This is a genomic window from Paenibacillus physcomitrellae, assembly GCF_002240225.1.
Taxonomy (GTDB): Bacteria; Bacillota; Bacilli; order Paenibacillales; family Paenibacillaceae; genus Fontibacillus; species Fontibacillus physcomitrellae.
In genome coordinates this window covers 3,084,594-3,545,966 of record NZ_CP022584.1, presented here as the reverse complement: position 1 = coordinate 3,545,966, position 461,373 = coordinate 3,084,594, and the positions used below count along the sequence as shown (strand labels likewise).

The window sequence follows — 461,373 nt, the reverse complement described above, 5'->3', positions numbered from 1 at the left end:
CTTCCGACATGGATGCGGAATTGTCCAGGTTCAACCTCCGGCTTCAGATTGCGGCCGATATACTGCAGCTGCTCTGCCCCGATCTCAAAGCTCACCGTCTTGGTTTCGCCGGGCTCCAGAGCCACTTTGGCAAAACCTTTCAGTTCCATGAAAGGACGGCTGACGGCGCTGACGGCATCGGAGATGTACAGCTGCACGACTTCCGAACCGGCCATGTCTCCCGTATTGGTCACATCCACGGTGACAAGCACGGATTCTTCCGCCGTCATGGAGGTCCGGCTGATCCGCAGGTTGCCATAAGCAAAGGTGGTGTAGCTCAGTCCGTATCCGAACGGATAACGCGGTTTGGAGTCCTCCTCCAAATACCGTTTGCCGCGGGAACGTTTGCCGTTATAATAAACCGGCAGCTGGCCCACATGCTTCGGAATGGAGACCGTCAGACGACCGGACGGGTTGACGTCGCCGAATAAAACGCGGGCAATCGCATGTCCGCCCTCCTGTCCCGGATACCAGGCTTCCAGAATAGCGTCTGCATGCTCGTCTACCCAAGGCTCGGCAATCGGACGGCCGTTGATATAAACCACAATCAGTCGTTTGCCAAGCTTGCGGATCTCCTGCATGAGCTCCAGCTGGACGCCTGCCAGGCCAAGTGTCATGCGGTCGATGCCTTCGCCGCACTCCATATCGTTCCAGGAGTCGTCCGTCACTTTGGACGCCCCGGTCTTCAGGTCGATGGTGCCTTCACCAAAGTCGCGGGCGCTTGAGCCGCCCATGACCAGAATGACCGTTTCCGCTTCTTCGGCACAGGCCAGAGCGGTCTCAAAGCCTTCTCTGGAATCGCCTTTAATCCGGCATCCCGGCGCATATAACACGTGTCTATTTTCATTCTGCAATCTGGCCTGAATTCCTTTTAAAACGGTAGCAACTTTTTCGGAAGGCTGCGGCGAGGTGTAATCGCCGAGCTGGTTATAACCTTGATCGGCGTTGGGGCCGATCACAGCAATTTTGCCGCTGCCGGGGGCAAGCGGCAAAGTTTGATTTTCATTTTTCAAAAGAATAATGCCTTCCTCCGCCAGCCGCTGTGCCAAAGCTTTATGCTCTGCACTGCCGATCACCTGCTCGGCCCGCTGCGGATCGGCGTAAGGCTTCTCGAACAAACCTAATTTGAATTTAAGAGTCAGCACACGAAGCACGGCGCGGTCCAGCACTTCTTCCGCCAGCTTGCCTTCGCGGGCTGCCTGAAGCAGATAGCTGCCGAACATGGCGCCGGACATTTCCATGTCGATGCCCGCTTCAATCGCCTGGATGGACGCGTCCATCCCGTCTTCGGCCACATCGTGGCCCGCAGCAAGCATGTCGATTGCGCCGCAGTCGGTGATGACCATGCCGTCAAAGCCCCACTGCTTGCGAAGCACGCCGTCCAGCAGCTCGGCATTAACCGTACACGGTACGCCGTCAATTTCGTTGTAAGCCGGCATGATGGAAGCCGCTCCGGCCTCCACAGCCTTCTTGAACGGGTAGAGGTCCACCTCGAGCAGCTCGCGCCAGCCCATGTGAACCGGACCGGCGTTGCGTCCGCCCTCCGAGCTGCCGTAGCCGACGAAATGCTTCAGCGTCGCAGCTACGCTGCTTTCGCTGTCCAGGCTTTCGCCCTGCAGCCCCTGAACGGAAGCTGCCGCAAATTCGCCGATCAGATAAGGATCTTCGGCGAAACATTCCTCTGTCCGTCCCCAGCGGGGGTCACGGACGACATCGAGCACCGGCGAATAAGTGACCGCGCCGCCTTGCGCGCGGGTCTCCGCCGCAACAGCCCGGCACATCTCGCGGTACAAGTCCACGTTCCACGTGCTGCCGAGCAGCAGCGGAACCGGGAATACCGTACCATCGATGGCCATATGCCCGTGCGAGCATTCCTCCCCTATCAGGATCGGAATGCCTAAACGGGAATTTTCAACCGCATAGCGTTGAATTTGGTTAACGGCTTCGGCCCCTTCTTTGGCCGACAAGCCGTTCTCCAGCGTAACGCCGGTCCACGGGTCGGCGCGCAGCACCCCGTACAGGGAGCCGACGCCGCCATTTTTGACCTGCTCTTTAAAATCTTCGGTGAGCGTAACGGTACCGCCCCGGTTCTCGTAAGTCTGCCAGCCGAAAGGCTGGACAAGCTGTCCAACCTTTTCTTCCACGTTCATCAGACTTAGCAGATGCTCCGCCCGCTCTGCAGCGGGCAAAGCAGCATCTTTGTATTTCAGCATGCGTAGCCTCCTCCTCCCGATTTCTCTCTATGGTGAAGCTGTTGGCGGCTAATCATTTATAAAATGATTCTGGTAATTTCATGTTGGGACAAATCAGAGCTGCCTGAATAATCCCTATTCCTTAACTGCACCTACAGTCAAACCTTGGACGAAATAACGCTGGAAGAACGGATAAGCAAAAATAATAGGCAGCGTTGCAAGCACAACCATCGCCATGCGGGACGTATCCTGCGGGATAGAAGACAGGGCTTGCAGGCTCATTGCGCCGTTCTGCGAGTTCTGCTGCAGGAACTGGATGCTGTTCTCGATCCGCATCAGCATCGACTGCAGCGGAACCAGGTTTGGATTGTCGATATACAGCAGGGCGTTGAACCAATCGTTCCAGTAACCGAGTGTACTGAAGAGTCCGATGGTAGCGAGACCCGGCAGCGACAATGGAAGCACGATGCGCAGGAAGATGTAGAAATCGCCTGCACCGTCGATCCGTCCGGACTCGATGATCGCTTCAGGTACGCTGGTGCTGTAGAACGTTCTGAGAATCATGATGTAGAAGGCGTTCATGGCCAGCGGAAGCACCAAAGCCCAAATCGTATCTTTCATATGCAGCAATTGGGATACGACCATGTAAGTCGGAATCATGCCGCCGTTAAAGAGCATTGTGATGATCGCAAACACGGAAAAGAATCTGCGGTAGCGGAAGCTGGTCCGCGAAATAGCGTAAGCGTACAGGGAGATCAGCACCAAGCTGATGATCGTCCCCAGGACCGTAACCAGAATCGTTACGCCGTAGGAGCGGAGCAGCGCGTCGCCGGTCTGGAAGACAAAGCGGTAGGCTTCCAGGCTCCATTTGGCCGGAAAGATGCGGTAGCCGTCGGTTGCGAGCGTTTTTTCATCTGTGAAAGAGATAATGACAACAAAGAGAAACGGGAAGACGCAGATGAAAGCGAACAACCCTGCGATGATATTTAAAATGAGATTCCAGACAGGTGTAACGTTGTGAAAGTCGCGGACTTTCTTGCGCGAACCGTTCTGAACGCTCGGGGTATTGCTAGTAGCCACTTCAGCCATGATATTGCGCTCCTTTCAGCTTTGAATTAGAACAAGGCGCTGTCTTTGTCGACTTTGCGCACGATGAAGTTCGAAACGATAACCAGTACGAAGCCAACTACGGACTGATACAAACCTGCGGCTGTACTCATGCCGATTTCTCCAGTCGTTTTGAGCCCGCGGTAGACGTAAGTGTCGATAACGTTTGTTACGGAATACAGGGTGCCGGAATCGCGCGGAACTTGATAGAACAAACCGAAGTCTGCGTAGAAGATCCGTCCGACGGCCAGCAGCGTCATAATAATGATGATCGGGGACAGCATCGGGATCGTAATATTACGGATCTGCTGCCACTTGCTGGCGCCGTCTATCATAGCGGCTTCATACAAGGATTTATCGATCCCCAGAATAGAGGCCAGGTAAACGACACTGTTGTAACCGATCGATTTCCACAAGCTGACGAATACCAGAATATAAGGCCAATATTTAGGGTCGGAGTACCACTGCACCTTCTCCACACCAAACCAGCCCAGAATCTGGTTAAGCATCCCGCGGTCCATGCTCAGGAAGCTGAATGCGAAGTAGCCGACGATTACCCAGGAAAGGAAATACGGCAGGAACATGCCGGTCTGATACACTTTGGCCAACGTTTTCCCCACCAATTGCGACAAAAGGATCGCCATCGCCACAGACAAGACAAGTCCGATAAAAATAAACGCGATATTATAGAACAAGGTATTTCGGGTAATCACCCAAGCGTCGGTGCCGCTGAACAAGAACTTGAAGTTCTGCCAGCCTACCCATTCACTTTTGACGATACTGGCCCAGAAGCCCTCACGGTTAAACCGGTACTGCTTGAACGCCACTACCGTTCCTACCAGCGGAAGGTAGGAGAAGAAAAAGAACCAGATGGCGCCTGGCAGCACCATAAGCAGCATGACTTTGTTTCTAAGAATGTTTTTTAAAAATGTAGCCACTATCGTTCCCTCCCGGTCGATGTAGATATTGTTAATGATCCAAATAGTGAAAAAGGATCGGGCGCTTTGACCACCCGCCCGATCCTTTCCGACTGTTTGATTACTTGTTCCAATTGTTGCTGTTAAATCTTATTTGCCGTTTGCGGCTCTCCAAGCATCAAGCTGGGTTTGCGCTTCAGCGATGACTTTATCAAGGCCGGCCTCTTTAAACTTCTCAATAGCTTTAGGCAGGTAAGTTTCAGGATCAACGGTACCGGTCATCAGGGAGGACCAGAACTGTTCCTTCACGTTCTGTACGGCAGCCATTTCAGTAGCTACTTTAGTGCTGTCGAAGTTGAAGCTCAGGATTGGAGAATTTTTACCAGAAGCATTGAACGTCTTGAATTGATCCCATTTATCGTCCGGGTCACCAGGGTTCAAGTAGAGCAGCATGTTGTTGCCCAGTGAGTAGGAAGGCATGTCATAGTTCTTGGAATCCGGCAGATTCTCGATGTGAGTATCATCAGTTTTCTTGTAATGTACGCCTTCGATACCGGAGTCAACCATGTTGCGAAGTACAGGATCTGTATTCAGCAGGTTCAGGAATTGCATCGCTTTGTCCGGATGTTCGGAGTTCGCGGAAATCGCCATAATCGAACCTTGTACGGAGTTGTTATTGATAATCGCTTCGCTCGCTGGAGTAGAGACTACAGGATAACCATAGCTTGCGGACCAGAGGTTATCGGCCAGCGGCTGGGTTTGCGCTTTATCCGTAAACCAGTTGCCGGAAGTTGTCAGGTCACTGGTCGAACCGGTTGTTGCTGCTTCAGGCGCAATGTAGCCGGCTTGATAGTATTTGTGCATGGTTGTCAAAGCTTGTTTCATTTCCGGAGTTTCCAGAACGTCTACAACTTTGTAATCCGTTGTGTCCAGTTTCACAGCCATTGGCAGGTTCTGTACGACATAGTCGTAAGGAACAACTGGAAGGAAGTTTTTATCCATGCCGAACGGAGTAACGTTTGGTTCTTTTTCCTTGATCGTTTTCAGCAGCGGCTCCAGGCTTTCCAGCGTATTTACGCCGGAAATATCCAGGTTGTATTTGTCCACCAGGTTTTTATTGAAGCGCCAAACATCCTGGTAAGGAAGTTCCTTGTTGGCCGGAATGCCGTAATTGTGGCCGTCAACCTTGGAGCCTTCCAGGAATGCAGGGTCGATGGTATCTTTGATGCCTTGACCGTATTGGTCGAGCAGGTCGTCAAGCTCCATGAATGCGCCTTTTCTTGCATTTTGAACATAATCAAAACCGCCGGAAGCAGTAAAGAGAATATCCATGGGTTCACCGGAAGCTACGTTAACTTGCATCTTCTGTGCATAATCGCCCCAGTCGATCATTTTCATTGTAATCGTGGCACCGATTTTCTCTTGCGTGTACTTGCTGACTTCCGCCATAACTTTGTCCACGTCTTTTTGCGGTGTACCGATTGTGTACCAGATCAGGTTGACTGGCTTCTCGGAACTTCCGCCGTTCGAGCCCGATGCGGAATTACTGCTGTTATTGCTGCTGTTGTTGCCGCCGCAGGCACTCAGTACGAATGTCAATGCCGTGAGCATGGCAAGTGCGATGGAAAGTCTTTTTTTACTCTTTCCCATTTGTGAATCCTCCCCTTTTCATTGCTTTGTGTACTGCAGGTTCTCTCACTCTTCCAAAGCTTGTTTCGCCGGATAGGGTTATCTTTGTTTTACTCCAGCATGGTCTTGTGTATGCATTTGGATTACCAAATGAACTACTTTAACCTTACTGGATGAAAGCATTTTCAAAAAGAAGATAAACTTAATAAATTAGGGTACAAATTAAAGAAGCACGCAGTTTTTGCAGAACTTTGTCACCGTTTTCTTAAAACGCTTACTTTTACTGTCAGTTTCATGTCCGCCATCAACAAGGAAACCCCAATCCGAAAATGAATCCGCTCTCTTGGTCAAGAGCAGCTCCCTTTCGAATTGGGGTTGTGGTTCTATTCTGGTTCACAGCTGGATCTCATTCCAGCTTATAGCGCTTTGAAATCCGTAGGTGAAATGCCGACGTATTTCTTGAACTGCTTGTAGAAATACCCGGTCTCCCAGTACCCTACGTTCCTGGCGATTTCCTGCACCTTCAGATTGGTATGCTTGAGCTGATATTTCGCTTGGTCAATCCGGTACTTGTTGATATATTCGGCAAAAGACTCTCCGGTCTCTTTATGGAACAGCTGTCCAAGATAAACGGGATGAATATGATACTGCGCTCCAAGTGTCTTCAAGGAAAGCTCGTCCGCATAATGATCGTGGATATGCGCCAGCACCTGGCTGACCACCGGATTCTTGCTGTCCTGGAGCAAGGCATGAACCGTCTCTCTCGCCACCTCCTGAAGCGCTGCAACCAGATCGTGAAAGGCGGTGCTGCTGCGGACCTTCTCGAGTCCCTTCTTGAAGATGGCTTCTTCTTCCGTATGACGGATCTCCTCGAGTTCCATCTTGAACCGGACAACCAGCTCCAGCGCACGGTTGGTCAAATCCTGCGGTCCAATGCCTCCCAGCACTCTCATCTGCTCGAAATCGTACGCGATTCGGTCGGTAAGCCCTTCCTCATCCCTGGCCAAGATCAGCTTGACATACTCCGGCCATTGAAGGGCAGATTCCATCTTCCCTTTCCGGTCGTCCGATTCCAGACCCGTAAAGTCCATCACCCGCCGGTCGGGATAGACCATGAAATACTCCAGCGCCCGCTTAGCCTCCCTATAGCTCGGTGCCGCTTCTTCGGGCCACTCTCCTACGCTCCCGATACTAATCTGCACAGGGCGGCTCAGATCCGAAAGCTCAATAGACAGCTGCTCAAGCAGCAGAGTGAAATCACGTTTCCCTTCTGCCCAGCTCTCAATGGAAGCAATCAGCACCAAATCGCCGTCCACATCCCGGAATAAGGTCAGTCCCTGTTCTCCCGAAATCCTTCTGCGAACCCAGTCAAAAACATCGGTTCCGCTCTCCACCGGTCTTAATACAGCCGTGGCAATAAAGGGCCGGTTCAGATATAAACCGAGCAAATCGGCCCGCTCTTCAAACTCCGCTGCTGCGATTTGCCCGGTAAGCCAGCGGTAAAGCGTATTGTCTTTAATAATCTGCACATCGAAAGCATCATACAGTTCTTCCGACCTGGAGCTGTCCAGCTTCTCAACCGTATTGCGAAGCGTAGATTCCAGTTCCTCTATATTAATCGGCTTCAGCAGGTAATTCTCGATCCCCAGCTTCATGCCTTCTTTCAAATAATCAAATTCGTTGAATCCGCTAAGAATAATCACTTTCAGGTCAGGATGCAGCTTCCTTGCTTCCCGGATCAGGCTGAGACCGTTCATAACCGGCATGGAGATGTCTGTAATCAGCACATCAACCGGTCTAACGCTCAAAACATCCAAAGCCCGCTGGCCGTTCTCTGCCTGTCCGACGATCTCAAGACCAAAAGAAGGCCAATCCAGAATATCGTATAGACCTTCGATAATAAACGGCTCATCATCGACAATAAATACTTTATACATGCTCAGCCTCCACTTCCTCGCGGTTTGGATACTTCACCCGGACCGTTGTCCCTTTGCCGGGCCGGCTGGTAATGTCCAGACCATACTCGGGCCCGTAGAGATACCTCAGCCGGCTGTGCACGCTGCGCAGTCCAAACATTGTGCCCGTTTCCTCGGAAGTCTCCAGCTCTTGTTTAATTTCTTCCAGACGATCCGGTTCTATTCCCGTTCCGTTGTCCGAAACCTCCGCAATCAGCACTTCTCTCTCCGCCCAAACTTTGATCGACAGCCAATTATCATCCCGGTCAGACCGGATGCCGTGCACAATATAATTCTCAATAATAGGCTGTAATGACAGCTTGGTTACGGTTTTGCTGCCCAAGTCTGATTCAGCCGTAATGGAATAATTGAATTTATCCTTGTAGCGAATCCGGAACAGCTCCAGATAGAGACGGCAGGACTCCAGTTCATCCTTCAGCGTGTAGATCTTCTTCTGATTCACAAGGTTCTTAAACAGGACGGACAGGCTGTAGATCATGTCCCCCACGTCCCGGGCCCCCTGCGAAATCGCCCTCATCCGGATGACCTCAAGCGTATTGTATAAGAAATGCGGACTGACTCTTGCCTGAAGGGCTACCAGCTCCGTTTCCTTTTGCTTGATTTCGGCTTTATATACGCGTTCGATGTATAGGTTCAGCTCATCCAGCATGTCATTAAAGCTTCTGGAGATTTGGCCGAGCTCATCTTCCCGCGGGTCTTCAATCCGGGCGGACAAATCACCATTTTTCACCTTGCGGGTAAATTTGATAATTTGATTGGTACGGTTCGCAAAGCTCATGACAAAAATAATCGGGATACAAATGGCAAACAGGATGCAAAAGGCGCTGATCGTAATAATGGTCTTCTTGATCCCTGAATACGCCTGGGCGACTTCGGATTTCGGCATCGATCCGATCACGACATAGCCGTCGTCTGCCGCAATGAGTTTGTTGATATATAAATTCTGATCATTGCTCATCGGGATGTCATCGGGATTATCATAGAGCTTGTCCTTCATATTGACGTATGGATACTTCTGTCCGTAATACTGACCTTTGGAATCATACAACACGACATCTTCGGTCGAAAGCACCACAATCTCGCCTTTCAGGCTGTTTCGATAGCCGGATAAGGCGGACGAGATACTATCCGAATCCAGATAAACGATCAATTGCCCGGCATTCTTCAAGGTTTGGCGGTTGTTGATCGGCACCCGAATTGCGTATAGGGCTGGATTTGTCTGATTAATAGCTTTCCTGATCCAGTAATTAGGCGACGTAATATTTTTGGTTTCCATGGCCATCACATCCGGGATATACGAATGGGTGAGCTCAGTTGGAACCTGCCTGAATTGTTTATTTTTATTAAAAGAGGTGAGGATCTGCTTCTCCGAGCTATATAGTATCAAGTTAGAGAAATCGGTGTTCTCATCCATTAAATTTTGAAAATATTGAAGAGCCTCGGTAGAATAATCGCTGGATTCGTTATAAAACTGGTCCATCCGATGCTCGACGTAATCGGCATAATTGTGCTCCATCAAATAATTGATGTTCCCGTACAGCGTCGCATTCCGGTACATATCCCGGACCATATTCTGAACAGCATCGTAACGCGAAGCCATGTAGCGGTCAACGCTTTCCATGGCCGATTTCTGACTGTCCAGCTCCCGGTTAATAATCGCCTGGGATAAGGATTTATACATCAGATAGGACAAGGTAATAATCGTGACCACTGCAATTCCCACAAAGATCAGGAGCATCCTCATAAAGAGATTCTTTTTGAAGTAATTCCTGTAGATGTAACCGATCCTCATGCTCAGCTCACCTCCCAATTCGTCAGGAGACCCGCCATCTCCGCTCCCGCAAGGGGTTTGCTGAACAAATACCCTTGAATCTTGTCACAACCATGCTTCTTCAAGAATTCAAACTGCTCGTTCGTTTCGACACCTTCCGCCACGATTTGCAGCCCCAGGCTGTGACCGATCAGGAGAATGGCAGAGGCTAGTGAACGACTGGCTTCCTCCTGCTCAATAGGATCGACAAACTTCTTATCCATCTTGAGCGTAGTGATCGGAAGCTCGCGCAAATAATCCAGGGACGAATAGCCGGTCCCGAAATCATCCAGCGCAATACCGATGCCCATCTGGCGGATTTGATCCAGCTTCGCGATCAGCTCGTTGCGCTCGGCCGACTCCATAAACAAAGATTCCGTAATCTCAATTTCGAGGAATTCCGGGGAAAGGTCTGTTTCCTTAAGGATGTCAGCCATCGTATGCACAAAACCATCCTGCTTCAGCTGGATAACGGAAATGTTGACCGATATGCGATAGCCTTCATAACCGGAGTTATGCAGATTCTTCAGGAAGCTGCAGGCCGTGAGCAGCACCCATTCGCCGATCGGAATAATCTGCCGGCTGTCTTCAGCCACTCGGATAAACTTGTCCGGGGCCACGCGGCCGAGCTCGGGATTCTCCCAGCGCAGCAAAGCTTCAAACCCGCTGATCCGCCCCGATTCTGTATCTACCTGCGGTTGATAAACCAGCATAAATTCACCATGCTCCAGCGCCGACAGAAGCTTGGCCTCCATTCTCATTCGGCTTTGCAGCTCGAGCTGCATGGACGCATCATATAAGACAAAGGAGCTTTTGCCCAGCTTCTGCGCTCGATAAAGCGCGAGATCGGCATTTTTGATCAATTCCTCAGGGCTTGACGCCTGCTCCGGATAAAGCGCCATGCCGATGCTGATCGACAAATGCAGTTCGCCTTGTCCCGCCGTAAATGGACACTCGAACCCCTTGATCAGCCTTCCGGCCAGAAGTTTAAGGGCTTTATGGGAGATATCTTCGATTAACAGCATCACAAATTCATCGCTGCCGAAACGGAACAGCATCGCCCCGTCAGGCTTCAGGGAATTCAGCCGCTCACCTGCTTCCCGGATCAGCACATCACCCCATTTGTGGCCCAGCGAATCGTTGATGTTCTTGAAATTGTCCGTATCAATAAATAACAGCGCCGCTTGCCGGTTCATATCTGTTAGACTGCTCTCCAGCTTTTCAAGCAAAAGCACCCGGTTCGGCAAGCCGCTGACCGGATCAAAATAAGCGAGCTTCTGCAGCTTGTCTTCATTCTGCCGGAGCCGGGTCTGGCTCTCCACCAGGAGGTCGACCTGCTGCTTCAGCTCTTCCTGTATGTGGGCGAGCTCACGATTAGTGTGCTCAAGCTCTTCAAGGCTTGCCTTAAGCTGGAGCTCATAATTTTTGCGTTCCGTAATATCGATAAGCGAACCTGCAAACCGGACTCCTCTGCCGTAGGAATCAAACAGAACCTTGCCCCGGACCTGCATCCATCGGTATTCGCCACTTTGGGTCAGCATCCGGTATTCGGCATTGTAAGAGGTCTCTTCTCCCCTGAGATGACCGAGCCGTTTCATCTTTGCCTGTTCTGTGTCTTCTGGATGGATTAAACTCAGGATTTCAGCGCCGTTGTAGGGTTCCCGCCTTTCCTCGTAGCCCATCAGATCCTTCCATCGTTTGGAGAAAGTATATTCTTGGGTGGTCATGTCGGATTCCCAGATAATCGCCCCCGAACCTTCATGAGCCAAATGCAGCCGTTCTTCCACCCTCTTACGCTCTGTAACATCCATGCCTGTCAGAACATAGACGATGCAGTCTGCATTTCTTTCCTCGTCCTTCAAAGGGTACAACCGGATTTGAAGATCGTGTCTTTTGCCGTTAGGAGTGGAGAAACGAACCTCCTCTTGATCCACCGCCAGCTCGCCGGAGAGAGCATCCTCCATTAAATCAACCAGGCGTCCGAATCCGGCCTCCCGCAGCCCGGTTTGCTGTACAGGCTTGCTCCTGACTTGCTCTGCTGTCAATCCTGTCAACTGACTCGCATAACCGCTGAAATAAACCGTCCCCTTAATCGGATGAACCGCCCATACAAAAATTTGATGATGCTGCAGCGTCTCTTTGAATAAGGTCCTCGTCATCCTATTTTCCTTACGGAGCCGAAACTGAGTGAAGCACAGCCAAATAACAGCTGCTCCTAATCCTATAAGAAACAAGATACATATAAACAATCCAGCTATATATGGGTTCAATACCACCGCAAGGGAATTGTCTATCCCCCAAATCCAACTTGGCATAATTTCCTCCTAATAATTTACAAAAAACGACAAAATTTTCGCTAACGATCCCATTCATTATACCTTGCCGCCGCAACGGAAATAAACCATTTTTCTTCATATATTGATGTGTTTTATTTCTATAAAAATAGCTGTTCTCCAGAAGCAAATTTCTCTCCCGAAAAACAGCCGGATTATTCCATTAATCCTTGAATAAGTCTGCCACTGTTGCCTCCCAGCGGCTGATGACCTCCACCGGATCATGCAGGGCAATCTGTATGCCGCTTACGATCTCCGCGTATTTGGCAGCATCCTGTTTAACCTGGACCACCTCGGCTTCATATCGGTCACGCGGATAATCACTCTCCTGAAGAGCGGGCAGCGGCGGCTTCACCTTGAGTTTGATGTAGCTCACCCGGCCTTGGTAGACTGCAACCAGCAGCGCCTGTCCTGTTCTGGCCATATTACTGCTGGTGGCGGTAGCGGGCCACAAACCGATCCTGAGCCTGCTTCCGCTGACTGCCACCACTTCTCCTACGCTGAGCATGGCCGTATGCGGCCACCCGTCTTCCGATACCGTGCTCAAGATCAGCGCTTCTCCCTGCTTCTCCGCAAGCGAACCGCCATCGAGCAGCTGATGAACCTCCGCAGGCAGTACAGTCTTGTCCCCGTCTTGTCTATCGCCCGTTTGTCCCATGATTTCTGAGTCTCCCTTATTCCGTTCTTGGTTTGTTCCTGATCTGATTGGTTATTTCTCAACTTGCTCATTGAACCCGGGCTCCTGAACACGCGGCTTTTCATCCCCGTCGTCGTCCTCTAAATAAGGCTTGTTCACGAAATAATACATAAAACCCATCAGCAGCACGCCGCCGACCAGGTTTCCCAGCGTAACCGGAATCAGATTGTAAACCACTCCGGCAAACGAAAAGTTCTCTGGATGATGCAGCACCAACGCTATCGCAAATGTACACATGTTCGCAATACTGTGTTCATAACCTGAAATAAAGAAACAGAAGACGAACAGCATCATGGCAAACAGCTTGGCTCCGTCCCCCTTCATCGACATCGGCAGGAAGAAGGCCAGACACACTAGCCAGTTACACAAAATCGCCCTGAAGAACAGTTCACCAAGCGGAGCCTCGACTTTATGCTGGGCCACGCTCAGCAGGAAGCCGTTCACCGACGGAGAATCGAATAAACCGGTCAAATGGATCAGCAGTGCAAACACAAGTGCTCCCAAAATGTTGCCTAAGTAGCTGGAGCCCCACAGCTTTAGAACTTCTGGCCATTTCAGCTTCTTCCGCAGCGCTGCATACGTATAGTAGAACGTATTTCCGGTAAACAGATCGCCTCCACCGTAAGAGATCAGAATAATGGCTGCACCAAACGTCATAGCTGCCATCGGATAAGTAAAAGGAGAATCCTTCAGAAAGAAAAAGTTCCCGGTCTTGAAAGCTACGATGACACCAAACCCGATAAACATGCTGGCCAGCATGGAACGGGCTAAATACCGAATCCAGCTTTGTTTGAAAATTTTGTGTTTCTTCAGCGCCAGTTCCTCGACCTTTAACAGTGCTTCCGTTTCCATAAGCCCTCCATTTTCCGGTTATTTCAGGTTCAGAAATCCTTTATTTTCCGTAATATAACACAATTCTAATAGAAATAAACCCGATAATGGGACTTCGCCATGATCTTCTCTGCTTGGTATGGAAAAGGGTTGTCAATTCTCCGAATTTTATGCCATAATAAGATTAATAAATGATAATGATTATCATTCCTTGTTCTAAATCGCTGCCCTGCAGCTCACCATAACCTACCCCAAGACAGAAGGAGTTAATGAACATGACCAACCGATACTCCAAATGCAGCCTCCAAGTCGACGATTATCTGGACCTGCTTAATCTGGCCCAACGGCTTGGCGATGAGAAATGGCAGAAGGAAATCAAAAGAAAGCTTCGCCATTTGGAATGCCGGATTCAAATCGAGCAAAACGCATAAATTTTCTCTCATAGAGATCCTCTTATAGAGTTCCTTTCATACAACTCTTTCATACAACTCCTGTTACCGGAGAGAAAAAGCCCGTTTCCCACATACCGAATGTTCGGCATGCAGGAAACGGGCTTTTATAATTCGGCTAAACTTCTGTCTAGCGCAGCCAGGACTCGTAGAAACGGCGGTAGCCGTCTTTCATCACCTTTTCGGAGAAATGGTCAAAAGCATATTCGCGGTTCTGCTCCGACCATTTACGCGGATGGGCCGCAGCCATGTTGACCAGCTCGAACCAGTTCGACTCATTGCCGGCAAAGCAATGCGGGCCATGGATATGGCCGTAGCAAGGATGCTCCGGCTTGACGACGATTTTACCCATCGCCATCGCTTCGGTCAGCGGCATCGCAAAGGTATCGAATTGGGAGGAGCTGAAATACACCTTCGCGGAATTCATGAGCGCAAATACTTCATCCTGCGTTAAGGCAAATTTGAGCTTCACATTATCCGGAATCGCATATTTCTTCATGCTTTCCTTATAACGCATGCCGCCAAAGACCATAAAGACTTCTTTGTCCGGGTTGCGTTTAGCATATTCCAGAACGAGGTCGGGGCGCCGGTTAGCCTCATCGCGGCCAATCCATAAAACCCGGTTATTGACGACGGCATCCGGATCAAAGTGGCGTTTGGCCAGGGTCTCGCTGAAGCCGATCGGAATCACATCCACATCTGTAACTCCATATCGTTCCCCGATTTGCTCCCGCAGGAATTCCGTCTGCACGATCGCTTTGTCTACCATGGTGTAGAAAGGCTTCATCATTTCATAACCCGTAAGCGCGGGGTCAGGGAAGCTGTGCGGAAACAGCACGCTGTTTGGCAGAAACATCTTTAGGAAAGTAAAGCCCGACACCGTATAGATCACATGCTCAATTTGCTCCTTATAGATTTGATCCAGCACAATATCATAATTGACCAGATCGCCTTTCTCATGTTCGTAACCCGGCAGCCAGTCATGCTCACTTACATGCCGCTCCGGTGAAATAAATACCAGCTCCACGCCGAGCTCCCGGCTGATCTGCTGAAGCCTTTCAGCAAAAATTCGCGGTCCCTGCGCTTCTGCAAACTGGATTTTACGCATGATCAGACCTGCTTTACTCATCTTACTCCTCCTCTGTCCCTTAATGCGCCGGAATCGGTTCCCGTTCTTTCGAGATACTGCCGGCCGCAGCTGCTTAAATGATCCATCGCTTCCGCCCGCTGCCGCAGCAGCTGAGCCCGACTCCAGTAAACGCTGCCCTGCCTCAGATCGGATTCAATCAGCAGCAGCATCCACAAGGAGAATATAAACGCATAGGCGCAATAATCCGCCAGAAGCCGGGATTCGTCCAGTTCCTGTCCATAAAATCTCCGTTGATGAACGTACATCCGCAGGATACGCTCCCTCAGCTCCTCGTTCATCGGGATAACCCCCGGAAATACCGGGTGAGACATATCTAATAAGTGATACAGGTCCCATAAAGGCGAATTCAAATGCACGTGCTCCCAATCCAGCACATACAATTCCCCATGAATCGATGCATAATTCCCCGCATGCAAATCGCCGTGATTAAGCACCTTCATCGCAGCCCATTCCGAATCCTCGACATGCCGCTTAGCGCTATCCAGCATCCAGACGGGCAACTCTGCCTCACGGATCAGACGCCGGGCTTCCGGCTTCAGCTCCAGTAAATCCACGGCCATCTGCTGTACCGGCGGTTTGGGAGCCCTGAAAGCCGCCGGGTCCCATTCGGAGGGGTCAAGACTATGCCATCTGGCGACAAGCTTGGCCATCCGCAGCAGCGTCTTCGGCCCATGTTCATGATTAAGCGGGCCCAAATCCTCAAAGACCGCCCATCCGTTTGTCCCCTGCTCGGACTTATCAACCAAAGCCGGATACACTTTGGGGATCTTATACAGAACCCGTTCGTATATCCAAACCTCCCGATCCTCCTGCCCCTGGTGCGTAACCGGCTTAAAAATGTAGCTTTGCTGCGGATTAACATAGAAACGCTCCACATAACGGCCGTTCATTCCCTGGTACAAACGTTCACTTCGGTAAATCCGCCGGGGATCAAGCTCCCCTTTATCCGTAATATAGCTGCTTAACGTTCCTATTGCTCCCACCACCTTCGGTTCATCCCTTTAACAAGCTGCTTCTTCACCTGCTTCTCTGCCTGATCCTTTGCCTGCTTCTTAAGATACTTTCCATTTAAACGGATTCTATCAGCGGAATCAACTTGTTTGGGCGTCTCTTATCAAATGTTCAGGACTGCCAAAGATGCTCGGGGCTGTCAAACCTCTGCCAAACTCAAAAAAAGAACGCTCTCCGGGGCAAACCTCGGAGAACGTTCTTCTATATCAGCAGTTGTATTTCAACGTTCAACTGCTCGCCAGGTTATTGGCGAATCCATGCATTCGCCAGCAGCATGGCGCCTTTAGCCGCATTAGTATCGGCGAGGGCATTCAGCATAACAAAGTCGTGAATGATGCCCTGGAAGCGGACTGCGGTTACCGTTACGCCGGCTTCACGCAGCTTGTTGGCATAAGCTTCGCCTTCATCCCGCAGCACGTCTGCTTCTCCCGTAATGACCAGAGCTTCAGGCAGACCTTTCAGCTGATCAAGACTCGCCCGCAGCGGCGAAGCATAAATCTCGGCTCTTTGCTGCGGATCTGTGGTGTATTGATCCCAGAACCACTGCATACCGTCCCGGCGCAGGAAGTACCCTTCTGCAAACTGATGATACGAAGGTGTATCAAATGAAGCATCGGTTACCGGGTAGAACAGGAGCTGTTTGGCAATTTGAGGACCCTTGCGCTCTTTAGTCATCAGTGTCAGCGCTGCAGTCATGTTGCCGCCTACACTGTCGCCGGCTGCTACGATCCGGCTCGCATTCAGACCATGGGAGGCTCCTTCTTTAGCGATCCATTCCAAAGCTGCATACACCTGCTCAATAGCCACCGGATATCTGACTTCCGGAGACAGATCGTAGCTGGTGAATACAACCGCAGAGTCCGTTCCTACTGCCAGCTCGCGAATCAAACGGTCATGCGTATGCGCATTGCCGAACACCCAGCCTGCACCGTGGGTATACAGGATCACCGGCAGCGTTCCTTTGGCATTCTGAGGTTTAACGATACGGATCGATACGGTTCCGGTTGGCCCGCCTTCAAAAGTCAGGTCCTCGATGTCGACAGCTGGTTTGGCAATCTCGCCGGATTGCACTTCATCTACAGTTTCGCGTCCTTTCACCGGACCGAGATCAAACAGGTACGGCGGGTTAGCTGTATCCTGAACGAATTTTTGAGCGACTGGCTCCAATACGACTTTACCTTGAACTGTTTCGTTGTTTTGATTAGACATGATTAAATTCCTCCTTATATTTAAAAAGCTTATCTTTCCGACCTTCCGACGGTTGTATTTGTCAAATTAAGTTGCGCAAAATCTTTATGTACAAAATATACATTGTGCACAATATAATGTCAACAGCAATTTTTCTGTTTTCAAAAAAATCTTACCCCGATCCATCTGCAGCTACGCAGCAGAAACACCGAAACCCTTGCGATTTCTCAATTCCGGTGATTGGGATCAGGGCGACTCATCCGTGCGGTTTTATTTTCTTCCGGCGAAGCAGCATAATCACAAATAACAGAACCGGCAGCGCGATCTGGAATAACGGCCAAATGCTTAAAACCACGACCTCGCGCCCTATATAGATATGATGCGTATAGTTAGGCGACCAGAAAGCAGCGGCGAAGATCAAGATCCCGAGCGGGATGATCCATTTTCTGAATCCGATCCCTGTAATTCGTTCCAGTCCGATAACACTGCCCAGAAAGAAGTACGCCATTTTAACGCCAAGCCCGATGAAGAGAAACATCGTGAATAAGGCGTCCATTCGTTCAAATAAACCCGGAAATCGGATCAGTTGAACAGTTTCCAAGAGCGGCAAAGTGCTGTTGGCTACGAGGTTAGGTCCCAGGACAAGCACATTCAGCTGATTGATCAGAGCCAGGAAGACTACAATCCAAGTGAATGAAAAAAGCGTTGTTCCAAGCATTTTATTCTGTCGTTGGATCATAGGGTAGAACACCAGAAAAACGATGCTCTCACCAAAGGGAAACGAAACCGTTTCAAGCAACGACTTGCCCATGTCCGCGGTAAAACCGTGTTCCAGAACCGGCAGCATAAATTCAAAATGAAGCAGTCCGCTGATCGACACCGCAAAGAGCAGAATGCCGTAAGCTGCTGCCACAAAGGGAAGAAACAGGATGCCCATTAGAAAGTTCACCCTCGGTCCATGTCGAACCGCATTAGCTATGACGATAAAAGAAATCGCCATAGTCAGCCATAATTTCGTATTGGGCAGCAGGGTCATCAGCGTTAATTCTCCCAAATCCCGCAAATTCCGTGAAACCTCGTAGCCGAAATAACCGATAAAGCCCAAATTTATAATCGTACCCAGCCAAGGCCCCATATAGCGGTGGAACAGCAAAAACAGATCCAGGCGGGGATCGCGGAAATGAATGGCAAGATGAAGGAGCAGAATCAGCAGACCGATAGCTCCGGCAGCTAGCATCAATATCCAGGCATCCTGTTTGGCTTCTCCTCCCTGAAAGAAAAGCGTTGTACTGCCCACTTCAAACAAAAACAAACTGATGAGCAGCTCGGACAATCTGATTTTCTCCTGATCCATTTCTGTCCCCCCCTCTCTGTTCAGTTTCAATCTGCTTCACTTATATCCGGACTTTAATCTTTAATCCTACTCCTCCCCTTCATGGATTTTCTCCTGCAGCTTGCGGAAGGATTGTATAAAGAGACCTGGCCGTTTAATGGAAGCCTTGACCTGGACCTCGATGTTCATCTTTGAAAATTCCTCTTTCCACCTTGGTTTTAATTTCTGCCAATCCTTCGGATACCTCCGGTGAATCTTGTCGGCGACTCCCAGAACATCGACCTGCTGTTTCCGGATCGCTTTCCATCCCTGGTTAATGTCGCCGGTAATTTTACGCTCAATCTGCTCTTCCAAATGTCGAATCCCCGACAAGCTGCCAACATCCTCCATGGATTCCGTTTCGTTGAGCTCACCAGCCACTTTGGCTCTAACCTTAAGCTTGTATCCGTCGCCGTCTTTGACCGGAGTGACTTTTACCTTGGCTGAAGTGACTTTGTAGGCCGACCTAGATTGATCGTCCCCATCTGGTCCGCTCCCGAAAGATATCGTGTGTCTCCTAACTCGGTTCATGAGCCAGGAAACGCCTAGGCTCTCCCTTTCATTCAGTCTCCCTACCCGGCGCTCTCCCTGAAACAAACTTAGCCCACTTAATATTAGATTGGCAGGAGGATTGGTATGTTTAAAGGCGTCCTGGGTTTTCAGGATTTCGGGGCTGCTGCCCTCCAGTTTGATTTCAGGAACACCGGCCGCCCCGGAATCCGAGCTTAGCTTTAACGCCAGCTCATACATAGAAGTGTCATTATAAAAAGACGCCCATTTCTGTTCCTTATCCAAAAGCTCCTCCAATGCCTTGCCCGGAAGCTTCTCCGGGGGCAACAGCGCTTGCAGGGTCTCTTCTGCAGTGGATTCGGCGACCAGCACCTTGACAGTTTCACGGGTATCCAGATTGCGCAGATATCGGTCCACCAGCTCGAATATGCCCTCGTTCGCCGTTTCTTTGCCGATAACCAAGACGTTGTTATGGGAAAAATAAAGCTGTCTCGGATTCTTAAGCGTGCTTCTTATCAAAGCCTCTTTGATTGTTTCTCCCTTCGAGGTTAACACGTATACGCCCAGGGTAGAACCAGCCCCGCTTGATCCGCCTGTTCCACTGAACATGGCCGACGGGACAATAATCTGTGTCGTTACGCGGTAGTTCCCCTTAGTGCCATCCAAGCCGGTGGCAATGACGATGCCAAGTTCATTTAATTCCTTTCGGCTCCCGCAGCCGGGAAGCAGCAGCAAACAGAAGCCGAGCAGACACAATCGATAATAGCGGAGCATGACTTATCCCCTTTGCTCATCCTGCTGTTGATCCTTTGCCTTTGGATCAGGAAGCACTTGTTCCTCAATCGGCGGATATTGGTAGGGAGCCTGTCTCGTTTTGTTCTTGCCGGCAATCTGGTCCGGACGCGATTTCATAGCCCACCAAGGCACACGGATTAGCAAATCCTTCGAATTGGTTCGATTAAACGGTGCATAGGGAAGGAAATAATCTACGCCGAAAGAACGCAGCGAAACCAGATGATTGAGGATCGGGATGATCCCCGCTAAAATACCAAACAGTCCGAAGGTGCCGGCGAGCAGCATTAACGTAAACCGAATCAGCCTGATGGCTGCCGCCATGTCGATGGAAGGAATAACAAAATTCGCGATAGCCGTGAAAGATACGACAATGACCATCGTCCCCGAAACCAGACCCGCCTGCACCGCGGCCTGACCGATTACCAAGGCGCCTACGATGGAAATCGCTGGACCGATAACCCTAGGCATTCGCACCCCGGCCTCCCGGATCACTTCAAAGGTCATCTCCATCACAAATGCTTCGATCAGCGCAGGAAGCGGCGTACCTTCCCGCTGCGCGGCCAGCGTGATCAGCATCGTCATAGGCAGCATCTCCTGCTGGAACGTAGTGATCGCAATGTACAAGGAAGGAAGAAGAAGGGCCACCAGACAGGCTGCAATTCTCAGAACTCTTAAAAATGTCGCCAGATCGTATCTCTGATAATAATCCTCGCTGGATTGAAAAAATTTAAAAAAAGTTACGGGCAATATAAGCGCGAACGGCGTACCGTCCACTATAATCCCAACCTGCCCGTCAAGGAGGCTTGCGGCAACAGCATCAGGCCGTTCCGTGTTCATGATCGTCGGAAACGGCGTGAGCGGCGCATCCTGAATCATTTCCTCGATATAGTTGCTCTCCAGGATACTGTCGGTTTGAATGGAATCAAGGCGCGTCCGCACTTCCTTAATCACGCTGTCCTTGGCTATGCCTTCAATATAAGCAACCGCAACTCTCGTCTGCGTATAAGTTCCTATTTGCCGGACCTCCATGCGCAGATCAGGTGTTTTGAGCTTCCGGCGGACCAAAGCCATATTGGTGGAGAGATCCTCCGTAAATCCTTCTTTGGGCCCCCGAATTACCGTTTGCGAGGTCGGCTCTTCGACGCTGCGCCGGGGACCGCCGCCGATGGAAGCCGACAGGGCATAAGGCGTTTGATCCATGAGGAAGACGACATCTCCTGATAACACCGAGGCAAATACCTGATCCAGCACATCCGTCTTGTGGAGAGCTAGTGACGGAATATCCCGGGCCAGCCTTTCAGCCGTCTCCCGACCGTTCCCTTCAGAGTCCTTCTCCACGGCTTTGGCGGCCGTTTCCAACAGTTCAGCAAGGAGCAGGTTGTCGATCAGTCCCTCAACGTAACAAACCGCGATCAGCGGAGCAGACGCCTCCCCGGCAGATCCAAAAGACCGGATGATCACATCGGGGCTGTTTCCGAGCTTGCTTCTGAACAGCTCCAGCGTAACTGTCAGATTGGTATGGATGGGCAGCGGAAGACTTCTTTTCAAATCGTTGGAGCTTCCGACAAGCGTGCGGGCGCGGGGAGTCAGCGATTTCTTGAGCCAGTCGTACAGCATACTTCCCCCTCTTTCCCTTTCCGATTTCTGCTTAACATTTGCTGGAAACCCCGATTTTATACGTTCATGCATACCGCGCATTGTCACTCTGGCGGAGAAACAAATCCTTTCCAAAGGCTCTTTGCGCGGTTCTTTGCGCAGTTCTCAGCAAGGTTCTTTGCACGAAAAAAACGACCAGCCATTAAACGGCTGATCGTTCCTATCCTGTGCGATTTGCAAATTTGAGTTAAGCATGATTTTGACAAGTTACTGGGCTTAAAGTGCATAAACCATTTGACTAAACCATTTGCTCCCCGTCATAGGAAGTAATGATCTTGTACAAGTCAGGACGGCGGTCACGGAAAATGCCCCATTCAATCCGCTGGGATTCCAGCTGATCGAGATCGAACTCAGCCACCAGCACAGTTTCTTCCGTGCGGCTGGCTTCGGCCACTTTGCTGCCCGTAGGGCCCGCAATAAAGGAAGAACCGTAGAAGTTGATGCTGGAATCTTCATCGGTTTCCATGCCGATCCGGTTCGAAGCTACAACCGGAACAAGGTTGGATGCGGCATGCCCGAGCATGCACGTCTGCCAGTGGTCCTTCGAGTCGATGGACGAATCCTGCGGCTCCGAACCGATCGCGGTCGGGTAGAACAGGATTTCGGCGCCCATCAGCGCCATGCAGCGCGCGGCTTCCGGATACCATTGGTCCCAGCAGACGCCGATACCGATTTTGCCGTAGCGGGTATTCCACACTTTAAAGCCGGTATCCCCAGGGTTAAAGTAGAACTTCTCTTCATACCCCGGTCCGTCCGGGATATGGCTCTTGCGGTAACGGCCAAGCACCTCACCGCTTGCGTCGATGACGGCCAGCGAATTGTAGCGGGCGTTGTTCTTTTTCTCATAAAAGCTGATCGGCAGCACAACCTGGAGCTCTTTAGCCACCTGCTTGAAATGGTTCACGGCTTTGTTGTGCTCCAGTTCCGTAGCATAAGGATAATAATCGGCCTTCTCCTTCTGGCAGAAATAAGGCGTCTCAAACAGCTCCTGCAGCAAAATAATCTGCGCGCCCTGCTTCGCCGCTTCGCGGACCAGGCGGTCTGCTTTGGCAATGTTCTCTTCTATATTCGATGAACAGCTCATTTGAGTAGCTGCAACTTTAACGTTTCTCAAAAGGTTCCCCTCTCCTTTCTGATTCGGCCCTTCGGCTTATTTGCCGGCAGGCATTTGCTGCGTCGTGCAGTGCACGTTTCCGCCTTCGCGGATCACGGCCATTCCATTAACAGTACGGACTCTCCGGTCCGGGAAGGTGCGTTCCAGCACTTCTTTCGCCAGGCGGTCAGTCTCCTCGGCTGTTCCGCCAAACACCGGCAGAATGATACCGCCATTGACGAAATAGAAATTCAGATAACTGAGCGTCAATCTGGAATCCTCGTATTGAACAGCCGGAGGCTGCTCGACTGGAATCACTTCGATTTTGCGGCCCTTGGCATCTACAGAAGCTTCAAGAATCGCCAGGTTCTCACGCGTAATTTCGTAGTTCTCGTCCGACGGATCGCTGCAGACCTGCATGATCACCTTGCCGGGTGCCGCAAAGCAGGCCACATTATCGACATGACCGTCCGTTTCATCGCCGCTTAAACCGCGTTTCAGCCAGATGATCGTGTCCACGTTCAAAAAGTCCTTGAGCGTCTGCTCGATTTCCTCACGGCTCAGATGCGGATTGCGGTTATCGTTCAGCAGGCACTCTTCGGTTGTGATCAGCGTACCCTCACCGTCAACGTGGAAAGAGCCGCCTTCCATCGTGATCGGCGCATCGAACTGCGTAATGCCGAAACGGCTGAGCAGCTGCCCGGCGACCTGGTTGTCCAGATCGAACGGTTTATACTTTTCGCCCCAGGCATTGAAGTTCCAGTTGATCCCTGCACGCTCACCGGCCGGGTTCAGCAGCAAGGTCGGACCGTTATCGCGCAGCCACGCATCGCTGTGTTCCACCGGCAGGATCTCGATGTTCTCCTCTGTGAACATGGCACGGACACGGGCCACATCCTCCGGATTCACAAGCACGCCAACAGGCTCGAATTCAGCAATCGCCTGGATCAGCTCTCTGTAACCCTGGCTGACCTCCTCATATTGGTCTGGATAGACCATGGAGTCCTGCACGGGCCAGGAGATCAAAGTACGTTCGTGTTCAGCCCATTCAGGGGGCATAGCATAATTCGCCGATCTAGGATTCATCTATGTCAACTCGCTTTAAATAAAATTTTTGGGGTTTAGTCCAGAGTACATCATACAATATAATTCCCCCTGTCTCAATGAGTGAGCAAGATGAATTTTTTCCTGTATTTCCGCTTGGCGGAAGCAAGGCATCCCGGCTCTCTCGTTAACGTTTCCAAACATCGGCATATTTCTCGTGCCGTCTGAACATCGTCTGCACATAAGAGCACTGTGGAACGATTTGATAGCCCTGCCCGCGCGCATAGTCGACCAGTTCATTCAGCATCTTCTCCGCTACCTTCTGGCCGCGCAGCTCCTCCGATACATAGGTGTGGTCAGCGACCAGGACATCGCCCTCCTGACGGTAGGTGATTTCCGCCACCATTTTTCCGTCTTCCTGCAGTTCAAAACCGTAACCCGTATTGACCATTTCCTGCATGCGTAAAACCTCCCAATTGGATTTGATTTGTAACCCGCTTAGCTAACAGTTTCCCCAAAAATGCCAAACCTCATCGGAGACCGGCCGCTTCAGAGTATGATATATTTAAATCTTCAACAGCTACATTCTAAAACAAGGTGATTTCATATATGGAACGTTCTTTATTTCAACATAGACCCGCAGGAGCGGAAGGTCAAGTGCCTTCGGCTCCTCTTGCTTCAACTGAAACCAGCCGCAGGCTGGTCAGCGATGCCGAGCCTGATGCCTGGTACTTCCGCAGACTTGAACAAAGCGGCATCCTGCTGAACACGGCGCAGATTCGCGCGGTCCGCCACGGCGAAGGTCCCGCATTGACACTGGCCGGAGCCGGTTCGGGCAAAACGTCGGTACTGGTCTGCAGGACCGGCTATTTGATCGGCGTTCGGCGCGTCGCTCCTTCCGCCATTCTGCTCCTGACCTTCTCCAGCAAAGCCGCTTCGGAGATGCGCGAACGGATTGCCGGATTGCCCGGACTGTCCGCTCATCATATCAAGGCCTTGTCTGCCAGAACCTTTCACGCTTTCTTCCTTCGGTTTTTGTACAGCCGCGGAGCCGCTTCCGCTCTGCTGACGGATACAACCCGGCAGCATATTATGCTGAAGCAGATCATGCGCGAGCTGAACCTGCCTCAGGATGCCTACGAACCAGAGACGCTGCTGGCGCTGCTGTCCTCGGCCAAAATGAATCTGGTCCAGGTGAATGACCTGCCGGAGAACAGCGAAACGGACCGGGAGCTGAAGCAGATTTTCCTCCGGTATGAAGCCGCGAAAGCCCGGCAGCAGGTGATGGACTTCGATGACGTGCTGACCCGCTCCTATGACCTGCTCAAACAAGATCCGGGCAGTCTTCGCTGGCTGCGCGAGCGGTTCCGCTACATTATGGTGGACGAATTCCAGGATACGAACCTGCTGCAGTATGAACTGGTCCGCATGATGGCCGCACCTGCCAACAACCTGATGGCCGTCGGCGACGACGACCAGACGATCTATTCTTTCAACGGAGCGCGCAGCGAGTTCATCCTGCAATTCGACAAACAATATCCGCGGGCCGTGGTCATTACGCTCGACATTAATTACCGCTCCTGCCCGAATATTGTCGGTCTCGGCAATGACATCATCCGTCACAATGTGCAGCGGCGGGTCAAAACGCTGAAGGCCGCGCGGAAGAGCAAGGGGCTCAAACCGCTGTATTTAAGGCCATACACAACGGATAAAGAGGCCGAATTCCTGCTGAACCGGATCGAACACGAGGTGGTCACAGGGAAAAGAAGCTACGGCGATTATGCGATCCTATACCGGGCCGCCAGCAACAACCGGGCCATGCTGGAGCAGCTGGTGCTCCGCGGCATTCCGTATATCGATTATGGAGATGGGCAGCTGCTCTACCAGCAGCGTGTCGTGAGACCGGTGCTGGATTATCTCCGTCTTGCGCTGAACCGCCGGGATTTCCAGGCGATCGAGAGCATTTTGCCAACCCTCTATATTAACCGGAATCTCGGGATGGCTCACATTACCGAACAAGAGAAGCTCCGAGCCAAGAAAGGGCCGATGATCCATTTGCGCACCCTGCCCGGACTGAAGGAGTTCCAGATTGAAAAAATCAACGGCCGAATCGAGCTGATCCGCTCCCTTCGCCGCTTGACCCCTGTGGAAGCCATCCGGCAGATTCGCGCGGGCTTCTATAACAGCTATCTGGAAACCGACGAACGCCAGGAGGCGACCCAGCACCGTGAAATGCTGAAAGAGCTGCTGGACGAGCTCGAAACCTCGGCTGAACGCTTTAACGGGATTGGAGAGTTTCTGACTTTTGTGGATGAGGTAGTCGCTAAGAATGAGGAAGGACGAACGCGGAAGCTCGAAGACCAGGGAAACCGGGTCGCCCTGATGACCATTCACCGCTCCAAAGGGCTGGAGTTCCCCGTCGTTTATCTGATCGGGGCCTCCGAAGGCAGTCTGCCCCATGCCTCGGCGCTGGATGCCGATCGGATGAAGGATATTCATCCGAAGCTGACCGCCGGACAGAAAAGTGAAGCGGCGCTGGAAGAAGAGCGCCGCCTCGCTTACGTCGCCGTTACCCGGGCCAAGGAGGAGCTGGTTATCAGCTCCCCCGCGCGCTACCGGAGCAAGAAGGCGGACGTGTCGCGCTTTCTGCTCGCCGCGTTTGGCGCAGCCTCCGCGGCGGAGCAGGCCGGAACCGTGACCCGCAGCGGGGCACGGCCGGCCATTGGCCCTGGGGCCGGCACAGCCGCCCCGGGCCGGATCGCCCGCGCCAGCTCGCCTGCGGCTGGCGCACGGGCGGGCGCAGCGTTCCCGGGCTACCGCGGGAACGCTGCGCGTGAAATCGCCGCCGCGGGCAGCCCGGGCGGCGGCACGGCCGGCGCGCCGGGCACAAACGGCGCGCGCGGCATGTCCGCTGCCGGCGGTGCTGCGGCAGCGGCTTCAGCCACGCCGGCACGCGGACGCGTCGTGCCGGCGTGGCTGTGCACGGCCCAGGGCTGCGCAGCCTGGGTCCGGATCGTCAGCGAGCGCGAGGCGAAGCTGACGGAAAGAGTTTGCCCGCTGTGCGGTTCGCCGATGGCAAAAGGAACGCGGAATGTTCCGCGTTAACCTCCGGAAGCCATCTGCCGGGCGGACAAGCCGCGGCCAGCGGAGCCAGCGGGCCTTAATCGGCTAAGCCGCAGCACATAGCAGGGCGGCTGCAGCTTGGCTGAGCGTCCCTCTTTCTCCACTAAGCAAGTTTCTACGGGTCAAGTTTCTACTTGGTCGATTTATCATTATTCGAGTTAACATTAGTTGATTTACCATTAGCCGAGTTTCCATCGGTCGGATTTCCATTGATCAAGTTTCACCGGTCGAGCGGCATATGGAGAAGCCGATCCAGACATACTTCACCCCAAAGAAACTGGGCAGAAGCCGGGCTTCCTTTGGGGTAATTTTTTTATCCGCCTGTCCCCTCCACACTTTCTCTTAATTTCAATCTCCTTAATTCCAAAATTAATTCCACGCTTAATCCCAAACCCCATATTTTCGAACTCCTCAATTCCGCCCCAATAATTCCCGCCTACTTTGTCTTTCTCTTCCTCCCCTCATCGTTATTCCCCCCCTCCGCTCCCACTATATTTCACTAAAGCATTCCCGTTTTAACATTAGAACCCGGCACAGAACTGTGCTATTATAGAACTATGGTAGATTAACTTACATATATTGCGATTTGAGAGAGGGGACGTTTGTTTATGGCAAAAATGCTGACGCGTGCAGAGGTTCCGGTCGAAGCGACCTGGAATCTGGATGATCTGTTTGATTCGCAGCAAGGGTTCGAGGCGGCACTTAAAGAGGCTTTGGATAAAGCCGCGCATTTAACCCGTTTCAAGGGGCGCCTGCATGAAGGCCCAAGCGTGCTGCTGGACTGCCTGAAGGAACAGGATGCCCTGCAGCAGCTGGTGATGCGGGCAGCCAGTTATGCCCGGCTGCATCAGTCCGAAGACGGAACCAATCCGGCAAATCTGGCCAACTCCTCCAAATCGGGAGATGCCGTGTCCCAGATCCGGTCTTCGCTGACCTTTATCGACTCCGAGCTGCTGGAGCTGGAAGACGGCAAAATTGAGGCTTATCTGTCCGCAGAACCCGGCCTGGCTGTATATGAACGCAGCCTGAAGCTGCTCGTTGAAAGCAAGCCGTACCGCCTGAGTCCGGAAACGGAAAGCGTGCTTGCTTCCCTCAGCGAGGTGCTGGAATCCCCTTACCGCATTTACCTGCGCGGCAAATTGTCTGACATGACGTTTGACGATATCGGCGAAGGGGAAGACAAGCTGCCGAACTCTTTCCGCTTATATGAGAATAAATACGAAATGTCGCCGGATACCCGGCTGCGCCGCGAGGCTTACGCTTCCTTCTCCAAATCGCTTCACGGCTCGCGCCATACATTTGCGGAGGCTTATGCCACAGAAGTGAAGAAGCAGGTTACCCTCTCCCGCCTGCGCGGTTACAGCTCGGTCACGGAAATGCTGCTCCAACCCCAGCAGGTGATGCTGGACATGTACAACAATATCCACGATACGCTGCTGACGGAGCTGGCTCCGCACATGCGCCGCCTTGCCGCTCTTAAGAAGAAGGAGCTTGGTCTCGATAAAATGCTCTTCTGCGACCTGAAAGCTCCGCTTGATCCGGATTACAATCCTTCCGTGACCTACGAAGAAGCCTGTTCGATCATCCAGGAAGCTCTTGCTGTGCTTGGACCTGAATACGGGGAAATCGTCAAATCCGCCTTCACCGAGCGTTGGGTTGATTATGCCGATAACGTTGGCAAGTCAACCGGAGCCTTCTGCTCTTCCATTTACGGCGTTCATTCCTATATCCTGATCACCTGGGCCGACAATATGCGGGGCGCCTTTACGCTCGCCCATGAGGTCGGTCATGCCGGGCATTTAATGCTGGCAGCGAGAAACCAGGCTTTGGTGAACTACCGCCCATCCATGTACTTCATTGAAGCGCCGTCCACGATGAACGAGCTGCTGCTCGCCGATCATCTGATGGCCAAATCGCAAGACAAACGGATGCGCCGCTGGATCATCTCCCAGCTGCTAAATACGTATTATCACAACTATGTGACGCACCTGCTGGAAGCCGAGCTCCAGCGCCGCGTTTATCGTCATGCCGAAGCCGGTGAACCGATTACGGCTGATGTCCTTTCCCGGTTTAAGGAAGACATCCTCGCCGAGTTCTGGGGAGATGAGCTGGAGCTGGACGAAGGCGCCAAGCTGACCTGGATGCGTCAGCCGCATTATTATATGGGGCTTTACCCTTATACTTACGCGGCCGGACTTACGGCATCAACTGCTGCCGCGCAATTGGTCCGCGAAGAAGGGCAGCCAGCGGTAGATCGCTGGCTGGAGGTGCTCAAAGCCGGCGGCAGCCGGACACCGCTTGAACTGATGGCGATGGCCGGTGTCGACATGACCAGCAAAGAGCCGATCTCCAAAGCGGCCGCTTATGTCGGTTCGCTTGTAGCCGAGCTTGAGGCGCTGTACGAGACGCCTGTCGCCCAATAATCCATATTGAATTCATGTCCTTCCTATTTAAAAGACACGAATAAAAAAAGCTTGCCCGGACGGCTCTTACAGCCAGTCCGGGCAAGCTTTTTCCACTTATAATAACCTCTTGTCTCACCATTGGACTGCAGGCAGCAGATCGATCTATTCCTCGCCAACTTGGGCCTGCTCCTGTTCCCCGCTGGCTTCAAGCTCCGGCTCGTCTTCAACTACACGTTCACAAGGAATCGTAAAATAGAAGGTCGATCCTTCGCCTTGGACACTGTCCACGCCGATCGTCCCGCCCATCAGCTCGACCAGCTTTTTGCTGATCGCAAGTCCCAGTCCTGTTCCGCCGTACTTCCGGTTCAGGTTCGGATGCAGCTGTGAGAAGGACATAAAGAGCTGGTCCCGTCTTTCATAGGGAATGCCGATGCCCGTATCCTCAACCTTGAAAGTCAGAGCTGTCCGCTGGTCATCCGCAGCTAGCTCGGCTTCAAGCGTCAAAGTCACGCCGCCATAATCGGTAAATTTAACCGCGTTGCTGATCAGATTGACGAGCACCTGCCTGATCCGCATCGCATCGCCGATCACAATGGATGGAATCTGTTCAGGGTTCAGCAGCAGCCCCTTAAGCTCAATTCCCTTCTCCTTGGCCCTTGGCGTGAACAGCTCAATGACTCCGCCGAGCAGGGCCTGCAGATGGATAGGTTCACTGTTTAGCGTCATTTTTCCCGTTTCGATTTTGCTGAAATCCAGAATTTCATTCAGAATGTGCAGCAGGGCCTGACTGCTCTCCTTCAGAATCCCCGTGAACTCGTGTTGTTCTTCATCCAGCTCTGTCGTTTGAAGAAGATCTATCATCCCGATTATTCCATTCATCGGCGTCCGCAGCTCATGGCTCATCATGGCCAGAAACTCCGATTTAGCCTGATCGGCCCGTTCCGCCGACTCCTTCGCAAGGATAATCTCCTTCTCATCCGTAACGTCCCGAAAGACGACAACTGCACCTTTGCGTTCCCCTTTGTCCCAGATCGGCGTGACCTGATAATCGGCAAAGAAGCTGGTCTCATCCCGCTTCCAGAACACGGCATCCTTCTTGGAATAGTGCAGGCCGACCTTGACCGCCTTAAGAATCGGAGAATCCTTGGAGGTATGGTAACCGCCGTCCTGACGGGTTTCGCGGATCACCCGCGAACAAGGGATGCCGATCATCGAGAGCGGATCAAACCCAAGCAAGCCTGCTCCGGCCGGATTGGCGAATATCACTCTGCCCTCGTTATCGAGCCCGACAATCCCCTCCGACACGGTATTCAGCAGCAGCCTGTGCTCCCGGCTTAATCGTTCAATCTGCTCGATATACCGGGTTCGATCTGTAATATCGTTGGTGATCCCGTATACGCCGACGACTTCATCATCCACGAAGATCGGGACGTTGACCGTATGAATTTCGATGGGATGCCCGTTTTTATGAATAAGGGTTAAGTCATAGCTTTGAGGTTTGCCTTCCCGGGCCAGATTAAAATGATAAAGCGTCCGCTCCAGATCCTTCTCAGCGACAAGAGGTCCAAAATACATCCCTATCAGCTCTTCCTGCGAATATCCGGTCAATCTCTCCAGATTGGAGTTAGCGGTTATATAATCACCCTCGAGGTTCATGGAATAAACGGCAGCAGGATTATATTCAAACAAGGAACGGTACCGCTGCTCGTTTTCCTTCAGCTTAAATTCCATGATTTTGCGTTCTGTGATATCCCGCGCGGTGGAGATGATTTCAACGGGTTCGCCTCTGTCGTTCTGCAGGAATTTGCTGCTCGACTCAAACCAGACATGACGTCCGTTCTTATGGATGAAACGGTAGGTAAGCGGCGGCAGCAGACCGATGCCTTTTGTGTGGAGACATTCCTCTAAATAGCTGCGAACCATCTCTACATCTTCCGGATGCAGGTAGTCATACAGCGGGGTTCCTTGAAGCTCCTCTGGCATGTAACCGATCAAATTATAACAAGCCGGAGAGCAGTATAAATAAACTGCATCCTCTACCCTGCACTGCGAGATGAAATCGAGGGTATTCTCCGTAATGAGCCGGTATTTCCGTTCTTTCTCCAGCAGCTGCTGCTCCATCGCCACCCGTTCCGAAATATCCTGCACCATGCCGATGATCTCGCAGGGTCTTCCTTCGTCGGTGAAGGAGACCTCCCACCGGTCGCGGATGGTACGAATTTCGCCGCCAGGCAGCTTGATCCGGAAAGTAATCCCTTCGCTACTGCCTTGAGACGCGCGTGTCAAAGCCAGATTAAGCCTCTCCTTGTCTTCCTCCACAACAAGCCGCAGCAGCGAATCGTGATCTTTCTCCTTCGGAAACATCCGGTTGGCAAACATCTTCCGCATCTCTTCGCTGTAGGTAAGCTCCCCGCTGATTAAATCCCATCTCCAGGAGCCTACCTGGGCGATCTTCTGGGCTTTCGCCAGCGTCTCACCCGAATTTGCCCGGTCCGTTACATTTCGTCCGATGGCCAGAATTTTGCGAACTTGTCCGACAGGGTCTTTTATCACCTGAAAAGAGGTCTCAAACCAAAGATAATGCCCGTCTTTATGGCGGATTCTTCTTGTAAAAGCATTCTTCTCCGAATAGAGCTTGCCGGGCAGAGCCATCTCTTTGGCATCCTGGGGATGGTAGAAAGCGCTGCGCAGCTGTCCGACCATTTCCGAGGCCTCGTATCCGAGCAGTCTTTTCGCAGAAGGAGAAATATATTGAATAATGCCGTCAGGCGAACTGATGGAGATGAGGTCTTGTCCATTTTTGGTGATCAGCCTAAACAGCTCTTCGCTTTCTATATCTTTATCCGTAGCTTTGGGTAATTTCGTGACATCTTCCGCACAGCAGATCAACCGGACTCCCTGATCAGCAGAAGTTCCCTCCAGCAGCGACCAGCTCAGCCTGCGCAAAACTCTGATCCGCGATTTGAGCTTAAATTCGATCTGCTGTACAAATCCGGTCAGCGGGTTCTTCCGAACCTCTTCATAGACGTTCATCAAATTCAGAGAAGCCATGCCTTCAAGTTCACGGAACGATACTCCAGAAAGCTCATGGCTGCCGCAGCCGAAGAGCCTTCCAAACGCTTTGTTGCTCGTCAGCAGCACCCCTTCTGCGGGCAGCACAACTGCCATCCCAATCGGCGCATTTCTGAATAGTTGTTCCCACTGCCCGTTCTCTGGCCTCTTGTTCATCGCGATGCCCTCCTTGAAGCTGCTCTCCTGTTTTCTAGATCATATTCGTTTGGCGACAGAGCCGCAAGGCCCGATCCAGCCTGCAAAGCTCCTCTTACTACAGATTATAAAATCTGTTTCCATTTAGAAATAACCTTTAGGACTATTACTGGCCATTTTGGCAAAAAAACCGCCCTAAAAGGGCGGCAAGATAAAAAAGGATATGCGATTCGGGCTCAGTCTAATGGATTGAGGCTCCTTGAGGGGCTGCTGTTCAGGGCTTCGGCAGCTCGGTCAAAGCTTTGAAGGTATATCCCTGTTTGCGGGTATCATCAATGATCCGCGCAAGGGCCGCAGCATTGTCCTTGGAGACGGAGTGCAGGAGAAGCACCTCGCCCGGATGGAGCTGGGACATGACCTTTTGATAAGCGTATTCGGCGCCGTGCTGATCGTTGACGTCCCAGTCTTTATAAGCTGCCGACCAGAAAATGCTGCGATAACCGGCAGCGTTCGACGCCTTAAGCGCACGGTCACTGAAAATGCCGCGGGGCGGGCGGACGAACTCCATCTTCTCTACGCCCGTCAGCTCAGCGACAGCCTTCCGCACACGCTCCAGCTCCGTCTTGATCTGGCCGTCCGAAATAGCGGACATATCCGGATGGCTCCAGGAATGGTTGCCGATCAGATGGCCTTCAGCGACCATTCGCTTGACCAGCTCCGGCTGGTCTTTCACATAGTGGCCCGTCACAAAGAAGATCGCCGGAACCTGTTTGGCCTTGAGCGTATCCAGAATCGGCTTGGTATAGCCGTTCTCGTAGCCGTTATCGAAGGTCAGGTAAATTTCCTTCTGCCGGGTATCTCCCAGAAATACAGCATGATTCCGGTCAATAATATCTTTGAAGCCTTCTTCATTAATCGAAGGAAGCTGTCCGTTCTGACTGCGTTTAAATCCGAAGTTAAAGGACCGGTCCCACGACTGTGCCGCCGCATCCTTGACTTCCGTACCGATTAAACCGATGCTGACCAGCAGTGCGGTTACAGCAAGCGTCCAGCGTTTCATCATCGTATCCCCTTTCGCCATAGATAGTCAGATTATAATCTCTGCCTGACCGGACGAAATTATGCATCACATACTTGAATCTCCCTTCTCCTGCTGGAGTCCCCTACGGGCCAGACGAATCCATTCGCGGGCTGCAAACGACATATACCGGTCTTTCTTCCAGATGATACCCAGCTTCCAAGGAATGATCGGGTCAACAAGCGGCACAATAACGACCCGTTCCGGATCCATTTCCCTGCAGATTGTTTCGGGCAGCAGGGCGATGCCCAGTCCCGCTGCCACCATTTCACTGATTAAATCCCATTGCGAGCTTTCATAAATGATTTTCGGCTGGAAGCCTGCCCCCTGACAGGCTTTGATGATCCGGTCATGCAGCGCAAAGTCCTCCCGGAATATAATAAAGAACTCGTCCTGAAGCTCCTGGAGTCCCACTTCCCCGCTCTCCGCAAGCCGGTGCAAGGGGGGCACGATCAAATTCAGCTTCTCCTCCACAAACGGGAAGATTTCGAATATATCCTCTGACACAGTCGGGAGGACCACTACCCCCAGATCAAGCGAACCCTCCTGAACGTCTATCTCAACCTTCTTCGCCCCATCTTCAAACAGCCGGATGGTAATCTCCGGATACCGCTCGTGAAACTGGCCCATCACCTTAGGGAAAAAGCTGGAGCCTACCATCGGCGGCAGGCCGATCCGAATGTGCCCCCGCTTCAGATTGCGCAGGTCGTCCAGCTCGCCGGACAGATTCTGAAAGGAGTTCAGAATCTCCTGCGCCCGGTCGACAATGATCCGCCCCGCATCCGTCAGTTCGATGCTGCGTCCTTGTCTGGCAAACAGCACGATCCCCAGCTCCTCTTCCATCATCCGGATCGTCTTGCTGATTGTAGGCTGAGTAATAAACAAGGCCTCCGCTGCTTTAGTAAAGCTGTGGAGCCTGGCTACCTCGACCAGGTATTGAAGCTGCCTAATATCCACCTTACCGACCTCACTTCCATAACCAAAAGGAATGTTAAGTATTCTATATATGAATTTTACCTATGAAAGATACTGATGTAAAATTTCTGTAAATGAAACTAATCCATGACATCGAAATGAAAGGTGTAGAATCCGTTATGACCAAGACGAAGACCTTATTGATCGGGATTGTTCAGGTTGCCGTTTTGTTTCTGATCTCCATGGCGATGAACAAAGTGACGGAACTGCTCCATCTTAAAATACCTGGCAGTATTCTCGGCATTATCGTTGTATTTATCCTGCTTCAAACCAAAGTGATTAAGCTTGCGTGGATTGAACGCGGCGCGAACTGGCTGCTGGCCGAGCTGCTGCTCTTTTTTATCCCTTCCGCCGTCGGTATTATGCAGTATATCCCCATGCTGGAGAATGACGGACTGCAAATTCTGCTGGTCGTGATCTTCAGTACGGTCATTGTCATGCTCAGTTCAGGCATCGTCGCTTCCCGAATTACGAAACGAAAGGAGAACAAATCCGCATGATTATCGGACTGATTTGCTTGCTGTTTACGCTCACCGTTTACTGGGTATGTAAAAAGGTTTACAAAAGCAAACCGCGGGTTTATTTCTCTCCGCTGCTGGTCACTCCTATCATACTGGTAGGCGTCCTGCTTTTGTCGAAAATTCCATATCCCACCTACAATCAGGGCGGCAAGCTGCTGACAGACCTTCTTCAGCCGGCTACGATTGCCTTCGCGGTCCCTTTGTATAAATATTTCCATGTGCTCAAGAAGCATGCGGTCGAGATTGTAGTCAGTGTTCTTTGCGGCTCTATAGCGGCTGTTATCTCCTCGGCTTTTCTTGCAAAATGGATGCATTTGGACGCTTCGCTGATCCACAGCCTCGTGCCGCGCTCTGTGACTACACCTATCGCGATGAATGTTTCCCAGGTTATCGGCGGTGTTCCTAACATGACAGCTGTCTTTGTTATCATCACCGGTATTCTCGGCACGATGATTGGTCCGGTGATTCTAAAGCTGTTCAAGATCGAAAGCGAAGTGGCCAGAGGGGTTCTGCTAGGAACCAGCGCGCACGGTACAGGCACTTCCAAAGCTTTCGAGATCAGTTCGCTGACCGGCACAATTTCCAGCATCTCGATGATTCTGGCCGGATTGATTACTTTAGGCATTGCTCCGGTTTTCATCCTGCTTGTCCTTCATTAAAGGCGGATGAGCTACCTGAAGATCGGTTTTCCGTTATGTTTCTCATAACCACTTTTTCCGTTATGACCGCCTATGAACAGGCGGTTTTTTTTATTCGATTTGAAGAGTTGTCCTGTTTAAGATAAACTTCTAGGGAGGCTAATATAAGAAATTTTTAATAATTTTGTAAGGCATTAGTCAGGTATTCTATCGTATTTCTTCAGGTTTCTTGCTGAAAATGGAGTTGGCTCTTTGGTCTTCTCTTGGAACAGAACTCAGAAAGTGGGGTTTGATTGTGCTTTTCAACTCGTATGAATTTATTTTTGTTTTTATGCCGGTCACGGTGCTGGTCTATTTCCTGCTCAACCGGTTCAAGCTTATCTTCCTCAGTAAGCTGTGGCTCGCGCTGAGCTCCTTATTCTTCTACTGCTGGTGGGATGTCCGGTACCTGCCGCTGCTGCTCGGTTCCATTGCTTTCAACTATGTGATGGGACGAACGATCGGCAATCTGGGAGAGCCCGGTAATAAAACCCGGAAAACGGTATTATTTGGTGCGATTACAGTGAACGTCCTGCTTCTAGGTTACTATAAATATGCGGATTTCTTCCTGACGAATGCTAACGCGCTCCTGAATCAGAACATACCGCTCCTGCATATCGTCCTGCCTCTGGGTATCAGCTTCTTTACCTTTACCCAGATCGCTTATTTGGTTGACGCGTACCGCGGTACGGCTAAAGAATACAATATCGTCAGTTACGTCCTGTTCGTTACGTTCTACCCGCATTTGATCGCGGGTCCGATTCTGCATCACAAAGAGATGATGCCTCAGTTCGACCGTCTGAAAGGGAAAAAGTTTAATTACAGCAACGTGGCCAAAGGTCTGTTCCTGTTCTCAATTGGTTTGTTTAAAAAGGTCGTCATCGCCGACTCCTTCTCACCGATTGCTGCCAACGGGTTCGATACGCTGACCCAGCTGAACTTCGTCCAGGCCTGGACGACTTCGCTGGCTTATACCGTTCAGCTTTACTACGATTTCAGCGGTTATTCGGATATGGCTATCGGCATTGCGCTACTGTTCAACATCAAGCTGCCGGTTAACTTTAATTCACCTTATAAGTCCGTCAGTATCCAGGATTTCTGGCGCCGCTGGCATATGACCCTGAGCCGCTTCCTCCGAGATTACATCTACATTCCGCTTGGCGGCAGCCGTAAAGGGGTAACGCGTACCCATATCAACTCCATGCTGACCATGCTGATTGGCGGTTTGTGGCACGGGGCCGGCTGGACCTTCATCTTCTGGGGATTCCTGCACGGCTTGGCCCAATTCATCCACCGGATCTGGCAGAAGACGGGCATTCGGATGCCGAAATGGCTGGCGTGGTTCATTACGTTCCAGTTCATTAACTTCGCCTGGGTGTTCTTCCGCGCCACAAGCTGGGATGACGCCATCAAGGTGTTGAAAGGGATGATCGGTCTGAACGGGATCGGCCTTTCCACGGTCGACAAGACCACCGTCGTATGGCTCGCTGTATTCATTCTGGTTGCGCTGCTGTTCCGCAACTCGATGCAGCTGCTTGAGCGGTTTAAGCCGGGCTGGTTCAGCGCCGCTTTCGCCGCGGCTCTGTTCGTGTTCGCGGTCGTTTATTTCAATAAAATCAGCGAGTTTCTTTATTTCAGCTTCTAAACTCCGGTTTGATCCGGTATGTAAGGAGATTTCAAAGTGAGATACAAACAATCGAGACACAAACTATTTTTGATTCAATTACTGGGATTCGTCCTTTTATTTGCTCTCTTGGTAGGTTCCTTTGTAGTGATCGTGGATCCGCTGCAATTCTACCGGAAAGCCTCCTTCTACACCCCGACGTACTCCTGGCAGGAACGTTATCAGAATCCGGGGCTCGCCCGGAATTATAAATACGATACGATCGTGCTCGGCAGCTCGATGACGGAGAATTTCCTGCCCTCTGAAGTCGGCGAGAAGCTCGGTGGTTCCGTGCTCAAGCTGTCCATCGAAGGCTCTACCGCAAGAGAGCAGAATCTGACTGCCAAGATTGCATTTGATACCGGACAGGTTAAACAGGTGCTGTGGGGACTGGATTATTTTGCGTTCCGGGGCAACCACGTCAGCGACCAGGGGGATTTCCCTTATTATTTGTATGACAATAATCTGCTGAATGATTATAAGTATATTTTCAACGAATCCAATATTACGAGCTCCTACGAGGCGTTAAGGGACTCCAAAGCGCGTGCGGCTACGCACCCTTCGCTGGAGAAACTGAACAATTGGGACCGGACCGTGAAATACGGCCGTGACATTGTCATCAAGAACTGGGAGTTTGCCCGGTTTAACGAATCGTCTTACGGCAATAATGAAGATCCGCTGGAATCGGTAAAACAAAGCTTCAACGACAACGTGCTGCAGCTGGTCAAGGAGCATCCGGAGACGACCTTTTATTTCTATTACCCGCCTTACTCTATCTTAAGGCAGCAGGTCTGGTACACTACCAACCCGCAGCGTTATGAGAACCAGCTCGAAATGAAGCGTTATATGTACGAACAGCTCAGTCAATTTGACAACGTCAGCTTATATGAATTCCAGACGGATAAGGCGATTACGTACACACTCGACAATTACAAAGATATTTCCCACCACTCGGGCGCGATCAACTCTCTGATTGTTGACGAGATTGCGAAGGGCACCCATCAAGTGACCGCGGATAATCTGGAGCAGGAAATCCACAACCTGAAACGCCAGGCTGAAAATGTCGTGGTCAATAAGGATGACGGAACCGTCTACTCGCTGGATCTGAAGATTAACGGTGAGGAGCAGAGCTTCGGGTTTATCCCCCCTTCTTCAGGAGATACGCTGATGGCCCCTTTGAAAAAGTTCGCCGAACTGCTCGGTGCAAGCTTCGATTATGATCAGGCCAGCCAGACCCTGACGCTGAAGCAGGGCGAAGATACAGCCGTCCTCACTAAAGGATCGGACGAAGCCCAAGTGAACGGCCAAACGGTCAAGCTGGCCGCGCCTGTCGATCTGCTCGCCGGCACCATGGCCGCGCCGCTGGAGTCCGTTCCGGCATTGTTTGGCGGGAAGGCCGAAATCGGGGAGATAAACGATTATATGCGCAGCGTGGAAATCTCGATGCCCGAATAAGAAAATAAAGAAGATAAAGAGAGAAATCAAGTGTCAGCTCAAAAACCCGCAGAGAAACCCTCTGCGGGTTTGTTGTCTTTTGCACAGTCCGGCGCTTGACGCTTCCGGGTGCTCGGCCGGGTTCACAGCCAGATTAGTCTTTGCGGCGCATAGCCCGGAGGGCATCGCGGTAAGCTTCGTCCGCGCTTTTGCTTTTAGCCCCCTCAGCGCGGGCGCTTCCTGCGTCCTGGCTGCCGCTGCCTTCTTCGGCTGCAAATCTTCTCAGCGCATCGCGATACTGCGCGTCCAGGCTGCCCTGTCGGGCCGCCTTTAGATCCGCGGCTGCCGACGTTACAGGCGGATCATCGACCTCTATGGCTCCTACAGCGGCGGCATTATCCAGCGAAGCCGGATCAAAGGAGTCAGGGTTGACACCGGGTTCGGCCGGAACAACTGCCTCCGGTTCCAGGAGCGCCTCCTCAGCCGGGGAATCGGAGGCGTCTGCTCCGCCTGCGGTTTCATGTCTACTGCTGCTGAGATCTTCCTCCGCCCCCCCGCTGTTCCTTCTGGCGTTCCGTACATTAAAGAAAATGAGAAATAAAATGCCCAGGATAACCAGGATGATGAACCCGTAAATCATGTTCTATCTCCCTCCCTGCAGTCTACCCCGCAGCAAGGTCCCGGCCAGCTCAGCCACTCGAGCCCCCAGCGCCCGGCCCAGGCTTAAATCCTGCTCGCTTGGTTCGCTGGGCGGACCTTCGACATTCTCTTCCACCGGACAGGTAATACCGACTCCGTAATAGGAGCCATAGAGCGCATTTTCACGGATGGTCCCCGGCAGCCCTGTAATGATCATCCCCTGGTGTAGCATAGGCACAATCAGGTTCAGCAGCGTGGATTCCAGGCCGCCATGTACGGTAGCTGTCGTGCAGAACACCGCACCGACCTTGTCCACCAGTCCACCGGTGGCCCATAAGTAACCCAGTTTGTCGATCCATTCTTTTAACCCGTCGCTGATCGTGCCAAAGTGTCCGGGACATCCCCAAATAATGGCATCCTGATCGGCAAGATCATGGACGGAAGCTTCATTTACATGATGAAGCGCTACCGCTGCCCCCGCTTCCTTCGCACCTTGCGCAATGGATTTGGCGAGCATTTCGGTATGGCCGCTGTCGCTGTCATACACTACATATACGTTCATCAGTGTCTCCCCTTGTTCTCCAAGATAGTTTAGATAGTTTATCATCCTTCATGTTTTCATTATTGATGTCCAAACCGCCCGTAAATATTAATGCCATTTCAAGCGGATAACCGGAACTGATTTCGGAGAAACTCTCCACAACCACTCAAAAATTGATTTCAGTAAGGGAGATGAACCATTGCCATGAGCTCTAAGGCCATATTAATCAATGTAATTGTCATTATCGTTATATTGGTTGGTGCCGGTGCAGGAATTTATTATTATAACCAGTCTACAAGTTATGTGAAAACGAATAATGCCCAGGTATCGGGACAAGCCATCAACCTGGTCTCTCCTGCGGGCGGTCAATTGAAACAATGGACCGGCGATGTCGGCAAAGATTTAACCACAGGACAGAAAATCGGTTCCGTAACCGCCGGAGGGACTACGGTTGACATTACGATGCCTGCGGCTGGAACGATCGTGCAAAGCACCGCCTCGGAAGGTGCCTTGGTTGGAGCAGGGACCGTACTCGGCCGGGCTTATGATTTTAACAATCTTTGGATCACGGCCAATATCGAGGAGACCCGGATCAGCGACATCAAGGTCGGGCAAACCGTAGATGTCTATGTGGATGCTTTCCCCGGTACGACCTTAACCGGACGGATTGATTCCATTGGTTTGGCTACAGCAGGCACCTTCTCCCTGCTTCCAACCTCCAATAGCAATGCCAACTACACCAAAGTCACTCAGATTATTCCGGTCGTGATCACGATCCAGGGATACAAAGGGCTGGGAATCGTTCCGGGAATGAATGCCTCCGTCCGCGTGCACATTTAGGGGGCATTTATGGCACAAATCTCAATGGGCAAAACGCTGTCGGTTTTGATGCTTGGAGCTTTTATCTCCATCCTGAACCAGACGCTGCTGAACGTGGCGATCCCGCACCTGATGACCGACTTTAATGTCTCCGCGACAACGGTGCAGTGGCTGTCCACCGCCTATATGCTGGTTAACGGCGTGCTGATTCCGATTACGGCGTTCCTGATCGAATCCTTCGGGACGAGAATGCTGTTTATCTGCTCCATGCTGCTGTTCGGCATCGGCTCGATCATCTGCGCTGTCAGTCCAACCTTCAGCATCATCCTGATCGGCCGGATCATTCAGGCCAGCGGCGCCGGCATCATCATGCCGGTTGTTATGAACGTGTTCCTGACGGTATTCCCGCCTGAGAAAAGGGGCGCCGCTATGGGCACCATGGGTATTGCCATGATGTTTGCCCCTGCGATTGGGCCTACGCTTTCCGGCTGGATTGTGGAACACTATACGTGGCGCATCTTGTTTATCATGGTCATCCCGCTGACCGCTCTGGATATTCTGCTCGCTTTTGCTTGGCTGCGTAACGTATCCAAGCTGTCCTCCCCCAAATTCGACACGCTTGGCACCGTTTTCTCCACAATCGGGTTTGGTGCGCTGCTGTATGGCTTCAGCTCCGCCGGCAGCGATGGCTGGTCAAGCCCCACCGTCGTTCTGTCCTTGATTATAGGCGGACTGTTTATTTTGTTCTTTGTCCTTCGTGAGCTGGGTCTGGAGAAACCGATGCTGGAGTTCCGGGTGTTTAAATACGATATTTTTACGATCTCCACCCTGGTAGGCGCTACCGTTAACATGGTTATGTTCGGCGGCATGCTGCTGCTCCCGCTCTACCTGCAGAACATACGCAGCTTTACACCGCTGCAGTCTGGTTTGCTGCTGCTGCCTGGCGCTATCCTGATGGGGATCATGTCTCCGATTTCGGGGCGTATATTCGACCGGATCGGCGCCAGACCGCTGGCCATTATAGGTCTTCTGATCACAGCTGTCACAACTTACGAATTCAGCAAACTGACTTCGGAGACAACTTATGGATCGATTATGACTCTGTACACGATAAGAAGCTTCGGCATGTCTCTGCTGATGATGTCCGTCCAGACCGAAGGGCTCAATCAGCTGCCGCGGCATCTCGGCAGCCACGGAACCGCCATGTCCAATACGGTCCGGCAAATCGCCGGATCCATTGGCACGGCTTTGCTGGTTACGATCATGACGACCCGTTCCACCGTTCATATGGGCAATTTCAGCAATACCCTGACCACAAACAACCCATCAGCTGTTCAAAATGTAAATGAGCTCGGGCAAGTCTTGTCCACCATGGGCGGACTCCCTCCGGAAACCGCTCAGGCAACGGCTATCCAAACCGTCTACAGTCTGGCTTTGCGGGATTCCTCCATCGGAGGAATTAATGACGCCTTTATTGTAGCGACCTGGATCGCCATCGGCGGACTGTTCTTCTCGCTGTTCTTGCGGCGCAGTGTCAAATGGAGACCTCCTAAGGCAGCCGAAAAGCAGGTCCAACCGGTTCCCGCCCAGAATGCAGGCGAATAATGTTTTAATTTAAAGAGGCCTCTGCCGCACTAGCTTCCTGTGCCGAGCAGAGGTCTTTTTAAGACGGACATTCCTCTAAATTTTTAAACTGTGCTTGCAACTAACACAGATTACGGATATACTAACTTCGTACTGAAGCACGGGAGAGGAGACCAACAATGTTTGAAGCTGAACGATGCAAGTCCCCCAATTTCAAATGGTTTGGTTTGGCCCTCCAGTCGCTTGTCGTATTATCCCGGCTTGGTGAAGAACCTTGCCCCAGCCATGCCATCGCCAAAGCAACAGGATCTGAAGCCACACTGATCCGCAGAATTTTATCCCAGCTGGCGTTAGGCGGCATTTTGGAAACCCGCGAAGGCCGGGTTGGCGGTTATCTTCTGAAGAGGTCTCCGGCGCAGATTACTCTGGATGAGGTTTATCTGGCTTTGGAGAGGAAAGATCTCCATTGGAGCGCAATGCTGGAAACGGTAGGACCTTGCGAGTCCCAGAAGGATTTGAAGGGTTCTTTCACGGAGATTATCGGGAGAATCAACGGCAGTATGCTGGACATCTTGAAGGATTACACCATCGCGGATTTGATTCAAAGCTGTGCAAATAGAGAACAAAATTGATGGAGGATGAGACAATGAGCAACCAACTTCAGGCGACACAGAACCTGAGCACAATCTTGAAAGAAAGACGTTCTGTTCGTCATTATGATTCAAACGTGAAAATTCCCCGGGAAGAGCTTCAGGAGATGCTGCAGCTGGCCCTTACGGCTCCTTCGTCTTCCAACCTGCAGCCTTGGCGTTTTCTGATTATTGATGATCAGGAGCTGAAGGAAAAGCTGCTTCCTATCGCATACAACCAGAAGCAGGTCGTTGAGGCCTCCGCTGTTATTGCCGTGCTTGTAGACATGAGATCTTACGACAAGGCTTCGGAAATTTACCACCGCACTGCCGAATTCGGCATTATGAATGAAGAAATCCGCGACAAAATGATTGAAAACTCCGTCAAAATGTACGGCGGCATGCCGCAGGAAGTGCTCCGCCGGATCAACACCTTTGATGCCGGACTGATCTCGATGCAGCTGATGCTGATCGCCCGCTCCATGGGCTACGACACAGTGCCAATGGGCGGCTATAACGCTGAGCAGTTCAAGGAAGCCTTCGAGGTTCCGAATACTTATGAGCCTGCGCTCTTGATCGCAGTCGGCAAAGCTGCCGAAGCCGGACACCCAAGCTCCCGTCTTACCCTGGACGAAGTCGCTCACTGGAATTCATTTAAGTAATAGTATGTACTTATATTCGGAATAATGTTATACGTTATACCTTGGAACTGTCCCTGCCGCTGCGCGGGGACGGTTCTTTTATTTGGCTGCTCCATCCTCCGGTTTCCCCCTGCTTTGTCCTCCTTTAGGTATAGTTAGATTCTTACGGTTTTTATTGATCTTTCCAATAGCGGTGTGTATACTTGGAGCGATTATGGCATTTTCCAGGAGGGGTATGAATGAGTATGAATTACAACATGGCAAGGAAAAGCCAGCTCGACACCCGTGAGCTGCTGCTGCTCGATTCCGAGGTGAAAAGACGGGGGAAAAACATGATCGTAGCTTATATCCTCTGGTATTTCCTTGGGATAGTCGGCGGACATCGTTTCTACATGAAACGGATAGGCACAGCGATCCTTCAGCTGATCCTGTCGCTCACCGTCGTCGGTTTGATCATCACCGGAATCTGGTGGATCGTGGACGCCTTTCTGGTCCATCTTTGGGTCCGGGATCATAACACCGAAATCGAAGCCGATGTGATCAGCCAGATCGAACTCGAACGCGGCGGCCGCATGTCGTTTCATCCTTAAGTCATGGCTATGATCAAGCGAGAGTTGACGGCTCAAGAGCTGCTGGTGCTGAACTCGGAAATGGAGCGCCAGGAGAAGTCGCTCGCCTTGGCCTATCTCATGCTTCTCGGAGGCCACCTGGGCGTACACCGCTTTTATTTGAAGAAGACCGGAACGGCCGTCGTTCAACTTATCTTGTTTCTGGCCGCTTTGCTGCTTTATTTCCTGTTCGCCGTACTGCAGGGAATATATCCGGAAGACGAATTCTCCGGGCTGCTTCCGCTGCTGCTGTCCGTACTGTGCGGTATAATCCTGACAGTGTGGATTATCATTGACCTGTTTCTGATTCCCCGCATGATTCGCGAATGGAATGACCGAACCGAACAGGAGCTGATTCGCCAGCTCATGACGTTCCGTCGTCCGCCCCACACTCCGAATTGACGGGCAGCAGGAATGCAAGCCTTTTTGCCGAATGTGCAAAAAGGCCTTTTTTATTTTCCGGCAGAAGGTCCGATAAGCATACAAACCAGCCATAAAGGGTAAACATGAAATAGAATCAAGTTAATGAAAGGTCATTTCCACTTCATCTAATAACAGGGGGAGATCCGATATGAAAGTAATTATTACGCAAAGCGAAGCGATTGATAAAGGCATCTGGCCGCAGGTCATGCAGTGGTTCGGGATCGGCAACGAAGACGATACCTGGCCGACGGAAGAATTTATTCTTACCGAAGAACAAGCAAGGGAAGCAGGATTACTTAAATAAGTTTTATTTGAATTAGTTTTATTTGAATAAGTTTTATCAAAATAAGTTTGGCACCCGCCTCCATAGGCTCTGACGCCGCCTCTCCCAAATTTGAATTGACAACGATAGTGATAATCATTATCATTTAAGTCAATGAGACAACTATTTTGCTAACTATGGGGGATTAGAGAATGTTGAATATGTTTAAGAAAAAGACCGGCAAATCCAGCTTTGTACTGCTCAGCCTGTTGGTTCTGATGCTGGTTCTGTCGGCTTGCGGCAGCAACGCTGCAAACAACAGTGCAGGCAGCAGCAACGCGGGCAGCAATGCGGGCAATGCAGCAGCTTCGACGGAGCCAAGCGATTCCGCGGCGCCTAGCGAAGCGACGGAACGGACGATTAAAGATGCAATGGGCCATGACGTTAAAATTCCTGCTAACCCGCAAAGAGTGCTCGCTTCCTACCTGGAGGATCACCTCGTTGCCCTTGGGGTAAAACCTGTAGCCCAATGGTCGGTCGCGGACGGAAAAAGCGTTCAGGACTATCTCCAGTCCTCTTTAGCCGATGTACCGGCTATCGGATATGACCTGCCGCCTGAACAGGTAGCCAGCTTTACGCCAGACTTGATCATCATTGATTCCGAATCTGCTGTCGAAAAAGGATTGTATGAGCAGTATTCGGCCATCGCTCCAACCTTTGTGCTAGGCGATGCCGTTCGCAATGATTGGCGCAAATCGCTCACTACCATTGCCGATCTGCTCGGCAAGCAGGATGAAGCAGAGAAAGTACTTGCTGACTATGATCAGAAAGCGGCAGACACGAAATCCAAACTGGAAGCCGCAGGCGTAACCGGACAATCCGCAGCCGTGTTGTGGATTACGCAGAAAACCGTCTATATGGTTAAAGACAGCGTGGCCAGCGGTGAAGTGCTGTACAAAGATTTAGGCTTTGCAGAACCAAGTCTCGCAGCTGATATTTCCAAAACGGCTCAGGCCGACTGGAATCCGGTTCCTCTCGAGCAGCTGTCCAAGCTGGATGCTGACCATCTCTTTGTGATGAACAGTGACGGTCCTGAATCCGAGACGGTGAAAAGCCCTCTTTGGCAGGGACTGAAGGCTGTGAAGAATGGCAATGTGCATGAAGTCAGTCCTACTGGCGGCTGGATGTATAAAGGCGCCGTTGCCGGCGGACAAATTATGGATGATGTCCTAAGCAACCTTGTGAAATAAGCAAATAAAGCGTTGAAAGCTCATTGCTGTTCAATCTAAACCTAATCGAGTGGCTATAAGAAGAGGCTCTCCCTAGACCGCAACGCGGTCGGGAAAGCCTCTTTTGTTTCGTATGGCGGGAAAGTGCGGGGAAGTGCGGAAAAATGCAGAACCTCCCCTTCATTCCGGCCGGTCCAGCCGATATAAACGGCGATATCGTTCATGGTTTGCCATCAACTCATCGTGGGTGCCTCTCATTTCTATACCGCCCCGATTCATAAAAATAATTTCATCCATCTGGCGGGCAAAGGTGAGATGGTGCGTCACCCAGATCAGCGTTTTGCCTTTAGCCGCCTCCAGGACGGTCGCCATCAGCTCCCGTTCCGTCTTGGGATCAAGGCCAATGGTCGGCTCATCCAAAATGAGGACGGGCGTGTTCTGCAGCAGGACGCGGGCCAGCGCCACGCGCTGGCGTTCGCCGCCGGAGAAGCGCTGACCGGCTTCGTGCATCGGCGTATCGAGGCCGGCGGGCAGCGAAGCGATCAGCCCGCCCAGACGGGCCGAATTGGCGGCCGCGGCGATTTCCTCGTCGGTAGCCGAGAGTTTGCCGAGCCGGATGTTGTTGCCTACCGTCGTATCGAACAAATGCGGGCTTTGGTTAAGCACCGCCGCATATTCGGACATACGCGGAGCCAGCTCCGCCGCAGGTATGCCATTTAAGGTGACTTCGCCCGCACTTGGCGCGAGCGCTCCGAGGATCAGTTTAAGCAGCGTAGATTTGCCCGCGCCGCTGCGGCCGATTACGGCAATCCGTTTGCCCTGCGGCAGCTCCAGGTTCACATGGGAAACAGATGGACGTTCTCCTTCGCTATAAGCGAAAGAGACATCTCGGATCGAAATATGGACCTGACTGGGCTGTGGAACGGCCGGCGCGGAAGTTACCACAGCCGGCTCGCCGCCGGACCCTGTGATCCGGTTTAATCTTGCCACCGCATCCTGGTATTGCGGAATCCGCTCCACGGCTTCGGAGATTGGCAGAAAGGCATCCATCAGCGGAAAAATAACCAGCACAAACGCAGCGATCAACGTAACGTCAATGCGGCCGTTGGCGTATTCCTGCCCGGACCAATACAGCGTAATCACTACGGCCAGGCCGACTGCGAGCTGGCCGATCAACGTCCGCAGCCGGGCCCAGCTGCGCAAAGAACGTTCGATCCGGGTCACGCGGGTCTCGGCTTCTTCATAGCTGTCCGCAAAAGCGGCGGCACGTCCGCTGATGACCCAATCGCCGATGCCCATCACCGCGTCGGTCAGCTTCTGGTAAAGCCCGCTGCGCTGTTCCTTTAGCTGTTTGTGTTTCGCCCGGGTCAGCCGGTAGGAGATATAAGGCAGCACAGCGATCAGAACCAACAGATAAATCGCGGCCAGCGCTGCGAAGCCGAGACTGAAGCGGCCGGCAAAAACAACGGCCAAAACGTACATGACCACGGCAGCTGCCGCCGGAAAAATCGTCCGGATGTACACGTTCTGCAAATTTTCGATATCCTCCGCCAATACGCCAAGGATGTCCCCCGTTTTTTGACGAGAACGAATAAATAAAGCTTGAGGTTCTAGCAGCTTATACAGCTTGACCCGCATTTTCGACAAAATGCGCAGCACAGCGTCATGGCCGGTCAGCCGCTCGACGTAATGAATCACTGCCCGAGCAATCCCGAAGGTGCGGACGCCGACGATCGGAACATAAACGAGCAGGATGTTTTCCGGTCTGAGCGCGGACTTCGAAATCAGAAAGCCGGAGGTGAACATCAGCATGGCTGCCGACGCCAGCGTCAGGATGCCGAGCAGCACGATCAGCGCAAACCGCCAGAAATAGGCGCGAAAAAAAGGTTTAAACCACGTTTCCCCGTTCATGCCAATGCCTCCCTTTCCGCATTTACCAGTCCGTAATAAACGCCCTTGCGGGCCATCAGCTCTTCATGGGTACCCATTTCCGCCAGCCTGCCCTGCTCCAGCACCAGGATCTGGTCCATCTCCCGCATCCAATGCAGGCGATGGGTCGCCAGCAGCACCAGCTTGCCTGCAAACATGGGCAGCATCATTTCTTTCAGCTCATATTCAGTTTCGATATCGAGGTGAGCTGTCGGTTCGTCCAGCAGCATCACGGGACGGCTGCACAAAAAAGACCGCGCCAGCGCAACGCGCTGCTCCTGCCCTCCGCTCAGCGGACGCCCTCCTCCGCCGACCAGCGTTGCCAATCCTTGCGGCAGGCTATGAAGCAGCTCTTCCAGCCCGGCCGCTTGAACCGCCCCCCGGATGTCCGCTTCCGAAGCGTCCGGCGCGTAAAAAGCGATGTTCTCAGCGAGCGTTCCGCTGAACAGAAATGGCCGCTGCGGGATGTACGTTATCAGACTCCGCCAGTCGGGCACGGCCAAGTTGTCCAGCTCCATCCCGTCAAGCCTAAAAGTCCCGGCGTTTGGTTTCAGGAAACCGCCGATTACGTCGATCAAGGTGGACTTGCCTGCGCCGCTCTCCCCGATAATGCCGATTCGGCCCGTTCCCGGCAAGGTAGCGGTGATGCCGGCAAGGGAGTCCTTGTCGCCTTCCCCGTGGCTTACGGTGAGGCCGGACATTTTTAAAACGCTTGAGGGGGTCCAAAGAATCTGTCCCGGGGTTTGGTTCTTCATGTTCCGGTCGGGCATCGGTTCAACGGCATTTCCGGGCTGAGCTGCCAAAGGCGCGCCGGTTTGGCCAGCCTTCATAGTCCTATGCGAACCGGCGGTCTCGGGGTCGTCGGTTCCGGCAATAATCGCGCGGATCGTTTCACCCGCTTCTTTGCCGTCCATCGTCGCATGAAAATCTGCGCCGACCATACGCACCGGCAGAAAATATTCCGGCGCGAGGATCAGAACCGTCAGCGCTGGCAGCAGGGTAAGGCGCCCGTCAATCAGACGGAGCCCCAGGCTCACCGCCACCGACGCCACTGACAGCATCGTGAAGAAATCCAGGGCAAACGAGGACATAAAAGCTACCCGCAGCGTTCTCATCGTAGCTGAGCGGTAGGAGTCGCTGACTTTCTCGATGGAGCGGACATGGCCTTTGCTCCGGCCTAAATATTTCAGCGTCTCCAGCCCGCGCAGCGAATCCACAAAGTGGTTGGACAATACGCGGTACGTGCCGATCTGCCGCTCCGTCTGCCGGCGTGCTGCCAGCCCCACCAGAATCATAAAGACGATCAGAATCGGCATCGTAATAATCAAAATTAGGCCCGACATGACATCCTGTGTAAACACGAACAACAAAACCAGGACAGGTGTCATTCCCGTGGCCAGCATGCGCGGCAGGAACAGCTCCAGATAGGTTTTATATTTGGAAATGCCGTCCAGCACCAGGGTGACCAGCTTGCCTGTGCCCTCCCGGGCGGCAAAACGGGGACCCAGCGCAAACAGCTTGCCTACAAACGCCTTGCGCAGCGCGCTCCCGGTTCGTTCGGCAAAACGGTAGGCCAGCCGCTGCTGCAGCAGGTTCGTCAGCTGCCGGACCGTAAAACCAAGCAGGAACAATACGAGGCTGCCGTATTGTTCCTGCAGGGATTCGCCGTTAAACAGGCCGGTGACGGCATCCGCCAGCCACTTGGCCTGCACAATAACGGCAAGAGTATGAATGAACGTCAGCGCGGCCATGAACGCCATAACCGTCCGAATTCCTTTTAACTTCAGCAAGTTTTTGTCCATGTCCGTTCATTCCTGTCTCAATGATTAATATTCCAGATGCGATTTCTCGTGCACCCGTTTGTGGAAGACGAAATAACTCCAGATCTGATAACCGAGCACGAACGGCAGCAGCGACACGGCGACGATCGTCATGACCTTCAGCGAATAATGGCCCGAGGCCGCATTATGAATCGTCAGGTTGAAAGCCGTATCGATCGAGCTGATCATCACGTTCGGGAACAGCCCGGCAAATACGCCGACAATCGCCAAAGCAATGACCGCGCCGGTCATGCCGAAAGCCCAGCCGTCCCGTTTCCGGCTCAGGAAATAACCGGCCAGCAGGAAAGCGGCCAGTCCCAGCAAAGCCAACACGCTTAATACGGCGCCATGAGCTTCAAAGATATCCGTAGCCAAATAAGTGGCGATGCCGGTCAGGGCCAGCAGGGCCGCCAGCGGATACAGCATCTGTTTAGCCAGCTTGCGCGCTCTGTTCTGAATATCTCCCTCCGTGCGGAGTACCGTGAACAGAAGGCCGTGCACAAAACAAAGCACCGTAACGGTAATGCCGCCCACCAGCGTATACCAGTTCACCATGTCGAACAGTCCGGCTCTCATCTCCATTTGCCCGTCGATCGGCAGGCCTTTCATAAAGCCGGCGAAGACGACGCCCAGCAGGAATGGAGGCAGCAGGCTGCCGATGAAAATGCAGACGTCCCACGTTTTTTTCCAGCGGTCGTCCTGCACCTTGCCCCGGAATTCGAAAGCGACCCCTCTGGCGATCAGCGCCAGCAGAAGCACAACTAGAGGTGTATAGTAGCCGCTGAACATCGTGGCGTACCAGTTCGGGAAAGCGGCGAATATGGCGCCGCCCGCCGTCAGCAGCCACACTTCATTGCCGTCCCAGAACGGGCCGATCGCGTTGATTAACACGCGGCGTTCCGTATCGTTTTTGGCAAGAATGCCTGTAGCCATGCCAACCCCGAAATCAAAGCCCTCGAGGAAAAAGAAGCCGATGAACAGCACCGCCACCAAAATAAACCAAAGCTCATTAAGAGACAGCATGATACCCCTCCTTGCCGAACGGATCTGTGGAATGTTCGTCGTCGGAATGGTCTTTGGCGTATGGACCTTGTTTGATCACTTTCACCCAAAGGAACACCATCACGACGGCCAGCACGGTATAAATTGCGCAGAAGGCGATAATCGAGAACAGCAGCTGGCCTGCGGTCACGTTAGGCGACACGGAGTCGGCGGTGGTCATCAGCCCGAATACCGTCCAAGGCTGGCGGCCGAATTCCGTCATGATCCAGCCTGAAGTATTCGCGATATAAGGCAGCGAAATGCCAAACAGCATCAAACGCAGGTAACCTTTGTTCGGGCGGTCCATTTTTTTGCGCATCCACAGGTACAAGCCGTAAGCAGCAAACAAAATCATGAGCGAACCTGCTGCCACCATGATGCGGAAGCTCCAGAAGGTCGTGCGCACCGGCGGGATGTAATTGCCTTCGCCGTATTTTTGCGTATACTCGGCCTGCAGCTCGTTCATGCCTTTGACTTCCCCGTTCAGTTTGCTGTAGGAAAGGAAGCTGAGCAGGTAAGGAATTTTAATTTCGTATTTATTTTCTTTGGTCTTCGGATCAATCGCCGCAACGACCGTCCATGGAGCAGGGTCGCCGCTTTTGCCCCAGAGGCCTTCGGATGCGGCCATTTTCATCGGCTGGGTCTCTACCAGGTACTGAGCCTGCTGGTGACCGAAGATGGCGGTCAGGAAAGAAGACGATAAAGCTACGATGACCGCGATTTTAAAAGAGTTCTTAAAGAAAGCATAGTCTTTCTTCTTAAGCATTTTGTACGCGCTGATGCCGCAGATCAGGAAAGAGCCGGTGGCCAGCGCACCGAGGACGGTATGCGGAAATTCCACCCACAGCTGCCCATTGGCGATCAGGGCGAAAAAGTCGTTCATCTCCGCGCGACCGTTGTTGATTTCGAACCCTACCGGATGCTGCATAAACGAGTTCGCCGCCAGAATCCACAGCGCAGACAGCGTGGTACCGAAAGAAACCAGCCAAATACACAGCAGATGGACTTTCTTGGACAAACGCTCCCAACCGAAGATCCAGAGCCCCATAAAGGTTGACTCGAGGAAAAAGGCGGCGAGCGCTTCAATCGCAAGCGGCGCGCCAAAGACGTCTCCGACGAACCGGGAATAATCGGACCAGTTCATGCCGAACTGGAACTCCTGCAGGATGCCTGTAACGACCCCGACCGCAAAGTTGATGAGGAACAGCTTGCCCCAGAACTTTGCCATTGTTTTGTACACTTCTTTGCCTTTGACGACGTACATCGTCTCCATGACCGCGATCATAAATACCAACCCGATCGACATCGGCACGAAGAAGAAGTGGAAGATGGTCGTCGCAGCAAACTGGATGCGTGCAAGCACTAACGGATCCATGGATCATACTCTCCTTTGAACGATAAGAATGGGAGGCAAACTGCCTCTCTTGCTTGGAAAACTCACTGTTCTTATCATGGCAGTTCTTCAAAGGGGGTATTGTGATAAACATCACAATAGAAAACGGAAATTTATAAAATTTGTGACCATAATCACAACTTTCGTCGAAATTGCACACAAATCAGGCAAAACCATAGGCGATTTCGAAGTCTTTTTGCCTCAAAGCTCATTGACAGACTTGTTATGTGATCTGCCTCACAACGTTCAATTTTGAAGTCATTTTATAGCCCGAACGGGCTATGCGTCCTTTCCGGGATTCAGGTATCATAATACTCGTACAGATCAGGAAGAAGAAAAAGAAGGAGTGAAGATTCGACATGATGGTTCTTATGTCTGCGTTGGTGGCTGTCAGCTTTATAGTCATTGGCATTTTCTGCGCAAAGATTTTCAAAGAAGAAGATCAGCTCGAACAACAAACGCATTAAGTTCAAGTCTGGAACCTTACAATAACCATTTAGATTTAAGCTTTCCCTTTACCCATAACCTTGCACATCAATTTTAATTCCTTTCCTATTTAAAATAAAAATAACCGCCGCCTTTCCCCAGGGAAAGAACGGCGGTTTTGTTTTGCTGCTGAAGTCCGCACCAGCCAGCCCACTTACCTCATCAAAAGATAGTCTACAGCTCCACATCCGTAAGCTGGAATGTCGTCACATCCACCAGTCCGCGGTTGGAAATGCGCAGATCCGGGATGACCGGCAGCGCGATCAGAGAGAACGTCATGAATGGAGCATGGATCGTGCAGCCAAGCTCCTTCCAGCCCGCCTCGAGCCCGCGAACCTCTTCCACCACCTGGTCCAGCGGTTTGTCGGACATCAGCCCGGCTACCGGCATTTCGACCAGGCCCAGCACTTTGCCGTCCTTCACGGCAATCATGCCGCCGCCGCATTCCGCCAGCTTGGCTGCTGCGAAAGCCATATCTGCTTCATTAACGCCCATAACGAGCAGATTATGGCTGTCGTGCGCGACGGTGGAAGCCACCGCCCCGGCCTTTAACTGAAAGCCGCTTGCAAAAGCAAGTGAGATTTGCCCGCTTCCTTCATGGCGCTCTATACAGGCAAGCAGCACCACGTCCTGGTCCGGATTCGGCTGAATATATCCGTCTTTCACAGCCAGTTCGGCCGTCCGTCCAGCCGTGCGGGCGCTGTTCTCGATAACCTGAATGACATTTACCCGGGTCGTTCCATCAGCAGGCGTCCGTTTGCTGCGCAGCCGGAAATCCTCCGGTGTAAGCGCACGGGCCAGCTTCACCGACTGCCGGGCTTTCTCCGGATAAACGTAGGCCGGAAAAGGAACTACGATACGCCCCTGCTCCGCGACAACTTCTCCGTCTGCAATCACAGCTGCCGGAACCATCTGCCGCAAATCGCCGATAAGCAGGATGTCGGCACGTTTTCCCGGAGCGATAGCCCCTAAATCCCGTTCCATACCAAAGTATCTCGCCGTATTGATCGTAGCCATCTGAATCGCTGTAACCGGTTCTACACCTTCCTCAATCGCACGGCGCACCACGTGATTCATATGGCCTTTCTCCACCAAAGTCTGCGGATAGGCATCATCCGTCACCAGCGTTATATTGCCCGTTGGCGCGTGATCCTCGGTAACGACTTTAATGACTTCCTTCACATCCTGCCAGGCGGAGCCTTCGCGAATCATCAGATTCATGCCCAGTCGAATCCGGGCAAGCCCCTGCTCCCGGGTAACAGTTTCGTGATCGGACGTCACCCCCGAAGCGATATAGGCCTGCAGCATTTGCTGATCATCACTTGGAAAATGTCCGGTGACCGTTTTCCCGGCCCGGATGGTCGCTTCAATTTCGCCCTTCATCTTCGGATCATCATAAACGACACCAGGGAAATTCATGACCTCGCCCAGACCTGCAACGCCTTCCCAGGTTAAACCGCCTTCAATGTCCTTGACCTCCAAAGCGGCCCCGCCATCCTCCAGACCTTCCGCTGCCGGCACGCACGAAGGATACGTAGTAAATACCTTCAGCGGAACTCCCTGCCCCTCTTCATGCATCCAGGCCACACCTTCATCCCCGAAGACATTGGCGATCTCGTGAGGGTCCATAAATACGGCCGTTGTGCCTTTGACCAGCGCCGCCTTGGCGAATTCCGTCACCGTCATCATCGTGCTTTCCACATGCATATGACCGTCAATCAGACCCGGAACCAGAAAACGCCCTTCCGCGTCCATAACCTTGGTATTCGGTCCAATGGTATGATCGGCTTGGCCAACGAAGGCCACTCTTCCGTCAGCAATGGCAATATCGGTATGCTCCAGCAGTTCGCCGGAATAAACGTTGACCAGCGTGCCGTTTTGCACGACCAGATCCGCCTTGTCCCGGCCCATGGCCACCTTCGCAAGCCTGCCGCTGACCTCGTACAGCTCGCGTCTTCGTTTTGTTTCCATCGCTTATTCCCCGTTTCTGCTCGTTATTTCGACAAATTATATAGCAACCAGCCGGAATGTCAACTCTTTGCAAGAGCCCTTCCAGGCTTGAAAACGTTGTCCCCTTGTAAAAATCAGAACCACCCGTCCAACGGGTGGTTTGCACTAGGGGTATAACCCCCTGTTACCAAACTGCGCCTAAAGACGCTAGCCTGACCACAAAGCGTTCAGGCTCAGTGTTATTTGTCTCTTTCACTTACCAGTTAAACTGGTTTTACTTTTTCTTGCCCTTGTTGCTGCTGAATGGATCTTCATACTCTTTTACACTCAGCTTATCTACGGCTTGGTCATGTGCCTCTTGCTCTCGAATGTACTTGGCGACGGTGGCTTCATTTAGCCCCACTGTACTTACGTAGTAGCCTTCCGCCCAGAATTTCCGATTCCCATACTTATACTTCAAGTTGGCATGCTTCTCGAATATCATGAGTGCGCTTTTCCCTTTTAGATAGCCCATAAAGGAAGACACCGATATTTTCGGTGGGATCGCCACCAGCATGTGGACATGATCCGGCATCATATGCCCTTCTAATATCTCTACTCCCTTGTATTTACATAGACGCTTCATGATTTCAATTAGATCTCGTCTCACTTGATTGTAGATCTCTTTACGTCTATACTTCGGGGTGAACACAATGTGATACTTACACATCCACTTTGTGTGCGCTAAACTAAAATTTTTATTTTCCATATAAGACCATCCTTTCGAATTGAGCCTGAACATCTCAATTTTATCCGGATGGTCTTATTGGTGTAACCCTAGATCCCTCCACCCGCATAGCGGGTGGTTTTATATTTCGCACGTTTCACGTGCTCAACAGGCTAAAGCCTAAAAATAAAGAAGCTGCCGAAAACAATCGGCAGTTTCTTTAACCTTAGTCTAAATTTGGGCCGCTATTTCTATTCGGTCCAGCCAGATGGGAGCTCCATTTTACACTTGGCTCTCCAGATACTGATTAAACCATCCGGCAATCCGGTTCAGTCTCTCTACCCGCAGAATAGGGCGGCCAGTCCGCGACAAATCATGACTCGCCCCCGGGAAGCGGACGAGCTCCGCAGTTTTGCCAAGCCGCTTAAGCGCCGTGAAGAGCTGCTCGCCCTGTTCAATCGGACAGCGCAGATCCTCTTCACCATGCAGGATAAGCAGCGGAGTATCGACCTGCTGAACATAAGCCAGCGGGGAATGCTTCCAGAGCATTTCCGTATGCTCCCAAGGATTGCCGCCGCCAATCTCCATCTCCGTGAAGAAATAACCGATGTCGCTGACGCCGTAGAAGGAAATCCAGTTGGAAATCGAACGCTGCGTAACAGCGGCTTTGAAGCGGTTCGTGTGACCGACGATCCAGTTGGTCATAAATCCGCCGTAGCTTCCGCCCGTGACAACCCAGCGGTCCGCGTCGATAAAGGAATAATGGTCGGTCGCATAATCCGTCAGCTCCATCAGATCCTGATAGTCCCGGCCGCCATAATCGCCCCGGCAGGCATCCACAAACAGCTGACCATAGCCGTGGCTGCCCCTCGGATTACTGTACACAACTGCATAACCCTGGGAGGCGAGCAGCTGGAACTCATGCATAAAAGTGTGAGCGTACATGGCGTGCGGACCGCCATGGATTTCGAGCACAGCCGGATATTTGCCGCCCTCTGTGAAGCCGGCGGGCTTCATGATCCAGCCCTGAACCTGCTCGCCGTCGGAAGCCTCAAACCAGAAGCTTTCCGGCTCGCTCAATTCCAGTCCGGCCAGCAGCTCCTTATTCAGCTCCGTAAGACGTTTCTCTTCGCCTGTTACCGGGTCAAGCCGGAACAGATCTCCCGGCTGCAGAGGATCAGCCGCAGCAATCACAAAGCTTCCCGTAGACGGGTCTAACGCAAATCCGAACAGATCGCGTTCACCCTGCGTCAAAGCTTCCGGAGCGCGGCTTCCGTCCAGGGCAAAGCTGTACAGGTGGACGCTGCCTTTAATGGTGACAAGCGTGTAGACCTGTTTTCCGTCCGGACTAAATACAGGTTTATAGAATGTGCTGCCCCGCATATCGCTGACTGCCGCCGCTGAGATCATCAGATCAAGCCCTGCGGTTACGCAGGTGACTTCCCCGCCGGCTGCCGGCATCCGGTAGAGCTGAACCAGTGTGGCATTGCTGTAGGACAGATCGTCGCCCAAGAAGACAATCTCCCGGCCGTCCGGCGAATAAACCGCCAAATGTATGTCATATTGCGAAGAGGTTAACCGGCGCGGCGAACCTCCCTCGGCCGCCAGTTCGAACAGGTCGTTCGTCAGCTCCAGATCGGGATCCGTATGAGGATTCGTTGGAATCGTAGCCGTAAACACTAACTTGCTGCCATCCGGGGCACAGGCCATGCTTCCGACATCGAAGTTCCCCTCCGTCAGCTGCTGAACCGCTCCATCTTCCAGCCCGATGCGGTGCAGATGGCGGTAACGGCCGTCCCATTCGCCGCTGCCGTCGGATTTAGGCTTTGTGCGCTTGCTGACTACAACCCGATTAGCCTTGTCCTCGGCTTTGACTTCTTCCGGTCCTCCTACAGGCTGTTTGAATAACAGGGATCGGCTGTCAGGCGACCAAATGAAGCCTTCCACGCCATAAGGCGCCTCTGTTACTACGGCTGCTTCCCCGCCCTCATGAGGCAGAATCCAGATCTGAGGATGATCTTTATATTTTCTGATAAAAGCCAGCTTGGTTCCGTCCGGGGACCAGACAGGAGCACCGTCCGTTTCTCCGGAGGTATAAACCCGGTCATTGCCCTCCTTATCCAGCTTGCGGAAATGAGTGAGGTAACCCGTATGTTCATTATTGACCTTCTTGACTCCGTATACTACTTCCCCGGTCGCAGGATGTACGCTTAATCCCGAAACCCAAGTTAATTCGTACAAATCTTCTGAAGTAACCCTCCGCCTTGCCGCCATGCTGTTGTCGCCTCCTATGTAACCTTCAAGTTAGATTATGAAATAAGAATCCATCCCGGGTACCCGGTAAAGTTATAACTATCTTATTCCCCTGCATTCGAGGCGTCAACCTGAGAGGGCGGAAGGGGAAGAACGTTATGGAAGCCTGAAACCTCCAGTTTCTTATGGATCATTTTAAAAATAGTGAGATCCTCCCTTTCCCTAATAAAAAAACGTTCAGACCGATGGGGCGGCCTAAACGTTTTGGCTGTGCTATCTATTCAATTAACGCGTGAATTAACGCGGCATGTTGGAAGGCATAAATCCTCCGATGTCGACGCCCATCGCTTGAGCAATCCGCATACCATACTGCACGTCTGCGCGGAAGAAGTTGCAGATCGCCCGAAGCTGGATTTTCTCATTCGTCTGCTTCAAGTCGCCTACGATATTGCTGATCAGATGGTCTTTCTCGACATCTGTGTAGCTGCGGTACAACTCCCCTGCCTGGGTAAAATCGTCCGTTTTCTCGATTCTTTCGCGTCCGGCCTGCCCGCTGAGCGGCATTACGCTCTCCTTGTAAGCCGGATCTTCTTTCACGCTCTCTGTGTAACTGTTCGGCTCAAAGTTGATCGGCGAAGGATCCTGATTCACATTCATCTGTCCGTCACGCTGATGATTCCGCACCGGCGCATAAGGACAGTTGACCGGAATTTGCATATAGTTGGCGCCCAAACGATAGCGCTGCGTGTCCGGATAAGAGAACAGACGACCCTGCAGCAGCTTATCTTCGGATGGCTCGATTCCCGGTACAGTCGCGCTTGGGGAGAAGGCAGACTGTTCCACTTCGGCAAAGAAGTTCTGCGGGTTACGGTTCAGCGTCATCGTGCCTACCTTCAGCAGCGGATAGTGTTCCTCCGGCCACACTTTAGTCGGATCCAGCGGATCATAACTCCAAAGGTCCAGATCTTCCACCGGCATCAGCTGCACATGCAGCTCCCACTGAGGGAAGTCGCCTGCGGCGATATGCTCATGCAAATCACGTGTAGCATGGTTGAAATCTTTACCCTGCACTTCCACAACTTCTTCTGCAGATAAATTCCGAACCCCTTGCTTGGATTTCCATGTATATTTCACGTAAGTGACTTTGCCTTCGCCGTTCACCCATTTGAAGGCGTGAACGCCAAAGCCGTCCATCTCCCGGTAGTTCGCCGGTGTTCCATGATCCGAGAACAACCAGGTCAGCATATGCGTCGATTCCGGTGACAGCGTCATGAAATCCCAGTACCGGCCCGGCTCCTGTACATTGGTGGCAGGGGATGGTTTCAGGGAATGAACCATATCCGGGAACTTCAGCGCATCACGGATAAAGAACACGGGCAGATGGTTGCCGACAATATCGTAGTTGCCTTCCTCTGTATAGAATTTCACGGCAAAGCCGCGCGGGTCGCGGGCTGTTTCCGGCGATCCCGCCGAGTTGATGACCGTTGAGAAACGGACAAACACTGGTGTTTCGCGGCCAGCTTCCTGAAGGAAGTGGGCTCGTGTATAAGCCCCCATACCCGTTTCCGTTACAAAAACTCCATGTGCCCCCGCCCCGCGGGCATGCACTACACGTTCCGGAATACGCTCCCGGTCGAAATGCGCCAGCTTCTCCAGGAGATGATAATCTTCCAGCAGCGCCGGTCCCCGTCTGCCTGCTGTTCTTGAATTCTGGTTGTCTCCTACGGGAGCCCCCTGGTTTGTCGTCATTCTTTGATCCATATTATGAACACCTCATCGCGTGAATTTAGACTTGATCTAAATTTGATTCTAACATCATTGCTCTCATTAATCATGAAGGGCAAATGAAAGAAACATGAATGATCCTGAGACTAAAATGAAGAAAAATGAAGATCAATGAAGATCAATAAAGATCCATGATCAATGTGGATCTATGTGGATCAATGAAGACAAGATCAACGCGGATCAGGCCTCCTTAACCCAGAGAAGCTCGACTTTGTGACGCTCGTTCATGATTTTTCAGCTAAGAGGGCATAGTAAATGGGGGTTCTTATTCAGGGAAGGAGGGGCAGCCATGGACAGCACGCATGAGTTTGTGGAGAAAGTGCGGCAGCACCAGAAGAATCAGGAACGGAACAAAAAGAGGGGCCAAGGCACTCCTAATGCCGTACTGCCGACCAAACGGCACGGGACTAACAAATAGGAATTACAGATTATAACTTCAGAATCTAAGAATTTTAGACTTTCTGAGACATTAACAAAACCAGGAGAGCTTCTAGCCGTTCTCCTGGTTTTGTTTTGTATTACCTTCATTAAATCTTCTGCACCTTCACCAGATTGGTTGTGCCGGCCTGCATGATAGGCAGCCCTGCCGAAAGGACGATCGTATCTCCTTTATGAATATATCCGGTAGCCATCGCATTGCGGATCGCTGATTCAAACATGTCATCCGTAGTCGCCACTTTGTCGCCCAGAACCGGAATGACGCCGGAAAGAAGGCAAATTTGCGGCAGCACGTGCCGCTGAGGCGTAACGGCAATAATCGGCGCCTCCGGCCGGTATTTGGAGACCATCCGGGCCGTAAAGCCGCTCTCGGTCGACACAATAATCGCTTCAGCCTTCAGCTCAAGAGAGGCGTTAACAGCGCTTTGGCTGATGACCTCGGTGATATCGGAAGGATGCTGCATTCTTTTTCGATTGAATTGTTCCTGATAGTTCAGGACGCTCTCCGCTTTCTTGGCAACGGTCGCCATCGTCTGCACGGCCTTCACAGGATATTTGCCCGCCGCCGATTCGCCGGACAACATTACCACATCGGCACCCTGCATGACAGCGTTGAACACATCGCCGACTTCGGCCCGCGTCGGACGCGGATTTACCTGCATCGACTCCAGCATATGCGTAGCCACAATGACCGGCTTGCCGGCAAAATTGCATTTCTCAATCATTTCCTTCTGCAGCATCGGGACATCCTCTACCGGAACTTCAACACCCAAATCACCGCGGGCCACCATGATACCGTCTGAGGCCTCAATAATGTCATCGAGATTTTCGATGCCTTCTCCATTTTCAATTTTAGAGATGATCTGAATATGGCCTGCATCGTGCTCGAGCAGAATTTTACGAATTTCGCGGATATCATCTCCCCGGCGGACGAAGGAAGCCGCAATCATCTCAATGCCCTGCTCCAATCCAAAATGGATATGCCGAACATCTCGCTCGGTAACGCCTGGCAGTGTCGTTCTTACGCCTGGAAGGTTAACCCCTTTCGTTGGCTTCAGAGGTCCGCCGCTGATCACCTTGGCCAGCATTTCCGTTCCGTCTACCTTGACGATATGCAGCTCGATCAGTCCGTCATTAATAAGCACCCGGTCGCCTGGCTTTACAACCTTCGGCATATCCGGATAATTAACGGAAACCCGCTCGGCATCCCCTTGTATCTTTTCCGTGGTCAACGTAATCGAAGCCCCCGGCTCCAGCATGACCGAAGCCTCCTTCAGCTTGCCGATCCGGATTTCCGGGCCTTTAATATCCATCATCAGCGGGATAAACGTCTTTAGCTCCTCCGCTGCCCGGCGTACACCTGCAATTCTTCTGGCGTGATCCTCCAGTTCGCCATGCGCCATATTCAGACGCCCGACTGTCATGCCGGCCTGGATCATCTGCTTCAATACATCCGGTTCGTCGCAAGCGGGGCCAAGTGTACATATGATTTTCGTCTTCTGCACTTCAAACAGCCTCCTTCACCATAAAGTTGGAACTCGTCTTAACTATCCTTACCCCATTCTCCTATCTCCAAAAAAAAGCCCCCGCTGCCGGGGGCTGAAGCTGCCGATAAACTCCGGCAGCCGCCATATTTACTCTGTCCGGGGATCCAGATACTCGTCCAGAATACCGCTGCCATCCTGACTGTGGTTCTTGAACTGAGCTTTTCTTCCGGCTCTCCGTTCGCCGCGTCCACCGGCAGTATCGCTCTGGCCGTTGTTGCTGGCTATTTGACGTTCATGCTTCTGATGTTTGTCTTTAGTCATGATCTGCTCTCCTCCTAAATGACGGTATGACCCAAATTCCTTATCCAGCTGGACGAATCAAGTTCAGGCATAGTATGCCTTGTCCTCCGGCACGACATGCATCCGGGTAGTCCCTACTCGTGTCCCTCCGCGGACAATTCGGACTTGCATGATTCGCACCGTAACTTTCCCGGCTTCAGCTACTCCCTGGATTGGAGTTCTGGCGCTGTGAACCGCTGTTTTGCTGGTTCTCCCCATTTTCAGCCTGCTGCTGATCATTGGTTTGCCGCCCGCGGGCGGCCTGTTGCTGCTCGTTACTCGTTTGCTGCTGCTTAGGTTCAGGAGACTGCTGTTCATTTGCAGCTTGCTGCTGGCTTCCCGCCTGACTCCCGCCTTGCGGTTGCTGCTTATCCTGATCTTGCTGACTTACGGCTTGCTGATCATCATGATCAGCACCAACTGGGGCTTGGCTCTTACCGTCTCTCTTCTGTTGATCCTTATCTTGCTGATCCTTGTTCTGCCGACCATTGCCCTGCTGCTGATCTTTGTCCTGCTGCTGATCTTTGCCCTGCTGATCCGGCTGATCCTTATTCCCCTGCCCGTTACCTGACTGTGACTGTCCCTTGTCCGTCTGCTCGCCTGATTTCCCTGACCGGAACCGGATGGCCGATACTATCCAAAGCAGCAGCGGAATTACATATCCGTTAAGCGGCAGAAATAGAGCTATCCACAGCCGGTTTAGAATAACCTCATTCGAGAAGTTGCTCCTGATCAGAAAGAAACTAAGGACGAGAGTCGTCAAAAATGGAACCATGACAAAGTATTTCCACTTCTTCTCTTTCCCTACCCACTGAGCTGTTCCATAACCGGCAATAAACAAATAGACCGACATTTTCACAAAAATACTGACCAGCCAAACGGCCATAACAAAAATATCCATGTTCTGGATGAATTCCATCAGGTACACAAGTTTTACCATATCAAAAAAAGGATATTTAAGCTTGGAAGCAATATGCCAGCCAAAAGTCATCAGTACCCACAAAATCCCCATCATGATAAAGAAAGCCGACATAAGAAGACCTGACATAGCCGCGCGTTTGGTAGACTTATCCGGCTTATCTACAAAAGCAATCAGCATCATGATGTTCGCCGATTCCCCTAACAAAGAGGCTGGAACCAAAGAACCAGCCATGATCGAAGTGATCCCCGTCAAGCCGTAAACCGGAAACAAGGCTCTCCAGTCCAAATTGTTCAGGGTAAGGGCAAAGGTGAGGATCATGATCACAATCAGAATCGGAGCCCAAAGCTGCGTACAGCGCGCAATAACTTCAACTCCACCTTGCAAGACGGTATATAAAATTACCAGAAGCATGGAACCTATGACCATCCATGCCGGTGTCATGAACAAAACATTAGTGTGCACAAAATGATATTGATCGCGCATAATCAGCGGAATTACGAGGTACCACTGAGCTATATACGGAATAACGATCAGTTTCCCCAGCCATTTACCTAATATCACCGTGCTAAACTTGACCAATGTCTGATTGGGATGCCTCAAAGAAACCTTCGCCCCGAGATAAGCCGTACCGAGGCCGATCAGACCTGAGATCATGGAAGAAAGCCAGGCATCCTGATGACCGCTCCGAATGACAAGATTTATGGCAATCAGAAGATTAATCCCTACGTTCAGCATCAGGATCATCCAAAAGAGCTGTTGGTTGCTGATCTTCATTCAGTATCTCTGCTCCTTTTAGGAAGCACGGACTGCTCGTAAAGTCCCGTCCCCGTAATATCCAGCTGTAATTGCACGTCTACCGGTGCCTGTTTAAAGGTTTGCTCCCAGTCCGGCTCGAGTTTCTTCCACTTATAAGGATGGAACATCCGGATTGTATCCCCGAAATCAAACACATCTGTTCCGTATTGGGTTTGAACCTTTTTGATCACCTGAAGAACATCGGCCTCAAGCCGTTTCTGAAAGGTTTGCTCCAGCTTGAGAATGACCTGATCTTCCGCGACATTCATAGCCGTATTGTTCTCCACAATTTCTCCTCGGGCCGTAAGCCGGATCTTAAAGGAAACCGAACCATCCTGAAAGATAGGAGTAACTTTGGAGCGGAGATTGCTTAAACGCATACTGACCGTATTTTCTTTACCGTCAATCGTTTTGGTAATGTCTCTTTTCTTCAATTCATCGGCTACCCACAGCCTGACCCAGAAATCATCAGGTTCCAGATACCCCACCAGCTTGATGTTCTCATCCATAATCGCAATCCCGTCCATTTCCAACGTAGGCTGCGGCGGACTATCGTTTTCGGTTTTTTTGGGGACCTCCCGTTCCGGGTTCACGACCTCGATTGTGGGCATTACTCCGGATTTATTTTTGTTAATCTGGATAAAAAAATCCAACAGCGACCGGCTGATCGGCGCCCCAAGCTTCTCCTGGATCTTCTGTACGGCAATCGACGGATTCGTCTCTAGCCTGTAAAACAGAGCCATTGCCTCCTGGGCGGTACCGTTCTTAACAATAAATATATTGCTCCGGGGTCTAACGTTTGGACTTCTCGTATACTCGTCCATCAAATGCCCGATCCCATGTTTCGCCAGGTTCTCTCCAATAAAAATATTCCGGCGATGCCCGGAGAAGGTGACGCGCGACAGCTTCTTCTGCATATTTTGACCGGCGTCGGTAATATCCTTGCCGATGGCGCTCTCCGTGAGGAACCCGGGGCTTCCCCCGCTCCCTTCCTGAGCTTTGGCAGCCATAGGAAGGACAATGTTAGCCGTAGCCAAATAACGCCCGTCTTCAAGCAGGTCCATGCCCCATCCGAGGAGGATGGCTCGGTCATTCAACTCAAGACGGTCCCAGCATCCTGTGAGCGGGAGCATGCACATCAGGACAAGCGCTATTTTTCTCCACATGCTTTCATTCCCCCTTATTTAAACCTTTCAGATATTACTTCTGAGGCGAACGTCTCCTGTTCTGACCGGACAAAGTGCCCATTCGTTTGTTCATCTTCCACTTCGGCGCGCGGATCAGGATATCCCGTAAATTAGAGGACTCGAGCGGTGAAGCCGGAGCCATATACGGAATCCCAAACGGCTTAAGGGATACCAAATGTACCGTCATCAGAATGAGGAACAGCATAACGCCGTAAAATCCGATAAAACCGGAGATCAGCAGCAGCGGAAACCTCAGCATACGGAACGAGGCCCCGATGTTATACATCGGGAACGCAAACGAGGCAATCCCCGTCAGCGACACAATAATGACCATCGGACTGGAGACAATCCCTGCATCGACGACGGCTTGGCCGATTACGAGTGCTCCCGCGATACTCACGGCAGGTCCGACCTGCTGCGGCAGGCGGATGCCCGCTTCCCGAAGCCCCTCGAAAATAATCTCCATCAGCAGCGCTTCAATCATTGCCGGAAAAGGCACGCCTTCACGGGCAGAAGCGATACTGATTAGCAGCGGAGTAGGAATAACCTCCGGGTGAAAGGTCGTGAGTGCCACGTATAGCGAGGGGAGCAGCAAAGAAATATGAACAAATATATAACGCAGCCATCGCACTAATGAGGCATACATCGGCCTTTCGGTATAATCGTCCGCCGCCTGCAAACCCGCCCAATAAGTCATCGGGGCAATGAGTACAATCGGGGAATTGTCCACGATAATGACGACTTTGCCCTCAAGCAGACTCGCAGCGGCGACATCCGGCCTTTCCGTATTTTGTACTTGCGGAAAAGGAGAAAAGACACTGTCTTCAATGTATTCCTCAATATCCTGAGAATAAAGCAGCCCATCCACATCAATATCCTTGACACGGCCTTTAACTTCCTCGATGAGCGACTCCTTGGCAATGCCATCAATGTACATAATCGCTACGTTTGTACGGGTAAACGTGCCAATCGAAAGCGCCTCCGCTTTCAAACGGGAACTGACGATCCGCCGCCGGATTAATGAAGTATTGGTGCGCAGGGACTCGGTGAACCCGTCACGCGGCCCGCGGACCACCTTCTCCGAAGTAGGTTCGTTGATCGATCTTTGCTCCATTTTGATCAAATCAATGATCAGCACCTCTGATTCTCCGTCCATCAGAACAGCGGTTTCGCCTTTCATAATGTTCTGAAGAATTTGTTTGAACTTATTCTCACGTGAGGTATGCAGGGCCGTCACCAGATACTGCTCCGGCAGATCGGTTCTCTTCTGATCTCCGGACGGCTGATCTTCGGATGAACCGGGCGTATAATTCGATGAATGGGAGCGATTGGACGAATCCAATTGAGCCGACTGGTCGGACGGCCCAGAACGGCTGGATCGGCCAGTCCGTCCGTTTCCCCCGTCAGGCCCTTCCATAAGCGGTCTTAGTACGGCTTCCTCGACCTGCTGGGAATCACACATACCGTCCAGATAAATCAAAACGCCATCCTTACCGGAAGAATAAAGCTTAAAAGGACGGTAAATGATGTCCGAGCAGTTCTCCAGACTTTTCTTCAACCGAGTCAAATTAGTCTGAAGGTCGGACCCCAGTGGAGGTTCACCCTCCTGTTCACCGGACGAGCCGCTGTTCTTGCTCTTCTTCTTACTGGAACTGGAATCGCTGGAATCCGAGTTGGACCGGCCTGAACCTTCTCCGCTATCCGATTTGGAAGCCGAAGCGGAATACTGCTCGTCCTGATTGTCCTGGTTATTTTGGCTGTTTTGGTCAATCGGGTCATTCTGGCCATTTTTGTTGTTCGGGTCCTGGTCCTTCGGGCCGTTCTGACTGCCCTCACGGCTTTGATCTTCACCAGAAGTCTGATTCTCGTCTGGGTCCTTGTTTTGCTCTGAGTCTTTGTCTTGGTCGGGGGCCTCGCCCTGGTTCTCACCTTGGTTTCTGTTTTGATCCTCACCCTGGTTCTCTTCTTGGTCTTGGTTTCGATCCTCGCTCTGGCCCTCGCTCTCGCTTTCACTCTGGTTCTGTTTCTGCTCTTTCTCTTGCTGATCGTCCAATCCCTGGCTTTGGTCTTGGCCCCCGCTTTTCGCTTTGCCTCGACCCTTGTCTTCTCCCCTGCCTAGGCTTTTGTCGTCTTCTCCCTTCTGGTCCTCGCTTTCTCCCTGGCCTTCGTCTTCGTCATCCCCGCCGCCTATGCTTTGGCTTGGATCAATTCCTTCGCTTTGACTTGGATCAGCGCCTTCCGTTTGGCTTGGATCAGTGCTTTCCGTTTGGCTTGGATCAGTGCCTTCCGTTTGAGGTTGATTCGTGTGGTTGCCCGGATCTGAAACCTCCTCCTGCCCCCGGTTTTGTCCATCAAACTCCCGGCTCAGTTCTTCTTTATGGTCCTGAGACCGCCCCCACTTCCGGTTAAGGTCGTCTTCTCCCTTATCCGGCTGTTGATCCGTCCACTGTTCCTCCCGGTTCCTCAGCTGTTCCGGACGTTGGTCTTCGCCTTGAGCTTGGCCTTGGGCTTGAACTCTCACTTCACTTCGGCCTTGAACCCGATTCCCATCCAGATCCTGATCCAGATCAAAGATCTGTTCCTGCCCCAGACCTTGATCCTGCTCTTGAGCCAGCTCTTGAACCAATTCCTGAATCAATTCTTGTACCAGTTCATGATCCTGCTGCCGTTTTTGCTCTTGATCCCGATCAGGTTCATGCTTTCCGTCGTTATTCTTGTTCTTGAACCATGACACGCCCCTCACCTCTTGGTGTTGGTATTTGCCGCTTTTAGCAAAAATATGCATATTCCTGGCAGGAAATGAGGTGGATAGAACTACAGATCCATCCTGACTCGTATGATCAGGGAATAAAAAAGGACCCCGCAGGGTCCTCAGGCGTTTAATTACTCGGAATCACTTAACAAACCAAGCTGGGACTCAAGCACGGAATCCTCATCTTCGCCCTTCAGGAGGCTGAGGTGAGAGTCCATGATGGACTGATAGTCCTCCTCATCCTTCATTACACTTAGATTAGCGTTGAGAAGCGAATCGATTCCCTGATCATCATTTGGAGTGCTGGCTTCGAATTGCAGGCCGGTATTTTCATTTTCTTCCGGATTGCTGGTTTGAATAATCCAACAGCGGCCTAGCGCCGCGTTGTCCTCTTCCTTCTGGGTATCCAGAGTTATGCCCGATGCGGAAGTTTGATCCTCATTCTTCAGCGCATCAACTCCCAAATTCAGCAAAGCATCATCGTCCGCTCCATCTTTCAGTACATTCAGTTGAGTATTCAGCACTGCGTCATGGTCCGGTTCAGGCTTCAATACATCAATGCCGAGATCCAGTACCACATCGCCATTCTCGGTGTCATTTGAGACATTCGTGTCGGATTCCGTCACGGTTTGGCTCGGTTCTTCTGGCGTGCTCGTCTGTGCGCTGCTATCGTTTGATGCCATGTGATCTGCCGTCTTGTCGTCTGAAGTCATGCCGCTTGTCTCATCCTTCAGGCCGTTAGCATTAACGTCAGCATTAACATTTACATCAGCCGCAGAATTTTGATCTTCATCCTTTAGCACGTTGAGGTCAAGGTCCAACACAGAGTCGCCATTCTCGGTGTCAATAGAGACATTCGTGTCGTATTCCGCCACGGACTGGCTTGGTTCAACTGGCTTGCTTGTTTGCTCACTGCTATCGTTTGATGTCATGTGGTCAGCTGTTTTGTCATCTGTTGTCATGCCGCTTGCCCCATCTTTCAGGCCATAAGCATTAACGTCAGCATTAACGTTTACATTTACATCAGCTGCAGAATTTTGATCTTCATCCTTCAACACGTTGAGACCGAGGTCTAACACCGAATCGGTATCTTCACTATTTTTCAGTGCATTCAACTGAGTATCCAACACGGAATCATGATCCTCTTCGTCCTTCAGCACGTTCAGATTGGAATCCAATACCGAAACCTGGCTCTCTCCATCCTTCAAACCGGAGTCTCTCCAATCGGCCGCAGGGCTGCCGTTTTGACAATTGCTCTGCTGCGCTACTCCATACTGGCCGTTCAGCAACTGCAGCTTGCCATCCAACAGGCTGGTGCCGCTATCTTGTGATACATTCAGCTCAAGGCCTACGAGGCTGCTGACTCCTGTATTCTCTCGACTGGCCGAAGCGTGGACATCCTTCTGAGCTAAACCTGCAGCAAAAACAAAAGACGAAGCAAGCATCAATCCAATTAGTTTCTTATTCATTAATCAAGCACTCCTTTTCTTATGTGGGCTTTAGTAGTCAATCGGCCTCAAAGAAAAGAAATGGTTCCGGCGGCTGGAACGGAGGAGCGTTGGAATATTGATCCTTCATGAACAAGACTGTCCCTGTCTGGCCAAGTCCGTTCATATCAGTCTGGATATTCCCCTCGTTTAATACAGCAATCCAATAACTGCTTCCACTGAAGGAAGGGCTGCCGCCGCTTGATCCGCTTGATCCGCTTCCTCCACTTGTTCCGCCGTTCGGCTGCCCTGCCCTTGTAAGGGCAGGCCCCGTCCATGGCGATGGTGCTGGCGGCTGCTCATTCCCAGGATGATCCCGGATTGGCCCCGCCGTTCCTTCAACCCAGTGGGAAGAACTATCTGCCTGTCTGTTCCCGCCTTGTAATGCAATCTCCATGGCCAAAAGAGTTCTTTCTCTCCCTGCAGTAGGCTGCACCAGCTTATCGATAGCCAGGCCTGGAACTCTAGCCCCTATCACCAAAGGCCCGGTTCTATCCTGAACAGCATCCTGTTGGCACTGCTGGCTCTCCATGAAGTAAGGCGCATAGCCTGTATCCGCTGAGGCTTTCGCTTCCGGGTCTGCTGCTGAACCAGGAGGACTTTCAGCGGCATCAGTTCCGTTGTCGCTCATCCTTGACGAGCTTCCTGACTGAATGGATAGAACAGTCGCCTCCGGTTTCACAGACTGCCCCACATCCTCAGACTCCGCAGCCTTATCCGTTCCCGTCACCTTAATTTCGGCATCCGGAAGTTCCAGTTCATCTGGCAAAGCAGCTCCATCCGTCTGCACAGTAATCTGTACCTCCGGCAAATTTTCGGTCAGCGTGGAAACAGTGTCCTTCACGGCACCTATCATTGCACTTCCGCTGCCGGACGCTGCCTCAACCGTATTTCCAGCCGTTTCCAGAGCACTGTCTACCGTCTCCTCTACGGCACTCAGAAGTGGATCGAGCACAGGCGGCAGGGTTTCGACTGTCCGTGGAGCCGCTTTGCTTACTTTGTCTTGAACCGTTTGCGGAACGGCCTGTCCAATGGATACAATAGGGTTCACTGTATCCTGGATCACCACCTCTCGAGCAAAACCGGAAACGGCAGTACCTGCCTCTTGAACCGCCCCGTCTAAAGCTTCTGTTAGCGGTTTTAGTAAAGTCCCGGCAGAAATCTCTGCATGAACGGCCAGATCTTCGGATTGAGCTTGGGGCCTCTCTTGCGCTGTTCCTGTCTCCTCACCCGGTTCAGCCCCGGCAGCTTCAGCTTGTGGTTTATCCGCTGTTCTCTCCTCTTGAATATCTGACATCACGGCACGTGAATCTGAAGACAAGATGGCAGATACTCCAATTACGACCGAAGCGATCGGCCGGACTGCCGGCTGTGCATCAGGCGACTGCCCCTCCTTGGCGTGAGACTGGCTTCCCAACGCAAAAGAAACAGCCAGAACCGCTGCACTAACCACCCATCTGTATTTCCTCATCTGTTCACCTCCTTTCACGTACGAAATATCGGTAGCGTATAGTTACCCCTTACCCCTTTCCCGAAAAAGAAAACAAATCCAAGCCTAGGCACAAGCCGCATTTTTCAAAGGTTTAAACAACAACAAAAGGCACCCCATTCTTTCGTAATGGGATGCCTTAGAGAACTGCTTCTATATGCTTCTTATGCTTCTTTATAAATTGGACTAAACCTTAAATTTCTCTACCGTCTGACGCAGCTCCTGCGCCATTTCACTCATGGACTGCACCGAATGGGAAATCTCCTCCATAGAGGCCTGCTGTTCCTCGGCGGCTGCAGCCACATTTTGTGTAAAGTCGGAGGTTTGCTGGGAAATTTCCGCAAGCTCCATAATAGAAGCCGTGATTTCTTCCGAACCCGCCGATATCTGCTGGGAGGAAGCGGAAACCTCCATAATCTGCTTCGTAACATCCTCCACCGCATGAACGATATCTGCAAACGCCTCATGGACACTGCTCACAATACCTGACATTTGCTCAACTTCGGACGAACCCTTGTCCATCGTCTGCATCGCCAGATGAGTCTCCGTGCGAATGACCTGCACCAGGTCATAAATCTGGGCGCTGGAATCGCGGGACTGCTCAGCCAGCTTGCGGATCGAATCGGCTACGACCGAGAATCCGCGTCCATGCTCCCCGGCCCGAGCGGCTTCAATCGCCGCATTCAGCGCCAGCAGATTGGTCTGCTTGGCAATATCCGCAATCAGAGTCGTGATGCCGCCGATCTGGTCGGAAAGCTCCCCGAGCTTCCCGATCGTGTCTGATGCTTCGCCTACTGCCGATTGGATCGCCTTCATCTGCTCCAGATTATGCTCGACCTTCTCCCCGCCCTGCTCCGCAATCCGGAGCGCACTGCTTGAAGACTCCGCCGCTGCGGAGGCCGACTCGGCGATCCGCTGGATGCCAATCGACATTTCCTCCATACCACGTCCGCTCTCTTCCGTACTCCGTTTCTGGCGTTCAGAACCGGCCGCGACCTCGGAAATCGAATCGGATATCGATTGGGCGGCCTGGGCCGTATGTTCGGAACCCATTTTTAGAACATCAGCCGTTTGGGAGACTTCCTCAGAAGACAAAGTGATTTTGCCAATGATGTCCCGGATATTTACGATCATCGCACTGAAGTGCGCAGCAAGCGTGCCGATCTCATCCTTCCGTCTGATGGTAAGGGTCTCGGTCAGATCGCCTTCGGCTACCTTTCTTGTGAGGCGCGAAAGCTGACTAAGCGGGCGCAGCATCAGATAGATGACCGCTGCAAGGATCGCAATGCCGATCAGCCCGGCCCCGATGCCGATTGTGATGGCTGTCATCAAGCTTTTATTCAACTGCTTCAGGATACCGTCATAATCAAAATCAATGGCTAACACCGCGATTTCTTTACCGCTTTCGTTCTTGATCGGAGCCATGACACTAATCCATTTTCCAAGATCATCCGTATAAACCGAAGTCATGCCTTCTCCGGTCGATTCCGCCGTATGGATAGCTTTCTTATATTCATCTTGGAGAACATATGGCGTCATCGAGGTGATGCCTGACTTGTATAAGGCCTGATTGCCGAACAGCACTTTTCGGCTTGTTGTACCCTCGGACTGCTGCTCCTTTTCTTTCGGCTGAAGCAAATAGGTATTCACAATAATACCCGTACCGCTGAACATATCCATCATTTCCTGGGTTGACTTAAACCAGACCTGCGTCAGATCCGGATTCGTATTATCCCCGAGTCTCAGTATGGATTGTTCCAGCGTCGAAGCCTGATCCTCTAACGGTTTCTGGATAAGCGTTAAATTAGTTTTCAATTGGCTGTAGTACAAATTTTTCTGTTCATTATAGGATACCAGGACAATACCCGCGATAATGACAATAAAACAAACAGCAGCCAAACCAATTAAACGTGTGATCATACTTTGTTGGATTCTCTTTATCATGCTCATCACTCCGACCTCTCCTCTAGTTCCCTCTTTAGAGTTTTTCGTCAGAATAGGCCGGAATATTTAGATTTTTCGCGAAAAATCCACCATTTCTGCGGCTAATCGTCCAAATATTACGTCTTATGTAAGAGATTCTAGTTCTACCTGCGCCTGCCTCCCGCTTAGTTGAATTCCGGTACGGGGACGGCCGGCAGATTTCAAGTCCGTTTGCAGCCGCTGCAGCAGCGCTTTTGCCTGGTCGCCCTGCTTGCCGGAAAGCTTCACCGTCAGAAGCACCGTGCTGCCAGCAAGCAGCAGCTTCTCAGCCTGACGTTTCTTGGTATCATAATCATGGTCTTCGATTTCCGGCGTTAGGCGAATTTCCTTGCTTTTGGCCGGGCCGGCTTTTTTCTTCGCTTGATCTCGTTCTTCACGGGCTTTGCCTGCTCCAACGAGCCGGCAGGGCGGCGGACTGCTCATCAGGGAGTCGCACACCAAGTCGACTTTGTGTTTCTTGGCCAGAGCCAGCGCCTCCGAGGCCGGCATGATTCCTAATTCTTCGCCGTTCAAGCCGGTAAGCCGGACCTCCGACGCCTTGATTTTCTCGTTTTTAATCATTTGTAACCCTCCAGGCCTTTTCGATATAATAGGTTTACATTTTAGGGTTTCTAATTAGAAAGGATAACAATCTCTATGGATGAACAAATCGACGCAAAATTGAATGCAAAAGAACGGGAACAACGAATCATCGACAGCTACCGTCAGGATGAGCATATGATGATTCTGGTGTTCGCCCAGTGGTGTGTCAACCATGATCTGGACCCTGCTGAGGTTTACTGCAAGGCTTACCCGGATCAAGCTGACAACCCGATTCTCAAGCAAATGTCAGAGCTGACCGTACCCAAGGAAGAGGCCGGCGAAATTGCGGACGATACCCTGCTTGGCGTGCTTTCGATGTTCGATAATGAAGACTTGGCGTTTGTCGTCACCGAAGAGATCGCCAAACGCCGCAAATAATTTCAGCCACCTGCCACCTGCCACCTGTCACATGCAACCTGCAACCTGCCAAATGCCATATGCCTATTGGGCCTTTAACTCCCCTTCAATCCCCTTAAATCCCCTAGCCCTGCATAGCCTTGCGCACGCTTAGAATGTACTTGGACTGATCCAGCGGATTCACCCCTCTGCGCGGCCGCTCGGCGATGAAACCTTCAGGGCACGGCTCGTAACCGGCAAAAAAAGTCACCATGGCCCCGCGGCCTTTGGTTAAAGATCCAAGCTGGGCCCCGTAGTCCATGGACTCCGCCAAAGGCACCTTGCCGGTCAGTGTTATCCGCTCGCCCTGCAGTATAGGTGCTTCAAACATGCCCCGCATCTGGATCAGATCGTTCATGACCTTCCCCGCATTCTCCTCCGGCACGTTAATCCGGAAGTTCAAGATGGGCTCCAGCAGTTTGGTCCCGGTATTTACGAGCCCGTCCATAATTCCCATCGGCGTCGCCACGGCAAAATCCAGCGGATGCGTATGCCAAACGTGGTGCTGGCCTTCAATCAGCGTCACTTTCAGGTCCACAACCTCCCAGCCATAAAGCCCTTGGGATAAAGCCACGGGAACCCGGCGCCGCACCTCATTCTGATACTGCACCAGAAGGTCCTCTGCGCGTACCTTCGCGTCATATTGAAGCCCGCTTCCGGGCGGCCCCGGCTCGATAGCAAACCGGAGAATGGCCCAGCACGGCTTTGGCATCAAATAAGCGATGTAGCCCTCTCCCGCCTGAATCGGTGTTTCCTTGTAAATGACCGAAGGTTTGCCGAATTCAACCTGTAGCCCATATCGGCTCTGCAGAACACTCGTCAGCATTTCAAGCTGAATCTGACCCATGACCTTTACGTGCAGTTCCCGTTCATCCTGCATCCACTGCACATCCAGCAGCGGGTCCTCGTCCGAAAGCTCCTGCAGCGCCTGAACCGTTCTCGGATAGTCGGCTTCGCTCGCCCAATGTGCCTGAACAGTCAGCAAAGGCACCGCCAGTCTGGCTTCCTCCGGAATATTCGCCGGACTGCCAAGCACATCCCCGATACGGACAGAAGCCATCCCGCATACAGCGGCAATATCTCCGGCTTCCAGCACACCGAGGTCTTCCGATTTATTCCCGTCAACCTTGCGGATCTGCGTGACCTTCTCCTCCAGCTGCTGCGTATGATTGCGGACCAGATCACGATTGCGGATCACACCGGAATACAGCCGGACATAAGCCATCCGGCCCATCGTTTTGTCACGTTCAATCTTGAAGACAATGCCGGACAGCTCATTCCCTTTATCCCCGCCCGGTTCCGGCAAATAATCCACGATAGCATCCATCAGCGCCTCCACGCCAATGCCCTTGCCAGAGGCGCCGTATAAAACCGGGAACAGCCTGCCTGCACGGGTTAAGTCTACCGCTGCTTGCTTCCACTCAGCGTCCTCCACCGTTTCACCGGACAAATAACGCTGCAGCAGCGTTTCTTCCCGTTCCGCCAAGCTTTCCAGCAGCTCTACTCCTGCAGCCTCCAGCCCCTCAGCGGCCCCGGCATCCGGCCCTTGTCCTGCAGCCGAAATGCTTGCCGCGCCGGTCACAGCGGCCCACAAATCCTCCGCACCCGCGAAGGACTGCTCCCGGCCCATCGGCAGCTGGAAGGGAACGGCGTCCGGAGACAAATATTTACGAATATCGGCGAGCAGTGACTGTTCGTTGACCCCGGTACGATCCATTTTATTGACATAAATAAGCGTGGGGATATTCAGCTTCCTTAATGCGCCCCAAATCAGCTCTGTCTGCGCTTGAACCCCTTCAGCCGCTGATACGATCAGCACAGCGCCGTCCATGACCCTCAGGGAGCGCTCCACTTCGGACAGAAAATCGACGTGTCCCGGCGTATCTACCAGATTGATATGTACGTCCTTCCAAACGAAAGAGGTCGTTGCCGCACGAACCGAGATACCGCGCTCCTTCTCAATGTCGAGCCAATCCGTCACGGCCGTACCCGAATCTACGCTGCCCAGGGACCGCGTCCGCCCGCTTTCGAACAGAATATGTTCGGTAGTCGTGGTTTTTCCGGCATCGACATGTGCAAAAATCCCTACATTCCGGCGTGCCGAACCCGAACCGGATGCTCCACTGTCCGGACGGCTGCCATTTCTTACGCTTCCTTGCAAGGTTTGATCCATGGCTGTGTTCTCCTGTACCGTTTATGATCTCGTTCTAAAGAAGTATTAAAGTTAGTTTATTATAGCAGATGGCTGCTTCGTCAAGCGTACAACTCTGGATCCACGACAAAAAAACCGCCCCGAAGGGCGGTTCTTCATATGAAATCTATTTCGATTTGAAATCGATGCTGCCATTTGAGAACAATGCTGCAAATAGCAATAGCGATTAGTACGCCAAAGCAGACAAACCTTTGATGCGAGCCAGGTAACGGATGTTACTTGCTTCTTTCATCAAAGAAGCCGGCATACCTTTAAGCTTAGTGGAGCTTCCGCCCACCATCGCAATGCCGTCTTTGCGGCCCAAGCTGCCGAGTGTACCGGAGCTTACATAATGGAAGGATTCCATTGTGCCGCCTTTAAAGAATACGGACAGGTTGTAGCCGACAGTCTCACCCATATGCCAAGCGATTTGCGCTGTTGGCGGGTAAGGACGTTCAGCACCTGGAGCAAAGACTACCGCGCTGTCGCCAGCAAGGAAAATATCTTTGTGGGACGTAGATTGCAGCGATTCAGTTACCGTTGCGCGTCCACGATTGACTTCAATGCCGCTTTCAGCTACAAGGGAGTTGCCTTGTACACCGCCAGTCCAGATAACTGTGCTGGACTCGAAGGAATTGCCGTCTTTCAGGAATACTTTGTTGTCTTTCAGTTCCGTGATTGGAACGCCTGTTACGAATTTAACGCCGCGTGCTTCCAGGCTCTTCGTAGCGCGTTCAACCAGGTCAGCAGGGAAACCGGCAAGAATAGTAGGGCCAGCTTCTACGCAGTACAGGTTGATTTCATTGAAATCAATCCCTCTTTGACGGCAAAGCTCAGGAAGCTCATCCGCAAATTCTCCGACAAGCTCTACGCCTGTCAAACCGCCGCCGCCTACTACAAAAGTAGCGTCTGCTTTGTTTTTAGTCTTCTTGTAAGAATCCAGACGGGATTTAACCGTTTCGAAGATGCGATGTGCTTCATCTACGGATTTCAGGGTTAAGCTGTTCTCTTTGAGTCCTGGAATTCCGAAGTAAGCCGTTTCGCTTCCGAGCGCGATTACGAGCGCGTCATATTTGTATGTAGCGCCGCTCACCAGTTTCACTTGTTTCTCATCCGGAGAAATCTTCTCAACGGTGTCCACAACCAGCTTCACTTGTTTGCCGCTGAGCAGCTTCTCCAGTGGAAGAGCTACAGCCTTCTCATCCAGATTGCCGGCAGCCAGACGGTGCAGTTCCGTAATAATTTGGTGCGTAGGGTATTTGTTCACGACTGTGATGGTAGCTTCTTCAGCGCTCAGATATTCACGCGCAGTCAGCGCGCTCAGGAGTCCACCATATCCGCCGCCCAAAATCAAAATTTGCTTCGACATTTCCATCCTCCGTTCGTTATGCTATTTCCGAAAGTTTACCTATTTATTTCTTCTTCTCGTTCGTTACATCCAGATAAGCCTGCGCAAATTTGAGGGCTTTTTGGATATTAGGGTCCTTGAGCATTTTCAGCAGACCAAACACGCTAACCGTCGAGTTGTCTTTCTTCGCGCGGTCGTTAGCTTCGATTGCTGTTGCAGCGGCATTCTTGGCCATGCCTACTACCGGACCTACAACACCGGTAAAGCCGGCTTTAATGTCCTCAACAAATACTTTGTCTGTAGCCAGGCTCTGCATAACATCATAAGCTTGAGTCAGCGTATTCACCATTTCAGTCAGCTTTGGCAAATTGTCCACAAGGGTAGTTAAAGATTGCTGTACCTCAGGCTTGAGCAATTGATCCACAAGATCCTTTGTGCTTGCAGCCGCTGTTTCTTGCGTTCCTTGTGTTTCCGATTGATTCAAAGTTTGTGACATTTGGAACGTCCTCCTTTACGCTTAGTTGCAGTCCGTCATAATTCGGGCATACTGATGCCTTCAAAACGGATATGAACGGCCTTGCGCAAGGTAAAATCCCCGCAAAAGCCCCGTTTCGAATCTCATCAGCCAGTGCATGTTCCCGATCATCCACTCGTCATAATTTACCCATAAAAAAGAGCCCCTACTCCACGGGCCCTCCCTGAAAACCAATCCGCCTATCCGGGATCGCCTCCAGAAAGCTTCGACGAACAGATGAATAACAACACAGCCGAAACGAACTCTCTACCCCTATATTACACCTTTTAAATATCAAGATGAAATAAATTTTTGAATTTTTCTAAAATTTGCTTTCATTTTGTGTTATTTGCAGTTGCTTTATTCGATTAAATTCGACTTAAGCCGTCATTAATGGATATACTACCTTTAAAATAAAAAAGGGGATTTTCGGTTTTTTCGCAAAAATAGCCGAAAATTTGATTTCCAAGCTTTTATATATTGCAAAATATAATTTTGCAGTGTTATAATGAGGAAAACATTTCACAGACATGCTTTTGCATCCCTGTTTAACTTCATTTAATTATTTTAAGGAGGCTGCTGAGAATGAATAGAGTTGCAACAGAACAACAATATCACGATTTGATCAATAACGACGGATACACGGTCATTAAATATGACGCCACGTGGTGCCCTGACTGCAAAAACCTGGACCGTTTCATCGGCCCTATTATAGAAGAGAATCCGGATAAACAGTTTTATGCTCTGGATGTTGAACAGCTTGAGAATATCGCTCAAGAGAACGATGTGCGCGGGATCCCAAGTCTTCTGGTTTATAAGAACGGTGAAAAAATCGCCCACTTGCACAGCAAATTCGCCAAAACGCCGGATCAGATCCGCGATTATCTGAAAACGCTGGTTTCCCAAGTGTAAATTAGATCTGAATAAAGAAGAGCCTAACAAAGAAGATCTGGCCAAAGTAAATTGGACAAGATCGCTGCAGAAAGCCGGTTCCGAAAGGGGCCGGCTTTTTTGGATTTTGCAACAAGAGGCGGCATGATCTGCTGGGCCCATTTTGTCCGGAATGTATATTTTTAACAAATAAAGTGTTGTTTTAAGCGTCTTCCAGGATTACAATAAAACCACCTTTAGTTATATCGTTTCACCTGAAATAATGAAAGCGGATACATTTGGCGGCGTTTGGCATCAACCGAATCTCATTCGATGATTGAGGAGGAATTGTAATGATGATCCATCTGCTCGACGAAATCCCCTTGGACTACATTTCCCTGGACAAAGGCTCACTGGGCAAACTAGCCCCCTATGTAAAGAAAGCCGGCTATAAGCAGCCGATTATCGTGGCCGACCGGAACACCTATGAAGCCGCTGGCCGCGCGGTTGAAGCGGAGCTGGGCAGCCTTAGCTCCGCGGTAGAGCTCTGTATGCTTCAGCCAGATGCAACCGGTGACTGCCTGGCCGATGAGAAATCCATTGTCCAGCTGCTGCTCGCCATCACGCCGGGAGTAACCGACTGCCTGCTGGCCGTAGGCTCCGGCACGATCCACGACATCGTCCGGTTTGTCTCCAGCAGAACAGGCATCCCATTCCTGTCCGTGCCGACCGCCCCTTCGGTGGACGGCTTCACCTCCAAATGCGCGCCGCTCATGATCCGCGGCGTCAAACAAACCGTTACAGCCGCCTCGCCGAAGGCTATTTTCGCCGATCTGGACATCCTGACCCGCGCTCCACAGGAGCTGGTGGCGGCCGGATTCGGCAATATGCTGGCCAAATACACCTCCCTGTTCGACTGGAAATTCTCCAGTCTGACAGCCAATGAACCGTATGACCCGCGTGTGGCGCAGATTACGGAAGCGGCGCTGCTGGACTGCATCGCCCACGCCGACGCCATCGGCCGCCGCACCGAAGAAGGCATTCGCGTGCTCATGAATGCCTTGATCGAATCGGGCATAGCCATGCTGATGTTCGGCCAGTCCCACCCCGCTTCGGGGGCCGAGCACCATCTCTCCCATTATTGGGAGATGGCCCATCTGGAACGCGGCCGGAAAGCGATGCCGCACGGCGCCAAGGTCGGCGTCGCCTGTGCCGAGATTTCGCGGCTGTACCATGATGCCGTGACCCGGGCGCAGCATCCCGGCGAGCAGCCGGCACAGTTGCTTCAGCACGGCATACAGGTCCGCGAATGGCTCGAGGCTGTGCCTTCGGCGCCGGAAATCCGCCGGCTGCTGGAGCTGGCCGGCGGCCCGTCCACCCGCGATGAGCTCGGCATCGACGACGAGCTGTTTGCCGAAAGCCTGCGCGAGGCTCACAAGCTCCTCGGCCGCAGCACCCTGCTGCGGGCTTTAAACGGAGCTTAACCGCTCGTGGAGGCTGAGAACAAAACATCCCGTTAACAGCGTGTTATCACGCAGCGAAGGTTTGTAATTTTGTTAAATACTAACAAAGTCCCGCCGGCCGGCGGGACTTCTTTATTTCACATCATACAAAATGCGGGCCATCAAATCCTGACCGTAATTGCCGAAATGTTTACCATAAATCGTCATGCCGCGTTTGTTGGCCGATTCTTCAGTAACACCAAGCCGGAAAGTCAGCTCGCTTTTGTAATCCAGTCCTATCTGATCCAGCGTCACATCCGAAATTCGGCAGCCGTCTATAAAGCTGCCCTCCTGGTTAATGCGGATAAGCTTTAACATCCCATATTGGTTCAAGTGCGGCGGCCACCAATCCGGATTAAAGGTGCCGCGGGTATCGCCGAAATCGCCGGGGCTGGTCCAATACCCCAGCTCCACTCCATTCAAATAGAAATGGATGTCCGACGGATAGTTATTATCGTATCCCGGCGCCTCCGAGCCTAGTTCCAGACAGAACTGGATCTCTCGGAACGTTTGATTGGACTTCAAATAGTTGGGAATCCGATATTCCACAAAACCTTCGGTGAGCCATAAAATCTCTGCATCAATCCGCTGCGGATCGGCAAAATAGCGGGGGTCATCGAAATCCCCGATGATACTGTCTTTGGTCGCCAGTCCGCAGGTCGGCGTCACTTGGTAATTGCTGTAGTGGCCGATCTGAATGTCTACCTCGTACAGATTCTCCGTGTCTTTGCTGCGCAGATCCACCATGAGCTTGTCTTTGTGCAGATAACACATCTTCTGAATGCCGTGTTTGCCGACGGACGTATTAATCTCAATCAATCCGCTGTCCTCTAGCTTCTTGATGTGCATCGTAATTGCCCCATTGCTCAAATTAAGCCTGCTTGCGATTTCATTTAAGTTCAACGCCTGATTGGAAGCAAGAAGCTCCAGAATCTGAATTCGGATCTCGGAACTTAATGCTTTAAAAATATCAATGCCGCTCATTAAATCTTTAATATAAATCATCGCTGGACCTTCTTCCGCTGGTTGTTCATTTTATAAACGCAAGCGTGCAAGCTCCACAATCCAACCTCTGAACCCCGCTTTTGTTTTATGTAATTATAAACTAAATACCAAATAAAGCAATCGTGTTTCCCTTCCTATCAAGATTTCCATTAAAAAATAAATCTTGCCGCCCTCTATTCAAAAGCTAGAAGCTGGTAAATCCGTGGGTTTACTCTAAAATTCATGATCATATTCTTTCCTCCCCTTTTTGATTTAAATAAATATGAAAAGATTTAAACTTTATAGTTTACTTCCTAAATGCCCTGTGTTATTTTATATCTGTAAGCGGATTCAAACTAAAATATTCTAATTAATTCGAACTTATCTAAATCAAAGGGGAAGGTGTCAGCCATGGCCGAAAGTATTCAACATGCACGGATCGTCGTAGACAAAGCTTTCCGGATTGCCGAAGTCGACAAACGGATTTACGGTTCTTTCATTGAGCATCTGGGCAGAGCCGTATACGGCGGCATTTACGAGAAAGAGCATCCTACAGCGGACAGCCGCGGATTCCGCAGTGACGTCAAGCTGCTTATCCAGGAGCTGGGAGTGCCGATCATCCGTTATCCGGGAGGCAACTTCGTGTCGGGCTATAATTGGGAAGATGGGGTTGGTCCTGTAGAGCAAAGGCCGCGGAAGCTGGAGCTGGCCTGGAGAACGACCGAACCCAATTGGGTAGGCACCAACGAATTTGCTGCTTGGGCAAAGGAAATCGGTTCTGAGGTCATGATGGCCGTCAACCTGGGAACCCGTGGAGTAGACGAAGCCCGCAACCTGATCGAATACTGCAACCATCCGGGCGGCAGCCAGTGGAGCGACCTGCGCAGACAGCACGGCTTCGAACAGCCCCACCGCATCAAAACCTGGTGTCTCGGCAACGAGATGGACGGTTCTTGGCAGATCGGCCAGAAGACACCGGCAGAATATGGACGTCTGGCTTACGAGACAGCGAAGGCCATGCGCCTTGTCGATCCGGATATCGAGCTGGTATCCTGCGGCAGCTCCGGTTCATCCATGCCGACCTTTCCTGAGTGGGAAGCCATTACCCTGGACTATACGTATGAGGTGGCCGATTTCGTATCCCTGCATCAATACTACGGAAACCGGGATAACGACACGCCTAACTATCTCGCCCGCTCTATGGATATGGATCATTTCATCCGCACGGTCATTGCCACCTGCGATTACATCAAAGCCAAGAAACGCAGCAAGAAGACGATGTATCTCAGCTTCGATGAATGGAATGTCTGGTATCACTCGAATGATGCCGACAGCAGGATTGACCCATGGGGCATTGCCCCTCCGCAGCTTGAGGACATATACAACTTCGAAGATGCGCTGCTCGTCGGCAGTATGCTGATTACGTTCCTGAAACACGCCGACCGGGTCAAAATGGCCTGCCTGGCCCAGCTCGTCAACGTCATTGCTCCCATTATGACCGAAGAAGGCGGACGGGTATGGCGGCAGACCATCTACTATCCTTATCTCCACGCTTCCCGGTTCGGCCGCGGCGTGTCCCTGAATCCGATCATCGAATCGCCAGTCTATGATGCCAAAGACTATACCGATGTCCCTTACCTGGACAGTGCCGTCGTATATGACGAAGAGAGCGAAACGTTAACCCTATTTGCCGTGAACCGGCATCTGGAGGACAGCCTGGCCTTAACCTGTGATGTGCGAGGATTCGAGGGCTACGGCGTTACCGAACATATCGTGCTTCAGTCCGATGACCTGAAAGCCGTCAACTCCGCTGATCAGGAACGGGTTAAACCGCATTCCGGCGGTGACGCCTCTCTCCAGGACGGCTACGTGCAAGCCCTGATTCCCAAAGCTTCCTGGAACGTGGTTCGCCTGGCCAAAACCAAAGCTTGACCCCGCGGCTGCATGCGGCCGCCGGGGCAACAACGCACACAGAGCTAAAGTTTATCATCATTGAAATGCCAACCACCTTCATATCTCCGTTTCATCCATGAACAGCCGATTGTTTCCCAGCCTGTATATCCGCATTCCGGTTCCGCCCAGGACATCCCCATTGTCCTGGGTTCGTCCCGGAGCTTTCCAGCCACCATTTATTTCAGCCCATCTCAGCTCTCTATATAAACGCTTTTAGACCTTTAAATTGTCTGTGCAAATCGTCCGCGCAACTCGCTGCTACGGTTTGCTTCAAATTTTCCGAATTTCGGAATATTCCGACTGCCCGTATGAATTTTGTGGTTCACAATCGGAAGGAGGTCCAACCATGAAGGTTAACAAGTGGTTTATCCTGCTCGCTGCACTTTCGCTTGTGCTATTTATGAGCGGCTGTGGCAAATCCTCCGGCACCGCCGGCGGCGAACAATCCGTCCTGGATGGCGGCGCCGGAGACAATGCCACCGAGCTGTCCTATTGGACGTTCGTGGAGCTGCACGGCAAACATTTTGAGAAAATGCTGGGGAAATGGAACGCGGCGAACCCCGATCGCCAGATCAAACTGAACGTTACAGTGATGCCTTATGACGATATGCACAACAAGCTGTCCATCGCCCTGCAGACCGGTACCGGAGCTCCGGATATCGCGGATATCGAGCTGGGCAAATTCCCGGACTTCCTGAAAGGCACGCCTCAGCTTGAGCCGCTTAACGACGTGATTGATCCGTACAGGGATACGCTTGTTAAATCCCGCGTCGACTTATACAGCAAAGACGGCGTTAATTACGGCATTCCTACCCATGTCGGCGCCTCTGTCGCTTTTTACAATACAGAAATCCTGCAGGAAGCCGGTGTCGATTATACCCAAATTATCACCTGGGACGATTTCAAGAAAGCTGGTATCCAGGTTTATGAGAAGACCGGCAAATCCATGGGAACGGCCGACACAAGCGCCACCTGGCAGGAATCAATGCTGCTGGCCCAGCAGGGCGCCGACTTCACAGATGAACAAGGCAATCCGAAGGTGAATTCACCGGAAATGGCCAAAGCTTTAACGATTCTTAAGGATCTCCAGGACAATAACGTGATCGCCACAATCGCCGGCGGCCAGCCGGATACCGAAGAAGCCTACGGCGAGTTTAATTCGGGCAAATATGCGACCGCCTTCATGCCGCTCTGGATGATGTCACGTTACACCAACTACATGTCCGATCTGTCCGGCAAGATCGCCATCGCGCCGATTCCGGTCATTGAACCCGGCATGCCCAGATCGGTTGGCGGCGGCGGAACCGGTACAGTCGTAACCAAAACGGCCAAGGATATTCAGCTGGCCAAAGACTTTCTGGCTTTCGCCAAGCTGTCGGAGGATGCCAATATCGAAATCTGGAATACGCTTGGTTTCGATCCTGTCAACATGAACGTATGGAGCATGCAGGACGTGACCCACAACCCCGATAATGAATTCGTCAAATATTTCATCAACAATCCGTTTGATGTGCTGAATGAAATCAAAGACGAAATCAAGCTGATCAAATCCGTCCCCGCCTCCCCTACCATCAACAACGTGCTGAATACGGTGACGCTGAACGAAATTTTTGAGGACGGCAAAGACATTCAGCAGGCGCTGGACGACGCCCAGAAGCAGATCGAACAGGAATTGAAATAATCCATCAGGCCTCCATCCGCCTGGAAATTTGAGAGAGCTGCCCTCTGCGGGGCGGCTCTGTTTAAAAAGGAGTTGCTTGGCGATGATTAAACGATTTTTATATTCCCAAAAGGTTGCCCCTTACGTATTCGTCCTCCCTTTTGTGCTAGTGTTCGCCATCTTCTGGGTTTATCCGCTGCTCAGCTCCTTTCAAATGAGCTTTCAGCAAATCACGCTGGGGCAGGATTCGAGCTTCGTTGGCCTTGATAACTACAGCAAGCTGCTGACCGACACCGTGTTCCTGAAGGCTGTTGTGAACAGCGCCGTCTATATGGTGCTTACGCTGGTCATTCTGATTCCTTTTCCGATGCTGTTTGCGGTGCTGATCAACAACCGGCTGATGTGGGGACGCGAATTCTTCAAATCCTCGTTCTTTTTCCCGGCTTTAACATCCGTTGTTGTGGCAGGCACGATCTTCCGGCTGATGTTCGGGGAAATGGAGGGTTCGCTGATCAACAGCGTGCTTGGACTGTTCGGCTTGGAGCCTGTCAAATTTCTGAAAGGCCAAACGACTGGCTTTATAGCCTTGCTATCCCTTGCCACCTGGAGGTGGACCGGTGTGAACATGCTTTATTTTCTGTCCGGCCTCAAAAGCATTCCAGACGACTATTACGAAGCCGCCTCCATCGACGGAGCCTCCAGCTTCCAGAAGTTCACCCGGATTACGATGCCGCTGCTGAAGCCAGTCACCATCTACGTGCTGACAATCAGCATTTATGCCGGACTTGCCATGTTTATTGAAAGCATGATGCTCTGGAACGGCAACAACTCGCCGAAAAATATCGGCCTGACCATCGTCGGTTACCTGTACCGCCAAGGCATAGAGAAGAACAACCTCGGTTACGCCGCCGCGGTCGGCATCGTGCTGCTTCTGATCACCATGATCATCAATCTGACGCAGCTCGCGTTCACCGGCCTGTTCAAGAAGGAGGATTAGCCTATGAGCGTCACACGCAAAGAAAGGGTCGTCCGTATCTGCCTGGTTGTCCTGTTTACCATCCTCTGCTTTTTTGTCCTGGTGCCTTTCTATGCCGTCACCATCTCCGCCTTCAAGCCGGGCGAAGAGCTGATCCGGTATGGGCTTAATCTGCGATTCGATTTGAATGTTATGAGCTTGGACAACTTCGTTTATCTATTCACCGGAGACCATGCTTATTTCACGTGGTTCTTCAACTCGCTGCTGCTGACCGTCGTTCAGGTCGTGCTGACGCTGCTGATCAGCGCCACGGTTGCCTACGGCTTCTCGGCTTATGATTTCCGCGGCAAAAACTTCCTCTTCATCTGCGTGCTGCTGATCATGATGGTTCCGTTTGAAATCTTGCTGCTGCCCTTATACAAGCTCATCTTCAACATCGGCTTGATGAACAGCTATTCCGCAATCGTCTTGCCCGGCATTGCCAGCGCGGCGACGATCTTTTTCTTCCGGCAGTATTTAAGCGGGCTTCCAAAGGAGCTGATTGCCGCTGGCCGGGTGGACGGAGCAACCGAATACGGGATTTACGTCCGGCTGATCCTGCCGATCATGAAGCCGTCTTTTGCAGCCATGGCGATTCTCAACGGGATGAACAGCTGGAACAACTTTCTGTGGCCGTTTATGGTGCTCAGTAATGAGGGAAAATACACGCTGCCGATCGGTCTCAAGACCCTGCTGACGCCGTATGGCAACAATTACGACCTGCTGATTGTCGGTTCGTTTTTCTCCATTCTGCCGATCTTCCTTCTCTTTATCGCCTTTCAGAAATACTTCATCGACGGCATGACCGCCGGAGCGGTGAAGGGCTGATTTTTCCCAAAAAACATGTTTGTAATTTCCTCTAACGGGTAACTATAAACAAAGTAGACCACATCAAGTCTTAAGGAGGCGTTTCACCATGGGTCAACCTAATGAAGAGGAAATCCGCAACAAACCAAATAAAGAAGGCGATTCTCTGGCCGAACAGAAGAAAATGGAGAACGGTGTAGACATCGAGCCCGAAGCAGACGAATGGGTAGCCAAACCGGTTGGTTATACCGAATCCGATACCACTTCCAAAAAATAAACGCAGCATAAAAGCCGCTCCCTTAGAGGAACGGCTTTTTTACTGCGCTTGTTACGCGTACTAACGCTAATGTTAATGTTAACCTGTCTATCTGAATCCTTAAGGAATATACTGCTGAACGATTTTGATGACTTTACCGTCTTTAACAGTGATGTGATAAGGGAACATGGCTGGATCCAGCAGCCCGCCTTGGTTGAACACCTGAATAAATTTGCTCAGCGTAATCACTTCGTTTGGCTGAATATCCGCATTCTCCGGATGACCGTCACGGTCATAAAGCTGCATCAGCACCGCCGCATCAGGACTTACCGTATAAGCCACGTTATCCTCCGAATGGTTCACAATGTAGTAATCGTCCGGCGCTCCGCCCAGCTCGGCATAACCTTCCGGATCTTCCTGTTTGAAAACGGCGCTCGCCGCTTCCCCCTGATACCAGCCGATCGGATCCACTACCATACGGATGGCACCGTCAGGCTGTTTAAGCGTATGAATATAGGCGGTAAAAGTGGTCGGTTGGGAGCCTGCCTGCGTTTGTGCGGCTGCTGCAGCGACTGCGCCTGCGGCGTTTCCTTCACCAACAGCATCCTTAGGCATTAAAAACGACAATCCGGCAGCAATCAGCACAAGCAGCAGCAGCGACGATCCCAATCTTTTTAACATCTTCCACACCCCTCTTACGCGCCTTTCATAGACTCGGCACACTATTTATCCTTCAATAACCATCTGACAGAATTTCAAACGGCTATTTGGTCTCTTTTTCTTAATTTGATCATAGTCTTTCTCCCGAAAAAACGGGTCTCAAAAACGTTAAAAATGTTTACAATCTGTTTATTTGTTTCTTATATTGCATCTAATCTCCAGGAGGCGGCTGTTATGCCTGAAGCTGAATTAAAAAAGTTGTTCTTCGAGGATGACGGCATCATTCCGAATCATCCCCATCTTCCGGTTCTGCTCTACACCGGCGCCATGGAAAGCAATCCGCGGGGAGCCGAAGCGCTGTTTAACAAACATAACTGGCGGGGCAGCTGGACAAACGGCGTGTTTGATTATCATCATTACCACAGCAATACGCATGAGGTGCTTGGTGTAATCAGCGGGTCAGCCCTGCTGCAAATCGGCGGAGAACAAGGTGAGCAGCTGGAGCTCCACGCCGGGGACGTCATCGTTCTGCCTGCCGGAACCGGACACAAGAAAATCAGCGCCAGCCCCGACTTCAAGGTGACGGGGGCTTATCCGCACGGCGTGGAGTACAATACCCGCACTGGCAAACCCAATGACAGACCTTATGCTCTGGAAGAGATCAGCCGTGTACCAGTTCCCGACATAGATCCTGTATACGGCAAACACGGTCCTTTGACGCGGATTTGGTTGATGCATACTCAGGCAAATCAAGAGTGAAGCAAGGCAGTTCAGCAGGTAAACGATCTATTTCGACAAAATGTTCCACGTGGAATCCAGACTTGACAATTATTGTCGAAACAAACATGAAAAAGTCAAGCCGGACAAAGGGCTCATTTTACGGAAGGACAGAAGAACGCGCTGCAGAATACCCAAAGATACTTAAAACTTAAAGTACCTAAAGCGTTCTAACGGTTTTAAAGCGGCGTGCTAAAGGTTCTTGTACGTTCTTCAGTTCCGTAAAAGGTGAGCCCGCTTCCGGCTTGGCTTTATTTGTGCGGGGCAACTACCGAGGACATAAAGTCCTCCAAGTCCCGGTCGGCTTTACTCTGATTGCAGGCATTGCAGGCACATACGCAGTTCAGCGGCGTGGTATGCCCACCTTTGGCCCGAGGAAGCAGATGGTCGATCGTATCCCCATACCCGCCGCAGAAATGACAGGTGTAGTGATCTCTTTCGAGGATAAAATGTTTGAATTCCCGGTTCGTAAACAACCTGCGGATCGTATGACGGTTCACGATCACCGCGGCGTGCTCCTGTACCAGCAGTCTTGCCAGTTCCAGCTCAATCTCCTGCTGCCAGCGCCGTCCTTTGTCGCTTTTCCCCCGCATGCGCACCATTCCGGAACGCATCGGCTTTAACTGCTGAACATCCTCCTGTGCGGGTTGACCTGCCGGGAGTTGTTTATTTTTTGGCTTTGGCTTGGGGTTTGGCTTTGGATTGGATTGAGTTTTGGCTTGGTACACTGATTCCGCTGTTGATTTCGTTTGCTTTTGCGGCTTGGCAGGCTGATTCGGGCGGTTCGCTCCGGCTGCACGTCCGGCCCGTGTTAAAGACTGGGCGTTCCCAGCTTGATCTGGAACCCCGATTTGACTTCGTTCCTGCTGCCGGCCGGGCTGGAGCAGCGTGGAAGCTTCCTGAAGCTTCTGGCTGTCCGGCCCGCCGAGCTGCTTTCGCTCCTTCTCTTCTTTCCGCTGCAGCTCGCGGCAATCGCGGCAGGGGCCGCGGCGTGAGCCGGCACCGGCTCTCCGGCCTGTCCGTCTGCGGAAATCCTGGACAGGCTTGAGCTGCTTGCAAAACATGCACATTTTCATTTGAGGCTTCTCGGTCTCTGTCATCTGTTATCTAAACGGAATCTGCCAATCATCCGTTTCTTCTGTCACCTCGTATCCTGTTAAATAAAGGCATGAATGTCCATATTATAACTATATCTTTCGTTCGAAATTGTTCAACTGTCTGGTCAAAAAACCGTTCTTTAGCATCATGATTATAAGAGCGTTATAAGGGCCCGCTCGCAGGGTAACTTTGATATATGCAGATAAGGAGGCCGTCCATCATGAAACGAAATCATACGATTATGCAGTTCTTTGAGTGGCATTTACCCGCGGACGGGAAACATTGGGACAGACTGGCCAAGCTTGCTCCGCAGCTTAAGGAAAGCGGGATTGATTCGGTCTGGATTCCCCCGGTGACCAAAGCGCAGACGCCGGAGGATACCGGATATGCCGTTTACGATTTATACGATCTCGGGGAGTTTGACCAGAAAGGCCAGACCCGAACCAAATACGGGACTAAAGAGCAGCTGATTAACGCTATCAAGACCTGCAGAGAGAACAGAATCGAGGTTTATATCGATGTCGTCATGAACCATAAGGCCGGAGCCGATGAGACGGAAAAATTCAAGGTCGTCGAGGTCAACCCCGACAACCGGACGGAAGTCATCTCGGAGCCTTTTGAAATCGAAGGCTGGACCAGATTTACGTTCCCGGGCCGTAAAGGGAAGTATTCCCCTTTTACCTGGAATTTCGAGCATTTTAACGGGACCGATTTCGATCAGAGCAAGAAACGGCAAGGCATCTTCCGGATTCTGGGCGACAACAAGGACTGGAACCAGAACGTCGTGCACGAATTCGGCAATTACGATTACCTGATGTTCGCCAATATCGACTATAACCACCCGGTTGTCCGTGAGGAGATGATCAAGTGGGGCGAATGGCTGCTGGATACAACCGGCTGCGGCGGTCTGCGTCTGGATGCCATTAAACATATCAACCACAACTTCATCCGGGAGTTTGCCGCCGCCATGAAGGGGAAACGCGGAGAGACCTTCTACATGGTCGGTGAGTTCTGGAACCCGGATCTGAACAACTGCCGGCAGTTCCTGGACAATGTCGATTATCAGATCGACCTGTTTGACGTCTCCCTGCACTACAAGCTTCAAGCGGCCTCCGCAGCAGGAAAAAACTTCGACCTGCGGACGATCTTCGAGGATACGCTGGTAGCCTCCCATCCGCTAAATGCCGTAACCTTCGTAGACAATCATGATTCACAGCCGAGCGAGTCGCTGGAGTCGTGGGTGCAGGACTGGTTTAAGCCCAGTGCTTACTCGCTCATTCTGCTGCGCAAGGACGGGTATCCGGTCGTCTTCTACGGCGACTATTTCGGCATTGGCGGGGAGAATCCTCTTCCCGGCAAAAAACAAGCCCTCGATCCCCTGCTCTATGCCCGGGCTAACAAAGCTTATGGCGAGCAGCAGGACTATTTCGATCACCCAAGCACCATCGGCTGGGTCCGCCTGGGCGATCCTGAGCTGCCCGGCTCCGGCTGCGCCGTTCTGATAGCGAACGGTGCGGAAGGCAGCAAACGCATGTCCGTCGGAAAAAACCGGGCCGGAGAGGTCTGGACGGACCTGACCGGCAACCGCAAAGAGCAGATCGAAATCGGCGAAGACGGCTTTGCCGAGTTTAAGGTAAATGGCGGCAGCGTCTCTGTTTGGGCGTTGGCGGACGGAGAATAGACCCGTTTGCCCGTCCCTATACCCATCTCCTCTCTCCTGTTGTACACTAGTCATAGAGATTTTTTTGACTACGGACAAAGGCAGGTGCCTAAAGAACTTATGGAACATTTAATCAACGCTAACGTACGAGACATTCAAATCAGCGGCATCCGCCAGATCGCCAACAAGGTTGCGGAATATCCGGGTGCCTTGTCGCTGACCATCGGGCAGCCGGACTTTCCGACTCCCGCCCACATTATTGAGGCGGCCAAACAAGCTCTGGACGAGGGACGCACCGTCTATACGCCAAATGCCGGGCTTCCGGCGCTGCGCGAGGCGGCAGCCGACTTCCTCCGCCGCAAATACGGCTTATCCTACAACGGTGCGGATGAGGTGATCGTAACGAACGGGGCCAGCGAAGCGCTGGATATCGCGCTGCGTACGCTGCTGAGTCCGGGGGACGAGGTTATTCTTCAGGGGCCGATTTATCCGGGATACGAACCGCTCATCCGCTTGTCGGGCGGGGTTCCCGTATACGTCGATACACGAAGCACAGGCTTTAAAATGACGGCCGACCTGATCGCCGCCAAACTCACGCCGCGGACCAAAATCGTCGTGCTCGGCTATCCCTCCAACCCTACGGGCAGGGTTTTGGCCCGCGAGGAATTGCAGGAAATTGCGGCGCTGCTGGCCGAACAAGAAGTATTCGTCATCTCGGACGAGATCTACAGCGAGCTGATCTATGAAGGCGGACATCACTCCATTGCTGCCATGAACGGCATGCGCGGGAAAACCGTTGTTATTAACGGGTTATCCAAATCCCACTCCATGACGGGCTGGAGGATCGGCTTTACTTTTGCGCCTGCGGAAATTACGAAACATATGATTAAGGTGCACCAGTACAACGTCACCTGCGCAAGCTCGGTCAGCCAATACGCGGCGCTGGAGGCGCTGACGAACGGTTATGACGACGCACTGCCGATGCGGGAGGCTTACCGGGAACGGCGCGATTACGTCTACGACCGTCTGACCGCGATGGGACTTCCGCTTGTGAAGCCGGAAGGGGCCTTTTATCTTTTTGTATCGGTAGAAAAGTTTGGCTTGAAGTCCATGGACTTCGCTCTTAGGCTGCTTGATGAAGCCGGCGTGGCCGTGGTGCCGGGCAGCGCTTTTTCCGAATATGGGGAAGGCTATATCCGCATCTCTTATGCGTATGCCCAAGAAGCGCTGGAGCGGGCGCTGGACCGGTTGGAAGGTTTCGTAGGCAAGCTGGAGCAGGACTAGAATAAGAGCTCATTCCTTAGGGAATGGGCTTTTTCTAGTGCAATCTTTGGTCAAAGGAACTATTACAATGGAGGTGGCTGCTTTATCCATGAAAACGTTAATTATTTATGCGCATCCCAATCACGACAGCCTTTGCTATGCATTTCTGCAAAAGGTGCTTCAAGGCTGCGAGGAGAATCCAGATTCAACCGAGGTCCAGGTGCTGGATTTGTATGCCGAAGGGTTTAATCCGGTGCTTGTTTTTAACGAGGAACAGCGCAGAAGGGATATGCACCGCAACCCGGCCCTTGAAACATACAGGCAGCAGATTACGTGGGCGGACCGGCTCGTGTTTGTTTATCCGATCTGGTGGGGCCGCCCTCCGGCCATGCTGCTCGGTTATATTGATCAAATGTTTGCATCCAATTTCGCCTACAGGGATAAGAAAGGCCCTTTTCCGGAGGGACTGCTCAAGGGCAAAAGCGCCGTCTGCATTTCCACCATGAAAGGTCCGGCCGGTTATCCGTTGATTTACCTGAACAATGCCCCCAAGATCCTGATGAAAAGAGCTTTATTAAATTTCGTAGGCATCAAAAAGGTGAAAATGTTTGAATTCGGCAGCATGGAAAGCCCGAAAGGCCGGCAGGCGGAGAAGCTGGAGAAGGTGTACAGATATTTCTTAAATCGTTAATTTTTTAAGTCGGTGTTTTTCTAAGCCGTTGTTTTCCTAAGTCGTTGTTTCTTAAGTCGCTAATTTCTCTCCTAAGCAAAAAAATCCCCCTGAACAAACGTTTTCGCAAAAACGTTCTGTCCAGGGGGATCCGTGATGAAAGCTCCATTTCGATCTGTAAATCCTATTCATTTCGTCGCGGGCTAAACCAAACCCTCAAACCCAACCCTCAAACAAAATCCTCAAATCAGGCCTCCTGAAGCTCGGCAGCCGGTCCAAAAAACTCATAATGGATCCGGTCTTCCGGTATCCCCATTTGATTCAAGGCAGCGTAAACCGTGCGCATGAACGTAACCGGTCCGCAGAAATAAAAATCGGCGGCCGGATCGGCCATCTGCCGGAGCCAGGTTTCGTCGATATACCCGGTTTTATGGCAGCTGTCCCCTTCCAGCGGATTTTTATAACAAATATAAGAAGTCATTTGTTCGTGTTCCGCCTCAAGCTCTTCGACATGCGGCTTCATCGCATGATAACTTCCGTTCTCCGCAGTATGAATGTACGTAACTTTACGGTGCGGCTGCTCCTTCAGCAGCGTCTCCAGCATGCTCACCATCGGCGTCAAACCCACGCCTCCGCTGATCAGTACGACAGGAGTATTCCGCTGCTGGTCCAACGTAAAAACACCCGCTGGCGCACTCACGTCAACAACGTTTCCTTCCCGCACCTGATCGTGCAGGTAATTGGATACAACGCCCGCCGGTTTTCCTTCCCCAGCCTCCTCGCGCCGGACGGAGATCCGGTAGACCTTTCCGCCTGGAGCCGCAGACAAGCTGTAGTGCCGGATATGCGTATAAGCCGAGCCTTCCGGCTGCACGCGCAGGGTGATGTATTGGCCTGGGAGATAAGAAGCGATCTCGCCGCCGTCCTGCGGTTTTAGATAAAAAGAAGTAATGACTTCGCTCTCCTTCACTTTCCGCTCCACCACAAAAGCCCGGTAGCCGGACCATCCCCCTTTGGCTTCTTCAGCTTCCTTGTACATCTCGGCTTCAATGCCGATAAACGCGTCGGCAATCACGCCGTAAGCCTGGCTCCAAGCTTCCATAATCTCCGGCGTTGCCGCTTCTCCGAGCACCTCTTTAATCGCGGCAAGCAGATTCTCCCCGACGATCGGATAATGCTCCGGTTTGATCTGCAGCGCCCGGTGCTTCTGAGCGATCTGCTTCACAACCGGCAAAATATTCTCCAGCCGGTCGATGTTGGCGGCAGCCGCGTAAACGGCACCGGCCAGTGCGGTCGATTGTTTGCCCTGCCGCTGGTTGGCCTGGTTGAATATATGGAGCAGCTCCGGATGGGCTTCGAACATTCTTTTATAGAAAACGGAGGTAATCGTCTGGCCATGAACTTCCAAGACCGGAACGGTCGATTTTATAATTTCTATCGTTTGCTGACTTAACATGAGGGTTCCTTCCTTCCACGGGATTCGTTAAATACTTAAAATTTGTAATAACAAATCCATTGTAAGAAAAGACACCCTATGAAATTGTGATTATAGTCACACCTTTCAGACAGGCTGGCCTGACTTCCAGGTCAGATAATCGGCTACCGTCGAAACCGCCAAGCTAATCGCCTCTTCCTTTGGCTCCAGCTTGGCATGATGCAGCCCGTAAGGAGTATCTACGCCCAGCCAGAACATGAACCCGGGGATCTCCGCCAGAAAATAACCGAAATCCTCGCCCGTCATCGCTTCCGTGCATTCAAACAGCGTAACGTCCTCCCGCTGCTCAAGCCATCCCATGAACTCCCGCGTCAGCTCCGCTTCGTTATAGACCTGGCGGTAATTCGCGCCATAGTCGATTTCAGCCCGGCATTCAAAGCCGGTTTCGATGCCGGAGACCAGGTTCTCGATCCGCGATTTGATCTTCGTCATCGACTCCGCCGACAACGTGCGGATCGTACCCTCCAGCCGCGCCCGTTCGGCGATGATGTTCTGCTTCGTGCCGCCGTCGATCTTCCCGATTGTGATGACGGCCGAATCCAGCGGATCAATGTTGCGGGCGACGACCGTCTGCAGCTGGCCGACCAGCTGGCAGGCCGCAACCACCATGTCATTGGCTTTATGCGGATAAGCCGCATGCCCGCCGGTGCCGACCAGGTCGATGAACAGCTCCGACGTATTGGCGAACAAAATGCCCGGGCGCGTCGCAATCGTGCCGACCGGATATTCCGGCGCGACGTGCAGCGCCACGATCTGGTCCGGCAACCAGTCCGCCAGCTCCGCGCTCTCCAGCATCGGCTGCGCCCCGCCCGGCCCCTCTTCGGCAGGCTGGAAGATAACGATAAGATCATCGCTGATCGCATGCTCGCTTTGCGCAAAATAAGTGACGATGCCCAGGCCGATCGTCATGTGCAGATCATGTCCGCAGGCGTGCATATACCCTTTATGCGTCGAGCGGAATTCATAGCCCGTCTCCTCTTCGATCGGCAGCCCGTCCATATCGGCGCGGTAGCCGAATTTGCGGCGCGGTTCGGCACCCGTGCCAGTGATTTTCACCAGAATGCCGGTTCTCCACGTCCGGATCTCCATCCGTTCCTGCGGCAGCCCCGCCAGAACATTCAGCAGATACCGCTGGGTTTTAAATTCTTCAAACCCCGGCTCCGGAATTTGGTGCAGATCGCGGCGGATGCCGATCAAAATGTTCTCTCTGTCCTTCACCCATTGGTTCATCAACGTCTTCCCCCTGTCTTATGTAGACAGAAAGCCCGGCGGTGTACGCCGAGCTTTCTAAGCTTGTTTAATTATAAAGCATCTCCAAGTTTGGATTTAGCCGGTTTGCAGACGGGCTGGTTCAAATCTTGCCGTTCGCTTACAGCGTACGGAGCTCAGCCAAAATTTCCGTTTTGGATTTCGTTTTGTCATCCACTTGTTTGATCACGCGTGCAGGCGTACCGGCAACTACGGTGAACGGAGGAACATTTTCAGTCACGACGGCGCCAGCGGCTACGACAGCACCTTCGCCAATGCGTACACCTTCAAGCACAACGGCGTTAGCCCCGATCAATACGTCGTCTTCGACAACTACTGGTTGTGCGGACGGCGGCTCGATAACGCCTGCCAGCACTGTGCCAGCGCCGATGTGGCACATTTTGCCGACTTGTACGCGTCCGCCAAGGACAGCGCCCATGTCGATCATGGTGCCTTCGCCGATGGATACGCCGATGTTGATCACCGCGCCCATCATGATGACGGCGTTGTCGCCAATGTTGACCATTTCACGAATGTAAGCGCCCGGCTCGATGCGAGCGTTGATGTTTTTCAGGTCAAGCAGCGGGATCGCGGAGTTGCGGCGGTCATTTTCCACAACATAATCTTCGATATTAGCGCTGTTGGCTTCAAGCACGCCTTGAATATCGGCCCAATCGCCAAATACAACGCCGCTGCCGCCGGTAATAAACGTCTTCACGTTCTCCCCGAATGATACAGCATCCAGATTTCCTTTGAGATATACTTTAACCGGCGTTTTCTTCTTGCTGGTTTTGATCAGATTAATAACTTCCTGCGTGTTCATTTCAGTAGACATGGGATTGCAGCAGCTCCTTTACGGCCATTTTAGGGCCCTTGACGGACGAGCCGTCCGGGCACAAACTATCTCTTTTATAGCATACAAAGGGGGTTGTCCGCAATTGAAGGTCGTTTCCCTTTTGATAAACAAACTAAGCGGGACTTCACATTTTTCTGTGTTAACTTATTATCAGGGATCTTATCCTCATAAGTCCTCCTGCCTGTTTCGAATTTATTGTGTTCCTGACAAAGGAGAATGAAGATGCGCGGCAACCCATTCAGAAAGAGAAAGTTCAGGTATGTACTAATTGCTATACTTGTGCTTTTCCTGCTTGAGCAAATTCCTGTTGTTCAAAAGATCACTGCCCTCTCATCCACCCGTATCTCTGTCTTTGCTAAGTATGGCAATGATAACTTATCTTTCAAGGACATCGAATATGTGCCCCAGTTCGGAGAATATTTCGGATCTTATCAGAGACAGGACGGGGAGCCCCTTTCCTTTACCGTCTCGCCTAGATTTTTCCCTGTATTTATTATCTATGATCCCGTTAAAAAAGAAGCATTCTTGCCTGAGAACAGGAAGAATGCCCCTTTTTACTCGCCTAGAAGCCGCTCCTTATCCTTCAGGAATTTCCCCACGGCTGCTTCAAAGTCCAAATCCATCCGATCGGCCAGCACGATCAGCCACCACAGGCATTCAGCCAGCTTCTGCTCCAATCCCGGCTCGGGATCAGCTCCTGCAGGCCAACGCTCCTGCTGAGCCATCGTCAGGCGCCCCACTAGTCCGGCGTCCGTCAGAAAGGCTAGGGCATCTTCCTCGATGCTCCATTTGTTCCCGTGATGCCGAATCTCCAGCTCATGATAAAGGTTTCGGATCTGAACGGAACGTTTAACAGCTTCAGTTATATCCATGTTATAGACCTCCTTTCCTTCTCCCTTACTCTCCCGTTCGGCCTACTTAAATATACAGACTTAAACCTGACAGCTGTCTGTCCTATTTAAATCTCAGTTAGGAAAACTCCCTGGCACCGTTATCAGCGATTCTCAAGCCGGAGCCTGTGGCTCAAGAAGACTGCCATGAATGGCAAAAACCAAAGAGCTAAGCGAGAACAGACCGCTTAGCTCCTTAATTTTTCATAACTATCATTCTAATTGCAGGTGAAACCGGCATTTCGTATTAAGATTCGATCAAGCCCTTCTCGACAAGGAAATCATGGGCCACTTGATCTTCCTTTAATCCCTCGATGTCCACTTTCCCGTTCAGATCCTGCATATCTTCTTCCGTAATGGAATCATTCATCGTTTTTAACACATCAGCAATCTCCGGATACTGATCCAGCGTGTCCTGGCGTATGATGGGGGCTGCATAATACGGCGGGAAAAATTGTTTATCATCCTCCAAAATGACCAGATCATTGGCTTTAATTTGGGCATCCGTAGAATAAGCATTCGTTACGTCGGTTTCTCCGCCTTTGATCGCTTGATACATGATGCCGTGGTCCATACCTTTTGCTGTTTTGAAGTTCATATTATACAGCTTTTGTACACCCGGGTAACCGTCGTCCCGATCCAGGAATTCAAATTCTACGCCCAGAACCAAATCAGGGGATACTTTGGCAAGATCGGAGTAGGTCTTCAGATTATACTTCTCGGCCGTACTTTTGGTTACAGCCAGAGTATACGTATTGTTAAAGCCAAGCGGGTCAAGGAAGACCAATTTATCCTGTTTAACCAGTTCTTTTGCACGCTCCAGCGTTTCCTCCGCCGTCCCTGTTTTCTCCTGGTAGTAGTTAGCCACAACTGTTCCTGTGTAATCGGGATAGAGCTGAATTTCATTATTCTTCAGAGCCGTCCAGACAACGTTGGAACCTCCCAGATTCAGCTTCCGGTTCACCTTGATGTCTGTCTTGGCTTCGATCAGCTGAGCCATCATCTCGGCCACCAGTATGTTTTCGGTGAAGTTCTTGGAACCCATCGTAATTTCTTTGCCGCTGTTCGCACCGGCTGTATCTTTAGAGCTTCCACAAGCAGCCAGAATAAGGATTAAAGACATCAGAATGACTGAAGAACTAAATAGCTTTTTATTAATACGGTTCATTGTGATTCCTCCAAACGATTTCAGATAGATAAGACTATCAAGGATGATTAGAGTCAAGGATTACTAGACTTTCAGTCCTTTTGGTGTCGTTAATTTCTCAAGCAGGCCCAATAAATAATCAATAATGATAGCCAGCAAGGCAGCCGGGACTGCGCCCAGCAGCGTCAGCGCTTCGATATTTCTCTGTATGCCGAGGAAAATAAACTCCCCAAGCCCTCCGGCCCCAATAAATGCAGCCAGTGTGGCTGTACCGATATTAATGACCGTAGCCGTTCGAACCCCTGCCATAATGACACTCATAGCAAGCGGCAGCTGAACACGGAACAGGATCTGCCTGCTCGTCATCCCCATCCCCCGTGCTGCCTCAACAACAGCCTTATCCACATCGGTGATTCCGGTATACGTATTTCGGATGATCGGAAGCAAAGAGTAAAGGAATAGAGCGGCAACTGCGGTGTTCATGCCAATCCCGAAGAGTGGAATCATAAAACCCAACAGCGCAAGACTTGGAATCGTCTGCAAAATTCCGGCTGTCCCCAGCGTAATGCCCTTCAGGCGGGGAACGCGCGTAATACAGATGCCTAAAGAGATGCCTACAAGAATCGCAAAAATCATGGAAAGAAATACGAGTTCGATATGGATCAACAGCGCGGATATTAAATCCTGCCATCTGCTGTCCAGCTGCTGAATGATTTGCTGCATAAGCGACTTCTGATTCATGCCCCAACCTCCTTCTGCCCGTCAGACCATTGTGCAGTGAAGGCGGTAAGCAGGCTGCTCCGGGTAACAACTCCCTTGATGATGCCTTCATGATCGACAACGGGAATGATGCCGTAAGGGGCTTCGCCGATTAACAGCAGCGCTTCTTTGGCGGTTGCTGTTTCTTCCAAGACGATCGCCGGCGGATGTGTAACTTCGCTGATAGTTTCATGGTGATCCAGCCCAGCTACTACATCGTAAGCCGAAGCAATGCCAATCAGTTTATTGCTGGAATCGCAGACAAGAAGAGTATCGATCTTTCTCTGCCTCATGTAGGTAAGCGCTTTGCCCAGATTTCGGTCCGGCAAGGTAAAGGAAGGATTATCACGCATGACGGAATGCACAGGGATAAATTCGGGGTTTTGGAAAATTCTATTCTTCCCAATAAAATCTTCAACAAACGCATTGGCTGGCTGACTTAAAATTTGCTCAGGAGCATCTAATTGCACCAGCTCCCCGTCTTTCATAATAGCAATCTTATCGCCAAGCTTCAGGGCTTCATCCATATCATGGGTAACGAAAACAATGGTTTTCTTGACTTCTTTCTGAAGTCTAAGCAGCTCATCCTGCAGTTGTTCCCGAGTGATCGGATCAAGGGCTCCGAAGGGTTCATCCATTAAAATAATGTCAGGTTCACCGGCTAACGCTCTTGCAACGCCTACACGCTGCTGCTGACCGCCGGACAACTGTTTGGGGTATCTTGAGGCATAAATTTCGGGGGCAAGTCCTACGAGGCGAAGCATTTCTTGAACTTTCTGATGCTTCCGCTTCTTATCCCAGCCTTTCAGCTGAGGAATCAGTCCAATATTCTCTTCGATGGTGTAATGAGGAAACAGTCCTACTTGTTGAATGACATACCCGACATCTCTGCGGAGCTTATCCGGGTTCTGAAGATTGACATCTTTATCGTGAATGAAGATGTTCCCGGATGTATGCTCAATCAAGCGATTAATCATTTTCATCGTTGTTGTTTTGCCACAGCCGCTTGGGCCGATCAGAACCAGAATTTCACCCGCAGCGATTTCAAAATTCAAGTCTTTAACCGCAATATGTCCGTTTGGATACCGTTTTGTAACATGTTCAAATTTAAGCATGGCACTCTCCCTTCTACACTCGCATTCAGAGTTGGTGGTCTTTCCTAAGTGTATGTCTATTAATATAACAGACCCCCTTCTAACTGACAACCTTATTTGATAGTATAAATTGTATGTAAATAAGTGGTAATGTTTGCACATAAAATAACCAGATCCCTTTGGATCTGGTTCTTCGCGCTTTACTCGCGCTTTACTCGCGCTTTACTCGTGCTTTAGTGGTTTGGCTCTTTTTTATTGATAAAAAGTTCCGTTCTCTCGTTCATTTTGTCATCCCCGACGGCTATGATGATGTCATTTTCTCTGAGCACCACATGCGGTCCTGGGGATATCGTAATTTCGGTGCCTCTGCGCAAGGCAATGATGGTTGCCCCTGTGTTTTGCCAAAATTGCAGGTTGCCAATCGTCTTCCCTACGACATGAGAATGCTCTTGAATTTTGATTTCAACGGGTTGGTAAGGCTTCAAATTCTGGAGCCTGTCTGACGCCTCCATAATTTGGTGCACTAGCTCCTCAAACTTCCGGTCCATTTGTTGCTTCTCTTCAAGCAGCTGCTGCAGATCCCTCTTTAACGAATGGGCAGTCTTTAATTGGTTATTGCGAATCGTGTATTCAAGAGCTTTCTGGTCCGAAAGGACAATGATCTCCTTGCCCTGGGAGACGGACACGATGTTCTCATCTTTAAGCAAAGCGACGGCCTTACGGATAGTTTCAGGAGATACATGATAGTGGCTGGCTAGTAAGGAGCGGCCTGAAATCTTGCTATTCAAAGGGAATTCCCCTCTGACAATTCTTCCAGCAATATCAAGTGCAATTGTTTTATATCCCGCTTTTTCTTGCAAAATCCATTCTCTCCTTAGTCGAGGTTCTGCCTGAATCCGTCAGGCAACCCAAATTCCTAATAAATTATATCCGTTTTACTTTACGTGAAACAAGCCGCACCAAATCGAGCGTCAGCACCGACAAATATGCGGACGCAGGGTAAGCGAGATACCGCGGTTCCCATTGTGGATTAAACTTCTCCTTGTATTTCCGAAGGCCCTTAAAGCCATACCAGTGGCCACCGTGCTGGAACACAAGACGGGCCAGCCGCTCCTCGCGCAGTGCCCTATCCTTCTGTCCTACGCTGGACAGGGGTGCATTTCCCAGATTAAATACCTTGTAGTCATTCTCCTTAGACCATTCCAGCAGCCGTACGAACAGGTTGTCCATCGTGCCGTTCGGTACGCCTGGGCTGTGCCGCATCAGGTCAATCGATACCGTCTCTCTCCCATCATAGGAAGGGGCAATCGAAGCGAAGGCAATGACAGAGCCTTCCGGATTCTTCAGCAGCGCCAGCGGCGCTTCCTGGAGGTAAGCCGGTTCAAACCAGCCCAGCGAGAAACCTTTCTCCTGGCGGCCTTTCAACCAGGCATCGGAGATCCCTTTCAGCTCCTCCAGGAGTTTGTCCCCATACGGAGGATTTGCAACCTCAAAAGTATAGCCTTCCCGTTCAAAGCGATTTCGGACGCTGCGCAAATCTGCGTTCCTCCGGCCGGCTAGCGAGAAATCATCTACATGAATCAGCGCTTCTTCCCCCAGCTTGAAGAACCGGCAGCCATTGTCATGGTAAAGGGGCAGATAGGCCGGCGTAACCTGGTAAAATACGGCCGACAAGCCGTAAAGATCGGCATAATGCTGGAATTCCGCAATGGCGGCGGATACCAGCTCTAATTTTCCAAGCGGATCACCCAGCACCACCAGTTTATCCCGCACTTTGGAATAAGGAAGCAGTACCCGGCCATCTTGCGCCCAATAAAAGCTTTTATCGCCCAGAAACAGCATGTGGGTCAAGGCATTCCCCTTGTTGTCCAACAGAAATTCACGAAGCCGGTCCAAATCCTCCGAAGTCGCCCCCTTAACCCGTAGGCTGTTTGGACGCAGCGAGAACATGAGGATCAGCAAAATCCAGGCGCCGACGAGTCCGATCAGCGTATTCACCGCATAAGCCCGGGACGGCATCCGGCCGATCAACGGCTCCTTCAAATGCAGATGCTTAAAGAAGCTGTAATGAATATGGCTGCCAAGCCAGTAATAAATAAAGGCAATGACCACGGAGATCACCAGCCATAACACCACGGACCGGCGGATGATTGGCGCTCCGCTGCGGTAGAAACGTCCCCGGGAGATCCAGAGCATCAGCGCAACCAGCAGCAGAAAGACGGCTTCCTCGTAATCAAAAGCTTTCGTAAACGTAAACACCGCGCCGGCCAGCAGCATGATGCTGGTCCAGACGTAAGCCTGCCGCACCCGGAGCGAAATGCCGCGGGAAAGCACCACCAGTACAAAACCGACAATAACGGAAAGCTGGTGCGACAGGTGCATAACCGGCATAGACAAGATTTCCTGCGACATCCGAATACGGTACAGCAGCCCCGGCGTCGCTGCGGACAACAGCAGGATCAGGCCGCTGAGCAGCACCAGTTTGCCAAGCGCCCATACGCCCAGATCGCTCAGAAACCGAAACTGTCCCGGCCAGCCCCACAGCTTCTGCCAATAGGTAAGCGGAACCTCAAGCAGCTGCCGTTCCTCCTCCTCGGGACTGGATTTCCGTCCCCGAAAGCCCAGCTCGAAGATCGAAAGAATCAGACCGATGCACCAAGGGATGATGTAATAGAAAAATCGGAACAGCACGATGACCGTCAAGGCCCTTTCAGCCGGAAAACCCATCAGTTTCGTGCCAAGCAGCACGGTCAGGTCGAAAGCCCCGACGCCTCCCGGCGCCATGCTCAAAATGCCCCCGACCGCGGCGACCGTGTACAAACCAAGCATTTCCCGCCACGTAACGCCCCCCAGCACATAATGTGCGATCAGGGAGAACGTCAACCCGGCAAACAGCCATTCCACAAAAGAAGCCCCGATGGCTTCCAGAATTGTCCGCCAGGGAAACAAATCCTTGCCCTGTTTATGGAACCACTTCGCAAACAGCTTCGTCCGCTGCAGAGCAACAAACAAGGGCAGGTAAAGCGCGATGACCCATACGGCCAGGTTGATCCATTTATGCTCGTGCAGCAGCGCTTTGGCTTCAAATAGGCCGAAGATTTCGAGCCAAGCCATGACGGAAAGTCCGTTTAGCACAACCGGTGATAAAAATACCACTCCGGCCGTGATCGACGCCATCGGCACGCCGCTCTTCTTATACAGCAGCGTCCTGACACCCGCCCCGGTCAAGCCGGCGAAACCAAGCAGGTTGTTGAAGGTGTTCGAGATCCAGGAATACCGGAAAGTTCTTCCGGCGCTTACCTGAAAGCGGAACTGACGCCGGATCACAAAGTCGTAACACGACATCACCGCCACGGAAACAAGCGCGAGGATAAAAATTTCAGCCAGCGCTCCGGGCGATATTCGTCTCAGCTCGGCCACCATGACGCCAAGACGGACTTTCTTTAATTCATGCTGCCCGGCCCAGACCACTAAACCAAAGATCAAGACAGGGATCAAGATCCGGACGGTTTTGGTCTGAAAGGCAGCCATCAGGAACCGGACGATGCGGAGACGGGCCAGCTTGTCTTTCACCCTATCCTTCCTTTCTGGGAATATAAATGGAATATAAAACGATGCACTTTGAAAGAAATTTTAAATTCCATTTATACCCCTTTATCCTTTATGCATTTTAAACTCCAGGAACAGCTCGTTATAATGGCCAAGCATGCGTTTGCCCAGGTTCTTGTAAACCTCCAAGTGGCTTGTCACCTCGGAAGGAGGATAGAACCGGATGTCCCCGGAAATGTCCTCGGGGAGAAGCTTCAGCGCGTCCTGGTTCGGCGTTGCGTAGCCCACGTATTCGGCGTTCTGCGCCGCTACGTCCGGCTCCAGCATGAAGTTGATGAACTTGTGCGCGCCATCAAGATTTTTGGCTGTCTTCGGAATGACCATATTGTCGAACCAAAGGTTGGAGCCTTCCTCCGGAACCACGTAATCCAGCGTGTCGTTCTCGTCCATGATTTCCGCAGCATCGCCGGAGAAGACGACGCCCGCCCCGGCTTCGCCGTTCGCGAGCAGCATTTTGATCTCGTCGCCGACGATCGCTTTGACGTTCGGCGAAAGCTTTTCCAGCTTGCGCAGCGCTTCCTGGAGATGGTCCTCGTTCGTATCGTTCAGAGAATAACCCAGGCTGTTCAGGGACATGCCCATGATTTCACGCGCCCCGTCGGTCAGCAGCACGTTGTTCTTGAGCTCCGGATTCCAAAGATCGTTCCAGCTGGTGAACTCGATGCCCTTGGTCAGCTCCGGGTTGTAGACAATACCGACCGTGCCCCAGAAATAAGGCACCGAATATTGATTGTCCGGATCAAAATCGAGGTTCAAGAATCGCGGATCGATTTTGGACAAATTCGGGATTTTATTGTGGTCGATCGGGAGAAGGAGGTTTTCCTCCTTCATTTTGTCGATGGCATAATCGGACGGCACCGCGATATCAAATGTCGTTCCGCCCTGCTCGATTTTGGTCAGCATGGCCTCGTTGGAGTCGAACGTTTGATAGATAACGGTGATTCCGGTTTCTTGTTCAAACCTCGTAATCAGGTCAGGGTCGATGTAATCACCCCAGTTATAAATCGTAAGCGTGTTGGAGCCGGAGTACCCTTGACTGGAGTTGAGCTTGGCGGCAAGCGCCATCAAGCCGAATGCCACGATTAACACGACTGCAAAAATACGGGTCAGCTGTTTCATTCAGGCACCCCCAATTCAGCGGCAGGTTCTTTGCTGCGGTTGCGCATGCTGCTCCTGGACACCCAATAGTAGCCGACAACAAGGATTACGGTCAGCAGGAAGATCAGTGTGGAGAGCGCGTTGATCGACAAAGACACGCCCGCCCGGGCCCGCGAATAAATTTCCACAGAGAGGGTCGAGTACCCGCTGCCGGTCACGAAGAACGTCACCGCAAAATCGTCCAGGGAATACGTAAGCGCCATAAAAAATCCGGACAAAATCGCCGGGCTGATAAACGGCAAAATGACCTTCATCAGCACGTCCCGGCTGCTTGCGCCGAGGTCGCGCGCAGCATCCACCAGCGTCGGGCTCATCTCCTGCAGACGCGGCAGGATCATCAGCACGGCAATCGGCACGCTGAACGCGATATGCGACAGCAGCACCGAGGTAAAGCCCAGCTTGATCCCGGCGATCGTAAACAGAATCAGGAACGAGGCGCCAATGATGACGTCAGGACTGACGATCAGCACGTTGTTGAGCGACAGGATTGTATTTTTCACCCGTTTCCGGCGAATCCGGTCAATGGCCAAAGCACCCACAATCCCGATGATCGTAGCGATCGCAGAGGACAGCAGCGCAATGACCAGCGTATTGATCACGATGATGATAAGGCGGGTGTCATGAAAGACCTCGCTGTACCATTCGAGCGTAAACCCTTCAAAGCCGTGCATATTGCCGCCGCTGTTGAAGGAGTAATACATCAGATAGAAGATCGGCGCATACAGCACCACAAACACGATAAACAGATAAACCTTGCCGAGCTTGTTTTTCTCAGTCATTTCCGCACCTCTCTTCCGCCGCCAAGCACCGGCATTAGCACCGCCATAATCAGAATCAGGAAGACGGCTACCGTCGAGCCCATGCCCCAATCCTGCGTCACAAGGAAATGCTGTTCAATAGCCGTGCCCAGCGTGATCACCTTGTTGCCTGCAATAAGCCGGGTCAGCATAAAGAGGGACAAAGCCGGAATAAAGACGGCCATACAGCCGGAACGGACGCCGGACAACGTCAGCGGAAAAATCACCCGCCGCAGCGTGACAAAGCTCGACGCCCCCAGATCGCGGGAAGCCGCGATCAGCGTCGGGTTAATGTCCTCCAGGGCGTTAAAAATCGGCATGATCATAAACGGAATAAAAATATAAACGGACACAAACACAAAACTAAAATCATTAAACAAAATTTGATGTTCGCCGAGACCTATGGCTTTAAACAGCGAATTCACCGGCCCGTAAGTGCCAAAGATGCCGATGAAGGCATAAGCCTTCAGCAGCAGGTTGATCCAGGTCGGCAAAATGATCAGCAGCAGCCACAGCTGCTTATGTTTGGTCCGCGTAAGCGCATAAGCGGCCGGATATGCGACCAGCAGCGAGAAAAACGTAATCAGCAGCGCATACCAGAACGAGCTTAGCGTCATCCGCAAATAAACGGGCGTAAAAAAGCTCGCATAGTTGGACAAGGTGAAATGCCCTTCAATGTCAAACAGCGAATAATACGCGACCAGAACCACGGGCAGGGCGACAAACAGCACCATCCACAAATAATAAGGGATGAGGTACAATCCGCGGGAGCTACGTGACATGGCCGGATACCTCATAGGATTCCAGGCGTTTGTCGAACTCTTCTTCGGTTTCTCCGAATCTCATGACATGGATCGCTTCCGGTTCGAACTGGAGGCCGATCATACTGCCCGGCTCCGCCCGTTTGGTGGAATGCACCAGCCATTCCTGGCCGGATTCATCGTAACAGCTGATCTCGTAATGAACTCCGCGGAACAGCTGGGTGTCCACCTTGACGCGCAGCTTGCCCTGCTCCAGCGCAGTAATTTCAAGGTCCTCCGGACGGATCACGATCTCCACGTTCTCGTTCGGGCGCAGCCCCTGATCCACGCATTCAAACCGCCGGCCGTTGAATTCCACCAGATTATCTTCGATCATCACCGCAGGCACGATATTGGATTCACCCACGAAATCCGCGACAAACCGGTTGATCGGCTCATCGTAAATATCGTTTGGCGTCCCACTCTGCTGGATCACGCCCTGGTTCATGACAAAAATTTCGTCCGACATCGCCAGCGCTTCCTCCTGGTCATGCGTAACGAAAATAAACGTGATGCCCAGCCGCTGCTGCAGCTCGCGCAGCACGTACTGCATCTCGGTTCTAAGCTTCAGGTCAAGCGCCGACAATGGCTCGTCCAACAGCAAGACCTCGGGCTCATTCACGATCGCCCGGGCAATGGCGACGCGCTGTCTTTGTCCGCCGGACATTTCCGTGATCTGGCGCTTCTCGTAGCCCTCCAGGTTCACCAGGCGCAGCGCTTCGCTGACCTTCTCCGAAATCACGTCGTTCTTCATCTTCTTGATGCGCAGCCCGAAAGCCACGTTCTCATAAACATTCAAATGGGGAAACAAAGCATAGTCCTGAAAAACCGTGTTGACCTGCCGCTCGTTCGGCGGAACTTTGTTGATTTTAACACCGTTCAAATAAATCGATCCCTGTGAGGGTTCAATAAAACCTGCGATCAGACGCAGGATCGTCGTTTTGCCGCAGCCGGACGGCCCAAGCAGCGTATAAAATTTACCGCGTTCTATCTCGAAGCTGACTTCCTTCAGCACAGGCTCGTCCTGATCGTACTGCTTGGTCACCTGATCGAAGCGGATAATGGCGTTCTCTCCCATAACAGCCTCCCTTGTCTCTTTAATCATTTCTATATTTTACCCAACATTCGTCAGGAATGATACTGAATTATACACCATTCGACGCGTGGTTTCCGCACGGTTTGGCCAGTATGTGCCTGGTCTTTCCACTGCTTTGATTTTGCCAATTGTTTCAATAAGCGCAATAATAGGAGTATCGAAGTTTCGAAGGAGCTGACTTACTTGAGAGAAGAAATGGTGAAACGTTTTATTTCCTATGTGAAAGTAGACACGCAATCCAATGAGGAAAGCGAAACCTGCCCCTCCACGCCCGGGCAGCTGACGCTGGCCCGCCAGCTGGTGGACGAGCTGAAAGCGATCGGCATGGCCGAAGTGACGATGGACGACAACGGCTACGTCATGGCCACCCTGCCGGCCAACACGGACAAGGAAGTCCCGGTCATCGGTTTCCTCGCACATGTGGATACGGCAACTGATTTTACGGGAGCAGGCGTTAATCCGCAGATTATCGAGAATTACGACGGGAACGATATTGTCCTGAACCAAGAGCTGAATGTTGTTTTGTCCGCCAAGGATTTCCCGGAGCTGCCAAGCTATAAAGGCCACACGCTGATTACCACGGACGGCACTACGCTGCTCGGCGCGGACAATAAAGCCGGCGTGGCCGAAATCATGACGGCGATGGATTACCTGATCCAGCACCCGGAGATCAAACACGGCAAAATCCGCGTAGCCTTCACTCCGGACGAGGAAATCGGCCGCGGGCCGCACAAATTCGACGTAGCCGCTTTTGGCGCGAAATACGCCTACACAATGGATGGCGGCCCGCTCGGCGAGCTGGAATATGAAAGCTTTAACGCTGCCGGCGCCAAAATTACCATTAAAGGCACCAACGTACACCCGGGTACGGCGAAAAATAAAATGGTCAACTCCATCAAAATCGCCATGGAGCTCCAGCAAAAGCTTCCGGCTGAACAGGCTCCTGAGTTCACCGAAGGCTACGAAGGCTTCTATCACCTGCTGGGCATCACGGGCGATACGGAGCAGACGAAGGTCCAATACATCATCCGCGATTTTGACCGCCAGGAATTCGAGAACAAAAAAGCTTATTTGACCAAGGTTGTAGACGAGCTTAAAGCCAAATACGGCTCCGAGCGTATCACGCTTGACCTGCATGACCAGTATTACAACATGAAGGATAAAATCGAGCCTGTAAAAGGCATCGTCGACATCGCTTACCAGGCAATGGAGTCGCTGGGCATCAAGCCGATCGTCAAGCCGATCCGCGGCGGCACCGACGGCTCCCAGCTGTCCTATATGGGACTGCCTACCCCGAATGTGTTCACCGGCGGCGAGAACTACCACGGCAAATTTGAATACATTTCGGTAGACAATATGGAAAAAGCCGTTCAAGTCATGCTGGAAATCATCCAGCGTTTTGAACAAAATCCTGAGGTATAGAAGCTGCTCAAAAAGATACGAACAAAGGACACCCTCACGGGTGTCCTTTGTTTTGCTATGCTTGGATAAGTTTTATATTTCTTGGATGTGCTTGAGGATGTGCCTTCCCGTGACTTCGATTACCAGTTATTCCCGGATACCCGGTTGACGGTGAAGTTCGGGGATTTGTTTTCGCCGTAAATGGCTGCAATGCCCGGGTTGTTGACTTTGACATTGGTGAAGCTGGCTCCGCCTACCACCGGTCCCTGCCCGTCTTCGGCTTTGGCAACCAGCTTGATGCCGTACCGGGTCGGGTTATTGATCGTGATGTTCTCCAGACGGATATTCTGCATCGGCAGATTCTCCGGCGATTTGGATTGGAACATCAAACCGAAGTAAACCGGGTTGTTGATGTCGACGTTTTTCACCAGGATGTTCTTGAAGTCCCTGTCGCCGCCGTAGAGCCAAATGGCCCCGAAGTTCTGATAATCGTTGATCTTATCGTCGGCTCCAACACTGGTCCAGAAGTCGCCGCCGGTACGATCCAGCGTAACCCCGTCGATGACGGTGTCGATAGAGCCGAATCCCAGCGTGTTGTACCCGAAGCTGAGGCTGCTGACGGTGAGGCCCGGATAAGTGAGCGTATCCGCGCCGTACAGGTTCTGGAACAGGTTATCTTGGCCGCCGTAAACGGCAAAAGCTGCGGCGCGTCTTACGTTGGTGGCAGTCAGGTTGGTGTACTTGTTGCCTACGTTGTAGGAACCTCCCGCATCAATGGCGCTGAACAGGGCGAAAGAGTCATCGCCGGTAGCGCGGGCATAGTTGTTGTCGATGATGTTGTAGGACGAGCCGTTGGTCATGTTGATGCCGTCCGCAAACATATTCTTGATCCGGTTGTTCTTGAATGTATTGTGGGAGGAGTTCACGCCCCAATACAGACAGACGAAATGCTCGGCCCAGATATTCTCGATTGTCACGTTCTGCATGCCATTGCCGTCAATGAACTTGCCCGGTCCGTCCTGCCGGTAGATATAGTTGCCCCATGCGGACAAATCCCTGATCGTAGAGCCGTTCGCGGCGGAGCTTATATTAAACCCGACGTCCGTATTCGTCTGATCCTGCGGGGCCATCAGTTTGGTGTACCACGGGCCTGCGCCGATAATTTCAGTAGCACGGCCGTACAAGAAAATTTTGGACGAGATCGTCCATTCCCCGGCAGGAATAAAGATACCTTTCTTTGACGTGTCCTGGCGGAACTCGTTCAGCGCCTGCTCGATGGATTTGGAAGCCGAAACCTGAACATATTTGCTCGGATCCGGGTTGGAGGCAGGCGGGGCAACGTTCTCCGTCTCGATCATGTCCACATAAATCCATGGAACGTCCCCGGCGTCCTTTTGAATCTTGATTTTTGTGCCGGCCGGATACACCTGATCCAGCATCAGCTGTGAATCTTCGTACAGCCAGTAGGCCTTGGAGCCGGAGTTGTCATACCCCAGGCGTCCAAGCGTCGAAGGCGTTGCGTACAGGTAAGAGAACTTGGAGGTCACCTTAAAGTTGCCTTTATCCACCCCGTTAGCATAAATGCTTACCGTACCGGTGGTATTTTCGGCAACGGCATTACGCAGCACAAACGCATTAGCCGGCGAAGTCAGCGTAAATTCCACGTATTCACCGGTGGCATCGAGATAGACGGCTGAACGGCCGGAAGCTTCACCGGCAAAATCGCCCGGCGTAAAGTTTGGAGCCAGCTTCGTTCCGTTGGTATTGTTCGAGGAGGACTCCGCTTCCAGGATGGTGAACGGCATATTTGCGCCCCGGCCGGAATACAGGCTGGAGGTGCTGGTGTTATTCGCCTGTTTGACCGCAGCTTCGTTGGCATCCGGCGCAATTGTTGTCGTAACGGTGTAGCTGCCGTTAACCGCCGTCCAGGTTCCTATCGTTACGTTTGCTGACGCACCTGCAGCCAAACTTCCGTTATAAGTGCCGTTAAAGGTTTGCAAGGTGGCTCCTGCGGCGTTCTTCAACACTACTGTAATAGCGTGGGCGCCGCTTGCGGAGGCGATATTCCCTTGGTTTTTGAGATTCACGGTGAAGGTAACAGTATTTCCCGCGCTTGGATTGTCGGGCGTCCAGGACGTCGTCCCGATCAGGTCAGCACTTTGCACCTGGCCTACGACAAGCTGCGAAGGATTCGTATAGCTGTTGTTCGAATCATTCGTTTCAATGACAGTATTGCTCTCGTCGACCTTGGCAGTCACCGCATAGGAGCCGGCATCTTTCGCGCCGATATTCGCAGAGACATTGGCGGAAGCTCCAGGTGCAAGCGCACCGACGGAAGCCGTGCCGGCCAGAGTGGTCCCGAGATAGAAGTTTACATTCGTTGCGGCAGAGGAGGCGCTGCCGATATTCCGGACGACAGCGTTAAGCGTAATGGCGTTCGTTTCAATTGGTGAAGCCGGAGACCAGGAAGCGCCGGTTACCGTCAAGTCCGGGTTAGGGGCCGGTGTGCCAAAGATCTGGAATTCGGCAACTTGCCCGCCCGGTGCTCCCGAGTTGGCTGTGAACCGAAGCTGCAGGCTGCTTGCCGTTGCATTTACGGGAATCGTTACCGTATTTTGCGAAGCAGGATTAAACGTATAGGAGGCGGCGGAGACCAAATTGGTGAAGGCAGCCGAGTTTTGATCATGCCCAAGCACCTGAATCGTTTGTGTGCGCGTGGCCCATGCGCTGGCCGGATTCAGCTTGAGCACAACCGAGGTGATATTGGCGTTGGCGCCCAGATCTACCGTAAGTGTGCTTGGCTGACCACTGCCTTCCCAATAGGTATTCACATCGTTATCGTTGGCATTAGCCGCCACAAAAGTAAACGTGGAAGAAGAAGCCGAAATGGTTTTGCCGATTGCAAGGTTCGATCCGCTTTCCCCGCCTGAACCGTTCCGTGTCACGGAGTTGCTCGGCGCAGAAGCATTGCCTGCGGCATCCTTGGCGATTACATAATAGGTTACCGTCAAGCTGGCTGGCTGCGTATCGGAAAAAGTGACAGTCGAACCGTTTACACTGCCGCGAAGCTGATTGTTCGCGTAGATATCGTATCCGGTGACGCCTACATTATCGGTGGACGCATTCCAGGTGAGGCTGATTGTGCCTGGCGCGGGCTGCGTGAAGGCCAGGTTGGACGGAGCCGTAGGGGCCTGGTTATCCGCCGCGCTGCCAGGAGCAAAGTTGATCCAATTGATATTGAAATCAAATCCGCTGGCATAGACGCGAAGCGTTTGTGGTCCCGCGTTAAGCGTTACGTTAGCGGTAACGGTCTGCCAGTTCTGCCAGCCGCCGGTGTTTGGCACCGCGGTAGTGGCCAATGTCGTCCCGCCGGACTGGAGCTGAATTTCACCGCTGCCCGAATTGCTGGCTACCCGGTATTCTACGGTATAAGCGCCCGCGCTTTGCACGTTCACGCTATAGTCCATCCAGTCGCCGGCATTGATCCAGCCCACATTAAGGCCGCCGCCGGTATCGGACGTCGGTTCGGTTTGGATGCCGTTCATCGCGTTATAATTTTCCGCTTCGATCTTGCCCGGAATAACCGAAGGTGCAGACGGAGAAGAGGTGCCGTACACTTCCAGCTCGGCGATTTGCCCGGCCGGCCAGCCTGTATTGGCGATCACGAGAATCCGCACGTAACGGGCACTGGCTGCAGGGAAATCAATGGTTACAGTATTTCCGGTATTCGGGTCAAACGTATAACCCGCTGATGCCTTTAGATTCGAGAAGCTGGTTCCATTTGTGCTTCCTTGTACGGACAAGGTTTGCGTGCGGCTTTCCCATCCGGATGGCAGCTTCAGCACAACCTGGTCAACCGTTGCTGCGCTGCCGAGGTCCACCTGGGCCCATTGCGGAAAGGCATTATTGGAGCTTTCCCAATAAGTCCCTGCGTTCCCGTCCGTGATGTTGGACGCCGCATACACATCGGCATGCCCGGATTCCGAGACGGGTTTGCCCGCCGCTAAATTGGGTCCGCCCGCCGCATGTACGGGTTGAGTCCCTCCAAAGGAGGTGAAGAACGTTCCTGCGAGCATCGTTACGAGGCATATCCAAGCGAAGAAACGTCTCTGGCTTTTCACGAATGACATTCTCCCTTCATCAAGAAAGATTAGAATGAATACTTGACATCCCTGTTGTGATTACCTCTTGTTTCCAGACGTTTTGTTCCTTTCTGTCTCTTGTGTAAGCGATATCACAGAACCACGTACGCTTCCCTCCCCCCTTTTGGATGAATTAGTGCTGCATGGAGATCATAATTCGGAAACACTTCCATAAATAGGGGTGATTCTATGGGGAATATGTGCGGAATTACCCACTTTAGCCGATTACATTCCGATCCCAAAGGACACTGAATTCCCTAAAATATTCTTCTGTTGTAAGATAGGGGTGATACGCTCCAGTCCCCATAAGGATGAAGATGAGCAGAATGAGTTTCTTCAGGAATTAAAGGAGCGAATAGTCCATGAACACTTCCAAACCCGAACATGATTTCCTCCAGCATACTTTGATCGAAATTAAAGAAGTCCGCTCCAGCAACGATATACCGCCCTGGGCGGCTTCGTCCGAGCCGCTGGCTCATCATACAATTCTATACGTCTCCTCCCCGGGGCAGGCCTGTTTAACTGTGGACGGCGAGCAGTTCCCCCTCGAGGATGAAACTTTATATGTATTTGCTCCCGGCAGCAGGATTGCCCTGGCCTCCTATTCGGCGGCAGATCAGAAAGCAGAATATAATTGGACGGCCTTCGATCTTTACCGGCTGGCCGAAAGCTCGCTGTCTTACCGTTCCTATGAACGGGTGCTGGATTTCCCCGGTGTACGCCAGCATGCTATAGGCAAGAAACGCTTTAAAAGGCTGTTTAGTGCCATGAGGTCCGGCAAAGATATGCCCGCCGCCGGTCCGGCTGGACGGAGCCGCCTTCTGGCCCAGCAGCAGCTGTACAGCCTGCTTGATTTTCTGCTGTCTGCGGAGAATGAAGCCGAAGCGGACATGGAGGATACGCTGGCCAAACTGAAGTCCTCCATTCTCTTCATGCAGCAGCATTATGCCCAGGATATCCGGGTGGACAAGCTCGCCGAGCTGGTGCAGCTTCACCCGTCTTATTACACGCAGCTGTTCAAGCAGACGATGGAATTAACCCCGGTCGAATACCTGACCCGCCTGCGGATGAACAAGGCTAAAGAGCTGCTGCTGCAGACGGATAAATCCGTACGTGAAGTCGCTTACGAAATCGGATATGAGGACGAGTTCTATTTCAGCCGCAGATTCAAGAGGACGACCGGACTTGCACCGACCCTTTATTTGAAAAAGAAGGATTTCCGCATCGTGTCCCTCTCCGCTCCTTACACCGATCATTTGTATACGCTGGGGCTGAACCCGGTCGCTGCGCAAACCTATCCGGGACTCCCGATGGAGGCGCCGGAGCTCGATTTGCCGGAGCATGCTGCCGATCCGTGGGAGGTGCGCCGCAGGATTTTTAAGGAGCTGAAGCCGGACCTCATTTTGTGCAAAGACAATGTGCGCGCTCAAGCGATGGAGCATGTCAATGATCTTGCGCCCGTCATTTCCATCCCTTGGGCCACCCAGGACCTGTATACTCATTTGTCTGTCATTGCCGGGCTTACCGGACGCGAAGACGAGGCCAGTCAGTGGATCGAACGTCATGAGCAGAGGTCCGAGGAGCTTCGGAAGGCGCTGAAACGCCGCATCGGACAGGCTTCGGTTGCCATCTGCGTCGTTCGGACAACCGGACTCCGTATGTACGGCATGCGGAATATCGGCCATGTCTTCTACCGCTCGCTTCAGCTTACTCCGCCGGAGCGAATTGCCCGGCAGACGGAACCTTATCCGCCAGGGACCCATTTCAACTGGACTGCCCTGCCTGAGCACGAAATCGGCTTTTATGAAGCAGATTACCTGCTGATTGCTGTCTCAAACACCGAAGAACAAGCCCGCATGGAACGGCTGAACCGGGAACATGCTGCCTGGGCGGCCCATCCCGCCGTACGGGCAGGCCGGGTCCGCTTTATTTCCTGGCCGAAATGGAAGCCTTATGCCCCTTACGCCGTTACTTGGCAGCTGGAGCAGGCTTATCGACTGCTTGTTTCAGATGGAGTCGTAAACTGACTCTCAAAAGTGACTTCGGCAAAGTTAGTCGTGATATGAGAATCCTCAAAACGATAATTAAATGCCCGGATGTCCTGAGCCTTGGGATGGGCATTCAGGTCGATCCGGCTATAAATCGTAACGGGCTCCTCTCCCATCTTGGATTTGTCCATGCTTTCTACCTTGGATAATGTCATGTACGGGAGTTATGGGGCCATTATAATTATTCATTGATAATGATTATCAATCTTAACTGGAGAACATGCGATGTCCCGACCATTAAACCGTTCCAGTAAAAACTTAAGGCGCGCATTATGGCTGCCCGCGGCTGCCGCCGGGCTGCTGCTTGCTATTCTGCTTGCCGTGTCATATGGAGCCAAAAGCATTCCCCTTCCAGAGGTCTGGGCCGCCATCTTCCGCTTTGATGCCGATGATGAAGCGCATCAGATTATCCGGAACCTCCGCCTGCCAAGGGCCCTTGGTGCGGCTGTAACCGGCATGGCCTTTGGCGCCGCCGGAGCCTTGATGCAGGGAGTCACGCGGAATCCGCTTGCGGATACCGGCATTCTCGGCGTAAACGCCGGGGCCGCTTTCGTAGTAGCTTTGGCATTTGCTTTTCTGCCCAGCTTATCTTATTTCAGTCTGATCCTGCTGTCCTTCGCCGGGGCCGCTCTAGCCACCCTGTTCATCGTTATGCTGGGTTCGGCTACCCCGGGGGGATTGTCTTCCCTGAAGCTGACCATTGCCGGAGCTGTTGCGGCCGCTCTGCTTCATTCCTTCAGCACCGGGGTGGCTATCTATTACGGGCTCAGTCAGGATCTTGCTTTCTGGTATGCCGGCGGAGTAGCAGGCGTCAGGTGGTCTCACCTCAAGCTGCTGGCCCCTATTGTCATCGTCACCCTGGCGTGGTCCGTGTCGATGGGAAGATCTATTACTTTCCTTTCGCTTGGCGATGAATCGGCGGTTAACTTGGGCGTGCACGCCGGCCGAATCCGCGTTCTGGCTATGACGGCGGCCGTCCTGCTTGCAGGAAGCTCCGTTTCCGTAGCCGGAGCGGTCGGATTCGTCGGCCTGGTAGCCCCACATGTGGCCAGAAGGCTGGTCAGCGTTGACTATCGGCTGGTCATTCCTATGTCCGCATTGCTCGGCGGTACGCTGCTGGAACTGGCGGACATCGCCTCCAGAATGGTGAGCCCGCCGCGTGAATTCGCCATAGGCGCCATGGTGGCGCTCGTTGGGGTTCCGTTCTTCTTGTATTTAGCCCGTAAGGAAGGGAGGTCGCTTTGATGCTGCTTCCATCTAACGGGAATCGGGGAGCAAGGGCGAAACGGTTTGGCCTGCTTCTGCTGCTGGCCGTAATCGTGGTATTCGTTATCAGCGTAAATACAGGTACAATCCGGCTGTCTCCCCGGCAGCTCGGATTGACCCTGCTTGGCTATGGTTCACCGCAGGATCAACTGGTTCTGTTTACATACCGGCTTCCCCGGATTGTTGTTACCCTGCTGGCCGGCGCTGGTTTGGGCGTCGCAGGGGCCGTCCTTCAAGGGGTGTCCCGCAATGCGCTGGCCGATCCGGGCATTCTGGGGCTGCATGCGGGAGCAGCCTTCGGGCTGATGATCTTTGTGTCCTTCTTCCGGACACTGGAAGGGCCTTCCGCCCTGATCATTCCGCTCTTCACCTTTGCCGGGGGGCTGCTGATTGCGCTGATGGTTGTCGGGCTGGCTTATGACCGGCACAAAGGGCTTGTCCCGATCCGCCTGATTCTGGTCGGCATCGCCATAGAGGCCGGTTTCAGCGCCGTGACCTTGTTTCTGGGTCTTCGGCTCGACCCTGACACTTACGCTTTCGCCGCCTCCTGGCTGGCCGGGAGCGTCTGGGGACGGGACTGGATCAATGTGCTGGCGCTGCTGCCATGGATTGCCCTGCTCCTCCCTTATGTCTATGCAAGGTCAAAAATGCTGGACGTATTCACTTTAGGAGACGACACGGCCGTCAGCATCGGCGGCAAGGTGACGCAGAACCGGCTGATTCTGCTCGCCGCTGCCGTGGCCCTGTCCTGCGCCAGCGTATCGATGGCCGGCGGCATAGGCTTCATCGGGCTGCTGGCGCCGCATATCGCCCGGAGACTGGCCGGGCCGATGCACCGCCATTCGCTGCCCTTGTCGGCATTGACCGGCATGCTGATCCTGCTGGCCGCCGATACGGTAGGCCGGTCGATCTTTGCCCCCAATGCCGTTCCGGCGGGCGTGGTGGTTGCCGTTATAGGGGCGCCTTTGTTTTTTACACTTCTGATGAGAAGCAAATGATAAATGACGAATGTTAATGACGAAGAATGAATGAAAAATTATGGATTGAATGCTGGAGGGAATTTGAGTGCTTAAATTAAAAAGGCTTACCCCGTTGTTGATTCTAACCCTGGTTATGGTGCTGTCCGCTTGCGGCAGCAACGCTTCTAACGGATCAAACGCTTCTAGTACAAATACAGGCAGCAGTACCGCCGCGGCGAATACCGCTTCGTCCGATGCTTCCAACGCTTCCGGCAGCTCGTCCACGTCTTCCAAAGCAGACGAAATTCTGCAGAGCCATCCGGATGCAAGAATCGCTTCGATTTCGATCCACATCACCAACGATCTGCTGGCGATCGGCTTGACGCCTGTCGGCTCTGTTATCGGGGGCGATGTGAAGGATTTTCTCCCGCATGTGAAGGACCTGCTGCAGGGAGCCGCCAAATACGGCACGGTCAGCGACCCGGACATGGAAGCGATTCTCGCCTCCAAGCCTGACGTGATTTTCCTGGATGAGAATTATTCCGGCCAAGACATTTCCAAATTTGAAAAGATCGCGCCGACTCTCACCGTCAACACAGCCGAAGGAACCTGGCAGGAGCAGCTGACCGAAATCGCCAAACATGCCGGCCGCGAGCAGCAGGCTGCCGACTTCATCCAGCAGTATGCCGACAAAGCGGAGAAAGTCAGCGGACTGATCCATGCCAAACTTGGCCCGGATGCCAAAGTCATGGCCATTCGTTCCACTGCGAAGGAACTTCGCGTGATGGGTGTCGGCCACCCGATGGGCCCGATCATGTTCGAAGAGTTAAAGCTGAACCCGGCCAACGGTGTAGAGAAAATCAACAAAGCCTACGAGACGATCTCGCAGGAAGTACTTCCGGATTTTGACGCCGATGCGATCTTCGTGATTATCAGCGTCGGCAGCACAGCCAAAGCTAACTTTGACGCGCTGGAGTCCAACCCGCTCTGGAAAAATCTCAAAGCCGTCAAAAACAACAACGTCTATGTCCTCGACGGCCAGAAATGGCTGGATTACTCGGCTATGGGACAGGATATGGCGCTGGACGACGCCGAAAAGCTGTTCGGCAATTAATGTGCAGCAAGCGGAACCCGACTTCGGTTCGAGAAACCTTTTTTAAGCAACCTGCCTAAAAAGGGACTTGATCCGAGGTACGGGTTCTTCCCTTTTTCCGAAAAAAACAAGGCGATCGGATAACTTCCAGAAAATTTTAGAGGATTTCATTATTTTACATTTTAATTGCTGTAATTACATAAGAACTATGCTAATATACGTTTGTTTATAAGTAGATCGAAGTGTTGTCAGATCAAAGTGTCGTCGCTCATGATTTAAGGGAATAGATTCAACTAAATTTAGGTTTCTGGAAGGTGACAACTTGGAAAGCACGACCTTGGAAGAAAATTCGTCAACCGCCGGTAAGAAACAATTTCATATGTTCCATTTAACATGGCCTATCTTTCTGGAATTGTTTCTGTTTATGCTGATGGGCAGCGTGGATACGTTTATGATCAGCTCGGTTTCTGATAATGCAGTCGCAGGTGTTGGCGCTGCCAACCAGATCATTTCGATCGCGATCCTCGTGCTGGAGGTTATCGGCAACGGGGCAGCCATCGTGGTGGCCCAATATCTCGGTTCAAAAAAATTAAGCGAAGCCGCCAGAGTCACCGGCAATGCCGTTACGATCAACCTGGCTGTCGGTCTCGTGCTCAGCGCAGTCTTCCTGCTTTCCGGCAAAATGATGCTGCAGCTGCTGAACGTCCACGGCCCCATTCTGGATTATGCCGTATCCTATATTCAGATCGTAGGCGGCGGTATTTTCCTGCAGGCGCTGATCAATGCGCTGGCCGCTACGATTCGTACGCATGGGTTCACAAAGCAGACGATGATTGTTTCGCTGCTGATGAATGTGATTCACGTAGCAGGCAATTATGTCCTGATTTACGGGCACTTGGGTTTCTCCGCCATGGGCGTTCAGGGCGCGGCGATTTCGACCGTGTTCAGCCGCCTGGTCTGCCTGATTATTTTCTTCTGGCTGATGTACAGGGTCATGGAGGTTCGCGTCCGGTTCAACTATTATTTGAAACTGTCGAAGCAGTATATTTCGAAAATTCTCAAAATCGGCATTCCTTCCGCTTTTGAGAGCATCGTCTATCAAATCTGTCAGCTGATCTTCACCCTATACGTCACTTATCTCGGCGCGGAAGCGATGGCTACACGTCAATATGCCGTTAATATCTCTTCTTATATCTATCTGTTCAGCATGGCCATCGGGATGGGAACAGCGATTGTGGTAGGCCATTATGTAGGCTCCAGACGCCAGCAGGATGCGTACACCCGGGTCTTCCAGAGCGTCAAGTGGGCGCTTGCCGCGACCGTGGTCGTCGATTTGATCATCATCGCGTTCCGCATTCCCCTGTTCCATCTGTTCACCGATGATCTGGCGATTGTCAGACTGGGCTCTCAGGTGCTGCTGCTCAGCCTGATTCTTGAAACGGGACGTACGGTCAACATCGTCATCATCAACTCCCTGCGGGCTGCCGGCGACGCCAAGTTCCCGGTCTACATGGGCCTGCTCTCTATGGTCTGCATGTCGCTGCCGCTCGGTTATCTGCTGGTCTTCCAGCTGCATCTGGGACTGGCGGGCATTTGGCTCGCGATTGCGGCGGACGAATGGACGCGCGCCGTCATTATGTATTTCCGCTGGCGCAGCCGGGCGTGGGAGCGCTATTCGCTGGTCGATCATGAACCGTCTAACGAACCGGTTCAGCAGCCTGCTCCGGCAATGGGTTAAGTCCGCGTTTCACAGGATCCGTATTCACCCTAAACAGGACTTATTCTTAAACTAAATAGGACTCGTCTTGCTCATTTAAAGATGTTAAGATGTTAAAATGTTAAAAGCCTGCCTCGGTTGAGAGGCAGGCTTTATCTTTTTTCCTCAAATCTCCGCAGGAAATATCCCGTTTCGCTCCACCCGGTTGCGCCCCTTTCGTTTGGCTTCATACAGCGCTTGATCGCTCAGTTTATACAGTTCCAAAACAGCAAATTGTTTGGTGGCCGTAACCGTTACGATCCCCATGCTGACCGTGTAAGGAATAAAAGGTTCGGAAGTGCCCTCCGCAGCAAGGAGAGATCTCAGCCATTCGGCCAAAGCATCCGATTCCTGAACGTTCAGGCCGGGAAGCAGGATGGCAAACTCATCGCCCCCATATCTGCCCAGTATTCCCCGGTCCTCCAATAAGCGCTTCGCCGCTCCCGTCATGTCCCGAAGAACACGATCTCCCACTTCATGGCCGTAAGTGTCATTAATCCTCTTGTAATGGTCGATATCAAACAAAATAAAAGAGACCGGCAGCCGGCTTTCAGCCAGCTCTTCAATGCATTGCTCGGCTCTCTCTATAAAGGTTCTGCGATTCAGCGCACCGGTCAAGTCGTCATAACTCGCCAGCTGCAGAAGCCTCTCGTCCGCCTGCTCTTTGGAAAGCAGAATAAACCCGATATTGCCGACCAGCATCATGAAGAAAATAGAGAAATACGAAGCAAGCTGGTACAAATTAGCTTCCGAATACAAGCTCATTTGGTCGACCATTTTGACCGCAAGCACGGCCCGGACCAGCAGTGTTATGCAGAGGATGCCATACATAACACTTAAAGTCTTCTTTAGCGCCGAAGCCTGCTTGTCCCCGGCCAGCCGGTAAACCGGATAGGCCATAAACAACGAAAGCATAAGGGATGAGAAACAAATCCTGAGCCACTCTGTGTTATAAACGAAAAAGATCAGGAGATAGCCAAACAGACTGACTCCCATTAACAGGATCATATATCGCTTGACGCGCAGGTCCATTCCGCCTATCACCTTCAACACCGCGCTCAATTCAAGTCCTGCAGCTATAAACAGGATCAGATTGGGCAAGGCAATGCCGAGTATACCCGGCAGGGTAAAGCGAAACACCGATAATCCCCATACGGCCGCTTGAAGCCATTTGGACATGCTGAACAGATAAATCGCCGAGTCTTGAGCGAAATGTCTCCGGTAGGCGGAAATCAGAATCATCGTGCATAAATGACCAAGGACAACAAGCGTAAAGACCGTTTTCATATCCAAAGCGATATTCATTTAACAGCTTCCCTATCTTATGAATAGTTAAAGTAATTTTAGATTAATTGTAGTTATACCTCCCTAAACATATCATACCTATCCAGCCGATTGGGGAAAAATATCTCTATACACCTTGAAGGAACATATGTTTCCATATAGGATATAGAAAGGGCTTAGGGATGCGGTTTGCCGCAGGCCCCGACCAGACTTTTATAATGATTCTGGGCATTGACTCATTGCCGGGAACAGGATACATTTACCATTGCGAAAGGAGTGTTCTTATTATGTCCGGGGAACTGACAGCAGGAGAAACGGCACGAAGGCCCAAATTGGGAAAATACCGTACGATCTTAGGCAGATACGTACTGCCTCAGCGTAAATTAATGATCGGACTTACTGTTTTATTATTGACTTCCATTGCCCTGCAGCTCGTGAATCCGCAGATTATCCGTTATTTCATTGATAATGCCCAAGGTACGGGCAGCCTAAGGCCGCTGTACGTTGCAGCTTTCTTATTTATCGGCTTCTCGCTGATCCAGCAGATCGTTTCGGTCTGCGCCGCTTATTTCAGTGAGAATCTGGGCTGGAGAACCACCAACAAGCTGCGCGCCGATCTGGCGGAGCATTGCTTGTCTCTCGACATGTCCTTCCATAAAACCCAAACCTCCGGTTCCCTGATCGAAAGGGTCGACGGAGATGTGAACTCGCTGGCTAACTTCTTCTCGAGTTTCATTATACATATGGCAGGCAACGCCATGCTGATGCTCGGCATTCTGATTCTGCTGTTCCGGGAAAATCTTTGGGTCGGCGTTGTTATGACCGCCTTTGTGATCGGTGCGATCTTCCTGATCCAGTGGATCCGGAAATTCGCCGTACCGGTCTGGACAAAGTGGCAGGCGCTGAACGCCGAATTCTACGGCTTTATCGGCGAGCACCTGGAAGGCACCGAGGATACGCGCGCCAACGGCGCAGCCGGTTATGTCCTGGGGCGTTATTATGACCTGACGCGCCGGATGCTGCCTGTTCGTGTCCGTGCTTTCTTCGGTTTCTTCCTCATGTGGGGAACGACCATCTTTGTATTTGCGTTCGGCAACGCCGCAGCGTTTATCGTCTGCGCGGTGCTCTGGAAGCAGGGCGAGCTTTCGATCGGCGGCATTTATCTGGTCTTCTATTATACGGAGCTGCTCGCCAAACCGATTGAACAGATTCGGACCCAGCTTGAGGATTTGCAGAAAGCCGACGCCAGTCTCGTTCGGGTGCAGAGCCTGCTGGCAACGGAACCTGCGATTATGGACGGGCCGGGAGCCCCTTTGCCTAAAGGTCCTCTCTCCCTGAATATCCGCAATCTCAGCTTTGCTTACGAGCCGGAGGAAACACCAACCCTGCAACAGCTGAATGTGAAGCTGGAGCCGGGGCAAACGCTGGGGCTCCTCGGGCGCACGGGAAGCGGCAAAACAACGCTCGCCCGGATGCTACTGCGCTTCTATGACCCGCAGCAAGGCGCGATTGAGCTTGGCGGCACCGACATCCGTGCGTGCAAGCTGCATGAGCTGCGCAGCTCAGTGGCGATGGTGACGCAGAATATTGAAATCATGGAAGGAACGGTACGCGACAATCTGACGTTGTTCGATGACCGGATTAGTGATGACCGAATCCTGGCGGTCCTTGAAGAAGTCGGTCTCGGAGACTGGTTTAAAGGAATGCCGGAGGGGCTCGATTCGCAGCTTGCTTCCGGCGGCGGCAGCCTGTCTGCCGGGGAAGCCCAGCTGCTGGCCTTTGCCCGGGTATTTCTGACCGACCCGGGGCTCGTTATTCTGGACGAAGCATCCTCCCGGCTTGATCCGCTTACGGAAAGCCGGATCGAGGCGGCCATTACCAAGCTTCTCGAACAGAGAACCTGTATCATTATTGCGCACAGGCTGTCTACTGTGCAGCGGGCTGACCGGATCCTGATTCTCGAGGACGGCCGGATGCTGGAGGAGGGCTCCCGCAAGGAGCTGGCGGAAGATCCAAATTCCCGCTTCAGCCGGATGCTGGCTGTCGGACTTGAGGAGGTGCTCGCGTGAAGCCTCGGCATTTTTTCATTAGATTGCTTTCACTGCACCCGGTTCTCTACTTGGCCAATCTGGTGGCCTGGACGCTGATTCACATGTCACTGCTGATTCCTGGCCTGATCACCAAGAAATATTTTGACCAGCTTGAGAGCCACACCCAGCTGGGCTATGGCGTATGGGCGCTGGCGTCCCTGCTCATCGGCGCTGCTTTAGCCCGGATAGCCATTATTGCCCTCGGCTTCCTGACGGATGTCCACTTCCGGTTCAGGACGAGTATGCTGCTTCGCCGCAATATGCTGGCCCATGTGCTGAATGAACCGGGGGCAAGGGCAATTCCTTGTTCACCGGGTGAAGCAATCAGCAACTTCCGGGACGACATCGACCAGACGGAGGAAGCGATCAGCTGGTCGGTGGACTCCCTTGGACTGGTCGGCTTCGCGATTGTGGCCGGATATATCCTGATCTCCATCGATGCGCAGATGACGTTATTTGTGTTTGTGCCGCTGGTGTTGGTCGTAGCGGCCGCCCAGATCGCCACAGCGCGCATACAGAAGTATCGTGCGGCAAGCCGCGAAGCCACGGCAAGAGTCACCAGCTCGATCAGTGAAATGTTCTCCAACGTGCAGGCCATTCAGGTTGCCGGAGCGGAATCGCGAGTTGTACGGCGGTTTGTAGAGCTGAGCGACCGCCGCCGCCAAACGATGGTGAAGGATAAGCTGATCACCGAAGCCTTGTCTTCGGTATTCACCAACTCCGTAAACCTGGGCACCGGCGTCATTCTCGTGCTGGCCGGCTACAAGATGCGCAGCGGCACTTTCAGTGTCGGCGATTTATCGTTGTTTGTGTATTATCTGACGTTCGTAACGCAGCTGATCTCCAATCTGGGGAACTTCATGACGTTCTATAAACAGATGACCGTCAGCTTTAAACGCTTGGTAACCATGATCCAGGGAGCGCCTGCTTCCCTGCTGACTGCTGCGGCTTATATCGGGGTTGGCAAGCCGGGCCGAAACTGGGGCGAACGCCGAAGCGGCCAAAATAAAGCCGGGAAGACGGGTAAGAAGGCAAGCCGCACCGTCTTGGATGCGGAGACAGAAAAAACGGCGAGACAAACCGACTTGGATAAGGGGGCAGGCAAGACGACAAGACGCTCCGGCTGGGATGCGGGGTCTTCCGCTGCGGAGGCGTCCGCCTCGGCGGCCTATTCCCCGGCGGCGGACGGCTTGATAACGGCTGCCTCAGCCCTTGACACGTCCGGCCTTCAAGCGGGTCCGCTCCAAAAGCTGGAGGCCCGCGGGTTGAGTTATAAGTATCCCGAGACCGGCCGGGGGATTCAAGGCATTAATCTGGAGCTGGAGCGGGGCTCATTTACGGTCATCACCGGAATGATCGGTTCCGGCAAAACAACGCTGCTCCGCACCCTGCTCGGCCTGCTGCCGGCAAGCAGCGGGGAGATCCGCTGGAACGGCCGGCGAGTAGAGAAGCCGGCAGACTTCTTTGTGCCGCCGCAGAGTGCCTACACGGCGCAAATCCCGCGGCTGTACAGCGACAAGCTGCGCGATAACATCCTGCTCGGCCTGCCTCCCGAGCAGAGCAGCCTGGCCGGCGCGCTGCATGCCGCCGTCCTCGAGGAAGACGTCGCCCGGCTGGAGCACGGGCTCGACACCATGGTCGGACCGCGCGGCGTCAAGCTGTCCGGCGGTCAGGCTCAGCGTACCGCGGCCGCGCGCATGCTTGTCCGCGACGCTGAGCTGTACGTCTTCGACGACCTGTCCAGTGCGCTGGACGTCGAGACGGAGCGCAAGCTTTGGGAGCGGCTGTTCCGCGAGCGCGGCGAGGCCACCTGCCTCGTCGTCTCGCACCGCAAAGCCGCGCTGGCTCACGCCGACCGAATCATCGTGCTGAAGAACGGCACGATCGAAGCCTCGGGCACGGCGGAGCAGCTGCTGGCGACCAGCGACAGCTTCCGCCAGCTGTGGTACGGCGAAGAAGCCGGCGGAGATACCGCCGACTGAGACTAACCCGTCGCCACACAGAACGGGAAGACACGGGACTGGGCAGGTCGGAACCAGGAGCGAATCTATGAGTGAGTTGCTCTGATCAAATCAGCCAGGCCGTCTCAAAAGGGCCCATTCGAATTCAGATGAGCCCCGAAATCAGAACGAAAAAAACCTCCAAAACCACTGTATTAGTGGAGTTGGAGGTTTTAATTTTGTTAAAAAGCCGAGCCGCCGCCCGCAATTATTCGCTAACAGCGAGCGCAGGCTCTGCGGATTGCTTGTCAGCTTCCTTCTCCGGACATTCATTCCAGACTACGGCTTCACCGTAGTGTTTGCCCCATTCGTACATCGACTTGAGCACCGGCATAAGGCTGATGCCGTATTCGGTCATGGAGTATTCCACGCGAGGCGGCACCTCCGGATACACCCTGCGGCTGATCAGTTTGTCTTCCTCCAGCTCACGAAGCTGGTTGGTCAGCATTTTTTGCGTAATGTTAGGGATCAGCTTCTTCAGTTCACCGAACCGTTTGGTGCCTTCAAGACCAAGATGCCATAATATGATCAATTTCCACTTCCCGCCTATAACGGCAAGCGTCAGTTCTTTCTCGCAGTTGATTTCCTTGAGATTGATCCGTTCTTTCAGCTCATTCGCCAAATTCGACACCTCCTGTTCTTAGTATATCATTTTCAGTTAGTTTCAATCCAGCACCTAGCATACGAAAGGAAACTAATGCGCCAATACTGGGATTCAGTGAATAACAAAAGCGCTTCTACCTGCCTTAAAAACCGCCATTAGTCACCTGGAGGTGCCTACCTGACGGCAAAGTGCCTACTTTCGAAAAAGATTCTGATCGATAATAATAACCCTATCCGGCCGCATGCAGGTTTTATACTTTGGGAACGATAACGGCGGCTAGGATCTACTCATGAATTAAAGGAGCGAATGTATAAAATGGAACTTCAATTGGCACTCGATTTAGTGGATATTACAGGCGCGAAGGAAGTTGTAGCCGAGGTAGCGGAATATATCGATATCGTGGAAATCGGGACTCCCGTTATTATTAATGAAGGTCTGCACGCCGTTAAGGCGGTTAAAGAAGCTTTCCCTAACTTGACGGTTCTGGCTGACCTTAAGGTAATGGATGCAGGCGGATACGAGGTTATGAAAGCGGCCGAAGCCGGAGCGGGCATCGTTACGATCCTCGGCGTATCCGACGATTTGACCATCAGCGGCGCAGTAGCGGAAGCGAAAAAACAAGGCGCACGTATTCTCGTAGACATGATCAATGTGAAAAACCTGGCCGAACGCGCCAAAGAAGTAGACGCACTTGGCGTCGACTACATCTGTGTACATTCCGGTTATGACCACCAGGCTGCAGGCATGAACTCGTTTGAAGACCTGCGCACAATCAAAAGCGTGGTTAAACAAGCCAAAACAGCTATCGCCGGCGGCATCAAGCTGGATACCATTGCTGAGGTCGTCAGCGCTGGACCGGATCTGGTGATCGTGGGCGGCGGCATCACCGGCGCGGATGACCGTAAAGCAGCTGCAGCGGAAATTCAAAAGCTCGTGAAGCAGGCGTAACCATGAGCGCCTCTTCTCAATTGGCCCGGCTGATCGCCAGCGAACTGGAGCAATCCGCACAGCTGATTGCTGACAGCGCCATTGCAGAGCTGGCCGATAAGGTGCTGGGCGCGGAGCAGGTTTTCCTGGCCGGAGCGGGCCGCTCAGGACTGATGGGCCGGGCCTTCGCCATGCGCCTGATGCATGCGGGGATCCCCGCTTATGTGGTAGGCGAAACGATCACGCCGGGAATTACGGAACGGGATCTGCTCGTTATCGGTTCAGGTTCCGGCGAAACCGCCAGCCTGGTCCAGATGGCGAACAAAGCGAAAACGGCTAAAGCTTCCGTGGCAGTTGTTACGATTAATCCGGCGTCTTCCCTTGGTTCAATCTGCGACCTGGCCGTTAAACTTCCCGGTGCCGTTAAAGACCGGAGCCGGCAGGATCAGATGTCCGAAACCCGGACGGTTCAGCCGATGGGTTCTTTGTTTGAGCAGACGCTGCTGGTCTTCTATGACGCCGTCATCTTGAGAATTATGGAGCAGAAAGGTCTGGAAGGCACTCGTATGTATGGCAACCATGCTAATCTGGAATAAAGCTGTTCATGCCGATCGTAATCCCTAAATTCAACGCCGATGCTGACAGCATTGGCGTTTTTTGCACCGGTTTGATCCACAATGGGAGGTGCCGGCTATTTTTTTACGAAGAACAACAGCTATTCTACATAAGACGACAACTTCTATTATTGAAGGAAATTGGAAGATCGAGTTATACTCTATATAGTTCTTTTTTCATAGGACCGTATTGTTACTTGATGATTCCAACAGACTTTTGTAATAGGAAAGGAGTTTCGCCCTGATCATGCCCATACAGGTTATTGTCGTCGATCCTTATCAGCTAGTTAGAAGAGGCATCACCTCGATTCTGGAAGGAGAACCGAACATTGAAGTATGTGGTGAAGCCGCAGACCGCAAAGAGGCTCTTGAACTGATTAAGAGATTGGATCCTCATATCTGCATTATGAACAACCGGATTAATCAGCAAAGCGGACTTGATGTCATAGACAAGCTGAAATATGAAGGTGCCGACTGCCGTTTTATTTATCTGACTTCAAGCATGAAGCCTTCCGAGATCCAGCAGGCTATTATGCTTGGCGTAGAAGGTATAATTCCTAAGGAAGCTCAGCCTGAAGAACTGCTGTTTGCTGTCGGAATGGTGGGTCGCGGGCGTAAATATTATGATTATGAACTTGTGGAGGCCAAGCTCCTGGAAGGGTTCCAGAAGAACGACAGTCATCTGACCCCTAAAGAGACCGAGGTGCTGCAGATGCTGAGCGAAGGGTTATCCAACAAGGAGATCGCCTCACGCCTCTTTATTACCGATTACACCGTAAAGAAGCACGTCAGTCAGATCTTAGCCAAGCTGGACTTGCCTGACCGTACCAAAGCGGCTTTATATTATCACAATAAAGGACTTCGGGAGAACATCCTCGTTTAAACGAGGCAAGAGCAAGCTCTGCCCTGTAATCCGGAATGAAATGTACACAAAAAGGTCAGTCGGCTTGCCGATCTGACCTTTTTTCCATTGCCCGGGTTATTCCGACATATGTTTAAGCGGTTTGGCTATCGCCGACCAGGGAATCAGCTTCATTAGCGCATAACCCTTGATTTCTTTCTTCTCTATAAGCCCCAGCTCACTGCTTCTGCTGTCCAGGCTTTCCCCTGGTGTCCGGTTATCCCCCATTACGAATACTTCGTTCTCACCGACCAGCACCTCTGGCATGTCATCAGGCACACCTGCGGTGTAAAGCTCCGGAAGCGGCTGACCGTTCTTGTAAACAACGCCGTCCTGAATGGCGACCCGGTCCCCTTCAACGCCGATAACCCTTTTGATTAATTCATAAGACAATTTATGGCTCTTGACCACAACAACATCCCCATAATGGGGGCTCCCCGTATAAACGGACAATCTGTTGATTAATAAAATATCACTGTTGTTAAGGGAGGGCTGCATGGAGTGCCCCGATACCCGGCTCAACCCGATGATGTGTGTGATGAGGAAATAGGCAATTCCCAGGTAGATAATAAATCTTACCCAGCCCCATACCTCCGATTTTTTACTTGTCCGGGCCTGCTCGGGTCCCGTGATGGTTCCGGCAATGCCAGCTGCTCCCTTGTCCATGTGTATCTCCCTTCTTGTCGGTTAATAAAAAAGAAACCCCCGGCCAGAAATTTTAGCGGCTGGCTGGTTCATATTGTCCAGGCGCTGAATTGCCCTATGCCTGGACTGGATTTGAGTCCGGAGCTGGAGATCCGGACGGGTTTACCAGGCCCGATGGGGCCTGTGTCGGGTTCGGTGTAGGGGCAGCCACCGGTGTAGAGGCTGGTTCCGGTGTTCGCGCCGGTTCAAGAGATGCTGAAGGTTCTGCCGGACCAGATGACTCCGTCACCGGAGACGGTGTTGGGGTCGGTTCGGGGGAAGCAGACGGTTCGCCCTGTTCCGATGGTACCGGCGTTGGAGTCGCAGCCAGATCAGGAGAGGAAGAAGGATTCGGCTGTTCCGATGGCACCGGCTGGGAATCTTCACCTTGAGGTTCCTCTGTCGGCTGCGGCGTTTCAGATGGCTCCGGATTGGCAGATGCTTCCGGATCTGCAGACGGTTCCGGCGTCGCTGTAGGCACAGGCGAGGCCGGCGGTTCATAACTCAGCTGCGGCGGCACATAACTCGAGTCCAAATTATTGATAGCCTCAATGGCGCTGTCCACAATCGTTTGCAGTTTGGCAGCCATTTGCGCTTGGTCATCAGCGCTGGAATAGTTTGCATTTGCAATCAGTTGATCCACGTAGTCTTGGATTTGCTGAATACGCTGCTCCTTCTGTTCCTCCGTATAGGTTTGGAGTTCATCAGCCTGTTCATCCAATTTTTGTCGCAATTCTTCCTCCAAGCGAGCTTTCTGCTCTTCAGTTTCGGAATGAATCGCCAGATCCAGATCCGAAATCGCGCTGTCTGCCGTCTGATCGGCCCAAGCCTTGACTTTGCCCTTCAAATCCACATCGGCAAAAGACAAACTTGTGGTTACGGCAATCAAAGCGCTTAGAGAAACAATTCCGATCAAAATCCGTTGTTTGGTTTGTTTGCGACCTGACAGGACCGTTTTGCGTGATCTTTTCATTTTGGCAAGGCCCTCCTTTAAGATAACGTTGATGGGCAGATAGGTAAGATAAAACAAAATAGGTTAATGGGGTAAATCCGGGGCTTCCTCAGGAATGCCCCGGATTGGTTCATTATTTCTTATTAATAGAACCAGCGATAGCGTCCAGTTCGGCGATTGCTGCATCCTGTACTTTATCACCTTCAGCGTCAATATCATCCTTATTCTCTTTAACCAATTGAGCAGCGTAGTCGGAGATCGTTTTTTCAAGCGCTGCAATTTGAGCGTCGATATGAGCGCGGATCGCTTGGTCAGCTACAGCCGATTGTTCATTTACCAATTCCTGAATGTCGTCCTTAGCTGCATTAATCTTAGCCGTCAAATCTGCTGTTGCAGAATCTTTTTTCTGAGTAACTTGTTTGTTGACATCCGTAACGCTTTGTTTGCCTTGTGCATTCAACGTATTCTTCAAATCGTTTTGAGCAGCCTTAGACAATTGGCCTGCCGTGATGTCTACACCGTGGTTTACTGTTTCAGCGAATGTATTGAAATCACCGGCAACGTTAATGTTATCTTTTGCCGTGTTGATTTGTCCGACATAAGCATCTTTATAATCATTGATCGCAGTTTCTGCAGAAGTTGTTTTGGTACCTACTTCATTCTTGATCTCTTGCTTGGAGCTGGTTTTCAAGCTATTGTATTCTCCTGTATATTGACCGACTTTTTTAGCGTAATCGGCAGTAATTCCAGCTTGCACCTGACCTGATGTGCTCACGAACAGACCATGATACCAGCTGCTGAATTGAGCCCCCGCATCAACACCCGCAAATACAGTACTCATACCTGCTACCAAACTAACCCCGATTACACCTACTGCAATTTTGCTTTTCAAAGATTTCAATACCATTTGTCATCTTCTCCTCTTCATTATAATTTGGTTGGATTAATGTTCATCTGGCAAAATCCCAGCCGTCCCCTGCGGGTTTAACAGACCATCCAGTAGATTTCCGGCTGCAAGCTCCAGCTGCTCGTCAGCATGCTGTTTCGCTTGATCCGTATGATCGGCAAATTGTTGTCTGATGCTGCCGCCTTGACCGTGGCTTCCAAGCAGATCGCTTTTCGCTTCGTTGATTTCACGGCTGTAAGCCTCTGTCCGCTGATCAATCTCGCTGTTTAACGTGCTCAGCGATTGACGCTGCCAGTCGCGAATTTGCGATGTTCCCGATTCCCCCTCCGCATTAACGGCTTTAAAGACCGTTTTACCGAGTTTGAGCGGGACCGACTTCACCAGGTTCAATTCTATACGCTGAACGGCCTGCTTATAGCTCTTCTGGTACCAGCTCTGCAGCGAATCGCCAGCTTGTGGGGCTGCATAAGCGATTCCAGCTGTCATTACCACGGTGAGCAATCCCGCCGCGCTTAAGATCTGCAGCTTCCTCAACATCAATTTGCCTGACTCCTCTCTGGTCCAGATTGTCCTTTGCAGTGAGTGGTGCCTTGCTTGTGTACTCAGTATAGCCCGCAGAACCCGGATGGCACTTCCCCCTTCGGTTTACTTCTTATGGAACCCCGCAGTTCCACTTTTAGGTCCACCCCTTAGGCGAAATAAGTTAGCCCTCAAGGAAATCCTCTACGGCTGAAGAGGGCAAATTAGAGATCTATAGGTACCATCTGCTTATCCATAAGTACCAAACCCTTATCCTTATGTACCTTATCCCCGCCCAAGCTGAACTGGATTATCTGAATAAAAAAAAACAAACGCCGACGGGCATGTCGGCGTTTGCTGCAGGTTCTACTACCTGATGTTATACCTGGGTTAGATCATACATCGTATTCCAGCTGATTCTTCGCTCTTGCAATAAACTCTAGCGGTGAGCGGACCGTGTCGGGGTGATATTCGGCGGCCCCAATCCGGAGATTCAATTCTACTTTATATTTGCCTGCAAACTGCTGCTCGTTGAACTCCCGCAGCCGCTGTTTGATCCGCTCTACTACAATCTGGGTGCCTTCCAGATCGGTAAACAGCAGCAGCCCCCAGGTCACATCCTCTTTATCCAGCAGATAAAGAGCGTCATTGGTCCGAATACTGGACTGGCTGATCTGGGAAACGTTATAAATCGCTTCTGTCAGCTGTTCTTCCGGAATAAAACGGCGGATTTCACTCCAGTATTTCACTTTGATGACGAGCAGAGACAACGGGATCTGATAGCGGGTCGACAAGCCGGCAAACACCGCCGTATCCTTGTTAAAGGATAGCGAATTCTTCAGGTCGGTGGTTTCATCCACGGTTACCAGCCGTTCCTGCTGCCGCTTCAGCAGCTCGTTCTCCTCCTGCAGCTCGCGTGCTGAGGAAGTGAACAGCCATACTACTATCGTAAGGACCGGGGCCATGATCATCCAGAAATACGTACTCAGGCCAATCGTCTGGGAAAGGGAAACCGTTTGAATCGTGATATAAATGCCATAGGCGAAAATAAACACCACGTTCAGCACCAAACCAGCGGTTACGTTCGTAAAATACGTCACAATCGCCAGGAAGAAGCAGAGATTCATCAGGATCAGGTCGCTCAAATACTGACTGGGGTCTCCCGCCGTAAAGATCAGGCAAATATTGCACAGTACGATAAACGAAAGGAACGCCAGATCGGAGACCAGGCTATGGTTACGGGTACGCCGCATTATTTGCCACCTCTTCTCTTCGACCGGGTCTGCTGGCGGGAGCGCTGACGGTTCTTCTGCCGGCGGCTGTGCTTGCGGATCAGCAGGATCAGCGACACGATGACCAGACAAGCCACAGTGACAACGGCCGCCATAAAGCCAACAACGTCACTGCGCTGTAAAATGTCCTTGACCAGCGATTCATCCGAACCGCCGGCTTCTTTCTTAAAACGGAAGGCCTGAACGTTGCCGTCCTTATCCGTCAGCACCCCATCGCCATACAGCTTGTATTTATTGGCTTCATTGGCAGCCAGCCGGGAGGCCAGCTCATAATAAGCAGAACTTGCGCCGGTTAAGACCATCATCCCGTTAGCGTCGTTCCATGGAGACGGAACGAGCTGAATCACACCGATCCGTTTGCCGTAGGTTTCGGTAATGCGGATTTTTTCATTGGATGCTATAGCTGTTCCTTCATCGTTGAACTTGAAATACAAATTCTTGTTATAAAGCTGAATGAGCTTGTTATCCCGATAAGTTCCGATCACGATGAGATTGCTGTTCTTGAGCTGATTCTTGTCTGCATTATCATTGAAGAACTCGATCCCCCCGTTATTCCCCTCAGCGTATTTACCGAGCAGACTGAACAGGTTGCCAATCGTGCTGTAGGTGGCCGCATCCGCCTTCTCCGGCAGAACTACGGCTACATGATTAAAGCTGCCATCCCGCAGGAACGGGTAGGGGTAGTTATTAAACAGCATTTCGGTACGGTCCTTGCTGCTTAGCTGCAGGGCGGAATCCTTCGTGATAAACGCCCAGGGCATCTGCCCCCCCGAGCCGGAACAATAAGCATTCTCAAGCTCCAGATCGAAAGCTACCGTAAGTGAAAAATTACCCGCGACATCAATGTTAGATGGAATCGGGAACACGGCCTTGTCACCGCCCGCTAACTCTTCGGACAGCTTTTTACTGCCGATCGGCTTGCCGTTCACGAGGACCGTCATCAGGGAGCGTTCAAAATCAAGATTTTCAGCATAACGGAAGCTGACGCTGACTTTACCTGCACCGGCAATCGACCGGTTGGCAGGCATGGAGATATAGTAGGTCTGCTCCTGATGCCCCGAACCTGTCAGCTGATCCCCCGAATCCGTCAGCGGAACAATCCGGTTAATGTCGACGGGGGGAGTATCTACAGCGGTATCGGCATCCACAACGATTTTATCCGTATCCAATTGGCTCATCAAAGACAGATTCGCCGCCATACGGCCCGCTTTCACAAGCAGCTCCTTGTTGGCAGACGTAACCACCAGTGTAGGCTGATGATCCGGGTGGATCAGCTGGATAACAGCGGAGTTGGACAGCTGGCTGCTCCCAATCTTCGCCTTGATATCGGCTGGCAAATGCTCATACGTGGATACCAGAAGCACCAGAAACTTTCCCTGCAGTTGATCGGACGTATAAGGGATTAACGGGAGCGCTCCGCTGCCCAGGTCACTGCCGCCGGCATACCCGGACAACGCATAGGATGCAGCCTCCAGCTCAGCCGGATCGGCTCCCTCAGGCACAGCAACGGCGCTTCTGCCGCCGCTCGCATTATCAATAGCGGTGAAACGTTTGTTGAACTCCCGGATCTCCGCGGTCATTTCCTTGTTGGTGTGAGTAACGGCAACGCTTGAGGTGCCATAAATATTCAGCCACTGATCTGGCGAAGGTTCCGTGGTACAGACATCATTTTGCGTTTCCTCACGCAGGTATCCCGTGACTTCAAGGACGTTGGAATCTTCCTTGAGCAGGTTGGACGGGACTTGAACGTTCAGCTGCTGTTCCCCTTCTCCCGCCGCAGGACGAAACGAATAAAACGAGGTGCCATTGACAGACAGCGTAACGCTGGATCTCTGGTTCTCGAGGATTTGCGAAACCCGGTAATCCAGCTTGACGGTTGTCTTCTGAACCTTCCAGTAATCCGGAATCGAAAAATAAATCTGTTTGGACACCTTCTCTCCGGAAAGAGAAGCATCGGCTCCAAAGCTGGTGACATAGGTAAGCTCGCTCCCGGCGGCGGCCGCAGAAGCGGCATTGCCGAACGGATAACCTAAACTGATCACCAACAGGAAGAGCAGCAGGGCGGGCCATTTTTTATTCATGAAAAATGCTCCTAATCTTTGTAGTAATTTCTACCGGCTAAAACCGCTCCGTTTTATACCATTTGACCTCTCTCTTGAAGATCAGATCCTTGAAGTAGTTGTACAGCCCGTTCGCCGCAACCAGCATCCAAAGCTGACAATAGGTAATGTACATGAGCATAATGACGCCTACGTTGGAGAAGGACATTTCTCCTTTTTCCGTAGTCAAAGTAACATAGGTACCTACGACAAATAGCAGGATCGCCAGCAGCCACAGGAAGGTGCTGAGACTGGCTAGCGTGGTATGCACATAACCGATCGTGTTCAGGACCAGCAGAATGTCCGACGTCAGCAGCGAAGTGACGAGCAGGAAATAAATCGAAAGGAAATACAAAATATCAAAGCGTACCGTTCGTGCAGACCGGTTGAAGAGCAGCGGCAGATTCTTGACGATAACATAAACATTGCCCTTCGCCCACCTTGTCCGCTGTTTAAACCAGACCTTCAGCGATTGAGGCTCCTGCTCCCAGGTAACCGCCTTGGGCTGAAACTTGATCCGGTAGCCCATCATATAAATCCGGAAGCTGATCTCCGTGTCTTCGGCAATCGCTTTGACATCCCATCCCCCTATACTCTCCACAATGTGGCGGCGCATGATGAAGTTCGTGCCCGGAATCGTGCACAGCTTGAACAGCTGCCATCTTCCCGCCTGCGCCATCCACTGAAAGGATAAGGTCTCGACATTGATGAAGCGGGTAAGCAGATTGACGTCCCGGTTGCGGGTCCTGAATTTGCCGATGACCGCGCCAAGGGAAGCATCATTGACGATTTCGGCTACCAAATAACGCAGCGCCGTCTTCTCCGGCGTATTATCCGCATCATAGATGGCGATCAGCTCGCCTTGGCTTTGCGCGAAACCGATGTTAAGCGCGTTCGACTTGCCTTTTCCGCCCGTTACTTTATCGGTGTTGATGACAATCAGGTTGCGACCCGCATACTTCTGCTGAATACCGGACAGCAGCTCCGCGCTGTTATCGGACGAATTGTCGTTGATCACGATGATTTCATAGCGGTCATGGGGATAATCGAGCGCAAGCAGCGACTCTACCGTTTTGCCAATCACCCGGCCTTCGTTATGAGCCGGAACCATGATCGAAACAAACGGATACTCCCCTTTAAGCGGCGGAATCTCTTCCTTCTCCGTCCTCATATAATAGATATAACCCGCAATGATCAGCATGACGTTCACGAGAAGCAAGGACCAAATGCAAATCACGGCAATGAGCATTAAATAATTGGACCATACCATGGCACATTCTCCTATCTGTTGGCTGCGGGGCTCAGAAGCTTATTTTAGAAATTTCCGTCTGTACAAACGGCGGCCGATCAGCAGCAAACCGCCAAAGACGATCAGCGAGAAAGCGATGATAACCATGAACAAGGTGTTTTGCACCTGGAACAGCCTGCGGAAGCTCGTCTCCGTCTGCTGTACATATTGATAATCCTGACTGACCTGGCTTCCGTTGTAGTTCAGGTTCAGCGGCTCCCCGTTCAGCACCACGGCACCCTGCCGGGATTGCACGGTACTACTCTGCGTCTTCACCTCATGGCTCAGCTGCTTATAATCCGCGAAACTGATCCACGCTGCCTTGAGCTCCTCCACTATCGCTTGAAGCCCTTCAGCCTGATCGGGGAAATCATAAGTAACCGCCGTATTAACCGGCAGCTCCTGCACAGGGTTATCGCCGTAACTTTGCCGCAGGTCCGCCATCGTGACGCTGAACAAAGCCGATCTGAAGGAACGCTGCACCGGGAGCGGCTCCTTGGGGATCACTTTCGCATCCGGGAACAATACCGCCGAATCGAAAAAGCTCAGCCCTTTCACGGTATATTCCCCGTCATGGGACCAATACTGCTCTGCCCCCGCTCCAAGCGGAGCAATGCCGGATTTGACCAGCAGGTCAATGAATCCTTCCATCTCGCTTTGGAGCTCGTCCTTTTGGGCCTGAACGCCATCCATCACCACGGGGACATTCACGAGAATGCTGCCTCCCCGGGCCTGCATATATTTGATCGTCTCCAGATAACGCTGCATCGCCGGATACTCCGTATGGCTGAACACCGGACGGACACTCGCGATGTAAGGGATTCCGGCTTCATATAACTGGTCCGCCATAGCCTTCAGGAGACTTAGATTGGAGAACGGATATATTTCTTTCACAAGCAAATAAGCCCGGCCCGGCCCCTCCTCATGGAACCACCGTTTCATCACTCCGGCCATGACCAGCTCGCTGCCGCCGCCAGTTTCAAAATAAGGCACATAGGCAGTACCGCCGGACTGCAGGCTGTAAGGGAAGGTTCCCTGGGCACTCTGCAGCGTAAGCCTGCCGTAAACCTCTCCCTTACCTGCAGTGATATAAGTCATTTGTTGGACGTTAAACTCCGTATGGAGACCCTCGTCTGTCGTTAAAAGCACCGGTTCCTGACGGATCACGCTTGTGCTTATCCCCAGCTTGCTTCGTTCAGGCTCCGGAAGCTGTCCCCCTATCTGGAGGAAGTCTCCGGTATAGCCCTGCAAATCGTTAAGGAAATCGGATGGCCCCTTCTCCTTCTCCTTATGTTCCGATCCGGCAGGTTCCGCCGCCAGATTCACGACCCGGATCACTTTGCCGAAGCTGCGGAGCTTGCCCGCTTCATAATCATCCAGACTGACCTCTTCGACCTCCGCCCCGTAAGCAGCGGCAAGCCGCTCCAAAGCAGCAATACTGCCCTGCTGCGGAGTCCCTGTCCCGAGACTGTCATAAACAAGCAGAACGGACGGGGATGAAGTTGAACCTGAAGATGAAGCTGTATCTGAGAATGAGGCTGAATTTTTCGAATCCATGGAGGAAGAAATCGTCGCTGGAGCCCGTACGGCAGCTGCCGCTTGCGACTCAACCGGAACGTCCACCGACTGAGCCTGTGCTTGAACTTGAACCCGTGCTTGAGCTTGGACTTGAACCTGTGCTTGGGCCTGTGACTGAGCCTGGGCCGGAATCGCTGGCCAAAGGTCAAACGCAAACAGCAGCGGCAAAAGCATTCCCGACAGCAGCAATCCTGGCAGCAGCAGTCCTGAAAGCAGGGGCAGAAACAGTCCTGACATCTGGTGGCGCAGGCTTAACACTCTCATCTTCACAGCGCTGCCTCCTGTTCTGCGGCAGCGGAATTAGATGCTGCGCGAACTACTGAAGGGGCTTCCGTTTCCGGTTCACTTTCCGGTTCACTTTCCGCCTCCGTAACGGCCGGTTCGAGATGGCTGAACAGACTGCGGCCGATAATATCCGAAACAAGTATGAGCAGGATCAGATCAAAGGATAACGTAAACAGGAATTCATGCTTCGCCAAATCGGCATCTCCCGCCCCTATAATAGAAACAAAAATACCGGACAAACCCATGATCAGGGCGGCAGCTACCAGAATCAGCTTCTGGCCATGCCGGAAATCCCGTTCTTTCAGCGCTTTGACGAAAGCGGACAGGTACAGCCCGATCACCGCTATCCCCCAGAGGACAATAAATCCAAAAGTCTTGGGCATCGCCTTCTCCTTCAGGAAACTGTATAACGAGAAGAAATGGGTATGCGCTCCGGGCGCTGCCCCCGCCGATTGCTCGAAGTTGCCCATCGCCTCCGGCCGGATCGTAAACGCGCCTTTAGCGGCTACGTCCAGGATCGCCCACAGACGTCCCGGATGAAGGACATAATATTTCAAGATGGAGACAAAGCCGTATTTACTGTAAAATTCCCGTTCCAGCATCGGCGAATTGACGTCAATAGTCGAATAAGGCTCGTAATAAATACTGTCCTTAAGCAGCGCATACTGCTCATCGATGCCGAAGGACTGCAGCGTCTCCTCGGGATCAACCGACTGCATCAGCACCCCTCGCGTCATCGCGTGATAAGCATTGATATTGACGAACTCCTTAGAGATCATCGTATAGGTAAGGATGCCCGTCCCCATAAACAGCACCAGCGCGCAGCCCGTCAGCAGCCGGTATATCCGGCTCGTCCGCAGGAATAGCAGCGAGACTCCCATCAGGGCAATAATGATGCCGACCGGAGCATTTTGCTGCTTGGAGGTCGTCAGCAGAATCGCGCTGATGACGAAGATGGAGAGCAGGACATAATCGTTGAATCTTTTTCGGTACATCAGCAGCCAGGAAGCAAACAGAAAGACCGCCATGATCAGCACGATCGATTCACTGTAAAAAGAGTTGAAATACGCGGTATACCCCGTATCCCCGAAGATAAACAGCGCAATCAGCGCAATCAGATATCCTCTGCCCCGCGGAATCCGCCAGGTTAAGGCTTCGATCAGCAGATAAACAGCGGCCGTATACAAAATCACAAAGATCACGGCCTGGAAGCGAAGGTCAAACACCGTGCTGCTGAACACTAGTTTGTTAAACGCCAATGCCAGCTTGATAAACAGCGATTGAGAGGAATTGATCGTAGCCCCGTTCTCGTTGAAGTACTGAAAGATCCCATATTGTTTGACAAAGTAGTCGAAATACTGGCTGTCATAATCGGGGTCGTTAAAATAAATGCCGTTGCTGTACGCCACACGAAAAAAATCTCCGTTATCGGCCATCCCGATATAAGGCGGTATAAACAGGGCAATCACCGTAATCATCAAAACTCCCGCTGCTCCAAATGCGGCAGGCGATATCGTATTCAGCATCCATAAATACGCCCGGCGAAATCCGCCTGGTATAGAGCGCCCGCTAAGCATGATGAATGTCCCCTTTGCTGATTAGTATTGATAGGCGAGCAGCGCCGTCAGATTATCGAAAGAATAGGCCTGACCTGAGGCCGCATCCGCAAATGCCCCTGCCAGAGAACCTTGACCGGCTGGAATTTGATACGCCTGCATCCGGCCTATGCTGGCCTCATAAAGCTCACGGTCCCCGATCGTGGAGCCGATCATCGCCGCTATGGCATAAAGGGCCGTGGACTGGATATCCGTGGCCGGATCGCCTTTGAAGCTGTATTTGCCGTACAACTCGCCGGCTTTAACCTTCTCTTTGATAAAGGCGATGCTGGCCGGGCGCTCCAGGTGAACTTCGGAGAGCGCAAGAATAGTCAGCATCGATTCCACCGTGTTCACGGACTCGGTGAGATAGGCTTTTTTTCTATAATCATAGCGGGTGTGATAAAATGGAAAATCGTCGGAAATATAGCCCCCCGAGGCTATTTCGGCCATTTGGCTGAGCAGCTTCTGTTGATCCGGACTGTCCGGCATCAGCGCCAGCGTTTTGAGGTCAATGTAGCATAAGGTAATGAAGCTGTTCCGTTCACCAGTCTGGTCATCGTAAAAATCAACCATATAACCGTCCTGAACGTTATATTTCAGAAACCGCCGGCTGTAATCGTCCGCCAGGCGGGTGTAATCTTCCCGGTCAAAAGCTTTGCCCGCTTCATACAAGCTGCGGATGATCCGCAGGTCGTCCACCGCCGCATTTACGGGATAACGTTTGTCCGGTTTGGGACTGTAGCGGTAGCTGAAGCCGGTATCCATGTCGAACGTTTGCTTAGCTGTCTGCCAGTCCTCATCAAAGCGCTGCGGCTGGCCGGACAACACGTCATAGCGCAGGAGCAAAGACGCTGATTCGCTGAGCACCTCATGCCCTGCTGCCGATTCACCATCCTGACCGGTCTCGATCAAATTGGTAAAGATTCCGTACGGGCCTTGAAGTTTATTGCGAACGAAGGCGGCAAGGGCCGCCTGCTCACCGGTTCTCCCGCTGTCGCTGTCCTGCCCATAAGCATGCTCCGGCAAAACAGAGATATTGGAGAAGTCCACCTTGTCTGCCGAAGACGAAGGAAGCGGAGAATGGACAGGCTCGGAACGCCGGCAGGAAACCAGAACGACAACCAGAACCATCAGTACTGCCGTAAAAAACACCTTTTTCAGCCGTGTTCACCCTTTCTTGTCTCAACTAAACAAATTAACTTTCTTTCAAACATCCGGACGCTTTTGTCTAAGAAACACAGATTATGTCGATTCTTGTCGCATTAAGTTGATTATACTTGATGTTCTTTCTGTTTAATACCCAGTTTTTTAAAACTTTTCCGAAAAGATACCTAAAGATTTCAAACGGTCTTCAGGTGTCTTTAAGGAAGAGCCGCTATACTGCAAAAGGCTTGGACAAGACAAGCAGCTATTCGTAAGACACAATGGCTATCAAACTATTACCTGAAATGATTACCTGAAATGAAATGAGGCGTTCCTATTGCCTGAAGCACTTCAAGCATCACGATTACATACAACGTTAAAATGGATGTTCGCCTTGTCGCTGGTGATCTGCCTTCTATCCTTAACGGGATATTCATACACACATCACACGGAGGGCGAGCTGAGTGGAACTGGCTGGCAGCAGTCTGGTCCAGGCGGCGGGACGAGCCGTTCGCCAATTCAAAAGGGACAAAGCCCTGGCGGATTTAACCGTATACCCATCGGCCAGAATGGGTTCGGCGAATCCGGCCTTTTCGGCACTCCCTCTGATAGAGGCGGAGAAGGAGACGGGGATGGAGGCGGCGACGTTGGACAGGGAGTCCGCGGAGACAACGGCGGACGCGGATTCGCCCCTGACCAGGCGGGAAGCCCAAGAGGCGGGGGAGCATTCCAGCCAGGCGGCGGTGGACGCGGATTCGGGGAAGGGAGATTCAGCGGCATGAGCGGCGGCTGGATGTCCCCGGTTCCGCTTGCCGAACCGATTGCTCTCGCCGTTTATGCGGTGCTGGCCGCCGTGCTGATAGGGTTTGGCTGGCGGCGGCTGTACAAGACCCGGACCGGCCTTCTGGCCCTGGGCGGCGGCTCGGCTTTGAGGGAGCCCTTAAGCCGCCGCAGTACGATTTGGCTGATGCTCGGCACGGCGCTGCTGCTGCGGATTGCCCTTGTTCCCTGGACAACCGGCTATATCGGGGACATGAATTATTTCCGCAATTGGGCTACCTCGGCCGCGCAGGATTTCTCCGGTTTCTATGTAAACGGATCGGCGGATTATCCGCCTCTGCTGATTTATTTTCTCTATCTCATCGGTAAAGCGGCCTCACTGCCCGGGATGGGAATCTTCTTTAACTCGATGATCAAACTGCCGTCTCTGATTGCCGACGTAGTCACCGGCTATCTGATCTATCGCCTGGCATCCCGGCATGTCTCAACCAGATTGAGCTTCATTCTGGCAGCTCTTTACGCTGCCAGCCCGGCTGTATTGGTCGATTCGGCCTTTTGGGGACAGGTGGACTCCTTCTTCACCCTACTGATCGTCCTGGCCGTGCTGTTGATTACAGAGGGCCGGTTAACCTGGTCCGCTGCCTTGTTTGCCGCGGCGGTAATGATGAAGCCGCAGGGGATTATTTTTACGCCGGTGCTGTTCTTTGAATGGGTACGCCTGCGCAGCATCAAACACGCCGCTGCAGGTATACTGGCTGCGATAGCTGTAGTCCTGCTGCTTATTCTGCCGTTCTCCTCCGGCCAGGACCCGCTTTGGATCGTGAAGCTGTTCCAGCGCACGATTGGGGAATATCCTTACGCCTCCCTCAATGCGGACAATTTCTTCAGCCTGATCGGCGCCAATCACAAGGACAGCAGCTCGACGTTTGTCCTGTTCAGCTATCAAACCTGGGGCTGGATCTTTATCGTGCTGACTACGGCCTATACGTGGCTGATCTACTCGCGAATCCGCAGCCGGGAGGCGGCCTTCCTGGCGGCTCTGTTCCAGATTGCGGGTGTATTTACGTTCTCAACAAGTATGCACGAACGGTATTTATTCCCTGCTGTGGCGCTGGCTTTCTGCTCGTATCTGTATTTCAAGGATAAACGGCTGCTGTGGATAGCCGCCGGCTTCAGCTTTACCGTCTTTGCCAATACATTCTCCGTGCTCTACGGGGCAACAGGCCGGACCGGAACCCCGTCCTACACGTATTCGCTGATGTTCGTTTCCCTGATCAACGTGCTGCTGGTCCTTTGGCTGGCGGTCATCATGTGGCAGCTCGCTTACCGCACCTCGAACAAATAAAACCGCCCCGGGCTATGGAGATTGTGCTCCATAATCCGGGACGGCTGTTTGCCGTTCCTTCGGCCTATTAAAAGTCGCTAAAATTAGATTCTCTCTAGTAAGACTCGTTCTAGTAGGATGCTCCCTAGTAGGACTGGACGATTTTCTGATCGGTATGCCCCTGCAATTTAACCAGTTTCATTATGATCTGTGCCGCCTCTGCTTTGGTTACGATGTGCTGGGGTTCAAAACGTCCGCCGGTTCCCTGGGTTCCCTGCAGCAGACCCAGCTTAACGGCCAGCGTCACCGCCCCTTTGTTCTGGATAGAAGCCGCATCCGCAAATTGGTTGGCTTCGCCGTTTTCATTCAGGTACGCAGTCAATTTGCTGTATTGCAGAATGCCGGCTAGCAAAGCAGCCAGCTTATCGCGCGTCAGCTTGTCGTGGACCGCGACCTGCGACTTGGCATCAATCCAGCCTGCGCCAGATGCATACTGAACGGAAGCGTAATAAACATCTTCCGGTGCTACGCCGGCAATGCTCTTCGGCTTGCCGTCGTCTCCATTATTGGAGCTGCTGATATAAGTTGTCGCGGCATGCGCCATCATATCCAGCCAGTCTCCGACCGTGATTTCAGCCTCAGGATGAAGCAGACCTGCTTCATCTGGTTTAAGCACCTGATAGCGGATCAACGTTTGCAAATCCTGCTCTTCCGGCAGCCCTTTTATATCGGACGGCTCCTGACCCGGTGCCAGCTGGCCTGTAAGCTGAATGCTGGACAGCCATTTTCCGGTTTGAGCGTCCAGAACTAGTTTTATCCTAAAGCGGGATCCATGAAAGTCTAATCACTTACCTCTACCCTCCTCATTTGTCCATGTCCCCGCGTTCTTCCGCCAGCTCCAGCCTATAAACGGCAAATCTCTGCAGAATAAGGGGAGAACACCCATTTATCCGCCGGTCATTTCATAGTAAAATACAAAACAGCAGACGCCCTATGACGCGTTAGGGGGTCTCATTTTGTTTCATACAGGGAGAACAGCTAGAATGAAAACTATTTTATTTATAAATACGGGCGGAACCATATCCTCCACCTATCAGGAGCACGGATTGACTCCGACCCAAAGCGCTGACCATATTCTAGAGCAGATTCCTGAGCTTCGGCAGATCTGCCAGGTTGAAGCTATAGATTTGATGAGCATGGACAGCACTAACACCCAGCCGGAAGACTGGGCCGCCATTGCCTGGCTTGTTCGCAGCTCACTTCAGAAATACGACGGCTTCGTGATTGCCCACGGTACGGATACGATGGCCTACACTTCCTCCGCGCTCAGCTTTATGCTGGGTACGGTCGACAAACCCGTCGTTCTCACGGGTTCGCAGGTATCCATTCTGGCCGAGAATTCCGACTCCAAGAAAAATGTCATCGACTCCTTCATCACGGCCTGCGGCGAACGTCCCGGCGTGTTTGTCGTTTTCAACGGAAAAATCATCAACGGAACCCGGGCCTCCAAAGTCCGGACGCGGAGCTACAACGCTTTTGAAAGCATCAACTACCCTTACATCGGCACGGTTGTAAACGGACAGCTGATTTATAATGAAGATTTGCCCGAGCGGAAGCTTGTCCAATATCCTTACAACGATAACTACTGCTCGGAGGTCTTTCTACTGCGGCTGATCCCGGGGACCAATCCGCATATCTTTGATGCGATCCGCTCTCTCGGTTATAAAGGGATTGTGATTGAGGGGTTTGGCCTGGGGGGAGTTCCCTTCAAGGAACGCAGTCTGATCAACAAAATCGAGGAACTGATGCGCGGCGGCATGACCATTGTAGTGACCACGCAGTGCCCTTACGAGGGCGGGGACTTAACGATTTATGAAGTGGGTCAGCGTGTGCTGGAGAAGGGCGTGATCCCGGGGTACGATATGACCACCGAGGCGCTTGTCACCAAAATGATGTGGGCGCTTGGCCAAACACAGAATCCGGCAGAAGTTGCGAAGATCATGGACACCAATTATGCCGAGGAATTCAGTAAGCCGGGGACGCTTTAAGTCGGCCCTTGAGACCGGCTTGCAGGGGATCTCCTCCTTCAGCAAGCTGTTCAAACAGCGGACCGGTTATTCGCCCGGTGAATTTAGAAGGATGTATTCTGCAAATTAGACAACTGCATTCCCTAAACAGGGGATTTTGGATAAACGGATGAGGCCGGGATATGCTAGGATGAACCTAGCATAAGTAACATAAGCCAAAGACAACAAAACGAAAAAACGATAAGCCGGAAGGAGCCGCCTATGTCCTCATCTCTTATTCAAGGTATCAGCCAAGTCAGCGTTACCGTCAACAATATCCCTCAAGCTTTGGCCTTCTATGGTGAAGTGCTCGGTCTGCCGCTGCTGTTTAGCAGCGATTCGATGGCGCTTGTGGAATGCGGAAGCGTCCGTCTGATTCTAAGCGTGCCGGAACGGCCGGAGTTCGACCATCCGGGGTCCGTCCTTTATTTCAGTGTGGGGAATATACACGACGCTTACCAAGAATTCCTTCGCAAAGGGGTTGAATTCCGGGACGAACCCCATGTGATTACCGAGATGCAGGGGGTCCGGACCTGGATGGTCTTCTTCTATGATCCCGACCGTAATCTCCATGCGTTAACCAGTGAGGAAAACATAGGGGAGTGAGCCCCGGTCAGGCACCGGGAATTACAAATGAGGGTCAGGAACCTGTTTCCTGACCCTTAACCTCAGGTCCTTTTCACCCGGTCCGGTCCTTCCGTTTCCCGGTTTGGTTTGGTCGTATATTGCTTGGGAGCAGGCAAAATCGGATGCTCATGTTCGCGGGTATCCTCGTAGACCGTTTCCGGATTCCCGTCCGTCTCTATGTTCTTGCGGTGATTCGGCATTCCACTCATCCCTCCTTTGTTCTTCCATAGGCTCCCCTGATCTTCGTTTTTGATTCGAAAAATAACCGGCGCAGGGACTCCATTCCCGTGTCCATCCCATCGTATACGCCCATAAAAAAATGCCCGGGGGCTCCGGACATCCTGACGAATTCGTGTCTCTTCCTGACTTCCTAACCTTTACAGGCCTTGCTTAATCTCAAGCAGTTCATATTTAATAATTCCGATTGGAGCTTCTACTTCAACGGCATCTCCAACCTTATGTCCGAGCAGCGCTTTGCCCAAAGGGCTTTCATAAGAGATTTTGTTGCCGGCTACATCCGCCTCAGCAGGGCCGACGATCTGATATTCGATCCGCTCATCAAATTCGAGGTCATTCAGAACAGCAATAGAGCCGATAGCTACCACTTCAGTGCCCTGAATCTCCACCACTTTAGCTTTGCGGAGAATGTTCGTAATGGTCAAAATGCGGGTCTCCATAAAAGCCTGGTCGTCTTTGGCCGAGTGGTATTCGCTGTTCTCCTTCAAGTCTCCGTAACTGAGCGCAATTTTGATCCGTTCCGCAAGTTCCCTGCGCCCGGCTGTTTTGAGCTCTTCAAGCTCCTGCTCCAGTTTGGCAACACCATCGGGGGTTAAAATGATTTCGTCTTCATTCGGCATGTTTTACGATCTCCTAGCTTTTGTGTATTTGGCCATTCTTATTTCTCTAACTAATTATATGCATATTATACCATTTCAGGACAGGTTGTACTCGCTTTATTCCTAATTCCCCCATTAACCTGCCTGCCTCATACCGCCGGTTATGTGCCGCCTCGCCTCAATTGATATTTGACTGCGGGAGCGTGCCGGTCTTAGTATGGCTGTTAGGAGGTGCTTTTACATTGAATATTTGGTTAGGATTAGGCGGCATTGTGATGCTCCTCGCCGTCGCGCTCGGCGCATTTGGCGCCCATGCCTTAAAGAATAAATTATCGGAAGAACAGATGAAGACGTATCAAACAGGCATCCAATACCAAATAGCCCATGGCTTGGGTTTGCTCTTCCTTGGCACAGCCGGAAAACAGCTTACGCATGACTCACTGATCCTCTGGGCGGGATGGCTGATGATCGGCGGGATTCTTCTGTTCTCGGGAAGCTTGTATGCGCTAAGCTTGAGCGGCGTACGCAAGCTGGGGGCAATCACGCCGATTGGCGGAGTGCTTTTTCTGGCGGCTTGGATTCTGGTTGTTATTGCGGCTACACAGGGTTAGCTGGTGGAGCGGCCGTATCCGGCGGCCCAATCAAAGAATCCGCCCTGAAACGGGCGGATTCTTTGAAACTTCTATTCGGTATCTACAGCTAAGCAGCCAAAGACCAGTCGGCCCTTACTCCTCTTCCGGCAGATGCTCCTTGCAGAACTGCTCCAGCTCGGCTTCCTCTTCATCCTCAAGATCAAACTCCAGAATTTTGTCCGTACCGCGCTCCACCAGATCGTAACTCACGACCCGGACTTCGCCGTTATCATCTTTCACAATAACTCGGGCATAGACACCGTTCACGGTATAGAGATCGTCATCCTCTGGAATCTCCAGATTGATTCGGAATTCATATCTTTTGCCGGTCAAAATGCCAAACGGGTCTTTGACATATTCCGCTGTATAATCTTCTACATTCAGCATACGATTAGACATCCTCTTTTCTCAGTAAAATTCGTCCTTTATTCTACCACACTCAGTCTCCAGACCGATATGTTTTACACTCCAGGGAATGAAGACAACTACCTATACCCATGTTATGCTGAGAGCAGCTAATAACACGTTAAGGAGTGAATCCTTTTGAAAGTTGACCGCATTGCCTTCCTGGGCCCGATTCTGGTGCTGCTGGGCATCTTCATGCTCATTAAAGGGGAGATCCATTGGACGACCGGCTCCACCTTTACTTATTTCTGGCCTACGTTGTTCATTTTTCCTGTTGCCGTATTTTTTCACTGGCTGTACTTCTCTATTCTTCAGCGCCGCGGAGTCGGCGTACTCGTGCCGGGCGGTGTCCTGCTGGTCGTGGCCCTTGTCTGTCAGATCGCGATGCTGTTTAACAGCTGGGACATGATGTGGCCGGGATTCCTGCTGGCTCCCGCAGCCGGTTTGTTTGAGCTGTATTGGTTCGGCAACCGCAACAAATGGCTGCTGATCCCGATTAACATCCTGACCGTATTGGCCGTACTGTTCTTCGCCGTGTTCTCGATCGGTTCCCTGCTGGGAAGCCTGGCCGGCGGTCAACCGATCATCGCAGCCGTCCTCGTTATTGCCGGGTGTCTGATGATGTTCTTCCGTAAGAGCAAAACGATGTAATGGGTTCGGTAAAAAAATGAAGAGCCCTTTAAGCCGCAAAGCTTAAAGGGCTCCATGTGTGAACCGCCAGCCGGCTTGCCCGGTAGGCGGTTTATTTTTGTGGGACGGGTAATACGCTGCCGCTCTTACGCCCCTTTGATCTGCTTGCTCCGCAGCTGGCCGCAGGCGGCATCGATGTCGGTGCCATGCTCCAGACGGACGCTGACGTTCACGCCTTGTTTCTTCAGTTCGTCGTAGAAGTCCAGAATGACTTCCCGTTCGCTGCGCTGGTATTGGCTGTGCTCATCGACCGGGTTGTACGGGATCAGGTTGACCGTTACCTGCTGCTTGCGGTCCTTGATCAGCTCGGCCAGCTCAGCCGCATGCTCGCGGCGGTCGTTGACGTCACGCAGCAAAATATACTCCAGCGTCACCTTCCGGTTGCTCCGCTCACAGTAGTAATCCATCGCTTCAAGCACCTTCTCGATCGGGATCGCTTTGTTGATCTTCATGATCCGCGTCCGCAGCTCGTTATTCGGCGCATGCAGCGAAATCGCCAGGTTGACCTGCAGGTCGGAATCGGCGAATTCCTTGATTTTTCCGGCCAGGCCGCTTGTCGATACGGTGATGCTTCTTGGCCCGATGGCAAGGCCTTTTGCGTCCTTGATCGTCCGGATAAAGCTGCTCATATGCTCGAAATTATCAAATGGCTCGCCGATGCCCATAACGACGACATGGCTGACCCGCTCGCGTTTGCCGATCCGGTCCAGGTGCAGCTGCACCTTCATGATCTGTTCCGTAATTTCACCGGAGGTCAGGTCACGGCTTTTGGCCAGCAGGCCGCTGGCGCAGAAGCTGCAGCCGATGTTGCAGCCGACCTGCGTGGTGACGCAGACGGACAAGCCGTATTTCTGCCGCATCAGAACGGTTTCGATCAGGTTGCCATCCTGCAGCTTGAACAGGAATTTGATCGTGCCGTCCACCGACTCCTGGCGGGTGTGCTCTTCCATCGTCTCCAGCACGAAATGCTCTTTCAGCAGCTCTACAACAGCAGCGTTGGCTCCGGTCATCGCTTCAAAAGAAGTGACGCGCTCGCGGTACAGGGCTTCCCAGACCGGAATCGCTCTCGATCTCTTGTGGCCGTGCTCCTCCAGCCAAACCGACAGCTGCTCCAGCGTAAGTCCGTAAAGGATTGGTTTGTTCATGGTTGGTTCCTCTTTCCTCTTTCCGATCTATAGAAATTTTCGTATTTTCGCATTTATCAGGTTTATCGCACCAAACCTGAATTCACTATTGGCGTATAACCCTATCATTGTCCCAAATTTTGCGTCATAGCACAAGGGGAATGATTGGCACGGGACAAGGAATTGGGATCAGGAAGCAAGAAATCAGGGACAAAGAGCAGGCAAACATGAAAGCATATATAAAGGCAAATATAAAGGTAAATATAAAACCCCCGGACATAACGGGAAAACCGTTTGCCGGGGGCGGTTAAACCTTCCAAAGATTATGCGTGAACGCTGCTGCTGTCCAGCACCCTGCGAATTTCACCTTCGATGCTCTCCGGTGTGTCCTTCGGGCCAAAACGCTTCAGCACCCGGCCGTCACGATCCACCAGAAATTTGGTGAAATTCCACTTGATCGCCCTTGAGCCAAATACGCCGCGGGCTTCACTCGTCAAGAGGCGGAACAGCGGATGGGCCGTCTTCCCGTTGACGTCGATTTTGGCGAACAGCGGGAAGTTAACGCCAAAGTTGATCTCACAGGCTTCCGCCACTTCCTCGTTCGACTCGAGCTCCTGATTGGCAAACTGGCCCGATGGGAATCCGAGCACAGCAAATCCCCGATCCTTGTACTGGTCGTGCAGCTTCTGGAGACCTTTGAACTGCGGTGCAAAACCGCATTTGGTCGCCGTGTTGACGATCAGCAGCACCTGGTCGCGGTAGGGCGAAAGGTTGCCGATCTTCCCTTGAATCGTCTCCACTTCAATATCGTAGATGGACATATGGACTGCCTCCTTCTGGATAAATAATCGTCTATATCAATCCGAAGCAATTCTTGTTGTTCGATAAGGATAGTATAATCCTTTTGAGGAAGAACAAAAAGAACCGCTTGGCAGTAAGCTGCTTTCACCCGGACATCCGAGACAGAAACGGACTTTAGCGCTTGGAGACAGCAGTAAACCCCGCCCGGCAGAAGAAGCTCTGCCAAGCGAGGTCATCCTTACATGGGCCTTATCGGCCCCGTACCGGGTACGGCTCAGAACCAGCCTGCCGTTCTGACCGTTCTAACTAAATCAGAAACATCGCCACTACCGTCGTGACGGCGAGGCCGATCAGCACCGGCTTCAGGTTGCGCCGGGCCAGTTCAAACGGGCTGACGCCGCAGATGGCGGCCGCCGGGATGAGCGCCCACGGAATCAGCGTACCGCCGCCGACCCAGATGGCAGCGACCTGCCCGAGGGCGGTCAGCGTAGCGGCTCCGGAACCAATCGCCGTCGCAAATAGATGGGCGATCGAACCGGCGAGCGAGATGCCCGAGAAACCCGAGCCGTCCAGGCCGGTAATCGCGCCGGTGACCGTCAGCGTTATGGCCGAGGCAGCGCTATTCAGCGGCACTTCATGCGCCAGGGCTACGCCAAGGTCATTGACGATCCCCTGCGACCCCTGCGGCAGCACATTGCCGAACATTTCCGTGAACGCCGAATCGCCCAGATAGAAGAATGCCGCGATCGGAATGACCGGTCCAAACACTTTAAAGCCAAACACAAAACCGTCGATCAAATAAGATGTCATCTGCTCGAGCCCTTTGTTCCGGTGGGCAAACAACGTCACCGCAAGCAGAATCAGGATGGCGGTTCCTCCAACAAGGGCCGTAGCGTCTCCGCCCTGCAGATGCAGCACAAACATCGCGATCACATCGATGGCGAACAAAACCGGGATGACGATAGCCAGCACCCTCTTGGCTGCCGGATGGATAACGGCAGGCGCTTGATCCGGGCTGTCCGCAGATGCCAAAGCGCCGGTGCCGCTTCTTCCCGTAACCAAGCCGTCGCGGAATGTTCCCTTTTTCAGGTCTCGCCGCATCATCCAGTAAGCCGTGATGGTGGTGACCAGGCCCATGACCACTACAAGCGGCACGCTGGCTTCCATCACGCTGGAAACCGGAAGACCTGCCGCATCCGCGGTAAGCTTGGGAGCTCCCTGAATAATGTAGTCACCCGATAAGGCTATGCCATGGCCAAACAGGTTCATCGCTACCGCCGCGCCAAGCGCCGGCAGGCCAACCCGCATCGCCACCGGAAGCAGCACCGCCCCGATCAGGGCCACCGCCGGTGACGGCCAGAAGAAGAACGACGTAATCATCATGATGATTCCTATACCCCAGTAAGCCAGCGCAGGTGTACGAAGAAACCGGGTCAGCGGAGCCACCATCGTTTCATTAATGCCGGTGACAATCAGCACCCGGCTCATCGCGACAATAATGGAGATAATCATAATCGTCTCCATCAGTTCCTTGGTCGCATAAATAAAAGAATTAAATACACCCGAAACCGAGCCGCCTAAGGTCTCAGTAGCTATAAGACCCAACGTAAAGATCCCGGCCACGCAAATCATGGTCGTATCGCGCCGCCGAATCAGCAGCGCCATAATCAGCACAATAAAGGCCAGATATACCCAGTGGAGGGCCGTCAAATGAATACCCACTGCTGTCACACCCCTTCGCTTCCGCCTGAACCTCTAACAACAAGTCCGGTGGTTATATGTATGCAGAGGGATAGGCATGGGTTCGAGCGGAGCCTGGAAACGCCAAAAACCGCCCTTTGCAGGACGGTTCCCGTCTCAGTTGCCGCTGCCAAGAGGGGGACTCACAGCGATTAACCAAGCAAATGAATGATGCAGCTCTATATAGCTTATGCTTTAGGAAGGTATTGGTTTACAATTATTACCTTTTTATTTTTAGAGGCCCATCCCGATCTCTCCGCGAAGTCCCCTTTCGTATTGAATCATCTCTTTAAGCCCGTCCAGCATCGAATAGGCAGGTTCCCAGCGCAGCACACCCAGAGCCCGGCGGTTGTCCAGCAGGCTGTCCTGAATATCTCCCGGCTTGAACGGGCGGAATTCCGGTTCCAGCCCTCCTTTGCCGCAAATCTCGCTGATCAGACGGAACAGCTCATTTACGGAAAACGGACGGCCGCTGCCAACGTTCAGCGTTTCCCTCTCACCCAGAAAGAGAGCGGCAGCGTTTGCGGCAGCCACATCTTTGACATAGATGAAATCCCTTGTCTGCTCCCCGTTCCCATTGATCCAGGGCCGATCGCCCTCTAATATCCGCTTCACGAAAGAAGCAACAACGCTGCATTCCCCTTTGGAATTCTGCCGCATCCCATACACGTTGGCATACCGCAGAATCACATAATTCAATCCGTACCTTTCCGCAAACATCTGTATGTACGACTCCGCTGTCTTTTTGGATGCCCCATAAAAAGACAGCGGCTCGGCCGGCGTACCCTCCGAAATCGGCAGGTGACTCGCATTGCCGTAAACGGCGGCCGAGGAAGCAAACACAAACTTGGCTACGTTGTAATCTACGCACTGCTTGAGCAGATTCACGGTGCCAACGATATTGTGCCTCGCATCGAGGGACGGAAACTCCAGAGAACGCTGTACACTGACCTGCGCGGCCAGATGAATGACAGCTTCAGGTTTCTCTGCGGCAAAGACGGAGGCCAGGTTCTCGGAACCGACATCCAGCGGATAAAATGCGACTCTCGGCCCGGAGTAAGTACGTGTTCCCTGCTCCAGATCATCCACAACAACGACTTCGTGCCCCTGCCTTAGCAGCAGTTCAACCGTATGCAAGCCGATAAATCCGGCCCCACCGGTAACAACGATCTTCATAGTATCCGACTCTCCCATTCACAATTAGTGCTTTTGTCCTCCAATATATATGAAAGAGAGGTTTCAATTAGACTAGTCTTCCAACAGCTTTTTTGCGAGATTATCCCAGGCCTCGAGGTCTGGAATCCAGTAATCTAGTTCCTTCCCTACCAGCGGATCGTTCGCTTTGCCGCTGTGTCCAGGGACCTGATCATATTGAATGTCTTCGCTCTGCAAATCCTTCGCCAGCAGGGACAAACTGATGATATCGCTGTCGCTTAAATTCGTATCCAGAATATCTTTCCTCACTTGGCTGAGCAGGCCCGGAATCCGGACCAGATTATCCGGCTGCAGCAGGGTTTGGATCATAGCCTTCAATACCAGTGCCTGGTTCTGCTGGCGGTTTAGATCCCCGGAGGACAGGGAATGCCGCTCCTGAACCAGCTTCAGCGTGAGGTCCCCGTTCAGATGCTGGCTGCCCTCCGGCAGGGTCCGATGGGCATAGGTCAACTTAACCGGTTTATCCAGCGTAACGTCCAATCCGCCTATCGAATCTATAAAATGAACAAAACCGGCGAAATTGGTTTTCATATAATAATTGATCGTGCATCCGCACAGGTTGCTTACCGCCTGCAGAGAGGCTAACGTGCCCGCATGGTTCCCCCCTTTAAGCTCGCCTACCACGTGGGCGTGATTGATTTTGGTATAGCCAACGCCCTTCAGGTTTACCCGGGTATCCCGGGGAATAGAGATCAGATTCACCTGATGCTGATCCAGATTCACATGGGCTAACATCATAACGTCCGTCCGGGAATCCTCCGACTCACGTGCATCGATGCCCAGCAGCAGCAGATTAAACCGGGTCTCGGATGATCCGCTGGACGAAACGGGCCCCGAAGAGGACATGCTTGACGCGCCCGGGTTATGCCCGCCCTGGCCCTGGCCCTGGCTGCCGCCGCCGCTTCCGCCATTTCCACCGCTGCCATTCCCGCTCAAAGCTGCAGAGCTATCCGATTGAACGGCGCCTTCAGTACCCTCTGTCCCGGTCCCTATCCCGCTTCCGATACCGGACTCCCCACCCGCAGTATCTTCTCCTCCAGCATCCCCTTCAGGCATGGCTGCAACCGGAATATTCCCCGAGCGGAAATGGTGCTCCGGATCCAACCGGATCATCGCCGCTGTCCCAGCTCCTGCAAGCAGCAGCAAAGCACAGCCGGTGATAATCGCAATCGTTCTGAGTTTACGTTTGGGTTTAGGTTGACTCCATCTGCTTCTCATCGGTTGTTCCTCCTGACTTCACCGTTCGGATGCCGTTTCCAGTCTGCAGCCGCCCGCGCTGGGGTGAGGATTCACCGGCGGCCGCCCAGGCCGGCTCCGGCCTTTTCTTGTCTTCCACATCCTGCTTGACCCCCCTTGCCTGTTCCCGGCTGAGTACAACCAACAGCGTCTGAAATAAAATTTTCAAATCCAGCAGCAAGGAATAATTCTTCATATACATGAGGTCGTACCTCAATTTATCCGCAGGCGTAGTCGTATAACCGGCCATCACCTGGGCCAGCCCGGTCAGTCCCGGTTTGACCATGAGACGATAAGTATAATAGGGAAGCTCCTCTTTGAACTGCTCAATGAAAAAAGCCCGCTCCGGCCGCGGTCCAACCAGACTCATCTGCCCGGACAGCACATTAAACAGCTGCGGAAGCTCGTCGATGCGCGTCGCACGGATCATCCGGCCCAGCGGTGTGATACGATGATCTCCCTCCCCGGCCAGCACCGGTCCGGTGGACTGCTCTGCTTTATCGATCATGCTGCGGAATTTCAGCAGCCTGAACGGTTTGCCCAGCTGTCCAACCCGCTCCTGCACATAAAGAGCTCCGCCCTTGGAGGTCGCGGGGATGAGCAGCAGCATGGCCAGCAGCAGCGGGGAAGTCAGGATCAACAGCAGCGAAGAGCAGAGAATGTCCAGCCCTCTCTTGAACAGACGTTCCGGGAACGTCGGATGCGGGGGCATGATTGAATAGACGAGCAGATCGTCGATCTGCTGGGCTTCGGCCTTGACCAAATACAGCTCATAGAAACCGGGGATCAGCAGCACCTCCATCTGCCGTTCTCCAGCTTCCCGAATACACTCGCTCCGGATCTCTTCCGGAACGCCATGCCCTATGATCAGCACCTCCGCCTCCCGCCAGTCGATGCCTGTCTGCCGGGAAACCTCACTTTCCGTGATCGTCGCAACGGTAATAACCCGGGTAATTTCCAACCAGGGAGCCCCCGTCTGCCGCAGTTTATCCAGCATCAGCAGGTCCGAGGAGTGTCCGCTGACGATGACCAGGGCTTTTCTCCGACCGCTTCCTTTGGCTTGAATGTAGAACAGCAGAAGGCGCAGGACGAAAGTAAACAGCACTTGCGCTACGAAAGCGGCGGCCACTACCGATCGGGGCAAGCTGAACGTCTTCAGCCAATAATTCACAACAACCAATTCAGCCACAAACAACAGATGCGCCAGTACCAGATTATAAAGCAGCAAGGCCGGCTTCCGCCTGCCCGCAAAGTCATAGAGGTTGAAGAAATAGTAGGTAACCGCAGTCAACAAACCAAGCCACGGCGCATAGCCCAGAAAAGATGCCCATTCATCCGCCGGTATCCGGCCGGAAAACTTCAGCTGATAAGCCAGCAGATAGCTGGTATACACGCCGCCCACATCCAGCAGAAACACCGCCAGCTTAAGCCAGCCCTGCCGAAACAGCTTCATATTCTACCCTCCCGGCTTTTAATTGAGCCCCGGTTCAGCCCCGGATTCCTGCTGCTTTGGTAAAGCTCCTTCATCAAACCCCGAACCTTCTCCAGCCGGTAAGTTTCATAGAAACTCCTGGCGGCTGCGCCCATTCTCCGCAGCAGGTCCGGATTGTCATACAGTTTGCCGAGCGCCCGGACCGTACCGTTGACATCCCCGGGGGCAACCCGGAAGCCATTAAAACCCTCGGTGACAAGATCCCGGCAGCCCCGGACATCCGTGACCACAGCCGGTTTACCGCTCCCCAGCGCCTCCAGCAGCACCTTCGGCAGTCCCTCCCGCCGGGAGAGCAGCACAACCACATCCGAAGCCGCCATAAGTCTGGTGCCGTCCTTGCGAAAGCCTAGAAAGCGGACGGATTCCTGAATTTCCAATTCCTCCGCCAGCTTCTTATAACGTTCCTCGTAACTTCCTGCCCCTGCAATCAGGCAGCAGACGGGAATACCATCCTTCCGGAGTCTCTGGACCGCATGCAGCAGCTGAGCCTGATTCTTGTTGCCGTTCAGCTCCGCCATACAGAGCAGGATAAAGGCATCCGCTGGTATTTGCAGTTCCTGCATAAGCGCTTCTTTCTCGACCGTGTCCCGGCCCCCGTTATCAGGAGCTTCCACGCCCACCCCCGGCATCCGTACGACCCTGCCCCTGACTTTAAAGCGGGAGGCCCTGTCGAAATCTTCGCCGTTGATCGTGATCAACACGTCCGTCCACCGCGCAGCCAGCCGTTCAAGGGGATAATAAATCAGCCAATTGAGAAGCGGAGCCCCCTGGAAGAAATGGAAGCCGTGCGCCGTATAAAAAACATTCCCGGTTCCCGCCGCAATCGCGGCAAGACGTGTGATGAACCCTGCATTGGGTGTATGGACATGCACCACCTCATACCCCTCCTGCCTTAACAGGCGGTACATGCCAAGCCAAGCCTTGAAGTTACCCGGATCAACCGGATTCCGGCTGAACGGGAGATCCCGGCATTCGAATCCCGCCAGCTCCACATCCTCCCGCCGTTCGTCCCGGGCGGCATAGGCGTGCACCTCGAAGCCGGCCTGCCGTAAATCGTCCATAAATGGGAGATGGAAGGCGGCCAGATGCGAATAAACCGTGGCTACGTAGGCGGCTTTACGCGGACGTGGAGACGAAGATGAAGATGAAGATGAAGCTACGGATGATAATAACGATGACGATCGGACAGACTCACAGGCTCCGCCGGCAGGGGCAGCTGGAGCTGGAGCCCCTTCATAAGGAAACTCCCGATCCCCGCTCCAGCTTGCCTCCTTTATCTCTGTTTCGTTCAGCTTGTTCATACAGCACCTCCCATCTGCGCGCGATTGCCCGAATATCATAATCCCGGCCGATTCTCTCCTGGCTGAACCGTCCCATCGCCGCCTGCTGGCTGGAGGTCAGCCCCAGCAGCTTCAGCATTTCCCCGGCCAGTGCAAGCGGGTCCGAAGGCGCCGACAGGTAGCCGTTGACTCCATGCTGCACGATTTCCCGATTGCCGCCGGCATCGGTCGCCACCATCGGCAGGCCGCTTGCTCCGGCCTCAAGCAGCACCATCGGCAGCCCTTCCCACTTGGAGGACATCAGATAGGCGTCCGCCCCGTGCATCAGATCCGGAATATCGGTGCGCAGCCCCAGAAACCGGACCTGTTCCTCCAATCCTTCTTCCCTGCAATACCGCTTAAGCTCAGCCTCCTCCGGACCGATTCCGGCGATCAGCAGCATCGTTTGGGGGAAGGATCTCCGAACCTCAGCGAAAGCCCCCAGCATGGTCAGATAATCTTTTTCCGGGGCTAAACGCCCTACAGCCAGCCATACAAACCTTCCTTCAACCCCCAGCTCCCGGCGTATTTGCACGCGGACCCTTGCCGAAAGACTAAACCGCTCCATATCAATGCCGTTGGGCATCAGAAGGATCTTATCCGGCGGGGAAGCCTTGATGGTGATATAACGGTTAACCGCCTCCTGACTGACATTCGTCATGACATCGCACATCCGGTCGGTTAGGCGGTACAGCCAGGTCCGAAACCTGCCGCCTTCATGAATGCTGTGCGCGGTGCAGGCCAGAACCGGCATCCGTACGAAGAGCCGTGTCACCCGGGCCAGCAGATTGGCATGCACCATGTGGCTGTGCACCACATCCGGCTGGAAGGAGCGGATCAGCCGCCTGAGCCGGAAGACCGCCCGCGGATCAGGCATGCCCTTGCGCATCCCCAGCGTCAGAACCACCACGCCCATCGCCGTCAGTTCTTCCAGATAGGCAGTCGGTTCGATCATGCTGATCAGCTGGACGACAAAGCCGGCTCCCCGAAACATCCGGCTGAGCTGAACGACCTGCGCTTCAGCCCCGGCATAATCAAGCCCTGTTATAAGAAAGAGAACTTTCTTCATATTTCGCAGCTCCTTCGTATTCCCGCTTCGGCTTGAAAGCCAAAGCGACCATGGCAATAAACACGTACTCAAAGTTATAGCCGAAGTCCCCGCTGACCAGCGCACAGCCCAGCGACTGGATCAGGAGCACAAGCAGAACGGGCTGCCGCCTTGCCGCATAAAGCGTGTAGAGAAACGCTGCCGTCCAAAGGGCAATGCCCATAATGCCCAGTTCGCTGGCCATTTCAAGCAGTACGTTATGCGGAAACTCATCCGTAACCGGCGGAGTATGACCGCCAAGCCCAAGTCCGAAGAAAGGATGCTCCTCGAAAGCCTGGAGCGCATCAAGCTGCAGGCCCACCCTGTCGAGAAAGTTGCTGTCCCCTTCGAGCTGGTTCTTGTCGATCAGCACGCCAAACCGGGTGGATTCAATCATCTCGATCAGAGGCCCTCTCATCGCGAAGATCAGGGCTCCGGCTATGACGAGCAAAGCTGCTGCCGCTTTTAACCCTTTCTTAAGATAGCGGGCCTGGCTTCCATTTACTCGGATTTGGCGGTATACGATCCATGCAAGGATCAGCAGGTTAGCCAATATGAAAAAGGCGAGCGGGCCGCGGGACTGGGTCTGAATGGCTGATACCAGGGCCGTGCCTCCGGCCACAAGCCGCAGCCAAAGCGGAATCCCGCGGCCCCACAGACAGATCGTGACCGTCAGCAGCGAAATGCGGGCATTAAAGATCGGATTATCGCCCGGCAGCGTCAAACGCCCCGGATATTCATCGCTATAGACGCCAAACGTCAGATGGACGATAGCATAAGCGAGACCAAACAGGGCCGCGTAGGACCAGGAGAAGGTGTTGTATTTCTTGTAGAAGATGTAGGTATAGAGCCCGGGAAGAACGCCGTGCGCACACAGCAGAACCAGCTTGGAAAGCCCGCCGGACTCCTGCGGCGACCAGGCAAAGGACAAGATGCAGTAGCCGAAGAAGGCCGCCCACAGCCACAAACCCCCGTTATCCAGCAGGCCGAGCGGCCGAAACGGCTTTTGCAGTACAATGATGAGCACTAAGAGGAGCGGAAAGGCCACGAGGACGAGAAGCGCGTTGCCGGGCATGACTTTTTTGTAGAAGAATCCGATCATGTCGAAGTACAGGCACATCCCGAACAGAATCGCCGGGTTGAGGACAAAGCCCAGGTGCAGCATGCTTTGTGCGAGGAAAACCAGCATACTGACAAGACAAATAAAGATCAGAATAGTCTCCAGATTCAGACTCATGAACGGTTCCCATTCCCTTCAGTGCGCAGAGCGGCTATATGCTCCATGAAGCGAAGGCGCACGGCCTCCTTAAAGCGGGTATCCAAATGGGAGACCTGATCCCTGCCGATTCTCCGGCCCTGCCACGCTTCTACGAACTGCTCAATCCTGCCCAAATTTCTGCGGATCAGATCGGGTTCGGCCGGGAGCCTTAATAGAAAAGGAACCTCTGCCGGAAAATCTGTATCCTCATAAGCGATAATCACCGGCAGCCCGTTGGCCAGATATTCCCGGACCTTTAAGGGGGATGCCTCCGTCATGTTCTTGCGATACAAAGCCAGCGTGCCGACGGCGATATCCGCTTGATCGAGCAGGTGCTGATAGGCGCTGCGGGTCATTTTACCGTGGAAAAACAAGTTCGGCGGAAGTCCTGCGGCCTTCCCCTTTGCCGAATCCACAGGTGCCGATTCTCCCGCTAACGCAGGCTGATTGGACTCGGCTGCTGCCCCGGTAGCCGTGCTTGAAGAGATCCGGGCATTCGGCTCCGCACCGGCCTTAGCCCAATTCTTCGCCTTGGTTCCAGCTTCAGCCGGACCCGATGCGTCATCAGCCCCGTGGAGCCGGAGTCCATGGAGCTCACCGGCTTCCACGCCGATCAGATCAAACCTCCAATCCGGTTTAAGTGCGGCCAGTTCGGCGATATGATCGAGCCCATGCCAGGACTGGCCCGCCGATCCCATGAAGACCAGCCGGGGAGCGCGGGGGGTGATGGCGCCTTCCTCCTCCTGGCCATCAGCCTCTGTGCTGTCTCCTTCGCCGTCAAAGAGACCGTCACCAGCAGCTTCCAGCAGAGCCGCTTCCAAGCCAACAGCTTCCGGCTCTCCGTAAGCCTTGCCCTCTGCCAGAAGCGCCGTCCGCCAGCGTCCGGATTCACCTACCGAATCCACCACCACTGGGTCCACTCCCATAAGGTCCACTCCCGCTGGGTCCACCCGGTCCATCCGATCGTCTTCCAGCTGAATGCCGTTGCCGACCACCATAGAAGGCTTCGCAAACGGACGGTAATGCTCGCTTTCAGACAGCTCGCGGCTCACGTAGACATGGCCGTCTGCCGCGGCGAGAACCTTTCCTCTCGTAAAGGAATGGTAATAATAACGGAATCCCTGCTCCATCCGCAGTTCCGCCATGTCATTGGTATTGATCTCAAGTACCGACGGAAAGGCCCGCAGCAGACCGGGAAGCGTAAGGTAATACATGTCGAAACGGTGGTACAGCACCTCTGGCTGCCACTTCCGTACCTTTTTGACAAGCAGGCCGAAGTCAGTCATACGCCCCGAATACCCCTTATACACCTGCACCGCCAGCTCAATCCCGGCTTCCGCGCATGCGTGTTTCCAGTCCTCATTGGGCCGGCAGGTAAACAGGAACAGGGCCGGCTGATGCCCCTGCTGCCGCCATTCGGTGACCTGGTGCATGACCTTCTTTAGCACTCCGCTTTCGGCCCCTTCATTCCAATGAATCAAATAAGCGATTCTCACGTCCTTCACCTCCTCGATCTCCTGCCGGTAAGTCCGATCGGAAGCGCATGGCTGTCTGACTTGGACTTATCGCCGTGATTATGCTGAGTCTCTTCTGGCTCTTCTGTATCCTTGAACCGATGGGAATAAGCCCGCCGGCCCTTACACTCTGAGTCCCCGGTGTTACCGGTGTTTCCCATGTTTCCCGTGTCTCCCCTGTTCCCCCTGTTCCCAGTACTCTTCGTGTTCTCCGTATTCTTCGTGCTCCCGGCGTCTTGCCCAAACCACTGCATGCAGTCCCAGTACAGCCGCCGGTCGGCATGCCGCACCAGATGGCTGTTATGCCAGAGCAAGGTGAAATCCCCCTCATAAGCCGCACACTGTTCAAAATAGTGACGCATGGCTTGAACGGCCGCCTGTCCGCGAAGCCCCATGTATTCGGGCTGCAGAATCGATTGTTCCATCACGATTAAGGGGCGTTCCCGGAGATGGAGCATCTGCCGGGTGCGGAGATTAAACACAGGGTATTCGTAGCAGGTGCCGCAGCGGAATCCCGCCTGGTCCGCATAACTCAGGGTGCTGTCATAATCGAGCCCTGCGGCCTCCCAGTGCTGCCAGGTATCCGGCGCTCTCCAGCGCAGGTAATGCTGTCGCCCGCCCCACACGTCCTGCCGGATGCCCGCGGCTTCGGCTGCCTCGCGGAGCAAACCAAACTGCCTGGCGATCCGCTCCGGGTACAAATAGGTTTCATATCCCGGGTGCAGTCCGATCCGGTGACCCCGGAGATGAATTTCCCGCAGCAGACTGCGGATTTCCGGGTCTTCCATCGTGTAATTGCCGTCCATGCCGGGGGCCGTATCTTCTGTGATGAAATAGAAAGAACTCTGTACACCCGCCGTTTCGCTCAGCGACATCAGCCAGTCAAAGCGGTTAAACGGATCGGCCTTGTAATTTCCGGCGCGGTGCAGCACCGCCCGGGCTTTTCGCAGGGCCGGCTCCAGGCTTCTGCGCCGGATCAAGTCGGCCAGGCTTTCTTTCAGCACACTGCTTCTGCTGCGGCGCAGCATGAGATAGGGCACATCCACGTCATGGCTGATCCTGAGCCGCAGCCGGCGCGGCCGGCGCTGCAAACCGGGCCACAGGCAGTGAAGCGCCGCCCACAGCAGCTCGGCGTATTCATTCACGATCGGCCGGTTCAAGAACCCGGCTCTCGCCGCTACCGAACCGGCCGCCGCCGACCGGTCATGCTCGTCGCGGCCGGAAGGATCGGCAAGCTCCTCGTATCTTGTCAGCATAAAGAAGCTGCCCCCAAACAAATCGATCCCGCACCACAGCCCCTTTGGCGTACGTTCCAGATACAAGCGGCTTGGGCCGGACTGTTCGGACTGTTGTCCCTCCTTATGTAGAGAATCAATCACAGCGCCTGGAGCCAGCCCGTACAGAACGGGAATGCCTCCCGTATTCAGCAGACTGGCCGGGAGCCTGAGTCCCAGTTCGGCAGCCCGGCCTGCATCCCAGTGATCCAGCGGAAGCTTCGGCAGCGAACGCGGGGTCAGCCAGTCGCCCTCCGGCACTTGAAGCAGCATGTCGGCCAGCCCCAATACGCTGCCATTCAGGCTTCCGTTCAAATCCCCTCCAGCAATGCTTTCGTCCGCTGTCCGCTGCTGGCCGGATACCATGGGGCCGCCGGCTTCGCCGTCTCCGTGCCCGTGTCTCCCCATGTAATCCTCCTGCACCGAGATTTCGATGCTATTGCGGTCTTCATATTCCACCCTGTAAGGCAGTCCGAGGAACTCGCTCAGCAGCACTTCATAGATATAAGCTCTTTCCGGCTTACGCTGCCGGGGGGAACGCACGATTAATGTCAGCATGGGCAATACGGCCTCCTTTACAGAGTTCTTTGATTCTCTTAATCGCCGCCCTGCAAGCTTTCGATCGGGCCACCGGGCAGACTTTCTTCGGGTTTCGCAGGCTCCGTTATGACTCCATATTTGCAGATCGACCACCAGGACAAGGCTAAATGCAGGACATAACCCGCAGTAGAAGCAGCGCTGAAGAGAAGCACGGCCGTGCCTGCATCCTGCCCGCTGTAACGGGCCCCCAGAATGGCTCCGAGAATCATGGCCGTCCGGATGATCTCGCGCAGCAGGTGCAGATCCTGGCGCTCCATCACATCGATCGTCGTTCCGACCGCATTGGCGACGAACTGGCCCAGGTACATGATAGACATCAACCGGATATAACCGGCAGAGCCGCTCCACTCGTCCCCGAACAGAGGAGCAAACACAAGCGGAGCTATTCCCACAATTAAAATGAGGATCGCCGCTCCGGCAACGAGCATCTGGAGCACCGTCCGCCTGAAGAGCGGCGCCAGTCTGGATGGATCCTTCTGCATATATTCCGACGATTCCGCCAGATAAACGCTGCGGACAGCGCTGACCAGCAGCGTCATCGGCGCGCCGAGAATACGCTGACCCAGCGCGAACAGACCTGCAGCCGATGTTCCATAGAAAGCAGCCAGCAATACGGTCGGCAGATAAATCCCAATGCTGTTCAGCACATTGGATGCCAGTGACAATTGGGGGAAACGGCGATACCGCCAGGCCACCTCTTTGAGGCTGCTCCAGCCTAAGCGCCTTTGTATAAACGCCGCAGCCCCGGCTCTCTTTAAAGCCGCTTGCGAATCAACAGTTTGTCCGGAAATCTGTACGGAGGCGGGCCCGCCGGCCTGCCGCTTTTCCGGGTCTGTTCCCCGTGAAGCGGCATTGTCCTTGCGCCACTGGTGCCAAAGCGGCAGCAGCCCTCCCGAACGGCCTACAATGTCTCCGGCAATTAGTCCCACAGGGCCTATGTGAAGCAGGCTGAACGCAAGCTGGCCGCCGATCTGACCGATGCTCTGCGTGTATTTGGTGCGGGAGAGCCGGCGAAAATGCTGCTTGCGCACAGACCAGGTGCTCAAGATCTGATAGAAACCGGAGGCCAGCAAGCTAACAGCAAACAGCACAAAATAATTCGGCAGATCCGGCTCATTCAGCCAGCGGCCGAGCGGCCGCCGGAGCACCACCATGACGACCAGCACCAGAACGCATACGGATATGCAAATCAGCAAGCACAAACGGACGATTTCCGAAGCTGACCTGTCGTCCTCCGGCAGCGTAATCGCATATTCGTACGCACAGGATACAAGCATTAAGAGCATGCCGATGATGGATAAATACATGGAGTAGGTACCGTATTCCTGGGGGGTATAGAGCCGGGTAAGCAGCGGCAGTGCGGCAAAGATCAAAATTTGACTAAGCAGCGTGCCCCCGGCCAGCACAGCGACATTCCGGGCAAAACGGTCAATCAGCAGCCGTTTCAGGGAAGCGGTGAGGCCCGCGGGCATACATCCGGTCATTAGCGCCGTTATTCCGGCGAACCTTTGAGCACTCCTTCGGACGATCTTTCGGGCAAACTGCCGGTCAGTCATACGGAAGTTCGGACGGTCGGCCATAGGGGGTTAGCGGAAATGTTCCGCGATCTTCCCGGCAATAAACAGCTGGGTCTCCGCATCCAGATAAGGGCCGATCGGCAGCGACAGCACTTCGTCCGCCAGCTGTTCGGCAGCAGGCAGGGAAACCTTTATCGAAGCATAGACCGGCAGCCGGTGTACAGGAACCGGGTAATAAACAGCCGTGCTGATGCCTGCTTCATCCAAAGCCGCCTGCAGGCTGTCTCTCAAGCCCTTACTCACCCGCAGCGTATATTGGTGGTACACATGCTTCATGCCAGGCGCGCAGGCCGGGCACTGCAGCTCGGGAATATCGCTGAGCAGTTCGTTGTATAGAGCAGCCGCGCGGCGGCGGCGTTCGTTCCATTCTGCAGCATACGGCAGCTTGACCCGGAGGATAGCTGCCTGCATTTCGTCCAGCCTGGAATTGAGTCCGATCATTTCGTTGTAATATTTGATCCGCGAGCCGTGGGCCCGCAGCATTCTGGCTTTCTCCGCCAGGTCGGCATCGTTCGTGACCAGCAGCCCGCCGTCCCCGTACGCACCAAGGTTCTTGGAAGGGAAGAAAGAGAAACATCCCATATGACCGATCGTGCCGGCCTTCCGACCCAGATGCTCTGCTCCAAACGCCTGCGCGGCATCTTCAATAACGATCAGCCCGCGAGCGTCCGCAATCGCCATAAGTCCCTTCATGTCGGCCGTTTGTCCGAACAAATGCACGGGGATCACCGCTTTTGTCCGCGGCGTAACGGCCTGCTCCAGCTGCGTCAGATCCAGGTTAAACGTGTCCCGATCCACATCTACGAATACCGGCTCGGCTCCGACCCGACTGATCGCCTCGGCTGTGGCGAAGAACGTAAACGGGGTTGTAATTACCTCGTCTCCCGGTCCAATCCCGGCTGCCAGCAGCGCAATCATCAGCGCGTCGGTGCCCGAGTTCAGCGCAACCGCATAAGCAGCGTCCAGTTCGGCAGCGCACTCCTGCTCCAGCCGCTTCACCTGCTCGCCCATAATAAAGACACCTTTATCCAAAATGTCCTCGACCGCCTGCAGAATCCGGGGTTTCAGTTCCCGAACCTCCCGGTTCAGATCAAGCACCGGAATCCGTTCACGGCTTACCCGCCGAGTTTCCATATCTATTCCTCCCTTAATTTAACGAAACGGCCGTCTTCCCTTACGTACCTCCGGCCGCAGTCCGGGCAGCACGCTTCCTCAAGCTCGAATGCTAACCGGCCTCCGCATTTGCACGCCCATCCGATCCGCCTGGCCGGAACCCCGGCGACGCAGGCGTAAGCCGGAACATCGCGGGTAACGACCGCTCCGGCGGCGATAAACGCCCATTCGCCGATCGTAACGCCGCATACCACGGTGGCGTTGGCGCCGATGGTGGCCCCTTTTTTGACGAGTGTCCGGTGGTAGTCCTCGCTTCTGTTCCGGGGGAAAGCGGCCCGCGGCGTCCGCACATTCGTAAATACCATGCTGGGACCGCAGAACACGTCATCCTCCAGCTCTACTCCTTCATAGACAGACACATTATTCTGAATTTTGACTCCGCTGCCGATCGTGACCCGGTCCGCCACATACACGTTCTGCCCCAGGCTGCAGCCTTGGCCGATCACAGACCGGGCGGAGACGTGGGTGTAATGCCATATTTTTGTCCCTTCGCCGATCTCGGCCCCGTCATCGACCACCGCTGTCGGATGTGAAAAATAATTTCCCATACCCTCGCTCCTTCGCTCCAGCATTTCGAACTTTGATTTACAGCAAATAGTAATGCTGCGGTTTCTTCTTATCCTGGAAGGCATTGCGGGTGTCGAACAGCGGCGCTTCGCTGTCTGCAAGCATGCCGTAATCGAAGCCCGAATGATCGGTCGTGATCACAATAATGTCGGCTTCCGCCAGCCGCTCCTCCGTAACCCGCACGCACTCGTAAATCGCTCCGTCCCTTTTGAAGCTCGGGATATGGGTATCGCTGGCCCGTACATTCGCTCCCCTGGCTTCAAGCAGGCCGATAATGTCGAGCGCCGGGGATTCGCGGTAATCGTCGATGTCCTTCTTATAGGCCACTCCAAGCACATGAACGGTTGAGCCGTGCAGCGGCTTTCTCCGTTCGTTGAGAATTTCGGCGATCCGCTGCACCACGAACTCCGGCATAGTCTGGTTGATTTCACCTGCCAGTTCGATCAGACGGGTATGGAAGTTATATTTGCGGGCTTTCCAGGTCAGGTAAAACGGATCGATCGGGATGCAGTGTCCGCCAAGCCCCGGGCCCGGGTAGAAGGCCATAAAGCCGTAAGGCTTCGTCTTCGCGGCCTCGATGACTTCCCACACGTTGATCCCCATCCGGCTGCATAACAGCGCCATCTCGTTAGCCAGGGCGATATTGATATGGCGGAAGGTATTTTCATAGATTTTCTCCATTTCAGCGACAGAAGGACTTGAGACCACATGCACGCTGCCTTCCAGAACCGTCCGGTACAGCGCTTCGGCAACCTCCGAGCAGGCCGGGGTCATGCCGCCGACCACCTTGGGCGTGTTCTTGGTGTTAAACAACCGGTTGCCGGGGTCTACCCTTTCCGGTGAATAAGCGAGGAAAAAGTCTTCGCCGCACACCAGGCCGGATTGTTCGAGCGCCGGTTTGACCAGCTCTTCCGTAGTTCCCGGATAAGTGGTGCTCTCCAGCACAACCAGCATGCCGGGATGGAGGTAGCGGGCCGCTTCGGCCGCTGAATTCTCCACGTAACTCGTATCCGGCTGCTGATAAGTATCCAGCGGTGTTGGCACACAGATCGCCACCGCATCGACCTCAGCGATGAAGGCATAGTCAGCCGTCGCCCGAAGCCGCCCTGCGGCCACCATCTCCCTTAAATCGTCATCCACGATATCTCCGATATAGTTCATCCCTTGGTTGACCATGTCAATTTTGGCAGCCTGGACGTCAAAGCCGATGACGTGAAATCCCGCTTTGGCTTTCTCCACCGCCAGCGGCAGCCCTACATAGCCGAGCCCGACGACGCCGATGACCGCCGTTTTGTTCCTGAATTTGGCGAGCAGCACTTCCTTGTGCCGCTCTTGTTCGACTGATTCCCGCACCATCGTTATCCCCCATTTTGAACAACTAAAGTGATTTCTTTATCCTTCCATTTCTGCCGCCAGCTTGTCGGCTGAATCCAGGATATCCTGCACCAGCCGTACCGATCGCAGTCCATCCTCAACCGTTACGGACGGCTCCCGGTCCTCCCGGATCGCTGCCGTCATATCCCGGATCATCTGTTCATGGCCGGGGATCCCGTAAGGATCGGCTTCGATCAGCCGGATGAGCGCCTCCGATTCTTCCGGACTCATGGAGCTGCAGCGCCAGTGGCGAATCCAGCTCGCAGTCTTCCCGCCGATCACCCCGTAGCCGTCTTCCCCGAATACGCTGATCGACTCCTCCAGATTGCCGCCGTAAAGGGTGGTGGACGCTTCTACGGAACCCAGGACGCCGTTCTCAAAACGGAGCAGCGCTATCGCCGTATCCTCGGCTTCCATCCGGCGGATACGGGTTTCCGCCACTGCGGTAACCTGCCGCACGCTGCCGAACAGCCACAGCAGCAGATCCAGGCTGTGAATCGCCTGGTTCATCAGCACGCCGCCGTCCATAGCTTTAGTGCCTCTCCAGGCGGCCTGATCGTAGTAGGCCTGATCCCGGTTCCACCGGACCACGGCGCTGACGTGGCCCAGGCGGCCAAATAATCCGCGGTCCAGCGCCGCTTTAAGCTCCCTGACCGCAGGACGGTAGCGGTTCGGATGCACAACCGCTGCCTTCACCCCGCTTTGGCGAACCGCCTTCACGATCCATTCGCCGTCCTCTACCGTCAGCGCGAGCGGCTTCTCAATCACCACGTGTTTGCCAGACCGCGCCGCCATGACGGCCATTTCGGCATGCAGACCGCTGGGCGTACAGATGCAGACGACATCCAGCTTCGTTTCCTGGGCCAGCATATCGCCCAAGGTGGCGTAAGCCGCAGCTCCCGTACTGTCCGCGGTCTCATGGAGCCGCTTCGCATCAGGGTCACATATGGCGGTTAGCACGGCGCCTTCCGTGCGCCGGATAGCTTCGATATGTTTAGCCGCAATATGACCACAGCCGGCGATACCGTAATGAATCATTTTCCCGAACCCCTCCTTGATCCATAAATCTAAACAACTCTGTTCCATTGAACCAATCAAGCAAATCTACCAGCGAATGATCCTGTCAGCGAACTGTCAGGCAGACAGCTCCGGCAGCTCTACGCCGATCTTGCGGAGTCTCTCCTTCTTGCGCGACACATGGCGCTTCTCCAGCCACACCGCAATGCTGAGGCCGGCAAATAGTCCGATTAAGACGGATACAGCAAGGTTAAATATCTTCTTGGGGCTGACCGGGATAGAGGCTTGCTGCAGGTCGGCCTCGTCCAATAACGTGACGTTGGCGTTCTGGACGATCTGCTTGGAGTCGGCAATAAACGAGTCGGCAAACGCATTGGCCACTGCCACAGCCTGCTTGGGATCGTCGGCTTTGGCATACAGCATGATCACCAGCGTGCCGGGATCGGTGCGGACACTAATCGTTTTGAGCAGTTCATAGGCGGATTGTTTCAGGCCCAGCTTGCTGATTACCTTATCTGCGATGTAGCGGCTTTGAATCCCTTTCTCGTACGTTTTGGTCAGCATCTGGCTGGCCAGAAATTCATTGTAGGTTCCGGAATCCGTGGTAGAACCTATGTTGGCGACCAGACTGGCCTCCGCCTGATAGCTTGGCTTGATCAACTGGTTCAGCAGAAAGGTGCAGCCGACGCAGATCACAATCGTAACTACGAAAGCTACATAGTGCCTGCTTAGGGCTTTTCCAAGAAAAATACCGTTCAATTGCCTTCCTCCTCTTGTCCCATAATCCAATCGCACAACTCCTCCATTCCTGCACTTCTCATCCCGTAGGTTATCTCCAAGTGTTTATAGTGGGAAACAATTCGCTCCAGCAGCTTAAAGTTCCGGCCTTCAGGATCTGCCAAATTATAGGGGTGCCACCAGAGATGATAGATTCTGCGGTGTTTGGCCGCGTAAGTCATGGCGTTCCGAATCCTTCGGAACCGGAGCGCCTCCAGCAGGCGCAAACTTCGGGCATAGGATCGGAAGAATTGACTGGCTGGCAGATTAAGCGGGGGTATGTCCCCCTCCCTGCCGTAATCTTTCGGATTCAGAAGTTCAGTTCCAGGGACATAAGTATGGTAGCCTGATAGATTGAGATAGGTGTCAAGCAGACGCAGCAGCCGTTTGGGCAGCGGATCATGGCGGCTGTATCCATCCCGGTACAGCGGATGATCAGGGTTGCCCCTGTAGGAGCGGATCCCCGCCTTGCCAAGCTCCTGAAGATAGTCCTCTCTTAACTGGTTCCTCGGGAAGACAATGCTCTCCAGCGCAAACTCATCCCGCTCGGCTACCCGGACGGCGGCCTGCAGATCTGCCGTAAAATCAGCGGCGTCTTGTCCAGCTTCTTTGCAGTAATAATGGGAAAACGTATGCGTGCCGATACGCTGATAGGGTGTCTCTGCAATCATCCGGATCAGAGATGAACCATAGTGGGAGGGGTCCTGCGTCTCATTCTCTCCTATCATTTGGCTGAACAAAGCCGGATAAGGAGAAAGAGCACGGTCGGCATAGGCAGGCAGTCTTGACGGCAAATAAACATTCATTTCTTCTCTATGTCGGAGGAACAGCAGGCCAACGGTTGCCCAAGTAGCATGAATACCTTGCTCACGGAACAATCTCAGCACCCGGGGGATGATTTCTCTTTCTCGTAACAGTTCTCGCTTGTACCTGTCCGGCGGCATGATGTCCCGCAGCCCCCAGTACAGTTCAAAGTCGATCGATATAACGAAAAAACCCTGATTCAGCAGCATATCATCCATCCATTCTTTCGTATCAGAAGGTGTCAGGACAGCTTCCAAAACTTGTTTTCCTTAGATTCTATTAAAAAAAAGCGGCAGCTATTCTAGGCCCAAAGGCCTATAAAGTGCCGTTCTACTGGATGACCACATTTCGATTGCTAGCTGCCCGACGGGTTGTGAAGGTGCCTGTAGTCATTGTATTGTTCATCACCCGAATGTTCTGCTGCACATATCCAGGCAAATAGTTGGATAAGTCGATGCCGCCACCCTGTTTCACCACAATCGTATTGCCGCTGATGACACCTCCTGAGGCATTCTGCCAGGTCCAAATCCCTTTTTCCCCGCCTGTTATCGCATTTCCGCTTATATTAAAATCCTCCAGGCTTCCCAGCCGAATCGCTGTGGTGCCTTTCATTTGGCTCTGCACTCCCATAGAGATGCTGTTGTTGGTAATGGTGATATGGCTGACAGGCGTGTCTGATGTAACCTCTACTGCCGCATAATAGCTGCCGATGCCGTCAATAGTGTTGCCGTCCACGGTATTATGGCTGGCGAACACACTGATGGCCGAATACATATCCGGCGCCGTCCGGCCTTTATGGGAACCGCTTTGATAGACGTTATTGCCCAAATAAGAGTTGGTAATATGATTGCCCTGCACCTTGATGCCCTGCGCATAGATCTTAATGCCCCGTTTGGCGATATGATCCAATTGATTGCCGGCAATCACACTGGATGAATCCTGCCCGCGTCCGCTTTCCAAGCTTAAATCTTCGAAGTAGATGCCGTCTCCGTCGTCGGCTGGCCCGATGTTGTGAATATGGGACCCCTTGATCGTCACTTCTTTGGCTACCGTCTCCTGCGATCCCCAGGTGGTAGTCACGTAGATGCCTCTGGCCACCGGATCGCCGCTGCGGGAGTTGATCGCGTTGATATTCTTAACCTCAACCCCGCTGACGGTCACCTGCCGGGTATTGCCGTAAATGACGATTCCGCACACCACCTCGCCGTACCCTTCACCGGCGGGATCCTTATTCTGAGAAGCATTGGCGACCGTTAGACCGGACAAAGTAACCCTCTTGCTCCCCCCGCCTACGACCAGCACCCGGTTGACCTGGCGGTTCCCGTCTAGCGTCATTCCAGTGATCGTAATATCCGAACCCGCTGCCCGCAGTAGCTCCCAGCCGAAAGTACGGGAACTGGCTTTTAGCACCGAACCCGCTCCGTCGCCGGTCATTACGGTTCCTCCCGGTAGGATCAAATCTTTGGTGCTGTCCACCAAATAGGTGCCTTTAGGAAAATATAAAATTCTGCCGCCTCCCGCAGCCCGCTTGAATATTTTCTGCAGCGCTGCCGTATCGTCGGTTACCCCGTCGCCTTTGGCGCCGTAATCTTTCACATTTATGCGTACAGATGCGATCTTCAGCACCGGCTCCGAATCCGGTTTGGGTACTGGCAAACTCAGGATCAATAAGAGAATACAGAGCACCAGAGCAGACCTTGTAATCATCTTCCTCTTCACAAGCCATTCCTCCATTCGGCTAAATCGTGCCAGCTGTGCGCGCCAACCTAGTAAAGGCTCTCTTTACCCTATGTAACGGCATAAAAAAGCAGAACGGGGCATACCTTGTAGACTGACAAGCATGACTTTAAGCTGAGGAAATCAAATATTCGAGAACAGGAGCTATATTTAAAATGAGTGGAGTGTACGGAAGGATGGGCGTAAGGTTGGAGGAACCGGCTGGCAGTCGCGGGGAACCGATAGAAGTGGGAGTATCAGCCTCCATCCCTGAACAGACCTGCATCGCCGCTTGCGGCTCAGCGGAATCATACCTGTCCGGCTGGGCGGAATTTAACCGGCTCAAATGGGGCTGCCGGTACGCCATTCAGAAATTCCAGAACGGAGACTCGGATTATTACAGTGAGGGATTATTTTTTGAAGGGAAAAGAGGAAAGTGGTTTCTGCCGCCGCTGAATGCTTATCATCCGTTTACCTTTCATCCCGGCGCAGCATCGAAACCCCACAAGCTGAACAGCCGCTGGCAAGAAACAGCAGAGATGCTGATCCATGAAATGAAAGCCCATATGGGGTCAGCCCCTATTGTGTTTCCGCCCGGAATCACGGACATGCGCCCTTTTATTTGGAGCGGCTTTCACGTTTGGATGAAGTACACTTATTATTTGAAGCTGCCCTTTAAGCTGGAGGAAGCCAGCTCCGAAATCCGGGGGAAGATCAGAAAAGCAGCCGCTAAGGGTTACCGCACGGAGAGATCCGTAAACATGGCCGAAGTCCTGGACTGTCTCCGGGGAACCGAGGATCGCAAGGGCTTCAACCATCATCTGACCGTAGAAGATCTGGAACTGGCCCGGAGCCTGCTTGGCGACGAGGCTTTCCGTTGTTATGTTTGTTATGCGCCTGACGGCAAGGCGGTAAGCGCAAGCGTGGTGCTGGCTCTGAACTCCCATCTGGCTCAAGGCTGGGTGGCCGGAAGCAAAAGCGAATATATAACAAGCGGGGTAGTCCAGCTGTCTCAAAGCTACGCCTTTGAGGATTTGTCGCAGGACGGCTTTGCTTATTTCGACTTTGCCGGCGCGAATATCCCTTCGGTTTCCAAGTCCAAAGCCTCTTGGGGCGCGGAGCTCGTTCCGTATTATTTGGTGCAGAAGAAAAACCTCAAACATCTGCTCAGAACAGGGTATGAATGGGGAATGGGGCTGCATAAAAATCAGGGATCTGCAGGAAAATAACTCTGCAACCCAACCCTTTACCTTAACGGAGGAACTTTATTATGCAATTGGCTGTTCACGAAGCCCAGGAACTAAACGAACTTACGATGAGCTGTGTCAATTCGATTACTAATATGGCCTGCTTTATAAATCAGGCGCAAGACCCGGAATTGCAAGCTTTGCTTCAGAAGCATTTCCCGCTTCATATCCGGGATTATAATATCAAGGTCGAGTTTCTCAGCCAGGTAGAAGGTGCGTCTATGGCCCTTCCCGTACCGGACCTCAATCCGGTTCTGCCGTCTTTCATTTCCCCAAGTACAACTTTGCAGCCGGTGATGCCCCGAACTTCCGTACAGCAGTTTAACGACCGGGAAATCGGGACCGCTTACCTGCTCACCCTCAAACGTGCCGGACGGGAGTATGCCTGGGCGGCTATGGAGATGAGCAATCCGGACATCCGCAGCTTCCTGGAGAAAGCTTTTCAAATGAGCTCCCACCATGCTTACGATGTTTGGCAATGGATGGTCAAGAAAGGCTACTATCCGCTGGAGGCCGCTTCTCCAACTACCCTGGTGGCTTTAGGCGGCTTCTACAACAAGGTTCAAGAGCCCGCAATGATGCAGTAAAGCAGTAATAAATAAGGCAGTTAGCGGATCAGGTCCGCGAATCCCATTAGAAAAAGCCGCCTTTGGCGGCTTTTCGGCTTTGTTACTTCATTATTCCATTTCATCCATTAAATCAATGCATATAGCGATACTCCAATAGATCCTTCAAATTTGAGATTTTACGCAGCAATTTCTCACCAACATTGGTCTCCCTGACCTTTTTCCTCTCCAGTTCCTTATCCACCAATCTTTTGACGGACAAGACATCCGTTCCGTTGCACAGCACATCCTCTTTGGAATTGAATTTCTGATGGGCTACAAGCTGCATGCCGAAGGAATTATATAACAAGGTGTATCCGGCGATCCCGGTTGTGGATTGATAAGCTTTGGAGAAACCGCCGTCAATGACGATCATCTTGCCGTTTGCTTTTATCGGATCTTCTCCGCGAATCTCCTTAACAGGCGTATGTCCGTTAATGATATGACCATGATCAGGATCAAGGTCGAATTCGAGCAGAATGTTCCGGCAGATTTCTTCATTCTCACGCAACCGGTAATAAGGGTTCTTTCTCTCTTTATGGGCTTCTTTGTCTTTAATGAAATACCGTTCAAAGGTGGTCATTTCCCTCTTTCCAAAAAGCGAAGAGCATTCGCCCGTCCAGATATACCACACCATGTCCGTTGACAGATCACCGGTTTCCTCGGGATGCGCGAAGGCATACCGCAAATGAGACTCAAAGACGTCCAGCAGCTGGCGTCCCGAATAGGTTTTGTCTTCGATCTGCATTTCTTCCATATTGCCTTCCTCATCCAATGGAATACAGCCGTGTATGAGCAGGTTTCCGTTATATTTTAAATAAAGGCTGCCTTTCTTCATCAGGAACTTCATATGTCTGGCCAGCTTCTCGGAATGCTGAACGGAAAAGAGAAGCTTCTCCATCACCTGCTGTTCTTCCTCCAGCAGTTGTTCCGGCTGCTGCGGATTTACGGTGGCGAAGCAGGTATTTTCCAGAGGATACGTCTTTCCGCCAAGCGTAATTTCGTTGCGGTCATAATCTACTTTCTCAAGCAGAAGCCTGTCAGACATATTAAAGTACGGCCGTCTCTTGATGATCGGGATTTCCAGTTTGAACTGAATCATGGCAATAGCTTGATGGATTTTGGTGATCTGCAGGATTTCCTGTTCGGAAAGCGTGTGATCGGCCTGCAGCTTGGGTCTAAAAGCCGGATTGTCCTCGTAATACTTCTCTGCTAGATTCAGCAGCGGACGCAGATTGATTCCATATACATCTTCTATAATATCCAGGTTATCGTATCTGGCACAGATCCGGATAATATTCGCAAGGCAAACCAAGGAACCGGCAAATGCCCCGATCCACAGCACATCATGATTGCCCCACTGAATATCCACGGAGTGATGATGAATCAGCGTATCCATAATTTTATCCGGGTCAGGTCCGCGGTCATAAATATCCCCCACCACATGCAGGTGGTCAACCACCAGACGCTGGGTTGTATAGGCAAGTCCTACTATAAGTTTGTCTGCCTGGCCCAAAGAAATAATCTGCCGGTAGATCTCCTCATAATAGGATTCCTTATTAATCGTTTCGTTCTTGTACAGAAGCTCTTCAATAATATAAACAAACTGCTCCGGCAAGGCCTTACGCAGCTTGGACCGCGTATACTTGGAGGAGGCGTAAGAAATCAGCTTGATCAAATGCTCTATCGTTTGTCTATACCACTGGTTCAGGGACTGCTTGTTGCTGAGGTCGCCCTTGACCAGCTGCAATTTCTCTTCCGGATAATAAACCAGCGCAGCAAAGTCATTAATCTCATTCTCTGTCCATGTCTCACGGAACAAATCTCTTATCTTTTCCTTTACAGTGCCCGATCCATTTCTAAGCACATGCTGAAAGGCCTGGAACTCTCCGTGCAAATCACTGACAAAATGTTCGGTCCCCTTGGGGAGATGGGATATCGCTTCAAGGTTGATGATTTCAGTTACGACTTTCTCTTCGGAATCATATTTTTGGGCCAGTAAATCCAGGAATTGCGCATCCAAAATGATGTCCCCCTTTAACAGTTATAGTGTCATACTTCTTTATTTACCCGGGTCTTTAGGAGGATATAAATGAATCCGATAAGATGATGGGTAACACCTTCCTCAATACTAACAAATAAATATATACAAACTTTTTTATAGTTACATGTTCTATCATAGCATAAATCCTGAGATTTAGCATATCTTGCAAAGGCTGCCCGAGTAGAGGGTTCAACTTCTGCTAAATTCCGGATGATATGATCCTCCAACATGGGAGGCCCTGAATCCTGAATCTCCTCAGAAGGTGATGGTGGTTAAGAATTTCAATTCACATATAAATTTCGCCGTTCCCGGGAAAAATATCCATTTTAGTTGCTAGGGATGACAACAATATCAACTCACTGCTGTGCAGCATGATCCGCCGCTGCGGTATGGCCCCACCGGCTTTCCCCGGTGCAGCGCAGCGGGGAGACCGCTGCGGATGATTTGCGTGCGGGGGCTAAAACCTTTAATTAACATCTCCGGCTCTGAAGTTTATAATGAGGTTATCTGTTTCCTGTGCTTCGTGGTAAGCGGATGCCGCGCATCTCAAACAAAGGAAGTGATCCCTATGCCGAGAATCCTTGGCGACTCGATTATTTTACGGGAATATCAAAGCAGCGATCTGCCTTACATCAGAAACTGGGTCAACGATCCGGAGATCGTAGACAACCTGTCCGATATTTTTTTATATCCTCATACCGAGCAGGCAACGGAGCAGTTTCTAAACGCTATGCTGGACAACAACAACGTTCATCAGCGGGGATTTGTCATCGCCCATAAAGAAACTGAAGAATACATTGGGCAGATCGACCTGTTCAAGCTGGACTGGAAAAACCGGTCCGCCGGGCTGGGGATCGTCCTCGGCAATCGGGAGCACTTGGGCAAAGGGTATGGAAGCCAAGCGATCAAACTTCTGCAGGAGTTTGCGTTTAACCGGATGAACCTGCACAGGCTGCAGCTCGAAGTGTTTGATTTTAACCAACGCGCCTACCATTGTTATTTGAAATGTGGGTTTAAGGAAGAAGGCCGGCTGAGAGAAAAACATTTTATCCAGGGCCGGTATGCGGACATGATTGTTATGGGTATTTTGAAGAGCGAATATGTGGAGCGGAAGAAGTAGGAGAAATTATACATACTCAAACACAGGAGGAGAACGTGTACATGACGGATACATCAAACGGGCTCATCTATCCGGATTCACTAATGGAACGTGCCGCTGAAGCACTGCGCCTGGAGCAAGAGACCTCTCTCTCCAAGGAGCTAATCGACGAAGCCATCAGCAAGCTGAGCAAAGCGGAGCTGATGGATAAAGTGCTGCTGACCTATAAAGAGGCCATCAGCAGCGCCGACTTATTCCGCATCGTGTATGCCGTCTTTGGCATTGAGCTTAACCGGGTTCCTGTCCTGAACGCAGACCCTGAGCTAGCGGCAGCGCTGGAACGGACGCCTGCACAAACCCACGCTCCACTGGATCCATCCGCTGCCCTGGACAAGCAGCTCGCATCGCTGTCTGCAGACGCCCGGACCAGCGGCCCTGAGCTTCGCAAGCTCATCAATGCCGTGTTCGGCGTCAATCTTGACGCCATCGCCGGCCTGGAGCAATGCCGGATTGCCCTGCATTCCAAAGGCCAGTGGATCGTCCGCACCTCCCGTGACCTCGTGCTCGTATGGACCGGCCCCGGCGACGTAGACGTGCGGGTCTCCCCCACCGGCTACTTCAGGGAGCATACCGGACTGGCCCGCCTGCCGGAAAAGCTGCGCAGCAAGCTGATCGGACTGGGCTATACAGCCGAGGAGCAGGACGGCATGGAAAGCCTCTACTATGCTCATCCGGGCGGGCAGCCTGTTCCAGATGCCTTCAAGGGTCAAACGATGGGCGCAATCATCCAGACGCTGCGGGAAAAGTATATGGATTTGTGAGGTTTATATTTTAAATAAGGGACGACAAACAAAACCACATGGGCCAGTGCTCATGTGGTTTTGTTCTGCATTCATAAGTTTGTTATTTTATGACTTTAATCCAGTAACCTGGATAATATCCCCTGTGCCAATTCATCTACCCTTCCTGTTGTTCACCTTCACTGGGATGGTAGGCAAGGCGACGAATATCCGACTCCATCCCTTTGAGCGTTTCCTTAGATAGTTGTTCTATCAACAGCAATAAAAGTGAATAATTTCACTACACATCTGCAGATTTAAGAGGTATGGATCTCCGTTCACTTCAGCCACCTCATTCCTATCAACTTCAGCTACAACCAAGTCACAACTTGTAGTAGTCTTATCCCCTTGACTGGTGAAGTTGTTTTTGTGCTTATGCATTAGAGGAATGATTCTATATGGTCGGGAACGATATAAAAATGAAGCCTTTTGCTTTCAGCCATCAGGTTGTTTCCCTCCTAACAGATAAGCGAATTCGGTATAATTTCCATACACATTCCATACACTTTTCTTTTAAAACATTTATCTCATAATTTCTACTAAATACAATAAACAATAGGTAATTATTACAAAAATACCAATAATATGATAGGATAATTTTGTAATTAATATATTATAAAGGAGTTGTTTAAATGAATTTCATTTCAAGGAAAAAAATCTTTATACTATCTGTAACCGCATCCATGATGATTATGGGTAGCACCGTATTTGCAGGAAGTTCTTGGAGTTCCCAAGAATCCAAGTCTTTACCTGGTTGGAATGGTAGTGCTTATTCTAGTACTCAAACCAAAGCTGCTATTGGACAAGCTGGATTGCAGATGGATGCAACCGAAGGGTATGAAATTGATGTTCGCACGGAAGGAACTTCCGGAACCTCTAATGGAGTCAATGGTTCATGGACAAGAGATGTAAAAGGTGGAAATACATATCAGTTAAGCGCTCCTCAAGGAGTAGGGGATAATCTTCGGCTTCATTTTAGTTCCAATCTATTAACTACAAAATCTACAAATATCGTGTATAAGTGGAGAAGTAATTAACCACAATGACGGGGAGTATGACATTAACCTTTGTCATACTCCCCTTTATCTTGAAAAACTCAAGTCTTGTACGAGATTGAAAGGGTGCATAATCATACCTAATAAATACAGCATATCTGATGAAATCAGAAATGTTATCACAGCCAGATGGCTGCTGAGCTGCCTGTTTTTTATGGCTCTTCCGATGGTTTATTTTCTGATCAGGTACTCCGAGTATACCTTTAGTAGTGAATACGATGTGTTTACCTTTTTCCTGGATAGCTTTGTCCCCATTGTTTTTGCCATTTTTTCAGTGCTAGTCTACACTGGGGTATTTGCACAAGAGGTCAGCCATCGTTTTATAGTCTATACAAGATTGAGAATTTCGTTGAAGAAGCTATTGAGCATCAAGTTCGCAGCCAATTTCATGCTGACTTTCTGCATATTTTTTATTTTTATATTCGGTTACTTTGTTTTCGCTTACTACATAGAACCTCAAATCGGCTTGGTTCAGTATGACCCTTCGTTTTTTGCTTTGAACGGCACCACGGCCAAAGAGTATACGCTTCATCAAAACACGTTCAGCCAGCTCTTTAAATACGGCTCCCTGACCTACGGAGTGGTTTATTCTCTTTGGGTAGCCGTGAATGCCGCTTTATTTGCAGCGTTTGCCTTTTTACTTGTTCTCTTAGTAGACCGTCCATTTCTTGCCCTATCTATTCCTTTTGCTTTCTACCTGGTCCAGAGTTTCTTCATGGGGGCATTCGGCTTAGTTAAATACCAGTTTTTCCAGGCAGTGTTTCCCTTTAATTACGCGCAGCAGCCGATTTGGACCTCATTCGTGCCCACGGCTGTTTTAATTGCAATCTGTTTAATCCTGCTGGGTTATTTTAAAGTTTCAAATCGAATGGAACGTATCCAATGAAGGACTGGAAAGCTAATTTCAATGAAGGGTTCTCATGGAAGTGGATCGTTATTATTATCGTATTATTTCCTTATGAGGCCTTGCTCGTGCGAGAGCTGAGTCAAATGGCAAGATTCTATGGAGTGGAGTTCAATCAGTGGGACTTCATCATACAGTCATTCAATAATCATATTTTAATCTATTATTTTCTACTTCCGGTTGGACTCATGTATTCCTGTTATTTATTATTGCGGGAATGGGACTATTTAGTTCTGCTTAGGGTAAAAGGATATAACCAGTGGATGACCTATACACTTGTTAAATTCACCAGGAGTTTCTTGTGGTTTGAAATTCTATGGGGCATTATTGTTTTACTCGTGGCCCGCGGGACGCCTTTTGAAGGCACTTGGAGCAGTTATGCTATGGAAGATAGGATTCCCGGTAATTACAGCATCGTCCTCCAGGAAACTGGCTTGCACCCTTTATACGCAAGCCTACTGCAGGGCCTGCTGCTCGGACTCTTTTTTATGGCTGTTCATGTCAGCATGGCTTCCTTTTACGTATGGTTCCCTCGCCCTTTGGGTCTATCGATCCTGGCGGTGGTCTATTTTATCGGGGCATTGGTCTCTTTCCGAATAATTCCCCCTTGGATGGCTTGGCTTAAAATGGAGAATCTCATGATTTTGTCCTCAGCCGTCTATGTTTTTCCATCGTGGGTGTTTCCATTCGTTATCCTGGTTGGAATAATAGTCTGTCTATATTTAATCGTGTGGCTTTCAAAGCTTCGATTCAAAATCTTTGCCTGGATCAAAGAAACCAAAGCCTATTGGACTTATTTCCTTCTGTGTTTGGTTGGCCTGTTGTCGTCGGCAGCTGGGCAAACGGACTCATTGGATAGCATTTGGGACTATTTCTATGGCCAATTTTTCGGATTATCGAAGGACGGGTTCTCATTAACCCTCTATTTATTTTATTGTCTTGTGTTCTTCGGAGCCGTCTATCTATTCCAATATCAGCTCAATGAATTTACAAACGGTTTGATGTACTATCAGGTGTTACGCTACCGTTCCTATTATCGTTGGTTTATCAAGCTGCTTTTTAGAAATACTGTTTTTTTAAGTCTCATGTTAGTTTTTTTGGCTTTGCTCGTTCTATTGATTGGCTTAGCAAAAGGGCTGGCCCTGGAGGCCAGAATTCCATCCTTACCGGCGGTCTCTCTTAACCAGCTTGTCTATCAGTACTTTGTAAATGGTTTGTTGCAGCTGCTGAACTACTGGCTAATCGTATTTATTGTCCATTGGATCTGGAACAAAAATTCTTCCAATCTGGCTACGTTGGGTATTCTAGTCGGTACAGGCATGATAAATAGCGCTCAATTCCTGCCGGTAGGATTAAACAGCTTAGGATTCCTTTCTGGAGACCATAAGGATTTATTTATGACAAGCTTAAAGCTGCTTTTAGGGATAACGATAGAACTATCGATCGTTGCGTTTTTGTTCAGCAGCAAAAAAATAATTCATGAGGGAGAGAGCTAATTTGTCACTGATCCGGCTTGAAAAAATCAGCAAGTCATTTAGAGGAAATCTGCTTTTTGAGCAGGCCGCCGCCTCATTCGACAGTGGCCGCATATATGGAATCATAGGTCATAATGGGTCCGGGAAATCGGTATTATTCAAAATGATCTGCGGGTTCATGAGACCAGATGGAGGAACCATCGAAATGGATCCCAAATATCGGACAAAACGAACCACCTTCCCTAAAAACTTCGGCATTATTATTGATCGCCCAGGTTATATCCCGAGCAAATCCGGATTTGAGAACCTGAAAAAATTAGCCGATATTCAACGTTTGATCACCGACCAGGACATTAAAGAAGTGATGCGGCGGGTCGGTTTAGATCCTGAGCTGAAACAGAAAGTAAAAAATTACTCCTTGGGGATGAAGCAAAAACTAGCCATTGCGCAAGCTATCATGGAAAATCAGGAGGTGTTATTGCTTGATGAACCCTTTAACGGCTTGGATCAAGACAGTATAACCAACATTCGGCAGATGCTGCTTGACTTCAAAAAGGCCGGGAAAACTATTTTGCTGACAAGTCACAATAAAGAGGATATTGACCTGCTAAGTGACCACGTTTACCAGATTAATCAGCGGAAATTAGAGCAGCTTTATTAATCCTCAAACAGGGAGAGGGGACACCCTCTACTGCACTAAAAAAGGCAGTGCCAAGGAATTACCCTTGCACTGCCTTTCAATTGCCTTTTCACTATCCAACTGCCTTCGCTCTACTTACTCCTATCTTCAGTCCACCCATTCCCTCAATGCCCCGCCGCCTGCGACTCCTCAGTCTGTCTCCTCCTTGCTTGCCGTGAGGCCAGCAGGAACAGGGACAGAAACACTACTACGAGCAGTGCGCACATGGAAAAAACCGTATGGTACGCCGTCAGCGCGGCTCCCCCGCCGCTTCCTGCATCGGCCCCGCTGGCCAGCAGGGAACCCGCCGCAGCCGTGCCGAACATCATGCCCAGGTTCCGGGACAAGGCCAGCATGCTGCTGACCAGTCCGGCCTGCTGCTTGGGCGCCCGGCTCATCACCAGGCTGTTGTTCGGCGAAGAGATCATCCCCATGGCCGCGCCCAGCAGCACAATCATGACCACGATTACGTAAGGCGGAAAAGACGGCGTCATCACGCCCAGCACGGCCAGCGCCGCGGCCATCACGATAAGTCCGCTGGTCATCAGCGGAATCGGCCCCTGCTTGTCCGAGCGGCTCCCGCTGATCGGCGCGGATAGAATCAGCGCCAGCGGATAGCCCATCATCATCAGCCCGGTGCTTGCCGGGCTGATGCCAAGCTCCGTCCGCAGGAACACCGGCATCAGCAGCTGCACCGCGAAAGCGGACATATAGCTGACGACCGTAATCAGGATGCCGGTGCTGGAGCGGAAGTCGCGGAACAGGTCCAGATCCAGAAACGGGGCAGACGCCCGTGAAAGAGGGGCATGGGAGCCCTCCAGGGTACTAGAGTCAGTAAAGGCACCCGAGCCCACAGGGGTACGAGAATCCACCATATCAGCATGAGACTCCGACAAGCTGCTATCCTTGTTTTGGGCTTGACCATCCCGGGAGCCGCTAACGCCAGCACCCCTCCACCTCCGCTCCCCCCAGCGCCCCGGCCGGCACCAGACCATAAACCCGGCAGCCGCTGCCAGAAACAGCAGCAGGAGCAGCAGCACAGCCGGAGAAGTCCAGCCCCAGCTTCCGCCCAGACCAAGCGCTGTCACAAGACCGGTCAGCGCCGCAGCGAACAGCGCTGCGCCCGTGAAATCCAGGCTCTGCTGGCCGGACCGACGTTCTTTGGGGATATACTTCATGGCTAGAAGCCAGGCCCCCAAAGCCGCCGCAGCCAGCAGCCAGAAATTCGTGCGCCAGGAGAACCACTCGATCAGGAAGCCGCCCAGACTTGGCCCGGTCATCGAGCCAGCGGCCACGAAGGTGCTGATCAGCCCCAAAGCCTTGCCGCGCTGGCGCTCCGGATAGACAGAGACGATCAGCGCCATGTTCGTCGCCTGATACATCGATGCCCCGAAGCCCTGCAGAATCCGGAAGACAACGAGCAGGCTGAAGGAAGGCGCCAAAGCGCAAAGCAGCGCGCCCAGCATAAAGAGAAAATAACCTGTATTATGAACCTTCTGTTTGCCAAACGTATCGCCCAGCTTGCCCATTACAGGCAAACAGATCGTTATCATCAGCAGGTAAACGGTCACCACCCACTGCGAGGAGGCCAGCTGGACCCCGAAATCACCGGAGATGTCCACCAGCGCGATGTTGAACATGCCGGCCGACAGATTCGACAGGAAGGCCCCCAGGCAGATGGTATACGGCGTTAACCAGCGTCTTCCCTGTTCACCTTCAGCCAGTTCCCGGCCGGGGATCAGCGCAGCGCGGCTGTTTCCCGGCTGTAATCCCATAATTGAATAACCTCGCTCGTGTCGGTGACGGTACCGAAGTAACCGCTGATATTGGTCATCGTCATGTCATGCGCCTCCCGGGAATACGAAGCACAGGCATCCTTCAGCATCACAATATGGTAGTCCAGCATATAGCCGTCCCGGGCCGTCGATTCCACGCACACATTGGTGCTCACGCCCGTCATGATCAGCGTCTCAATGCCAAGCGTGCGCAATATCGTATCGAGTCTAGTGTTGATAAAAGCGCTGTAACGGTGTTTATTCACAACGATTTCTCCCGGCGCAGGCTCTACCTCGTAAAATTCCGCCCCCCAGCTGCCTTTGCGGCACACGCTGGAGGATTTGCCAGCGGACCGTTCTCTCCAGGCTTCCGAATCCGTTGCGTCCTCATGGAAGGTCTGGATAAAGATCAGCGGCACCTCGTGTGCTCTGGCACTATCCAGCAGCCGGTGCAGATTCGGCATCATCTCCGCTACGCCGCTTACATCGGCGCCCCTTTGGCCCAATGAACCTTCCGGATGGCAGTAATCATTTTGCACATCAACAATGACAACAGCGGCTTTCTTTTCCGTTACAAGCTCTTGCAAAGTTTTCATGTTCCCACACCTCGTTATTGGATTTAATATGAATTATTCCATTTCTTATTTGGCTTGGTTCACAAACTGCATATCCACCAGATCCGCATAGCTGTAATCTCCGGAATAGATCCCGGTTTTGATCATTACATCCATATCCTGCTTGACGCCCGCTTCGGAAATCTGCCCGTCCAGGCTCCACAGGTTATCCGCATAGGCCCGGTCCATCGAGGCTTTAATCGCGTCATCCGACAGCGTAGGGAATTCGGCTTTCAGGTCTTTGGTCGCCAGCTCTTTATCGGACTGCACAGTCTTCAAGGCTTCCAGAATCGCATTCGTGAACTTTTGCACCGTCTCCGGGTCCTTCTCAATCGTGGATCTCTTGACGCTGAGCACGGAATAAGAGAAATCACCAAGGTCATGGAATTTGTAAAAAGGTTCATCCCATACGCCTTTGGCTACGCCATCGCTGATTTGAGGTTCGGCGCCATTGGCAATGTCGGCTGCGCCCTGCTGAACCATAGTCACCACGGTTGAAGCATCCGCCGGCTCAAGCAGCGTTACGTCCTTCTCCGGATCCAGTCCCAGGCTGATCAGATAGTAGCGGGTCAGCAGGTTTGGCGTACCGCCATGACGGCCAGCCGCGATCTTCTTACCTTTCAGGAACTCTTTCATTTGTTCCGGTGAATCGCCTGCCGGAGCCAGTCCTTTCTTGGCAACCAGATATACGTTAGCGCGATTGACCGCGTTCACAACCGAAACGATCGGGTCGGAGCTGTTTTTATTACCCAGCGCATTGGATTCCACGCCGCCGATGACGCCCCAAGCATCACCACTGACTACTGCCGTGATATGCGCGCCGCCCGCAGCCTGAATCACTTCCACATCCAGCCCTTGTTTGGCAAAATAACCTTCCCGCTGCGCCAAATACAGCGGCAGATAGCCGGTTGAATGAAGCGGCTCGGCGATGACTATCTTCTTCAGCTTGCCATTCCCGGGAGCGGCGGCATCGGCTGTCCCGGCCTCTTTGTTGCCGCAGGCGGACAACAGCCCAATACTTATTGCAAGAAGCAGCAGCAGCGGTACAACTCTTTTTTTCCTCTTCATATCCGATTCCCCTATCCCTTTTGATTTTTTTGTTTTTGAGTAGAGCCGCAGGCCGTCTGGTTATTTCACGAAGCCTTTGGCCAGCCATTTTTCGAGGAGAACCACTCCCCAATACATGACCATGGACAACAACGACAGCACCACGACGCCCACCCATACCAGATTAATGTCGAGGATCGTACCTGCATACATGATCATCCGGCCGACGCCTTTGCTGGAGGCGATGAACTCGCCGACGATGGCTCCGGCCAGCGCCAGGGCGATATTGATCCGCAGACTGCTGATCATCCACGGCATTGACCAGGGAACAACCACCTTGGCGAACACCTGGCGGCGTTTGGAGCCCAGGGAGTACATGAGCTTTTCCATGTCAGGATCGACACTTTTGACACCGCTGTAAGCTGAGAGGGCCGAAACGACGACCGTCATCGAGAAAGCCAGCGCTACCTTGGAGAAGAAGCCAATCCCGAGCAGGATCACCAGGACAGGAGCCAAGGCCAGCTTCGGCAGCGCGTTAAGGATGATCAAATACGGCTCACTGATGCCGGCATAGGATCTGGACCACCAGAAGGACAAGCCCAGTGCAGAACCAAACAGCGTACCGGCAATAAAACCAATGACCGTCGAAGCTGAGGTATAAGCAATGTCATCCAGCAGCGTCCCTTGGGTCAAACCCGTCCACATCGTTTTGACGATGGCGCTCGGCGAACTCCAATAATATTTGTCGATCCAGCCGAAACGGGTGAACAGCTCCCAAACCACAAAGATCAATACAGCCACCAGCAGGCGGCCGATCGTGATCCGGCGCGACCTTTTGCGGGCCAAAGCCTCCTCGTCCAGGATCAGTGGAGCAGGTGAGGGTTCCAAGGTTTTCACCGGTTCAGCAGACGGGGGTACAGCTTTAACCGTATGAATGACAAAAGCTTCTTGACGTGCGGTTTCCATCTTAATTCCTCCTCTTGTTCGTTATACAAATCCTGTTTAACAATCCACGGTCCATCCTTATGAAATATGCTCCGCATCCTCGTGACCGGCCGATAGCAGATCCATCAGATGATGCTTGAGTTCCATAAACGCCGGGGAAGTCATATCTTCGGTATGGCGCGGCCGCGGCATCGTAACTGTGATTTTGGACTTGATCCGTCCAGGCCTTGGGGAGAAGACGTAAATATCGTCCGACAGATAAATCGCTTCATCAATGTCGTGGGTGACGAACAGGACGGTTTTACCGAAATCGGCCCAAATTTGCAGCAGCCAGTTCTGCATGGTCAGGCGGGTCTGAGCATCCAAAGCTCCAAACGGCTCATCCAGCAAAATAATATCCCGGTCGTACAGCAGTGTCCGCAGCAGCGCGGCCCGCTGGCGCATCCCGCCGGACAGCTCCTTCGGGTAATGCTTGTCGAACCCTTTGAGGCCGTATTTCTCCATCAAGGGCAGCGCTCTGCTCGCGGCTTCCTTGTAAGGGACTCCCCTGACCTCCATGCCCAAAATGATGTTGTCCAGAATCGTCCGCCACGGAAGCAGCATATCCTTTTGCAGCATGTAACCGACATGGCCGGCTTTGCCGACGATGTTCTCGCCGTCCGCCAATACCTGCCCCGAAGACGGCGGCATCAGACCGGCGATGATGTTGAACAAAGTGGACTTGCCGCACCCGCTTGGCCCGATAATGCTGACGAAACGCCCCGCTTCGATCTGCAGGTTGGTCTCCTGCATGGCGGCGATATTTTCTCCGTTTCTGCGAAACCATTTACTGACGCCCTTAATCTCGATTTTGTGGGTCATTCCTGTCTCCTCCTCTGAAAATAAGTTTGAAATTCTTTCTGAAATACCAAAAATGAGTATAAAAAATCGCCAGTCCAGTCCACTGCACGCAAAATGCCTATAGCACCTCTGCGGCAGGTTCCAAACTGACGATCAACCAGCTCTCCAGAAATCAGACATCAAGTCCGGGCTTGAGGCTGCTTCCTATCGGAGTTCCGGGAGTTCATTCAGATAATCTTCGACGTCACGCTCAAGAACAATGATCGTACCGGATAATTCGGTCTCTGTATCGTAGTCTTTGAGCACGGTGACGGTATTCAATTGGAATTGCTTCCTCAATTCTTCCTTGATTTCCTGCTTTAACAACTGAAAGAGCAGATGATCCAGCTGGAGGGTGGCTTGACGATGGCTTTCATCGAGAACCTTCAAAACAGGCACCCTGGCATTCTTTGAAAGAATAATGATCTTATTGCCGACAAAATCGACCTTCTGCTGTTTCACACCGGCGTTAAACATTTTCTTGTTTATCGCGTTGTAAATCCTCAGAATCTCCTGCTTAAAATCGCCGGCACATATCATCATCCTCGCACCCTTCCATGTAAGAAAACCTATCACAACTTTGGGTGTATCTATGAAAGACGCTTAATATGAGTCTTATTATTAGGCAAACCTGACGTGCAGTCAAGCCTTTTTCGCAAATAAACAGGAAATTTTCATTAACCTCAGGTCAAATAACATTACATTACGAGTTATGTAATCAACTGGTGCTGGAATTAGCCCAGCATACTACACACTCCTATCCTTTACCGCATGTTATCCGTATACAAGAAGCTCAACTGCCCCCTAAAAGAAAAAGCGCCAGGAGACTCCCTGGCGCTTGGCCTAGCTTGGCCTAGCCTATTATGCATGTTTCTATTGGATACTTGCTAACCTTGAGCCTTGAGCCTAGTCCCGGCTCTGCGAACGCAACCGCTAATCGGCTCGCACAGCTCCTGCTCCTATTTCCCAAACGAGGACAGGAACTTCACGCGGTCGCCCATTGGCGGGGTGCTGTCATCCTTCAAGGCGATTTCCAGCACGGCTGGGCCTTTCAGATCAGCGAAACCTTGCAGGAATTCATCGTTCAAGTCTTCCAGGCTGCTCACCCGGAAGCTCGGCAGTCCCATGGCCGCGGCCATCGCTGCAATATTCGTCTCCTGCTGATCGAACGAAGCGTGCGTGCGTTTGTACTGCAGATTATGACCGTGGTAAACCATGCCGAGCCGGGCGTTGTTCATCACGACGAACAGGATCGGCAGATTGTATTCTTTGGCGGTCAGCACTTCCATGCCGTGCATGAAGAAACAGCCGTCACCCGTCAGACTGACTACCGGCCGCTCCGGATCGGCCAGCTTAGCGCCGATAGCAGAGCTGATGCCGCTGCCCATCGCGCCGAAATGCACGTTGATATCAAAGCTGTGGCGGTCTACCACACGCATATAATGAATCACGTAAGACATGAATTCGCCAATATCCACCGTGTACCGGGTGTTGACCGGCAGACCGGTTTGCAGCGCCGTGAACACATTTTTTGTATTATATTCCTTCGTCAGTACATAAGGCTCCGGCTTCTCCACTTTCCGCAGCTCGTTTTGTCCCTTCTGCTCCAGACCCAGGGTGCGGAGCTCGTCAATCAGGAACAGCAGGCTGAGGTTAATATCGCCCAGCACCGGAATATCCACCTGATATTTTCGGCCGAACACCGACGGATCAAAGTCCATTTGTATGGTGAACCGTCCTTTGTTCAGATTGGCGTTGTAGTTGTTGGTAGCCGTTTCCCCCAGGCTCGAACCAATCACCAGCAGCGTCTGGTTAGGAACTTCCGTATTGATCAGGTTCGAAGCGGATTCATGACCGGCAAAACCAAACACGCCGGCATTCAGCGGATGATCCTCCGTCAGATATCCTTTCGCCACCGGAGTTGTTACGATCGGCCAGTTCAGCAGCTCGGCCAGTTCAACCAGCTTGTCAACCGAACCGCGAATGCCCTGTCCGGCCATAATGATGCCGTCCTTGCGCTTCACCAGCTCTTCGGCTACTCGTTTGATCGTGTCCGCATCCGGCACAAGCGGCGTTCTGACGGCAGGCGCCGGAAGCTCCGCATGCTCTACCTGTCCGGCCTGCACATCAATCGGCAGCGCAACGTGTACCGGGCCCGGTACGCCGGATACGGCGGTTTCCACCGCTTTGGCTACTTCGGCCAGCACATCTTTGGACTCGCTGACGCGGACGCTGTATTTGGTAACCGGCGCAAAGATCGGCGCCGCATCCAGCTCCTGCGAAGCGTTCAATCCCACCGTGTTCATTGGCACGGCCCCGGTGATGAAGAGCACCGGCAGATGCTCGCGCATCGCGTTGGCCGCTCCGGTCACCAGATTGGTGCCGCCTGGGCCGCTGCAGCCGATGCAAACGCTGAGCTTGTTCGCATATTTGGCATAAGCAGCCGCCATATAGGAAGCCGCCCCTTCATGTTTGGTTATGATCGGCGTAATCTCAGGCATATCGTAAAGCTCGTCAAAGATCACGTTGACCGACCCGGCCGGAATGCCAAAAATATATTTTACTCCACTGTTCTTCAAATACTCCAGTACATAACGAGCTGCTTTCATAATCGTTTCTTAGCCTCCAGATAGTTGGAATTTAATATGAGATCCCCTTCTCAGCCGGGGAAAGAGTCAAATAATCACGGGCGATTTTGTCCGCTGTCATCGGACTGCCGAAATAATAGCCCTGCATCAGGAAGCAGTCCCGGGCGGACAGGAACTCGGCCTGCTCCAAGGTTTCTACTCCTTCTGCAATCACGCTCAGATTCAGGTTTTGAGCCAGCGTAATAATGGTATTCGTAATGGCGGTTACATCGCTTTTTCCCAGGTCCTGAACAAAGGATTTGTCGATCTTGAGCGTGCTGATCGGGAAGTTCTTCAAATAACCAAGCGAGGAATAACCGGTGCCGAAGTCATCAATGGCGATCTTCACACCAAGGTCCAGCAGCTGCTCCATCGTCTTCAGTGTAATTTCGGTGTTCTTGATAATTTGGTTCTCGGTCAGCTCCAGATGCAAATAACTCGGGCACAAATTGATCTTCTTCAAAATGCTCTTGACGGTCGAGAACAGGTTGTTCTGCTCAAATTGACGGACGGACAGATTAACGGACACGCTGATCGGCGGGCCGCCCATATCATGCCATTTCTTTAGCTGCTTGCAGGCATTCTTGAGCACCCATTCCCCGATCGGGATAATCAGGCCCGTTTCTTCGGCAATCGGAATAAAGTCATCAGGCGAGATCAGCCCTTCCGTCGGATGATTCCAGCGGACCAGCGCCTCGACCCCGACAAGAGTCCGATCCCGATAGTCGATTTGCGGCTGGTAGTAAATTTCGATTTCGTTATTGTCCAGCGCCTTGTACAGCGCATTCTCATATTTAACGATTTCGAACGCACGCGTATCCATGCCGGTGCTGAAGAAGTGATAGCTGTTCCCGGACATTTCCTTCGCTTTGTACATGGCCGTGTCGGCGTTCTTGATCAGCTCTTCGCTGCTTTCGCCATTCTCCGGGAACATACTGATTCCAACGCTGGCCGTAATAAAAATCTCGTTCTCCCCCAAATAAAAAGGTTTGGAGAAGGCAGTGATCACCTGGTTGACGATGCGGAGCACCTCCCGCTTGCCTCCGGTATCCGGCAGGAACACCGTAAATTCGTCACCCCCCTGACGGGAGACGGTGGCATTCTTGGGCACGCAGGAGCTGAGCCGCAGGGCGACTTCCCGGAGCAGATGATCCCCGGAAGTATGTCCAAGCGTATCATTGAGAAGCTTAAAGCGGTCCAAATCCAGATACAGCAGCGCCAGCTTGCCCCCGTCGACCTGGGCATAAGTAATGCCCTGGTTCAGCCGGTCCTTCAGCAGCACGCGGTTCGGCAAATCGGTAACACTGTCGAAATAAGCGTGATAGCGGATTTCCTCCTCCATCTGCCTTCTCTGCGTAATGTCCTTGAAGGTCACTACATCGCCGACGATCCGGTCGCCCTCATGGATGGAGGAAATAACATATTCGACCGGAAGCTCCGTGCCGTCTTTGCGGAAGAACGATTCCTCCAGATGGAAGTTGTTCCAGCTGCGATTAGCCGAGGCTGAGAATTTGAGCAGGTCGAGATTCTTCCCTCCAAAAATCAAATGGTAACACTGGCCGATCAGCTCGTCTTTCTCAAATCCGAGCATATTCTCAGCCGCCGGGTTGCAGAAGGTGATATTGCCTTCCAGATCAAGGCCAAAAATCCCCTCGCCCGCCGAGTTCAGAATCAGTTCGCGCTCGCGGCTGATCTGGCGAAGCTCGGTGACCACCATTTCCAGCTCCTTGTTCTTGGCGCGGACCTCCATCGTGCGGTCCTCAATGATTACTTCCTGCTTCTCCCGGTAGAGCAGATTGGAGATGGTGGATGCCGTGGCATCTACAATAGACTGCGCCAGCTGGATGTCGGCATCCGAATAAACCCGCTCCTTCTTCTCGAAGTCCACCACGGCGATGACGCCGAGCACTTCGCCCATGGAGATCAGCGGGAACAGGTACATAGCCGTGATGCCAAACTTCCTGCACATTTCATGGTTGGGACGCTCGTCCTGCATGACGTCGTAGACAAGCAGGGCTTTCTTGGTGCGCATCACTTCCTGAAACAGCGCATCGTTACTCATATCGAACTGGACCGCCTGATGGGTAGCCATCCAGTCTTCCTGCGTCCAGTCGCTGTCCTTGCTTAACCGGACCGGCAGGATGGACCGCTCGGCGAGCGGGTCAACCAGATGAACGGCCGGGTTGAAATTTTTGAGTACTCTGCCTACATAGGAAAAACAGTTGTCGAGCACCTCCTGCATGTTGGAGGACAGCGACAAGTCACGCGTCAAATCGAGCAGCATCTGCTTCTCGGCGAGCAGGTTCTCCTTGTGGGTCAGGTTCTTGGCATTCCGGATCGCAACCGCTGCCATATTCACGTACGCTTCAACGCTCTGAATCTCGGATTCGGTTAAATTCATAGGGCTGCCGTAGTCAAACAGGAAGACAAGTCCGTACAGCTCTTGCTCGTAACTGATCGGCAGCGCCAGCAGCGATTTGATCTGAAACCCCTGTACCGCCCGCGGGTCGGGACGGCTGTCCTCGGAGGTATCCGGAATATAAATCACTTTCTGCGTTTCGATGACCTCTTTGGCAAGCAGATCATAGTTCGTATCAATGACGTGCATATCAAGCGACATGCCGTTAATCAGCTCAGGCTTGCCTACATACCCTCTGAAGCTTCCGTCCTCTTCCGGCAAATAGATCCCGACGGAATCGCATTGTACGATCTCTTCCGATATAGCTGTTGTAACATACTGCAGCATCTCCCGGAGCTCCAGCTTGGTGTTGATCATCTTGGTTATATTCGCAAGTCGAGAATACCTGGTCTGGTCCTTCACGATACACTTCCTCTCCTTGTCCGTTATGCGATAGCAAAGTTGTTAAAAATGGTTAAATATAACCTAACCGTGTATATACGGGTAAATGTTGTCCTATAAGGAATTAAGCATTCCTAACAAGGATTCGACGCTAATCTTAATTTTCCTATTTTAAAATTGAGATTGAAGACATGTTTTTTGAAATAAGTCAGGATTTCGCCATTTATGTTTATATCTATTGAACGTGGTAAATAGTAATAGAGATTATTTTGCAGATTGGAGGGTTTTTCCGATGGAGAAGAAATCAATTCAACTTCACAACATGCGTTATGAAATTGCCGACGGCCATTTTGTGACTTACGGTCAAAACGGCAGCGAGCTTCACAGGCACCCGATCAATGAGCTGGGGTTTTCGGAAGGCAAAAATGCCATAGATAAACATGAAATGCTTTATGAATTTGCCGTGATCTTTCCCGACGGCAATACGATCAATTTCCGGGACAGACCGGATCTGGGCGAGTTTGCCGAGGCGTTCAAGAAGGAAAAAGGCGTCCTGTAGGAAGTCCCGCGATCTCATACAAACGGACATCCCTTACACAAGAAGGCCGCTTCGGCAACAGAAGCGGCTTTCTTGTCGTTTCTTCACACCTGATCTTACGTACCCTATCTTTCATACCTAATCTTTTGAGGGTCAGTTCTTGAAGCTGTGGATAGGCGCCGGAATCCGTCCGCCGCGGTCAATGAAGCTGGCGCAGCTGAAGCTGTTTACCGGCATAACCGGCGCATAGCCGAGCAGTCCGCCGAATTCGGCGATTTCGCCGACGCCTTTGCCGACGACCGGAATAATGCGGACGGCCGTCGTTTTGTTATTGACCATGCCGATGGCCGCTTCGTCGGCGATGATGCCCGACAGGGTCGCGGCGCTCGTGTCTCCGGGGATCGCGATCATATCGAGGCCGACCGAGCAGACGCAGGTCATGGCTTCCAATTTTTCAAGCGTCAGCGCGCCTTTCTGTACGGCCTGAATCATGCCGTGGTCTTCGCTGACCGGGATAAAAGCGCCGCTGAGGCCGCCGACGTAGGAAGACGCCATCACGCCGCCTTTTTTCACGTTGTCGTTCAGGATCGCCAAAGCCGCCGTCGTTCCCGGAGCACCAGCTTCCTCCAAGCCCATCACCTGGAAAATCTCCGCAATCGAGTCGCCGATTTCCGGCGTCGGAGCCAGCGACAGATCGACGATGCCAAACGGCACGCCGAGGCGTTTCGACGTTTCCTGGGCGACCAGCTGGCCGACCCGCGTCACTTTAAACGCTGTCCGTTTAATCGTCTCGCAGAGCGTTTCGAAGTCGCTGGTCTTCACTTCCTCCAAAGCCCGCTTGACCACGCCCGGTCCGCTGACGCCAACGTTGATCACGCACTCCGGCTCGCCAACTCCGTGGAAAGCGCCCGCCATAAACGGGTTGTCCTCTACCGCATTGCAGAAGACAACCAGCTTGGAGCAGCCCGCCGAATCGCGGTCCGCGGTCAGCTCAGCCGTCTTCTTGACGATGCCGCCCATCAGCTTCACCGCATCCATGTTGATGCCGCTGCGCGAAGATCCGATGTTGACCGATGCGCAGATGCGCTCCGTGACGGACAAGGCTTCCGGAATGCTTTCGATCAGCTTGCGGTCGCCTTCCGTAAATCCTTTATGCACCAAAGCGGAGAACCCGCCGATAAAATTGACGCCGATCTCTTTGGCTGCTTTCTCCAGCGTTTCGGCAACAGGCACGTAAGAGTCGGTTTTGAGGCCGCCGGCCGCAATCGAAATCGGGGTAACCGATACGCGTTTGTTAATGATCGGAATGCCGAACTGGCGCTCCAGATCTTCGCCCGTTTTGACCAGCTTCTCGGCCAGACGGGTAATTTTATCGTAAATATTCAGGTTAAATACCGCCAAATCCGAATGCGCACAGTCCATCAGACTGATGCCCATCGTAATCGTGCGCACGTCGAGGTTCATTTCCCGGATCATTTTATTCGTTTCCTGCACTTCTCCAAGCGTAATCATCGTATTCCTTCCTCCCGTGCCTGCAAATTGCTGTTACTGTGTCCAAACCCGATCTGCCATTATTAGCTTGTCAGGCCGCTTAAATCCGGTGCATCGTATTGAAAATATCCTCATGCTGGAGTTTGATCTCCACGCCCAGCTCCGCCCCAAGCTTCTGCAGATCTTCAATCAGCGCCTCAAAGCTTTTGGCCGGAGCCGTAATATCGACGATCATCATCATATTGAAATAACCCTGAATAATCGTCTGCGAGATATCCAGAATGTTGACATTCTGTTCGGCCAGGTACGTGCAGACTTTAGCGATAATGCCTACCTTATCCTTGCCGAGCACAGTAATAATCCCTTTCATGAAACAAAAGCCCCCTCTGTGTTCGTCCATCATTGATCCATAAACCTTAATTTCATTATTATGGCAGATGTCCGAGGCCGCTTCAATGTAAAAACAGGCAAAAACGGGCTGTTCCCCCACCTGAACATAAACCCCTGAAATCAGGGCATTCTAAGACCGGATTCCCTCAAGTTAAAGGAGGCTGATTCGATATGGCTAGAAGAAGATCAGGCAGAGGACCGGGTGCAGACCGGGCACTTCAGCATTTTAAGACGGAGGCCATGCGCCAGGAAGGCTACAAAGTGAACCCCGAGCAGCCGGATGACGTCAAATATGAAGTGGCCCAGTCGCTCGGTGTACCGCTCAAGCATGGCGATAACGGCGATCTGACGGCCGAGCAGGCCGGGAAAATCGGCGGCGCCATCGGCGGCTCGATGGTCCGCGAAATGATTCGCCAGGCTCAGGAGAAGCTGAGCGGCGGGGATTCGGGCGGGAGCGGGAGATAAGCTCCTCATTTAGCCGTTCACGAGCCGTTAACGAAAAACAAACCGGAAATGGCCGCCAATCGGCGCACCGTTTCCGGTCTCTTTTTTTACCAAAATAAATTAGCTTAGCCCTTAACCTTTAACCGCTCCCGCAACCATACCTTTCATGATCTGCTCCTGGAAGATCAGGTACACAATCACCGTTGGAATTACCGCAATCGACATCGCGGCCATCGTCAGGCTGTAATCCGTGCCATAGCCGTCGGAGAAGATGGACAAGCTGAGCGGCAGCGTTTTTAAGGACTGGTCATTGATAAACACGAGCGCAAAAGCGAAATCGTTCCAGAAGCGCAGAAAACCCAAAATCGAGATCGTCGCCATGGCCGGAACCGCCAGCGGCATAATGATCCGGCAGAAAATCCCCCAATATCCGTTGCCGTCGATCATCGCCGCTTCTTCCAGCTCTTTGGGCACGGAGGTTAAATAGGCCGCCACGATAAAGATCGCCACAGGCAGCTCGAACGCCGCATAAGGCAGAATCAGCGAAGCATAGGTGTCCAGAATATGCAGGTTCTTCATCATGATAAACAGCGGTACCAGCGTGCTGTGGATCGGAATCAGCATGCCCAGTACAAACAAACCCATAATTACACCCTTAAACCGGAAGTCCAGCCGTGACAAAATGTAGCCGGTAAGCGTCCCGAGAATCAGCGTCAGCGCAAGCGAACCGAGCGTGACGATAACTGAGTTGGCAAATGCCCTTCCGATACCGGCAATTTCCCAGGCCCGCGTATAATTTTCAAACTGCCAGACCGAAGGCAGGGCAAACGGATTGGCCGAGAAGTCGCGCACAGACTTGAAGGAGCTGATAAACAGCCACAGCAGAGGGTAAATCGTCGCCAGGGCATAAACCAGCAGCGCCGTATCCAATCCCCACAGCCAGCCGGATTTCCTGCGCCGGGTGGACAAGGGTCTGCGGAATGTTTTCTCTGTCAGGGATTCCGGTGAAATCAGATTCATTATATCCCTCTCTTTCTCATCAGCAGCTGGCTGCCGAGCACGAGAATGAGGCTGATGACGATGATCAGCGAGGAAACGGCGGAGCCGTAGCCGTAACGGAAAACTTCAAACGTATTATTGTACATGTAAGTGGCGAGCAGCTCGGTCGACTGGGCCGGACCGCCGCCCGTCATAATATAAATCAGGTCAAAGGCTTTCAAACTGCCGGAAATGCAGAGTACGATGGCGACCTTGATCGTATCCCAGATCATCGGAATGACGATGAGATACAGCCATTTGGCCCGGACGGCGCCGTCAAGTTTGGCGGCATCCTCCATTTCGGACGGGATGTTCTGAATCGCCGAGATAAAGATAATCAGATAAGGGCCGATGTTGGCCCAAATGACCGGAGCGCTGACCGAATACATATTGATGCGGGCATCCCCCAGCCAGTCACGGATCCAGGAGCCTAGCCCGATATTTTGCAAAATGACATTTAAGATACCGATTTGAGGGTGATAGATATATCCCCAGATCATGCCGATGACAACGGTGGAGACAACCATAGGCATAAAAACGGCCGAGCGGACAAAGCGGTGGAACAGCGTGCTTTTTCGGAGAATCAAGGATAGAACGAGCGCGATCGGCAGCTGCCCCAGAATCGAGGCGGCCACGATGATCAGGTTGTTCTTCAACGCCCGCCAGAAAATCGGGTCGCGGAGGGCCTCCGCATAGTTGTCCAAACCGGTAAAGCTGGCTGCGCCAATGCCTTTCCAGTCATAAAATCCGTAATAAACCGACCAGACGATCGGCACAAGCACAAAAACCAGGTACAAAACGAGAGCGGGCAGCAGCCCGATCACCACAAACCCTCTAAGTCGGTTCACGAACGCCATAACCGGCCTCCTTTCAAAGATGCATGGATGGACGATACCCGCTCTTGGAAAGGCGGGAACGGATATCGTCCGGAAATTGGTTCTATGAGTTTAGGAACGGCCGGTTATTTGCCAAGATCTCTGGCCTGAGCGTCCTGAATCTTCTGGGCGATCGCTTTCGGATCGCCGCCCAGGGACACTTCCTGCAGGCCGTTGTTCACCGCGTCGGTCGCGGAAGAGGTTAAATAAGCATCGTATACCGGAGTAAGGCTGAGTGATTTGTACAGCGTAAACGCCTTGTAGAACAGCGGCATAACTTTGGACTGATCCGGCTCAACCTTGTAGGTGACGATCGAGTTGCTGTCCGCGATGGCCTGCATCGCTTCCGGACCGCTGACCGTATAGATCAGGTCCAAAGCGGCTTTCAGCTTGTCACCTGAGACGGATTTGCTGAGCGCCAGACCGCCGCCGGAGCCGCCGGACATCGAATTCGGATCCCCTTTGCCGCCGGGAACGGACGGAAGCACGGTGATGTCGATCTGACTGAGCTGCTCCTCGGTTGCTGCCGCAGCCATATTCGTCAGCGCCCATGAACCGTCGATCATCATTGCGGCTTTGCCCTCGGCAAAATACTGCTCCATCTGGGTGTTATCCAGGCTGTTAAAGCCGGTTTGGAACGCATTGGCATCCGCCAGGTCTTTGAAATATTGCAGTGCCTGCACGAATTCGGGATCGGTGAACTTCGCCCCGTCCTGATTCACGGCTTTCAAGAACCAGTCCGTACCGGTCACCCGGTCCGCAAGCGAGGAGAGGATGCTGGACTGCGCCAGCCAGGAGGCTTTATTCCCCAGCGAAATCGGCGTGATTTTGTTGTCGTTGAACGTTTTGACCGCCGTCATCATCTCGTCCCAAGTGGTAGGAACCTTAACGCCGTATTTCTCAAACAAGGACTTGTTGTAGAACAGGAAGGAAGTGGCTGAGCCGCTCAGCGGCGTGGCGTACACCTGGCCCTCAAAGGAAAGCGTGTCGAGCGAGCCGGCAATAAAGTTGTCTTTCCAATCCGGATGCTCATCCAGCACAGGGGTGATCGGCTGAATCAAACCGCCATCGTAAAATTCTTTGATCGATGTGCCCGATTGCACGAAGAAGACATCCGGCATTTCGTTGGCGGCAGCCACCGTCTTCAAACGCTGACGGTATCCGTCCGGCGGAATCGCCTGCTCATCCAGTTCAACCTCGGGGTGTTCGGTTTTAAACTTGTCGATCTGTGCCCGTACGACCTTGGCTCTCAAATCATCCCCGGAGAAGTTATGCCAGATGGACAGCTTGATTTTCTCCCCTGTTGCCTTGGAGCCCTCCGATCCGGCCGCGCTGGTGGCCGCCGTGTTATCTCCCCCCTGGCCGCAAGCCGCGAGCAGCAAAGTGAACGAAAGTAACAGAGCGAGAATTGCGATTGGTTTTTGCTTTGCCATTTAAGACCCCTCCTTTGGTTCCATTTATGGTTACAAGTATAAGATTTCGGGAGGTGAGCAGTAAGGAGATGATCTTCAGTCGGAGGGTAGATAAAATTCGGTTTATGGGGTTCATGTCAGATAATTGTTCGTAAATCAGACCCCCTCCGGAGCTATTTGCTTACAAACCTGTTTATTTGGCGTTAGGTTTATGTTAGATCTATTGGAGTTTGAAGGGTTAAGTCTGGCAGGTTGATATGAGATCTAGGCACCGTCACTCCGTGGAAAGCTGCCGATATTCCGTTGGGGTACATCCCATCATTTTCTTGAACTGCTGGCTGAAATATTTGATGTCTTCGTAACCCGCTTCCCCCGCTACCTCGCTGACTTTCTTCTGCGTAGTCAGCAGAATGTTCGCTGCAAGCTGCATTCGCTCCCGAATCACAAACTCGCTGAATCCCTGTCCTGTTTCCCGTTTGAAGACCTCGCTGAAATGATTGGCATTCAAGTGTACGAAACCCGCCACCTGCTGCAGGGTCAAATGTTCGCCGAGATGATTGCGAATATAGGCAATGGCCCGGTAGATGTAAGAATGCCTGCCATCAGCGGCCAGCTGGTGGAACTCATTCATCACTGACAGCAGCAGCTTAAACAGTTCATCTTCAAGCACGACCCCCGGCTCAAATGAAATAGCCGGCGTCGCTGCTGCGCCCGTCAGCCCCGTTGACAACTGTGAAGCCGAGGCCGTCTCCTTTGCCCTGTCCAGCCAGCGATGGGCCCCGATCACAATGGATTGAAGGAACGCCTGCAGAGAAGTCGGGGTCGTTTCAGAATCCTCCAGCCGTTCCCTAACGAGCGCTGCAGTCCAGTCATGGAGCTGGCTGGCATTGTTGTTCATCAGGAGCGAAGACAACTCGCTTTCCTCCTTCTCCGAGCAGACGGCTCTTCCGCCCTGGCGGTCTTCCACATCCTTCAGCTCAAACAGCCCCTTATCGCCGAACACAATCCGATAGCCGTATACCTTCTGTGCTTCCTCATAGGAACGGCGCAGTTCCTCTACCAAGCGGACCTCATTTCCGGCAGCGGCAAAAATATCGCACCTTAGTGTATCCTTGATCCGGCTGACTGCCTTCTCAAGCTGCCGGGTCCCCGGCCATCCCGGTGTCACGCCAACTACAGCAATGATCCTGTTATTCCTTAGCAGCGATATGCCGGGGAGCAGCTCGGACAGCTTGCTTTCGGCCGCTCCAAGCATGACCCCTGAGAAGCGGTCATGCCCCCATCCTGAGGCGCTGATCAGCAGGACGCGCATACCGTGGGGGCGGCCGGCGGACGCTGCCAGATGGATCCCGGCCTGCTGCAGCCATTCGCTGACCGACTTATAAGCCAGACCACCCGTATCTCCATTTCCGCTCCCGTTCCCGCCTCCGGTCAGCCATGACTCAAAATGCTGCTTTCGCAGCGCAGCCGCCTGAACATCGCCCTGCTTCTTCAGTTCCCATTTCATCTGAAGATTCTGTTTGGCTTTCATCACGGATTTAATAATTTCCTCAGGATCGCTTGTCTTCAGCAAATAGTCAGTTACACCCTGCCGGAGGGCCCGCTGGGCAAATCTGAAATCGTCGTAGCCGGTGAGAATGATAACTTCGGCATCCGGCAGCTTCTCCCTGATTTCCTTGGCCAGCTGAATGCCGTCCATACCGGCCATCCGGATATCGGTAAGTACGATGTCCGGACGCTCCGAAAGGAGCCGCCCGAGCGCCTCCTCTGCCGATTCCGCGGGCGGAAGCAGGTTCATGCCCAGTTCGGCCCAGTCGATGACGGTACAAAGCCCCGTCCGAATGATAACCTCGTCATCTATGATCATAATGTTCATACGGATCCCTCCAGTAAAGGTATAGTAAAGGATATTCGCGTGCCGTTGCCTGGCTCGCTTTCGATCTGAAGTCCGGTTTCGCTTCCGTAGTGCAGCATCAATCGGCGGTGGACGCTGCCTAAACCGTATCCGGATTTTTCGGCTTCACCTGAATCCTTTGCCGCTTCATCAGGGTCCTCCACACTTTCTTTCTCGATCTGCAGCTCCCGTTTGATCTCTTCAAGCTTCGCTTCTTCCATGCCGATGCCCGTATCCTGAACGACAAAAGTCATCCCTCCCGGGCGAAGCTCTCCCTGCACCAGGATGCTGCCTTTCTCCTTCTTCTTCTGAATCCCGTGCATGATGCTGTTCTCAATCAAAGGCTGCAGGAGAAGCTTCAGCATCGTTTGGTCCTGCATCGCCGGGTCGATGAAGAAGCTTGCCTCAAATTTATCCTGAAACCGTTTGGACATAATGCGTACGTAATTTTGGGCGTGGGCAACCTCCTGGCCGACCGTGCAGAATTCCCTTCCATCATTCAGGCTGAACCTGAGGAAATCAGTGAGCGCCCCGACCATTTCCGCAATCGGCTTTTGTTTATTCATCAAAGCGATCCAATGGATGGATGAGAGCGTGTTGTACAGAAAATGCGGATTAATTTGAGCCTGTAGGGCCTCGATGTCCGCCTCCTTTTTCTTGGCTGCATTCAGCTGCAGCTGACTCTTGAGCCGCTGGATACGGTCGCTCAGCCGGTTGTAGCTGCGCAGGAGCATGCCGATTTCGTCCATGGTTTTGACCTCGAACGGGCGGATCGGCTCGTCCGGATCGATCTTGTTCAGCTTTCGCGCCACCTTGATGAGCGGCCGGGTCACCCAGGTAATGAAATAAAGCACCAGCAGGCCGGCAAACAGCCCGGAAATGCCAATAGCCCAAGCCGTAATCGTCAGCACGTATTGGTTTTGCGCTGTATAGATGTGGGTGGGAATGACGCCGACCAGCTTCCAGCCCAAACTGGGGATTGTGTAATAAAGCAAGGTGCTGCTCTCCTCGTCCAGCTTGACGTTCTCGACCCCTTCGGAGTCCGCAAGAGTACCCAGATTCGAAATCTTGGTCCCCAAGAGCTGATTCAATCCTTCGCCTTTCTGGGAGACCATCACCCGATTCTCTTCGTTGGTCAGCCACAGATGCCCGCTTTCATTCCAGGCAGCGTTCTCGAGCATGTGCTGCACCTCCCGGGCGTCAATGCTGATCGCAAGCTCCCCGTAGTTCTGAAATTTGTCGGTGCTGCGAATCGGCCGAACCAGCGTAAATACCTGCTTGATTCCATTGTCCGTCGTCTGGTTCTCATACAGCGGGGTCCACCATTTTACAGCCGGGTTATATTTCCCTTCGTTAGCCCGCATAACCTCCGGCAGGCCGGAACGGATAATCGTCGTGTTGGACAACGCCGGGAACCCCCGGTTGGAGGTGATCGTAATGTTCGAAATATAGGTTTTGGAGGAAGCGAGGTTCATCAGGAAAGCAACGTTTTGCGAATATAACGAGATGTCTGACCGGTCGCTGCCGAGGTAGGATTGGATGTTTTTCTGGCCGATGATAAAGACCGACATGTTCTCCGCATCATTGATGATGAAATCCAGCTTGTCCGAAATTTGCTGGAGTGTGTTCATCCCGGACTGCTTTTCGATTTTCTCCGTCAAATTCGTAGCGATGCGGTACGAGACAATGCCGGTGGCAAGAAGCGGAAACACGATAGCCGCAATCAGCAGAACAGACAGCTTGCTTTTTAATGAATTTCTGAACCACATCGGACCACCCCGTTTTTTGTTTTTCACATTTTACAACACAGGCAGCTCACCCGTCTTAACACCCAATGTCAGACCAGCAGGGGAAATAAAAGGATTTTGTTAATTGCGTTTGAAGAGAAATCGGGCCAACACCTTAAGGACAAGGCGGTTAGCCTTTGTGGATGCGCTTACTAATTAATCTAAATAAACACCTCAATAATTATGATTCAATTAAACATTATGACGTTATGTTGTTTTTATTTATGGTATCTTAATGCGCATATCCGGGCAATAGAAATATGAACGGGTCGAATCAAGAGAATACCAGACCACAAAAAAAACCGGCCAAAGAATGAAACCATTCTCTAACCGGCTTGATGGTCATGGATCTCTAGTGATTCAAAATATTATCCTCCAGCACCGCGAATTTGTCGCCGTACTCCCGGATAATATGCTGCTCGCCCCAATTGCAGAGCGAATCCAGAATCGGCTTCAGGCTCCAGCCGTATTCGCTCAGCTCGTATTCAACTCTTGGCGGCACTTCATTGTAGCTGATCCGGTTAATAATGCCGTCTTCTTCAAGCTCTCTGAGCTGCTGGGTCAACATTTTCTGGGCGATGGCCGGCATCAGGCGCTTCAGCTCGCTGGTCCGCTTGCGTCCGTGTGTCAGGTGACAAAGGATGACGCATTTCCACTTGCCTCCGATGACCTCAAGCGTAGCTTCAACGGAAATGTTGTATTTCTTGGTTCTTGGCGTTTTCTCTACTTCTGGCATAACGATTCGATTCCTCCTGGCAGCAGAAAGTGTAGCTTCTGCATTTATATATAAATACTTATATAGATGACTTTTTGGTGCCTATAGCACAAATAAGTACGTACTATTCAAATGAATCCCGCTCACCCATAATAACATTACCGGCCGGTGATTTCTACAAGGTAGGAGTGAACAAGAGAAAACATGGAGCTTAATAAACAGAGAAGCACCTTGGCGCTGCTAGCCTTGGCGATAAGCGCTTTTGCAATCGGAACGACGGAGTTTATCAGCGTAGGACTGCTCCCGTTGATTGCTGATGATTTGAACATTTCCGTGACCTTTGCGGGTCTCACGGTTACTTTATACGCCCTCGGGGTGACCTTTGGCGCCCCGATCCTGACCTCGCTTACGGCCAGCGTGCCGCGGAAGACGCTGCTGATGGCGATCATGGTCGTCTTTATTGCCGGGAACAGCCTGGCGGCAGCCTCGCAGGGCATTGCTTTGCTGCTTGTCGCCCGCGTCCTTTCCGCTTTCTCGCACGGGGTGTTCATGTCGATCGGCTCGACGATTGCTGCAGACCTCGTGCCTGAGAACCGCAGAGCCAGCGCGATTTCGATGATGTTCTCCGGACTCACAGTAGCTACAGTTACCGGTGTGCCGATCGGCACTTTTATCGGACAGCAGCTCGGCTGGAGAGTCGCCTTTATCGCCATTGCAGCCGTCGGCATCGTGGCCTTTATAGGCAATCTGATTCTGGTTCCCTCCGGACTGCGGAAAGGGACCAAAACGCCGATGGTCGAGCAGGTTAAGCTGTTTAAGAGCGGCAAGATCATCCTCGCCCTTCTGATAACGGCGCTTGGTTATGGCGGAACCTTTGTAGTATTCACCTATTTGTCGCCCCTGTTGCATGAAGTGACAGGTTTTGCGGAGAAAACCGTTGCCCTTCTCCTTCTACTCTACGGAATTGCCATTGCCATCGGCAACGTTATCGGAGGGAAAGCAGCCAACCGCAAGCCGCTGCGGGCTTTGCTCGGCATGTTTATTCTACAGGCTATAATCCTGCTTGTGCTGACCTTTACGGCACCTTATCAAGTTGCAGGATTGATCACCATCTTCTTCATGGGCCTGCTGGCATTTATGAACGTCCCAGGGCTGCAGCTGTATGTGGTTCTTCTGGCGGAAAAAATCGCGCCCAAAGCGGTCGATGTCGCTTCGGCACTGAATATAGCAGCCTTCAACGCAGGCATCGCGCTCGGGGCTTACCTCGGGGGCATCATTACCGATACGCTAGGATTGGTTCATACCGCGTGGGTAGGGGCCATTATGGTCGCCGCAGCGGCAGCTCTTACAGCAATCAGTCTCGTTTTGGAGAAGAAAGGGAACCCTAGAAGGGGCACCCAGGTTTCAAAAGGATTAACGGAGGCTATGGAGTGAACGAAGCCATGGCTGCTCTGTAAAGGACGCCATGCATCCGTTCATTTTATATATACAATTAAAATTCAGGAGGAATAGGAATCATGAGTTTGAATCTGCAAAGCACAGTACAATTAAATAACGGCGCTCAAATGCCTTGGTTTGGTCTTGGCGTATTTCAGGTGGAAGAAGGCGCGGAGCTGGAGGCAGCTGTAGCTGCAGCCATTAAAAACGGCTACCGCAGCATTGATACCGCAGCTATTTACGGCAATGAGCAAGGCGTAGGCAACGGAATCCGCCAAGGGCTCGAAGCAGCCGGCCTGAAAAGGGAAGACCTTTTCGTGACCTCCAAAGTATGGAATGCCGATCTGGGCTATGAGGAAACTTTGGCCGCTTTCGAAGTCAGCTTGAACAAGCTGGGCTTGGAATATCTGGACCTTTACCTGATCCACTGGCCTAAAGAAGGCAAATATAAAGCAGCCTGGAAAGCGATGGAGACCTTGTACAAGCAGGGAAAAATCAAAGCGATTGGCGTCAGCAACTTCCAAATTCATCATCTTGAAGACTTGCTCGCCGATGCAGAGGTTGTGCCGGCCGTCAATCAGATCGAGCTTCACCCTCGCCTGACTCAGAAAGAGCTGCGCGACTACTGCAAGCAGAAAGGCATCCAAATCGAAGCCTGGTCCCCGCTGATGCAAGGTCAGCTGCTGGACAACGAAGAGCTGAAGGCCATTGGCGCGAAATACGGCAAGTCCGTCACTCAGGTTATCCTGCGTTGGGACATTCAAAACGGGATCGTAACCATCCCTAAATCGACCAAAGAACACCGTATTATCGAGAATGCCTCGATCTTCGACTTCGAGCTGAGCACCGAAGACATGGCTGCCATTGATGCCATGAACCAGAACCACCGCGTAGGTCCGGATCCGGACAACTTCGATTTCTAAGAAGCACGGGTACGTTATTCTCTGAAAAAGCCAAGCCGCCGAAGGGCCGCCTGAACAGCAGGCCGCCTTTCGGCGGCTTTTTGTATGGCCGGTAGTCCAAGTCCGCATGACAAATGTCATCCCGGTTTCATGACAAATCGGCCTGTTTCGCATTCTCCCGTTCAGGTAGTCTTAAGACATCCAATTTGATGACGGGGTGAAATCATAAATGAATGCCAAACCGGTTATCGTCCTCGACGATTTGACCAAACAATATCCAAACGGCAAATGCGCCGTTGATCACCTGTCCTTCTCCGTTGAGCCAGGCAGCCTGGTGGCTTTGCTTGGTCCAAACGGGGCAGGCAAGTCCACCACCATTTCGATGCTGCTGGGGCTTCAGCAGCCTACCCGAGGGAAGGTCAAACTGCTGGGCGGCAGCCCTAGGGAAGCCAAAGTGCGCGGCAAAATCGGTGCAATGCTGCAGGACTCAGAGATGGTGCCCGGACTAAAGGTCCGGGAAGCGGTGGACCTGTTCCGTCACTATTACAGCCATCCGATGGACTTGGGGCGGCTGCTTCGTATCGCAGGCCTTGATGAGGTCCAAGACAAGATGGCCAGCTCCCTCTCAGGCGGTCAAAAACGCCGGATGGCTTTTGCCCTGGCTTTGGCCGGCGATCCGGAAGTGCTGTTCCTTGACGAGCCGACGGTGGGGATGGACGTCATGTCACGGCAGATGTTCTGGGACACTGTCCGGACCATTCAGGACCAGGGCAAAACGATTATGCTGACCACTCACTATCTGGAGGAAGCGGACCAGCTGGCCGACCGTATTCTTGTGGTCAATGAAGGCCGGCTGATCGCCGACGGATCACCTGCTGAAATGAAGCAGGCGGCTGGCCGGAAATCGATTCACTTCACTGCGGGACCAGAGCTTCAGCCCCGGCAGCTGGAGCAGCTGCCCGGTGTACAGGAAGCGGTCTGGAACGGCCGAAGGGTCAAGTTGACCAGCCTGGATACGGACCGGGTTATTTTTACCATGGTCCACATGAATCTTGACGTTCGGGACATCGAAATCCAGACCGGAGGCCTTGAGGAAGCGTTCCGTAATCTGGTTCAGGGAAACGGGAGCACAGATAGAGCAAGTGAAACGAATAAAACAGGCACAAAGGAGAGTCGCCATGTTGTCTAGAGCTATGACTGCCCAATGCCGGGCTGAAATTTTGCGGACACTGCGGAACAGAAGATTTGTAATCTTCGCCTTGCTCATGCCGGCACTCTTCTATTTCATCTTCACCAGCGTTGTTGGGGATGCCATGCAGATTGGCGGAATCGAGTGGAAGGCTTATTATCTGATGTCGATGACCGTATACGGCGTGCTCGGCTCCAGCATTACTAGCCTTAGCAGCCGGCTGGCAGCGGAAAGGGCCTCCGGATACAATAGGCTGCTCCGAGTCACGCCCCTGTCTTCTTCTATCTATGTGGCTTCAAAAATGGTTTCGACCTCCGTCATCAACGCCGGAATTATCCTCTTCATGTTTCTGCTCGGCAGCCTGTTTAAAGGCGTTGTCATGAGCTGGGAGCAGTGGCTGTTCTGCGGTTTGTGGATCTGGGCCGGAGCACTCCCCTTTATGGCACTGGGCACCCTGCTTGGTCAGTTGCGAAACACCGATGCGGTACAGGTGGTCTCCCAGTTGGTTTACATGGGCATTTCCATTCTTGGCGGGTTATGGTTCCCCAAGCAGGCGATGTCCCCCGTTCTTCAGCGAGTCATGGAGCTTATGCCCTCTTACCGTTTTGGCAGCGGGGCCTGGGGTCTGGCTGCTGGCCACAGCGTCTCTGGCTCAAGCCTGCTGACTTTGGTCGTCTACGCAGCCTTGTTTGTGGTATTATCTTCCTATCTGAACAAAAGACAGGATGCGATCTGACGTGGTTTTTTTCTCAAAGAAAAGGAAGTACCTCTTTCCGGTGATATGGCTGGTTTACCTGGCCTTCCCCGTAACCGATATTTTGTCTCGTCATGCTTTGGAAAAGGGTCTGGGCTTCGCCGTATTGGCACTTTTCGTCGCCGCTTATCTGCTGAGCTGGTGGGACCCCGCCAGAATGTTCTATTATCTGTTCATCGAACTGGTCATCATCGCTTATTTCACCCTGTTATGGCAGCCATCTTACTTGTATCTCGTCTTCTTCGTCACGCCCGTTATCGCATTCCTGCCAAATCCGAAGACGTTCCGTTTCCACATGGTCCTATTGGCGGTTCTTCTGGCCGGTTACTTTATCTACGCCTCTTCTTTCCTTACTGAAAGTGATCTGCTGAATCTGATACCGGCCATGATCGTGGCCGTTATCGTTCCGACTGGCATTCGGGGGGGCGTACGCTCCCAGGAATTGAAGGGACAATTACACCTGGCGAATGAGGAGATCGCGCGGCTCAGCAAGCAGGAGGAGCGGCAGCGAATTTCCCGAAATCTCCACGATACTCTTGGCCATACGTTATCCCTGATTGCCTTGAAGAGCGAACTCGTGGAGAAGCTGATTAACAAGCAGCCCGGCAAAGCCGTACAGGAAGCAAAAGATATCCATTGGGCTGCCAGGGCAGCCCTTAAACAAGTCCGGGAGCTTGTGTCCGACATGACTTCGGTCACCATAGCCGGTGAAATAGGCCATGCTAAACAGATTTTGCTTGCTGCCGGAATTGAACTGAAGGTGGAACATTCAGGCGGAGACAGCGAAGACAACAGAGACAGCGAACAACTCGGAGAACCCGGAAAACCCGGTGATCCGGACCTCGAGCCCTTCGTCCAGAATGTGCTGGGCATGTGCCTCCGCGAGTCGGTGACCAACATTGTCAAACACAGCAAGGCTGCCCGCTGCGAGATTGGGCTCGTGCAGGAACCCCATGCTTTTACTATGACTATTTCGGATAATGGCATAGGGCTGGAGCAAGAAGGCATTTGGACTCATGGCGCAGGGCTGAGCAACATGAAAGAACGTATAGCTCTGGTTAATGGAAGTTTGGAGCTTACAGCCGTGCATGGAAAGGGAACTCGCGTCCGACTGACTATCCCAAAAATAGCCCGGAGTTTAAGTACAGGAGAAGGCGTCCAATGAAAGTTATAATTGCTGAGGATCAAGGTATGCTGCGCGGCGCATTGAAGCTGCTGCTGGATATGGAGGAAGACATCGAGGTCGTGGCTCAAGCCGAAAATGGAGAAGAAGCCTTAAAGCTGGTCCGGGAACTGAATCCCGATCTTTGTCTGCTGGATATTGAGATGCCGAAGCTTACCGGGCTCGACGTTGCCGAACGGCTGAAGGAAGAAGGCCATCCCTGCAGAGTGGTCATCCTGACCACTTTCTCCCGCACCGGTTATTTCCAAAGGGCTCTGAAAGCCGGCGTGAAGGGATACCTGCTTAAGGACTCCCCTGTCGATGAGCTTAGCGCCGCCCTGCGAACAATCCATCAGGGAGAGCGGGTTGTCAGCACGGAGCTTTCACTCAGCTTGTGGGAAGCTGTAGCGGTGAACCCTTTAACGGAGCGTGAACAGGCCGTATTGAGATTGGTCGCAGACGGACTTGCCATCCATGACATTGCGAGCAAGCTGTATTTGTCCCGGGGGACGGTGCGGAACTACGTATCGGAAATCATGCAAAAGCTCGGGGCCAAAAACCGGATCGAAGCGATCAATATTGCCGAGACAAACGGATGGCTGGTTTAACAAAGGGTAACGAGCAATAAAGCAGTAAGGCAATGAGCAATAGAGCTATACGGCTATAAGGCCATACGGCGGAGTGTTTCACCGTGATCAAGCGCGGATTTTGAGTCAAGTGGTGTTAAAAAAGAAGCGGCTCTCAGGTCCAATCAGGACCTGCCGAGACCGCTTCTTTATCGTTTATTCACTTCCATATCGCTTCTATATCTTGTCCGAACCTAAACCTTAATCTTGCCCAGGTTCGATTTTAGCTCCTCGGCCATTGCATTCAGCTCCTCAGAGGCGGAGGCCAGATGTTCGATCTCCTCAGCCATAGTCTGCGTACTGGCCGCAACCTCCTCGGAAAGATCCAGCGTGTCCTTCATAATGCCCGTTACGGTTTGGTTCAGCATAATCATACTGTCAGCTCCGGCTACTTCCTCCGTGGTCATCTGCATGATCCGGTTCATATTGTCTGCCGTTCCCGTCGCTGCCAGCCAAATGTCCTGCAAGGCATCACCGGCTTCACGCGCGGCAATCGTACCGCGGACAATTTCCTCCCGGCTGCGTTCATTGGATAAGACCGCTTCACGAATGTCCGCGGTAATCACCTGGATCAGTCCTGCTACTTCCGCAGCTTCCCGGTCAGACTGCTCAGCCAGCTTGCGGACCTCCCCGGCTACTACTGCAAAACCGCGTCCGGACTCTCCGGCACGCGCCGCTTCGATCGAAGCGTTTAAGGCCAGCAAATTCGTGGAGGCTGCAATCTCCGAAAGGGTGACTGTAATGTCGGAGATTTTCCGGGAATGCTCCTCGAGTCGTCCGATCAGGCCGCCCGTTTCGTTGGAGCGTCCTTGAATGGACTCCATCAGAGACAATGTCTGCAGTACGGTCTCCCGTCCTCTCTCAGCCATTTCCTTGGTCCGCACGGAGTCGCTTTGCCCTTCACCAGCCTGCTCGTTCGCTTTCCGGATCAAATCGGACAGCTCCTCCAGCACCTGGGAGGAAATCAGCGCCGTCTCATGTCCGGTGCCTGCTTCTTTCGTCATTTGCCGGTTGCTGCTCGCCACGGCCTGATAGGACTGCGTCATTTCTTCGAGCGCCTTGGCCATTCCATCGGAAGCCTTTGCCACCTGATCAGCCGATGCAAAAATATTCTCATTCAGCTCCGTAACGGTGTTCTTAAGGCTGAGTACCATGCCGGAAATCGCCGAAGTCAACCGGCCGATCTCGTCCCTTGAGCGGTACTCCTTAAGCTGAACACGAAGATTGCCTGCCGCCACCTCTTCTGCAACCTTGGTTATGGAAACCAGCGGCTTAAGGTTTTGAACAATCAGCAGCCAGATGAGCACCGCCGCAAGCACCAGCTCAATCAGACCAAATAAAATCAGTCGTTCGCCAAAACGGTCAACCGTATCCTGATACGGCTTTGCCGGAACACCAACATACCAGATGCCGATCACTTTGCCCGAGGCATCTTTAATTGGTTCGTAAGCCGCCTGGTTGGATTGCCCAACTACCATGGCCTCTCCCACATAAGTCTGCCCTTGCTTCAGCGTAATGTCTGCTACTTTGTCAGAGACCTTTGTACCGACTGCTTTCGAGCCGTCCTGCTGCACTACATTGGTGGCCACTCGGGTTTCCCCCAGGAACAGCGTAACCGTATCCCCCGTCTCCTTGCCGAAATCATCCAGCAGCGTTAACGTTTCATCGATGGCCTGCTCGCCCTTGTAAAGTTTGCCGTCTTTAACGGACCAATCCCCCGGGTACAGCTTGTCGATCAGCATTCTCCCCGTATTCAAATCGCCCAGCAGCTTCTGGTGGGCCGTTGAAAGAATGTCCTTCTGCGCAGTGGATACGGCGTAATAACCAATGACCCCCGTTCCCAAAAGCACTACCACGACCATAAACAGGACCAATTTGACCCGAATGCCCAATTTACCTTTCATCACTCTAAACCCCATTCTGCACTATAAATAAAATACCAAAAAGACTGGGATAACTTGGACATCGGCCCATCTTTTATAACTGAATTTTAAATTTTGTGTCGAACCTTGTCTATATAAAATAAAGTACAAAACCCAAAAAATTCTATTTATTTTCACTTTTATTGTTAATCATGCGTAATTCCTATCATTCTCTTAGAAACAATAACCCCGCTTTTCGGTTACGGGTTCGAAGACTCCATTCTCCGGTTAAGAAGAGAATGGAGTCTTTTTGTCTTTCAAACAAAGATTTAAATTTGCCTGTTTCCGCATAATTCCATTTCCCTTGGCAAAAAGTACATCCATAACCTGAAAAAAGGATGTGTAATTCTGACCATGGATCAAAAAGATCAAAAGGACAACAACATGACGCTCACGAACCGTCAGGGCCACCCGATCACCAATAACCAGAACATCAGAACCGTCGGCGACCGTGGGCCCTCGACCCTGGAGAACTATCATTTTCTGGAGAAAATGTCCCACTTTGACCGCGAGCGCATCCCTCAGCGCGTCGTGCACGCACGCGGCGCCGGCGCACACGGCTACTTTGAAGCCTACGGCAAGGTCGGCGACGAGCCGGTGTCCAAATACACGCGCGCCAAGCTGTTCCAGGAGGCGGGCAAGCAGACGCCGGTGTTTGTGCGTTTTTCCACGGTTATTCATGGCGGCCATTCCCCGGAAACGTTCCGCGATCCGCGAGGGTTTGCCACTAAATTCTATACCGAAGACGGCAACTGGGATCTCGTCGGCAACAACCTGAAGATTTTCTTCATCCGTGACCCGCTTAAATTCCCCGACATGGTCCACTCGTTCCGCCCCGATCCGGTCAACAATCTGGCCAATCCGGAAGGCATGTTCGATTTCGTCTCCAACAGCCCTGAAGCCATTCATATGATTACGTTCGTCTTCTCTCCTTGGGGGATTCCAGCCAATTACCGCCAGATGCAGGGCTCCGGCGTCAACACTTACAAATGGGTGAACAAGGACGGTGAAGCCGTGCTCGTCAAATACCACTGGGAGCCTAAACAAGGCATCAAAAACCTGACCCAGAAGGAAGCCGACGCCATTCAGGCCAAGAACACGAGCCACGCGACCCAGGACCTGTACGAAGCGATCGAGCGCGGCGACTATCCGGAATGGGAGCTGTGCGTACAGATCATGAGCGACGATGAGCATGCGGAGCTGGATTTCGATCCGCTGGACGATACCAAGCTTTGGGACCAGGAGAAATGGCCGTTCCTGCCGGTCGGGAAAATGGTGCTGAACAAAAATCCGGAAAACTATTTTGCAGAGGTGGAGCAGGCCGCATTCGGAACGGGCGTATTAGTGGACGGCCTCGACTTCTCCGACGATAAAATGCTGCAGGGCCGCACCTTTGCTTATTCCGATACTCAGCGCTACCGGGTAGGCTCCAACTATTTGCAGCTGTCGATCAACGCGCCGAAGACGCATGTTGCCACCAACCAGCGGGACGGCCAAATGGCGTACAGTGTCGACAAAGCGCCGGATCAGAACCCGCATGTCGATTACGAGCCGTCTTCTCTCGGCGGATTGAAGGAAGCCCAGCCTGCCGGCAAGGACCACGAGCCTTCCTACAATGCCAAGCTGGTTCGCCAGTCTATCGAACGGACCAATGACTACAAGCAGGCCGGCGAAACGTACCGTAAATTCGAAGACTGGGAACGCGACGAGCTGATCAGCAACCTGGTCGATGCCCTCAAAGTATGCCAGCCGGTGATCCAGGAGAAAATGATCGAGCATTTCACCAAAGCTGACGCTGACTACGGGCAAAGAGTCAAGGACGGCCTGGAAAAAGCCAAAGCCGACATGAGCCATACCGGCTCCGCCGCCTTCCGCGAAGGGGCAGAAATCGCCGAGAAATCCGGCCATAAGACGGACGGCTATTAAGGTAAAGGCTTTTCCTTCGTTCACGAGCTGGAGGTCTTGCGGCCAACAGCGCGAAATTGGAAATGGAAGCACCCGCTCTGGAATCCCGGAGCGGGTGCTTTTGTTAGTCTGCGGATTGCTCAATTCTCATTACTCTATTGTTTCATTGCTCTATTGCTCTATTACTCAGCTCATAATGTCAAGGATCTCTCTGGCATTAATCGATCAGCCCGCATCGAATCGCAAGCACCACCGCCTGGGTCCGGTCCCGGGCGCCGAGCTTTTGGATGATGTTGTGGACATGCGTTTTGACGGTTCCCTCGGAGACGAACAGCGTTACGGCGATCTCCGCGTTTTTCTTTCCGTAGCCCATCTGCTGCAGCACTTCCTTCTCCCGTTCGGTCAGCGGTTCCACAAGGAGGGGGGCCTCCCCGTCCCCGCCGTTCCCGGAAACGGAGAAACCGGGAGAACCGGCCGAGGGCTGTCCAGCGGCTGATAGGCCTTGAGTTCCATCAACCGGAGGAGCTCCCTCCCCCTTAGTGCCTGAACCAGCTTGCGGCCGGTTCAAGGCAATGACCTGCGACATGACGGAACCCGCCTGCTTGCTGTTGAATAAAGCGGCTCCGGCCGAGATGGCCCGGATATTCGATAACAGCTCTTTCGTTGGCGTATCTTTAAGCAGATAGCCGCAGGCCCCGGCCCGAATCCCGTCAAACACGTACTCCTGAATGTCAAAGGTTGTCAGCAGTACGATTTTGACGCCAGGCAGCTGCTTGACGATCTCCGCAGTAGCCTCAAGCCCTGTCGCTTTAGGCATTTGCACATCCATCAGCATCAAGTCGGGCAGGGTCTGCCGCGCCACCGCCACGGCCTCTTCTCCGTCCCCCGCTTCGCCGACCACCTCCATGTCCTCCTGATGGTTCAGAATGAACCGCAGGCTCTCGCGAATTAACAACTGATCTTCTGCCAGCACGATCCGAATCGGTCTTAAAGTATTCAAAATCATCTTCCTCCTGCATCAAGCGGCTGGACTTTTTTCTTTAGCGCCGCTTATTCCTCATTTCAATCCAAGGTGCTGTTCTTCCTTGCTGATGCCGCGACGGCAAAGCGAGTGAGCGGCCGATCCGGCCTTATCCTACATTTTAAGATCAGGCTGCCGAAGGGGAAGCTCGATCGTCAAGGTCAGGCCGCTGGGCTCATTTTGCCCAAACCGGCAGGTGCCGCCAACCGACTGGCACCGTTCCTGAATGCCCTGCTGGCCAAAGCCGAGCGGCTGGCCGGGTTCATGCCGGTAGCTCCCGTTATCCTGCAGGGTTATCTTTAATAAATCGTCTTCTTCAAGGAGACGAATCTTCACCTCATCCGCTTCCGCATGGCGCAGGACGTTGGTCAACGCCTCCTGCAGAATCCGGTAAAGCGCGATAGACATGGCCGGGTCCCAATCGGATAAACCCGGGCTTTCCTCCCAATGAATACGGAGATTTGTATTTGCAGAGGTTTGCGAAATCAGTCCCCGAAGGGCGGCAAGCCCAAGCCCGCTTTCGTCTTCCTTCCATTCGTGTACGGCCAGTCTGACCTCCTGCATCCCCGCGCGGGCCGTCCGGATTAATTCTCCGACTGCTTCGGGGGCAGCCTGAGGCTCGCTTTCCAGCATCATCTCGAGCGCCTGCAGCTGCACAATCATCGAGGTCAAATGATGGCCGAGGCCATCATGAATATCCCGGGCTATCCTCGTGCGCTCCGAAAGCGCGGCATACCGCATCGAGTTTACGGTCGCTTCCTGCAGCTGCTTATGAGCCTCCTGCAGCTCTTCGTGCGTCTTGTTCAATTCTTTGAGCTGCTGCTGGATGACGCTGTAGGCATTCTTGAGCCGGGCTCGGCCCTGAATAGCCATATATACGCCAAAGACAGCAAAGAGCGCTGCATAGGGAACACTCCCGCTGTACGTAAAAATCACAATCTCAATGCCTGCGCAGGCCGCAAGCCCCCTCGCTGTCCATTCGAATTTCTTGGGGGGAACGGCCAGGAAGAAGATCAACGGCCAAAGCAGATTCGGCCCCGGATATTCTCCGCCGGCAAAATACCCGATGGCCACCCCAGCCATTAGGAACAGCGGCAGAACAACGATCTCCAGCCCGTTCCAGCCTCTGCCCCGGTTGGCAAACAGCCAAAAATACACAAACCCGTAAGGAACTAAAATAAAGACCTCTGCCCCGCTTCCGGGCTGATATTCGGATAAAAGAAAAAAAGCCAACGCGATCGTTATTAGCGTATACCTTCTGAACGATCTTAGTAGTGTTTTGTTACCTGCCGACAACATGGGCTCCTTCTTTCCTCTTTGACTTCTATATTTCCAATTTTGAGTTCCATATTTCCATTTTGACTTCTGATTCTCGATAAGTTTATGGCCATTGTATCATAACCGGCCCCTACCTCTTCTCTATCTGCGGATAGAGAAAGAGCTTAAACAAATCAACTGCCGGCAGAGGCGCTAGGATCAGGATGCCTGATAAGCTGTATACATCTTCACCAGGCAAGCTGAATACACAATCCAAAACCATTCAGGAGGAATATCCATTGAACGAGTTCATTGTGCCGCTTCTGATCGCGGCAGTTATTATTTTCGTTATTTTCAGACAATTTAAAGCAAGAAAAGTAAAACGGCTGCAGTTCTTCCTGCTGCCGGTCATCGCTTTCTATGAATTGCTGCAATCGATGCCGCACCCTCTATCAGGCAAAAGCGTAGCCGAGCTGTTGGTCACCGTGCTGCTGGCCGCAGTGATAGGCGTCGCCCAGGCCTACACCACCCGGCTTGAGTACCGGGGAGGGGAATTGTACACCAAAGGTGGCTTAGGCTATTTTCTGTGCTGGATCGTTTTGCTCGCCTGTCGGCTGCTGGTCCGCTGGGTATTTGAAGGAGCCTATGGATTCACTCATTTCTCGGAAGGTAACTGGCTGATCTTCGCTGGCATCGGCATCGCCTGGGCCGTACGCAGCTTCCTGCTGTACCGGCTTCATCCGGAAATCCGCTCCGCCCTGAGTCGGGCCAAGGAACAGACCGAAAGAGGCTGAGCTTTTCAGTTCACGAAGAAGGAGCCGTTGTCTCTCGACAAGGGCTCCTTCAGTGCGCCGAGAAACCCGGCGTCCTCAAGTTGTGCCTCTTGATTGGACTTCTTCTTGGCACACGGGCCCGTTAAAGCAGCTCCGTTTCTCCATAGGCAGCAGCGGCCCAAGCCCGCCACTTGCGATATTCCGACGAATATCGTTTCGTTATACTGCCGCTTCTGATCCGCCGGTGATAAAGGGGCAAGGGAATATGGCCAAATGGACCTTCCGGCGAAAGGCGCAGCAGCTGATGCATGTCTTCATACAACCGGCCGTTATAGGGATCATTCTGCGCCCAACCGCCGAGTTTGCGCAGGACATCCGCCCGATAACATCGCGGCGCTATAGGGTGCCCGGCGGCTGTGATGCGGCTTGCCGTGTGCGGCGGTCCAAACTGCCGTTCGCCAACGTACATGAGCCGGCCGCCGGTTAACTCCTGCCACTCCACATAATCTCCGTACCAGAGCACCTGCTCCGAATCCGCACTTCCGGCGGCTTGCTGCAAATAGGCCAGCGCATCCGGGGCCAGCCAGTCATCTCCGTCCAGCTCAACCACCCATCGGCCTCGGGAGGCTTGCAGAGCCTGGTTTAGGCCGGCGCTTTTTCCATAGTTGATCCTGTTCCTGATGATCTGGACGCGGCGGTTAACTGGTTCCAGGGATAAGGGATACTCCTCCTCCAAATAAGTTTGGATCGCCTCAACCGTCCCGTCCTCGGAGCCATCATCCACGATCAGCAGTTCCCAGTCCGCGAAGGATTGGTTGATGACGCTGCGGATGGCCCACGGGACATAAGGAGATTCATTATGCACGACCATAACAATGGAGAACAGGGGCAGCTGCTCCAGAGGCACGACTTCCTGATGCATCAGCATCGGCCTAATAAGACGCCGCTCTTCCTCGTTGCTTTGCCCTTTCGGCGTTCGTGGGCTGTGAACCTTCCATCCTGCGCCTGCCCTTACTTTGACATCAAGCCCGGCCGCCCCATTGGCTGCAGCCAGCCTGTTCCACAACTCGATTTCCATATACTGCGGAAAAGGCAGTCTGTCTCTCCCGGCGAAACCGGATTTGGCCAACAGCCCGGTCCTCCAGAGATATCCCCCTTCTTCCGGCTCGTTATCGTACTCAACTCCTACAGCCCTTACAGGTCCAGCCTCTTTCGTCATGCGCCATGCGCCGATATTTGCAGTCTGCGAAGATAATAACGCCTTCTCTATATAGGTTGGAAAGTCGGGCAGAAGCTGAGTCCCGGCCCGAAGGGTTAAGCAGAACGGATCCGTGTTCCCCTGTAAAAAAGCGTGAAACTCCGGCAGCTGCTCCGTTCTTACTGGAACCAGTTCGGCATCAGGTAAAAGCTCCCTCACCGAATCCGCTGTCAGCCTCGCTGCCAGTGTCTGCTCTGCCGACAATACTGCAATGATCATCCGTCATCCCTCCCTCCTTCACCTTATGCGGAGGAAGAGGGGTCAATACGGAGACAAACCGGCCCAAATAAGGAGGGATGGGCCAAAAAAGCCACCCTTATCGTCCCAGCAAGCGGATAGAAGTGGGATAGAAGTGCGGTGGGATAGACGGAATCTGGAGTTTGGGGCAGGAGAGATTTTTGGTGAAGCATTCTGGAAAATTTAAAGCCGGAAGGGGAGAAATAAATCGGGGATAAGCCTAGCTGCGTAAGCAGTAAAATTATCTTGAATTCGCAATAACGATAACAAAAATAAGGACAACCACAGCAAGAATGCCCAGCACGACCAGGGTATTAACGATGTGTCTCAAAAAAGGCTTACGATGATAGTCGACATCTTCCTTTTTCTCTTTAGCTCTTCTCTGAGCAATATCTTCATCTACCGAGTTAAGATGGTTAGGCTCCATTACCATTTTGAAGACACCCCCATTTTCTAATATATAGAATTGTATCATAAATAATCCATTAACTAAGAAGCGGTTTCTCTTAAATCTACGGACCTTCTCTTCTAAATAAAAATAAAAAACGACCGTGCGAGGATCAACCCCTTGCCACGGTCGTTTCTTACTGTTCGGCTTTCAACTCCGCCGGCTATTCATGCCGCAGATCAAGCCCCGAGCAGTTTTTTATCTCTCCAGCAGCCCGTTCTTTTGGTCTTCAACTGCCAATGCTCTAACGACAAAATGTTTCTTTTTGCCGGTTGCTGTATAAGGCAGCTCGTCGATGAACCGGTAGAAACGCGGCTTCTTATAAGCCGCCAGCATCGGATGGTTGCTGCAGTGTTTGTTAAGCTCCTTGGCGGTCAATTCCGGATCTTCCTTGATGATGTAGGCAACCACGGCTTCGCCGCGAAGCTCGTCGGGCACGCCGACCACCACGGATTCCTTAACTCCAGGATGCTGGTTCAGAATTTCTTCAATCTGAACCGGATGGATATTTTCACCGGAGGAGACAATCATGTCATTCTTGCGGCCAACAACGGTTACGAACTCATTCTCATCCCAGGTTCCCATATCGCCGATATAGATCCAGCCTTTATAGAATACCTTCTCGCTTTGGTCCGGATTGTTAACGTAAGAATAGGTCGTCTTGCCAGGCGCTCTGACGATGATCTCTCCGACTTCGCTGCTGTCCTTGGCCACAACGTCATCCGGTTCGGCTTTGCGGTCGGGATAGACCTTGACGACAGCCACGTCGTCATCGGTACAGGAACGTCCGGCTGAACCAGCCATTTCAGGCAGATCATAAGGACGCAGGAAGGTGTTCCAGAACGCCTCTGTTGTACCGTAACCGTTGAAGATGTTCGGCGTCAGCACCCGCTGGTATTTGATGCAGTCTTCGCGCTCCAAAGGCGCTCCCATGGTGACAATGCCTTTCAGCTTGGACAGATCGGACGGTGTCTTGGCCTGGCTGTCGTGCAGCATTTTCAGCATTGGCGGTGCGCCGATCAGGAAGGTAATGCCGTATTTCTCAACAAGCTCAAGGGTTGTTTTGGGATGGAAATAGCGAAGAACAACGACTTCGCCGCCCACATAAAGTGTAGGGATAGGGCCACCGGAATAAAGGCCGCCGCGGTGGAACCAAGGGCTCATGTTCATCGTTTTATCAACGGGACTTAAAGGAAAATGCATAGCTACGTCATGAGCGGAGAGCACGTCGTTAATGTGGTTCAGCGGCACACCTTTGGGTCTTCCCGTGGTGCCTGAAGTATAGAGGCGGGTATTCTCATCGTAAATATGAGGACGAACATCGGTTTGAGGCTCCTGTTCGGGTTGGCCTGCCAGATAATCCGCAAAGCTGATGTGGCCTTCCGGCGCTTCGTTGGCATTGCCTGTAGGATCAACCATCACGATCCGGCGAGGTTTATGGTCTGCCATTTCCAGAGCCTGCAGCGCGATTTCCTTGATCTCGGCATCATAGATGTAAACGGCTGGTTTGCTGTCGTCGAGAATATAGGCGGTCTCGCCGGGGGATAAGCGGAAGTTGATCGGAGAGTTGATCGCACCGATCTTCTGCGGAGCAAGGAAACTCAGTACAAATTCTACGGAATTCAGCAGCTGGTAGGTGACCACTTCGTTCTTCGACACGCCGTCCGCCAGCAGCGCATTCGCCAGCGTATTCACTTCCCGGTTCAGCTCGCTGTACGTCCAGGTACGCTCGCGCTGCGTGCAGGTGACGGCCGGACGGTTTGCGAACCGATGCGCGTTGCGTATAAATCCATTGATATAGGTATATTCATGCTCAAAGGTCTCTTTGAACATGGTCACGTCATAAGTGTATTCCACGTTAATTCTCCCTCCAAATCTGAAATGATGCTTTATAATTCGATAAATCTGATCCAGGATAATTCCGATGCTGCCAAGAGGACCGCCTTACATGTCTGCGGGATCGAATTTCCCGACAATCAAGGAGGCGTTCTGCCCGCCGAATCCAAACGAGTTAGACATCGCCACGTTCACTTCGCGCTTCTGCGCCTGATTCGGCACATAATTCAAATCGCATTCCGGGTCCGGCGTCTCATAGTTAAGCGTCGGCGGAACGACACCTTCGCGAATCGCCTGAATGCAGGCAATCAGCTCCGTTACGCCGCCGGCTCCCATCAAATGGCCGGTTGCGCCTTTGGTCGAGCTGACGGCAAGCTCGTAGGCCCGCTCGCCGAAGACCGCTTTGATCGCCTTCGTCTCGATCTGGTCGCCCAGCTTGGTCGACGTAGCGTGTGCATTGATGTAATCAACAGCCGATGGCTCGATTCCCGCTTGCTGCAGCGCATTCTGCATACACAAAATAGCGCCTCGTCCTTCCGGCTCGGGCGATGTTACATGATAAGCATCATTGCTGTTGGCATAACCGAGCAGCTCGGCCTTAATATCAGCGCCGCGCCGCAGCGCCGATTCCAGCGTCTCCAGCACCAGCGCGCCGCCGCCTTCTCCCATGACGAACCCGTCGCGGTTCAGGTCAAACGGACGGCTGGCTTTCTTCGGCTCGTCGTTGTGCGTAGACAAAGCACGGGCGCTCGACAAGCCTGCATCCATCAGCTGGCACAGGATCGATTCGGCGCCGACTGCCAAAACGGCGTCAGCTTGTCCGCTGCGCAGCAGCATGGCGCCCATGCCGATCGCATCTGCACCAGAGGAGCAAGCGGTGCTGAGCGTAAGGCTCGGCCCCTTAAAGCCGTGCGTAATGCCAATGTGGCCTGCCGCGATATTGCCGAGCATCTTGGGTACCAGATGCGGTGTGACCCGGAAGCTGCCGCTCTCCGTGATTTGCGCCTGCGCACCCGTCGTGGTGGAAATTCCGCCAAGCGCGGTGCCCAGCACAACGCCGATCCGCTCAGGAGCGGCATCCGGCTTGCTGTCCTCCAGCGCTTCTGCAGCTGCCGCAAGGGCAAACTGCATAAAGATATCCGTTTGACCGGCAAGCTTCTTCGGCATGTAATCAGCCGGCTCGAAGTCTTTCACTTCCGCGGCGATTTGGGCCGGAAGTCCGCTTGCGTCAAACCGGCTTATTGGGGCTACGCCGGTTTCGCCATTTTTCAAACGGTTCCAGTATTCTTGGACGCCAATCCCAAGCGGGGTTACAGCCCCCATCCCGGTGATAACGATCCGGTCTTTTGGCTCTTTTGCCATTTGCTGCACCTCTTTTTAGCAATTCATTATCAATCTGCTTCCCGTTCTCTAAACACGGGCCATTTCTCCATCAACTGCTCCCAAAGCTCCGGATGCCGCCGTTTCAAATTAAACGGATTGCCTTCCAGGTCGACACAAGCATGGGAGGTTGTCCCTTCGGCAACCAAATCCCCGTTCTGTTTATAAATTCGGTACTGGTAAGCCATTCGGGTACGGTTCAACGTCGTTAACGAAGTATGTACCGTAATTTCTTCTTCCGGGCGCACCATTCTTTTGTATTCGCAATCTGCCTTCAGACATACAAGCGCGATGCCGAGGTCATGGAAGGTCGGCATGTAGGGCAGCCCATAGTCAGCAAGATGCTTCATCCGGGCATTCGTGAACCAGTCAAACGTCCTCGCATAATACGAAATACCCGCCGCGTCACAGTCGCCCCAGGTCACCTTCATTTCCATTACGGAAAGAGGGTAAGAATCCGGCATAAGCGCTCCCCCCTTAACAATTTATCGTTTTATTTCAATATTGCTATATCTACAATTATATATGATTTTAGATTTTTGTCGTGCTAATTTTCAAATTTTACAAACAAAAAGTTAGCCCGTGTAATTTTCACCTCCTATATACTGGATAACCCGGAACAGATCTGGACATACCTGCGTGAACCGTCTTTCTGAAAAAATAAAAAGCCCTGACCTGCCGGGATCGACAGGAAAAGGCTTATTAGATGAAATTCTGCTTGGAGACATCAGCGTTAAGCCATCAGGCCTTCCCTTGTCTTGGCTAAAACACAGGATCACTCTGCCTCGATGTTGTCCTGTCCCCGGGCCTCCCCGGCCTTGTTCTTGTAGGTTTCTCCCCACTCTTTCATGGCAGTGATGATCGGCGCAAGTGTCATGCCGAAATCGGTTAGCAGGTATTCCACTTTGGGCGGAACCTGCTGGTACACGATCCGCTCTACAATTCCGTCCTGCTCCAGCTCGCGGAGCTGCAGAGTCAGCATGCGCTGAGTGATCGCCGGGCAGATTCTTCTCAGTTCATTAAACCGTTTCCTGCCGTCCAGAAGATGGTAGAGAATAACTCCCTTCCACTTGCCGCCGATGACGTCAAGTGTATATTCGACCGGGCAGCCTTCCCCGCCGGGGCATTCCCCGTAGCCGCTTTTTCGATTTCTCATGTTCGTATGACACTCCCTTTACAGTATAATTTATGTGCCTATACAACATTAATGTGTGTACTTGTTATAAGGGACTATATCACATATATTGAGATTGTGACAATTCCCAATTCCAGAAAGGTGGAGCTGAATTATGACCGAAATTATGAAAGCCGTTGGCTTGTATCGTTATTTGCCTGCATCCGATGAACAAAGCCTGCAGGATCTGCAGATAGAGAAACCGGTTCCTGCAGGCCGCGACCTGCTGGTCCGCGTTAAAGCTGTCTCCATTAATCCCGTTGACGTTAAAGTAAGGGCGCCCAAAGCAAGAGTTGAAGAAACACCGAAGATTCTTGGCTGGGATGTTGCGGGCGTGGTGGAACAAACCGGACCGGACACTTCGCTGTTCCAGGTCGGAGACGAAGTGTATTATGCCGGAAGCCTGATTCGCCAGGGCGGAAACAGCGAATTCCATCTGGTTGATGAACGAATTGTAGGACGGAAGCCTGCGAATCTGGATTTCGCATCAGCTGCGGCCCTTCCTTTGACGGCAATTACCGCCTGGGAGGCTCTGTTTGAACGCCTCGCCATATCCAAACAGAAAGAAGCCAACCAGGGCAAGAAGCTGCTGATCATCGGCGCTGCCGGAGGGGTAGGCTCGATTGCGCTTCAGCTCGCCCGGGAAGTTGGACTTACTGTGATCGGAACCGCTTCGCGTCCCGAATCCGAAGCGTGGGTACGCAAGCATGGTGCGGATCTGGTCATCAGCCATTATGAGGACTTCCTGACCCAACTGCAGAAAGAAGGAATTGAGTCGGTTGATTACATCCTATGCCTGCACAGCACGGAGAAACATTGGAAAGCGATGGAGGCAGTTATCAAGCCGCTTGGCCGCATCTGCTCCATTGTTGAAACCAAAGAGCCGCTCGATCTGACGCTGCTGAAGAATAAAAGCATCACTTTCGCCTGGGAGTTTATGTTCACCCGTTCCAAATATGAAACGGAAGATATGATTGAGCAGCACCGGCTGCTTGATGAACTGGCCGACTGGATCGAACAGGGCCGTATCCAGTCCACGCTGACGGAGACGATCTCGCCGATTAATGCGGCCAACCTGCGCAAAGCCCATCTCAAGGTTGAAGAGAACCGCATGATCGGCAAGCTGGTTCTGGAGAACTTTGAAGGTTAAGTGAGAGATTAGGATTGCTGGTCCCGGGCTTAGTAGCCTTGGGCAGGGATCTGTTTATATATAAAAACCATGGTTTCCCGCCGAGGGATTCCATGGTTTTTATGTTTTCATTGTAAGAGTCTGTCTGGCTAACAAATCTGGCGCTCGAAGCCGCCTGACCGCTCGTAAGAGGGGAAGGAATTTATTTAGAGGCGACGGATACTCCAGTTACGCTTGGACGTTCTATTGTCATTAAGAGATTTCATCAATAAATTTCAATAAGGTAATTTCACTAGGAAGCTTTACCCAGCCGTTTATTTCTCTCCGCCTTCAGCTTCCCATTTGGCAATTTCTTCGCGGACGCGTGGTGCAACTTCCTTGCCAAGCAGCTCGATCGACCGCATGACGTCAGCATGAGGCATGGTGCCGACCGGCGTATGCAGCATAAAGCGGGTGATGCCGACATGTTTGCGCAGATGGATGATTTTGTTCGCTACGGCCTCAGGACCTCCGACATATAACGCTCCTTGGAAGCTGCGAGCCGCATCGAACGCCGACCGGTCGTAACGTCCCCATCCGCGTTCACGGCCCAGCTTGGACATGGCGGCCTGCGTCGATGGGAAAAATTGATCCGCCGCAAGCTCCGTCTCCTCGGCTACAAAGCCGTGGGAGTGCGAAGCAACCGGAAGCTTGGAGGCGTCATGGCCGGCATGTGCCGCTGCCCGTTTGTACAGATCCACGAGCGGTGCAAACTGCACCGGGCTGCCGCCAATAATGGCCAGCACCAGCGGCAGGCCAAGCAGGCCTGCGCGTACAACCGACTCCTGATTGCCGCCGCTGCCGATCCAGACCGGAAGAGGTTCCTGAACCGGGCGCGGATACACGCCGAGATTATCGATGGCGGGACGGTGACCGCCTTTCCAGGTAACTTTTTCCGAAGCCCGGATCTTGAGCAGCAGCTCCAGCTTCTCGTCGAACAGCTCGTCGTAATCGTTCAGGTCATAGCCGAACAGCGGGAAAGATTCGATAAACGAACCCCGGCCCGCCATAATTTCGGCACGTCCGTTCGAAATGCCGTCCAAAGCGGCAAAGTCCTGGAATACGCGGACTGGATCTGCTGATGACAGCACCGTTACCGCACTGGTCAAGCGGATACGTTTCGTTTGCGGCGCGGCCGCGGCCAGCACAATCGCCGGATTGGATGCTGCGTAGTCCACGCGGTGATGTTCCCCCACGCCAAATACGTCCAACCCTACCTCATCGGCCAAAATAATTTCCTCCACTACCTCGCGCAGCCGCTGTGCGTGACTGATGACCTCACCTGTCTTAGGATCCGGCGTCGTTTCTACAAAAGTACTGAGCCCTATTTCCACGGAAAATTCCTCCTAAATGATCATGGTTGTTATCCCTTTAGCATTTACTAATCGGTTAACGGTAATCTTTCCAGTTTATAACTAAATATTTGTAAGTTGGTTACATATTTATACTTCCTCTATTTTGCCTCTTTTTGCGGGATTTTGCAAGCAGGAAAGCCAGGACCATTTTCCCAAGCTAGCCGGAAGCCGGTTCATTGCAGCAAAGTTGGGTATTTATACTAATCGCCTTTTTCTAAACGCGGTTAACTACCACCCTGAAGGAGATGAGAGTTTGAGCAGGAGAATAATCGCAAGTGCAGTAAGCTTCTTGCTGGCTTTTACGCTAGCCCTGCCAGGAGTAAACGCTCAGGAAAGTCTTGTTATTCCGGACAGCCAGGGAGACGGTCAATTAACTCCCAAACTGGAAGTCCCCCCGCTTTCATCCAATTCATTAATCAAGAGGGAAACTGGCAAGCTGCAGGACCAGGATTTGTCCAGTCTAAAGGCTAAGCAGCAGCCAGGCACAAGCGAAGCACCAGCCATCGAGACACTGGACTCATCTGACGCAGGCTCCACTAAACCTGAAAGCTTTGTCCCCTTTTCGGACAGCAAGAAGCCTATTTCCGTTATCGTGGAGCTTCAAGAAGAACCTGTTAAAGTATTTGAAGCTAAGGAAAGCCCTTTACGTTCCAGATTCACAACAGAATCCCATAAATCGAGTATCCGGCTGGAGCAGCAAACGTTTAAATCCCAGGCTTTAAACCAACTGGATGCCGAGTTTCACCGCCAGTATTCCGGCATTTTTAACGGTTACTCCTTGACCGTATCCTCCGATAAAGTGGACGAATTGTTAGCTCTTCCCGGCGTCAAAGCCGTCTATCCCAACAATACGGTGTACGCTGTGGAGGATGATATTTCTTCGACAGCAGCTGCTTCCTCTGCCGGAAGCGCCGAGTTTATCGGCAGCAGCGCCTTTTGGGAGCAGGGCATCAAAGGTAACGGAATCAAAGTAGGGGTCATCGATACCGGGGTTGCGAAGGACCATCAGGACTTACAAGGCGTGATTCCAGCCGGCGACTGGGGTTATGACCTGGTGAATAACGACTCCGAGCCTTATGAAACAACGGTAGAGGACTATCAGAAAGCGAAACAGCAGAACCCGAATCTCCCGGAAAAAGACCAGGACGGGCATCCCTATTGGACCTCTCACGGCACTCATGTCTCCGGCATTATCGCAGGCCAGGGGATTGGGACCGACGGACAGCCCGGCGTTACAGGCATAGCGCCTATGTCTGAGCTTCATGCCTACAAAGTGCTGGGTCCCTATGGCAGCGGGACAACGGACACGGTCATCGCCGGCATTGAGAGAGCCGTGACAGACCAGATGGACGTGATCAACCTCTCCTTGGGCTCCGAAGATAACAATGAGAATTCCGCGGAATCCGTAGCCCTGAACAATGCCGTAATGGCCGGTGTAGTGGCCGTGGTATCGGCCGGAAACTCCGGTCCAGGAGCGGCAACGGTGGGGAATCCGGGAACCTCAGAAATGGCGATTACGGTAGGCGCCTCCAGTTCTTCGCAGACCACACCTACCGTAACAGTAACTCCTATGGAGAACGGCCATTTTCTGATGAATCCATTTGATCAATCGTCAGATTCAGGCAGTCTAAACGGTTCTTACGAATTGGTGGATGCCGGATTAGGCAGAGCCGAGGATTTTACAGGGAAAGACGTAACCGGGAAGGTCGCCTTGATTCAGCGCGGGGAAATCGACTTCTCGGTCAAAGCTCGCAACGCTCAGCAAGCCGGGGCTGCTGCGGCTCTAATTTATAATAATGTTCCTGAAGCGCTGGAGAGCGGAACGCTTGGCGGGGATACCTCGATACGTATTCCGGTCTATGCTCTTTCAGGTGAGGATGGGGAATCCATCCTCGCAGCTATGGATCAGCAAACGCAATACACTGAGTTTGGAAGCGTGGTGGAGCAGGATACTTTGGCTTCTTTCAGTTCCCGGGGTCCGGCCAAACCTTCTTATAAAATCAAACCTGATCTCACGGCGCCGGGTGTCAATATCGTGTCCAGCGTGCCTGAATACGAAGGCTGGTATGCAGCCGAAAGCGGAACAAGTATGGCTGCGCCTCATATCGCGGGTGCCGCGGCACTGGTAAAGCAGTATTATTCGGACATGGACCCTGACCTTACTCCGGATGAGATCAAAGCTTTAATGATGAACAACACGGTAAATATGAGCAATCCGAGCGGAAACCGCTATTCATTTATGGAACAGGGAGCCGGCCGGGTTGACCTTGAGCAGGTTATGAACGCCTCTGCTTTGGCTATGGTGAAAGAGTCTACCCAATCGGTAAAAGACGCCGTTTCAACCCCTTACTATACCGGGAGTCTTTCTCTGGGATATGTAAGCTCCGGCCAGACTTACAACCGTGAGGTGATAGTCAAGGATCTCTCCCATGCCGCAAGCGATTATTCGATCACTACATCCTGGTATGGGGATTCCCCAGGTACAGTAGAGCTGTCGGTGCCTTCCATAAGCCTGCAGGCGGATGGGCAGGGTTCCTTCAACGTGTCCATTCAAGTAGCTGATACGGCTCAGCAGCAGCAGCTTTATGAAGGGCAATTAACTTTGACCTCCGCCGGGAACGGTGATGTGATCCGGATCCCGATGGCCTTATATGTCGGTGAAGCGCCGGGAGAAGCCGTCTCTGATCTAAAGGTCGATCCGTTTGTCTTCTCTCCGAATGCAGATGGAACAGCGGATACTGCCGACATTTCATATACCCTGGGTCAGAACAGCGGCTATTTCTCCCTTGATGTCTTCCCGGCGGATGGGGGAGCGTGGGCAGGTGCTTTAATTGAAACCGAAGGTAAACCCGGAAGCTACGTGATCCAGGATTGGAAGGGAACGATAGGCAGCAAGACTCTTCCAGACGGGGCCTATTTCCTGGTGCCTTTTGCAGGAAGCACCTCAAACGATTTTGTCCCGTTAAGTAATCAGATGACCTCTTTCCTGATCGATACTAAAGCCCCGGAATACCAGCTGGACGATCCGAGCATCAAGCTGGACCAAACCGGCCATGCCGGCACCATCTCCGGGCAAATCACTTATGATCTGCTCGCAGATCAGCTGGTTGGCTACAACGGGCTGAACCTGGATAATTTGATCGGTGTGGCCGCTGTCTATCAAGTTAACGGACAAACCAAACAAGCAGACGGGACGATCGGCAGCAGCGGCCGTTTTACCATCAAGGTGCCTGTTGCCCTCGGCAGCAACAGCTACAATCTCTATGTATATGATGCCGTTGGAAACGGCGAGCATAAGCCAGCACAGACGGTACAATTTAACCTTACGGAGCCGAAGCTGCGAGTACAGCCTCAATCGGTTTCCTTGCAGGAAGGCGGCCGTCAGCAGCTCCAGGTCTATTACACGGGAACAAACGGCAGTGAGCGTGACGTCTCCCAAGCAGCCTCCTATACCGTGGCCGATTCGCAAATTGCGGGAGTAAGCAGCGGACTCATTACGGGAAGATCAGCCGGCCGGACAACAATCGCCATCCAATATGAAGGCTTAACCGCCCAAGTCGCAGTTACTGTTACAAGCGCCGCTGCGGGCGGCGATAGTGGTGGCGGCGGCGGTTCCGCAGGGCCTTCCAATCCGGCCCCGGTGGTTCCCGCACCAAGCGTCCCTACAGCACCTAGTGTTCCCGCGCCTGGCGCTCCGGGATCTGGTGCTGCACCTAGCAATCCGGCGCCAAGTGTTCCTGCTCCGAGTGAGCCCGCTGTCCCTCAAGCTCCGGACGATGGAGAAAGAGAGGCCCTATCGGCTAGCGGACCAACGACCGTCGCACTGGATAACGGCTTTACTGTAGCCTTGCCACCCAAGGCAAACCTGCCGGCCAATGCGGCTTATGCCGAAATAGAGCCGGCATCCGAATCGGAAACCAAACGTTTGACGAGCAGTCTTGCCTTAAACAACGGCTACACACCGCTTGGCACTTATTACGATTTCTCACTTCTGAATACAAATGGCACCCCGATCAACGCGGCTTCCCTTACGGAGCCGGCTGAAGTTGCCCTTCCGCTGGGAGCTCTCTCTACCGGCAGTTTGAACGGGGAGACGATTAATCTGTATGAGATTACGCCTAAAGGCAGCTTAATCCAGCATATTGGCCGTTTGAAAGACGGGAAGGTTTCAGCCGAGATTAACAGCCCTGGCCGTTATCTGTTCATGGCCAGAAAGGTTACATTCGCGGATGTCAGCTCATCCAAATACCCGTGGGCGGCTAATGCAATTGAAGTATTGTCGTCGAAAGATATTATTGCAGGCACCGGTGCAAACCGCTTTACGCCTGCCAAAGAGGTGACCCGCGCAGAATTTGTGGCCCTGCTGCTTAGAACGCTGGGGCTGGAGGAGGATACCAGCGCCAAACCGGCTCCGTTTACCGATGTGAAGGCCGGAAGCTGGTATGAGCAGGCCGTTCAAACCGCGGTTGCCAAGGGATTGATCAGCGGTTATGCCGATCATACCTTTGCTCCAAACCGGACCATTGCCCGGACGGAAATGGCCGCCATTTTATCCAGAGCCCTGAATATATCGGGCGGTGCTAATGCCGGCGCAGGAAGCGGACAGCCTGTCCATTATGCCGACCAAGCGGGAATCCCGGCCTGGTCACAGGCCGCCGTGGAACAGGTATCCCGGCTCGGCCTGATGCAGGGAAGCGATAACAACCGGTTTAACGGCAGCCAATCAGCAACAAGAGCGGAAGCGGCTGTAGTCGTATACCGAATGTTCAAGGATTTTACGGACTAACATAACCAGTGACTAATGTAATCAGTAACCATCACGTATAAGATCAAGGCCAGCCGCCGGGTTCTGCCGGGGCTGGCCTCTGTCTTTTTAAAGCTGTCTCCTTCGCTAATCACCCGTTCCATAAACGCTGTTATTCCCTCTCTTTGTCACAAATCCGCAAGCCATCTTGTCTCCTGTTATGTAGACCCATTTAACTATACGGAGGCGAAGGAAATGAGTTTAAGATTCAACCACATGAAAGCTAATGCAGGAACTTATCAGGCCATGGTGACCCTGGAGAAATTTGCTTCAGAGCATATCCCTGATAAAGTATTATATGAACTGATTAAGATCAGAGTATCTCAGATCAACGGCTGTTCCTTTTGCCTGGATATGCATGCCAAAGACCTGCTGAAGCTGGGCGAGTACCAGAATCAAATTTTGCTGATCGCTTTATGGCACGAGGTACCGGGTCTGTTCACGGAGAAAGAATGCGCCGTGCTTGAATTGGCTGAAGCCGTGACCTTGATTCATAAGGGCGGCGTTTCCGACGACCTGTATGCACGGATCAGAACCTATTTTAGCGAAGAGGAATATATGAATTTGATTATGGCGATCAATACGATAAACAACTGGAACCGGATCGCTATTTCCACCGGCATGTATCCGGGTTGTTTCGGAGCCAGCTGAAGGGAGGCCGTTCGTTGCCTGGCAAACAACAGCAAGAGAATTCATCAGATTCAAATAAATTCTTAGAAGAGGGCAATCCGCAGAGAGGTCTTGTAGAAGACTGGTATCAGGGCTACCGAAGGTATGCCTTATCCATTGCTTACCGGATGCTGGGGACGGTGGAGGATGCAGAAGACGTTGTCCAGGACTGCTTTGCGGAGCTGCAGCAGAAGCCCGGAACAGACATTCTAAACCCCAAATCTTATGTCGCCAAAATGACGGTTAACCGGTGCCTGAACCTGCTGAACACCGCCCGCAGACAGCGGGAAACCTATATCGGGGAATGGCTGCCGGAACCTCTTCCCGGCTCCGGTCCCGGTGCCGGTTCCGGCTCCAGACCCGTTTCCCCTGGATATGCTGGCGCAGCGGCCGCGTCCCTTCATCACTCCGCACTCTCAGACGGAAGCAGCCCGGAAGGCCCGGAGGATGCTGCGGAGCAGAAGGACATGATTTCGTACGCTTTTCTTGTTCTGCTCGAACGGTTGAATCCGCTGGAGCGGGCGATATTTATACTTCGCGAGGCCTTCCGGTATTCGTATAAAGAAATTGCCGAAATGCTTGGCAAGACGGAGAGCAACTGCCGGCAGATCTATAGCCGTGCCCGCAAAAGCCTGTCCGCAGGCGGATTCCATCCGGAAGACCAATATGCCCTCCCGCCCGGGGAGGACCTGGATAGACGTCATTTGCTGGAGCGCTTTACAGAAGCCTTCCTGGCCCATGACACAGAGACTTTGCTGGCGCTGCTTGCCGAGCAGCCGGTCTTTATTTCGGATGGCGGAGGCTCCGTCCATACCGTGCTTCGCCCAATGAAAGGCCGCAAAGGCGTGCTTGCGCTGCTTAGTTCCCCTCGTATATTCAGAGCGCTGCGGGAAGCGGAAGTGTTCTTCCTCCCTATAAACGGGGAGCTTCATTTGGTCTTTCGGGAGCGCGAGCGGGACCAGGACCCGGATCGAGACCCGCACCAAGACCAGCATCAAGACCGGCATCTAGACAATGGCCAGGTTTCTGCGGTTCTATGCCTGGCTCTCAGCCAGGACCAGAAACAGATCCAGAACCTGTATCTCATCGTAAATCCGCAGAAGCTGAAGCGTATCTCCCATTTCCTTGTGGATGGAGGACCAAGAGACCAATAAAAACCCGTTTCAAAGCGAAGCGGGCAACGCGGTCACCCTCTTTGGCCGGCTCCTTTTTTATGATACTATTCGGGTTAGACAAGGACTCACCATTCCAAGGAGGATTCTATCATGGGACTACAGCTGCAAATGCTGGGCACGGGAAATGCCTTCGCCAAGAAAAACTATAACAACAACGCCCTGCTGCTCGGCGATGATTTCACTTTAATGATCGACTGCGGGATTACAGCGCCCGCCTCCCTTTACCAGCTCGGTAAAAATTTCGGCGACATTGATGCCTGCCTCATTACCCATATTCACGGCGATCACGTTGGAGGGCTTGAGGAATTCGGCTTCCAGTGCAAATTTATCTATCAGAAACGTCCGGTACTTTATATCGCCGAAACCCTGATTCAGCCGCTGTGGGAGAACACCTTGAAAGGCGCCATGGGCGAAGAAGGCGTGGACAGCCTGGATGCTTTCTTCGATGTTCGCCCGCTGAAGGAAGGCCAAACCTGCGAGCTGTTTAAGGGACTCACCGTAGAAATCTTCCAAACGCCTCACATGCCGGGCAAGAACAGCTACTCCCTGCTGCTGAACGGCGACGTCTTCTACAGCGCGGACATGACCTTCCTGCCTGACCTGGTCCAGAAGCTGGTTAACGAACGCGGCGTCCGCCGGATCTTCCATGAATGCCAGCTGACCGGCCACGGGGCGGTTCACACCACGCTTGACGAGCTCAAGTCGCTCCCGGAATCGATTAAAGCGATGATCTCGCTGATGCATTACGGCGATGAGTTTGAAGCGTTTGAAGGCAAGACGGACGGCATGGACTTCTTGAAGCAGCATAAGATTTACGAGATTTAAGAAGAGGTTTAAAAAAATGACAAAGACGGCTTCCACTAGGGAGTCGTCTTTTCTGTAAGTTCCATGAAATTTTCTGCTTCCTAGCATGGAAATTCACGGGAATCTATAATACACTGAATGAATCTGCGCAAATTTAGTGGCCGCACAGATATTGCACAAAGAGAAAGGAAGATTTGGTTTATGAAAGTTAGGTTGGGAGAGTTCAGAAAAGGATCGCTGTCTTTAAAGCTCAAGCTGATTGCGCTCCTTCTCGTCCTGACGGTTATCCCCGTCGTGCTTGTTTCTTCAATTTCTACCCGTCTCTACTCAGGCATTCTGGAGCAGGAGATCCGGCAGCAGCAAGCGATCATCGCGTCTACGAACGCCAGTCAGCTTAATGATCTGCTGGAGGCGAAAGTGGCCTCGCTGGAGAGCATGGCGGAGCAGTACCGGGATGTTTTTCTGCAAGAGGACTCACAGAAAGTTATTGCTCAGCTGAAATTGATGAAGGCGATGAACCCCGACGTGATTTCCTACTCTTTTTCGGATGAACAAGGCCATTTGGTCAATGAAGTCTCCAAAACGTTTGATATATCCCAAACTGCTAACTTTAAGCGAATCCTGAAAGAGAAGAACGTCGGCATTTCCGACATTACACACGACCTGGAAACGAATCAGAGCATCATCATTATCGACTATCCCCTGCTGGGAGATGCCAGCGAACTCGTGGGCGTCATCCAGGCTGTAGTAAGTCCGAACCAAATACTGGAGCAGCTGAACCGCAATAAAATGGGCGAGACCAGCAGTGCTTTCCTGCTGTCCAAGACCGGTACATACCTTGCTTATCCGGAAGCGGAACGGGTCGGCAAAAATGTGAAAGAATTTGAAAGCCCTACAACCAGCTCCATCTTCGAAAATGAAGTTCTTAAGAACCGGGAAGGCAGCACGAACTATAAGCTCAAAGACGGCACTTCCGAAATGGCTTCTTATGCCCAGGTAGGCATAACCGGCTGGCGGGTTGTAGCCGCGGGTGAAGAAAGCGATTTGATGAAGGAAGCTCGCCAATCCGAGCAGTTTGGCTATATTTTTATTGTTATATGCGCGCTCGTCATAGCTGTTATCTCTTATTTCGCGGCCAACTACATCCTTCGTCCGATCTACGTGCTGATTCGGCTTATGAAGAAAGCGGCTGCCGGGGATCTTACCGAACGGCTGCCGGTTAAAGGCAAGGATGAAATGGAGCAGCTGAAGGAACATACCAATATAATGCTGGATTCATTCACGCTGACTCTGCAGAAGCTGGGAGAGGCCGTCCAGTATACGTCCGCCTCTTCGAAGCAGTTAACGGCGATTTCGCTGGATTCCTTGAGCGCCACAGAGCAAACGGCCAGCGCCGTCGTGCAAATGACGAAGGGCTCCGAGGTTCAGGTGGAAGGCTCAGAGCAATCGGCATCCGCGATGGAGGAAATGTCGATCGGCATCCAACGGATTGCTGAATCCTCCAGCATTGTGAACGAAAGAACCATGCACGTTCAGGAACAAATTGCCCAGGGGGATCAGGTCGTACAGGATGCGGTCGTACAGATCATCAATGTCCGTGAAGCAGCTGACCGCTCTGCAGCCATGATCCAGAAGCTGGAATCCCATTCCTCGGAGATCGATCAGATTGTCAGCTACATTTCGGAAATCGCCCAGCAGACCAATCTGCTGTCCCTTAACGCTTCCATTGAGGCTGCCCGGGCCGGAGAGCATGGCAGAGGTTTTGCAGTCGTCGCCGACGAGGTGAAGAAGCTCGCCGAACAAACGGCGCGGTCGACCGGAACGATTGCGGACATCATGTCACAGATCCGTAATGCTGCGGCCGAGACGTCCAAATCCATCACCGAAGAAAGAGAAGAAGTATCCAAGAGCGTTATGCAGATTGAACAGGTGGGCGATGTGTTTAGCGCCATCATACACGCTGTAAACGAAGTATCCAATCAGATCAACGAAGTATCGGCTGCCACCCAGCAGCTTTCGGCCAGCACCGAAGAGGTTTCGGCCTCCATGCAGGAAATGGTCGGCATATCGAGAGGTGCATTGAACGAGTTAAGCGGCATTGCTACCAAAGCGGAAGAACAGCACCGACATATGGAGAAAATCTCCGCTTCCTCCGAAGCGCTCAGTTTAATGGCTGTCGAATTGGAAGAGCTGGTAGCGGGCTTTAAGACAAGCAAAGAAAACGATATAGAAAGCAATAAAGAAAGCAATAAAGAAAGCGACAAAGCAAGCGAATAAAGAATCGGACAAAGCAATAAGAGTAGAGAAACAGAAAGAGACACGCGCCCACAAGACAGATCTTGTCAGGCCGTGTCTCTTTCTCTATGTTCAATGAACACCGGTAAAATAATAATAAAGGGATATTCATAATTATCGACTGTTTAACCTCCGTTTTTCATGTAAAATGAGCTCATAAATCCTATGCCGTCAAGTTATTCCACCCAGAGGAGGAGAGCACCATGGACATGCTTGATCTCAAAGTGTTTATCGCTGTAGCCGAAAGCAAAAGCATGCGGAAAGCCGCCCCTTATGTAGCGTTGACCCAGCCGGCAGTCAGTCTTCGAATCGCTGGATTGGAGTCAGAACTGGGCGTCCCGTTATTTAGCCGTACACGTTCGGGCGCGGTACTGACGGAAGCTGGAACCAAGTTCTATTTCTACGCCCAGTATGCACTCAGTGCGCTTGAGGCTGGCCGGGAAGCAATTACCGGGCCGTTTCCTGCCCAAAAGGATAACAAATTGAGAATCGGCATCGTCGAGTCCTTAACCCATATCATGCTGCCGGCCATCCTTCAATTCATGAAGGAGCAGGCTCCCGATATCCAATGGAAGATCAGTACCGGACAATCGCTTGATCTGACTCTAAGAAGCGTGGCAGGGGAGCTGGACATCTCTTTTGTGAACCAGGTGTTTACGCCGCTCCCTCAAATTCGGACAGTAGAGTTATTCGAAGAACCTCTAGTATTTATCGGCCCCAAACAAGCCGGGTTCCCCCGCTTTCATAGCCTGGCCACCTATCTTCGGGAAGTTCCATTTATTTTACTCAAACGGCAAATGCCGCTGCGTGAGCTGCTCGAGCACAAATTGTTCATCCCGCAGCGGATTTACCCTCAGAAGCTGATTGAAGTCGATACTTCCCATTTGGTCCGTCAGATGGTCGCTCAAGGAGGCGGCTGCTCCTTCCTGCCCGTATCCTCCCTCTGGCCAGCAGGCAGCCATGATGCGATCGATATTATCCCTCTCCCTGAATTCCGTTTAAAGCAAAGCTTCTACTGCGCTTACCCACTCTCTTTATCGGAAAATATCCTTCATCTCCTCCCCGGTCTTCAGGCCCTGATTCGCAAACAAGTGGAGGATTACCGGAACGACAGCCTGTTTGGATAACAAACTCTACTTTCATCTTCAACTCCAACTTAACCATTACCATTACCCTTACCCTTATACGAGATATTAATGTAATAAAAACTAACATTAAGACTCCTTATCACCTCATTTGTGTAATATATATTACTATTCACTTAACACAAAGGAGGTGGAGAGATGGCTCTATATAAGATGGAATTAGAAAATGTAGCCAAAACCTATAAGGCGGCTGACGGCACAACCGTAAAAGCACTTGGACCTGTTGAGATGCGGATTCCCAATCATCGTTTTATCAGCATTGTTGGACCGAGCGGCTGCGGCAAATCCACGCTGTTCAACATCATTTCCGGTCTGGTGGAAACCTCGGAGGGTGCTATCTATGTTAACGGAAATCGTGTGGATGGGCTTACCGGAATTACCGGTTACATGCTGCAGAAAGACCTTCTTCTCCCCTGGAGAACTATTTTGGATAACGTGATCCTTGGGCTGGAAATTCAGAAGATGCCCAGAAGAGAAGCCAAGAACAAAGCACTTCCACTTCTGCACAAATACGGATTAAAAGGTTTCGAACATCATTACCCGGCTCAGCTGTCGGGTGGCATGCGCCAGCGGGCAGCCCTGCTGCGAACCATCCTGTATGATCGCGACATCATTCTTCTTGATGAACCCTTCGGTGCTTTGGATGCCCAAACCCGCTCCATGATGCAGGAATGGCTGCTTGACCTTTGGGATGATTTTCAAAAAACAATCCTTTTTGTCACGCATGACATGGAGGAAGCCATTTACCTATCCGACGAGGTTTACATCATGACCTCCAGACCTGGCACCATCAAACGCTATCTGACTATTGACCTGCCTCGCCCCCGCAAACCACAGATTATTACCTCGGCTAAATTTATCGAGCTTAAGGAGGAAGCGCTCCGAACGCTTTCAGAGGAAACGATGAAAGCTTATCAGCTGGAGACAGCTGCGCAGACGACCCATTCATAAACAAAGGAGTGATCAAACATGCAAAGCGATGGGGAAGTGCTTGACAACAGCGGGAAACTGGGACAAATCGGGCACATTGCGCCCCCTCGCCCCAGATCGACCGCTTTAAAATCGGAAATGGTGACCCCCAAACCCTGGATCGTCAATGTGGGCCGAATCGCCTTGTTCCTGTTGATTTTATTGCTTTGGGAGCTTGGGGCGAGAACCGGGCTGATCAACTCTTTCTTCTGGAGTCAGCCGGTTGAAATTGCCCGAACCTGGTGGTCGGGGGTCCAGTCCGGAGCCGTCTGGTCCGACACGCTTTATACTTTCCGTTCAACGATTCTCGGCTTTTTCCTCGGGACAGCCGGAGGCACGCTGCTTGGCTTGTCCTTCTGGTGGTCCAAATATTACGCGCGAATCTTTGAGCCGTTCATCATTATGTTTGAGGCTATGCCCAAGCTGGCACTCGCTCCTATCATTGTGCTGGTATTCGGCATCGGCATTGGTTCCAAAATTGCCATGGGTTTCGCAATCACCGTGGTAATCACTACGCTTACGACCTATAATGGCGTCCGCAGCGTGGATAAAGACCTAGTCCGCATGGTTTATTCACTGGGAGCCTCCCGGTTCCAGGTCTTCTCCAAAGTCATCGTTCCTACGGCGATTCCAGCCATGATCTCCGCACTGCGGATCAATATTGGCTTGGCGCTCACCGGCGCCATTGTCGGGGAGTATATCGGCTCTGAGCAGGGGCTCGGCCGCATGATCTTCTACGCGGGGCAAACTTATGAAATCAGTCTTATTTGGGCTAATATCTTTAATTTATCTATCCTCTCCATGCTGCTGTACGTGCTTGTGGGGAGATTGGAAGTCTTTTTGCTAAAGGGATTTACGCATCAAAAATAATAAATAAAGAAGCCATTCTACCTGAAAAAGTTGGAGAGAGGAGGCAGCAGCTATGTTCAAAATCAGTTCCAGGTCACGTTTGGCCCTGTTCCTGGCCCTTACCCTGCTCATTGCTTTGTTATCGGGATGTGGAGGTGCCAAGCCGAATGAGACAACAGCCGAGGCAGCCGGTGCGGAGGGACAGTCTAAAACCGGGCAAACCAAAGAAATTACGATTGCCGAACCTGTCCACAGCACCGGTTATCTCCCCCTCTACATTGCGATCCACAAAGGGTTCTTCGACGGCCTGAACGTTAAAGCCGTGACGCTCTCCGGCGGAAGTGCTCATACCAATGCCGTCTTGACCGATCAGGCTTTCGGGTTCATTGGCGGCCCTGAGCATAATGCCTTTGCCGAAGTCAAAGGGGCGAACCTCCGGGCTATTGTCAACATCGTGAACCGCGGAAATGTCTATCTCGTGGCCCGTTCTGATCTGCAGCCCAGTCAAGATATAGCCGCCTTTATGAAAGGCAAAACGGTAGCTGTCTCTCAGTACGGAGGAACACCAAATTCGATCATCCGCTATCTTGCCAAAGAATGGAGCCTGGAGCTGGGCAAGGATCTCACTTTGAAAGAAGTAGACAACGGAGCAATCCCTGCGGTTATCCAGCAGAAGCAGGCCGAAGTTGCTGTTGTCAGCGAACCCGTTCTGACACAGGGCATCCAGGAGGGAATCTGGGGTGAACCGTTCTACAATGTTCCCCAGGAGCTTGGGCCATACGCTTACTCCACGATCAACATTAAAGAGGACAATATCACCAAAGATCCGGATACGGTACAGAAATTCGTCGAAGGCATTCAGAAAGGCCTAGAATTCCTGAGAGACAACAAGGAAGAAAGCATGGAGATTGCCAAGGAAGAATTCCCTACGATGAAACCTGATCTGCTGGAAGCCACCATCGACCGCTCTTACAAAGATCAGCTGTGGGAATATACCGGCCAAATTACCGAGGAATCCGTCAAAAATGCTTTGGCGGTCGTCCAGGCCGCCGGCCTGCTGAAAGACGATACGATCGGGTACGACGATATTATCGACACCCGTTTCGTCAAATAAATCATCATTTAATTTAAGGAGGATGAACGAATGAAAGTCTGGGATAACTTCTTAACAGATCGCGACAAGCTGGTATTTGGAAGCGCAGGATATGACGTGAAGGGTGGATTTGGCAAGCGGCCGGCTGTGCTGGTCGTGGATGTCAACTATGCCTTCTGCGGGCATATCAAAGAGCCGATTCTCGATTCTGTACAGACCTGGCGCAACAGCTGCGGGGAAGATGCCTGGGAAGCGATCCCTTACATTCAGAAGCTGCTGGGAGCTGCACGGGAGCAGCGGGTTCCCATTTTCTATTCCACCGGAATTGACCGCCGCTCCGACGGCTTTGATGCAGGAGGCTGGAGACGCAAGAACAGCCGTTCCGGAGAAAAGAAAGGCATTCCTGGATTTGGCGGCAACGAAATTGTCCGCGAAATCGCGCCACAGTCCAGTGATATTGTCATCGAAAAGCTGAAGCCGTCTCCGTTTCACGGGACACCTCTACTTGGCTTCCTTACCGATCTCGGGATCGATACCCTGCTCATCTGCGGCACAACAACAAGCGGATGCGTCAGAGCCAGCGTCATCGACGCCTTCTCTTATAATTTCAACGTCGGCATCGTTGAGGAATGTACGTTTGACCGCGGCCAGGCCTCCCATGCGATCAATCTGTTTGATATGAACGCCAAGTATGCCGATGTCATCAAGACAGAGGAGGCCGTCAGCTACTTACTGCAAACCGAACAAGGCCTGCACGATCATAAAATCGCATTCCCAGCAGACAGCAGCAATGTCACCGTGTAAGGGAACGCAGCCAAGGAATCGAGCAAAAACGGAGTCCCGGTCCCCTGGGAGCTCCGTTTTTCTTTGGGTTTATCCCACTTTGAAGCCAAGGAGGCACGACCATGACCGCTCCCCCACCTTCCCTTCCATCCTCCAGCCGCTATAACCCCATCTGGATTTCGTTATCCTGCGGCTTATACTGGTTCGCTTTCTCACTGACCAGACCGATCATCTCCCTCTATGCCGCTTCGCTGGGCATGAAGGGTTTTGCCGTCGGCCTTGTCCTTGCGATTTACGCCTTCCTGCCGCTTCTCGCCGCCATTCCCGGCGGTTTCATCGCAGACAAATTGGGCAGGACGGTCGTGCTGCGGGCTGGTTCCGTCTTAATGCTGACGAGCGGTCTGCTGTACTTTGCTTCCTCGTGGTTCTCGTGGGGCCCCTGGCTGCTCGGGCTAGCCCAGCTGCTGGCCGGATTGGGGCAAATGGCCGTCTGGCTGGCCGTTCAGGTTCTGATTACCGAAGGGCCGAAGCAGAGCCATGAAAGCCAGTTCGCCACCTTCTCCCTCTACATGGCCATCGGACAAATGATCGCGCCGATTGTCTCCGGTTTCTTGTCGGAGCATTACGGCTACTCCATGGTTTTTGCCGGATACGCGCTGAGCAGTCTGCTACTGATCGGCACCTCCTGGCAGTGCAAAGAGATTGACACAACTTCTCAGACAGGGCAAAGCAAATCTTGCTCCTCTTCAGAAGCCGACGAGCTTTTGCCGAACATTATAAACCGGCAAAGCCCATCTCGCGAAGCTCGTTTGTCCTCGTCCTCCCCACTTAGCGGAGTGCTAAGCAAGTGTCTAAGCCTTTTGCAAAATCGCCATTTTGCCGTCATTCTGCTTACAACCTTCATTTCCTTGTTTATTGTCGACGTTCGTACCGCTTACCTACCCATTCATTTGGAAACCCTGAGCATTACGAACACCAAGGTCGGGCTGATTGTCTCGGTCGGCGCTCTGTCTGCGTTATTTGTCCGTCCGATTTATCCGTGGCTTATCCGTAAAATCCATTTCCGCTGGCTGCTGATTTCAACCTACGCTGTCTCCCTGCTCCTGCTGTTTGTTACACCGCTGATCACGAACTTCTACTTGATGGCCGGATTAGTTTTCTTTACAGGCCTTGCTCTCGGCATCAATCAGCCCATGACCCTATCCATGATCGCCCAGTCCACCCAATCCGATGAACGGGGCGTTGGAATCGGACTCCGGCTGATGTCCAATCGGGCGGCCCAGTTAATGGATCCGCTGCTGTTCGGCCTGTTCACCGGCTTCGCGAGTCTGCGGACCTCCTTTTGGCTGGTAGGAGGGGTACTTCTTCTCTGCTGTTTGTTTACCATCCACCTGTACCTATCTACCGAAAGAACACCAAAAGGCAGACCTCGGCCGGCGCAGGTGCTGCGGGAGAAGCAGCTTTGACTGAAGTCTTTATAGTAGCAGCCAGTATCAAGACCAATTAAAAACGGACTCTCAGGGGGGTTCCCTCAAGAGTCCGTTTTTCCGTTTATTTATTCAGCCTGTGTAACCTGTTGTTTATCTTTTGCTCCAAGCTATTACCAGCTATTCCCCGTACCTGAAACCGTAAAATTCGGAGAGTCGTTCTTCAGTAGTCCGGAAGGCGCTCCTCCGCTTACCGTATTGTTCGTGAAGATTGAAGCGCCCGAAGCCGATCCTCGGATGTATACTCCGTAAGTGCCAGCATTCAAAATGGTATTAGAAGCATACTGGATTGAAATGCCGGGTGCCGGCTCCTCCACAAAAATGCCGGAATAGGTGCTGTCCTGAATCGTATTGCCGGATACGGTCACGGACAGATTCTGGGCTTTTCCGTTGTTATTAACCCAATAAGCCCAAATGGCGCCTATCTGATACCCGTAATCCCGATGCATCGAACCTGTCCGCAGCAGCTTATTGTTCTGAATGGTCAGCGTTCCGGTCAGAGACGGCGGATTAAAGTTCGTGCCAAAGGAAATCCCCGAGCCGCTCAGCACGGTATCCGTCACAAGGTTGCCGATAATCTGGTTGTCCTTCCCCCCATAAACGGCAATATTATTGGCCAAGGTTGGAAGCTGTACGGTGTTATAGCTGAACGTGTTGTTTGTATCCAAATAGGTATCGGACCACATGGCCATGCCATCGTCTCCGCTGTTGCGAATCGAGTTATTGGTCACCGTTGTGTTGGAGGTGCCATAGTGAAGGTTCAGGCCGTCCGCCCAGACATCCCGGATTCGGTTGTTCGAGACGGACGCTCCACTCGTTTGATTGGTCAGCCAAATCCCAACTTTGGTATGTTCGATCCACAGATGGGTCAGTGTTGCATTTGTGCCGTTCCCTTCAATGCCCGAGACGCCGTTGTAATCATCCCGGATGATATCGTTCGCGCTAATTTTGAAATCCGACAAGGTGACATTGCCGCCCCGCAAATAAAATCCCGCATAATTGCCCGAAAGCGTGGAGTACCAAATGCCTGCACCTTTGACGGATATGCCGCTATCCAGGTAGAGCCGGGTTCCTGTACCGTCATAGCCCGCTCCTTTGGTGCCGTTGTTCAGTGTAAAAGTGCCTGCCGGAATCCAGACGCCTTTCAGCGTTCCGCCGGAATTCTTGACGGCATTGACGGCACTGTTGAAGGCAGCCGTGTCATCTGCGCCGTCATTGGCAGAAGCGCCGTACTCGGTAATGGACACGTAGTTTGAAGGCATCGTTAACGGTGCCGGAACAGCCTCTGCCTCCAGCAGGTCGATGGCCACGTATGCCGCCGATCCGAAATTCAGGTTCGAAGAGTTCCGCTGCAGCTTGATTACGGTGCCCGCCGGGTAGGATCGATCCAGCAGAACCGAAACTTCGTCATACATGTGGTGCGGCGTGGTAGAAACGGCGTTTGGATTGTTGGACCATCTGATTTGTCCGCCTTCCGTATTCCATTCCCCATAATTCCAGGTATATCTGGACGTCAGGTTCACGTCTTTGTACAAAGTACCTCCAATATACAGGCTGATAGCCGAATCGATGCCCGTACCGGCGGCATTATCCGGAATGGCATAGCGGATGGTTAAGCCTTGAGCTGCTTTAGCCAGCGTGAATTGCACATATTGTCCGGCAGAGGTCAGCTTGACCGCTTTCCGGCCAGATGCCTCTGATGCCAGGTCCCCCGCCATAGTAGACGGGCCGATGACAGTACCTGTGTAAGACACGTCTTCGGCTTCAAAGGTGTCATAAGGCATGGTCGCTCCGTAAGTGCCTGGGGACGGTGTTGGTGTTGGTGTTGGTGTTGGTGTTGGCGAAGGACTAGGAGACGGACTAGGCGCGGCCGAACCCGTATTATAAATCTCAAACTCTGCTGCCTGGCCGCCGGTTGCCCCCGTGTTAGCCGTAAAGCTCACTCTTACATACCGGACAGCCGCAGCCGTCAAAGAAACTTGAACCGTATTATTGGAAACCGGGTCAAACGTATAAGCTTTGGAGGCCGCAAGCGTGCTGTAGGTTGAATTGTTGGTGCTGCCAAGTATGGAGAACGTCTGGCTTCTCGCCCCCCATGAGGGCGGCAGCTTGAGTACGGCCGTATCCACATTTTGCACACTTCCCAGATCAACGGTCAGCGTGTTCGGATAACTGCTCGCTGCCCCCTCATAATAAGTGGAGCTGTTACCGTCTACCGCATTGGCTGCTGAGAAGCCGGGGTAATTATTGTTTGCCGTAACGGATTTACCGAAAGCCAGGTTGGTTCCCAGCGAAGCGCTGAGCGATAAATGGTCCAAATTCACATTGCCTGTATCGGAAGTGTCAAATTTGTAGGCAAGCGTGTTACTGCCCGCATTCAACTGAACCATTTCCGATTGTGTGCCCCACGCATTCCAATCCGCAGTAGCCGGCAGCGAGATTTGTTTAAGTTTGGCTCCGTTAAGGTAGAGACTGAGTGTTTTGGCCGAGCCGGTGCCGTTGGCATACCGGAGCTCAGCTGTATAATCCCCCGCTTGGGAAACGCTTACAGAAAAGGTGGTGGAAGCACTGCCTTTGTTGCCATCGGTGTACCCGCCCACAAAACCGCTTCCCGTATAACCTGTATGGTCGCCGGCTTGAGCAGCGCCGCCGGACAACACAGCCAATTCGGCTTCATAAACTGCGGATGCCGCAAAGGCAGACGGGGAAAAATGCGCCTGCATAGCGATTAACGACAGAGTAAGAAAATAAACGATCAACTTGTGCAGAGTGAATCTCTTTAACATGGGATGCCTCCTTCTTAATGGGGATCTGACCCTGACCATGAAGTGGGGAATTGAAACCTCCATCGTCTATTTGGGCAGTTTCATCATAAGCCGGATTTCCGGGCATTATCTGGACTTTTACATGCGAAATCCGGACTTTCAGCCGCTTTAAGCTCCGCCTACCCAAAAGCAACGTTCAACAAGTCGACACAAAACGTTCACTTATGTGAGCCTTTTTTCATCGCCTATAATGAGCAGGCAAACCCACCTCAAACTGAAAGGATGAAGCGATTTGCCTGCAACAAAAAGAGAGAATTTCTACTTTGGATTTATGATGTGTCTAGGAATGGTCGTGGCGATGACCTTTTATAATCTGCTGGCCCCCTCGCCCATTTAGTTGTATCTAAATTACCCTTTAATAAATCCAAAAGGCTTTATTTCTTACTAGTGATGTCCACCTGTATGGTCATTGGCATGGCTTCAAGCATGTCTCTGTTTGGCACCCTGATAGCCCGGTTAAACGGATAGCCCTGATATGCCTTTTCTTCACAGCTATTTAACGACTTTGGGCCGAAACCTCATATTTGCCTATCCGCTGCAGCTGTTCCTGATGGGTCCTTTGGTACGGTTTGTGTTTACCCGTTTTGTCAAAACAAAAGGCGGCCGGGCGGCCGCCTGAGTTTGAACTGTGTCACGAAGGCATCGGCTCGGCTGGAATGGTCAGCAGGAAGGTTGTGCCGTGGCCCTTCTCGCTCTGAACCTCAATACTCCCTTTCAGCTTGTGAATGGTGCTGTACACCATCAGCATGCCAAGGCCTGTCCCTTCCGCTTTCGTGGAATAATACGGCTTGCCGAGGCGTGAGATTTCCTCCTTGGTCATGCCAACCCCGTTATCGCGGATACGGATCAGGATGTCTTGTTTCCTGCCCAAAATATCGATGCTCAGAACGCCGCCTTCTCTGCCTTTCATAGCTTCAATGGCGTTCTTGTACAGATTGATCAGGCACTGCTGCACCTGGTTGCGGTCATAGTTCGTCTTCAGCGTGTTGTTGAAACGGAATTGCACCTCCACCTCGTTGATCGAGGCGTAGGGCATGATGATGCTTCTGGTGTATTCCAGCTCCTCCTGCATATTGGAATAGACCATATTGGCCGACTGCGGTTTGGCAAAGGATAGGAAATCGCTGACGATTTGTTCGGCACGCTGGAGCTCCTGGAGCGACAGATCGATGAACTCTTTTTCCCGCGCGGAAAGGTTGGTCGACTGGTTCAAGAGCTGCAGAAAGCCGCTCGTAACAGTTAACGGATTTCGGATCTCATGCGACACACTGGCCGCCAGCTCGCTGACCACATTGAGATGTTCGGTCTGGATCATCCGGTCGCGTTTTCTGATATTGGCTAGAATTCGTTCGATTAGAATCATAATGACTGCCGTCATGATCGAATAGGTGGCCAGCGCGTTAAGCGTAAGAATCCAGAACTGCCGGTCCGTGTGTCCGAGCACAAAGATCAGGCTGATCAAATAGCAGGCCATCGTCAGGACAGAAACAGCCGAAGCGGCCAAAATCCGTTTCCTGGAGGGCAAAAGAATGAACCTCTTGCTGTAAAGCGGTACCAGCAGCAGAACAAACGTCGAGAACAGGAAAGAGGGGAGAACCCCTTCCCCGCCCACATAAAATCGGGAGATATTTAAAATGGCATACAGCGGAAGCACATTGGCATAACCTCCGAATAAGGCCACAAGAATAAACGGAATATATCTTAAATCAAAGGTAAAGCCGGTCTCAAGCCGGATAGGCAGAATCATGCATAGACTCATCGTTACCGAAGGCAGCAGAACCAGAAACCAGCGGTTAAACGAATGCGGTCTGTTCTCGAAAAAGAGCAGGTAGACCACCACAGGAACCAGCAGAAACAGAAAATTCAGTAGCAAAGCTTCAAACAAGGTGCCATCTTCCTTTCGACCATTGGTGTGGAGACCAGAGTCTATGTGCGTTTTGCTTAGGTCTATACTATAGAACTTTACGATACCTGGATATGGCAAGTAAAGTTAAACTTATTCAAAATTTGTCATGTATTTCACTTAGTATAAAAACATCCGCAAAGGACCCCAAGCATCCATGCAACGGACAAAAAAGAAGCCTCGGAGCGAACTCCGAAGCTTCTTTTGGCTTATGTGAAAAAATGAGGCAGACTTGTGATAGTTCTAGTAAAAAGATCAGACGACAAAGGATTGAATATGGGCAAGTATAGAATCCAACCCGACTTCAAGCGCAAGCGTGTCCTTGCGTACCTGTGTAAGAAGAAGTCCTCCCTGAAGGGTAGTCAGCAGCGCCAGCGCTAGTGCATTCGGATCTGCTTCTGCCCTCAGTTCGCCACGCTCATGCATCGCTTTAAGTCCCCGGCCAATCGCCTGCTCCCATTCCAGGAATCCTGCAGCCACCTCTATACGGGCCGTCGGTTCTGTATCTGCGAGTTCACTGCCCAACGAACCGATGGGACAGCCCCCTTGGCATTTTCTCTCAATCTGAAGCTGAATAATGGCATCCCGCCAGGTCCGAAGGGCTTCCATACTATCTAAATGGCTCAACAGAGGTTCCTGCGCCTGCAGGACACGTTCGGTTTGAAGCACAATAACAGCCAGCACAAGCTCCCGTTTCTCTTTGAAATAATGGTAAAGTTGAGAAGCGCTGACTTTAGCCAACTTCTGCACATCTTCCACGGTAGTTCCTGCAACGCCCCGTTCAAACATCAGATCGGCAGCGGCTGCAACGATACGGTCACGTGTTTGTTTTCCTTTTTTGGTTAATCGTTGTTCTTGTACTCTCACATCCATCACCTTTCTCCATACCGTACTATAACAAAAATGGAGTTGTCAGTCCACAATGCAGCTCCGGATACGGCTGCAAGCGTTGGGTTATACAATCCATTTGAATGTTAAGTACGAACAGCAGAAGATCAAGCGACAAGAGACAAGCAGTCTTCCATTCCCATTCTCGTTCTCGTTAAACCGCTGTCCGCCCTCCGTCGACGGCCAGGCGTGCACCCTGAATGAAGCTGGCGCGCTCTGTAGCAAGGAATACGATTGCCTCTGCGATCTCTTCCGCAGAGGCCGGACGGCCCGCTGGTGCCTGAGCCGCAAGCTGATCGAGCGCTTCTCCCATTCCCTCTGTACCCGCTGTTCGGGTAGGTCCAGGACTGACCGTATTCACACGTACACCGCTCGGTCCATACTCGGCTGCCCAAGCTTGGGTCAGCAAGTTGATCGCCGCCTTGCTTGATCCATACAAGCTCATTCCAGAAACCCCGTAATCGGCGACCATTGTAGATACGTTCACAATAGACCCGTTTCCTTTCTCAGCCATCAATGGCGCGAGCTCCCCAACCAAGAAATAAGGGACTTTAACATTTAATGCATAGACATTGTCAAAGTCTTCTTCCGTTGCCTCATGCGTTGCTCCGAAAGGAAAAATCCCGGCATTATTGATGAGAATATCAACGTGGCCTCCACCAAGCTCCAGCGCACGTTGTGCAAGACTGCGAGCACTGGACGCATCACGAAGATCCGTGCTTACAAAATCTGCTTTCCCTCCTGCTGCACGTATTTCCGCAACGGTTTGTTCACCACGCTGGGCATTCCTGCCTGTTACAACTACGTGAACGCCAAGTGCAGCCAGTTTGTCAGAGGTTGCTCGGCCAATCCCGCTTGTCCCCCCTGTAATTAATGCCGTATACCCGGATAAGTTTGTATTCATTCGATTTTACCCCTCTCTTTTTTTGGATTGTTCAATCCATTTTAGGTAGCGGGAACATCATATTCGATCGTTTTTGGATTGTCAACTCCAAAAACGATCGAGAAATTGCAATTTTAATTCTCTTTCGAGAAAGCTTCATTAATGGCGTAGAAAATAAAAATTGATTCTTTTTTGGAGTTGACGATCCAAAAAGTGTTTGATAAGCTTGGCTTGCTAAATGGAGTGAGCACTACATAAAAAATAGGGGGGGCTGCTGTGAACCTGCTAAAAGGTTTCGCGATCAACAGTCCGCATCATTGATGAAGGTAACGGCTATGGTCTGGCACTGGAAGGCATCAGCGCCGCAGATGTTGCTCGTTCCATGGCAAATCAGGCATAAACAGCTTCGCAGATCCAATAAAAAGATTAATGTGGAGGAATGTTACTATGACACACGTAAGCTTTGATTTAAGCGGAAAAGTCGCTGTCGTCACCGGCGGTGGACGAGGGATAGGACTTTCTATAGCAGAGGGACTGGCCCAAGCAGGAGCAGATGTTGCCCTGATTGCTCGTACGGAAGCTGAAGTAGTGAACGCTGCCAATCAAATTCATCAGGCTACAGGGCGGCGCACAGTTGGAATTTCCTGTGATATTAATGACAAGAACTCCATTGATTCGGCTGTGCGTCAAATTTTGGACCAGTTCGGGCAAATCGATATCCTCGTTAATAACGCTGGCACAACTGTGCGTCAAACCGTGTTCGACTTGACCGAGGAGGAGTGGGATTTTGTTGTGGATACCAACTTCAAATCTGTTTTTCTTATGTCCAAAGCTGTCGGCAAACATATGGTCGAACGTCAAAGCGGGAGAATCGTCAATATCGCATCTGTCGCTTCTGAATTGACTCTATCTTTCTCCTCCGCTTATGGACCAAGTAAAGCAGCAGTCGTGCATTTGACCAGACAACTAGCCAATGAATGGGCGAAATCCGGTGTCACCGTAAATGCAATTAGTCCATGGTTTATTCGAACTTCCCTTAATGCAGCTAATCTTGATAATCCCGATTTCAAAAATAAAATTGAACAGCGGACGCCGATGGGAAGGTATGGACGGTTGGAGGAAGTTATCGCTCCGGTTCTATTCTTTTGCTCCGAGCATGCGAGCTATGTAACAGGCCAAAATCTCTTTGTTGACGGGGGCGCTACGCACCACGGGGTCTAATCCCGGGTTTCTTCTCCATTTCAGGAGTCTGGTTAACCCTACAGCAAGCAGAATATGCATAAGCTGACAACGGACGCCGTTACTAAACCGGCGTCCGTTGCTTATTATTATTGGTCCTATTTCAAATGCAGCCGCTTGATCTCCCCGATCAGCCCGGTTACATGCTCCTCCTTGGTCGCCCAGCTGGTGCAAAAGCGCACAACGGTGTGGTGTTTGTCCGCCTTCTCCCAGGTTGAGAACGTATAGTTCTCTTTGAGTCCTTCCAGCAGGCGGTCCGGCAAAATCGGAAACTGCTGATTCGTAGTCGAAGCATATTTGAAAGAGTACCCCAGCTCGGCGATCGCCTGCTGAATCTTGGCCGCCATCTCCACCGCATGTTTGGATATTTCGAGGTACAGACCGTCTTCAAATAACGTCTCAAACTGAATGCCCAGCATCCGGCCCTTGGCCAGCATGCCGCCTCTTTGTTTGATATAGTAGCGGAAATCCTTGCCCAGCGCCTCATTCACGATAACCACCGCTTCGCCCATCATCGCCCCGACCTTGGTTCCGCCAATGTAAAATACATCGCACAGCCCGGCCAGATCGGCAAGCGTGACATCATTGTCCGCAGCAGCAAGCGCGTAACCCAGGCGGGCTCCGTCTATGAAGAGCGGCAGGCCGCATTCCCGGCTCACCTGATAGAGAGCTTCCAGCTCGGCTTTGCTGTAAATTGTGCCGTTCTCTGTAGACTGAGAGATATAAACCATGCCCGGCTGGACAACATGCTCATGCGTCGGGTCGTTCCAATGGGCTTCGTATACTTCTTTGACCTGTGCGGCCGTGATTTTGCCGTCCTCGCTCGGTACGGTCAGCACTTTATGGCCTGTCGCCTCGATCGCCCCTGTCTCGTGGCCGGCGATATGGCCGGTTTCCGCGGCAATTACACCTTGATGCGGACGTAAAATCGATGCGATCACCGTCGTATTCGTCTGCGTGCCACCCACCAGGAAATGCACGTCCGCATGCGGCGCTTCACAGGCCGTACGAATGTACTCTCGCGCCCGCTCGCAGTGCTCGTCCGTTCCGTACCCGCTCGTCTGCTCCTCATTGGTCTCCAGCAATCTCTGTAAAATACGCGCATGTGCGCCTTCCGTATAGTCACATTCAAATCGGATTATGATGTATGCCTCCCGTTTAACTGTTTAATCCTACGGCTTCTATTATACGATACGGCGGCAGACGGAGAATCGGATTTTTTGTGCTACAATAAATTCAACAAACATCTGTTCTATCAAGATGGAAAGGACCGGTCCTATGAACGTCAAATTAACGAAGAAATCGATCAAGCAGTGGTGCGGAGCCCATGCCTATCAAAAAGGAGAACGGATCAACCGCGGCCAGAAGGTCTCGTTTGTCCAGTTTGAGGAGGACACCGGCCGCTATACGGCGGAAATTACCCACCAGGGACATCACGAAGTCCAGCTGGATTTCGAAGGAATTAGCCAGGATGGCCGTCCGGAGGCCGTCTGCTCCTGCCCTACTTTGGATTCCTATGATGCGTTCTGCTGCCACATTGCCGCCGTGCTGCTCCGGCTGTACGAGCTCCATCAGGCCGATAACGATAACGCCGGCTTTGACCGTGAAGCCGGCGCCCTTCCTGCTCATGCCGGCGTTGTTCGTTCTGCCTTGCAGACTTCTGACGGGCGGATTCCCTCAGCTCCCTCTGCCCTCGGCTTGAACCAGCCGGAAAACAGAGCCGGCTCCCCTGCCCTCGCCGAACGTCTCCTCGGCCTCTTCGAAGACAAGCCGGTAAGACCCGTTCATAACCGCACACTGGTTGAAACCCGGAATCTGCTGCAGGTCGAGTTCATCGTCAAGCTGCTCGAATTCTACCCGTACACCTTCCTGTTCGGCATCGAGCTGAAGGTCGGTCCCAAATCCCTGTATATCGTCAAAAATATCGCTTCCTTCCTGGATCAGCTTCGCCGCGGGGAAAGCGCCGCCCTCTCGCCTAGGTTCAGTTACGATCCCGAGCTGCACAGCTTTGCCGCAGAGGATGAAGCCATCCTTCAGCTGCTTGGCGAAGGGCTGCAGGACCGCGCACTGTACCGGGAAACAGACCGGCTAGGTGCTATTTTTGCGCCGGGGGCAAGCAGCGGCCGCCAGCTGCTGCTCCCCCCGCAGGTCTGGAAGAGCCTGCTGCCGCTGCTGCTTAAGGCTCCCAAAGTGACGCTTATGGACGGAGAGCGGAAATATGAAGGAATCTCCGTCTCGGAGGAGCCGCTGCCGCTTCGTTTCGAGCTGGACAAGGCCGACTCCGGCTCTGAAGATTACGAGTGGCTCGCAGACGGACTTGAACGGATTAAAGTCCTGGAGCCCTATAGATTGGCATTCCTTGAAGGCAGGCTGCTGCCGCTTTCATCCAAGACCTGCAAGCAGCTGGCCGAGCTGAAAGCCATCCTCGAAGAGGGAAGCTCCAAAGGCGGTTCGCTCGCGGTCCGGATTCCGGGCAGCCATATCGAAGCCTTTATGAAAAAAGCCGTTCCCGGCTTCAAACGGCTCGGCTCCGTCAGCATCGCCCCGGCTGTTGCCGAGAAGGTCACGCAGGTTCCGCTCCAGGCCAAGCTGTACCTGGACCGGGTCCGTGACCGGCTGCTCGCCGCCGTAGAGTTCCAGTACGATACGGTGGTCATTAACCCGCTGGAGGAGGAACGCGCGCAGCCAGGCAGCCACCGGATTCTCGTCCGCGATGCCGAGCGAGAGCAGCAAATCCTCGACATTCTGGAGCAGCAGCCATTCACGAAGACGGAAGCCGGATACTATATGGACGAGGAAGAGTCCGAGTTCCATTTTCTTTATACGGTCGTCCCGCAGCTGGAGAAGCTGCTGAAGGTCTATGCCACAACAGCTGTGAAGATCAGGGTCCACAAGCTGGATGAGCTGCCAAAGGTCAGCCTTCAGGTATCGGCGACCGAAACGCTGAACTGGCTGGAGTTCCGCCTGAACATGGGCTGGATCCCCGAGACGGAAATTCGCAGCCTGATCAAATCGCTGGAGGAGAAACGAAGATATTACCGCCTGCCAAGCGGTTCCCTGCTGCCGCTGGATAGCGGCGAGCTGCAGGAGATGGCCGAGTTCCTCAAGGAAACGGGACTCCTGCACCACGAGATCGAAGGCAGCACAATCCGGCTGCCTCTAACCCGGGGGCTGCCTTTTATCAGCCAAGGCTCCGGCTCCGAGATCGTCAAGCTGGACCGCCCGGTCAGACAGCTTCTGGAGAATCTGCGGAATCCGGACAATCTGGATTTTCCGGTTCCGGCCTCTCTTTCGTCTGTGCTGCGTGATTATCAGACACTGGGGTACCAGTGGCTCAAAACACTGGCCTATTACGGATTTGGTGGCATCCTGGCCGATGACATGGGGCTGGGCAAAACGCTGCAGAGCATTGCTTACATCGCTTCCGTTCTGCCGGAGATCAGGCAGCAGAACCGGCCGGCCCTCGTCATCTCGCCGGGATCGCTCATCTATAACTGGCGCGACGAGCTGCGGAAGTTTGCGCCGGACATTCGGGTGCTCATTGCGGATGGCACTCAGACGGAGCGGTCAGCCAAGCTAAGGAGGCTTGAGGAAGTCGATATCGTCGTTACCTCCTATCCACTTCTGTTGCGGGATCAAGAGCAGTATGCCAAGGAGCCGTTTCACACGCTTATTCTGGATGAAGCGCAGGCGTTTAAGAATCCCGGCACCCAAACCGCACGGGCAGTCAAGTCCATCCAGGCCGGATTCCGGTTCGCTTTGACAGGCACTCCGGTCGAGAACCGTCTGGAGGAGCTGTGGTCGATTTTCCATGTCGTATTTCCGGCCTTGTTCCAGGATCTGAAAACCTTCGGCAATCTAACGCGCAAGGAAGTCGCCAAACGGGCGAAACCTTTTATGCTCCGCAGATGGAAGAGGGACGTACTTCAAGACCTGCCCGAGAAGATCGAATCCATGAAGCCGGCCGAGCTGCTGCCTGAACAGAAGAAGCTTTACGCCGCTTATTTGGCCAAACTCCAGCAGGATACGCTGAAGCATCTAAGCGTAGACGGTTACCAGAAGAGCCGGATCAAAATCCTCGCCGGGCTGACCCGTCTCCGCCAGATCTGCTGCCATCCGGCCTTGTTTGTAGAGGGCTATAAGGGAAGCTCTGCGAAGCTGGAGCAGCTGATGGAGATCGTGGAGGAAGGACGGGCCAACCGCAAACGGATGCTCATCTTCTCCCAATTCACGGAAATGCTCGGACTGATCGGCGGAGCGCTGGACGATGTGGGTGTTCCTTATTTCTACCTTGATGGATCTACGCCGGTCAGGGAACGGGTCGAGCTTTGCCGCCGCTTTAACGAAGGCGAAATGGACGTGTTCCTGATCTCGATGAAGGCGGGCGGCACCGGTCTTAACCTGACAGGAGCCGACACGGTCATTCTTTATGACCTGTGGTGGAACCCGGCCGTCGAGCAGCAAGCTGCAGACCGCGCTCACCGCATGGGGCAGAAGGAGGTTGTCCAAGTGATTCGGCTGATCGCCAAGGATACAATGGAGGAGAAAATGTACGAGCTTCAGCACAACAAGAAGCAGCTTATTGATGAAGTGATGGGCCAAGGGGGAGAAGCTGTTGGCGGCGCCTCCTTGACCGAGCAGGAGCTGCGGGAGATTTTAAGGCTTTGAGAATTTCAATGCTGGCCGACATCGAACATCAAGCTTTTTTGGAGTTGACAATCCAAAGAAATTGAGATAATATGGATTACGTAAAGTGGATTACATACTCCAAAATATTTAACCCTTTACTTCAAGACAAAGGAACTTAAGCTCCAAGAGGAGGAACTATTATGTCTTTAACTCAATCGCTGGCGGATGCCAAACAAGAATTCATCGCCCATACACCTCTGGAAATCCAGTCTGAATTGTTCCGGTCGATCCAGGAACAGCAGGAATCGGGAATTCCTTTTGGTCTGAAGGAAGGGCAGAAGGCTAAAGATTTTACCTTAAAAAATGCTTTGGGAGAAACGGTTAATCTGTACGATGAGCTGTCCAAAGGACCGGTTGTGCTGACTTTTTACCGCGGGGGATGGTGTCCTTTCTGCAATATGCAGCTTAAGGCTTATCAGAAGGTGCTGCCTCAAATCGAAGAACTGGGTGCCCAACTATTGGCGATCAGCCCGCAGAGCCCGGACAACACGCTTTCTCAGAAGGAGAAAGAAGAATTGACCTTCCAGGTGCTCAGCGATAACAACGGCCTTGTGGCTGCTTTCTATAATATCCTGTACGATGTTCCGGACTATCTCCAGGACGTCATGAAGAACAAGATGGGCATGGATCTGGCCGAATATAACGCGACAAACCGGTGGATTCTGCCGATCCCGTCCACCTTTATGATCGATGAGTCCGGCATCATCCGCTCCGCTTACGTGAATCCAGATTTTATGCAGCGTTTTGACCCTGAAGATATTCTGCATGAGCTGAGAAAGCTGTAAACCTCTTTAAACTTTTTAGACCAGGCCCTTCCACGGAAGGGCTTTTTTCTATTGTCCGGATGAATAACGCAAGCCGACTGGCGGATATATTAAGAAGAAAATCGGAGCATGATCTATGCCTAACTTTGTTCCTTATTTATTTCTGGCTCTGCTCAGTATCGCGCTCTTAACCTTTACAATCCGGAATAAACGGCAGCCCGGTCTGCTTGTTCTGTTCCTCTGCTTCTCTGGAATGGTTTTTGTGGCCGAGTTCTTTGTGCTGGTTATCGGCAACGCTTATGAATATCTGCCTGACGTACTTTCCAAACCGTATTATGACAACATTTTAGGTTCTTTCCCATCGAACCTGTTCATTATTCCAGTTCTGGCTCTAGTGGCGTCTGTATATTCTCTCCGCTTCCCGTGGCTCGTTGTCCTTTCTGCCAGCTTGATGGGGGTGGAATGGGGATTTGAACATCTGCATATTTATCACCGGTTTTGGTGGAGGAGAGAGTACACCTTTATCGTTTTGCTGTTCTTCTTTGGATTCGCCAGGCTTTGGACGGGGTTTCTGCATTCCGGCCACAAATGGACGCGGTTTATTTCGCTTTGGATGATGTGCTGGAGCAGCACCGCTATCGTTATGTTCATTATGTCTGTTACCGGGTTTCGCTTTTATCATTACGGCCTCTACACGGACATTTATAAAGATGACGTCTTTATTGCGGCTACGGTTGGATTCGTTAAAGGATTCATCTTGACGGCCTTTACCATAGGCAGCCGAAAGTGGGGCTGGCGCCTGTTTGCCCCGGTGCTTCTTTATGCGGGCGATATGGTTTTACATGGATTTGGGGTGCTCATCATTCAAACTTCACTTTGGCTTTATACCCTGATTTATCTGGCAGTGGCTTCCTTGCTGCTGGCCTTGGTCGTTTATGCCAATAACTTCTTTGCGAAAAATCAACCGATGTTCAGATAAGATAAGCTTCATCCTTAATATATTTAAAAAATTTTATTTTTTCCATTGCTCTTTGGGGCTGCACCTGTTATTATGGATTTGCATGATTTTTGGAAAGCTAATATTCAATATATTAATCAGATCTTTCCAAGCAGATAATTTTGACCACTTCCCAAAGAAGTTAAGGCCATACGGACAGCCGGGTCAAATGCCGATTGGCAACTCTTGTTGCCTTATTGATTGAGTTAAAAGCTCAAATTTTATAAGTTGGTTACTTTACAACCAGTGCATCTGCACATCAACTTGTGAAACGGTCAATAAGAGTGGTAAAGGCGAATTATTTGCTAAATAGACTCTGATCCCAACCCGATATATTTGAATATTAAGAGCTTATCCATAACAGGTTTTTTTATGGCTGATGGATGCCGGGCTTGTCCGGTCATTTTTAGGGCTTTCTTAATATCGAATGATATCGCAAGCAAGTGATGATGCGCAGTTGATGCGTTTTGTTCACTTGCTTTTTTATTTTGATTCGTGACCGTTTATTTTCAAGAACATTTATTTTTTAAAAAAAGATGAAGAGGAGAATGGAGAAAATGGGAAAAGCGCTTATTATCGGAGCGGGCGGAGTTGCTTCCGTTGCTGTTCACAAATGTGTTCAAAACAGTGAAGTATTTGAGGAAATCTGCATCGCCAGCCGCACCAAATCCAAATGCGACGAGCTGAAGGCGAAACTGGACGGCGGGAAAACCAAAATTACGACGGCTCAAGTTGACGCCAACAATGTAGATGAACTGATCGCTTTGATCAACGAAGTCAAACCGGACATCGTCATGAACCTGGCTCTGCCTTACCAGGACCTGACTATCATGGATGCGTGCCTGGCCACCAAAACGCACTACATGGATACAGCGAACTACGAGCCTGAAGATACTGCAAAATTCGAATACAAATGGCAGTGGGAATACCGCGAGCGTTTCGAGAAAGCCGGCATCACCGCTTTGCTCGGCAGCGGCTTTGACCCAGGCGTAACAGGCGTATTCTCCGCTTATGCTCTGAAGCATTATTTTGATGAAATTGAATATATCGACATCCTGGACTGCAACGGCGGCGACCATGGCTATCCTTTCGCCACTAACTTCAACCCTGAAATCAACATCCGCGAGGTTTCCGCGAACGGCAGATACTGGGAGAACGGCGAATGGATCGAAACGAAACCGATGGAGGTCAAACGCGTCTACAACTTCGCTGAAGTCGGCGAGAAAGACATGTACCTTCTCTACCATGAAGAGCTGGAGTCCCTGGCGGCTAACATCCCTGGTCTGAAACGCATCCGTTTCTTCATGACCTTCGGACAAAGCTATCTGACACACCTGAAGGCACTCGAAAATGTCGGCATGACTTCCATCGAGCCGATCGAATTCGAAGGCAAGCAAATCATTCCGCTGCAGTTCCTGAAAGCCGTTCTGCCTGATCCTGCATCCTTGGGACCACGCACGAAAGGTAAAACGAACATCGGCTGTATCTTTAAAGGCAAGAAAGACGGCAAAGACAAACTTTATTACGTATACAACGTTTGTGACCATGAAGCATGCTACAGAGAAGTGGGCTCCCAGGCTGTTTCTTACACAACCGGCGTTCCTGCCATGATCGGCGCCATGATGATCCTGCAAGGACACTGGAACAAACCAGGCGTGTACAACGTCGAGGAGTTCAATCCGGATCCATTCATGGAGGCCTTGAACAAATGGGGACTTCCTTGGGTAGAAGACTTCAATCCGGTCATCGTTGATGCTTATCCGGAAGACGAGAAGTCTGATGTCAAACAGGAAGCAGAGGTCGTGAAGTAAATGCGTTTTGAAGATCTGCCCACACCTTGTTATGTAGTAGATGAAGAGCTTCTTGAGAACAACCTGAAAATTCTGGCGGGTGTCATGGAGCGTACGGGTGCCAGCATCATTTTGGCGCAAAAGGCTTTCTCGATGTACACCACGTACCCGCTGATCGGCAAATATTTGAGCGGTACAGCGTCCAGCGGCCTGTATGAGGCACGCCTTGGACACGAGGAAATGGGCAAAGAAAACCATGTCTTTGCCCCCGCTTACCGCGATGACCAAATCGACGAGATTATCTCGATTTGCGACCATATTATTTTCAACTCGTTCTCCCAGGTGGAGAAGTACGGGGCAAAGGTGCTAGCTGCCGGCAAGAAAATCGGCCTCCGCATCAACCCTGAGTGCTCCACCCAGGTAGGACACGACATTTACAATCCTTGCGCTGTAGGCTCCAGGTTCGGCGTGACGATCGACAACTTCCGTCCTGATCAGCTTGAAGGGATTTCCGGTCTGCATTTCCATACGCTGTGCCAGCAGAACTCGGATGACCTGGCCACTACTCTGGATGCGATTGAAGAGAAATTCGGGCCTTATCTGTCCAAGATGGAATGGATCAACTTTGGCGGCGGCCATCATATCACCAGAGAAGATTATGACATTCCGCTGCTGGAAGCCTGCATCAAACGCATGCAGACCAAATACGGCTTGAAGGTTTACCTGGAGCCGGGCGAAGCGGTTGCGCTGAACGCCGGTTACCTGGTGACAACGGTGCTGGATACGATGAAAAACGGTATGGATATCGCGATTCTCGATACCTCCGCTTCTTGCCATATGCCGGATGTGCTGGAAATGCCTTACCGTCCGCCGCTTTTCGGTTCCGGTGAACCCGACGAGAAAGCTTACACTTACCGCCTCGGCGGCCCGACCTGCCTTTCCGGGGATAACATCGGGGATTATTCCTTTGATGAGCCTCTGAAGCCGGGCGACCGTCTGGTCTTCGGTGACATGGCCATCTATTCGATGGTGAAGAATACCACGTTTAACGGCATGCCGCTTCCGGCTCTAGTGCTGAAGGAGAAATCCGGGGACTGCAAGGTCCAGCACGAGTTCGGTTATGAAGATTTCAAAATGCGTCTTGCGTAAGTCTTAGTTTGAAACAGCCTATAAGCTTAGTTTAAGTTAAGTTAAATTGAGTTAAATCAGTAACTTGACTTAATTTATTAGTCCGGGAGAGCACGGCGATTTTCCTGTAAAGGAAACCGTCGTGTTCTCTTTATGTATACATAAATCCGGGTTGTCTGAGTACAGAATGCTAAAGAAATGCCATCAGTTGAATCAGCCAAAGCAGTGAATTCAGCTAAATCAGCTGTATCAGTTGAAAAAGTTTAATCCGTTGAGTCATTTGCTTCAACTGAAAATGCAAACAAGGCACCCGATTTGGGTGCCTTGTTTGCTATTGTACCGAAGGGGATACAGCCGAGAGCGGCTGTTCCCGCATGTTTTTTCAAGCTAAACCCGCTTTGGAAGCCATCTCTGGTACTGGTGCCTCAGCTTGTGCAGCTCTTCGCTGCCCTGCAGAGCCTGCTGCCCCCGCTGTTTGCCTACCGCAACAATCAAGGTTTCGACAAGAGCAATCGGCGCAACCATCGAGTGGAATTCCCACAATTCGCCGCGCGCTGTATACAGCACGAGATCCGCTTTAGGCCGCATATCGCTGACGAGCAGATCGGTAATCAATAAGGTGCTGCACCCGCGGCTGCGGGCAAAATCAAATAAAACAGCCATTTCCGGCGATTCTGAAACGAACCCGAAGATGACGATGACATCCTGTTCACGAATATGAATGAGGCTGTTGAGCAGCTCGTGCCCTCCGCGGTCCAGCCGGCGGACTTCAACTCCAAACCGCATAAGCCGGAAGTCCATCAAAGCGGCAAGAGCCTCAGCCGAGCCCGGTCCATATAAATAGACGGTTCCCGCATGACTTAACATAGCTGCTGCCTGCTCGAAGTGCTCCTGATCCAAATGCTGTGCGGTTTGCTCCAAATAATCAGCGGAGGTTAACAGATGGGCGCCAGGGCTGTTCTCGCTCATCTTATCAAAAGCAGACTGCAGCTTGCGAACGGGAGAGATTTGGGCGGCATCTTTGACCTGCTGCTTGAAATCCTTCAGGTTCTTAAAGCCGATTTCCGCCCAGAATCGCGAGACCGTTGAGATGCTCACTTCACAAGCATGGGCCAAATCCTCTTCTACCATGTACGGGATGTTGTCTACATTTTTACTGATATAGTCTGCAATCCGCTGATGCCCCCGTGAAAATTTCCGGTTGGCAAACGTCAGGTCGATCATCAGACTACCTCAACTTTAGCCTTCAGAAGTTTCTTGACCGTGTTCGCTGCGCGCACTTGAAGATCGAGATGCGGGGAAATATGCCGCTTATAGCTTCCGGAGCGAATTGCCTCTTTAAGCTCTGCAATGGTTTCGTAATCGCCGGGAAACTCATTATACACACAGCCCACCTGGAACATTTGATGAGCGTCACTGCCGGCAATGACAGGAACACCAAGCTCGGATCCAAGCGTCAACACCTTGGCGATATTCTCCTGAATTCCAATCTCGTGAAGATCCTTGCCATTGAGATCAAGGGCATCAAAACGGCTCAGCAGACGGCGATCGACATGTTCAAGCGGTGCATTCGTACGGAATGGGTGTCCAGCTATGACCATCATCCCGCGCGGCTCACAAAGCTCAAACAGCTGATCCAGACCGATAAATTGGCCGGGAGAAGTATGCGGAGTCAGCAGCTCCCGGATTTCCAGCAGCTTGTCCTTCGGTCCGCTGACCAAAGTATGTCCGCCTTCCGCCACATCAACCTCCATGCCTGTAAAAATCTTAAATCCATTTCGATCATAATAATGGTTGTTGCAGGGGAAGAGCTGATCCAGCGTTCCGTAAACCCCCTCAAAACGATGGGTATTAAAATGCTCCGTAAGCGTAATGGCGTCCAGCCCGGCTGCCGCGGCTTCATTCAGCATGCTGTCAAAATGCTCTATACTAAATTCCGTCTTCTTCGAAAGCTTAACATGGATGTGAAAATCAATTCTCATAGGGCTAATCCTCCAGAATAAGTTTGGACAGGATACGTCTTCTCCAGAAGCCGCCCTGATTCCTTGTGATAGATGTTCATTTGATCGCTGCGCAGGGCAGCATATACCGTTCGTCCAAGCTCCACATCGTCCGGATCGTCTAAAGTACGCATGACCAATTCTGTGCCGGATGCCTGTAAATGAAGCAGGGTTTCTGCCCCTGCCTGCTCGATCGATTCGATGCTGACAGGAACGCTGCCGGGCAGGTGGGCTTCATACAAACGAATATGCTCAGGTTTGACCGCTACAATAAGCTCGGTGCCCGTCTCCAGCTGGCCGTTCATGCCTTCCAGCGGGAAGAATCCGATCGGCGTCTGCAGACCGCAATCACCCTGCTGCTGCGCGGCTTCGGCCGGCAAATAGTTCATATGGGTATCCGTGCTAAAAATAAATTCAGCGATTTCCAACGTTTGCGGACGCTTATAAAGCTGTCTGGGCGTATCCAGCTGGGCGATGTTCCCCTCGGAGAGAACCGCGACTTTTGTAGATAACATCATCGCTTCCTGCTGGTCATGCGTAACGAAGATAATCGTCGTCTTCAGCTCCTCATGCAGCCGCTTCAATTCGGACCGCATCTCTACGCGGAGCTTGGCATCCAGATTGGATAAAGGTTCATCCATCAGCAGGATATCGGGCTCCGTTACAATCGCCCTCGCCAGGGCCACCCGCTGCTGCTGGCCGCCGGACAGCTCGCCCGGGTATTTCTTCGCAAGCTCGGGAATCTGCATTTTGGCGAGCGCATCGTGAACGCGCCTTTGAATGTCCGCTTTCGGTTTCTTCTGTATCTGAAGGCCAAAAGCAACGTTGTCGAACACCGTCATATGCGGCCATAAAGCATAGCTTTGAAACACCAGGCTAAGCCCTCTCCGGGAAGGCTCCAGATGATAATCCGTTGCGCCGTTGGCGACCTCGCGTCCGCCGATCAGGATCGTGCCCGTATCGGCCTTCTGCAGTCCGGCGATGGTCCGCAGCAGCGTTGTTTTTCCACAGCCTGAGGGTCCCAGAAACGTCATGAAATCCCCCTGCTCAATCATCAGATCAATGCTGCGCAGGACAGGCTTCTGATCCAGAGACACGCTGATATTTCTCATTTCAATGACAGCCATGTCAGGAGCCCCCTATTCCTTGAGTAAGATCGGCTTTGCCGAATTTGACGGATAACAGATAGACGGCCATAACGATTGCAATAATGATCATCAGGATGACGTTCGTCAGCTGTTCATATCCTTTCTCCGCATAATAAAAGGTAAGCGTGGTTAACGTTTCCGTCCGCGGCGTCACCAGCATGATAATCAGCTCCATCTCCTTCATCGCGCCGATAAAAACAAGCAGAAAGACGGAGACAAGGCTTTTCCTGTTGAGCGGCATCAGAATCCGCCGGAAACGCGTGAACCAGGAAGCCCCGCTGATTTGCGCGGCCTCCTCCAGCTCCTGCCCGATCTGCATAACTGCGGCGCTCCCGGCTTTCACCGTAAACGGCAGTTCCTTCACAATCGTAATCAGGATCAGCAGACTCATCGAGCCGTAAAGCGCCGGGATCAGCAGCGTTGGCTTGGCGAACATCGAAATATAAATGGCGGCCAAAGAGATGCCCGGAATCAGATACGGCAGGAAAGAAATCTGATCAACCGCCCGGCCCACCCACGATTGCTTGCCTCTGGCTACAACATACCCAAGGGCCAGACCGATGACCGCAGCAATGACCGAGGCGATGCCGGACAGCAGCAGGGAATTCTTGAAAGCCAGACTGAAGATCGGGTTCTGCAGCACGCCCTTCTCTCCGGTGTTAATATCGGGATCCGAGCCGCCCCACCAGTAATGCATGGAGAGGTTGCTGAAGCTGTACACCCCTTCCTTGAGCATAAAGGTTTGTACCAGCAAAACCACTAGCGGGATAATCGCAATCAGAACCATGAGCACCAAAATCATCCCTGCCGCAGGTCTTCTCCACCGGCCCAGAGCAGTCAAGGTCCGCGCGCTGGCTTTGCCTGTAACCGTCACATAGCTTCTTCTCCGTCCAATAATCCGCTGGTTGAGGAAGATCGCCGCCATGCAAATTACAATCAGCAGCAAGCTGAGCACATTCGCCTCTGTGGTCAACCGGGAACGCATGCTGGAATACAGCATCGTAGAGATCATATCGAAATTGACCGGGGTGCCCAGCAAGGCAGGGACGCCATAGGAGCTGATCGCTTTGGTGAAGATCAGGATAAAGCCGGACAGCATAGAGGGAATAACCAGCGGGAACACAATTCTTCGTAAAATCGTTAACCGCCCGGCCCCCGCCATGCCCGCCGCCTCTTCCAGCTGACTGTTCATGGAGCTTAACGCCGCCCCTACAATTAGAAAGAAATAGACGCTGTCATGGGCGGACAAGGACAGCACTATCGGAACGAAGCCATAAGACAGCCAGTCCGGGGGCGAAATATGAAACAGCGACTGCATAATGCCCGGCGTTCCTCCGATCTTCTGATTCTTGAAGAAGGTCAGCCAGGCCTGGGATAACACCCAGGACGGAAGTAAATACGGAATGACTGCCAGAAAGGCAATGATCTTCTTAAAAGGAATATCCGTTCTGGTCACCAGCCAGGCCAGCCCGCAGCCCAGTACCATGGAAATGGCAGAAACGGCGAATCCAACGGCCAGAGAATGCAGGACCGGTTCATAGAATAAAGAGGCGCTCATGTCGCTGGCCAGCACCCGGACCCAATGATAGAAGGTGAGGTGTCCCGGCTGGGCTTCGGCCGTAAGGCGCATATCCTGCTGCCGCCACACGAAAGTGGTATATAACATCTCGAGAACCGGCCAAACGATTGTATAGAACAACAAGAGTAAGGCTGCTATCCCGATCATTTGAACGGGATTTCGCAGCCAGTTAAAGGTTCGATTATACAACCGTGAAGTTTTGTTGATCGGCTTCGCCTTGGTTGTCAATGAATTCTCCACCTTTATTTTTGTTTGATCCAGAAATCGCGAACCTTCGGAGCGGTATTGTACAGGGCTTCTCCGTCAAACGCCCAGAGGTTGAGATCTTCAAACTGCATGTCATTCTTCGTCTCTACATCGGAGCGAGGCACCCAGGAGCCTAACTCGTTAAAAGGATTAAGCCCTTCCCCCTTGCCGTCCACCTCGCCCATCATCCAGCGGATGAACAGCTTGGCTGCCGCTTCATGAGGAGCTTTGTTGGCAAGGAAGAGATAACCGGAGTCCGGGACAGCCGTTTTAGGCTTAATGTCCAGGATAGGTTGGATCGTCCAGCCCTTCTCCTCATTCTTCGAAACATCGCCGGACACCGCCAGACCGACAGCATCGCTGTTGGCTTTGCCGATTGCATCAAGGACATCGTCACTACCTTTCAGGACGACCAGACCGTTCTCGAACAGCTGCTTGATAAACTCATAACCTGCATTTTCCGTTCCGTGAAGCTCAATGTCCTGGCCAAACTTCTCTTTGTAGGCAGCAGCCATGTCATCGCTATTTATGACCATCGTTGTGAACAAGTCCATAAAGGCAGGTGAGCTCAGCGGGTCGGCCGTGTATACTTTTCCTTTAAATTCAGGTGTAATGAGATCCCACCAGTTCGTTACAGGTGCTGTGCTATAGTGGGAAGAATTATAGAAAATCGTCCGGAACTCCACGTAGTTGGCATAAGCCTCAGCTTCCGTGCGGTAAGGCTCATCGACCTTCGGGGCAATGTCTTCAGGCAAGTAGCGGACATAACGGCCAGGCTTGACCATCTCTTCTTCTACAGCCCCGCTGACCTCCTTCGTCAGGATCACATCCGGATCAAACTGCCCGGCGTCCTGCTCTTTGGTGACTTTATCCATCATCTCATCCGATTTCACCTTACTGACCTCAACCTTGATCCCCGGATAGTGCTTCATAAAGGTCTCCGCGGCATCATTTGCTCTTCCCGATGTGGAGTAGACTACCAGCTTGCCTTCCTGCTTGGCTTGCTCATATAACTGCTCCACCGTTTCTTCGGGCACAGACGATGCAGAAGATGCCGCTTGAGACGGGTCTGCGGCAGGGCTGCTGCTGGAGCTGCTGTTGGCGGAATTGCTGCTAGCGGAGCTTGATTCGGCGTCTCCCGTGTTTGCATTCCCGCACGCGGTCATTAGCATGATGACAAACATAAACACAGCAAGGATAAGGACAGGCTTATTTCTGTGAAGCGGTGCTCGCATAGGTTTCTCCTCCTAGTTCATATACCTTCGATTCGATAGGTTCGAAGCTTGGCTATGGTTCAGAGTATAAGTTTGAATTGTAAAGGCGATGTTAGGACGACTTTAAATTTTGGTAAAAAAATATTATTTATTAAATATTGAAATATTTTTATCGTTTTTAGGTGCAGTTAGATCTTGTATTCAGCGCTATTCGGAAAAGCTCAGTTATCACGGGTAACAAGAAGAAGCGTATCCCTATGAAATGGACACGCTTCAATTCACCTCGAATCTTCGGCTAAAAAAAGGCATATTCACCTGAAAATTAGGCCTATGCACCAGAAATCAGGCACACGCACCTGAAATTAGGCTGCCGCAACAGGAACCAGGCATACGCAACAGAATTCAGGCTTCCGTCCGATCAGCCAGCGTTGAGACAAAGGTTTTGAAATCCGGAGCAAGCCGCGTTACCTTGTTGTTCTTGGCCCCATCGACATGGACCACTTCCGGTTCCCCGTCATTGCCGGCTTCACGATAATCGAGCATAATGGCCTGATGTTCGTCCGGGCATTTGCCAATGACCACACCGAATTCGGGAAAGCCTTCCTTCTCGATCAAGTAACGGCTCCCGCGGTCCCCGCAAAGGGAGTAGCTTTTGTCCCGTCCGATTCCCAAAATCGCCGAAATCCCGATTTGTTGTCCGTCGTCGCCGTCTTGAACAGAGAGTACCCGGCTGCGCGGCACACCGCCGTTATGTAATTTCATCATCTGCACGTAATGCACCGGCAGCTTGAAGACCAGCTCTTCTTCTACTGAGGCAACCAGCTCGTCCGATGGCGGGGCAAGCACGTATTGATCCACGGCCTCCGGGCTGTCCTCCCAAAAATGTTCCGGGTTGGACCCGCTGGATGAGCTGTTCGCCCTGGTATCGCCGTCATAATGCACCGCTGGCGCTGGTGTTGACTCCGAAGCCGTTCCCGCCAATTCGTTCTTTCCCGCAGTTCCATTTGATGGAGCAGCAGCGGCGTCAATGGCATCAATCGCCTCTGCCGGTCCCTCAGCAGCACCTGCTGATGCTGTCGAAGCAGACTCGCCTTCCGGCGCAGATGCGGAGGAACCACCGGATTCCGCTGCGGGTTCCTGCTCCATTTTCTCCTGAATCCAATCCAGAAACTCCAGCGTATCCTCATCTCCGGGCTCCAGTTGATCGGCTATCGTAAATTCCCGTTTAGCGTCCTCATACTGCTCCAGATAGTAATAAGCCAGTCCGAGGCGATAATGCCAAAGCGGATCGTCCTGCCCTTCTTCCGCGACAGTCAGAAACTGCTCAGCCGCCTCCTCGTAACGTTCCAAGTTGTTCAGCGCCCGGCCCAGATGGCTGACCAGCTCGTAATCTCTATCCGCAGCGGGCACTTCCCCTGCAGCTTCAACAATTTTCTCATATTCATCGGCCTCATGGTACGCTTCCAGCCTTGCCCGAAGATCCTCATTCATCCTTCATGCCCCCCGATACTGAATTCGTTGTAGATTATACCATTTGGGGCGGGTTAGTCTCCAGTAAGGTCTCCATCCAGTAAGCTTCCCATCCAGTAACTTCCCAGCAAGCAGAAGATAGTAAGGAAATAGTAAACAGATAGCAAAGAAATTGTAAGGACCTCATTGCAGCGGGCCGTTATCCCCCTTAAGGTGGGGCTGCTGGATCGAGGTTCCTTCAACATCGATGTCCGGGAGCGTCCGCTCCAGCCATTTAGGCAGATACCAAGCCGGGTTACTTCTCTATCCGCCGATATATCTCCTCCCTGACTCACTGACTCATTCAGGCCAACAAGCAGGCCGGATTCCTGTATGGAAACCCGGCCTGCTGGAAAGCAGCAGCCTTCATCACTGAAACTGTACGGTGCTCAGCGATGTTTTGCCCGTCAGGACGATATAAATGTCCTGACGTCCGCTTACGCCGCTACTGAGCTCAGCGGTATAGTCGCGCCACTCCTGCGCGCCTCCGGCTGTCAGCTCGGCCCGGCCCGCAAGCGGGCCGTCCGGGCTTTGCAGCCGGACTTCGGCCGCACCCGCCGTTTGGCTCGCCGCGCGCAGCCTAACCGTCCTGACGCCGTCGCCAAACTCGGCGTCCATGAACGCAATCCAGCCGGATTGCGTCTTCACTTCCACGGCGCTGCCCCCTTCGCGGCATTCGCCGATCAGCACGCCTTCGTAGGCGTCATAATTGACCGCCTTCACAGGCTGTTTGAGGTCGCGCGGCGGGATTACCTCGCCCCGCACCTCCAGCTCCGCGCTGAGCGGCAGATTCGCTGAGGAAGGACCGGCCATTACATGGTATAAGCCGGTCTCTATGCAGAAGCGCTCGCGCGTCACGTCCCACACGGCCAGCTCGGACAGCGGCAGTGTGAAGTGCACTTCAGCCGTCTCACCCGGCTGAATCAGCACCCGCCGAAACGCGAGCAGCTGTTTCAGCGGCCGTTTCACGCGCGACTGTCCGGCGCGGCCGTACAGCTGCACCACTTCTTCGCCCGGACGGCTTGAGGTATTCGTCACGCGGGCAGTCACGGTCACCGTCTGTCCGCTCTCTCCTCCTCCGCCATCCTGGTCCGCTGAAACGCAGCTGCGGTCAAGGCTTAGCTCATCATAACGGAATGAACTGTAAGACAATCCATGTCCAAACGGATATAACGGCTCACCTTCGAAATAGCGGTAGGTTCTGCCTCCCTGAATGATGTCGTAATCCATAAATTCCGGCAGCTGATCGACCGATTTGTACCAGGTCATGTTCAAACGTCCCGCCGGGTTCACTTCGCCAAACAACACATCCGCCACGGCGTGGCCGAGCTCCTGTCCGGCATGTGTCGTATACAGAATGGCCGGAACATGCTCATCCGCCCAGTTCAGGGCGTATGGATAGCTGCCCACCACAACAACAATGGTGTTTGGATTAACGGACATGACTTCCTTGATCAGCTGCTCCTGGGATTCCGGCAGCGTAATGTCCGGCCGGTCCATCGTCTCCTTACCGTTGATCAGCGGATGATTGCCGACGAACACCACCGCTACATCCGCGGCGCTTGCTGCTTCTTTCGCGGCCTGGAACTTGTCCGTCACCTTCTCCATCTCAAAGACAGCAGCCGTAATCGGCTCTTCTTCCCTGCCCGCTGCAGAAGCTGCGCCGGCAACGTTGATCTCGTTAGCGGTCTCTTCCGCTTTGCCGCTGCCGACCAGCAGTTCTCCGGTTTCGTCCTTCACCGTTACCGGCATGTCGTTCCAGGTGGAGAGGGTCACACGATCCACCGTTTCTTGCGCTCCTGTTTCTTGTGCTCCTATTCGTGCTCTTTCTTGCGCTCTTCCTTGTCCTCCTCCTTGTGCTCCTTCTTCCCCTTCCGCTACCACTTCCGGTTCCACTTTCACTTTCAATCCCAGTCCTAGTCCCTCTCCCGCTTCCGCCGCACGGACCTGGAATACTTCTTTCGTAAACCATTCCCAAATTTGATCGGCGGAAGCTTTAACGATCCGGTCATCGGTCGTCAAATATTTGCCGCTTTGCTCGGCGATGATCGTATGGCTGCCCCAGCCCCAATCCGTGATCTCAAACACGGAGGCTTGCTCCGGGGTCTCTGCGTCCGCAGCCAATGCCGCCTCCCCGCCATCCTGAACCCGCACGTACCAGCCGCTTTGCTTCTCCTTCAGCTTAATCCGGTCCGTGCCCTCGCTGAACGAGATCTCCGCCCCATGACCGTCCAGCTTCTCCCGGATACCCTGCAGCGGCGTAACCGCATAAGGAAGAGAGCCGCTGTACCAGTCGCGGTAGACCGTTCCGCCAAGCGGCCCAATCACGGCCACCTTCTTCAGCTGGTCTGCCTGAAGAGGCAGCATGCCGCCTTCATTCTTCAGCAGCACGATGGCTTTGCCCGCCGCTTCACGGGCCAGCTCGGCATGCTCCGGATGCAGAATCTCCGACTCGCCAATTGCCGCGTACGGATTATCTTCCTCCGGATCGAATTCGCCGAGGCGGAAACGGACGCGGAACGTGTTGCGCAGCGCCGCATCCAGATCGCTTTCCGTCAGCAGCCCTTCCTCCAGCGCTTCGCGAAGCGACTGCTTCATCAGCTCGCCGTCATCGGTCAGGCTGTCGATGCCGCCTTCCTTGACCGAACGGGCCACCGCTTCCTTGTAGCTGTCCAAATAGCCATGATCGCGAACCGTACCGGATACGTCAAAAGCATCGCTGACCACGAATCCGTCCATGCCCCACTCCTGCTTCACAATATTGTTCACATCCGGATTCAGGTTGGCCGGAACGCCGTTTATAGCGTTATACGCCGTCATCATCGACTGGGCGCCGCCTTCTCTAAACGGGATTTCAAACGCCTTCAAATAATATTCACGCATATTGCGCGGATCAATGCTGACCGACTGATCACCGCGGCCCACTTCATTGTTGTTGGCAATGAAATGCTTAAGCGTCGCAACCGCTTTCAGGTATTTCGGATGATCGCCCTGAATGCCTTTAACCAATGCCGCTGTCAGCTTTCCGGCCAGGATCGGATCTTCGCCATACGCTTCTTCGGTCCGGCCCCAGCGCGGGTCCCGCTCCATATCGACGGTAGGCGCCCAGAGAGTCAACCCGTTGATTTCCGGATTCCGCTTATAGAACCCTCTCGCCTCGTCACTGATAGCGCTGCCAATTTGCTGCAGCAGCTCCGTATCCCAGGTGCATCCGAGGCCGATTGGCTGCGGATAACCGGTCGCTTCCCCGAGCCAGGCCATGCCGTGAGCTGCTTCTGTGCCATGCTTATAGCCCTTCACGCCGATACGCTCGACAGCCGTTTGATATTGAATCATCAGTCCCACTTTCTCCTCCAGCGTAAACCGGGAAACCAGATCGTTCACCCGTTCATCCAGCGGAAGGGACGTATTCTGAAATGGATAAGCCGTTGTAGACATCATGAACCTCCTTAGTGTCAGTCCTTGCGCATCATTCTACCCAAGACGGACTGCCCCGGCTACCCGAATAATTAGAGGCGTTTTCATAGAATATTAGGGTTTTGAGGGACTGCATCATTTGGAGCAGAAGGCATATACGTTAGTAGCAAGGTAAATCACCCGAATTCGGAGGTTAAACCATGCCCTACTCAACAAACCGTTATCAGATGGTCTTTCATTGGAACCGGCTGGATTGGAGCTTTCCGGATGTTCAATTGCAGCGGGAATTCGAGGACAATCAATTTTGGAAAAAAGCTATGCCTGCCGGCGTCAAGGTTGACCGCCAAGGCCGTTATTACGTCTCCGTGCCCCGCTGGGCCGAAGGCATACCTGCCACCATGAACCGGATCGTCCTGAAGGACGGGCGGCCGGTACTGCAGGCTTTTCCAAGCTGGTCATGGAACGAAGCGGGTCAGGTCAAAGCCCTGCAGTCCGTGCTCGGGTATGAGATCGATGAGAACAACCGCATGTGGCTGCTCGATCAGGGAAAAATCGCCTACGCCCCCTCCCCCGAAGGCTCGCAAAAAATCATCGTCTGGGATCTGGATACCGACCGGATGCTCGACTGTATCATTATTCCAGATGAAATTGCCCCGTACCGCACTTCTTTCTTGAATGACTTGGTGGTAGATAATCAAAACGGGTTCGTCTACATCACCGATTCGGGCAGCGGCTGGCCGGACCACCCGGTTGAAGGCGGGATTATTATCTACAACATGAAGACGAGGACGCTTAGACGGGTGCTCGACCGGCATTTCAGTACGCAGGACTTCCCGGGTTTCCAATTTTCCATCGATAACAAACCCGTGTACAGAGACACCCCTCTCCGTACCGGCGCCGACGGCCTCGCTTTATCCGCCGACCGGTCTACCTTGTATTACTGCCCGGTGACCGGGCGCAATTTGTATGCGGTAGACACCTCCATTTTGCGAAACTTTCAAGCCTCTTCCGCCGACATCAGCCGGGCGGTCCGTTCTCTGGGCAGCAAACGCACCACCACGGACGGGATGCATGCCGATAATCAAGGCAACGTTTTCTACACGATGCTGGAAGGGAAAGGCGTGGGCATCTACTCGCCGGCCATTCCCGCTTTCCGGGAATTTGTCTCGGACGACTGGATGCTGTGGGTTGACGGCGTCGCCTTTGATCAGCAGGGCAGCATCATCTTCAACAGCAACCGGCTCCATGAAATGTTCGGCGGATACGAGATCGATTGGAGCAACCCTTTTAACCTGATTATTTGGAAAGCCTTCGTCGGGCCCGGCGTAAAATCCTATTTATACGCAGGGAAATAAGCGAAATACCCCCACTCAAGTTAACTTCTAAACAAAATGAAAACCTCCAGCCCCACTTATACAGTGGTTTTGGAGGTTTTTTCGTCCCTATTCCGGGACAGGCTCATTTGATTGTACCCTTTTGAGACAGCCTGTTGTTATGGCTTAAGGCCGTTCCCGGCCGTTTTAATGAACTCCGTTCCCTAGGCCAAGCGCCTCTCCGGTGGAAGTGTGAATTTCTTGGATAAGTTCAGGATGCTGGGATAAGGACAAGCCGTAAGAAGGGATCATCTCCTTGATCTTCGGCTCCCATTCTTTCAAATGCTGCGGGAAACATCTGCGGATCACTTCCAACATGACCGAAACGGCGGTGGAGGCGCCTGGCGAAGCACCAAGCAAAGCGGCTATTGAGCCGTCTGCCGCGCTGATGACCTCCGTACCGAACTGCAGTGTCCCTTTGCCGGCTTCGGTATCTTTAATGATCTGTACGCGCTGCCCCGCAACGACCAGCTCCCAGTCTTCGCCGTTTGCGTTTGGAACAAACTCACGCAAAGCTTCAAGCCGCTGTTCCTTCGACAACATCAGCTGCTGAACCAAATATTTGGTCAGCTGGAAGCTTTTCACGCCGGCTGCCAGCATCGTGGTCAGGTTATGCAGTTTCACCGAAGTAATCAGATCGAACATGGAACCGAATTTAAGGAATTTCGGCGAGAAGCCCGCGAAGGGGCCAAAAAACAGCGATTCCTTCCCGTTGATTACCCGCGTATCCAGATGCGGCACCGACATCGGCGGAGCGCCGACAGGCGCCTGTCCGTACACTTTGGCATGATGCTGCCGCACGACCTCCGGCTTCTTGCACACCATAAACAGTCCGCTGACCGGGAATCCGCCGATTCCTTTGCCTTCCGGAATGCCGGACTTCTGCAGCAGATGCAGGCTGCCGCCCCCTCCGCCGATAAAGACGAATTTGGCCGCATGGCGTTCCGTTGTCCCGCTTCCCATATTCTTTACTTTTAACTCCCACATGCCGTCTGCGGCACGTTTGATATTCTTCACTTGATGATTGTAGCGGATGTCGACATTTTGATCCTTCAAATGGGTAAACAGGATACGCGTCAGCGCCCCAAAATTGACGTCCGTTCCCGACTCTATTCTCGTGGCCGCGATAGGCTGATTAACCGTGCGATCCTGCATCATCAGCGGAATCCATTCCGCCAGCTGCTTCGGATCTTCGGAGAATTCCATGCCTGGAAACAGCGGGTTTATTGAAAGCGCTTCAAATCTTTTCTTCAAAAAGGAGACATCCTTCTCACCCTGCACAAAACTCATATGGGGAACCGGCCTAATAAAGTCCCGCGGATCGGGTACCCGGCCGCTCTTGACGAGATGCGTCCAAAACTGCTTGGAGAATTGATACTCCTCATTTACTTTGATCGCTTTGCTAATATCAATGGTTCCATCAGGCTGTTCTACGGTGTAGTTAAGCTCGCACAGAGAAGAATGTCCCGTTCCCGCATTGTTCCATTCGTTGGAGCTTTCCTCTCCAGCCCCGCCGCGCCGTTCGAATACGGTGATTCTCCAATCCGGGACTAGTTCTTTCAGCAATGACCCTAATGTCGCACTCATGATTCCGGCACCAATTAAAATAACGTCAGTTTGATTTTGTCGGTTGCTCATCATTACCGTCCTTCTACCCTACAATTTGCAGGAAGGATGCATGCGCTCCTGCTTAGTCGCCAAACAAACCCGATGTACGGCTGGGCCGCACAGCTTTTTTTCTGAATCAATCTGATCTTAGTTTATCATTATTGGTTGGAGATTTTAATCATTTATTTCATTTTTTATGGATTTAAAAACAGATCAATCTTTGAATATTCTGACTAAAAGCAGCAAAACTTTGGAAAACTTTCTATACACTCATGAATTCAAGGCAGGGAGACCTTACTTATGTCATCCATCATCAGTCATATCCCGAGCTGGGGCATTTTTGCCCAAGCCCTTATAGCCCTTCTGGTCCCTATCTGCGCCGTCAAAATGTACAAGCGGATGTACTCCTTCATCGACTCTCGAAGAGATGCCGGTGCCGCTGCTATAAACCAGGAAAAGGAAGCCGCCGCTTCTCCATCAGCCACACCCTTCAGCGGAGATTATGCAGCGGATGCCCAGACCATCCATTCCCGCATTGGCGGAAACAACGATCTGACGGCAAGAGAATTTACCATGACGAAGCTGAATGCCAAGGCCACGCTGTATAACGCTTATGGCATGCAGAGCGATCCGCTGCTGAATATGCGCATTATGGAGTTCTTGATGTTCGAGGCCACCATGGAAGACCTGTCCGGTTCCGGCAAGGCCAGCAGCAGCCAGCTTCCCTTCACTATTCTGACGGAAGCGCCGGATCTGGACAGCTTTAACCGCTCCGTACTGTACGGATATGCCGGCCTCCTGATCGAAGGCCTGCCCCGCGGGCTCCTGATTGAACTGCCGAACGGGGCCAACCGGTCGATTTCGGAGCCTTTATCCGAAGCGCTGCTGCGCGGTCCACGGCTTGGTTTCTCCGAGGTGCTCAGTGAGAACACATCCATGCTGCGCCGTCAGGGTTACACCGAACAGCTGGAAATGAAAAGCTTCCGGATCGGGACAAGCCTGTCGAAAGATCTTGTGGTCGCCTATATCAAGGACATCGTCAATCCGGATCTGCTTCAGGAGGTCATGGACCGGGTTCAGAAGATCAACGCCGAGTTCCTTGCGGATTCCGGTTATATTGAACAATTGATCGAAGATAACTATTTGAGCCCTTTCCAGCAGGTCCAAAATACCGAAAGGCCCGACCGGGTCATCAATGCTCTGCTGGAAGGGCGGGTTGCCATTTTACTGGACGGCACGCCGTTCGCGCTCATTGTTCCGGCCACCTTCAGCATGCTGCTGCAATCTCCGGAGGATTATTATGAACGCTGGCTGTCCGGCTCGGCGATCCGAATGCTGCGTTTTGTTGCCGCCTTTATGTCGCTTATGGCTCCCGCGCTCTATATTTCGCTGATTGCGTTCCATCCGGGTCTGATCCCGACCGAGCTGGCCTTGACCATCATTGAAACGCGCCAGGGCGTCCCGTTCCCTCCGTTAATTGAAGTATTGATCCTGGAAATTTCGATCGAAATTCTGCGGGAGGCCGGCATCCGGCTTCCTAAACCTATCGGGCCGGCCATGGGGATCGTAGGCGGTCTCATTATCGGGGACGCTGCTGTTCAGGCGGGGATAGTCAGCCCTTTCCTGGTCATTGTCGTAGCCGTAACGGCGATCTCCTCCTTCTCCATTCCGACCTACAGCGCCGGCATTACGCTGCGGCTGCTGCGGTTTGCCGGCATGCTGTTTGCAGCGGTGCTCGGGATGTTCGGCACGATTCTATTCTTCCTGCTGCTGTGCAGCCATTTGACCAAACTAAAGAGCTTCGGAGTCCCTTACCTGACTCCTGCGTCTCCTTTTCGCCTCAGGGACTGGAAGGATCTCTTCTTTCGGGTGCCTCTTTCCTTAATGAAGCAGAGACCAGCCATGTTCAAAACGCAAAAAAGCAAGAGGAAGTCCTAAACTCACAGGATAGGAGCGATCACCTTGTTCATTCGTACCGACGATAAACTCACCTCTTCCCAGGCAGGAGTATTCCTCACCAATACCGTGCTGGGCGCCGGGATTCTGACCATGCCGCGGAGCGTCACCCAGGATGTGAAGACGCCAGATTCCTGGCTGACCATCTTGTTCGGAGGCATCATTATCGTGTTTGTCGTTCTGCTGATGGTCAAGCTTTGCCAGCAGTTTCCGGGCCAAACCGTTTTTCAGTATGCCGGAAGAATCGCCGGAAAGTTCCCGGGCGGGCTGTTATGCCTGCTGCTGGTTCTTTACTTCGTCATTACCGCGGGCTTTGAGATTCGCACGCTTACCGAAGTTACGCTGTTCTTCCTGCTGGAGGGCACGCCAAGCTGGGCCGTCATCCTTCCCTTTGTATGGGCAGGCACTTACCTCGTTTGCGGCGGTATCAACTCGATTGCCCGAGTCTTTCAAATCGTACTGCCGATCACCTTGTTCATCCTGCTTGTTTCTTTCGCAGCGAGCTTGCGCATCTTCGACATCAACAATCTGCGGCCCGTACTTGGCAGCGGTATCCTCCCTGTATTTCAAGGTCTCAGGTCTTCCGTGCTGATCTATACAGGCTGCGAGGTTGTAATGACGCTGGTTGCCTTCATGCAGCATCCCGGCCAAGCCGTCAAGGCCATGCTGGGCGGTATCGCCATACCGATCCTTCTATACTTCCTAACAGTCGTCTTCGTCATCGGCGGTCTCTCGATCGATTCGATCATCACCAGCACCTGGCCGACCTTTGATCTGGTCAGAAGCTTCGAGATTACCGGTTTCTTTGTAGAGCGGCTTGAATTCCCGCTCATGGTCGTTTGGCTGATGCAGATGTTCTGCAACTTCTGCAGCTTCTTTTTCCAAGCTTCGCTGGGGGTTTCCCAAATCTTCAAGTTATCCTTTCTTCCGGTTGTCCTCGGCATGGTTCCGCTGATCTTCCTTTCGGCCATGCTGCCGGGTAGTGTCCAGGATCTCTTCTCGCTGGGGGATGCCATCGGCATGATGGGACTGGTTCTGTTTCTGCTGCTGCCGGTGCTGCTCTCGCTCATTTGGCTCCTCCGTACGAAAGGATTGAAACAGCATGTCTAGAAGATTCCTATCCCTCGGCCTTTGCCTGCTGCTCCTTCCGGTCCTGCTGACGGGCTGCTGGAGCAGCCACGAAATTGAAGACCTGGCGCTTTTTGCAGGAATGGCGCTGGATAGCGGCCAGCCAGCCCCTACGGAGAAAGAATTTGAAGCAAAAGGCGCGACCTATGGCAAACGGGATAAAGTAATGACAACCCTCCAGATCGTACCGATCAAATTAACAGGAAACCAGGAGAAGAAGAAAAACGAGGGACAATCCGCCTTTCTGAACGTTTCGGGCAGCGGCGACTCTATTCTTGAGATCTTCCGCCAGTTCTCCATCCGTCTTGACCGGCCGATTATCGGTCATCATCTTAAGGTGATCATCTTCTCCACTGAACTCCTGAAGAATCAGACTATCGAGCAGATCACGGATTTTGTATTACGCGACAACGATATTCGTCCCAGCACCATCGTCTATATCACCGAAGGGTTGGCCAGAGATGCCTTGGAAACTAGTGAACCCAATGACGTGCCGGCGTTCCATATCGTTGGCATGCAGCGAAATCTTAATAGGACGAGCAAGGTGCTAAACCCGGTTTCTTTATCCAAACTGGACGCGTTGACGCATTCGGAGAAAAGCTTTATCCTGCAGAATCTGGTCACAGGGGGCGGGGAAATCGAATTATCCGGAGCAGGCATCATCAAGGGTTCCTCCGGCCGCTGGATCGGAGCCTTAAACCAGGAGGATACCGAATGTCTGGCTTGGCTGGGGAATAAAGGGGATACAGGGGCCATTAAAGCCTACGACTGGGATAACGAGCCCATCACTTATGAGATCAAGTCCCTGAAGAGCAAGATCAGAAGCTACGTCGACGGGGACGACATTTCATTTAAGGTGTCCATTTCCACTAAAGGCCGCCTCATCGAGACCTGGAACAAGAAGGAGACCCCGACATCCAATGATTATGCGGAGAAAACCGGTCAAGTCATCCAGAAGCGGCTGGAAGGCATGATGCAGCATCTGATTCACACTTTGCAGTCCGAATATAAAGTCGATGTGGCCGGCTTTGGCGACAGGCTCGCCATTGAGCATCCTGCTGTCTGGAAGAAGGTCAAAGAGAACTGGGACGATACGTTCGCCGAGTCGAAAGTAACGTTCACCTACAAACTGGAGATTACCGATTTCGGTTCTTTCACAGAGAGCTGATCAAATCAAGAGATAAACTAATAGGGATTTCCCCATTGCCTGGGGAGATCCCTTTTGCTGTCCATCTCCTATGCGGCTTCGGTTTCTGTCATGGGAACATACTTAAAGAGGCGGATTCGTTACTCCGAGCTGGGCCCAGCCTTCCTTCGAAGGCCCGTATACCGCAGGGAGCTGCAGCCCTGCTTGACGCATAAGGACCGTAACCTGCCCTCTGTGGTGCACGATATGCTTGATCAGCCCCATAAAAATAGAAGCGTTCGACTCCATCCGGCCGAATGCGTTTTGAACCTGCGTTAACGTTTCCTCTGTCCACTGTTCTTCAAGGGCATCTACAACACGTGCGCTTACCGTTCTAAAAATCTCTGCCATTTCCCGGGCTGACGGAATTTCGTCCTGATTGGGCACTTTGGCGATGACAACTCCAAACTTCGTTAAATAATCCGGAATATTGGACACAAAATGCCAGGCGATCCTTCCCAGCGTGCGGCCCTCCGGGTACACCTGCTGCTTGAGCGATTCGTCTGTTAAAGCATCCAGCACCTTTTGGGTTAATACCGCTTCTTTGTTCCATTCGGCCATAAAGTCCTGAACCGTAAAATACATAAATTCATCTCCTCTTTAAAATCAATAATTCCAGCTTCAGCTTTCCTCTCACGCCTACATCTTAATCTTTAATAGTGACAGATACCGTCATGATTGCACAAAAAAAGGGCGAGGAATTCCCTGGCCCAAGTAAAGCAGTCGTTGTTCAAACCGGCTTCATCGTTGTTCTAGTGATTGTTTCAATACCTGTGGTTATTACCTCCGCTTATTCGTGACTCAAGACGGCCTCACCTTTCTTGGTTTGAAGCGATCCGCCATGGGCATAACAAAGAAGCAGCACAGCGCGATTAACGTGACCCAGTTGAGCGCCCCTTCAGGGTGGATCCTTATTTAATAATCACGTATTCCAGATCAACAAGCTTGGCATAGGTTTCAATTTGATCCGTTGTCAGGTTCAGCGAAACCACGGTATGGTGACCGCCGCCGTTCTCGATCCAGGCTTTCACCCCGTCCTGGAAGTTCGGCTTCACGTTCCAAAGCACGCGGGCCACGGGAAGTTTGGGAGCCGGAACCGCCGGCTCGAAGGCGGAAACCTCATTGATCAGAAGCTTGAAATGTGTGCCAAAGTCAGCCATTGAGACGACAACGCCGTCGCCGGCTTTGCCATCGAACACCAGACGTGCCGGATCTTCCTTGCCGCCAATGCCAAGAGGAGAAACGATAAGCTTTGGTTTACTGCTCGCAAGAGTCGGGTCAACCTCCAGCATATGCGATTGAAGGATCGACTCCTGACCGGCGGCTAACTCGTAAGTGTAGTCCTCCATGAACCCCGTAGACTCGTTATGGCTCATGACTTTCAGCAAACGGTCCAGCGCCGCCGTCTTCCAGTCTCCTTCGCCCGCAAAGCCGTACCCTTGCGCCATCAAGCGCTGAACAGCAAGGCCGGGCAGCTGCTTCATGCCGTGCAGGTCCTCAAAATTAGTCGTGAAGGCATTGTAGCCCCCGTTATCAAGAAAACGTTTGATAGCGATTTCATAACTGGCCTGTACTTTGACGCGGGCTTCCCAGTCCTCCTTACTGTAGGTTCCATAATCAAACTCGTAAAGCTCCGCATATTCTTTGAACAACCGGTCAAGCTCTTCTTCTGTAACCGCATTCACGTATTCAACCAGGTCGCCGATGCCAAAATAATCCACCGTCCACCCAAACTGAATTTGCGCTTCCACCTTATCCCCTTCGGTAACGCCGACATTGCGCATGTTGTCGCCAAAGCGGGCCACTTTAATGCTGAAGCTTTCGTTATAGGCCACCGCTGCGTCCATCCAGTCCGCGATCTGCCGCTGCACTTCCGGGCGTTCCCAATACCCTACGACAATTTTGTTCTGCTTCTTGAGACGGGCGTTGATAAAGCCGTATTCACGGTCGCCATGGGCTGCCTGGTTCAGGTTCATAAAGTCCATATCGATCGTGGCCCAAGGAATGCTCTCATTGTATTGCGTGGCCAGGTGAAGCAGAGGTTTCTGCAAAAGCTTCGTGCCGTGAATCCACATTTTCGCCGGTGAGAAGGTATGCATCCAGGTAATAACGCCGGCAACCTCGTCCCGGTAATTGACCTCTTTCATAATACTTGTGATTTTATCCGCGCTCACGGCCAGATCCTGAAGGACCAGCGGATAAGGCAAAACACCGCTTTCATTTAGCGCATCCGTCATCGCCTGAGCATGGGCTTTGACTTCCGCAAGTGCTTCTTCCCCGTAAAGATGCTGCGAACCGACAACAAACCAGAATTCTTTAGCTCCCAGGTTTAACATTACGATCATCCTCTTTCCTTTATCGTTTACTTCTGCCCGTAATAAGCGTTGGTCCCATGCTTTCGCAGGTAGTGTTTATCCAGAATCGGCCGCGGCAGCTCCTCGGCAAAATGATTTAATTCCCTTGCAAACAGGTTCATCTTGCACACTTCTTCCAGCACGACGCTGTTCATAACAGCCGACTTCGCATCCCTGCCCCACGTAAACGGCGCGTGCCCGTGCAGCAGCACACCGGGAACCGCCATTACATCCAAGCCGCTCTCCTCAAAGGTTTCGATGATTACACGGCCGGTTTCGGCCTCGTAACCGCGGTCGATCTCTTCTTGGGTCAGGAAACGGGCACAAGGCACGGAACCATAGAAGGTATCGGCATGCGTGGTTCCCATGACCGGCACATCCAGTCCGGCCTGCGCCCAAACAGTCGCCCAGGTAGAGTGCGTATGCACGATGCCTCCAATTTGCGGAAAATGCTTATAAAGCACCGCATGCGTCGGCGTGTCCGACGAAGGCCTGCATGCCCCCTCCACCACATGGCCGTCCAAGTCCACAACTACCATGTCGCCGGGTTTCATTTGCTCATAATCCACCCCACTTGGTTTAATCACGAATAATCCGGTTTCGCGATCCACAGCGCTTACGTTTCCCCACGTATATTTCACGAGTCCGTGTTTCGGTAAGTCCAGGTTGGCCTGATAGACTTCTTCCTTCAGCTGTTCTAACACGTCAATCCCTCCCGTTCTCTATTAAATGATCAACCGCGGCCTGCTCGATCGCGAGGCCCTTTTTATATCGCTTAATAAACGTTTCAAAGCCTTTCACGTCAACTCCGTCCGGGTACATTTCCGTGGCTTGAACGTCCTTAAAGACCTTATGGTCGAGGAAGTCTTCCAAGCTTTCCTGCGGCTCCTTGTTCTGCATGTAGGAAGCGAGAATCGCCATGCCCCAGGCCCCGCCTTCGCCGGCGGTTGCCATCACCGAAACGGGGGTATTCATAGCGGCCGCAACGATTTTTTGTCCGACCACCGGGGTTTTGAATAAGCCGCCATGAGCCAAAATACCGTCGATGGATACGTTCTCCTGCTCGGTCAAAATATCCATGCCGATCTTCAAAGCGCCAAACGCCGTGAACAGATGAGTCCGCATGAAATTAGCTAAATTAAACTGGCTTTCCGGCGAACGGACGAACAGCGGCCGGCCCTGCTCAAGACCAGTAATATTCTCGCCGGAGCAATAGCCGTAGCTTAGCAAACCGCCCCCATCCGGATCGGCTTCCAAAGCCTTGTTCAGCATCACGCCGAATAATTTCTCCGAATCCACCTTGTGCCCCATAGCCTCGGAGAATTCGCGGAACAACCCCAGCCAGGCGTTGATATCGCTTGAGCAGTTGTTGGCATGAACCATGCCCACCAGGCTGCCGTTTGGTGTCGTGACCAGATCAATTTCCGGATAGACCCTGGAAAGTTGTTTCTCCAATACAATCATGGCAAATACGGAAGTGCCGACAGAGACGTTGCCGGTCCGCTTCCTTACGCTGTTGGTCGCTACCATGCCGGTTCCCGCATCGCCCTCAGGAGGGCAAAGGGGAATGCCCGGCTGCAGGTCCAGCAGCGGGTCCAGCATTCGGGCTCCCGTTTCGCTCAACACGCCCGCGCGCTCACCAGATATATATACTTGAGGCAGAATGTCTTTCAGCCTCCATGGATAACCCTTTGACGCAACAAGCTGGTCAAATTGCTTGAGCATCGCTTCATTGTAGTTCCGGCCGTACTCGTCGATCGGGAACATGCCGGAAGCATCTCCGATGCCAATGGCTTTGTCACCGGTCAGCAGCCAGTGAATGAATCCGGCTAAAGTCGTTATATAATCAATCTTCGGGACATGCCTCTCTTTGTTTAAGATCGCTTGATAAAGATGGGCGATGCTCCACCGCTGCGGGATGTTGAATTGAAATAAATCCGTAAGCTCCTTGGCCGCAACGCCCGTCGTTGTATTACGCCAGGTACGGAACGGAACGAGCAGCTCCCCTGTACGGTCAAAAGCCATATATCCGTGCATCATCCCGGAGAATCCAATCGACCCAATGGTTCGGATCGTAACTCCATACTTGCGTTCCACTTCCTGCTTCATTTCGCTGTAAGCCTCTTGCAGACCGGCGATAATATCCCCCAAGCTGTACGTCCAGAAACCATCCTGCAGGCAGTTCTCCCATTCATAGCTTCCTGACGCGATCGTTTCACAATGGCGATCGATCAGCACGGCTTTGATCCTTGTGGAGCCGAGTTCAATTCCGAGGGAGGTTTCTCCCTTAGTAATCGCTTGTTTAACGTTTTCCTCATTCGCCATTCCGTTGCTCCCCTCTCTGGTAACGCTTTAAAAAGTCTTGAATCGAAAGAAGGCGCTTTCGTTTGTGGCCTTAGTATACTTTTATGTACGTACATATGTCAATAAATATTACTATTTATACTTACAAAATAAAAAACAGTTACATTCCAGCTTACATCCCCCATTTCTCATTCATATTTATATAAGGGAGCCGCTTTCGTTATGAAAGATGGATTAAAATTAAAGTCTTTTTTGTTTTTTTCGTGCTTTATACTCCAGACAGCATCTTGTCTTTCCATGCATACAAAAGGATGTTAAAATACGACCATACAAATTTTCCGTTAAAGCGGATTTGAATACGAACAAATTTGAAAGAAGAGGATGCCGTTGAAGCCCAAATATCAGGTCATTATCGAGGATATAAAGAGTCAAATTCTTTCGGGAGGGTACAACCCGGGGGAACAAATTCCGACTGAGGCCGCCTTGCAGGAGATGTACAAGGTAAGCCGGCAGACGGTTCGGAAGGCGATTTTGGAGCTGTCGAATGAGGGATTCCTAAGAAGTGAGAAAGGGTCGGGAACCTACGTCAGCAATCAATACCGCTCCAAGTCAGGCGGCAATGCCAACAACAAGACGATCGGCGTCATTACGACTTATATTTCCGATTACATCTTCCCCTCCATTATCCGCGGCATTGAAGGACGTTTAAACGAAGAGAATTATTCCCTGCTGCTGGCCAGTACCAATAATGATGTCGCCCAGGAGAAGAAAGCTTTGGAAATGATGCTCTCCTTTGGCGTAGACGGTCTCATTATCGAACCTACCAAAAGTAATCTGTACAACCCGAACATTGCTTATTACCTGACGTTCAAGGAACAGGATGTCCCTTTCATTATGATCAATGCTTATTATGAAGAGCTGGATGTGCCCTTCTTCTGCCTGGATGATGTGCAGTCCAGCTACCTCGCCACTCAGGAGCTGATTGCCAAAGGGCATACCGAGATCGGGCTTATTGCTAAAATGGACGACCTGCAGGGGAAATACCGTATGAAGGGGTATATTAAAGCGCTTGGGGAAGCCAAGCTGCGGTTCCGCCCGGAACACGTGCTTTCTTTTGACACGGAGACCAAACAGAACCTGAGCGCCAACTTGCGCAAGTTCCTGAACGACAACAGGGAAGAATTAACCGCCTTGGTGTGCTACAACGACGAGGTAGGACTTGAAGTCGTAAATGTAGGCAGACAACTGGACCTATCCATTCCGGACAAATTGTCAATTATTGGGCAAGACAACTCCTATATCGCCAAAAATGCCAACATCAAGCTGACCACCTTAACTCATCCGCAGGAGCAGATGGGGCGTGACGCAGCCGATTGGATTATTAAGAAGCTGCAGGGGAAAAAAGACTTGCCGAACGCCACCTATTACCAGCCCGTGCTAATTGAAGGTGAAACGGTGAAAGAGAGGTAACGGTAAGTTGTACGGTCAGCTTCTAGGGTTGAAAAAAGACAAAAAAAGCCATGGGCTTGTCCCATGGCTTTTATTTCGAATCCGGCTTGGCCGGCCAGCCGAATTCCTTTTAGCTGCCTTTAGCTGCGGCCTTCCCTAACGGCTGCATCCTGCCATCTCTGATAGGCATAGAAGATCAGCGTGATCAGAACCTCGGCGATAAATACATGCCATCCCTTATTAAAGTTCACGATGCCAAGCTTGGAGAACCAGCGCAGAATGACAAAGGCGAAGATCAGATTGGCGACCACTTCAATCCCAAAGAACAGCCAAAACCGCTTATATGTGAAGTACAGGATCCACATGGGCACAACCGGAAATAACCCATAGACGTACGTTGAGAAATATCCTAACGGGTAAGTGGTTTCCCGAAAGGTCCACCAACCACTTCCCACCCCAATTTCACAAACAAGAATGCTTAGGAATGCGGATAACAAACCCGCCGGCAAATATCTTCTGATGCTGTCTTTTTTCATAAAAATTAAACTGCCCCATGGAATCACAAAGGTAGCCCATAGTATAAATTGGTTGCTCACGGTCATACGTCCCTTCTTATATCCTTGCACTGGCCTATTTTGCGCGATTGGCCGATTCCTTATGCATGTCACCACGGAATGAGCTGAGACTGATTGAGCAGGGCGGCTCTTCAGGGAATAATTTCAAGGAAAGTATTACATGGAACAAAGACGAGAAGATTAGAGACTACGATGAGATGATGGAGAAGCTGCAGCAAATGATGAATGCCTCTTATGAACAGGGTGTTCTGGATGATCCCCAAATGATCGTGGACGCGATCGGCGATCAGGCAACCGGGAAGTCCAAGAAATTCCGCACCGTTGTCGGGGAAGCCGGCAACAGCCTGATGGCTCTTAGAAGCTCTATGCCGATTGAAGAGTACCTGGAGACGATGGCCAAAAATTTTTAATGGTTATACAAATGACAAAAAGGAGAGACTCCCTTGAGCCTCCCCTTTCTTGATCACAATCAAACCTAAGACACTCAATAGCCATAAAACCCTAATACGCCTGCTGAAAGTCCGCAAACTCGATCCGGTTGCGCCCCTTCTCCTTCGCCTGATAAAGCGCCTTATCCACCTGGGCAAGCAGCCCCATTAAATAGTCTTCCAAATCGTCTGCGGCCGATTCAGCCCGGAACTCATCAATCGATAGAATACCCATACTTATCGTAATGGCTACTGGTTCATTTTCCTGTCCCACTCTAATATGATTGGACTCCACCATTAATCTTACTTCCTCCGCTAATTCCTCGGCCAGCCGGCGGTCGGTATCCGGGAGATAAAGCATAAACTCCTCCCCGCCATACCGCGCCAGAATATCTGAATTCCGAATCGACTGCTTGACGGCTTGGGCCGTGCGATAAAGAACTTCATCCCCGATCACGTGACCGTAACGGTCATTAATCGTTTTGAAGAAATCAATATCGAAGAGAATCAGGGAGAAAGGGGTTCCCGTCCGCATGTTGGCTGTAACCTCATGAGTCAGATGCTCGGTTAAATAATGACGGTTATAACAGTCTGTGAGGCTGTCCTTCAGCGCCATTTCCTTTAACTTCTGATTGGCTACATATAGTTCATTACGAATGCTGTCCAGGGAACGATTGCGCTTCTGAAGGATTACATTCTGTCTATTCATCTCCTGAACCAGATAACGCTCTTGGGACACATCCTGGAACGTTAGGATACGGCCAATCTGCGAACGGTTAGCATCCACAATCGGAGAAGCCTGCAGAATAAAATGGCGTAACTCATCACGCTCGATGATGATTTCCAGTTCGGAAAACGTACTTCTTCTATGTCTGTAATGATCTAAAAACTCACTTGTGCTGCCGTCTACCCGTACTGATCGAAGGAATTTCTCCATATCAAAATAGTCGCCCAGACTCAAATCCATAAACCATCGCAAAGCTTTATTGACCTCGATAATGGACCCATTCTCATCTAAAACAAGGATGCCGTACGGAATCGTATTAATCACATCCTCATGGGCAATGGAGACCAGATCAAACATATTGTATTTCTTAATGACATAAGCGAAAAATAAAGCGGAAATAAATATGCCCACCGATGTCAAACCAGGTATGATAGGCAGCCATTTCCTCAAGACCACATTCAGAACCAGGTCGCTGCAGGCAAAAGTGGCCAGCACAAATATGCCCCACAGGGTAATCTTGACCTGCTTCTTGATCGTCAATAAAGTCTTGGGATTCTTGACGGCCCAAAACAGGAAGGTAAGCGAAGCAAAGAAATAGCCTAACAAAATGACGATCATGACCCAGAACCAGGGTCCGTATGCCCTATGTATGTAACCTCCTTCCAGAGGCCGAACAAAAAGCTGAAACGGGTTGATAATTACTCCTACAGCTGCAATGACAGCCGGCATAACCAAGAGAATCCAGGTTCTCTTCGCTAATCCGCCGGAATAGCCGGTCAGGAAGATGGTAAGCATGAGCCAGCCGCTCCCGAGCATTGAGAGGGACACAAAAGACAGCGTCACATTAAGCTTCTGAAGCTGAGGATCTTTAGTCATATCCGTAATAAATTGGCAGAGCGGCCAAAGCATCATAAAGAAGTGGAACAAGAAGTACGCCTTACGTAAGTTGGTGATCCTGACAGTAGCAAACATATAAGCAAATAAAGCAAACAATAGGAGGAACAAAAAAAGATCATACCATACGAATAGGCTCACATCTCTTCTCCTTTTTTATCCGGCAGCTATAATTCCTTCGAAATGCTTTTTGTCATCCATATTTTCTCAATTGACCGATTCTTGTCTATAGTATATTCCTTAATATTCAATAGTTAAATATAAATTTAAAGCTTCCGCATGCCGAGAGAAAGACAAAAAAAGAGACCATCGATTGATGGTCCTAAACATCCCTTTATTTGAAGATGGCGAACGTTAAACTTTTGCCTTTTAAATATTTCAAAATATCCGGAAGCGCCTCAACCGTATTCTTGTCTTCATGAAGCACATAGATGCCTCCAGAAGCTTCTATCCCGTGAAAATATCGCAGGATGTCCTCCGGTTTCTTATGATTCCAGTCCTCGGGATCGCGGTTCCACATCAGGGTCTTCATATGCTGCTTCCCGGCGACCTCAAACAGCTTATCGTCAACCGCGCCATACGGCGGGCGAAATAAGGTAACAGCCGTATGCGTTAAAGATTCCAACAGGCTGACCGTCTTGGACAGATTCTGAACCTGTTCCGCAGGGGCCACTTTCGTCATCTCCTGGTGATCCCAGGAATGATTGCCGATCGACATGCCCTGCTTGCTCGCATACCTTACGGCATCCGGGTTGCGTTTGGCATTTTCACCAATAAACAGGAATGTGGCCGCCACCTTGCTGCTCGTCAAGATGTCCACGATCTTCTCCGTGTAACGTGAAGGACCGTCGTCGAAGGTCAAAGCCACATACCCCTTCGGTAGTCCGAACAGCTTCTTCTCTGGATCAACGTCAATAACCTCATAGTTCTTCTGCGGCTGGTCAGGCTGGTCCTTGTCATCGGTCCGGTTCCCAGCTTCTGCTTCCTTCACCGCAGCCGGGAGCGCGGCCTCATGTTGATCCAGCTCCTTCACCGACGCAAACGCGGGAAGGACCGCTGTGTTCGAACCCTCCATTACTGCTGTCCCATTAGCTTCGTTGGTATTCCCGGTATTGGCTGCATTCGTGCGGCCGCCAAGATCCATAAGACCGGCCTTACTGTGGTAAGGGATAGATAGAATGACCAGGAAGATAAATCCGATTAAGACCAGGTTCACCATTCTCGGTACTCGTATGTATATGCGTTTTAAGAAATTAGCCCGGCTCAGCGTTGATACCTCTAATTGAGCCTCTGACTCTGCCCCTGCTGCTGTTATTTCCCGCCGTTCCTGCTCCTGCTGTCCGCCGTTCCCGGCAGCTGATGGCAGCTGGCCTTGTCTCATTTGCTTGATCTGATTCAGGTATTCTTCGCTGCATACAAAATACAAGGTTTCCCGGGAAAAGTCTGTAGTTCTGATGATACTGCTATAGTATGTATTTCGGTAAGGATCCCATTTGGGGTAAAGAGAAATTCGAGCTCTGGCTCCATTCAATGGCCGGCAGGCTTCAATCTCCAGAAACGTAAACTCATCAATTGCTATTACATAGGTACCCTGCTTGTGCTCATGGGTAACAACGACCTTCATTTGATGGATACCCTCAGAGGTCTTCCCAAGCGACAGCAGTTCCACTACCTGCGTGCTGTATGCCTCCATATGATCTTCATCCTTCTCTGTCCGACCCTAGATGAACTTATTCGGCCCGGTCTCCATGGAACGTTTCCCCGTTTGATGCAAATGGAGAAGTCATCCGGTTGGTAAAATCATTTACAAGATTCAGGAGATGCGTCTTCTCCTGACGAAGGGCGTCAAATTTCTGCTTCATTTGGGAGAGTTCCACTTCAAGCCTCGAATTCTTCTCTTCCAGCTCGTTGATTCTCTTGTTCTTATCCGCCGCCACTTCGTTATACTTCTGCAGCAGACCTTTATAGTTCTCGCGTTCAAACTCAATGATCGTCTTGAGCTCATCAATTTCTCCGGACAACGTGGACTGAAGTTCTCTGAAGTCCTCCATCATCTGATCGACCTTCAGATTCTTATCGCTCAGCCGCTGCTCCAGCTCAAGAATACTTTTCTCGCGCTCCTCAATGACCTTGCCCAAATTCTTAAGATCCCTGTTCAGCCTGTCATTTTGTCCGTTCGAATGGCTCAGCCGGTCCTGCAGATCATTGAAGCTGACTTCGAGATGCTGTTTGGCCTTAATCATCTGCTCAACAGCAAAGACAAGATCCAGTGATCGTTTGTCCATTTGGCTTTTATTATTTACGAAAATAGATCCTGATCCTGAAGACTCCTCGTTTGCTTCGAACCCGGCCGGGGTCCCTGTTTCTTCTTCTGAAATATCCAAGTCCCTCCTCGTGCCTAAATCCTCTTGCGATTGCTGCTCAAAACTGTTCTTCTTCTTTTGGAAAGGAGAAAACATAGACGAACTCACCTTTTCTAGGAAAATGTTGACAAATGTCGAAAATTATACTTTATATTATAGTGGAAATCACCTGTTTTTAATTGGTTCAAAAGTACCTATTTGTGTCTATTTTATAGACTGAAAGAATCTAGCTAGCCTCTATTTAGGGCTGTAGGCTGTCCCTATGAATGTACGTCGGATAGACTTTGTTGCCTTTCTTCGGATAGGCCGTGTACAAGTATCCCCTTGGGTTCAAAAGGTGTCCGTCGATCACTTTGCGGACCAGCTCCTTCAGGGAATCCATATCAAGAACATACGCAAAAATCAGGTCATAGGACCGTCCGTTTATTCCGTATCATACCCTTCCAGCTCCGATAAGCTGTTGTCATCCTTCGGCTGGTTCAGGACAACCTTCCGCTTGAACTTGCTCAGATTTAATTTCTCCACAATAGACTTTGCCATAGAGGAATCCCCCTTTCAGGTTTCTTATTTCTTATTATCGGCGATACTCTTTGAATAAAATAGCTGAACAACTTGGATTGCGGGCTTGACTTAAACCACAGTTTAAGTCGTATCCTATTCCTGTCGACAAGAAAGGATAATATGGAGGTCTCCAAAATGAAGTATTATTCGATTAGCGAGGTTTCAGCTAAATTTAATATTCCGGAATCCACGATACGCTATTATGAGAAGAAAGGGCTGCTGCCCTTCATTGAACGTGATGGAGCGGGCAGACGGTTATTTTCAGAAGATCAAACAGCTCTGCTTGGAACCATAATTTGCCTAAAAAATACCCACATGCCCATAAGCGGTATTAAGCAGTACATGGATTGGGTAGTAGAAGGAGACAGCACGGTGGAACACCGGCTTGAGATGATGAAAGCGCACAAGCAGACGGTGCTGAATGAAATTTCATCCATGACAGAATTACTCAAAGGCATTGATTTGAAGATCGATCGTTATACAAACCAAAAACCATAAGAAAAGAGGAACCGATATGAAACTTTCAGGAAATACGATCCTTATTACCGGCGGAGGCTCTGGCATCGGCTTGGCTTTTGCAGAACGTTTCATCAAAGCAGGCAACCAGGTGATTGTAACTGGACGGCGTGAGCAAGTGCTTGAGGAGGCGAAACAGAAGCTCCCCGGTCTTATTACGCGTGTAAGTGATTTAAGTGTGGAAGTCGATCGGACAGCCTTGTTTGATTGGGTAACCGCCAATTACCCGGAGGTCAATGTGCTCGTGAACAATGCAGGCATCCAGCAGCGGTTTAATGTCCTGAAGGCAGACGCGAAGAAGGACTGGAGTTATTTCAATCAAGAGCTCACCACAAACATTGAGGCGCCTTTCCATCTTGCGATGCTGTTTGCTCCTTATTTTGCGGAAAAAGAAGCAGCAGCCATCCTTAACGTGACCTCCGGTCTGGCCTTTACCCCATTCGTCATCGCTCCGATTTATTCAGCGACGAAAGCGGCGCTTCACTCCTTCACCATGAGTCTAAGACACCAATTGTCCGAGACTTCCGTGGAAGTCATTGAAGTAGCTCCTCCTGCAGTGAACACGGATCTGGGCGGAGCGGGGCTTCATACAAGCGGGGAACCGCTGGACGCCTTCGCCGATGGCATTTTTAAAGGATTGGAAGAAGGCCTGGAGGAAATCGGATACGGAACGTCCGCAGCCCGCCTGCGCATGTCGCGCGATGAAATCGACGAATACACCGCCAAGCTGTACAGCGCAACGAAGAACATGATTGAATGACAGGTAAGAAAAGGATTCAAAACAAGAATCTCTCGTTTTGCTGTGTATTTCGCAATGAAGGGTGATAACTATGGCACGCGTCTTATGGATTAATGGAGGTTCTGAAGGCCATATCCAGCCGACCCTTGGCGTCGTCCGGGAGTTGATCGGCCGCGGTGAAGAAGTCGTTTATTTCGTATCTGACTCATTCCGGGGACTCGTCGAATCTACCGGTGCCAAGGTGATCACGTTTGGCGGGCAGGCCTTTGTAGAAGCTTTCCTTGCCGGAGGGAGAAGTCCCTGGGGACGAGTAAGCGGCTTGCTGCGTACGGCCGACATTGTGATTCCAGGCGTTCTGGAGCAAATTCAAGGGGAACGGTTCGATTACATGATCCATGACTCGATGTTCGGCTGCGGGCGCCTGCTGGCACAAATCCTGAAGCTTCCGGCCATCAGCTCGTGTACGAGCTTCGCACTCGGGCCGGAAGAATTTGAACAGATGCAGGATCAGCTTTCCAGCCGTTTCCCAGCCGAAGTGAATGAACAAGCCTGGCAGGAGCTGCTGCGGCTGGTTAACGACTTAGAAGCGAAATACGAGGTAAAGGCGGGCTCTGCCTATGATATTTTCTGCAACCCCGCGCCCCTGACACTCGTCTACACATCAAGGTCCCTACAGCCGGGTGGAGAACTCTTTGACGATACGTATAAATTTGTGGGGCCGTCTATCACGCCGCGTCCGCATGAGCCATTCGAGCTCTCTTCCATAGACACGGATCATCTGATTTATATATCGCTTGGCACTGTTTTTAATCAAGCTCTGGACTTTTACAAGCTTTGTTTGTCAGCATTCGCCGGGACGAATCATACCGTAATCCTATCTGTCGGCAGACAGACTCAGGTGGCGGAATTGGGAGACCTCCCGGCGAACTTTATCGTACGCCCTTACGTACCGCAGCTTGAGGTTCTGCAGCACGCCAAGCTGTTCATCACGCACGGGGGCATGAATAGCACGCATGAAGGCTTATATTATGCCGTGCCGATGATTGTTCTGCCTCAAAGCGCCGACCAGCCCGCTATCGCCCGGCGTGTGGCAGAACTAGGGGCTGGCATTCACCTGAACCAAGATCACTTAACGGCTGAAGCTCTTAGAGACGCCGCAGAGCATGTGTTAGGGGATGCTGCCATTCGCAGGAACTCGGCTAAGCTTGGCGATTCGCTCCGGGCTGCGGGCGGAGTTGAACGAGCTGCAGATGAGATTTTTACGTATAAACGCAGTCTGAGGCTGAATAATTAAAATAAGAGGTTCAGGAGAAATCGATTTAATAACCATTTGATATGGCGCGCATAGTTGCTGATCCCCTCCCCAGCCTCGAACGAAGGATATTCAGGGCTATCTTGTTCAATGTACAGAGTTGACCTTATAGCAATGAACCTGACGGTGACGTTCGGCTCCTCGTTGGTATTGACTTTAACAGCATTTCAATAAGCTGTGCGGATGATGGTCCGTACGGCTTATTTGGACTTATCTGCTATTTCCGGACTATCAGACAAGCTAACTACTCAAGATTACATCAAATATCCTGCCTGGTAACCGCCAATCGACCGCCTTGTACTCCGGCTAGGACGTTTGAAGCTCTTACGTTTGAAGCTCGTACTTTGAATACTGGGCAATTGTAAAAACCTTCAAATTCCCGTATCCTTGTTTCTATTGTGAACTTCTTACGTAAGCCTCAAGAAACGGAGACTGCCTGTCTATGAAACCCCAAATCTTAAGCCGTCCTTTCTATTACCTGTGGACCACTCAAACTGCGGCAAACGCTGCAGATGTGCTTTACATAATGGCACTTACAGTACTGGTGCTGAACCGGACCGAATCTCTGGTATCGGCAGCGTTTATGCCGTTAATGCGCAGCGGCGCCCAAATGCTCAGCGGGCTAATCGCGCCGCTGCTCATCCACCGTTTCAAGCTGCCTGCCCTGCTGCTCCTGTCGCAGTCGAGCCAGTTCCTGCTGTTCTTATGTCTCGCCGTATATCTGCAGCTTCAAGGGACCGGCTCTTCGCTTTTTCTTGTCTTTGCACTCGTGTTTGTTATGTCCTTCCTCGACGGATGGACGGTTCCCGCCCGCAATGCCCTTGTTCCACGGCTCGTTGTTCATGAGCAGGGGCTTCTGAAGGCCAACGGTCTGATCAGCGTAAGCGACCAAGTCGTTCAGTTTGCCGGCTGGGGACTAAGCGGCGTTATCGTCGCTTTGCTAGGCCCCAGTCATACACTGCTGTTAACCGGCGTTATCTACGGATTGGCAGCAGCTTTAACGTTTGGCGTCAAGGAGCCGGGAGAGATCAGACCTTCCGCGGACCAGACCGGCGTTTGGCCTGACCCGGATGCAAACGTTCCATCATCCAAATGGCATACCTTGACCGAAGGCTGGAAACTAATTTGGCAGATGCCGAGCCTGCGGCTGCTTACCTTTATGGATATCATCGACATGCTGGGCGGTTCGGTATGGGTCGGCGCTTTTACGCTCGCCTTCGTTCAAACAGCGCTTGGGCAAGGCGAAGAGTGGTGGGGATTTATTAACGCAGCCTACTTTGCAGGGACGGTCAGCGGCGGCTTACTCGTGCTGGCATTGGCCCGGGCTATCGGCAGCCGCTATTTGACTACCATGCTGATCGGGATGGCAGGGTACGGCATCCTGACCATCCTCTATGCGATTAGTACCCGGCCTTTCGCCGCGCTCATTCTCGTGCTGCTGATGGGACCGTTCGCCGAACTGTCGATCGTAAACCGGCGTACGTTGATTCAGCAAAGCGTAGATAAAGGAAAGCTGCCTAAAGTGCTGTCCGCCCAGGCTACCCTGTTGAATCTGGTATTCTGCATCTCGCTGCTTGGCATGGCCGGCCTTGCCGAATGGATCGGCATCGTTAACCTGTATCTGCTCGCAGCGGGTCTTACCCTGCTGGCGCTCGGGGTTGGCCTGCTCGGCCGCCGGGCCTTCGGTAAGGCAGCCGAATCCCGGCCCCGTGCTACAACCCGCTAACCCGCTGCTAAACTTGTCGCTGACAACACAAGGGGATGCCCCGGTTCTTTAAACCTGAACCGGGGTTTTATTTTTCTATGAAGCGGGTTTGTGCTAGAAAAAAAAGGTTTACAAATATTGTATTTTTATAGATAATCAAACTGATGCAGGGCTATGGCTTGCTGGGAAAGCTATTCCACCTGCTTTAATACGTCTCGCGAAGGGGGTGCACCTACTCACTTAAGGTTGTCTCATCTCTTTTGACCCGCAAGAATGTAATCGTTTTCATATTTTGAGAGAAGGATGTGTTAAATATGAGGATTCATTCTTATTTGAAACGATCGGCCGCTTGTTCGTTAGCGATTTTGTTAGGCGTTATGCTTCTCGCATTCCAACCGGCAAAGGTATCCGCAGCGTCCTTATATAGCCTCCAGTCAAGAGCCAACAGCAACTATGTTAGCGCCGATAATTACGGCAACGATCCGCTCGTAGCCAATCGGACCTCGGCCAGCTCCTGGGAGCAGTTTCAGATCATCAACAACTCGGACGGTACCATCTCGCTGTTGTCCATGGCCAACAATAAATACGTAGCCGCCGACCTCAATCAGGGAGCCAAGCTGATCGCCAGAAGCACCAGTGTTCAGCAGTGGGAGAAATTCAGAAGAGTGAACCTGGACGATGGCAGCATTGCGCTCCAAGCGATGGCCAACAATCAATATGTATCTACCGATCTCAATAACGGCGCCGTTCTGGTCGCGAACCGTGCAGCTGTAGGCGGTGCATGGGAAGCGTTCAGCCTGGTAACCAGCGGCTCTTCAAATGTATCCAAGCCGGGAGAAGCGCCGAGCTATATCTGGAATTACGCAGTCAACGCAGATAATCATTTTGGCAAAAACGGTGACTTCGCTCTGCTGATCTGTGCCGTTATCAAACAGGAAACAAGCTATGGCGCTAATTTAGGCGGCGTATCCGGCGGCGACGGGTTAATGCAGGTGGAGCCGAATACAAGGAACGCTTATTCGGGCGAATTCAGCTCGACATTTGGACACGCCTACAACCACAATGATCAGCAGGACCAGGTCTATATGGGCGCTATGATCCTTAATGACATGATTAATCTGGCAAACGGCGATGTATGGAGAGGCCTGGTCAATTACAACGGAGGACCAGGCTGGTATCCAGGTGCTACGGATTCTTACGGCCGGCCTATTTTGGCGGATCAATATGCCAATACGGTATACGGAACCTACAAGAGCTACGGCGGATTGTATTAATTACACCCCTTGCTGAAGCATAGGGCGGCAGACACTTAGAGCAGGCATAAGACATATAAGGAAACAAACAAGGCGACCTCCAGCAGCACTATTAGCTGCGAGGGTCGCCCTTCTGCTTGTAAGGGGTTTATGAATGGGTTCTTTGATGGATTTAGCGATGGATTTAGCGATCGGTTTAGTAATGGTTTTAAGGTTGCGTTTAAGCTAATGCAAATGGATTATGGCTTAAAACTCATTTTTAACGTCCGGCCACCACGAATGGTAGAGCTCCACATACAGGCGATTCGCCGCATCGTTCACCTCTCGTGCTGTAGCAAAGTTGCTCTTATACACGGCAAGCGCATTGTCGTACACTTCCCCGCTCAGCTTCTGAGCCTCCGCATCATCGAGCAGTGCCTTCAGACGGTCTTTGACGGCCATCCCTGGAGCCACACGCGCTTGAGTCGCCTGTTCATAGGCATATCCCATCTCGATCAGCTTATCTTCGGTGAACGAGTCACCCGTAATCTGCAGGTTGATCGGCTCTCCGTTCCCGCCTTCTGCCGTCCGGTAGCCCGTCGGGACCGTAATGCTCGGATAGCCGGCTTTAGCCGCAATTCCGGTTGTTGCGCCGTTCAGGCCAATCAATCCATCAAGCTTGTATTTATCCAGTAAATAGTTGATGCCGTTCTTCCGGGAATATTCAACATCGGCGGCCCGCTGCTTGTCGCGGGTTTGGTAATCCGCAGATCCCGGTGTCATATCATAAGTCTCGGCTTCCTCCAGGATCGTCTGGCCGTATTTCAGTACATCGAGGTGTTTTTTATTATAGTCGATAATGTCCTGCAGACTCTTAATGACCGTCTTATTATCGCTCGCGAGTACCGGATTCTTCTGGGCTTTCAAATAATTCTCGATATCTTCTTTGAAATCGTAATACAGCACCTTGGATGCAGGAGCGTTGGGTAGTTCATTCGCCATGTCTCCGCCATCTGCGGCGTAAATAATCGTCGCGCCTTGATCCTTCAGCACTTGGACAGCCTTCTGGAAGGCTTCATAAACGTCCGGCTGCGTCTCTTGATTAGGAGTCCGGTATACGCCAAGGACCTTGCCCTTCAAGCCGTCTTCCTTCAAGTAGGCGGTATAGTCTGTTTCGGTATGCTCATTGAAATAGGCCTCATCGACCTCAATTTCGTTATCGACCCCCATGTTCATATGGATGTCGTCAGCGTCATACCCCTGCATGGCGGACAGCAGCGTTGCGACATCTGCTACATCCCGCCCCATCGGTCCGGCCGTATCCTGGCTATGCGACAAAGGAATAATGCCGCTGCGGCTGACCAGCCCGACCGTCGGCTTCAAGCCGACAAGCGAGTTTTTTTGCGATGGGGACAAAATCGAACCGGAGGTTTCCGTACCAATGGTGATAGCGGCGAGAGCCGCCGCTCCTCCCGCGCCCGAACCGGAAGAGGATCCAGAGACGTCCAGCACATTAGGAAGATACGGGTTCAGGACCTGACCCTGGAGGGTGGAATAGCCGTTCCGCATTCCGTTTGTAATGAAGTTTGCGAATTCGGACAGGTTTGTTTTTCCCAAAATGATAGCCCCTGATTTCTTGAGCTGGCTTGCCAGGAAGGAGTCCTCTTCGGGGTAACTGTTGGCCAAGGCGATCGATCCCGCTGTGGTCGGCATCCCATCGGCTTTCGCCGTTCCAATGTTGTCCTTGATCAGAATCGGAATGCCGAACATGCCCGCCGCTTTGGAAGGGTCCGCCTTAACGGCAGCATCAGAGGCTTTTGCAAGCTCGATGGCTTTAGGGTTAAGGCTCGCGACCGCATCCAGTCGAACGGTGTAATTGTTGTAGAGATCGATTCGGGTCAAATACATGTTGACCAACTGCACATACGTCAGCTTTCCTGCCTTAACCGCAGCCTGCATATCCGCAATGGCAGCCTTCTCCAGATCAATCGTGAGCGAATCCAAAGCAACTTGAAGCATAAGCCTTGCTTCATTAATCTTGTACACGGTGCTATTCGGTGTAAGGTTGCTCACCATACTGAGCGCATACTTCACCTCATCCGCATACGAAGCAGGATAATCCCCCAGATCGATGCTCTTCGCTTGCCGGACAACCATCTGCAGATCCTGAAAGGCCTTGGTTGTGGTCGTGGCGTCGGCAATTAAACTAGTAGTGTTCATTGCATTCACCGGAATAACACCTCCCAATAACGCCAAACTCAAGATCGGTACCGTCATCATTTTAACAGCCTTTCGCTTCTTCGCATGATTCATCCTGCAGCACCCTCCCAATATGTAAGTATATATAACATATTTGGAGCATATCACATTATAATAGACTGCTCAACGAATATTATGTTATATAATATGACATATAACGAGCTTTTTGTAGGATGTAGTGAACCAAATTATTAGACATGTCACATTTTATACCTCAACCCAAACCTCAAGTGCCCAGCAGCCCCTATTCCTATTAACAAATGGCCCTCTTTGCCGCATACACATCACGTCCAGCTATCCGCGTATCCGCGGATTTCCGATCTCCGCTCTATCAAGCTAAATATCCTGGGGCTCTGCCATCGCATAGGCGTTAGGGTAATACCAACGTAACGGTTGTTCCTTTTCCCGATTGACTCGTCACCTTCACTTTGCCCCGATGCGCATTCATTATTTTCTTGACGTGAAACATGCCCAGACCAAAGTTATGCCCCAGCTTCTGCTTCGTGGAGTAGAAGGGCTCGAACATATTGTTCAATTGCTCCTTGTTCATCCCTCTGCCGGTATCCGTAAAATAAATGTTCACATGGCGCCTCGCCCGTTCCACCGTTACGGCAACCTGCCCCCGCCCGGACATGGCTTCCACCGCATTGCTGATAATGTTGGAGAAGCATTCGGCCATCAGCGTACGGTCGACGTGCAGCGTCGTGGCGGCATATCGTTTCTCGAACGAAACGGATGTATCTTGAAACTGATCGATCACTTCATCCAGCAGAATAGAAACGTCGGTCAACTCCGGCTCTGCAGATATCCGGCTCCGGGTCAGATAGGATAATTTCGACACCATGTTCATGAGATGCTCATTGGACCGCAGCAGGCTTTCCAGTTGCTCGCCTACAACCTCATATTGCCCGGAATCCAGGCTGCGCTGCATATTCAGCGCGTGGAGTTTATTTTTTGAGATCGCGTTCTTGAAGGCATGCTGCATCAGGCTCGTACCCAGCTGCATCTTCGTCAGCACGACAGCGGACTGGAATTGAGCGAAGACGTTATAGACGTAGAAGAGCAACCCTAACAGCAGACTGACCAGGCAAATAATCGGAATAAACATCAGGATCTCTATCGGAGATTGAAAATAAATGCCTTCTAACTGCAGAAGCAGCAGAAAGACTTCAGGAATCAGAATCATCATGCCAATCCCGAAATACTGGAGCCTCTTGGTTCCCCGCTCCGCCTTCAACACGCACTTTGCAAACAGGATCACCGAAGCCAGCATATACGGAAGACCCCAGCTCAAAATATAGGAATAATTAATCCTCGAAACCGGGTACATATCGCTAAAAATAAAGGACAGCAGCGCCGGAACGAGCAATAAACCCGTCAGGATTGCCTTCGAATATCCCGCAAAATTGATAAAAAAGATAAGAATCAGATAATACGGAAAGGTATGGATCACGATATTCAGAAAAGACGTCATCACCTGCAGCGCCGCCGTCCAGGCCCCGTCTGCTTCCACGGTCTTCTCGTAAGGCAGCACAAGCTTCTCCAAGCCAACCTGCAGCCCGCTTAAACCCACAGTAAAAAGAATCAGGGCTCCCCATACAAGCAAGCGGTTCTCCTTCTGCTTAACAAGCAGATAGATACTAATCGGCGTCGTGATCATAAACAAAAACAAGAAAAATGCGATAATCATTGGTCCGGTCCCCTTACTCCAAAATCCCCCATTTCATGCACTTGTCCGCCAGCTCCCTTGTGGAACGGTCCCATTGAAACTTCTCCAGGACTCTGCCTACGTGTTTCTTTACCGCTGACAAGCTTACACTATTCATATCGGCAATTTCCTGTTGTGTTTTTCCTTCCGCGATCAGTTTGAGCAGGACGACATCGTAAGGCGTTAGCAGCTTTTTCTTCTTATCATAAATAAGCTTCTTTAATCTCGGACCGTATTTGGTCTGCTGATCTTTCATTGCACCGGCAATGACTTCAGGAATTTGTTCAAATTCATTCTTATATACGAAATCGTAGGCTCCGTTCAAGAAAGCCTCGTTAAACACCTCGTCATCATCGTCGAGCGAACTCAACATAATCACTTTGACGGAGGGATGCTTATGCGTAATATCCAATGCGGCATCCAGGCCTGATGAATCGGCATCGCCTAACATAATATCCATAAGGACTACATCCACCGGAGTTTCGTCGAGGGCTGACATGCAGGCTGCCTTGCTGCTCACACAAGTAACGATCTCAAATCCGGCTTCTTTGGAGAAATACATTTGCAAACCGTTACTCCAATCCAGATCATCCTCGACAAGCATCACTTTCGCACGCTGCTTCACGCCACACACTCCTCTCTTCTACATGGAAATTATCTTATATTCTTATAGGAAAAAGAAGTAGACAATTTCATGTACACCTGTCCTGCCGCTGGGAATATCGGGATTTGCCGGGTATGTTAAAGGAACAATTGGGTAAGATACCCATTAAAACACCCGACAAATTATTGATAAAGGCAGGGTACGTCTGAATGTGGATGGATACCGTTAAAGATTCGCTTCTCGTAGCCGGGAGGATCATCACGATCTTCCCCCTCATGCTGATCGCAGGTTTGTTTATGGGCAAAAGATCCATCGGCGAGCTTCCGGTGTTCGACTTTCTCGTCATCCTCGCTTTGGGAGCAGTCGTTGGGGCCGATATTGCTGATCCCAACATTGATCATATCCATACGGCTGTTGCGATTGTGCTGATTGCCCTCCTGCAGCGGGGCGTTTCATTCCTGGTGATTAAATCCAGGAAATTCGGTAAGCTGATCACCTTCGAACCGACTATTGTCATCAATCAGGGCAAATTTGTAGTTAATAACCTGAAGAAAGTAAGGTACTCCATAGATAACATTCTGCAAATGCTGCGTGAGAAAGATGTCTTCCATATCGCTGACGTCGAATTTGCGATTCTCGAGGCTAACGGCAAGTTAACCGTGTATAAAAAGGAGTCCCCTTCCGCTCCGCTCCCGAATCATACGAGACTTCCTAAACCCAATAAGGATGTATCTTATCCCCTGATTGTGGAAGGCGTCGTCTATGAAGAATCGTTAAGCTACATTCACAAAGAGCGATCCTGGCTGGATGCCCAACTGCGAGCTAAAGGCCTGCGCCAGGAGGATATTTTCTTTGCCTCCATCGATCAGGAGGGCCAGATTTATATCTCCGACCCCACTTCAGCGGACCTACCGCCAATTCAGCATTAGGGGCCGGGCGCCCCTGTACCTGTGCTTTTTAAAACAAAGGGCACTCCAATTGGAGTGCCTCCTAGTACCGCTTCTGCTGTTCGCGCTTTTAATCTCTCAGCTCTTTCACTTCATACAAAGAAGCATCCACAGCCTTGATGAACGGCGTCCATGCCCCCGCGGCGTACAGCTGAAGCCGGTGCATGGCGCGAGTACAAGCCGTATAAAAAAGCTTGCGTTCGCTTTCCCGGTGATAAACGTCCGCTGATGAGTCGTAAATCAGAACGGCATCGAATTCCACACCCTTTGCCAGATAGGCGGGAATGACCACGGCTCCGTTCTCAAAGGTTGGCGTCTCTTTGGTAATGAGCCGCAGCTGCGCACCTCCATGAGCGGTCAGCAGGTCATGGGCCTCGATGCTTTCAGCGGCGGTTTTGGTGATAACCGCGATAGAGGCGAAACCTTCCGCTTGGAGCACCGCCACATCTTCCGCTATTTGCGCCGCCAATTGACCTTTACTTGCCGCCTGCGTGAGGAGCGGTTTCCCTCCGCTTCTGTCAAAGGGCACGATCTCCTGGCCGCCAGGCAGCATCGATCTCGTGAACTCCACGATCTCGCGGGTGGACCGGTAGCTGCGGACAAGCCGAATCAAACGGGTATCCGGCTCTCCATAGAGCCCGATTAGCGGCGAATCCGCCCCATACAGCTCTGTGGCCTGGGTGAAGATGGCCTGGCCGAAATCGCCGAGCACCGTCATGCGGGCGCGGGGGAACAGCTTTTTCAGAAACTCATATTGAAACATCGAGTAATCCTGGCCTTCATCGACAAAGACATGTTTGACCTGCGTATTGATCCGCACGCCCTCGACCAACTCTTTCAGATACAGAAACGGAGTCGCATCCTCGTAGAACAACTCGAGCCGGCTAAGCTTCTCCCGGGTTTGTTCGCAAACCTCCGCCCAATGCTTCGGAATGTGCTTCTCCTTCGTCATCGCCGCATAAACGTCCGGGCTGCCGAACAACTGGGCATACAGTCCAGCCATGTCGATGATTCGCATCTTTTTCACGCTTCTTCTGAGCGGTTTAAACTGCTCTTTAACGATCTGCCGGCTCAGCAGCTCTTCCTCCCGCTCTGCATAATCGAAGTCGCCCTCATCCCGCCGCGGTTTGTTCTGCAGGAATTCCTGAATCTCTTCATATTTCTCGGCAAAGTCAAAAACGCCTCTCTCCTTGTGCAGTTCCTTATGCACGGCAGCATACTGCTCATTGTCGAGGTAATTCAGCTCCTCCTGCACCCAAAGCTCCGTTCGCTCCTTGCGCTCCAGCAAGGTCAGCTCCTTCAGCAGCCACTCCTGCAGCATGCCTACACGAACCGCGAGCCGGATGGAAGGATCATAGCTGTAAAACTGCGCTTCCATTTGCTCAGCCGTGATCAGATCGCGGTCCCGGAACCGGATGCCGTTAAACCGCATGCCTTCCTGTCCCAGCCACCCGGCATAATTTTGTAGGGCTTGAAGGAAGGACGCCGACGCCTTATATTCAATTCCCTTGAGCCGGGCTTCATACTCCCGCGTGGATTGTTCGGTCAGCACGTATTCGATCTGGTCAAACGGATCCTCTAAACGCAGCGCGGCGCCAAGCCCGTACTCCAGGTATTCCTGGAAGGTCGCCTGCTGCATGTTCTCTTCGCCGAGCTCGGGGAGCACGGTCGAGACATAGCTGTTAAACATCGGATTCGGTGAAAAAAGAACGACCTGATCGGCCTTTAACCGCTCCCGGTCTTTATAAAGCAAATAAGCCACGCGCTGCAAAGCTGCGGAGGTTTTCCCGCTGCCCGCCGCCCCTTGAACAATGAGCATCCGGCTTTGGTCATCGCGGATAATCGCATTTTGTTCCTTCTGGATGGTCGCCACGATGCTCCTCATCTGCGAATCCGCACCTTTGCCGAGCACCTGCTGCAGCAGCTCGTCGCCGATCGTTAAGCTCGTATCGAATACGTTCTGCAGCCGGCCATTCCGGATTTGATACTGCCGTTTCAGCTCCATAACGCCTTCGACGCGTCCGCCCGGCGTGTCATATGCGGCCGGCCCGGGGGAATAGTCATAATACATGCTCGCAATAGGCGTCCGCCAGTCGTAAATCAGAAAATTCAAGCCTTCCGAATCAACGAAAGACGATACCCCGATATAAACCTGCTCTTTGATGCCAAGCCCATTCTCCGTAAAATCAATACGCCCGAAGTAAGGAGACGGCAGCAGCCGCTGCAGGTTTTTCCATTGCTGCAGCTTCAGCCGGTAACTCCGCTCCCGTTCGGACAACAACGCTTCCTGCTGTTTGATGCTGTGGAACGTTTCCTCAAAATCCTCATCGGAAGCCGTGTTGACGGTTACTTCTTCCCAGAATCTTTTGCGGATTTCCCCCGCCTGATTCTGCAGTCCGTCCACCTCCGGCTCCAGCTCGGCGATTCGCTCCTGCAGCTGTCCCTTCACCTTGCTCAGCCGTTCCTGCTCCTGGTTCCAATCCTGCTCGTTGACCATTCCGAACACCCCTTCCGATATTTCCGAAAAAGCACATTTGACAACCGCTGTGTCCCATGGTAAGATTAAAGTGTAGATAAGATAGGTGGACTATGGTTTTTTCATAAAAAAGACACCAGTGGTTTTTTCATGATACCATAGCAGCTCTTTATGCGCAATTTCCTTATTCGTACATAATTTAATCCTACATAGAAAAACCCGGCAGGTTTGCCGGGTTTTTATTTATTTTCAATTAATATTCGCCTTTAATGACGAAAAACGAACCGCGAATCGTTCCAGCCAATTTAGACTTCTGCCGGGCAAACTTGAACTTCCCCTCCAGTTCGGCCGGCACTTCCATTCCTTCGGAAAGCTTGAAGCCGACGGCCCGTTTCTTAGGGTCATCCACCGTATACAAGACGTTGACTTCGAGACCACTCTCATAAAAAACGAAAGCCCAGTCGATATTCTCCACCTGAAAACGCGACGTTTCCAACGGTTTGGCCGCAAACTCAATTCCCCGTTCCTCTTTCAAAACCCGGTTTACATAATCCAGGGTCTCCTGGCTTTCTTTAGCCGGCACTACCGTAAACTCATGTTTGTATTTGTTCATGAAATAACGGGCTTCATTGGCGCGAAGACCGGCCAGCGTTTCTGCAACGGGTGAGGATTCTAAACCCACTGTGGAGACATTTTTAAAATCAACGGTATAAGACACTTCCGAAAGCACCCTCTCTCTCCTTATTTCCTTACAACCGGAATCCACATCTCGCCAACAAGCAGGCCGTCCCGCTCTCCCATCAACACCGCTGTATTCGGCCCGCCTACATAAGCATGATTTTGAGCTTCCGAAAGGGCTTGACCAAAGGCAAGGCCGGTCAGCTTGGTATTCAATTCATCGACCGTCTTCCCTTCCCCTCTAACCACCAGGTATTCTCCTTTAGGGAACTGAATTACCCTGGACCCTTCCGCTGCAGGCGCCGCTTGCGCTTCCTCTGTCAGGACACCGGCATAAAACATCATCTTGTTGTTCACCGCTTCATTTACTACAAAAAGGTAGTCGTTGGCAGCCAGCTCTTTTAACGCATCAAGCCTGCCATCCTCGCTGACCGCCTGCCAGAAGTCGGATTTCTCCTTGTTCAGGCCGGCAAAGTCCGTGTAATGGCTCTTAAGCTCGGTTCCCAGTCCATACACGATAAAGCTGTCCTTCTCTTCCAACGTATAATGTGCCATTTGTTATAACCTTCCTTCTCTCAAGTTTAGTGAGCGGCTGTCGAATTGTTTGCTGTTCTTGATGAGTTTATGATAGCCTTAAATGGTGTCAAAAAATGAACCTGTTTAGGAGTCTCCATGAAAAAAGTTGAACGGATCAACACCCTCATGCGGTATATCAACAACCGCTCCCGCTTTACCATTGCTGAAATCATGCAGGAATTCGGCGTCTCCCGTTCGACGGCGATCCGGGACATCCGGGAAATCGAAGCCTTGGGGATGCCGCTTGTCGCGGAAGTCGGCAGAGATGGCGGTTATTTTGTGATGCATAATGCTCTACTGCCGGGGGTTCGTTTTACGGATAATGAGGTTAAAGCTCTGTTTATTGCCTTTATGGCCACAAGAAATGCGCAGCTTCCGTATCTGAAGAGCCGGCAGTCTTTAGCCGAGAAATTACTGGGCCTCATCTCAGCCACCCAGCAGGACGACCTTGTATTATTGAATCAGATTTTGCTATTTGAAGGGACCAACCCTCATAATCCCGATTTGCTTGAGCTTTCGGACCTTCCCCACCCCATGCTGGAAAAGCTTATCCAAAACCTGCTTATGGACAGCTATTTAACGATCAGCGTTGAAGAAGAGAGGGGCATCCGCGCTTATCCCGTTTACCTTCTGCACCTTTATCATGACAGAGGCCTTTGGAGGATCGAAGGCTTTGACTTAAAGGACGAAAAGAAGAGGATTGTTCCCGTGGACCAACTGACCGATGTCAAACCCTACCCGGAGAAAAAGAGATTAAGTCCGAAAAAGATCTTAGAAAAACTCGGCAGCCAGGAAGAAGAAATCAACCTCATCCTTGAGCTGGGTCCCCAAGCCATTGCCCAGTACAAGAAATACCATCCCTTAAAAGCATTTATTGCCTATACAGATCCTTATCAAACCACGGCGATTGTAAGTACTTTTGTGCAGGTGGATAAACCTAGAGAATTGGCGGAAATGATAAACTGGATGCTATTTCTGGGGGAGGATGCAAGGATTAGAGAAGCTCCGGAGGAGATTCTGGAGGGGCTGCGGGGGAGGCTGGATCACTTCAGGAGGCTTTGAATACCTACTTAAAAAAAAGTAGACCGTCCCTCACCAAGGATAGCGGTCTACCTTTTCTGATCGTCACCTTTGCTGAAGCCAACCGTCTTTAAAACGGAAGGTCATCCAATCGAGCGTAGATGGTTGCACAACTGCGCTCGATTCCTAAAGTAATATTACCACATCTGATTAAGCCTGCGCTCCCACGCTGTTGTCCGGAACGGAAACAGGCTTCACAAGCACTTTCTTCTCCCAGGCCCGGCTTCTCCAGCGGAGCAGCATCATCACCCCGCGCAGCCATTCATCCAGCGTAAAAGCGATCCAGATGCCAAGCAGTCCAATCCCGAAATGAACGCCGAGCAAATAAGCCAGCGGCACCGAAACTCCCCACATCGAGATCATGCCCATCAAGACGGGGAACCGTGCATCCCCGGCCGCGCGCAGCGAATTGATGATTACCGTGTTAAAGGTTCGTCCCGGTTCAAGTACGATGGACAGCAGAAAAATACCCGCTCCCGCCGCAATGATCTCAGGGTCATTGGTAAACATACCAATCAGCTCATGCCTGAACAAGGAGGCAGCCCCGACAATGACCAAGGTTAATATAAAGCTGACCCTCACGCTTTTCATCAACCTCTGGTAAGCTGCCTTCATATCCCCCGAGCCGACCATTTGTCCGACAATGATTTCGGTTCCCGCCCCGATCGACATCGCCAGCGCCATAAAATAATTCGATATGTTCATGACATAAACATGGGTATTCAACGCCGTAATGCCGATCATGTTGACGAAGCTGATCACCATGAGATACTGCGACTGCCAGGAAAGATGCTCGCCCGCCGCCGGCAATCCGACACTCATAATCTGTTTGACATAAGAAGCTTTCCAGGAAACGTAATCCTTCCGGCGAATCGGTGCAGGGACCCGGCGATACAAAATGAAGAATAGAACGACTATGCCGAGCAAACGGCTAATCACCGTGGATACGGCAGCCCCTGTAACGCCCAATTCCGGAAAACCGAGATTACCGAAAATGAGCAAATAATTTCCTGTAATATGCAGGACATTGACGCCCAGGGTCACATACATCACGCTTTGGGTGTTCCCGCTCGAACGAATGACCGACGATACCGCGTAAGAAAGCGCCTCGACCCAAATAAATCCGCCAATAATCTTTAAATAACGACTTGCGATGTCAACTTGTTCGGGATTTAAGTTGAGCAGCCGCAGCAGGGATTCCCCGAAACCAACAAGGACAAGGCTGACAAGGATTCCGAAGATCAGATTGAGCGAAATAGCCATCGCCGAAATCCGGCTCGCCTCTTTTTCCCTTCCGGCACCAATATACTGGCTCACCGCTACACTGGTACCGATTCCAACAAAACCGAACATCAGAATGCAGAAATAAATAATCTCGTTGGCTAAACCCACTGCCCCTGTAGCCTCGTCGGAGATGCGGCTTAACATAAAGACATCCACCGTGCCAAGCAGCATCCGCAGTACCGAATCGATAAAAATGGGCCATGTCACGGCAAACAGGCTAAGTTTCTTCCATGATGGAGTACGGTCTAATAAGGTCACGTTATACAAGCTCCCGCTAAGTTTATTCTTGTCGCTTTCCCTAGTGTAGCTCCCGCGGGCTCCGTACGTCTACGGAGAAATTTGTTTAAATGTACACGTTTGGTAAAATAGGGACGTTTCAATAGAGCCGCAGACACAGGCTGCGGCCAAACTCCATTTACCCCTTTTCTTGTTCTCGACCAGACAGGAAGAGGGCCGGCAGAAAGCAGACAGCAGCAAACCCTACAGCCCACCAGAAAGCGTTTTGATACGCATGGACCAGGGAGGTAAGACTGGCCTCCGCCCCTCCCTGCAATTGTTGCCCGATAACGGTCGCCAGGACGGCGGAGCCGAACGCGCCCCCAACGGTCTGGAAGATCCGTGTAGAGATGCTTGCATGCGGGATTTGCTCCTTCTTTAATCCTTTATACGCGGAAACCATAATCGGAATCAGGATACCGTTTAACGCCGCCCCCCGTACAAACTGCGCCGCGCCCAACAGAAAATGGTTGGTATCCGCCCCCGCATAAGCAAAGGGGATGCTGCCCACAAGGGTCACAACCAAGCTGATGAGGACGATGCTTCTTGCCCCAACCCGGTCAGCCATTCCCCCGATCCAGCTTCGTGTCAACAGCATCCCTACCCCTTGAGGAATCAAGAGAAGCCCTGTCATCAGTACGCTTTCGCCGCGAACCTGCTCGTAATATAGCGGGAGCAGGAGCAGCGCCCCGTTCATGACCATACCCGACAGAAACAAGGTGGCGTTCGACGCCAGGAAATGCCGGGAACGGAATAAATGCAAATCTACCAGCGGAGGCTGGCTTGATCGCAAGGCGTACACGATGTAGGCAGCGAGCAGGACAAGTCCGGCGGCCAAAGGAACAAGCACGCCCGCCGAGAGGAACTGTCCATGTGAACTAATTTGCGAAATGCCGTAAATCAGAACTGCAAACGCCGGGGACAATAAAAGGAACCCCATCACGTCCAGCCTTGGTTTATGGTTGGCTGGTTGATCCTCCGGAATGTGTCTCCAAGACAGCCAAAGTGCGGCGATCATGATCGGAATATTTACGTAGAAGATCCACCGCCAGCTCATATTGTCCATGATCAGCCCGCCAATGACCGGGCCAAGAATCGGACCCAGCAGCGCCGGAATGCTAATGATCGAAATCAGCTTGCCAAGCCCGCGGCCACCTGCCGATTGAACAAGCACGTTCTGCATCGTAGGGATGAGCAGCCCCGCCCCGATCCCCTGGATCAGCCGGAAACCGATCAGACTGCCGGGGTTCCACGCCAGAGAGCATAAAACGGAAGAAATGAGAAACACCCACAGGGAGAACATGTATACATTTTTCCCGCCAAACCGCTGAATTGCCCAACCCGAAATCGGTACCGCCAGCCCCATGGTCAGTACATAACCCGTGATGACCCACTGAATCGCCGACACGGTGCTGTGCAGATCTGACGCCAGCGTGTTGATCGCCACATTAACCATCGTTGAATCCAACTGGGAAGCAATCGCGCCGAACACAAGAATAAGGGCGACCTTCAAAATGCCGGGATCTATCTTTTCCTTTGGAGGTTTGACGAGGACCTCTGCTTCACTTTTAGCCATGTTATTCACTCCTCAACTATTTAGGGTACAGTACGTACCGTACCTTATTTGAGTATTATCATATTAGCATTTGCGTGAAAATGCAATATACTATTTACAAGAGCCCAAATGACCGAATGAAATTCAGCTTGGAAGAAGGAATACGAAATGGTGGAATCATCAAAAGATCACAAGCAAAATAATGAGGGAGAACAACAAACGGCAAAGTCGCGCCGGCGCGGCGACGTCCTGGAGAATGCCATCCTTTCTGCTGCGTGGGAGGAATTGAGAGAGACCGGTTATTCCCGGCTGACGATGGAAGCTGTCGCTTCGAGGGCCCAAACCAATAAGAATGCCGTTTATAGAAGGTGGCCAAACAAGGCAAAGCTGGTCATCGCTGCGCTTATGAAGCATATTCCCAAACCTTCCCTGGAAGCTCCGGACACGGGGAATTTGAGACAAGACGTGCTTGCTCTGCTGGACAGACTAAATAAACTGATGCAGATGATCGGGGCCGAGACGATTCACGGCCTGATGGTTGAATTTCATGGGGCCGAACTGCACTCCAACCTGACCCTGCCTCCGCGATCGGAGGATTTGCTTGTCATAGCCATGAAAAACATTCTGCAGAACGCGGAACGTCGCGGAGAGGTGAAGGTCGAGGAACTGCCCGAACGCGTCATTTCCCTACCTGTAGACCTGATCCGGTTCGAGCTGCTTACGACGCATACGCCGCTGACCGATGAGGCCGTTGTCGAGATTGTGGATTTGATCTTTCTGCCTCTTGTATTAAAAGAAAATAAATAAGGATGAGCGAAAGTTGCTCCGCTCATCCTTATTTATTTTGCACATGCTAATCTGATTCCAGGATCAATTCGAATCAGCGTCATTTTTCATAAAGTTCTGTTTCTCCAAATAGTTCAGCACGGTTTGTGAAAATTCGAGGTGGGATTCCTTCGTGTATTTGGCGATCGTATAGACTTGAGCCAGATTCTTTAATCCCAATTCCTCTATCATCTCTTTGAGTCTGGGAATACTCATGTACCGCTGCCAGCCCTTTTCATTTCTTTCTTTATAAATGGTTTGAATGTCTTCCTCCGAATAATCCTGGTACTGATCGTAATGGACAAGCCCGCTCATAGGCAGCCGGTCGCGAAGGGCAGGCGCTTCTGCCGGATAACCCAGTGAATAACCTACTACAGGGACGACATTGGGCGGCAGGTTCAGCAGTTCACCAATCTGATCACAGTTGGCAAGCGTTGAGCCCATATAGCAAATGCCGAGTCCCGCATTTTCCGCGGCCAAAGCGACGTTCTGCGCAGCCAAAGTGGCGTCAATGGCGCCAATCATAAAACTCATGAAATTATCGAAATGAACCGGGGCATCATTCAGCTCCAGCCATTTTCTCATCCGGTTGAAATCCGCACAAAAAGTCAGCAGAACCGGGGCATCCACCACCATCGATTGTTCCATATGCGGCGTATACAGCTTTTTCTTCAGCTCTTTATCCCGCGTTACAATAATGGAGTAAGACTGCATGTTGCCGCTAGAAGATGCCCGAATCCCTGCCTCCAAAATTTGATCCAGAATCTCCTGACTTACTTCCCTATCCTCATATTCACGAATAGATCGATGACCGTGTATGACCTCGTTAAATTCCAAAGCACTCACTCCCCAAAATGATAATCTCTCAAATTTCTCTTAAAATGACTTTTTATGCAGTTGGCTGCGTTTTTACTTATTCTACTGAGCTCGCCGGGTGGTGTCTACTGCCAGGTCCAAGTTTCAATTTGCTGCGGGGCATTCTGTTGGTCTATGTCGGGAGTGCTTTTTGAGCTTTGTACCAAAGCCAAGCCTGCAAGACAAAAAAGCCCAACCCTTCCGGGTTGGACTTAAGCTGCTTTCCTATATGACAACGCACTTAATCGAACTGAATGGAATTGAATTACTCAGTCCAAAAGCGTGCTTATGCGAATACGGTCAATCTTGTCATCCTTGATATGGAACGTCATTACATCCACATAGTTGGCCGGCGTATACCGGTATTCATCCTCCGCGCTGGTCGCTCCATTTCCCGTCAGGTTCCCTTCGGGATACGTTTTCTTAAGCTCTTCAAGACTGTCGCCGACTTTAATATTGCGGATTGTGGCATATTCAGGGGCGGTAATTTCAATCGTAGTGATATAGAAATCGGTCCCTTCTCCCGTATTGAAGGTTTCGATTTCGAGCCCTGGAAAGGTGTATAGATTTTTTGTGCGGCCAATTAGCTGATCCATGTTAGTCTTATCGTCTGCCGTATAGGTATGGGATTTTTTCTCTTCCGCTTTTCCCAGCATGCTTTCGAGTTTTGCGTCGTCAACGATATCGGAAAGGGCAATGGTATTGTCCTTGTAGACAAAGGCAAGCTCTTTCAGGATCACATTCCCGTCCTTGGGAATCGTTCCTTCCTTGATTACCCCGGAATCGGCGCTTCCGCCGGCCGGGTTACTGCTCGATGAAGGGACGGGAGCGGAAGCCTCCGTCGGACTACTGTCCCCGTTTCCCTGACATCCCGCCAATAACGTCCCAAGAAGGACAATAGACAGCATTAGGGCTGCTGGTTTGTTTAATGCTTTCATACGGTTACCCTCCCATAATGATTTCTTAGTCATCATATGAAAACAAATTATTAGTTTAATCACAATCTTGTATCATTCTTGTAACTTCACGCTAAGGGGAGCAGGATGGACACGGTGGTCCCTACGCCCACTTCGCTTTCCATCTCCAATTTACCATCAAATTTCTCGACAATTTCTTTGCATATGGAGAGCCCCAATCCCGAACCTTTGGCCACGTGGGCATTTTCCGCCCGATAAAATCGCTCCTGCACCCGGGCAATTTCCTCTTCACGGATCCCGACGCCCTCGTCCCTTATTTGGATGACCCCCGTCTCCTGCCTGATGAACGTCTCGATTCTAACCCGTTTACCGGCATGGGAATACTTTATGGCGTTATCTATAATATTCGCGACTGCATGCGACATCAGGGTTGGATTGACGAAGGCGAAGAGTGGTTTTCCCGGCTTGATGTCCAGCAGGATACCTTTGTCCTCCGCCTTTGACCGCATTTCTGCAGCCACACTTTCGGTTAACCCGGATAAATCGGTTTTTTCCTTGCCCATTTCATCCGAACCCGCCTTGTCAAACCGGGCTAACAACAGCAGCTCATTGATAAGCAGGGTCAGCCTGTCCGATTCATTTACAAGATGAGCATAGATCTTTTGCAAATCCTTGTCCTTATTTTCACCCTCATATAAATATTGGGAAAATCCCCGGATGGCCGCAAGCGGTGTCTTCAGTTCATGAGAAACATTCGAGACAAACTGCTTCTGGTGCTGGATATATTCATTTAATTGAATGCCCATTTGGTTTAGTCCTGCGGCAAGCATCCCCAGCTCGTCTTTTCTGTTCAACTTAACCTGCTGGAACTGCTGTTTGGAGAATTTCTCCGTGGCCCCAAGCAGATATTGGATCGGCTTTGTCGTATTACGGGCAATAAATAAGCTTGCCAGCGTAATTAGAATCAGAAACCCTGCCGCCCCGGCAAACAAAATATAGCGGATTTGATCCATCATCACGTAGAAATACGAAAGGTCCTCAACAAACTCAAATACAAACAGCGTCTCCAGAATTTTAAATTCTTTGGCGGTCAGGGAAACCGGCGTCCCGTTCTTCAGCACCACTTTGGTGTCCAGGTCAAAGGCCAGCTCCCCAAGCTGCATCGGTTTGTCTTCCCCGGATTTATGCGGATCGTGATTGTCGTATCTTCTTAGGACCACTTTAATTCTGGCGATAAGCTCCCGGTTATCAAAAGGTTTGGTCAGATAATCTTCCGCCCCGAGCTCCAGTCCTAACACTTTATCTATCACTGGTAAAGGTTATCCTAATTCAAGCGATTATATCTTATCAGATGCAGGGTCAAACACCAATCGCCATCTTATTCTCCAGCCTAATCATGCTTTTAGCCGTACGGGCGATTTCCCATACGGCTAAAATGTTTTTCCCTATAAAATTCCAATGGATAGGGTTAACCCCGGTAAAAAGATGAGGACAGGTAAAACACGCGCTTACCTCATCTCCCCTTTAATGACTTTCATCATGCTTTTACCCGTTGCAACAATGGCTTCTTCGGCTGAACGAGGCTTCCACCCCAGTAATCGTTTGGCCTTTTCATTACTTGTTGACATATCCTGGCCCAGGAGTGAAGCTATCATTCTTAAATTCGGATTAAAAAGAGCCGAAACCCGGACAACCAAATTTGGAAGTTCCCTGTTCGGCACGTTTTTGGCGTCTTCCCCCAGATGTTTTCTTAAAATTTTGGCGACACCTAATGTCGAGAGGTTTTCGGCACTGGATGCTATAAAGCGCTGTCCATTTGCTTCGGGGCGTGTCATGGCCAATAGGTGCAGCTCTGCAACATCCCGAACATCTACATAATCGGAATAAATTTTAGGGACAGCTTTAAGTTTGCCCTCCAGCATCTGGCGAACAATCGTATTGGAATGAGAGTAATCATTCCCCAGGATGGGGCCCATCACTCCCACAGGATTGACGGTTGCCAGCTCCAATCCCTTCCCCTCTTCCCGGATAAATGCCCACGCGGCTTGTTCCGCGATCGTCTTGGATTTCTGATACGGATGAATTTTAGCGTTTGTATTGGACCAATCTTCTTCGGTGTAAGGACCAACGTGATGCTGATGTCCTACACCGATCGCTCCGAAAGCGGAAGTTAAAACAACCCGTTTGACGCCTGCATTCCGCGCTGCTCTCAACACGCGTAAAACACCTTCACGTGCGGGCTGTATCATTTCATTTTCATCTTTATAAACTCTATTGGGCGTAGGAGAAGCGACATGAATGACATATTCTGCTCCTTGCACGGCTTGATCCCAGTTTTGGTCTGAGCTTAAATCGGTTTGAACGAAGGATAAATCCTCAAAACGGGTCACTCCGCCTGCCCGCAACATGCTTTTCACTTCCTCTTGTCTGCCCATGGTACGAAGGGTTGCCCGGACCCGGTACTGGTTCTCAAGGAGCTTCAAAATGATATGGACAGCGATAAATCCCGAACCCCCGGTCACAAGCACTAATGGTTTATTAGTTTCTGTCATAGTGAACTCAATTCCCCTTTAATTGACGTTACACCTGTAACGTGTTTTCCCCTATAATAGGACTGAAGCTCTAGCAAAACAAGTAATAAACAGGCATGTGTGACAGAATGGAGGAAGTGTTATGGCAGCGACAGATCACGCCCAATTGATAAAAAAAGATACCAAAGAGTGGATCACCATTGCCTTGCTGGAGCTTTTACAATCGAAGAAATTATCGAAATTGACGGTTTCGGAGGTCGTGAAAAAAGCGGGCGTCAGCCGCATGGCTTTTTATAGGAATTTCGAAAGCCTTGAGCAAGTATTGGAGGTTTACTACGAACCTAAATTTGCGGATATTTTTAATAAAATTGCCTTTAAAATCAGCCACGAACAAAAGATTAAAGATTTGACCGAATTTTTTCTGGCTTTATCCAAGGATTTTCAAATGGCCATTGCCGCCGATTATATCGGACTGCTTTATCAGATTTTTAAGCACCATATTACGCAATTTTACGATGAACTCGTCCCCTTCCCAGACTGGACAGGCGCAAGACGAAACTATTGGATTCATTTTATGAGTGCGGGTGTGTTTGAGATTTGGGTTACGTGGATTAAAAATGGCCAAAAAGAGTCGATTGCGGAAATCTCGGCACTCATCCGGCTTTTTCATAAATAAAAATGCAGCTGACTGTTGTTCTCGCCGAAAAATAGCCGCTGGCGCGAACGGCCCTCCCGTTCGGCGGTTTCGATGCCTTTCAGCGTATTAAAACGTGATGTAAAGGCGGTTATAACTGCCTCGGCATCGGCAAAGCTGCGGGCCTCCGCTGAATGGGCCTGTGCCGCGTCGTAAGCTTCGTTGGCCAGCTTAGCCAAACGTTTAGGTCAGGATGAGAACGGGCGGCCAAACTCGGTTGACCACCACGCCGGCTTTCGCAATTGGCTCACGGAAGCATTTTAATTCTATCGAATCTCCTTAAGGGGCGTCCACTACCCGGCTGGACCTATTCTGATTTCTCGCTTTTAGCTATCGGATTTAGTCCAGGCAAATTCCTAACCATCTGAATTCCTTATAAGAAAGGAATTAAGGGAGGGGAAGAGCTTGAATAAACCCGGTGTGTCCATTATCACTTGCACGAACCAGCCCGGTTTTTTCATGAATATCTTGAATAATTACCTCAATCAGCGCTACAAGCGTAAAGAACTAATTATCATCCTGAACAAGGATAACCTGAGCATCAAGGAATGGCGAAAAAAAACAGCCGCTTATCCGAATGTCACCGTCTACCAAGTGCCGGAGGAGGTCTCGCTGGGCCAATGTTTAAACTGCGGCATTTGCAGGGCCAAATATCCCGTGATCACCAAATTCGACCACGACGATTATTATTCGCCGTACTATTTGAAGGAGCAGATCCAGGCGCTTCAGCGCACAAAAAGCCCGGTCCTCGGCAAACACGCCTGTTTGGTTTATCTGTCCGCCAGTAATAAGCTTATCGTAAGGTCTCCCCACGAAAAGAACAAATATGTGAAATTCGTTCAAGGCGGAACTATTTTATTCCGTAGAAACGTCCTCAAGCATGTCCGCTTTTCCGATCTGTCGCTTGGCGAGGACGTTAAGTTTTTACAAGATTGCACCCGAAAAGGATACCCTATATACGCCACTACTCCCTACAACTACGTCTATATCCGCAGAAAAGATAAAAGCACCCACACCTGGCGGGTGGGCGATCATCGGTTCCTGAAAGGCAGCCAGCCCGTCGCTGTGACTAAACATTTCCGGCGTTTGGCCGTGCGGAGGTATGGAGTGTTGGGTTCGTAAAAAGGACCCTTCCTTACTTAACCAACTGAAGTCCGTTTGTAAGGATGTCTCCTTTCAATAAAACCTGCAAGCCAAATGTTGACGGCAAATACAACCAAATAAACCAGGAAGGATAGATACAGCTTCCAACCAGTATAGGTAAACACATGAAATTTCACCGAAATCCATTCGCTTGTGATCGCTAACACCGCCCATAAAATAAGATAAAGGAAACACTTCAGACCTTTGGGTTTGTTAAACTGATAAAAATTGACTACAAAGTAAGGAAGAGCCGGATAAGTAGCGAAGTGCAATATAACATCAAATAGTTCATGCGTTTTGTGATCGATCGTAAAATAAAGTTCATAAGGTTTTACACTAATGGTGATGTCGGCCAACAAAGCAAGAAAGACATTAAAGGTCCAAATCACCGTGATGGTGACAGCAGACAATCGTCTAGGCCATATAAACATTAAGGCAAAAAGAAGGACCGTTGAACAGATAATAAATATTTCGTTCATATCAAATTTCTGTGGGAGGGGTAACATCATGTCATGTTTACCTCTTTGTTCTTATTAATCAGTTTCTCTAAATAGAAGGAGTAAACAGCCAATAATACAAGGATCAAACCGTATCTCAAATAGGTGTAAAAGACATTCCATTTTACCCATTGCAAATATTGAATATGAACAAAAAATAACTCAATGGAAACCAGCACGGTTAAGCAAATGAGAGCATAAATCCCTTTACTAATCATAGGCCGATTAGAAAACAAAATATAAATCATCCACAAAAGTAACGCCGGCTTGAGGGATAACTCCGGAATTTTCTGTGTCCAAAAGATAAGCTGACTTGATGGATCTTGTTTGGTTAATTTTAAATTCAAATTAATGATGACACCTGTATTCGTGATCAGCACATTTGAAAAAAAATAACTGCCCAAGACGTTTGTAACGTTCATTTTCTTTATCAAGACGTACATAGAAGAAAAAGATAGCGCTGCTAAAATCAGAAACATCCAAACCGTTAACATGGCAGGTCACCGTCTTGTCTTTAATAATTTGGGATTAGTTTATACAAGAAGTGACCAAAATACACGGGATCTAGGAGAAAACAAGCTAAGTCCCTGAATAGAAAAAGAGCTTGATTCTAATGTTTCCATTACAATCAAGCTCTTTTCCTTATTGTTCCCCTGCTATACTTAAAGCTCTCAATAGGACGGTCGCAACTTCAGCTCTTGTGGCATTAGCTTGCGGGCGTATGCTTCCATCTCCATATCCCGAAAGGATACCCGTTGCGGTAAATCTGTCCAACGCTGCCGCTGCCCAAACAGATACTTGATTTTGGTCTGTATACATTGCCGAATTATTGGAGCGTGTCAATGAGAAGGCACGATCAATCATAACGGCCATCTGTTCTTGTAAGAAGATCATCCGGTCCAAATACGGAATCGCTATATCCGTAAATGAGCCCTTGCTTGTACGCTGTTGTAATCCAACCTCTGGACCAGTGATTGGCTGTATCAACAAAAATATTATCTTCGGATTCCTCGAGTTCCATTGCCCTTACTAGTATAGTGGCAAACTCAGCTCGGGTGATCGGCTATTCTGGACGGAAGGTCATATCCTCATAGCCCCTGATCACGCCTCGTTGAACCAGCGCCCGTATATCCCCTTCTGCCCAATGACCTATGATATCCTGCAGGAGTACAGACGGTTGATTCTCTTCCTTCTCTTCGTCTTCATAAAAACCCATTAAGAAAATTCGCATCATAGACGGTAGAGCCACCTTTTTATCCGAAATATGGGTTCAAACGACTTTCCAAACTATACACGTCCTAACTAACGGTAAAGGTTTTAACATGAATTATCATTTCTCCAATTCCCTCATTTTGATACACAATCGAGCAATGTACGGGATTACTCCCTAATCTAACAAGTGACCTACAAAGACCTGTATCGCAGTCCGGCAGCTGGCACAACAAAAAGAAGATCCGAGCCGAAGCTCAGATCCCCCTTCCCTTTAACCTCCCGAATAACTCGGTTGAAACCTCTATTTCCCAGATGCCGGCAACGTCGGCATTGACCCTTCTGCAGCAAAATCAATCCAATCACTGACCGCTGACCAACGTTCGGCCTCGGCCATCCTTACCTCTTCGATCTGACGGATCGTATTAACAGACCCGCCCCCGAGCAGGATGTGGGCGGGCAAATGCTCTGCGTATGCAACTTTAAGCACAACCTGCGCAACTTTGTCGGGATCGCCCGGCTCGTTGCCCCAGTAAGATTCAAGCTGATCCATGACTTGGCCAACTGACGCTTGATATTCAGGCAGCATGGAAGGGCGATTGTCAAAGGCACGTCTGCCCCAATTGGTGCGCATGCCGCCTGGCTCAAGGGCGGTCATCTTGACCCCGAACGGAGCGATCTCCGCTGCGACTGACTCGGTAAAGCCGCCTACAGCCCATTTAGATGCGTGATAGGCCGCATTGCCAGCGGTGGCGAAACGCCCGCCGGCCGAAGAGATATGAAGGATATGGCCGCTGCGTTGTTCACGCATGATAGGGATAGCCGCACGAGTGAGATTCACAACTCCAAAGAAGCAAGTATCGACCAGTCGGCGGAAATCCTCAGACGGCACCTGCTCAAAAGGCCGAGTGTCACCATAACCTGCGTTGTTCACCAGCACATCAAGCCGTCCAAAAGCATCCTGCGCCAGTTGAACTGCCGCCTGTGCCGCTGCCTCATCAGTTACATCCAGAGCAGCGACACGGATCTGATCACCGTATTGGTTCACTAGATCATCAAGCTGCCCAATATTGCGGGCTGTTGCGACTACACGTTCACCTTTAGCTAGTACAGCTTCTGTAATCTTTCGGCCGAGCCCGGTACCGCTCCCCGTAATTAACCACACCTTTGACATCATAATCCTCTCCCCAATTGAGTTTGTATTGTTCTCTGAAAGGCCTTTATTCAGCGGCCTTGTGACTTTCATTATAATGAGCCTATAATGGGGGAGATAGTCAAATTGTGCTTGATTTTTGCCTAAAACTCCGATGCACTAGATCGGACAGAAAAAGCGTAAGACTGCCGTGTCACGCCGGCTTATAGAGAGGAAGATGATTATGCCCCATCCTACCGAGGAGTTTTCCGATGTTTTAAAGAGGCTGCTGCACCTTTGTAATGCCTATTCCTATCCTTGTGGAATTTACGAGACCAGCCTTCCATTTGTTTCACTGCTGAAGGCAGATCAGCCGACCACGATGCAATACGGCTTTTTCAATCCAGGCATCTGCGTAGTCGTGCAGGGTGACAAAACATTGATAGTCCGCAACCATATCTACAGCTATGGGGCTGGGGATTATATCGCATCCAACATCGATATGCCGATCAAGGGCCAAATCTCCCTGGCCTCGCCTGAAGCGCCCTACATAGCGATCCGAATTTCCTTTACAACCGACGAAATTGCATCCGTTGCCCTGGAGGCCCAGCTTAACGTATGGGCCGAGAACCGGCTGACAGAAGGCGCATTTATCGGCAAAACAGGGATTGAGGCGCTGCAGGTGCTTGAACGTCTGTTGAAACTGGATGCCGACAGCAAAGCAGCGGATTTTCTCGCCTCCAGCGTCAAGCGCGAGTTGATTTACCGCCTGCTGACCGACGAGGGCGGCGCACGCTTTTACAACAATATGCTGCTGCATCGTGATGCCTCAGGCATCAGTAAGGCGATTCGTTATGTCAAAGCAAACTATGCGCAACCCCTTACCATTGAGGAGATTTCTCGCGCAGGCGGCATGAGTCCCTCAACTTTGCATCACAAATTCAAAGCTGTCACGACACTGAGCCCAATCCAGTATCAGAAGCAGCTCAGGCTTCAGGAAGCACGCAGAATTTTGCTTGCCGACGATATGGATGTCACTTCAACTGCGTTCGAGGTCGGATACGAGAGTCTGACGCAGTTCAACCGCGAATACAAACGTTTCTTCGGCTTGCCGCCGTTGAAGGACATTCGTACTATTAAGGCAGCCTCGCTTGCAGCTGCTTATGCAGGCGAAATTTTATAACCACACAGGAGGGTCGATGATATTCGTCTGGCGAGTGAGGGCAAAGTTGGCCCCCTAAAATCTGATGGCACTTCATTGGACTGTATAGTAAATCCCTTATGCCAATTAAGACTCCTTTTCGAGAGGTCACCTTCATTTTTAGGAAAGGAAGCAAGTTAAAAGGCCATCCAATGAGGAATGGCCCTTTCCCTTTGATCTCTCTAGTTAAACCCAGGAAAATTTAAGAGTTCTGATACATTGTTCAAAAATATGAAAATGGCCGCCACGCCGATTACCATAATCATTATCATATTTTTAAACGAATCTTTAATACGCACTTGTGCCAAAACTCCACCGACAGCCGTAAATACAATAAGAAGCGCACCCGCTGCGACCCAGCTTGCATCCCAATAACCGATCATTAGAGCGGCTGCGGCAACGAATTCAATGATACCAGTGATCACACGAAACCATTGCGGCAACCTCAATTTCTCGAATTCCTCAATGGGCGTTTTAGCGCCCCTCAGTTTCCCGAAACTCGCCATTAGAAACATAAGAATCAACAGCGTTTGTAATATAATCGAAACCATATTCATGTTCAAACTCTCCTATTAGCCATAAAAAAAGACTGTAGATTGCGTGATTAGATAGGCAGACCCGTCCGGCGGTGAAACCAAACTTGTCCATCGTTCAATCGTCGACGAACTTCCATTGATTTGTTAAATTACGTTTAGTTTCCCAGTAAACAATGTTATCTTATCTTGGTATTGCTTCCTTGTCAACAAAAAGACAACCCTAAAAAAACAGCCCTACTCAATCAGCGTTGGGCCGTCTCTGGTTTAAGCGCGTTTTATATTTAGATCATTCAAACTCCCGCTATAGTATCTAGCCGACTTTTAGGTCTGGACTGTTAGGTTCCTTTCCAGCGTACAGATAGGTTTGGCAAGGCGCTTTAGAGCACCCGAGAAAGGGTACCCTAAAGGAACGTCCGAAGCCATATCAATAACAGAATTTTGATGTTTCTAGCCTCTCAGCTGAATCTCATAATCGGTAACGATCTTACCATCGTACTGAATGATTTGCCCATTTTGATTCTTACCAGACACAATAATGTCGGTACTCAGCTCTCCAGCAGCTTCGGGAGACTTGACGAATCCGCCGTGTCCACCAGCCTCCATGCCGTTCAAGTCGGTTGCGACAGCGCCAGGCATGATGCCGAAAATCTGGCGGTGGCTGCCCATTTTTTCGAACTCGTAAGCGAAGGTCAGTGTCATCACATTAAGTGCTGCTTTGCTCGTAATGTAAGCAAGCGGGTGCCAAAAGTCGGTCGGCGAAATGGGGACGGTGATGTTGACAATTTTTGCGCTGTCTGTCAGAGATGGCAGCAGATTTTTTATGAGTTCATGGGTGCCTAGAAAATTCGTTTCCATCGTCGTGCGCAGATCCTCAGTTGTATAGTCCATGGTAGGTTTGGCGATGTCGAGCGGCGCACGCCCAGGCTTGGCACTATCAGGAATTCCAGCATTATTGACCAAAATATCGAGCGAGTCAACCCTTTTAGCCGCTTCGCGCAAGCTGTCTAAATCATTCAAATCAATCTTGATGAACGCCGCTTGTAGGTCTTCTGCGACAAGTTTTTCGACTGCTGCCCGTCCACGGGCTTCATCACGCGCCCCAACAAGAATATCATAACCACGTTTCCCAAGACTTCGAGCGATTTCGAAACCAATTCCTTTATTTGCGCCCGTGACAAGTGCTTTCATAGTGAATGAACCCCTTTTCGTTTTTTATTTGGATACACACACGTAATCATTTAACGAAACAATCGTTAGCATTCTCCATAACGCCTTAGATCATTTGATACGATACATCAGGTTCATTATAGGACTTAAATCTTAGTTGAAGTCAAGCTTCACATTTCAAGTAGAGTATAACCCTCTTTTCTCTGCTGAAGGCAACTGGTATGCCTATATGTTGCTATCGAATTGGCTCATCAAGGCCAAAGCCTCTTCATGATCCGGCTCAAGTTCCAGCAATTTTCTGACATACGTCCACGCATCCTCTTCGATCTCTAACTCGAAACAACAAATGGCCAGACAATAATATACGGTCGATACGACCTCATCAGGGTCTTGCTTTACCGATATTTCCAAATACCGTTTGGATTGTTCGTACATTTCCATCTCAAACAGAAGCAATCCGGCGTCAAGCGCGAGGTCATAACGCTGTTCCATGACGTAGTACGATGACCACATCTTCTGAATGCCCCTGAGCAGGTCCTGCTTTTCATCGTCGTTTGCATCCGGCAGCAAATTGGATATCCGCTTCGCGCTCTGAATGAAGAACTCCGCATCATATCCGCCCAGACGCCAAAAGCTTAATAATTCCGGCATTCCCATGCTCTCTACATGGCGATCTATCCATACCTTCATATTAAAAAAATCGTCCGGACCAAAACGTTCCATACAGCGACGGTAAGCTAACCTCGAATTAACATATTCCATTGGTTTGTCCAAATGGAGAATACAGCCGACATTGATATTTTTATAATGATGCGGGGGAAATAACGCCAGGGCTCCCCTTTGCTCAAAGAAATATTGAATCGCATGATAGTTGGCCGTCAAAGAAAAGCTTCCATGCAAGATCAACTCCGGCGGCTCCGCGAATTTCCATTGATCCAGCAAGTGATCCCCTTTGTCGGCCGTTATCAATACGAATCCTGCCTGCGATAAAAGATTCAATCGCTCTAAACAAGTTAATCCGGCAGCAGGGAACAAAATGTGCGAGTCTTCCAGGTGCTCCTGATAGATCGAAATCACATCACGGTAAGGATACGTTTCTTGTTCGTACTCGGGTGCCCGCCGGTGCTCATAACGTAAATTTATTCGTTCCAACCATTCTGATGGTTTTAGCGAATCCATAGGTTCGAGACCTTGGACATAAACGTCCGCCTCATAAATTTTTCCGTCGCCAACATAAATCAACTCTTGCGGAATGCCGTCAAAAAAATAGTTCGCAACGATAATTAACGGTTGCTTTAAATCCCCTTCACTGATCGTGGTACCTGATACGACGAGATTTAGCACGGTATCATGGGCGGCATCGTACCTCGCAAAATCCAGTAATCCCTCGGCAATAAAAGCTTGCAGAGCGGGATGCTCCTTCCACGCCAGTACATTGTTAAGCGCCAAATCCGTCATCACGTAGCGGAATGGAGGCAATTCAATCCCCGCGTAGTCTCTAAGCCGGCACAACTCATCCAACAAATGATAAGCAAAACGGCCCGCTCCTGCTCCAAGCTCCACAATAACAACGGGTTCGGAGCCATTTCCTTTATTCACCCGATCTTGAAGAAAGCCAAAGATGACCTCCGCGTAGGCGGCAGCGATCATCGGATTACTCGTTATATATTGAGGAACTTGGTCATTGTTCCAAGCCTTCGTTCCTAGTTCCTCATAATATCGGCGCTGAATATCCCATATCGGCGCCTCACTGAATCGGTAACGTTGTTCATTGCTGCTTGTCATTTAAGCGACCCTGCTCTCTGAAGTTAATACGATTTCCTCTCTATTTTAACACGGCAGGTTGCTTACTTATAAAGCTCAAAGAAAACTTTAAGAGCAGCAATATCTCACCGCCTGAACCCATTATACGTGTGCACGCATATCAATAAATTATTGTATAAGAATTTGACCGACAACTAACCCTTATAACCTAAAATTCCGAATATACGAATAGCTGTGATGATAAATAAGAATATAATCCATCATACACCGCATTTAGTCAATTGGATTTCCGGGGCGGCGGGGATAAAGTAAGGGTAGGGAAGTATCCATGATTCACTTGCGGATGTGCGATTAACAGCAAACTGCGATGGGCGCCGGCAAAGAGCCGCCTGACAGCGGTTAGCGGTTCCAAAGGCCGGATGCCGATTCAACCCGGAGTCCGGGCGGACGGTAACCGTCCTGCCGGTTTGTCGTGTTGTGTGGATGACAATATGGCCTTAAGGAGATGCGTTGTGTGATACAATGGCAAAATACCATGGCTTGTAAACGCACAAACCTAGCAGGAGGAACCCCAGATGATCAAACGGTTGTTCATGAACCGGAGTATCCGGACCAAAATCACATGGAGCACGGTGCTGATCTCGTTGGTTCCCCTGCTTATTTTGTCTTTTTTGTTCTATCAGTCCAGCACCCGCTCCCTGGAACGGACGATGGTCCGCAGCTCCGATCAGAACGCCGGTTATTTATCGGATTATCTGGATCAGTATTTCCGCAGCTTTTCCATGTCGGCCCTGCAGGTCTATGGTTTTAAGCGGGTGATCGATCTGATGGAGAACGGCACCAATTACAACGACGCCAATATCATCGACGTCAGGGAATCGCTGGCCAGCTACTATCGGCTGGTGGTCAGCCAGAACGCGGACATCATCAAGATCATGGTGCTCGGCAAGGACAATACGCTGCGGGACAGCTGGACGCGGGCCGACAGCTACGACGCGATCAAGCTGGACGGGCAGGTTCCGCATTATGAGGAGATTCTGGATCTGCCGTTTCAGCATTCCCTGATGTTTACTTACAAGGATCCCGCTTTGCGGCAGGATCTTTTTGTGTACGCGCTGACGATATACGATCCTTTTTACAAGAAAAAATTCGGCACGCTTGTGTTTTATATACAAGGCAAGGATTTCGCCAAGGCTATGGAAAAATACAACCGCCCGCCCAACGCAATCGTTCTGCAAAATGATCAAAGCGAGGTATTTTACCGGACGAATGATGATTACAAAGAATGGATCGCGCCCTTCGTCCCTCCTTCCGTGCTGGACGACAGCAATGAACATAAGCTGCATTTTACGGACGGTCAAAACCTGCTGGTCAGCAGCTCCCTGCTGGATCATTCCAACATCGGGCTCAGCATCGTTTATCCGAGTACGGAATTGGCCAAGAACCGGCAAACCACGCTGCGCATCACGGTGATCGTACTGCTGCTGGTCATTTTGGTCATATCCTTCTTCTCCCTGCTGTCCCAGCAGTTCATTACCAAACCGATCCGCTATCTCGGCAAAGCGATGCGCGCTGTCCGCAGCGGCAATTTCCATGTCACGCTCAAGCCAAACGGCTGGAAGGACGACCTCTCCGAGCTGACCGCAAATTTCAATTTCATGACCGGGACGATCCGGGAGCTGATCGAGCAGGAGTACGAGCTGCAGCTTCGGAACAAAGAGGCGCAGTTTCTGGCCCTGCAAATGCAGATCAACCCGCATTTTCTGTACAATACGCTGCAGACGATAGGCGGCAAGGCCGTGCTGACCGGCGATTATGAAATCCATGAAATGTGCCGGGCTCTGGGGGATATGTTCCGCTACAGCTTTTATGAGGGGAATATGGAGTCCACGATCGGCCAGGAAATGGCGCATTTGAACAACTATTTGTACATCCAGCAGTTTCGGTTCGAGGATTTGCTGCAGACGGAATTTCAGGTTGAGCCGGAGCTGATGGACAGTGCGATCATCCGGTTTGTACTGCAGCCGATTCTGGAAAATGTGATCGTGCACGCCCTGGGCAAAGACGACGATCATCCGGTCACCATCGGCGTGAAGGCGGCCAGGGACGAAGACGATATCCGGATCACGATCCGGGACAATGGCCCGGGCATGGAAGCAGAGAAGCTGGCCGAACTGCAGCTTGCTTTGCAAAGCCCGTCAGCGGGCATTTTTTCGGGCCGGTCGGTCGGCTTAAAAAATGTGCATGAGCGACTGACCTTATATTACGGTCCACCCTACGGCTTGAAGGTGGACAGCCGTCCCGGAGAGGGAACGACGGTGACCGTCCTTATTCCAAACAAACAGCGGGGGGAAAGCCATGTATAAAGTGATGGTTGTAGATGACGAAGCTTTGGGCCGCAAGGCGATTTGCAAAATGATCGGCGAGTTGTCCCTGGATGTGGAGGTTATCGCTGAAGCCCGGCATGGCGAAGAAGCACTGGAGCTGATCGAGCTCGGCAAACCGCATATTGTCGTGACCGACATGAACATGCCGGTCATGAACGGACTGCATTTTCTGAAAGCGCTTCACGAGCGGTACGGCCACATTTTTACCATTGTCATCAGCGGATACTCACAATTCGAATATTTACAGGCCGCCATCAAATATCAGGCTTGCGACTACCTGCTGAAGCCAGTGGCTCTGCCGGAGCTTCGGACCTCCTTGATCAAGGCGATGGAGCAGAGCCGCAAATACATGACCCTTCAACAGCAGCGGAAGGAGAGCCGGGAGATCGGCCAACTGAAGCGGAGCGTTTTTTTGCAAAATGTAACCGGACAGCGGATTGTCAACAAAAGCGATATCGCTTTCCAGGCTAAAGAGCTGCAAATCGGCGAAATGACGGACTACCGCCTTGTCGTCATGAGGTTCCGCCGGTTTGGGGAGGCGGCCCGTACGAAGTTTCACGGCAATGCCGACCTGCTGATGTTCAGCATTGAAAATATTCTGCATGAGCTTCTGCAGGACGAGGCGGCGCTGGTCTACAAATCGGATGACCGGCAGCGCATCTGTCTGATCGTACCGGAAGAACTGCGGGAGAACAGGCGGCTGGACAAGTGGCTGGCCGACTTCCAGCAGGCGATGCAGCGGATGCTGAAGCTGGATGTGCTGGCCGGCGTCAGCGGCGCGGCCCGCGACTTGGCCGGACTGCCGGAGGCTTACCGCGAAGCGAACCAGGCGATTACAGCTCAGGCTCTGAAGGGAGTGGGGCTGACGATCGCATTGGCGGACGAGGCTCCTGGCGCACATGAAGGGACGGATAAAAGCGGCGGGGCCGGGGCTTTAAATTCGTTCGATCTGCAGGCTATCCGGCAGGCTTTTGCCGGCGGCAATGCGAAGGAAAGCCGCCGTTTGCTGGAGGACTACATGAACAGGGTGGGAGCTGGCCCGGCCGTTACCATTGCCCGGATTCAGGCGGAGCTGTCCAAAATTATGGAGGCTGCGCTGTCGGAGCTGAAAGGGGCGGATGCCGCTTTCCCGCCCGTATTTGATCCGCAGGCTATCGCCGCGGTGCTGGACGAAGGGGCGGTTTATGCGCTGCTCAAACCATGGATTTCGGCAATTCAGGCTTACGGGGAAACCCGCCGAGAGCCGGAGTCGGCCGGTTTGATCGACGGCGTCGTCCGCTATTTGGAGGTCCATTATTTTGAGGATGTCAGCCTGATCGACGTTGCGACCCGGTTTCATATGGACCCAAGCTATTTGAGCAAGCTGTTTAAAATGGCCACCAACGAGAATTTTATTGAATATGTGACGAGAAAACGGATCGAAAAGGCCTGCGAGCTGCTCGTTTCCTCCGACCGGAGAATCAGCGACATCTCCGAGCTGGTGGGGTACGAGAACCAGCGTTATTTCAGCCAGGTGTTCAAGAAAAGCATCGGCTTCACCCCCTCGGAGTACCGGGAAGCACATTTGGGATCTGGGGCAAACACAAAAAATTGAACATGAACCCGCCAATTTATTTTATTACCCTGCCCGGGATTGACCGGTACGATAGAAACAGAAGCGGCGGGCTGATGGTACCCGGCCTTCTGCTTAAGCACAAGATCGAAGGGGGAAACAAAAATAATGAAGAAGTTGATGTCGCTGGGACTTTGCATCGCCTTGTTCAGCTTCCTGCTTGCCGCATGCGGAAGCAATAACGGATCGTCGTCAGGTAACTCGGCAGGCTCCGCCAACGCCTCGGGCAACACGAACGCCTCGGGCAACGCAAGCGCTTCGGAAGACACGAGCGGCAAACCCGTAACGATTAAATTCATGCATTTTAAAAGCGATTTCACTGATCAAATCAACCAAATCGTCGAGCAGTTCGAGAAGGAAAATCCGAACATCAAGGTTGAGGTTCAGCCCGTTAAATATGACGATTACTACACGCTGCTGAAAACGAAGCTGGCGGGCGGCGACATTATCGACGTGTTTACGCTGAACGCCGGATTTAACACTCAACTGTTTGCGGACGGCGGTTATTTGATGGACCTGACCGGTCAACCGTTCCTGAACAACTTTGACGAAAATGTGGTAAAAGGGCAAGCAACGGACGGTAAGAACTACATTATGCCGCTTAACGCCAATCCGATTGCCGTCTTCTATAACAAAAAAATCTTCCGCGATCTTGGCATCGAAGTGCCAAGAACCTGGGACGCCATGATCGCCGCAGCGGAGAAGATCAAAGCCGCCGGCAAAACGCCGTTCGCTTTGGGCTGGAAAGACGGCTGGACGCTGACGATGTGGGACACCCGCGATTTGCCGAGCAACACCGCTCTGGTGGCCGGCCAGCCGGACTTCTTCGATAAAATCGAAACCGGCCAGGCAAAATTCGCCGACAATCCGGCTGTGAAAACGACGTTGGATCACGCTTTGAAGCTGTTTGAGCTCGGCAACAAGGACCAGCTTGGCGTCGATTACAATGGGGCCGTCGACCTGTTTGCCAAAGGCGACGTCGGCATGATGTACATGGGCACCTGGCCGCTGCCGGATATCGAAAAGAAAAATCCCGATCTGTACAACAACGATCTCGGGTACTTCCCTTATCCGTTCAGCAACGACGAAAGCCTGAACAAGCTTGATTTCAACGCGGACGCTTCCCTGGCGATCGGCAGCAACACCAAACATAAAGAAGCCGCCCTTAAATTCCTGGAGTTCATGTCCAGCAAGGAAGGCGGGGACGCCTGGGTTCAAAACATCAAGTCGCTCAGCTACGTGAAGGGCACATCGACCGATATCGCTCCGGCGCTCAAAGATTTGCAGCCTTATTTCGATAACGCGCAAACCTATGACTCCCAGCTCTTTTTGGCTAAAACCACAATCGACTGGCGGGCTCAATTCGACCAAAACCTGCAGAATCTGTTCTTCAAGAAGACGACCGAGGATAAAATGATCGCCGATATGGACGCTTGGGTGAGCAAAAATCACAAATAAAAATAGAGATGACCGGAGAAAGGCACGGGCAAGAGCCTGTGCCTTTTTCATGGGGAGAGGATAAGCCTATGGAAAACTTGATACGAACCGCACGAAACGAAATGTGGTATCTCCTGTTTATGCTGCCGGGCATCTGCTTGTTTGTGATGGCAGTCATCATTCCGCTGATAATGGGCGCCCGCTATTCCTTCACCAATTGGGACGGCGTGTCCAATTCGTTTGGCAATGTTGGGTTTGACAATTACGTGGCTGCTTTCCATGACCCCGATTTCTGGGGCGCCTTATGGCACACGTTCAAATATGCCCTTATTTTAACCGTGCTGGTCAACGTGCTGTCGCTTTTGCTGGCGCTGGTGCTGGACTCTTTTTTGCCGCTGCGCAATCTGTTCCGTACGATCTTTTTCCTGCCCAGCGTCATTTCCATCGTACTGGCCGGATTTGTCTGGAGCTACAACTACAGCACGGGCATTCCGAATCTGCTGAGCCATTTCGGCATCGACGCGTCCAGTCCGCTGGGCAATCCGGACACCGCATTGTTCGGGCTGATCCTAATCGCCTTGTGGCAGGGTGTAGGCTCGCCGATGATCATTTACATCGCCGGCTTGCAGGGCATTCCCGGCGAATTGAGTGAAAGCGCCCGGATCGACGGGGCCGGCTCCTGGAAGACCTTCCTGCACGTGACCCTGCCGCTGTTGGCTCCGTCGGTGACAATCAATCTGCTGCTGGTGCTTACCGGCTCGCTGAAGGTGTTCGACCTGGTGTTCGTCACCACCGGTGGCGGTCCCGGCTTTGCTACCGATGTGATGTCCACCTATATTTACCGGACCTCGTTCTCCTCGTTTAAAGGCGGGTACGGGATGGCGCTTTCGATGATGTTTTTCCTGATCCTGGTTATCGTGACCATCGTGCAGATGTCCATTTCAAGAAGACGGGAAGTGGAAATGTGATGAAATCAAACAAAGCTGCCGTGTTAGCCGTTTTTTCGCTGCTGGCGCTGGTATTCCTGTTTCCGCTCTACGTGGCCCTGCTGATGTCGCTGAAAACCGCGAAGCAGACGTTTGACAGCTTTTACGCGCTGCCGTCCAGCCTGAATTTCGCCAACTTTGCCCATGCCTGGGAAACCTCCAAATTTCCGCTGGCCATCATGAACAGCTTGATCATCACCGTGTTGTCCGTCGCTTTGATCGTGTTGGTCTCCGCGCTGGCTGGATACGCGATTGCCCGGCGGAACAAGCCTTTTTACAATATTCTGTTCATGCTGTTCCTGTCCGGCATGATGATTCCGTTTCAAGTGACGATGCTGCCTTTGTACAAGCTGGGCAAAACGCTCCATATGCTGGATACGCATTGGGGGATCATCTTGATCTACGGCGGCTTCGGCATCCAGACCGGGGTGTTGTTCTATACCGCTTTTATTCGCCAGATTTCCCGGGAGATCGAGGAGGCGGCGAAGATCGACGGCTGCACTACGCCGGGCATTTTTATCCGCATCATCATCCCGCTGCTGAAACCGGTGACGGCGACCGTAATCGTGCTGAACGCTTTATATATCTGGAATGATTTTCTGCTGCCGCTGCTTTATTTGCAGGATAACCATTATCGCACGATTCCGCTGCAGCAGTACTTCTTCTTCGGTCAATACAGCAGCGATCTCAACCTGGCGTTTGCCTACGCCGTGATGGGGATGATCCCGGTTATCGTTTTTTTCCTGATCATGCAAAGATTTATTGTCAAGGGCATTGCGGCCGGCGCCGTCAAAGGCTGACCGGTTGACTCTGACTGACAAAAAAACGGAGGGATTCTCAGGTGGCCATTACTTATTTTGCCGAGGAACAAATATTTGAAATCCGCACGAACCGTACTTCTTATGTGTTTGGCATCGGCAGCGGGGGTACGGTGCAGCATCTGTATTGGGGGGAGCCGGTTGCGGCCAGGGAGTGCGCCCCCCTGCTGAAGCCGTGGCTGCATTCTTCCTTTGACGCGGAGGTGAACCGCGACAAGGAGGAGTACGGCGGCTGGGGCGGCAGCCATTACGCCGAACCCTGCCTGAAGGTGAAGTTTGCGGGCGGGGTTCGCGATTTGAAGCTGCGGTATTCAGGGCACGATATTTTGGCGGACGACCGCCTGATCGTGCGGCTTGCAGACGCCGATTACCGGCTGCGGGCCGAGATCGGCTACCGGGTGAGCGGAGAGCATGACCTGATCGAAAGGGAAGTGACGGTCTACAACGACGAGGAGCAGCCCGTGCGCATCGATCAGATCATGTCGGCCGCGTGGTCGGTTCCGGCGATGCCGTCGGCGCGGCTGACGCATGTGGCCGGCCGGTGGGCGGGGGAATACCAGCTCAGAACGCAGCCGCTTTCGGAAGGCAAAAAAGTGCTGGAGTCCAGACAGGGCTTCACGGGGCCGCACGCCAATCCCTGGTTTGCGGTCGACGACGGAACGGCGTCGGAAACGGGCGGCAAGGTTTGGTTCGGCGCGCTTGGCTGGAGCGGTAACTGGAAGCTCGTCCTGGAAAAATCTATCTTTGGGCATCTCCGCGTCGTCGGCGGGATCAACGATTTTGACGGTGCTTTTGTTCTGCAGCCCGGCCAAAGCTTTACGGCGCCGGTGTTTACCGGCGGATTTACCGCCGGGGGCTTTGGAGAGATGAGCCGGAACCTGCACAGGTATCAAAGCGATGTGATCCTGCCCGGCACCCGGGTCAGAAAGGTGCTGTACAACTCCTGGGAAGCCACGGAATTTGCCGTGAATGTCCAGGAGCAGATCAAGCTGGCCAAACGTGCCGCGCAGCTTGGCGCGGAACGGTTTGTAGTGGATGACGGTTGGTTCGGCGGGCGCAGCAGCGACAAGGCGGGGCTCGGAGACTGGCGGGTCAATCCGCAGAAATTCCCGAACGGGCTGGAGGAATTGATCGACGAGGTTAAACAGCTCGGTATGGATTTCGGCCTGTGGGTTGAGCCCGAGTCGGTCAATCCGGACAGCGACCTTTACCGGCAGCATCCCGAATGGGTTTATCAATTCTCCGGACGCGAGGGAACTTTGCTTCGCAACCAGCTGATGCTCAATTTGGGGCTTCCCGAAGTCAAGGCGTTTGTGCTTGACTTCATGACGGAGCTGCTAAGCCGATACGAGATTTCCTTCATTAAATGGGATATGAACCGGACGGTTACAGAACCAGGAACAACGTCTTTGGAGGATCGTGAGACAAACTCCGTATGGATTAAGCATGTCCAGCATCTGTACGAGATTTGGGCGGAACTGAGGCGCAGATTCCCGCAGGTGGAGTTTGAGACCTGCGCGGGCGGAGGGGCGCGGATTGACCTCGGCATCCTGCGGTATGCCGATCAGGCCTGGATCAGCGACAATACCGACGCACGTGACCGGCTGACGATTCAGGAGGGCTTCTCTTACGTCTACAGCCCGTCCGTGATGATGTGCTGGGTGACGGAATCGCCGCACGGTATGAACGGGCGGCGCCTGCCGCTGTCGTTCCGCTTTCACAGCGCCATGTTGGGCGGACTGGGCGTCGGGGCCAACATCGGCAACTGGCCGGAGGAGGAGTTGGCCGAGGCCGCGCGGTACGTGGAGCAATACAAGCGGATCCGTCATTTGATCGCCGGGGGAGACCTCTACCGGACAGCATCCTTCCGCAGCGGCGACTTAGCGGCATGGGAATACGTCGGCCGGGGCGGGGAGGAGATTGCCGTGTTTGCCTTCCAGCAGGCTCAGTATTTCGGCTACGCGGAGAAACGTTTGCCGCTGCAGGGACTGGAGCCTGACGCCCGCTACATGGTGACATTCTCTCCGGAAGCCGCAGCCGATGCCACCGACGTCTCTGCCGCCTCTGATACTGAGGCATCCGTCTGGCACGGCTCCACCCTGATGAACATCGGCTTGCCGATGCCGCTGTCGGGCGACTATGACAGCCGGCTGATTTTGCTGCGGCGCCTGCCCTGAATTGCGGAACGGGCCGGCAGCGGCTGGGATAGCAGAGGTTAATTAAAGCAATACGGCAGGCCGCCAGTGATCCGTGTCCGGAATCCTTGGCAGCCTGCCGATTTTTTATACGGAGTGTGTTTGGGGAAAGACGCCGCAAAGTACCTTGAGCTGCACGAGACAGAGCAGCTCCTTCCTTTCACACAGCATGAATCTATTATGCCCATCCAAAGCTAAAAATGAGCACATAGGATAGAGTTGTTGGAAGGTCGCGTGCTTAGGTCCAAGCCCAAAAGAATCCGTCGCGGTCCCAAGCAATTTTGCCGCCGTGGAGTTTGCGGAAAGCCTTCTTCACCTCTTTAGACAGCGATGTATTTCCATTCTCATTCACGAACACAAATTGTTCGCCAAATTGAGCCTTCACATATTCAATCGCATCGGTCTGGTATAGCGTTCCCGTAGACCTGATTTCCTTGACCATCCATTCCGCTACTTCTTGGGCAGTTACTTCCATAGGATTGTGCTCCTTTCTACTCGGATAGTAGCCCACTTCTTTGTGCGTACTATCCCTTTATTTTCGCCCAGCCTATACGAGCCTTACTTTAAAGTAAAGGGGCTAAAGCAATGACGACCATTCGAACGTACAACCATAATCTCTGGGATCACGGGATTTCGCAGGGTTACCTTGTCGATAACACGCTGTATATCTCGGGACAGTTCTCCCATAACACGGAGGGCGAGTTCGTTGGAACAGGCGACATTCGGGCACAGATGACGCAGACACTGGAGAATTTAGATGCCGTGTTACAAGAGTTCGGAGCAACGAAGCATAATTTGGCTTACGTGGAGCTGTATCTGACGAATGCGCAGGAGCACGCGGAAACCGCGATCGAACTGTTCAAAAAGTTCGTCGGGGAGCATCGGCCGGCGGGGAGCATGATCGGGGTGACCTACCTGGCATTTCCGGAACAATGGGTAGAGGTTCGGGCTGTGGCAGATGCTAGAGCGCAGACAGCTGCTTGATCAAGCCTTCCAGCTCGTCGACCAATCCTTTTGCGGTTTCAAAATCCGTATCCTTCAAAGCCGATTCGATTTGCATTTCGACCGACTTTTTCTTTTGTTCAATTTCCAAGTAGTCTTTATCAAAATGACTGGCGTAGATCATCTGTCTGAATTTTCGCATACTCATTTTTCGAATAGTCTTATGATCAACGATCAGCACATAATCCATCCCGTTTACGACGGAATAGAAATCGTGCGAAACCATAACGATCGCACCTTTATAGTCGATGATCGCTTTTTCCAGCGCAATCTGTGTATAGAGGTCCAAATGGCTCGTCGGTTCGTCAAGCAGCAGCAGATTGGCTTGACTGGCCGCGACTTTAGCCAATTGGAGCATGTTTTTTTCTCCGCCGGACAACGATTCTATCTTCTGCTCAAGAATCTCTCCTTCGAAGCCGTAGTTCGCCAGATACGCTCTGACCTCGTCATAAGTCTTGAATCCGGCGTCGATGAATTCATGCAGGATCGTATTCGAATCTTGCAGCGTTTCGCCTTGAACCTGAGATAAGTAAGCCACTTTCGCATCCGTATGGACTTCGATCGACTCCTGATTGTTTCGGAAAATGTCCCGCAGCAAAGTCGTTTTCCCGGTGCCGTTCGGACCGATGATCGCGACTTTATCCGTGGATTTGATCTCGAAGTTTACGTTTTCCAACAGCAGCTCGTCGAACGCCGCACTGTAATCTTCGACTTTTATGACAACCGCATCTTCCAAATCCGGCCCCATGCCGAAGCCAATGTCCGGCTGCTTAATATCGACGAATGGAGCTTTGATCCGGCGCGCTTCCAATCTTTCCTGGTACTTGACCCGGGCTTTGAGCGCGCGGCCTCTGGACGCGTCCGCCACATTCGTCGCGATCTCTCTAAGATTGTCGATGATGTGATCGTATCGCTCGATCTCTTCTGCTTCAGCGACGGCGATCTCCTGCAGTTCGATTTTGGTCTGAAGCAGCGAGAAATGATATTCGATATAGCCTCCGTCAAACTCTTGGATTTCCGTATTTTCCAGGTGAATGATTTTGTTGAAGCAATGGTTTAGAAGATAGCGGTTGTGCGTAACGACCAGCAGCATGCCCTTGTGGGAGTTGATCAATTTTTTGAGCGAATTCAGGTTTTCGAAGTCCAAAAATACATCGGGCTCATCCATGATCATCAAGTCCGGATTCGTCAGCATTTCCTTCATGACTTGAATGAGTTTGAACTCCCCGCCACTTAAGGAGGTTACGCTAACGTCTTTTAACTTCGCGAGATTGGCCAGATTCAGCTTCTTATGAATAAGGCTCTCGAAATCGTCCCCGCCCAGCGATTCCAACGCGTCCAAAGTGAGTTGATATTCCTCCATCAGCGAATCCATATCCGATGTCGTCGCCATTTCGGCATAAATCGCGTTGAGCTTCTCTTGGATCTTGGTAAATTCTTCACTAATATATTCAAAAACGGTCATATCTTTCGCCGGGTCCACCTGCGAGAACTGACTGACGTATCCGATTCGGCAGTTCGGATCGATCTCCAGCTTGCCGTCGAACAAATGCTTTTCCGGGTCCATCAGGATCTCGATCAGGGTGCTTTTCCCGCTGCCGCTTGTTCCAATAAAGGCACAGTGCTGCCCTTCTTCGAGTGTGAACGAAATGCCGGTATATAGTTCTTTTTGCGGGAACGAGAAGGATAAATGTTCAACTTTGATCATTGTGTTACCTTTCTTGGTAGCTGAAATGGAGTTTATTAGCGGTACTGCAGAACATAAATACGAAGTCTGCCGCACCTCAGATTAACACTGTTTACTGCCAAATTCAATGCTTAGACCAGGACCTATGGGGGGGATGTATCAGTTTTATCGGTATGAAAAATAAAAAACTGCATCCGGCTTTAAAGTCGGAATGCAGGTGGCAAAGTGAATGAAAAGGTACACACTTGGCGCGGGTTTCGTTGCCCTTTTTATGATACGGTTCACCGTAATATCTATGAGCGCGAAAAAACCAGTGCACTGATCTCAACCACAAAATAAAAACTCCCAAGGAAAACGTATGTTTCACGTTACCTTAGAAGTATATTAAAACTTAATACATTTGGGGAGGAAACCCCTTATTCCTATTCACTCTTATTACATTTGCTTCCCATTGAGCAATAGTTTGTTTCCATTCACTTAATGATAGATAGTTTTGGACAGAATTTGATAATTCGAATTCTGGTAAGTATAGCCCAACTACCCCTTTTTCTAAGATCCCTTCAGCTATAACTCCCTTTTCAATTAATGTTAAATAGGTAGTCCCAATTGAAAAGCCTTAGCCGTTTCAATCTGACAAAAAGGACTTGTAAGCCATTCTCCAGATAAACCTTTTGATACAACTCCTTCTATATCTGCTTCCATTCTTCCTGTTCCATTATTTATAAAGGTTCTCCTAAAAGCTACAGTAATAAAACCATCCGACTCTAGCATAAGTCTTCTTATCGCTGCTAATGGTGCATTATTGTCATAATCAGTAACCCCCAGTGTCCTAGGAGTTATATCTTTAACTTTAAGGTGTTCAATAATACCGTTAATAAACTCTTGTTGCTCTTTCTTATGTGGTTGTGGGTAACTAAGAAATATCGAGATCAAATCTGCACCTCTAAAACATCAGATTCTCTTGTCCTTTACAAGTCTCCAGTAATGATACCCTAAAGCAGTGAGTTTACAGGCTCTCGAATTCATTGCTGCAAAATACATGTGTTCTTCCCCCACCGGAACAACTAAACCAACACTTTCAAGTTTCTGAAGTTCTTTAAATGTCGTTACATTATTTTGATCTGCATAAGGTTCTATGACTTTATGCTCAATGTTTGTGGCATTCGTAACTTCAAAAGAAGGATCTAAAGCGAATTGCTGTTCAGGAGTAGGGAAGTAGTTTACCAGTTTCCTAAGAATCCCAATCGGGACCTGTGGACTAACGCTCCGTAAAGATGTGAAACGGGATATGTTTGTTTTAAAAACAGGTCTTTGATCCCACTCTCCCAATGCTTGGTCAATATAGGCATAAACACTCCCAGGTGTGATATGCCCTCTTAAATCAGCAGCCCCCCCTTGTAGCGCATCCAACAATAAATTCGTGAATACACCGTGCCCATTAACCTCTAATGAAGGTTCGTTATCTTTGCTCGCAGTTAAAATTGATACTCCTTCAACAATTTGTGTTTTTGTCCCTCCATTTATTTTAGGAGAACCAAAGGCTCCGGAATGACAACAATCCAGAATAATAATCCTATTTTTACATTTCGAATCATTTGCTATGGAAAGTATTTCATCCATAGAAACCCCGTAATCATTGGTTGAAAAATCCGGTGTTACAATATATCCACCAATATCATCTATATAACCGTGTCCTGAAAAATAAAATAAAGCTGTCTCGCTATCACCTTTAAACAAATCTATTATTAGCCCTTTTAAATTTGATTTGGTCTGAACATCCGTAACTATCTTCACATCGAAATTTGGAGATCCGTCGCCGTTAGCTTCAATAATGCTAGCGAAAGAAGAAGCATCATTAATGCAACCATGTAGAGGTGAAGATGGGTAGTTATTGATCCCTATAACTAGTGCCTTTCTCAAATATAAGCACCTGCCTTATAATGTATTTATCCAGTTTGTAATGTTACTCCAAGTCCAGTTCACAACTCTTACACCATCAAACTCACTTGGAAGTGTTGCTGGACGATTGTCTTGGCTTCCCCATATCCCTCTTGTAGGGATATATTCTTCTTTTGCACATTTAATTTCCCATAGTTGTCCATCCGCTTTTTTGGTGTTCTTGGTGACGATAGCCAAAACACCATCGCATCCTTTTATTTTAGTTCTGCATTTTGTTTTCCAAGCGGAATCCCACGGTTCTTTTACGGACATATCTACAAACTCAAATGGTGAGTGTTCATTCCTAGCCTGACCCACTAAGAAATCCCTTAGATTTTTATCTTCAATAGCAAAACTAATAAATATTCTTTTTGGCATGATTCCCACAACTCCCTTGGAGTAATAGACTATCTTAAATATTCAATGAGGTTGTGCTTCCCATATAAAAGATCTAACGGATGCATTTCTTTATTACGAATATAATCCCTTTCCCAATATTCAAGATCACTTTGCTTGATTTCACGCAAGTGATTCAAGTCTACTTTATATTTAATGGTGAGTGCCTGGGCATTCTCAAATAGCCCCTTCTTAATGATACCTGTAGGTCTTTCAGGTATCTTCCTTCTTACTGATCGAGTTACGCCTATCTCATAATAAATCCAAGGCGATTTTGTCCTATTAATTATATCAGTCGAATCAATAGAGTTTGGAGTATTTAGAAATACTATACATTCTGTTTTATCCATCATCATTATTAATGCAGTTGATAGCATCATATGTACGTGACTAGTTGAATTATTTCGTTTTTCGTAACTATATGTGGATCCATCAGGATTTCTACAAAATTTGTCGTCTATTTTTTTCAGAAGATCATCAGCATAGCCCCATACACAAGAATCAATAAAAACACTCAATCCGAAAGCATAGTTTAGCCATCCAGCCAAAGCGATTGCTTTTTCTTCATCAGCATGAGAATGAGAGATAAAAATATCTGCATTGATTTGAGGGAACCAGTCCTCTTGTAATTCTGATCCATTTATACTACCATCATCAAGAATAAATTTATTTAATTCATTCTCTACACTTTGTCTATGACCATTATAAATAGCGTATCCACGTTCTTTATATGAAAGAAATTTTTCATCTGTTATTAGGTTAAATCCGTTAAACAAATTTCCTCCTCCTTTGACACTATATACTACAAAATCAATTAACAAATTTGTAATTCAGTTCTGTCTTATATCGATGTTCCGGGTCTTAAGATCTAATACTTTTAGGATAACCTAGCATCCATGAATTGTAAATATATCCACCTAAAAAAAACTCAAGCAGCTTTGCTTGAGCTAATAGAATCCTTTGATGTTGTTAATTTTTTTACGAGTAACAAACAATCGACTCCCCATGTGCAGAGCGTTTACGCTATATGCGAATTGAGCATCCCTGCCTCCACCTTCAACTCGACCCTCTGCTTTACCATCAGCGGTGATACGGTTCAGCTTAACGGGTCTAACGGCTAATTTTAAAGTTACCCCATTAATTAAATGACGATTTAAGCAACTCAAAAACCGGGATTCGCCAGATAAGGCCACCCGGCTTTTGGCATTCTATGTTGGGTTTATCATCTCAGATAGCTGAGAATACCTTTCTCTCCATAATCCATTGTTGAAATCCATCTTTCAGCCAAGCGCTGGCTAATGACAGTCGCAACGCGGGCGGCCACATATCTGCCAAAGCATTCAACACGACGAAAGCATGAATGCTTCCTTGATAACGCACCTTTGTGAACTCCACACCAGCCTCCCGAAGCTTATCCCCATAGGCCTCGCCTTCATCTCGAAGAACGTCGGCTTCCGCCGTAATGATGAGAACTGGAGGAAGATCGCGCTGGTCAATGGAAGCTCTCAGAGGAGAAGTATAGATTTCATTTAATTCTTCCGGTTACTGTTCCCAGAACGATGCCATCCTGTCACGGCGAAGGAAGTATCCTTCGACGAATTCATGATACGAATCACTATCCATCCCCCATCGGTAACCGGATAGAACAGCAGCTGTCGTAGCATAGATCTCTTCAAGAGCTTTCGGGTATTTGACTTCGGGAGACAAGCTGTAATTAGGAAATAGCCCTAAAGAAGTGGTTGCGTGGGTCGAGCGAAAAGCCTTGGAAGGAAGGGAAAAGATTCTACTTTAACACATGAGACGCAAGATACGCTGTAGAAGATTTGAAGGGCAGCACGATCGGGGTGACTTACCTGGCATTTCCGGAACAGTGGGTAGAAGCTCGGGCAGTGGTGCATGTAGGCTAAGAAAAAAAGAGGAGCTTCGCTTGAAGCGGAGTCCCTCTCTTCGAATATTCGACTGTTTTACCCTTGAACGTCTAAGCTTGTAGCACATGCTAGAGCGCAGACAGCTGCTTGATCAATCCTTCCAGCTCGTCGACCAATCCTTTTGCAAGTTCGAAATCCATATCTTTCAGGGCTGATTCGATTTGCATTTCAACTGACTTTTTCTTTTGCTCAATTTCTAAGTAGTCTTTATCGAAATGACTGGCGTAGATCATCTGTCTGAATTTTCGCATACTCATTTTTTGAATGGTCTTATGATCAACGATCAGCGCTTGCGCTCCAAAAATTCGGCATCCCACAGAAACACTTATCCGTCCGGATCGCCGTCATGAGCCGCCAGAAAGAGTCCTGCAAACAGCAGAACTACAGCAGCCGTGTACATCACCCGCTTGAAACCGCAGGACAACTGCACCAGACTGATGTAATTGAATATATGAAAGTCCACTTTGGCGAGCAATTCGTATTTATAAATGAGAATGGAAATGCATCGCCGTCGAGAAAACGATCGGTTCGGTAGTGCCGTCCCAGTTGGGGACGTGGTTCGATAAAATGAGATATGGCGGCTTTATGCCGACGGTATCGTTGCGCTCAATTTCCAGGCGCGAACGGCTTCGGCTCAACGCGCGGGCTACGGACAAAACGACGTGTTTGACCAGCGTGCCCGGTTTTCTCTTTTGACCGGACGAGAAAAGATCACCGAAACCCCTTTACAAAGCGGGGTCGGCGATCTTTTCAAATAAGCATTCTTTTCGAAAGAAATTCGATATTCGGACCGTTGTTAATCTGATTTCCGCGCTTAAAGGATTTCCCCCGGGACATCAATGATGATGCCACCCTCTGGCAGTTTCACGGAGTTCCCGGCAAAATCCCGAAAGCCAAGCGCGACGATACGGAATTTTCCGGGGCTTTCGGGCTTAAGATATTCAGCCGTTTCGGGATTTAGCTCAATCTTGAATTCCCGGCGGCTTATCATCGACACGGAATAATGTAGGGAATTTAAGTGTACCGTATCCTCATCGGTGAAATCGCCGCTGGCCGAATAATCGAGCGTGATTCCACCTGGCTCGAGAGCAACGGACAGATCCTCGCTGAAGCTCAGGGAGATCGTGCCGTCTTCATGGTAAGTGCTGCTGGTTACGGTCGGATTCGTCCCATCCACATGGAATGGCAATTCCGCCTGATCGACTTTACTGTCATTGACCCAAAGCTTAAAGAGCAGAGAGTCGGTTGCAGTTTCCGCCAATCCCTCGGAAGGATGGACGACGATACCGCTGCTGCCTTCTTCAAAACTGACGAGATCCGACGTCGTATCCAAAGTGAGTGTGGCGACCTCTGCGTCGGTTTCCGGGTCAATGACGGAGAAGACCTTGTTTTCGGTATTAAACCGGATGTCCAAAACCGTTTCGTCCCGTTTGATTTGGATAAGGTCCAGGATGCTCCGGGTGTTGTATTCATAGCCCGACGGCGCGTTTTCCGAACCCGTGATCGTCACATCGGGATTGCTTGCAAGCGGATTGAGCCCAAAGACGCTTTCCGGCGCAAGAGACATTTCGAGTGAAGGTTCGTTAAAGGAAGCCGGCGACAGATATGGAGTGGCTAGCTGCCCCTCCGGATCGTACTTCATCACGGTCACTTTTTCTCCGTTGCTGTTATCTACATAGATGACATAAATATTGTCGTTGTCGTCGATCGCAAGCTTTATCAAGCTGGCTTCGCCCGCAGAGAAACCGCCATTACTCACATAGCTCCAATCGCCCTCGTATTTGACTACGCTCACCTTGTTGCCCTTGGTAGCATCCTGATACGCGACATAAGAGGTGCCCTTGCTGTCGAAGTCGATCCCGATCCCGAAGAACGGACCTGTGGCGAATGCGGAATTACCGACAGTCTGCCAGGAAGAAGAGTTTTTATCATATCTCTTCACCGTAAAGTTGGTCACCGCATCCCATGACTCGCCCCTATCCTTGTAAACCACATAGGGCACGCCGTCAGGAGCAATTGCAAACGATGCGTTGTCGCTTATAATCTCTGAGCCGATCGTCTGCCATGCGTTCCCCTCGTACTTCTTCAAAGTCCACTTAGAACCGTCGTCGCCCTGATAACTGTAAAATAAATAAGGAGTATCGTATTCGTCAAACGCGATGCTTGAATTATCGCCAAATTCGTTTAACTCCTCGCCCCCGCTTACATCTACCCACTGGGTGCCATTAAATTTCACTACATTTACGCGGTCAGACAAGAGGCTGTCAAGAACCACATACGGAGTGTTCTTGCTGTCGAATTCAATGAAATTGTCGTTACCGTCATAGGGTAGAATATCGCCTACAGGCTCCCAAGCGGAAGTGGTACTGTTATATTTATACACAACTGTCCCTTCGGCCAACTCATCGGTGCGATTTCTGTAATATACTATATAGGGAACGTCATGACGATCTATCGCAAGCTTTAGACGGCTCCCGTAACCCAAATTGTCATAGTCGCCAATCGTCCGCCATGCACCCTGCTCGTATTTCTTAACGTATAAGCCCCCAGCAGAAGCATAAGGAGTGCCTTGACTGTCGAATACGAGTCTTATCCAATAATCCTTGTCCATCGCGTCACCCACTTGCCGCCATGCCGACACCGTCCACTTCGCGTACAGCGTAATATCTGCTGTCACCGCTGTCGTGAAATCGAAGGCATTCGTCCAGTCGAGGTCGTTGTACCAGCCATCGAACGTATAACCCGGCCACGTTGGTACGGAAGGCGTCACCGCCCTGCCACCAGCACTTACCGTCTGGCTCGGCACCTCTGGTCCGCCGTTGCTCTCAAAGTTTACCGTGTAGCTGTTCGATGTCCACTGAGCATATAACGTGAGGTTAGCCGTCACCTGCGTTGCGAAGTTGTAGCCGTTCGTAAAGCTGCTGTCGCTGTACCACCCGCCGAACGTGTAACCGCTCTTCATCGGTACGGCAGGCTCCTCAACTATGCCGTTAACTTCCACTGTTTGACTAGCCACCGGCGTGCCGCCATTACTCTCGAAGCTTACCGTGTAGACCTCCGTCCACTTCGCATAGAGCGTGAGGTTAGCCGTCACCGCTGACGTGAAATCGTAGGCATTCGTCCCGTTGGTATCTATTTTGTACCAGCCTTTGAACACATAACCTGCCCGCGTCGGTTGATCAGGGATCGTAGCCGTGCCGCCGTAATCCACCGTCTGACTGCTCACCGTCGATGTCTGTCCCTCGTTGCTATCGAAGCTTACCGTGTAGCTGTTCAACGTCCAATTCGCATACAGCGTGATGTTCTCCGTTATCGGTGTCGTGAAGCTGAAGCTGCTCGTCAAGCCGCTGTCTCTGTACCAACCAGCAAACGTATGGCCTTCACGCGTTGGTGCGGCCGCCGTTGCCACGGCGCCTTCTGCCACTATCTGAGCATCAATTTCCGTGCCGCCGTTGCTAATGAAGCTCACCGTGTAGTTGGTTTTTGGAGCCTCTGTCCATTTTGCATACAAGGTCAGGTTAGCCGTCACTCTCTCGGTCTCGAAGTCATAAGACCTAGTCAAGTCGCTGTCGCTGTACCAACCGCTGAATACAAAGCCCTCCTTCGTCGGCGCGGCAGGTGGCGCAGCCTTGTCACCTTCATTCACCTGCTGGGCGACCACCGCCGACCCTTCGTTACTGTCGAAAGTGACCGTGTAGCTGTGCAGCCACTTCGCATACAACGTCACATCGGACGTGACTACCGCTGTCGTGAAGTCGTAGGCCGTATTGAAGCCGCTGTCGGTATACCAGCCGCCGAACACGAGGCCGTCCTTCGTCGGCTCATCCGGTTCGCTTGCCTGGGAGCCATAACCTACCGTCTGGTCAGCTACCGGCGATCCGCCGTTGCTGTTGAAGCTCACCGTGTAGCTGTTCAGCGTCCACTGGGCGGTATACTCGACATCGTGCGCGGGCATCGTGGCCAGCGGGTCCGGCGACCATCCCGTGAATGCATGACCCTGCCAGGTCGGAGAGCCGAGGTATAGCCCTGTCGTCGCCCCGAACGGCACGTTAACGACCTTGGTCGCATCGCCGGAGCCATTGTAATTGACCGTCATGGCGTAGCTATTGCGCTTGTAGTACAGCTTCAGCACCGTTGTGCCTTTGCCTGAGATCGGAGCCGCCAGCACCGTTCCTGGAACGCTGGCATTAAACGTAAAGCCCTCATACGTTCTGGTCGGATTCGTCAGGCTCGCCTCGATATCGGTTGTCCCGCGATACGATTCCGTATCCGCAACCGTATACGTGTCGCTTCCGATATTTTGCAGCAAATATACGACCTGGTACGGCGTGTCTTCTTTCGCCGCCCACTTCGCGGTATAGAAGGTGTCAGAAGCCGGCATCGTATCCGGAATTTCCGGCGACCAACCGGCGAACGTGTATCCCGGTCTTGTCGGCATCGGTATGCGAGCGGCGATGTTCTTGCCGAATGGTTCCGTTACCGTGCTACCGGGAGCGCCCGTATAGCCGAAATCGAAAGTCATCGTGCGATTCTTCGGATAATAATACAGCTTGACGACCGTCGAGCCGTCGCCCTTAATAAACACGCCGTTTACCGTACCGTCCGTATAACCTTGATTACTGTACTTGTCCGAGGTTATCCGAATCTCCGCGCCGGTTGTGCCGGTCTTCGTTTCCGTATATACAGGAGAAGTCGATGTTCGGGTGTTCGGGTCTATCAAATAATGCTGAACCGTATAAGGCGTATTCGTGTTCGCAATCCACTGCGCGTATAGCGTGAGATCCTCCGCTGGCATACGGCTCGGAATTGTCGTCTTCGTACCGCCTGAAGCAGCCGTATACCAGCCTTCAAACGTGTATCCCGCATATGCCGGGGTTTGCACGCTGATCGCCGCGTTATACGGGGCAGCAACAATCTGGGTCGTATCGCCGTTCTTCGGATCCAGCTGCAACGTATAGTCCCCTTCTCTGGCAAGCCAAATCAACGGAATCGTACGCTTGAGCGGCTCAGATGTGAATGACAGCGGCGCCCCCTTCCAGGTGATGACCAGGTTGCCCTCACTCACTTGAATGCTCTTGTCCACCACTTCGATCTTTCCGGTATTCGAATTATACTTAAAATTTGGATTGTCCACTTGTATATCGAACCTCGAACGGTCAAACGCCTGGGTGTCCGTGTCGCCTGTCTTCAAATCAAACCTGCTCATCGTGAGCAGCTTCTCCGGCACAGGAATGGAAGAAACGGAGCCCGCCAAGTTCAAGCTGAGCGACTCATCCTGCGGATAGGCGAAGTCATCGACATTCTTCTGCTCCCCTACCGTGTACAACGGCCATGTGTTCTCGTAGATTGGCACGCTGGCCGAGAGCAATCCGTCGCCCAATTGGGCGCCTACTGCGCTTTCCAAGTAGATGCCCATCTCTACGATCAGCGCGCCTAAAGACCGGGTGGTCCGCACATCACTTACATTTTTTAGTTGATAGTAAAAATATCCCCACAAGTTCACATAAGCGCCGGGTTCAACCGCAATCCCAATGCTATTCAGCTTGACGCTTCCAACTCCTGCTTTCAGCTCCAGGTGAATGCCCGCCCGCAATCCGAGCGTCCCCATCACATAGAACGTAAACTGGTAATTGCCGTCACCCGGCAAGGGTACCGTGTCACTTGTGCCTCTGAGACCAAGCACATAGACGGTAGCTGAGTAGCGCTTGGCCGTCGTATAGTTGAAATCGGCTCCGATCGACAGATTCACATTGGTGCTGACAACGAACTCTGCCGTAAAGTTGACTTCAATAATACCGAAGACAACGCGCACGCTATTCTCGAACAGTTTCTTCTTAATTAACGGAACCCAATCCGTCTCGTTCTCCATCATCTCTTTATACTGTGCCTTCAGTGCCGCCGTGTCTACTTCGGTATCTTGCACACCGTTGATTAACGCTTGAACCTCTGTCGCGATGTCCAGCACCTTGCCCAGTCGGCCGGCGTTCTTCGCTCCCAGCCAGTCATCCAGCGCATCTTGCAGCTTATCATGTTCAACGGTAGCAATCTCTGCTGTGATGTTGATCCCGGTATACGTAAAGGCATCCAAATCGGCGGTGACACGATAATCGTTCGGGTAGGGCACGCAGAGGAACCAAGCACACGCCTCTCCCCATTCCGTCGCCCCATTAACGCTGAGATTTAAGCTGATCTCCTGAAGGAACGTGCCGGTCATATGGATGACGAGGTCGCTTTCTTCATGGGTACGAATGACAATATCGGCTCCTACTTGAAGTGTAGCGCTTACTCCGGATGTTTGTCCGGCAATATTCTTCACTCCCGTGCCCAGCGATGCGACGACGGTTAGATTCTCCACGCTGACTTCGCCCACGCCGCTTGGGAACGATAGCGCCTTCACCTCCACCTGTGTCTTGAAGGCGTCCGTCTGCGTAGCTAGAGTAGACAAATAGTTCGCGGCTTTATCGACGAATCCGCTGGCTACCGCTTCCTGCTCGATCTGGTCCTCGAGCCTCGCGGTCTCCTCCTCCGACAGCAGCGTATCGCCATCAATCGCTTGCTGCTGATAGACGTCGAAGATATGCCTGATCTCTTCTTCTGTGGCATCTTCATACGTAATGACGTCCCTCTCCGCGTCAGGCGTAATCGACATAATACGCCCATAACCGATGACGCCGAGCGCTTCGTTGTCTTCGGCTAATTCCCCTTCATAGAAAGCGATAAAGTCGCCCACATCGACGGTCGTAAGCTCGCTCAAGCCAAGCGGCGCATACTGACCGTCGCTATAGTTCATCGCGGCATGCGCTACCGTGATGGAATGATTATCCGGATCCTCATCCTCATCCGCTTCTACGCTCACAGGCAGCACATCCGGCTTGAACAGCACTTGCTTGGCATCTGCGTGATCATAAGTGTAGACGTTGCCGTTAATCGCCGTAATCTGGATATAGGCGACATCGCCGTCGTCGACGCCGGTTGTGTCTACCGTGCGCAGATCGGGGCGAACCCCTTCATAGATGGCGACGGTATCTCCCACTTGAATCGCGGCGCTTCCGGTGTACGTGAACGTTCCGCTGCTCGCATTCGCTGCGGCAAGATCGGTATCGCTGTCGCCCATCGTCGTCGTGACCACCGGAATCGCGGGCGAACCTGCGTCCGCGCCGTTCAGCATCATATCCGTGACTTCCGAGAAGGCCAGATAGATCAGGTTCGGATTCAGCGGAACGTTCATAACTTCTTGTTTGGCGACGCTGAACACGCAGATGCTCGTCGTTGCGTCTTGACCCTGGAAGGACAGCTTATCGTCTGTCAACGTAAGCTGATACGTGTTGCCTTCCTCGAACCGACCGGTTGCGGACGCTACCGTGAAGAGTCCGTCTGAACCGGTGACCGTAATTCCCGCAGAATCCGGATTCGCAGTGTCCTTGAACGTCATCCCCGCTTGTACTTCGGATGCCGTCAGAGTGCCGGTCGCATCGATGACGGCGATTGTGAAGTCCTGTGCGACATTCAGCACCGAGTAGCTAGGAACACGCTGTACCGCGTTGTTCACGTTATCTATATACTTTGCATACAGCTTCGTGTCCGCAGTAACGGCAGTGCCCTCCGCGAAAATAAGCGATAGCTCGCTGTCCCTGAACCACCCTTGGAAAATCTGCCCTTCTTTTGCTGGAGCAGGCAGCTTACTCAGCGCTTCCCCTTCTTCCACCGTCTGATCAGCGACCGTCGACCCGCCGTTACTGTCAAAGCTCACCGTATAACTATTTTTTTTGCCAATCGTCCACTTTGCATACAACGTGATATTACCAGTCACTGCTGTCGTGAAATCGTAGGGAATTGTCAAGCTGCTGTTGCTATACCAGCCACCGAACGTGTAACCTGCCTTTGTCGGCGCTTCAGGCATCGCAGCCTTGGAGCCATGTTTCACCAACTGGCCAGTTACTACTGTGCCTCCATTGCTCTCGAACGTAAGCACGTACTCAGTATTGCTATTGCCACCGCTATTGCCGCCACTATTTCCGCCACTATTGCTGCCGCTGTTTCCAGCACTATTGCCACTGCTGTTATCACCGTTGTCGCTGCTGGGTTCAGGTGTAGGTGTCAACGTCTCTTGATTCTGATTTTGCCACGCCTTCACAACCGCGTTGCTACGCATGAAGGTAACAGCAGCTTCCGCACGAGTCGCTTGAGCATGAGGGTTGAAATTACCATTTTTATCCCCGACAAACAAGCCTGCTTGCCACAGCTTGACGACAGAGTCAACTGCCCACGGAGAGATATTCGCGAGGTCGGCTGGCTCCGTGGCTATGAGATTACTTGTTTGATAGGGAATCTGATAACTTTCAAAATACCGCAAAGTCATCGTTACCATCTGCTCCCTGGATACAGTTGCATCTGGAGAAAAATTCTGCTTATCCGTGCCGACGGTAATCCCTTTCTTAACCGCCCACGCTACATATGGCGCATACCAAATTCCCGCTTGCACATCGGCAAAGGTCGACTCGGAATACTTGCTTACATCCAGGCCCGCCATTCGTCCGAGCGCCGTCACATACATGGCACGCGTCATCGTTCCCTGAGGTAAGAAGGTGTCATCGCCCGTTCCGTTGAATATTTCATTCTTATGGACATAGATGACTGCATCGTAGAACCAGTCCGTTGGACTAACATCTTGAAATCCACTTGGTTCGGCCGCTGTTGCCTGCTGCACCGGCAGTAAGTTCATTGGCAGCAAGCTTACTACCATGCTGATAACAAGCATCAACGACAGAATTCGCGATTTTAACTTCCATCCACGTTTTATTACCTGCTTCATACTCTTTCATCCTTTTCTAGTAACAGTTATGATCCTCTTTTATAGCCATACTAACTCTCTCATTCCAATGCCAAAGAAGCTACAGCCCTGCAGTTATGTTTAACCTCCCCTTCGTGACGATCAAATTACGACAGTAATTATGTAAATTTAGTTCATTTATTTTCCTTCTATGCTATCATCGTTGATATAAATACGGTTGAATTATAAAGAAAACTTTAAGTTTCATAGATAGACTAATCTACTATGATAAAATTGGAGAACTCGAACATCATTTATCAAACTTCGAGAGGAACAAACGAAAGCTGTCCTTGGAAATGGATATGCTTTGCCGTACATCGAGACGATCAAAGCATTAGGGATTACCGATGACTATGGCAAGGCGAAGTTGAATCTTGCTGATAAGGTGACGAAGGAGCAGTTCCCGACGTTTCTTGTTCGCGTACATGGAAACAATGAGGAAGCCAAGAGTTTGCCTATTCAACCTTAAGTTTAAGACAGCTCTCGAGCGAAAAAATAATATACTCTGGAAAAATAGCGGCGTAAGGGAGGTGATCCCCTACGCCGCTATTTATTAAAGAAATGAATCTTTAGGTTTAATTAGGATGACTGTGGCTGTAGTGTGTTGTGGTAGAGCTGCAGTCTTGGTCACACTACTGACCTTAACACTATGTTCGCACTTGCTGCAATGTATTTCTGGCAACCAGCATATATCCCGCCCCTCGAATCGTAACAATTCTTTCAGGATGGGCAGGGTCAGCCTCGATTTTTTTGCGTAAATTACTGATGTGTACAGCGACCGTTCTCGTATCCTCCACACTTTCCATTCCCCAGATGAGCTGAAACAACGCATCTACACTAACGACACAGTTTACGTTTTGTGCCATATAGGATAGTAGACTGAACTCTCTTTTCGATAAAAAGATCGTTTCACTCCCCATGGTGACTGACTGGGCGTAGAAATCAAGTGTCAAACCTGGTAATTCCAACAGTTGTCCCTTTCTGCCCGTCGACACTCGGCGAAGGTGCGCCTTGATCTTGGCCATGAGTACGCCCGGACTGAACGGTTTGGTAACATAATCGTCGCCGCCATCGGACAATGCTCTGATTTTCACCTCATCTTCCTCACGGCTGCTCAAGAAAAGGATCGGCGCGTTCGTGTAGCTGCGTGCGTTCCTGCACCAATCCATGCCGTTATCATTAGCTAGCAATACATCCAGTACAATTAAATCTGGTTTGAACGATATAAGCAGTTTCATCGCTTCTGCCCCGCTATGACTGTAGGTGACTATGTAGCCCTCCCGCTCACAATATGCCTGAACAATCTCGCATATATGGGGATCATCATCGACGATCATAATTTTATGCGTGTCCATCTCACCGTCACCTTCCTTCTTCTGCAGTACAAGGAAACGATACATAGAATATCGCCCCCGTCTTGCCATCGCTCTCCGCTCGTATCGTTCCTCCATGCGCTTGGACGATTTCCCTGCAAATCGCCAGACCGAGCCCGCTTCCCTCTACTCCATTTTCCATGCCCGGTCGCTCATACCTGTAATTGCGATTGAAGATTTGCTCAAGCTGCTCTGGCGGAATACCCATTCCAGTGTCTTGTACACTAATGATTGCATAACGGATATCATCCACCTCTTTCACAGCTAGCGCAATACGCACCATCCCACCTCTGGGAGTGAACTTCATTGCATTCGACACCAGATTGAACAATGCTTGCTCTAATCTTTGCGTATCCATCTTAACAACAGGCAAGACAGGTTGTTTATCTTCCGCATCTCCGATATCCAGCGTGAAATCCAGACCTGCGTCACGCACAACCAGCTCATATTGCTCAAAAAAACTACGCAAGAAGTGAGTCACATCAACCGCCTTCATTCGGTACGAAACTTGTCCCGTCTCCAAATGTGACAAGAAGGACAACTCCTCAATCATGCGGTTAATTCTTATCGTGTTATCCCGGATATACTTCAAGTACTGTTCGTCGCGTTCCGGTTTGACCCTGTCCTGCACAGCTTCTACATAGCCGAGCATGCTGGACAGCGGCATACGCAGATCATGCGTAATATAGGCAAGGAGCTTCTTCCTCCCTTGCTCGGAATGAAGCACTCTGTCATACGAAGTGCGGAGATCATCATGAGCTGCGGATAAGGCCTGTGTGCGTTCGTGCACGGTCCGTTCCAAATTCATATTCATATCGGCCAGCTTGTTGTTAGCGTCCTGCAGTTCGCGTACCATCCTCTCCTCGTTCGCTGCAGACCTCGTAAATCTGGAAGAAAGCAGCATCATCTGTGCGATCGTAAACACCAACAGGCCAAGCGGAGAAGTATTCCCGATGGGTGACCATTCATTAAAATATAGAAAATCATTGATGACCGTAACCAAAGCAACCATCGATACCAATAGGAAAAACAGCGCTCCCTCCATATGCCGTACCGCCGATTGGACCAGCCCAACCATCAGATACAGCATGTGCAGAACAACGACCACACCGATCACCGTTAATAATTGGGTATAAAAAAGTGCAGGAGATGCCAGAACAACTAGACAGAGTGCACCAGTTACGATTTGCGAACCAAGACGAAACCATCGCGACACGGAATTCGGAAAAATGCAATTCGAGTACATAGTGATAATAAACCCACCGCTGCAAAGGGTCAGGTACTCCATTTTGAATTGGATTTCCCATGGAAACGACGGCCACAATTGGGTAAGAAAGTGGTCGCCGACCAGCAAGGATCGGATGCCGAACAATAAGGTAAACAACCCAAAATACAAGGGAGACTTGTCTTTGCGTCGTAGTACGAACAGCATCAGGTGATAGATGCCAATCACCAGCAGGCTTGCGGTCACGAACATTTCACCAGCGATGTTCAGATGGGTCCTGACCGTTAACACATCACTGCCGCCCAACTCGATAACCTTGGTGATGCCGCCTCGCTTATGATGGAAGTTCGCTACTTGCATTACCAGTTCTACAGTGTCATTCGCAGGCTGGAAGAACACCATCTTCGTTGCCAGTTGGGGGGTCACGCTGCTCTTGTCTTGACCTACGACACCGACTTCTGCCAGCAGCTCGCCATTCACCCACAATTTATATGCATGAAAAATAGTCGGAAGCCGGAGAGCAAGACGCTCATTTCGATCCTGCTCGCTAAGCTTAATGACCAACCGAAATGTTGAGAAGCCTGTACCTTTCAGCTTCTGACCATCTAACTTATAGCCTAACCAGGAGCCTGGGATGCTGATCCAGCGATCATTATTCCTATCCCTTGCTAAACGATTCTGAATGTCCTCAGGTGACAGCAGCTCTTGCCAGTAGAACGCCCACTCCCCTTCTAATTTTACCGGACTCTTACTGACATGCACCTGTGTTAAATCCAGAATGCCCTCTTCACTTTGCAGCTTTGAGGAATCCGACGCAGAGAAGACCGCAAAGCTTGCAAGCAGACCAACAACGGCAGCAGCAATAGAATAAATGAACGTACGAGAACTGAACCGGAGAGTTCCCCTCATGATGTCCCAAACCCCCATCTACAAGCGCACAAAAAGTAAGTTAATTATCTAAATAATAACATCATTCATAGAGAATGTACCTACAAAAATCCACATGTGTCGCCCCGTCAATCTGCGCCCAGGCGGCTCCTCACCGCAGGATCCGTAGCTCCAGGCACTCATTTTTCTGCAGAGAAATATTGGAAGCTCCATGTAAATCGCTAAGAGCACGAAATGGTGTACAGCTAGTCTAAAGAGGAGTGACCTTCCACAGAAAGAGGCAATTGATGATGATTAAGTAACATCGCAAAATTCCCAATACATAAATAATAAAGCTTTATTTAAAAAAAACGCCCAGAGGGCGTTTCTTCTAAAGCGGGTTAGGGAATATTGAGGTTGTTCACTAACCTTTAGATTAATTTATTTTCGCTTTTTGAAACCACTTAAAAAACTGGTCAATCAAGGATTCTTTTGGTTGGTAGTTTTCAAGGTCAGGAGTATAAAATTTATAATTCTTTTTCCCTTGAACCTTAGCTGCGTACATCGCTTTATCAGCATAATTGATAATCGATTCAAGGTTATCCCCATCTTCTGGATAACTTGAAATTCCAATACTAGGTGTTACGGATACATGCTGACCTGAGATAATGAAAGGCAAAGAAATACGTTGTAATATTCGATCAGCAATTAAGGTTATCTCTTCTTTACTTGTTTCTTCAAACACGATGATAAATTCATCGCCACCGATACGCGAGATAAAGTCTTCATCACGAATATTTTCATTTAATCTATTAGCGACTTGCTTAAGAAGAGCATCTCCAATATCATGTCCGTAAGAGTCATTAACATCTTTAAATCCGTCTAAATCAATAAACATAATCGTGACTTCATGTTCTTTTCGTATAGCACGAGAAAATGCCTTTTTAAAATGATTTTCCAGCATCCTCCGATTGGGCAATTCTGTTAAAGCATCATAGAAAGCCAGTTGTGCATATTTTTCCTCTTTTTCTTTTCGTTCCGTTACATCAAAAATCATACCATGGATTCTTTCAACTTCTTCAGACGAGTTTAAAATCGAATTTGTTCGCAATTCATTCCAACGGACTTGGCCTTCATTTTCAATTCTAAACTCCAATATAGTTGGAGTTCCAGATAGCCATTGATTTTTCATTTTCAAAAAATATTCTTTATCCTCCGGGTGAATATTCTCTTCTATTATTCTTATCCCATTTTGAAAATCCTGCATACCAAAATATTTAAGTCCTTGGAAATTTCCACCCATAAACCATATATTGTTCGAAATGGTAAATGAGAAAACAAATACATTAACATCGCCAATTAGCTTTTTAAACTCGGTTTCCGTATTTTGAAATTTCTCCGCTTCCGCTTCTAATAGTTGAATTCGCTTTTCTAAGTTTAACCTATATTTCTCCGAATTTTCATTCTTCATTGATAACCTTTTAATATTAGTACAGGCTGTATAAACAGGAATTAAAAATGTAAAGGGAAGAAGGTAAAGCAAAATTAATATCTCCCTAAAATGAAAATTTAGGTACATTACTGCTTCAATAGTAACAATTAAGACAATTGTAATACTTAAAATTTTTCTATTTAAAGACAATTAAATCACATCTCCATGTTATTATTAGCTATTCTAATAATAGCACAAAAGACGAAGTAGACCTAAATTTCGACAAACATCTTGCACAAAAATGCCGGGAGCAAGGTTCTTTTTTCCTCATTCATCGCTCCCTCATACAGTTTCATCAAAGCTCATAAGTGCCTTCAAGATGGGTTCTTTGTCGAATAAAACAGTAGTTTGCAGCTTTTCTATCTCTCGTTCAATATGCTGAATTGTTTGCTTTCCAACGTCCCAGATAACCGATTGTAAACAGATGCTGCCAGTTCTTTCGCATAATACGCATCCTCCTGCATTCGTTGCTTCTCTAACATTTTTTTCAAGCCTGTTCGCTGTATGCCTAAGTCCTTTTGTAAATGGACAACACTTTTCTCTTCCTCGCCTTCGAGTCGTTCCAGAATGCCGTTTACTATAGTTTTCTCCGCCATCAATCACAACGACGATTTCCCTGAACAATAAGATGACAGCCTTCTTAAATAAGTACTCGGTATGTAAATGCAGAGGGGGTGCAATATAAGTACAACCGATTACTTTGAAGGGGGATACCATTTTGAAACCAAACAACCCATTAAGCTCATCAGAATTAGGCACGCTTTGGCTTACGTACCAAGAAAAGACGATGATTCTTAGGTTCCTGGAGTATGGATCGGCTACACTTAGTTGGACATAAAAATTAGGGGCTAGTAGAATGAAATCATTACAACGAGGAGCGGATCTACTATGCCAAGAGAAAGACGTACATTTACAGCAGAATTTAAGAGACAAATGGTCCAGTTATATGAAAACGGGAAATCAAGAGCTGCCACCCGTAAAAGAATATGAGCTTAGTCCCTCCGCGCTCGATCGCTGGATCAAACAAGCTCAGACCTCAGGCTCGTTTTCTGAAAAAGACAATAGAAGTGCTGAAGAGAATGAACTTATCGCTCTTCGTAAGCGAGTGCAACGACTTGAAATGGAGAATGACATTTTAAAGCAAGCCGCGCTGATCATGGGACGAAAGTAAGGATCATTAAACAAAATAGTGATAAATACTCGGTATCAGCAATGTGCAAAGTCCTACAAATCGCGAAAAGCACTTTTTATTATGAAGCGAGTGAGAAAGAAAACGAAGATGAAAGTATCCTTACGGTGGCTATTGTCGAGATCTTTCAAAGCAACCGCCAAGCCTACGGGACACGGAAGATTAAAACGAAACTTCAGGAGCAAGGATACACGGTTTCCAGGCGCCGAATTGGGCGGATTATGAAAGAGCAAGGTCTTGTGTCCACGTACACCATTGCCCAGTATAAGCCGCAGAGAACGGCTTGTAACGATGCAAACACAGCCAATGTATTGAAACGCGAGTTCAACCAAACGGAAGTGAAACGCTTTGTCGTTAGCGATCTGACGTATGTGAAAGTCCAGCATAAGTGGCATTACATTTGCGTATTGATTGACTTATTTAACAGAGAAATCATTGGTCACAGTGCAGGTCCACATAAGGACGCTGCTCTAATTTCCCGTGCCTTTGCTACAGTAGAAGGCGACTTAAGCAACATTCAGTGGTTCCACACGGACCGGGGAAGTGAGTTTAAAAACCAGAGTATTGATGCGTTGTTAAAGACTTTTAACATTGGCCGTTCGCTAAGCATGAAGGGCTGTCCTTACGACAATTCCGTTGCTGAAGCGACGTACAAAGTCATGAAAACCGAGTTCATTAACCAGATGACGTTCCAGAGTCTCCACCATCTAAAGGTAGAATTATATGATTATGTGAACTGGTTTAACAAACACCGGGTTCATGGTTCACTAGGTTACATGACGCCCGTTCAGTACAAAGCTGCGGCCCTTAAAAAAGTTGTCTGATTTACTGTTGACAGTCCCTGTAGCTGATTATTTCTAGTAACATGGATTGTGGTTCATACTTCGTGATTATGATTCCCCCATCTGAACCACCAAGGGTTCCGTTAAAGATCCCGTAGCAGACGTTCAGTCCCCAATGGATGCCAGTGTCCACCCAAATCGAATCGGTTTTAAAAATCGTATAGGTTAACGAGAGTCCGAGAATAAGAGAGAACAGTGTGTTAGTTATACTGAACCCTTCATTCCAGGAGTCGTCTAGGGAATAAAGTATAAGCGAAATGAAAAACACCAATTTCAAGGGTATTCTTTCTTTTAAATGCCCAAACACATACCCTCGGATGATGATGTCATTTAAAAAGGATCCGACAAAAAATGTGAGGATTACCATCAAAAATGCCAGAAACATTTCTGTGAAGGATTTACTACCAATCATTTTTAAACCACCAAAAAGATAAACGAGCATATACTTCATCAGTCAAAATGAAAAAACCGATAATAAAACCAACTATCATATTCTTCCACCATTTTAAATGGAAGATAATTCCATTAGTTTCAGAGGTGATTTATTTTGAATGGAATTGATTTTGGTAGCTATCTAAAATCCATACGAAAATCAAAAAAAGTCCCATCCAAAGAATTATCCATTAGAGTGGGAAAAGCCGTTACTTATGTATCACAAATTGAACGAGGTCTTATAAAAAAGCCTGACTTCTACGGGAACTTAATATCGAGGAAAAACAAATAGAGGTTGTCCTCGCTTTTTACAATATCCTTTCACCAGATAGAATTGAAGCCGAAGTTGAAATGGCTATCAAACGAAATGAACTGGAACAAAGGGAAATAGATGATGACCCAGAAGGTTATGCAGAAAGGCAACTAGCGGAAATACTTGGGGAAAGAGTTGCTTCTAAAAAGGAAGAACTATTCACTATTAATAATCAGTTTCACAGAATGATTAACCTGCTCATTGAGAAGGATACGTTCAGAGCAGAGCGAGTCCTACGGAACCTGAATAAATTGACAATAAATGTTGAGTTTCTCGACTTTTTTTGTTCTCTCTTTGATTACAATTACACGTACTTAACTACAGATGAAAGAACAGAATTAATTGATTACATTGGGGGTTATTTGATGAATAGAGTTGCGGTCTATGTTCGAGTAAGTACAGAAGAACAAGCAGACGAAGGATATTCTATTGAAGGTCAACTTCAAATGGCTAAAGAATACTGTGATAATAAAGGGTTAAATATTGTAGGTCGATACCAAGACGAAGGAATAAGCGGAAAAGATATAAAGGGTAGACATGATATGCAACGATTACTAGGTCGTGTCTGAAAACTCATCATTGAGTCAATTTGAAAATGGCAGCAACGTGTACAAAAGCCAGGAATGACTTGGCTAACTTGTCGTAACGAGTAGCCACACGGCGAAAGTGTTTAATTTTATTGAAAAAGCACTCCACTAAGTGGCGTTCTTTGTAGCGATACCAATCGACTTTCCATGGGTTTTGACTATTCGTTTTAGGCGGAATGGTGTAGGATGCCTGCTTCGTTGTAATCCAATTCCGAAACGCTTCTGAGCCATAAGCTTTGTCGCCAAGAATATGACTTCCTGTAATATCAAGCTTCTGAAGTAAATCGATCGCTGGAACGGAATCGTAGACTTGACCACCCGTCAGAAGAAAAGCAAGGGGGTTTCCTAATCCATCGACGACAGTGTGAAGTTTGGTAGTCTTTCCGCCACGACTGACGCCGATGTGCTGATTCACTTCATGTCCTGTGGCGTTTTTTTAGCACCGGCACTATGTTGATGGGCTTTGACCGATGTAGAATCAATGCTCAAGTTTTCAAAGTCAGGTTCGACCTGAAGCGTTTGGAAGATCGCGACAAGCAGTCCGGTATCTCGCCACTTGCAGAAGCGACTGTAGACCGTTTTCCATGAACCATAGCGTTCCTCCGGTAGATCGCGCCAGGCAGCACCACTTCGAGCGATCCATAGAAACGCGTTAAACATGGTTCGTTCACCTAATTTTGACGGACGTCCTGTTTTGTAGGGGGGAAACATGTCTTTAATCTGTTCCCACTGTTCATCGCTTAATTCGTACCGTCTTTGAATCATGTATGACGCCCCATTCGTTTTCTCAAATCTTACCACATTATTTAGTTTTCAGACACATCCTAGCTGATTGTGATAAAAATATCTTTGATTATGTGCTAGTTTGGAAGCTAACTCGACTTGCAAGAAGTCAAAGAGATACATTAAATATCCTTGATGTTTTTGAGAAATCTAACATTACACTATTAAGTTGTACAGAAACCTTTGATTTTAGTACACCGGCTGGAAAAATGTCCTTTCACTTACTGGCATCAGTAGCTGAATATGAGAGAAATAACATTGTAGAGAACGTCAAGATGGGGATGAAAACGAGAGCAAAAAATGGCTTATGGAATGGTGGAAGTATGCTCGGTTACAAATCCGTGAATAAAAAGTTAGTTATTATTGAAAGCGAAGCCTTTATTGTTCGTGAAATTTTCAATATGTATCTAAGTGGAAGAGGATTTAAAGCAATTGCACATCAGTTAAACCGCCTTGGATATAAAACCAAAAGAGGTGTAGCCTTCTCGATAAACTCCGTCCGCACAATTATATTAAATCCCGCATACGCAGGTTTTATACGCTTTAATAAGCAACAGGATTGGAATGAGAAGAGACGTAAAGGGATAAATCCAGAACCGATAGTTCAGCTTGGTGAACATGATGCCATAATAAGTATGGAAACATGGGATAAAGCACAAGAAATATTTATGCTAAAATCTTCAAAGCCCACAAAGACCTTTGATGGTCATTTCCCATTAACTACTTTACTCAGATGTCCAGCATGCGGACAGGGGATGATTGGTCATAGAAGTAAGAGAACAAAAGGCTCAGGTGAGTACCTAAGATATTATATTTGTGGTACATCCCATTATAAGGGTTCTACTGTTTGTCGTGCCAATTCTATTAGAGCCGATTACGCTGAACAATATGTATTTTTTAAACTTGAAGAAATTACTACCAATGAATACATTCTGAAATCTCTAGTTGACAATGTCAATAGTAAGATTTCTAGCATAAAAGAGCCAATATTAACCCAGCATAAAATCACTCTAGACGAAATCAAGAAAGTCCGTTTCAATGCTGACAAATATCTCAGTTTGTTCGAGAATGATGCGTTGGACATTGTCTTTGTAAAAGAAAAAATAAACAGATTGCAGGATGAATTAAAACTTCTTGAATCTAGAAAAGTCGATTTAGAAAGACAACTAGCACAACCGACAGTAAAAGAATTGTCTTTTAACGAAGTTTACGGTATTCTCTCAAACTTCTCAAAGCTTATGGATATTACTCCACCAGAACAACAAAAGACTATCTTGAACCAGTTAATTTCAAAAATTACAGTGAATGCTGGTGATAAGATTGAACAAAGAAGCATCAAGGACATTGAGTTGTTCTTTGATGCTTCACAAAACGATAACTTTGTGCTTACTTATGATACGGTTCACCGTATCATCTATAGAGCGAAATAGAAAGGCACCCTCACGGGTGCCTCAATAATAATGTGTTCTTCTTGATGCTTTACTAAATATCAGTGATATGTGAAAAGGGTGCGACAATGGTCTCAGTTGAAGTTATAATGCCGTTCTCAACATGTACATCAACATTCTCTGGCTGAGTATGGATTAACTCCTTTTGAGCTAATGGCCTTAATGCCTCAATAACTTCAAGTACAGGAAAATCACGACGCTGCTCAAGAAACCGGCAGACTTGCCTATCTGCTGGACGGGGAAGGAAAACTTCCCTCGGTACCTTAGCATCAGCTGTCAAGAACTGCTTCACTATCTGCCATCCTGAATAGAAGATTTCCATAAATGATTCATCATAAGGTAGGGGGCAAATAACAAGATTTTTAGTCTCATGAAGATAAACCTTATCACTCTTTCCCTGTTTTGTGGGGACTATCCCTAACCTAAGACCGCTTGCATGCTCTAACTCGTTTGCGTTTATCTTGACTGTCGTACCTACCCATTGATCTGGAAGAGTTCGCCCTAAGAAGAGATCTGCCTTCCATAACCCGTTGATACTATTGGGTAAAGCGGCTCGTAGTGTTCTATATCTAAATGCAGCTGCAACTGCATCAATATGCTTTTTCAACCTTACTGGTTGGCCTTTGCTTCCAGATAACAGTCTTGACTCATTAGTAAGATTGTCCTTTATTGATTTAATTAATTGAATGGATCCTGATTTTTCAGCGCCAAAAAGAAGTGATTTTACGTCACCATGTTTTATTTTACAAAATTTGGAAAGTGCATGGTCTATCCTTGAAATTACCGGTTGGAACTCAGTCAAAATAGCATCATGAACAGCGTACTCAAAGCAAATCCCAACATCTCCGCTTCCTTCCCTATAGATACGAGGCAGTTGGCGCAGTTTTATATTTTCATATCCACCAGCATCATCTATAGCTTCGTTTTTCTGAGCGTAAAGTAGTCCTTTAAGTATAGGTAAAACTACAGCTATTAATGCTTGAACCTCATCAGTTATCTTTTCTGCCTGATACTCTCTACGTATTTCAATCATATTGAATGTCCCCCTCGGTTTCCTGACCCTTATCTATATTAAACAAACACTGCCTATCCGCTTAAGGTATAGGATTTCGGCCTGTAAACAACCAATTCAATACTTCACTCAATACTGATCATCTTTCTTGTCCACACTTTTATCTTAACAGATCTATCCTACAACAAATGGGCATATTTTCCTATGTAAATATCAGTGAATCTACAATGAAGTTTGTTGGACGAAAACAAGCGTTCTATTATACAATATAGCTGCTAGATATCATATCGCACGTATGTTCTGTTTCACAGCAAAACCGACTTTTAGATCTGTCGGATTGGAGGCGTTTTATGCTTACTCTCAACAAGCAAAATGAGTTATATTCTGAATTAATGCTTACACAAATAGACTTTCTTCGTCAGCAAGTGAGTAAAGCTACACAAAAACAAACCAAATCGAGCCTCGGCCAATTCTTTACAGAGCCTAGGTTAGCTTCTTTTATGAGTGATATGTTCGCATTAAACGTTCCTCACGTTAAGCTGCTTGATCCCGGAGCTGGAATCGGCATTCTTACAACTGCAGCAGTCACTCAACTCTGTAGAAACAAAAAAAAGCCTTTAAGTATTGAGGTAATTGCGGTTGAAATTGATGAGAACTTAATTGAGTATCTACGAAGCACTTTGGAATTCTGCAAAAAAATATGCTCACTTAATGGAATAGATTTTAAGTATTCAATAGTCCAAGGTGACTTTATAGAATATGGCATTTCCTTATTAAAGGACACCTGCGGATGCTTTAACAAAGTAATCATGAATCCGCCATACAAGAAAATAAGCAGTAAATCAAAAACAAGAAGCACCTTAAGAGAAGCCGGCATTGAGACGACAAATTTATATACCGCTTTTGTTGCAATTTCTAAGAGGCTCCTGGCCAGAGAGGGCGAGTTAATTGCTATTACTCCCCGCAGCTTCTGCAATGGGACTTATTTCAAACCATTTAGGTTAGACTTTCTCGGCGATATGGTTTTTAGAAAGATTCATCTCTTTAATTCAAGAACCGATGCCTTTAAAGACGATGAAGTCCTTCAAGAAAATATCATCTACCATGCCATTAAGAGTGACCAGATTGGCAATGTGATCATAACTTCATCCGACAATTTAGATACTGAAGTGTCAACGCATAAATTAAGCTATGACCAGTTGATCCATCCAGAAGACACGGAAAAGTTTATCCGAATCTTGCGTGATGAAGACGACTTAAAAGTCAAAAGACTAATGGAGAAAATTACAGGTTCTCTTGCCGACTTAGGCATAAGTGTATCTACTGGGAGGGTTGTCGACTTCCGTACAAAAGAAAATCTAAGAGATCAAATCACGGAGGATGCTGTCCCGCTGATTTACCCCACTCATTTTCATGAGGGATACTTGAGATGGCCTATCACCCCCGCTGACAAGCCAAATGCAATTATGAAAAACGATCAAACAGCTAAAATGTTAGTTCCAAGAGGAAACTACGTACTCATTCGGAGGTTTTCACCAAAAGAGGACAAGCGCCGGATTGTCCCCGCTGTATATGATGAGAATCAAATGAGATTCGAGTATGTTGGGTTTGAGAATCACATTAATTTTTATCACCAAAACGGTTCTGGGTTGTCGTTAAATCTTGCTAAGGGACTTGCTATCTATCTAAGTTCAACCCTTGTGGATTCTTTCTTCAGACAATTTAATGGACATACCCAAGTTAATGTAGGGGATTTAAAAAGCTTGCCTTATCCCTCCTACGAAATGCTTCTCCAAATGGGAGAATCCTTTGAGGAATTCCTCCCTAACCAGCAGGAAATTGATGGGGTTGTTTCTCGTGTCTTAGGAATATAGCGGTATAAAGGGGAAATGGGCAGTAGCCCATTTCCTTTATTCACATATCCAACAAATCGTTCAAAGCAAATCGTTCAAAGTTTGCTTCTTCTCTTTCTTATCTACTAGGTGCAGAATTCTTTCAGGTTCATCCGCAAACCAAACAAAGGACCCCCAAGCAATGCTGCTCTGCACTTTGCGATAGGCGGGGTCAGAGCGTGAGGCAAATACGGTTACGAATGTGCACTCCTCTTCCGTTAGTTGACTCCCCTTTGCAAGCTCTAGCAACTTTCTTTTTCGCGTATTAGATATGGGTCCGTCTGTATGCACAATTTCAATAAACACGAGTCGAAATCCCTGTGATCCTGTTTCTGCGATTATAAGATCCGGCAGGGTTTTCTTAGGATCGATTTTTAGACCTATTCTATCTAAACCTTTCCCGAACTCCCTGTGAACTTTATCAGCCGACTCGCTGATTAAAAGAACTTCGGGTTTTTCTAAGAAATTCTGAGCAAATACCTCGACAGCTGCTTTCGTAAGCACCGAGCTTTTTCCAGGTGCCATTGGATGCTTGATATGTCCAAACTCCACATATATATCACTTCGTAGCTCCTGTTCCTTTAAGCTCTGCAATATAAGTGCACCTTTCGCTAAGTGAGCAGTTCTCCATATCAAAATTAACTCTTCTAGCTCTGCTTCATCTAAAAGAGGATTTAACAAATTTGCAAAATCCCTCGCTAGATAATATCTAGGCTTAGATGAGGTAACTGGAACACCTGGTACCTCGTCAACAGCACCGATTTGCCTTAAAGCGGCTATGGTATCATCTCGAATAGGTTCACGGGTATTCTCACTGTACCATCTTCCTGGGAAATTAGGCTTTTTAGGTCCAAGCACAAGTAAGCGCCATGATTCCCTCGCCTTTCGAGATTGCTGCAAACATTGTTCGTCAGTCATAACGGTTACCATTGATGGACGAATTCTTCCATCCTCTCCATCTATTGCGTAAGCGTAGAGCATGACAAATACTGTTCGAGCGGCAGTTATGTTCCTAGCATGGTTAGAGTTCTCAACATTTTCGGGAATAATTGCCTGCAATCTCTCTTTAATAAATTCAACATCAGGTAATGAGCTTTCGTACCAGTTAGTAATAAGAATCCCTCCCTTGTTATGGAGAATCTTACCACATTATTTAATCGTCTGCAATGTTAATTTTAACACTCCAGACAATCCCTTATGAGAAACCATGGATAGAAAGGATGATTTTCTTGGACAATCACATTCACTTACTCCTTCAACTTTTAAAAGAGGAATTTCAATACAAATACAATGACTTCGCACAATCAAATAGAGATAACTGCTGGATTATGGCGGCAGCTCTCTCGCTGTACAATGAAACTCCCACACCAAATGGAGATAAACCTACTCATATCGTACGCCTCGTGCTACGAACAACCGATGAAACAGGCACAAACGACTACGTAGACGGAACAGACGTCTACGTTAGGCTAGACCAAGAAAACCAGATAGCAGATTTCGTGTGGGAGGACCTCTGGGCAGAGGGACCTCCCATTTTTCATGGCGGGACGATCCCCGATGCACTCCGATGGGTACGAGAACTCGCAGAACCTTTCTACATTCAGCTTAGGGACCCGTTCCTGACACCTGAGCAGTGGATTTCCCTGAACGGCCATGACAAGGCCTTCGCCGAGCCACAGTTTAAGGACAATCAGAAGGAAGACAGATGCATGATAGACGATGAACTTGACCTACCCTTCTGACCAAACAGAATTTCGTCAATTACGTCGATTCCGACAAGTCAGCTATCAAAACGAAAAAGGAGGAGCCCACAATGGCCCTAACCATCAGTGAGAATAAGAAAAAATTCGTCGTTGCTTACATTAACGATCACTTCGACGAGCACATGTCACACTTCCCCTACGCCAAATACCCAACCGAACCGCTCAACCAGTGGCGCGAGCAGTTTTCCGATCCGAAGGCAGTCGACCCGAAGACGATTCGCACAGCGCTGTTCTGGCGCGGAGGATTCTGGCAGCGGAAGGACGCGCCCTACGCCCAGCGACAGACTGCCCTGTCCGTCGTCAGGTTATGGCCAGAGTTCATGCGGGAGGAGGCTGCTGAACCTGCCCATGTGTTCGACTTCTGGACAAGCAGGCTCGAAAACGGCCCCCTCGCCTTCGATACTGCCTCATTTCTCGCCCACCTGATCTGCCCTGACTCGCTAGAACTGGCGGATACACAGCGGTTAGAAGCGATACGGGACCTCCTCAAGGAGATCGGGCATGAAGGCGGCGAGCCTGACACCGACAGCAGCCTGGATGGACTCCTGCGTTACACTGACTTTTTCCGGGCACTGCTCCCTAAGATGCAAACCAAGGATTCGGATAGGGCGCGTGTGCAGCTAGACCGCTTTATGAAGGCGTACGGGAATCGGCACGCGCTATCCAAACTGGCGGGTAAGACTCTGCCCACCATCGAGCCTATGATCCGATCCCTGAACTGGGAAGCTGTCGACAGCAAGAAATACGCTCCTGAACGAATTGAGGGAAGGGCAAATGCGGATGTCTTGTTCGCCTGCCTGCTCCTCGCCCTCGATAGGCAGCCGAAACGCAAGGAAAAACTGACCGTCGGGGAGGTTGCTGAACTTGTCCCGCTAGGAAGCGGCGGGATTTGCAATCCCGGCAGCTACCACTACGCAATGATCGCCCTGTTTGGGGGCCAGAAGGGACGGGACTTCTTTACATTCGAGGATGAGACGCTACACGCGGCGTTCACCGCTCAGGCCAACCAATCGAGCCGGGACATGCGCTTCTACCGTAAGCATTCGGATGCATCTGTCACCATCAATCAGAAGTACGCCCGTTCTTGACCCAAGTTTGCGTCATTTGCGTCGACGGCGACAAGGACGGTACCGACGCTTCTTGGAACACCAACAAATCCTGAACAACATCAATTTCCATTGAAAAGGAGACTCACGCATGTCCAACAAAATCCGGATTGCCCAACTGACAAAGCAGGCAGATCACCTGCTCGAGCAGGTCGAGGCGTCACAAAACCCGTTGACCGGCATTCTGCTTCATGTCGGCAAGCAGTCTCTTAGCCTCAAAATCTCCACCGCATTCTCGGTGGCAATTGAAGCTCATTGCCAGTTCGAAAAAGCAGACCGCAAGCTCTTGAAGTGCAGGTTCAGTCTCGATTATGAGCGCTCTGGCCGTAACAAAAAATAGAAAGGCGAGCGCTGCGGCCTACGCCGCCCGCTCGCCCCCTTCTCACGATTCGCGCTCTTCTTTCCTGTCAAACGTATCGAACATGTCCTTCACCATCCGATGCACAAGCCTGATTTCCGGTAGACTTCTTTCCTGAAGGAGAGACAGGTGTATCTCTAGCAAGTCCTGTTTTGCCGCTTCTTCACTTAAATCCACGACCTCATCCAATTTTCCAAACTTAAGAGCCTCCACGGGGTCGGCCCCTAAGGCCGACATGATTTTTTCCAGCGAGTTCAGCGATATGTTTCGACTTCCTCGCTCCACGCCTCCGATATACGAATCCTGTAGCTCGGCCAATTCCGCCAGCCTAGCCTGCGACAGTCCTTTTTGCACTCTTAGCTGTTTGATTCTCGCGCCTACCAGCGTCAAAAAATCAGACATTGAAACCACCACCCTATAAACCAAGGGTAGGAAATATAACGAGCGCGATACAGAGCATCAAACTATAAGAAAATGTTGTAATAATAACTTATAAGTTCTTATAATGAGAATAGATAACCTATAGTACCTAAGACACTCATTCGACATATTACTTACAAGGGTACGGATCAGTATGACGGAAGGGGGAGCAGAGAAAGACATTACGTGTATAGTCCTCTTGTCAATCAAAACTACGATAAAATAGGAGCGTTTAGAATTGAGCACATTTGGAATTATTATTGGTCTCATTATTGGCATTGTACTTTTTATCTTACTGAATCGGGTTCTTAGCATTACATTCGCAGGATTCTATGGCTTTTTTGTCGTTCTTGGCATTTGCGCCATGATTGGAATCGCCATTGTAGAATGGGGAATTGGCTTTGTCAGACACCATTACATCTGGACCGCCATCATTGTACTTGCCCTGGCTCTAATTGCATATGGAGCTAAAAAGGGAGGCCCCGATAACCAGTAAGAAATAAGTTTTAGCGAATTATAGCAACAAAGTCATGGGAAGGATTTACCTGCATTGTGGAGAAATATAGTACTTGATGTTGATAATATTTAAAGAGGGGTTACAGAAAATGAAGCTTTCCAAGATCAAAGTCATTGTTACATTTATCTGCGTGTTTCTACTCGGAGTCGGAGTCGCCTCAGCTGCCACGAACTCCATTCTCAAGATTGGACTGGATGGGTTTACTCTCGATATGACCAAATCTAAGGGCAAAGTCCAGGTAGGAAACAAAATGGTTCCCGCAACGATCGCTCAGAACGGAACGACTTACATTGCCGCACCCGCCATCGGAACGGTTTTTCAGGCTAATTATGCCTTTGATTCCAAAACTGGCACGTTCATGTTCAAGAGTCATAAGGAAGATGAGGACAAAGCTCAAATTAAGGAGCTTCAGGGACAGGTTTCAACACTGAAGCAATTGTTAGCCCAAACACAATCCAATAAAGATAAGGCTGAAGGTTGGCTAGAGTACCGCTCAAAGCATTTTACCTTGCTCTATACGAAGCAATTTGAAAAGGACGTCGAGAAAGCCGCCGCTGATTTCGAACAGGGATACAACGTAGCAACCACTGAGTTTGCATCCCTTCTTCCTGGGGTTGGCAACATTCTAAACGATGACCTGCACCCGATCTACATTTATTTGCATCCCTCTGCTTCCGATAACGTTGACGAGGGCAACGCTTATAACAAAACCTTTGGCACAGGCGAAGTCCTAAAGACCGAAATTCATGTCCTCACACCATCAGCCTATCAAAAGAAAGGGTACACGCTAGAAGGCGGACTATACGACGAGGACTACTTCACCCATTTGTTCAAGCATGAATTCATCCATACACCGCAAACAATCATACAAGAGAAATACCGAGAAAAGAAAACAGGATGGTTTACTGGCGGAGAAAATATGCAGTGGATCAAAGAAGGGCAAGCAGAATACCTCGCTGCAAAAGGCACCGACGATCTCAAGAAAAGTGAGGCATACTGGAAGCCAATCATTCTCAAAAACCCGGAGGAACATATCACCATTTTCAAAGACAATGTCTCCGTAAAGACGCAATATATCGGTGGTTATATGTTTACTGCATTCTTGTACGAGACTTACGGAAACGCTAAATTTAATAGCTTCCTGTCCAGTTCTATGCCGACATTAGAAAAGGCCTTTGTTGAAACGTTCGGCAGCTTCGAACAAGTTAACAAGAAATGGATGGACTGGTTGAAAGAATAGAAAAACGGACATATAGCAAGCCCTTAAGGGCTATTCCCAGAGAATGAGCACCCGCTCGTTCTCTTTTTTTTCGCCTCTCTATCTCCAATTGAGTGAAACTTTTAGTTAGAGGGAGCTTGAGAGAGATTTTTTTAACCCATAAGTGCTTTCCGGCAGCCCCCCCTCCCGAGTCGCAAAGTGACCATGACGAAAACGTCGGAATTCGCGAAATGACAAATTGGGAGTTCATTTTGTATACTCAAACGCATATCGCGCGATTCATTTTACAAATACGAAAGGAATTTCAACACATGCTGAACGAAGCTCTTCAATATCTGCAACTGCAATTTCCAATTATCCCCCTATGTTCACATGACCATTCTTGCATGTCGAGGATACACCTTTCAACATGCAAGTCTCCTGGCAAACGACCGCTTATTAAAAATTGGCAAGACGCTGGGATTCCTTCTGAACAACAGGTAAAGGACTGGTTCAGGCGTTGGCCTACGGCCAACATTGGTATTATTCTGGGGATATCCTCTGGCCTTGTTGCGCTCGATGTGGACGGCCCGTTTGGATTCGCTAAATTGGAAGAGCTCGCTGGCGGTAATCTGCCAGAGACATGGCAATTTTCCACTCCCGGTGGAGGCATGCGGTACCTTTTCTCTATCCCGCCGGGAATAGGCTGTCCAAAATTCACCTTCCGCGACCCCGATACCAGCCATCAACATTCAGAACTGGCCATTTTGGGAGACGGCTCCTGTACGGTGCTGCCTCCATCTCTGCACAGAAACGGAGGTACATACGCATGGATCAAATCACCAGAATGGCCCGGCCTGCAGTAGCACAGGACTGGATGCTAGGGAGACAAACTCCTCGTGTAGAGAAACGCCTCTTTTCAGAGCATCCTGATGGCGTGCTTGTTCGCCTGGCTGAGCACTGTCCTGCTTTTGCCGAGGATTTCGATATCCAGCGCAAGGACGGACTTCCGGAAGAACACTGGCACCAGTGGACATCTCTCTTGGTGAAATCCGGACAGTCGGATGCCGCACTGGCATTTTCAAAAGCTTCCACGAAGCACACTGAGCACAGTGAAGAGCGGATAGCCGCTCTCGAATCAGAAGCCAATCGTGGAACGACACGGTGCGCAACGTTCGGTTGCGACGAGGCCCAAATTTTTAAATGCCACGGGGGAAACATTCGGCGGAATGAAGGGGGCGAAATCACCAATAGTCCCGGCAAATTCGCTGCTCGTCCAAAACTTTCATCTCGACAAAACAAGCCTAGCAAGCAGGGACAAAATCTCACCGAAGTCGGTTTCAGTCTGGATCGGAACACAGGCCGCCCCAATAGGCTGAATGCCAATGTTTTTTCAAAGCATGTGGTCGATACGCGTCTGGATTTGGTTTATGTGCAGCCTGGACGCTTTTACCTGTATACCAATGGAGTATGGGGGCTGCTCGACGACAATACGCTCCGAAGAATGCTACGGGACATTCTTCATGAGTATGTGCCCAATTTTTGGACTCCCGCCATTGAAGAGCAGTACATGCAGGCGCTTGCGCTTGACACCCCTTCAGTGAAACAGATGGACACGAAACGCCAGTTCATCAATCTGGAGAATGGCATGCTGGACTTGCGTAAGTTCGAACTCGTTCCGCACGACAAGAGTTTTTACTCCACCATCCGTATTCCTATTGCCTATGATCCAGAGGCAAAATGCCCGACCTTCCGAAACTTCCTGCGTCAAGTTTTTGAAGAGGACAAGGAGCGGATCAAGCTGGTCCGAGAAATGTTCGGCTACTGCCTGACCTCGGAAGTCAGCGCGCAAAAGGCGTTCATTCTCTTCGGGAAAGGAGCCAACGGGAAGAGCGTTCTGGCCGATGTACTGGAAACGATCATTGGTCCTTCCAATACTTGTGCGCTGACACTCAACGACCTTGAAAAGCCCTTTGCCCGCTCCGAATTGGTAGACAAGCAGCTTATTCTTTCTACCGAGAACGAGACGGATTCTAGAGGGATCAATACTCAATTCCTAAAGGCGATCACTTCAGGCGACGCCATTCGTGTCGAACGCAAGCATGAGCAAGGCTTCATGTACCGTCCTTTTTGCAAGGTCGTCCTAGGGATGAACAACTTGCCGAATTCGCGTGACAAAAGCTATGCCTTCATTCGTCGTCTTATTATTATTCCCTTCAATCGGACCTTCGACAAAGACGAAGCTGACGTTCATTTGACGGATAAGTTGAAGCGGGAGTTGCCTGGAATTTTAAATTTTGCGCTTTTGGGGCTGAATCGATTACGAAAAAACGGCTTCATTTTCACCCAATCCGAGGCATCACAGCAGGCCTTAAGAGCTTACGAGGAAGAACTCAACCCCATTGCCCTATTCGTCGAGGAAGCGATCGAAAAAGGAGCAGCAGAGGATAGGGTCTCAAATGATAAACTGGCAAAGATCTATCGGATCTGGTGCCAGAGGAATGGTCATTCCCACCCACTGTCGAATCAGCGCCTGATCTCCGCCGTCCGCTCGGCTCTTCAGGCTAAAGGGATCAAGGCAGAGCCAGGCAAGAGCGGAGGGGTGCGTCACTGTTCGGGAATTCGATTAAAGGTCACCGTGACCAATGATGGCCCCAACGACTTTACAGTCGTAGATGATATCGAGTCAATGGAATAAGGAGAGCGCCAACCATGATTCTGACTCAATCCCGCTTAGATGAAGAGCCGTCAAATGATCTGTTTCTTATTCCCTGCCAGATTGTTGAGGTCGAGATCATCAGAAGCAAGCTGCCTACGCCATCGAACGTAAGCCTACCCGATTACATGACAGTTAAAGCAACCTTTAGGCGGAAAGATACGGGAACTCGCCTTACTCGGAGCGTTTACAAGGAACGAATGCGGGAACTGGCCGCCCTTAAACCCAACCTTTGGAGCAGCCCTTACCCTGCTGTCGAGCTGCGAAGGCTCCAAAAAAGCTGGTGCGTTTTAGCACTCGATGGGGACGAGAGGCTGCTCGGAATCTTTACTTACGAGGACTTCTGCCTTCCTCCAGAACCAGAGCCGGAAAAGAAGGCTTCACCCAAGCACTCCAAGAGACGAAGACGGCTAAAAAAGTCTCCAGCGCATCACTCCTGAAGGTCCGAGACCAATTGGGTTCTGAATCTGACTTTTTGAAGGGACGGTCGGGGCACTCTTAGGGGCACAACCCACCGAAGTGCCCTGCCCGCGCATCTCATTCACTCAAAGGTCTCGCTGACCCTGTGGCACTTGTGTCGATAGAATCAAAAAAAACAAAGAAGAAAAAAAATCCTTCTTTTTCCGCTGCCATACGAAGTTCTGATCCGAAGTGCCACGGCGCCCCAAAAGATGTTAAGCCCATGAGATGCAAGGAGTCCCAGAAAAAAAGACTTGGAGAAGCGCCCCTTCGCGTGTCCCTGACTGCCCATCCATGACGAGGTCCAGTACTTGTCTGACAGGGAACATTCATGTCTCAAGAGTTCAACCCCTGCACAAAAGAAATGGTAACGAAACAGGTCAAATTTCAAGCAAATATTATCACTTTGTACCCCTAGAGTAACAGAGGGATCACTATTTGCTGGGAGGAGAACCGATTGCTGAACATTAGTTGCGAGAAAGATATTATACAGCTGAAAGAAAAGCTTCATCCCGACCTCATTTACATTACGACGCATGAGTTCGACTTACTCTTCGAAATGCTGGGATCGGAGCAAGAGGTGTCACCCTTCAGGTTAGATGACAATGGTTACGGAATTGTCTGGTTGGAACCTGAGGAGGAGAACTCCGCTCTTCGCAGTCTGGGCCTGGCATCACCTTTCTATTATGTAGAGTACGTTGAAATCTACACTCTCAATGTCGGGCAGTACTACAGAATTATGATTATGTACGATAACGACTGCTGTCGAATAATTTTCTCACGGCTTGGAACACAAAACGCCGATCTGGAAGCATGGCTGAAAGAACAAACTCGCAAAGGGATGAACATGGTGCGATGAGAGATCCCAACCTGAAGTCTGCAAGGCGAATCCAGATTGTCAGCCTCCGAATGGTCAGAGAACAGGCCTCTATCCTCTTCCCGCAGCGCAAGATTTCCAAGCCAGCGGATGCAGCCGAGTTATTTCGTCAGTTCATCGGAGACTGCGACCGAGAAGTATTCTGCATCATGACACTGGACACCAAAAATCAACCTACTGCCTTGCACCAAGTATCTTGCGGAACACTGAACGCATCTCTCGTCCATCCGCGAGAAACTTACAAACTTGCCATTCTATCCAATGCTGCTTCAATCATCGGCTGCCACAACCATCCGAGCGGAGACCCGACACCGAGCCCGGAAGATGTGGAGCTCACAGAGCGAATCCGGGATGCAGGTTCCCTTTTGGGCATTGAGCTTCTTGACCATATTGTCCTCGGAGAAGGCAGCTTCATCAGCTTGAAAGAAAGAGGATTCATGTAACCTTGCATTGGATTCTACTATCAAAAACTAAGGAGGAGATCTGATGAATAAGATTCAGGATTTAAGCGAACAAGGCCTCTTCATCGACATCCTTGCCGACATGATTTTCCAGTACCTCGATGCCGAACAGGAGCGGCAACAGCGAGCGGCCTTCTGGCTCGATTACCTTATAGACTTGGGCATCGAAGCCCGGATCGTCGCGTAGGGATTAGCTTAATGAATCACGAAAAACAATCCGCCGCCCTTTACACTCGCGTTTCAACTGAGCAGCAGGTCGAAGGCTTCAGCCTGGACGCCCAGAGAAACGCCCTTCTGGACTACTGCCGCAAGTCTCACATCGATGTTCACAAGGTCTATGTCGACGCGGGTCGCTCGGGCAAGTCCATCGATGGCCGACCGGCACTCCGCGAACTTCTGGAAGACGCCCGCAGCGGTCGCTTCCAGCAAGTCGTGTGCCTGCGGTTGAATCGGCTTTCCCGCAAACTGGCCGATCTCCTGCACATCGTCGAGCTGCTGGACAGGCACGCCATCGCCCTGCACAGCTTGACCGAAGAACTCCAGACGGACACGCCGATGGGCAAGTTCGCCCTCCAGATGGCTGGGTCCGTGGCTGAACATGAGAGGCGGCAAATCGCGCAGAACGTACGCCACAGCATGCGACAGCGTAGCAGGCTCGGCAGGTGGAACAGCGGCAATCAGGTTCTCGGATACCGCTGGATCACCCACCCCGACGACCCGCGCCTTTCCTACGTAGAGATCGTGCCCGGGGAGGCCGAGCGGGTCGTCTCCATTTTCGAGATGTACGCCAGCGGTCTTGGCCTGAAGGCTATTGTCAATCGATTGAATCAGGAAGGACACAAGACCAAGCGCGGCAAGGCCTTCCATAGCATTTCAGTACGCGGCATCCTGACCAACGTGAACTACATCGGCAAGATCACTTATACGGATGAAAAGGGCAGCAGACAAATGGTGGACAGCGAACACGAGTCAATCGTCCCGATAGAACTTTGGGAGCATGTGCAGCTGCGGCTTGCCGGAAGCTCATGCCCGCCAACCAAGCGCACCACGCGTCCCTTCCCGCTGTCCGGGCTGCTCAAGTGCCCGTGCTGCGGAAGCAGTATGATTCCGTCCCACGTTTCTCGGAAACGAAAGAACGGCGTTCATTCCAAAAGCTTTTACTATGTGTGCAGCCGCTACAACTCCGGAGGGAGCAAAGTTTGCCGGGCGAACCATATCCGGGCGGATGAGGCCGAAGCCTGGGTCGAATCCCGGGTCCGGCATTTCATCACCCACCCTTCCGTTGCCCAGCGGCTGGTGGAGGAGATCAATCTCAGGCGGGACAAGCAGCTGTTGCCTACTCGGCAGCGATTGAAGCAGATTGACGCACAGCTCGCTTCCCTAAAGCGCCGGAGCATCCGCTGTTACGAGCTTTTTGAGGACGATCACATCGATGCCTCGGAACTCAGAAAAAGACTGGACGAGATTCGGGCCGAATCGGGGCCTCTGGGGGAAGAACGGGAGAAATTAGAGCGATCTGTAGCCGGGCAACCCGAGCGCTCCATTCCAGCGGCGAACATTCGGCAAGCGCTGGACAACTTTCGCCCCCTGCTGCAAAGCGCCTCGCCCGAGCAGCAAAGGGAACTCTACCGAAGCCTTATTGACTACATCGCCGTCCCGCATGACAGGGACATCACGGTGGCGACCATCCAGGGCACGGCAGCCCTGCTGAGCCTGGAGATCCCGCCGATTCCAATAAGGAGGGACAAGCAAGCATGAATCAAACAATAAGAGTCGCCATCTACGCACGCGTCAGTACGGAGGAGCAGGCAGAGCACGGCTACTCCATCGATGCCCAGCTAGAAACCCTGCGCGGATACTGCAAACTGTACAACAGGGTGGTTGCCGGGGAGTATGTCGACCGGGGCGTCAGTGGGAAGAGCTTGAAAGGCCGCTATGAATTGCAAAGGCTTCTACAGGACGCTAAGGAAGGGAAATTAGACGAAGTCATCGTCTGGAAGTTCAATCGGATGGCCCGCAAGAACATTGACCTGCTACAGATCGTCGATCTGCTGGAGAAAAACAATGTCGCATTTCAATCTTTCACCGAGAAGTTTGACACGAGCACATCAATGGGAAAATTCGCCCTGCAAATGATGGGCGCTGTGGGAGAGCTGGAACGTAACACGATTGTAGACAACGTGAAGATGGGCCACAGACAACGCGCCAGAACAGGCAAGCACAACGGCAAGGTTCCACTCGGCTATCGGAGCATCAAGGTCGACGAACGCGGAAGAGAGACGAGGATCGTCGTCATCGAGGATGAGGCAGTACTCGTTCGCAATATTTTCGAGCAATATGCCGCCGGTCACGGTCTGAAAGCGATCGCCAACGACCTGAACCACCGGGGCCACAAGACCAAGACGGGCAAGCCCTTCTCCACTTGTGCCATCCGAGACATTCTCGACAATCCAATGTTTGTAGGCAAAATCCGCTACAACCGCTATGAGAACTGGGCGGAGAGACGACGCAAAGGCAAAACCTCAGAGATCATACTTGTTGAAGGCCATCATCCGGCGATCATCTCTGAAGAGTTATGGGAGAAGGTACAGCTCCTGCGGCAGAAGAAGAGTGTCATGCCGAAGAAGCGTTTCGAGGGGGAATACCTGCTGACCGGGCTCATCCGATGCCCCGAATGCGGCGCGGCGATGACCGCAAGCCGTACAGTGAACCGGGCGAAGGACGGGACGAAGATCGTCCGCATGTACTACTCCTGCGGTCGCTTTCGCAGCCAGGGCAGTTCGGTCTGCCACGCCAACAGCGTCCGCAAGGATGAGGCCGAAAAAGCCGTGACGGAGCGCATCCGGCAGGCAGTGACTCAGCCTCACATTCTCAAGAAAGTCGTACGCAGCATCAATGAGCACAGATCGGGGCGCATCAAGCCGCTTCGCGACGAACTGGCGGCAGTCCAGGCCCGCATCGACAAGCTGGAGGAAAGGAAGCACAAGTACCTTGGGCTGTACGAAATGGACGAGATCGACCGTGACCTATTCGCGGGACGCCTAAACGACCTGAACAGTGAGCTCGACACTGATCTTACCCGCCGGTCGAAGCTTGAACTTGAACTCCGCGACGATCAGGCCGAGCCCGTCTCATACGAGTTCGTACATTCCTTGGTGGAAAGGTTCGACGCCCTGCTCCACTGCTCGCCGTTCCCGCAGCGGAAGACCCTGATGCACCTGATCGTGAAGAAGATCACGCTGGACGATAGGAAGCGCGTCTGCAGCGTCGAGCTCGCCTTCAACGATGAGACCGAGAAGCATTTTTTAAGTGTAGCCCCTTTCGCTGATAACATGGCGGAAGGGGCTTTTCCTTTGTCCGGAAAAGCCCATCTTCTAAATCAAACAATCAAAGTTTGTATCTAAATAACTCATTGATTTAGTCTATTCAATAGCCCCCTCACTCTTCCTTACCTACATTATAGTTTCTCTTCACCTGACACATCGGCATTTCTATCCTCGCGTATTAGCTTGTCCATCTTCTGGCGCTCGAAGAACTTTACAATGCTATGTGAAAGAGTAGGCACGTTATTCCTTGTTGAGGTTGTGATTGACAAGGTCCTTGCAAGCTTGAGAATAGCTCCCTTGGATTGGAACTGTTCATTTTCCTGAAGATATTTTGTCAATTCTTCAGAACTCATTTTTGACATCATACTGATTAACTCTTCCGAAATACTGAAATCAACTTCATTTTCGTTTTTCGTGATATTACCTGACTTCTCCCTCTTATTAGCTCGAACCATTTTATATATATCATCAAGCGCTTCCTCAATAGCGACATCATCATACAATGAAAGAATCGCTGACATTTTACTTAATATTACTGATAACTCTTTTGCCTCCATCTTCAGACCTCCTTAAATTATTTTTGTAACAAATTCATTTATTAGATTTTCAAAGTAGTCCGATTGTTTGTTTGCATTTTGATTAGACCTTGGCAAATGCTCGTATGCATAAATTGGAAGATTTACTGAAGCAGCAACTGAAATCCCATCTCCATCGGTAATATATTTTTCAAAAACATACCCTGGGTGCTGTGCCCCTATAGAGGTTAAGGTTTCCTGATGTGTTCGTTTTGGGCCTCCCCCATACTCATCTACCATATTGAAGACTATTCCCCCAAATTTGGTATCCTTATACTCTTCTCCATATTCAGCGTATCGATGCATGTTTCTATAGTCTTCATTAAACTTCTCCATGTAGTCCCTTATCAAGGAAATTCCCGTTGTTGATAGAAAATCCGGAATTGCCGGAACTACGAAGTAATCGCTTGCATAGAAGGCATTTTGTGTTACTAAATTAACATTGGGAGGGCAATCTACAAGAACATAGTCGTAATCACCCGCTACTTGATCAATCACTCTTTTGAGTATCGCAAGCTTTTCAATTTCAAACCCAGTTTCTTCTTTGTGGTCTCTCCCTGATTTTCTTGACCGAGCTAACCGCAGGTCTAATAATACTAACTCTTGATGGGATAAAATCATATCTACATTTGTATAAACGTAACCAGGTTTGCTATTAACCACTCGATCCTGAATGACCGATTTTGCGTCAATTACTGTATCACTAAAATAAGAATCAAATACCGATTTTAGTGAGTAGGTACCTTTTGTATACACTTTATCGACATACGATTCAACGCCAAGTGCTAAAAAGGAAAGGTTACACTGCGGGTCTAAATCTATTAACAAAACTCTTTTTCCGTGGAACTTGTTTAATCCAATCCCAATTTGTAATGTAAGCGTAGTTTTACCCACGCCACCTTTCCAATTTATCATACTTACAACAACTGGCATTCACATCTACTCCTTATTTTGGTGGTATCTCCTAACTCTATTTTACCTATTCTCTTGCAGGACTTCTATCCTAATTGATATTTATTTTTAGCCATACGAAATAGGAGCAGCTGCCCGCTGCCCCGTAAAAATGTAATTTCAATTATCCAGTACGTTGCCCCTAAACCTATAATTACCATAACATTTATAGTGGCAGTATTTCGATATATTTCGCCCTACTTATGATACGGTTCCCCCCGATTGATCTTCACCGCCCGATAAATCTGCTCCGTCAGCACCAGCCGCATCAGCTGATGCGGCAGGGTCATGCGCCCGAAGCACAGCTTCTGCTGTGCCCGGCGCAGCACGGCATCGGCGAGCCCGTGGCTGCCGCCGATGATGAACACGACATGGCTCGACCCGTAGGTGCCGAGCCTGTCGAGCTCTGCGGCAAGCTCTTCCGAGCTCCAGAGCTTGCCGTCCAGCGTAAGGGCGATGACATGCGCATCGCCCTTCACGTGCGCGAGGATGCGTTCGCCCTCGCGGTCTTTGACAATGCCGACCTCAGCGAAGCTCAGCGTGTCGGGCGCTTTTTCATCGGGGACCTCGATGATCTGGAACTTCACGTACGGGCCAAGGCGTTTAGCGTATTCGGCTATGCCTTGGACGAGATATTTTTCCTTCAATTTGCCGACGCCGATGATTTGAATCAACATAACAAAACCTCCATCTATGTAAACGGTTAAGGGAGACGCTAGTCAAGCGGACCTTCTATAACTCCTTATAATCTCCTATAATCCACTATTATTCCTTATTATTCCCTATTGCTCCCTATTTCCCATTTCCCCCGCCATTTCCCTTCCTACAGACAATTCTTCCGCCATTATAACATTCTTTAAAAAATCCCTCGAAAAATGTAATTTTCCGTCTATCCCAAACCAGACCGCGTCAGGTACAATAGGCCAGTATGCATTCTGGTATCGGCAGAATCAGCGCATTTGAACTTTATTGGAGGATTTAGAAACAACCATGCAAACTTCTAGCACTACGCAGCAAGTAAAAGTATTAACGGCGGATCCCAGCGCGATCGGCCTATTTGGGCTGGCAATCGTTACTCTGGTGGCTTCGTCGCAAAAGCTCGGCCTCACGGACGGGCTAAGCCTTATCATTCCGTGGGCGATTTTTCTGGGGGCGTTTGCCCAGCTGTTCGCCTGCATCCAGGATGCCAAACACAACAACACCTTCGGCATGACGGCCTTTGGCGCGTACGCCTTCTTCTGGTTCGCCACAGCCAGCAGCTGGATGGTAAAAATGGGCGTCTTCGGCCCTGCGCTGGCAGCCGACGTCGACGGAAAGCAGCTGGGCTTTGCTTTTGCCGGCTACCTGATCTTTACGCTGTTCATGACGATCGGCGCGATGGAGACACACAAAGTGTTGTTCTTTATCTTCGTTCTTATCGACCTGCTGTTTATAGGCCTGACCTTCGACGCGTTTGGCGCGCCTGAAGCGTTCCATACCCTGGCGGCATACGCGGAAATGGGTATCGGCCTGCTGTCCCTGTACGGCTGCGGCGCTGCGGTGCTGAACACGCATTTCGGCCGGGTTTTCCTACCCATTGGCCGTCCGTTCGGCATTTTCAAACCGCGCGGTTAACCCAGCAACGAACTCACCTACAAAAAATAATTCCAGCCCCGCACGCCGATCCGTGCCGGGGCTGTTTCTATTCCGCCCTATAATGGCGCGCTCAAAACTGAGCGATCAGAACGGGGCAACCAGAGAACCAGAACAGGGTGACCGGAGCTGAACCACCAGCACGGAGCTGCCAGCGCAGAACGCTTAGCACGCGCAGCAAACAAAAAAAGAGCGCCTCAACCGTACGTTTCCGCTCCCGGCCAACCCGCTCTTTCCCGCTTACAGAGTTCATCGCTACCCCGTATATCACTTACACAGTTCATCCCTTATACAGGTTCATCACTTTCCCAGCTAGTCACTTACGCAGTCAGTAAATTACTCCTTCAGAAACCTTACAATCTTGCCCTTCAGAAATTTTACGCCTTCACAAACCCAAGCCCTCTAAACCACCAGGAACTGCCCTGCTTTCTCGCATTCCGCACATTTAGCCGGAGGATCCCAGTCGGCAAACTCGGTTTCTTTCAGGTCTACAATGTCAGGCGCATCTTCATATTCATCGACAAACATGTCGATCGCCAGTTCCAAATGTTCTTTGCATACTACGTACATTCCGTCAAGCATCCTTTCTCTTGCGCCCGGCCCTGAGGGCCGGACGTTACCGCGTCTACCTATAGCCTAGCACATTTTAAGTCCTATTGGCATTAAGCGCAGCCGCCTTAGAACTTCATTTACCAGGGCAGAACGCCATTATTCGCTAACCTTCCTTACTATTCTCCATTTTTCCCAAAAAAACTAAAGCCGGGCGCAACTTTCTGCATCCCGGCTCCCCCGTTTAAAGCATTAGCTCATCGAGCTCTGCGAGTACCTTGAAGCGTTATTTCCCGGAGTCATCCGATTCCGCTCCGTCCTGACCGGACGGATCCGACGAACCATCGCCATCCGGATTCGCTTCCGCGTCGGCCGGCTTCTCGATCAGCTTCAACGTTGTCGTCTGCAGCTTGCCGCCCCGGTAATAGGTCACGTCCATATTATCGCCGATCTTCTTCTCGTCGTACAGATATTTGCGAAGCTCCAGCGTTGAATTGATCTTCGTTTTGTCCAGCTGGACGATAACATCGTTGAGCTCCAGGCCCGCTTGCGCCGCAGGTCCATGGGCTTCCAGCACCAGAACGCCCTGCGTCACGTCTTCAGGAAGCTTCAAATCCTGGCGCTGCTCCTCCGTCAAAGGCGAATAAGGATTGTCTAGATCAAGCGAATACACGCCGAGGTACGGCCGGGAAATCTTGCCGTACTTCATCAGCTCGTCGACCGTCTTCATGACCTGATCCGTAGGGATCGCAAAGCCCAGGCCTTCCACGCCGGTGTCGGCAATCTTCATCGTGTTGATCCCGATCACCTTGCCGTTCAAATCGGCCAAAGCGCCGCCGCTGTTGCCTTCGTTAATCGCCGCATCGGTCTGAATGACCTCCTGCTCCCAATCATAAACGCCGTCCTGATTGAGGGAGACCGGCACAATCCGGTGCGTATAGCTGATAATCCCGGAAGTCTGCGTGCCGCTGAGACCCAGCGGATTGCCAACGGCGATTACAGTCTCGCCAAGGCGCAGCTTGGTGGAATCGCCAATGTCGGCCACAGCTGTAATCCCTTCGTCGTCAATCTCCAGCAGAGCAATATCGGTAACCGAATCCTGGCCGACGATCTTGGCTTTCTTCGAGACGCCGTCTGCCGTCACAACCACCAGATTTCGAGTATCTTCAATCACGTGATTATTCGTTACAATGTAGGCTTTGCCGCTGTCCTTCTTAATAATTACGCCCGAGCCCAGTGCCGAAGAGGAGGAAGAAGGGTCCTCAGACACACCAGCGGACACGCTGTCGGATTGATAATTAACAATGCTTACCACCGCAGGGCGGACCTTGGCTGAAGCCTGAATAATCTTCTCATCGTAATCATCGCCGCCGCTTGAGCTGACTGCAAGTGCGCCGGCATGTTGGGTTGAGGAGGGGAGTCCTGTAATATAACTGAACAAAACAACGGCAATTACGGAGCTGAGTACCGAACATATAACGGCAATCTGCGTGGTGGTAAGCCCTTTACGGCTCTTGCGGGGCGTACTCCATTTCCCTTCGGTGCCTTTGACCAAACGGGCCTTTCTGGTTACTTTCGTGGAATAAAAATCATCATCAAACAATCCCATTTTAAAATGCTCCCCTCCGTGCTTTCTTCCGGCTTGCTTGTTATCTGTCTCCTCCGGCTGTCTCAGCCAAAAACATCCGGAAGGTGATTCCTGATCACACGGGCCAATTCCACCGCGTTTCATTTCATTTTCAAAACAGGAGGTTAAAGGGGCCCGGAGCAGAATCCATCTTCATCATATGCGGCCGGATAGCCGATATTCTCAAGCGTTTCGCCCCTAAGCCGCATCTTGCTGAAGCTCCACTTCCAGGTCTGCAATCTGGTTCAAAATGCTCAGTTGCGCTCAATCTTTTTACTCTAAATACGTTCAATTATGCTCTACATCCATATGCCCCGTATTCACCGCAGCGGCGAACGATCGGAGCAATAAGCAACTTTGCCTATTCTTTTACTTTATATACGGTTCAACAAGCGGGATTGTTGCCCTCTTTCCAGCTTTTTCTTCAAACCTGTTCCCCTTTCAAGGAACATCCGCCGGATTCAGGAATATTTCGCCAGCCTGGCGACTATACTAGTAACCATTGATAGATTCATTTTATCACAATCCGACCGTCATAGAAGATCATTCATATAGGTAAAATGAACCAAATATCGGCTATCCCTGAACGCATTTTCATGAAACGACCACCAAGCCCCTGAAGGCTCAAGTTCAAGCCGTCTCTCGTACCTTTTATTACCCTTTTCGCTGCTAACTTCACCCTATTTCACAAAAAAAACCGGCCTCCGCTTTCTCAGCGGGGAACCGGCCAATGCCAATTGACTTATCCTTGTACCAACTGGGCCTGCCTTCTGCCAACTGGCCTAGTCTTCTATCAAATGACTTCCTTATAACGATCTCAAGTCAGCCTTCAACACTCAAATCCAGGACCAAGGAGCGATCAACGATGGAATCCTCTTTCTCCCCAATGAATGAAGTCAACATGCTCGCCAAGCTTGCCGATCTGAAGGACGGCCATTACCACAATCTGCTGATGCTCAGCGTGATGATGGAGCTGTTAATTGAGAAAGGCATCCTGACCCGCGAAGAAGTCGAGGAACGGGCCCTTCGGCTCGACGGGTTTATAAATCCCCCACCTTATCCCATGGCGTAGGGCGGTCGTAATACGTTTCGCAGAGTTTGAACTCGCTGTCCTTGAAGAAGCAGCCGCGGTCCTCCATCGCTTCCCGGACGGACATCTTCGCCAGGTCGAGCATGTTGTGCTCGCGGCTCAGGTGAGCCAGATACGTCCGCTTCACGCGGCCGTTCATCAGCAGGCTCATCACTTCGCCCGCCGCTTCGTTGGACAAGTGCCCCATATCGCCGAGAATCCGGCGTTTGATGTTCCACGGATAACGGCCCATCCGCAGCATCTCCACGTCATGATTCGCTTCCAGCACCAGTACGTCAGAACCGGAGATGGCCTGCATCACCCGGTCGCTCGCATACCCCAGGTCGGTCACGACGCTGAGCTTCTCTTTGCCGTCATAGAAGCAGTAGCCCACAGGCTCCGCCGCGTCATGCGACACCGGAAAAGATTCCACCCGCAGCGATCCGAAATCCTTCGTCTCGCCCGTGCCAAAGACGCGCCGGTTCTCGTCCGGAATCGCGCCGATATGCTTCTCCATCGCCGCCCAGGTCAGCTCATTGGCATAGACCGGCAAATTGTATTTGCGCGCCACTGCTCCAAGCCCTTTAATATGGTCGGAATGCTCGTGCGTCACCAGAATGCCGTTCAATTCCCCGCCGGCCACTTCCCGTTCCGAAAGAAGCTCGTCTATTCGGCGGGCGCTGAAGCCCGCATCGATCATCAGTTTAATATCTTCGTAAGCGATCACCGTCGCGTTCCCGGTTGAACCGCTGGACAACACCGTAAAACGTATACCCATTTTCCCCATTACTCCTTTGTTTTATCACTCCCGGCGCTGATGACATCACCGCTGATCCCCTGCACGTAGAACACCTCTCCGCTTTCCAGCACAAACCGCCATGCCGGGGCAGCTACCTGCGCATCCGAGTTGAACAATTCCCCATAATACCCGAGCTCAATCGATTTGACAACCGAGTCATTTGGCAAATAGTTCTCAACCAGATTGCCCAGCGCCTTGGAGGCCGACAGCACCCGCTGCCCTTCTTCCTCCCCGATCGAACTGATTTCAATCCGCTGCTCCGTATAGGAGACAATCCGCTGCTCGCTGTAATACAGCACCAGATCGACCCGGAACAGCGGGTATTTCCCTTCGACCAGCGGATGCATCACAAACTTCCCTTCGCCGTCCTCCACCGGATCATACCGATAATTCCCAATGTCGGGAATGCTGTCCTTCAGCCCTGTAACGAGCTCATCCGGTGAGAAAATCAGCTTGCTGTACACCGTCTTGTCCAGCATCCTCGGCTTTTCGCCGTCCATATCGGCAAAGCGGTAATTGATCTTCGGCAGCTCCGGCGTTTCCGTCGGAATCGCCGCGGCCACCTTGATGTTCTTCGTGTCCATCGCCCTCTGCACATTGCCAGCCAGGGAGGTCAGATCCGGACTTTCGTCCGCCTGCTCGCGCAAATCGGTCCAAAGCTGATAACCCAGCACCAGGTTCAGCAGTAAAAACGCGTAGATCAGCACATTTTTCGCCCGGCTCCAATCCAAATCCTTAACCTCCTTCGCTTTGCGGCTTTGTGCAGGCAGCCTGCCGCCGCCTTGCCTTCATCCGCTTATTGCAAGACCTGCACCGTACCATCCTCAAGCTCCAGCACCCATACCGCCTTAAGCGTTATTCCCGCTTCTCCCATAGACGGCCGATAACCCGGATAAAGCGCGGTTATCCGGCTGTTCTTCGCTGCGGCCGCAACCCGGGCCTGCAGATCCTCGCCGTAAGGGAGCTGAACGATCCGCTTGGACTGGTTCTCCGTCTTCACATAAAGCATCGACCGTTCATACCCCGTTGTCGTGCCTTCGCGCATCTCCAGCTTCATGATGCCGTAATGGAAATCCGGCACGTCGATGATCGGGTAATTGTCGTAATACTGCTGGAAGCGGACCGTTTGCTTGCCGTCGGTCTCTTCCCCAAGCTCCATGCGGTAACGCCCGCTCCAGCCGCCGTGCTGGTTGACGAAATCAACCGCAGACAGCGCGTTCTTGTCCGGGCTGGTCTCGCCGGTCGCCGGAACCGCCGGATCGGTATAATTGATCCAGTTCCGGTTCTGTTTGACCTGCAGACTACGCTTGGAATCGGTGTAGATCTCCGATCCGTCCTTCTCCCGGATATTGCGGGTAATGCTCGGATCAAAGAAGCTGCGCTGCATCTGTTCCAGCGTATACTGGCCCGTCTCCAGCGTGCTCTCTACCATCTCAATCGGCTTGTCCGGCACGTAATAGGTGTTATCCACGAGTGTATAAGGCATCCAGCTTCGCCCGAAATCTACGTGCTGCTTCAAATCCTGTACGGTCAAATCGGCTTTGGCCGCCTCATAAACAACATCTCCTTGTACGCTGAAGAAGAAGACATGCACCTTGTCCTCGTTCTTGGAGCTGTACAGAAAGATCCGGTCAATGCTTTCGCTCTCAAAGAGCGGATCCGGGGCGATCTGCATAATCTTTTGCAACAGCGGCACCGGGATGCCCGTCCCGAACTCCAGCTCGATGCCTTCATCTTCACTGCGGATCTTCGCCCAGTCCCTGCTTTGCGCCACATCGCGCTGGAACCCGTCGAACTGCCGTCCCTGCAGGCGGGAGAAGATCAAATTATAGAACGTCGAATCCGGATAAAAAACCGTGTGTTTATTGTCGCCCAGATGCACGACCAGCTGTTTCGGAAAAATCATGCTGGAAGCTTCCATCGCAGCTCCCATATTCTCCGTAGCCACATAGTCATTCTCCGTCTTCACGACCGGATTCGTACCCGGCAGCCTGTAAATAAGAAAATAGCTCTGCACCAGACTGGCCGCGATCAGAAGCGCAAGCGCAGCCGATTTCAGCGTCTCCTTCATGCCTGTTCGCCCCCTTCAGGCCGGGTAGGCAGCGTAAAGGTCACCTTTGTGCCTTTGGTGAGCTCGGAATACAGCTCAATCTTGCCTCCGTGAGCCATTACGATTTCCCGGGCAATCGACAGACCGAGACCGGTGCCGCCCATATTGCGCGACCTTGCTTTATCCACCCGGTAAAAGCGCTCGAAGATCCGGCTTAAATCCTTCTTCGGAATGCCGATTCCGTTGTCCTGGACGGAAATTTCGACCATGCCGTCTGAGGTCTCGGCGGCTCCAATGGTGATGGCCCCGCCTTCCGGTGTATATTTCATCGCATTGGAGACGAGATTGTCCAGCACCTGATCAATTTGGTCGCGGTCCATCCAGACCGGATCGATCTCATCTTCCAGCTGAATATGCGAGGTGATACCCTTCTGCTTCATCTGGAAAGCAAAACGGTCCTCCACGTCCTCCAGCATCTCCCTCAAGTCGGTCTGCTGCTTGCGCAGCGAGGCCTCCTTCGAGTCCAGCCTGGACAGATGCAGCAGATCTGTAACCAGCCGGATCATCCGCTCCGTCTCGTTCTGGATGACATGCACGAAACGCGGACCGAGCTCCGGATGCTCCAGAGCCCCATCCTCCAGCGCTTCCGTATAGCTCTTGATCGTCGTCAGCGGCGTGCGCAGCTCATGCGACACGTTGGCCACGAACTCGCGCCGGGCCGTGTCCAGCTTCTCCTGCTCCGTCACGTCCTGGAGCACGGCGATCGTGCCGATGATGCCTAATCCCCGGCGGTGGATCGGCGTAAACGTCACGCGGACCAGCGAAGGCTCGTCCGGCGTTCCACCCGTCTCCAGCAGGGCCGGCGGCAGCGTGCCCTGCAGCAGATCCTCCTGCTGCGCCGAAGGCAGCTGCAGCACATCCGCGATGTCCCGGCCGTTCTCGTCATGCTCCAGCTGGAGCATGGCGGCTGCGCGGCGGTTCATCAGGATGATTTTTCCGGCTTCATCGGTAGCGATTACGCCATCGCTCATATTCGTCAGAATGGAGGCGAGCTTCTCCTTCTCTTCCTCATTCTGGGCCAGCGCATCGCGCAGCCGGCTCGTCATATAGTTGAACGCATGGCTCAGCTGACCAATCTCGTCGCTGCCCAGCACAGGCATGACCTGATTGAAGTCGCCTTCCGCCACGGCGGTCGCCCGCTTCGTCAGCTCCTTGATCGGCGATGTGATCGTATGCGCCAGAATAACGCCAAGAATGGCGGTCAGCACAAGCGCAATCAATAAACCGGATATAAAAATGCTGTTAATCCGCTCCATCGTGCTGTACAAATCGCTCAGCGAAGCGGCGATGTAGACAGCGCCGACGATTTTGCCGCCGCTGACGACCGGCTTGGCGACGACCTTTTTCCGGATATCGTCATCGTCAATAATGTATTCCTCGTTATCGCTGATCCCCTGCAAGGCGCGGCTGACCACGGTTTGCGTGTTCTTGCGCCCGACATAATCGGCATGGGCCGGTTTGGACGTTGTCAGCACCTTGCCGCTTGCGTCCAGCACCTGAATCTCCGCCCCGTTGATGTTGAATAGGTTGTTGGCCAGCACCCGCAGGTTGTCTAAAGACTCGTCAGCAGCTCCCGTTCCGGCCGTTGTCCCGCCCAAATTCTGGGCCACCAGCACCGACAGCAGCTCAGCTCTGGATTCCAGATCCTTCGTAAAATTGCTGATCAGCGAATTCTTCATCGCACTGACGAAATAGACGCCGATCAGCTGCATGGCAATCAGAATCAGCAGCACGTAAATCATGATCAGGCGCGCCTGAATCGTGCGGACGAAAGAAGGCAGCTTCATGCTAGAAACCGCCATTCTTTGTACTTCGGATCAAATAACCCAGCCCCCGGCGGGTCAAGATGACCTCCGGTTTGCCCGGATCGCTTTCGATCTTCTCCCGCAGCCTGCGGATCGTCACGTCCACCGTCCGGACGTCGCCAAAATATTCAAATCCCCACACCGCCTGGAGCAGATGCTCGCGCGTCATCACTTTCCCGGCGTTGCGGGCCATATAATAAAGCAGCTCATACTCACGATGCGTCAAGTCCAGCGGTTCGCCGTTCTTATACACCGTATACATATCCGTATCGATAAACAGATCATACAGGTGGATGCCCTGCGGGGCAGCCGGCGTTTCTTCCTCCGTCACCTGGGCTTTCGCCTGGCGGCGCATCTGTGCCTTCACGCGGGCCAGCAGCTCCCGGGCGCTGAACGGCTTGGTGACGTAATCGTCCGCTCCCAGCTCGAGGCCAAGCACCTTGTCGATCTCGCCGTCTTTGGCGGTCAGCATGATGATCGGCGTCTCCAGCCGGGCGCGTACCTCGCGGCATACGTCCATCCCGTCCTTGCCGGGCAGCATCAGGTCGAGCAGAATCAGGTCAGGGCGCTCCGAGAAAGCGAGCTCTACAGCTTCAATACCGTCGAAGGCCAAAATGACCTCGTAGCCCTCTTTTTCCAAATTAAACTTCAAAATATCTGCAATCGGCTGTTCGTCGTCTACGACCAGGATTTTCCCCTGCATATGAATAGATTCACCCGCCTAACAAACTTTCTTATTCTGGCTCTATTTTAACATAACTGGATGGGCTGCTCCTAAATTGCTTAAAAAAAGCTGGGCATTCTCTATCCCCGGCCCTAACGGAAAAAACCACCCGCCGAGGCGGATGGTTCCGGTTCTTGTCTGCTATAGAAAATAGGAAGATCAGTTCAAATATTTCGTCGGATTCTGAAGTTCTCCGTTTTTATGAATCTCGAAATGGAGGTGAATGCCGGTAGAATGCCCAGTGCTGCCCATGATGCCGATTTTGTCACCCTGGCTCACATTATCTCCGGTGCTGACGCTGATTTTGCTGAGGTGTCCGTACAAGGTTTCATAGCCGTTCGCATGTTTGATCACGATGCAGTTGCCGTAACCCGTCTTGACCCCGGTAAAAGTAACCTTGCCGTCCGCCGCTGCATGAATCGTATAGTTGGAGGAGATCATGTCTGTGCCTTTATGCATCTCTCCCCAGCGGGTGCCGAAAGGACTTGTGATCGTCGGCGAAGAAATCGGCCAAGCGAACATAGAGGAGGACGAAGACGCCGATGTTTTCTTGGCTGAAGCTTTGACAATCTTCATGGTGCCTTTGACGATAATCTTCGGCGAGGTAGCCTTGGTCACGGTTTGACCGATGAACTGCTTGCTGACAACCTTTCCGTTCTCTTTAACGACCTCATAGTTCATGATCTTGCTGCCATGCGCGCCCGGAGAAGCAATAACCGTCTTGCCTTCAGCCAGCTTCGAATTCGTGCGGGTCTCTACCGGCGGCTCGGTCACAACCGATTCATAAGTGCGTTCAACGGACTGAACCGTCAACGTATGGCTCGCCTTCTTAATGTTCAGCTCCTGGCCGATTTGCACTTTGAGCTCGGACAGACCCGGATTCAGCTGAAAAATCTCTTTCTGCGTGGTGCCCATCCGTTTGGCAATTTCGGAGATCGTGTCTCCTTCTTTCACCTTATAGGTAACGGACTCCTCTTTGTCCTGCAGCAGCCGCTTGGCGGCCTCTTCGACGGACAAAACCTGATCCGCACTGCCGGCAAAAGGCTCCGCCTCAATCTTTTCAACAAACTTGACCGACTCCACCTGCGGAACGGAGGAAGAAGAGGTGGTCTTAGCCGCTGTCTTCTTCGTCTTGGCCAAAGGTGTTGGAACGGCCGAGTCGCTGGCCGATAGACGGGTCAGCTTAATAGAATCCGTCGACACTGGTGCCGAACCGGGGACGTATTTGCTTGATACTTCATTAAGTACCTCCGCAGCCGCTGCCTCATCCTTCACTACGGCCACTGTTTCCCCGCCGATCTTGATCTCGACGCCTTCCGCGTGGTAAGGAAGCAGCTCTTCCAGCTTGTCCAGAGTCGCCTTGCTGTCCACATCCGCTTTATATTCCTTCTGCAGCTCGGTGGTTACGCTATCCGTCCGCAGGACGATGTTCGCGTCCGGATACTGCTTGTCCAGCTCGGCCTGCCTCTCCTTGTAAGCCTGCTCCAGCTGGGACGTATTCTTGATGCCGCCAATTTCCTGGCCATTATAATAGACATGATAATAAGGGACTTTGTTTGCTTCGACATATTGATGACCGGCAAGGAAGATGCCGCCAGCCAGCAGGACGGTTCCTGCGCTAAGGATCACTTTTCTGGATTTCAAAAATTTCATTAACCCAGGCTGGGCTTGGTCCTTTTGAACTTGTTCCTGATTCAAATCGTTCATCTTGCACTCCTTCACCCCTGAAACCTGCTGTCAAACCTGGTTTTAACCCGTTACATTCGACAAAAAAAAGTTTCAAAATTTTAACCTTTTTTACACTATGCTAACTTTAACATAGCCCCGGGAACAATTTCAACTTTGTTCACAAATGCGAAAAACCCGCGATTTCCGCGGGTTTCAGCTTGCCTTGCTCTTTTTTTCAAAAAATTAACTATTCCATTCGAATCCTCACCCTCAAGCACAGACCTTTTGAATTTTTGGTGAACATGCCTGCTCTATTTGAGAATTTTGAGCATTTTCGCGTAATCGTCTTTGCTCAGATATTTGGAAAGAATCTGCTGAATCTCCAGCAGCTCGGTTTCCGTAAGCCCGCCTTCCATCGCTGTCGTAATCTTCTGCATCTCGGTTTCCGGCAGTTTGTTCATCAGCATGGAGAAGACCTCTTCCTTCTCATCCGCCGGAATATCATCCTTCTTGGCCGACAGCTGATCCGGCGTGACGACCGGATCTTGTCCCTGACTCCCCTCCGTGTCCGAATCGATGCCGCCGCCTATCACGGGCAGAGCGTCATCGGAGGCAGAGCCGCCTGAGCCGGATGCCCCCGCTCCGTTCGTTGTGCTGGCGCCCGAGCTACCGTCTCTGATAGTGCTTCCACTTCCGATGCCGTCCCCGCCGCTGCCAGAGCCGTCCGCTCCCTGAACGTCTCCCGAAGAAAGATCCCCTTCTTCCCCTGTATTTGTGTCCGCCTCATTGCTGGTCGTCCCGCTCGTACTGCTGTCAGGAGTCAGAACATCGCTCGTGCCAGATGATGCCTGGTTCCCGGCCTTGTCGCCGGCATCGTCAGCATCATCCCCGCTATCGCCGCCATCGCCGCCGCCCGGCAGTCCGAAAGCAGCCAGACTATCCGGCTCCTGCTCTTCCGAGGAGCTGCCGGAAGACGGGCCGTTCCAGCCCAGCTTGAGCACGCTGCCCAACCCGGAGGGCTGGCCTTCCCATTTGATGTTCATGCTGCTCAGCAGCGACTGGACATAACCATTAACAACAAGTCCCGTGGTCAGCACGGTCAAACCGCATATCAGAATGGTCGCCGCCATCCCCAGCAATATCCGATAAACCCATTTCATTTCCTTACTCCTCCTTAAGCGAAACAACTGAATAGAAGATTGGCATTAGAACTTGAGCTGTTTGTAGCCCTTCAATCCGTTTGTCATAGCCGAGACGAGACCCAGCCGTTTATCCGGGAACCTGGCTGCCAGCCCCGGTGGTAACCAGTATGCCCGCGGAGGAGGGGATTTCTACCTTCTCTATCACAAACTCCCGAAAAAAAAAGACCCCCCAGTGCGTCCACACGCACCAGGCAGGTCTTTAGCTGTCATTCCATTTCTTGTTTGTAGCTTGTTAGTAGCTTGTTTGTCCCTTGTCTTACCTGCTTTCTTCCCTGTTTTTACCTCGTGTTATTTCTTGTTGGTTCTTTGCTGGTTCTTTGTTGGTTCCTTACATGTCCATCCAGTCCATCTAGCTTCTTCATGCTTCCATATTCACCAGAACACGCCCCCGCGTCCGTGACTTCAAAATATCGTCCAGCGCCTGCGGCAGGCTCTCCAGTGCAATTTCACTGCTGATCAGCGGCTCCATGTCAGCCGGCTTCAAATCCCGGCCCATCCGTTCCCATACCTTCACACGAAGGTCGTACGGACAGAATACGGAATCGATCCCCAGCAGGTTAACGCCTCGTAAAATAAACGGCATCACTGTTGTCGGCACTCCCGTGCCGCCGGTCAGTCCGCTCACCGCTACGGAACCTCGGTAAGCGATGCGGCTTAGAATCGAGGCCAGTGTTTGGCCGCCGACCGGATCAATGGCCGCCTGCCACAACTGTTTGTTCAGCGGCTTCGGTTGGTCTCCTTCTTCCTCAATCCGGGGAATGATTTCGGAGGCGCCCAGCGCTTTCAGATATTCCACTTCCGAAGATTTACCCGTGCTGGCGACCACTTCGTAGCCTTTAACGGACAACATCGCCACAGCCGATGCGCCAACCCCGCCGGTAGCGCCTGTCACCAGCACTTTGCCGAGTCCTGGAGCCATCCCGTTCTCCTCCAGCCGCTGAATCGACAAGGCCGCCGTAAAACCAGCCGTCCCGTAAATCATCGCCTCTTTCAAATCGATGCCATCCGGCAGCGGAATCACCCATTCACCCGGAATCCGCGCAAATTCGCTGAAACCGCCGAAATGCGAAACGCCGATGCCGTAGCTGGTGGCGATGACCGGCTGTCCGGGTTTAAAACGTTCATTGCTGGAGGATACAACGTAGCCGGACAGGTCAATGCCCGGAATAAACGGGTACGTTTTGACAATTTTACCGTTTGGAATACTGGCAAGTCCGTCCTTGTAATTGACGCTGGAATAAGCGACCTTAATCAGAACGTCACCCTCTGGCAGATCGGCCAGGGAGACTTTTTTTACGCCAACCTTAAAGGTATCTTCATTTTCTACAAGCAAAGCTCTAAAGGTTTCCGACATTTTTATTCCCTCCATATGTCTTACTTTTTACCCGTTCAGATTTAACTTTCTTGCAGCTGAATCTGCCCCAGCGTAGAGGCCTTGATGCTGTATTTGCCTTTATTCAGCGAATCGGCGGCCAGGTTCTTGTTCAGCTTAAGGTCAAAGTCCGACTGAACTTGCCCCAGCGAGGCTGAGGCATCCACCTTTACCGAGGCCTCCTTCGGCCAAGCCAGTGTAACGTCGCCCAGCTCTGAGGACACCCGCCAATTCCCTCCGACTATACTGCTTGTAATGTTGAAGTCTCCGGCTTCAACAGAAGCTTCCATGAAAGAGGCAGCGTCGTTGACGTCAAGCTGCCCACGGCTGATTTTTACATCAAGCACTCCCCCGACCTGCACCGCTTCAATCCGGCCGCTTGAAACCTCTGCCTTCACGTCTTGTCCGGCATCATGAATCTGAATACGGCCATTGTCGGACTGGAGTGTGAGGTCGGCATCGGTGCCGCTTATCATCTGATTACCATTGTCCGTAACCCATTTAATCTTCCCTGTCCCCGGCATATCCGTCATTACCACATCGCCGTTTGCGATTTCCCCCTCCAGATCGGCATCGAACGTCTGCGGCAGCGAGATGGTCATATGGATGCATGGCCTGCCAGGAACTTGGAGGACAAATTCCCCTGTGCCGATAGAGAGGTTCCTGCCTCTTGCCTGCTTTACCTGTACTTCCGACTGGGAAGCAAGATCCTCCGCCTCTTCCTTGGTCGACCTGCTCACTTCCACGATCGTATGAATTTCGATATTTGTACCCGTGCTCCGCCTCAACTCAACCGTTCCGTTCTCATTGGAAATGGTGACCTTTTGCAGCTTGCTGGTGATTTCCTCCGTGATGATTCCTTTGTCAAACGTGAACTTCTGCTGAGCTGCTTCTGCCACAACGCCCTCATTCTACCCGTTCTGACCAGCTTCCTTGGCACAGCCTGCGCTCCAGAGCAGCAGCGACAGCGAGATGCCGGTCAGCACTCTGTTCCACTTCCTATCCAGCCTCAAATGATTTCCACCTCTAAATGTTTAACCTGCGCTTATGCAACACTTGATGGAGTATGTATAAAGGTGAATCCGTCGTCCGTTCCGGGGAGGCCTTTTTTCTCATTCTGGTAAAAACAAGTTCCCGTACCTACTTGTATTCTCCTGCTTTCCAGCCGTAAATTCAACTTGAATGCCCCTTTTATTGTGAATGTTCTTCGTCAAGACCGTATTAAAACTTGTCCCCGCCTTGCAAAAAGAGCTATAATCGCGCCATATTCCATTTTGATCTGATCTTAATTTTATAGAAAAATATAGAAAAGGGAGTCGCCATGAATCTATTCAAGAGGAGAGTCCGCGTGCCCTACGCCAAAATCCGCAATGCCAATACGCTGCGAAACAACACAACCCGGCATGATTGGGAGCATTGGACAGGCTACCGGGAGCAGATCCGCAGGATGCTGGAGCAGACGCTGGCCGAAAGCCGCAGTGGACGTGAACATTTGCTTCTGCTCGGTGCGGGGAACGGGAACGATGTACCGATCTCGTTTATCGAGTCTCAGTTTGAACGAATTACGATCGTTGATATTGATGAACAAGCGCTCGACCGCCTTTTGGCCAAAGTCAAGCAGCCGGGCAAATTCATCAAAGCGGTTATCGATCTGACCGGCATCGGGAATGAGATCCATTCGCTGAGTGAACTGAAAGAGAAGGCGGCGGCGCTCGCTCCGTCCGTTGATTTTTCCAAGCTTAAGCCGCCCTTTGATGTCGTGATGAATCTTTGCTTCTCGTCGCAGCTGATTTCGGCTTTCTTCTATAAGGAGAACAGCAAAGCCGTCTACACGCCTGCATTCGGCCTCCAGCTGGACCGGCTGATTGAACGGATTCATGGGAGCATTTTTGCGGGAATTTATGAACGACTGGCCGAAAGCGGAATTGTAATCCACCTGACGGACGTTCTGCTGCTCCAGAAATTGAAAAAGACCGGCACCAGCAGTCCTGCCAAGCTCAAAGCGGAGGCGCTGACCCAAGGCCGGATCCGGGACAACCTTGGCCTGATTCACAAGCGTTTGCCGGAGTTTGCCCAATTGGGTTTATGTCTGCCGGGAACGTTTGCTCACCTGCAGCCGCCGATTCTGGCGAAGTTTAAGCTTCAGGCGGAATATACCTTGCTATGGGATTTTGTGGATGACGATTATGAGGACCGGGATTATCTGGTCACGGCGCATGTGCTGGAGAAAAAAACGGGGACAATTGAGGCAGGTCGTTAGCCCTTTGCCAGACCCTTTCTTCCCAGGTTTTCTGCTTATGCTTATGCTGCTCCAGAATGGATAGCCTGACGGGCACGCCTTCGCGCCTCGAAGGTCGTTCTCATACCGCCGGATCCGTTTGGTGCATACCCTTAAGTCCATAGGGGTTTAAGCCAGAACTTCTCTTGCCGCTTCTATGAAAGACAACAGGATGGGTGAAAGCCACTTGTCTTTATGCCACAACATCTGTGTATACACACGAAGATCGGGAATTCGCCAGGGAAGGGCAACAAGTTCACCGCGTTCTACCTCGGCTTCCGTTACGATTTCTGGGAGAAAGGCTATGCCGATTCCCGAAATAGCGCATTGCTTAATGGCTTCTGCACTTTGAAACTCTAAATACGTAATGCTATCAATGCCCTCTTTCTCAAATGACCGATCAAACATGGTTCGATAGGGACAACCTTTTTCATTCGTCAGGAACACTTCTCCATGAAAATCCTCCAGCTGCAGCTCCTTTTGCCTGGCAAGCGGGTGTTCCGGAGCAGCAAACAGGCGGAAGGTTTCTTCTAACAGCGGTTCTACGGCAAGTCCGCTCGAGCGAATGGGTTCGTCAAGCATATAGACGATATCTGAGCTTCCCTCAAAGAGAGTTTGTTTGAGCTCTTGATTGGGAACGGAGCGGAAGATCAGGCGAACGCCGGGATGCTGTGAACGAAAGCGCTGAAAGACAGCAGGAAGCCGGTACGCGCAAATAACCTCATTGGCACTTATCGTCAGAGTACCGCTTAAAGACTCGCTATCGTGAACAACGCTGCGGGCTTCGTCCAATTTGTCCAGAACGCTCCGGGCATGAATCAAAAAGCGTTTACCCGCTGCTGTGAGAACCAGCTGCTTGCCCAAGCGGTCAAAGAGACGAACGTCCAGCTCCTCCTCCAAGGCTTTTATTTGCATGGTGACGTTGGAGGGCACGTAGTTCAGCACCTCTGCGGCCCGAGTGAAATTTAAGGTTGATGCAACCGTACAGAACGTATTCAGTTGACGCAGCTCCATCTAACGATCCCCCATACCTTCAAAATTATTGAATACTACTATGATTTCTATTCACTTTCACTGAGAGTATCACAGCTCTATACTAAGCACAAGAAATCACATCTTACCGTGAACGTGTGGTTTCATTTGAAGGGAGGCCTTTAGGATGGATTATGAGATTTTTAATTTGGGGGATGTCACCTTGCAATCAGGGGTGATTTTGCCGAACGCTTTTCTGGCCTATAAGACTTATGGGAGACTAAATGAACGAAAAGATAATGTTATCGTCTATCCGACTGCATTTGGTGACCAGCATGTTCAGAATGAATGGCTGATTGGCAGCGGAATGGCCCTGGATCCGGAGAAATATTTTATTATCGTTCCCAATCTGCTGGGCAACGGATTATCTTCATCTCCCAGCAACACGGCCCCTCCGTTTGACCGGACTCATTTTCCCCAGGTAACCATCTATGACAACGTTAGTTTCCAGCATCGGCTGGTGACCGAACAATTTGGCATTCAAAAGATCGCACTCGTAGTGGGCTGGTCCATGGGAGGCATTCAAGCCTTTCAGTGGGGGGCAAGTTACCCGGAGATGGTGGAACGAATTGCGCCTTTCGCGGGAATTGCCAAACCTTGGCCCCATACCTTTGTCGTTCTGGACGGTGTAAAAGCTGCACTGCTGGGTGCCGTGGGCTTCGATTCAAGCCAACTAAACCGGCTGACTTCCGAAGACATGCGCGCTGTTGGACGGGTTTATGCGGGATGGGGATTATCGCAAGCGTTTTATAGAGAGGAGCTTTACCGGGAGTTAGGCTTTGACGCCTTGGAGGATTTTGTGGCCGGCGTCTGGGAGCATAGCTTTATGAAGATGGATCCGCATAATGTCCTGGCTATGTTAGATACAGGGCAGCATGCAGATATTAGTGCAAACCCCACCTACAATGGAGATTTCGAGAAAGCGCTTAGCAGCATAAAAGCTCTGGCCTGCATCATGCCGGGGAGTACGGATCTCTTCTGCTCAGCCGACGATAATAAATACGAAGCCAAGCTCATGCCTAATGCTGTCTTTAAGCCCATTCCGTCGATTTGGGGCCATTTTGCCGGCCGCGGCATCAACACTGCAGATAATCTTTTTATTGATGATAACCTGAAACGTTTGTTAGCCCTTGGCACCCACGATAAATGATCTTGGGGCTAGCTTTAGCTGAAGAAGTCTGACAGCTGAACAACCTCCTGAGAGCGGAGCAGAGGGCTTCGTTCCTCAGGAGGTTTGTTGCAGCTAATCGGGCAAAGGGTGAGCTGTAGGGGATGGCCGATGCAGCACCCGGAAAATTCACCGCTGCAGCCTGGCCGCCAGCTTGGCTTCGGCCAGCTGGCCTGCCGCCTGCGCCGTGTTCAGGCCGGCGCTGCGGGCCAGGCGGTACACATCGGCCAAAGTAGGGCCGATGGTCTCGACGCGGCGCCGGATGTCCTCGGCGCCGCTTCCCGCCAGCTCCAACGCCGTGGCGATAATGCCGCCGGCGTTGATGGCATAATCCGGGGCATACAGAATGCCCCGGGCTTTCAGCTCAGCGGCCGCCTCCGGAGAGGCTAGCTGATTATTTGCCGCGCCGGCGACCACGCGGCACGAGAGCTGCGCCAGCACCCGGCGGTCCAGCACGCCGCCGAGTGCGCAGGGCGCAAACACCTCGCAGTCCTGCGCGTAGATCGCGCCCGGCGATACCGCCGAGGCGCTGAATTCGCGGACTGCCTGATCCGTGAGTGCTCCGTTCACGTCGCTCACGAGCAGCTCCGCCCCCGCCTTCCGCAGATACCGGCAAAGGGCATAGCCCACTTTGCCGAGTCCCTGGACGGCGACTCTTGTTCCCGCCAGCGACCGGCTGCCCTCCGCTTCCTGCAAAGACGCCTCGATGCCCAAATAAACGCCGTAGGCGGTCATCTCAGCCGTATAATTGCCGCTCCCGCCCAGCGTGCCGGTCATGTCGGTGACATAAGACGTTTCCTGGGCAATGGCATCCATATCCTGCACGGTGGTGCCCAGATCCACCCCGGTGACGTACCGTCCCTTCAGCCGCTGCAGAAACCGGCCGAACGAACGGAACATCGCTTCCGATTTGTCCTTGGACGGGTCGCCCCAAATGACGGCCTTCCCGCCGCCGTAAGGCAGTCCGGAGATGGCCGATTTGTAGGTCATACCCCGCGCTAGCTTCATCGCGTCCGTCAGCGCCTCCTCCTCGGAAGCGTAGTTCCACATCCGGCAGCCGCCAAGTGCGGGTCCGGCCTGCGTATTGTGCAGGACGATGACGGCTTTGAGGCCGTTAGCCGGATCACTTGCAAAAACGATCTCTTCAAATCCTTCTTCTGCCATCGCTTCCCAAACCTGCATCCCATTCATCCCCTTGTCCTTGCTGATGAAGTCACAGCTGATTAAATTCATTTGACTATCAGTGTATTCGACAGGTGGACGGCGGGTCCGTTCAGCGCCTAGAAGGAGGTAAATATTCTAACATGGACTACGGATCTGACTTTAGGAGCAGTTCCTTCGGGGAAAAATCTCATTCCGATTTCTTCCCCTCCAAATAGAGGCCTCCTACCCAAAGCCCGGCATCTGCCAGCTCCGCTGCATGTTGCTCTCCTTGCAGCACCTGACGGCCAAACGAGGTGATTTCCAGCGTACAATCTCTGAAGTCTGGAGCCGTATGCCTGTAATCCGGAAAAGCGCTTAGTCCCCGGATGTCCAGCAAAGCCTGTGAGCCCTGACACATCCGGCTTAACCCATACCAAAACTCCAAATCCCCTAACCCCAGGACATTCAGCCGCAGGCCAGCCTGCCGGAATAACTCATGCGGATGATGGATACCGCTTCCGATCAATTCCAATACCGTCTGCTCTATCCATCCTAATCCGTTAAACGCCGAGGGTATCCGGGCCAGGTGAGCCTCGAAAGCAGCTCTGGCAAAAGGAAGCGCGCTTAAATCCTCTTTCAGAAACGCCGCATGGACCCTCGTGTCGGGCGAAGTGTAAGCATCCCAAAACTTCCTGACCAGCTCAAGCTCGGCTTCCCCGACTCTTTTCCACGTTCCCGACAAAGAGGTTAGCTGCTCGGGCGTAAGCTGTCCCAATCCCCGAAAAATCTCGATCCCCGGAAAGTCCCCGATGCACAGCAGGCTGACCGGGACCTGCCCGGCTCCGGAGCATAGACCCAACCGATCAAGCTCGGTCAATAAATAGGCCAGCATCGTCTGATCGTACAAATCGTGCTCAAACCATAAAACGATCTCATCATATTGACCGGCTCTTTCGAGTTTAGCCTCCTGTTCTTCACATTGACCAATATACAAATCTTCCGGAATCCCCAGGGTCTGTTCCAGATAAGCAGCACGCCGTTTACGCAGCTCCTCGTTTCTCATATCGGGGGCTACCGGACCAAATGTATAAAGCTCCCGCCAAGGCAGGATATCTCCTTGAACCTTCCCCTGCTTTAATTTCTCTGCGACGTGATCGCCGTTGACCAAATGCAGCATACGTGTTCCTCGCTCATAAAGGTGGCTGTAGACCTGAATAAAGTCAGCAACGGGAAGGGATTGTTTGAGCCGGGAGCGGGCGTCGAACAGCCGTTTTTTCAAAGCGGCAACCGAAACGCCGAGAAAAGCCGAAATTTCGGACAGCGAATAGCCGTTCAAATAAAACAGCCTCACCGCCAGCCTTTGACCGGGCGCAAGTCCCTCAATAGAAGCGTATAACGAATTCCTAAGCTCCCTTTGCTCCCATACCAGCGCAGGATCACCTTCTCCATTTAGGGCAAGCTGATGCCTCATCACCTCTTCATCGGATACAACCCTCCCGGCTTGTCTGGTCCGGGAACGGAGCAGCCTGTAGCATTTTCGCTCCACCATTCTTTTAAACCAGCCTGGAAAGGCCTCCGGCTCCCGCAGGTTCCGCAAACTGCCCAAAGCCTCAGTCAAGGCGTCCTGAACCACGTCCTCCGCCAGATAAGGATCGTGCAGCTTATCATAAGCCACTGCCAGCGCCATGCCGCTGAACCGTCTGACCAGCTCCTCCACAGCGTTCCGATCACCACCTGCTGCCTGCCGCACCAGCAAATGGACCGGCTGTTCTCGCCGTTCTGGATTTTCTTGCCATTCTTGCTGTTCTTGCTTCTGGCTTCCCTCCTTCTTCAGTCCATCAGTCTGATCAGTACTCGCGGGAGATCCGGGCCGTCTGCCGCTGCGTTCTTGCATGTAAGCTCATCTCCTTCCTTCCCGTATGCTTCATTAACAGGTGCCAGCCGGGAGGCAAAAGGTTACGTCCGTCGTGTAAGAATACGCAGCGTAAATGAGCGGCATTATCGGCATTATCCGCATTAGCAGCATTAGCAGCATTACTGACATTATCTGCTTGCTTCCATTACCAACCCTGGCCTGCAAAAAAGCCGCAGCCTCTCTATTAAAGAAAGACTGCGGCTTGATCAGAAAACTTAAACTTATCATTCTTAGATAGAACTTAAATATAAATCGGCAATACTTGGTTCGTTTGCTCGCGGTTGCGGCCAACGGAAAAGATTGCGATCGGAATGCCGGTCAACTCGGACACACGTTCCACATAGCGGCGGGTGTTCTCCGGCAGATCTGCCAGCGTTTTAGCGCCGGAAATGTCCTCGGACCAGCCTGGCAGCTCTTCATAGATCGCTTCGCATTCGCCGAGCATTTTGAGGCTCGCCGGGTAATGCGTGATTACTTCGCCGCGGTATTTGTAGCCGGTGCAAATTTTAACGGTCTTTAAGCCGGTCAATACATCCAGCGAGTTCAGGGACAAGCCGGTCAAACCGCTGACGCGGCGGGTATGTCGGACAACGACGCTGTCGAACCAGCCTACGCGGCGAGCACGTCCGGTTACGGTGCCGTATTCATGTCCGGTTTCACGGATCTGATCGCCTACTTCATCAAACAGCTCGGTCGGGAACGGACCGTCGCCTACGCGGGTCGTATAAGCTTTGGCAACGCCGATGACCTGCTTAATTTTGGACGGACCGACGCCGGAGCCGCTGCAGACACCGCCAGCCGAAGGATTGGAAGATGTTACGAACGGATACGTGCCTTGATCGAGATCGAGCATGACGCCCTGGGCGCCTTCAAACAGCACCTTGCGGTCTTCGTCAATCGCGTCGTTAAGCACGACCGAAGTATCAGCTACGTAAGGACGGATTTGCTCCGCATAGTCCAGATATTTCTGCAGGGTTTCTTCCACATCCAGCGGCTCGCCGCCATAAACCTGCTGGATGATACGATTTTTCTCAGCCATCAGATGGCGAAGTTTGAGTTCGAACTCTTCAGGGTCCATCAGATCGGAGATCCGGATGCCCGTACGCGCCGCTTTATCCATGTAAGCCGGACCGATCCCTTTGCGGGTTGTGCCGATTTTGTTTGGCCCTTTGTGGTCTTCCTCGAGCGCGTCAAGTACCATATGATAAGGCATGATCACGTGCGCACGGTCGCTGATTTTCAAATTATTCGCTGTAAATCCATTCTCCCGGACATAAGCAATCTCCTGAAGCAGCGCCTCTGGATTGATCACCATTCCGTTGCCAAGCACGCAAAGCTTATCTTCATAAAAAACACCCGACGGAATAAGGCTCAGCTTGTACTTCTTCCCGTCAATCAGTATTGTGTGGCCGGCATTGTTACCGCCTTGGTAGCGCGCCACCACATCTGCGCTCTCTGCCAGATAATCCGTAATTTTGCCTTTACCTTCGTCTCCCCATTGCGTTCCCACAACAACTACTGTCGACATGTACATACCTCCGCGAATGCTTTACGCATCTAATTTTCTATGCCATAACAAGCCTAAATAAATCCATGACAAGACAAAAGAATCCTGAAGCATCCCTGCCCCGGTATTCTCCTGAACCACTTAATTCGCTTTAACGATCTGCCACATTGAGGCAGCAACTTAAGTGTACCAGTCCGGAATTTCAAAGTCAAATTAAAAAGCGAACATTCCGGACCCAGTTGTTGACATTGTTCGGAAATACAACTACTTATTCCGTTTCTATGTGACATTATACCGTATGTACAGGGTTAGAAGAATTTGAATATCGTTTCAATTTCCCGGAAAATAAAAACGGGCCTGACGATAAACGTCAGCCCGCAAATGCATCTGTATGCGCCCGCTCATAATTGGCGAACTTATTGTAATTCTTCAAGAACACCAGCTCGACGGTCCCGACCGGACCGTTACGCTGCTTGGCGATGATGATCTCGATGATGTTCTTCTTCTCGGTTTCCTGGTTGTAGTAATCGTCCCGGTACAGGAACGCTACGATATCGGCATCCTGCTCGATCGAACCGGATTCCCGAAGATCAGACATCATCGGACGTTTGTCCTGCCGCTGCTCCACACCCCGGGAGAGCTGGGACAAGGCGATGACCGGAACTTCCAGCTCACGAGCGATCTGCTTCAGCGTACGCGAGATTTCAGAGACTTCCTGCTGCCGGTTCTCGCCGGCTTTGCCGCGGCCGTGAATGAGCTGCAGGTAGTCGATGACGATCATGCCGAGGCCGCGTTCTTTCTTGAGGCGGCGGCATTTCGCGCGGATATCGGCCACCGTTACGCCCGGCGTATCGTCGATGTAAATCTCGGCTTCGGAGAGAGCGGCAATGCCCATCGTCAGCTTCGACCAATCGTCATCGCTTTTGATGTCACCAGTCCGCATAACGTTCGCGTCAAGGTTTGCTTCGGCGCAGATCATACGCTGCACCAGCTGGGCCGCGCTCATCTCCAGACTGAAGATAGCTACGGTTTCTTTGCCTCTTACCGCCGCATTCTGCGCGATGTTGAGGGCGAAGGCGGTCTTACCTACGGAAGGACGGGCCGCTACGATGATCAGGTCGGAGCGCTGGAAGCCGGAGGTCATCCGGTCCAGATCGACGAACCCGGAGGAAACCCCGGTGGTGCTTCCCCGGTTCTGATGGAGCGTTTCGACCTTCTCAAATACTTCCATCAGCACATCGCGGATAGCGATAAAGCCGCTGCCGGAGCGGCGGTTGGAAATTTCCAGAATGCGGCGCTCCGCATCGCTGAGCAGATCGCCGACGTCTTCGCCGCCTGTATAACCATCGCTGACAATTTGCGTGGCCGTCCGGATCAAACGGCGCATCATCGACTTCTCTTCGATAATGCGGGCGTAATAATCCACGTTAGCCGCAGTCGGCACAGCATGTGCAAGCTTGGCCAAATAGCTGACCCCGCCGATATTCTCAAGCTGACCCTTGTCCTGAAGACGGGCCGTGAGGGTCACCAGGTCAATCGGTTTCCCCTCTTCGCCCAGCTCGACCATAGTCTCATAGATGAGCTGATGGCCCGTATTGTAAAAATCCTCATCCCGAACGCGTTCCATTGCGGTGATGAGGGCTTCGGATTGGAGCAGAATCGCGCCAAGCACGGCCTGCTCCGCTTCCAGATTTTGCGGCGGGATCCGGTCAATCATCAGATCTCCGCCCATCTTATTCCTCCACGACGTGTACCTTCATCGTCGATTTCACATCCGGATGAAGCTTCACCGGCACCTGGGTTACACCCAAGGTGCGGATCGGGTCCTGCATTTCAATTTTACGTTTGTCGATTTTGATTCCGTGCTCTTTCTGCAAGGCCTCGGCAACCTGCTTGCTTGTGATGGCCCCAAACAGACGGCCGCCTTCGCCGGCTTTCGCTTTCAGGTTAACCGCTGTCTCTTCCAGCTTCTTACCAAGGGCGATGGCATCCTCTTTCTCCTGGGCTTTGCGTTTTTGCTCAGACAGGTTTTGCATTTCCTGGTTCTTCACATTGCCTTCCGTTGCCGGTTTGGCAACGCCGCGCGGAAGCAGGAAGTTTTGCGCATATCCTTCGGATACTTCTTTAATTTCCCCTTTTTTGCCTTGGCCTTTCATATCTTTCAGAAAAATAACCTTCATTCGAATAACCCCTCTTCCTTATCTATAGATTCCAGTACGGCCAGGAGCTTCTCCTCGGCTTCCGCCTGAGTGCCCTCCAATTGGGCCGCCGCATTCGTTAAATGCCCTCCGCCGCCCAGCCGCTCCATAACGACCTGGACGTTCATGCCGCCCAGCGAACGGGCGCTGATGCCGATCAGGCCGTCCGGGCGTTCACTAATGACAAAGGAAGCAAGCACGTTCGTCATATTGAGGAGCGTATCTGCCACCTGGGCAATCAGCAGCTGCGGAAGCTTACGGTTAGGCTCGGTTACCGCCAGAGCGATATGGCCGTAGATCATACGTGCATGTTTAATAATTTCGGCTTTCTCAATGTATTCCTGCAGGTCTTCCTTCAAAATCCGCTGCACCATCACCGTATCGGCTCCGCTACGACGCAGGAAACCTGCCGCTTCAAAGGTACGTGATCCAGTATGAAGCGCAAAATGCTTCGTGTCCACGGTAATGCCTGCCAGCAGGGCCGTGGCCTCCAGCGGGCTCAGCTGAACCTTCTCGTGAATGTACTGCAGCAGCTCGGTGACGAGCTCACAAGCTGAAGAAGCATACGGCTCCAGATACACGAGCACCGCATCGTTAATGAACTCCTCGCCGCGGCGGTGGTGATCCACCACCACGACCCGTCTTGCCCGCTCCACAATCCGGGGCTCGATCGTCATCGAGCCTTTATGGGTGTCTACGACGACCAGCAGCGTATGCTCGGTCATCATCTCCAGCGCCAGATCCGGCGTAATGAATCGGCGGGCCAGCGGCTCATCCTGCTTGATCCGCTCCATCATTCGGTCGATGCCCGGGTTGCTGCCCTCCAGCACGATATGGGCCTCCACCTTGTACTGATCGGCGGCTTTCATCACGCCGATCGACGCCCCGATGACGTCCATATCGGGCATCTTGTGGCCCATAATGATCACCCGGTCGCTCTCCTGCATCAGGTCGCGCAGTGCGTGCGCAATGACGCGGGCCCGCACCCGCGTCCGCTTCTCTACGGCGTTCGACTTCCCGCCGTAGAAGGACAGCCGCTGACCGGCTTTCACCGCAGCCTGGTCACCCCCGCGCCCGAGCGCCATATCCAGACTCGACTGGGCCAGTTCGCCCAGCTCGCTGATATGCTCGGTCCCGAAAGCGAGGCCGATGCTCAGCGTCACCGGCACCTTCAGGTCCGCGGTCGTCTCGCGCACCTCGTCCAGAATCACAAACCGGCTTTGCTCCAATTCCTGCAGCGCCTTATGGTCCAGCATCATCAGATACCGCTCGGACGACAACCTCCGCAAGTAGACCCGGTACTGCTTCGCCCAATCGGTGAGCAGCGTTGTCATACGCGCAATAAGCGCAGAGCGCTGCTGGTCATCCATGCCTTGGGAAGCCTCGTCCAGATTATCGAGCATCACGATGCCCAGCGCCAGACGTTCATTGTCATAACGCTCGCGCAGGATCGCAAACTCCGTAATATCCTGAAAATAAATCAGCCGTTCGTCCGGCACGATCGTCAGCCGGTAATACCGGTCATTGACCAGCACCTCGGCGACCATTGCCGCCTGTTCCTGATCCTTCCTGCTCAGCTGCGGAAGCTGAGGCAGCAGTTCCTTTAAGGGTTGATTGACTACGGTATTACGATCAAACACGCCGGAGATAAACCGGTTATGCCACTCAATCGTCTGGTCCTCGCTGTACAGAATAACCCCGAATGGTAGCCGGCTGATCGCTTCGCCTTCTACCCTCTTGATTCGGTAAGTCAAATCGGTCACATAATTGACCAGCTCGGTTCTGAACCGCCGTTCAGCCTTCAGCATCGTAAAAGCCAGTACACATACAAGCACCAGCCCGATCAGCCCAAGCGCCCAATTGTACACCGAAATGAAGATGACCAGCAGAAGCAGCAGGGCAAAGGCCCAAATGGACTGGTAGCCGTGCCATCTTTTTTGCAATAGTTTAGGCATGCCTTCTCACCCTTATCGTCCAGATCTGGAAATCTTGTCGCGAAGCGGGAATAAAATATCCAAAATGCCGATAATCCGCAGCGGCTGGAAGAACAACATGACAATGATAAGCACAATCGGAATAAATGCATTCCACTTGCGTTCATAAGCGAGAAAGAAGAAGAAGCTTGCCGTCTGAATCATGAAACAGAACCCGAGCATCGGGATCATGTTCAGCAGAACGGTATTTAGAAACCCGGATCCGCTTCCTACGAACATGCTAAGCAGCAGCGCCACGAGGTAATACCATACCAAGGAACGCGGAAGTCTCCAGGTTCTCAGCGGCTGCAGCTTGGGAACGACCTGGCCCAGACTGGCAAGTGTTGGCCGCGCCAGCGCATGCCCTACCCAGGCAATGACGAGCGCACAGACCGAAAGGGTAAAAGGAAGCAGTCTTACCGTCAATTGCGACAGCTGTTCAATCGCATCGGACGTTAAGCCCATGGAACCGGCTACCGTTTCTCCTGACATCCCCTCAAGAGGAGCTGCCGTCATGTTAAAGGTGCTCTCGATCAGCTCTGATAAATTAAAATCAAACAATGCTTTACTGAGCAGCAGCATAATCAGAAATTCCACGAGGATTGCGCCTGCGCCAATCGCAATCGCTTTAAAAGCAGCTGCCCTGCGCTTGTAAGCAAGCCCCATCAGCATCGACGGAATCAGGAAGTAGATCGATAACAGGACATAAGCCGGTCCGGCCAGCAAGGCCACGATCACGAGCACCGGTATGATATGCACGATAAACGAACGGATCGGCAGCAGCGTAAACAACACCAAACCCGGCAGCAGCATAAAAAATGAAGTAATCACAATCAATGGAGATTTTAAAGACAGGAGCAGCAGCAAATAAACGATGCTCCAAGCGATGGATGTCCAGCGCAATTTCAATATGTTCACCTCTTACGCATATGTTCTTCCAGGGCGGAGATATCTTGATACCAATCCTCCAGCTGGTGACCTTCTTGTTTATGTTTTTTCAGCTTTTCTACAATGCTTGCATCGAGGTCTCCATAAGAAATCCCCAACCGGCGGCCCAAAATATAGCAGCTGACCACCAGACTGGCCAAGCTGTCCACCACTTTCAGACTGCTTCCTTCCCATAACGATTTGAACAACCGGGATACGTGGTCCACAACCTCCGTCTTCAGCCATTCAATGACTTTTGCACGTTTGGCAACATCCATTTCTTTAGGCATGTTAGAGAACGCTCCTTTTCTCCAGCGGGAACAAGCTTTATTCCCGATTATAACATAAATACCGGATGCTTAAGAAGTCGCCTGCCTTGTGGAAGCACCACGATTTTCAAGGCTTTGGGCTCAATGGGACTGGGATTCCTTGGTCACCAGTTTCTCGCAGTATTCAATAATCTGGCTGCGGCGTACAATCCCGATGAACCGGTTGCGGTCATCCACGACAGGGACAAAGTTCTGCACTTTGGCCAAATTAATCAAATCCTCCATATCCGCGTCTATGCGGACAGGTTTATTATGCACACGAAGCGGCACGTCTTTGAGCAGAAACTTCGAAGCGTTCTCAAAATGAACACGGCCGTTCGAATTTTTCATATACCAGAGCAGATCTCCTTCAGTCACCGTTCCTACGTATTCGCCTTCTTTATCAAGGATGGGAACGGCCGTATAGCGGTGATGTTCCATTCGCTCCAGCGTCTGCCTGAGCGTAGAATCTTCCGTCATTGCAGCTACTTCGCTTTTTGGAAGTAAAAAAAACGCAATATTCATAAAAGAAGTGCCTCCCTAACCTCTTGCGTCTTGCTTTTTATTTAAAATTTTGCCTTTCAGCGCTTTAGCTAAAAATCGGCAGCCGATCCCGGACTGCCGAAGTTCATTTGCTTCATCGCTAATTTCACTATATATCTATGAGCGCTCCAGAGCAAACATTCAGTTCTGAGTTCTCGCTTCCGGCAGCAGCAGCTCATTCACAGTCGTATCCGGATCGGTCCAATTCTCAATCATTTGTTTGGCGAAAGCGAGGTCATCCTCGTTAACCACATCGTAGAAAATGTTGTCGATCCGTTTGCCTTCACCCATGATCGTAAAGCTGCTCATCTGCGGATGACTGCCTGTAAGCATCTGCTTCGACAGATCAATAATCATCGACGGCGGCATATCCGTCTTGAAATTTTTGCCCATAATGTCGATTAACTGCGGGATTTTCGATACCTGATTTAAATTTAATACCCGATCTACAAAGGCGTTCAGAAAAATTTGATGCCGTTTGGTCCGCTCGAAATCACTGTCTTCCCTGTAACGCACATAATTCAGCGCATCCACACCGTCATAAATCGGCTGATTGGCCTTAATCGTAAACTTCTCATGATCCGCCTGCTTGTTCACAATATCTTTCGTGATTGGCAGCTCAATACCGTCCAGCGCATCAACAACCTCTTTAAGCCCGTTAAAATTAATGGCCGCATAGTATTGAACCGGGTACCCCAGGAAATGCTGTACCGTATCCTTGGCCATCTTCTCGCCGCCAAACGCATAGGCATGGTTGATCTTATCTTGTGTACCTTTGCCGATAATATCTACATAGGTGTCGCGGGGAATGGATACAAGAAGCACACGGGAGTCTTCAGGTCTTACTACGCTGTAGATGATCGTATCCGAACGCGCCGGCTCATCGTCCCTTTGATCGACGCCCAGCAGCAGCGCTGTGAAAGGAGCGCTCTTTTCTATTTTAACCGGAATCGACGTTGGTGCCTCACTCTCTAGAGGTGCGTATGACTTCTCAAGCTGCTTCTCTACGCTGCCTGACAAGAATAAATCAAAAGCCGCCAAGGCTAGGCTCTCCCGAAATGCATAGGCTCCCCCGCCGGCAACAATCAGCACGAACAGCGTAATCGCAAGAAACCTCCTGCTCTTTTTCTTCTTTCTGCGGGTGCTCCTTCTTTGTTCCATACCTAAATCCTCCAAGCTATAACCTATATCGATTCTGTCTGGAAAACACACTTATCTACCATTGTAACCCCTATCAATGGATGAGGAAATAAAAAAAGAGGAAAAAATAGAGAAGGATACGGCAAAAGAACCAGCACCCCTCTCTATTTATGACGAATGATTGAAGATTAAAACGTTAAGCGTAGTGGCAGGCCACGAAATGCTGGTTGCCTACATCACGATACTCCGGCTCCTGCTGTTTGCACAAATCCGTCGCCAGCGGGCAGCGGGTATGGAATTTACAGCCGGACGGCGGATTAGCCGGACTCGGCAAGTCGCCTTGAAGCACGATGCGTTCACGCTTCAAGGTTGGATCCGGAATCGGAATCGCCGACATCAAAGCTTTCGTATAAGGATGCAGCGGATTGCTGAACAGATCTTCCTTGCTTGCCATTTCTACCATAGATCCCAAGTACATAACCCCTACACGGTTGCATAGGTGCTCCACGACACTCAGATCATGAGAAATAAACAAATAAGTCAGCTGCTTCTCTTCCTGGAGATCGCTCAACAGGTTGATAATCTGCGCCTGAATAGAAACGTCAAGCGCCGATACCGGTTCGTCAGCCACAATAAATTCAGGGTTAAGAATCAGGGCGCGGGCAATCCCGATCCGCTGACGCTGACCGCCGGAGAATTCATGCGGATAACGGTTGTAATGATAAGTAGCCAGGCCGCAAATTTTCAAAGTTTCCATTACACGGTCCTTCAAATCCTTGCGGTCTACCAAACCGTGGCTCAGCAGCGCTTCCCCAATGGCTTCCCCAATTTTAATTCTAGGGTTTAGGGAGCTAAACGGATCCTGGAAGACGATTTGCATCTTTGGACGTAAGGATCTAAGCTCTGGTTTGGACAATTGATGAATGTCCTGACCTTTAAACAGCACCTTGCCATCCGTCTTGTCATTCAAGCGAAGCAGCGTACGGCCAATCGTGCTTTTTCCGCAGCCCGACTCGCCTACAAGACCAAAGGATTCGCCTTTGTTGATCGTAAAAGTAACCCCGTCAACCGCCTTAACATTTCCGACTGTACGAGAGAGTACACCTCCGGTGATCGGAAAGTACTTTTTAAGATTCTGAACTTCAACTAAAGCTTCTGTCATTGTACTTTCCCCTCCTCTTCATACAGCCAGCACGCTGTCTTATGTTTGCTTTCGCCGTGCGTACGAAGCGGCGGCGCTTTCGTTTTGCAAATTTCCATGCAGAACTCGCAGCGGTCATGGAAATGACAGTTGTTGCCGAGCTCAACCGGGTTTGGAACCTGGCCAGGGATCGAATACAAACGGTCCTGCTTCTGGTTCAGAACGGGTTTCGCTTTCAGCAAACCTTTGGTGTAAGGATGCTGAGGATCTTTGAACAAGTCGATAACCGGCGCTTCCTCAATCACTTTACCGGCATACATAACGACTACAAAATCCGCCATCTCGGCTACGACCCCGAGGTCATGCGTAATCAGCATGATGGACGTATTGACTTTGGTTTTGATATCGCGCATCAAGTCCAGGATCTGGGCTTGAATCGTTACGTCGAGCGCCGTTGTCGGCTCATCGGCGATCAGCAGCTTGGGATCGCAGCTCAGCGCAATTGCGATCATAATCCGCTGCCGCATGCCGCCGCTCAGTTCGTGCGGATAAGCATGGAAGATTTCTTCCGCACGCGGAATCCCTACAAGCGTGATAAGTTCGATCGCACGTTGTTTGGCCTCTTTGCGGTTCATGTTCTTGTGCATGAGCAAAGGCTCGGAGATTTGTTCCCCGATGGTTAATACCGGGTTCAAGGAAGACATCGGCTCCTGGAAGATCATCGCGATCTCATTGCCGCGAAGCCGGCTCATTTCTCTTTTGCTGAGCTTCAGCAAATCAGTGCCTTCAAACAAAATCTCTCCGCCGGCAATCTCTCCCGGAGGCGTCTCAATCAGTCTCATCAAAGACATCGCTGTAACGCTTTTACCGCAGCCCGATTCCCCTACTACGCAGAGGGTTTCGCCTTCTCTTATGCTAAAGCTTACATCATCAACCGCCTTTACGACGCCGGCCGATGTATGAAAGTGGGTTTTCAAATTTTTAAATTCGACAAGTGTCTTGGTATCCACCATTTGTTTAGCCATAGATCGTATCTCCTACTTTTTCATTTTAGGGTCAAGGGCATCACGGAGGGCGTCACCAATCAGATTGACCGCTGTTACTGTGATCAGGATACACATGCCCGGCGGAATCCACAGCCAAGGTCTCTTACGGAAATCAATCAGATTGTTAGCCGCAGAGATCATGTTGCCCCATGATGGCGTTGGAGGGATAACACCGATCCCCAAGAAACTTAGTGCAGATTCGGCAAGAATCGCGCCCGCTACACTCAAAGTTGCAGAAACGATAATAATCGGAATCGTGTTCGGCAGAAGATGACGGAAAATTTTACGGTTATCTTTAAGCCCCAATGCATCCGTCGCCACCATAAATTCCTGTTCCCGAAGCGTTAGGATTTGTCCCCGAACAAGCCGCGCAAGACCCATCCAGCTCAAAATGCCTATGCTTAACATCAGGAAATAGATCCGGTTAGCGGGGTCTACCTTCAAGTCCGACAGAACCGTACCGAAAATAATTAAAATAGGCACGCTCGGAATCGAAGAGAAAATATCCGCAATACGCATGATGAAGGTGTCTACAAAACCTCTATAGAAACCTGCCACCGCACCAAGCGTAGCTCCCACCAAAACCGTAATGATCGTTGCAACCAACCCTACCGTTAAGGAAATCCGGCCGGAGAGCATGGTTCGCAATAAAATATCCCTTCCCAGTTTATCTGTCCCAAACCAGTGAGCGGCATTTGGTGCCAAATTCTTATCCGTTAATTTATAATCGTACAAATTGTAGGGCGAAAATAGTGGGCCTAAGAAACAGATCAAAAACATTAATATAACAATGATAAGTCCGGCAAAAGCCAGTTTGTTTCGGATAAATCGACGAACCGCAATTCTCCACGGAGAATCGGCTTTAACTGGTTTCGCTGGTACTTGAGTATTCATATCTACTGATGTTGCCTCCAAGGACATCTGGACCTCCTCCTACTTTAAGCGAATTCTTGGATCTGCAATTCCGTAGAGAACATCGGCAAGCAGATTACCCAGGAGTGTTAATACGGACAAAAAGATCGTAAAACCTAACATAAACGGATAATCCCGCATATTAATGGATTCTAGGTAAACTTGCCCGATACCCGGCCAAACAAAAACCTTCTCCAGAATCATCGCACCGCTGAACAAAGCCGGTAATTCAAAACCAAGCAATGTGATGGCAGGCAGCAATGCATTTCGAAGCGCATGTTTGAAGATAACCGTAACCTCTTTAAGTCCTTTTGCTCGTGCTGTCCGGATATAATCCTGACGGATTACCTCAAGCATGCCCGCCCGGAAATATCGGGTAAGGCTGCCTGTACTAAGCATGGTTAATACAACTGTCGGCAGGAACATATGATAAGCTACATCTTTGATATAAGCCCATCCGCCAGCATTCAGTCCGGCTGTGGTCATACCAGCTACCGGGAATAACTTCCAATCCAGTGCAAATAGTTTAATTAATAAGAGACCTATAAAGAACGAAGGAAGTGACATACATAAGAATACGATCAGTGTGACTATCCTATCAAAAAAGGAATACTGAAATTTGGCCGAGAATACCCCGGTAATCACTGCAATAATCCAGCTTAAGATCAAGGTTGCGAAAGCAATAATAAAGGAGTTCCAGACATAAGTGTTGATGACCGAGGTTACAGGCATCTTATGCTGCAGAGAGTCCCCCATATTTCCTTTAAGCATGTTGCCTGCCCAAATAAAATATCGCTGGTATTCCGGTTTATCCAGACCATAAATGTGCCTGAGATCCTCTGCTTTCTCTGCGGTCATATTCGGATTGTTCTTCGCCGTAATGAAATCCCCCGGAACCATTGCCGAAATCGCAAACACAATAATTGAGATCCCAATCAGCGTAGGAATCAACTGCAGAAGACGCCGGATGATATACTGCCTCATTTTAATTCCTCCTGGCTTATAAATCGATATGCCCAGCTCCTAATGGAGCTGAGCATATCCTTGTGATGTTTTATTGTTGAAGCTCTGCTTGATACAAGCTCAAATCGAAATCTTTATACGGCGAAAGGTCAAATCCGCTTACACGGCCGCTGATGCCATACATGTTTGTTCTTTGATACATCAGGATGGCAGGAACATCTTTGTTCAGCTCTTGATACATTTGTTTGTAGATTTCTTTACGTTTCTCAAGGTCCAGCTCTTTTCTGCCTTTAGCCATCAGCTCATCAACGGTAGCATTGGAGTATCCGAAACGGTTCTGTGCACCATTTGTGATATAAACGGTATTGTCAGGGTCCGGAGTCAAGCCCCATGCTGCAAAGTACATATCGAAGTCGCCTTTGTCTGCTTTGTCCATGATGGCATTGAAGTCCAGCGTTTCAGCTTTCAAGTTGATACCCAAATCTTTATAGTTTTGAGTCATGATCGGCAGAAGTGCGTCTACGACTGGGTTATCCGCAGTTGCCGAGAAGTTAATTTCAAACTTCTTGCCGTCTTTTTCACGAATACCGTCGGAACCTACTTTCCATCCAGCTTCGTCCAGCAATTGTTTAGCTTTCTCTGGATCGAAATCGTAGTGAGTGATGTTCTCGTCTGTATAAGCCCAAGATACTTTAGATTCTGGAATATCAATGACATTCGCATAATCGCCGTAGACACTTTCTACGATGTCTTTACGGTTCAAGCCGTAAGTCAAGGCTTGACGAACCTTTTGGTCCGCGAACTTGTCTTCTTTAAGGTTCATACCGATGTAGCCGTAGCCGTTGTTAGGCAGGATATTTACATCAACAAAACCCATAGCTTCAAGTTCCTCAATGTTGTCCGGTGATACCGTGATGTTGTCCATATCCGTTTCACCGGATTGAATCAAAGCAAGGTTAGTACCTTCGGTAGTTACTCTGTAGATCAGGTTCGGAATTTTTGGAGCGCCTTTGAAGTAATCAGCATTAGCTGTAAAGTCAACTTCTTGGCCCGCTTTGTAACTGCTCAATACGTATGGGCCGCTACCCAGTGGTTTCGAGTTCAAGGATTTAATGGAATCCAGGCTGCCTTTCTTGAAGCCTTTGCCATAATAAGCTTCAGAAACGAAAGGAATTGTACCCAGATAAACTTGAGTCAAGGCGTCATAATCGGTTACATCGATTTGAATCGTGTTATCGTCGATAATTTTTACGCCAGAGATCTCTGTAGCGGAGCCTTCTTTATATTCTTTGGTTCCTACAATGTTAGCCAGCGTCAAATCCGATTCACCGTCATAGGTAGGGTCCAGCATCACTTTCAATGCAAAATAGTAGTCTTTAACGGTTACAGGCGTGCCATCTGTATATTTCACACCTTGTTTCAAGTGATACGTGTAAGTTTTATTATCATTAGTAATTTCTACAGAGTCAGCCAGGCTGTTTTCGTAACTGCCGTCTGCTTTCACTGTAATGAACGTATCGAAAATTACGTCATTTACATAGTTGTCATAAACCGTAGAAGAGAAGAGAGGGTTAAAGATCCCTTGTGGAGCGACCATCCCTACAACCAACGTGTCTTTGCGGGCTGCCGCATTTGCTGGAAGCAGCGACATATCGGAGGCTTTGATTATGCCGTTTGCGTTACCGGCAGCATCATTAGAATCGTTGCTTGCACTTGCTTCTGTACTTTCCCCTGCGTTGCTTGCATTTGCCGAAGCCGGTGCATTGCTCGGAGCTGCATTGTTATTACTTCCGCCGCATGCCGAGAGCACCATTGATGTTGCTAATACCAGACCAACCAGTAAGCTCCATTTCTTTGTCATTCATGATCCTCCTCTTTCGAATAAAAGCTTTTGTCTTTGAAAATATATTATGAAAATAATATATCCAAGTGGGGCCAACGAGCAGAACTCGCGGATTAATGTAAGTTATCTTTACACAACTAAACCTATTTCTTTACTTGGGTTTATTTGGTTTGATAACCTGGATCAAGAGACTTATTGCTGCTTTCCTAGCGATAATTGAATAAATAACCATAGGTCAATAATCTAAGATACCGAAAATCTCATCAAGCTAACTTAAACCTGTTAAGTGCTTAAAATCCAGCTAATTGACCATGTGATTGTTCGGATTTAGTAATTAATATACATGAATGTTACCAAAATTCCAAGCTATTTTATTCAGTTTTAACAAAAAAAAATTTGATCGCTTGATCAACTTTTTTTTAAGCTAGCTTGATTCCATTGATTTTATTGATACTTTTAAGAGAATTTGTCCTTCTGTCCAGAACTGCAGATATAATTAAATATCATATTTTATGAATAATAATGCATTATAATTGGCAATTTTACTTTATATCCATGCATTTCTTGTTAGTTTCATACGTCCTTCATGTATATCACAATGTCCACCATATGAGGACATTTAACACGTTTTCTCTATGAAGCGTCTAAATATAGACATATCCGGAAGGAAACCTTACATCTCTTCAGACCTCTCAGACTCTCAGGAAGAATCGGATTTAACCAACACCTTTATTTTACTTTGCTTTATCTTAAATAACTGCACAAAAAAAGACACCCCCATCATCAACGATGACAGGGATGTCTTCTATCTTCCTACAAGAATTACTCAGTAGTGTAAGGAAGCAATGCGATTTGACGGGAACGCTTAACAGCGATTGTCAAAAGGCGTTGATATTTCGCGCTCGTGCCAGTTACACGACGTGGCAAGATTTTGCCGCGCTCGCTGATGAATTTCTTCAACAGCTCAGTATCTTTATAGTCAATGTGAGTAATTTTGTTCACAGTGAAGTAGCACACTTTACGACGTTTGTTGCGGCCGCCGCGGCGAGCTGGTCTTTTGTCGTTGTCTCCGCCTTCTCTTTGTTTGAAAGCCATGTCCTATTCAGTCCTTTCCAAGTTAAAATGGTAAATCATCATCCGAAATATCAATCGGCTTCCCGTCGTCGGAAAATGGATCCTGATTGCCGCGCGAGTAACCGCCGCTGTTATTGCCCGTGCTGCGGTTTCCGCCGCCACTATAAGGGGCTTCTTCCCGCGGCGCGCCACCACCATTACCTGATCCGCCTTCACGGCTCGACTCCAAGAAACGAACATTATCAGCAATAACTTCAGTGACGTAAACACGTTTGCCTTCGTTATTCTCATAGTTACGTACTTGAATGCGCCCTTCTACAGCAGTCAGACGCCCTTTGCGCAGGTAGTTCGCACAAGTTTCAGCAAGCTGTCTCCACGTTACGACCGGTATGAAATCCGCTTCTCTTTCTCCGCCTTGCGACGTAAAAGGTCTGTCCACTGCGATGGTAAACTGAGTTACCGCAACGCCGGATGGCGTATAACGCAGCTCCGGATCCCGGGTAAGCCGGCCGATCAGAATGACACGGTTCAACATCCAGGTCCCTCCTTTGGGTAGTCCTATTACAAAACGTTATTAAGCAACGTCTTTAGTGATCAGGTAACGAATAACTTCGTCAGAGATCTTCATGATCCGCTCAAGCTCGTTGACAACGTCTGGAGTAGCAGTAAAGTTTACCAATACATATACTCCATCACGGAACTTGTTGATCTCATACGCAAGACGGCGTTTACCCATAACATCGTGTTTTGTAATTTCGCCACCGTTTTGGATGATGCCTTGGAATTTCTCCACAGCAGCTTGAACAGCTTCCTGCTCAACGTCTGGACGAATAATGTACATTACTTCGTATTTGCGCATTTGTTTCACCTCCTCTTGGACTAAGGCCCCTAATCAGGTTTGCTGTTAGGAGCAAGGAACGAGCATAATCTCGAACTATAATAATATAACAAATTAGAGCCCGCCTTGCAAGTTTACATTTTTGTCCGGTCATGGACTTCCTTTATTCTGAACACACTATAACGGCAACTCAACCTTATTGTTAAAGGAGACGATAACGATGGGCGAACGCACCGAATTTGAACCCGGCGACAAAGCGCCGAACGACGGCATTTACACCGAGGTGGGCGAAGCGCGAAGCTTCCACACGCAGATTCAGAATCCGAAACGGGTCACGCTGAAGAAGGGCGATACCTTCCCGGATACCACCAACAAGAACCGCAAGTGGAAAAAGGCCGAGAAAGCGCTGGTTCACTAATTTTTTTCTGCCCCAGTGAATAGGATCGGCATCTCCGGGTTATTCTAAACTTCAGACGGCGCTTAACAAGAGAGGTGTGGTTCCGTTGGATCAAGTCGCTTTTCATGAACTGTTAGGAGTCTAGCCACAAAGCTTGGATATAGAGGATAAACCGCAAAGTTTTGGCTTTACGGCAGGACTGCTTTATCGGGCAGTTTGCATCCTGTTCCTTTTTGTGAGAATAGAATTTCCATCAGCAGGCGCCGTCCGCAGGACCCTTCAGGGTCCTGTTTTTATTTATCGGCATATTTACGTCTTAATGTTGTCAGGCAATGGGGCGAGCCCCTGGCCGGACGCGATCCGCGCCACCCCTTCTTCGCATACGCCATACGAACGCCACGGACAGGACGTGCAAAGCTGCGGAATATCCTCCGGCGTCACCGACAATTGCATCCTCTGCATCACCTCCTGCCAGGCAATGCGTGCCCCCGGTGTGAAACCCAGCCGAGTCAAAACGGCCTGATCCCGGTCGTATACCCTCCCCTCCCTGCAATGGTTGGGTTTGTCCTCAGGATAACAGCGGCAAAGGTCATCAGGACCTTCCACTAACGTCACCAACGAAGAAGGAGAATTTCGCAGACGTTCGTATAGAGCGGTCATATTCCTTGTAAAATCAGGGGAGTAGCCCATTCCCCGGTATCCGGCCAGACAAAGCAGGTGATGTCCGCGCAGCCGAATTTCCATTCTTACTGCCCCCTTTTTCCTTATATATCATAGATTCGGATTAGAAAAAGCAGCGCAAAAATCGTAATCCCAGTGATCAGTGCCAGCTTTTCCCAGCGTTTATCGCGGCCCAAAGATGCTGGTTGCAGCTCCAGGAGAGCGGCCCCCTTGATCTCCATCGCCAGAATCCATTCCTCAACAGCTTGGAACAGAGCAATTAACAGCGGGATCACAAACGCGGGAATATCCCGAACGTCCAGGTTCCCTCCCCGGCTCGTCCGTTTGCCGCGAGCTCTTGCGATAGTGGAGAACCGGTCCGCCTCCTCGATAATAAGCGGAATAAACCGCAGCACGAGCGAAGCGGACAAGGCCAGCATATCGACCGGAACCCCGACCCGTTTGAGCGGGCGCAGCGAAATCGCCAGCCCTTGCTTCATAGCGGAGGTACTGGTGGAGAGCGTAAAGATCAAAGCGACGATCGTCACTTCGAAAAATAAAAGCAGCCTCCGGAACGTATCACCTGCGGATACAAAGGAAAAGCCGATGCCGCCCCTCCCTCCGGTTCCTTGCCCCCCATGAAGCTGAACCCCCGCAATAAGTACGGTGACAGCCATAAGCCATAAAAGCGGTTTGGACATACGGAGCAGCTTGCGGCGATCCTCAGGCATCAGAAAATACATACAAAAAACCGCACATAAAAAAGCGATTCCTGTGCCAGCCCATCTAGACTGCAGGATGATGCCAGCCGAAATGAGCATATAAACCAGCCATTTGAGCCTCGCGTCCATGCTGTACAAGCCTTTCTTGTGCCGTTTGGCCATGATGCCGTTTCCTGCCTTATCTTCCGAAGTAGAAGTATGCTTGTTCAGCTTATGAGGCTTGTGCAGGGCTGGAAAGGCGGCCGGCGCGGGCGGAGATTCCGGGTCCGTCGATAGCCCCTCCCCCCGCAGCTCCCGTTCAATCACGTCTGCCATCTGCTCCGGAGTGACGGCGTCTTCCGGGACAGGAAGGCCTGCCTCCCTAAGCGACTGCGCAAGCTCCATGTGGCTTGTCAAGCCAATGCCCGTCTCAAGGAGCACCTGCGGATTCGCGGCAAGCTCCTCCGGCTTTAGATCAGCTATTAATTGCCCTTGATCGAGAATAAGCACCCGGTCGGCTATGGACAGAAAGGTATCCATCTCATGAGTAACGAGGACGATGCCGGCGCGTTCCTTCCATTGAACAAGCTCTTGTTTAAGCCGGAGGACCGATTTGGCATCCAGCCCGGCTGACGGCTCGTCCAGCAACAGCCAAGGCGCTTCTGTTGCCATGACGCTGGCCAGCGCGACCCGCCGCTTCTGTCCTCCGCTTAATGTGAAAGGAGCGCGGGCAAGAAACTCGGCAGGCAGGTGTTGACCGTCCAGCGCAGCGGAAATGCGGCGCTGTTTGTCCGGCCTCGGGAGACGGTATGGACGAAGGGAGTAGTCAAATTCCCCCTGTACCGTACGGGCAAACAGCTGATGCTCAGGGAATTGGAAGGCAACGGAACTGCGCAGTAAAGCCGCACGATTCAGCCGTCTGTTGTTCCACAAAGGGAGCTCATCGTAATAGACATTCCCGCTGCCGATCGGCATTAACCCGGCCATTGTACGCAGCAGGGTCGTCTTGCCGGAGCCGGATTTTCCAATGATCAGAGTTAAAGAGCGGTCGTCTGGAAAGACGCAATCGATATCTCTTAATAGAGCATGCGAACGCTGCCGGTCAGCGTATACGGCCACATCTTTTATTGTAATTGGCATCGTTTCACCGCCTCGCTCAATTGCGCCGGAAACAGGGGCCGAGCCTGTGGCATATACCCGCGCTTATGCAGACTCCGGACTGTCTGCACGACATATGGCGGCTCATAACCGAACCGCTCACAAGGGCTTGGCACTCCGGGATTGTACCCTCCTTCCTCCTGATCCTGCTGGCCGTAGAAAAACTGCTCCGTCGTCCCGTCGAAGCTGACCTGGCCTTGTTCTAGCAGCAGGATTCGATCAGCAAAACACAGCTCCTCCGTGCGGTGCGTGACCCACAAGATGGTTGTTCCAAGACGGTGGAGTCTGTCGGCAGCCTCCAGCACGGATTTCCTGGAGCCGGGGTCTAGCATGGAGGTCGCTTCGTCGAACAGAATCGAGTCCGCCCCTGCCCCCAGGCAGCATGCGAGGTTCAGAAGCTGCTTCTGTCCGCCCGACAAATGCTTAACCGGCCTATCCAGCGGAATCGACAAACCGACCTCGTCCAGCAGCTCCCGCATTCGGTTCTCCTTCTCAAGGGCGTCCATATCTGTAAGACCGTGCAGACTTAACTGCAATTCTTCATCGACCGTTTCCCCGAGCAATTGGGTCTCCGGATTTTGCAGCACCGCGTATGCCGTATGCCCTTCTGCAAGGACCCTTCGTCCCCCGGATACCGGAATAAACCCGGATAACACTTTGGATAACGTGCTTTTCCCACTGCCATTGTCACCAATCACAGCTGTCCAAGAACCTTGGGGGATTTCAAAAGACACTTCGTTCAGGGCTGGTTTTCCTGATGTATCGCTCACATAATCAACGGTAACCTGTTCCAATTTAAAAATGATCGTCGGAAAATTCATAATTGATCTACCATTTCCTTTACAAGCATGCTACAATGCGAATTGTTAACCTTTAATTATAGTTTAAGTTGACAATAAGATTTGATAACTACTCTAGCATAATAAAGGAGATGTGACAATTGTCTGCAGCATTATCTTTAAGAGGGGTGGCCTTCAGCGCTTTATTCGCCGCGCTTATCGTGGTATTTGGTTATGTCAGCATCCCGCTCGGCTTTACACCTGTGCCGATTACGCTTCAAACCTTGGCCGTTTTGCTTGCCGGAGGTCTGCTCGGCCCGCGGTACGGATTCTTCAGCATCATGATCGTTGTTGTATTGACTGCAGTCGGATTCCCGCTGCTTCAGGGTAAAGGCGGTTTCGCTGTCCTGCTGGGTCCAACAGGAGGGTACGTGGTCATGTGGCCTTTTGCAGCGCTGATTATCGGCCTGCTGGTGCGTAAGGTAAAGGGAAACGCCTGGCTGCAAAGATTATTTATATTTCTGATCATGTGCTTAGGTTCGTTTCTTTTGTATGTAACCGGCGTACTCTGGCTCGGGCATGTGGCCGGTTTTACCTTATCCAAAGCGATCGTGGCCGGAATGTACCCGTATATTCCGGGCGACATGATTAAAGCGGCAGCGGCTACGGTTATTATTTTGTCTCTCCGGCAGATGTTCCCGCCTGAACGATTAACCGGGCACGGCTATGAGGCTGTCCGTCGGCGGACGGATTCTATAGGAAAATAAACGTTTCGAAGTTCTATCCCCGCATTAGCATCAAGTTTCACGCCATACCAAAAAGCCGCGTGAGAACGCGGCTTTTTGTAATTCTATCTCACTGTACATTTCTATTTTACCGTACATTTTATCATTTTAATGGTAGCCCAAACTCAGTCCTCTTTAAAACATCAGTTCTGCTCCAGGCTTCAGCGAATGGATTCGTCGATAACCCTCTCCCGCAAGAACCTCGCATACTTCATCGGTTTTGGGCTTGGAGGCATGGACCAGCACGGTCTGTTCCGCCGGTACCTCACGGAGCATCTCTCTTACATCGGATAACCCCTGATGGACCTTATAACGGATATTAAAAAATTTGCATCGCGCCTCCTCCATACCCCCCTCCAGTATATTTTGGGCAAAGGTATGCCGGGCTGCATGTCCTGTAATGATCACCGTATTCCGGACATGATCCGCCAAATACTTGAAATACCAGCGGGCCCGTGGAGACTCCATCATTCCGTCGGCAGTGAAAATTACAGAAGGCCCCTTTTCGTTCAAAGCTTCTAAACGTTCCTCATCATTATGGGGTAAAATAACCCGGCCTGCGCTGCTGTTAATAGCCTGCTGGATCCGTTCACGCCCTTTTGTCTGCAGCCAGACCGGCTGCTCCAGCAAACGCTGCAGGCCGTTCCAGATTTTTTCTTCCACGATAAGATTGTAAGTCCCTAACCGCTCGCTGGCCCAGACCAGCAAATCCTGACCCCGCCCATATACGGGAACCGGCAGCAGCACATGCCCGCCTGATTCCAGGGTGTTTCGGACAGCTCGCTCAAGCTCTCGCAGCTTGGTCTCCTGCGGCTCCTCATCGCTGCCGTAGGCGTTATCCATGATAACCAAATCGGCCGCATAACCGGACGGCTTGGCCTGATCGGCGGCTTGGTTGTGTACACGGTGTACGGCTCCCTTTGAAAAAGGGCTTCCGCCCTCCCCCGCTTCACCCTCCAGCGGCGAATCGGCAGCAAGCAGGAGCGACTCCCGGCTGTAATCCCCCGAGAAAAAAATCCTCCGGCCCTCAACCTCCAGCCGCAGCCAGACAGATCCGGCCAGATGGCCGCTTCTCCCCCACTTCAAGCGAATTCTTGGAAGGTTGGGGGCAGCGGCTCCAACGCTGTCCAAGTCGGAGTCGGAATCCGATTCCAGATCCAGTTTCTGCTCCTCGTCCAGATCCAGATCCGCCCACTGCAAGGCAGGGGCCAGATCTTCCAGATCACGAAAGCTCAACGCGGCGATTTGTTCTTCCGTATAAGGCAGTTCTGCCCCCCGTTCCTTCACATAGCGGCGCCAGCTGGCAAAGTAGCTGCTCAACTGCTCTACGGTAGCTTTCGTCGTCCAGATGTCTCCCTTGTAGCCGTATTTATATAATAACGGAAGCGCCATCGAGTGATCCTCGTGAGCATGCGACAGAAATACCGCCGTCAGCTGCGGGATGATTTCGGGATCAAGGAGCGGATACTGGCCTTCGTCTTCTTTTTTCACACCGCAGTCCAGCAGAATCTGGTGCCTTTCACCGGCGATTAAATAACAGGAGCGGCCGTGTTCGCCCGCCCCTCCCCAAATATGCAGTTTCATCATTATGCATTCCACTTTCTTCTGGAGCCCAGGCTCTCGATAATTAGAAGCATCAAGGTAGTGAAGCCCACCGATACAACAGCCATCGCCATGCCGAGCGATACCTGCCCTTGTTCAAATTGAGCGTAAATATAGGTCGCCGAGGTTTGAACCGAAGGCGGCAGAATCAGCAGCGAGCCCACCAGCTCCCGCGACGCAATCGTAAAGGTCATCATCCAGCCGGAAAGCATCCCCGGAATGATCAAGGGCAGCATCACCCGCCTGAAAATATAAAAGGAACGTCCGCCAAACACCTGGCCCGCCTGAAATAACGAACCATCAATTTGGCCGGCTGCGCTTTTGACGTATTGAACGGTATAAGGTACAAACAAAATTACGTAGGTCAGGATCACCATGCCGTATGTGTTGTAAAGGTGAACCGGCATCCAAGGCGCGTTCCAGAGCAGGATCAGTCCCACGACCATGACGATGCCCGGGACGGTATTGGGCAGCAGGCTGAAGAGGTCCACCGACCGCTGGCTGAGGCTGCGGGAACGCTGAATGACCAGCGCAAACCAGGTGCCGAGTACAACGGCTACCGTGGAAGCTGCCAGCGAAATCCAGATGCTCGACATCAGCGCCTCCATGCTTGGCGTGCCCCAGGTAAGCAGCTGCTTATAATAATCAAGCGTCCAGTTGTTCCAGGCCAGGCCCACGCCGCGGAGCTTCATGGTCGAAGCGGCCAGGATGGAGAAATAAGGCACACCGATCGAAATGACAAGCAGCAAAAACACAAAAATAGCGCTGAGCCAAACCGCCAGGCCTTTTTGCTTCAAGGCGCTGCGGCGGCTGCCTTTTCCCCCTACCAGGCTGTAAGTAAAGCGGCGGCTGAGCACGGACTGCACGTACCACATCAAAAGGCAGGCCGTCAGCAGCAGCGAAGACAAGGTCGTCGCTTTGCCGAAGTCAATCGGCCAGCTGGAGATATATTTATGGATTTCCGAGGTCATGACCTCGTATCCGATTCTTTTTCCAAAGGTAGCGGGCGTGCCGAATTCGGCGATTGTCTTAACAAAGATCAGCATGGCGCCCATGCCGTACGCGGACAGCAGCAGCGGAGCCACAATCCGGCGGAACCGGTACAAGAAAGGCGCTCCCATGACAGCCCCGGCTTCCTCCATGCTGCCCCCGATCCGCTCAAGCGCACCGCGCAGCAGCAGATAAAGGAAGGGAAAAAGATGCAGACTCATAATCAGCATCATGCCGCCAAACGTGAAGAAATAAGGCGTGATATGCGACATCGCCGGGATGAGCTGCTCCAGGTAGCCGTTCTTCTGCATAAAAAGGATCCAGCCCATAGACCCGATATAAGGCGGGGTCATGAAAGGAATCAGCAGCACGACGTCCAGCCACTTCCAGCGGCCGATCCGCGTGTTCGTCATCACCCAGGCCAGCGGCAAAGCCAGTACCGTTGTACCGGCAATGACGCAGATCCCAAGCCAGACGGAGCCGAGCATGACCTGAACGAGTCCGGAATTAGCCAGCGTGCGGAAAGGAGCTGACCACTGCAGCTCCCCGTCCCGATACACACTTTGAATAAAAATTTCAATCAGCGGCACAACGATCAAAACTGTAAGTACCAGCAAGGCCAGGACAATCGACCAAGCGCGGAAGGATTTTAAAGACAAGGACTTTATCATCTTATTTAAACATTTGCGTGAATTTTTCAGTAATGTCTGCGCCGTTTTTGTTCATATAGTCCCAATCGACCTTGAATTGAGGAATTTCATCCAGATTGGCGCGGTTGTCCGCTTTAATGTCTGTACGTCCTGGCAGCAGATAAGCGTCGGTGACCATCTTTTGCGCTTCGTCGGACAGCAGATAGTCGATAAACGCTTTGGCGTTGGCTTCGTGCTGAGTTGATTTCAGGATGGCTGCCGGACGAGGGCTAATTACCGTTCCGTCTTTCGGATAAACGATATCGACCGGTTCGCCTTTAGCTTTGGAAGAGTAAGTCATATAGTCAACGGCAGCGGCTACGACACCTTTAGCTCCTGTAATTACCGGATCCAAAGCTTCTTGGTTGGCGCCGGCCATGGCTACGCCATTTTTCTTGAAGTTCTCGAACAAAGACCAGCCGCTGTCTCCTTTAACGCTCAGGTAACCGGTCATAAAGTCGAGTGCGGAACCGGACAGCGAAGGATCGGGAATGTTGACCTGGTCTTTAAATTCGGGTTTCGTAAGATCCTCCCAGGAGGTTGGCGGCGTCTTCACCAGCTTGGTATTATAAGCAATCCCAAGTGCCGACGCGCTTGTGCTGAAATAGTTGCCATCCGCATCCGACCAATCCGGGTTCAGCTTATCTGCATTGACAGCTTCCGGGTAAGGCAGCGTTAATCCTTCGTCTTTCAGGCCTTGAGCGGAAGGAAGCGAAGCCAGAATAACAACGTCGGCAACCGGATTGGATTTCTCGGCTTCCATACGGGCCAGAATTTTACCGGTGGTTCCCTGGAACATTTCCACTTTGACACCCGTTTTCGCTTCGTAGCCTTCGATCAGTTTGGTAGCCAAACCTTCCGGACCTGCGCTGTATACGGTAAGTTTCTTGTCCGTGGATGCTGCTGTCGTATTGCTGCTGCTATCCGTATCCGTTGAAGCCGAAGCGGAGGCCGCCGCTGTGTTCGAAGAGGCGTTATTGCCTCCGTTTGAAGCTGCCGCCGCGTTAGCTGCTGCATTAGATCCCGCGTTGTTTCCGCAGCCCGCCAAAGCCATCCCGAAGGTCAGCGCAAGTGCCAGTGCGGCACCTTTTCCCCATTTGAATGTAGTTCTGGTTTGTGTCGTATTCAACATCGTTTCATTCCCCCTAAGTTTACTTCAGAATCCCGGCTGTGCCGGCGATTTCTGGTCCTTGCGATTCCCCAATTCCAGCTGGTCAAGCAAAACCGATGATGCGGCTCTCCGGGAGATAAACGGTCAGGCGGCTGCCTTCGGTAACCCGGCTATGATGGTAAGCGGTCCATACCTCCTGCTTCCCTGCTGCCCGGATATGCAGTTCATACCGGTCTCCCATATAACTTACATGCAGCACTTCCACCTCAAAAATCTTATAAGACTCGCCCTCAATCGGCTCTAACCCGAGATGCTCCGGCCTGAACATACCCGCAGCAGGCTCACTTGCAGCAGGCTCGGCAGCGGCAGCGACCTCCTCCGAGCCTGGCGGCAAGCCGGCCCTGTCTGCGCTCCCCGCGCTCTCCCGGTCCAGCCAGTTAGACTTGCCGATGAAACGGGCCACAAATGGGTCAACCGGCCGGCCGTAAACCGCCTCCGGCGTTCCGGACTGCAGAATATGCCCTCCCTGCATCACTACGATCTCATCGGACATGGACATCGCTTCAATCTGGTCATGCGTGACGTACAAAGCGGTAAGCCCCATATCCCGCACCAGCGAGATCATTTCGACGCGCATTTCTTCGCGCAGCACGGCATCCAGCGCACTCAGCGGCTCATCGAACAACACGAGGCGTGGTTTAACCGCAGCCGCCCGGGCAAAAGCAACCCGCTGCTGCTGTCCGCCGGACAGCTGGTGCGGATAACGATGCTCCATACCGCCGAGCTTGACCTTCTCCAGCGCCTCCATGACCGTTTCGCGGAGCTCCTTGGTCCTGCGGCTTGTCCGCAGGCCGAAGGCGACATTTTCAAATACAGTCATATGCGGCCAAAGCGCAAAGTCCTGGAACACCATGCCAAATCCGCGCTTATGCGGCGGCGTTTCCTTTAATCCGGGTCCGGCAAACAGCACCTCGTCACCGAAGGAGATGGCGCCTTGATCCGGTGTTTCCAGACCGGCGATCATCCGCAGCAGCGTCGTTTTGCCGCAGCCGGACGGGCCGAGCAGCGTTGTGAATTTGCCTTGTTTGACTGTCAGATCGGTGGGATGCAGCGCCGTAATGCCGCCGAATGATTTTCCCAGCCCCCTTATATATAAATCCATGACATTACCTTCCTTGCTTCAGTTAACTGGTAAACAGCGTGCTGCTTACAATTACTAGTCTACTGGGCGAATTCAAACCCTGTGTTATTACAAAGTTAAAGCAAAATTAATTGTTTCAATGAATTGTTTTAATATTCATAGATTTAATCTATATATAGGGATGTTTTTTAGCGTCCAGAAGGGACATGAGGAGAATCTATGGGAATGATGAATTTGAATCTATTAAAGCTCCGTATCGTAGAGCTGCTGGAGAAACACAACAAAATCACCACAGTTGCTGAAATTCTGGAGCTCAAACAGCCGACCGTTACTTTTCACATGAAAAACATGGAGCGGGATTTCGGCGTCAAGCTGTTCGATACCCGTATGGGCAAAATCATATTGACCGACGCAGGTTACGCCCTGCACCATTATGCCGTAAAGATCGGCGCTCTGGCCGCTGAGGCCCAGCGGGCGGTGACGGAATTTGATGCCCTCCGCAGCGGAAGCCTGCGTATCGGGGCCAGCTATGTGCCGGCTACTTACCTGCTGCCCGAGGTGCTGCACCGTTTCTCCAAAGAATATCCGGGCATCCATGTCTCCTTATCGGTGAAGACAGCTCCGGTTATCCGCGACATGCTGGAGAAACACAGCATCGACCTGGGCATCATCTCAAGTGAATCTTTTATATCGCCCGAGCTGCAAACGGAGACGATTTGCGAGGACGACCTTGTTCTGATCTTCTCTCCTGATCACATCTTGGCCGCTGATCCGGAGCCTACCGCCGAGCAGATTGCTTCTTCATCTTTTGTCCTTCATGGCACAGAATCCAGCACCCGCCGCCTGACGGAGAAATGGCTGGAAAGCAATCGCCGCCGCCTTCCCTCTTATCTGGAGTTCGATTCGCTGGAAGCGATCAAACAAGCCATTATCCTGGGTGAACATGTCTCCTTTGTTTCCCGTATGGCCGTCGAGGCTGAAGTGAAGCAGGGACTGCTGCAAATGAGAAGCATCCCCGGGAAGCAATTTAAACGCCATATTTATATGGTCACGAATAAGAATCGTCACCGGTCTGCTCTTCTGAGCAAGTTTACTGAACATTTCATAACATGCTTGAAGCCTGTCCAACAATAAATCTTGGGGAACCTCAAGAATTTATTTGATTTTTTTACCAGCCGGCAGAGCAGCTTTGACATCCCTTTGATACACCCCCTTTAAAGTGGACCTGTAAGGAATCCAAACCATTTTGAAGGAGTGAAGAAATGAATTTTCAAGTCAAAATCGCCAAATCCGTTACAGCTCTGTCCTTAGCTGCTGCTGTTCTGCTGACAGGGTGGAGTGGAACGCCAAATGTGAAGGCTGCCTCCAATGCTGTCCCTTCTTATGAAGTGAAGTTCCTGCTGGACGCCAGCAAGGTGTTAAACAGCAACGGCTTGCTGCAAAGCTCCGTCACGAGCGCATTTGATGTTGATGACCCTGCTGAGAAACAATTGGTCGAATATTTTGATACGGATGCGCTGGATCTGAATGAATCGGGCTGGAATGTACGGTTCCGTAAGAAGGAAGACAAGAAGAAATACGAATTAACCTATAAAAAGCGTTTCTCCATTACCAACGGGGACATCGATGCCGCCCTTACAGCCGCCAACAAAGCCGGCTTTGACTCCTCGGATGATAACTACGAGGCGGAGATCGACTGGGGTTATAGCAAGCAGACGCTGAGCTTCTCCAACGATAAAGAAGAATCGGCCTCCAAAGGGCTTAGCGTTCCTTCGGAAAGCAAAGCGCTGGACATTCTGGTAGACAACATTCCGGGCAAGCTGGAAGACACCAATTCTAAGGGCTGGGGCAAAGACACGCTTAAAGATTCCCGCGCTCATGGTCCAGTAACCGTTGATAAATACGAAGGCGAGTTCAACGGCCTTGAAACGGATATCGAAGTCATGCCGGTCAAAACGGCAGACGGAAAAGGCATGGAGAGCGTGATCGAAATCTCGTTCAAAACAGACAGCTACAGCGAAGCTTCCTCTAACCGCGCCGAGCTGATGAGCCTGTTGGACAGCAAAGGCTGGCTGGTGCATGCTGACTCGCTCAAAACCAATCTGGTTCTGGAGCGTTACTAATCTGAAGAACGAGGCAAGATGAGGTCCGGGAAGGATAGCCGGCAAACAAATAGAGACCTGTTCCAAGTGGAACGGGTCTCTTTGCTTTTTTTAGAGGAAGCCGTTACGCCATAAGGTCCCCAATGCTGTGCCTTACTTAAATAAAACCGCCGTTCACGCGCAGCGTTTGCCCGGTCACCCACTGCGATTTCTCGCTGACCAGGAACTCAATCACATTAGCAATATCCTCTGGCTCGCCGAGCCGGCCGAAGGCGTTCATTTTCTTCATGCCTTCAATCTGCTGTTCCGTTTTGCCGACGTTAAACAGTTCGGTATTGACTGGACCAGGAGCCACTGCGTTGATCGTAATTTGTTTAGGGCCGAATTCCTTGGCCAGCTGGCGTGTGAACTGCTCTACCGCTCCCTTGGTGCCAGCGTAAACACTGTACCCTGGGAACATTTGACCGACTACCGATGTGGAAATATTAATAATGCGGCCGTAATCGGACATGTATTTCATCGCTTGCTGAATTGCAAAATAAGTGCCTTTCACATTCACGTTAAACTGTTTGTCAAAGTCCTCCTCCGTCATTTCCGCAAGCGGCTTTGTAATCATCAGTCCGGCGTTATTGACCAGAATATCCACTTTCCCGTAGGCCTGGATCGTCTCCTTGAACAGCTGCTCCACTTCGCCCAGGCTCGCAAGATTCGCTTGAATAGCCACAGCTTCTCCGCCCTGCCCTTTAATCATGCCAACTGCTTCTTCTGCTTTCTCCGGGCTGCTGGAGTAGTTAATCACGACCTTCGCGCCTAAACCTGCCAGCTGCTCTGCAATCTGACGTCCGATCCCTCTCGATGATCCTGTAATAATAGCTACTTTGTCCTTTAGAGTTGTCATTTTGATCTTCCTTTCTTCTCCTGCGGGAGTACTGGAGTGTTCCCTGTTGGATTATTTATCACACAAGTTTGAGTGCCTTTCCTTACCTTATTATGGTTTTAATATAGCACATCAATAATCAAATGACAATAATTATATTTTGTTATTTGATTGGATACATACAGATACGGCTACCTATTCAGCTCATGAGAAACAAAATGCAGATAAAACAAACACAAAAAGACCCTCTACGTTCATCACGTAGAAGGTCTCGTTTCACTCGCTTAAGCGAGTCTAATGTAAAAAGAAAATATGGCGGAAAGAGAGGGATTCGAACCCTCGCACGCCTTGCGACGCCTAACTGATTTCGAGTCAGTCCCCTTATAACCGCTTGGGTACCTTTCCGCAGCATATATGATTGTATCATGATTCTAAACAGCTTGCAATACTGCCAATTGAAAATATGGACAAATCCCCTGGCCGGTTACTCGCCGGTCTCTTTGTTATCCTCCAACGGAGGATTAGCAGGCTCTGCCGGACGGATCACCTTTTTCATATTTTTCTCAAACTTGGCTCTGGGAATCAGCACGCTGTGCTTACAGCCTACACATTTAATACGGATATCCATGCCCATCCGGATGATCTCCATTTCATTGCTCCCGCAGGGATGGTTTTTCTTCATTTGTACGATGTCGCCAAGCTGAAAGGATTTCCGTTCCATACATGCTCCCCCTCTATTTATATCTTTGCTGCCCGGCTCGCCTGATCAAGTCATCCGATCAAGCCGTCTGCTCGAGGCTGATTAAGCTCCTCCCCCGGCCTGTTCCCGGGCCGCCATTCTCGCTTCCTCCTGCTCAAGAGCGGCTTTGGCATATGCCTTGATCTGACGCTCCAAATCTGCACGGACCCCCGGCTGGCATTCAGCCGAGATCCGGACCACATATTCGCTGGTCGTCAAGGATTGAATGCCAACTACGTGCGGAATCTCGGTCAGCAGCGAGTTATCTTCCTTAAGCTGGGCCATGGCGTCCTTCAGTAAGCCCAGCGCCTCATCCAGCTTCCTGGTATTGCTGAAAGGCAGATCCACCAAGGCTAACGAGTTGTTGATGGAATAATTGGTCACCGTGGTGATCATCCCGTTCGGGATAATTTGAACCTCCCCGGTCCAACTAATCAGACGGGTCGAGCGTAGTCCGATCATTTCAACCGTCCCTTTGACTCCGGCAATCTGGACCACATCTCCAACGGCAAACTGGTCTTCAAAGATCACAAAAAAACCTGTAATGACGTCCTTCACCAGACTCTGTGCGCCAAAGCCGATCGCAAGTCCTACTACGCCAGCTCCGGCAATCAGAGGGCCGAGATTAACACCTATCTCCCCTAATATAAGCATAATCATGATGAAATTGCTAACGATCGTCGTTACATTCTTCAGAAGCTCTCCTACCGTTACTAATCTGCGCGGGTTGACGGACAATCGGCTTTTCTCTCTCCGATCCAAGGACTTATCTATAATTTTATAGATAAGCCGGACAAATAAACGGGTGATCACCAGAATAATCGCAATCCGGATACCTGAGAACAATAGACTCTCCCACATCGCCGTATCGGTTATTTTATCCCAGACCTTATCCCTCCAGGATGTGGCCGCTTCGATTACTTCTTGTGCATCATTGACCTCTCCTACCAGGAATCGGTTCATCTGATCAAACCTCCTCAAGTTTTATTGCTTGATAAACCTCGTCCTCGAGTTTGTAGATCCCCCTGATTTCTACTTTCTCCTGCCGAACCATATGGACTACCCGTTCCAGTAACTCGGATGGAAATTGAATGGACAGCGCACAGCCGGCCGTTATTGATTTGGGTGTCGGAAATAAATCGAATTCAAGCTCCATATATTCCATCAGCGTTTCGGAACGAAGTGCCTGCTGTGTGGAATCAAATGCCATGACCAGCCAATCCTCCATGTAGATCCTCCTAAATCCGTTCGTGATTGAAGTATAAAAATCTCCCGATTTCCATATACTGACTACTACAACGTTGTCCACATTTCTATTACCCGCTAACCGTTTGGCCTGATTGTTTTCGCTTTTGCATTTGTTTGGCTTTGCTTTAGTTTCTGCTTTTGTTTTTGCTCTTGTTTCCCATTTACCACTTGCCGCTTGTCTCTTTTGCTGCTTTCACTGCTCTGATTTTAGTTGTTCATTATGTTCACCAGTTCAGCACTCTGAACGCTTGTGTTCTTTAATCGGCGCTGGATCTTCTTTCTATGCTGCTAGTTTATTTTAAGAACTTCAGAACATTCTTGCAAATCCTGCCGCACGGCTGCTGAATACACCCTACTATCCTATCTAAAAATAAGGAGAGAAGCCTTTATGTCTCAATTGGAATCCATTACCGGCTTACAAGGAACTCCATACCTAAAAATCCCCCATACGGAACCGGGAGTTCACTCTGCTCTTATTCATCGCCTTCTGCTCCATTTCAAGCAAATGGCTTACCATCGCCCGATTGTGATCGTCTGTATCGGAACAGACCGGTCTACCGGTGATTGTCTGGGCCCTTTGGTAGGCTCTGCCCTTTCCAAGCTTGATGCAACTTTATTCCACTTGTACGGAACTTTGGAACAGCCGGTTCATGCCATGAATCTCCAAGAAACATTAAATCTCATTAACCAAACCTATGAAGATCCATTCATCATCGGAATCGATGCCTGTCTGGGTCAGTCTTCAAGCGTCGGCTGCATCCAAATTGTCGAGGGGCCTCTTCGCCCTGGAGCTGGCGTAAATAAAGAATTACCGCCGGTTGGCGATATCCATTTAACGGGCATCGTCAATGTCGGCGGCTTTATGGAATACTTTGTTCTTCAAAATACAAGACTTAGCCTCGTCATGCGTCTGTCTGATATTATCGCAACCAGCCTCTACTCGGCCATTAAGGAATGGCGCCGCGCCGGCTTTAGCCCTCTTGCCCAGCCAGAATAATGGCTTCCCGCTCTTCCGGTGACAACGAATAAGTCGATTCACCCTGTTTGAGCGGTTTGGCATATACATAGGAGCCCTCGCGGTTAAACAACCCTGTCAGCACTACCCCATCCTTCATTTCATTGATGATTGCAATGGAGAAGCTCAGGTCGCTCCCGGTTTCGGCATAAGCGTTGTAACGCTTTATGCCTATTTTTGCTTTCTGTTTCGGAATGATCGCTTCAAGCTGCTGCAGTTGCCGCTGCTGTTTCTCATGCTCATCCTCAACCTCATCCAGCTGTACCTTCAGGTTCACGAGCAAAGATTCTAAATCTTCAACCCCGGTCCCCTTCATCATCATCTCATACTTCCTGCGCATCTTTCTGAGCTTTGCCCCTTGGACAAAATTCCAGATGAGCAGCCATAATACCAATACGGCCAGTCCTCCAATCAGGACAAACAGCTGATCCGAAATGAGATCGTTCAATTCCTGCATGTGAATGTTCTTCTCCTTTTAAATGCCGATGTTCATGTCATGATGACGGTAATTCTTTATTCGTTATATCGAATTCAACCTTTTGAAAGCTCTGCAACCGCCCGGATCAACGTTTCAACCTCGTACTCTTGAGTGGTATACCCAACGCTGACCCTTACCGCTCCAGTCTCTGTTGTCTGGGCTTGTGCATGACCAAGCGGTGTGCAGTGATAACCGGCCCGAACCGCAATCCCATATTTCCGATCCAGATGAAAAGCCGTTTGCGCTGGGTCCTGATTCTCCAGGATAAAGGAAACGATCCCGGTCCGTGGTTCACCCAAGGCTGGACCTATCAGCTTTACCCCGCTTAAGTTCTGTAAATTCTCTACAATCGTTTGGGTCAGCGACCATTCATGCTTGTAAATTTGTTCCACACCTATGCGCAGCACTTCTTCTGCTCCCGCTGCCAGACCGGAAATTCCTGGAATATTAGGTGTGCCGGCTTCATATCGATCAGGCCGAATATCAGGCTGTTCAGGTTCGGCAGATTGACTTCCTGTCCCCCCATGCATTTGAGGCTCCAAATTTATATCAGGATGAATATAAAGTCCGCCGGTGCCTTGAGGTCCGAGCAGCCCTTTATGTCCGGGAAAAGCCAGCATGTCAATTCCCATCCGCTCTACATCAACCGGCAGGTTGCCGACAGTCTGAGCCCCGTCCACAAGCATCACCGCACCATGTTCATGTGCCAAACGAGCAAGCTCTTCTACAGGCAAAATGCAGCCGAGTAAATTGGAACTATGGGTAGCAATAACCAGCTTAGTATTTGTACGGAACAGTTTTTTCACTGCTTCCAAATTTATCTGACCGGACAAATCTACAGGTACATAATTCACTTCGATCCCTTGCGTCCGTTTCAGAAACTCCAACGGCCGCCTTACGGAATTATGCTCCAGCATCGTACTAATGACGTGATCCCCGGGTTGAAGCAGACCTTTGATAGCCAGATTCAGAGCCATTGTAGCATTTTGAGCAAAAGCAACATCATTCGGATTTCCAAATCCTAGAAGTTTGGACAAGGTTGATCTGGCCTTGTTCATCGTCCTTCCGGCCTGCAATGACATGCCGTGAGTGCCGCGTCCCGGACTTCCAGCCATAAAAGTCACGGACTCCGTCATGGCGTTGATCACGGCTTCGGGTTTAGGCCATGAGGTTGCCGCATGATCCAAATATATCCTTTTGTTCGGTTCCAGATCTAGTCCCTCCCTGCTCTCGCCTCTTTGTTTTCTTCTGCTTTCCAGCTTTTAACAAAGAAGACACATCCATCTTGGAATCAAGACAGATATGTCATCATCGACTTATTGAAGCAAATCGAGTAAACGCTGCAGATCCTGCTGACTGTAATAATTGATTTCAATTTTGCCTTTTTCTTTATTGGATTTAATTTTTACAGTAGTCTTATAGCGATCTCGAAGAACTTCCTCGACCTCTTCAATGTAAGGGTCGCGTTTCTTCTGAACAAGTTTCGGTTTCTCTTTCCCCTTCCGGTCCAGCTGCTGTACCGCATCTTCCAGTTGACGAACGCTCCATTCGCCTTCGATGCACTGCTCGGCTAACTGCTTGATCACTACCGGATTTTTTAATCCAACAAGTGCTCTTGCATGTCCCATCGATAATGTTCCACGTGAAACACAATCTTTAACCTCTTCAGGCAAGGACAACAAGCGTAGGAAATTCGCAATATGCGATCTGGACTTTCCGACCTTCATGGATAATTCTTCCTGTGTAAGTTGGAACTGATCCATCAGGCCCTGATAAGCTACCGCAACCTCCATCGCATTCAGATTCTCCCGTTGGAGATTCTCGATGAGGGCAATTTCCATAACCTGCTGATCAGTGAAATTACGGATAACGGCAGGGATGGTTTCTTTTCCACAATATTGTGAAGCACGGAAACGGCGTTCCCCTGCAATGATCTCATAACCTTTAAGAACACTTCTGACAATGATCGGCTGAATGACACCATGTTGACGGATCGATTCGGCCAGTTCTTTAATGGCTTCTTCATCAAACGATTTTCTTGGCTGATAAGGATTTGCGCGAAGCTGCTTTAAGGAAATTTCCACCACTTTATCGTCTTCATTAACGGATAGCGAAGGAATTAGAGCGTCAAGTCCTTTACCAAGGCGTTTACTCATAAGAGACCACTTCCTTTGCTAACTCTAAATAAACTTCGGCTCCTTTAGAACGCGGATCATAAGTCATAATCGATTGTCCATGCGAAGGCGCCTCACTTAAGCGAACATTCCGCGGAATAACCGTTTTATAAACCTTTTGTTGGAAGTATTTCTTCACTTCTTCAATAACCTGAATGCCCAGATTCGTACGTGCGTCAAACATCGTTAACAAGACGCCTTCGATCTCCAGCGAAGTGTTCAAATGTTTCTGCACCAAACGAACTGTATTGAGCAGCTGGCTGAGTCCTTCCAGCGCGTAGAACTCACATTGAATCGGGATGAGAACAGAATCGGCTGCTGTCAGTGAATTCAGCGTTAAGATCCCCAAAGATGGAGGGCAGTCGATCAGAATGTAATCATAGTCATTTTTCACAAGCTGCAAAGCTTTCTTTAAACGAACCTCACGGGAAATCGTAGGCACCAACTCAATTTCAGCACCTGCCAACTGAATGGTCGCCGCGATAACATCCAAGCCCTCAATTTGAGTAGGCGTGATCGCTTCTCTTGGATGAACTTCGTTAATCAGCACATCATAAATACAATTGGGAACATCTGCCTTATTAATGCCTACACCGCTTGTAGTATTCCCCTGCGGATCGATATCGACCAACAGCACCTTTTTACCGATTAAAGCAAGACCAGCACCTAAGTTGACGGAAGTTGTTGTTTTCCCTACCCCGCCCTTCTGATTTGCTATGGCAATAGTTTTAGACAACCTGTTCACCTCAATATTCTTAAGAAATCTTCTTGTAGACCGGGAGTTGATCATGGGCTGCTGTTTAACTACAAAAAGACGCAAAAAGCGGCCTCCTCTGCCGCTCCTGGATCACCATTCCATGCTGCTTAGCGTTTTGGAATTTGTATCACGATCTCATAATGATCTTCATGATCGGTTTCCGAGGTTTTAATCTCAAGACCGGAGTCATTGACCATATCGATGGATTGACGAATCGTATTCAAGGCCAAACGGACATCTTTGGTAAAAGAGATCCGTTTCTTCTTTTTAGTTTTCGCAACTTCTTTATAGAAAGCAATCCTCGCTTCGGTTTGTTTCACATTCAGTTCCTTCGTGATGATCTCTTCCAGAACCTTTTGCTGCAGTTCTTCCGTGTCCAAGGACAATAACGCGCGTGCATGACGTTCCGTGATCTTCCGTTCCATCAAGGCGTTCTTTACGATTTCCGGAAGCTGAAGCAGGCGAATTTTATTCGCAATGGTGGATTGGCTTTTCCCCAATCGTTGGGCCAAACTTTCCTGCGTCAATTGATGCAGGTCAATTAAATTTTGATAAGCGACAGCTTCTTCAATGGAAGTAAGTCCTTCCCTTTGCAGGTTCTCAATTAACGCAATGGAAGCAGCCTGCGAATCATTAAAATCACGAATGATCGCCGGGATCGTCTCCAAACCTAACTTCTTGACTGCTCTCCAACGGCGCTCGCCGGCTATAATCTCATACGCATTGTTGCGAAGGCGGACCACAATAGGTTGAATGACTCCATGAGTTTTGATCGTCTGGCACAATTCCTCGATCTTCTCATCGTCAAAAATAGTACGTGGCTGATAAGGGCTTCCGACAATCTCATCAACCGGAATTTGCTTAACCTCATCCCCAGCGCTTCGCTCAGTCAAACCAAACAATTTAGAAAATTGTTCTTTCATTCCGCAGATTACCACCTAGTTTCATAGTTTCATAAAGGTTGTCCTTTATGATTTCCCTAAAACACCATTACGACGTATGTCGGGACATCAATGAGACCCGTTCTTTTCTTCATATGTAAAAAAGCATCTCACTTAAAAAGACGCAAGAAGAGTGGTTACGGGATAAATCTATTCTACCACTTTTTCCTCTATAATCCTATTCTATTCCATCACGTATTTTGAATTTTACATTCCCGATGTTTCACGTGGAACAAAAGGAAATAATCCCACATAGTGGATTTAACTAGGTGCTTGTTAGAGGCGAAGCCTTGTACACTGATGGGTCCCTTCCATCCCCTGAACTTCTATCTTATTTTCTGGGTTCATGAACTCCTGGCTCCTGCGTCACGACTCTCGACCCTACAGAAGAAGTTTTTTCTTTCCCCTCTCCTCTTTCAAAACATAATCTGAATACACAAACCGTGTACTTAAGAAGCCTCAGGTCATGACAGCCCATATGTAGACCAGGTGACCAGGTAAAGACCATGCCTATGTACAGCTCGTGTTAGCTCATGGACATTATCACATAAATTCACCAACCACTACCTATTTATGGATCAAAAAAAGGGCACCCGAAGGCACCCCTTGCTTACTTTTTGTTTCATCAGCAGCACCGCCGAACGGGCGGATTTTGCGCTTTTCTTGTTGCTACACGAGAAAACTCATTACACAAGCGGCGATTTAAGCGGAGTCCCCGCTTTGCGCGGATATTTTCCCGGCGTAGCCTGCACTTTATTCACCAGGATAATATGTCTGCTCGAATCAGACACAGGCAGCTCAAATTGGAAGGATTGCTTAACCTTTCCTTTTAGTTCCTTAAAGCTGCGAGCCGCTTCCTTCACCTCTTCGCTTGGATCAGTTCCTTTCATCGCCGCGAACATGCCGCCAACCTTGGCGAAAGGCAGGCAAAATTCATTCAACACAGCCATCCGCGCCACCGCACGAGCGGTAACCAAATCATAGCTGTCCCGGAAGCCGGACTGACGGGCAATATCTTCAGCGCGGCCATGCACCAGCTTCACCTGTTCCAGCTTCAGTTCATCGGCTACATGCTGCAGGAACGTAATTCTTTTGTTCAAAGAATCGACGATCGTCAGCTGCAAATGAGGGAAAGCAAGCTTCAGCGGAAGCCCGGGAAAGCCGGCCCCCGACCCAATATCGGCCAGAGACCCGACCTTGTTCATATCTACATAGAATGCCAGCGATAACGAATCGTAAAAATGCTTGATATACACTTCTTCACGTTCCGTGATCCCGGTTAAATTCATTTTCTCGTTCCAACTGACCAGCTCACGGTAATAACCTTCGAACTGTTCCAGCTGTACTTCGTTCAGCGTAATGCCCTTCTCTTCAAGCAGGGCGGTGAACTGAGCTTGGACTTGATCCATCTCCAGCCTTTACCCCTCTCTCGATGCAGTCGATGCGGTTACACGGTTGAAATGCTCCAAATATACGAGCAGAATCGAAATATCCGCAGGTGTCACACCGGAAATCCGAGAAGCCTGACCGATTGAAATCGGACGGATTTTGGCAAGCTTCTGCCGGGCCTCGATCGCCAGACCTTGAATATCCTCATATTCGATTTGCTCCGGAATTTTTTTCTTCTCCATCTTCTGCAGACGTTCCACGTGAACAAGCTGCTTCTCGATGTATCCGGCATATTTCACTTGGATCTCCACCTGCTCCATCATATCCTCATCCAGTTCTACTTCAGACGGGTTAAGGGAATCAATCATGTCATAAGTGACTTCAGGACGACGTAAAATCGTCAGCAGATTGCTTCCATCCTGAATCGGCGCAGACTCGATACTTTCCAGCAGCGGGTTAACCTCGGAAGGTTTCACTTTAGTGGCACGAAGACGTTCAATTTCGGCTTCCACTTTCGCTTTTTTATCCAAAAATTGGTTATAACGTTCTTCGGAGATCAATCCGATCTCATGACCGATAGGCGTCAAACGCAGGTCCGCATTGTCATGACGAAGCAGCAAACGGTATTCCGCACGTGAAGTCAGCAAACGATAAGGCTCATTCGTACCTTTTGTCACCAAATCATCGATCAGAACGCCAATATATCCTTCAGAACGGTTCAATACGACCGGATCTTTGCCCTGCACTTTACGAGCCGCGTTAATGCCGGCCATAATGCCTTGACCCGCCGCTTCCTCATAACCGGAGGTTCCGTTGATTTGTCCAGCCGTGAACAAGCCTGGCATCTGCTTCGTTTCCAGGGATGGCCACAATTGCGTGGGCACCATCGCATCATATTCAATAGCGTAGCCAGTACGCATCATTTCTACATTTTGCAGGCCTGGAATCGAACGGAGAATACGCAGCTGTACATCCTCTGGCATACTTGTTGACAAGCCTTGTACGTAATACTCCGACGTATTTTTGCCTTCCGGCTCCAGAAAAATCTGATGTTTCGGTTTGTCGCTGAACCGCACAATTTTATCTTCGATGGATGGGCAGTAACGCGGACCCGTTCCTTCAATAACACCAGAGAACATAGGGGCACGATGCAGATTCTCATTGATAATTTCATGCGTTTCGATCGACGTGTAGGTCAGCCAGCATGGAAGCTGCTCATTGTCTGAGCCTTTTGTTTCATAGGAAAAGAATTTCGGCTTCTCATCCCCAGGCTGAATTTCCGTTTGGGTAAAATCAATCGTATCCTTGTGGACACGCGGCGGCGTACCCGTTTTAAAGCGAACCAGATCAAAACCAAGCTCCTTCAAATGGAGGGCAAGGCCGACCGACGGCTGCTGGTTGTTCGGGCCGCTTTCATACATCAGTTCGCCCATAATGATTTTGCCGCGCAGGTAAGTGCCTGTAGTCAAAACCACCGACTTGGCATGGTACTCGGCGCCTGTCTTCGTAATAACGCCGACACACTCGCCGTTCTCTACGATCAGCTTCTCGACCATCCCCTGACGCATCGTCAGGTTAGGCTCCTTCTCCATCGTTTCCTTCATCGTTTGCTGGTACAGGAACTTATCGGCTTGCGCACGCAAAGCATGTACGGCCGGTCCTTTTCCCGTATTCAGCATCCGCATTTGAATAAACGTTTTATCGATATTGCGTCCCATTTCCCCGCCCAGCGCGTCAATTTCACGCACGACATGACCTTTAGCCGGTCCGCCGATCGACGGGTTGCAGGGCATAAACGCAATCATGTCCAGGTTAATCGTGACCATCAGCGTGCTGCAGCCCATACGTGCCGCGGCAAGCGCTGCTTCCACACCGGCATGGCCGGCGCCTACAACAATGACGTCGTAGTTTCCTGCTGTGTAGCCCATAACTGTACCTCCTCTAATTTTCGTTATCCAACATCTATAAAGACAGAAGACTCTCTCCTGCATGCTTGCTAAAAAGATTGCCCGGCAGCCAGCGCATTAGCTGTCCTGTTCAGACAAGACGTTTAAAATTTTTACGACTCTACCATGATACCATGAAGAACCGTCCGGTAAACGTATTTCCTGCAATTTTCAGTTATTTTCCGAGGCAAAATTGCGAGAAGATTTGATCCAGCAGCGCATCCGGCGCCGAATCGCCGATCACTTCGCCCAGCTGCTCCCAGGCCAGCCGTACATCAATCTGCATAATGTCGATCGGGATCCCGCTGTCCGAGGCCTCATAAGCGTCGCGCAGCGACTGTTTGGCCTTCTTGAGCAGGGCAATATGCCGCACGTTGCTGACATAAGTCAAATCCCCGGACTCCAGCTTCCCGCCGAAAAACAACTCGCTGATCGCGTCTTCAAGCCGCTCCAGCCCATCCCGTGTCTTCACGGACAACTCCACGATCTGTCCCTCTTCAAAAAATTCGCGCAGCTTGCTGCGATCCAGCTGCTGCGGCAGATCCGTCTTGTTAATCAGGACAAGCACCTGACGCTGACGGATTCCTTCTATTAAAGCAAGCTCATCCTCATGCAGCGGCTCCGCGCCGTTCAGCACAAGCAGAATCAGATCCGCTTCTTCTACCGCTGCCTTGGAGCGCTCCACGCCGATCTTCTCAACCACGTCCAGCGTTTCGCGAATGCCTGCCGTATCGAGCAGCTTCAGCGGAATATTGTTGATCGTCACAAATTCCTCAATCACATCCCGGGTTGTTCCCGGGATATCGGTGACGATCGCTTTATTTTCACGGGTCAAGGCGTTCATCAAAGACGATTTGCCGACATTCGGACGGCCGACAATCGCCGTGGTGATTCCCTCCCGCAAAATCTTCCCTTCATTCGCCGTCTTCAGCAGGCGGTCGATCTGCGCGATGACTTTATTGCAGCGCTCTTTAATAAACTCGCTGGTCATCGACTCCACATCATGTTCCGGATAATCGATGTTTACCTCAATATGGGCCAGCGTTTCCACTAGCGTATACCGCATGTCTTTTATTTCCCGGGAAAGGTGTCCCTCTACCTGCTTCAAAGCCATGGAGAAAGCGCGATCCGACTTGGAGCGGATCAGGTCAATAACCGCCTCAGCCTGGGACAAGTCGATCCGCCCGTTCAAGAAAGCCCGTTTGGTGAACTCGCCTGGCTCAGCTAACCGGATCCCTGGCTGCTGGAGCAGCAAGTCCATAACCCGCTTCACAGAAATTACCCCGCCGTGCGTACTGATCTCCACAACGTCTTCCATCGTGAAGGAACGCGGCGCCCGCATCACCGTTACTAGCACTTCTTCCGTTTTCTCGCCTGTTTGGGGATCTATAATAAAACCGTAATGAACCGTATGCGTTTCAGCTTCCGTTAATTTAACCCGGGAGCGCAGCAGCCCGGCAACCTCCGGGATTGCATCAGGTCCACTGACCCGGATAACTGCAATGCCGCCTTCGCCTACCGCGGTAGAAATTGCGGCGATTGTATCACTCAACATGTTGCAAATGCCCCCTTTTCTTCTGGATGTCCAGGAAACAAGCTATTGGTGTTCCCTCCACAGGAACGTAAAATGCCCCCACAAAGCCAGCCTCCGTGAGGCTTATATTCCAAGACTTTGCGGGGACCCTGAAAGGATCACTTCAGCTATGAAGATTAAAAAACAATGACGTTAGCCGGAGCCTCACGTCATTGGGATTAAAACGGTCTATTTACTTATTTATATCTGGGTGTTATGACGACCCGGCGATTCGGTTCATCGCCTTTGCTAAGCGTCTTTACTTCAGGATGATTCTGCAGCTTGGCATGAATGGCTTTCCTTTCCTGGGAAGGCATCGGCTCAAGCACCACTTCCTTGCCTGTCCGCACCACCCGCTCAGCCAAGCGTTCAGCGAGTTCCTCCAACGTCTTCTTGCGGCGCTGGCGGAAATTCTCGGCATCAACAATAAGACGTACAAAATTAGTAGAATAGCGGTTAGCTACAATATTAGCTAGGTACTGCAGCGCGTCGAGCGTCTGCCCTCTGCGCCCGATCAGCAAACCGAGATTGCTGCCCGATACGGCCAGAAGCATCCCGTCACGATGTTTCTTAATTTCAACTTCAAGCTCAAGGCCCATGCTTTCGCCAACTTCACGCAGAAATGACGCCGCCGCCTCGTAAGGATCACGGTCCTGCTCCCCCGCCTGGACGGTTGATGTCTCAGGCGGCAGGGATTCAGACGGCAATTCCTCCTGCGGGGATTCTGATTCCGGACGTTCTTCGGTCAGCAGCGACACAGCCACCTTCGCGGGTTTGACCCCAATCAGACCCAGAAAACCTCTTGATGGCTGCTCCAATACAGTTACGGCAACTTGGTCCTCGGCCACGCCGAGCATGGCCAATCCTTGTTTCACAGCATCTTCAATGGTCTTTCCCGACGTCACGACCTTGTTCATTTCGACTTTTTAGCCTCCTTGGCGCTCCGGTTAGGAGTACCGGCTTTTAAGTTAGAGCCGCCTTTTTTGGAACTTCCCTTGGTTGGTGTTGAATCAGTCGAAACGGAAGCCACAGCAGCCGTTCCTGGTTTTTTCCGGTACAAGATATAGTTCTGAACGATCGTGTACAGGTTGCTGTAGAACCAGTACAAAGGCAAAGCGGATGGGAAGTTGTAAGCCATAAAGAAAATCAGAACCGGATAAATAAACATCATGAACTGCATAGGTCCCGCTATGCTGGACGGATTCATGCTGGACATCATTTTCGTTTGAATGAATGTCGTTGCTGCCGCCAGCAAAGGCAGAATAAAGAGATGATCCGGTTTACCCAGCTCCAGCCACAAGAAAGAGTGCTGGCTGATCGCCGAGTTATGAATAATCGAGTTATACAGCGCGATAAATACCGGCATTTGAATAATCAGCGGGAAACAACCCGCCATCGGGTTTACCTTGTGCTCCTGGAAGAGCTTCATCGTTTCCTGCTGCTGCTGCTGCGGATTATCCTTGTATTTCTCTTTAAGCTTGTTCAGTTCAGGCTGCAGCGCCTGCATCGCTTTGGAACTCTTAACCTGCTTAAGCGTAAGCGGCAGGATAATCGTCCGCACGATAATCACCATCACCAGGATGGCAAGACCATATTCGCCCCCAAACCAGTTGGCAAAACTATCCAAGGTGAGCGAGAACCAGTAGACTACATTTGCATTCCAGAAGTTACCGTTTCTCAGGTCTTCTGTTGTCGTTTGTGACGCAGCCGTATTCCCGCAGCCCGCGAGTACGGCAATCAATCCGATAGCCAGAATAAGCAGAATCCATCTGCTCTTTTTAGTCTTCAGTAAAGACACTTCATAACCCCTCTCTTAGCCACTTCCATCAAGTTAAATCATACCATATTCAGGCATGCAAAGAAAACAAGCCCGCCTCATTTGGAAGCCTTGAGCAGACCCGCTTTCCGGAACGCGTGCAGCACGCTTTTCTCCAGCTCGGCATAGCCCATTTCCGTGGCCCCTTTACGGACGATAAAAATAATATCGACCTGGCTGATCAGCTTGTCCTGGTTTAACCGAACAATCTCTTTAATCAGTCTGCGCATCCGGTTGCGCACCACGGCGTTGCCGATTTTCTTGCTCACCGATATCCCCAGCCGGAACTGCTCCACCTCGGGTCTGCGTGACCAATACACGACTAGCTGACGGTTGGCAAAAGATTTTCCATTCCGATATACCCGGCCGAAATCGGCCCTATTCCGTAAACGCAGCTTTTTATGCACGGCTTTACTCCTTGCTGTTTGTTGCAATCTATAAGGAAGACAAGGCATAACAGCCTTACTTCTTCATTATCTCCGGATTCCTCGTTCTTGTAACCTTCAAACGTTCTCAATCTAATGACGAGATGGAAACCGCAAAGATATATCTCCTTACGCAAAATAACCCCACAAAGTGGGGTCCAAGCTCCGAAGCCCAATCAGGTACTTAGCGGGGACCCCGGAAAAACCAATAGTGCTCTAATGGAAAAAAAGACCACCGTAGTGGTCTTTACGCACGCATTACGCACTCAATACTTTTCTGCCTTTAAGACGACGAGCAGCCAACACCTTACGGCCGTTTTTTGTGCTCATTCTTTTACGGAAACCATGAACCTTTTTGCGTTTGCTCACGTTCGGTTTGAAAGTAGGTTTCATCTATTTGCACCCCCTCACAGGATATCCTAATGCTAATTCGTATTTTTCTCCGCTTATATGTCTTCGCAGAAAAAGCCTTTTTACATTTAATCACGAAACGAACCTAAAGTCAACTTAATCCTGCCTTTTACGGACAGATAAATATCCACAGAAATGGATGGCTCTGGCGATCAATAATGAATTATCCACATGTGGATAATTCATTATTCCGTTTCTTTTCCTCTTAATTGGGGTTATCTCTAAGTGTTCGCTTCCCCAAAATTATTACCCTTTGCTCCACCATTTATTTTTTAATGCGCTTTCAACATCTCTTTACAGCCCAGTTGGCAAGGAGTAAAATAAACTTAGATTTAAAATATTGTATACAAGTATACACCTTAGAAGGAGTTGGTTATCTCCGTAACCCGAAATCTTATAACATCCCTTATCCTATGCCGATTTTGGCTATGAATTATTATGGATCGCCTTCATTCATGTTATGATCGTGTAGAGAATGTTTCGCCAGTTATCCCTACATATTAATGAACGGAATGGAGAGAAAGTCATGCGTTATCCTGCTGAATGGCTGCAGGGAACCTCACTCGGCGAGGCTGTTGCCAGTGAGCTGAGGCTGCAGATCATCAACGGTACCATCAAACCAGGCGAGGTCCTTTCGGAGAACAGAATTGCAGCCGATTTTGGAACCAGCCGGTCACCGGTTCGGGAGGCCATGCGGACCTTATCCGCAGAAGGACTGATCAGGCTTGAACGAATGGGCGCTGTCGTCATCGGGCTCCAGCCCAAAGATCGGGACGAGCTTTATGATGTCCGCTACCTGATTGAAAGCTTTGCCCAGCAGCAGCTGGCCGACATGAATACGGCTGTCCTTATCGAACGGCTTGATAAAGTGATTGACCGGATGGAGCTGGCCGCCAAACACGGGGACATCGTGGAATTTGCTTTTCAGGATCTTACTTTTCATGAGACCCTGATCCGCGAAGCCGATCATACCCGGATCTTTCATCTCTGGAACAGCATCCGGCACATCGTCATGACGGTAATGCTTATTACAACTGAAGAAGTTTTTTCCCGCGGGGAAGATAATATTTCCCGAGTAATAAACAAACACCGTAAATTGATAAACGGTCTGAAATCGAAAGATCCAGCGCGAATTCAGCGGGAAGTGGAAGAATATTTTGCAGATTCACGCAATACACTGCGCCGAAGCCTGCCCTCTTCTTCATGAATTCAGCCAAAGAAACGTTTAGGGCTCTAAACCCGGGCGTCTCTTGCGCTCTAAATTGTATACAAGTATACCGAACGTTTCATAATTCCCGCCTGGATGTGGAAGAATAACTGAAACACGGTTAATTGTAAGCGTTATAGTTCTTATTTTCCAAGGAGGTACCTATCATGCAATCTTTGTTTGGCTTAAGCCACGATGCCACTTTGCTGGTCTGGACGGTCATCGCGATCGCTTTCTTGATCATCATGATATCTAAATTTAAATGGAATCCTTTTGTGACCCTGCTCATCTCCGCTCTGCTTCTCGGCCTGGTGTCAGGCATGAAAGCGGCCGACGTGATTTCGTCCGTGACAAGTGGTCTCGGCGGCACGCTGGGAACCATCGCGATCGTTATCGGTCTTGGTACCATTCTCGGTAAAATGATGGCCGAATCCGGCGGTGCGGAACGCATTGCGACCACGCTGATCGACCGGTTTGGCGAGAAGAGAGTCCACTGGGCGATGATGATCGTAGGTTTTATCGTCGGCATCCCGGTCTTTTTTGAAGTCGGCGTTATCCTGCTGATTCCTATTGTCTTTACAGTTGCACGCAAAACGAAAATGTCCCTACTGCAAATCGGGATTCCGATTCTGGCCGGTTTGTCTACCGTACACGGTCTGGTTCCGCCGCATCCCGCGCCTATGATCGCAATTGATGCTTACCAGGCTAATCTCGGTAAAACTATCCTGCTGTCCCTGATCGTCGGTTTGCCTACAGCTATTATCGCGGGTCCTTTGTTCGGCAAATATATCGGCAAACGCATTGTGGCTACTCCACCTGCCAATCTGGCTGAACAGCTGTCCGAGAAAAAGACGGGCAATCTGCCAAGCTTCGGCATTACTTTGCTGACTATTTTGATGCCGGTTATTCTGATGCTGATCGGTTCAATCGCTGATATTGTCGATCCTGACGCTACAAGCGGATTTACCGTATTCTGCGAATTTATCGGCCATGAAGTGATCGCCCTGCTGATTTCGGTTGTTTTTGCTTATTTCACACTCGGTTTTGCAAGAGGATTCACCAAAGAGCAGATTTCGAAGTTCACAAGCGAATGTTTGGCTCCTACTGCAACCATTATCCTGATTATCGGCGGCGGCGGTGCCTTCAAGCAGGTGCTCATTAACAGCGGCGTCGGCACGGCGATCGCGAATGTGGCTACCAACGCCCATATTAATGTTATTTTGTTCGCTTGGCTTGTTGCCGCTCTAATCCGTGTCGCTACCGGTTCGGCAACCGTTGCTATGACTACAGCCGCCGGTATCGTCGCTCCTGTTCTTGCCGCTACACCTGGCGCCAGCGTTGAACTGGTCGTACTCGCTACAGGTGCCGGTTCTCTGGTTCTGTCCCATGTCAACGACGCCGGTTTCTGGATGATTAAGGAGTTCTTTAATCTGACCGTACCGCAGACGCTTAAATCGTGGACCGTGATGGAGACGCTGCTCTCTGTGCTCGGCCTCATCTTTATCCTTATTCTGAGCATCTTTGTTTAAAGGCCGCACAGCGGCCTATCCTTACTCTATAATGAAGTTATATCAGTAAAAATAATGGAAGAAGGCTTTAAACATGAACTCAACCTCTTTATCTCCTAAACAAGATTCCTTCTATATGATAGGTGTCGACATCGGCACCACCAGCACTAAATCCGTCCTGTTTCAGCAGGACGGTTCTATTTTATCAACGGCACACGTGGAATATCCGCTGTATACGCCCTCGGCAGACATTGCGGAGCAGGATCCGGAGGAGATCCTTTCAGCTGTTATTGAAACGATCCGCCGGGTAATGACGGAAAGCGTTGCGGCGCCGGAGCAGGTAATGTTTGTCTCCTTCAGCTCCGCCATGCACAGTGTCATCCCGGTGGATGCCTCCGGACGGCCGCTGATGCGCGGCATGACCTGGGCCGACAACCGCAGCGCCGGCTGGACCGACAAGCTCAAGCGCGAGCTGGGCGGACACGAGATTTTTCTTAGAACAGGTACACCGATCCACCCGATGTCTCCACTCACCAAGATTCTCTGGATGCGCCATGAGCAGCCCGAGATGTTCGCACAAACGGCCAAATTTATTTCTATTAAAGAATATATTTTCCTGAAGCTGTTCGGGGAGTATGTGATCGACTATTCGATGGCCTCCTGCACCGGCTTATTTGAGCTTGAGAAGCTGGATTGGGACCGGGGCGCTCTGGAGACGGCCGGCATCACACCTGACCTCTTGTCGAAACCTGTACCGACCACCCATGAAATGAAAGGCCTGTCCCCTGCTTATGCCGAGCAAATGGGACTGCTGCCGGACACCTCCTTTATCGTTGGCGCAACGGACGGCGTTTTGTCCAACCTGGGCGTCAATGCCATTGATCCTGGTGTAGTGGCCGTTACGATCGGCACCAGCGGCGCGATCCGTACCGTTGTAGACCGTCCTGTTATCGATCCTAAGGGACGTATCTTTTGTTATGCGCTGACCGACAAGCTCTGGGTCATTGGCGGCCCTGTGAACAACGGCGGCGTCATTTTCCGCTGGGCGCGGGATGAATTCGCCGCTTCCGAGGTGGAAACTGCCAAACGGCTGGGCATCAGCCCTTATGACGTTCTGACCAAGATCGCTGAACGAGTTCGTCCAGGCTCAGAGGGACTGCTCTTCCACCCTTATTTGGCCGGTGAACGTGCTCCGCTCTGGAATCCGGATGCCCGCGGTTCCTTCTTTGGCTTAACTCTGCATCACCAGAAGGAGCATATGATCCGCGCCGTTCTGGAAGGCGTCATTTATAATCTCTATACAGTGCTGCTCGCGATGGAAGAACAAATCGGCCAGCCTAGCAAAATTATGGCCACCGGCGGATTCGCCCGCTCCGAGCTGTGGCGCCAAATGATGGCTGATATCTTCGATCAGCCTGTAACCGTGCCTGAAAGCATCGAGAGCTCCTGTCTGGGGGCCGTGGTGCTTGGTTTGTATGCCATAGGACGCGCCGACTCCCTGCGGGTCGTAGCCGATATGGTGGGCTCTACGCACGAGCATGTGCCGCAGAAAGAAAACGCTGTGCTGTACAAAGAACTGCTCCCGATCTTTATCCGCCTGTCCCGCAAGCTGGAGGACGAATATGCCGATCTGGCTGACTTCCAGCGGAAACATGGATCTCTGTAAGGATTTCTATCTATAAGCATCTTTATGGTTTTCTAGTTTCTAAATTAGCTTCAAAACACCTCCAGGCGTGCACATGCACGCCTGGAGGTGTTCTTTTTTTTCCGCGAAGCGGGAAAATTTAGGCCATTTTTGGGACCCCATCCAAGCCTGCTCTCTCCGTCTGACAAACCGACAGCAGGAAGCAGCACTGGATAACTGGAATCTGCAAAAGTGGAGGCCTCTTCGTAAATTGTGTATAAGATTTGCTGGCATTTTTCGGATTATGTCGAAATCTGAACAAATTATAAACAATATGTAGTGGTGTGGAGGATTATTATGCACAAGTTATTGAATTTGTGGATAAATTCCGCGGACTCATTGAAATATAAGCCTTCTTTTGCTATGATTAGATTGCTTTTCGGTGTGAATATCTTTTAAACCCTCGAAGATTATCAACAGCCTGTGGATAAAATTGTGAACAATTCTAAATTATCCTCATCGCTCTTAATTTCATAAACACGACTATTGGGGATAATCTTCCCCTTTATTTCTGTTTTTTCGACTCGTTTTTCAGTTTCCGCTCTCCATCTTCGCCATGTCTTGACCTCTCGGCCCAGGAACCAACGAAGATTTCAGCTCCGGTGAAGGAGCCGTTTTATGGCTTAAGCCACAATTGTAAGTGTTATAAAGGAGTGACAGTCTGTGGACAGCCATACCTCTGAATTATGGCAGCAAATCCTATCCATTATCCAAACCAAACTGAGCAAACCTAGCTTTGATACTTGGTTTAAAGCAACTAAACCCGTCTCCATCACCGACCGTTCCGTCGTGATTTCTGCGCCGACCACCTTCGCGGTAGAGTGGCTGGAGAGCCGGTATACGAAGCTGGTTGCTTCTACGATTTATGAGGTCATTGGCCAGCAGGTCGATGTAACCTTCGAAATTGAGGAGAACAAACAAACCGAACAAATCTCGCCGCAGCCGCAGGTTCAGCAGGTTGTGGTTTCGGAAGAGCCTGTTTCCAACATGCTGAATCCGAAATATACGTTTGATACGTTTGTCATCGGATCGGGCAACCGCTTTGCTCATGCCGCTTCCCTGGCCGTTGCTGAAGCGCCTGCCCGCGCTTACAATCCTTTATTTCTGTACGGCGGCGTAGGACTCGGCAAGACGCATCTGATGCACGCCATCGGCCACTATATTCTGGAGCATTCGCCAAGCAGCAAAGTCGTTTATATTTCCTCCGAGAAATTCACGAACGAATTTATCAATGCGATCCGCGACAACCGCGGGGAAAGCTTCCGGAACAAATACCGGAATATCGATATTCTGCTGATTGACGACATTCAGTTTTTGGCGGGGAAAGAGTCGACGCAGGAGGAGTTCTTCCATACGTTTAACGCGCTGCACGAAGAACGCAAGCAGATCATCATCTCAAGTGACCGGCCGCCGAAAGAAATTCCGACGCTGGAGGAACGGCTCAGATCCCGGTTCGAATGGGGTTTGATCACGGATATCCAACCGCCTGATCTGGAGACGCGGATCGCGATCCTGCGCAAGAAAGCCCGTGCGGAGAATCTTGATATCCCGAACGAAGCGATGATGTACATTGCCAATCAAATCGATACGAACATCCGTGAGCTCGAAGGCGCGCTGATCCGTGTCGTCGCTTATTCGTCGCTGATTAACCAAGATGTGACCACGCATCTGGCTGCCGAGGCGCTGAAGGACATTATCCCGTCCAGCCGGCCGAAAATGATCACGATTCAGGATATTCAGCAGAAGGTCGGCGAATATTACAACCTGAGAATGGAAGATTTCAAAGCGCGGAAACGGACCAAAGCGATTGCTTTCCCGCGGCAGATTGCCATGTATCTGTCCAGGGAGCTGACGGATTATTCCCTTCCCAAGATCGGGGAAGCCTTTGGCGGGCGTGACCATACAACCGTCATTCATGCACACGAGAAAATTTCGCAGCAGATGAAAGAGGATCAGGAATTGTTCAAGATCATCAATAACATTACAGAAAAAATTAAAAATACAACGGCCTAGACTTATTCACAAGTGAATAACTCGTCCATTGCTCCAAAGCCTATGCACAAGCTATGCACATGTGGATAGGCTTGATTTTATATTGTCAGCAGGCTTATCCACATATTCAGTGCCCCTACTGCTATTACTACTATTTTTTAAAAGATTAATACATCAAATACAGCAGCCTGCCGGCCGCTTTGAGAAAAAGCAAAACCAACCCGGCTTACGCCGGCTTTGAACAAGCAAAAAAGAGGAAGAAGAACTGCCTCCGGCAGCTTAACTACCGATTAGGAGTGACATTATGAAAATCCGGATTTTGAAAAATGAACTGAACGAGTCCATCCAGCATGTATCCAAAGCGATTTCAAGCCGCACCACGATTCCGATTTTGACGGGGATTAAACTTGAAGTGAACTTTCAGGGACTGACGCTGACCGCCAGCGACACGGATATTTCCATCCAGGCTTTTATTCCGCAGGAAGATAACAACAAGCAGATCGTTCAGGTTGAACGTCCAGGCAGTGTAGTGCTTCCAGCTAAATTTTTCGTAGAGATCATCAAGAAGCTGCCTTCTTCTGAAATTGAGATGGAGGTGAAAGAGGGCTTCCAAACCTTCATCCGTTCCGGTTCCACCGACATCCAGATGGTTGGTCTGGATCCTGAAGAATTCCCGGTTCTGCCGATGATTGAAGAAGACCAGGTCATCTCCCTGCCGGGCGATTTGCTCCGCAATATGATCAAACAAACGGTGTTCTCCATCTCCACACATGAAACAACGCCTATTTTGACCGGAGTTTTGTGGAACCTTAGCGATAACCTGTTCAAGTTCGTAGCTACGGACCGCCACCGTTTGGCGAGCCGTACAGCTCCGATCGACAACGCGGAAGATATCCGGTTCAGCAATATCGTCATTTCCGGCAAAACGCTCAACGAGCTGAGCAAAATCATCCCGGACCAGAACACGATGGTCGACATTGTTGTGGCCGATAACCAGGTGCTGTTCAAAATCGACCGGGTACTGTTCTATTCCCGAATTCTCGACGGAACTTATCCGGATACTTCCAAGATTATTCCGTCGCACTACAAAACAGAACTTGTTGTGGATACCAAAAAATTGAGCGATTCAATCGACCGTGCTTATTTGCTGTCCCGTGAGGAGAAGACGAATATCGTCAAATTGCAGACGCTTGAGGATGGAACGATCGAGATCTCTTCAAGTTCCTCCGAACTCGGCAAAGTAACCGAGCAACTCGATGTCGTTGATTTCACCGGAGATCCGCTTAAAATCTCGTTTAACTCGAAATATATGCTCGACGTGCTGAAAGTGGTGGAAAGCGAGCAGCTGCATATCGGATTCACCGGCGCCATGAGCCCGATTATCGTGAAGCCGACCGATGAAAGCCGCAGCCTCTATCTGATCCTCCCTTACCGGACGACGAATTAAATCATCCGAAAGGATATGTGAAACCGATGAAACAAGTTAAAATTCATAGTGAATATATTAAGCTTGACCAATTCCTGAAGCTGTCGGACTGTGTGCCGACCGGAGGGATGGCCAAAGCGCTGCTGCAGGAGAATCTCGTTAAGGTGAACGGGGAGCCAGAGGACCGGCGCGGCCGCAAGCTGTATCCCGGTGATCGGATTGAGGTTGAAGGCGAGGGTTCCTTTGAGGTTGCTGCAGAGTGAATGCCTCTAACGCGGTCCGGACGGGCAAGGCCCGACCGGATGCTTGAAGAGTAGGAGGAACCGCTGCATGTTTGTCAAAAATTTAAGTTTGCAACATTATCGCAACTATGAAGAGCTGAAGCTGGAGGCTTTCGGCAGTGTTAATTTGCTGCTCGGCAACAATGCCCAGGGCAAAACGAATCTGCTGGAAGCCATACTGATGCTGGCGCTGACCAAATCGCACCGCACGTCCAAAGACAAGGAGCTCATTTCCTTTCAGGCGGACGCAGCGGTGCTTGCTGCGCTCATTGAACGGAAATATGGGGCGGTTAACCTAGAACTGAAGCTCTCGTCGCAAGGCAAGAAAGCCAGGCTGAACGGCCTGGAGCAGAGGAAGCTCAGCGATTTTGTCGGTACGCTGAACGTGGTCATGTTCGCACCGGAAGATCTGGAAATCGTCAAAGGAACGCCGGGCATTCGAAGGCGCTTTCTCGATATGGAGATCGGCCAGGTGATGCCGAGTTATCTCTTTCATCTGCAGCAGTATCAGAAGGTGCTCGTTCAGCGCAACAATTTGCTGAAGTCAGCCTTTCAGGCCGGGCAGGAAGCCTTGGTGATGCTGGAGGTCTGGAATGAACAATTGGCAGAACATGGTGTTAAAATCATCAAGAGAAGGAAACAATTTATAAGAAAACTGCAGCGATGGGCGGCGGACATCCATTTAGGGATAACGAACGGCTCCGAGAACCTCGAATTGACCTATTTGCCATCCTTTGGCGATGCCGATGAGGAAGATGAAGCTGTCTTATTGCAGCAATTTATGATAAAGTTATCACAATTGAAAGATCAGGAAATAAGACGGGGCATGACGCTGGCCGGACCGCACCGGGACGATATTGCGTTCCATATCAACGGTAAGGAAGCGCAGGTTTTTGGTTCTCAGGGACAGCAGCGGACCACTGCTCTTTCGCTGAAGCTGGCGGAAATTGAACTGATTCATCAGGAAATCGGGGAATATCCGGTTCTGCTTCTGGACGATGTCTTGTCCGAGCTTGACCCTTACCGTCAAACCCAACTGATCGAAACATTCCAGAGCAAAGTGCAGACGTTTATTACGGCTACCGGTATGGAAAGCATCAATGCCGCCAAGCTGAAGGACGCCAGCATTTTTCATGTTCAAAGCGGACAAGTGATGTCCTAGAAAACGGGGGGCGGGCAAGTTGTACATTCATCTCGGCGGCGAAAAAGTGGTATCTTCCAGAGAACTGGTAGCTATATTTGATATATCGATCGAGAAATCTTCCAAAATTTCAAAGCAATTTGTAACGAGTATGCTTGAGGGCAAGAAGATGGTGCAGATCAGTGAAGAGGAAGCGAAATCCATCGTCGTTACGGAGCGTACGGTATATTATTCACCTATTTCTTCGGCTACGCTGAAGAAGAGATGTGATACGTATCAGGAACTGTAAGGAATCGGCCGCAGGCCGGTTTCACGGTTTTTATGAAATAATAAACAAGCTTGATCTTTAAATGCGAACTCCGCTTCAGCTGCGGAGGCAGGCATTCTAATTCATAGAAGTAGGTGAAGGCATGTCTATCAACGAACAACAATCGTATGATGAAAGTCAGATTCAGGTGCTGGAAGGATTGGAGGCTGTCCGCAAACGGCCGGGGATGTACATCGGTTCAACCAGCGTCAAAGGACTGCATCATTTGGTGTGGGAAGTTGTGGATAACAGTATCGACGAAGCGTTAGCCGGTTTTGCTGACAAAATCGATGTTATTGTTCATCAGGATAACAGCGTCACCGTAATTGATAATGGCCGGGGAATTCCGGTCGGTGAACATCCGAAGATGAAGAAGTCTACGCTTGAAGTGGTCATGACCGTCCTGCACGCAGGCGGTAAATTCGGCGGCGGCGGATATAAAGTATCCGGCGGTCTGCACGGCGTAGGCGTTTCCGTTGTGAATGCCCTGTCCGAACGGGTGATTGTTGAAATTAAGCGGGACGGACAAGTTTATCAGCAGGAATACCACCGGGGAGCTCCGCAGTATGACATCAGAGTGATTGGCACAAGCGAATCCACCGGTACGAAAACGACGTTCAAACCGGATCCGGAGATTTTTACCGAAACTACAGTGTTCGATTACACGACTTTGCAGACACGGATTCGCGAGCTGGCTTTCCTGAACAAGGGGATCAATATTACGCTTCACGACGAGCGTACCGGTCAGTCCGATTCGTTCCACTACGAAGGCGGGATTATCGAATATGTGAAATACTTGAATCAGAACCGTGAGGCTCTTCACGAGGAGCCGATCTACGTGGAGGGCTCGCGAGATATGATCCAGGTGGAGATTGCCCTCCAGTACAATGACAGCTACACGGAGAATATCCACTCCTTCGCGAACAACATCAACACGTATGAGGGCGGCTCGCACGAATCGGGCTTTAAGAGTGCCTTGACCCGGATCATCAACGACTATGCCCGCAAAACGAGCGCCATCAAGGACAGCGGCTCCAACCTGTCCGGCGATGATGTCCGCGAAGGCCTGACGGCGATCATTTCCGTCAAAATTCCTGAACCGCAGTTTGAAGGCCAGACCAAAACCAAACTCGGCAACAGCGAAGTTCGGGGTATCGTGGAATCGCTGTTTGCAGAGAAGCTGCAGGAATTCATGGATGAGAATCCTTCCGTAGCGAAACGGGTGCTTGAAAAAGCGCTCCAGGCCTCCCGTGCCCGCGAGGCGGCCCGTAAAGCGCGCGAGCTCACTCGCCGCAAGAGCGCGCTGGAAGTAAGCAGCCTGCCGGGCAAGCTGGCCGACTGTTCCTCCAAAGACGCGTCGATCAGCGAACTGTATATCGTCGAAGGCGACTCCGCCGGCGGATCGGCCAAGCAGGGACGCGACCGGCACTTCCAGGCTATCTTGCCGCTACGCGGTAAGATTCTGAATGTCGAGAAGTCCCGTCTGGACCGGATTCTCGGCAATGCCGAAATCCGCGCCATCATTACGGCGCTGGGCACCGGGATCGGCGAGGAGCTCGACATCTCGAAGGCCCGTTATCACAAGGTTATTATCATGACCGATGCGGACGTCGACGGCGCGCATATCCGCACGCTGCTGCTGACCTTCTTCTTCCGCTTCATGCGTCCGATCATTGAAGCCGGCTTTGTTTACATTGCTCAGCCGCCTCTCTTCAAGATCGAGCGCAACAAAGTGATCCGTTATGCCGGTTCGGAGAAAGAACGGGACGAAATTATGGCTGAATTCGGCGAAGGCGTGAAGCTGAACGTTCAGCGCTATAAAGGATTGGGCGAGATGAATCCGGAGCAGCTGTGGGAAACGACCATGGATCCGGAATCCCGCACGATGCAGCAGGTGTCCATTTCCGATGCCATTCAGGCGGACGCCCTGTTTGATAAGCTGATGGGCGACAATGTAGAGCCGCGCCGTGATTTCATTCAGGAGCATGCCAAATACGTTCGGAATTTGGATATCTAAACTATCCAGGAGAGGCTGTCCCCAAAGTCATTTTGTGATTTTCCAGCCTCGCTGAAGTTCGACTTTTAAGCAAAATGAGAACCTCCAATTCCACTTCAACAGTGGTTTTGGAGGTTTTTTGTTTCCATGTTGAGACGGGATCATTGGAATGTCCCTTTGAGACACTCTCTTTTTTATGGGTATACGAGGTAGGAACCTAAGAGAAGAATGGACTTAGGAGGTCTTCTTTTTTCTCAGACGGCCGTAGGCCTGGGCGTACTTCTGAATTTTCTGATAGATGGTTTTATCGGCAAGTCGTTTGAATGGGAACAAGGCGGGCAACGTATTGACTTCAAGCAGCCATGGACGGAACTCCCCATCGACGGCGATATCGAGACCGATCTCTTTCAGGCGGGGATATTTTTTTTCCAGTTGGTAACCGACCTTTGAACCTAATACTCTAAGCTCATGGATCAGGGCGGCAAGGCCTTTTGCATCCAGATAATCTTTAAAGAGATCTTCGATCGGCTTGATTTTACCGCCGTTATGATGATTGGTTACGATTTTTTGCGGGCCGGCTACCCTGCCGATAAACCCGGTCGTTTCCCAGGCGCCTTTTAAATTTTTCTGCACGAGAACACGAAGGTCAAATTTCCGGGACTCATGGGTGAGCAAATGGATGCCGCGCTGAATCACATAGAATTTCCCGTTGATCCGCTCCGTCAGAATAGTATTCATCTCAGCAGGAGTGTTGAATACCCGGGACTCGATTCCGTAGCGCAGTTTGTAAAGCCAGGGGGAATCCGGTGAGGAAGGATTGTCCTGATAACGTTCCACGCTCATGACCCCTATTCCGTACGTTCCCCGGTCAGGTTTGATGAATACGGTATTATACTGCTCCAGCATAACCTGGAGCTGCTCCGCGGAGTAGGGGCGTGTATCCGGGATATAGCCGTTCAGCCAGCTGCTTCGGGTCAATACTTTCGTTTTCTCCCACTTGCTCGAAACACGTTGGATCGACAAAGCTGCTTCATTCCTTTCTGATCAAGCTTGAATTGGCGAATTATAAAAATTGCCGGATGATGAAGCCAGGATGCTCAGAAACATAGGGCAGGACAGAAGGGACAAACAATGATATAATTATAAGATATGGTGATTTTCTAACTTCCTTGAACAAAGAGGAAGCCATGGGAAATTAACCTATAGGGACAGTGTATGATACCGGAAAGCCGCAGGACTGGACATTTCCCTATTTTTTTGTTTTTCCAGCCCGGAAGACAAAGGTATTTGGCAATGTTTAATTGTGCTTGTTTTGTGAAAGTAATATAATAATTATTAGCGTTTATAGAGGATTACGGCCTTTTTATACATTTTTTGAGTACCCGCGGACAATCGGAATGATCGGCAGATAGTACGGTTTCGGTTTCGCCTCCGCGGGCTGCTTTTGCGGCTTTTCTCATAGATGTACACTGGTAAATTGAAGGAGGCACAGCATGGCGGAAGAAAAATTCTCGCGAATTGTAGATCGTGACATCGGTCAGGAGATGCGCGAATCCTTTATGGATTACGCAATGAGCATCATTGTCAGCCGGGCTTTGCCGGATGTACGGGACGGACTTAAGCCTGTGCATCGCCGTATTTTGTATGCAATGTCGGAGCTCGGAATGGCTCCGGACAAGCCGTATAAGAAGTCTGCCAGAATCGTCGGCGAAGTTATCGGTAAATACCATCCGCACGGTGACTCTGCCGTTTATGAAACGATGGTTCGTATGGCACAGGATTTCTCCATGCGCAACATGCTGATCGACGGTCATGGCAACTTCGGTTCGATTGACGGCGACTTTGCGGCAGCGATGCGGTATACGGAAGCCAGACTATCCAAGATTGCCATGGAAATGCTGCGCGACTTGAATAAAGAAACCGTTGATTTTGCGCCTAACTACGACGGCGAGGAACACGAACCGGTTGTTCTCCCGGCCCGTTATCCTAACCTGCTTGTTAACGGGGTCTCCGGTATTGCAGTAGGGATGGCCACGAACATTCCTCCTCATAATCTGGGAGAGGTTATTGACGGTGTACAGGCTTTGATTGAGAACCCCGAGCTGACCTCTATGGAACTGATGGAATATATCAAGGGCCCTGACTTCCCGACTTCGGGTTATATTTTGGGCCGTGAAGGCATCCGACAGGCTTATTCGACCGGTCGCGGTTCCGTGACCATGAGAGCCAAAGCCACCATCGAGGAGAATAACAACAAAGCTCGCATTATTGTGCATGAGCTTCCTTACCAGGTCATTAAAGCGAGACTTGTCGAGAAGATCGCTGAGCTCGTCCGTGAGAAACGGATTGAGGGCATTACGGACCTGCGGGACGAATCGGACCGTAACGGAATGCGGATTGTGATTGAGCTCCGCCGTGACGTTAACCCTAATGTAGTGCTGAATAACCTGTATAAGCATACGGCTATGCAGTCTACCTTTGGTATTAACATGCTTGCGATCGTAAATAACGAGCCGCGGGTTCTGACTTTGCATGAGGTGTTGAAGTACTATATCATCCACCAAATCGAAGTCATCCGCCGTCGGACCGAGTTCGATCTCCGCAAGGCGGAAGCCAGAGCTCATATCCTTGAAGGCCTGCGGATCGCCCTGGATCATATTGACGAAGTGATCGCTTTGATCCGGGCCTCCAGCTCAGACGAGCAGGCACGTGAAGGGCTGATGAGCCGTTTCGGACTCAGCTTCGAGCAGGCCCAGGCGATTCTGGATATGCGTCTGCGCCGTCTGACCGGTTTGGAACGCGACAAGATCGAGAATGAATATAACGAGCTGGTTCAGAAGATCGCCGAATATAAAGAGATTTTGGCCAGCGAAGCGCTTGTCCTGAACATTATCAGTCAAGAGCTTCAAGAGATTAAAGAGAAATACGCCGACGAGCGCCGTACGGAAATTACGGTGGGTGAAGAGAGCATTCTAGACGAGGATCTGATTCCGCAGGAAGAAGTCGTCATTACGATTACTCACACCGGTTACATCAAACGTCTGCCCGTTACGACCTACCGCAGCCAGAAGCGCGGAGGACGCGGCGTAGTGGGCATGGATACGAAAGATAACGACTTCGTCGAGCATCTCTTCGTAACCAACTCCCACAACTACCTGATGTTCTTTACGGACAGAGGTAAAGCTTACCGGATCAAGGCTTATGAGATTCCGGAGCTCGGACGTACGGCAAGAGGGACGCCGATTATCAACCTGATTCAGATCGAACAGGGCGAGACGGTAAATGCGGTGATTCCGGTGGTTCCATCGGAGACCGACAAGCTGCTGTTCTTCGCCACCCAGCAGGGGATTGTCAAGAAGACGCCTCTTGAAGACTACGTCAATATTCGTAAGGGCGGTTTGATCGCCATTAACCTGCGCGAAGACGATCGTCTGATTGACGTGAAAATGACCGACGGCAACGAAGAGGTCATCCTGGGTACGGCTAAGGGCATGTCGATCCGCTTCCTGGAGGGAGATGTTCGCTCTATGGGACGCTCCGCGACGGGCGTTAAAGGCATTACCCTCGATTCGGACGATGAAGTCATCGGCATGGATGTCATTGTACCGGGACAGGATGTTCTGATCGTTACGACCAAAGGCTACGGCAAACGTACGCCGGTTGACGAATATCGGGTTCAAAGTCGCGGCGGTAAAGGCATCAAGACGATTAACGTCACCGAGAAGAACGGTACGGTAATCAGCCTCAAAGTTGTTAAAGACGAAGAGGACTTGATGATCATCACCAGCAGCGGTACGCTGATTCGTACCAGCATGGCGGGCATCAGTACGATGGGACGTTATGCTCAAGGCGTTAAGCTGATCAACATCCGTGATGAGGATTCGGTGGCCACCGTTTGCCGCACAGACAAAACGGAAGAGTCAAACGAAGATGCTCTTGAGGGTGAGGAGCTGCCAACCGTAGAAGAAGAACTGCTGGATGCGGCCGGAACGGATGAAGTAGCTGCCCCAGAGATGGATGAAGCTGCGGAAGATTCGGAAGAGGAATAAAGCCTAAGAGGTTTCTCCTCTACAAAAATATATTAAACGGGCCTTCTTAACGGGAGGTCCGTTTTTTTATCTTTTCACATCCTCCCATTTAAAAAGGGAGATTGTTACTAGGTATAAAGGCGTATATAATTATTCTGAAGTTGAGAGAACGCGGATACGATAGACGGCATTTTTTTATCCAATGGTTATGACATGATATGAAATAAAGTGGGGGGTCCGAAATGGGAAATGTGGCGGTAACCGACCTGAAACCCGGACAAAAGATTGCCAGTCCTGTACATACAATGCTTGGCGGCAGGCTTATGCCCAAAGGAAAAGTACTGATTCCTAGAGACCTGGACGTCCTGCGGGCGTTTATGATCGAGGAGGTAGATATTGAGGGTGGGGGAGTCCCGGATCTGCCGGTTGCAAAAGATGCCAAGAATACAACATCTTCTGCAAAAACTCCTACTCCTGCTCCAAAGGCATCGCCTGAGCCAATTAAGAAAGCTGCGGTTGATTCCTTCCAATTGGAGTATGATCGCATGCTTAACCTGGTGAAGAGCTCCTTCCAATCGGCTTTGGCCGCGAGCATCCCTGTGTATGATCTTCGCAGTCAATTGGAAACCCTGCTAGGGATGATGAAGCATTATAAAATTTTGACCTTCGTGCCTAAAAATATGAACGAATATGATTATATGTACCATAATGCTATTCTTTCTTCCTTAACCTCTTATTCCTTGGCGCAGTGGCATGGTCTTCCTCAGAAAGACTGGGTTCAGGTAGCGCTGGCGGGACTGCTGCATGACATCGGCAATGCCAAGGTTGATCCGGACATTCTATACCATCCTTCCTACCTCAATAACGAGGAACTGGAGGAGGTGCGCATGCATACGACTTACGGCTATCAGATGCTCCGCAACATTCCGGCTCTAAATGAAGGGGTCAGACTGGCAGCTTTACAGCATCACGAAAAAATCGACGGCTCCGGGTATCCCCTTCGCCTGACAGGCGATAAGATCCATGTGTATGCCAAGATTGTAGCCGTGGCCGATATCTTCCATGCAATGACGCTGAAGAAGCGGTATCGAAAAGCCCAGTCACCTTATTTGGTGCTGGAGGAGATCCAGTCAGAAGCATTCGGGAAGCTGGATCCAGCAATCGTCCAGACCTTTATCGGAAAAGTAACGGAGCTCCACAATGGGATCCGCGTACGCCTGAACACGGATGAAATCGGTGAAATTGTATTTACAGATCGTACTCATCCAACACGCCCTATGGTTTCTGTGAAGGGTAAAATCATTAACTTGGTTCAGAACCATAATCTCTATATTGTTGAAATCATTAATTAGCTTGACTTACGCTGCAAAACAGGGTATATTAATACGTACCTGTTTTGCAGCGTTTCTGTTTACAGAAACAAATGAAAATAATCGATTTTCAAAAAAAGCTTGCAATACTGGTCCTGACATGGTATGATATAAAAGTTGACAGCGATGAGTTGTTAGCGAAGTAAAATGAAAAGTTTGATCTTTGAAAACTGAACAACGAGTGAGAAATAAATTGAGATACTTAGGGTGAAACAATCCTAACGGATTGAATTTCATCCGATCTCGTCAGATTCAAAATGAGTCACAAACTTAACTTCTAATGGAAAATCTACCGCCCTCGGGTGGCAGGGACCTTCCATCTTTAATGGAGAGTTTGATCCTGGCTCAGGACGAACGCTGGCGGCGTGCCTAATACATGCAAGTCGAGCGGAGCCTTAGGAGAGCTTGCTCTCCTGAGACTTAGCGGCGGACGGGTGAGTAACACGTAGGCAACCTGCCTGCAAGACTGGGATAACTACCGGAAACGGTAGCTAATACCGGATACGCAGTTTCCTCGCATGAGGGAGCTGGGAAAGACGGAGCAATCTGTCACTTGCGGATGGGCCTGCGGCGCATTAGCTAGTTGGTGAGGTAACGGCTCACCAAGGCGACGATGCGTAGCCGACCTGAGAGGGTGAACGGCCACACTGGGACTGAGACACGGCCCAGACTCCTACGGGAGGCAGCAGTAGGGAATCTTCCGCAATGGGCGAAAGCCTGACGGAGCAACGCCGCGTGAGTGATGAAGGTTTTCGGATCGTAAAGCTCTGTTGCCAGGGAAGAACGTCGGGTAGAGTAACTGCTACCCGAGTGACGGTACCTGAGAAGAAAGCCCCGGCTAACTACGTGCCAGCAGCCGCGGTAATACGTAGGGGGCAAGCGTTGTCCGGAATTATTGGGCGTAAAGCGCGCGCAGGCGGCCATTTAAGTCTGGTGTTTAATCCCGGGGCTCAACTCCGGGTCGCACTGGAAACTGGGTGGCTTGAGTGCAGAAGAGGAAAGTGGAATTCCACGTGTAGCGGTGAAATGCGTAGAGATGTGGAGGAACACCAGTGGCGAAGGCGACTTTCTGGGCTGTAACTGACGCTGAGGCGCGAAAGCGTGGGGAGCAAACAGGATTAGATACCCTGGTAGTCCACGCCGTAAACGATGAATGCTAGGTGTTAGGGGTTTCGATACCCTTGGTGCCGAAGTTAACACATTAAGCATTCCGCCTGGGGAGTACGGTCGCAAGACTGAAACTCAAAGGAATTGACGGGGACCCGCACAAGCAGTGGAGTATGTGGTTTAATTCGAAGCAACGCGAAGAACCTTACCAGGTCTTGACATCCCCCTGACCGGATCAGAGATGGTCCTTTCCTTCGGGACAGGGGAGACAGGTGGTGCATGGTTGTCGTCAGCTCGTGTCGTGAGATGTTGGGTTAAGTCCCGCAACGAGCGCAACCCTTGACTTTAGTTGCCAGCAGGTAAGGCTGGGCACTCTAGAGTGACTGCCGGTGACAAACCGGAGGAAGGTGGGGATGACGTCAAATCATCATGCCCCTTATGACCTGGGCTACACACGTACTACAATGGCCGGTACAACGGGAAGCGAAGGAGCGATCTGGAGCGAATCCTTAGAAGCCGGTCTCAGTTCGGATTGCAGGCTGCAACTCGCCTGCATGAAGTCGGAATTGCTAGTAATCGCGGATCAGCATGCCGCGGTGAATACGTTCCCGGGTCTTGTACACACCGCCCGTCACACCACGAGAGTTTACAACACCCGAAGTCGGTGGGGTAACCCTTAGGGGAGCCAGCCGCCGAAGGTGGGGTAGACGATTGGGGTGAAGTCGTAACAAGGTAGCCGTATCGGAAGGTGCGGCTGGATCACCTCCTTTCTATGGAGTACCTCGCTTCTGAGTGAAGCGGTACAAATATTGGTTAACCTGGAGTTAACCAAACCTTCTCACTCGTTGGTCAGTTTTGAGAGCTCAAACTCTCAAAACGTATGACTTCCAGAACTTTCTTGTAGAAAGTCAGGTCTGGATGTGATACACTCATCTTCCGGTTAAATCAACCGGTAAGATTTGATCCTTGAAAACTGGATAACGAAACAACAAATGCGAATTAGAACATTCTTTTTTAGCTGAAACTTGTGTCAAAAACAAGTCTTTAGTAGTTGGTTAAGCTACTAAGAGCACACGGAGGATGCCTAGGCGCTAGGAGCCGAAGAAGGACGTGGCGAACAACGATAAGGCCTCGGGGAGCTGTAAGCAAGCTTTGATCCGGGGATGTCCGAATGGGGAAACCCGGCTGGTGTAATAGCCAGTCACTCATTACTGAATACATAGGTAATGAAGAGGCAGACCAGGGGAACTGAAACATCTAAGTACCTTGAGGAAGAGAAAACAAGTAGTGATTCCGTCAGTAGCGGCGAGCGAACGCGGAAGAGCCTAAACCAAGAGGCTTGCCTCTTGGGGTTGTGGGACGTCTCACATGGAGTTACAAAGGAATAGGGTAGGCGAAGAGGTCTGGAAAGGCCCGCTAGAAGAGGTAAAAGCCCTGTAACCGAAAGTCTATTCCCTCCGAGACGGATCCCGAGTAGTGCGGGGCACGTGAAACCCCGTATGAATCTGCCAGGACCATCTGGTAAGGCTAAATACTCCCTAGTGACCGATAGTGAAGCAGTACCGTGAGGGAAAGGTGAAAAGCACCCCGGAAGGGGAGTGAAAGAGATCCTGAAACCGTGTGCTTACAAGAAGTCAGAGCCCTATGATGAAACTTCGTTTCATCACGGGTGATGGCGTGCCTTTTGTAGAATGAACCGGCGAGTTACGTTCCCGTGCAAGGTTAAGGTGAGAAGCCGTAGCCGCAGCGAAAGCGAGTCTGAATAGGGCGA

Annotated in this window: 376 protein-coding genes, 1 tRNA gene, 2 rRNA genes and 10 pseudogenes (2 of these 389 running past the window's edge); 145 read left to right on the top strand and 244 right to left on the bottom strand. The window is 51.2% G+C overall.

Features of this window, described 5'->3' with window-relative positions; all coding sequences use genetic code 11:
* From CBE73_RS15930 to CBE73_RS15890, 9 genes are all read right to left on the bottom strand, one after another.
* A protein-coding gene (locus tag CBE73_RS15930; protein WP_094095058.1) for a glycoside hydrolase family 3 N-terminal domain-containing protein crosses the window boundary here: on the bottom strand, positions 1–2,252 show its 5' portion. It extends 52 nt beyond the left edge of the window; the window shows 2,252 of its 2,304 coding nt (coding positions 1–2,252); the start codon lies at positions 2,250–2,252; its stop codon lies beyond the left edge, outside the window.
* A gap of 114 nt (positions 2,253–2,366) precedes the next feature.
* Positions 2,367–3,320 carry a carbohydrate ABC transporter permease gene (locus tag CBE73_RS15925; RefSeq protein WP_094095057.1) on the bottom strand — a complete coding sequence of 318 codons (954 nt, stop codon included), beginning with the start codon at positions 3,318–3,320 and terminating at the stop codon, positions 2,367–2,369.
* Between the two features lie 26 nt (positions 3,321–3,346).
* On the bottom strand, positions 3,347–4,237 hold the full coding sequence (locus CBE73_RS15920; protein ID WP_373286354.1) for an ABC transporter permease: 891 nt from the start codon (positions 4,235–4,237) through the stop codon (positions 3,347–3,349).
* Between the two features lie 168 nt (positions 4,238–4,405).
* Positions 4,406–5,905: an ABC transporter substrate-binding protein gene (locus CBE73_RS15915; protein WP_094095055.1), complete on the bottom strand. Its 1,500-nt coding sequence runs from the start codon at positions 5,903–5,905 to the stop codon at positions 4,406–4,408.
* 395 nt (positions 5,906–6,300) lie between these two features.
* Positions 6,301–7,821: a response regulator transcription factor gene (locus tag CBE73_RS15910; RefSeq protein ID WP_094095054.1), complete on the bottom strand. Its 1,521-nt coding sequence runs from the start codon at positions 7,819–7,821 to the stop codon at positions 6,301–6,303.
* Complete coding sequence (locus CBE73_RS15905) at positions 7,814–9,652, bottom strand: sensor histidine kinase (protein ID WP_094095053.1); 1,839 nt, start codon at positions 9,650–9,652, stop codon at positions 7,814–7,816. The genes CBE73_RS15910 and CBE73_RS15905 overlap by 8 nt, the downstream gene beginning before the upstream one ends.
* A 2-nt stretch (positions 9,653–9,654) precedes the next feature.
* Positions 9,655–11,829 carry a sensor domain-containing protein gene (locus CBE73_RS15900; protein WP_174704751.1) on the bottom strand — a complete coding sequence of 725 codons (2,175 nt, stop codon included), beginning with the start codon at positions 11,827–11,829 and terminating at the stop codon, positions 9,655–9,657.
* A 337-nt stretch (positions 11,830–12,166) separates the two neighbouring features.
* Positions 12,167–12,661: a hypothetical protein gene (locus CBE73_RS15895; protein WP_094095051.1), complete on the bottom strand. Its 495-nt coding sequence runs from the start codon at positions 12,659–12,661 to the stop codon at positions 12,167–12,169.
* Positions 12,662–12,712: 51 nt separating this feature from the next.
* On the bottom strand, positions 12,713–13,552 hold the full coding sequence (locus tag CBE73_RS15890; RefSeq protein WP_094095050.1) for a formate/nitrite transporter family protein: 840 nt from the start codon (positions 13,550–13,552) through the stop codon (positions 12,713–12,715).
* Positions 13,553–13,806: 254 nt separating this feature from the next.
* On the opposite strand from CBE73_RS15890, the gene CBE73_RS22210 reads away from it, so the two are divergent.
* Entirely contained in the window at positions 13,807–13,962 is a 156-nt protein-coding gene (locus CBE73_RS22210; RefSeq protein WP_174704750.1) for a hypothetical protein, read from the top strand.
* Between the two features lie 148 nt (positions 13,963–14,110).
* Here the strand turns inward: CBE73_RS22210 and CBE73_RS15885 are convergent, their stop codons facing one another.
* The 9 genes from CBE73_RS15885 to CBE73_RS15845 all read right to left on the bottom strand — a co-directional run bounded on the left by CBE73_RS15885 (position 14,111) and on the right by CBE73_RS15845 (position 24,259).
* The gene (locus CBE73_RS15885; RefSeq protein WP_094095049.1) at positions 14,111–15,109 is read right to left on the bottom strand and encodes a glycosyltransferase family 4 protein; all 999 of its coding nucleotides are present in this window, start codon (positions 15,107–15,109) and stop codon (positions 14,111–14,113) included.
* Positions 15,106–16,116 carry a phosphotransferase family protein gene (locus tag CBE73_RS15880; protein WP_094095048.1) on the bottom strand — a complete coding sequence of 337 codons (1,011 nt, stop codon included), beginning with the start codon at positions 16,114–16,116 and terminating at the stop codon, positions 15,106–15,108. Before CBE73_RS15880 ends, CBE73_RS15885 begins: the two co-directional genes overlap by 4 nt.
* A 268-nt stretch (positions 16,117–16,384) precedes the next feature.
* A complete protein-coding gene (locus CBE73_RS15875; RefSeq protein ID WP_094095047.1) occupies positions 16,385–17,350 on the bottom strand; it encodes an alpha/beta hydrolase in 966 nt (321 codons plus the stop codon).
* Positions 17,351–17,585: 235 nt separating this feature from the next.
* Positions 17,586–18,683 (bottom strand): GerAB/ArcD/ProY family transporter, encoded by a 1,098-nt coding sequence (locus CBE73_RS15870; protein ID WP_094095046.1) that lies wholly within the window; start codon positions 18,681–18,683, stop codon positions 17,586–17,588.
* A 66-nt stretch (positions 18,684–18,749) separates the two neighbouring features.
* Positions 18,750–19,985: a Ger(x)C family spore germination protein gene (locus CBE73_RS15865; RefSeq protein WP_094095045.1), complete on the bottom strand. Its 1,236-nt coding sequence runs from the start codon at positions 19,983–19,985 to the stop codon at positions 18,750–18,752.
* 3 nt (positions 19,986–19,988) lie between these two features.
* Positions 19,989–21,623, bottom strand: a complete 1,635-nt coding sequence (locus tag CBE73_RS15860) for a spore germination protein (protein WP_094095044.1) — start codon at positions 21,621–21,623, stop codon at positions 19,989–19,991.
* Between the two features lie 277 nt (positions 21,624–21,900).
* Positions 21,901–22,776, bottom strand: a complete 876-nt coding sequence (gene aguB / locus CBE73_RS15855; protein ID WP_094095043.1) for an N-carbamoylputrescine amidase — start codon at positions 22,774–22,776, stop codon at positions 21,901–21,903.
* 36 nt (positions 22,777–22,812) lie between these two features.
* Positions 22,813–23,841 (bottom strand): agmatine deiminase family protein, encoded by a 1,029-nt coding sequence (locus tag CBE73_RS15850; RefSeq protein WP_094095042.1) that lies wholly within the window; start codon positions 23,839–23,841, stop codon positions 22,813–22,815.
* A 145-nt stretch (positions 23,842–23,986) separates the two neighbouring features.
* On the bottom strand, positions 23,987–24,259 hold the full coding sequence (locus CBE73_RS15845; RefSeq protein ID WP_094095041.1) for a GNAT family N-acetyltransferase: 273 nt from the start codon (positions 24,257–24,259) through the stop codon (positions 23,987–23,989).
* A 149-nt stretch (positions 24,260–24,408) separates the two neighbouring features.
* Between CBE73_RS15845 and CBE73_RS15840 the strand changes: the two genes are divergently transcribed.
* Positions 24,409–26,904, top strand: a complete 2,496-nt coding sequence (locus tag CBE73_RS15840; protein ID WP_094095040.1) for a UvrD-helicase domain-containing protein — start codon at positions 24,409–24,411, stop codon at positions 26,902–26,904.
* 626 nt (positions 26,905–27,530) lie between these two features.
* Positions 27,531–29,345 (top strand): oligoendopeptidase F, encoded by a 1,815-nt coding sequence (gene pepF, locus CBE73_RS15835; RefSeq protein WP_094095039.1) that lies wholly within the window; start codon positions 27,531–27,533, stop codon positions 29,343–29,345.
* 144 nt (positions 29,346–29,489) lie between these two features.
* On the opposite strand, the gene CBE73_RS15830 is transcribed toward pepF, so the two are convergent.
* The 3 genes from CBE73_RS15830 to cidR all read right to left on the bottom strand — a co-directional run bounded on the left by CBE73_RS15830 (position 29,490) and on the right by cidR (position 34,569).
* Positions 29,490–32,555, bottom strand: a complete 3,066-nt coding sequence (locus CBE73_RS15830; RefSeq protein WP_094095038.1) for a PAS domain-containing protein — start codon at positions 32,553–32,555, stop codon at positions 29,490–29,492.
* A gap of 253 nt (positions 32,556–32,808) precedes the next feature.
* On the bottom strand, positions 32,809–33,594 hold the full coding sequence (pdaA, locus tag CBE73_RS15825; protein WP_373286353.1) for a delta-lactam-biosynthetic de-N-acetylase: 786 nt from the start codon (positions 33,592–33,594) through the stop codon (positions 32,809–32,811).
* A 66-nt stretch (positions 33,595–33,660) separates the two neighbouring features.
* The gene (gene cidR / locus CBE73_RS15820; RefSeq protein ID WP_094095036.1) at positions 33,661–34,569 is read right to left on the bottom strand and encodes a cidABC operon transcriptional activator CidR; all 909 of its coding nucleotides are present in this window, start codon (positions 34,567–34,569) and stop codon (positions 33,661–33,663) included.
* Positions 34,570–34,706: 137 nt separating this feature from the next.
* Between cidR and CBE73_RS15815 the strand changes: the two genes are divergently transcribed.
* The 4 genes from CBE73_RS15815 to CBE73_RS15800 all read left to right on the top strand — a co-directional run bounded on the left by CBE73_RS15815 (position 34,707) and on the right by CBE73_RS15800 (position 38,903).
* Entirely contained in the window at positions 34,707–35,087 is a 381-nt protein-coding gene (locus tag CBE73_RS15815; protein ID WP_094095035.1) for a CidA/LrgA family protein, read from the top strand.
* Positions 35,084–35,767, top strand: coding sequence for a CidB/LrgB family autolysis modulator (locus tag CBE73_RS15810; RefSeq protein WP_094095034.1), 684 nt, complete (start codon positions 35,084–35,086; stop codon positions 35,765–35,767). Before CBE73_RS15815 ends, CBE73_RS15810 begins: the two co-directional genes overlap by 4 nt.
* A gap of 274 nt (positions 35,768–36,041) precedes the next feature.
* Positions 36,042–37,430 carry an MBOAT family O-acyltransferase gene (locus CBE73_RS15805; protein WP_094096351.1) on the top strand — a complete coding sequence of 463 codons (1,389 nt, stop codon included), beginning with the start codon at positions 36,042–36,044 and terminating at the stop codon, positions 37,428–37,430.
* 36 nt (positions 37,431–37,466) lie between these two features.
* Positions 37,467–38,903, top strand: coding sequence for a copper amine oxidase N-terminal domain-containing protein (locus CBE73_RS15800; protein ID WP_094095033.1), 1,437 nt, complete (start codon positions 37,467–37,469; stop codon positions 38,901–38,903).
* Positions 38,904–39,036: 133 nt separating this feature from the next.
* On the opposite strand, the gene CBE73_RS15795 is transcribed toward CBE73_RS15800, so the two are convergent.
* Positions 39,037–39,522 (bottom strand): hypothetical protein, encoded by a 486-nt coding sequence (locus CBE73_RS15795; RefSeq protein WP_094095032.1) that lies wholly within the window; start codon positions 39,520–39,522, stop codon positions 39,037–39,039.
* Between the two features lie 3 nt (positions 39,523–39,525).
* Positions 39,526–40,083 (bottom strand): NAD(P)H-dependent oxidoreductase, encoded by a 558-nt coding sequence (locus tag CBE73_RS15790; protein WP_094095031.1) that lies wholly within the window; start codon positions 40,081–40,083, stop codon positions 39,526–39,528.
* A gap of 177 nt (positions 40,084–40,260) precedes the next feature.
* Here CBE73_RS15790 and CBE73_RS15785 point away from each other — a divergent pair, with 177 nt between their 5' ends.
* The 8 genes from CBE73_RS15785 (at position 40,261) to CBE73_RS15755 (ending at position 46,278) form a co-directional block, all read left to right on the top strand.
* A complete protein-coding gene (locus CBE73_RS15785; RefSeq protein ID WP_373286352.1) occupies positions 40,261–40,902 on the top strand; it encodes an HlyD family secretion protein in 642 nt (213 codons plus the stop codon).
* Between the two features lie 9 nt (positions 40,903–40,911).
* Positions 40,912–42,486 carry a DHA2 family efflux MFS transporter permease subunit gene (locus CBE73_RS15780; protein WP_094095029.1) on the top strand — a complete coding sequence of 525 codons (1,575 nt, stop codon included), beginning with the start codon at positions 40,912–40,914 and terminating at the stop codon, positions 42,484–42,486.
* A gap of 158 nt (positions 42,487–42,644) precedes the next feature.
* Positions 42,645–43,097, top strand: a complete 453-nt coding sequence (locus tag CBE73_RS15775; RefSeq protein ID WP_094095028.1) for an RrF2 family transcriptional regulator — start codon at positions 42,645–42,647, stop codon at positions 43,095–43,097.
* Positions 43,098–43,111: 14 nt separating this feature from the next.
* Positions 43,112–43,756 (top strand): nitroreductase family protein, encoded by a 645-nt coding sequence (locus CBE73_RS15770; protein ID WP_094095027.1) that lies wholly within the window; start codon positions 43,112–43,114, stop codon positions 43,754–43,756.
* A gap of 218 nt (positions 43,757–43,974) precedes the next feature.
* A complete protein-coding gene (locus tag CBE73_RS15765) occupies positions 43,975–44,325 on the top strand; it encodes a TM2 domain-containing protein (RefSeq protein WP_308420921.1) in 351 nt (116 codons plus the stop codon).
* Positions 44,326–44,334: 9 nt separating this feature from the next.
* Positions 44,335–44,745 (top strand): NINE protein, encoded by a 411-nt coding sequence (locus CBE73_RS15760; protein ID WP_094096349.1) that lies wholly within the window; start codon positions 44,335–44,337, stop codon positions 44,743–44,745.
* Positions 44,746–44,914: 169 nt separating this feature from the next.
* Positions 44,915–45,070, top strand: a complete 156-nt coding sequence (locus CBE73_RS22205) for a hypothetical protein (RefSeq protein WP_174704749.1) — start codon at positions 44,915–44,917, stop codon at positions 45,068–45,070.
* Between the two features lie 179 nt (positions 45,071–45,249).
* The gene (locus tag CBE73_RS15755) at positions 45,250–46,278 is read left to right on the top strand and encodes an ABC transporter substrate-binding protein (protein WP_094096348.1); all 1,029 of its coding nucleotides are present in this window, start codon (positions 45,250–45,252) and stop codon (positions 46,276–46,278) included.
* Positions 46,279–46,437: 159 nt separating this feature from the next.
* On the opposite strand, the gene cydC is transcribed toward CBE73_RS15755, so the two are convergent.
* The 8 genes from cydC to CBE73_RS15710 form a co-directional block, all read right to left on the bottom strand.
* Positions 46,438–48,168, bottom strand: a complete 1,731-nt coding sequence (gene cydC / locus CBE73_RS15750; RefSeq protein ID WP_094095026.1) for a thiol reductant ABC exporter subunit CydC — start codon at positions 48,166–48,168, stop codon at positions 46,438–46,440.
* The gene (gene cydD / locus CBE73_RS15745) at positions 48,165–49,988 is read right to left on the bottom strand and encodes a thiol reductant ABC exporter subunit CydD (protein WP_094095025.1); all 1,824 of its coding nucleotides are present in this window, start codon (positions 49,986–49,988) and stop codon (positions 48,165–48,167) included. The genes cydC and cydD overlap by 4 nt, the downstream gene beginning before the upstream one ends.
* A 24-nt stretch (positions 49,989–50,012) precedes the next feature.
* Positions 50,013–51,029, bottom strand: a complete 1,017-nt coding sequence (cydB, locus tag CBE73_RS15740) for a cytochrome d ubiquinol oxidase subunit II (RefSeq protein WP_094095024.1) — start codon at positions 51,027–51,029, stop codon at positions 50,013–50,015.
* A complete protein-coding gene (locus tag CBE73_RS15735; protein WP_094095023.1) occupies positions 51,016–52,422 on the bottom strand; it encodes a cytochrome ubiquinol oxidase subunit I in 1,407 nt (468 codons plus the stop codon). Before CBE73_RS15735 ends, cydB begins: the two co-directional genes overlap by 14 nt.
* 678 nt (positions 52,423–53,100) lie before the next feature.
* A complete protein-coding gene (ade, locus tag CBE73_RS15725; RefSeq protein ID WP_094095021.1) occupies positions 53,101–54,897 on the bottom strand; it encodes an adenine deaminase in 1,797 nt (598 codons plus the stop codon).
* A 253-nt stretch (positions 54,898–55,150) separates the two neighbouring features.
* Positions 55,151–55,624 (bottom strand): IS200/IS605 family transposase, encoded by a 474-nt coding sequence (tnpA, locus tag CBE73_RS15720; protein WP_094092635.1) that lies wholly within the window; start codon positions 55,622–55,624, stop codon positions 55,151–55,153.
* A 240-nt stretch (positions 55,625–55,864) separates the two neighbouring features.
* Complete coding sequence (locus CBE73_RS15715) at positions 55,865–57,856, bottom strand: S9 family peptidase (RefSeq protein WP_094095020.1); 1,992 nt, start codon at positions 57,854–57,856, stop codon at positions 55,865–55,867.
* A gap of 276 nt (positions 57,857–58,132) precedes the next feature.
* Positions 58,133–59,596: a catalase gene (locus CBE73_RS15710; RefSeq protein WP_094095019.1), complete on the bottom strand. Its 1,464-nt coding sequence runs from the start codon at positions 59,594–59,596 to the stop codon at positions 58,133–58,135.
* Between the two features lie 313 nt (positions 59,597–59,909).
* On the opposite strand from CBE73_RS15710, the gene CBE73_RS15705 reads away from it, so the two are divergent.
* Entirely contained in the window at positions 59,910–60,038 is a 129-nt protein-coding gene (locus CBE73_RS15705) for a DUF4023 family protein (protein WP_083180456.1), read from the top strand.
* 109 nt (positions 60,039–60,147) lie between these two features.
* On the opposite strand, the gene pyk is transcribed toward CBE73_RS15705, so the two are convergent.
* From pyk to infC, 9 genes are all read right to left on the bottom strand, one after another.
* Complete coding sequence (gene pyk, locus CBE73_RS15700; RefSeq protein ID WP_094095018.1) at positions 60,148–61,563, bottom strand: pyruvate kinase; 1,416 nt, start codon at positions 61,561–61,563, stop codon at positions 60,148–60,150.
* A 129-nt stretch (positions 61,564–61,692) separates the two neighbouring features.
* A complete protein-coding gene (locus CBE73_RS21980) occupies positions 61,693–61,866 on the bottom strand; it encodes a hypothetical protein (RefSeq protein ID WP_157739598.1) in 174 nt (57 codons plus the stop codon).
* A 175-nt stretch (positions 61,867–62,041) separates the two neighbouring features.
* Complete coding sequence (locus tag CBE73_RS15695) at positions 62,042–63,580, bottom strand: GerAB/ArcD/ProY family transporter (protein ID WP_094095017.1); 1,539 nt, start codon at positions 63,578–63,580, stop codon at positions 62,042–62,044.
* Positions 63,577–64,767, bottom strand: a complete 1,191-nt coding sequence (locus CBE73_RS15690; RefSeq protein WP_094095016.1) for a Ger(x)C family spore germination protein — start codon at positions 64,765–64,767, stop codon at positions 63,577–63,579. Before CBE73_RS15690 ends, CBE73_RS15695 begins: the two co-directional genes overlap by 4 nt.
* 34 nt (positions 64,768–64,801) lie before the next feature.
* A complete protein-coding gene (locus tag CBE73_RS15685) occupies positions 64,802–67,522 on the bottom strand; it encodes a spore germination protein (RefSeq protein ID WP_157739597.1) in 2,721 nt (906 codons plus the stop codon).
* A gap of 149 nt (positions 67,523–67,671) precedes the next feature.
* Complete coding sequence (locus tag CBE73_RS15680; RefSeq protein WP_094095014.1) at positions 67,672–69,009, bottom strand: hypothetical protein; 1,338 nt, start codon at positions 69,007–69,009, stop codon at positions 67,672–67,674.
* 37 nt (positions 69,010–69,046) lie between these two features.
* Complete coding sequence (locus CBE73_RS15675; protein WP_094095013.1) at positions 69,047–70,498, bottom strand: hypothetical protein; 1,452 nt, start codon at positions 70,496–70,498, stop codon at positions 69,047–69,049.
* Between the two features lie 204 nt (positions 70,499–70,702).
* Positions 70,703–72,436, bottom strand: a complete 1,734-nt coding sequence (locus CBE73_RS15670; protein ID WP_174704748.1) for a methyl-accepting chemotaxis protein — start codon at positions 72,434–72,436, stop codon at positions 70,703–70,705.
* Positions 72,437–72,583: 147 nt separating this feature from the next.
* The gene (gene infC / locus CBE73_RS15665; RefSeq protein ID WP_094095011.1) at positions 72,584–73,060 is read right to left on the bottom strand and encodes a translation initiation factor IF-3; all 477 of its coding nucleotides are present in this window, start codon (positions 73,058–73,060) and stop codon (positions 72,584–72,586) included.
* Positions 73,061–73,159: 99 nt separating this feature from the next.
* On the opposite strand from infC, the gene CBE73_RS15660 reads away from it, so the two are divergent.
* Positions 73,160–73,459, top strand: coding sequence for a hypothetical protein (locus tag CBE73_RS15660; protein ID WP_094096347.1), 300 nt, complete (start codon positions 73,160–73,162; stop codon positions 73,457–73,459).
* 103 nt (positions 73,460–73,562) lie between these two features.
* Here the strand turns inward: CBE73_RS15660 and CBE73_RS15655 are convergent, their stop codons facing one another.
* The 3 genes from CBE73_RS15655 to CBE73_RS15645 all read right to left on the bottom strand — a co-directional run bounded on the left by CBE73_RS15655 (position 73,563) and on the right by CBE73_RS15645 (position 77,512).
* The gene (locus CBE73_RS15655) at positions 73,563–75,650 is read right to left on the bottom strand and encodes a GTP-binding protein (protein WP_094095010.1); all 2,088 of its coding nucleotides are present in this window, start codon (positions 75,648–75,650) and stop codon (positions 73,563–73,565) included.
* 205 nt (positions 75,651–75,855) lie between these two features.
* Complete coding sequence (locus CBE73_RS15650) at positions 75,856–77,037, bottom strand: NAD(P)/FAD-dependent oxidoreductase (RefSeq protein WP_094095009.1); 1,182 nt, start codon at positions 77,035–77,037, stop codon at positions 75,856–75,858.
* Positions 77,038–77,080: 43 nt separating this feature from the next.
* On the bottom strand, positions 77,081–77,512 hold the full coding sequence (locus CBE73_RS15645; protein ID WP_094095008.1) for a DUF1641 domain-containing protein: 432 nt from the start codon (positions 77,510–77,512) through the stop codon (positions 77,081–77,083).
* Between the two features lie 603 nt (positions 77,513–78,115).
* On the opposite strand from CBE73_RS15645, the gene CBE73_RS15640 reads away from it, so the two are divergent.
* Complete coding sequence (locus CBE73_RS15640) at positions 78,116–78,442, top strand: thioredoxin family protein (RefSeq protein ID WP_094095007.1); 327 nt, start codon at positions 78,116–78,118, stop codon at positions 78,440–78,442.
* Positions 78,443–78,753: 311 nt separating this feature from the next.
* Positions 78,754–79,884 carry a sn-glycerol-1-phosphate dehydrogenase gene (locus CBE73_RS15635; RefSeq protein WP_094095006.1) on the top strand — a complete coding sequence of 377 codons (1,131 nt, stop codon included), beginning with the start codon at positions 78,754–78,756 and terminating at the stop codon, positions 79,882–79,884.
* A gap of 111 nt (positions 79,885–79,995) precedes the next feature.
* Here CBE73_RS15635 and CBE73_RS15630 read toward each other — a convergent pair whose 3' ends face one another.
* A complete protein-coding gene (locus CBE73_RS15630; RefSeq protein WP_094095005.1) occupies positions 79,996–80,907 on the bottom strand; it encodes an ArsR/SmtB family transcription factor in 912 nt (303 codons plus the stop codon).
* A 390-nt stretch (positions 80,908–81,297) separates the two neighbouring features.
* On the opposite strand from CBE73_RS15630, the gene arfA reads away from it, so the two are divergent.
* The 5 genes from arfA to CBE73_RS22200 all read left to right on the top strand — a co-directional run bounded on the left by arfA (position 81,298) and on the right by CBE73_RS22200 (position 86,598).
* A complete protein-coding gene (arfA, locus tag CBE73_RS15625) occupies positions 81,298–82,818 on the top strand; it encodes an arabinosylfuranosidase ArfA (protein WP_094095004.1) in 1,521 nt (506 codons plus the stop codon).
* 367 nt (positions 82,819–83,185) lie between these two features.
* Entirely contained in the window at positions 83,186–84,520 is a 1,335-nt protein-coding gene (locus CBE73_RS15620; RefSeq protein ID WP_094095003.1) for an ABC transporter substrate-binding protein, read from the top strand.
* Between the two features lie 82 nt (positions 84,521–84,602).
* Entirely contained in the window at positions 84,603–85,496 is an 894-nt protein-coding gene (locus CBE73_RS15615; RefSeq protein WP_094095002.1) for a carbohydrate ABC transporter permease, read from the top strand.
* A gap of 3 nt (positions 85,497–85,499) precedes the next feature.
* Positions 85,500–86,342, top strand: a complete 843-nt coding sequence (locus tag CBE73_RS15610) for a carbohydrate ABC transporter permease (protein WP_094095001.1) — start codon at positions 85,500–85,502, stop codon at positions 86,340–86,342.
* An 88-nt stretch (positions 86,343–86,430) separates the two neighbouring features.
* Entirely contained in the window at positions 86,431–86,598 is a 168-nt protein-coding gene (locus CBE73_RS22200; RefSeq protein ID WP_169823481.1) for a hypothetical protein, read from the top strand.
* 99 nt (positions 86,599–86,697) lie between these two features.
* Here the strand turns inward: CBE73_RS22200 and CBE73_RS15605 are convergent, their stop codons facing one another.
* Positions 86,698–87,258 carry a hypothetical protein gene (locus CBE73_RS15605; RefSeq protein ID WP_094095000.1) on the bottom strand — a complete coding sequence of 187 codons (561 nt, stop codon included), beginning with the start codon at positions 87,256–87,258 and terminating at the stop codon, positions 86,698–86,700.
* A gap of 213 nt (positions 87,259–87,471) precedes the next feature.
* Between CBE73_RS15605 and CBE73_RS15600 the strand changes: the two genes are divergently transcribed.
* Positions 87,472–87,996 (top strand): cupin domain-containing protein, encoded by a 525-nt coding sequence (locus tag CBE73_RS15600; RefSeq protein ID WP_094094999.1) that lies wholly within the window; start codon positions 87,472–87,474, stop codon positions 87,994–87,996.
* A gap of 269 nt (positions 87,997–88,265) precedes the next feature.
* On the opposite strand, the gene CBE73_RS15595 is transcribed toward CBE73_RS15600, so the two are convergent.
* Positions 88,266–89,114, bottom strand: a complete 849-nt coding sequence (locus CBE73_RS15595; protein ID WP_094094998.1) for an HNH endonuclease — start codon at positions 89,112–89,114, stop codon at positions 88,266–88,268.
* 218 nt (positions 89,115–89,332) lie between these two features.
* Between CBE73_RS15595 and CBE73_RS15590 the strand changes: the two genes are divergently transcribed.
* From CBE73_RS15590 to CBE73_RS15580, 3 genes are all read left to right on the top strand, one after another.
* Positions 89,333–90,793 carry an alpha-amylase gene (locus CBE73_RS15590; protein ID WP_094094997.1) on the top strand — a complete coding sequence of 487 codons (1,461 nt, stop codon included), beginning with the start codon at positions 89,333–89,335 and terminating at the stop codon, positions 90,791–90,793.
* Positions 90,794–90,892: 99 nt separating this feature from the next.
* The gene (locus tag CBE73_RS15585) at positions 90,893–92,056 is read left to right on the top strand and encodes an aminotransferase A (RefSeq protein ID WP_094094996.1); all 1,164 of its coding nucleotides are present in this window, start codon (positions 90,893–90,895) and stop codon (positions 92,054–92,056) included.
* 88 nt (positions 92,057–92,144) lie between these two features.
* Positions 92,145–92,726 (top strand): NAD(P)H-dependent oxidoreductase, encoded by a 582-nt coding sequence (locus CBE73_RS15580; RefSeq protein ID WP_094096346.1) that lies wholly within the window; start codon positions 92,145–92,147, stop codon positions 92,724–92,726.
* A gap of 226 nt (positions 92,727–92,952) precedes the next feature.
* On the opposite strand, the gene hmpA is transcribed toward CBE73_RS15580, so the two are convergent.
* The 13 genes from hmpA to CBE73_RS15515 all read right to left on the bottom strand — a co-directional run bounded on the left by hmpA (position 92,953) and on the right by CBE73_RS15515 (position 107,636).
* A complete protein-coding gene (hmpA, locus tag CBE73_RS15575) occupies positions 92,953–94,161 on the bottom strand; it encodes an NO-inducible flavohemoprotein (protein ID WP_094094995.1) in 1,209 nt (402 codons plus the stop codon).
* Positions 94,162–94,266: 105 nt separating this feature from the next.
* Complete coding sequence (locus CBE73_RS15570; RefSeq protein ID WP_094094994.1) at positions 94,267–95,430, bottom strand: N-acetyldiaminopimelate deacetylase; 1,164 nt, start codon at positions 95,428–95,430, stop codon at positions 94,267–94,269.
* Positions 95,431–95,569: 139 nt separating this feature from the next.
* Entirely contained in the window at positions 95,570–96,283 is a 714-nt protein-coding gene (gene dapD / locus CBE73_RS15565) for a 2,3,4,5-tetrahydropyridine-2,6-dicarboxylate N-acetyltransferase (protein ID WP_094094993.1), read from the bottom strand.
* A gap of 575 nt (positions 96,284–96,858) precedes the next feature.
* Positions 96,859–97,176 carry a nucleoside triphosphate pyrophosphohydrolase family protein gene (locus CBE73_RS15560; RefSeq protein WP_094094992.1) on the bottom strand — a complete coding sequence of 106 codons (318 nt, stop codon included), beginning with the start codon at positions 97,174–97,176 and terminating at the stop codon, positions 96,859–96,861.
* 265 nt (positions 97,177–97,441) lie between these two features.
* Positions 97,442–98,317, bottom strand: coding sequence for a glycine betaine ABC transporter substrate-binding protein (locus CBE73_RS15555; protein ID WP_244905498.1), 876 nt, complete (start codon positions 98,315–98,317; stop codon positions 97,442–97,444).
* A gap of 108 nt (positions 98,318–98,425) precedes the next feature.
* Positions 98,426–99,082: an ABC transporter permease gene (locus CBE73_RS15550; protein ID WP_094094990.1), complete on the bottom strand. Its 657-nt coding sequence runs from the start codon at positions 99,080–99,082 to the stop codon at positions 98,426–98,428.
* Positions 99,079–100,215 (bottom strand): ABC transporter ATP-binding protein, encoded by a 1,137-nt coding sequence (locus CBE73_RS15545; RefSeq protein ID WP_094094989.1) that lies wholly within the window; start codon positions 100,213–100,215, stop codon positions 99,079–99,081. The genes CBE73_RS15550 and CBE73_RS15545 overlap by 4 nt, the downstream gene beginning before the upstream one ends.
* Before the next feature lie 212 nt (positions 100,216–100,427).
* Positions 100,428–101,054 (bottom strand): GntR family transcriptional regulator, encoded by a 627-nt coding sequence (locus CBE73_RS15540; RefSeq protein ID WP_094094988.1) that lies wholly within the window; start codon positions 101,052–101,054, stop codon positions 100,428–100,430.
* 64 nt (positions 101,055–101,118) lie between these two features.
* Positions 101,119–103,725: a bifunctional lysylphosphatidylglycerol flippase/synthetase MprF gene (gene mprF / locus CBE73_RS15535; RefSeq protein WP_094096345.1), complete on the bottom strand. Its 2,607-nt coding sequence runs from the start codon at positions 103,723–103,725 to the stop codon at positions 101,119–101,121.
* 123 nt (positions 103,726–103,848) lie between these two features.
* The gene (locus CBE73_RS15530; protein WP_094094987.1) at positions 103,849–104,922 is read right to left on the bottom strand and encodes an ABC transporter substrate-binding protein; all 1,074 of its coding nucleotides are present in this window, start codon (positions 104,920–104,922) and stop codon (positions 103,849–103,851) included.
* Positions 104,919–105,740, bottom strand: coding sequence for an ABC transporter permease (locus tag CBE73_RS15525; RefSeq protein ID WP_094094986.1), 822 nt, complete (start codon positions 105,738–105,740; stop codon positions 104,919–104,921). Before CBE73_RS15525 ends, CBE73_RS15530 begins: the two co-directional genes overlap by 4 nt.
* A complete protein-coding gene (locus tag CBE73_RS15520; protein WP_094094985.1) occupies positions 105,737–106,540 on the bottom strand; it encodes an ABC transporter permease in 804 nt (267 codons plus the stop codon). The genes CBE73_RS15525 and CBE73_RS15520 overlap by 4 nt, the downstream gene beginning before the upstream one ends.
* A complete protein-coding gene (locus CBE73_RS15515; RefSeq protein WP_094094984.1) occupies positions 106,530–107,636 on the bottom strand; it encodes an ABC transporter ATP-binding protein in 1,107 nt (368 codons plus the stop codon). The genes CBE73_RS15520 and CBE73_RS15515 overlap by 11 nt, the downstream gene beginning before the upstream one ends.
* Before the next feature lie 213 nt (positions 107,637–107,849).
* Here CBE73_RS15515 and pepT point away from each other — a divergent pair, with 213 nt between their 5' ends.
* Positions 107,850–109,076, top strand: a complete 1,227-nt coding sequence (gene pepT / locus CBE73_RS15510; protein ID WP_373286356.1) for a peptidase T — start codon at positions 107,850–107,852, stop codon at positions 109,074–109,076.
* A 119-nt stretch (positions 109,077–109,195) separates the two neighbouring features.
* On the opposite strand, the gene CBE73_RS15505 is transcribed toward pepT, so the two are convergent.
* Positions 109,196–113,185 (bottom strand): carbohydrate-binding protein, encoded by a 3,990-nt coding sequence (locus CBE73_RS15505; protein WP_094094982.1) that lies wholly within the window; start codon positions 113,183–113,185, stop codon positions 109,196–109,198.
* A gap of 374 nt (positions 113,186–113,559) precedes the next feature.
* On the opposite strand from CBE73_RS15505, the gene CBE73_RS15500 reads away from it, so the two are divergent.
* Complete coding sequence (locus CBE73_RS15500) at positions 113,560–115,224, top strand: AraC family transcriptional regulator (protein ID WP_094094981.1); 1,665 nt, start codon at positions 113,560–113,562, stop codon at positions 115,222–115,224.
* On the opposite strand, the gene CBE73_RS21975 is transcribed toward CBE73_RS15500, so the two are convergent.
* The gene (locus tag CBE73_RS21975; RefSeq protein ID WP_174704747.1) at positions 115,188–115,400 is read right to left on the bottom strand and encodes a hypothetical protein; all 213 of its coding nucleotides are present in this window, start codon (positions 115,398–115,400) and stop codon (positions 115,188–115,190) included. The genes CBE73_RS15500 and CBE73_RS21975 overlap by 37 nt on opposite strands.
* Positions 115,401–115,470: 70 nt before the next feature.
* On the opposite strand from CBE73_RS21975, the gene CBE73_RS15495 reads away from it, so the two are divergent.
* The 4 genes from CBE73_RS15495 (at position 115,471) to CBE73_RS15480 (ending at position 120,301) form a co-directional block, all read left to right on the top strand.
* Positions 115,471–116,490: a FecCD family ABC transporter permease gene (locus tag CBE73_RS15495; RefSeq protein ID WP_094094980.1), complete on the top strand. Its 1,020-nt coding sequence runs from the start codon at positions 115,471–115,473 to the stop codon at positions 116,488–116,490.
* Complete coding sequence (locus CBE73_RS15490) at positions 116,490–117,509, top strand: FecCD family ABC transporter permease (protein WP_094094979.1); 1,020 nt, start codon at positions 116,490–116,492, stop codon at positions 117,507–117,509. Before CBE73_RS15495 ends, CBE73_RS15490 begins: the two co-directional genes overlap by 1 nt.
* 115 nt (positions 117,510–117,624) lie before the next feature.
* Positions 117,625–118,584: an ABC transporter substrate-binding protein gene (locus tag CBE73_RS15485; protein WP_094096344.1), complete on the top strand. Its 960-nt coding sequence runs from the start codon at positions 117,625–117,627 to the stop codon at positions 118,582–118,584.
* Positions 118,585–118,885: 301 nt separating this feature from the next.
* Positions 118,886–120,301 (top strand): MATE family efflux transporter, encoded by a 1,416-nt coding sequence (locus CBE73_RS15480; protein ID WP_373286355.1) that lies wholly within the window; start codon positions 118,886–118,888, stop codon positions 120,299–120,301.
* A 144-nt stretch (positions 120,302–120,445) separates the two neighbouring features.
* Here CBE73_RS15480 and CBE73_RS15475 read toward each other — a convergent pair whose 3' ends face one another.
* A complete protein-coding gene (locus CBE73_RS15475) occupies positions 120,446–121,624 on the bottom strand; it encodes a GGDEF domain-containing protein (protein ID WP_094094978.1) in 1,179 nt (392 codons plus the stop codon).
* 266 nt (positions 121,625–121,890) lie between these two features.
* On the opposite strand from CBE73_RS15475, the gene CBE73_RS15470 reads away from it, so the two are divergent.
* Both CBE73_RS15470 and CBE73_RS15465 read left to right on the top strand, forming a co-directional pair.
* Entirely contained in the window at positions 121,891–123,672 is a 1,782-nt protein-coding gene (locus CBE73_RS15470) for an ABC transporter ATP-binding protein (RefSeq protein ID WP_094094977.1), read from the top strand.
* Positions 123,669–125,675: an ATP-binding cassette domain-containing protein gene (locus tag CBE73_RS15465; protein ID WP_229752597.1), complete on the top strand. Its 2,007-nt coding sequence runs from the start codon at positions 123,669–123,671 to the stop codon at positions 125,673–125,675. Before CBE73_RS15470 ends, CBE73_RS15465 begins: the two co-directional genes overlap by 4 nt.
* Positions 125,676–125,901: 226 nt before the next feature.
* Here the strand turns inward: CBE73_RS15465 and CBE73_RS15460 are convergent, their stop codons facing one another.
* Positions 125,902–126,315 carry a winged helix-turn-helix transcriptional regulator gene (locus tag CBE73_RS15460; RefSeq protein WP_094094976.1) on the bottom strand — a complete coding sequence of 138 codons (414 nt, stop codon included), beginning with the start codon at positions 126,313–126,315 and terminating at the stop codon, positions 125,902–125,904.
* 297 nt (positions 126,316–126,612) lie between these two features.
* Here CBE73_RS15460 and hxlA point away from each other — a divergent pair, with 297 nt between their 5' ends.
* From hxlA to CBE73_RS15445, 3 genes are all read left to right on the top strand, one after another.
* Positions 126,613–127,245, top strand: a complete 633-nt coding sequence (hxlA, locus tag CBE73_RS15455; protein WP_094094975.1) for a 3-hexulose-6-phosphate synthase — start codon at positions 126,613–126,615, stop codon at positions 127,243–127,245.
* A 2-nt stretch (positions 127,246–127,247) separates the two neighbouring features.
* Positions 127,248–127,820, top strand: a complete 573-nt coding sequence (gene hxlB, locus CBE73_RS15450; protein WP_094094974.1) for a 6-phospho-3-hexuloisomerase — start codon at positions 127,248–127,250, stop codon at positions 127,818–127,820.
* Positions 127,821–128,085: 265 nt separating this feature from the next.
* Positions 128,086–128,721, top strand: a complete 636-nt coding sequence (locus CBE73_RS15445; RefSeq protein ID WP_229752598.1) for a response regulator transcription factor — start codon at positions 128,086–128,088, stop codon at positions 128,719–128,721.
* 96 nt (positions 128,722–128,817) lie between these two features.
* Here the strand turns inward: CBE73_RS15445 and lepB are convergent, their stop codons facing one another.
* The 10 genes from lepB to CBE73_RS15395 form a co-directional block, all read right to left on the bottom strand.
* Positions 128,818–129,405, bottom strand: a complete 588-nt coding sequence (lepB, locus tag CBE73_RS15440; protein ID WP_094094973.1) for a signal peptidase I — start codon at positions 129,403–129,405, stop codon at positions 128,818–128,820.
* A 94-nt stretch (positions 129,406–129,499) separates the two neighbouring features.
* The gene (locus CBE73_RS15435) at positions 129,500–130,396 is read right to left on the bottom strand and encodes a hypothetical protein (RefSeq protein WP_094094972.1); all 897 of its coding nucleotides are present in this window, start codon (positions 130,394–130,396) and stop codon (positions 129,500–129,502) included.
* 112 nt (positions 130,397–130,508) lie between these two features.
* Entirely contained in the window at positions 130,509–131,282 is a 774-nt protein-coding gene (locus CBE73_RS15430) for a hypothetical protein (RefSeq protein ID WP_094094971.1), read from the bottom strand.
* A 36-nt stretch (positions 131,283–131,318) separates the two neighbouring features.
* On the bottom strand, positions 131,319–131,822 hold the full coding sequence (locus tag CBE73_RS15425) for a hypothetical protein (protein WP_157739595.1): 504 nt from the start codon (positions 131,820–131,822) through the stop codon (positions 131,319–131,321).
* Between the two features lie 374 nt (positions 131,823–132,196).
* The gene (locus CBE73_RS15420; RefSeq protein WP_094094969.1) at positions 132,197–133,054 is read right to left on the bottom strand and encodes a diguanylate cyclase domain-containing protein; all 858 of its coding nucleotides are present in this window, start codon (positions 133,052–133,054) and stop codon (positions 132,197–132,199) included.
* Positions 133,054–135,174: a cellulose biosynthesis cyclic di-GMP-binding regulatory protein BcsB gene (locus tag CBE73_RS15415; protein ID WP_094094968.1), complete on the bottom strand. Its 2,121-nt coding sequence runs from the start codon at positions 135,172–135,174 to the stop codon at positions 133,054–133,056. The genes CBE73_RS15420 and CBE73_RS15415 overlap by 1 nt, the downstream gene beginning before the upstream one ends.
* Before the next feature lie 37 nt (positions 135,175–135,211).
* On the bottom strand, positions 135,212–136,462 hold the full coding sequence (locus tag CBE73_RS15410) for a glycosyltransferase family 2 protein (protein ID WP_094094967.1): 1,251 nt from the start codon (positions 136,460–136,462) through the stop codon (positions 135,212–135,214).
* A 39-nt stretch (positions 136,463–136,501) separates the two neighbouring features.
* The gene (locus tag CBE73_RS15405) at positions 136,502–138,328 is read right to left on the bottom strand and encodes a DUF2334 domain-containing protein (protein WP_157739593.1); all 1,827 of its coding nucleotides are present in this window, start codon (positions 138,326–138,328) and stop codon (positions 136,502–136,504) included.
* The gene (gene wsfD, locus CBE73_RS15400; protein WP_174704746.1) at positions 138,325–139,920 is read right to left on the bottom strand and encodes a glycan biosynthesis hexose transferase WsfD; all 1,596 of its coding nucleotides are present in this window, start codon (positions 139,918–139,920) and stop codon (positions 138,325–138,327) included. Before wsfD ends, CBE73_RS15405 begins: the two co-directional genes overlap by 4 nt.
* Positions 139,921–139,941: 21 nt before the next feature.
* A complete protein-coding gene (locus CBE73_RS15395) occupies positions 139,942–141,093 on the bottom strand; it encodes a hypothetical protein (RefSeq protein ID WP_229752599.1) in 1,152 nt (383 codons plus the stop codon).
* 328 nt (positions 141,094–141,421) lie between these two features.
* On the opposite strand from CBE73_RS15395, the gene CBE73_RS15390 reads away from it, so the two are divergent.
* The gene (locus tag CBE73_RS15390; RefSeq protein WP_094094965.1) at positions 141,422–143,209 is read left to right on the top strand and encodes a glycosyltransferase 87 family protein; all 1,788 of its coding nucleotides are present in this window, start codon (positions 141,422–141,424) and stop codon (positions 143,207–143,209) included.
* A 124-nt stretch (positions 143,210–143,333) separates the two neighbouring features.
* On the opposite strand, the gene CBE73_RS15385 is transcribed toward CBE73_RS15390, so the two are convergent.
* Positions 143,334–143,888 (bottom strand): S-layer homology domain-containing protein, encoded by a 555-nt coding sequence (locus CBE73_RS15385; RefSeq protein ID WP_094094964.1) that lies wholly within the window; start codon positions 143,886–143,888, stop codon positions 143,334–143,336.
* A 343-nt stretch (positions 143,889–144,231) separates the two neighbouring features.
* On the opposite strand from CBE73_RS15385, the gene CBE73_RS15380 reads away from it, so the two are divergent.
* The gene (locus CBE73_RS15380) at positions 144,232–145,236 is read left to right on the top strand and encodes an asparaginase (protein ID WP_094094963.1); all 1,005 of its coding nucleotides are present in this window, start codon (positions 144,232–144,234) and stop codon (positions 145,234–145,236) included.
* A gap of 240 nt (positions 145,237–145,476) precedes the next feature.
* Positions 145,477–145,860 carry a VOC family protein gene (locus CBE73_RS15375; protein ID WP_094094962.1) on the top strand — a complete coding sequence of 128 codons (384 nt, stop codon included), beginning with the start codon at positions 145,477–145,479 and terminating at the stop codon, positions 145,858–145,860.
* Positions 145,861–145,922: 62 nt separating this feature from the next.
* Here CBE73_RS15375 and CBE73_RS21970 read toward each other — a convergent pair whose 3' ends face one another.
* Both CBE73_RS21970 and greA read right to left on the bottom strand, forming a co-directional pair.
* Positions 145,923–146,081 carry a hypothetical protein gene (locus CBE73_RS21970; protein ID WP_157739591.1) on the bottom strand — a complete coding sequence of 53 codons (159 nt, stop codon included), beginning with the start codon at positions 146,079–146,081 and terminating at the stop codon, positions 145,923–145,925.
* A gap of 177 nt (positions 146,082–146,258) precedes the next feature.
* Positions 146,259–146,738 (bottom strand): transcription elongation factor GreA, encoded by a 480-nt coding sequence (greA, locus tag CBE73_RS15370; protein WP_094094961.1) that lies wholly within the window; start codon positions 146,736–146,738, stop codon positions 146,259–146,261.
* 221 nt (positions 146,739–146,959) lie between these two features.
* Between greA and CBE73_RS15365 the strand changes: the two genes are divergently transcribed.
* Positions 146,960–147,328, top strand: a complete 369-nt coding sequence (locus tag CBE73_RS15365) for a DUF423 domain-containing protein (protein ID WP_094094960.1) — start codon at positions 146,960–146,962, stop codon at positions 147,326–147,328.
* Between the two features lie 114 nt (positions 147,329–147,442).
* On the opposite strand, the gene CBE73_RS15360 is transcribed toward CBE73_RS15365, so the two are convergent.
* Entirely contained in the window at positions 147,443–147,748 is a 306-nt protein-coding gene (locus CBE73_RS15360) for a DUF6509 family protein (RefSeq protein WP_425320411.1), read from the bottom strand.
* Positions 147,749–147,892: 144 nt separating this feature from the next.
* Here CBE73_RS15360 and CBE73_RS15355 point away from each other — a divergent pair, with 144 nt between their 5' ends.
* A complete protein-coding gene (locus CBE73_RS15355) occupies positions 147,893–148,405 on the top strand; it encodes a hypothetical protein (RefSeq protein WP_229752600.1) in 513 nt (170 codons plus the stop codon).
* A 125-nt stretch (positions 148,406–148,530) separates the two neighbouring features.
* On the opposite strand, the gene rlmN is transcribed toward CBE73_RS15355, so the two are convergent.
* The 19 genes from rlmN to CBE73_RS15260 all read right to left on the bottom strand — a co-directional run bounded on the left by rlmN (position 148,531) and on the right by CBE73_RS15260 (position 172,112).
* The gene (rlmN, locus tag CBE73_RS15350; protein WP_094094958.1) at positions 148,531–149,589 is read right to left on the bottom strand and encodes a dual-specificity RNA methyltransferase RlmN; all 1,059 of its coding nucleotides are present in this window, start codon (positions 149,587–149,589) and stop codon (positions 148,531–148,533) included.
* Between the two features lie 302 nt (positions 149,590–149,891).
* Positions 149,892–150,389 (bottom strand): glutathione peroxidase, encoded by a 498-nt coding sequence (locus CBE73_RS15345; RefSeq protein WP_094094957.1) that lies wholly within the window; start codon positions 150,387–150,389, stop codon positions 149,892–149,894.
* 286 nt (positions 150,390–150,675) lie between these two features.
* On the bottom strand, positions 150,676–152,091 hold the full coding sequence (locus tag CBE73_RS15340; protein ID WP_094094956.1) for a hypothetical protein: 1,416 nt from the start codon (positions 152,089–152,091) through the stop codon (positions 150,676–150,678).
* A 252-nt stretch (positions 152,092–152,343) separates the two neighbouring features.
* Positions 152,344–153,285 (bottom strand): NAD-dependent epimerase/dehydratase family protein, encoded by a 942-nt coding sequence (locus CBE73_RS15335; protein ID WP_094094955.1) that lies wholly within the window; start codon positions 153,283–153,285, stop codon positions 152,344–152,346.
* Positions 153,286–153,357: 72 nt separating this feature from the next.
* Complete coding sequence (locus CBE73_RS15330; RefSeq protein ID WP_094094954.1) at positions 153,358–154,542, bottom strand: LCP family protein; 1,185 nt, start codon at positions 154,540–154,542, stop codon at positions 153,358–153,360.
* Complete coding sequence (locus CBE73_RS15325) at positions 154,517–156,013, bottom strand: sugar transferase (protein ID WP_094094953.1); 1,497 nt, start codon at positions 156,011–156,013, stop codon at positions 154,517–154,519. The genes CBE73_RS15330 and CBE73_RS15325 overlap by 26 nt, the downstream gene beginning before the upstream one ends.
* Positions 156,010–157,353 carry a glycosyltransferase family 4 protein gene (locus CBE73_RS15320; protein ID WP_174704745.1) on the bottom strand — a complete coding sequence of 448 codons (1,344 nt, stop codon included), beginning with the start codon at positions 157,351–157,353 and terminating at the stop codon, positions 156,010–156,012. The genes CBE73_RS15325 and CBE73_RS15320 overlap by 4 nt, the downstream gene beginning before the upstream one ends.
* On the bottom strand, positions 157,286–158,440 hold the full coding sequence (locus tag CBE73_RS15315) for a glycosyltransferase (protein ID WP_094094951.1): 1,155 nt from the start codon (positions 158,438–158,440) through the stop codon (positions 157,286–157,288). Before CBE73_RS15315 ends, CBE73_RS15320 begins: the two co-directional genes overlap by 68 nt.
* On the bottom strand, positions 158,406–159,695 hold the full coding sequence (locus CBE73_RS15310; protein WP_094094950.1) for an O-antigen ligase family protein: 1,290 nt from the start codon (positions 159,693–159,695) through the stop codon (positions 158,406–158,408). Before CBE73_RS15310 ends, CBE73_RS15315 begins: the two co-directional genes overlap by 35 nt.
* Complete coding sequence (locus CBE73_RS15305; protein ID WP_094094949.1) at positions 159,692–161,221, bottom strand: hypothetical protein; 1,530 nt, start codon at positions 161,219–161,221, stop codon at positions 159,692–159,694. Before CBE73_RS15305 ends, CBE73_RS15310 begins: the two co-directional genes overlap by 4 nt.
* Positions 161,218–163,062, bottom strand: a complete 1,845-nt coding sequence (locus CBE73_RS15300; protein ID WP_094094948.1) for a polysaccharide deacetylase family protein — start codon at positions 163,060–163,062, stop codon at positions 161,218–161,220. Before CBE73_RS15300 ends, CBE73_RS15305 begins: the two co-directional genes overlap by 4 nt.
* A 38-nt stretch (positions 163,063–163,100) precedes the next feature.
* Positions 163,101–164,684 (bottom strand): lipopolysaccharide biosynthesis protein, encoded by a 1,584-nt coding sequence (locus CBE73_RS15295; RefSeq protein ID WP_094094947.1) that lies wholly within the window; start codon positions 164,682–164,684, stop codon positions 163,101–163,103.
* 6 nt (positions 164,685–164,690) lie between these two features.
* Complete coding sequence (locus tag CBE73_RS15290; RefSeq protein WP_094094946.1) at positions 164,691–165,815, bottom strand: DegT/DnrJ/EryC1/StrS family aminotransferase; 1,125 nt, start codon at positions 165,813–165,815, stop codon at positions 164,691–164,693.
* 2 nt (positions 165,816–165,817) lie between these two features.
* On the bottom strand, positions 165,818–166,402 hold the full coding sequence (locus tag CBE73_RS15285) for an acyltransferase (protein ID WP_094094945.1): 585 nt from the start codon (positions 166,400–166,402) through the stop codon (positions 165,818–165,820).
* Positions 166,403–166,439: 37 nt separating this feature from the next.
* A complete protein-coding gene (locus CBE73_RS15280) occupies positions 166,440–167,777 on the bottom strand; it encodes a nucleotide sugar dehydrogenase (RefSeq protein WP_094094944.1) in 1,338 nt (445 codons plus the stop codon).
* A gap of 36 nt (positions 167,778–167,813) precedes the next feature.
* Positions 167,814–168,833 carry a Gfo/Idh/MocA family protein gene (locus tag CBE73_RS15275; protein ID WP_094094943.1) on the bottom strand — a complete coding sequence of 340 codons (1,020 nt, stop codon included), beginning with the start codon at positions 168,831–168,833 and terminating at the stop codon, positions 167,814–167,816.
* Positions 168,834–168,929: 96 nt separating this feature from the next.
* Positions 168,930–169,571 (bottom strand): YveK family protein, encoded by a 642-nt coding sequence (locus CBE73_RS15270; protein WP_174704744.1) that lies wholly within the window; start codon positions 169,569–169,571, stop codon positions 168,930–168,932.
* Positions 169,568–170,650, bottom strand: coding sequence for a polysaccharide deacetylase family protein (locus CBE73_RS15265; RefSeq protein WP_094094941.1), 1,083 nt, complete (start codon positions 170,648–170,650; stop codon positions 169,568–169,570). Before CBE73_RS15265 ends, CBE73_RS15270 begins: the two co-directional genes overlap by 4 nt.
* Positions 170,651–170,723: 73 nt before the next feature.
* Complete coding sequence (locus CBE73_RS15260) at positions 170,724–172,112, bottom strand: glycosyl hydrolase family 28-related protein (protein WP_174704743.1); 1,389 nt, start codon at positions 172,110–172,112, stop codon at positions 170,724–170,726.
* A 173-nt stretch (positions 172,113–172,285) separates the two neighbouring features.
* Here CBE73_RS15260 and CBE73_RS15255 point away from each other — a divergent pair, with 173 nt between their 5' ends.
* A complete protein-coding gene (locus CBE73_RS15255; protein WP_094094939.1) occupies positions 172,286–173,338 on the top strand; it encodes a GNAT family N-acetyltransferase in 1,053 nt (350 codons plus the stop codon).
* A 41-nt stretch (positions 173,339–173,379) separates the two neighbouring features.
* Entirely contained in the window at positions 173,380–173,943 is a 564-nt protein-coding gene (locus CBE73_RS15250) for a spore coat protein (protein ID WP_094094938.1), read from the top strand.
* Positions 173,944–174,055: 112 nt separating this feature from the next.
* Here CBE73_RS15250 and CBE73_RS15245 read toward each other — a convergent pair whose 3' ends face one another.
* Positions 174,056–175,984 carry a fructose-1,6-bisphosphatase gene (locus CBE73_RS15245; protein WP_094094937.1) on the bottom strand — a complete coding sequence of 643 codons (1,929 nt, stop codon included), beginning with the start codon at positions 175,982–175,984 and terminating at the stop codon, positions 174,056–174,058.
* 589 nt (positions 175,985–176,573) lie between these two features.
* Here CBE73_RS15245 and CBE73_RS15240 point away from each other — a divergent pair.
* The 6 genes from CBE73_RS15240 (at position 176,574) to CBE73_RS15215 (ending at position 182,038) form a co-directional block, all read left to right on the top strand.
* Positions 176,574–177,125, top strand: a complete 552-nt coding sequence (locus tag CBE73_RS15240) for a GNAT family N-acetyltransferase (protein ID WP_094094936.1) — start codon at positions 176,574–176,576, stop codon at positions 177,123–177,125.
* Between the two features lie 41 nt (positions 177,126–177,166).
* Positions 177,167–177,925 carry a hypothetical protein gene (locus CBE73_RS15235; RefSeq protein ID WP_094094935.1) on the top strand — a complete coding sequence of 253 codons (759 nt, stop codon included), beginning with the start codon at positions 177,167–177,169 and terminating at the stop codon, positions 177,923–177,925.
* A 650-nt stretch (positions 177,926–178,575) separates the two neighbouring features.
* A complete protein-coding gene (locus CBE73_RS21965; RefSeq protein WP_157739589.1) occupies positions 178,576–178,980 on the top strand; it encodes a hypothetical protein in 405 nt (134 codons plus the stop codon).
* Between the two features lie 172 nt (positions 178,981–179,152).
* Positions 179,153–179,884: a hypothetical protein gene (locus CBE73_RS15225; protein ID WP_094094933.1), complete on the top strand. Its 732-nt coding sequence runs from the start codon at positions 179,153–179,155 to the stop codon at positions 179,882–179,884.
* Positions 179,881–181,398, top strand: coding sequence for a hypothetical protein (locus CBE73_RS15220; RefSeq protein ID WP_094094932.1), 1,518 nt, complete (start codon positions 179,881–179,883; stop codon positions 181,396–181,398). The genes CBE73_RS15225 and CBE73_RS15220 overlap by 4 nt, the downstream gene beginning before the upstream one ends.
* A 1-nt stretch (position 181,399) precedes the next feature.
* Complete coding sequence (locus tag CBE73_RS15215) at positions 181,400–182,038, top strand: ATP-binding cassette domain-containing protein (protein ID WP_094094931.1); 639 nt, start codon at positions 181,400–181,402, stop codon at positions 182,036–182,038.
* A gap of 143 nt (positions 182,039–182,181) precedes the next feature.
* Here the strand turns inward: CBE73_RS15215 and CBE73_RS15210 are convergent, their stop codons facing one another.
* From CBE73_RS15210 to CBE73_RS15175, 8 genes are all read right to left on the bottom strand, one after another.
* Positions 182,182–183,831 carry an MFS transporter gene (locus tag CBE73_RS15210; protein ID WP_094094930.1) on the bottom strand — a complete coding sequence of 550 codons (1,650 nt, stop codon included), beginning with the start codon at positions 183,829–183,831 and terminating at the stop codon, positions 182,182–182,184.
* Positions 183,795–184,427 carry a cysteine hydrolase family protein gene (locus CBE73_RS15205; RefSeq protein WP_094094929.1) on the bottom strand — a complete coding sequence of 211 codons (633 nt, stop codon included), beginning with the start codon at positions 184,425–184,427 and terminating at the stop codon, positions 183,795–183,797. Before CBE73_RS15205 ends, CBE73_RS15210 begins: the two co-directional genes overlap by 37 nt.
* Before the next feature lie 45 nt (positions 184,428–184,472).
* Positions 184,473–185,513, bottom strand: coding sequence for an ABC transporter substrate-binding protein (locus CBE73_RS15200; protein WP_094094928.1), 1,041 nt, complete (start codon positions 185,511–185,513; stop codon positions 184,473–184,475).
* 60 nt (positions 185,514–185,573) lie between these two features.
* Entirely contained in the window at positions 185,574–186,458 is an 885-nt protein-coding gene (locus tag CBE73_RS15195) for an ABC transporter permease (RefSeq protein ID WP_094094927.1), read from the bottom strand.
* Between the two features lie 57 nt (positions 186,459–186,515).
* On the bottom strand, positions 186,516–187,298 hold the full coding sequence (locus tag CBE73_RS15190; RefSeq protein WP_094094926.1) for an ABC transporter ATP-binding protein: 783 nt from the start codon (positions 187,296–187,298) through the stop codon (positions 186,516–186,518).
* Between the two features lie 183 nt (positions 187,299–187,481).
* Positions 187,482–187,859 (bottom strand): Na-translocating system protein MpsC family protein, encoded by a 378-nt coding sequence (locus tag CBE73_RS15185; protein ID WP_229752601.1) that lies wholly within the window; start codon positions 187,857–187,859, stop codon positions 187,482–187,484.
* A gap of 416 nt (positions 187,860–188,275) precedes the next feature.
* A complete protein-coding gene (locus CBE73_RS15180) occupies positions 188,276–189,925 on the bottom strand; it encodes a thiamine pyrophosphate-binding protein (protein WP_094094925.1) in 1,650 nt (549 codons plus the stop codon).
* 31 nt (positions 189,926–189,956) lie between these two features.
* Positions 189,957–192,719: a bifunctional diguanylate cyclase/phosphodiesterase gene (locus CBE73_RS15175; protein ID WP_244905497.1), complete on the bottom strand. Its 2,763-nt coding sequence runs from the start codon at positions 192,717–192,719 to the stop codon at positions 189,957–189,959.
* 316 nt (positions 192,720–193,035) lie between these two features.
* Here CBE73_RS15175 and CBE73_RS15170 point away from each other — a divergent pair, with 316 nt between their 5' ends.
* Complete coding sequence (locus CBE73_RS15170) at positions 193,036–193,302, top strand: hypothetical protein (RefSeq protein ID WP_094094923.1); 267 nt, start codon at positions 193,036–193,038, stop codon at positions 193,300–193,302.
* Positions 193,303–193,434: 132 nt separating this feature from the next.
* Here the strand turns inward: CBE73_RS15170 and CBE73_RS15165 are convergent, their stop codons facing one another.
* The gene (locus tag CBE73_RS15165; RefSeq protein ID WP_094094922.1) at positions 193,435–194,793 is read right to left on the bottom strand and encodes a PFL family protein; all 1,359 of its coding nucleotides are present in this window, start codon (positions 194,791–194,793) and stop codon (positions 193,435–193,437) included.
* Between the two features lie 79 nt (positions 194,794–194,872).
* Entirely contained in the window at positions 194,873–195,142 is a 270-nt protein-coding gene (locus CBE73_RS15160) for an ACT domain-containing protein (protein WP_068700886.1), read from the bottom strand.
* A gap of 191 nt (positions 195,143–195,333) precedes the next feature.
* On the opposite strand from CBE73_RS15160, the gene CBE73_RS15155 reads away from it, so the two are divergent.
* Positions 195,334–195,627 carry a small, acid-soluble spore protein, alpha/beta type gene (locus CBE73_RS15155; RefSeq protein WP_094094921.1) on the top strand — a complete coding sequence of 98 codons (294 nt, stop codon included), beginning with the start codon at positions 195,334–195,336 and terminating at the stop codon, positions 195,625–195,627.
* A 111-nt stretch (positions 195,628–195,738) separates the two neighbouring features.
* Here CBE73_RS15155 and CBE73_RS15150 read toward each other — a convergent pair whose 3' ends face one another.
* From CBE73_RS15150 to CBE73_RS15125, 6 genes are all read right to left on the bottom strand, one after another.
* Positions 195,739–196,626, bottom strand: coding sequence for a carbohydrate ABC transporter permease (locus tag CBE73_RS15150; protein WP_094094920.1), 888 nt, complete (start codon positions 196,624–196,626; stop codon positions 195,739–195,741).
* Complete coding sequence (locus CBE73_RS15145) at positions 196,626–197,501, bottom strand: carbohydrate ABC transporter permease (protein ID WP_094094919.1); 876 nt, start codon at positions 197,499–197,501, stop codon at positions 196,626–196,628. The genes CBE73_RS15150 and CBE73_RS15145 overlap by 1 nt, the downstream gene beginning before the upstream one ends.
* Before the next feature lie 104 nt (positions 197,502–197,605).
* Positions 197,606–198,952, bottom strand: a complete 1,347-nt coding sequence (locus tag CBE73_RS15140; RefSeq protein ID WP_094094918.1) for an extracellular solute-binding protein — start codon at positions 198,950–198,952, stop codon at positions 197,606–197,608.
* Positions 198,953–199,205: 253 nt separating this feature from the next.
* Positions 199,206–200,807, bottom strand: coding sequence for a response regulator (locus CBE73_RS15135; RefSeq protein WP_094094917.1), 1,602 nt, complete (start codon positions 200,805–200,807; stop codon positions 199,206–199,208).
* A complete protein-coding gene (locus CBE73_RS15130) occupies positions 200,804–202,621 on the bottom strand; it encodes a cache domain-containing sensor histidine kinase (protein ID WP_244905496.1) in 1,818 nt (605 codons plus the stop codon). The genes CBE73_RS15135 and CBE73_RS15130 overlap by 4 nt, the downstream gene beginning before the upstream one ends.
* Positions 202,622–202,964: 343 nt before the next feature.
* The gene (locus tag CBE73_RS15125) at positions 202,965–203,348 is read right to left on the bottom strand and encodes a winged helix-turn-helix transcriptional regulator (protein WP_068699372.1); all 384 of its coding nucleotides are present in this window, start codon (positions 203,346–203,348) and stop codon (positions 202,965–202,967) included.
* 183 nt (positions 203,349–203,531) lie between these two features.
* Here CBE73_RS15125 and CBE73_RS15120 point away from each other — a divergent pair, with 183 nt between their 5' ends.
* From CBE73_RS15120 to CBE73_RS15095, 6 genes are all read left to right on the top strand, one after another.
* On the top strand, positions 203,532–204,761 hold the full coding sequence (locus tag CBE73_RS15120; RefSeq protein WP_094094915.1) for an MFS transporter: 1,230 nt from the start codon (positions 203,532–203,534) through the stop codon (positions 204,759–204,761).
* Between the two features lie 83 nt (positions 204,762–204,844).
* Positions 204,845–205,687: an aldo/keto reductase gene (locus CBE73_RS15115; RefSeq protein WP_094094914.1), complete on the top strand. Its 843-nt coding sequence runs from the start codon at positions 204,845–204,847 to the stop codon at positions 205,685–205,687.
* Between the two features lie 208 nt (positions 205,688–205,895).
* Positions 205,896–206,855, top strand: coding sequence for an ABC transporter ATP-binding protein (locus CBE73_RS15110; RefSeq protein ID WP_094094913.1), 960 nt, complete (start codon positions 205,896–205,898; stop codon positions 206,853–206,855).
* The gene (locus CBE73_RS15105) at positions 206,845–207,591 is read left to right on the top strand and encodes an ABC transporter permease (protein ID WP_094094912.1); all 747 of its coding nucleotides are present in this window, start codon (positions 206,845–206,847) and stop codon (positions 207,589–207,591) included. Before CBE73_RS15110 ends, CBE73_RS15105 begins: the two co-directional genes overlap by 11 nt.
* Positions 207,581–208,774 carry a sensor histidine kinase gene (locus tag CBE73_RS15100; protein WP_094094911.1) on the top strand — a complete coding sequence of 398 codons (1,194 nt, stop codon included), beginning with the start codon at positions 207,581–207,583 and terminating at the stop codon, positions 208,772–208,774. The genes CBE73_RS15105 and CBE73_RS15100 overlap by 11 nt, the downstream gene beginning before the upstream one ends.
* Positions 208,771–209,379: a response regulator transcription factor gene (locus tag CBE73_RS15095; protein ID WP_094094910.1), complete on the top strand. Its 609-nt coding sequence runs from the start codon at positions 208,771–208,773 to the stop codon at positions 209,377–209,379. Before CBE73_RS15100 ends, CBE73_RS15095 begins: the two co-directional genes overlap by 4 nt.
* 212 nt (positions 209,380–209,591) lie before the next feature.
* On the opposite strand, the gene CBE73_RS15090 is transcribed toward CBE73_RS15095, so the two are convergent.
* On the bottom strand, positions 209,592–211,301 hold the full coding sequence (locus tag CBE73_RS15090; RefSeq protein ID WP_094094909.1) for a methyl-accepting chemotaxis protein: 1,710 nt from the start codon (positions 211,299–211,301) through the stop codon (positions 209,592–209,594).
* A gap of 402 nt (positions 211,302–211,703) precedes the next feature.
* Here CBE73_RS15090 and CBE73_RS15085 point away from each other — a divergent pair.
* Positions 211,704–213,245, top strand: a pseudogene (locus CBE73_RS15085) (catalase); the annotation flags it as partial.
* A gap of 196 nt (positions 213,246–213,441) precedes the next feature.
* Here the strand turns inward: CBE73_RS15085 and CBE73_RS22575 are convergent.
* A complete protein-coding gene (locus CBE73_RS22575) occupies positions 213,442–214,230 on the bottom strand; it encodes a response regulator (RefSeq protein ID WP_094094907.1) in 789 nt (262 codons plus the stop codon).
* Positions 214,231–214,359: 129 nt separating this feature from the next.
* A complete protein-coding gene (locus CBE73_RS15075; RefSeq protein ID WP_174704741.1) occupies positions 214,360–215,478 on the bottom strand; it encodes a sensor histidine kinase in 1,119 nt (372 codons plus the stop codon).
* A 323-nt stretch (positions 215,479–215,801) separates the two neighbouring features.
* Here CBE73_RS15075 and CBE73_RS15070 point away from each other — a divergent pair, with 323 nt between their 5' ends.
* On the top strand, positions 215,802–216,296 hold the full coding sequence (locus tag CBE73_RS15070) for a CcdC protein domain-containing protein (RefSeq protein WP_157739585.1): 495 nt from the start codon (positions 215,802–215,804) through the stop codon (positions 216,294–216,296).
* A 121-nt stretch (positions 216,297–216,417) separates the two neighbouring features.
* Here the strand turns inward: CBE73_RS15070 and CBE73_RS15065 are convergent, their stop codons facing one another.
* The 5 genes from CBE73_RS15065 to CBE73_RS15040 form a co-directional block, all read right to left on the bottom strand.
* Entirely contained in the window at positions 216,418–217,752 is a 1,335-nt protein-coding gene (locus CBE73_RS15065) for a glycosyltransferase family 2 protein (RefSeq protein WP_094094904.1), read from the bottom strand.
* A 664-nt stretch (positions 217,753–218,416) separates the two neighbouring features.
* A complete protein-coding gene (locus CBE73_RS15055) occupies positions 218,417–220,075 on the bottom strand; it encodes a class I adenylate-forming enzyme family protein (RefSeq protein ID WP_229752602.1) in 1,659 nt (552 codons plus the stop codon).
* 87 nt (positions 220,076–220,162) lie between these two features.
* The gene (gene fabF / locus CBE73_RS15050) at positions 220,163–221,416 is read right to left on the bottom strand and encodes a beta-ketoacyl-ACP synthase II (protein ID WP_094094902.1); all 1,254 of its coding nucleotides are present in this window, start codon (positions 221,414–221,416) and stop codon (positions 220,163–220,165) included.
* A gap of 29 nt (positions 221,417–221,445) precedes the next feature.
* Positions 221,446–221,898 (bottom strand): acyl-CoA thioesterase, encoded by a 453-nt coding sequence (locus tag CBE73_RS15045; protein ID WP_094094901.1) that lies wholly within the window; start codon positions 221,896–221,898, stop codon positions 221,446–221,448.
* 311 nt (positions 221,899–222,209) lie between these two features.
* Positions 222,210–222,590, bottom strand: a complete 381-nt coding sequence (locus CBE73_RS15040; protein ID WP_094094900.1) for a winged helix-turn-helix transcriptional regulator — start codon at positions 222,588–222,590, stop codon at positions 222,210–222,212.
* A gap of 133 nt (positions 222,591–222,723) precedes the next feature.
* On the opposite strand from CBE73_RS15040, the gene CBE73_RS15035 reads away from it, so the two are divergent.
* A complete protein-coding gene (locus CBE73_RS15035) occupies positions 222,724–223,758 on the top strand; it encodes a zinc-binding alcohol dehydrogenase family protein (RefSeq protein ID WP_229752603.1) in 1,035 nt (344 codons plus the stop codon).
* 293 nt (positions 223,759–224,051) lie between these two features.
* Here CBE73_RS15035 and CBE73_RS15030 read toward each other — a convergent pair whose 3' ends face one another.
* A complete protein-coding gene (locus tag CBE73_RS15030; RefSeq protein WP_094094898.1) occupies positions 224,052–225,110 on the bottom strand; it encodes an LLM class flavin-dependent oxidoreductase in 1,059 nt (352 codons plus the stop codon).
* Between the two features lie 274 nt (positions 225,111–225,384).
* On the opposite strand from CBE73_RS15030, the gene CBE73_RS22570 reads away from it, so the two are divergent.
* The 11 genes from CBE73_RS22570 (at position 225,385) to CBE73_RS14975 (ending at position 241,183) form a co-directional block, all read left to right on the top strand.
* Positions 225,385–229,917, top strand: coding sequence for a S8 family serine peptidase (locus CBE73_RS22570; protein WP_157739583.1), 4,533 nt, complete (start codon positions 225,385–225,387; stop codon positions 229,915–229,917).
* Between the two features lie 213 nt (positions 229,918–230,130).
* Positions 230,131–230,586, top strand: a complete 456-nt coding sequence (locus CBE73_RS15020; protein ID WP_094094896.1) for a carboxymuconolactone decarboxylase family protein — start codon at positions 230,131–230,133, stop codon at positions 230,584–230,586.
* Between the two features lie 14 nt (positions 230,587–230,600).
* Positions 230,601–231,758 (top strand): sigma-70 family RNA polymerase sigma factor, encoded by a 1,158-nt coding sequence (locus tag CBE73_RS15015; RefSeq protein ID WP_094094895.1) that lies wholly within the window; start codon positions 230,601–230,603, stop codon positions 231,756–231,758.
* Positions 231,759–231,869: 111 nt separating this feature from the next.
* Positions 231,870–232,604, top strand: coding sequence for an MBL fold metallo-hydrolase (locus tag CBE73_RS15010; protein ID WP_094094894.1), 735 nt, complete (start codon positions 231,870–231,872; stop codon positions 232,602–232,604).
* Positions 232,605–232,784: 180 nt separating this feature from the next.
* Positions 232,785–234,860, top strand: coding sequence for a methyl-accepting chemotaxis protein (locus CBE73_RS15005; protein ID WP_174704740.1), 2,076 nt, complete (start codon positions 232,785–232,787; stop codon positions 234,858–234,860).
* A gap of 221 nt (positions 234,861–235,081) precedes the next feature.
* Entirely contained in the window at positions 235,082–236,005 is a 924-nt protein-coding gene (locus CBE73_RS15000; RefSeq protein ID WP_094094892.1) for a LysR family transcriptional regulator, read from the top strand.
* 156 nt (positions 236,006–236,161) lie between these two features.
* Positions 236,162–236,974: an ABC transporter ATP-binding protein gene (locus CBE73_RS14995; RefSeq protein WP_094094891.1), complete on the top strand. Its 813-nt coding sequence runs from the start codon at positions 236,162–236,164 to the stop codon at positions 236,972–236,974.
* Between the two features lie 18 nt (positions 236,975–236,992).
* Positions 236,993–237,862, top strand: a complete 870-nt coding sequence (locus CBE73_RS14990; RefSeq protein WP_094094890.1) for an ABC transporter permease — start codon at positions 236,993–236,995, stop codon at positions 237,860–237,862.
* 52 nt (positions 237,863–237,914) lie between these two features.
* On the top strand, positions 237,915–238,955 hold the full coding sequence (locus CBE73_RS14985; RefSeq protein ID WP_094094889.1) for an ABC transporter substrate-binding protein: 1,041 nt from the start codon (positions 237,915–237,917) through the stop codon (positions 238,953–238,955).
* 30 nt (positions 238,956–238,985) lie between these two features.
* Positions 238,986–239,738 (top strand): isochorismatase family protein, encoded by a 753-nt coding sequence (locus CBE73_RS14980; protein ID WP_094094888.1) that lies wholly within the window; start codon positions 238,986–238,988, stop codon positions 239,736–239,738.
* 101 nt (positions 239,739–239,839) lie between these two features.
* Positions 239,840–241,183, top strand: a complete 1,344-nt coding sequence (locus tag CBE73_RS14975) for an MFS transporter (protein WP_094094887.1) — start codon at positions 239,840–239,842, stop codon at positions 241,181–241,183.
* 134 nt (positions 241,184–241,317) lie between these two features.
* Here CBE73_RS14975 and CBE73_RS14970 read toward each other — a convergent pair whose 3' ends face one another.
* Complete coding sequence (locus tag CBE73_RS14970; RefSeq protein ID WP_094094886.1) at positions 241,318–243,990, bottom strand: right-handed parallel beta-helix repeat-containing protein; 2,673 nt, start codon at positions 243,988–243,990, stop codon at positions 241,318–241,320.
* A 271-nt stretch (positions 243,991–244,261) separates the two neighbouring features.
* On the opposite strand from CBE73_RS14970, the pseudogene CBE73_RS14965 reads away from it, so the two are divergent.
* Positions 244,262–244,648: pseudogene (locus CBE73_RS14965) on the top strand (DUF2798 domain-containing protein).
* 12 nt (positions 244,649–244,660) lie between these two features.
* Here the strand turns inward: CBE73_RS14965 and CBE73_RS14960 are convergent.
* The 3 genes from CBE73_RS14960 to CBE73_RS14950 form a co-directional block, all read right to left on the bottom strand.
* Entirely contained in the window at positions 244,661–245,914 is a 1,254-nt protein-coding gene (locus CBE73_RS14960) for a sensor histidine kinase (protein WP_094094885.1), read from the bottom strand.
* 273 nt (positions 245,915–246,187) lie between these two features.
* Positions 246,188–246,799, bottom strand: coding sequence for a TetR/AcrR family transcriptional regulator (locus tag CBE73_RS14955; RefSeq protein ID WP_244905495.1), 612 nt, complete (start codon positions 246,797–246,799; stop codon positions 246,188–246,190).
* A gap of 175 nt (positions 246,800–246,974) precedes the next feature.
* Positions 246,975–247,724: an SDR family NAD(P)-dependent oxidoreductase gene (locus CBE73_RS14950; protein ID WP_094094883.1), complete on the bottom strand. Its 750-nt coding sequence runs from the start codon at positions 247,722–247,724 to the stop codon at positions 246,975–246,977.
* Between the two features lie 426 nt (positions 247,725–248,150).
* Between CBE73_RS14950 and CBE73_RS14945 the strand changes: the two genes are divergently transcribed.
* Positions 248,151–248,924: an SDR family NAD(P)-dependent oxidoreductase gene (locus CBE73_RS14945; protein WP_094094882.1), complete on the top strand. Its 774-nt coding sequence runs from the start codon at positions 248,151–248,153 to the stop codon at positions 248,922–248,924.
* 116 nt (positions 248,925–249,040) lie between these two features.
* On the opposite strand, the gene CBE73_RS14940 is transcribed toward CBE73_RS14945, so the two are convergent.
* Positions 249,041–250,084, bottom strand: a complete 1,044-nt coding sequence (locus CBE73_RS14940) for a threonine aldolase family protein (RefSeq protein ID WP_094094881.1) — start codon at positions 250,082–250,084, stop codon at positions 249,041–249,043.
* A gap of 136 nt (positions 250,085–250,220) precedes the next feature.
* Here CBE73_RS14940 and CBE73_RS14935 point away from each other — a divergent pair, with 136 nt between their 5' ends.
* The 5 genes from CBE73_RS14935 (at position 250,221) to nspC (ending at position 258,331) form a co-directional block, all read left to right on the top strand.
* A complete protein-coding gene (locus CBE73_RS14935; RefSeq protein WP_094094880.1) occupies positions 250,221–253,610 on the top strand; it encodes a DEAD/DEAH box helicase in 3,390 nt (1,129 codons plus the stop codon).
* A 161-nt stretch (positions 253,611–253,771) separates the two neighbouring features.
* Positions 253,772–254,416, top strand: a complete 645-nt coding sequence (locus CBE73_RS14930) for a peroxiredoxin-like family protein (protein WP_094094879.1) — start codon at positions 253,772–253,774, stop codon at positions 254,414–254,416.
* 115 nt (positions 254,417–254,531) lie between these two features.
* Entirely contained in the window at positions 254,532–255,374 is an 843-nt protein-coding gene (locus tag CBE73_RS14925) for a hypothetical protein (RefSeq protein ID WP_094094878.1), read from the top strand.
* Between the two features lie 575 nt (positions 255,375–255,949).
* The gene (locus tag CBE73_RS14920; protein WP_094094877.1) at positions 255,950–257,203 is read left to right on the top strand and encodes a saccharopine dehydrogenase family protein; all 1,254 of its coding nucleotides are present in this window, start codon (positions 255,950–255,952) and stop codon (positions 257,201–257,203) included.
* Entirely contained in the window at positions 257,204–258,331 is a 1,128-nt protein-coding gene (gene nspC, locus CBE73_RS14915) for a carboxynorspermidine decarboxylase (protein WP_094094876.1), read from the top strand.
* Between the two features lie 366 nt (positions 258,332–258,697).
* On the opposite strand, the gene CBE73_RS14910 is transcribed toward nspC, so the two are convergent.
* From CBE73_RS14910 to CBE73_RS14880, 7 genes are all read right to left on the bottom strand, one after another.
* Positions 258,698–259,534, bottom strand: coding sequence for a MurR/RpiR family transcriptional regulator (locus CBE73_RS14910; RefSeq protein WP_094094875.1), 837 nt, complete (start codon positions 259,532–259,534; stop codon positions 258,698–258,700).
* The gene (locus tag CBE73_RS14905) at positions 259,534–260,292 is read right to left on the bottom strand and encodes a PHP-associated domain-containing protein (RefSeq protein WP_094094874.1); all 759 of its coding nucleotides are present in this window, start codon (positions 260,290–260,292) and stop codon (positions 259,534–259,536) included. Before CBE73_RS14905 ends, CBE73_RS14910 begins: the two co-directional genes overlap by 1 nt.
* Positions 260,289–261,437: an ABC transporter ATP-binding protein gene (locus tag CBE73_RS14900; RefSeq protein WP_094094873.1), complete on the bottom strand. Its 1,149-nt coding sequence runs from the start codon at positions 261,435–261,437 to the stop codon at positions 260,289–260,291. The genes CBE73_RS14905 and CBE73_RS14900 overlap by 4 nt, the downstream gene beginning before the upstream one ends.
* A 1-nt stretch (position 261,438) precedes the next feature.
* Positions 261,439–263,265: an ABC transporter permease gene (locus CBE73_RS14895; RefSeq protein ID WP_229752604.1), complete on the bottom strand. Its 1,827-nt coding sequence runs from the start codon at positions 263,263–263,265 to the stop codon at positions 261,439–261,441.
* Positions 263,266–263,279: 14 nt separating this feature from the next.
* Entirely contained in the window at positions 263,280–264,518 is a 1,239-nt protein-coding gene (locus CBE73_RS14890) for an ABC transporter substrate-binding protein (protein ID WP_229752605.1), read from the bottom strand.
* A 381-nt stretch (positions 264,519–264,899) separates the two neighbouring features.
* Positions 264,900–265,988 carry an SMI1/KNR4 family protein gene (locus CBE73_RS14885; RefSeq protein WP_094094872.1) on the bottom strand — a complete coding sequence of 363 codons (1,089 nt, stop codon included), beginning with the start codon at positions 265,986–265,988 and terminating at the stop codon, positions 264,900–264,902.
* Positions 265,989–266,375: 387 nt separating this feature from the next.
* On the bottom strand, positions 266,376–269,447 hold the full coding sequence (locus CBE73_RS14880; protein ID WP_094094871.1) for a glycoside hydrolase family 3 protein: 3,072 nt from the start codon (positions 269,445–269,447) through the stop codon (positions 266,376–266,378).
* Between the two features lie 176 nt (positions 269,448–269,623).
* Here CBE73_RS14880 and CBE73_RS14875 point away from each other — a divergent pair, with 176 nt between their 5' ends.
* The gene (locus tag CBE73_RS14875) at positions 269,624–270,778 is read left to right on the top strand and encodes a major royal jelly family protein (protein ID WP_229752606.1); all 1,155 of its coding nucleotides are present in this window, start codon (positions 269,624–269,626) and stop codon (positions 270,776–270,778) included.
* A 165-nt stretch (positions 270,779–270,943) separates the two neighbouring features.
* Here the strand turns inward: CBE73_RS14875 and CBE73_RS14870 are convergent, their stop codons facing one another.
* A complete protein-coding gene (locus CBE73_RS14870) occupies positions 270,944–272,434 on the bottom strand; it encodes a malate:quinone oxidoreductase (protein ID WP_094094870.1) in 1,491 nt (496 codons plus the stop codon).
* 270 nt (positions 272,435–272,704) lie between these two features.
* Between CBE73_RS14870 and CBE73_RS14865 the strand changes: the two genes are divergently transcribed.
* From CBE73_RS14865 to CBE73_RS14855, 3 genes are read left to right on the top strand one after another with little or no spacing between them, the layout of a single operon-like run.
* Positions 272,705–274,342, top strand: a complete 1,638-nt coding sequence (locus CBE73_RS14865; protein ID WP_094094869.1) for a spore germination protein — start codon at positions 272,705–272,707, stop codon at positions 274,340–274,342.
* Positions 274,343–274,366: 24 nt separating this feature from the next.
* Complete coding sequence (locus CBE73_RS14860) at positions 274,367–275,470, top strand: GerAB/ArcD/ProY family transporter (protein ID WP_094094868.1); 1,104 nt, start codon at positions 274,367–274,369, stop codon at positions 275,468–275,470.
* Complete coding sequence (locus tag CBE73_RS14855; protein WP_094094867.1) at positions 275,463–276,656, top strand: Ger(x)C family spore germination protein; 1,194 nt, start codon at positions 275,463–275,465, stop codon at positions 276,654–276,656. Before CBE73_RS14860 ends, CBE73_RS14855 begins: the two co-directional genes overlap by 8 nt.
* Before the next feature lie 102 nt (positions 276,657–276,758).
* Here the strand turns inward: CBE73_RS14855 and CBE73_RS14850 are convergent, their stop codons facing one another.
* From CBE73_RS14850 to CBE73_RS14835, 4 genes are all read right to left on the bottom strand, one after another.
* Positions 276,759–277,259, bottom strand: coding sequence for a DinB family protein (locus CBE73_RS14850; RefSeq protein WP_094094866.1), 501 nt, complete (start codon positions 277,257–277,259; stop codon positions 276,759–276,761).
* Between the two features lie 326 nt (positions 277,260–277,585).
* Entirely contained in the window at positions 277,586–279,010 is a 1,425-nt protein-coding gene (gene araA / locus CBE73_RS14845) for an L-arabinose isomerase (RefSeq protein WP_094094865.1), read from the bottom strand.
* A 26-nt stretch (positions 279,011–279,036) separates the two neighbouring features.
* Entirely contained in the window at positions 279,037–279,732 is a 696-nt protein-coding gene (locus tag CBE73_RS14840) for an L-ribulose-5-phosphate 4-epimerase (RefSeq protein ID WP_094094864.1), read from the bottom strand.
* A 1-nt stretch (position 279,733) separates the two neighbouring features.
* Complete coding sequence (locus CBE73_RS14835; RefSeq protein WP_094094863.1) at positions 279,734–281,353, bottom strand: xylulokinase; 1,620 nt, start codon at positions 281,351–281,353, stop codon at positions 279,734–279,736.
* Positions 281,354–281,719: 366 nt separating this feature from the next.
* Between CBE73_RS14835 and CBE73_RS14830 the strand changes: the two genes are divergently transcribed.
* Positions 281,720–282,802, top strand: a complete 1,083-nt coding sequence (locus tag CBE73_RS14830) for a GntR family transcriptional regulator (RefSeq protein ID WP_094094862.1) — start codon at positions 281,720–281,722, stop codon at positions 282,800–282,802.
* Between the two features lie 119 nt (positions 282,803–282,921).
* Here the strand turns inward: CBE73_RS14830 and CBE73_RS14825 are convergent, their stop codons facing one another.
* Positions 282,922–283,236: a hypothetical protein gene (locus CBE73_RS14825; RefSeq protein ID WP_174704739.1), complete on the bottom strand. Its 315-nt coding sequence runs from the start codon at positions 283,234–283,236 to the stop codon at positions 282,922–282,924.
* A 206-nt stretch (positions 283,237–283,442) separates the two neighbouring features.
* Between CBE73_RS14825 and CBE73_RS14820 the strand changes: the two genes are divergently transcribed.
* Positions 283,443–283,766: a Rossmann-fold NAD(P)-binding domain-containing protein gene (locus tag CBE73_RS14820; RefSeq protein WP_094094860.1), complete on the top strand. Its 324-nt coding sequence runs from the start codon at positions 283,443–283,445 to the stop codon at positions 283,764–283,766.
* A 91-nt stretch (positions 283,767–283,857) separates the two neighbouring features.
* On the opposite strand, the gene CBE73_RS14815 is transcribed toward CBE73_RS14820, so the two are convergent.
* The 3 genes from CBE73_RS14815 to CBE73_RS14805 form a co-directional block, all read right to left on the bottom strand.
* On the bottom strand, positions 283,858–285,546 hold the full coding sequence (locus CBE73_RS14815; protein WP_094094859.1) for a histidine kinase N-terminal 7TM domain-containing diguanylate cyclase: 1,689 nt from the start codon (positions 285,544–285,546) through the stop codon (positions 283,858–283,860).
* A 193-nt stretch (positions 285,547–285,739) separates the two neighbouring features.
* Positions 285,740–287,098, bottom strand: coding sequence for a polysaccharide deacetylase family protein (locus CBE73_RS14810; protein WP_094094858.1), 1,359 nt, complete (start codon positions 287,096–287,098; stop codon positions 285,740–285,742).
* A 37-nt stretch (positions 287,099–287,135) separates the two neighbouring features.
* Positions 287,136–287,690: a hypothetical protein gene (locus CBE73_RS14805; RefSeq protein ID WP_244905494.1), complete on the bottom strand. Its 555-nt coding sequence runs from the start codon at positions 287,688–287,690 to the stop codon at positions 287,136–287,138.
* Between the two features lie 774 nt (positions 287,691–288,464).
* On the opposite strand from CBE73_RS14805, the gene CBE73_RS14800 reads away from it, so the two are divergent.
* The 5 genes from CBE73_RS14800 (at position 288,465) to CBE73_RS22450 (ending at position 293,875) form a co-directional block, all read left to right on the top strand.
* Positions 288,465–288,827, top strand: coding sequence for a MerR family transcriptional regulator (locus CBE73_RS14800; RefSeq protein ID WP_094094856.1), 363 nt, complete (start codon positions 288,465–288,467; stop codon positions 288,825–288,827).
* 16 nt (positions 288,828–288,843) lie between these two features.
* On the top strand, positions 288,844–289,605 hold the full coding sequence (locus CBE73_RS14795) for an SDR family oxidoreductase (protein WP_094094855.1): 762 nt from the start codon (positions 288,844–288,846) through the stop codon (positions 289,603–289,605).
* Positions 289,606–289,675: 70 nt separating this feature from the next.
* Positions 289,676–290,878, top strand: coding sequence for a macrolide family glycosyltransferase (locus CBE73_RS14790; RefSeq protein ID WP_094094854.1), 1,203 nt, complete (start codon positions 289,676–289,678; stop codon positions 290,876–290,878).
* A gap of 460 nt (positions 290,879–291,338) precedes the next feature.
* The gene (locus CBE73_RS14785; protein WP_094094853.1) at positions 291,339–292,622 is read left to right on the top strand and encodes an MFS transporter; all 1,284 of its coding nucleotides are present in this window, start codon (positions 291,339–291,341) and stop codon (positions 292,620–292,622) included.
* 293 nt (positions 292,623–292,915) lie between these two features.
* A complete protein-coding gene (locus tag CBE73_RS22450; RefSeq protein ID WP_229752608.1) occupies positions 292,916–293,875 on the top strand; it encodes a transglycosylase SLT domain-containing protein in 960 nt (319 codons plus the stop codon).
* A gap of 225 nt (positions 293,876–294,100) precedes the next feature.
* Here CBE73_RS22450 and CBE73_RS14775 read toward each other — a convergent pair whose 3' ends face one another.
* The 3 genes from CBE73_RS14775 to CBE73_RS14765 all read right to left on the bottom strand — a co-directional run bounded on the left by CBE73_RS14775 (position 294,101) and on the right by CBE73_RS14765 (position 298,425).
* Positions 294,101–296,146: an amidase family protein gene (locus tag CBE73_RS14775; RefSeq protein ID WP_094094852.1), complete on the bottom strand. Its 2,046-nt coding sequence runs from the start codon at positions 296,144–296,146 to the stop codon at positions 294,101–294,103.
* A gap of 316 nt (positions 296,147–296,462) precedes the next feature.
* Positions 296,463–297,782, bottom strand: coding sequence for a sensor histidine kinase (locus CBE73_RS14770; RefSeq protein WP_094094851.1), 1,320 nt, complete (start codon positions 297,780–297,782; stop codon positions 296,463–296,465).
* A gap of 13 nt (positions 297,783–297,795) precedes the next feature.
* Positions 297,796–298,425: a response regulator transcription factor gene (locus tag CBE73_RS14765; protein ID WP_094094850.1), complete on the bottom strand. Its 630-nt coding sequence runs from the start codon at positions 298,423–298,425 to the stop codon at positions 297,796–297,798.
* Positions 298,426–298,619: 194 nt separating this feature from the next.
* Between CBE73_RS14765 and CBE73_RS14760 the strand changes: the two genes are divergently transcribed.
* Positions 298,620–299,333 (top strand): DUF421 domain-containing protein, encoded by a 714-nt coding sequence (locus CBE73_RS14760; RefSeq protein WP_094096332.1) that lies wholly within the window; start codon positions 298,620–298,622, stop codon positions 299,331–299,333.
* Positions 299,334–299,421: 88 nt separating this feature from the next.
* Here the strand turns inward: CBE73_RS14760 and helD are convergent, their stop codons facing one another.
* From helD to CBE73_RS14745, 3 genes are all read right to left on the bottom strand, one after another.
* Entirely contained in the window at positions 299,422–301,848 is a 2,427-nt protein-coding gene (gene helD, locus CBE73_RS14755) for an RNA polymerase recycling motor HelD (RefSeq protein ID WP_094094849.1), read from the bottom strand.
* Positions 301,849–302,080: 232 nt separating this feature from the next.
* A complete protein-coding gene (locus CBE73_RS14750) occupies positions 302,081–302,545 on the bottom strand; it encodes a phage tail protein (protein WP_094096331.1) in 465 nt (154 codons plus the stop codon).
* 23 nt (positions 302,546–302,568) lie between these two features.
* Positions 302,569–303,060 (bottom strand): GyrI-like domain-containing protein, encoded by a 492-nt coding sequence (locus CBE73_RS14745; protein ID WP_094094848.1) that lies wholly within the window; start codon positions 303,058–303,060, stop codon positions 302,569–302,571.
* Positions 303,061–303,177: 117 nt separating this feature from the next.
* Between CBE73_RS14745 and CBE73_RS14740 the strand changes: the two genes are divergently transcribed.
* Positions 303,178–304,143, top strand: coding sequence for a helix-turn-helix transcriptional regulator (locus tag CBE73_RS14740; RefSeq protein ID WP_094094847.1), 966 nt, complete (start codon positions 303,178–303,180; stop codon positions 304,141–304,143).
* Positions 304,144–304,311: 168 nt separating this feature from the next.
* Here CBE73_RS14740 and CBE73_RS14735 read toward each other — a convergent pair whose 3' ends face one another.
* Positions 304,312–305,703 carry an MATE family efflux transporter gene (locus tag CBE73_RS14735; RefSeq protein WP_094094846.1) on the bottom strand — a complete coding sequence of 464 codons (1,392 nt, stop codon included), beginning with the start codon at positions 305,701–305,703 and terminating at the stop codon, positions 304,312–304,314.
* Between the two features lie 157 nt (positions 305,704–305,860).
* Positions 305,861–307,297 carry an MDR family MFS transporter gene (locus CBE73_RS14730; protein WP_094094845.1) on the bottom strand — a complete coding sequence of 479 codons (1,437 nt, stop codon included), beginning with the start codon at positions 307,295–307,297 and terminating at the stop codon, positions 305,861–305,863.
* A gap of 147 nt (positions 307,298–307,444) precedes the next feature.
* Between CBE73_RS14730 and CBE73_RS14725 the strand changes: the two genes are divergently transcribed.
* The gene (locus CBE73_RS14725; RefSeq protein ID WP_094094844.1) at positions 307,445–308,083 is read left to right on the top strand and encodes a TetR/AcrR family transcriptional regulator; all 639 of its coding nucleotides are present in this window, start codon (positions 307,445–307,447) and stop codon (positions 308,081–308,083) included.
* Positions 308,084–308,146: 63 nt separating this feature from the next.
* Here the strand turns inward: CBE73_RS14725 and CBE73_RS14720 are convergent, their stop codons facing one another.
* The 5 genes and pseudogenes from CBE73_RS14720 to CBE73_RS14705 form a co-directional block, all read right to left on the bottom strand.
* Complete coding sequence (locus tag CBE73_RS14720; protein ID WP_094094843.1) at positions 308,147–308,938, bottom strand: nitroreductase family protein; 792 nt, start codon at positions 308,936–308,938, stop codon at positions 308,147–308,149.
* Between the two features lie 287 nt (positions 308,939–309,225).
* Positions 309,226–309,894 (bottom strand): hypothetical protein, encoded by a 669-nt coding sequence (locus CBE73_RS14715; protein WP_094094842.1) that lies wholly within the window; start codon positions 309,892–309,894, stop codon positions 309,226–309,228.
* 86 nt (positions 309,895–309,980) lie between these two features.
* Positions 309,981–310,886 carry a sensor histidine kinase gene (locus CBE73_RS14710; RefSeq protein ID WP_425320420.1) on the bottom strand — a complete coding sequence of 302 codons (906 nt, stop codon included), beginning with the start codon at positions 310,884–310,886 and terminating at the stop codon, positions 309,981–309,983.
* A gap of 185 nt (positions 310,887–311,071) precedes the next feature.
* Positions 311,072–311,180: pseudogene (locus CBE73_RS22705) on the bottom strand (DNA-binding response regulator); the annotation flags it as partial.
* Positions 311,181–311,381: 201 nt separating this feature from the next.
* Positions 311,382–312,425, bottom strand: coding sequence for an SDR family oxidoreductase (locus CBE73_RS14705; protein ID WP_094094841.1), 1,044 nt, complete (start codon positions 312,423–312,425; stop codon positions 311,382–311,384).
* Between the two features lie 121 nt (positions 312,426–312,546).
* Here CBE73_RS14705 and CBE73_RS14700 point away from each other — a divergent pair, with 121 nt between their 5' ends.
* Complete coding sequence (locus CBE73_RS14700) at positions 312,547–313,080, top strand: TetR/AcrR family transcriptional regulator (protein ID WP_094094840.1); 534 nt, start codon at positions 312,547–312,549, stop codon at positions 313,078–313,080.
* Between the two features lie 53 nt (positions 313,081–313,133).
* Here CBE73_RS14700 and CBE73_RS14695 read toward each other — a convergent pair.
* Positions 313,134–313,355, bottom strand: a pseudogene (locus CBE73_RS14695) (hypothetical protein); the annotation flags it as partial.
* Positions 313,356–313,503: 148 nt separating this feature from the next.
* On the opposite strand from CBE73_RS14695, the gene CBE73_RS14690 reads away from it, so the two are divergent.
* A complete protein-coding gene (locus CBE73_RS14690) occupies positions 313,504–314,220 on the top strand; it encodes a glycosyltransferase family 2 protein (RefSeq protein WP_229752610.1) in 717 nt (238 codons plus the stop codon).
* A gap of 17 nt (positions 314,221–314,237) precedes the next feature.
* On the opposite strand, the gene CBE73_RS14685 is transcribed toward CBE73_RS14690, so the two are convergent.
* The 6 genes from CBE73_RS14685 to CBE73_RS14660 all read right to left on the bottom strand — a co-directional run bounded on the left by CBE73_RS14685 (position 314,238) and on the right by CBE73_RS14660 (position 317,112).
* Positions 314,238–314,672, bottom strand: a complete 435-nt coding sequence (locus CBE73_RS14685) for a hypothetical protein (protein ID WP_244905493.1) — start codon at positions 314,670–314,672, stop codon at positions 314,238–314,240.
* 74 nt (positions 314,673–314,746) lie between these two features.
* Positions 314,747–315,232, bottom strand: coding sequence for a hypothetical protein (locus CBE73_RS14680; RefSeq protein ID WP_094094838.1), 486 nt, complete (start codon positions 315,230–315,232; stop codon positions 314,747–314,749).
* A gap of 148 nt (positions 315,233–315,380) precedes the next feature.
* Positions 315,381–315,557, bottom strand: coding sequence for an S-layer homology domain-containing protein (locus CBE73_RS22700; RefSeq protein ID WP_425320419.1), 177 nt, complete (start codon positions 315,555–315,557; stop codon positions 315,381–315,383).
* A 37-nt stretch (positions 315,558–315,594) separates the two neighbouring features.
* Positions 315,595–315,759, bottom strand: coding sequence for an S-layer homology domain-containing protein (locus CBE73_RS22695; protein ID WP_094094836.1), 165 nt, complete (start codon positions 315,757–315,759; stop codon positions 315,595–315,597).
* Between the two features lie 42 nt (positions 315,760–315,801).
* Positions 315,802–315,954: an S-layer homology domain-containing protein gene (locus tag CBE73_RS14665; RefSeq protein WP_174704737.1), complete on the bottom strand. Its 153-nt coding sequence runs from the start codon at positions 315,952–315,954 to the stop codon at positions 315,802–315,804.
* Positions 315,955–316,251: 297 nt separating this feature from the next.
* The gene (locus CBE73_RS14660) at positions 316,252–317,112 is read right to left on the bottom strand and encodes an SDR family NAD(P)-dependent oxidoreductase (protein ID WP_217349719.1); all 861 of its coding nucleotides are present in this window, start codon (positions 317,110–317,112) and stop codon (positions 316,252–316,254) included.
* A 211-nt stretch (positions 317,113–317,323) separates the two neighbouring features.
* On the opposite strand from CBE73_RS14660, the gene CBE73_RS14655 reads away from it, so the two are divergent.
* Positions 317,324–318,262, top strand: coding sequence for an AraC family transcriptional regulator (locus CBE73_RS14655; RefSeq protein WP_174704736.1), 939 nt, complete (start codon positions 317,324–317,326; stop codon positions 318,260–318,262).
* Here CBE73_RS14655 and CBE73_RS14650 read toward each other — a convergent pair.
* From CBE73_RS14650 to CBE73_RS14635, 4 genes and pseudogenes are all read right to left on the bottom strand, one after another.
* A pseudogene (locus tag CBE73_RS14650) lies at positions 318,241–318,363 on the bottom strand (DUF3626 domain-containing protein); the annotation flags it as partial. The gene CBE73_RS14655 and the pseudogene CBE73_RS14650 sit on opposite strands and share 22 nt — an antisense overlap.
* A gap of 99 nt (positions 318,364–318,462) precedes the next feature.
* Positions 318,463–318,837 (bottom strand): DoxX family protein, encoded by a 375-nt coding sequence (locus tag CBE73_RS14645; protein ID WP_094094831.1) that lies wholly within the window; start codon positions 318,835–318,837, stop codon positions 318,463–318,465.
* A 426-nt stretch (positions 318,838–319,263) separates the two neighbouring features.
* Positions 319,264–320,004, bottom strand: coding sequence for an SDR family NAD(P)-dependent oxidoreductase (locus CBE73_RS14640; protein WP_094094830.1), 741 nt, complete (start codon positions 320,002–320,004; stop codon positions 319,264–319,266).
* A gap of 204 nt (positions 320,005–320,208) precedes the next feature.
* On the bottom strand, positions 320,209–321,768 hold the full coding sequence (locus CBE73_RS14635; protein WP_094094829.1) for a hypothetical protein: 1,560 nt from the start codon (positions 321,766–321,768) through the stop codon (positions 320,209–320,211).
* Positions 321,769–322,322: 554 nt separating this feature from the next.
* Between CBE73_RS14635 and CBE73_RS14630 the strand changes: the two genes are divergently transcribed.
* From CBE73_RS14630 to CBE73_RS14605, 6 genes are all read left to right on the top strand, one after another.
* Positions 322,323–324,113, top strand: coding sequence for a sensor histidine kinase (locus tag CBE73_RS14630; protein WP_094094828.1), 1,791 nt, complete (start codon positions 322,323–322,325; stop codon positions 324,111–324,113).
* Positions 324,106–325,728 carry a response regulator gene (locus tag CBE73_RS14625; protein WP_094094827.1) on the top strand — a complete coding sequence of 541 codons (1,623 nt, stop codon included), beginning with the start codon at positions 324,106–324,108 and terminating at the stop codon, positions 325,726–325,728. The genes CBE73_RS14630 and CBE73_RS14625 overlap by 8 nt, the downstream gene beginning before the upstream one ends.
* Before the next feature lie 126 nt (positions 325,729–325,854).
* A complete protein-coding gene (locus tag CBE73_RS14620) occupies positions 325,855–327,204 on the top strand; it encodes an ABC transporter substrate-binding protein (protein ID WP_094094826.1) in 1,350 nt (449 codons plus the stop codon).
* 68 nt (positions 327,205–327,272) lie between these two features.
* The gene (locus tag CBE73_RS14615) at positions 327,273–328,151 is read left to right on the top strand and encodes a carbohydrate ABC transporter permease (protein WP_094094825.1); all 879 of its coding nucleotides are present in this window, start codon (positions 327,273–327,275) and stop codon (positions 328,149–328,151) included.
* Positions 328,151–328,969 (top strand): carbohydrate ABC transporter permease, encoded by an 819-nt coding sequence (locus tag CBE73_RS14610; protein WP_229752612.1) that lies wholly within the window; start codon positions 328,151–328,153, stop codon positions 328,967–328,969. The genes CBE73_RS14615 and CBE73_RS14610 overlap by 1 nt, the downstream gene beginning before the upstream one ends.
* A gap of 41 nt (positions 328,970–329,010) precedes the next feature.
* A complete protein-coding gene (locus CBE73_RS14605) occupies positions 329,011–331,164 on the top strand; it encodes an alpha-galactosidase (protein ID WP_094094824.1) in 2,154 nt (717 codons plus the stop codon).
* Positions 331,165–331,420: 256 nt separating this feature from the next.
* Here CBE73_RS14605 and CBE73_RS14600 read toward each other — a convergent pair whose 3' ends face one another.
* The gene (locus CBE73_RS14600) at positions 331,421–331,657 is read right to left on the bottom strand and encodes a DUF6953 family protein (protein WP_094094823.1); all 237 of its coding nucleotides are present in this window, start codon (positions 331,655–331,657) and stop codon (positions 331,421–331,423) included.
* A 110-nt stretch (positions 331,658–331,767) separates the two neighbouring features.
* Here CBE73_RS14600 and CBE73_RS14595 point away from each other — a divergent pair, with 110 nt between their 5' ends.
* Complete coding sequence (locus CBE73_RS14595; protein ID WP_094094822.1) at positions 331,768–332,166, top strand: RidA family protein; 399 nt, start codon at positions 331,768–331,770, stop codon at positions 332,164–332,166.
* Here CBE73_RS14595 and CBE73_RS14590 read toward each other — a convergent pair.
* The 7 genes and pseudogenes from CBE73_RS14590 to CBE73_RS14560 all read right to left on the bottom strand — a co-directional run.
* Positions 332,144–333,892 carry an ABC-F family ATP-binding cassette domain-containing protein gene (locus CBE73_RS14590; RefSeq protein ID WP_094094821.1) on the bottom strand — a complete coding sequence of 583 codons (1,749 nt, stop codon included), beginning with the start codon at positions 333,890–333,892 and terminating at the stop codon, positions 332,144–332,146. The genes CBE73_RS14595 and CBE73_RS14590 overlap by 23 nt on opposite strands.
* Positions 333,893–334,459: 567 nt before the next feature.
* The gene (locus tag CBE73_RS22285) at positions 334,460–334,804 is read right to left on the bottom strand and encodes a hypothetical protein (RefSeq protein ID WP_217349718.1); all 345 of its coding nucleotides are present in this window, start codon (positions 334,802–334,804) and stop codon (positions 334,460–334,462) included.
* An 18-nt stretch (positions 334,805–334,822) separates the two neighbouring features.
* The gene (locus CBE73_RS14580; RefSeq protein ID WP_094094820.1) at positions 334,823–335,791 is read right to left on the bottom strand and encodes a caspase family protein; all 969 of its coding nucleotides are present in this window, start codon (positions 335,789–335,791) and stop codon (positions 334,823–334,825) included.
* A 15-nt stretch (positions 335,792–335,806) separates the two neighbouring features.
* Positions 335,807–336,187, bottom strand: coding sequence for a hypothetical protein (locus CBE73_RS14575; RefSeq protein ID WP_094094819.1), 381 nt, complete (start codon positions 336,185–336,187; stop codon positions 335,807–335,809).
* Between the two features lie 29 nt (positions 336,188–336,216).
* Complete coding sequence (locus tag CBE73_RS14570) at positions 336,217–336,981, bottom strand: toll/interleukin-1 receptor domain-containing protein (RefSeq protein WP_094094818.1); 765 nt, start codon at positions 336,979–336,981, stop codon at positions 336,217–336,219.
* A gap of 451 nt (positions 336,982–337,432) precedes the next feature.
* A pseudogene (locus CBE73_RS22690) lies at positions 337,433–337,930 on the bottom strand (alpha/beta hydrolase fold domain-containing protein); the annotation flags it as partial.
* A 271-nt stretch (positions 337,931–338,201) separates the two neighbouring features.
* A pseudogene (locus tag CBE73_RS14560) lies at positions 338,202–338,420 on the bottom strand (ABC transporter ATP-binding protein); the annotation flags it as partial.
* Between the two features lie 131 nt (positions 338,421–338,551).
* Here CBE73_RS14560 and CBE73_RS22685 point away from each other — a divergent pair.
* Positions 338,552–338,653: pseudogene (locus CBE73_RS22685) on the top strand (DUF6953 family protein); the annotation flags it as partial.
* 294 nt (positions 338,654–338,947) lie between these two features.
* On the opposite strand, the gene CBE73_RS14550 reads toward CBE73_RS22685, so the two are convergent.
* Positions 338,948–346,945, bottom strand: a complete 7,998-nt coding sequence (locus CBE73_RS14550; protein ID WP_094094816.1) for an InlB B-repeat-containing protein — start codon at positions 346,943–346,945, stop codon at positions 338,948–338,950.
* 325 nt (positions 346,946–347,270) lie between these two features.
* Here CBE73_RS14550 and CBE73_RS22185 point away from each other — a divergent pair, with 325 nt between their 5' ends.
* Positions 347,271–347,432 (top strand): hypothetical protein, encoded by a 162-nt coding sequence (locus tag CBE73_RS22185; RefSeq protein ID WP_174704734.1) that lies wholly within the window; start codon positions 347,271–347,273, stop codon positions 347,430–347,432.
* A gap of 178 nt (positions 347,433–347,610) precedes the next feature.
* Here CBE73_RS22185 and CBE73_RS14545 read toward each other — a convergent pair whose 3' ends face one another.
* The 4 genes from CBE73_RS14545 to CBE73_RS21955 all read right to left on the bottom strand — a co-directional run bounded on the left by CBE73_RS14545 (position 347,611) and on the right by CBE73_RS21955 (position 352,679).
* Positions 347,611–348,363, bottom strand: a complete 753-nt coding sequence (locus CBE73_RS14545) for a response regulator transcription factor (RefSeq protein WP_229752613.1) — start codon at positions 348,361–348,363, stop codon at positions 347,611–347,613.
* Positions 348,326–350,470: a sensor histidine kinase gene (locus tag CBE73_RS14540; protein ID WP_094094815.1), complete on the bottom strand. Its 2,145-nt coding sequence runs from the start codon at positions 350,468–350,470 to the stop codon at positions 348,326–348,328. Before CBE73_RS14540 ends, CBE73_RS14545 begins: the two co-directional genes overlap by 38 nt.
* A gap of 394 nt (positions 350,471–350,864) precedes the next feature.
* The gene (locus CBE73_RS14535) at positions 350,865–352,070 is read right to left on the bottom strand and encodes a sensor domain-containing diguanylate cyclase (RefSeq protein ID WP_094094814.1); all 1,206 of its coding nucleotides are present in this window, start codon (positions 352,068–352,070) and stop codon (positions 350,865–350,867) included.
* Positions 352,071–352,202: 132 nt separating this feature from the next.
* Positions 352,203–352,679, bottom strand: coding sequence for a hypothetical protein (locus CBE73_RS21955; protein ID WP_174704733.1), 477 nt, complete (start codon positions 352,677–352,679; stop codon positions 352,203–352,205).
* A gap of 129 nt (positions 352,680–352,808) precedes the next feature.
* Here CBE73_RS21955 and CBE73_RS14525 point away from each other — a divergent pair.
* Positions 352,809–353,933, top strand: a pseudogene (locus tag CBE73_RS14525) (IS3 family transposase).
* Between the two features lies 1 nt (position 353,934).
* On the opposite strand, the gene CBE73_RS22680 reads toward CBE73_RS14525, so the two are convergent.
* Positions 353,935–354,318, bottom strand: coding sequence for a CPBP family intramembrane glutamic endopeptidase (locus CBE73_RS22680; RefSeq protein ID WP_425320418.1), 384 nt, complete (start codon positions 354,316–354,318; stop codon positions 353,935–353,937).
* A gap of 416 nt (positions 354,319–354,734) precedes the next feature.
* Between CBE73_RS22680 and CBE73_RS22440 the strand changes: the two genes are divergently transcribed.
* Entirely contained in the window at positions 354,735–355,265 is a 531-nt protein-coding gene (locus CBE73_RS22440; protein WP_229752614.1) for a recombinase family protein, read from the top strand.
* Between the two features lie 7 nt (positions 355,266–355,272).
* Here CBE73_RS22440 and CBE73_RS14510 read toward each other — a convergent pair.
* Positions 355,273–356,048, bottom strand: a protein-coding gene (locus CBE73_RS14510; RefSeq protein WP_174704732.1) for an IS5 family transposase whose coding sequence is annotated in 2 segments (ribosomal slippage) — positions 355,273–355,700 and positions 355,700–356,048 — 777 coding nt in all. Because the reading frame shifts where the segments join, the coding sequence is not laid out codon by codon here.
* A 2-nt stretch (positions 356,049–356,050) separates the two neighbouring features.
* Here CBE73_RS14510 and CBE73_RS14505 point away from each other — a divergent pair.
* Complete coding sequence (locus CBE73_RS14505; RefSeq protein WP_094094811.1) at positions 356,051–357,496, top strand: recombinase family protein; 1,446 nt, start codon at positions 356,051–356,053, stop codon at positions 357,494–357,496.
* 52 nt (positions 357,497–357,548) lie between these two features.
* Here CBE73_RS14505 and CBE73_RS14500 read toward each other — a convergent pair whose 3' ends face one another.
* Positions 357,549–358,547, bottom strand: coding sequence for a hypothetical protein (locus CBE73_RS14500; RefSeq protein WP_217349717.1), 999 nt, complete (start codon positions 358,545–358,547; stop codon positions 357,549–357,551).
* Between the two features lie 329 nt (positions 358,548–358,876).
* Between CBE73_RS14500 and CBE73_RS14495 the strand changes: the two genes are divergently transcribed.
* The gene (locus CBE73_RS14495) at positions 358,877–360,400 is read left to right on the top strand and encodes an Eco57I restriction-modification methylase domain-containing protein (protein ID WP_094094810.1); all 1,524 of its coding nucleotides are present in this window, start codon (positions 358,877–358,879) and stop codon (positions 360,398–360,400) included.
* Between the two features lie 60 nt (positions 360,401–360,460).
* Here the strand turns inward: CBE73_RS14495 and CBE73_RS14490 are convergent, their stop codons facing one another.
* Positions 360,461–361,477 (bottom strand): BsuBI/PstI family type II restriction endonuclease, encoded by a 1,017-nt coding sequence (locus CBE73_RS14490; protein WP_094094809.1) that lies wholly within the window; start codon positions 361,475–361,477, stop codon positions 360,461–360,463.
* Positions 361,478–361,647: 170 nt separating this feature from the next.
* Between CBE73_RS14490 and CBE73_RS14485 the strand changes: the two genes are divergently transcribed.
* From CBE73_RS14485 to CBE73_RS14475, 3 genes are all read left to right on the top strand, one after another.
* Positions 361,648–362,160 carry a hypothetical protein gene (locus tag CBE73_RS14485; RefSeq protein WP_157739573.1) on the top strand — a complete coding sequence of 171 codons (513 nt, stop codon included), beginning with the start codon at positions 361,648–361,650 and terminating at the stop codon, positions 362,158–362,160.
* Positions 362,161–362,231: 71 nt separating this feature from the next.
* On the top strand, positions 362,232–363,269 hold the full coding sequence (locus CBE73_RS14480; RefSeq protein WP_094094807.1) for a hypothetical protein: 1,038 nt from the start codon (positions 362,232–362,234) through the stop codon (positions 363,267–363,269).
* Positions 363,270–363,378: 109 nt separating this feature from the next.
* A complete protein-coding gene (locus CBE73_RS14475) occupies positions 363,379–363,627 on the top strand; it encodes a hypothetical protein (RefSeq protein ID WP_094094806.1) in 249 nt (82 codons plus the stop codon).
* A gap of 42 nt (positions 363,628–363,669) precedes the next feature.
* Here the strand turns inward: CBE73_RS14475 and CBE73_RS14470 are convergent, their stop codons facing one another.
* The gene (locus tag CBE73_RS14470; RefSeq protein ID WP_094094805.1) at positions 363,670–364,047 is read right to left on the bottom strand and encodes a helix-turn-helix domain-containing protein; all 378 of its coding nucleotides are present in this window, start codon (positions 364,045–364,047) and stop codon (positions 363,670–363,672) included.
* Positions 364,048–364,303: 256 nt separating this feature from the next.
* Between CBE73_RS14470 and CBE73_RS14465 the strand changes: the two genes are divergently transcribed.
* The 9 genes from CBE73_RS14465 to CBE73_RS14425 all read left to right on the top strand — a co-directional run bounded on the left by CBE73_RS14465 (position 364,304) and on the right by CBE73_RS14425 (position 373,697).
* A complete protein-coding gene (locus tag CBE73_RS14465; protein ID WP_094094804.1) occupies positions 364,304–364,561 on the top strand; it encodes a hypothetical protein in 258 nt (85 codons plus the stop codon).
* Positions 364,562–364,670: 109 nt separating this feature from the next.
* Positions 364,671–365,822, top strand: a complete 1,152-nt coding sequence (locus CBE73_RS14460; RefSeq protein WP_157739571.1) for a hypothetical protein — start codon at positions 364,671–364,673, stop codon at positions 365,820–365,822.
* A 290-nt stretch (positions 365,823–366,112) separates the two neighbouring features.
* Positions 366,113–366,646, top strand: a complete 534-nt coding sequence (locus CBE73_RS14455) for a bifunctional DNA primase/polymerase (RefSeq protein WP_157739569.1) — start codon at positions 366,113–366,115, stop codon at positions 366,644–366,646.
* Positions 366,610–368,478: a DNA primase family protein gene (locus CBE73_RS14450; protein ID WP_094094801.1), complete on the top strand. Its 1,869-nt coding sequence runs from the start codon at positions 366,610–366,612 to the stop codon at positions 368,476–368,478. Before CBE73_RS14455 ends, CBE73_RS14450 begins: the two co-directional genes overlap by 37 nt.
* 934 nt (positions 368,479–369,412) lie before the next feature.
* The gene (locus CBE73_RS14440) at positions 369,413–369,814 is read left to right on the top strand and encodes a hypothetical protein (RefSeq protein ID WP_094094799.1); all 402 of its coding nucleotides are present in this window, start codon (positions 369,413–369,415) and stop codon (positions 369,812–369,814) included.
* On the top strand, positions 369,811–370,275 hold the full coding sequence (locus CBE73_RS14435; protein ID WP_094094798.1) for a JAB domain-containing protein: 465 nt from the start codon (positions 369,811–369,813) through the stop codon (positions 370,273–370,275). Before CBE73_RS14440 ends, CBE73_RS14435 begins: the two co-directional genes overlap by 4 nt.
* 43 nt (positions 370,276–370,318) lie before the next feature.
* Positions 370,319–370,480, top strand: coding sequence for a hypothetical protein (locus CBE73_RS21950; RefSeq protein WP_157739567.1), 162 nt, complete (start codon positions 370,319–370,321; stop codon positions 370,478–370,480).
* Positions 370,481–370,491: 11 nt separating this feature from the next.
* Positions 370,492–372,051, top strand: coding sequence for a recombinase family protein (locus CBE73_RS14430; RefSeq protein ID WP_094094797.1), 1,560 nt, complete (start codon positions 370,492–370,494; stop codon positions 372,049–372,051).
* Complete coding sequence (locus CBE73_RS14425) at positions 372,048–373,697, top strand: recombinase family protein (protein ID WP_094094796.1); 1,650 nt, start codon at positions 372,048–372,050, stop codon at positions 373,695–373,697. Before CBE73_RS14430 ends, CBE73_RS14425 begins: the two co-directional genes overlap by 4 nt.
* Positions 373,698–373,750: 53 nt before the next feature.
* On the opposite strand, the gene CBE73_RS14420 is transcribed toward CBE73_RS14425, so the two are convergent.
* From CBE73_RS14420 to rlmH, 3 genes are all read right to left on the bottom strand, one after another.
* Positions 373,751–374,176 carry a hypothetical protein gene (locus CBE73_RS14420; RefSeq protein WP_094094795.1) on the bottom strand — a complete coding sequence of 142 codons (426 nt, stop codon included), beginning with the start codon at positions 374,174–374,176 and terminating at the stop codon, positions 373,751–373,753.
* A 12-nt stretch (positions 374,177–374,188) separates the two neighbouring features.
* On the bottom strand, positions 374,189–375,127 hold the full coding sequence (locus CBE73_RS14415) for a ParA family protein (protein ID WP_094094794.1): 939 nt from the start codon (positions 375,125–375,127) through the stop codon (positions 374,189–374,191).
* 215 nt (positions 375,128–375,342) lie between these two features.
* Positions 375,343–375,822: a 23S rRNA (pseudouridine(1915)-N(3))-methyltransferase RlmH gene (rlmH, locus tag CBE73_RS14410; RefSeq protein WP_094094793.1), complete on the bottom strand. Its 480-nt coding sequence runs from the start codon at positions 375,820–375,822 to the stop codon at positions 375,343–375,345.
* 313 nt (positions 375,823–376,135) lie between these two features.
* Here rlmH and CBE73_RS14405 point away from each other — a divergent pair, with 313 nt between their 5' ends.
* Positions 376,136–376,759: an acetate uptake transporter gene (locus CBE73_RS14405; RefSeq protein WP_094094792.1), complete on the top strand. Its 624-nt coding sequence runs from the start codon at positions 376,136–376,138 to the stop codon at positions 376,757–376,759.
* 91 nt (positions 376,760–376,850) lie between these two features.
* Here the strand turns inward: CBE73_RS14405 and CBE73_RS21945 are convergent, their stop codons facing one another.
* The 3 genes from CBE73_RS21945 to CBE73_RS14395 form a co-directional block, all read right to left on the bottom strand.
* Entirely contained in the window at positions 376,851–377,048 is a 198-nt protein-coding gene (locus CBE73_RS21945; RefSeq protein ID WP_157739565.1) for a hypothetical protein, read from the bottom strand.
* Between the two features lie 131 nt (positions 377,049–377,179).
* Positions 377,180–377,347 (bottom strand): CxxH/CxxC protein, encoded by a 168-nt coding sequence (locus CBE73_RS14400; protein WP_094094791.1) that lies wholly within the window; start codon positions 377,345–377,347, stop codon positions 377,180–377,182.
* 265 nt (positions 377,348–377,612) lie between these two features.
* On the bottom strand, positions 377,613–378,935 hold the full coding sequence (locus CBE73_RS14395) for a S1C family serine protease (protein WP_094094790.1): 1,323 nt from the start codon (positions 378,933–378,935) through the stop codon (positions 377,613–377,615).
* A gap of 883 nt (positions 378,936–379,818) precedes the next feature.
* On the opposite strand from CBE73_RS14395, the gene CBE73_RS14390 reads away from it, so the two are divergent.
* On the top strand, positions 379,819–380,025 hold the full coding sequence (locus tag CBE73_RS14390) for a hypothetical protein (protein WP_094094789.1): 207 nt from the start codon (positions 379,819–379,821) through the stop codon (positions 380,023–380,025).
* Here CBE73_RS14390 and CBE73_RS14385 read toward each other — a convergent pair.
* The 9 genes from CBE73_RS14385 to CBE73_RS14345 all read right to left on the bottom strand — a co-directional run bounded on the left by CBE73_RS14385 (position 379,994) and on the right by CBE73_RS14345 (position 390,601).
* Positions 379,994–380,800, bottom strand: coding sequence for an MBL fold metallo-hydrolase (locus CBE73_RS14385; RefSeq protein ID WP_094094788.1), 807 nt, complete (start codon positions 380,798–380,800; stop codon positions 379,994–379,996). The genes CBE73_RS14390 and CBE73_RS14385 overlap by 32 nt on opposite strands.
* Before the next feature lie 8 nt (positions 380,801–380,808).
* The gene (yycI, locus tag CBE73_RS14380) at positions 380,809–381,552 is read right to left on the bottom strand and encodes a two-component system regulatory protein YycI (RefSeq protein ID WP_094094787.1); all 744 of its coding nucleotides are present in this window, start codon (positions 381,550–381,552) and stop codon (positions 380,809–380,811) included.
* 65 nt (positions 381,553–381,617) lie between these two features.
* Complete coding sequence (locus tag CBE73_RS14375; RefSeq protein ID WP_094094786.1) at positions 381,618–382,892, bottom strand: YycH family regulatory protein; 1,275 nt, start codon at positions 382,890–382,892, stop codon at positions 381,618–381,620.
* Positions 382,889–384,718 (bottom strand): cell wall metabolism sensor histidine kinase WalK, encoded by a 1,830-nt coding sequence (gene walK, locus CBE73_RS14370; protein WP_094094785.1) that lies wholly within the window; start codon positions 384,716–384,718, stop codon positions 382,889–382,891. The genes CBE73_RS14375 and walK overlap by 4 nt, the downstream gene beginning before the upstream one ends.
* Before the next feature lies 1 nt (position 384,719).
* On the bottom strand, positions 384,720–385,439 hold the full coding sequence (yycF, locus tag CBE73_RS14365; RefSeq protein WP_094094784.1) for a response regulator YycF: 720 nt from the start codon (positions 385,437–385,439) through the stop codon (positions 384,720–384,722).
* Positions 385,440–385,619: 180 nt separating this feature from the next.
* Entirely contained in the window at positions 385,620–387,167 is a 1,548-nt protein-coding gene (locus CBE73_RS14360) for a M23 family metallopeptidase (RefSeq protein WP_094094783.1), read from the bottom strand.
* Between the two features lie 272 nt (positions 387,168–387,439).
* Positions 387,440–388,288 carry a hypothetical protein gene (locus tag CBE73_RS14355; RefSeq protein WP_094094782.1) on the bottom strand — a complete coding sequence of 283 codons (849 nt, stop codon included), beginning with the start codon at positions 388,286–388,288 and terminating at the stop codon, positions 387,440–387,442.
* Between the two features lie 400 nt (positions 388,289–388,688).
* Positions 388,689–389,684 (bottom strand): acrylyl-CoA reductase family protein, encoded by a 996-nt coding sequence (locus tag CBE73_RS14350; protein WP_094094781.1) that lies wholly within the window; start codon positions 389,682–389,684, stop codon positions 388,689–388,691.
* 41 nt (positions 389,685–389,725) lie between these two features.
* Positions 389,726–390,601 (bottom strand): DUF4097 family beta strand repeat-containing protein, encoded by an 876-nt coding sequence (locus CBE73_RS14345; protein WP_094094780.1) that lies wholly within the window; start codon positions 390,599–390,601, stop codon positions 389,726–389,728.
* Between the two features lie 422 nt (positions 390,602–391,023).
* Here CBE73_RS14345 and CBE73_RS14340 point away from each other — a divergent pair, with 422 nt between their 5' ends.
* Positions 391,024–391,962 (top strand): hypothetical protein, encoded by a 939-nt coding sequence (locus CBE73_RS14340; RefSeq protein WP_157739563.1) that lies wholly within the window; start codon positions 391,024–391,026, stop codon positions 391,960–391,962.
* A gap of 147 nt (positions 391,963–392,109) precedes the next feature.
* Here CBE73_RS14340 and CBE73_RS14335 read toward each other — a convergent pair whose 3' ends face one another.
* On the bottom strand, positions 392,110–392,994 hold the full coding sequence (locus CBE73_RS14335; protein WP_094094778.1) for a LysR family transcriptional regulator: 885 nt from the start codon (positions 392,992–392,994) through the stop codon (positions 392,110–392,112).
* Positions 392,995–393,139: 145 nt separating this feature from the next.
* Between CBE73_RS14335 and CBE73_RS14330 the strand changes: the two genes are divergently transcribed.
* On the top strand, positions 393,140–394,162 hold the full coding sequence (locus CBE73_RS14330; RefSeq protein ID WP_094094777.1) for an alpha/beta fold hydrolase: 1,023 nt from the start codon (positions 393,140–393,142) through the stop codon (positions 394,160–394,162).
* Between the two features lie 147 nt (positions 394,163–394,309).
* On the opposite strand, the gene CBE73_RS14325 is transcribed toward CBE73_RS14330, so the two are convergent.
* The 18 genes from CBE73_RS14325 to rpsF form a co-directional block, all read right to left on the bottom strand.
* Complete coding sequence (locus CBE73_RS14325; protein WP_244905490.1) at positions 394,310–395,413, bottom strand: Glu/Leu/Phe/Val family dehydrogenase; 1,104 nt, start codon at positions 395,411–395,413, stop codon at positions 394,310–394,312.
* Positions 395,414–395,531: 118 nt separating this feature from the next.
* Positions 395,532–397,217 carry a sigma-70 family RNA polymerase sigma factor gene (locus CBE73_RS14320; RefSeq protein WP_094094775.1) on the bottom strand — a complete coding sequence of 562 codons (1,686 nt, stop codon included), beginning with the start codon at positions 397,215–397,217 and terminating at the stop codon, positions 395,532–395,534.
* Positions 397,218–397,479: 262 nt separating this feature from the next.
* Entirely contained in the window at positions 397,480–398,766 is a 1,287-nt protein-coding gene (locus CBE73_RS14315) for an adenylosuccinate synthase (RefSeq protein WP_094094774.1), read from the bottom strand.
* A gap of 349 nt (positions 398,767–399,115) precedes the next feature.
* Positions 399,116–400,477 (bottom strand): replicative DNA helicase, encoded by a 1,362-nt coding sequence (gene dnaB, locus CBE73_RS14310; protein ID WP_068699124.1) that lies wholly within the window; start codon positions 400,475–400,477, stop codon positions 399,116–399,118.
* Between the two features lies 1 nt (position 400,478).
* A complete protein-coding gene (rplI, locus tag CBE73_RS14305) occupies positions 400,479–400,925 on the bottom strand; it encodes a 50S ribosomal protein L9 (RefSeq protein WP_094094773.1) in 447 nt (148 codons plus the stop codon).
* Positions 400,922–402,898, bottom strand: a complete 1,977-nt coding sequence (locus CBE73_RS14300) for a DHH family phosphoesterase (protein WP_094094772.1) — start codon at positions 402,896–402,898, stop codon at positions 400,922–400,924. The genes rplI and CBE73_RS14300 overlap by 4 nt, the downstream gene beginning before the upstream one ends.
* Before the next feature lie 12 nt (positions 402,899–402,910).
* Positions 402,911–403,834: a DUF2232 domain-containing protein gene (locus tag CBE73_RS14295; RefSeq protein ID WP_244905489.1), complete on the bottom strand. Its 924-nt coding sequence runs from the start codon at positions 403,832–403,834 to the stop codon at positions 402,911–402,913.
* A complete protein-coding gene (locus CBE73_RS14290) occupies positions 403,831–404,133 on the bottom strand; it encodes a MazG-like family protein (RefSeq protein ID WP_094094770.1) in 303 nt (100 codons plus the stop codon). The genes CBE73_RS14295 and CBE73_RS14290 overlap by 4 nt, the downstream gene beginning before the upstream one ends.
* 120 nt (positions 404,134–404,253) lie before the next feature.
* Entirely contained in the window at positions 404,254–404,676 is a 423-nt protein-coding gene (locus CBE73_RS14285; RefSeq protein ID WP_094094769.1) for a CBS domain-containing protein, read from the bottom strand.
* A gap of 159 nt (positions 404,677–404,835) precedes the next feature.
* Positions 404,836–405,855, bottom strand: a complete 1,020-nt coding sequence (locus tag CBE73_RS14280) for an LCP family protein (protein WP_094094768.1) — start codon at positions 405,853–405,855, stop codon at positions 404,836–404,838.
* Positions 405,856–406,030: 175 nt separating this feature from the next.
* Entirely contained in the window at positions 406,031–406,996 is a 966-nt protein-coding gene (locus CBE73_RS14275; RefSeq protein ID WP_094094767.1) for an ABC transporter ATP-binding protein, read from the bottom strand.
* Positions 406,993–408,000: an ABC transporter ATP-binding protein gene (locus CBE73_RS14270; RefSeq protein WP_229752787.1), complete on the bottom strand. Its 1,008-nt coding sequence runs from the start codon at positions 407,998–408,000 to the stop codon at positions 406,993–406,995. The genes CBE73_RS14275 and CBE73_RS14270 overlap by 4 nt, the downstream gene beginning before the upstream one ends.
* A gap of 12 nt (positions 408,001–408,012) precedes the next feature.
* On the bottom strand, positions 408,013–408,942 hold the full coding sequence (opp4C, locus tag CBE73_RS14265; RefSeq protein WP_094094766.1) for an oligopeptide ABC transporter permease: 930 nt from the start codon (positions 408,940–408,942) through the stop codon (positions 408,013–408,015).
* Positions 408,943–408,954: 12 nt separating this feature from the next.
* Complete coding sequence (locus tag CBE73_RS14260) at positions 408,955–409,917, bottom strand: ABC transporter permease (protein WP_094094765.1); 963 nt, start codon at positions 409,915–409,917, stop codon at positions 408,955–408,957.
* Between the two features lie 70 nt (positions 409,918–409,987).
* Positions 409,988–411,757 (bottom strand): ABC transporter substrate-binding protein, encoded by a 1,770-nt coding sequence (locus CBE73_RS14255; RefSeq protein ID WP_094094764.1) that lies wholly within the window; start codon positions 411,755–411,757, stop codon positions 409,988–409,990.
* An 804-nt stretch (positions 411,758–412,561) separates the two neighbouring features.
* Positions 412,562–412,834, bottom strand: coding sequence for a 30S ribosomal protein S18 (rpsR, locus tag CBE73_RS14250; RefSeq protein WP_068699105.1), 273 nt, complete (start codon positions 412,832–412,834; stop codon positions 412,562–412,564).
* A gap of 22 nt (positions 412,835–412,856) precedes the next feature.
* On the bottom strand, positions 412,857–413,348 hold the full coding sequence (ssb, locus tag CBE73_RS14245; RefSeq protein ID WP_094094763.1) for a single-stranded DNA-binding protein: 492 nt from the start codon (positions 413,346–413,348) through the stop codon (positions 412,857–412,859).
* 39 nt (positions 413,349–413,387) lie between these two features.
* Complete coding sequence (rpsF, locus tag CBE73_RS14240; RefSeq protein ID WP_068699101.1) at positions 413,388–413,672, bottom strand: 30S ribosomal protein S6; 285 nt, start codon at positions 413,670–413,672, stop codon at positions 413,388–413,390.
* A 199-nt stretch (positions 413,673–413,871) separates the two neighbouring features.
* Between rpsF and CBE73_RS14235 the strand changes: the two genes are divergently transcribed.
* A complete protein-coding gene (locus CBE73_RS14235; protein WP_094094762.1) occupies positions 413,872–414,069 on the top strand; it encodes a YjzC family protein in 198 nt (65 codons plus the stop codon).
* A 288-nt stretch (positions 414,070–414,357) separates the two neighbouring features.
* Here CBE73_RS14235 and CBE73_RS14230 read toward each other — a convergent pair whose 3' ends face one another.
* Genes CBE73_RS14230 through CBE73_RS14220 form a run of 3 tightly spaced genes read right to left on the bottom strand, consistent with a single transcriptional unit; the run spans position 414,358 to position 417,388 of the window.
* Positions 414,358–414,792 carry a DUF1284 domain-containing protein gene (locus CBE73_RS14230; RefSeq protein WP_094094761.1) on the bottom strand — a complete coding sequence of 145 codons (435 nt, stop codon included), beginning with the start codon at positions 414,790–414,792 and terminating at the stop codon, positions 414,358–414,360.
* A gap of 20 nt (positions 414,793–414,812) precedes the next feature.
* Positions 414,813–416,549, bottom strand: coding sequence for an ATP-binding cassette domain-containing protein (locus CBE73_RS14225; RefSeq protein ID WP_094094760.1), 1,737 nt, complete (start codon positions 416,547–416,549; stop codon positions 414,813–414,815).
* Positions 416,534–417,388, bottom strand: a complete 855-nt coding sequence (locus CBE73_RS14220) for an energy-coupling factor ABC transporter ATP-binding protein (protein ID WP_094094759.1) — start codon at positions 417,386–417,388, stop codon at positions 416,534–416,536. Before CBE73_RS14220 ends, CBE73_RS14225 begins: the two co-directional genes overlap by 16 nt.
* A 119-nt stretch (positions 417,389–417,507) precedes the next feature.
* On the opposite strand from CBE73_RS14220, the gene CBE73_RS14215 reads away from it, so the two are divergent.
* Complete coding sequence (locus tag CBE73_RS14215) at positions 417,508–418,113, top strand: biotin transporter BioY (protein WP_094094758.1); 606 nt, start codon at positions 417,508–417,510, stop codon at positions 418,111–418,113.
* Positions 418,114–418,266: 153 nt separating this feature from the next.
* Here the strand turns inward: CBE73_RS14215 and CBE73_RS14210 are convergent, their stop codons facing one another.
* The 4 genes from CBE73_RS14210 to CBE73_RS14195 all read right to left on the bottom strand — a co-directional run bounded on the left by CBE73_RS14210 (position 418,267) and on the right by CBE73_RS14195 (position 423,685).
* Positions 418,267–419,718 carry an MBL fold metallo-hydrolase gene (locus CBE73_RS14210; RefSeq protein ID WP_094094757.1) on the bottom strand — a complete coding sequence of 484 codons (1,452 nt, stop codon included), beginning with the start codon at positions 419,716–419,718 and terminating at the stop codon, positions 418,267–418,269.
* Entirely contained in the window at positions 419,718–421,391 is a 1,674-nt protein-coding gene (locus tag CBE73_RS14205; RefSeq protein ID WP_094096323.1) for an ABC transporter permease, read from the bottom strand. Before CBE73_RS14205 ends, CBE73_RS14210 begins: the two co-directional genes overlap by 1 nt.
* A gap of 4 nt (positions 421,392–421,395) precedes the next feature.
* Positions 421,396–422,544 carry an ABC transporter substrate-binding protein gene (locus CBE73_RS14200; RefSeq protein ID WP_094094756.1) on the bottom strand — a complete coding sequence of 383 codons (1,149 nt, stop codon included), beginning with the start codon at positions 422,542–422,544 and terminating at the stop codon, positions 421,396–421,398.
* A gap of 82 nt (positions 422,545–422,626) precedes the next feature.
* Positions 422,627–423,685, bottom strand: a complete 1,059-nt coding sequence (locus CBE73_RS14195; protein ID WP_094094755.1) for an ABC transporter ATP-binding protein — start codon at positions 423,683–423,685, stop codon at positions 422,627–422,629.
* 207 nt (positions 423,686–423,892) lie between these two features.
* Here CBE73_RS14195 and CBE73_RS14190 point away from each other — a divergent pair, with 207 nt between their 5' ends.
* Together CBE73_RS14190 and CBE73_RS14185 are read left to right on the top strand one after the other, a co-directional pair.
* Positions 423,893–424,798: a LysR substrate-binding domain-containing protein gene (locus tag CBE73_RS14190; protein ID WP_094096322.1), complete on the top strand. Its 906-nt coding sequence runs from the start codon at positions 423,893–423,895 to the stop codon at positions 424,796–424,798.
* Positions 424,799–424,926: 128 nt separating this feature from the next.
* Positions 424,927–425,787, top strand: coding sequence for a CYTH domain-containing protein (locus tag CBE73_RS14185; protein WP_094094754.1), 861 nt, complete (start codon positions 424,927–424,929; stop codon positions 425,785–425,787).
* A gap of 136 nt (positions 425,788–425,923) precedes the next feature.
* On the opposite strand, the gene CBE73_RS14180 is transcribed toward CBE73_RS14185, so the two are convergent.
* The 5 genes from CBE73_RS14180 to CBE73_RS14160 form a co-directional block, all read right to left on the bottom strand.
* The gene (locus CBE73_RS14180) at positions 425,924–426,664 is read right to left on the bottom strand and encodes an SDR family oxidoreductase (protein ID WP_094094753.1); all 741 of its coding nucleotides are present in this window, start codon (positions 426,662–426,664) and stop codon (positions 425,924–425,926) included.
* Positions 426,665–426,956: 292 nt separating this feature from the next.
* A tRNA-Ser gene (locus tag CBE73_RS14175) sits at positions 426,957–427,048 on the bottom strand.
* Positions 427,049–427,127: 79 nt separating this feature from the next.
* Entirely contained in the window at positions 427,128–427,364 is a 237-nt protein-coding gene (locus tag CBE73_RS14170) for a DUF951 domain-containing protein (protein WP_094094752.1), read from the bottom strand.
* 81 nt (positions 427,365–427,445) lie between these two features.
* On the bottom strand, positions 427,446–428,345 hold the full coding sequence (locus CBE73_RS14165) for a mechanosensitive ion channel family protein (protein ID WP_094094751.1): 900 nt from the start codon (positions 428,343–428,345) through the stop codon (positions 427,446–427,448).
* A gap of 4 nt (positions 428,346–428,349) precedes the next feature.
* Positions 428,350–428,610 (bottom strand): putative Se/S carrier protein, encoded by a 261-nt coding sequence (locus CBE73_RS14160; RefSeq protein ID WP_094094750.1) that lies wholly within the window; start codon positions 428,608–428,610, stop codon positions 428,350–428,352.
* Between the two features lie 408 nt (positions 428,611–429,018).
* Here CBE73_RS14160 and yyaC point away from each other — a divergent pair.
* Positions 429,019–429,504, top strand: a pseudogene (yyaC, locus tag CBE73_RS14155) (spore protease YyaC); the annotation flags it as partial.
* 97 nt (positions 429,505–429,601) lie between these two features.
* Here yyaC and CBE73_RS14150 read toward each other — a convergent pair.
* From CBE73_RS14150 to rpmH, 12 genes are all read right to left on the bottom strand, one after another.
* Complete coding sequence (locus CBE73_RS14150) at positions 429,602–430,102, bottom strand: DUF4446 family protein (protein ID WP_094094748.1); 501 nt, start codon at positions 430,100–430,102, stop codon at positions 429,602–429,604.
* A gap of 74 nt (positions 430,103–430,176) precedes the next feature.
* Positions 430,177–431,316, bottom strand: a complete 1,140-nt coding sequence (locus CBE73_RS14145; RefSeq protein ID WP_373286395.1) for an aminotransferase class V-fold PLP-dependent enzyme — start codon at positions 431,314–431,316, stop codon at positions 430,177–430,179.
* A 123-nt stretch (positions 431,317–431,439) separates the two neighbouring features.
* Positions 431,440–432,279, bottom strand: coding sequence for a ParB/RepB/Spo0J family partition protein (locus CBE73_RS14140; RefSeq protein WP_094094746.1), 840 nt, complete (start codon positions 432,277–432,279; stop codon positions 431,440–431,442).
* Positions 432,272–433,033 (bottom strand): ParA family protein, encoded by a 762-nt coding sequence (locus CBE73_RS14135; RefSeq protein WP_094096321.1) that lies wholly within the window; start codon positions 433,031–433,033, stop codon positions 432,272–432,274. The genes CBE73_RS14140 and CBE73_RS14135 overlap by 8 nt, the downstream gene beginning before the upstream one ends.
* A 128-nt stretch (positions 433,034–433,161) precedes the next feature.
* Entirely contained in the window at positions 433,162–433,977 is an 816-nt protein-coding gene (gene noc, locus CBE73_RS14130; protein WP_094094745.1) for a nucleoid occlusion protein, read from the bottom strand.
* A gap of 704 nt (positions 433,978–434,681) precedes the next feature.
* Positions 434,682–435,404: a 16S rRNA (guanine(527)-N(7))-methyltransferase RsmG gene (gene rsmG / locus CBE73_RS14125; protein WP_094094744.1), complete on the bottom strand. Its 723-nt coding sequence runs from the start codon at positions 435,402–435,404 to the stop codon at positions 434,682–434,684.
* 9 nt (positions 435,405–435,413) lie between these two features.
* Positions 435,414–437,312, bottom strand: a complete 1,899-nt coding sequence (mnmG, locus tag CBE73_RS14120) for a tRNA uridine-5-carboxymethylaminomethyl(34) synthesis enzyme MnmG (protein WP_094094743.1) — start codon at positions 437,310–437,312, stop codon at positions 435,414–435,416.
* A gap of 193 nt (positions 437,313–437,505) precedes the next feature.
* Positions 437,506–438,885, bottom strand: coding sequence for a tRNA uridine-5-carboxymethylaminomethyl(34) synthesis GTPase MnmE (gene mnmE, locus CBE73_RS14115; RefSeq protein WP_094094742.1), 1,380 nt, complete (start codon positions 438,883–438,885; stop codon positions 437,506–437,508).
* A 215-nt stretch (positions 438,886–439,100) separates the two neighbouring features.
* Positions 439,101–439,820, bottom strand: coding sequence for an RNA-binding cell elongation regulator Jag/EloR (gene jag, locus CBE73_RS14110; RefSeq protein WP_094094741.1), 720 nt, complete (start codon positions 439,818–439,820; stop codon positions 439,101–439,103).
* The gene (locus CBE73_RS14105) at positions 439,817–440,701 is read right to left on the bottom strand and encodes a YidC/Oxa1 family membrane protein insertase (RefSeq protein ID WP_094094740.1); all 885 of its coding nucleotides are present in this window, start codon (positions 440,699–440,701) and stop codon (positions 439,817–439,819) included. Before CBE73_RS14105 ends, jag begins: the two co-directional genes overlap by 4 nt.
* Positions 440,702–440,778: 77 nt before the next feature.
* Positions 440,779–441,126 (bottom strand): ribonuclease P protein component, encoded by a 348-nt coding sequence (gene rnpA, locus CBE73_RS14100; RefSeq protein ID WP_094094739.1) that lies wholly within the window; start codon positions 441,124–441,126, stop codon positions 440,779–440,781.
* Positions 441,127–441,402: 276 nt separating this feature from the next.
* Positions 441,403–441,537, bottom strand: coding sequence for a 50S ribosomal protein L34 (gene rpmH / locus CBE73_RS14095; protein WP_009223341.1), 135 nt, complete (start codon positions 441,535–441,537; stop codon positions 441,403–441,405).
* Between the two features lie 544 nt (positions 441,538–442,081).
* On the opposite strand from rpmH, the gene CBE73_RS14090 reads away from it, so the two are divergent.
* The 9 genes from CBE73_RS14090 to gyrB all read left to right on the top strand — a co-directional run bounded on the left by CBE73_RS14090 (position 442,082) and on the right by gyrB (position 453,118).
* A complete protein-coding gene (locus CBE73_RS14090; protein ID WP_094094738.1) occupies positions 442,082–442,762 on the top strand; it encodes a GntR family transcriptional regulator in 681 nt (226 codons plus the stop codon).
* A gap of 167 nt (positions 442,763–442,929) precedes the next feature.
* Complete coding sequence (locus CBE73_RS14085) at positions 442,930–444,291, top strand: GntP family permease (protein WP_094094737.1); 1,362 nt, start codon at positions 442,930–442,932, stop codon at positions 444,289–444,291.
* A 73-nt stretch (positions 444,292–444,364) separates the two neighbouring features.
* Entirely contained in the window at positions 444,365–445,936 is a 1,572-nt protein-coding gene (gene gntK, locus CBE73_RS14080; RefSeq protein WP_094094736.1) for a gluconokinase, read from the top strand.
* A 681-nt stretch (positions 445,937–446,617) separates the two neighbouring features.
* Positions 446,618–447,967 carry a chromosomal replication initiator protein DnaA gene (gene dnaA / locus CBE73_RS14075; RefSeq protein ID WP_094094735.1) on the top strand — a complete coding sequence of 450 codons (1,350 nt, stop codon included), beginning with the start codon at positions 446,618–446,620 and terminating at the stop codon, positions 447,965–447,967.
* A gap of 283 nt (positions 447,968–448,250) precedes the next feature.
* A complete protein-coding gene (dnaN, locus tag CBE73_RS14070; RefSeq protein ID WP_094094734.1) occupies positions 448,251–449,393 on the top strand; it encodes a DNA polymerase III subunit beta in 1,143 nt (380 codons plus the stop codon).
* Between the two features lie 26 nt (positions 449,394–449,419).
* Positions 449,420–449,635: a S4 domain-containing protein YaaA gene (gene yaaA / locus CBE73_RS14065; RefSeq protein ID WP_094094733.1), complete on the top strand. Its 216-nt coding sequence runs from the start codon at positions 449,420–449,422 to the stop codon at positions 449,633–449,635.
* 67 nt (positions 449,636–449,702) lie between these two features.
* Entirely contained in the window at positions 449,703–450,815 is a 1,113-nt protein-coding gene (gene recF, locus CBE73_RS14060; RefSeq protein WP_094094732.1) for a DNA replication/repair protein RecF, read from the top strand.
* A gap of 19 nt (positions 450,816–450,834) precedes the next feature.
* Positions 450,835–451,083, top strand: coding sequence for an extracellular matrix regulator RemB (gene remB / locus CBE73_RS14055; RefSeq protein ID WP_094094731.1), 249 nt, complete (start codon positions 450,835–450,837; stop codon positions 451,081–451,083).
* A 121-nt stretch (positions 451,084–451,204) separates the two neighbouring features.
* Positions 451,205–453,118 (top strand): DNA topoisomerase (ATP-hydrolyzing) subunit B, encoded by a 1,914-nt coding sequence (gyrB, locus tag CBE73_RS14050; protein ID WP_094094730.1) that lies wholly within the window; start codon positions 451,205–451,207, stop codon positions 453,116–453,118.
* A 213-nt stretch (positions 453,119–453,331) separates the two neighbouring features.
* Here the strand turns inward: gyrB and CBE73_RS14045 are convergent, their stop codons facing one another.
* Positions 453,332–454,120, bottom strand: coding sequence for a YheC/YheD family protein (locus tag CBE73_RS14045; RefSeq protein ID WP_094094729.1), 789 nt, complete (start codon positions 454,118–454,120; stop codon positions 453,332–453,334).
* Positions 454,121–454,590: 470 nt separating this feature from the next.
* Here CBE73_RS14045 and gyrA point away from each other — a divergent pair, with 470 nt between their 5' ends.
* The 4 genes from gyrA to CBE73_RS22675 all read left to right on the top strand — a co-directional run.
* The gene (gene gyrA, locus CBE73_RS14040) at positions 454,591–457,146 is read left to right on the top strand and encodes a DNA gyrase subunit A (protein ID WP_094094728.1); all 2,556 of its coding nucleotides are present in this window, start codon (positions 454,591–454,593) and stop codon (positions 457,144–457,146) included.
* Between the two features lie 221 nt (positions 457,147–457,367).
* Positions 457,368–458,477, top strand: a complete 1,110-nt coding sequence (locus CBE73_RS14035) for an HD-GYP domain-containing protein (RefSeq protein WP_094094727.1) — start codon at positions 457,368–457,370, stop codon at positions 458,475–458,477.
* 340 nt (positions 458,478–458,817) lie between these two features.
* Positions 458,818–460,372, top strand: a 16S ribosomal RNA gene (locus tag CBE73_RS14030).
* 283 nt (positions 460,373–460,655) lie between these two features.
* A 23S ribosomal RNA gene (locus CBE73_RS22675) occupies positions 460,656–461,373 on the top strand; it runs 2,026 nt beyond the window's last position.
* The 16S and 23S rRNA genes sit together here, the layout of an rRNA operon.

Bases quoted from the DNA above. Each gene is read 5' to 3' on its own strand.
- CBE73_RS14760 (WP_094096332.1), top strand. From the start codon at position 298,620: ATGGATACCGTTAAAGATTCGCTTCTCGTAGCCGGGAGGATCATCACG.
- mnmE (WP_094094742.1), bottom strand. From the start codon at position 438,885: ATGTTGAGTGATACAATCGCCGCAATTTCTACCGCGGTAGGCGAAGGC.
- CBE73_RS14325 (WP_244905490.1), bottom strand. From the start codon at position 395,413: ATGAATTTAATCAGCTGTGACTTCATCAGCAAGGACAAGGGGATGAAT.
- CBE73_RS14180 (WP_094094753.1), bottom strand. From the start codon at position 426,664: ATGACAACTCTAAAGGACAAAGTAGCTATTATTACAGGATCATCGAGA.
- CBE73_RS15380 (WP_094094963.1), top strand. From the start codon at position 144,232: ATGAAAACTATTTTATTTATAAATACGGGCGGAACCATATCCTCCACC.
- CBE73_RS15300 (WP_094094948.1), bottom strand. From the start codon at position 163,062: ATGCTGACATTAATCGTGCGTTCCCCCCGGCAGCGTAAGCCGGAAAGA.
- CBE73_RS14275 (WP_094094767.1), bottom strand. From the start codon at position 406,996: ATGACAGAAGCTTTAGTTGAAGTTCAGAATCTTAAAAAGTACTTTCCG.
- CBE73_RS14590 (WP_094094821.1), bottom strand. From the start codon at position 333,892: ATGATCAAAGTTGAACATTTATCCTTCTCGTTCCCGCAAAAAGAACTA.
- CBE73_RS15900 (WP_174704751.1), bottom strand. From the start codon at position 11,829: ATGACGAGGACCTTATTCAAAGAGACGCTGCAGCATCATCAAATTTTT.
- CBE73_RS14890 (WP_229752605.1), bottom strand. From the start codon at position 264,518: ATGCGAGCACCGCTTCACAGAAATAAGCCTGTCCTTATCCTTGCTGTG.
- CBE73_RS15045 (WP_094094901.1), bottom strand. From the start codon at position 221,898: ATGCCGGATTCTTACCCTCTTTCCGTAATGGAAATGAAGGTGACCTGG.
- CBE73_RS15470 (WP_094094977.1), top strand. From the start codon at position 121,891: ATGTCCGGGGAACTGACAGCAGGAGAAACGGCACGAAGGCCCAAATTG.
- CBE73_RS15220 (WP_094094932.1), top strand. From the start codon at position 179,881: ATGAAGGACTGGAAAGCTAATTTCAATGAAGGGTTCTCATGGAAGTGG.
- CBE73_RS15310 (WP_094094950.1), bottom strand. From the start codon at position 159,695: ATGAGTCTGAATCTGGAGACTATTCTGATCTTTATTTGTCTTGTCAGT.
- CBE73_RS15615 (WP_094095002.1), top strand. From the start codon at position 84,603: ATGATTAAACGATTTTTATATTCCCAAAAGGTTGCCCCTTACGTATTC.
- pepT (WP_373286356.1), top strand. From the start codon at position 107,850: ATGGTGAAACGTTTTATTTCCTATGTGAAAGTAGACACGCAATCCAAT.
- CBE73_RS14945 (WP_094094882.1), top strand. From the start codon at position 248,151: ATGACACACGTAAGCTTTGATTTAAGCGGAAAAGTCGCTGTCGTCACC.
- CBE73_RS14170 (WP_094094752.1), bottom strand. From the start codon at position 427,364: ATGGAACGGAAATCCTTTCAGCTTGGCGACATCGTACAAATGAAGAAA.
- CBE73_RS15525 (WP_094094986.1), bottom strand. From the start codon at position 105,740: ATGACTGAGAAAAACAAGCTCGGCAAGGTTTATCTGTTTATCGTGTTT.
- CBE73_RS15150 (WP_094094920.1), bottom strand. From the start codon at position 196,626: ATGAATCTGATTTCACCGGAATCCCTGACAGAGAAAACATTCCGCAGA.
- CBE73_RS15790 (WP_094095031.1), bottom strand. From the start codon at position 40,083: ATGAACGTATATGTAGTGTATGACAGCGACAGCGGCCATACCGAAATG.
- CBE73_RS14340 (WP_157739563.1), top strand. From the start codon at position 391,024: ATGAATCTATTCAAGAGGAGAGTCCGCGTGCCCTACGCCAAAATCCGC.
- CBE73_RS15295 (WP_094094947.1), bottom strand. From the start codon at position 164,684: ATGGCCGACCGTCCGAACTTCCGTATGACTGACCGGCAGTTTGCCCGA.
- CBE73_RS15680 (WP_094095014.1), bottom strand. From the start codon at position 69,009: ATGAATAAGAAACTAATTGGATTGATGCTTGCTTCGTCTTTTGTTTTT.
- CBE73_RS14850 (WP_094094866.1), bottom strand. From the start codon at position 277,259: ATGTATTTTACGGTTCAGGACTTTATGGCCGAATGGAACAAAGAAGCG.
- CBE73_RS15815 (WP_094095035.1), top strand. From the start codon at position 34,707: ATGACCAAGACGAAGACCTTATTGATCGGGATTGTTCAGGTTGCCGTT.
- CBE73_RS15475 (WP_094094978.1), bottom strand. From the start codon at position 121,624: ATGAATATCGCTTTGGATATGAAAACGGTCTTTACGCTTGTTGTCCTT.
- greA (WP_094094961.1), bottom strand. From the start codon at position 146,738: ATGCCGAATGAAGACGAAATCATTTTAACCCCCGATGGTGTTGCCAAA.
- CBE73_RS15490 (WP_094094979.1), top strand. From the start codon at position 116,490: ATGCTGCTTCCATCTAACGGGAATCGGGGAGCAAGGGCGAAACGGTTT.
- CBE73_RS15125 (WP_068699372.1), bottom strand. From the start codon at position 203,348: ATGCCAGAAGTAGAGAAAACGCCAAGAACCAAGAAATACAACATTTCC.
- CBE73_RS15690 (WP_094095016.1), bottom strand. From the start codon at position 64,767: ATGTGGAGAAAAATAGCGCTTGTCCTGATGTGCATGCTCCCGCTCACA.
- CBE73_RS14470 (WP_094094805.1), bottom strand. From the start codon at position 364,047: ATGTCTGATTTTTTGACGCTGGTAGGCGCGAGAATCAAACAGCTAAGA.
- fabF (WP_094094902.1), bottom strand. From the start codon at position 221,416: ATGGCAAAAGAGCCAAAAGACCGGATCGTTATCACCGGGATGGGGGCT.
- CBE73_RS14980 (WP_094094888.1), top strand. From the start codon at position 238,986: ATGAAAGTCTGGGATAACTTCTTAACAGATCGCGACAAGCTGGTATTT.
- CBE73_RS14745 (WP_094094848.1), bottom strand. From the start codon at position 303,060: ATGGCACATTATACGTTGGAAGAGAAGGACAGCTTTATCGTGTATGGA.
- CBE73_RS22575 (WP_094094907.1), bottom strand. From the start codon at position 214,230: ATGATTTTGAATACTTTAAGACCGATTCGGATCGTGCTGGCAGAAGAT.
- CBE73_RS15225 (WP_094094933.1), top strand. From the start codon at position 179,153: ATGGCTCTTCCGATGGTTTATTTTCTGATCAGGTACTCCGAGTATACC.
- CBE73_RS15845 (WP_094095041.1), bottom strand. From the start codon at position 24,259: ATGCAGGAAATGGTCAATACGGGTTACGGTTTTGAACTGCAGGAAGAC.
- CBE73_RS14255 (WP_094094764.1), bottom strand. From the start codon at position 411,757: ATGACAAAGAAATGGAGCTTACTGGTTGGTCTGGTATTAGCAACATCA.
- CBE73_RS14400 (WP_094094791.1), bottom strand. From the start codon at position 377,347: ATGTACGTAGTATGCAAAGAACATTTGGAACTGGCGATCGACATGTTT.
- CBE73_RS15695 (WP_094095017.1), bottom strand. From the start codon at position 63,580: ATGAAGATCAGCAACCAACAGCTCTTTTGGATGATCCTGATGCTGAAC.
- gyrA (WP_094094728.1), top strand. From the start codon at position 454,591: ATGGCGGAAGAAAAATTCTCGCGAATTGTAGATCGTGACATCGGTCAG.
- dnaB (WP_068699124.1), bottom strand. From the start codon at position 400,477: ATGGGCGGAGATCTGATGATTGACCGGATCCCGCCGCAAAATCTGGAA.
- CBE73_RS15655 (WP_094095010.1), bottom strand. From the start codon at position 75,650: ATGGATCAAACCTTGCAAGGAAGCGTAAGAAATGGCAGCCGTCCGGAC.
- CBE73_RS15105 (WP_094094912.1), top strand. From the start codon at position 206,845: ATGTTGTCTAGAGCTATGACTGCCCAATGCCGGGCTGAAATTTTGCGG.
- CBE73_RS14920 (WP_094094877.1), top strand. From the start codon at position 255,950: ATGGGAAAAGCGCTTATTATCGGAGCGGGCGGAGTTGCTTCCGTTGCT.
- CBE73_RS15670 (WP_174704748.1), bottom strand. From the start codon at position 72,436: ATGATCACACGTTTAATTGGTTTGGCTGCTGTTTGTTTTATTGTCATT.
- CBE73_RS14455 (WP_157739569.1), top strand. From the start codon at position 366,113: ATGCTGAACGAAGCTCTTCAATATCTGCAACTGCAATTTCCAATTATC.
- rplI (WP_094094773.1), bottom strand. From the start codon at position 400,925: ATGAAGGTTATTTTTCTGAAAGATATGAAAGGCCAAGGCAAAAAAGGG.
- CBE73_RS15255 (WP_094094939.1), top strand. From the start codon at position 172,286: ATGAGTGGAGTGTACGGAAGGATGGGCGTAAGGTTGGAGGAACCGGCT.
- mprF (WP_094096345.1), bottom strand. From the start codon at position 103,725: ATGGCTGCCTTTCAGACCAAAACCGTCCGGATCTTGATCCCTGTCTTG.
- CBE73_RS14635 (WP_094094829.1), bottom strand. From the start codon at position 321,768: ATGACAAGCAGCAATGAACAACGTTACCGATTCAGTGAGGCGCCGATA.
- CBE73_RS21975 (WP_174704747.1), bottom strand. From the start codon at position 115,400: ATGACATTATCCAAGGTAGAAAGCATGGACAAATCCAAGATGGGAGAG.
- CBE73_RS15705 (WP_083180456.1), top strand. From the start codon at position 59,910: ATGGACAGCACGCATGAGTTTGTGGAGAAAGTGCGGCAGCACCAGAAG.
- CBE73_RS14925 (WP_094094878.1), top strand. From the start codon at position 254,532: ATGCCTAACTTTGTTCCTTATTTATTTCTGGCTCTGCTCAGTATCGCG.
- CBE73_RS15635 (WP_094095006.1), top strand. From the start codon at position 78,754: ATGATGATCCATCTGCTCGACGAAATCCCCTTGGACTACATTTCCCTG.
- CBE73_RS14885 (WP_094094872.1), bottom strand. From the start codon at position 265,988: ATGAATGAGGATCTTCGGGCAAGGCTGGAAGCGTACCATGAGGCCGAT.
- CBE73_RS14900 (WP_094094873.1), bottom strand. From the start codon at position 261,437: ATGGCTGTCATTGAAATGAGAAATATCAGCGTGTCTCTGGATCAGAAG.
- CBE73_RS14875 (WP_229752606.1), top strand. From the start codon at position 269,624: ATGCCCTACTCAACAAACCGTTATCAGATGGTCTTTCATTGGAACCGG.
- CBE73_RS14630 (WP_094094828.1), top strand. From the start codon at position 322,323: ATGATCAAACGGTTGTTCATGAACCGGAGTATCCGGACCAAAATCACA.
- CBE73_RS15920 (WP_373286354.1), bottom strand. From the start codon at position 4,237: ATGCTGCTTATGGTGCTGCCAGGCGCCATCTGGTTCTTTTTCTTCTCC.
- CBE73_RS15485 (WP_094096344.1), top strand. From the start codon at position 117,625: ATGGTGCTGTCCGCTTGCGGCAGCAACGCTTCTAACGGATCAAACGCT.
- CBE73_RS15600 (WP_094094999.1), top strand. From the start codon at position 87,472: ATGCCTGAAGCTGAATTAAAAAAGTTGTTCTTCGAGGATGACGGCATC.
- CBE73_RS15145 (WP_094094919.1), bottom strand. From the start codon at position 197,501: ATGGCGTTCGTGAACCGACTTAGAGGGTTTGTGGTGATCGGGCTGCTG.
- CBE73_RS14460 (WP_157739571.1), top strand. From the start codon at position 364,671: ATGAAGCTTTCCAAGATCAAAGTCATTGTTACATTTATCTGCGTGTTT.
- CBE73_RS14235 (WP_094094762.1), top strand. From the start codon at position 413,872: ATGGGCGAACGCACCGAATTTGAACCCGGCGACAAAGCGCCGAACGAC.
- CBE73_RS15320 (WP_174704745.1), bottom strand. From the start codon at position 157,353: ATGAACAAGCTGAACGAAACAGAGATAAAGGAGGCAAGCTGGAGCGGG.
- CBE73_RS15850 (WP_094095042.1), bottom strand. From the start codon at position 23,841: ATGAATCCTAGATCGGCGAATTATGCTATGCCCCCTGAATGGGCTGAA.
- CBE73_RS15005 (WP_174704740.1), top strand. From the start codon at position 232,785: ATGAAAGTTAGGTTGGGAGAGTTCAGAAAAGGATCGCTGTCTTTAAAG.
- CBE73_RS15275 (WP_094094943.1), bottom strand. From the start codon at position 168,833: ATGATTCATTACGGTATCGCCGGCTGTGGTCATATTGCGGCTAAACAT.
- CBE73_RS15095 (WP_094094910.1), top strand. From the start codon at position 208,771: ATGAAAGTTATAATTGCTGAGGATCAAGGTATGCTGCGCGGCGCATTG.
- pdaA (WP_373286353.1), bottom strand. From the start codon at position 33,594: ATGAAACGCTGGACGCTTGCTGTAACCGCACTGCTGGTCAGCATCGGT.
- CBE73_RS15620 (WP_094095003.1), top strand. From the start codon at position 83,186: ATGAAGGTTAACAAGTGGTTTATCCTGCTCGCTGCACTTTCGCTTGTG.
- CBE73_RS15530 (WP_094094987.1), bottom strand. From the start codon at position 104,922: ATGAAACAGCTGACCCGTATTTTTGCAGTCGTGTTAATCGTGGCATTC.
- CBE73_RS15580 (WP_094096346.1), top strand. From the start codon at position 92,145: ATGAAAACGTTAATTATTTATGCGCATCCCAATCACGACAGCCTTTGC.
- CBE73_RS14680 (WP_094094838.1), bottom strand. From the start codon at position 315,232: ATGTTAACGGTTTGGATGTTTCTGATTTTAGCAGCGCTATCTTTTTCT.
- CBE73_RS22680 (WP_425320418.1), bottom strand. From the start codon at position 354,318: ATGGTAATCCTCACATTTTTTGTCGGATCCTTTTTAAATGACATCATC.
- CBE73_RS14395 (WP_094094790.1), bottom strand. From the start codon at position 378,935: ATGGGATTGTTTGATGATGATTTTTATTCCACGAAAGTAACCAGAAAG.
- yycF (WP_094094784.1), bottom strand. From the start codon at position 385,439: ATGCAGGGGAAAATCCTGGTCGTAGACGACGAACAGCCGATTGCAGAT.
- CBE73_RS14140 (WP_094094746.1), bottom strand. From the start codon at position 432,279: ATGAGTAAACGCCTTGGTAAAGGACTTGACGCTCTAATTCCTTCGCTA.
- lepB (WP_094094973.1), bottom strand. From the start codon at position 129,405: ATGGACAAGGGAGCAGCTGGCATTGCCGGAACCATCACGGGACCCGAG.
- CBE73_RS14610 (WP_229752612.1), top strand. From the start codon at position 328,151: ATGAAATCAAACAAAGCTGCCGTGTTAGCCGTTTTTTCGCTGCTGGCG.
- CBE73_RS15290 (WP_094094946.1), bottom strand. From the start codon at position 165,815: ATGGAAACTCGGCGGGTAAGCCGTGAACGGATTCCGGTGCTTGATCTG.
- CBE73_RS14995 (WP_094094891.1), top strand. From the start codon at position 236,162: ATGGCTCTATATAAGATGGAATTAGAAAATGTAGCCAAAACCTATAAG.
- CBE73_RS15775 (WP_094095028.1), top strand. From the start codon at position 42,645: ATGTTTGAAGCTGAACGATGCAAGTCCCCCAATTTCAAATGGTTTGGT.
- CBE73_RS15780 (WP_094095029.1), top strand. From the start codon at position 40,912: ATGGCACAAATCTCAATGGGCAAAACGCTGTCGGTTTTGATGCTTGGA.
- jag (WP_094094741.1), bottom strand. From the start codon at position 439,820: ATGAACAAGGTCGTGACGTCGGGAAAGACCATTGAAGATGCTGTGAAA.
- CBE73_RS14160 (WP_094094750.1), bottom strand. From the start codon at position 428,610: ATGGAGGATTGGCTGGTCATGGCATTTGATTCCACACAGCAGGCACTT.
- CBE73_RS14335 (WP_094094778.1), bottom strand. From the start codon at position 392,994: ATGGAGCTGCGTCAACTGAATACGTTCTGTACGGTTGCATCAACCTTA.
- CBE73_RS15675 (WP_094095013.1), bottom strand. From the start codon at position 70,498: ATGAGGAAATACAGATGGGTGGTTAGTGCAGCGGTTCTGGCTGTTTCT.
- CBE73_RS14550 (WP_094094816.1), bottom strand. From the start codon at position 346,945: ATGAAGCAGGTAATAAAACGTGGATGGAAGTTAAAATCGCGAATTCTG.
- CBE73_RS14665 (WP_174704737.1), bottom strand. From the start codon at position 315,954: ATGGGTTTTTATGAAGACGAAGAGAAGGAAGAGAATCAACCGTCTGTA.
- CBE73_RS15315 (WP_094094951.1), bottom strand. From the start codon at position 158,440: ATGAAGAAAGTTCTCTTTCTTATAACAGGGCTTGATTATGCCGGGGCT.
- CBE73_RS21950 (WP_157739567.1), top strand. From the start codon at position 370,319: ATGAATAAGATTCAGGATTTAAGCGAACAAGGCCTCTTCATCGACATC.
- CBE73_RS15090 (WP_094094909.1), bottom strand. From the start codon at position 211,301: ATGAAAGGTAAATTGGGCATTCGGGTCAAATTGGTCCTGTTTATGGTC.
- dnaN (WP_094094734.1), top strand. From the start codon at position 448,251: ATGAAAATCCGGATTTTGAAAAATGAACTGAACGAGTCCATCCAGCAT.
- CBE73_RS15165 (WP_094094922.1), bottom strand. From the start codon at position 194,793: ATGATTACGCTTGGAGAAGTGCAGGAAACGAATAAAATGATCCGGGAA.
- CBE73_RS14795 (WP_094094855.1), top strand. From the start codon at position 288,844: ATGAAACTTTCAGGAAATACGATCCTTATTACCGGCGGAGGCTCTGGC.
- CBE73_RS15520 (WP_094094985.1), bottom strand. From the start codon at position 106,540: ATGTCACGTAGCTCCCGCGGATTGTACCTCATCCCTTATTATTTGTGG.
- opp4C (WP_094094766.1), bottom strand. From the start codon at position 408,942: ATGTCCTTGGAGGCAACATCAGTAGATATGAATACTCAAGTACCAGCG.
- CBE73_RS14405 (WP_094094792.1), top strand. From the start codon at position 376,136: ATGCAAACTTCTAGCACTACGCAGCAAGTAAAAGTATTAACGGCGGAT.
- CBE73_RS22205 (WP_174704749.1), top strand. From the start codon at position 44,915: ATGAAAGTAATTATTACGCAAAGCGAAGCGATTGATAAAGGCATCTGG.
- CBE73_RS14260 (WP_094094765.1), bottom strand. From the start codon at position 409,917: ATGAGGCAGTATATCATCCGGCGTCTTCTGCAGTTGATTCCTACGCTG.
- yaaA (WP_094094733.1), top strand. From the start codon at position 449,420: ATGAAACAAGTTAAAATTCATAGTGAATATATTAAGCTTGACCAATTC.
- CBE73_RS14685 (WP_244905493.1), bottom strand. From the start codon at position 314,672: ATGTTTATATGGCCTAGACGATTGTCTGCTGTCACCATCACGGTGATT.
- CBE73_RS14625 (WP_094094827.1), top strand. From the start codon at position 324,106: ATGTATAAAGTGATGGTTGTAGATGACGAAGCTTTGGGCCGCAAGGCG.
- CBE73_RS14415 (WP_094094794.1), bottom strand. From the start codon at position 375,127: ATGCCAGTTGTTGTAAGTATGATAAATTGGAAAGGTGGCGTGGGTAAA.
- rpsR (WP_068699105.1), bottom strand. From the start codon at position 412,834: ATGGCTTTCAAACAAAGAGAAGGCGGAGACAACGACAAAAGACCAGCT.
- CBE73_RS14320 (WP_094094775.1), bottom strand. From the start codon at position 397,217: ATGCAAGAACGCAGCGGCAGACGGCCCGGATCTCCCGCGAGTACTGAT.
- CBE73_RS15830 (WP_094095038.1), bottom strand. From the start codon at position 32,555: ATGAACAAGAGGCCAGAGAACGGGCAGTGGGAACAACTATTCAGAAAT.
- CBE73_RS15010 (WP_094094894.1), top strand. From the start codon at position 231,870: ATGGGACTACAGCTGCAAATGCTGGGCACGGGAAATGCCTTCGCCAAG.
- hxlB (WP_094094974.1), top strand. From the start codon at position 127,248: ATGAGCGCCTCTTCTCAATTGGCCCGGCTGATCGCCAGCGAACTGGAG.
- wsfD (WP_174704746.1), bottom strand. From the start codon at position 139,920: ATGCTTAGCGGGCGCTCTATACCAGGCGGATTTCGCCGGGCGTATTTA.
- CBE73_RS14835 (WP_094094863.1), bottom strand. From the start codon at position 281,353: ATGGCGAATGAGGAAAACGTTAAACAAGCGATTACTAAGGGAGAAACC.
- CBE73_RS15155 (WP_094094921.1), top strand. From the start codon at position 195,334: ATGGCTAGAAGAAGATCAGGCAGAGGACCGGGTGCAGACCGGGCACTT.
- CBE73_RS15000 (WP_094094892.1), top strand. From the start codon at position 235,082: ATGGACATGCTTGATCTCAAAGTGTTTATCGCTGTAGCCGAAAGCAAA.
- CBE73_RS14500 (WP_217349717.1), bottom strand. From the start codon at position 358,547: ATGATTGAAATACGTAGAGAGTATCAGGCAGAAAAGATAACTGATGAG.
- CBE73_RS22440 (WP_229752614.1), top strand. From the start codon at position 354,735: ATGGCTATCAAACGAAATGAACTGGAACAAAGGGAAATAGATGATGAC.
- CBE73_RS14715 (WP_094094842.1), bottom strand. From the start codon at position 309,894: ATGAAAGCATTAAACAAACCAGCAGCCCTAATGCTGTCTATTGTCCTT.
- CBE73_RS21970 (WP_157739591.1), bottom strand. From the start codon at position 146,081: ATGCCGAATCACCGCAAGAACATAGAGACGGACGGGAATCCGGAAACG.
- CBE73_RS15595 (WP_094094998.1), bottom strand. From the start codon at position 89,114: ATGACAGAGACCGAGAAGCCTCAAATGAAAATGTGCATGTTTTGCAAG.
- CBE73_RS14970 (WP_094094886.1), bottom strand. From the start codon at position 243,990: ATGTTAAAGAGATTCACTCTGCACAAGTTGATCGTTTATTTTCTTACT.
- CBE73_RS14975 (WP_094094887.1), top strand. From the start codon at position 239,840: ATGACCGCTCCCCCACCTTCCCTTCCATCCTCCAGCCGCTATAACCCC.
- CBE73_RS14220 (WP_094094759.1), bottom strand. From the start codon at position 417,388: ATGAATTTTCCGACGATCATTTTTAAATTGGAACAGGTTACCGTTGAT.
- CBE73_RS14950 (WP_094094883.1), bottom strand. From the start codon at position 247,724: ATGAATACAAACTTATCCGGGTATACGGCATTAATTACAGGGGGGACA.
- CBE73_RS15645 (WP_094095008.1), bottom strand. From the start codon at position 77,512: ATGTCACAAACTTTGAATCAATCGGAAACACAAGGAACGCAAGAAACA.
- CBE73_RS14820 (WP_094094860.1), top strand. From the start codon at position 283,443: ATGTCACCACGGAATGAGCTGAGACTGATTGAGCAGGGCGGCTCTTCA.
- CBE73_RS14730 (WP_094094845.1), bottom strand. From the start codon at position 307,297: ATGGCTAAAAGTGAAGCAGAGGTCCTCGTCAAACCTCCAAAGGAAAAG.
- CBE73_RS15905 (WP_094095053.1), bottom strand. From the start codon at position 9,652: ATGAGGATCGGTTACATCTACAGGAATTACTTCAAAAAGAATCTCTTT.
- CBE73_RS14740 (WP_094094847.1), top strand. From the start codon at position 303,178: ATGAAAAAAGTTGAACGGATCAACACCCTCATGCGGTATATCAACAAC.
- gntK (WP_094094736.1), top strand. From the start codon at position 444,365: ATGAACTCAACCTCTTTATCTCCTAAACAAGATTCCTTCTATATGATA.
- CBE73_RS15795 (WP_094095032.1), bottom strand. From the start codon at position 39,522: ATGATTTACGGGTTCATCATCCTGGTTATCCTGGGCATTTTATTTCTC.
- CBE73_RS15605 (WP_094095000.1), bottom strand. From the start codon at position 87,258: ATGTTAAAAAGATTGGGATCGTCGCTGCTGCTGCTTGTGCTGATTGCT.
- CBE73_RS15550 (WP_094094990.1), bottom strand. From the start codon at position 99,082: ATGAATCAGAAGTCGCTTATGCAGCAAATCATTCAGCAGCTGGACAGC.
- CBE73_RS14480 (WP_094094807.1), top strand. From the start codon at position 362,232: ATGGCCCTAACCATCAGTGAGAATAAGAAAAAATTCGTCGTTGCTTAC.
- CBE73_RS15500 (WP_094094981.1), top strand. From the start codon at position 113,560: ATGAACACTTCCAAACCCGAACATGATTTCCTCCAGCATACTTTGATC.
- CBE73_RS14270 (WP_229752787.1), bottom strand. From the start codon at position 408,000: ATGGCTAAACAAATGGTGGATACCAAGACACTTGTCGAATTTAAAAAT.
- CBE73_RS14855 (WP_094094867.1), top strand. From the start codon at position 275,463: ATGTCTAGAAGATTCCTATCCCTCGGCCTTTGCCTGCTGCTCCTTCCG.
- CBE73_RS14710 (WP_425320420.1), bottom strand. From the start codon at position 310,886: ATGGATCAAATCCGCTATATTTTGTTTGCCGGGGCGGCAGGGTTTCTG.
- noc (WP_094094745.1), bottom strand. From the start codon at position 433,977: ATGAAAGAACAATTTTCTAAATTGTTTGGTTTGACTGAGCGAAGCGCT.
- CBE73_RS14195 (WP_094094755.1), bottom strand. From the start codon at position 423,685: ATGGATTTATATATAAGGGGGCTGGGAAAATCATTCGGCGGCATTACG.
- CBE73_RS14805 (WP_244905494.1), bottom strand. From the start codon at position 287,690: ATGGACAAACGATCACTGGATCTTGTCTTTGCTGTTGAGCAGATGATT.
- CBE73_RS15035 (WP_229752603.1), top strand. From the start codon at position 222,724: ATGACCGAAATTATGAAAGCCGTTGGCTTGTATCGTTATTTGCCTGCA.
- CBE73_RS14790 (WP_094094854.1), top strand. From the start codon at position 289,676: ATGGCACGCGTCTTATGGATTAATGGAGGTTCTGAAGGCCATATCCAG.
- rlmH (WP_094094793.1), bottom strand. From the start codon at position 375,822: ATGTTGATTCAAATCATCGGCGTCGGCAAATTGAAGGAAAAATATCTC.
- CBE73_RS14775 (WP_094094852.1), bottom strand. From the start codon at position 296,146: ATGAATCATGCGAAGAAGCGAAAGGCTGTTAAAATGATGACGGTACCG.
- cydB (WP_094095024.1), bottom strand. From the start codon at position 51,029: ATGCTGTCTCTTAATGAGCTTTGGTTTATTTTGGTGGCGGTGCTGTTC.
- CBE73_RS14595 (WP_094094822.1), top strand. From the start codon at position 331,768: ATGACGACCATTCGAACGTACAACCATAATCTCTGGGATCACGGGATT.
- CBE73_RS15590 (WP_094094997.1), top strand. From the start codon at position 89,333: ATGAAACGAAATCATACGATTATGCAGTTCTTTGAGTGGCATTTACCC.
- CBE73_RS14620 (WP_094094826.1), top strand. From the start codon at position 325,855: ATGAAGAAGTTGATGTCGCTGGGACTTTGCATCGCCTTGTTCAGCTTC.
- CBE73_RS15445 (WP_229752598.1), top strand. From the start codon at position 128,086: ATGCCCATACAGGTTATTGTCGTCGATCCTTATCAGCTAGTTAGAAGA.
- CBE73_RS15505 (WP_094094982.1), bottom strand. From the start codon at position 113,185: ATGTCATTCGTGAAAAGCCAGAGACGTTTCTTCGCTTGGATATGCCTC.
- CBE73_RS15190 (WP_094094926.1), bottom strand. From the start codon at position 187,298: ATGACCCACAAAATCGAGATTAAGGGCGTCAGTAAATGGTTTCGCAGA.
- ssb (WP_094094763.1), bottom strand. From the start codon at position 413,348: ATGTTGAACCGTGTCATTCTGATCGGCCGGCTTACCCGGGATCCGGAG.
- arfA (WP_094095004.1), top strand. From the start codon at position 81,298: ATGGCCGAAAGTATTCAACATGCACGGATCGTCGTAGACAAAGCTTTC.
- CBE73_RS15210 (WP_094094930.1), bottom strand. From the start codon at position 183,831: ATGGGATTACAGCCGGGAAACAGCCGCGCTGCGCTGATCCCCGGCCGG.
- CBE73_RS15375 (WP_094094962.1), top strand. From the start codon at position 145,477: ATGTCCTCATCTCTTATTCAAGGTATCAGCCAAGTCAGCGTTACCGTC.
- araA (WP_094094865.1), bottom strand. From the start codon at position 279,010: ATGTTAAACCTGGGAGCTAAAGAATTCTGGTTTGTTGTCGGTTCGCAG.
- CBE73_RS15640 (WP_094095007.1), top strand. From the start codon at position 78,116: ATGAATAGAGTTGCAACAGAACAACAATATCACGATTTGATCAATAAC.
- mnmG (WP_094094743.1), bottom strand. From the start codon at position 437,312: ATGGGCTACACAGCAGGAAACTACGACGTCATTGTTGTAGGCGCCGGC.
- CBE73_RS15840 (WP_094095040.1), top strand. From the start codon at position 24,409: ATGGAACGTTCTTTATTTCAACATAGACCCGCAGGAGCGGAAGGTCAA.
- CBE73_RS15065 (WP_094094904.1), bottom strand. From the start codon at position 217,752: ATGATCATTGCAGTATTGTCGGCAGAGCAGACACTGGCAGCGAGGCTG.
- CBE73_RS14935 (WP_094094880.1), top strand. From the start codon at position 250,221: ATGAACGTCAAATTAACGAAGAAATCGATCAAGCAGTGGTGCGGAGCC.
- CBE73_RS15180 (WP_094094925.1), bottom strand. From the start codon at position 189,925: ATGAAAGCAGCTCGTTATGTACTGGAGTATTTGAAGAACAGTGGAGTA.
- CBE73_RS15325 (WP_094094953.1), bottom strand. From the start codon at position 156,013: ATGAAGCTGTTTCGGCAGGGCTGGCTTAAGCTGGCGGTGTTTCTGCTG.
- CBE73_RS15570 (WP_094094994.1), bottom strand. From the start codon at position 95,430: ATGAACCAATGGGTGAAGGACAGAGAGAACATTTTGATCGGCATCCGC.
- CBE73_RS14230 (WP_094094761.1), bottom strand. From the start codon at position 414,792: ATGGAAATTCGGCTGCGCGGACATCACCTGCTTTGTCTGGCCGGATAC.
- CBE73_RS22450 (WP_229752608.1), top strand. From the start codon at position 292,916: ATGAGGATTCATTCTTATTTGAAACGATCGGCCGCTTGTTCGTTAGCG.
- CBE73_RS14865 (WP_094094869.1), top strand. From the start codon at position 272,705: ATGTCATCCATCATCAGTCATATCCCGAGCTGGGGCATTTTTGCCCAA.
- CBE73_RS15205 (WP_094094929.1), bottom strand. From the start codon at position 184,427: ATGAAAACTTTGCAAGAGCTTGTAACGGAAAAGAAAGCCGCTGTTGTC.
- CBE73_RS15285 (WP_094094945.1), bottom strand. From the start codon at position 166,402: ATGGGAAATTATTTTTCACATCCGACAGCGGTGGTCGATGACGGGGCC.
- CBE73_RS15545 (WP_094094989.1), bottom strand. From the start codon at position 100,215: ATGCTTAAATTTGAACATGTTACAAAACGGTATCCAAACGGACATATT.
- CBE73_RS15110 (WP_094094913.1), top strand. From the start codon at position 205,896: ATGAATGCCAAACCGGTTATCGTCCTCGACGATTTGACCAAACAATAT.
- CBE73_RS14185 (WP_094094754.1), top strand. From the start codon at position 424,927: ATGAATTTTCAAGTCAAAATCGCCAAATCCGTTACAGCTCTGTCCTTA.
- CBE73_RS15200 (WP_094094928.1), bottom strand. From the start codon at position 185,513: ATGAAGAGGAAAAAAAGAGTTGTACCGCTGCTGCTGCTTCTTGCAATA.
- CBE73_RS14280 (WP_094094768.1), bottom strand. From the start codon at position 405,855: ATGGAACAAAGAAGGAGCACCCGCAGAAAGAAGAAAAAGAGCAGGAGG.
- CBE73_RS14330 (WP_094094777.1), top strand. From the start codon at position 393,140: ATGGATTATGAGATTTTTAATTTGGGGGATGTCACCTTGCAATCAGGG.
- CBE73_RS14930 (WP_094094879.1), top strand. From the start codon at position 253,772: ATGTCTTTAACTCAATCGCTGGCGGATGCCAAACAAGAATTCATCGCC.
- CBE73_RS22200 (WP_169823481.1), top strand. From the start codon at position 86,431: ATGGGTCAACCTAATGAAGAGGAAATCCGCAACAAACCAAATAAAGAA.
- CBE73_RS14800 (WP_094094856.1), top strand. From the start codon at position 288,465: ATGAAGTATTATTCGATTAGCGAGGTTTCAGCTAAATTTAATATTCCG.
- CBE73_RS21965 (WP_157739589.1), top strand. From the start codon at position 178,576: ATGAATTTCATTTCAAGGAAAAAAATCTTTATACTATCTGTAACCGCA.
- CBE73_RS14300 (WP_094094772.1), bottom strand. From the start codon at position 402,898: ATGCCTAAACTATTGCAAAAAAGATGGCACGGCTACCAGTCCATTTGG.
- CBE73_RS15335 (WP_094094955.1), bottom strand. From the start codon at position 153,285: ATGAAGATCGTTGTTACCGGTGGGGCCGGATTTATCGGCTTGCATACG.
- ade (WP_094095021.1), bottom strand. From the start codon at position 54,897: ATGGAAACAAAACGAAGACGCGAGCTGTACGAGGTCAGCGGCAGGCTT.
- CBE73_RS15715 (WP_094095020.1), bottom strand. From the start codon at position 57,856: ATGGCGGCAAGGCGGAGGGTTACTTCAGAAGATTTGTACGAATTAACT.
- CBE73_RS15040 (WP_094094900.1), bottom strand. From the start codon at position 222,590: ATGAGAAATCGAAAAAGCGGCTACGGGGAATGCCCCGGCGGGGAAGGC.
- CBE73_RS14505 (WP_094094811.1), top strand. From the start codon at position 356,051: ATGACGCCCCATTCGTTTTCTCAAATCTTACCACATTATTTAGTTTTC.
- helD (WP_094094849.1), bottom strand. From the start codon at position 301,848: ATGGTCAACGAGCAGGATTGGAACCAGGAGCAGGAACGGCTGAGCAAG.
- CBE73_RS15875 (WP_094095047.1), bottom strand. From the start codon at position 17,350: ATGTCTAATCAAAACAACGAAACAGTTCAAGGTAAAGTCGTATTGGAG.
- CBE73_RS14870 (WP_094094870.1), bottom strand. From the start codon at position 272,434: ATGAGCAACCGACAAAATCAAACTGACGTTATTTTAATTGGTGCCGGA.
- rlmN (WP_094094958.1), bottom strand. From the start codon at position 149,589: ATGAACAAACCAATCCTTTACGGACTTACGCTGGAGCAGCTGTCGGTT.
- CBE73_RS14090 (WP_094094738.1), top strand. From the start codon at position 442,082: ATGCGTTATCCTGCTGAATGGCTGCAGGGAACCTCACTCGGCGAGGCT.
- CBE73_RS15330 (WP_094094954.1), bottom strand. From the start codon at position 154,542: ATGAGAAGCAGATGGAGTCAACCTAAACCCAAACGTAAACTCAGAACG.
- CBE73_RS14770 (WP_094094851.1), bottom strand. From the start codon at position 297,782: ATGATTATCGCATTTTTCTTGTTTTTGTTTATGATCACGACGCCGATT.
- CBE73_RS14285 (WP_094094769.1), bottom strand. From the start codon at position 404,676: ATGAATATTGCGTTTTTTTTACTTCCAAAAAGCGAAGTAGCTGCAATG.
- CBE73_RS15185 (WP_229752601.1), bottom strand. From the start codon at position 187,859: ATGATGATATGTGCCGGCGATTTTAAGCAGGAGATTCTGAGGATTTAC.
- CBE73_RS14990 (WP_094094890.1), top strand. From the start codon at position 236,993: ATGCAAAGCGATGGGGAAGTGCTTGACAACAGCGGGAAACTGGGACAA.
- CBE73_RS15235 (WP_094094935.1), top strand. From the start codon at position 177,167: ATGACGGATACATCAAACGGGCTCATCTATCCGGATTCACTAATGGAA.
- CBE73_RS15610 (WP_094095001.1), top strand. From the start codon at position 85,500: ATGAGCGTCACACGCAAAGAAAGGGTCGTCCGTATCTGCCTGGTTGTC.
- hxlA (WP_094094975.1), top strand. From the start codon at position 126,613: ATGGAACTTCAATTGGCACTCGATTTAGTGGATATTACAGGCGCGAAG.
- CBE73_RS15280 (WP_094094944.1), bottom strand. From the start codon at position 167,777: ATGGTGCGGGAATCAGTCGAACAAGAGCGGCACAAGGAAGTGCTGCTC.
- CBE73_RS15240 (WP_094094936.1), top strand. From the start codon at position 176,574: ATGCCGAGAATCCTTGGCGACTCGATTATTTTACGGGAATATCAAAGC.
- CBE73_RS15430 (WP_094094971.1), bottom strand. From the start codon at position 131,282: ATGGTATTGAAATCTTTGAAAAGCAAAATTGCAGTAGGTGTAATCGGG.
- CBE73_RS14705 (WP_094094841.1), bottom strand. From the start codon at position 312,425: ATGACAGAAACTAATAAACCATTAGTGCTTGTGACCGGGGGTTCGGGA.
- CBE73_RS22210 (WP_174704750.1), top strand. From the start codon at position 13,807: ATGACCAACCGATACTCCAAATGCAGCCTCCAAGTCGACGATTATCTG.
- CBE73_RS15410 (WP_094094967.1), bottom strand. From the start codon at position 136,462: ATGGTATGGTCCAATTATTTAATGCTCATTGCCGTGATTTGCATTTGG.
- CBE73_RS22700 (WP_425320419.1), bottom strand. From the start codon at position 315,557: ATGTATACAGACCAAAATCAAGTATCTGTTTGGGCAGCGGCAGCGTTG.
- CBE73_RS21980 (WP_157739598.1), bottom strand. From the start codon at position 61,866: ATGACTAAAGACAAACATCAGAAGCATGAACGTCAAATAGCCAGCAAC.
- CBE73_RS14385 (WP_094094788.1), bottom strand. From the start codon at position 380,800: ATGGGTATACGTTTTACGGTGTTGTCCAGCGGTTCAACCGGGAACGCG.
- CBE73_RS15560 (WP_094094992.1), bottom strand. From the start codon at position 97,176: ATGGATATAACTGAAGCTGTTAAACGTTCCGTTCAGATCCGAAACCTT.
- CBE73_RS15770 (WP_094095027.1), top strand. From the start codon at position 43,112: ATGAGCAACCAACTTCAGGCGACACAGAACCTGAGCACAATCTTGAAA.
- CBE73_RS14880 (WP_094094871.1), bottom strand. From the start codon at position 269,447: ATGATGTCTACAACGGCTTATCCATTTCAGAATACGTCCCTTCCGCTG.
- CBE73_RS15710 (WP_094095019.1), bottom strand. From the start codon at position 59,596: ATGGATCAAAGAATGACGACAAACCAGGGGGCTCCCGTAGGAGACAAC.
- CBE73_RS14315 (WP_094094774.1), bottom strand. From the start codon at position 398,766: ATGTCGACAGTAGTTGTTGTGGGAACGCAATGGGGAGACGAAGGTAAA.
- CBE73_RS15735 (WP_094095023.1), bottom strand. From the start codon at position 52,422: ATGGATCCGTTAGTGCTTGCACGCATCCAGTTTGCTGCGACGACCATC.
- CBE73_RS15020 (WP_094094896.1), top strand. From the start codon at position 230,131: ATGAGTTTAAGATTCAACCACATGAAAGCTAATGCAGGAACTTATCAG.
- CBE73_RS14150 (WP_094094748.1), bottom strand. From the start codon at position 430,102: ATGCAGGAATTGAACGATCTCATTTCGGATCAGCTGTTTGTCCTGATT.
- CBE73_RS15360 (WP_425320411.1), bottom strand. From the start codon at position 147,748: ATGTCTAATCGTATGCTGAATGTAGAAGATTATACAGCGGAATATGTC.
- CBE73_RS15120 (WP_094094915.1), top strand. From the start codon at position 203,532: ATGGAGCTTAATAAACAGAGAAGCACCTTGGCGCTGCTAGCCTTGGCG.
- CBE73_RS22695 (WP_094094836.1), bottom strand. From the start codon at position 315,759: ATGGAACTCGAGGAATCCGAAGATAATATTTTTGTTGATACAGCCAAT.
- CBE73_RS14420 (WP_094094795.1), bottom strand. From the start codon at position 374,176: ATGGAGGCAAAAGAGTTATCAGTAATATTAAGTAAAATGTCAGCGATT.
- CBE73_RS14575 (WP_094094819.1), bottom strand. From the start codon at position 336,187: ATGCCAAAAAGAATATTTATTAGTTTTGCTATTGAAGATAAAAATCTA.
- CBE73_RS15515 (WP_094094984.1), bottom strand. From the start codon at position 107,636: ATGGGAGAGAACGCCATTATCCGCTTCGATCAGGTGACCAAGCAGTAC.
- CBE73_RS15495 (WP_094094980.1), top strand. From the start codon at position 115,471: ATGTCCCGACCATTAAACCGTTCCAGTAAAAACTTAAGGCGCGCATTA.
- CBE73_RS15860 (WP_094095044.1), bottom strand. From the start codon at position 21,623: ATGCTGTACGACTGGCTCAAGAAATCGCTGACTCCCCGCGCCCGCACG.
- CBE73_RS15765 (WP_308420921.1), top strand. From the start codon at position 43,975: ATGAGTATGAATTACAACATGGCAAGGAAAAGCCAGCTCGACACCCGT.
- CBE73_RS14450 (WP_094094801.1), top strand. From the start codon at position 366,610: ATGGATCAAATCACCAGAATGGCCCGGCCTGCAGTAGCACAGGACTGG.
- CBE73_RS15195 (WP_094094927.1), bottom strand. From the start codon at position 186,458: ATGGAAACCGCACGTCAAGAAGCTTTTGTCATTCATACGGTTAAAGCT.
- rsmG (WP_094094744.1), bottom strand. From the start codon at position 435,404: ATGGATCAAGTCCAAGCTCAGTTCACCGCCCTGCTTGAAGAGAAGGGC.
- rpsF (WP_068699101.1), bottom strand. From the start codon at position 413,672: ATGCGCAAATACGAAGTAATGTACATTATTCGTCCAGACGTTGAGCAG.
- CBE73_RS15100 (WP_094094911.1), top strand. From the start codon at position 207,581: ATGCGATCTGACGTGGTTTTTTTCTCAAAGAAAAGGAAGTACCTCTTT.
- CBE73_RS15910 (WP_094095054.1), bottom strand. From the start codon at position 7,821: ATGTATAAAGTATTTATTGTCGATGATGAGCCGTTTATTATCGAAGGT.
- CBE73_RS14085 (WP_094094737.1), top strand. From the start codon at position 442,930: ATGCAATCTTTGTTTGGCTTAAGCCACGATGCCACTTTGCTGGTCTGG.
- dapD (WP_094094993.1), bottom strand. From the start codon at position 96,283: ATGTCTACTGAAATGAACACGCAGGAAGTTATTAATCTGATCAAAACC.
- CBE73_RS14905 (WP_094094874.1), bottom strand. From the start codon at position 260,292: ATGAGAATTGATTTTCACATCCATGTTAAGCTTTCGAAGAAGACGGAA.
- CBE73_RS14035 (WP_094094727.1), top strand. From the start codon at position 457,368: ATGGGAAATGTGGCGGTAACCGACCTGAAACCCGGACAAAAGATTGCC.
- recF (WP_094094732.1), top strand. From the start codon at position 449,703: ATGTTTGTCAAAAATTTAAGTTTGCAACATTATCGCAACTATGAAGAG.
- nspC (WP_094094876.1), top strand. From the start codon at position 257,204: ATGCGTTTTGAAGATCTGCCCACACCTTGTTATGTAGTAGATGAAGAG.
- CBE73_RS15345 (WP_094094957.1), bottom strand. From the start codon at position 150,389: ATGTCCATCTACGATATTGAAGTGGAGACGATTCAAGGGAAGATCGGC.
- CBE73_RS14390 (WP_094094789.1), top strand. From the start codon at position 379,819: ATGGAATCCTCTTTCTCCCCAATGAATGAAGTCAACATGCTCGCCAAG.
- CBE73_RS15160 (WP_068700886.1), bottom strand. From the start codon at position 195,142: ATGAAAGGGATTATTACTGTGCTCGGCAAGGATAAGGTAGGCATTATC.
- CBE73_RS14645 (WP_094094831.1), bottom strand. From the start codon at position 318,837: ATGAATATGGTTTCGATTATATTACAAACGCTGTTGATTCTTATGTTT.
- CBE73_RS15925 (WP_094095057.1), bottom strand. From the start codon at position 3,320: ATGGCTGAAGTGGCTACTAGCAATACCCCGAGCGTTCAGAACGGTTCG.
- CBE73_RS15890 (WP_094095050.1), bottom strand. From the start codon at position 13,552: ATGGAAACGGAAGCACTGTTAAAGGTCGAGGAACTGGCGCTGAAGAAA.
- CBE73_RS14210 (WP_094094757.1), bottom strand. From the start codon at position 419,718: ATGATGAAACTGCATATTTGGGGAGGGGCGGGCGAACACGGCCGCTCC.
- CBE73_RS14290 (WP_094094770.1), bottom strand. From the start codon at position 404,133: ATGCCTAAAGAAATGGATGTTGCCAAACGTGCAAAAGTCATTGAATGG.
- cydD (WP_094095025.1), bottom strand. From the start codon at position 49,988: ATGGACAAAAACTTGCTGAAGTTAAAAGGAATTCGGACGGTTATGGCG.
- CBE73_RS15140 (WP_094094918.1), bottom strand. From the start codon at position 198,952: ATGGCAAAGCAAAAACCAATCGCAATTCTCGCTCTGTTACTTTCGTTC.
- CBE73_RS14700 (WP_094094840.1), top strand. From the start codon at position 312,547: ATGGCAGCGACAGATCACGCCCAATTGATAAAAAAAGATACCAAAGAG.
- CBE73_RS15170 (WP_094094923.1), top strand. From the start codon at position 193,036: ATGGAGAAGAAATCAATTCAACTTCACAACATGCGTTATGAAATTGCC.
- CBE73_RS14360 (WP_094094783.1), bottom strand. From the start codon at position 387,167: ATGAACGATTTGAATCAGGAACAAGTTCAAAAGGACCAAGCCCAGCCT.
- CBE73_RS15585 (WP_094094996.1), top strand. From the start codon at position 90,893: ATGGAACATTTAATCAACGCTAACGTACGAGACATTCAAATCAGCGGC.
- CBE73_RS15135 (WP_094094917.1), bottom strand. From the start codon at position 200,807: ATGAACATTATGATCATAGATGACGAGGTTATCATTCGGACGGGGCTT.
- CBE73_RS15420 (WP_094094969.1), bottom strand. From the start codon at position 133,054: ATGCGGCGTACCCGTAACCATAGCCTGGTCTCCGATCTGGCGTTCCTT.
- CBE73_RS14350 (WP_094094781.1), bottom strand. From the start codon at position 389,684: ATGTCGGAAACCTTTAGAGCTTTGCTTGTAGAAAATGAAGATACCTTT.
- CBE73_RS14425 (WP_094094796.1), top strand. From the start codon at position 372,048: ATGAATCAAACAATAAGAGTCGCCATCTACGCACGCGTCAGTACGGAG.
- walK (WP_094094785.1), bottom strand. From the start codon at position 384,718: ATGAAGCTGCCTTCTTTCGTCCGCACGATTCAGGCGCGCCTGATCATG.
- CBE73_RS14600 (WP_094094823.1), bottom strand. From the start codon at position 331,657: ATGGAAGTAACTGCCCAAGAAGTAGCGGAATGGATGGTCAAGGAAATC.
- CBE73_RS15555 (WP_244905498.1), bottom strand. From the start codon at position 98,317: ATGTCTTTAATCCTTATTCTGGCTGCTTGTGGAAGCTCTAAAGATACA.
- CBE73_RS15870 (WP_094095046.1), bottom strand. From the start codon at position 18,683: ATGGATCAGGAGAAAATCAGATTGTCCGAGCTGCTCATCAGTTTGTTT.
- CBE73_RS14785 (WP_094094853.1), top strand. From the start codon at position 291,339: ATGAAACCCCAAATCTTAAGCCGTCCTTTCTATTACCTGTGGACCACT.
- CBE73_RS14475 (WP_094094806.1), top strand. From the start codon at position 363,379: ATGTCCAACAAAATCCGGATTGCCCAACTGACAAAGCAGGCAGATCAC.
- CBE73_RS15630 (WP_094095005.1), bottom strand. From the start codon at position 80,907: ATGATTTATATTAAAGATTTAATGAGCGGCATTGATATTTTTAAAGCA.
- gyrB (WP_094094730.1), top strand. From the start codon at position 451,205: ATGTCTATCAACGAACAACAATCGTATGATGAAAGTCAGATTCAGGTG.
- CBE73_RS14165 (WP_094094751.1), bottom strand. From the start codon at position 428,345: ATGAACCGATTCCTGGTAGGAGAGGTCAATGATGCACAAGAAGTAATC.
- CBE73_RS15250 (WP_094094938.1), top strand. From the start codon at position 173,380: ATGCAATTGGCTGTTCACGAAGCCCAGGAACTAAACGAACTTACGATG.
- CBE73_RS14430 (WP_094094797.1), top strand. From the start codon at position 370,492: ATGAATCACGAAAAACAATCCGCCGCCCTTTACACTCGCGTTTCAACT.
- CBE73_RS15865 (WP_094095045.1), bottom strand. From the start codon at position 19,985: ATGCTCCGCTATTATCGATTGTGTCTGCTCGGCTTCTGTTTGCTGCTG.
- CBE73_RS15650 (WP_094095009.1), bottom strand. From the start codon at position 77,037: ATGTCGAAGCAAATTTTGATTTTGGGCGGCGGATATGGTGGACTCCTG.
- CBE73_RS14190 (WP_094096322.1), top strand. From the start codon at position 423,893: ATGAATTTGAATCTATTAAAGCTCCGTATCGTAGAGCTGCTGGAGAAA.
- CBE73_RS14200 (WP_094094756.1), bottom strand. From the start codon at position 422,544: ATGTTGAATACGACACAAACCAGAACTACATTCAAATGGGGAAAAGGT.
- infC (WP_094095011.1), bottom strand. From the start codon at position 73,060: ATGATTAAAAACGAGAAAATCAAGGCGTCGGAGGTCCGGCTTACCGGC.
- CBE73_RS15895 (WP_094095051.1), bottom strand. From the start codon at position 12,661: ATGGGACAAACGGGCGATAGACAAGACGGGGACAAGACTGTACTGCCT.
- CBE73_RS14910 (WP_094094875.1), bottom strand. From the start codon at position 259,534: ATGATCGACCTGACGTTTGCCAACCGGAAATTTTCACGGGGGCATCAG.
- CBE73_RS14435 (WP_094094798.1), top strand. From the start codon at position 369,811: ATGAGAGATCCCAACCTGAAGTCTGCAAGGCGAATCCAGATTGTCAGC.
- CBE73_RS14655 (WP_174704736.1), top strand. From the start codon at position 317,324: ATGCCCCATCCTACCGAGGAGTTTTCCGATGTTTTAAAGAGGCTGCTG.
- CBE73_RS14225 (WP_094094760.1), bottom strand. From the start codon at position 416,549: ATGCCAATTACAATAAAAGATGTGGCCGTATACGCTGACCGGCAGCGT.
- CBE73_RS15915 (WP_094095055.1), bottom strand. From the start codon at position 5,905: ATGGGAAAGAGTAAAAAAAGACTTTCCATCGCACTTGCCATGCTCACG.
- CBE73_RS15415 (WP_094094968.1), bottom strand. From the start codon at position 135,174: ATGAATAAAAAATGGCCCGCCCTGCTGCTCTTCCTGTTGGTGATCAGT.
- tnpA (WP_094092635.1), bottom strand. From the start codon at position 55,624: ATGGAAAATAAAAATTTTAGTTTAGCGCACACAAAGTGGATGTGTAAG.
- CBE73_RS15435 (WP_094094972.1), bottom strand. From the start codon at position 130,396: ATGAAAAGATCACGCAAAACGGTCCTGTCAGGTCGCAAACAAACCAAA.
- CBE73_RS15175 (WP_244905497.1), bottom strand. From the start codon at position 192,719: ATGATCAACACCAAGCTGGAGCTCCGGGAGATGCTGCAGTATGTTACA.
- pepF (WP_094095039.1), top strand. From the start codon at position 27,531: ATGGCAAAAATGCTGACGCGTGCAGAGGTTCCGGTCGAAGCGACCTGG.
- CBE73_RS15760 (WP_094096349.1), top strand. From the start codon at position 44,335: ATGATCAAGCGAGAGTTGACGGCTCAAGAGCTGCTGGTGCTGAACTCG.
- CBE73_RS14985 (WP_094094889.1), top strand. From the start codon at position 237,915: ATGTTCAAAATCAGTTCCAGGTCACGTTTGGCCCTGTTCCTGGCCCTT.
- CBE73_RS15810 (WP_094095034.1), top strand. From the start codon at position 35,084: ATGATTATCGGACTGATTTGCTTGCTGTTTACGCTCACCGTTTACTGG.
- CBE73_RS15755 (WP_094096348.1), top strand. From the start codon at position 45,250: ATGTTTAAGAAAAAGACCGGCAAATCCAGCTTTGTACTGCTCAGCCTG.
- CBE73_RS15885 (WP_094095049.1), bottom strand. From the start codon at position 15,109: ATGAGTAAAGCAGGTCTGATCATGCGTAAAATCCAGTTTGCAGAAGCG.
- CBE73_RS14545 (WP_229752613.1), bottom strand. From the start codon at position 348,363: ATGTATCGTTTCCTTGTACTGCAGAAGAAGGAAGGTGACGGTGAGATG.
- CBE73_RS14725 (WP_094094844.1), top strand. From the start codon at position 307,445: ATGGTGGAATCATCAAAAGATCACAAGCAAAATAATGAGGGAGAACAA.
- CBE73_RS14355 (WP_094094782.1), bottom strand. From the start codon at position 388,288: ATGAAATGGGTTTATCGGATATTGCTGGGGATGGCGGCGACCATTCTG.
- CBE73_RS14375 (WP_094094786.1), bottom strand. From the start codon at position 382,892: ATGAAGGAGACGCTGAAATCGGCTGCGCTTGCGCTTCTGATCGCGGCC.
- CBE73_RS14810 (WP_094094858.1), bottom strand. From the start codon at position 287,098: ATGGAGGCATACAGCACGCAGGTAGTGGAACTGCTGTCGCTTGGGAAG.
- CBE73_RS14640 (WP_094094830.1), bottom strand. From the start codon at position 320,004: ATGAAAGCACTTGTCACGGGCGCAAATAAAGGAATTGGTTTCGAAATC.
- hmpA (WP_094094995.1), bottom strand. From the start codon at position 94,161: ATGTTAAGTCAGCAAACGATAGAAATTATAAAATCGACCGTTCCGGTC.
- rpmH (WP_009223341.1), bottom strand. From the start codon at position 441,537: ATGAAACCTACTTTCAAACCGAACGTGAGCAAACGCAAAAAGGTTCAT.
- CBE73_RS14540 (WP_094094815.1), bottom strand. From the start codon at position 350,470: ATGAGGGGAACTCTCCGGTTCAGTTCTCGTACGTTCATTTATTCTATT.
- CBE73_RS14615 (WP_094094825.1), top strand. From the start codon at position 327,273: ATGGAAAACTTGATACGAACCGCACGAAACGAAATGTGGTATCTCCTG.
- cydC (WP_094095026.1), bottom strand. From the start codon at position 48,168: ATGAACGGGGAAACGTGGTTTAAACCTTTTTTTCGCGCCTATTTCTGG.
- CBE73_RS14495 (WP_094094810.1), top strand. From the start codon at position 358,877: ATGCTTACTCTCAACAAGCAAAATGAGTTATATTCTGAATTAATGCTT.
- CBE73_RS15115 (WP_094094914.1), top strand. From the start codon at position 204,845: ATGAGTTTGAATCTGCAAAGCACAGTACAATTAAATAACGGCGCTCAA.